The sequence below is a fragment of the Mesorhizobium sp. ISC15 genome (genome assembly GCF_037162615.1).
Lineage (GTDB): Bacteria > Pseudomonadota > Alphaproteobacteria > Rhizobiales > Rhizobiaceae > Mesorhizobium > Mesorhizobium mediterraneum.
In genome coordinates, this window is record NZ_JAVSPX010000001.1 from 1,656,084 (window position 1) to 2,117,456 (window position 461,373).

General features: G+C 63.1%; 409 protein-coding genes, 3 tRNA genes, 1 other RNA gene, 7 pseudogenes and 1 riboswitch (2 of these 421 running past the window's edge). Of the genes and pseudogenes, 220 read left to right on the forward strand and 200 right to left on the reverse strand.

Features of this window, described 5'->3' with window-relative positions; all coding sequences use genetic code 11:
- Window positions 1-336 carry the beginning of an ABC transporter substrate-binding protein gene (locus RPG13_RS08240; protein WP_337124821.1) on the reverse strand. Its footprint begins 1,020 nt before the window's first position, so 336 of the gene's 1,356 nt are visible here — the first part of the coding sequence; its start codon is at window positions 334-336; the stop codon falls past the left edge of the window.
- A 364-nt stretch (window positions 337-700) separates the two neighbouring features.
- Between RPG13_RS08240 and RPG13_RS08245 the strand changes: the two genes are divergently transcribed.
- The 3 genes and pseudogenes from RPG13_RS08245 to RPG13_RS08255 form a co-directional block, all read left to right on the forward strand.
- Window positions 701-1,723: a substrate-binding domain-containing protein gene (locus RPG13_RS08245; RefSeq protein WP_292624333.1), complete on the forward strand. Its 1,023-nt coding sequence runs from the start codon at window positions 701-703 to the stop codon at window positions 1,721-1,723.
- 275 nt (window positions 1,724-1,998) lie between these two features.
- Window positions 1,999-2,895 (forward strand): ankyrin repeat domain-containing protein, encoded by an 897-nt coding sequence (locus RPG13_RS08250; RefSeq protein ID WP_292624331.1) that lies wholly within the window; start codon window positions 1,999-2,001, stop codon window positions 2,893-2,895.
- A pseudogene (locus tag RPG13_RS08255) lies at window positions 2,880-3,069 on the forward strand (transcriptional regulator); the annotation flags it as partial. The gene RPG13_RS08250 and the pseudogene RPG13_RS08255, both read left to right, overlap by 16 nt.
- A gap of 131 nt (window positions 3,070-3,200) precedes the next feature.
- Here RPG13_RS08255 and RPG13_RS08260 read toward each other — a convergent pair.
- Complete coding sequence (locus RPG13_RS08260; RefSeq protein WP_337124822.1) at window positions 3,201-3,896, reverse strand: TetR/AcrR family transcriptional regulator; 696 nt, start codon at window positions 3,894-3,896, stop codon at window positions 3,201-3,203.
- A 197-nt stretch (window positions 3,897-4,093) separates the two neighbouring features.
- On the opposite strand from RPG13_RS08260, the gene RPG13_RS08265 reads away from it, so the two are divergent.
- Complete coding sequence (locus RPG13_RS08265) at window positions 4,094-4,582, forward strand: RidA family protein (protein WP_337124823.1); 489 nt, start codon at window positions 4,094-4,096, stop codon at window positions 4,580-4,582.
- Window positions 4,583-4,650: 68 nt separating this feature from the next.
- Here RPG13_RS08265 and RPG13_RS08270 read toward each other — a convergent pair whose 3' ends face one another.
- From RPG13_RS08270 to RPG13_RS08280, 3 genes are read right to left on the reverse strand one after another with little or no spacing between them, the layout of a single operon-like run.
- Window positions 4,651-6,123 (reverse strand): S8 family serine peptidase, encoded by a 1,473-nt coding sequence (locus tag RPG13_RS08270; RefSeq protein WP_337124824.1) that lies wholly within the window; start codon window positions 6,121-6,123, stop codon window positions 4,651-4,653.
- Window positions 6,113-6,781, reverse strand: coding sequence for an anti-sigma factor (locus RPG13_RS08275; protein ID WP_337124825.1), 669 nt, complete (start codon window positions 6,779-6,781; stop codon window positions 6,113-6,115). Before RPG13_RS08275 ends, RPG13_RS08270 begins: the two co-directional genes overlap by 11 nt.
- Window positions 6,778-7,344 carry a sigma-70 family RNA polymerase sigma factor gene (locus RPG13_RS08280; protein ID WP_337124826.1) on the reverse strand — a complete coding sequence of 189 codons (567 nt, stop codon included), beginning with the start codon at window positions 7,342-7,344 and terminating at the stop codon, window positions 6,778-6,780. The genes RPG13_RS08275 and RPG13_RS08280 overlap by 4 nt, the downstream gene beginning before the upstream one ends.
- 498 nt (window positions 7,345-7,842) lie before the next feature.
- Between RPG13_RS08280 and RPG13_RS08285 the strand changes: the two genes are divergently transcribed.
- Window positions 7,843-8,847: a zinc-dependent alcohol dehydrogenase family protein gene (locus tag RPG13_RS08285; RefSeq protein ID WP_126107272.1), complete on the forward strand. Its 1,005-nt coding sequence runs from the start codon at window positions 7,843-7,845 to the stop codon at window positions 8,845-8,847.
- Window positions 8,848-8,933: 86 nt separating this feature from the next.
- On the opposite strand, the gene RPG13_RS08290 is transcribed toward RPG13_RS08285, so the two are convergent.
- The 10 genes from RPG13_RS08290 to puuE all read right to left on the reverse strand — a co-directional run bounded on the left by RPG13_RS08290 (window position 8,934) and on the right by puuE (window position 20,478).
- A complete protein-coding gene (locus tag RPG13_RS08290) occupies window positions 8,934-9,773 on the reverse strand; it encodes an alkaline phosphatase family protein (protein WP_126103944.1) in 840 nt (279 codons plus the stop codon).
- A gap of 7 nt (window positions 9,774-9,780) precedes the next feature.
- Window positions 9,781-11,433 (reverse strand): ABC transporter ATP-binding protein, encoded by a 1,653-nt coding sequence (locus RPG13_RS08295; protein WP_095484406.1) that lies wholly within the window; start codon window positions 11,431-11,433, stop codon window positions 9,781-9,783.
- Complete coding sequence (locus tag RPG13_RS08300; protein WP_095484405.1) at window positions 11,433-12,257, reverse strand: ABC transporter permease; 825 nt, start codon at window positions 12,255-12,257, stop codon at window positions 11,433-11,435. Before RPG13_RS08300 ends, RPG13_RS08295 begins: the two co-directional genes overlap by 1 nt.
- A 10-nt stretch (window positions 12,258-12,267) precedes the next feature.
- On the reverse strand, window positions 12,268-13,227 hold the full coding sequence (locus RPG13_RS08305; protein ID WP_095484404.1) for an ABC transporter permease: 960 nt from the start codon (window positions 13,225-13,227) through the stop codon (window positions 12,268-12,270).
- Between the two features lie 16 nt (window positions 13,228-13,243).
- Window positions 13,244-14,833 (reverse strand): ABC transporter substrate-binding protein, encoded by a 1,590-nt coding sequence (locus RPG13_RS08310; RefSeq protein WP_095484403.1) that lies wholly within the window; start codon window positions 14,831-14,833, stop codon window positions 13,244-13,246.
- A 156-nt stretch (window positions 14,834-14,989) separates the two neighbouring features.
- Window positions 14,990-16,975 (reverse strand): CocE/NonD family hydrolase, encoded by a 1,986-nt coding sequence (locus RPG13_RS08315; RefSeq protein ID WP_337124827.1) that lies wholly within the window; start codon window positions 16,973-16,975, stop codon window positions 14,990-14,992.
- Window positions 16,976-17,058: 83 nt separating this feature from the next.
- Window positions 17,059-17,652, reverse strand: coding sequence for a nucleoside deaminase (locus RPG13_RS08320; protein WP_126107271.1), 594 nt, complete (start codon window positions 17,650-17,652; stop codon window positions 17,059-17,061).
- Window positions 17,652-18,155, reverse strand: a complete 504-nt coding sequence (locus tag RPG13_RS08325) for an ureidoglycolate lyase (RefSeq protein ID WP_126103942.1) — start codon at window positions 18,153-18,155, stop codon at window positions 17,652-17,654. The genes RPG13_RS08320 and RPG13_RS08325 overlap by 1 nt, the downstream gene beginning before the upstream one ends.
- On the reverse strand, window positions 18,152-19,015 hold the full coding sequence (locus RPG13_RS08330) for a bifunctional allantoicase/(S)-ureidoglycine aminohydrolase (RefSeq protein ID WP_126103941.1): 864 nt from the start codon (window positions 19,013-19,015) through the stop codon (window positions 18,152-18,154). The genes RPG13_RS08325 and RPG13_RS08330 overlap by 4 nt, the downstream gene beginning before the upstream one ends.
- Before the next feature lie 32 nt (window positions 19,016-19,047).
- Complete coding sequence (gene puuE / locus RPG13_RS08335; RefSeq protein ID WP_095484399.1) at window positions 19,048-20,478, reverse strand: allantoinase PuuE; 1,431 nt, start codon at window positions 20,476-20,478, stop codon at window positions 19,048-19,050.
- Window positions 20,479-20,671: 193 nt separating this feature from the next.
- Here puuE and uraH point away from each other — a divergent pair, with 193 nt between their 5' ends.
- The 4 genes from uraH (at window position 20,672) to xdhC (ending at window position 25,955) form a co-directional block, all read left to right on the forward strand.
- Window positions 20,672-21,046 (forward strand): hydroxyisourate hydrolase, encoded by a 375-nt coding sequence (uraH, locus tag RPG13_RS08340; RefSeq protein WP_095485053.1) that lies wholly within the window; start codon window positions 20,672-20,674, stop codon window positions 21,044-21,046.
- A 3-nt stretch (window positions 21,047-21,049) separates the two neighbouring features.
- Window positions 21,050-22,531 (forward strand): xanthine dehydrogenase small subunit, encoded by a 1,482-nt coding sequence (gene xdhA / locus RPG13_RS08345; protein WP_126103939.1) that lies wholly within the window; start codon window positions 21,050-21,052, stop codon window positions 22,529-22,531.
- Complete coding sequence (gene xdhB, locus RPG13_RS08350; RefSeq protein ID WP_337124828.1) at window positions 22,531-24,879, forward strand: xanthine dehydrogenase molybdopterin binding subunit; 2,349 nt, start codon at window positions 22,531-22,533, stop codon at window positions 24,877-24,879. Before xdhA ends, xdhB begins: the two co-directional genes overlap by 1 nt.
- 74 nt (window positions 24,880-24,953) lie before the next feature.
- Complete coding sequence (xdhC, locus tag RPG13_RS08355) at window positions 24,954-25,955, forward strand: xanthine dehydrogenase accessory protein XdhC (protein WP_337126996.1); 1,002 nt, start codon at window positions 24,954-24,956, stop codon at window positions 25,953-25,955.
- Between the two features lie 51 nt (window positions 25,956-26,006).
- Here the strand turns inward: xdhC and RPG13_RS08360 are convergent, their stop codons facing one another.
- The 3 genes from RPG13_RS08360 to RPG13_RS08370 all read right to left on the reverse strand — a co-directional run bounded on the left by RPG13_RS08360 (window position 26,007) and on the right by RPG13_RS08370 (window position 29,288).
- Window positions 26,007-27,272 carry an LLM class flavin-dependent oxidoreductase gene (locus tag RPG13_RS08360; RefSeq protein WP_127289907.1) on the reverse strand — a complete coding sequence of 422 codons (1,266 nt, stop codon included), beginning with the start codon at window positions 27,270-27,272 and terminating at the stop codon, window positions 26,007-26,009.
- Window positions 27,269-28,291 carry an LLM class flavin-dependent oxidoreductase gene (locus RPG13_RS08365; protein ID WP_127289909.1) on the reverse strand — a complete coding sequence of 341 codons (1,023 nt, stop codon included), beginning with the start codon at window positions 28,289-28,291 and terminating at the stop codon, window positions 27,269-27,271. The genes RPG13_RS08360 and RPG13_RS08365 overlap by 4 nt, the downstream gene beginning before the upstream one ends.
- Window positions 28,292-28,367: 76 nt before the next feature.
- Window positions 28,368-29,288: a LysR family transcriptional regulator gene (locus RPG13_RS08370; protein ID WP_095484394.1), complete on the reverse strand. Its 921-nt coding sequence runs from the start codon at window positions 29,286-29,288 to the stop codon at window positions 28,368-28,370.
- 140 nt (window positions 29,289-29,428) lie between these two features.
- Here RPG13_RS08370 and RPG13_RS08375 point away from each other — a divergent pair, with 140 nt between their 5' ends.
- The 4 genes from RPG13_RS08375 (at window position 29,429) to RPG13_RS08390 (ending at window position 33,803) form a co-directional block, all read left to right on the forward strand.
- Window positions 29,429-30,646 (forward strand): urate hydroxylase PuuD, encoded by a 1,218-nt coding sequence (locus tag RPG13_RS08375; protein ID WP_127289911.1) that lies wholly within the window; start codon window positions 29,429-29,431, stop codon window positions 30,644-30,646.
- 2 nt (window positions 30,647-30,648) lie between these two features.
- Window positions 30,649-31,962, forward strand: a complete 1,314-nt coding sequence (guaD, locus tag RPG13_RS08380; RefSeq protein ID WP_127289913.1) for a guanine deaminase — start codon at window positions 30,649-30,651, stop codon at window positions 31,960-31,962.
- A gap of 75 nt (window positions 31,963-32,037) precedes the next feature.
- On the forward strand, window positions 32,038-32,541 hold the full coding sequence (locus RPG13_RS08385; RefSeq protein WP_337124829.1) for a heme-degrading domain-containing protein: 504 nt from the start codon (window positions 32,038-32,040) through the stop codon (window positions 32,539-32,541).
- Window positions 32,538-33,803 (forward strand): glycerate kinase type-2 family protein, encoded by a 1,266-nt coding sequence (locus tag RPG13_RS08390; protein ID WP_337124830.1) that lies wholly within the window; start codon window positions 32,538-32,540, stop codon window positions 33,801-33,803. Before RPG13_RS08385 ends, RPG13_RS08390 begins: the two co-directional genes overlap by 4 nt.
- A 2-nt stretch (window positions 33,804-33,805) precedes the next feature.
- On the opposite strand, the gene RPG13_RS08395 is transcribed toward RPG13_RS08390, so the two are convergent.
- From RPG13_RS08395 to RPG13_RS08405, 3 genes are all read right to left on the reverse strand, one after another.
- Window positions 33,806-34,540: a UdgX family uracil-DNA binding protein gene (locus tag RPG13_RS08395; protein WP_337126997.1), complete on the reverse strand. Its 735-nt coding sequence runs from the start codon at window positions 34,538-34,540 to the stop codon at window positions 33,806-33,808.
- Window positions 34,541-34,616: 76 nt separating this feature from the next.
- Window positions 34,617-36,038: a glutamine synthetase family protein gene (locus tag RPG13_RS08400; RefSeq protein WP_127289921.1), complete on the reverse strand. Its 1,422-nt coding sequence runs from the start codon at window positions 36,036-36,038 to the stop codon at window positions 34,617-34,619.
- Between the two features lie 13 nt (window positions 36,039-36,051).
- Complete coding sequence (locus tag RPG13_RS08405) at window positions 36,052-37,434, reverse strand: aspartate aminotransferase family protein (protein WP_337124831.1); 1,383 nt, start codon at window positions 37,432-37,434, stop codon at window positions 36,052-36,054.
- Between the two features lie 168 nt (window positions 37,435-37,602).
- Here RPG13_RS08405 and RPG13_RS08410 point away from each other — a divergent pair, with 168 nt between their 5' ends.
- Window positions 37,603-38,055 (forward strand): hypothetical protein, encoded by a 453-nt coding sequence (locus RPG13_RS08410; protein ID WP_337124832.1) that lies wholly within the window; start codon window positions 37,603-37,605, stop codon window positions 38,053-38,055.
- 13 nt (window positions 38,056-38,068) lie between these two features.
- Here RPG13_RS08410 and RPG13_RS08415 read toward each other — a convergent pair whose 3' ends face one another.
- Together RPG13_RS08415 and RPG13_RS08420 are read right to left on the reverse strand one after the other, a co-directional pair.
- Window positions 38,069-39,043: a WD40 repeat domain-containing protein gene (locus RPG13_RS08415; protein WP_337124833.1), complete on the reverse strand. Its 975-nt coding sequence runs from the start codon at window positions 39,041-39,043 to the stop codon at window positions 38,069-38,071.
- Window positions 39,044-39,304: 261 nt separating this feature from the next.
- Window positions 39,305-40,363: a CobW family GTP-binding protein gene (locus RPG13_RS08420; protein WP_126103931.1), complete on the reverse strand. Its 1,059-nt coding sequence runs from the start codon at window positions 40,361-40,363 to the stop codon at window positions 39,305-39,307.
- A gap of 176 nt (window positions 40,364-40,539) precedes the next feature.
- On the opposite strand from RPG13_RS08420, the gene RPG13_RS08425 reads away from it, so the two are divergent.
- Together RPG13_RS08425 and RPG13_RS08430 are read left to right on the forward strand one after the other, a co-directional pair.
- Window positions 40,540-41,268 (forward strand): intradiol ring-cleavage dioxygenase, encoded by a 729-nt coding sequence (locus tag RPG13_RS08425; protein WP_337124834.1) that lies wholly within the window; start codon window positions 40,540-40,542, stop codon window positions 41,266-41,268.
- Between the two features lie 220 nt (window positions 41,269-41,488).
- The gene (locus RPG13_RS08430; protein ID WP_095484383.1) at window positions 41,489-41,959 is read left to right on the forward strand and encodes a MarR family winged helix-turn-helix transcriptional regulator; all 471 of its coding nucleotides are present in this window, start codon (window positions 41,489-41,491) and stop codon (window positions 41,957-41,959) included.
- A gap of 16 nt (window positions 41,960-41,975) precedes the next feature.
- Here RPG13_RS08430 and RPG13_RS08435 read toward each other — a convergent pair whose 3' ends face one another.
- Window positions 41,976-42,854 (reverse strand): AraC family transcriptional regulator, encoded by an 879-nt coding sequence (locus RPG13_RS08435; RefSeq protein WP_095484382.1) that lies wholly within the window; start codon window positions 42,852-42,854, stop codon window positions 41,976-41,978.
- A gap of 32 nt (window positions 42,855-42,886) precedes the next feature.
- Here RPG13_RS08435 and RPG13_RS08440 point away from each other — a divergent pair, with 32 nt between their 5' ends.
- The 5 genes from RPG13_RS08440 (at window position 42,887) to RPG13_RS08460 (ending at window position 46,873) form a co-directional block, all read left to right on the forward strand.
- Window positions 42,887-43,294, forward strand: coding sequence for a DUF2000 family protein (locus RPG13_RS08440; RefSeq protein WP_095484381.1), 408 nt, complete (start codon window positions 42,887-42,889; stop codon window positions 43,292-43,294).
- A gap of 151 nt (window positions 43,295-43,445) precedes the next feature.
- Window positions 43,446-44,330, forward strand: coding sequence for a DMT family transporter (locus tag RPG13_RS08445; protein WP_164547055.1), 885 nt, complete (start codon window positions 43,446-43,448; stop codon window positions 44,328-44,330).
- Between the two features lie 69 nt (window positions 44,331-44,399).
- A complete protein-coding gene (locus RPG13_RS08450) occupies window positions 44,400-45,422 on the forward strand; it encodes a LacI family DNA-binding transcriptional regulator (protein ID WP_095484379.1) in 1,023 nt (340 codons plus the stop codon).
- Entirely contained in the window at window positions 45,419-46,399 is a 981-nt protein-coding gene (locus RPG13_RS08455) for a 2-hydroxyacid dehydrogenase (RefSeq protein ID WP_126103929.1), read from the forward strand. The genes RPG13_RS08450 and RPG13_RS08455 overlap by 4 nt, the downstream gene beginning before the upstream one ends.
- Window positions 46,400-46,483: 84 nt before the next feature.
- Window positions 46,484-46,873, forward strand: a complete 390-nt coding sequence (locus RPG13_RS08460; RefSeq protein WP_126103928.1) for a hypothetical protein — start codon at window positions 46,484-46,486, stop codon at window positions 46,871-46,873.
- A 19-nt stretch (window positions 46,874-46,892) separates the two neighbouring features.
- Here the strand turns inward: RPG13_RS08460 and RPG13_RS08465 are convergent, their stop codons facing one another.
- A complete protein-coding gene (locus tag RPG13_RS08465; protein ID WP_095484375.1) occupies window positions 46,893-47,666 on the reverse strand; it encodes a gamma-glutamyl-gamma-aminobutyrate hydrolase family protein in 774 nt (257 codons plus the stop codon).
- Window positions 47,667-47,952: 286 nt separating this feature from the next.
- Between RPG13_RS08465 and RPG13_RS08470 the strand changes: the two genes are divergently transcribed.
- A complete protein-coding gene (locus RPG13_RS08470; protein ID WP_126103926.1) occupies window positions 47,953-49,062 on the forward strand; it encodes a TRAP transporter substrate-binding protein in 1,110 nt (369 codons plus the stop codon).
- Between the two features lie 61 nt (window positions 49,063-49,123).
- Here the strand turns inward: RPG13_RS08470 and RPG13_RS08475 are convergent, their stop codons facing one another.
- The 4 genes from RPG13_RS08475 to RPG13_RS08490 form a co-directional block, all read right to left on the reverse strand.
- A complete protein-coding gene (locus RPG13_RS08475) occupies window positions 49,124-50,146 on the reverse strand; it encodes a zinc-dependent alcohol dehydrogenase family protein (RefSeq protein ID WP_337124835.1) in 1,023 nt (340 codons plus the stop codon).
- 19 nt (window positions 50,147-50,165) lie between these two features.
- Window positions 50,166-51,929, reverse strand: coding sequence for a TRAP transporter large permease (locus RPG13_RS08480; RefSeq protein ID WP_127290419.1), 1,764 nt, complete (start codon window positions 51,927-51,929; stop codon window positions 50,166-50,168).
- Entirely contained in the window at window positions 51,929-52,534 is a 606-nt protein-coding gene (locus RPG13_RS08485) for a TRAP transporter small permease subunit (protein WP_126103924.1), read from the reverse strand. The genes RPG13_RS08480 and RPG13_RS08485 overlap by 1 nt, the downstream gene beginning before the upstream one ends.
- 246 nt (window positions 52,535-52,780) lie before the next feature.
- Complete coding sequence (locus tag RPG13_RS08490) at window positions 52,781-53,686, reverse strand: branched-chain amino acid ABC transporter permease (protein ID WP_128284476.1); 906 nt, start codon at window positions 53,684-53,686, stop codon at window positions 52,781-52,783.
- A gap of 101 nt (window positions 53,687-53,787) precedes the next feature.
- Here RPG13_RS08490 and RPG13_RS08495 point away from each other — a divergent pair, with 101 nt between their 5' ends.
- From RPG13_RS08495 to RPG13_RS08545, 11 genes are all read left to right on the forward strand, one after another.
- Window positions 53,788-54,399: a CGNR zinc finger domain-containing protein gene (locus RPG13_RS08495; protein WP_127204984.1), complete on the forward strand. Its 612-nt coding sequence runs from the start codon at window positions 53,788-53,790 to the stop codon at window positions 54,397-54,399.
- Complete coding sequence (locus RPG13_RS08500; RefSeq protein ID WP_127289945.1) at window positions 54,392-54,925, forward strand: hypothetical protein; 534 nt, start codon at window positions 54,392-54,394, stop codon at window positions 54,923-54,925. Before RPG13_RS08495 ends, RPG13_RS08500 begins: the two co-directional genes overlap by 8 nt.
- Window positions 54,926-55,140: 215 nt before the next feature.
- On the forward strand, window positions 55,141-58,620 hold the full coding sequence (locus RPG13_RS08505; RefSeq protein WP_337124836.1) for an indolepyruvate ferredoxin oxidoreductase family protein: 3,480 nt from the start codon (window positions 55,141-55,143) through the stop codon (window positions 58,618-58,620).
- Between the two features lie 135 nt (window positions 58,621-58,755).
- Complete coding sequence (locus tag RPG13_RS08510; RefSeq protein WP_127204981.1) at window positions 58,756-61,068, forward strand: putative bifunctional diguanylate cyclase/phosphodiesterase; 2,313 nt, start codon at window positions 58,756-58,758, stop codon at window positions 61,066-61,068.
- Window positions 61,069-61,363: 295 nt separating this feature from the next.
- Window positions 61,364-61,987, forward strand: a complete 624-nt coding sequence (locus RPG13_RS08515; RefSeq protein ID WP_337124837.1) for an N-acyl amino acid synthase FeeM domain-containing protein — start codon at window positions 61,364-61,366, stop codon at window positions 61,985-61,987.
- A gap of 127 nt (window positions 61,988-62,114) precedes the next feature.
- Complete coding sequence (locus RPG13_RS08520; protein WP_065006071.1) at window positions 62,115-62,264, forward strand: DUF3096 domain-containing protein; 150 nt, start codon at window positions 62,115-62,117, stop codon at window positions 62,262-62,264.
- A gap of 193 nt (window positions 62,265-62,457) precedes the next feature.
- Window positions 62,458-62,682, forward strand: a complete 225-nt coding sequence (locus RPG13_RS08525; protein WP_095484367.1) for an aa3-type cytochrome c oxidase subunit IV — start codon at window positions 62,458-62,460, stop codon at window positions 62,680-62,682.
- A gap of 100 nt (window positions 62,683-62,782) precedes the next feature.
- Window positions 62,783-64,069, forward strand: coding sequence for a Re/Si-specific NAD(P)(+) transhydrogenase subunit alpha (locus tag RPG13_RS08530; RefSeq protein WP_337124838.1), 1,287 nt, complete (start codon window positions 62,783-62,785; stop codon window positions 64,067-64,069).
- Window positions 64,069-64,494: an NAD(P) transhydrogenase subunit alpha gene (locus RPG13_RS08535; RefSeq protein ID WP_029347614.1), complete on the forward strand. Its 426-nt coding sequence runs from the start codon at window positions 64,069-64,071 to the stop codon at window positions 64,492-64,494. The genes RPG13_RS08530 and RPG13_RS08535 overlap by 1 nt, the downstream gene beginning before the upstream one ends.
- A gap of 6 nt (window positions 64,495-64,500) precedes the next feature.
- Entirely contained in the window at window positions 64,501-65,898 is a 1,398-nt protein-coding gene (locus tag RPG13_RS08540) for an NAD(P)(+) transhydrogenase (Re/Si-specific) subunit beta (RefSeq protein WP_337124839.1), read from the forward strand.
- Window positions 65,899-66,067: 169 nt separating this feature from the next.
- The gene (locus RPG13_RS08545) at window positions 66,068-67,567 is read left to right on the forward strand and encodes a hypothetical protein (RefSeq protein ID WP_337124840.1); all 1,500 of its coding nucleotides are present in this window, start codon (window positions 66,068-66,070) and stop codon (window positions 67,565-67,567) included.
- A gap of 110 nt (window positions 67,568-67,677) precedes the next feature.
- On the opposite strand, the gene RPG13_RS08550 is transcribed toward RPG13_RS08545, so the two are convergent.
- Both RPG13_RS08550 and gyrB read right to left on the reverse strand, forming a co-directional pair.
- Window positions 67,678-68,595 carry a hypothetical protein gene (locus tag RPG13_RS08550; protein ID WP_095484363.1) on the reverse strand — a complete coding sequence of 306 codons (918 nt, stop codon included), beginning with the start codon at window positions 68,593-68,595 and terminating at the stop codon, window positions 67,678-67,680.
- Window positions 68,596-68,850: 255 nt separating this feature from the next.
- Window positions 68,851-71,322 (reverse strand): DNA topoisomerase (ATP-hydrolyzing) subunit B, encoded by a 2,472-nt coding sequence (gene gyrB, locus RPG13_RS08555; RefSeq protein WP_095484362.1) that lies wholly within the window; start codon window positions 71,320-71,322, stop codon window positions 68,851-68,853.
- A 344-nt stretch (window positions 71,323-71,666) separates the two neighbouring features.
- On the opposite strand from gyrB, the gene RPG13_RS08560 reads away from it, so the two are divergent.
- Entirely contained in the window at window positions 71,667-73,040 is a 1,374-nt protein-coding gene (locus RPG13_RS08560; protein ID WP_337124841.1) for a cytochrome P450, read from the forward strand.
- An 18-nt stretch (window positions 73,041-73,058) separates the two neighbouring features.
- Here the strand turns inward: RPG13_RS08560 and RPG13_RS08565 are convergent, their stop codons facing one another.
- The 7 genes from RPG13_RS08565 to RPG13_RS08595 form a co-directional block, all read right to left on the reverse strand.
- Window positions 73,059-74,033 (reverse strand): complex I NDUFA9 subunit family protein, encoded by a 975-nt coding sequence (locus RPG13_RS08565; RefSeq protein WP_337124842.1) that lies wholly within the window; start codon window positions 74,031-74,033, stop codon window positions 73,059-73,061.
- A 134-nt stretch (window positions 74,034-74,167) separates the two neighbouring features.
- On the reverse strand, window positions 74,168-74,620 hold the full coding sequence (locus RPG13_RS08570; protein ID WP_337124843.1) for a DoxX family protein: 453 nt from the start codon (window positions 74,618-74,620) through the stop codon (window positions 74,168-74,170).
- Window positions 74,621-74,961: 341 nt separating this feature from the next.
- Window positions 74,962-75,963: an Ldh family oxidoreductase gene (locus RPG13_RS08575; RefSeq protein ID WP_126103912.1), complete on the reverse strand. Its 1,002-nt coding sequence runs from the start codon at window positions 75,961-75,963 to the stop codon at window positions 74,962-74,964.
- 94 nt (window positions 75,964-76,057) lie between these two features.
- On the reverse strand, window positions 76,058-76,867 hold the full coding sequence (locus RPG13_RS08580; RefSeq protein ID WP_337124844.1) for an ABC transporter permease: 810 nt from the start codon (window positions 76,865-76,867) through the stop codon (window positions 76,058-76,060).
- Entirely contained in the window at window positions 76,867-77,532 is a 666-nt protein-coding gene (locus tag RPG13_RS08585; RefSeq protein ID WP_095484354.1) for an ABC transporter permease, read from the reverse strand. The genes RPG13_RS08580 and RPG13_RS08585 overlap by 1 nt, the downstream gene beginning before the upstream one ends.
- Window positions 77,533-77,744: 212 nt before the next feature.
- The gene (locus tag RPG13_RS08590) at window positions 77,745-78,539 is read right to left on the reverse strand and encodes a transporter substrate-binding domain-containing protein (protein ID WP_095484352.1); all 795 of its coding nucleotides are present in this window, start codon (window positions 78,537-78,539) and stop codon (window positions 77,745-77,747) included.
- Between the two features lie 50 nt (window positions 78,540-78,589).
- The gene (locus tag RPG13_RS08595; protein ID WP_127290421.1) at window positions 78,590-79,402 is read right to left on the reverse strand and encodes an ABC transporter ATP-binding protein; all 813 of its coding nucleotides are present in this window, start codon (window positions 79,400-79,402) and stop codon (window positions 78,590-78,592) included.
- 219 nt (window positions 79,403-79,621) lie between these two features.
- Here RPG13_RS08595 and RPG13_RS08600 point away from each other — a divergent pair, with 219 nt between their 5' ends.
- The 3 genes from RPG13_RS08600 to RPG13_RS08610 all read left to right on the forward strand — a co-directional run bounded on the left by RPG13_RS08600 (window position 79,622) and on the right by RPG13_RS08610 (window position 82,917).
- Entirely contained in the window at window positions 79,622-80,470 is an 849-nt protein-coding gene (locus RPG13_RS08600; protein ID WP_337126998.1) for a dimethylarginine dimethylaminohydrolase family protein, read from the forward strand.
- Window positions 80,467-82,047: a 5-guanidino-2-oxopentanoate decarboxylase gene (locus RPG13_RS08605; RefSeq protein WP_337124845.1), complete on the forward strand. Its 1,581-nt coding sequence runs from the start codon at window positions 80,467-80,469 to the stop codon at window positions 82,045-82,047. The genes RPG13_RS08600 and RPG13_RS08605 overlap by 4 nt, the downstream gene beginning before the upstream one ends.
- A gap of 162 nt (window positions 82,048-82,209) precedes the next feature.
- The gene (locus tag RPG13_RS08610) at window positions 82,210-82,917 is read left to right on the forward strand and encodes an SDR family NAD(P)-dependent oxidoreductase (protein ID WP_095484348.1); all 708 of its coding nucleotides are present in this window, start codon (window positions 82,210-82,212) and stop codon (window positions 82,915-82,917) included.
- A gap of 56 nt (window positions 82,918-82,973) precedes the next feature.
- Here RPG13_RS08610 and RPG13_RS08615 read toward each other — a convergent pair whose 3' ends face one another.
- From RPG13_RS08615 to aroA, 4 genes are all read right to left on the reverse strand, one after another.
- The gene (locus RPG13_RS08615; protein ID WP_337124846.1) at window positions 82,974-83,276 is read right to left on the reverse strand and encodes a hypothetical protein; all 303 of its coding nucleotides are present in this window, start codon (window positions 83,274-83,276) and stop codon (window positions 82,974-82,976) included.
- 213 nt (window positions 83,277-83,489) lie between these two features.
- The gene (gene rpsA / locus RPG13_RS08620; protein WP_127206017.1) at window positions 83,490-85,187 is read right to left on the reverse strand and encodes a 30S ribosomal protein S1; all 1,698 of its coding nucleotides are present in this window, start codon (window positions 85,185-85,187) and stop codon (window positions 83,490-83,492) included.
- A gap of 206 nt (window positions 85,188-85,393) precedes the next feature.
- On the reverse strand, window positions 85,394-86,044 hold the full coding sequence (gene cmk / locus RPG13_RS08625; protein ID WP_292221033.1) for a (d)CMP kinase: 651 nt from the start codon (window positions 86,042-86,044) through the stop codon (window positions 85,394-85,396).
- A gap of 275 nt (window positions 86,045-86,319) precedes the next feature.
- Window positions 86,320-87,678, reverse strand: a complete 1,359-nt coding sequence (gene aroA, locus RPG13_RS08630; RefSeq protein WP_337124847.1) for a 3-phosphoshikimate 1-carboxyvinyltransferase — start codon at window positions 87,676-87,678, stop codon at window positions 86,320-86,322.
- Between the two features lie 194 nt (window positions 87,679-87,872).
- Between aroA and RPG13_RS08635 the strand changes: the two genes are divergently transcribed.
- The 13 genes from RPG13_RS08635 (at window position 87,873) to RPG13_RS08695 (ending at window position 102,635) form a co-directional block, all read left to right on the forward strand.
- Window positions 87,873-88,262, forward strand: a complete 390-nt coding sequence (locus RPG13_RS08635) for a TIGR02300 family protein (RefSeq protein WP_095485047.1) — start codon at window positions 87,873-87,875, stop codon at window positions 88,260-88,262.
- A 172-nt stretch (window positions 88,263-88,434) separates the two neighbouring features.
- Window positions 88,435-88,510: transfer RNA gene (locus RPG13_RS08640), tRNA-Ala, on the forward strand.
- Between the two features lie 728 nt (window positions 88,511-89,238).
- A complete protein-coding gene (locus RPG13_RS08645; protein ID WP_023796771.1) occupies window positions 89,239-89,838 on the forward strand; it encodes an ANTAR domain-containing response regulator in 600 nt (199 codons plus the stop codon).
- 2 nt (window positions 89,839-89,840) lie between these two features.
- On the forward strand, window positions 89,841-91,079 hold the full coding sequence (locus tag RPG13_RS08650) for a CmpA/NrtA family ABC transporter substrate-binding protein (RefSeq protein ID WP_337124848.1): 1,239 nt from the start codon (window positions 89,841-89,843) through the stop codon (window positions 91,077-91,079).
- Between the two features lie 360 nt (window positions 91,080-91,439).
- Window positions 91,440-92,756, forward strand: a complete 1,317-nt coding sequence (locus RPG13_RS08655; RefSeq protein ID WP_292500661.1) for a CmpA/NrtA family ABC transporter substrate-binding protein — start codon at window positions 91,440-91,442, stop codon at window positions 92,754-92,756.
- 66 nt (window positions 92,757-92,822) lie between these two features.
- Complete coding sequence (ntrB, locus tag RPG13_RS08660) at window positions 92,823-93,719, forward strand: nitrate ABC transporter permease (protein ID WP_292500659.1); 897 nt, start codon at window positions 92,823-92,825, stop codon at window positions 93,717-93,719.
- Window positions 93,720-93,729: 10 nt separating this feature from the next.
- A complete protein-coding gene (locus RPG13_RS08665) occupies window positions 93,730-94,527 on the forward strand; it encodes an ABC transporter ATP-binding protein (RefSeq protein WP_095484335.1) in 798 nt (265 codons plus the stop codon).
- Window positions 94,528-94,924: 397 nt separating this feature from the next.
- A complete protein-coding gene (locus RPG13_RS08670) occupies window positions 94,925-95,116 on the forward strand; it encodes a hypothetical protein (RefSeq protein WP_095484334.1) in 192 nt (63 codons plus the stop codon).
- A 115-nt stretch (window positions 95,117-95,231) separates the two neighbouring features.
- Window positions 95,232-96,473, forward strand: coding sequence for an MFS transporter (locus tag RPG13_RS08675; RefSeq protein WP_370453338.1), 1,242 nt, complete (start codon window positions 95,232-95,234; stop codon window positions 96,471-96,473).
- Between the two features lie 19 nt (window positions 96,474-96,492).
- Complete coding sequence (nirB, locus tag RPG13_RS08680; protein ID WP_292500655.1) at window positions 96,493-98,943, forward strand: nitrite reductase large subunit NirB; 2,451 nt, start codon at window positions 96,493-96,495, stop codon at window positions 98,941-98,943.
- Between the two features lie 5 nt (window positions 98,944-98,948).
- Window positions 98,949-99,278 carry a nitrite reductase small subunit NirD gene (gene nirD, locus RPG13_RS08685; protein WP_095485045.1) on the forward strand — a complete coding sequence of 110 codons (330 nt, stop codon included), beginning with the start codon at window positions 98,949-98,951 and terminating at the stop codon, window positions 99,276-99,278.
- A 2-nt stretch (window positions 99,279-99,280) separates the two neighbouring features.
- Window positions 99,281-102,046, forward strand: a complete 2,766-nt coding sequence (locus RPG13_RS08690; RefSeq protein ID WP_337124849.1) for a nitrate reductase — start codon at window positions 99,281-99,283, stop codon at window positions 102,044-102,046.
- A gap of 103 nt (window positions 102,047-102,149) precedes the next feature.
- Window positions 102,150-102,635, forward strand: coding sequence for a hypothetical protein (locus RPG13_RS08695; RefSeq protein WP_095484329.1), 486 nt, complete (start codon window positions 102,150-102,152; stop codon window positions 102,633-102,635).
- 29 nt (window positions 102,636-102,664) lie between these two features.
- Here RPG13_RS08695 and RPG13_RS08700 read toward each other — a convergent pair whose 3' ends face one another.
- Window positions 102,665-103,696: a hydroxyacid dehydrogenase gene (locus tag RPG13_RS08700; protein ID WP_337124850.1), complete on the reverse strand. Its 1,032-nt coding sequence runs from the start codon at window positions 103,694-103,696 to the stop codon at window positions 102,665-102,667.
- A 272-nt stretch (window positions 103,697-103,968) separates the two neighbouring features.
- Here RPG13_RS08700 and RPG13_RS08705 point away from each other — a divergent pair, with 272 nt between their 5' ends.
- Window positions 103,969-105,408, forward strand: a complete 1,440-nt coding sequence (locus tag RPG13_RS08705) for an aldehyde dehydrogenase family protein (RefSeq protein WP_442921333.1) — start codon at window positions 103,969-103,971, stop codon at window positions 105,406-105,408.
- A gap of 110 nt (window positions 105,409-105,518) precedes the next feature.
- Complete coding sequence (locus tag RPG13_RS08710) at window positions 105,519-106,529, forward strand: hypothetical protein (protein ID WP_337124851.1); 1,011 nt, start codon at window positions 105,519-105,521, stop codon at window positions 106,527-106,529.
- On the opposite strand, the gene RPG13_RS08715 is transcribed toward RPG13_RS08710, so the two are convergent.
- From RPG13_RS08715 to RPG13_RS08745, 7 genes and pseudogenes are all read right to left on the reverse strand, one after another.
- The gene (locus RPG13_RS08715) at window positions 106,480-108,054 is read right to left on the reverse strand and encodes a glycosyltransferase (protein ID WP_337124852.1); all 1,575 of its coding nucleotides are present in this window, start codon (window positions 108,052-108,054) and stop codon (window positions 106,480-106,482) included. The two genes, RPG13_RS08710 and RPG13_RS08715, sit on opposite strands and share 50 nt — an antisense overlap.
- A 39-nt stretch (window positions 108,055-108,093) precedes the next feature.
- Window positions 108,094-110,226: a glycosyltransferase gene (locus tag RPG13_RS08720; protein WP_245493079.1), complete on the reverse strand. Its 2,133-nt coding sequence runs from the start codon at window positions 110,224-110,226 to the stop codon at window positions 108,094-108,096.
- 20 nt (window positions 110,227-110,246) lie between these two features.
- Window positions 110,247-110,897 carry a bifunctional DNA primase/polymerase gene (locus RPG13_RS08725; RefSeq protein ID WP_095484323.1) on the reverse strand — a complete coding sequence of 217 codons (651 nt, stop codon included), beginning with the start codon at window positions 110,895-110,897 and terminating at the stop codon, window positions 110,247-110,249.
- A gap of 124 nt (window positions 110,898-111,021) precedes the next feature.
- Window positions 111,022-112,368 (reverse strand): glucoamylase family protein, encoded by a 1,347-nt coding sequence (locus RPG13_RS08730; protein ID WP_337124853.1) that lies wholly within the window; start codon window positions 112,366-112,368, stop codon window positions 111,022-111,024.
- A gap of 47 nt (window positions 112,369-112,415) precedes the next feature.
- The gene (locus RPG13_RS08735; RefSeq protein WP_127290003.1) at window positions 112,416-113,168 is read right to left on the reverse strand and encodes an SDR family NAD(P)-dependent oxidoreductase; all 753 of its coding nucleotides are present in this window, start codon (window positions 113,166-113,168) and stop codon (window positions 112,416-112,418) included.
- Window positions 113,169-113,315: 147 nt separating this feature from the next.
- The gene (locus RPG13_RS08740) at window positions 113,316-114,245 is read right to left on the reverse strand and encodes a TIR domain-containing protein (RefSeq protein ID WP_337124854.1); all 930 of its coding nucleotides are present in this window, start codon (window positions 114,243-114,245) and stop codon (window positions 113,316-113,318) included.
- A gap of 149 nt (window positions 114,246-114,394) precedes the next feature.
- Window positions 114,395-114,487, reverse strand: a pseudogene (locus RPG13_RS08745) (helix-turn-helix transcriptional regulator); the annotation flags it as partial.
- A 219-nt stretch (window positions 114,488-114,706) separates the two neighbouring features.
- On the opposite strand from RPG13_RS08745, the gene RPG13_RS08750 reads away from it, so the two are divergent.
- Complete coding sequence (locus RPG13_RS08750; RefSeq protein ID WP_127204068.1) at window positions 114,707-115,969, forward strand: O-antigen ligase family protein; 1,263 nt, start codon at window positions 114,707-114,709, stop codon at window positions 115,967-115,969.
- A gap of 109 nt (window positions 115,970-116,078) precedes the next feature.
- Here the strand turns inward: RPG13_RS08750 and RPG13_RS34915 are convergent, their stop codons facing one another.
- The 3 genes from RPG13_RS34915 to RPG13_RS08760 form a co-directional block, all read right to left on the reverse strand.
- A complete protein-coding gene (locus RPG13_RS34915) occupies window positions 116,079-116,681 on the reverse strand; it encodes an acyltransferase (protein WP_095484319.1) in 603 nt (200 codons plus the stop codon).
- A gap of 75 nt (window positions 116,682-116,756) precedes the next feature.
- Entirely contained in the window at window positions 116,757-117,965 is a 1,209-nt protein-coding gene (locus RPG13_RS08755; protein WP_127204067.1) for a polysaccharide biosynthesis/export family protein, read from the reverse strand.
- A gap of 162 nt (window positions 117,966-118,127) precedes the next feature.
- The gene (locus tag RPG13_RS08760; protein WP_095484316.1) at window positions 118,128-118,802 is read right to left on the reverse strand and encodes a sugar transferase; all 675 of its coding nucleotides are present in this window, start codon (window positions 118,800-118,802) and stop codon (window positions 118,128-118,130) included.
- A gap of 534 nt (window positions 118,803-119,336) precedes the next feature.
- Between RPG13_RS08760 and RPG13_RS08765 the strand changes: the two genes are divergently transcribed.
- The 8 genes from RPG13_RS08765 to RPG13_RS08800 all read left to right on the forward strand — a co-directional run bounded on the left by RPG13_RS08765 (window position 119,337) and on the right by RPG13_RS08800 (window position 127,588).
- Window positions 119,337-119,678, forward strand: a complete 342-nt coding sequence (locus tag RPG13_RS08765; protein WP_245461374.1) for an exopolysaccharide production repressor exox — start codon at window positions 119,337-119,339, stop codon at window positions 119,676-119,678.
- A gap of 519 nt (window positions 119,679-120,197) precedes the next feature.
- Window positions 120,198-121,211: a glycosyltransferase family 2 protein gene (locus tag RPG13_RS08770; protein WP_337124855.1), complete on the forward strand. Its 1,014-nt coding sequence runs from the start codon at window positions 120,198-120,200 to the stop codon at window positions 121,209-121,211.
- A 368-nt stretch (window positions 121,212-121,579) separates the two neighbouring features.
- Complete coding sequence (locus RPG13_RS08775) at window positions 121,580-121,978, forward strand: hypothetical protein (RefSeq protein WP_337124856.1); 399 nt, start codon at window positions 121,580-121,582, stop codon at window positions 121,976-121,978.
- Window positions 121,979-122,142: 164 nt separating this feature from the next.
- Window positions 122,143-123,012: a glycoside hydrolase family 16 protein gene (locus tag RPG13_RS08780; RefSeq protein WP_095484312.1), complete on the forward strand. Its 870-nt coding sequence runs from the start codon at window positions 122,143-122,145 to the stop codon at window positions 123,010-123,012.
- 61 nt (window positions 123,013-123,073) lie between these two features.
- Window positions 123,074-124,405 (forward strand): UDP-glucose dehydrogenase family protein, encoded by a 1,332-nt coding sequence (locus RPG13_RS08785; RefSeq protein ID WP_095484311.1) that lies wholly within the window; start codon window positions 123,074-123,076, stop codon window positions 124,403-124,405.
- Between the two features lie 100 nt (window positions 124,406-124,505).
- Window positions 124,506-125,966, forward strand: a complete 1,461-nt coding sequence (locus tag RPG13_RS08790) for a GMC oxidoreductase (protein ID WP_292221132.1) — start codon at window positions 124,506-124,508, stop codon at window positions 125,964-125,966.
- Complete coding sequence (locus RPG13_RS08795; protein WP_095484310.1) at window positions 125,963-126,412, forward strand: hypothetical protein; 450 nt, start codon at window positions 125,963-125,965, stop codon at window positions 126,410-126,412. The genes RPG13_RS08790 and RPG13_RS08795 overlap by 4 nt, the downstream gene beginning before the upstream one ends.
- Before the next feature lie 96 nt (window positions 126,413-126,508).
- Window positions 126,509-127,588, forward strand: coding sequence for a glycosyltransferase (locus RPG13_RS08800; RefSeq protein ID WP_127290017.1), 1,080 nt, complete (start codon window positions 126,509-126,511; stop codon window positions 127,586-127,588).
- A gap of 14 nt (window positions 127,589-127,602) precedes the next feature.
- Here the strand turns inward: RPG13_RS08800 and RPG13_RS08805 are convergent, their stop codons facing one another.
- The gene (locus tag RPG13_RS08805) at window positions 127,603-128,625 is read right to left on the reverse strand and encodes a phosphoribosyltransferase family protein (protein ID WP_128285598.1); all 1,023 of its coding nucleotides are present in this window, start codon (window positions 128,623-128,625) and stop codon (window positions 127,603-127,605) included.
- A gap of 38 nt (window positions 128,626-128,663) precedes the next feature.
- The gene (locus RPG13_RS08810) at window positions 128,664-130,160 is read right to left on the reverse strand and encodes a lipopolysaccharide biosynthesis protein (RefSeq protein WP_095484308.1); all 1,497 of its coding nucleotides are present in this window, start codon (window positions 130,158-130,160) and stop codon (window positions 128,664-128,666) included.
- A gap of 189 nt (window positions 130,161-130,349) precedes the next feature.
- On the opposite strand from RPG13_RS08810, the gene RPG13_RS08815 reads away from it, so the two are divergent.
- The 6 genes from RPG13_RS08815 to RPG13_RS08840 all read left to right on the forward strand — a co-directional run bounded on the left by RPG13_RS08815 (window position 130,350) and on the right by RPG13_RS08840 (window position 138,057).
- Window positions 130,350-131,522, forward strand: a complete 1,173-nt coding sequence (locus tag RPG13_RS08815) for a glycosyl transferase family 1 (RefSeq protein ID WP_128242348.1) — start codon at window positions 130,350-130,352, stop codon at window positions 131,520-131,522.
- 25 nt (window positions 131,523-131,547) lie between these two features.
- A complete protein-coding gene (locus RPG13_RS08820; RefSeq protein ID WP_128242349.1) occupies window positions 131,548-132,546 on the forward strand; it encodes a glycosyltransferase family 2 protein in 999 nt (332 codons plus the stop codon).
- Window positions 132,546-133,496 (forward strand): glycosyltransferase, encoded by a 951-nt coding sequence (locus RPG13_RS08825; RefSeq protein WP_128285601.1) that lies wholly within the window; start codon window positions 132,546-132,548, stop codon window positions 133,494-133,496. Before RPG13_RS08820 ends, RPG13_RS08825 begins: the two co-directional genes overlap by 1 nt.
- Window positions 133,486-134,454, forward strand: coding sequence for a glycosyltransferase family 2 protein (locus RPG13_RS08830; protein WP_292221139.1), 969 nt, complete (start codon window positions 133,486-133,488; stop codon window positions 134,452-134,454). Before RPG13_RS08825 ends, RPG13_RS08830 begins: the two co-directional genes overlap by 11 nt.
- A 57-nt stretch (window positions 134,455-134,511) precedes the next feature.
- The gene (locus tag RPG13_RS08835) at window positions 134,512-135,408 is read left to right on the forward strand and encodes a UTP--glucose-1-phosphate uridylyltransferase (protein ID WP_128285602.1); all 897 of its coding nucleotides are present in this window, start codon (window positions 134,512-134,514) and stop codon (window positions 135,406-135,408) included.
- A gap of 270 nt (window positions 135,409-135,678) precedes the next feature.
- Window positions 135,679-138,057 (forward strand): polysaccharide biosynthesis tyrosine autokinase, encoded by a 2,379-nt coding sequence (locus tag RPG13_RS08840; RefSeq protein ID WP_292646174.1) that lies wholly within the window; start codon window positions 135,679-135,681, stop codon window positions 138,055-138,057.
- Between the two features lie 307 nt (window positions 138,058-138,364).
- On the opposite strand, the gene RPG13_RS08845 is transcribed toward RPG13_RS08840, so the two are convergent.
- Window positions 138,365-139,444, reverse strand: a complete 1,080-nt coding sequence (locus RPG13_RS08845; RefSeq protein ID WP_127204061.1) for an acyltransferase family protein — start codon at window positions 139,442-139,444, stop codon at window positions 138,365-138,367.
- Between the two features lie 100 nt (window positions 139,445-139,544).
- Complete coding sequence (locus RPG13_RS08850) at window positions 139,545-141,452, reverse strand: propionyl-CoA synthetase (RefSeq protein ID WP_337124857.1); 1,908 nt, start codon at window positions 141,450-141,452, stop codon at window positions 139,545-139,547.
- Between the two features lie 145 nt (window positions 141,453-141,597).
- Here RPG13_RS08850 and RPG13_RS08855 point away from each other — a divergent pair, with 145 nt between their 5' ends.
- Window positions 141,598-142,389, forward strand: a complete 792-nt coding sequence (locus RPG13_RS08855; protein ID WP_337124858.1) for a DUF2259 domain-containing protein — start codon at window positions 141,598-141,600, stop codon at window positions 142,387-142,389.
- Window positions 142,390-142,747: 358 nt separating this feature from the next.
- Here the strand turns inward: RPG13_RS08855 and dhaK are convergent, their stop codons facing one another.
- The 13 genes from dhaK to RPG13_RS08920 all read right to left on the reverse strand — a co-directional run bounded on the left by dhaK (window position 142,748) and on the right by RPG13_RS08920 (window position 154,184).
- Window positions 142,748-143,734, reverse strand: coding sequence for a dihydroxyacetone kinase subunit DhaK (gene dhaK / locus RPG13_RS08860; protein ID WP_337124859.1), 987 nt, complete (start codon window positions 143,732-143,734; stop codon window positions 142,748-142,750).
- A gap of 34 nt (window positions 143,735-143,768) precedes the next feature.
- A complete protein-coding gene (locus tag RPG13_RS08865; protein ID WP_095484299.1) occupies window positions 143,769-144,194 on the reverse strand; it encodes a hypothetical protein in 426 nt (141 codons plus the stop codon).
- A gap of 8 nt (window positions 144,195-144,202) precedes the next feature.
- A complete protein-coding gene (ptsP, locus tag RPG13_RS08870) occupies window positions 144,203-145,789 on the reverse strand; it encodes a phosphoenolpyruvate--protein phosphotransferase (RefSeq protein ID WP_337124860.1) in 1,587 nt (528 codons plus the stop codon).
- Complete coding sequence (locus tag RPG13_RS08875; protein WP_292221153.1) at window positions 145,773-146,075, reverse strand: HPr family phosphocarrier protein; 303 nt, start codon at window positions 146,073-146,075, stop codon at window positions 145,773-145,775. The genes ptsP and RPG13_RS08875 overlap by 17 nt, the downstream gene beginning before the upstream one ends.
- Before the next feature lie 21 nt (window positions 146,076-146,096).
- Window positions 146,097-146,486, reverse strand: coding sequence for a dihydroxyacetone kinase phosphoryl donor subunit DhaM (gene dhaM, locus RPG13_RS08880; RefSeq protein WP_006325214.1), 390 nt, complete (start codon window positions 146,484-146,486; stop codon window positions 146,097-146,099).
- Entirely contained in the window at window positions 146,483-147,085 is a 603-nt protein-coding gene (dhaL, locus tag RPG13_RS08885; protein WP_337126999.1) for a dihydroxyacetone kinase subunit DhaL, read from the reverse strand. The genes dhaM and dhaL overlap by 4 nt, the downstream gene beginning before the upstream one ends.
- A gap of 29 nt (window positions 147,086-147,114) precedes the next feature.
- Window positions 147,115-148,134, reverse strand: coding sequence for an ABC transporter ATP-binding protein (locus RPG13_RS08890; protein WP_337124861.1), 1,020 nt, complete (start codon window positions 148,132-148,134; stop codon window positions 147,115-147,117).
- Window positions 148,127-149,239 carry an ABC transporter ATP-binding protein gene (locus RPG13_RS08895; protein ID WP_126103878.1) on the reverse strand — a complete coding sequence of 371 codons (1,113 nt, stop codon included), beginning with the start codon at window positions 149,237-149,239 and terminating at the stop codon, window positions 148,127-148,129. Before RPG13_RS08895 ends, RPG13_RS08890 begins: the two co-directional genes overlap by 8 nt.
- A 3-nt stretch (window positions 149,240-149,242) precedes the next feature.
- Window positions 149,243-149,446: a hypothetical protein gene (locus RPG13_RS08900; protein ID WP_095484295.1), complete on the reverse strand. Its 204-nt coding sequence runs from the start codon at window positions 149,444-149,446 to the stop codon at window positions 149,243-149,245.
- A 346-nt stretch (window positions 149,447-149,792) separates the two neighbouring features.
- The gene (locus RPG13_RS08905; RefSeq protein ID WP_095484294.1) at window positions 149,793-150,743 is read right to left on the reverse strand and encodes a carbohydrate ABC transporter permease; all 951 of its coding nucleotides are present in this window, start codon (window positions 150,741-150,743) and stop codon (window positions 149,793-149,795) included.
- The gene (locus RPG13_RS08910; RefSeq protein ID WP_337127000.1) at window positions 150,740-151,687 is read right to left on the reverse strand and encodes a carbohydrate ABC transporter permease; all 948 of its coding nucleotides are present in this window, start codon (window positions 151,685-151,687) and stop codon (window positions 150,740-150,742) included. The genes RPG13_RS08905 and RPG13_RS08910 overlap by 4 nt, the downstream gene beginning before the upstream one ends.
- Before the next feature lie 231 nt (window positions 151,688-151,918).
- Entirely contained in the window at window positions 151,919-153,250 is a 1,332-nt protein-coding gene (locus tag RPG13_RS08915) for an ABC transporter substrate-binding protein (protein ID WP_292646157.1), read from the reverse strand.
- Window positions 153,251-153,494: 244 nt separating this feature from the next.
- On the reverse strand, window positions 153,495-154,184 hold the full coding sequence (locus RPG13_RS08920; protein ID WP_127290044.1) for a PIG-L deacetylase family protein: 690 nt from the start codon (window positions 154,182-154,184) through the stop codon (window positions 153,495-153,497).
- Between the two features lie 26 nt (window positions 154,185-154,210).
- Between RPG13_RS08920 and RPG13_RS08925 the strand changes: the two genes are divergently transcribed.
- From RPG13_RS08925 to nhaA, 5 genes are all read left to right on the forward strand, one after another.
- Complete coding sequence (locus RPG13_RS08925; RefSeq protein WP_127290046.1) at window positions 154,211-155,101, forward strand: DMT family transporter; 891 nt, start codon at window positions 154,211-154,213, stop codon at window positions 155,099-155,101.
- Window positions 155,102-155,192: 91 nt separating this feature from the next.
- On the forward strand, window positions 155,193-157,772 hold the full coding sequence (gene hrpB / locus RPG13_RS08930; protein WP_337124862.1) for an ATP-dependent helicase HrpB: 2,580 nt from the start codon (window positions 155,193-155,195) through the stop codon (window positions 157,770-157,772).
- A gap of 84 nt (window positions 157,773-157,856) precedes the next feature.
- A complete protein-coding gene (locus RPG13_RS08935; RefSeq protein WP_185928210.1) occupies window positions 157,857-159,182 on the forward strand; it encodes an ActS/PrrB/RegB family redox-sensitive histidine kinase in 1,326 nt (441 codons plus the stop codon).
- 64 nt (window positions 159,183-159,246) lie between these two features.
- Window positions 159,247-159,810: an ActR/PrrA/RegA family redox response regulator transcription factor gene (locus tag RPG13_RS08940; RefSeq protein ID WP_082982096.1), complete on the forward strand. Its 564-nt coding sequence runs from the start codon at window positions 159,247-159,249 to the stop codon at window positions 159,808-159,810.
- A 94-nt stretch (window positions 159,811-159,904) separates the two neighbouring features.
- A complete protein-coding gene (nhaA, locus tag RPG13_RS08945) occupies window positions 159,905-161,101 on the forward strand; it encodes a Na+/H+ antiporter NhaA (RefSeq protein WP_127290052.1) in 1,197 nt (398 codons plus the stop codon).
- Window positions 161,102-161,425: 324 nt separating this feature from the next.
- Here nhaA and RPG13_RS08950 read toward each other — a convergent pair whose 3' ends face one another.
- Window positions 161,426-161,926: an MmcB family DNA repair protein gene (locus tag RPG13_RS08950; RefSeq protein WP_095484288.1), complete on the reverse strand. Its 501-nt coding sequence runs from the start codon at window positions 161,924-161,926 to the stop codon at window positions 161,426-161,428.
- 77 nt (window positions 161,927-162,003) lie between these two features.
- A complete protein-coding gene (locus tag RPG13_RS08955) occupies window positions 162,004-162,303 on the reverse strand; it encodes a DUF1330 domain-containing protein (protein ID WP_127204055.1) in 300 nt (99 codons plus the stop codon).
- Window positions 162,304-162,454: 151 nt separating this feature from the next.
- Here RPG13_RS08955 and RPG13_RS08960 point away from each other — a divergent pair, with 151 nt between their 5' ends.
- Window positions 162,455-162,781, forward strand: a complete 327-nt coding sequence (locus RPG13_RS08960; protein ID WP_095483041.1) for a GYD domain-containing protein — start codon at window positions 162,455-162,457, stop codon at window positions 162,779-162,781.
- A gap of 44 nt (window positions 162,782-162,825) precedes the next feature.
- Here RPG13_RS08960 and cueR read toward each other — a convergent pair whose 3' ends face one another.
- Window positions 162,826-163,248, reverse strand: a complete 423-nt coding sequence (cueR, locus tag RPG13_RS08965; protein WP_127204054.1) for a Cu(I)-responsive transcriptional regulator — start codon at window positions 163,246-163,248, stop codon at window positions 162,826-162,828.
- Window positions 163,249-163,473: 225 nt separating this feature from the next.
- On the opposite strand from cueR, the gene RPG13_RS08970 reads away from it, so the two are divergent.
- Window positions 163,474-164,091 carry a L,D-transpeptidase gene (locus RPG13_RS08970; RefSeq protein ID WP_095483051.1) on the forward strand — a complete coding sequence of 206 codons (618 nt, stop codon included), beginning with the start codon at window positions 163,474-163,476 and terminating at the stop codon, window positions 164,089-164,091.
- 101 nt (window positions 164,092-164,192) lie between these two features.
- Here the strand turns inward: RPG13_RS08970 and RPG13_RS08975 are convergent, their stop codons facing one another.
- The 7 genes and pseudogenes from RPG13_RS08975 to RPG13_RS09005 all read right to left on the reverse strand — a co-directional run.
- Window positions 164,193-164,762, reverse strand: coding sequence for a NifU family protein (locus tag RPG13_RS08975; RefSeq protein WP_095483050.1), 570 nt, complete (start codon window positions 164,760-164,762; stop codon window positions 164,193-164,195).
- Between the two features lie 271 nt (window positions 164,763-165,033).
- Window positions 165,034-165,525, reverse strand: a complete 492-nt coding sequence (locus tag RPG13_RS08980) for a universal stress protein (protein WP_095483040.1) — start codon at window positions 165,523-165,525, stop codon at window positions 165,034-165,036.
- 91 nt (window positions 165,526-165,616) lie between these two features.
- Complete coding sequence (trpS, locus tag RPG13_RS08985; RefSeq protein WP_292227160.1) at window positions 165,617-166,684, reverse strand: tryptophan--tRNA ligase; 1,068 nt, start codon at window positions 166,682-166,684, stop codon at window positions 165,617-165,619.
- A 117-nt stretch (window positions 166,685-166,801) separates the two neighbouring features.
- Window positions 166,802-168,406 carry a murein biosynthesis integral membrane protein MurJ gene (gene murJ, locus RPG13_RS08990; RefSeq protein ID WP_127290058.1) on the reverse strand — a complete coding sequence of 535 codons (1,605 nt, stop codon included), beginning with the start codon at window positions 168,404-168,406 and terminating at the stop codon, window positions 166,802-166,804.
- A gap of 46 nt (window positions 168,407-168,452) precedes the next feature.
- On the reverse strand, window positions 168,453-171,254 hold the full coding sequence (locus tag RPG13_RS08995) for a [protein-PII] uridylyltransferase (protein ID WP_127290060.1): 2,802 nt from the start codon (window positions 171,252-171,254) through the stop codon (window positions 168,453-168,455).
- A gap of 33 nt (window positions 171,255-171,287) precedes the next feature.
- Complete coding sequence (locus RPG13_RS09000; protein WP_337127097.1) at window positions 171,288-171,599, reverse strand: hypothetical protein; 312 nt, start codon at window positions 171,597-171,599, stop codon at window positions 171,288-171,290.
- A 217-nt stretch (window positions 171,600-171,816) separates the two neighbouring features.
- A pseudogene (locus RPG13_RS09005) lies at window positions 171,817-172,185 on the reverse strand (glycosyltransferase family 25 protein); the annotation flags it as partial.
- A 145-nt stretch (window positions 172,186-172,330) separates the two neighbouring features.
- Between RPG13_RS09005 and RPG13_RS09010 the strand changes: the two are divergent.
- The 3 genes from RPG13_RS09010 to RPG13_RS09020 all read left to right on the forward strand — a co-directional run bounded on the left by RPG13_RS09010 (window position 172,331) and on the right by RPG13_RS09020 (window position 176,199).
- On the forward strand, window positions 172,331-174,832 hold the full coding sequence (locus RPG13_RS09010; protein ID WP_127290062.1) for a heavy metal translocating P-type ATPase: 2,502 nt from the start codon (window positions 172,331-172,333) through the stop codon (window positions 174,830-174,832).
- A 43-nt stretch (window positions 174,833-174,875) separates the two neighbouring features.
- Window positions 174,876-175,262 (forward strand): CopM family metallochaperone, encoded by a 387-nt coding sequence (gene copM / locus RPG13_RS09015; RefSeq protein ID WP_126103862.1) that lies wholly within the window; start codon window positions 174,876-174,878, stop codon window positions 175,260-175,262.
- Between the two features lie 91 nt (window positions 175,263-175,353).
- Window positions 175,354-176,199 (forward strand): aldo/keto reductase, encoded by an 846-nt coding sequence (locus tag RPG13_RS09020; protein ID WP_128242368.1) that lies wholly within the window; start codon window positions 175,354-175,356, stop codon window positions 176,197-176,199.
- 227 nt (window positions 176,200-176,426) lie between these two features.
- Here RPG13_RS09020 and mutS read toward each other — a convergent pair whose 3' ends face one another.
- Window positions 176,427-179,177: a DNA mismatch repair protein MutS gene (gene mutS, locus RPG13_RS09025; RefSeq protein WP_127290066.1), complete on the reverse strand. Its 2,751-nt coding sequence runs from the start codon at window positions 179,175-179,177 to the stop codon at window positions 176,427-176,429.
- Window positions 179,178-179,319: 142 nt separating this feature from the next.
- Here mutS and RPG13_RS09030 point away from each other — a divergent pair, with 142 nt between their 5' ends.
- Window positions 179,320-181,599 carry an NADP-dependent malic enzyme gene (locus RPG13_RS09030; RefSeq protein ID WP_126103860.1) on the forward strand — a complete coding sequence of 760 codons (2,280 nt, stop codon included), beginning with the start codon at window positions 179,320-179,322 and terminating at the stop codon, window positions 181,597-181,599.
- Between the two features lie 90 nt (window positions 181,600-181,689).
- On the opposite strand, the gene RPG13_RS09035 is transcribed toward RPG13_RS09030, so the two are convergent.
- Both RPG13_RS09035 and RPG13_RS09040 read right to left on the reverse strand, forming a co-directional pair.
- Complete coding sequence (locus tag RPG13_RS09035; protein WP_095483031.1) at window positions 181,690-182,322, reverse strand: hypothetical protein; 633 nt, start codon at window positions 182,320-182,322, stop codon at window positions 181,690-181,692.
- 360 nt (window positions 182,323-182,682) lie between these two features.
- Window positions 182,683-183,675 carry an adenosine kinase gene (locus RPG13_RS09040; protein ID WP_095483030.1) on the reverse strand — a complete coding sequence of 331 codons (993 nt, stop codon included), beginning with the start codon at window positions 183,673-183,675 and terminating at the stop codon, window positions 182,683-182,685.
- 223 nt (window positions 183,676-183,898) lie between these two features.
- Here RPG13_RS09040 and RPG13_RS09045 point away from each other — a divergent pair, with 223 nt between their 5' ends.
- Window positions 183,899-184,594 (forward strand): sulfate transporter family protein, encoded by a 696-nt coding sequence (locus RPG13_RS09045; protein ID WP_127290068.1) that lies wholly within the window; start codon window positions 183,899-183,901, stop codon window positions 184,592-184,594.
- Window positions 184,595-184,741: 147 nt separating this feature from the next.
- On the opposite strand, the gene RPG13_RS09050 is transcribed toward RPG13_RS09045, so the two are convergent.
- The 6 genes from RPG13_RS09050 to RPG13_RS09075 all read right to left on the reverse strand — a co-directional run bounded on the left by RPG13_RS09050 (window position 184,742) and on the right by RPG13_RS09075 (window position 189,237).
- A complete protein-coding gene (locus tag RPG13_RS09050; RefSeq protein WP_095483028.1) occupies window positions 184,742-185,737 on the reverse strand; it encodes a proline racemase family protein in 996 nt (331 codons plus the stop codon).
- A complete protein-coding gene (locus tag RPG13_RS09055; protein ID WP_127290070.1) occupies window positions 185,734-186,537 on the reverse strand; it encodes an isocitrate lyase/PEP mutase family protein in 804 nt (267 codons plus the stop codon). Before RPG13_RS09055 ends, RPG13_RS09050 begins: the two co-directional genes overlap by 4 nt.
- Before the next feature lie 68 nt (window positions 186,538-186,605).
- The gene (locus RPG13_RS09060) at window positions 186,606-187,454 is read right to left on the reverse strand and encodes a hypothetical protein (RefSeq protein WP_095483026.1); all 849 of its coding nucleotides are present in this window, start codon (window positions 187,452-187,454) and stop codon (window positions 186,606-186,608) included.
- 85 nt (window positions 187,455-187,539) lie between these two features.
- Window positions 187,540-188,196, reverse strand: a complete 657-nt coding sequence (locus RPG13_RS09065; protein ID WP_164897949.1) for an HAD family hydrolase — start codon at window positions 188,194-188,196, stop codon at window positions 187,540-187,542.
- On the reverse strand, window positions 188,196-188,681 hold the full coding sequence (dut, locus tag RPG13_RS09070; RefSeq protein WP_127290072.1) for a dUTP diphosphatase: 486 nt from the start codon (window positions 188,679-188,681) through the stop codon (window positions 188,196-188,198). The genes RPG13_RS09065 and dut overlap by 1 nt, the downstream gene beginning before the upstream one ends.
- An 85-nt stretch (window positions 188,682-188,766) precedes the next feature.
- Window positions 188,767-189,237, reverse strand: a complete 471-nt coding sequence (locus RPG13_RS09075; protein ID WP_127290074.1) for an Lrp/AsnC family transcriptional regulator — start codon at window positions 189,235-189,237, stop codon at window positions 188,767-188,769.
- A 116-nt stretch (window positions 189,238-189,353) separates the two neighbouring features.
- Here RPG13_RS09075 and RPG13_RS09080 point away from each other — a divergent pair, with 116 nt between their 5' ends.
- The gene (locus RPG13_RS09080; RefSeq protein WP_095483023.1) at window positions 189,354-189,569 is read left to right on the forward strand and encodes a DUF6356 family protein; all 216 of its coding nucleotides are present in this window, start codon (window positions 189,354-189,356) and stop codon (window positions 189,567-189,569) included.
- A 221-nt stretch (window positions 189,570-189,790) separates the two neighbouring features.
- Entirely contained in the window at window positions 189,791-191,164 is a 1,374-nt protein-coding gene (locus tag RPG13_RS09085; protein WP_127290076.1) for an amidase, read from the forward strand.
- Here RPG13_RS09085 and RPG13_RS09090 read toward each other — a convergent pair.
- Complete coding sequence (locus tag RPG13_RS09090; RefSeq protein WP_127290078.1) at window positions 191,158-192,234, reverse strand: NAD(P)/FAD-dependent oxidoreductase; 1,077 nt, start codon at window positions 192,232-192,234, stop codon at window positions 191,158-191,160. The two genes, RPG13_RS09085 and RPG13_RS09090, sit on opposite strands and share 7 nt — an antisense overlap.
- A 128-nt stretch (window positions 192,235-192,362) precedes the next feature.
- On the opposite strand from RPG13_RS09090, the gene RPG13_RS09095 reads away from it, so the two are divergent.
- Complete coding sequence (locus tag RPG13_RS09095) at window positions 192,363-193,970, forward strand: peptide chain release factor 3 (protein WP_095483020.1); 1,608 nt, start codon at window positions 192,363-192,365, stop codon at window positions 193,968-193,970.
- Between the two features lie 174 nt (window positions 193,971-194,144).
- Here RPG13_RS09095 and RPG13_RS09100 read toward each other — a convergent pair whose 3' ends face one another.
- Entirely contained in the window at window positions 194,145-194,618 is a 474-nt protein-coding gene (locus RPG13_RS09100; protein ID WP_292639503.1) for a VOC family protein, read from the reverse strand.
- 254 nt (window positions 194,619-194,872) lie between these two features.
- Between RPG13_RS09100 and ilvD the strand changes: the two genes are divergently transcribed.
- Window positions 194,873-196,717: a dihydroxy-acid dehydratase gene (gene ilvD, locus RPG13_RS09105; protein WP_337124863.1), complete on the forward strand. Its 1,845-nt coding sequence runs from the start codon at window positions 194,873-194,875 to the stop codon at window positions 196,715-196,717.
- A 291-nt stretch (window positions 196,718-197,008) separates the two neighbouring features.
- Here ilvD and RPG13_RS09110 read toward each other — a convergent pair whose 3' ends face one another.
- Window positions 197,009-197,995 carry an IS5 family transposase gene (locus tag RPG13_RS09110; protein ID WP_126103272.1) on the reverse strand — a complete coding sequence of 329 codons (987 nt, stop codon included), beginning with the start codon at window positions 197,993-197,995 and terminating at the stop codon, window positions 197,009-197,011.
- Window positions 197,996-198,082: 87 nt separating this feature from the next.
- Entirely contained in the window at window positions 198,083-199,846 is a 1,764-nt protein-coding gene (locus RPG13_RS09115; RefSeq protein ID WP_337127001.1) for an ABC transporter ATP-binding protein, read from the reverse strand.
- A 317-nt stretch (window positions 199,847-200,163) separates the two neighbouring features.
- On the opposite strand from RPG13_RS09115, the gene RPG13_RS09120 reads away from it, so the two are divergent.
- The 3 genes from RPG13_RS09120 to RPG13_RS09130 all read left to right on the forward strand — a co-directional run bounded on the left by RPG13_RS09120 (window position 200,164) and on the right by RPG13_RS09130 (window position 202,890).
- The gene (locus RPG13_RS09120; protein ID WP_127290082.1) at window positions 200,164-201,450 is read left to right on the forward strand and encodes an amidohydrolase family protein; all 1,287 of its coding nucleotides are present in this window, start codon (window positions 200,164-200,166) and stop codon (window positions 201,448-201,450) included.
- A gap of 120 nt (window positions 201,451-201,570) precedes the next feature.
- Window positions 201,571-201,822: a hypothetical protein gene (locus tag RPG13_RS09125; RefSeq protein ID WP_127205404.1), complete on the forward strand. Its 252-nt coding sequence runs from the start codon at window positions 201,571-201,573 to the stop codon at window positions 201,820-201,822.
- A gap of 147 nt (window positions 201,823-201,969) precedes the next feature.
- Window positions 201,970-202,890: a DMT family transporter gene (locus RPG13_RS09130; protein ID WP_127205403.1), complete on the forward strand. Its 921-nt coding sequence runs from the start codon at window positions 201,970-201,972 to the stop codon at window positions 202,888-202,890.
- An 11-nt stretch (window positions 202,891-202,901) separates the two neighbouring features.
- On the opposite strand, the gene RPG13_RS09135 is transcribed toward RPG13_RS09130, so the two are convergent.
- A complete protein-coding gene (locus RPG13_RS09135; protein ID WP_292227071.1) occupies window positions 202,902-203,804 on the reverse strand; it encodes a phosphotransferase family protein in 903 nt (300 codons plus the stop codon).
- A 160-nt stretch (window positions 203,805-203,964) separates the two neighbouring features.
- Here RPG13_RS09135 and RPG13_RS09140 point away from each other — a divergent pair, with 160 nt between their 5' ends.
- A complete protein-coding gene (locus RPG13_RS09140) occupies window positions 203,965-204,597 on the forward strand; it encodes a class I SAM-dependent DNA methyltransferase (RefSeq protein ID WP_127290086.1) in 633 nt (210 codons plus the stop codon).
- A 1-nt stretch (window position 204,598) separates the two neighbouring features.
- On the opposite strand, the gene RPG13_RS09145 is transcribed toward RPG13_RS09140, so the two are convergent.
- Both RPG13_RS09145 and RPG13_RS09150 read right to left on the reverse strand, forming a co-directional pair.
- Entirely contained in the window at window positions 204,599-207,052 is a 2,454-nt protein-coding gene (locus RPG13_RS09145) for a GcvT family protein (protein ID WP_337124864.1), read from the reverse strand.
- Window positions 207,049-207,933 (reverse strand): phosphotransferase family protein, encoded by an 885-nt coding sequence (locus tag RPG13_RS09150; protein WP_095483010.1) that lies wholly within the window; start codon window positions 207,931-207,933, stop codon window positions 207,049-207,051. The genes RPG13_RS09145 and RPG13_RS09150 overlap by 4 nt, the downstream gene beginning before the upstream one ends.
- A 435-nt stretch (window positions 207,934-208,368) precedes the next feature.
- On the opposite strand from RPG13_RS09150, the gene RPG13_RS09155 reads away from it, so the two are divergent.
- A complete protein-coding gene (locus RPG13_RS09155) occupies window positions 208,369-209,145 on the forward strand; it encodes a DeoR/GlpR family DNA-binding transcription regulator (protein WP_337124865.1) in 777 nt (258 codons plus the stop codon).
- Here the strand turns inward: RPG13_RS09155 and RPG13_RS09160 are convergent.
- Window positions 209,142-210,059, reverse strand: coding sequence for an NAD(P)/FAD-dependent oxidoreductase (locus tag RPG13_RS09160; protein ID WP_127205398.1), 918 nt, complete (start codon window positions 210,057-210,059; stop codon window positions 209,142-209,144). The genes RPG13_RS09155 and RPG13_RS09160 overlap by 4 nt on opposite strands.
- Window positions 210,049-210,498, reverse strand: coding sequence for an RrF2 family transcriptional regulator (locus RPG13_RS09165; protein ID WP_337124866.1), 450 nt, complete (start codon window positions 210,496-210,498; stop codon window positions 210,049-210,051). Before RPG13_RS09165 ends, RPG13_RS09160 begins: the two co-directional genes overlap by 11 nt.
- A gap of 85 nt (window positions 210,499-210,583) precedes the next feature.
- Here RPG13_RS09165 and RPG13_RS09170 point away from each other — a divergent pair, with 85 nt between their 5' ends.
- The 6 genes from RPG13_RS09170 (at window position 210,584) to RPG13_RS09195 (ending at window position 217,427) form a co-directional block, all read left to right on the forward strand.
- Complete coding sequence (locus tag RPG13_RS09170) at window positions 210,584-211,510, forward strand: LysR family transcriptional regulator (RefSeq protein WP_095483006.1); 927 nt, start codon at window positions 210,584-210,586, stop codon at window positions 211,508-211,510.
- A 124-nt stretch (window positions 211,511-211,634) separates the two neighbouring features.
- Window positions 211,635-212,789, forward strand: a complete 1,155-nt coding sequence (locus RPG13_RS09175; RefSeq protein ID WP_337124867.1) for an ABC transporter substrate-binding protein — start codon at window positions 211,635-211,637, stop codon at window positions 212,787-212,789.
- 182 nt (window positions 212,790-212,971) lie between these two features.
- The gene (locus RPG13_RS09180; protein ID WP_337124868.1) at window positions 212,972-213,970 is read left to right on the forward strand and encodes an ABC transporter ATP-binding protein; all 999 of its coding nucleotides are present in this window, start codon (window positions 212,972-212,974) and stop codon (window positions 213,968-213,970) included.
- Between the two features lie 229 nt (window positions 213,971-214,199).
- Complete coding sequence (locus RPG13_RS09185) at window positions 214,200-215,165, forward strand: ABC transporter permease (RefSeq protein ID WP_127205393.1); 966 nt, start codon at window positions 214,200-214,202, stop codon at window positions 215,163-215,165.
- Complete coding sequence (locus tag RPG13_RS09190; protein WP_337124869.1) at window positions 215,155-215,970, forward strand: ABC transporter permease; 816 nt, start codon at window positions 215,155-215,157, stop codon at window positions 215,968-215,970. The genes RPG13_RS09185 and RPG13_RS09190 overlap by 11 nt, the downstream gene beginning before the upstream one ends.
- 29 nt (window positions 215,971-215,999) lie before the next feature.
- Window positions 216,000-217,427 (forward strand): gamma-aminobutyraldehyde dehydrogenase, encoded by a 1,428-nt coding sequence (locus RPG13_RS09195; RefSeq protein WP_292227046.1) that lies wholly within the window; start codon window positions 216,000-216,002, stop codon window positions 217,425-217,427.
- Between the two features lie 135 nt (window positions 217,428-217,562).
- On the opposite strand, the gene RPG13_RS09200 is transcribed toward RPG13_RS09195, so the two are convergent.
- The 10 genes from RPG13_RS09200 to RPG13_RS09245 form a co-directional block, all read right to left on the reverse strand.
- Window positions 217,563-217,877 (reverse strand): hypothetical protein, encoded by a 315-nt coding sequence (locus RPG13_RS09200; protein WP_095483000.1) that lies wholly within the window; start codon window positions 217,875-217,877, stop codon window positions 217,563-217,565.
- A gap of 10 nt (window positions 217,878-217,887) precedes the next feature.
- Window positions 217,888-218,250, reverse strand: coding sequence for a nuclear transport factor 2 family protein (locus RPG13_RS09205; protein WP_095483047.1), 363 nt, complete (start codon window positions 218,248-218,250; stop codon window positions 217,888-217,890).
- Between the two features lie 83 nt (window positions 218,251-218,333).
- Window positions 218,334-218,807, reverse strand: a complete 474-nt coding sequence (locus RPG13_RS09210; RefSeq protein ID WP_337124870.1) for a carboxymuconolactone decarboxylase family protein — start codon at window positions 218,805-218,807, stop codon at window positions 218,334-218,336.
- Window positions 218,808-218,915: 108 nt separating this feature from the next.
- Window positions 218,916-220,466, reverse strand: a complete 1,551-nt coding sequence (locus RPG13_RS09215; RefSeq protein ID WP_337124871.1) for an alpha/beta fold hydrolase — start codon at window positions 220,464-220,466, stop codon at window positions 218,916-218,918.
- Between the two features lie 127 nt (window positions 220,467-220,593).
- Window positions 220,594-220,899, reverse strand: coding sequence for a formate dehydrogenase subunit delta (locus RPG13_RS09220; protein WP_127205388.1), 306 nt, complete (start codon window positions 220,897-220,899; stop codon window positions 220,594-220,596).
- The gene (gene fdhD / locus RPG13_RS09225; protein WP_337124872.1) at window positions 220,889-221,719 is read right to left on the reverse strand and encodes a formate dehydrogenase accessory sulfurtransferase FdhD; all 831 of its coding nucleotides are present in this window, start codon (window positions 221,717-221,719) and stop codon (window positions 220,889-220,891) included. Before fdhD ends, RPG13_RS09220 begins: the two co-directional genes overlap by 11 nt.
- Window positions 221,720-221,722: 3 nt before the next feature.
- On the reverse strand, window positions 221,723-224,599 hold the full coding sequence (gene fdhF / locus RPG13_RS09230) for a formate dehydrogenase subunit alpha (protein WP_126103826.1): 2,877 nt from the start codon (window positions 224,597-224,599) through the stop codon (window positions 221,723-221,725).
- A 10-nt stretch (window positions 224,600-224,609) separates the two neighbouring features.
- Complete coding sequence (locus tag RPG13_RS09235) at window positions 224,610-226,169, reverse strand: formate dehydrogenase beta subunit (RefSeq protein WP_126103825.1); 1,560 nt, start codon at window positions 226,167-226,169, stop codon at window positions 224,610-224,612.
- A complete protein-coding gene (locus RPG13_RS09240) occupies window positions 226,166-226,645 on the reverse strand; it encodes a formate dehydrogenase subunit gamma (protein WP_127290122.1) in 480 nt (159 codons plus the stop codon). Before RPG13_RS09240 ends, RPG13_RS09235 begins: the two co-directional genes overlap by 4 nt.
- A gap of 187 nt (window positions 226,646-226,832) precedes the next feature.
- On the reverse strand, window positions 226,833-227,732 hold the full coding sequence (locus RPG13_RS09245; RefSeq protein WP_095482993.1) for a LysR family transcriptional regulator: 900 nt from the start codon (window positions 227,730-227,732) through the stop codon (window positions 226,833-226,835).
- A gap of 164 nt (window positions 227,733-227,896) precedes the next feature.
- Between RPG13_RS09245 and RPG13_RS09250 the strand changes: the two genes are divergently transcribed.
- Together RPG13_RS09250 and RPG13_RS09255 are read left to right on the forward strand one after the other, a co-directional pair.
- Complete coding sequence (locus RPG13_RS09250) at window positions 227,897-228,538, forward strand: DUF47 domain-containing protein (protein WP_095482992.1); 642 nt, start codon at window positions 227,897-227,899, stop codon at window positions 228,536-228,538.
- 3 nt (window positions 228,539-228,541) lie between these two features.
- The gene (locus tag RPG13_RS09255; protein ID WP_292711153.1) at window positions 228,542-229,546 is read left to right on the forward strand and encodes an inorganic phosphate transporter; all 1,005 of its coding nucleotides are present in this window, start codon (window positions 228,542-228,544) and stop codon (window positions 229,544-229,546) included.
- Window positions 229,547-229,627: 81 nt separating this feature from the next.
- Here the strand turns inward: RPG13_RS09255 and RPG13_RS09260 are convergent, their stop codons facing one another.
- Entirely contained in the window at window positions 229,628-230,005 is a 378-nt protein-coding gene (locus RPG13_RS09260; RefSeq protein ID WP_127205383.1) for a VOC family protein, read from the reverse strand.
- Window positions 230,006-230,243: 238 nt separating this feature from the next.
- On the opposite strand from RPG13_RS09260, the gene RPG13_RS09265 reads away from it, so the two are divergent.
- Window positions 230,244-231,449, forward strand: a complete 1,206-nt coding sequence (locus RPG13_RS09265; protein WP_292711156.1) for an Mrp/NBP35 family ATP-binding protein — start codon at window positions 230,244-230,246, stop codon at window positions 231,447-231,449.
- A 155-nt stretch (window positions 231,450-231,604) separates the two neighbouring features.
- Here RPG13_RS09265 and RPG13_RS09270 read toward each other — a convergent pair whose 3' ends face one another.
- The gene (locus RPG13_RS09270) at window positions 231,605-232,054 is read right to left on the reverse strand and encodes an SRPBCC family protein (protein WP_292711159.1); all 450 of its coding nucleotides are present in this window, start codon (window positions 232,052-232,054) and stop codon (window positions 231,605-231,607) included.
- Window positions 232,055-232,212: 158 nt separating this feature from the next.
- Between RPG13_RS09270 and RPG13_RS09275 the strand changes: the two genes are divergently transcribed.
- The gene (locus tag RPG13_RS09275) at window positions 232,213-234,018 is read left to right on the forward strand and encodes an IlvD/Edd family dehydratase (protein WP_292711162.1); all 1,806 of its coding nucleotides are present in this window, start codon (window positions 232,213-232,215) and stop codon (window positions 234,016-234,018) included.
- 78 nt (window positions 234,019-234,096) lie between these two features.
- On the opposite strand, the gene RPG13_RS09280 is transcribed toward RPG13_RS09275, so the two are convergent.
- Entirely contained in the window at window positions 234,097-234,516 is a 420-nt protein-coding gene (locus RPG13_RS09280; RefSeq protein ID WP_126103821.1) for a GFA family protein, read from the reverse strand.
- Window positions 234,517-234,708: 192 nt separating this feature from the next.
- On the opposite strand from RPG13_RS09280, the gene RPG13_RS09285 reads away from it, so the two are divergent.
- From RPG13_RS09285 to RPG13_RS09295, 3 genes are read left to right on the forward strand one after another with little or no spacing between them, the layout of a single operon-like run.
- Window positions 234,709-235,527: a chromate resistance protein ChrB domain-containing protein gene (locus RPG13_RS09285; protein WP_126107260.1), complete on the forward strand. Its 819-nt coding sequence runs from the start codon at window positions 234,709-234,711 to the stop codon at window positions 235,525-235,527.
- 5 nt (window positions 235,528-235,532) lie between these two features.
- A complete protein-coding gene (gene chrA, locus RPG13_RS09290) occupies window positions 235,533-236,933 on the forward strand; it encodes a chromate efflux transporter (RefSeq protein WP_442921385.1) in 1,401 nt (466 codons plus the stop codon).
- Window positions 236,934-236,988: 55 nt separating this feature from the next.
- Complete coding sequence (locus RPG13_RS09295; protein ID WP_126103819.1) at window positions 236,989-237,387, forward strand: hypothetical protein; 399 nt, start codon at window positions 236,989-236,991, stop codon at window positions 237,385-237,387.
- Between the two features lie 123 nt (window positions 237,388-237,510).
- Here the strand turns inward: RPG13_RS09295 and RPG13_RS09300 are convergent, their stop codons facing one another.
- Together RPG13_RS09300 and pdxR are read right to left on the reverse strand one after the other, a co-directional pair.
- Window positions 237,511-239,100, reverse strand: a complete 1,590-nt coding sequence (locus RPG13_RS09300; RefSeq protein ID WP_337124874.1) for a trimethylamine methyltransferase family protein — start codon at window positions 239,098-239,100, stop codon at window positions 237,511-237,513.
- A gap of 179 nt (window positions 239,101-239,279) precedes the next feature.
- Window positions 239,280-240,773, reverse strand: a complete 1,494-nt coding sequence (gene pdxR / locus RPG13_RS09305) for a MocR-like pyridoxine biosynthesis transcription factor PdxR (RefSeq protein ID WP_292227868.1) — start codon at window positions 240,771-240,773, stop codon at window positions 239,280-239,282.
- Between the two features lie 290 nt (window positions 240,774-241,063).
- Here pdxR and pgi point away from each other — a divergent pair, with 290 nt between their 5' ends.
- Window positions 241,064-242,707, forward strand: coding sequence for a glucose-6-phosphate isomerase (pgi, locus tag RPG13_RS09310; RefSeq protein WP_127290137.1), 1,644 nt, complete (start codon window positions 241,064-241,066; stop codon window positions 242,705-242,707).
- A 5-nt stretch (window positions 242,708-242,712) separates the two neighbouring features.
- Window positions 242,713-243,435 (forward strand): HAD family hydrolase, encoded by a 723-nt coding sequence (locus RPG13_RS09315; protein WP_127290139.1) that lies wholly within the window; start codon window positions 242,713-242,715, stop codon window positions 243,433-243,435.
- A gap of 152 nt (window positions 243,436-243,587) precedes the next feature.
- Here the strand turns inward: RPG13_RS09315 and RPG13_RS09320 are convergent, their stop codons facing one another.
- From RPG13_RS09320 to RPG13_RS09330, 3 genes are all read right to left on the reverse strand, one after another.
- Entirely contained in the window at window positions 243,588-244,085 is a 498-nt protein-coding gene (locus RPG13_RS09320) for a GNAT family N-acetyltransferase (RefSeq protein WP_292500489.1), read from the reverse strand.
- A gap of 183 nt (window positions 244,086-244,268) precedes the next feature.
- On the reverse strand, window positions 244,269-245,030 hold the full coding sequence (locus tag RPG13_RS09325) for a class I SAM-dependent methyltransferase (protein WP_337124875.1): 762 nt from the start codon (window positions 245,028-245,030) through the stop codon (window positions 244,269-244,271).
- 8 nt (window positions 245,031-245,038) lie between these two features.
- Window positions 245,039-246,907, reverse strand: coding sequence for a long-chain fatty acid--CoA ligase (locus RPG13_RS09330; protein ID WP_337124876.1), 1,869 nt, complete (start codon window positions 246,905-246,907; stop codon window positions 245,039-245,041).
- 429 nt (window positions 246,908-247,336) lie between these two features.
- On the opposite strand from RPG13_RS09330, the gene RPG13_RS09335 reads away from it, so the two are divergent.
- Genes RPG13_RS09335 through RPG13_RS09355 form a run of 5 tightly spaced genes read left to right on the forward strand, consistent with a single transcriptional unit; the run spans window position 247,337 to window position 252,619 of the window.
- Complete coding sequence (locus RPG13_RS09335) at window positions 247,337-248,929, forward strand: ABC transporter substrate-binding protein (protein ID WP_095482978.1); 1,593 nt, start codon at window positions 247,337-247,339, stop codon at window positions 248,927-248,929.
- 58 nt (window positions 248,930-248,987) lie between these two features.
- Entirely contained in the window at window positions 248,988-249,995 is a 1,008-nt protein-coding gene (locus RPG13_RS09340) for an ABC transporter permease subunit (RefSeq protein ID WP_126103814.1), read from the forward strand.
- Window position 249,996: 1 nt separating this feature from the next.
- The gene (locus tag RPG13_RS09345) at window positions 249,997-250,914 is read left to right on the forward strand and encodes an ABC transporter permease subunit (RefSeq protein WP_095482976.1); all 918 of its coding nucleotides are present in this window, start codon (window positions 249,997-249,999) and stop codon (window positions 250,912-250,914) included.
- 2 nt (window positions 250,915-250,916) lie between these two features.
- Window positions 250,917-251,792: an ABC transporter ATP-binding protein gene (locus RPG13_RS09350; protein WP_095482975.1), complete on the forward strand. Its 876-nt coding sequence runs from the start codon at window positions 250,917-250,919 to the stop codon at window positions 251,790-251,792.
- Window positions 251,789-252,619 (forward strand): dipeptide ABC transporter ATP-binding protein, encoded by an 831-nt coding sequence (locus tag RPG13_RS09355; RefSeq protein ID WP_095482974.1) that lies wholly within the window; start codon window positions 251,789-251,791, stop codon window positions 252,617-252,619. The genes RPG13_RS09350 and RPG13_RS09355 overlap by 4 nt, the downstream gene beginning before the upstream one ends.
- Before the next feature lie 42 nt (window positions 252,620-252,661).
- Here RPG13_RS09355 and RPG13_RS09360 read toward each other — a convergent pair whose 3' ends face one another.
- The 18 genes and pseudogenes from RPG13_RS09360 to RPG13_RS09445 form a co-directional block, all read right to left on the reverse strand.
- Window positions 252,662-253,942, reverse strand: coding sequence for a cysteine desulfurase-like protein (locus tag RPG13_RS09360; RefSeq protein ID WP_337124877.1), 1,281 nt, complete (start codon window positions 253,940-253,942; stop codon window positions 252,662-252,664).
- 67 nt (window positions 253,943-254,009) lie between these two features.
- A complete protein-coding gene (locus RPG13_RS09365; protein WP_095482972.1) occupies window positions 254,010-254,684 on the reverse strand; it encodes an amino acid ABC transporter permease in 675 nt (224 codons plus the stop codon).
- A gap of 190 nt (window positions 254,685-254,874) precedes the next feature.
- Window positions 254,875-255,672 (reverse strand): ABC transporter substrate-binding protein, encoded by a 798-nt coding sequence (locus RPG13_RS09370; protein ID WP_095482971.1) that lies wholly within the window; start codon window positions 255,670-255,672, stop codon window positions 254,875-254,877.
- A 100-nt stretch (window positions 255,673-255,772) separates the two neighbouring features.
- Entirely contained in the window at window positions 255,773-256,912 is a 1,140-nt protein-coding gene (locus RPG13_RS09375) for an aminotransferase class V-fold PLP-dependent enzyme (RefSeq protein ID WP_337124878.1), read from the reverse strand.
- A 171-nt stretch (window positions 256,913-257,083) separates the two neighbouring features.
- Window positions 257,084-257,811: pseudogene (locus tag RPG13_RS09380) on the reverse strand (GntR family transcriptional regulator).
- Window positions 257,812-258,168: 357 nt separating this feature from the next.
- Window positions 258,169-258,564: a RidA family protein gene (locus RPG13_RS09385; RefSeq protein ID WP_126103810.1), complete on the reverse strand. Its 396-nt coding sequence runs from the start codon at window positions 258,562-258,564 to the stop codon at window positions 258,169-258,171.
- 84 nt (window positions 258,565-258,648) lie between these two features.
- Window positions 258,649-259,797: an acyl-CoA dehydrogenase family protein gene (locus tag RPG13_RS09390; RefSeq protein WP_337124879.1), complete on the reverse strand. Its 1,149-nt coding sequence runs from the start codon at window positions 259,795-259,797 to the stop codon at window positions 258,649-258,651.
- 237 nt (window positions 259,798-260,034) lie between these two features.
- Window positions 260,035-260,847: an enoyl-CoA hydratase family protein gene (locus tag RPG13_RS09395; protein ID WP_337124880.1), complete on the reverse strand. Its 813-nt coding sequence runs from the start codon at window positions 260,845-260,847 to the stop codon at window positions 260,035-260,037.
- Window positions 260,844-261,314 (reverse strand): MarR family winged helix-turn-helix transcriptional regulator, encoded by a 471-nt coding sequence (locus RPG13_RS09400; RefSeq protein ID WP_127290159.1) that lies wholly within the window; start codon window positions 261,312-261,314, stop codon window positions 260,844-260,846. The genes RPG13_RS09395 and RPG13_RS09400 overlap by 4 nt, the downstream gene beginning before the upstream one ends.
- Window positions 261,308-262,081, reverse strand: coding sequence for an SDR family NAD(P)-dependent oxidoreductase (locus tag RPG13_RS09405; RefSeq protein WP_337124881.1), 774 nt, complete (start codon window positions 262,079-262,081; stop codon window positions 261,308-261,310). The genes RPG13_RS09400 and RPG13_RS09405 overlap by 7 nt, the downstream gene beginning before the upstream one ends.
- Window positions 262,078-264,372, reverse strand: coding sequence for a bifunctional salicylyl-CoA 5-hydroxylase/oxidoreductase (locus RPG13_RS09410; protein WP_337124882.1), 2,295 nt, complete (start codon window positions 264,370-264,372; stop codon window positions 262,078-262,080). The genes RPG13_RS09405 and RPG13_RS09410 overlap by 4 nt, the downstream gene beginning before the upstream one ends.
- 147 nt (window positions 264,373-264,519) lie before the next feature.
- On the reverse strand, window positions 264,520-265,119 hold the full coding sequence (locus RPG13_RS09415) for a VOC family protein (RefSeq protein ID WP_127205425.1): 600 nt from the start codon (window positions 265,117-265,119) through the stop codon (window positions 264,520-264,522).
- An 84-nt stretch (window positions 265,120-265,203) separates the two neighbouring features.
- Window positions 265,204-266,034 carry an ATP-binding cassette domain-containing protein gene (locus tag RPG13_RS09420; RefSeq protein WP_128244323.1) on the reverse strand — a complete coding sequence of 277 codons (831 nt, stop codon included), beginning with the start codon at window positions 266,032-266,034 and terminating at the stop codon, window positions 265,204-265,206.
- On the reverse strand, window positions 266,027-266,908 hold the full coding sequence (locus tag RPG13_RS09425; RefSeq protein WP_337124883.1) for an ABC transporter ATP-binding protein: 882 nt from the start codon (window positions 266,906-266,908) through the stop codon (window positions 266,027-266,029). Before RPG13_RS09425 ends, RPG13_RS09420 begins: the two co-directional genes overlap by 8 nt.
- The gene (locus RPG13_RS09430; RefSeq protein ID WP_095487744.1) at window positions 266,905-267,753 is read right to left on the reverse strand and encodes an ABC transporter permease; all 849 of its coding nucleotides are present in this window, start codon (window positions 267,751-267,753) and stop codon (window positions 266,905-266,907) included. Before RPG13_RS09430 ends, RPG13_RS09425 begins: the two co-directional genes overlap by 4 nt.
- Window positions 267,746-268,753: an ABC transporter permease gene (locus RPG13_RS09435; protein ID WP_126103801.1), complete on the reverse strand. Its 1,008-nt coding sequence runs from the start codon at window positions 268,751-268,753 to the stop codon at window positions 267,746-267,748. Before RPG13_RS09435 ends, RPG13_RS09430 begins: the two co-directional genes overlap by 8 nt.
- A 69-nt stretch (window positions 268,754-268,822) precedes the next feature.
- On the reverse strand, window positions 268,823-270,349 hold the full coding sequence (locus RPG13_RS09440) for an ABC transporter substrate-binding protein (protein ID WP_337124884.1): 1,527 nt from the start codon (window positions 270,347-270,349) through the stop codon (window positions 268,823-268,825).
- Window positions 270,350-270,458: 109 nt separating this feature from the next.
- A complete protein-coding gene (locus tag RPG13_RS09445) occupies window positions 270,459-272,033 on the reverse strand; it encodes a phytoene desaturase family protein (protein ID WP_337124885.1) in 1,575 nt (524 codons plus the stop codon).
- A gap of 122 nt (window positions 272,034-272,155) precedes the next feature.
- Between RPG13_RS09445 and RPG13_RS09450 the strand changes: the two genes are divergently transcribed.
- From RPG13_RS09450 to RPG13_RS09470, 5 genes are all read left to right on the forward strand, one after another.
- Window positions 272,156-272,947 carry a cyclase family protein gene (locus tag RPG13_RS09450; protein ID WP_095487752.1) on the forward strand — a complete coding sequence of 264 codons (792 nt, stop codon included), beginning with the start codon at window positions 272,156-272,158 and terminating at the stop codon, window positions 272,945-272,947.
- Window positions 272,948-273,254: 307 nt separating this feature from the next.
- Entirely contained in the window at window positions 273,255-274,826 is a 1,572-nt protein-coding gene (locus RPG13_RS09455) for a phytoene desaturase family protein (RefSeq protein ID WP_337124886.1), read from the forward strand.
- Window positions 274,826-275,305: a MarR family winged helix-turn-helix transcriptional regulator gene (locus tag RPG13_RS09460; RefSeq protein WP_095487756.1), complete on the forward strand. Its 480-nt coding sequence runs from the start codon at window positions 274,826-274,828 to the stop codon at window positions 275,303-275,305. Before RPG13_RS09455 ends, RPG13_RS09460 begins: the two co-directional genes overlap by 1 nt.
- A gap of 44 nt (window positions 275,306-275,349) precedes the next feature.
- Window positions 275,350-277,503 (forward strand): thiamine pyrophosphate-dependent enzyme, encoded by a 2,154-nt coding sequence (locus RPG13_RS09465; RefSeq protein ID WP_126103795.1) that lies wholly within the window; start codon window positions 275,350-275,352, stop codon window positions 277,501-277,503.
- Window positions 277,496-279,067: an indolepyruvate oxidoreductase subunit beta family protein gene (locus RPG13_RS09470; protein WP_127205434.1), complete on the forward strand. Its 1,572-nt coding sequence runs from the start codon at window positions 277,496-277,498 to the stop codon at window positions 279,065-279,067. Before RPG13_RS09465 ends, RPG13_RS09470 begins: the two co-directional genes overlap by 8 nt.
- Before the next feature lie 2 nt (window positions 279,068-279,069).
- Here the strand turns inward: RPG13_RS09470 and RPG13_RS09475 are convergent, their stop codons facing one another.
- Together RPG13_RS09475 and RPG13_RS09480 are read right to left on the reverse strand one after the other, a co-directional pair.
- A complete protein-coding gene (locus RPG13_RS09475) occupies window positions 279,070-280,008 on the reverse strand; it encodes a carbon-nitrogen hydrolase family protein (protein WP_127290185.1) in 939 nt (312 codons plus the stop codon).
- 39 nt (window positions 280,009-280,047) lie between these two features.
- Window positions 280,048-280,914: a class I SAM-dependent methyltransferase gene (locus RPG13_RS09480; RefSeq protein ID WP_126103792.1), complete on the reverse strand. Its 867-nt coding sequence runs from the start codon at window positions 280,912-280,914 to the stop codon at window positions 280,048-280,050.
- 149 nt (window positions 280,915-281,063) lie between these two features.
- Here RPG13_RS09480 and RPG13_RS09485 point away from each other — a divergent pair, with 149 nt between their 5' ends.
- The gene (locus tag RPG13_RS09485; protein WP_095488059.1) at window positions 281,064-281,978 is read left to right on the forward strand and encodes a LysR family transcriptional regulator; all 915 of its coding nucleotides are present in this window, start codon (window positions 281,064-281,066) and stop codon (window positions 281,976-281,978) included.
- Window positions 281,979-282,166: 188 nt separating this feature from the next.
- On the opposite strand, the gene RPG13_RS09490 is transcribed toward RPG13_RS09485, so the two are convergent.
- The 4 genes from RPG13_RS09490 to RPG13_RS09505 form a co-directional block, all read right to left on the reverse strand.
- Window positions 282,167-282,700, reverse strand: coding sequence for a DUF2380 domain-containing protein (locus tag RPG13_RS09490; protein ID WP_164547047.1), 534 nt, complete (start codon window positions 282,698-282,700; stop codon window positions 282,167-282,169).
- Window positions 282,701-282,825: 125 nt separating this feature from the next.
- The gene (locus RPG13_RS09495) at window positions 282,826-283,152 is read right to left on the reverse strand and encodes a hypothetical protein (RefSeq protein WP_126103790.1); all 327 of its coding nucleotides are present in this window, start codon (window positions 283,150-283,152) and stop codon (window positions 282,826-282,828) included.
- A gap of 65 nt (window positions 283,153-283,217) precedes the next feature.
- Entirely contained in the window at window positions 283,218-283,643 is a 426-nt protein-coding gene (locus tag RPG13_RS09500; protein ID WP_127290187.1) for a globin family protein, read from the reverse strand.
- Between the two features lie 317 nt (window positions 283,644-283,960).
- Window positions 283,961-284,036: transfer RNA gene (locus RPG13_RS09505), tRNA-Thr, on the reverse strand.
- Window positions 284,037-284,379: 343 nt separating this feature from the next.
- On the opposite strand from RPG13_RS09505, the gene RPG13_RS09510 reads away from it, so the two are divergent.
- The gene (locus tag RPG13_RS09510; RefSeq protein WP_185928201.1) at window positions 284,380-285,576 is read left to right on the forward strand and encodes a hypothetical protein; all 1,197 of its coding nucleotides are present in this window, start codon (window positions 284,380-284,382) and stop codon (window positions 285,574-285,576) included.
- A gap of 61 nt (window positions 285,577-285,637) precedes the next feature.
- Here the strand turns inward: RPG13_RS09510 and RPG13_RS09515 are convergent, their stop codons facing one another.
- Window positions 285,638-287,239, reverse strand: coding sequence for a cisplatin damage response ATP-dependent DNA ligase (locus tag RPG13_RS09515; RefSeq protein WP_127290191.1), 1,602 nt, complete (start codon window positions 287,237-287,239; stop codon window positions 285,638-285,640).
- Between the two features lie 241 nt (window positions 287,240-287,480).
- The gene (locus RPG13_RS09520) at window positions 287,481-288,491 is read right to left on the reverse strand and encodes a ligase-associated DNA damage response exonuclease (RefSeq protein WP_127290193.1); all 1,011 of its coding nucleotides are present in this window, start codon (window positions 288,489-288,491) and stop codon (window positions 287,481-287,483) included.
- A gap of 206 nt (window positions 288,492-288,697) precedes the next feature.
- On the opposite strand from RPG13_RS09520, the gene RPG13_RS09525 reads away from it, so the two are divergent.
- The gene (locus RPG13_RS09525; RefSeq protein ID WP_095487778.1) at window positions 288,698-289,057 is read left to right on the forward strand and encodes a hypothetical protein; all 360 of its coding nucleotides are present in this window, start codon (window positions 288,698-288,700) and stop codon (window positions 289,055-289,057) included.
- On the opposite strand, the gene RPG13_RS09530 is transcribed toward RPG13_RS09525, so the two are convergent.
- The 7 genes from RPG13_RS09530 to RPG13_RS09560 form a co-directional block, all read right to left on the reverse strand.
- Entirely contained in the window at window positions 289,054-289,995 is a 942-nt protein-coding gene (locus RPG13_RS09530) for a 2-hydroxyacid dehydrogenase (protein ID WP_127290195.1), read from the reverse strand. The two genes, RPG13_RS09525 and RPG13_RS09530, sit on opposite strands and share 4 nt — an antisense overlap.
- Before the next feature lie 32 nt (window positions 289,996-290,027).
- The gene (locus RPG13_RS09535; protein ID WP_337124888.1) at window positions 290,028-291,659 is read right to left on the reverse strand and encodes an ABC transporter ATP-binding protein; all 1,632 of its coding nucleotides are present in this window, start codon (window positions 291,657-291,659) and stop codon (window positions 290,028-290,030) included.
- A complete protein-coding gene (locus RPG13_RS09540; RefSeq protein ID WP_127290199.1) occupies window positions 291,656-292,795 on the reverse strand; it encodes an ABC transporter permease in 1,140 nt (379 codons plus the stop codon). The genes RPG13_RS09535 and RPG13_RS09540 overlap by 4 nt, the downstream gene beginning before the upstream one ends.
- Window positions 292,795-293,889, reverse strand: coding sequence for a microcin C ABC transporter permease YejB (locus RPG13_RS09545; RefSeq protein WP_127290201.1), 1,095 nt, complete (start codon window positions 293,887-293,889; stop codon window positions 292,795-292,797). The genes RPG13_RS09540 and RPG13_RS09545 overlap by 1 nt, the downstream gene beginning before the upstream one ends.
- 30 nt (window positions 293,890-293,919) lie before the next feature.
- Window positions 293,920-295,806 carry an extracellular solute-binding protein gene (locus RPG13_RS09550; protein WP_337124889.1) on the reverse strand — a complete coding sequence of 629 codons (1,887 nt, stop codon included), beginning with the start codon at window positions 295,804-295,806 and terminating at the stop codon, window positions 293,920-293,922.
- The gene (locus RPG13_RS09555) at window positions 295,806-297,683 is read right to left on the reverse strand and encodes an extracellular solute-binding protein (protein WP_292218538.1); all 1,878 of its coding nucleotides are present in this window, start codon (window positions 297,681-297,683) and stop codon (window positions 295,806-295,808) included. Before RPG13_RS09555 ends, RPG13_RS09550 begins: the two co-directional genes overlap by 1 nt.
- 159 nt (window positions 297,684-297,842) lie before the next feature.
- The gene (locus tag RPG13_RS09560; RefSeq protein ID WP_337124890.1) at window positions 297,843-298,511 is read right to left on the reverse strand and encodes a c-type cytochrome; all 669 of its coding nucleotides are present in this window, start codon (window positions 298,509-298,511) and stop codon (window positions 297,843-297,845) included.
- Window positions 298,512-298,704: 193 nt separating this feature from the next.
- Between RPG13_RS09560 and RPG13_RS09565 the strand changes: the two genes are divergently transcribed.
- The 3 genes from RPG13_RS09565 to RPG13_RS09575 all read left to right on the forward strand — a co-directional run bounded on the left by RPG13_RS09565 (window position 298,705) and on the right by RPG13_RS09575 (window position 301,200).
- Window positions 298,705-299,433, forward strand: coding sequence for a 3-deoxy-manno-octulosonate cytidylyltransferase (locus RPG13_RS09565; protein WP_337124891.1), 729 nt, complete (start codon window positions 298,705-298,707; stop codon window positions 299,431-299,433).
- Window positions 299,434-299,461: 28 nt separating this feature from the next.
- The gene (locus RPG13_RS09570; protein WP_095487796.1) at window positions 299,462-300,325 is read left to right on the forward strand and encodes a prephenate dehydratase; all 864 of its coding nucleotides are present in this window, start codon (window positions 299,462-299,464) and stop codon (window positions 300,323-300,325) included.
- Window positions 300,326-300,402: 77 nt separating this feature from the next.
- Window positions 300,403-301,200, forward strand: coding sequence for an alpha/beta hydrolase (locus RPG13_RS09575; RefSeq protein WP_337124892.1), 798 nt, complete (start codon window positions 300,403-300,405; stop codon window positions 301,198-301,200).
- Window positions 301,201-301,263: 63 nt separating this feature from the next.
- Here RPG13_RS09575 and RPG13_RS09580 read toward each other — a convergent pair whose 3' ends face one another.
- Window positions 301,264-301,737 (reverse strand): VOC family protein, encoded by a 474-nt coding sequence (locus RPG13_RS09580; RefSeq protein WP_126103778.1) that lies wholly within the window; start codon window positions 301,735-301,737, stop codon window positions 301,264-301,266.
- Window positions 301,738-302,182: 445 nt separating this feature from the next.
- Here RPG13_RS09580 and RPG13_RS09585 point away from each other — a divergent pair, with 445 nt between their 5' ends.
- Together RPG13_RS09585 and RPG13_RS09590 are read left to right on the forward strand one after the other, a co-directional pair.
- Window positions 302,183-302,680: a VOC family protein gene (locus RPG13_RS09585; RefSeq protein WP_280953384.1), complete on the forward strand. Its 498-nt coding sequence runs from the start codon at window positions 302,183-302,185 to the stop codon at window positions 302,678-302,680.
- Window positions 302,681-303,048: 368 nt separating this feature from the next.
- Complete coding sequence (locus RPG13_RS09590) at window positions 303,049-303,732, forward strand: hypothetical protein (protein ID WP_206072995.1); 684 nt, start codon at window positions 303,049-303,051, stop codon at window positions 303,730-303,732.
- A gap of 97 nt (window positions 303,733-303,829) precedes the next feature.
- On the opposite strand, the gene RPG13_RS09595 is transcribed toward RPG13_RS09590, so the two are convergent.
- A complete protein-coding gene (locus tag RPG13_RS09595; protein ID WP_095487804.1) occupies window positions 303,830-304,123 on the reverse strand; it encodes a Dabb family protein in 294 nt (97 codons plus the stop codon).
- Between the two features lie 8 nt (window positions 304,124-304,131).
- Window positions 304,132-304,266 (reverse strand): annotated as a pseudogene (locus RPG13_RS34920) (NADH pyrophosphatase zinc ribbon domain-containing protein); the annotation flags it as partial.
- A gap of 66 nt (window positions 304,267-304,332) precedes the next feature.
- Here RPG13_RS34920 and RPG13_RS09605 point away from each other — a divergent pair.
- The gene (locus tag RPG13_RS09605) at window positions 304,333-305,070 is read left to right on the forward strand and encodes a hypothetical protein (RefSeq protein WP_337127098.1); all 738 of its coding nucleotides are present in this window, start codon (window positions 304,333-304,335) and stop codon (window positions 305,068-305,070) included.
- Between the two features lie 177 nt (window positions 305,071-305,247).
- On the opposite strand, the gene nudC is transcribed toward RPG13_RS09605, so the two are convergent.
- Both nudC and RPG13_RS09615 read right to left on the reverse strand, forming a co-directional pair.
- Complete coding sequence (gene nudC / locus RPG13_RS09610; protein ID WP_095487810.1) at window positions 305,248-306,189, reverse strand: NAD(+) diphosphatase; 942 nt, start codon at window positions 306,187-306,189, stop codon at window positions 305,248-305,250.
- A 37-nt stretch (window positions 306,190-306,226) separates the two neighbouring features.
- Window positions 306,227-306,646 (reverse strand): HIT family protein, encoded by a 420-nt coding sequence (locus tag RPG13_RS09615; protein WP_095487812.1) that lies wholly within the window; start codon window positions 306,644-306,646, stop codon window positions 306,227-306,229.
- Window positions 306,647-306,898: 252 nt separating this feature from the next.
- On the opposite strand from RPG13_RS09615, the gene ffs reads away from it, so the two are divergent.
- From ffs to RPG13_RS09630, 3 genes are all read left to right on the forward strand, one after another.
- An RNA gene (ffs, locus tag RPG13_RS09620) (signal recognition particle sRNA small type) lies at window positions 306,899-306,995 on the forward strand.
- A 121-nt stretch (window positions 306,996-307,116) separates the two neighbouring features.
- Window positions 307,117-308,949: a DNA polymerase III subunit gamma/tau gene (locus RPG13_RS09625; RefSeq protein ID WP_337124894.1), complete on the forward strand. Its 1,833-nt coding sequence runs from the start codon at window positions 307,117-307,119 to the stop codon at window positions 308,947-308,949.
- 26 nt (window positions 308,950-308,975) lie between these two features.
- Entirely contained in the window at window positions 308,976-309,299 is a 324-nt protein-coding gene (locus RPG13_RS09630) for a YbaB/EbfC family nucleoid-associated protein (protein ID WP_337124895.1), read from the forward strand.
- 42 nt (window positions 309,300-309,341) lie between these two features.
- Here the strand turns inward: RPG13_RS09630 and RPG13_RS09635 are convergent, their stop codons facing one another.
- The gene (locus RPG13_RS09635; protein WP_281035156.1) at window positions 309,342-309,473 is read right to left on the reverse strand and encodes a hypothetical protein; all 132 of its coding nucleotides are present in this window, start codon (window positions 309,471-309,473) and stop codon (window positions 309,342-309,344) included.
- 54 nt (window positions 309,474-309,527) lie between these two features.
- Between RPG13_RS09635 and RPG13_RS09640 the strand changes: the two genes are divergently transcribed.
- The 9 genes from RPG13_RS09640 to RPG13_RS09680 all read left to right on the forward strand — a co-directional run bounded on the left by RPG13_RS09640 (window position 309,528) and on the right by RPG13_RS09680 (window position 318,664).
- Complete coding sequence (locus tag RPG13_RS09640) at window positions 309,528-309,731, forward strand: hypothetical protein (RefSeq protein ID WP_292651602.1); 204 nt, start codon at window positions 309,528-309,530, stop codon at window positions 309,729-309,731.
- Window positions 309,732-309,883: 152 nt separating this feature from the next.
- Window positions 309,884-310,768, forward strand: a complete 885-nt coding sequence (locus RPG13_RS09645; protein ID WP_292721989.1) for a cell wall hydrolase — start codon at window positions 309,884-309,886, stop codon at window positions 310,766-310,768.
- 288 nt (window positions 310,769-311,056) lie between these two features.
- Window positions 311,057-311,662 carry a recombination mediator RecR gene (recR, locus tag RPG13_RS09650; RefSeq protein WP_095487818.1) on the forward strand — a complete coding sequence of 202 codons (606 nt, stop codon included), beginning with the start codon at window positions 311,057-311,059 and terminating at the stop codon, window positions 311,660-311,662.
- A 177-nt stretch (window positions 311,663-311,839) separates the two neighbouring features.
- Window positions 311,840-313,111 carry a lytic murein transglycosylase gene (locus RPG13_RS09655; RefSeq protein ID WP_292623559.1) on the forward strand — a complete coding sequence of 424 codons (1,272 nt, stop codon included), beginning with the start codon at window positions 311,840-311,842 and terminating at the stop codon, window positions 313,109-313,111.
- A 319-nt stretch (window positions 313,112-313,430) separates the two neighbouring features.
- Window positions 313,431-315,074: an ABC transporter substrate-binding protein gene (locus RPG13_RS09660; protein WP_127290221.1), complete on the forward strand. Its 1,644-nt coding sequence runs from the start codon at window positions 313,431-313,433 to the stop codon at window positions 315,072-315,074.
- Between the two features lie 18 nt (window positions 315,075-315,092).
- On the forward strand, window positions 315,093-316,160 hold the full coding sequence (locus RPG13_RS09665; RefSeq protein ID WP_095487821.1) for an ABC transporter permease: 1,068 nt from the start codon (window positions 315,093-315,095) through the stop codon (window positions 316,158-316,160).
- Window positions 316,157-317,077 (forward strand): nickel transporter permease, encoded by a 921-nt coding sequence (gene nikC, locus RPG13_RS09670; RefSeq protein WP_095487823.1) that lies wholly within the window; start codon window positions 316,157-316,159, stop codon window positions 317,075-317,077. Before RPG13_RS09665 ends, nikC begins: the two co-directional genes overlap by 4 nt.
- A 10-nt stretch (window positions 317,078-317,087) precedes the next feature.
- Window positions 317,088-317,921: an ABC transporter ATP-binding protein gene (locus RPG13_RS09675; protein ID WP_337124897.1), complete on the forward strand. Its 834-nt coding sequence runs from the start codon at window positions 317,088-317,090 to the stop codon at window positions 317,919-317,921.
- Window positions 317,918-318,664, forward strand: coding sequence for an ABC transporter ATP-binding protein (locus tag RPG13_RS09680; RefSeq protein WP_127205373.1), 747 nt, complete (start codon window positions 317,918-317,920; stop codon window positions 318,662-318,664). Before RPG13_RS09675 ends, RPG13_RS09680 begins: the two co-directional genes overlap by 4 nt.
- Window positions 318,665-318,872: 208 nt before the next feature.
- Here the strand turns inward: RPG13_RS09680 and RPG13_RS09685 are convergent, their stop codons facing one another.
- From RPG13_RS09685 to RPG13_RS09695, 3 genes are read right to left on the reverse strand one after another with little or no spacing between them, the layout of a single operon-like run.
- Window positions 318,873-321,977 carry an efflux RND transporter permease subunit gene (locus RPG13_RS09685; protein WP_337124900.1) on the reverse strand — a complete coding sequence of 1,035 codons (3,105 nt, stop codon included), beginning with the start codon at window positions 321,975-321,977 and terminating at the stop codon, window positions 318,873-318,875.
- A complete protein-coding gene (locus RPG13_RS09690) occupies window positions 321,974-323,062 on the reverse strand; it encodes an efflux RND transporter periplasmic adaptor subunit (RefSeq protein ID WP_337124902.1) in 1,089 nt (362 codons plus the stop codon). Before RPG13_RS09690 ends, RPG13_RS09685 begins: the two co-directional genes overlap by 4 nt.
- Complete coding sequence (locus RPG13_RS09695) at window positions 323,059-324,042, reverse strand: efflux RND transporter periplasmic adaptor subunit (RefSeq protein ID WP_337124904.1); 984 nt, start codon at window positions 324,040-324,042, stop codon at window positions 323,059-323,061. Before RPG13_RS09695 ends, RPG13_RS09690 begins: the two co-directional genes overlap by 4 nt.
- Here RPG13_RS09695 and RPG13_RS09700 point away from each other — a divergent pair.
- A complete protein-coding gene (locus RPG13_RS09700; protein ID WP_337124906.1) occupies window positions 324,011-324,394 on the forward strand; it encodes a hypothetical protein in 384 nt (127 codons plus the stop codon). The genes RPG13_RS09695 and RPG13_RS09700 overlap by 32 nt on opposite strands.
- A gap of 62 nt (window positions 324,395-324,456) precedes the next feature.
- On the forward strand, window positions 324,457-325,734 hold the full coding sequence (locus RPG13_RS09705) for a 4-aminobutyrate--2-oxoglutarate transaminase (RefSeq protein WP_337124908.1): 1,278 nt from the start codon (window positions 324,457-324,459) through the stop codon (window positions 325,732-325,734).
- Between the two features lie 9 nt (window positions 325,735-325,743).
- Here the strand turns inward: RPG13_RS09705 and RPG13_RS09710 are convergent, their stop codons facing one another.
- Window positions 325,744-326,997 (reverse strand): NAD(P)/FAD-dependent oxidoreductase, encoded by a 1,254-nt coding sequence (locus RPG13_RS09710; RefSeq protein WP_337124910.1) that lies wholly within the window; start codon window positions 326,995-326,997, stop codon window positions 325,744-325,746.
- A 455-nt stretch (window positions 326,998-327,452) separates the two neighbouring features.
- On the opposite strand from RPG13_RS09710, the gene RPG13_RS09715 reads away from it, so the two are divergent.
- From RPG13_RS09715 to trmB, 18 genes are all read left to right on the forward strand, one after another.
- Window positions 327,453-328,745 carry an imelysin family protein gene (locus RPG13_RS09715; RefSeq protein ID WP_337127002.1) on the forward strand — a complete coding sequence of 431 codons (1,293 nt, stop codon included), beginning with the start codon at window positions 327,453-327,455 and terminating at the stop codon, window positions 328,743-328,745.
- A 129-nt stretch (window positions 328,746-328,874) separates the two neighbouring features.
- Window positions 328,875-329,186 (forward strand): (2Fe-2S)-binding protein, encoded by a 312-nt coding sequence (locus RPG13_RS09720; RefSeq protein ID WP_126103762.1) that lies wholly within the window; start codon window positions 328,875-328,877, stop codon window positions 329,184-329,186.
- Entirely contained in the window at window positions 329,152-329,637 is a 486-nt protein-coding gene (bfr, locus tag RPG13_RS09725; RefSeq protein WP_077377191.1) for a bacterioferritin, read from the forward strand. Before RPG13_RS09720 ends, bfr begins: the two co-directional genes overlap by 35 nt.
- A gap of 12 nt (window positions 329,638-329,649) precedes the next feature.
- On the forward strand, window positions 329,650-331,257 hold the full coding sequence (locus tag RPG13_RS09730) for a di-heme oxidoreductase family protein (RefSeq protein WP_337124917.1): 1,608 nt from the start codon (window positions 329,650-329,652) through the stop codon (window positions 331,255-331,257).
- Window positions 331,257-332,336: an imelysin family protein gene (locus RPG13_RS09735; RefSeq protein WP_337124919.1), complete on the forward strand. Its 1,080-nt coding sequence runs from the start codon at window positions 331,257-331,259 to the stop codon at window positions 332,334-332,336. The genes RPG13_RS09730 and RPG13_RS09735 overlap by 1 nt, the downstream gene beginning before the upstream one ends.
- 2 nt (window positions 332,337-332,338) lie before the next feature.
- On the forward strand, window positions 332,339-333,445 hold the full coding sequence (locus RPG13_RS09740) for a DUF1513 domain-containing protein (RefSeq protein WP_337124920.1): 1,107 nt from the start codon (window positions 332,339-332,341) through the stop codon (window positions 333,443-333,445).
- A gap of 181 nt (window positions 333,446-333,626) precedes the next feature.
- The gene (gene tsaB / locus RPG13_RS09745) at window positions 333,627-334,304 is read left to right on the forward strand and encodes a tRNA (adenosine(37)-N6)-threonylcarbamoyltransferase complex dimerization subunit type 1 TsaB (RefSeq protein WP_126103758.1); all 678 of its coding nucleotides are present in this window, start codon (window positions 333,627-333,629) and stop codon (window positions 334,302-334,304) included.
- Window positions 334,304-334,798, forward strand: coding sequence for a ribosomal protein S18-alanine N-acetyltransferase (rimI, locus tag RPG13_RS09750; RefSeq protein WP_126103757.1), 495 nt, complete (start codon window positions 334,304-334,306; stop codon window positions 334,796-334,798). Before tsaB ends, rimI begins: the two co-directional genes overlap by 1 nt.
- Before the next feature lie 68 nt (window positions 334,799-334,866).
- Window positions 334,867-335,667, forward strand: a complete 801-nt coding sequence (locus RPG13_RS09755; protein WP_095487846.1) for a lysophospholipid acyltransferase family protein — start codon at window positions 334,867-334,869, stop codon at window positions 335,665-335,667.
- A gap of 213 nt (window positions 335,668-335,880) precedes the next feature.
- Complete coding sequence (gene miaB / locus RPG13_RS09760; protein ID WP_095487848.1) at window positions 335,881-337,290, forward strand: tRNA (N6-isopentenyl adenosine(37)-C2)-methylthiotransferase MiaB; 1,410 nt, start codon at window positions 335,881-335,883, stop codon at window positions 337,288-337,290.
- Between the two features lie 83 nt (window positions 337,291-337,373).
- A complete protein-coding gene (locus RPG13_RS09765) occupies window positions 337,374-338,366 on the forward strand; it encodes a PhoH family protein (protein WP_366664388.1) in 993 nt (330 codons plus the stop codon).
- A gap of 17 nt (window positions 338,367-338,383) precedes the next feature.
- Window positions 338,384-338,890 (forward strand): rRNA maturation RNase YbeY, encoded by a 507-nt coding sequence (gene ybeY / locus RPG13_RS09770; protein WP_095487852.1) that lies wholly within the window; start codon window positions 338,384-338,386, stop codon window positions 338,888-338,890.
- Between the two features lie 27 nt (window positions 338,891-338,917).
- A complete protein-coding gene (locus tag RPG13_RS09775) occupies window positions 338,918-339,991 on the forward strand; it encodes a hemolysin family protein (RefSeq protein WP_095487854.1) in 1,074 nt (357 codons plus the stop codon).
- 256 nt (window positions 339,992-340,247) lie between these two features.
- Window positions 340,248-340,685: a YybH family protein gene (locus RPG13_RS09780; protein ID WP_127203536.1), complete on the forward strand. Its 438-nt coding sequence runs from the start codon at window positions 340,248-340,250 to the stop codon at window positions 340,683-340,685.
- 239 nt (window positions 340,686-340,924) lie between these two features.
- Window positions 340,925-342,517: an apolipoprotein N-acyltransferase gene (lnt, locus tag RPG13_RS09785; RefSeq protein WP_127203537.1), complete on the forward strand. Its 1,593-nt coding sequence runs from the start codon at window positions 340,925-340,927 to the stop codon at window positions 342,515-342,517.
- Between the two features lie 137 nt (window positions 342,518-342,654).
- On the forward strand, window positions 342,655-343,074 hold the full coding sequence (locus RPG13_RS09790; RefSeq protein WP_095487857.1) for a helix-turn-helix domain-containing protein: 420 nt from the start codon (window positions 342,655-342,657) through the stop codon (window positions 343,072-343,074).
- 308 nt (window positions 343,075-343,382) lie between these two features.
- Entirely contained in the window at window positions 343,383-344,672 is a 1,290-nt protein-coding gene (gene metK, locus RPG13_RS09795) for a methionine adenosyltransferase (RefSeq protein ID WP_095488070.1), read from the forward strand.
- A gap of 26 nt (window positions 344,673-344,698) precedes the next feature.
- Window positions 344,699-345,400, forward strand: a complete 702-nt coding sequence (gene trmB, locus RPG13_RS09800) for a tRNA (guanosine(46)-N7)-methyltransferase TrmB (protein ID WP_095487859.1) — start codon at window positions 344,699-344,701, stop codon at window positions 345,398-345,400.
- An 80-nt stretch (window positions 345,401-345,480) separates the two neighbouring features.
- Here trmB and RPG13_RS09805 read toward each other — a convergent pair whose 3' ends face one another.
- Window positions 345,481-345,645 carry a hypothetical protein gene (locus RPG13_RS09805; protein ID WP_095487861.1) on the reverse strand — a complete coding sequence of 55 codons (165 nt, stop codon included), beginning with the start codon at window positions 345,643-345,645 and terminating at the stop codon, window positions 345,481-345,483.
- A 337-nt stretch (window positions 345,646-345,982) separates the two neighbouring features.
- Here RPG13_RS09805 and rimP point away from each other — a divergent pair, with 337 nt between their 5' ends.
- The 10 genes from rimP (at window position 345,983) to RPG13_RS09855 (ending at window position 358,279) form a co-directional block, all read left to right on the forward strand.
- Window positions 345,983-346,627, forward strand: a complete 645-nt coding sequence (gene rimP, locus RPG13_RS09810) for a ribosome maturation factor RimP (RefSeq protein WP_095487863.1) — start codon at window positions 345,983-345,985, stop codon at window positions 346,625-346,627.
- A gap of 48 nt (window positions 346,628-346,675) precedes the next feature.
- Window positions 346,676-348,271, forward strand: a complete 1,596-nt coding sequence (gene nusA / locus RPG13_RS09815; protein WP_095488072.1) for a transcription termination factor NusA — start codon at window positions 346,676-346,678, stop codon at window positions 348,269-348,271.
- A gap of 38 nt (window positions 348,272-348,309) precedes the next feature.
- Entirely contained in the window at window positions 348,310-348,960 is a 651-nt protein-coding gene (locus tag RPG13_RS09820; protein ID WP_095487865.1) for an RNA-binding protein, read from the forward strand.
- Window positions 348,957-351,524: a translation initiation factor IF-2 gene (gene infB, locus RPG13_RS09825; RefSeq protein WP_095487867.1), complete on the forward strand. Its 2,568-nt coding sequence runs from the start codon at window positions 348,957-348,959 to the stop codon at window positions 351,522-351,524. Before RPG13_RS09820 ends, infB begins: the two co-directional genes overlap by 4 nt.
- Before the next feature lie 124 nt (window positions 351,525-351,648).
- Window positions 351,649-352,086 (forward strand): 30S ribosome-binding factor RbfA, encoded by a 438-nt coding sequence (gene rbfA, locus RPG13_RS09830; RefSeq protein WP_095487869.1) that lies wholly within the window; start codon window positions 351,649-351,651, stop codon window positions 352,084-352,086.
- Window positions 352,086-353,045, forward strand: coding sequence for a tRNA pseudouridine(55) synthase TruB (gene truB / locus RPG13_RS09835; RefSeq protein ID WP_126103751.1), 960 nt, complete (start codon window positions 352,086-352,088; stop codon window positions 353,043-353,045). The genes rbfA and truB overlap by 1 nt, the downstream gene beginning before the upstream one ends.
- A 45-nt stretch (window positions 353,046-353,090) precedes the next feature.
- Window positions 353,091-354,185: a magnesium/cobalt transporter CorA gene (gene corA, locus RPG13_RS09840; RefSeq protein WP_095487873.1), complete on the forward strand. Its 1,095-nt coding sequence runs from the start codon at window positions 353,091-353,093 to the stop codon at window positions 354,183-354,185.
- A 140-nt stretch (window positions 354,186-354,325) separates the two neighbouring features.
- Window positions 354,326-354,637 (forward strand): 30S ribosomal protein S15, encoded by a 312-nt coding sequence (gene rpsO / locus RPG13_RS09845; protein WP_280953385.1) that lies wholly within the window; start codon window positions 354,326-354,328, stop codon window positions 354,635-354,637.
- Between the two features lie 414 nt (window positions 354,638-355,051).
- Entirely contained in the window at window positions 355,052-357,199 is a 2,148-nt protein-coding gene (gene pnp / locus RPG13_RS09850; protein ID WP_337124931.1) for a polyribonucleotide nucleotidyltransferase, read from the forward strand.
- A gap of 72 nt (window positions 357,200-357,271) precedes the next feature.
- Complete coding sequence (locus tag RPG13_RS09855) at window positions 357,272-358,279, forward strand: class I SAM-dependent methyltransferase (protein ID WP_337124933.1); 1,008 nt, start codon at window positions 357,272-357,274, stop codon at window positions 358,277-358,279.
- Window positions 358,280-358,318: 39 nt separating this feature from the next.
- Here the strand turns inward: RPG13_RS09855 and fabI are convergent, their stop codons facing one another.
- The 3 genes from fabI to fabA all read right to left on the reverse strand — a co-directional run bounded on the left by fabI (window position 358,319) and on the right by fabA (window position 361,001).
- Window positions 358,319-359,131 carry an enoyl-ACP reductase FabI gene (gene fabI / locus RPG13_RS09860; RefSeq protein WP_095487879.1) on the reverse strand — a complete coding sequence of 271 codons (813 nt, stop codon included), beginning with the start codon at window positions 359,129-359,131 and terminating at the stop codon, window positions 358,319-358,321.
- 13 nt (window positions 359,132-359,144) lie between these two features.
- Window positions 359,145-360,365: a beta-ketoacyl-ACP synthase I gene (gene fabB, locus RPG13_RS09865; protein ID WP_292623512.1), complete on the reverse strand. Its 1,221-nt coding sequence runs from the start codon at window positions 360,363-360,365 to the stop codon at window positions 359,145-359,147.
- A 117-nt stretch (window positions 360,366-360,482) separates the two neighbouring features.
- Complete coding sequence (gene fabA, locus RPG13_RS09870; RefSeq protein ID WP_023802127.1) at window positions 360,483-361,001, reverse strand: 3-hydroxyacyl-[acyl-carrier-protein] dehydratase FabA; 519 nt, start codon at window positions 360,999-361,001, stop codon at window positions 360,483-360,485.
- Between the two features lie 243 nt (window positions 361,002-361,244).
- Between fabA and irrA the strand changes: the two genes are divergently transcribed.
- Complete coding sequence (gene irrA / locus RPG13_RS09875; RefSeq protein WP_337124951.1) at window positions 361,245-361,676, forward strand: iron response transcriptional regulator IrrA; 432 nt, start codon at window positions 361,245-361,247, stop codon at window positions 361,674-361,676.
- Window positions 361,677-361,746: 70 nt separating this feature from the next.
- Here the strand turns inward: irrA and RPG13_RS09880 are convergent, their stop codons facing one another.
- Window positions 361,747-362,304, reverse strand: a complete 558-nt coding sequence (locus RPG13_RS09880) for an SH3 domain-containing protein (protein ID WP_126103748.1) — start codon at window positions 362,302-362,304, stop codon at window positions 361,747-361,749.
- Window positions 362,305-362,462: 158 nt separating this feature from the next.
- On the opposite strand from RPG13_RS09880, the gene RPG13_RS09885 reads away from it, so the two are divergent.
- The 9 genes and pseudogenes from RPG13_RS09885 to RPG13_RS34925 form a co-directional block, all read left to right on the forward strand.
- Window positions 362,463-363,464 carry a 2-hydroxyacid dehydrogenase gene (locus RPG13_RS09885; protein ID WP_095487885.1) on the forward strand — a complete coding sequence of 334 codons (1,002 nt, stop codon included), beginning with the start codon at window positions 362,463-362,465 and terminating at the stop codon, window positions 363,462-363,464.
- Window positions 363,465-363,768: 304 nt separating this feature from the next.
- Window positions 363,769-364,956, forward strand: a complete 1,188-nt coding sequence (locus RPG13_RS09890; RefSeq protein ID WP_337124954.1) for a M20 metallopeptidase family protein — start codon at window positions 363,769-363,771, stop codon at window positions 364,954-364,956.
- A 33-nt stretch (window positions 364,957-364,989) separates the two neighbouring features.
- A complete protein-coding gene (locus RPG13_RS09895; protein ID WP_127203541.1) occupies window positions 364,990-365,847 on the forward strand; it encodes a transporter substrate-binding domain-containing protein in 858 nt (285 codons plus the stop codon).
- A 7-nt stretch (window positions 365,848-365,854) separates the two neighbouring features.
- Entirely contained in the window at window positions 365,855-366,574 is a 720-nt protein-coding gene (locus RPG13_RS09900; RefSeq protein ID WP_245461338.1) for an ABC transporter permease, read from the forward strand.
- Window position 366,575: 1 nt separating this feature from the next.
- The gene (locus RPG13_RS09905; RefSeq protein ID WP_337124957.1) at window positions 366,576-367,262 is read left to right on the forward strand and encodes an ABC transporter permease; all 687 of its coding nucleotides are present in this window, start codon (window positions 366,576-366,578) and stop codon (window positions 367,260-367,262) included.
- Window positions 367,259-368,035 carry an ABC transporter ATP-binding protein gene (locus RPG13_RS09910; protein ID WP_126103743.1) on the forward strand — a complete coding sequence of 259 codons (777 nt, stop codon included), beginning with the start codon at window positions 367,259-367,261 and terminating at the stop codon, window positions 368,033-368,035. Before RPG13_RS09905 ends, RPG13_RS09910 begins: the two co-directional genes overlap by 4 nt.
- An 11-nt stretch (window positions 368,036-368,046) precedes the next feature.
- Window positions 368,047-368,739 (forward strand): GntR family transcriptional regulator, encoded by a 693-nt coding sequence (locus tag RPG13_RS09915; RefSeq protein WP_095487892.1) that lies wholly within the window; start codon window positions 368,047-368,049, stop codon window positions 368,737-368,739.
- A complete protein-coding gene (locus tag RPG13_RS09920) occupies window positions 368,736-369,635 on the forward strand; it encodes a homocysteine S-methyltransferase family protein (RefSeq protein ID WP_337124960.1) in 900 nt (299 codons plus the stop codon). Before RPG13_RS09915 ends, RPG13_RS09920 begins: the two co-directional genes overlap by 4 nt.
- A pseudogene (locus tag RPG13_RS34925) lies at window positions 369,631-369,747 on the forward strand (SDR family NAD(P)-dependent oxidoreductase); the annotation flags it as partial. The gene RPG13_RS09920 and the pseudogene RPG13_RS34925, both read left to right, overlap by 5 nt.
- 16 nt (window positions 369,748-369,763) lie before the next feature.
- On the opposite strand, the gene RPG13_RS09925 reads toward RPG13_RS34925, so the two are convergent.
- The 9 genes from RPG13_RS09925 to RPG13_RS09965 form a co-directional block, all read right to left on the reverse strand.
- Window positions 369,764-370,246: a GNAT family N-acetyltransferase gene (locus RPG13_RS09925; RefSeq protein ID WP_337124962.1), complete on the reverse strand. Its 483-nt coding sequence runs from the start codon at window positions 370,244-370,246 to the stop codon at window positions 369,764-369,766.
- Between the two features lie 3 nt (window positions 370,247-370,249).
- Window positions 370,250-371,005, reverse strand: a complete 756-nt coding sequence (locus RPG13_RS09930) for a molybdopterin-synthase adenylyltransferase MoeB (RefSeq protein WP_095487898.1) — start codon at window positions 371,003-371,005, stop codon at window positions 370,250-370,252.
- Window positions 371,006-371,036: 31 nt separating this feature from the next.
- The gene (gene recF, locus RPG13_RS09935) at window positions 371,037-372,209 is read right to left on the reverse strand and encodes a DNA replication/repair protein RecF (RefSeq protein WP_126103740.1); all 1,173 of its coding nucleotides are present in this window, start codon (window positions 372,207-372,209) and stop codon (window positions 371,037-371,039) included.
- Window positions 372,210-372,234: 25 nt separating this feature from the next.
- A complete protein-coding gene (gene dnaN, locus RPG13_RS09940; protein ID WP_095487902.1) occupies window positions 372,235-373,353 on the reverse strand; it encodes a DNA polymerase III subunit beta in 1,119 nt (372 codons plus the stop codon).
- A gap of 291 nt (window positions 373,354-373,644) precedes the next feature.
- Window positions 373,645-375,117: a chromosomal replication initiator protein DnaA gene (gene dnaA, locus RPG13_RS09945; protein WP_245458111.1), complete on the reverse strand. Its 1,473-nt coding sequence runs from the start codon at window positions 375,115-375,117 to the stop codon at window positions 373,645-373,647.
- Window positions 375,118-376,037: 920 nt separating this feature from the next.
- Complete coding sequence (gene rpsT, locus RPG13_RS09950) at window positions 376,038-376,304, reverse strand: 30S ribosomal protein S20 (protein ID WP_095487906.1); 267 nt, start codon at window positions 376,302-376,304, stop codon at window positions 376,038-376,040.
- A gap of 182 nt (window positions 376,305-376,486) precedes the next feature.
- Window positions 376,487-377,260 carry an enoyl-CoA hydratase gene (locus RPG13_RS09955; RefSeq protein WP_095487908.1) on the reverse strand — a complete coding sequence of 258 codons (774 nt, stop codon included), beginning with the start codon at window positions 377,258-377,260 and terminating at the stop codon, window positions 376,487-376,489.
- 69 nt (window positions 377,261-377,329) lie between these two features.
- Complete coding sequence (gene mutM / locus RPG13_RS09960) at window positions 377,330-378,238, reverse strand: bifunctional DNA-formamidopyrimidine glycosylase/DNA-(apurinic or apyrimidinic site) lyase (protein ID WP_337124967.1); 909 nt, start codon at window positions 378,236-378,238, stop codon at window positions 377,330-377,332.
- Complete coding sequence (locus tag RPG13_RS09965; RefSeq protein WP_095487912.1) at window positions 378,231-379,469, reverse strand: phosphopentomutase; 1,239 nt, start codon at window positions 379,467-379,469, stop codon at window positions 378,231-378,233. The genes mutM and RPG13_RS09965 overlap by 8 nt, the downstream gene beginning before the upstream one ends.
- A gap of 153 nt (window positions 379,470-379,622) precedes the next feature.
- On the opposite strand from RPG13_RS09965, the gene RPG13_RS09970 reads away from it, so the two are divergent.
- Window positions 379,623-380,546: a phosphate/phosphite/phosphonate ABC transporter substrate-binding protein gene (locus RPG13_RS09970; protein WP_126103737.1), complete on the forward strand. Its 924-nt coding sequence runs from the start codon at window positions 379,623-379,625 to the stop codon at window positions 380,544-380,546.
- A gap of 119 nt (window positions 380,547-380,665) precedes the next feature.
- Here the strand turns inward: RPG13_RS09970 and RPG13_RS09975 are convergent, their stop codons facing one another.
- From RPG13_RS09975 to RPG13_RS09985, 3 genes are all read right to left on the reverse strand, one after another.
- Window positions 380,666-381,286 carry a TadE/TadG family type IV pilus assembly protein gene (locus RPG13_RS09975; protein WP_126107252.1) on the reverse strand — a complete coding sequence of 207 codons (621 nt, stop codon included), beginning with the start codon at window positions 381,284-381,286 and terminating at the stop codon, window positions 380,666-380,668.
- Between the two features lie 37 nt (window positions 381,287-381,323).
- The gene (locus RPG13_RS09980; RefSeq protein WP_126103736.1) at window positions 381,324-381,884 is read right to left on the reverse strand and encodes a TadE/TadG family type IV pilus assembly protein; all 561 of its coding nucleotides are present in this window, start codon (window positions 381,882-381,884) and stop codon (window positions 381,324-381,326) included.
- 154 nt (window positions 381,885-382,038) lie between these two features.
- Entirely contained in the window at window positions 382,039-382,461 is a 423-nt protein-coding gene (locus tag RPG13_RS09985; protein WP_126103735.1) for a pilus assembly protein N-terminal domain-containing protein, read from the reverse strand.
- A 354-nt stretch (window positions 382,462-382,815) separates the two neighbouring features.
- On the opposite strand from RPG13_RS09985, the gene RPG13_RS09990 reads away from it, so the two are divergent.
- The 9 genes from RPG13_RS09990 (at window position 382,816) to RPG13_RS10030 (ending at window position 391,891) form a co-directional block, all read left to right on the forward strand.
- The gene (locus RPG13_RS09990; RefSeq protein WP_126103734.1) at window positions 382,816-382,986 is read left to right on the forward strand and encodes a Flp family type IVb pilin; all 171 of its coding nucleotides are present in this window, start codon (window positions 382,816-382,818) and stop codon (window positions 382,984-382,986) included.
- 148 nt (window positions 382,987-383,134) lie between these two features.
- On the forward strand, window positions 383,135-383,653 hold the full coding sequence (locus tag RPG13_RS09995; RefSeq protein ID WP_292623502.1) for an A24 family peptidase: 519 nt from the start codon (window positions 383,135-383,137) through the stop codon (window positions 383,651-383,653).
- A 219-nt stretch (window positions 383,654-383,872) separates the two neighbouring features.
- Complete coding sequence (gene cpaB, locus RPG13_RS10000; protein ID WP_126103732.1) at window positions 383,873-384,685, forward strand: Flp pilus assembly protein CpaB; 813 nt, start codon at window positions 383,873-383,875, stop codon at window positions 384,683-384,685.
- Window positions 384,682-386,214 carry a type II and III secretion system protein family protein gene (locus tag RPG13_RS10005; RefSeq protein ID WP_126103731.1) on the forward strand — a complete coding sequence of 511 codons (1,533 nt, stop codon included), beginning with the start codon at window positions 384,682-384,684 and terminating at the stop codon, window positions 386,212-386,214. The genes cpaB and RPG13_RS10005 overlap by 4 nt, the downstream gene beginning before the upstream one ends.
- A 14-nt stretch (window positions 386,215-386,228) precedes the next feature.
- Entirely contained in the window at window positions 386,229-386,966 is a 738-nt protein-coding gene (locus RPG13_RS10010) for a CpaD family pilus assembly protein (RefSeq protein ID WP_126103730.1), read from the forward strand.
- A 34-nt stretch (window positions 386,967-387,000) separates the two neighbouring features.
- Complete coding sequence (locus RPG13_RS10015; protein ID WP_370453295.1) at window positions 387,001-388,284, forward strand: AAA family ATPase; 1,284 nt, start codon at window positions 387,001-387,003, stop codon at window positions 388,282-388,284.
- Window positions 388,285-388,313: 29 nt separating this feature from the next.
- A complete protein-coding gene (locus RPG13_RS10020; protein WP_126103728.1) occupies window positions 388,314-389,819 on the forward strand; it encodes a CpaF family protein in 1,506 nt (501 codons plus the stop codon).
- Window positions 389,820-389,848: 29 nt separating this feature from the next.
- The gene (locus tag RPG13_RS10025) at window positions 389,849-390,862 is read left to right on the forward strand and encodes a type II secretion system F family protein (protein WP_126103727.1); all 1,014 of its coding nucleotides are present in this window, start codon (window positions 389,849-389,851) and stop codon (window positions 390,860-390,862) included.
- Between the two features lie 12 nt (window positions 390,863-390,874).
- Window positions 390,875-391,891, forward strand: a complete 1,017-nt coding sequence (locus RPG13_RS10030) for a type II secretion system F family protein (RefSeq protein ID WP_126103726.1) — start codon at window positions 390,875-390,877, stop codon at window positions 391,889-391,891.
- A 108-nt stretch (window positions 391,892-391,999) separates the two neighbouring features.
- Here the strand turns inward: RPG13_RS10030 and RPG13_RS10035 are convergent, their stop codons facing one another.
- Window positions 392,000-392,821 (reverse strand): tetratricopeptide repeat protein, encoded by an 822-nt coding sequence (locus tag RPG13_RS10035; protein WP_127290445.1) that lies wholly within the window; start codon window positions 392,819-392,821, stop codon window positions 392,000-392,002.
- 121 nt (window positions 392,822-392,942) lie between these two features.
- Between RPG13_RS10035 and RPG13_RS10040 the strand changes: the two genes are divergently transcribed.
- From RPG13_RS10040 to pdeM, 5 genes are all read left to right on the forward strand, one after another.
- Window positions 392,943-394,307, forward strand: coding sequence for a leucyl aminopeptidase family protein (locus RPG13_RS10040; protein ID WP_337124968.1), 1,365 nt, complete (start codon window positions 392,943-392,945; stop codon window positions 394,305-394,307).
- A 70-nt stretch (window positions 394,308-394,377) separates the two neighbouring features.
- Window positions 394,378-394,728: a MarR family winged helix-turn-helix transcriptional regulator gene (locus RPG13_RS10045; protein ID WP_095487941.1), complete on the forward strand. Its 351-nt coding sequence runs from the start codon at window positions 394,378-394,380 to the stop codon at window positions 394,726-394,728.
- A 30-nt stretch (window positions 394,729-394,758) separates the two neighbouring features.
- On the forward strand, window positions 394,759-395,619 hold the full coding sequence (locus RPG13_RS10050) for a C40 family peptidase (RefSeq protein WP_126103724.1): 861 nt from the start codon (window positions 394,759-394,761) through the stop codon (window positions 395,617-395,619).
- Window positions 395,620-395,857: 238 nt separating this feature from the next.
- Window positions 395,858-398,380, forward strand: coding sequence for a ligase-associated DNA damage response DEXH box helicase (locus tag RPG13_RS10055; protein WP_126103723.1), 2,523 nt, complete (start codon window positions 395,858-395,860; stop codon window positions 398,378-398,380).
- Entirely contained in the window at window positions 398,377-399,093 is a 717-nt protein-coding gene (pdeM, locus tag RPG13_RS10060) for a ligase-associated DNA damage response endonuclease PdeM (protein ID WP_126103722.1), read from the forward strand. The genes RPG13_RS10055 and pdeM overlap by 4 nt, the downstream gene beginning before the upstream one ends.
- A gap of 5 nt (window positions 399,094-399,098) precedes the next feature.
- Here pdeM and RPG13_RS10065 read toward each other — a convergent pair whose 3' ends face one another.
- From RPG13_RS10065 to RPG13_RS10075, 3 genes are read right to left on the reverse strand one after another with little or no spacing between them, the layout of a single operon-like run.
- On the reverse strand, window positions 399,099-400,034 hold the full coding sequence (locus RPG13_RS10065) for a dimethyl sulfoxide reductase anchor subunit family protein (RefSeq protein ID WP_127290289.1): 936 nt from the start codon (window positions 400,032-400,034) through the stop codon (window positions 399,099-399,101).
- Window positions 400,035-400,049: 15 nt separating this feature from the next.
- Window positions 400,050-400,784 (reverse strand): 4Fe-4S dicluster domain-containing protein, encoded by a 735-nt coding sequence (locus RPG13_RS10070; RefSeq protein ID WP_127203558.1) that lies wholly within the window; start codon window positions 400,782-400,784, stop codon window positions 400,050-400,052.
- Entirely contained in the window at window positions 400,781-403,714 is a 2,934-nt protein-coding gene (locus tag RPG13_RS10075) for a molybdopterin oxidoreductase family protein (protein WP_127290291.1), read from the reverse strand. The genes RPG13_RS10070 and RPG13_RS10075 overlap by 4 nt, the downstream gene beginning before the upstream one ends.
- Before the next feature lie 274 nt (window positions 403,715-403,988).
- Between RPG13_RS10075 and RPG13_RS10080 the strand changes: the two genes are divergently transcribed.
- Window positions 403,989-404,891, forward strand: coding sequence for a LysR substrate-binding domain-containing protein (locus tag RPG13_RS10080; RefSeq protein ID WP_127290295.1), 903 nt, complete (start codon window positions 403,989-403,991; stop codon window positions 404,889-404,891).
- A 6-nt stretch (window positions 404,892-404,897) separates the two neighbouring features.
- On the opposite strand, the gene RPG13_RS10085 is transcribed toward RPG13_RS10080, so the two are convergent.
- The 4 genes from RPG13_RS10085 to RPG13_RS10100 form a co-directional block, all read right to left on the reverse strand.
- Window positions 404,898-406,154 (reverse strand): Hsp70 family protein, encoded by a 1,257-nt coding sequence (locus tag RPG13_RS10085; RefSeq protein WP_337124969.1) that lies wholly within the window; start codon window positions 406,152-406,154, stop codon window positions 404,898-404,900.
- Between the two features lie 110 nt (window positions 406,155-406,264).
- A complete protein-coding gene (locus tag RPG13_RS10090) occupies window positions 406,265-407,056 on the reverse strand; it encodes a TIGR02186 family protein (RefSeq protein WP_095487957.1) in 792 nt (263 codons plus the stop codon).
- Window positions 407,056-407,979: a sulfite exporter TauE/SafE family protein gene (locus tag RPG13_RS10095; RefSeq protein WP_095487959.1), complete on the reverse strand. Its 924-nt coding sequence runs from the start codon at window positions 407,977-407,979 to the stop codon at window positions 407,056-407,058. Before RPG13_RS10095 ends, RPG13_RS10090 begins: the two co-directional genes overlap by 1 nt.
- A gap of 192 nt (window positions 407,980-408,171) precedes the next feature.
- The gene (locus RPG13_RS10100; protein WP_337124970.1) at window positions 408,172-412,104 is read right to left on the reverse strand and encodes a peptidoglycan-binding protein; all 3,933 of its coding nucleotides are present in this window, start codon (window positions 412,102-412,104) and stop codon (window positions 408,172-408,174) included.
- A 488-nt stretch (window positions 412,105-412,592) separates the two neighbouring features.
- Between RPG13_RS10100 and RPG13_RS10105 the strand changes: the two genes are divergently transcribed.
- The 7 genes from RPG13_RS10105 to RPG13_RS10135 all read left to right on the forward strand — a co-directional run bounded on the left by RPG13_RS10105 (window position 412,593) and on the right by RPG13_RS10135 (window position 421,458).
- Window positions 412,593-413,054 carry a MerR family transcriptional regulator gene (locus RPG13_RS10105; protein ID WP_095487963.1) on the forward strand — a complete coding sequence of 154 codons (462 nt, stop codon included), beginning with the start codon at window positions 412,593-412,595 and terminating at the stop codon, window positions 413,052-413,054.
- Between the two features lie 303 nt (window positions 413,055-413,357).
- Complete coding sequence (locus RPG13_RS10110; protein ID WP_337124971.1) at window positions 413,358-415,154, forward strand: acyl-CoA dehydrogenase; 1,797 nt, start codon at window positions 413,358-413,360, stop codon at window positions 415,152-415,154.
- Between the two features lie 54 nt (window positions 415,155-415,208).
- Window positions 415,209-416,381, forward strand: coding sequence for an acyl-CoA dehydrogenase family protein (locus RPG13_RS10115; protein WP_337124972.1), 1,173 nt, complete (start codon window positions 415,209-415,211; stop codon window positions 416,379-416,381).
- Window positions 416,382-416,413: 32 nt separating this feature from the next.
- Complete coding sequence (locus RPG13_RS10120) at window positions 416,414-417,622, forward strand: acetyl-CoA C-acetyltransferase (protein ID WP_127203564.1); 1,209 nt, start codon at window positions 416,414-416,416, stop codon at window positions 417,620-417,622.
- A 12-nt stretch (window positions 417,623-417,634) separates the two neighbouring features.
- Complete coding sequence (locus RPG13_RS10125) at window positions 417,635-419,854, forward strand: 3-hydroxyacyl-CoA dehydrogenase NAD-binding domain-containing protein (protein ID WP_337124973.1); 2,220 nt, start codon at window positions 417,635-417,637, stop codon at window positions 419,852-419,854.
- 82 nt (window positions 419,855-419,936) lie between these two features.
- Complete coding sequence (locus tag RPG13_RS10130) at window positions 419,937-420,587, forward strand: S24 family peptidase (RefSeq protein ID WP_095487973.1); 651 nt, start codon at window positions 419,937-419,939, stop codon at window positions 420,585-420,587.
- Between the two features lie 10 nt (window positions 420,588-420,597).
- Window positions 420,598-421,458: a thermonuclease family protein gene (locus RPG13_RS10135; protein ID WP_127290307.1), complete on the forward strand. Its 861-nt coding sequence runs from the start codon at window positions 420,598-420,600 to the stop codon at window positions 421,456-421,458.
- Here RPG13_RS10135 and RPG13_RS10140 read toward each other — a convergent pair.
- Window positions 421,421-423,070, reverse strand: a complete 1,650-nt coding sequence (locus RPG13_RS10140; protein ID WP_337124974.1) for a lysine--tRNA ligase — start codon at window positions 423,068-423,070, stop codon at window positions 421,421-421,423. The genes RPG13_RS10135 and RPG13_RS10140 overlap by 38 nt on opposite strands.
- Window positions 423,071-423,240: 170 nt before the next feature.
- On the opposite strand from RPG13_RS10140, the gene RPG13_RS10145 reads away from it, so the two are divergent.
- Window positions 423,241-423,651 (forward strand): tellurite resistance TerB family protein, encoded by a 411-nt coding sequence (locus RPG13_RS10145; RefSeq protein WP_126103707.1) that lies wholly within the window; start codon window positions 423,241-423,243, stop codon window positions 423,649-423,651.
- An 85-nt stretch (window positions 423,652-423,736) separates the two neighbouring features.
- Here RPG13_RS10145 and RPG13_RS10150 read toward each other — a convergent pair whose 3' ends face one another.
- Entirely contained in the window at window positions 423,737-424,585 is an 849-nt protein-coding gene (locus RPG13_RS10150) for a transporter substrate-binding domain-containing protein (protein WP_442921334.1), read from the reverse strand.
- A gap of 257 nt (window positions 424,586-424,842) precedes the next feature.
- Between RPG13_RS10150 and RPG13_RS10155 the strand changes: the two genes are divergently transcribed.
- The 3 genes from RPG13_RS10155 to RPG13_RS10165 all read left to right on the forward strand — a co-directional run bounded on the left by RPG13_RS10155 (window position 424,843) and on the right by RPG13_RS10165 (window position 427,071).
- Window positions 424,843-425,574 (forward strand): helix-turn-helix transcriptional regulator, encoded by a 732-nt coding sequence (locus RPG13_RS10155; protein WP_095487979.1) that lies wholly within the window; start codon window positions 424,843-424,845, stop codon window positions 425,572-425,574.
- Between the two features lie 97 nt (window positions 425,575-425,671).
- The gene (locus RPG13_RS10160; RefSeq protein WP_095487981.1) at window positions 425,672-426,310 is read left to right on the forward strand and encodes an acyl-homoserine-lactone synthase; all 639 of its coding nucleotides are present in this window, start codon (window positions 425,672-425,674) and stop codon (window positions 426,308-426,310) included.
- 14 nt (window positions 426,311-426,324) lie between these two features.
- Window positions 426,325-427,071 (forward strand): enoyl-CoA hydratase-related protein, encoded by a 747-nt coding sequence (locus tag RPG13_RS10165; RefSeq protein WP_126103706.1) that lies wholly within the window; start codon window positions 426,325-426,327, stop codon window positions 427,069-427,071.
- Between the two features lie 68 nt (window positions 427,072-427,139).
- On the opposite strand, the gene ppk2 is transcribed toward RPG13_RS10165, so the two are convergent.
- Complete coding sequence (gene ppk2 / locus RPG13_RS10170; protein WP_292623472.1) at window positions 427,140-428,048, reverse strand: polyphosphate kinase 2; 909 nt, start codon at window positions 428,046-428,048, stop codon at window positions 427,140-427,142.
- A 163-nt stretch (window positions 428,049-428,211) separates the two neighbouring features.
- Here ppk2 and RPG13_RS10175 point away from each other — a divergent pair, with 163 nt between their 5' ends.
- The 3 genes and pseudogenes from RPG13_RS10175 (at window position 428,212) to RPG13_RS10185 (ending at window position 431,439) form a co-directional block, all read left to right on the forward strand.
- The gene (locus RPG13_RS10175; protein ID WP_337124975.1) at window positions 428,212-429,474 is read left to right on the forward strand and encodes an ATP-binding protein; all 1,263 of its coding nucleotides are present in this window, start codon (window positions 428,212-428,214) and stop codon (window positions 429,472-429,474) included.
- Window positions 429,475-429,572: 98 nt separating this feature from the next.
- Window positions 429,573-430,298: a phosphate signaling complex protein PhoU gene (gene phoU / locus RPG13_RS10180; RefSeq protein WP_095487987.1), complete on the forward strand. Its 726-nt coding sequence runs from the start codon at window positions 429,573-429,575 to the stop codon at window positions 430,296-430,298.
- Between the two features lie 133 nt (window positions 430,299-430,431).
- Window positions 430,432-431,439 (forward strand): annotated as a pseudogene (locus tag RPG13_RS10185) (magnesium and cobalt transport protein CorA).
- 98 nt (window positions 431,440-431,537) lie between these two features.
- Here RPG13_RS10185 and RPG13_RS10190 read toward each other — a convergent pair.
- Window positions 431,538-432,056: a GcrA family cell cycle regulator gene (locus RPG13_RS10190; protein WP_095487991.1), complete on the reverse strand. Its 519-nt coding sequence runs from the start codon at window positions 432,054-432,056 to the stop codon at window positions 431,538-431,540.
- A 355-nt stretch (window positions 432,057-432,411) separates the two neighbouring features.
- On the opposite strand from RPG13_RS10190, the gene RPG13_RS10195 reads away from it, so the two are divergent.
- The 3 genes from RPG13_RS10195 (at window position 432,412) to RPG13_RS10205 (ending at window position 435,743) form a co-directional block, all read left to right on the forward strand.
- Complete coding sequence (locus tag RPG13_RS10195; RefSeq protein WP_126103702.1) at window positions 432,412-433,611, forward strand: aspartate aminotransferase family protein; 1,200 nt, start codon at window positions 432,412-432,414, stop codon at window positions 433,609-433,611.
- Window positions 433,612-433,628: 17 nt separating this feature from the next.
- Window positions 433,629-434,540, forward strand: coding sequence for an ornithine carbamoyltransferase (gene argF, locus RPG13_RS10200; RefSeq protein WP_095487993.1), 912 nt, complete (start codon window positions 433,629-433,631; stop codon window positions 434,538-434,540).
- Window positions 434,541-434,708: 168 nt separating this feature from the next.
- Window positions 434,709-435,743 (forward strand): Hsp33 family molecular chaperone, encoded by a 1,035-nt coding sequence (locus RPG13_RS10205; protein WP_126103701.1) that lies wholly within the window; start codon window positions 434,709-434,711, stop codon window positions 435,741-435,743.
- Between the two features lie 161 nt (window positions 435,744-435,904).
- Here RPG13_RS10205 and apaG read toward each other — a convergent pair whose 3' ends face one another.
- Window positions 435,905-436,297: a Co2+/Mg2+ efflux protein ApaG gene (gene apaG / locus RPG13_RS10210; protein WP_095487997.1), complete on the reverse strand. Its 393-nt coding sequence runs from the start codon at window positions 436,295-436,297 to the stop codon at window positions 435,905-435,907.
- A 225-nt stretch (window positions 436,298-436,522) separates the two neighbouring features.
- Between apaG and RPG13_RS10215 the strand changes: the two genes are divergently transcribed.
- Complete coding sequence (locus RPG13_RS10215) at window positions 436,523-437,677, forward strand: ceramide glucosyltransferase (RefSeq protein ID WP_337124976.1); 1,155 nt, start codon at window positions 436,523-436,525, stop codon at window positions 437,675-437,677.
- A gap of 48 nt (window positions 437,678-437,725) precedes the next feature.
- On the opposite strand, the gene RPG13_RS10220 is transcribed toward RPG13_RS10215, so the two are convergent.
- Complete coding sequence (locus tag RPG13_RS10220; protein ID WP_126103699.1) at window positions 437,726-438,916, reverse strand: O-succinylhomoserine sulfhydrylase; 1,191 nt, start codon at window positions 438,914-438,916, stop codon at window positions 437,726-437,728.
- Window positions 438,917-438,973: 57 nt separating this feature from the next.
- Window positions 438,974-439,051: riboswitch (SAM riboswitch) on the reverse strand.
- A gap of 124 nt (window positions 439,052-439,175) precedes the next feature.
- Between RPG13_RS10220 and RPG13_RS10225 the strand changes: the two genes are divergently transcribed.
- The 3 genes from RPG13_RS10225 to RPG13_RS10235 all read left to right on the forward strand — a co-directional run bounded on the left by RPG13_RS10225 (window position 439,176) and on the right by RPG13_RS10235 (window position 442,513).
- Window positions 439,176-440,270: a 2'-deoxycytidine 5'-triphosphate deaminase gene (locus RPG13_RS10225; RefSeq protein ID WP_292218797.1), complete on the forward strand. Its 1,095-nt coding sequence runs from the start codon at window positions 439,176-439,178 to the stop codon at window positions 440,268-440,270.
- Window positions 440,271-440,367: 97 nt separating this feature from the next.
- Window positions 440,368-441,141, forward strand: a complete 774-nt coding sequence (locus RPG13_RS10230; RefSeq protein WP_095488005.1) for an ABC transporter substrate-binding protein — start codon at window positions 440,368-440,370, stop codon at window positions 441,139-441,141.
- Between the two features lie 241 nt (window positions 441,142-441,382).
- Window positions 441,383-442,513 (forward strand): IS481 family transposase, encoded by a 1,131-nt coding sequence (locus RPG13_RS10235; protein ID WP_126104210.1) that lies wholly within the window; start codon window positions 441,383-441,385, stop codon window positions 442,511-442,513.
- 74 nt (window positions 442,514-442,587) lie between these two features.
- Here RPG13_RS10235 and araD1 read toward each other — a convergent pair whose 3' ends face one another.
- The 4 genes from araD1 to chvE form a co-directional block, all read right to left on the reverse strand.
- Window positions 442,588-443,580, reverse strand: a complete 993-nt coding sequence (araD1, locus tag RPG13_RS10240; RefSeq protein WP_095488007.1) for an AraD1 family protein — start codon at window positions 443,578-443,580, stop codon at window positions 442,588-442,590.
- Window positions 443,581-443,812: 232 nt separating this feature from the next.
- A complete protein-coding gene (gene mmsB, locus RPG13_RS10245) occupies window positions 443,813-445,105 on the reverse strand; it encodes a multiple monosaccharide ABC transporter permease (RefSeq protein WP_095488009.1) in 1,293 nt (430 codons plus the stop codon).
- The gene (gene mmsA / locus RPG13_RS10250) at window positions 445,102-446,634 is read right to left on the reverse strand and encodes a multiple monosaccharide ABC transporter ATP-binding protein (protein WP_337124977.1); all 1,533 of its coding nucleotides are present in this window, start codon (window positions 446,632-446,634) and stop codon (window positions 445,102-445,104) included. The genes mmsB and mmsA overlap by 4 nt, the downstream gene beginning before the upstream one ends.
- 99 nt (window positions 446,635-446,733) lie before the next feature.
- Window positions 446,734-447,798, reverse strand: a complete 1,065-nt coding sequence (gene chvE, locus RPG13_RS10255) for a multiple monosaccharide ABC transporter substrate-binding protein (RefSeq protein WP_095488013.1) — start codon at window positions 447,796-447,798, stop codon at window positions 446,734-446,736.
- 311 nt (window positions 447,799-448,109) lie between these two features.
- Between chvE and RPG13_RS10260 the strand changes: the two genes are divergently transcribed.
- The gene (locus RPG13_RS10260) at window positions 448,110-449,099 is read left to right on the forward strand and encodes a LysR family transcriptional regulator (RefSeq protein WP_095488015.1); all 990 of its coding nucleotides are present in this window, start codon (window positions 448,110-448,112) and stop codon (window positions 449,097-449,099) included.
- Between the two features lie 20 nt (window positions 449,100-449,119).
- Here the strand turns inward: RPG13_RS10260 and RPG13_RS10265 are convergent.
- Together RPG13_RS10265 and RPG13_RS10270 are read right to left on the reverse strand one after the other, a co-directional pair.
- A tRNA-Gly gene (locus RPG13_RS10265) sits at window positions 449,120-449,193 on the reverse strand.
- A gap of 78 nt (window positions 449,194-449,271) precedes the next feature.
- Window positions 449,272-451,071 (reverse strand): acyltransferase family protein, encoded by a 1,800-nt coding sequence (locus RPG13_RS10270; protein WP_337127003.1) that lies wholly within the window; start codon window positions 451,069-451,071, stop codon window positions 449,272-449,274.
- Between RPG13_RS10270 and RPG13_RS10275 the strand changes: the two genes are divergently transcribed.
- Together RPG13_RS10275 and RPG13_RS10280 are read left to right on the forward strand one after the other, a co-directional pair.
- Window positions 450,970-451,368 (forward strand): hypothetical protein, encoded by a 399-nt coding sequence (locus RPG13_RS10275; RefSeq protein ID WP_245461341.1) that lies wholly within the window; start codon window positions 450,970-450,972, stop codon window positions 451,366-451,368. The two genes, RPG13_RS10270 and RPG13_RS10275, sit on opposite strands and share 102 nt — an antisense overlap.
- A 41-nt stretch (window positions 451,369-451,409) precedes the next feature.
- Window positions 451,410-451,673, forward strand: coding sequence for a DUF6460 domain-containing protein (locus RPG13_RS10280; RefSeq protein WP_095488019.1), 264 nt, complete (start codon window positions 451,410-451,412; stop codon window positions 451,671-451,673).
- Between the two features lie 108 nt (window positions 451,674-451,781).
- Here RPG13_RS10280 and RPG13_RS10285 read toward each other — a convergent pair whose 3' ends face one another.
- The gene (locus tag RPG13_RS10285; RefSeq protein WP_337124978.1) at window positions 451,782-452,684 is read right to left on the reverse strand and encodes a histone deacetylase family protein; all 903 of its coding nucleotides are present in this window, start codon (window positions 452,682-452,684) and stop codon (window positions 451,782-451,784) included.
- 126 nt (window positions 452,685-452,810) lie between these two features.
- Between RPG13_RS10285 and RPG13_RS10290 the strand changes: the two genes are divergently transcribed.
- The gene (locus RPG13_RS10290) at window positions 452,811-454,139 is read left to right on the forward strand and encodes an MATE family efflux transporter (RefSeq protein ID WP_442921386.1); all 1,329 of its coding nucleotides are present in this window, start codon (window positions 452,811-452,813) and stop codon (window positions 454,137-454,139) included.
- 118 nt (window positions 454,140-454,257) lie between these two features.
- Complete coding sequence (locus tag RPG13_RS10295) at window positions 454,258-454,449, forward strand: hypothetical protein (RefSeq protein WP_337127099.1); 192 nt, start codon at window positions 454,258-454,260, stop codon at window positions 454,447-454,449.
- 72 nt (window positions 454,450-454,521) lie between these two features.
- Here the strand turns inward: RPG13_RS10295 and RPG13_RS10300 are convergent, their stop codons facing one another.
- Complete coding sequence (locus RPG13_RS10300) at window positions 454,522-455,598, reverse strand: quinone-dependent dihydroorotate dehydrogenase (protein ID WP_337124979.1); 1,077 nt, start codon at window positions 455,596-455,598, stop codon at window positions 454,522-454,524.
- Complete coding sequence (locus RPG13_RS10305; RefSeq protein ID WP_164547042.1) at window positions 455,595-455,945, reverse strand: DUF952 domain-containing protein; 351 nt, start codon at window positions 455,943-455,945, stop codon at window positions 455,595-455,597. The genes RPG13_RS10300 and RPG13_RS10305 overlap by 4 nt, the downstream gene beginning before the upstream one ends.
- Before the next feature lie 109 nt (window positions 455,946-456,054).
- Between RPG13_RS10305 and RPG13_RS10310 the strand changes: the two genes are divergently transcribed.
- The gene (locus tag RPG13_RS10310; protein WP_126103692.1) at window positions 456,055-456,492 is read left to right on the forward strand and encodes a hypothetical protein; all 438 of its coding nucleotides are present in this window, start codon (window positions 456,055-456,057) and stop codon (window positions 456,490-456,492) included.
- A gap of 125 nt (window positions 456,493-456,617) precedes the next feature.
- The gene (locus RPG13_RS10315) at window positions 456,618-457,277 is read left to right on the forward strand and encodes a response regulator transcription factor (RefSeq protein ID WP_095488092.1); all 660 of its coding nucleotides are present in this window, start codon (window positions 456,618-456,620) and stop codon (window positions 457,275-457,277) included.
- 35 nt (window positions 457,278-457,312) lie between these two features.
- Here the strand turns inward: RPG13_RS10315 and RPG13_RS10320 are convergent, their stop codons facing one another.
- Window positions 457,313-460,801, reverse strand: coding sequence for a PAS domain-containing hybrid sensor histidine kinase/response regulator (locus RPG13_RS10320; protein ID WP_337124980.1), 3,489 nt, complete (start codon window positions 460,799-460,801; stop codon window positions 457,313-457,315).
- Window positions 460,802-461,037: 236 nt separating this feature from the next.
- Here RPG13_RS10320 and mscL point away from each other — a divergent pair, with 236 nt between their 5' ends.
- Window positions 461,038-461,373 carry the 5' portion of a large conductance mechanosensitive channel protein MscL gene (gene mscL / locus RPG13_RS10325; protein ID WP_337124981.1) on the forward strand. It continues 84 nt past the right edge of the window, so 336 of the gene's 420 nt are visible here — the first part of the coding sequence; the start codon lies at window positions 461,038-461,040; the stop codon falls past the right edge of the window.

The following is a 461,373-nucleotide window of genomic DNA, read 5'->3' on the forward strand; positions in this document are numbered from 1 at the left end:
GCCCGGCTGCGGCAGCACGGCAATGTTGGGCGGGCTGCCGGCCTGCGTGTCGATGACGATCTGCTGTTCGTAATTTTCCGACGAGGAGTATTTGATCTCGGCGCCGGTGGCTTCCGAGAAATAGTCGAGAACGGTGCGGATGAGCCCCTCGTCCTCGCCGCGCCATGGCCCGAAGATCGACAGCGTCTCGCCCTTGAGGTCGACCTTCTTGAGGTCTTCGTAATTCGCCCAGTTGAAGCGGGGATCTTCGCCCGGCTTGAACTTCAGTTCGGCTTGCGCCGGCGCGCCCAGGGCGAGCGCGACAAAGGCGGCGCTCAGCAGAAGCATTTTCTTCATCGGTATTCCCTCCCAGTGGTGACAAACACTCGGACGGAACCTCCATTCCGTCCGCCGACGCTGCAGGACTGTGACTCAGTCGGAAAGGAACCGCAACCTTTCGAAGAGTCTTCCAAAGCGCTTTGGTCTTTTCGATCACGCCACTGAATCGATCAGGAGTCAAGAGGGTCACGTGCTAATCGATTTAATTTTCGCGATATAAGAGCAACTGAAGTGCGCTGCAGCATGCTTTTTTGGCGCTGCGGCAGCATATTTTGCTTCAAACTGGTTGGAAACGGTGCTTATGGTCTTTGCATCAGGCAGGGCTGCCCGTAGCGGCTAGGCCGATCCATAGTTAAAGCGCTTTGAGGCTTGGAGGCCTCCGGTGAACCTCAAACAGCTCTCCCACATGCTGGCGCTTTCGCAGACAACGGTAAGCCGCGCGCTGAACGGCTACCCGGAAGTCAATGAGGAAACGCGCCGGCGGGTGATCGACGCAGCCAAGCGCCACGGCTACCGACCCAACCCGAGCGCGCGCCGGCTGGCCACCGGCAAGACCGGGATGATCGGTTATGTCTTGCCGACCGGCACGGCCGTCGACATCGACCCGCATTTCGTCGAATTCCTGTCCGGTCTCGGCGACTATGCCCGTTCGCATGAACTCGACCTGGCGCTGTCCCCGGCCGATGCCGACGACCAGGAGACGACCTACCGGCGTATTGTCGCCAACCGGCAGGTCGACGCCGTCTACATCTCCTCGCCGAAGCCGGCCGACCGGCGGGTGGCGCTGGTCAACACGCTCGGCATCCCGTTTGTCGTCCATGGCCGCAGCGAAGGGCTCGATTTCGACTACCCTTTCACCGACATCGATAATGAGGGTGCCTTCCACGAGGCGGCACGGCTGCTCGTTCAGCTCGGTCACCGGCGGTTGGCGCTGATCAACGGCGACGACCGCGAGACTTTCGCCATCCACCGCGAGCGTGGCGTGCGCCGGGCATTGGCAGCGAGCGGTCTGGTGCTTGGCGAAGGCCATGTCTGTTCCCTCGCCATGACTGAGGAGAACGGCTACCGCGCCGCCAGACGGTTGCTCGAGCAAAGCGATGCGCCGACAGCGATCGCCTGCTCCAGCCTGATCATGGCGCTCGGCGTCGTGCGCGCGGTGCGCGATCTCGGCCTGACCATCCCGGGCGACCTGTCGCTGATCGCCCATGACGACGTCTTCCCCTGGCTGAAGCCGGAGAATTTTTCGGTGCCGTTGTCGACGACGCGTTCGTCGATCCGCCTGGCCGGCGCGCGCGTCGCCGAGCGGCTGGCGGCGCGGATTTCCGGATTGGAGGAGGGCGCCCGCGGCGAAGTCTGGCCGGTCGATCTGGTGATCAGGGGATCGGTCGCCGGCGCGCCGGGTTAGAGGTCCAAATCCAAATCGCTCTGAGCGACGGAGTTCGACCCATTCCAGTCATCCACGTCACTTGCGCGACCGCGCAAGTGACGTGGATGGAAACTTTCGGCCCGTTACCAAACGGCTGGTAAGGACATGGCCGGTCTTCCTGAAAACTTTCATTCTTTCAGGGCTGCCACCATTCATTGAGCCGTCGATGGGCGTGGCTACGATCAGGCATTCGTGGTATACTTTGCCGGCTTGAAACCGTGACGCTTACTGCGGTTTGCCTTGGGAGATGCCGAATGCGCGTGTCCTTGCTCTTCATTGCACTGCTGCTTGTAAAAATCCCGATTGTATCGCATGCCGCCGACATTCACGATGCCGCCATGAACGGCGATGTCGCAGCGATCACGGCTGCGCTGGATGCAGGCGCTGATGTAGATGAGAGTGATGGAAGCGCAACGCCGCTCTATCTCGCGGTCTTTATGGGCCACATCGAAGCGGCAAAACTGCTCATAGAACGTGGTGCCGAAGTCAACGCCCAGACGACTGGTGGTCCACCGCTGATGGCGGCTGTCGGGACAGGCAAGATCGATCTGTTAAATCTGTTGCTGGAGCGGGATGCGGATCCAAATTCCGATCGTGGTGGCGAATTCGCCCTTCATGTCGCCGTCACTCTCGATTGTTTCGACTGCGTGAAGGCACTGGTCGAGGCCGGAGCGGACGTGAATGCGAAGGCAATGCACGGCAAGACGCCGCTCCATCTGGCAAAAAGCAGGGGGCAACGCGAAGTTGCTGACTATCTCTTGGCGCATGGCGTCGTCTTGCCAACACCAGCCCCAATCTCAATGAAGTTGGCTTCTGCCGATGTCGAGAAAGGCCGAACCGACTACAGCCGCCGGTGTACTACTTGCCACGACGCCGAGCCACAGGGAGGGAACAAAATAGGACCCAACTTGTGGAGCGTCGTCGGCCGCGACAAGGCATCCATGGCAGATGTGCGCTACTCCGACACCTTGCTGGGCTGGGAGGGTGTCTGGACGTACGAGGATCTGAACAGATTTCTCTTCGGGCCCATGCTCACCACGCCGGGCGTCAAGATGGAGACTCCCGGTGTCCCGGACGAGACCGAACGGGTCAACATGATCGCCTACTTGCGCACACTCAGCGACAAGCCGATCCCGCTGCCCCCTGGCTGAAGCCGGAGAATTTTTCGGTGCCGTTGTCGACGACGCGTTCGTCGATCCGCTTGGCCGACGCGCATCGCCGAGCGGCTGGCGGCGCGGATTTCCGGCCTGGAGGAGGGCGCCCGCGGCGAAGTCTGGCCGGTCGATCTGGTGATCAGGGGATCGGTCGCCGGCGCGCCGGATTAGAGCAATTCCAGGAAAAGTGTGAAACGGTTTTCCCGGGAAAAGCGCATAGCGCTTTCCCTAGGGAATTGCGCAAAAACAATGAGATAGAGCGGTTCGGCGTTTCCCTGAAACGATGAAGCGCTCTAGGATCATTATCTCGGAGAGAGGCCATCGAGCAGGAAGCCGAGGCCTTTCAGGAAAGCACCATCCCAATCATTATCCAACAGCAGACGAGAGCGTTCGATTGTCGGATAGCGTTCGCTGAGCCGTGTAAGGCGCTGCTGCGCGGCAGCCCTGTCCGCGTCCGAGAGGTCGAAGCTCGCCCGGGTGATGGTGGCGCCCATCACATAGTTCCAGAGCGACCATATCGCGACGTTCACATCGGCGTCCGCCACACCGGCTCGGGACAAGGTCTTGCTCAGCAATTCTAGGCGACCGAGGATGTTTGGGCCGAGCGCCCGGCGCGGCAACAGCGATGCCGACCAAGGATGGCGCAGCATGCTGGCGCGCCAGTCTTCGAGCATATGAACGATTTCTCCGCGCCAGTCTTGAGACGCGACTATTTGCGGCGGTCCGCGATATTCGAGCACTGAGTCGAGCGCCAGATCAAAGACATCCTCTTTGTTGTCGACGTGCCAATATAGGCTCATCACGCCCGAGCCGAGGCGATCGGCCAGCCGGCGCATCGTCAATCCGTCGACTCCCTGGGCGTCCAGAAGTTCCACCGCGGTCGCCACGATGCGTTCCCGAGAGAGCAGCGGTTCACTGCGCGGCTCCTGAACGGGCTGGAGCCGCTCGCTTATCTGTTGAGACCGTTTGCTCCGGGCGCCGCTACGTTTGGCTGCCATCCGTCTTCCTCGCTGTTCAGAACGTCGATTTTGACCGGCCAACGCGACTAATGTCGATCTTGAACGATTGACTCGTACGTCGTACCATACGATTGATCGTACCTCGTACGAGTCAACGTATGGGCTATATGGCTAAAGTTCAATCATGCCGGCCGCGAGGCCACGTTGCTCGCAGTCCGCAGAGCCAAGAGAAAATCATGTCACGCGCAACCAAGCATCTGCTTATCGGAGGGCTAATCATCATGACCATGGGAATTCCCGCTGCCACGACAGCGAATGAGAATGATCTCAAACTGACCATCGTCAATCCACAAAACCTCTACGACCCGTCGCCGAATGGCTACAGCACGGCGGTGATCACGCCCCGCAATGCCAGGGTGGCCTTCATCTCCGGACAGGGCGGCCAAGACAGCACGGGAGCCTTGTCGCCCGACTTCGCTGTTCAGGTTGAGCAGGCCTACGCAAATTTGCACACCGCCCTCGATGCGCTCGGTGCCAGGCCCGATCAGGTCGCCAAGCTCACGGTCTTCGTGGTCGATCACGATATGTTCAAGCTTGAGGTGCTGACCAGGAACGTCAAGGAAATGTTCGGCGAGGCGCTGCCGGCGCAGACACTGCTTCCCGTTCCCAAGCTTGCAATTGACCCCATGCTGTTCGAGGTGGAGGCCGTGGTCATTCTGGAATAGTCGGGCGGCGCTGTTGGCCCGATCGCTCGAATTGAAATGGGTCGAGCGCGCCGCCGATTGTCGCGGACTTATTCCTTGGCCGCTTCGGCCGCCTTGGTGTCCAACAGGCCGTAGCCGAAATCATTGTCTCGTCCCTTGGGGCCGAGATCCTTGGCGGTGGCGGCCAATGCCTTCTCGACCCAGTCGGCGGAACGGTCGGGCGCGGCATGCAACAGATTGGCGACCGCGCCGGACACGATCGCTGCGGCAAACGAGGTGCCGGTGACCACATCCGAGCCGGCGCCGCTCGGCGCCACCATCTCGACGCCGGGGGCGGAGAGGAAGACATAGGCGCCGCGATTGGCCTGCTGCATCAGCCCGTCCTTGGCATCAGTGGCCGTCACCGCGATGACGCTGTCGAAGGCGGCGGGGTAGCCGTAGGGCGCCTTCGGTCCGTTGTTGCCGGCGGCGGCGACCAGCACGATGCCCAGCGCCCGGGCATTGCGGCAGGCGATGCCGAGCAGGTCGTTCTTCGGTCCGACGAAGCTCATATTGATGATGCGAACATCTTGGCTTGCCGCCCAGTCGAGCGCCGACAGGATGATGTCCATGGTCGACTTGCCGCCCTCGAAAGCGCGAGCGTGGTAGATTTTCGCGCCCGGCGCCATGCCTTTGAGTGCGCCGACGCCGGCGATCAGGCCGTCGATCGAGGTGCCATGATCGCGCGCCTCGATCGGCACGTCGGGCATGGCGTCGAACTGATCGGCGATGACGCCGGAGAGTGCTGGATTGGCAGCGTCGATGGCAGTGTCGATGACGGCGACGCGCACATTCTCGCCGCTGGCCGCTTTCGAATCCAGCGCGATGCGCTCGAAGGCATAATTGACGATCGTGGCTGCCTGTTGCAGCGAGTAGATATGGTTGGGCTCGCGCCGCACGGTGCGGCCGTCGGCGGCAAGCTGCGCCAGCACGACGCCGACCGGTCGGCCATCGGGAATGCCGAAGCGCACCAGCGTGGTGCCGAGCAGCAGAGACTGGCGCTGCGAGCGCACCTCGAGGCCAAATGAGGCGGCGATCTGCTGGACGGCGTCGCCGTCTACCGTCACCAGCACCTCGTCGGGCACGAAATCACCGATGACGGCGCGCGGCGGCTCGGCCGCGACGAGATCGCTGGGCGAAACGATCGGACCGCCCGTCGCGGCGGCCTGTATCGCAGGCGCGCCGGCGGCCTGCGGCGGCAGTGCCCGACCGGCCGGATTGCGGCGTGGATCGGGCGTCGGCAGCGGAGCTTGGCCGCCGCCGACCGGGTTGGGAAACAGGTCAACGATCAGCGCAGGAAGAACGACCGCATTTGTCGCGGCGGAACCAGCGCCGGGCTTTTCGCCGCTGCCGTCTCTTGTATCGTCCTCGATACAGTCGGCCGCCGCCGTCGCCCGGTTGAGGCAGTCGATTTCCGTCTGGGTGAGGTTTGGATCATTGGTCTGCGCCAAAGCGGGCGCGGCAGCGAGCGTCATCGCCGCCACAAGGAGCGCCGCAAACCCAATGACCGCCCTAGCCGCCATCAACCGGTTTCCTTCCCTCGACCACAGCCTCGGCGAACGGCTGGGCGGCAATAAGGCCGAGCACTTTTTCATAGTCGGCGGCCGTCGTGGCGGGGATGCCAAGGCGGAAGACACCGTCGGCGGTCGGCCCGCCGGCAATCTTCAGCTGGTGTTCGCCAAGAAAAGCGACAATGTCGGCCATCTTCGCATCCGGCTTGAACTTCACCAGCGCGAACGGCATTTTCGCCAGATCGCCTTGTTGGCCGGCAATTTCGAAATCGCCGCCCTTGCCACCTGGCTGAACAACCGATTGCACCATGACGAGGGCAAGCAGTGCTGCCGCCGCAGCCCAGGCGACGCCGGCCGGCACCGCCATGAAGCGGCCCCACGCCTGCGCCAGCCAGGACGATGCCGCCGGCGCGCGCACGGGGCCAGCCTCGGCGTCGAGCGCCCGGGCGAAGCGGCCGAGCGCATCGGCCGGCGGGCGGATCGCCTCATTGGATGCAGCGGTGCTGGAGAATTCTGCTTCGGCCTCGCCGAGTGCGGCAAGCGCCGCCGGATCGGACGCCAGCCATTCCTCGACGGCTTCGAGTTCCGATCCTTCCAGCGAGCCGTTCAGATAGAACGGCAGCAGCGTTTCCATTTCATCGCGGCGCGACATCTTTTCAGCGGCGCTCATGGCCACCCCCTGTCGTAACCAGCGGCCTTGAGGGCCTCGCCGAGTTTCTTGCGGGCGTAGAACATCCGGGTCTTGACGGTGGCAACCGGGATGCCGAGCACCTCGCCGATCTCGATCACCGACTGTCCGTGGTAGTAGGCAAGGTCGATCACCGTTCGGTGCTCTTCCGGCAAGGCATCGACGAAGCGCCGCAAGGCGGCGCCCTTGTCTTCCTTCATGGTGACGACTTCCGGCGTGTCGGCGCTGTCGGCGACCTGGGCCGCGTCATCGTCGTCGATCCAGTCTTCCTTCTTCTTGCGCAGCGACGACAGCGCCTTGAAGCGGGCGATGCCGAGCAGCCATGTCGAGACTTCCGAGCGCCCCTCGAAGCCGGGCGCCTGGCGCCACAGTTCGAGAAACACCTCGTTGGCGATATCGTCGGCCATCATTTCCGATCCCGTCTGGCGCACCACGAAGCGGTAGACCCGCGCGTGGTGGCGCATGAACAGGAGCCGCACGGCGGCACGGTCGCCCGTCGCGACCCGGCCGACAAGCGCGCGGTCGGTTTCCGTCGCTGCCGTCATGGCCGGTCGAGCCGCCTGGCTCCTGTCTGCTCTGTCGCCGATCGGCCCAAAAAGGTTCACCGCTTTCCGCCCGGATTTTTGCGGAGGCTAACCGAAGAGCGGAAAGGTTGCCAGAGTATACCGTTGCCCCCCGTTTTTAGGGGTCAGTCTCAGTCAGGGGCACCAAGCAAAAGGCAGCCGTCAGGCTCGCCATGATGGCGGCCACAAGGCGGCTCATCCCAGTCGGCAAGGTGCAGTCGTTCAGCCTCGGGCGGAGCGTCATTGGACGCCGCCGCCGCGCAGGGGATTCCCGACAGGTTTGTAACTCACCGGTCCGCTGCCGGGCGACTAAGGTCCCGATCGCAAACCGCAACCCTCTGAAGAAGTGAAAGTCATGACCAACAACAGCTTTTCGGCCGCGACTCGTGGATCAGTCGCCGATGGCGGTGTTCGACGCGGTCAATCGTCCATGCGACTGGTGAGGCGCATGAAGCCTTGCGCGATCGGAAGGACCTTTCCATGAGACTGATTAGGCTGAAAGCGCCGGGAGGCTTGGAAAATCTCAAGCTGGTCGAGGAAGATTGTCCGAAACCGGGGCCGGGTGAGTTGCTTGTCAGGATACGAGCGTGTTCGTTGAATTTCCACGACAGCATGGTGGCGCTGGGAAAGAAACCGTGCGCCGATGGCCGAATCCCGCTGTCCGATGGCGCTGGAGAAGTGGTTGCGGTCTCAGACGATGTCCAAGAATTCAAGGCCGGAGATGCCGTCGTCAGCACTTATTGGCCCCATTGGCTGGCCGGCGAACCGACGCCAGCCAATAAGAGGGGCGAATTGGGAGATGATGTTGACGGCTATGCCCGCGAGTATGTGTGCATGCCGTGGCATGCCTTCACAAGGGCACCGGCAGACTTCACGCATATGGAGGCGGCAACGCTTACCTGTGCCGGCGTTACCGCCTGGAAAGCCCTGATGGTGTGCGGCCAGGTGAAGCCCGGTGATACGGTGCTGGTCCTTGGCACGGGAAGTGTATCGCTGTTCGCGCTGCAATTCGCAAAAATTGCGGGCGCTCGCGTTATTGCCACCTCTTCATCGGAGGAGAAGCTGGAAAAGCTGAAGCGGTTTGGAGCCGACATTGTCGTCAATTACAAGGCAGTGCCGGATTGGGGCCAGAAGGTAAGGATTTTGACGGACGGACGCGGCGTCGATCACGTGATCGAGGTTGGCGGGCCGGGCACGTTGGCGCAGTCGATAACAGCTTGCAGGATGGGCGGCCACATCGCCCTGATCGGCGTCCTGACTGGCTTTGCCGGACAAGTTTCGATCCCGGCCCTGTTTTCCAATCAGATTAGGATCAGCGGAATTTCTATTGGCAGCAGGGCAGACCAGGAAGACATGATTCGTGCCATCGAGGCCAACCGTTTGAAGCCAGCTATCGACCGCGGTTTTCCGCTGCAGGAGATCGCCAATGCCTTCAAGTACTACGAATCCCAAAAGCACTTTGGCAAGGTTTGTCTCGAACTTTGATACGACATATGCGTCGCTGCTCTATCGTATCTGGCTGCGTTCGGCGCCATATGTCGGCGCCTGCAGGAGAGAGGGCCAGCATTCGTTCAGTCGAGGAACGGCCTGGCCTTCATCGTCGCAGGCACCGGCACGCCGAGGCGGGCAAGCACGGTCGGCGCAAGCTGCAACTGGTCTAACAGCGTGCCGGCCTCCGGCCCCTCGCCCTGTCCGAAATAATACAGAGCAAAATCCTGCATCTCGTCGTCATGGCCGCCATGATGGCCGCGATCGGTCTGGCCGTGATCGGCTGTGACGATGACTTCGTAGCCGGCTTCCCGCCAGCGCGGCAGGAAGGCTGCGAGCATGCCGTCCATCGCATAGACGGCGTGATCCATCTCATGGCAGTCATGGCCGAAGCGGTGGCCCATCGAGTCCAGCGTGCAGGTGTGCAGGATGCCGTAGTCGATGCGGTGGCGCCTGGTCAGCATGGTCAGCGTCGCGAACAGGTCGACGTCGCTCGGCGTCATCTGGTTGCGGGCGTTGTAGCCGGTCATGGTGTGGAACCGGCCATGCGTGATCGGCCCGCCGGGCTCGTCGAACTCCATGTCCTCGACCAGATCGAACGGATAGGCCCGGAAGAATTCAGACCAGTAGGAATGAGTGACCGCGCCGGTCTTGCCGCCGGCCTTGCTGACCTCCGAAAATATATCCGGTTGCTTGACGCGGAACCGGCTCTCGTTGGTCAGGATGCCATGCACTTGCGGTGCCACGCCGGTATGGATCGACGCATAGCAGCAGGCTGAGGTCGACGGCAGAACGGAGCGCATCTTCCAGACACGCGCTTCGCCCGATTGCACCCAGCCTTCGAGATTGCCCATCAGCCGGCGCCAATTGCGGTAAGGCACGCCGTCGAGGATGATGAGCAGAAGTTTTGTATTCAACGCCACCGGGTGTCTAATTCCCGGCGCTTGCCATGCGCCGTCCCTTGATCGCCTTCTCCAGCCAGCCGATCTCCATTTCGGGCACCGAGGACAAGAGAAGGTCTGTATAGTCGTCGAAGGGCGGCGCCAGCACCTGGCTCTTCGCGCCGTAGCGCACCACCTCGCCGCGATACATCACCGCGATCGAATCGGCGATCGACTTCACCGTGGCGAGGTCGTGGGTGATGAACAGATAGGCGACGTTTTCCTCTTTCTGCAGCTCGAGCAGCAGCTTCAGGATGCCGTGGGCCACCAGTGGGTCGAGCGCCGAGGTGACCTCGTCGCAGATGATCAGCTTCGGCTTGGCGGCAAGCGAGCGGGCAATGCAGACGCGCTGCTTTTGGCCGCCGGAAAGCTCGGCCGGGTAGCGGTCGACGAAGCCCTTGCCCATCTCGATCTTGTCGAGCAGCTCGGCGACGCGGGCGTCACGTTGCCTTCCACGCAGACCGAAATAGAATTCGAGCGGCCGGCCGATGATGGTTCCGACGGTCTGGCGCGGATTCATCGCCACGTCGGCCATCTGGTAGATCATCTGCAATTGGCGCAGATCCTCCTTCGGCCGGTCGGCAAGCCGGTTGGCGAGTGGACGTCCGTCGAAGGTGACGGTGCCTTGTTCGGGCGGCAACAGGCCGGTGACGGCGCGCGCCAGCGTCGACTTGCCCGAGCCGGACTCGCCAACCACCGCCAGCGTCTGGCCTGGATAGATGTCGACCGAGACGTTCTTCAGCACCTTGATGTGGCTGCGGCCATAGGCGGCGGTGATGTTCTTGACAGACAGGAACGGCGTCGTGCCGGGCTTCTGTTCCTGGTGCTCGATCTCATGCACCGAGACCAGCGCATTGGTGTATTCCTGGCGCGGTTCCTTGATGATCTGACGGGTGCCGCCCCATTCGACCAGCCGGCCGTGGCGCAGCACCATGATCTCGTCCGAGACCTGGGCGACGACGGCAAGGTCGTGGGTGATGTAGAGCGCCGCGACATGGGTGTCGCGGATGGCGTCCTTGATCGCCGCCAGCACGTCGATCTGCGTCGTCACGTCGAGCGCCGTGGTCGGCTCGTCGAAGACGATCAGGTCGGGCTCGGAACAGAGCGCCATCGCCGTCATCACGCGCTGCAGCTGGCCGCCCGACACCTGGTGCGGAAACCGCTCGCCTATGCTTTCGGGGTTCGGCAGGCTGAGCTTCTTGAACAGTGCGACGGCGCGCTTCTCGGCCGCGGCCCGTGTCGCCGTGCCGTGCAGCAGCGTCGCCTCGACCACCTGGTCCATCAGCCTGTGCGCCGGGTTGAAGGCCGCCGCGGCCGATTGCGCGACATAGCAGACCTCGCGGCCGCGCAGCTTGCGAAAGCCCTCCTTGCCGCCCTTCAGGATGTCGCGGCCGTTCAGGATGACCTCGCCGCCGGTGATGCGGACGCCGCCGCGGCCATAGCCCATCGAGGACAGGCCGATGGTCGACTTGCCGGCGCCGGACTCGCCGATCAGGCCGAGCACCTTGCCCTTCTCGAGCGTCAGTGAGACGTCGTGGACAAGCACGATGTTCTTGGGCGGCTCGCCTGGCGGGAACACCGTGGCCTCGATGCGCAGATTGCGGATATCGAGCAGCACGGACTTTGCTCGCTGGTCAGCCATCACCCGCGCCCTCCCTTCAGGCTTGTCGTGCGATTGAGCACCCAGTCGGCGACCAGATTGACTGAAATCGCCAGCATGGCGATCGCCGCCGCAGGGATGAGCGCCGCCGCGATGCCGAAGACGATGCCATCCTTGTTTTCCTTGACCATGCCGCCCCAGTCGGCGCTAGGCGGCTGCACGCCGAGCCCGAGGAAGGACAGCGTCGACAGGAACAGCACGGCATAGATGAAGCGCAGGCCAAGTTCCGAAACCAGCGGCGACAACGCGTTGGGCAGGATTTCGCGGAAAATGATCCACATGCTGCCTTCGCCGCGCAGCTTGGCCGCCTCGACGAAATCCATGACGTTGATGTCGACGGCGACTGCCCGCGACAGGCGGTAAACGCGGGTCGAGTCGAGGATGCCCATGACCAGGATCAGCGTCACCAGATTGGTTGGCAGCACGGACAGCACGACGAGGCCCATGATCAGCGTCGGAATTGACATCAGGAGATCGACAAGGCGCGACATAAGCGTGTCGAACCAGCCGCCGAAAACCGCCGCCGAGAAGCCGAGGATGGCGCCGAGCGAGAAGGACAGGGCGGTGGCCAGCACCGCGATGAACAGCGTGACGCGGGCGCCGTAGATCATGCGCGAAAGGAGGTCGCGGCCGAGATTGTCGGTGCCCAGCCAATGTGTCGCCGACATCGGTGCCCAGACGTCGCCGACGATCTCGCCATTGCCGTACGGCGCGATCCACGGCGCGAAGATCGCCGCCAGCACGAACAATGCCGTCAGCACCAGGCCGATCAGCGCAGGGATGGGGATGCGTTTTATGTCGAGCATGCCCTCTCCCCTATTTCGGGTGTCTGAGACGCGGATTGGCGACGATCGCCGCTATGTCCGCAACGATGTTCAGGCTGATATAAACGGCGGCGAAGATCAGGCCGACCGCCTGCACCACCGGCACGTCACGCTTGGTGACGTGGTCGACGAGATATTGGCCCATGCCCGGATAGACGAAGATCACTTCGACGACGACGACGCCGACGATCAGGTAGGCGAGGTTGAGCATGACGACGTTGATGATCGGCGCAATCGCATTGGGGAAGGCATGCCTGCGAATGACGGCGAATGCCGAAAGCCCCTTGAGCTCGGCGGTTTCCACATACGCCGACTGCATGACGTTGAGGATCGCGGCGCGCGTCATGCGCATCATGTGGGCGAGCACCACCAGCGTCAGTGCCGCCGCCGGCAGCATGATCGCCTGCATGCGCTCGCCGAACGGCATTCCGTCATAGACCGTCGAGATGCCGGGGAAGATCTGGTATTTCACGGCAAAGAAATAGACGAGCACGTAACCGATGAAGAATTCGGGAAACGACGTCGAAGCAAGCGCCAGTCCGGAGATCAGCTTGTCGACCCAGCCATTGCGGTAACGCACTGCGATCAGGCCGAGGATGATCGCCAGCGGCACGGCCACGACCGCCGCCCAGAAGGCGAGGAACAGCGTGTTCCACAACCGCCCCTTGATCGACGTCGCAATATCCTGCCCGCTTGACATGGCAGTGCCGAGATCGCCGGTCACGACGCCGCCGAGCCAGCGGAAATAGCGGATAAAGGCCGGATCGTTGAGGCCGAGCTGCTCGCGCAGATTGGCGAGCGACTCCGGTGTCGCCGACTGTCCGAGGATGGCTTGCGCGACGTCGCCGGGCAGGATCTGGGTGCCGGCGAAGATCAGGACCGATACGGCCAACAGCAGGAGAATGCCCAGCGCAATGCGCTGGGCCACCAGTTTCACGATGGGTGAGGACATATCCGCAAGGCCGGGCTCAGGCTTCGAGCCAGCACTTTGCCAGAGCGTACCCGTTCATCAGCTCCTGATGCGGATCGTCGACCCAGCCGGCGACCTTGGCGCCCGTCGCGTCGATGAACTGGTTGAACATCGGCAGGATCAGGCCACCTTCGTCGCGGACGAGCATCGCCATGTCGCGATACATCGCCTTGCGCTTGGCTTCGTCGAGCTCGGCACGCGCCGCCAGCACCATCTTGTCGAAATCGGGACGCTTGAAACGCGTGTCGTTCCAGTCGGCCGTCGACAGGTAAGCAGTCGAATACATCTGGTCTTGCGTCGAGCGTCCGCCCCAGTAGGAGGCGCAGAAGGGCTGCTTGTTCCATACTTCCGACCAGTAGCCGTCGCCCGGCTCGCGCTTGATCTCCAGCGTGATGCCGGCCTTGGCCGCGCTCTGCTGGAACAGTTGCGAGGCGTCGACTGCGCCTGGGAAGGCGACGTCCGATGTCCTGAGCAGGACGGCGCCGTCATGGCCCGACTTCTTGTAGTGGAACTTTGCCTTGTCGGGATCGTATTTGCGCTGCTCGATGTCCTCGGAAAACAGCGGATAGGCCGAGTTGATCGGAAAGTCGTTGCCGAGCGAGCCATAGCCTCTGAGGATCTTGTCGAGCATCTCCTCGCGGTCGATCGCCAGCTTCAGCGCCATGCGCAAATCGTTGTTGTCGAACGGCGCCGTGTTGCAATGCATGATGAAGACGTAGTGGCCAGGACCCGCATGGTTGCGGATGGTAACGCCGGGCAGCCGCTTGATCAGGTCGACGATCTTCGGCTCGACGCGGTTGATCATGTTGACCTGGCCGCCCTGCAAGGCAGAAGTGCGCGCCGTGGCGTCGTTGATGACGATGATCTCGATCTGGTCGGCATGGCCCATCTTGTCGGCCTGCCAGTAATTGGCGAACCGCTCGCCGCCATGGCGCACGCCGGGTTCGTTGGTGGTGATCTTGTAGGGTCCGGCCGAGATGCCGGCGTCGGCCTTGTCCTTGCCGCCATTGGGCTGGATGATCAAATGGTAATCGCTAAGCAGATAGGGCAGGTCGGCATTGGCTTCCTTCAGCGTCAGCACGACTTCCTTGCCGCTGGCCTTGATGCTCTCGATGCCTTTCATGTAGCCGAGCGCGCCCGACTTCGACTTCTCGTCCGAATGGCGTTCGAGCGTGGCGGCCACGTCCTCGGCGGTCACCGTCTTGCCATTGTGGAATTCGACGCCGTCGCGGATCTTCAGCGTCCAGACCTTGGCGTCGTCCGACGAGCCGATCTCCTCGGCGATGCGGTTCTCGAGATTGCCTTCCGGGGAAAGCTCGACGATCAGTTCGCCCCACATCTTGCCGAAGGCGAACGGCACCTGGGTCATGAACAGGGCCGGATCGAGGCTGTTGGTGGACTCGCCGCCGACCAGGCCGGCCTTCAGCGTGCCGCCCTTGACCGGACCCGCGGCGCGCGCCGCACTTGAAAGCAGCGAGTTGGCGAAGGTCGCGGTGACGCCGAGCGCTGCCGCCCGGCCGAGAAAATCACGACGGCTCAGTTTGCCGGACGCGACGCGCCGGCTGAGAAATTCCAGTTCGTTCGACATGTTGAGTTCCTCACTCTGTTGGTTCGACCTTGTGGTCGTTTTTTATCATTTCTTGTGAGGAGAATAATGACCGCAAGGGAACGCCGTAAGCAAGACCGAATGCGACATGCCGTGGCGTAAATCGTACGTCGCAATTGGACCAATCCGCATAAGCGCTCAAAGCAGCGCGCGCGGGATTTTCTCTTCGAAAGAGCGCTCGAAAACCAGTTTCTCGCCTTCATAGGCTTCGATTCTGGCGCTTACCATGAAGTTTTGCGCGTCGGACCGCATTTCGGCTGATGTTTCGGTGCGCACCGACCATCCATTTCGCGACAGCGTCTGCGTCCAGTGCGTCTTGCCCGACGCCGACAGTGGATTGTCCGGATGGATCGCCCATGTCTCACTCGCGATGCTGCCATTGGCAAGGCCATGCTCCAGGTCGCGCACCTCGCCGAAATCGTCGACGATGGAAAGCGTGACGATTCCGGTCTTCTCGTCGCGGTCGACATGACGTTCGGAATTGGCGACGCGGACCGTTTCGGTCGCCCAGAGCGCGGCGGCCTCGGGCGAGGGGAACGTGACTTCATCGCGGTGCGCCAGCGGGCGCAACGGCAGCTTCAGTGTCGCCGCCGACAGGTCGAGCCGGACCGGCTCCGGCGATGGCCAGATCATCGGCCAATAGGCGTTCGAAACGGCAATACGCAGGCGGTGGCCTGATGGCACGCGATAGGCGCACTGGTCGAGCACCACACGGGCGCTGACGGTTTCGCCCGGCACCAGCGCCTCGGGGAATTCGTGCGAGTTGCGATGCGTCAGGTTGAGCACGCCATAGGAGATCAGCTCCGACGCGCCGTCGGGATGCACGTCGCACAGCCGGATCGCGATGTTCGCTTGAGGCCGGTCGGACGAAACCCTGACCAGTGCTTCCGGCGCGCCGACAATGTCGATCGCCTGTGTTAGCACCGGCTGGTCGAAACACACCGATAATGCATCGTCGGGGCGCTGGTCGCCGGGCAATTCCGGGCCGAAGGTGAAGGGAAAGTATTCGCCGCCGGCAAGGCCGCAGCTTTGCGGCGAAGCGACGATTACCGGCTTGGCGCCTTCATGGATCAGCTCGATCTCACGTGTCTCGATTTCGGGCGACGGCCACACCGATTCAGCGACCCAGCGGCCCGGCCGCTCCGGATGCCAGCGCGCGGGGCGCACGCTGTCCATCACATAGGCGCGGTAGGCCGGGTCGGCCTCGACGCCGGTGTCGATGCCCTTTAGCCAGCGGTCCCACCAGCGCAAGGCCTCCTGCAGGAAGCCGATCGCTGGTTTCGGTGCTGCGTAGTGCGGGTACTTGTGGATCCAGGGGCCGACGATGCCCTTGACCGGCGCCTCGATATTGGCGGCGAGATGGGAAATGGTGTTGCGATAGCCGTCATGCCAGCCGCCGATCGACAGCACGGCGGCTTTAATGGCGGAATAGTCCTCGCAGATCGAGCCGCGCTTCCAATAGGCGTCGCGGTGCTGGTGCCTCAGCCACAGCGGCGCCAGGAAGGGCTGGTTCTCCAGCCGGGTCAGCCACAGGTCGCGCCATCTGTTGTCGCCGGCCAGCAGCGGGTCCGGCGGTCGCGACGAATAGGACAGCATGGTCGAGGCCCAGCCGAAGTTCTCGATCAGCAGGCAGCCGCCCTTGTAGTGGATGTCGTCGGCATAGCGGTCGACGGTCGAGCAGAGACTGATCACCGCCTTCAGCGCCGGCGGCTGCTTGGCTGCTGTCTGCAGGCAGTTGAAGCCGCCCCAGGAGATGCCCATCATGCCGACTTTGCCGTTGCACCAGGGCTGGGCCGCCGCCCAGGCGATCACATCACAGGCGTCCTGCAATTCCTGCTCGGAATATTCGTCATCCATAAGCCCTTCGGAATCGCCATTGCCGCGCATGTCGACGCGGATCGAGGCGTAGCCGTGGCCGGCGAAATAGGGATGCGTCAGCTGATCGCGAAAGATCGTGCTGTCGCGCTTGCGGTAAGGCAGATGCTCAAGGATCGCCGGCACCGGATCGTCGCTGGCGTCGTCGGGCATCCACACTCGCGCCGACAGCCGGCAGCCATCCGGCATGACGATCCCCATATCCGGAAATTCGACGACCTTGCGGGGAAATTCAGTGACGGTTTTCATGCTGGGCTCCTAGGTGACTGCATGATGGAGCCCAAGCCTGCCGCGTCGTGGGCCAGCCAACGAATTCGGCTGGTCAATCCGCGTCAACTCAACGGAATGTCGTTCTCGGTCTTGCTCGCCTGGTAAGCGCTGGACAGTTCGTCATAGCGCGCCGAAATGGTGCCGATCCGCGTTTCCAGCCGCAGGCGCTCGGCCTCGGGCAGTGACCGCACCAATTTGCGGATCGAAAAGCTCTTCCAATAGGCGTTCTCGGCATTGTAGCCGCCGGGGTCGAGGGTGAAGACCTCCTTCAGGATTTTCAAATCGTGCGGAATGGCGAAGCTGTCGCGCGAATCCTCGTGGCTGAACAAATAGTAGAAATTATCGAAGCCGGTCCAGGTGATCGCCGACAGGCAGAGCGAGCAGGGTTCGTGCGTGGCGAGGAAGATGGCGTCCTTGGTGTCGACGCGCTCGGCCTTCGGCATTTCATAGAATCGCTTCAGGCAGTGCACTTCGCCATGCCAGAGCGGATTCTCCGTCTCGTTGTTGGTTTCAGCGAGCACCAGCGAGCGGTCGCCCTTTCTCATGATCGCCGCGCCGAACAGCTTATTGCCGTGGGCGACGCCTTCGGCCGTCTTCGGCACGATGTCATGCTCGATGACGTCGAGCAGGCGGTCGATCAGCGAGACGTCGGCCATCATGCGGTCCCATCGGGAAGGTGGATCTCGTAGGCGTGCGAGAAATGGCACTCTTCGAGGTTGGAGCCGTCGCCGCCGCGATCGACGACGAGAAAATCCTGGGCCTCGCCGATCGGCGTCAGCACGCCGTGCCACAGATTGCGCGGATAGTTGACGCCTTGCCCGGGCGCGGTGATGAAGGCGTGCGGCTCGCCTGGACCTTCGTCGCCATCATGGCAGACGATGACCAGGAACGGCCGTGGCGACAGCGGGATGAAGGCCTGGCTGCCGAACGGGTGACGCTCGACCATGGTGAGCTTCAGCGGAAAATCGTAGGGCGCGCCCCGCACCATGGAGATCAGCACGCGCGCATTCGGCCCCAGCGCTTGCGCCGTGGCGAGGTCGTGATAACGCTCGGCCTTGCCGCCATTGATCGGGTAGTGATTGTCGCCGCCCATATCGATGACGTCGCCGAATTCGGCGAAGCTCTCGCGGGTCAGCGGCCGGGCGACAATGCGGCTCATGGCACGCGCTTCGCGATGCCGGCACCGCCAAGCTTGGCGTGCCGATTGACGTCCTTGTAGAGAAGATAGCGGAATTTGCCGGGCCCGCCGGCATAGCAGGCCTGCGGGCAGAAGGCGCGCAGCCACATATAGTCGCCGGCCTCGACCTCGACCCAGTCCTGGTTGAGGCGATAGACCGCCTTGCCTTCCAGCACATAGAGGCCGTGCTCCATGACATGGGTTTCGGCGAAGGGGATAACCGCGCCGGGCTCGAGCGTGACGACGGTGACATGCATGTCGTGGCGCATGTCTTCAGGATCGACGAAGCGCGTCGTCGCCCATCTGCCTTCGGTGCCGGGCATGGGCGTGGGCGCGATGTCCCTTTCGTTGGCAAAAAAGGCCTGCGGCGGATCGATGTCTTCAACGGCGTCGTAGGCCTTGCGGATCCAGTGGAAGCGGACAGCAGCACCACTCTCGTTGCGAACGGTCCATCCGCTGGCCGGCGGCAGGAAAGCAAAGCCACCCGGCTGCAGGACATGTTTCTCGCCAGCCAGCAAGACGCTCAGCTCGCCCTCGACCACGAACAAGACGCCCTCGGCGCCGGCATCCGGTTCCGGCCGGTCGCTGCCGCCGCCGGGCGCGACCTCGACGATATATTGCGAGAACGTCTCGGCGAAGCCGGACAATGGGCGCGACAGCACCCAGACTCGGGTTTTGTCCCAGAACGGCAAGGCGCTGGTGACGATGTCCTGCATCACGCCTCGGGGAATGACTGCATAGGCCTCGGTGAAGACGGCCCGGCCGGTCAGCAGCTCGCTCTGGCCGGGGTGGCCGCCATGCGGCGCGTAATAGGTTCGGTCGGCCATCTTGATCGTATCCATGAGTTCAAGCCTATTGCGGGAGCCAAAGCCCATTACGGAAGTAAGTCCTTGAGGCGAAGCAGCGCGATGCGCTCGACCTGTTTGCAAGCGGTGTCGAATTCGACGCCGCGGGTGTTGCCGCTGCGCGCCTCGAACTCCGCCAGGATTTCCACCTTGGTCTTGCCTTTCACCGCGATGATGAAGGGAAAGCCAAAGGACGTGACGTAGGCGGCATTGAGTTTTGAGAACAGCTCGCGCTCCTTATCGGTCAGTGCGTCGAGCCCGGCTGAAGCCTGCTCTCTGGCCGATTCCGCCGTCAGCCGCTTGGCCTGCGCCAATTTGCCGGCAAGGTCGGGGTGGGCGTTGAGCACGGAGAGCCGCTCGGCCTCGCTGGCGCCGCGAAAGACACGACACAGTGCATTATGGAGGCCGCCGGCGCTGTCATGCGCCGGGCCGAGCTCCAACTCGTAGGCGCGTTCGGCGATCCACGGCGAATGCTCGAACATCCCACCGAATGCCTGGACGAAGGCCTCGAACTCCATTTTCGACGGGCGCAGCGCCGGCCGCCGGAACGGATGGGTCTCCTGCCAGTGCCTGGCGATGTCGATGCGCCGCGCCAGCCATACCTTGTCGTGCGATTTGACGTAGTCGACAAAGCGCTTGAGCGCCGCGACCCGGCCCGGCCGGCCGACGAGACGGCAGTGCAGGCCGATATTCATCATGCGCGGCCGCCCTAGCTTCCCCTCGGCATAGAGCGTGTCGAAACTGTCCCTGAGATAGGCGAAGAACTGGTCGCCCGAGTTGAAGCCTTGCGGCGTCGCGAAGCGCATGTCGTTGGCGTCGAGCGTGTAGGGGATGATGAGTTGCGGCTTTGTCGACCCGTCCGGCCCATCATGCTCGAACCAGTAAGGCAGTTCGTCGTCATAGGTGTCCGACACATAGTCGAAGCCGCCTTCTTCCGCCGCCAGCCGCACAGTGTTGATCGACGTGCGGCCGGTGTACCAGCCGGTCGGCCGTGCCCCGGTCACCTCGTAGTGTAGCTGGATCGCCGCTTCCATGTCGCGGCGCTCGTCTTCCGGCGCATGGTCGCGATAGTCGATCCATTTCAGCCCGTGCGAGGCGATCTCCCAGCCGGCCTCCTGCATCGCCGCGACCTGGTCGGGCGAACGCGCCAGCGCTGTGGCGACGCCGTAGCAGGTGACCGGCACCTCAGCCTCGGTGAACAGGCGCAGCAATCGCCAGAAGCCGGCGCGCGCGCCATATTCGTAGATCGATTCCATATTCCAATGGCGCTGGCCAAGCCAGGGCGCGGCGCCGACGATCTCGGAGAGGAAAGCTTCCGAAGCCTTGTCGCCATGCAGGACGCAGTTCTCGCCACCTTCCTCGTAATTGACGACGAACTGCACCGCCACATGCGCCCCGCCAGGCCATTTCGGATCCGGCGGATTGGCGCCGTAGCCACGCATGTCTCGTTCGTAACGCATTGTCGCTCCTGCCGGATGGTGTGATCAGGATAGTCGAAAGGGCCGCTTGCGCATTCCCCCGAAATTTTTGAAAGTGTTTTTGCAGCACTCCGCTCGACCGGAACTTATGCATCGCCTTTAATTGGCGCACAATTCGTCAAACATGTTCGACGGTACCGGGCATGTTCGACTGTACCGGGAATGGGAGCAGCCAGTGGCGGAAACGTCGAAAGCCGAAGGCGGACGTCTGACGACCCATGTCCTCGACACCGCGACCGGCAGGCCGGCGGCAGGCCTGTCGATCGAGCTTTACAGCATCAACGGCGACATGCGGACGCATCTGAAGACGGCGGTCACCAATGCCGACGGCCGCTGTGACGCGCCGCTGCTTGCCAACGCGGAATTCCGCACCGGCGAATACGAGCTGGTCTTCGCGGCCGGCGACTATCTGCGCCGGCAGGGATTGAGGCTGCCGGATCCGGCCTTCCTCGACAGCGTGCCGATCCGCTTCGGCATGGCCGAGCCGGTGCACTATCATGTGCCACTGCTCATATCGCCTTACGGCTATTCGACCTATCGCGGGAGCTGATACATGGCCGGGCTCAAGACACGCAATGAGATACGCTTCATCCTCAATGGCGAGCACGTTGCGCTGACCAAGGTTGCGCCCGACGAGACCTTGCTCGACTGGCTACGGCTCGAGCGCTCGCTGCGCGGCACCAAGGAAGGCTGCGCCGAAGGCGATTGCGGTGCCTGCACCGTGCTGGTCGGAAGGCTCTCAGCCGGCCGGCTGGTCTATGAAAGCGTCAATGCCTGCATCCGCTTCCTCGGCTCGCTCGATGGCACTCATATCGTGACCGTCGAGCATCTGCGCGGTGACGGCGATAGGCTGCATCCCGTGCAGCAGGCGATGGTCGATTTCCACGGCTCGCAATGCGGCTTCTGCACGCCGGGCTTCGTCATGTCGCTTTACGCCCTGTGGATGCGGTCGCCGGAGCCGTCGGATGCGGCCATCGAAAAGGCACTGCAGGGCAATCTCTGCCGTTGCACCGGCTACGAGGCGATCGTTCGCGCCGCACGTGCCATCTCCAGCTACGGCAAGGCGGCAAAGGACCCGCTGGCAGCAGAGCGCAAGGCGATCGCCGAGAAGCTTGCGGCCATAAAAGACGGTGCGCGCATCGAGATCGGCGCCGGTAAGCAGCGGCTGGTCGTGCCGGCCAATGCCGACGATCTCGCTGCCGTGCTCGACAAGGAGCCGGGCGCCACCATCGTTGCCGGTTCGACCGATGTCGGCCTTTGGGTAACCAAGCATATGCGCGATATTGCGCCGGCGATTTTCATCGGCAATCTCGACGGTCTGTGCGGGATCTCCGAGGACAAGGGCGTCATCTCGATCGGCGCCGGCGTCACCTATACCGAGGCTTTCTCGACGCTGGCGAAACGCGTCCCGGCGCTCGGCCCGCTGTTCGATCGCATCGGCGGCGACCAGGTGCGCAATATGGGCACGATCGGCGGCAACATCGCCAACGGCTCGCCGATCGGCGACACGCCGCCGCCGCTGATCGCACTTGGTGCGCGGCTGACGCTGCGCCGCGGCAACAAGCGGCGGACCATCCCGCTCGAAGATTTTTTTATCGCCTATGGCAAGCAGGACCGGCAGCTGGGCGAATTCGTCGAGGCCGTGCATGTCCCGGTGCCAGGCAGAGACACCAAATTCGCCGTCTACAAGATCACCAAGCGCCGTGACGAGGACATCACCGCAGCACTTGGCGCGTTCCTGCTGACGCTGGCCAGGGATGGCACGGTGGCGGAGGTGCGTATCGCTTATGGCGGCATGGCGGCAACGCCCAAACGGGCTTTCGGCGTGGAAAAGGCGTTGCTCGGCAAGCCTTGGACCGAGGCGACAGTCGAGGCGGCGATGGCCGAATACGCCAGGGATTTCACCCCGCTGACCGACATGCGAGCGAGCGCCGAATACCGGGCGTTGGCGGCACGGAACCTGCTGTTGCGCTTCTTTGCCGAGACCAGCGGCACCAAGGCGCCGATCCAGGTTTCAAGATACGAGACGGCGTGATGACCAAACATGCCCCAAACCTCAAGGCGCAAAAAATCTCCGGTGGCGTTGCCACCGACCAGCGCCATGATTCCGCGCACAAGCATGTCCGCGGCACGGCCGTCTATATCGACGACATGCCGGAATCAGCCGGCACGCTGCATGGCTGCCTTGGGCTTTCGACGGCCACGCACGCCACCATCACCAGCATGGACCTGTCGGCGGTGCGCGCAGCCCCCGGCGTCGTCGATGTGCTGACGGCGAGCGACGTGCCGGGTGAAAACGACATTTCGCCGACCGGCCGTCACGACGAGCCGGTGCTGGCCGACGGCAAGGTGCAGTTCTTCGGCCAGCCGATCTTCTGCGTCATCGCCGAAACGCGCGAGCAGGCGCGCCGCGCCACAAGGCTGGCCAAGGTCGAATACAAGGAATTGTCCTTCGTCACCGACATCGGTGCACTTGATCCCCGCAAGGACAAGCTGGTCACGCCGCCGCTGACCTTGAAGCGTGGCGATGCCGCCGCCTCGATAAAAGCGGCGCCGCGCCGGCTGAAGGGAAAAATGCGCATCGGCGGGCAGGATCATTTTTATCTCGAAGGCCAGATCGCCATGGCCATTCCCGGCGAGGACCAGGACGTCACGATTTATTCCTCGACCCAGCATCCGAGCGAAATCCAGCACATGGTCAGCCATGCGCTCGGCGTGCCGAGCCATGCCGTCACGGTCGAGATCCGCCGCATGGGCGGCGGCTTCGGCGGCAAGGAAACGCAAGGCAACCAGTTTGCCGTATTGGCCGCTATCGCCGCGAAGAAACACCATCGTGCCGTCAAAATCCGGCCCGACCGCGACGACGACATGATCGCCACCGGCAAGCGCCACGACTTTCTGGTCGACTACGAGGTTGGCTTTGACGACGAGGGCAATATCCTCGGTGTCGATTTCATGTTCGCGGCGCGCTGTGGCTTTTCGGCGGACCTGTCCGGCCCGGTGACCGACCGCGCGCTGTTCCATTGCGACAACACTTATTTCTGGCCGGCGGTGCACGCGCAATCGGCGCCGCTCTACACCAACACCGTGTCGAACACCGCCTTCCGAGGCTTCGGCGGGCCGCAAGGCATGGTCGGCGCCGAGCGTGTCATCGAAGAGGTCGCCTTTGCCGTCGGCAAGGACCCGCTGGAGATTCGCAAGAAGAACTTTTATGGCACCAGCGACCGCAACGTCACGCCGTACCACCAGACGGTCGAGGACAACATCATCCACCGCATCGTCGCCGAGCTGGAGTCGAGTTGCGACTATGCGAGGCGCCGCCGCACGGTTCGTGCCTTCAACGCCAACAGTCGCTTCATCAAGCGTGGATTGGCGCTGACGCCGGTCAAGTTCGGCATCTCGTTCACCGCAACGCACTACAACCAGGCCGGCGCGCTGGTGCATGTCTACACCGATGGGTCGGTGCATCTGAACCACGGCGGCACCGAAATGGGGCAGGGCCTCTACGTCAAGGTGGCGCAGGTGGTCGCGGAAGAATTCCAGATCGACCTCGACCAGGTCAAGATCACCGCAACGACGACCGGCAAGGTCCCGAACACCTCGGCGACCGCCGCATCGTCCGGCTCCGATCTCAACGGCATGGCGGCGCAGAACGCAGCCCGGCAGATCAAGGAGCGGCTGACCAATTTCGCCGCCGAAAAATATCAGGTGCCGCGCGACCAGGTGCTGTTCCTGCCCAACCGGGTGCGCATCGGCAATCAGGAGATCGCCTTCGCCGACCTCGTCAGGCAGGCCTACATGGCCCGCATCCAGCTTTCTGCGGCGGGCTTCTACAAGACGCCGAAAATCCACTGGGATCGTGACAAGGGCGAGGGCCGTCCCTTCTACTATTTCGCCTATGGCGCCTCGTGCTCGGAAGTCTCGGTCGACACGCTGACCGGCGAATACATGGTTGAGCGCACCGACATACTGCACGAGACCGGCCGCTCGCTGAACCGCGCCATCGACCTCGGCCAGGTCGAGGGCGGCTTCATCCAGGGCATGGGCTGGCTGACGACGGAGGAACTGTGGTGGGACGATAAAGGCCGGCTGCGCACCCACGCACCGTCGACCTACAAAATCCCCTTGGCCTCGGACCGGCCGAAGATATTCAACGTGACTTTGGCCGATTGGCCGGAAGCGAGCGAGCCGACGGTGCACCGCTCCAAGGCGGTCGGCGAGCCGCCGCTCCCGCTTGGCATGTCGGTGCTGCATGCGCTGTCGGATGCGGTGGCGAGCGTTGTCGATCACCGGATCTGTCCGCGCCTTGACCCACCGGCGACACCGGAGCGGGTGCTGATGGCGATCGAACGGCTGAAGGGTGAGGCCAAGGCCGGCACGTGAACCCAGCCTCGGAATCCCAGAAAGCGTGCAATTCAGGCCGAAAACTCTATATTTCCCGATAGGGAATGCGAATGATGAACGCGAAGGTGCAAAGCTTGAAAGCCTTTCTTGCGCGCGCCGGCCGGGTGGCCCTGGTCGAGGTGGCCGGAACAAAAGGCTCGACGCCACGCGAGAAGGGCGCCTTCATGCTCGTCTCGAGCGCGGCGATTTTTGGCACGATCGGCGGCGGCCAACTCGAATATATGGCGATCGACAAGGCGCGGCAGATGCTTTTCTCCCCCCTTGAGGGGGAGATGGCCGCGGAGCGGCCAGAGGGGGTCGGTAGAGGGAGCGCGCGACCTAAAAAAATGTCGAGCACTGCCGCGGCGACCCCACCCGGCGGCTTCGCCGCCACCCTCCCCTCAAGGGGGAGGGATATCCGAGCTACGCTCGATGTCCCGCTCGGACCCGAAATCGGGCAATGCTGCGGCGGCAGGGTCGAGGTGCTGATCCGGCTGGTCGATGCTGCGTTGGCGCAAGAGCTTGTCGCGGCGGCGGAAGCCGCGGAGGCTCAACTGCCGCATGTCTACATATTCGGCTGTGGTCATGTCGGCCAGGCGTTGGCATCGGCGGTGGCCTTGCTGCCGGTGCGTGTCGCCGTTGTCGAGACGAGGGCCGAGGCGCTGGATGGCATGCCGGACACGATCGAAACCAGCCTGACGCCTATGCCGGAGGCGATGGTGCGCGAGGCTCCGGCCGGGAGCGCCTTCGTCATTCTTACCCACGACCACGCGCTGGATTTCCTGATCGCCACTGAGGCGCTGAAGCGCCGGGATGCCGCCTATGTCGGCATGATCGGCTCGAAGACCAAAAAGGCGACATTCAGGAGCTGGTTCCTGAAGTCGGCGGACGGCAGCGAGGCGGGATTTGCTCGCCTCGTCTCGCCGATCGGCGGCGAAACGGTCAAGGACAAGCGACCGCAAGTGATTGCGGCCTTGGCGGCGGCCGAGATCATGACGGCGCTGGCCGCTCACGCCGTCGCACCAGCGGCTCCGCACCCCGCCTCTCGTGGCAAGGCGATGGCCGCTGACGGCTAACATACTGCCGAGCAGCATTGTTCGTGCAGGCGCGCTTCCATAGCGTGCTGCTCAGATCGGCCGCTTCAGGCCCAGATGGTCGCGCAAGGTGCGGCCTTCGTACTCCGTGCGGAACAGGCCGCGCCGCTGCAATTCCGGCACGACGAGCGCGGCAAAGGCATCGAGTTCACCGGGAAACCAGGACGGCATGACGTTGAAGCCGTCAGCGGCGCCGCCCTCGAAGCGTGCCTCGAGTTCGTCGGCGATCTGAGCCGGCGTGCCGACGACGCGCCAGTGGCCGCGCGCGCCGGCGAAGTGGCGCGCAAGCTGCCGGATGGAGAGCTTGTCCCGGCGCGACTGATCGACGACGAGAGCTTGCCGGCTCTGCATGCCTTCGCTTGCCGGCAGCTCCGGCAATGGTCCATCTATGGGATAGCGCCACAGATCGGAAATGCTGAGATAGCTGGAAAGCAGCGCGATGCCGACATCGTCGGGGATCAACTCCTGCAATTCCTCGTATTTTTCCTGCGCTTCAGCCTCGGTTGCCGCCACGATCGGTGCGACGCCCGGCATGATCTTGATATCATCAGGCTCGCGCCCATAGGTCGCCAGGCGACCCTTGAGATCCTCGTAGAAGGATTTCGCCTCCTCGAATGTCTGCGCCGCTGTGAACACGACGTCGGCGGTGCGGGCGGCAAGGTCCCGGCCAACGTCCGAGGCGCCGGCCTGAACCATCACTGGCGCGCCCTGGGGGGAGCGCGGCAGGTCGAGCGGGTCGCGAACAGAAAAGCTCTGGCCGTCGTGACCGGATCCGGAAGCCCCATCGAGCTTGCCGTGCCAAAGTCCGGTGACGACTTCGGCGAATTCACGCGCGCGCTCATAGCGATCGGCATGCGGGCGCAGGCCGGTCGAGCCGAAATTGGCGGCTTCGATGTGGCTGGCGGAGGTAACCAGGTTCCAGCCGGCGCGCCCACCGCTCAGATGGTCGAGCGACAAGAAGGTCCGCGCCAGCCCGTAAGGCTCGTTGTAGCTCGTCGATGCCGTGGAGACGAGGCCGATGTGGCTGGTCTGGACTGCGAGAGCCGAAAGCAGGCTGATCGGCTCAAAGCCGATCGAGCGCGAGGTCTGGCTAGCGATATTGACATTGGCCTCGCGCACGCCGGCAGCGTCCTCGCAGAAGAGCATATCGAACTTCGCCGCCTCCGCCGTTCGCGCCAGCTGGATGTAGTGCTCGATGTCGACGCCCGCTGTCACATGCGCTTTTGGGTGGCGCCAGGCGGCGATGTGGTGGCCTGTTGCCCAAAGGAAGGCGCCGAGCTTCATCTGACGGGCGGTCATTGTCCCTCCTCCCCGACCAGTCCGAGATGGGAGCGAAGCGTCGCGCCGGGATAATCCGACCGGAGAAGGCCGCGGCGACGAAGCTCCGGCAGCACGTGATCGACGAAATCGTCGAGCACAGACAGCGCCGGCGGCATGAGTATGTTGAAACCGTCGCAGCTTTTCGATCGGAAGGACTCTTCGAGCTTGTCTCCGATCAGGTCCGGCCTGGCGGCCATTTCAGCACTCGGCGCGACGTTCATCAGCACCTTTATCGCGCCAGGACTACGCCCGAACGCAAGTGCGCGGCGCTTCAGATCGTCAGCCTTCGCGCCCACGACCGATGGCTCGTCCAACAGGATGACGTCGGCGACGCGGGCGCCGATATCCATGTCGGCCTCCGACAGGCCAGACATGACGAGCACCGGCATATCCTGCGGCGACCGCGCAACATTCAGCGGGCCGCCCACAGAGAAAAACTCGCCCTTGTGGTCGAGCAGGTGCATCTTTTCGGGATCGAAGAAGCGGCCGCCGCTTTTGTCGAACAGCAGGGCATCCGTATCCCAGCCTTGCCACAAGCCCTGCACGATGCCGATGAATTCCTCCGCACGTCGGCGGAAGTCGTCGCCGGAAAACCCTTCCGGACGGCTGAAATTGGCTGCCTCGCGCGGATCGGGGAACATGCTCGCGTTCCAGCCGGCACGGCCATGGCTGATGACGTCGAGCGAGGCGAAACGGCGCGCCAGATTGTAGGGCTGGTGGGCAACCGTCGACGCGGCGGCGATCAGGCCGATCCTGCTTGTGACCGTCGCCAGCGCCGCCAGCAGGGTCGTCGCTTCGAAGGGCACTTGCCGGTTCGGCGCGTCGCCGCGTGCAGCGGGCGCGGAATCGGCAAGAACCACCATGTCCAAGCCGGCTGCTTCGGCCTTTTGCACGAACCGGGCCAGAAGGCTGAAATCCGGGCCGGCGTCGGACGGATGGGAGGGCGCGGCTTCCGGAACCAGTGAAACGGCAAGATGCATTGTGGCGCCGTCGGCCATCGGTCTTCCCTGGTGAGTGAGATTCCGCAGGAATTATCTTCACCAGCTGGACGGAAAGCAACCGGCCAGTCGGCGATCATTTGCCGGCCAGAATATCCTTGATCAGCCGCTGACAGCGCTCGGCCATGAAGTCGAGCAGCAGCCGCACCTTCGGGTCCTGCAGCTTCTTGTGCGGATAGACGGCGGCGAACTGCACCGGCGTCGGCGGCGTGTCGGACAGGATCACCTTCAGCCGCTGGTCGCGGATGAACGGCTCGACCTCGAATCGCGGCTTGTTGATGATGCCGCGGCCGGACAGCGCCCAGCCGGTCAGCACGTCGCCATCGTCCGTGTCATAGGGTCCGTGCACTTCGAATTTTCGCGGGCCGTCCGCCGTCTGCAGCGTCCAGACGTATTCGCGCGCGCCGGAATAGCGCAGCATCAGGCAGTCGTGCTTCTTGCCGATCAATTCCTGCGGCTCGGTCGGCTCGCCACGCGCCTCCAGATATTTCGGTGCCGCCACCAGCACCCGTTCGCACTCCATGATCCCGCGCATCCTGAGGCTGGAATCTTCGATGATGCCCAGCCGGAAGGCGACATCGATGCCTTCCTTCATAATGTCGACATTGTGGTCTGAAAGCCTCAACCGAACCTCGATATCAGGATATTTGTCGTGGAAATCGGGGATGCCCGACGCCACCAGCCGGCGGCCGAGGCCGAGCGGCGCTGTCACTTTTATGGTGCCGCGCGGCTGGCCGGATAAGGCGCTGACCGCAGCCTCCGCCTCGGTGACCGCCTCCAGCACCTGCTTGGCGCCGGAGTAGAACACGGTGCCGTGCTCGGTCGGCATCAGCTGCCGGGTCGTGCGGTTGAACAGCCTGACACCAAGATGCTTCTCGAGCTCCTTGATGCGGTTGGAGGCGACCGCCGGCGAGATGCGCATGTCGCGGCCCGCCGCCGACAAATTGCCAAGCTCGACGACGCGGACGAAGACGGCGATGTTGTCGAGGTAGGCCATGCGGGTTTCGTGGCTCTCATGCAGCTGCGTGTAACGAGCCTAGTATTTTCCAATTTTTTTTGAAAGTCATCGTGCAGCTCGGCCCTTTCCGTTTGCGCTCCAGCCCGTAAAGTCACCCAATCGGCAGGGACGATCTTTCAATGATGGATTTCGCGATTTTCTGGGACTGGCTGAGTTTCGCCGTGCGCTGGCTGCATGTCGTCACCGGCATCGCCTGGATCGGCTCATCCTTCTATTTCGTCGCACTCGATCTCGGCCTGCGCCAGCGTCCGGGCATGCCCGCCGGCGCCTTCGGCGAGGAATGGCAGGTGCATGGCGGCGGCTTCTACCACATCCAGAAATATCTGGTGGCGCCGGCCGAGATGCCCGAGCACCTGACCTGGTTCAAATGGGAATCCTACGCCACCTGGCTGTCAGGCTTTGCCATGCTGTGCGTCGTCTACTATGCCGGGGCGGACCTGTTCCTGATCGATCCCAATGTCCTCGCCATGTCGGTGCCTACAGGCATCTTGCTGTCGCTGGCGACGATCGGCGTCGGCTGGGTGGTCTATGATCTCTTGTGCCGCTCGCCGCTCGGCAAAAGCGACACCGGCCTGATGCTAGTGCTCTACGCCGTGCTGGTGTTCATCGCCTGGGGTCTTACCCATTTGTTCACCGGCCGCGCCGCCTTCCTGCATCTTGGCGCCATCACAGCGACGATCATGTCGGCCAACGTCTTCATGGTCATCATCCCGAACCAGAAGATCGTCGTCGCCGACCTGATAGCCGGCCGCAAGCCCGACCCGAAATACGGCAAGATCGCCAAGCAGCGCTCGCTGCACAACAATTACCTGACCCTGCCTGTTTTGTTCCTCATGCTGTCGAACCACTACCCGCTGGCCTTCGGCACTGAGTTCAACTGGGTGATCGCCTCGCTGGTGTTCATCATCGGCGTGCTGATCCGGCATTATTTCAACACCATGCATGCGCGCAAGGGCAACCCGACCTGGACTTGGCTGGCTGCCGCCGTCCTGTTCGTCGTCATCATGTGGCTGTCGACGGTGCCGAAAGTGCTGACCGGCGAAGCCAAGGCGTCCTCGGCGGCACAAATCTATGTCGCCTCGGCGCATTTTCCCGCCGTGCGCGACACAGTGCTTGGCCGCTGCTCGATGTGTCATGCGCAGGAGCCGTCCTACGAGGGCATCTATCACGCGCCAAAAGGTGTGATGCTCGACACGGACGCCGGTATCGCCGAGCAAGCCCGCGAGATCTACCTGCAGGCCGGCCGCAGCCACGCCATGCCGCCCGCCAACGTCACGCAGATTACCGACAAGGAACGGGCACTGCTGGTGGCATGGTTCGAGGAGGCGGAGAAATAAGCATGATCAGCACACTCCTGCGCGGCCGCACACTGTCCTTTCTGCGCTGGCCTGAGACCGTCGACGACCATCCCGCCTGGCGCTACGAGGAGGACGGCGGCCTGCTGATCCGCGACGGCAGGATCGCAGCCGCCGGCACCTATGCCGAGGTCGAGAAAAAGGCTGATGAAGGCGCAAAAAAGATCGATCACCGCCCACATCTGCTGCTGCCGGGCTTCATCGACGCGCATGCGCATTTTCCGCAGATGCAGGTCATCGCCTCCCATGGCGCGGAACTGCTCGACTGGCTGAACACCTATACTTTTCCTGAGGAAACCAAATTCCAGAACGCCCAGCATGGCCGCCGCATTGCCAGGCTGTTTCTCGATGAGGTGGTGCGTCACGGCACGACGACAGTCGCCGCCTATTGCTCGGTCCACAGGGAGTCCGCCGAAGCGTTCTTCGCCGAGTCGCATGACCGCAACATGCTCAACATCGCCGGCAAGGTGATGATGGACCGTAACGCGCCGGAGGGTGTGCTCGATACAGCGCAATCGGCTTATGACGATAGCAAGGCGCTGATCGCCGATTGGCACGGCAAGGGACGCCAGCATTATGCCATCACGCCGCGCTTCGCCATCACCTCGTCACCCGAGCAGTTGGAAATGGCGGGCGCGCTCTGCCGCGAATATCCTGATCTGCACATGCAGACGCACCTGTCGGAAAACCACGCCGAGATTGCCTTTACGCTGCAGCTCCATCCAAAGGCGCGCGACTATACCGACGTCTACGAGCACTACGGGCTGCTCGGGCGCAAAAGCTTGTTCGGCCACTGCATTCATCTGTCGGAACGCGAGGCGGATTCGCTTTCGGATTCAGGCTCGGTGGTGGTGTTCTGCCCGACCTCGAACCTGTTTCTCGGCTCGGGCCTGTTCGATTATCAGCGCTACCGCACGCGAGACAAAGCTCTCCGCATCGCGGCCGCCACCGATGTCGGCGGCGGCACCAATTACTCGATGCTGCGCACCATGGACGAGGGCTACAAGGTGATCGCGCTGAACGGCGAAAAGCTCAACCCGTTCCAGTCGTTCTGGCAGCTCACCCGCGGCAATGCCGAGGCGCTGTCGGTCGTGGAAAGAATCGGCACGCTGGACCAAGGCAGCGATGCCGATATCATCGTGCTCGACGCCCGCGCCACGCCGGCGATGCGGCTGCGGATGGAGACGGCGGACACGCTGGCGGAGGAATTGTTTATGCTGCAGACGCTCGGCGACGACCGCGCCGTGCGCGAAGTCTATGTCGCCGGGCGGGCGGCGAAGAGCGATATGGCGGTTTAGCTATCCCGCACGTTCCGTCTTGACCGGGCGGCAGCCATCGGTCAAAGCCTGCAGCGAAGTTGACAGGGGAACGACATGGCCGTTGCGGACGACATCGCTCTGATCAAGAAACAGGAAGCCACGCTTGTCTTTCCCGTCTTCGACGAGGCTGTTGCCTTCAAGATCGGCTCGGCGATCCGCGACCGAGCGCTAGCCGAAGACCTGCCGATCATCGTCGACATCAGGACCTTCGACCGGCCGCAGTTCTATGCAGCGATGCCAGGCTCGAACGCCTCCAATCCGGACTGGGCGCGGCGCAAGATCAACGTCGTGCGCCGGTTTTTGAGAAGCACCTACCGCCTGGTGCTGGAGCAGCAGCGCCCCGACCGCAGCTTCAAGCCGGGCGAGGGCCTCGACATATCAGACTATGTGCTTGCCGGTGGCGGCTTTCCCGTAACGGTCAAAGGTGCCGGCGTGATCGGTGTGATCGCGGTCTCGGGCTTGCCGGAGCGCGAGGATCACGGCGTCGTCGTCGACGCGTTGTGCAGCCATCTCGGTGTCGACGGGCGCCAATTGGCACTGCCGCCGGAAGCAAAATGACTGAGATCGATCCCAAGACCTTCCTCACCGCCATTTTCAACGCCGCCGTCGCCGCTGCCGATCCCCAGAGAACCATCAGGGATCGTCTGCCGGCAATGCCGAAAGGGCGCACCATCGTCATCGGCGCCGGAAAAGGCTCAGCGCAGATGGCGGCGGCATTCGAAAAAGTATGGGACGGGCCGATCGAAGGGCTGGTCGTCACCCGCTACGGCTATGGCGCGACCTGCCAGCGCATCGGGATCATCGAGGCGGCGCATCCGGTGCCGGACGCAGCCGGTCTCGAAGCCTCGCGCCGGCTGCTCGAAAAGGTGCAGGGGCTGACCGCGGACGATCTGGTCGTGGCGCTTATCTCGGGTGGCGGCTCGGCGCTGCTGCCGTCGCCTGCTGGAGGTCTGACGCTGGCCGACGAGATCGCCGTCAACGAGGCGCTGCTCGCCTCCGGCGCGCCGATCGCCGCAATGAACACCATCCGCAAGCATGTATCCACGATCAAGGGCGGCAGGCTGGCGGCGGCAGCATATCCCGCCAAGGTGGTGTCGCTGGTCGTCTCCGACATTCCGGGCGACAATCCGGCGCTGGTCGCTTCCGGCCCGACCGTTCCCGATTCCGGCAGCCGCGAAAACGCATTGGCGTCGATCGCCGCCTATGACATGAGACTGCCGGCCGCGGTGATGGCGCATATCAATTCGCCGGCCGCAGAGGCGCCGTGCGGCGACGATCCGCGTTTTTCGCGCAATGAAGTGCATCTGATCGCCTCGGCCGGCGTGTCGCTGGAAGCGGCTGCGGCCGAAGCCAGACGCCAAGGCATCGAAGCGGTCATCCTCTCCGATTCCATCGAGGGCGAGGCGCGCGAGGTGGGCGGCGTCCACGCCGCGATCGCGCGTGAGGTGGCGACGCGCAACCGGCCTTTCCCAAAGCCGGTGCTGATCCTGTCGGGCGGCGAGACGACAGTGACCGTGCGCACAAAAGGCAAGGGCGGCCGCAACTCGGAATTCCTGCTTGCCTTCGCAATCGGCATCAGCGGCATGGCGAGCGTCCACGCGCTGGCCGCCGACACCGACGGCATCGACGGCTCTGAGGACAACGCCGGCGCCTTTGCCGACGGTTCGACTGTGGCGCGGATGCGGGCGGCAGGCGTCGATGCCAAGGCGATGCTTGCCGGCAACAATGCCTGGACGGCATTCAATGCTATTGGCGATCTTTTCGTGCCCGGCCCGACCGGGACGAACGTCAATGATCTCCGGGCGATACTGATCAGATAGGTTCAGGCGGCCATCAGCGTCTTCACCGCCTTCATATCCTTCAGGAACCGCTCGCGTTCGGCCTGTTTGTCCGCCGGCTCGCGGATACGCAGGATGAAGGACGGATGGATCGTGACGAACACACGCAGGCCATCCTCGCGCTCCACGACCGCGCCGCGCATCTTCATGATCGGCACGACTTTACCGAGCAGTGACTGCGCCGCCGTTGCGCCGAGCGCCACAGCCAGATTGGGTTTTACCAGATCGAGCTCTTTGTCGAGCCACCAGCGGCAGGCCTGCACCTCGCCGGCATTCGGCTTGGAGTGGATGCGCCGCTTGCCGCGCGGCTCGAATTTGAAATGCTTGACCGCGTTGGTGACATAGACTTTCAGCCGGTCGACGCCGGCTTCGTCCAGGATTGCGTCGAAGACCTTGCCAGCAGGCCCGACGAAAGGTTTGCCGGCCAGATCCTCCTGGTCGCCGGGCTGTTCACCGACGAAAATCACCTTGGCCTTATCAGGGCCTTCGCCGAACACGGTCTGTGTCGCATTGCGCCACAGTGAACATCGGCGGCAGGCTTTCGCCACTTCGCTGAGTTCGGGAATGGTGCTTGCGCCGTCGTCTTCCGCCGTCTCAGGCAATTCAGGCTTGGGCCAGCGTCTTGCCTGCACCTTGGCGTGGCGTGGCGCGGGATTTGTCTGCATCCTGGCGATCATGGCTGATGCGGCCTTGTCCGCTGCTGCGATCAGATGCGGAATGAGCGAAGCCCCGGAAAGGTTCCTTCAAATAGCTCGGACCCGGCTTTCGCCGGGAGAATGACCGGCGATGCGATCCTCACACCTCATGCAGATAGAGATGATAATCCAGTTCACTGACGGTGCGCGCCACCCGCAGATATTCGGATTGCTTGATCGCAACGAATGTCCGGTGCAGGTCTTCGCCCAACGCTCCTTTGAGGAACGTCGACGCGCGAGCGGCCTCGATCGCGGCGCGCCAGTCTACCGGCATGGTCGTGCGCGTGATTGCCGATTCGTAGCCATTGCCGGTGGTTTCGGGGCCGGGGTCGAGTCCTTCGTCGAGACCCCTGGTGATGCCGGCCAGCACGGTTGCGGCGACCAGATAGGGGTTTGCGTCGACGCCCGACGGCCGGTGCTCGATGCGCCGGTTTTTCGCATCGCCTGCCGGCACGCGCAGCGCCACCGAGCGGTTGTTGACGCCCCAGGTCGGCGCCACTGGGGCATAGGATTGCGAGACGAAGCGACGCCATGAATTGGCGTGCGGTGCGAACACCAGCATCGATTCGGCCATGGTCTGGATGAGGCCGCCCAGTCCGCGCAGCAGCGGCAAGGACCAGGTCTCGCCGCTGGCTTCAGCGAAGACGTTCTTGCCGGCCTTGTCCTGCAGCGAGACATGGAAATGCATGCCGGAGCCGGCATATTTCTCGATCGGCTTGGCCATGAAGCAAGCGGTGACGCCGTGGCGGCGCGCCTGTGCCCGCACCAGCCGCTTCAGCATGACGAGATCATCGGCCGCCTGCATCACATCCTGGCGATAGTTCAGCGTCAGCTCGTACTGGCCCGGCGCATATTCGGAAATGACCGTCTCGGCCGGGATGCCTTGCACCTTGGCCGCGGCGTAGATGTCGGAAAACAACGGCTCCATGCCGTGCAGATGGTCGACGGAATAGACCTCGGTCTTGGCCGAACGGCGGCCGTCGAGCACCGCGTTCGCCGGTCGCACCTTGCCGTCCGCGTCACGCTCATTGGCGAGCAGGAAGAATTCGAGCTCGAAGGCGCCGGCAGGATGCAGGCCCTTGGCCGCCAGTATCTCCACCTGACGGGCAAGCGCCAGCCGCGGGTCGGAGGACATGGGCTGACCGTCGAGATGATACATCGCCATCAGCACCTGGCCGCGCGGCGGCTGTGTACCGAACAGCGGCACCAGCGTGCCGGGGATCGGCCATGCCCGCAGGTCGCCGTCGCCGGTCGTCCAGATCAGCCCGGTCTCGTGAACGTCCTCGCCGGTAATGTCGAGGCCGAGGATGGATATCGGCATGTGCCGGCCGCCCTCGAAGATGCTCATCAACTCATGCCGGCGCACGATCTTGCCGCGGCCGACGCCATTGGCGTCGGTCAGCACGATGTCGAACGCCTCGATCTCCGGGTGGGCGTCGAGAAAGGTTTGCGCCTCGGCGGGCGTCGAGCCCGAAGGGGAGGCGATGATGGCGTTCAAAGTTTGCTTGTGCGCTTCTCTCATGCGCTAGCTTGTCTCATGCCGCGAGCCTTGCCGCAACCGCGCCGAAGGCGGTGATCAGGCGGTTGACCTGGGTGGCGCTGGTCGCCGGCGAGATCAGCATCATGTTGTGGAACGGCGCGATCAGCACGCCGCGATTGACCAGCGCGACATGGATCGCCGCTTCGAGCTCCGGCGCGTGCGCTGTTTCCGCCTCGCCGCCATTCCTCAACGGGCCGGGTGCGCAGATGAACTCGACGCGCGCGCCGACTCGAGCGACATGCCAGGGCAGGCGGTAGCGGTCGATGACAGCGGTCAACCCGGCGTCGAGCCGCCGCGCCAGGTGGTCCATATGGCTGTAGCTCTCGTCGGTCATCACTTCTTCGAGCGTGGCGCGCATTGCGGCGAATTGCAGCGGATTGGCCGAGAGCGTCGTGCCCATGCCGGAATAGCCTGGCTGTTTCTGGCTATTATAGGCAGCATAGCGCGTGGCGACGTCGTCGCTCATGCCCCACACGCTGGCCGGAACGCCGCCGGCGATCGGCTTGCCGAGCACGAACAGGTCCGGCTCCAAGCCGTGTTTCTCGGTGTAGCCGCCCGGACCGGTCGAGATCGTGTGCGTCTCGTCGATCAGAAGCAGGGTGCCGGCCGCGTGGGTGAGACGTCGCAGCGCTTCGTGGAAGCCGGGATCGGGCAGCACCATGCACGAGTTGGTCAGCACCGGCTCGGTGATGACGCAGGCGACATCCCCGTCCCGGAGCGCGGCCTCAAGCGCCGGCACATCGTTGAACTCGATGACATCAGTTGCCCGGGTCAGGTCGCGGAATTCGCCGGCCAGTCCCGGCCGGTTGACCGGTCTGCCGTCGACCAGCCGCACCATCGTCTCGTCGACCGAGCCGTGATAGCAGCCGTTGAAGACCAGGATCTTTTCCCGGCCGGTGATGGCGCGGGCAACGCGCAGCGCAAAGCGGTTGGCATCGGTCGCCGTCGTCGCGATCTGCCAGAACGGCAGGCCGAAGCGCTGTTGCAGCAGTGGGCCGATGGCGAGTGCATCCTCCGAAGGCAGCATGTAGGTGAGGCCGCGTCCAGCCTGCCGGCGGATGGCGCGGGCGACCGGCGGCGGCGAATGGCCGAACATCGAGCCGGTATCGCCGAGGCAGAAATCGTCGAGCCTGTTGCCGTCGATATCGGTGATGGTGGCGCCCTTTGCGCTGCCGACCAGGATCGGGAATGGCGTCGGCCAGTCGTTCATCCAGTGCATCGGCACGCCGCCGAAGAAGCCCGGCAGACCATTGCCGGCCTTCGCTGCCGATTTTGGCCGTGCCTTGCGGAAGGCTTCGGCCTCGGTCTCGCGCAGATCGGCGATGCGGGCAGTGCTGATGCCGCCGACGGATGTCTTTGAATGGTCGATTGTATGCATGAAGGCCCCTCTCGTACGTCACTCTAGCCAATCGGCATCCGGAACCGCAATTGGCCGCGCGGCCGCCCTGCATTGGTTCAGCGGCCACGATAGAAGAGCACTGGCGCTTGACCTCGGGGCATCCTCCAGCATCAATGCAGGTGGGTTTTGTGGCTTGGGGGAGAAAAGATGCGGACGATCTTCTGTGTAACAACGCTGCTGCTGTCGGCCGGCACGGCCTTCGCCACCGGCGGCATCTGGTGCTCCGCCGAGGATGCCGCGGTGAAATTCGAGGTCGAAGCCGGCGTCACCAGAGGCATGGGCGGGCCGACCTTCAATTTTCGCGGCGACCTCGAAATTCTTGGCAGGCCCGTTGGCGACGGTCTGCGCAAGAGCGTGTTCGAGGGTTCCAACCTCACGCAATACTGGCTCGACGGCAAGGAACTGCGGCTGCTCGTCTATCGCGAGCACGAGGTCGCAAACACCTATAGCTCAGTCGAACTGACGATCTTGACCAAGGCCAGCGAAGAAGGCGTTTATGACGGGCGCTATTCGCTCGCGATCTATGACGGCACGGCTGCCGCGGACAAAGACGACAAGCCTGTCGAATTGACCGGCAAGGTCTCCTGCGGGGCCGAGTAGAACTCCCGGCTAGTTATGCCGAAATATCGATAACGCCGCAGTCGCCGGCCGCACTGCCGAAGGCGACGCGGCGCTCTTGCCTGTCCCACATCATCGAGGTGATGGCGCCCTTGCCCGGCCGGCGCAGCAGCACTTCCTTGGCGTCGGTGAAGCGCACGGCCATCACCATGCCGTCATCATAGCCGACGGCGACGACATCCTGGCTCGGATGGCAGGCCACTGAGGTCACCATGGCGTTGCCGCGCGTGCCGAGCTCCAGCGGCGCCTTGCCCATCGGCCCGTCCTTACCCGAAAACGGCCAGACGATCGCCGCCGGCGCGCCGGAACTCGCCAGCCATTTTCCCTTGGACGCCCACGACAGGCTTTTGACCTTGCCTGGATAGCCGCTCATGCGCATGTGCTTGCCGTCGGCCAGCTTCCAGCCATGCAGCGCGTTTTCCTGCATGGTGGTGACGAGGAAGGCGCCGTCCGGCGAGAAGGTGATGCCGGTGTGGGCGCCGGCCCATTCGAGCTCGACAGGCTTGCCGTCGGCCGCCGGGAAATGCAGCGTCGCGCCATTGTAGCGGGCGACGCCAAAGCGCATGCCCTTGGGCGAGAACGCCAGCCCCTCGACCGAACGCGGATGCAAGAATTCCCTGGTCTTGCCGTCGGCGAAGCGCACATACGCGGTCTTGCCCGAGGCGTAGGCAATGGCACCTTGCGGCCCGGCGGCAACGCTGGTGATCCATTTTTTGCCGGCGCTTGCCAGTTCCGCCGCATTGCCGCCTGCGGTGACGGCAAAGACCTTGCCGTCCTCGCCGCCGGTGATCAGCCGGTCGTTGGCCGCGTCGTGGAAGGCCGCGAGCAAGCCGTCATTGGCCTGCACAGTCTTGTGGCCATGGTCGAGCCGATGGATGGTGCCGTCGGCCAGGGCAAAGTGCGGCACGTCGTCAAGGAAGACGGCGGCGATGCAATGGCCATCGAGATCAAGCGGGGCGACTGTGGGCATGCGAGCTGTTCCATTAGAGATCGTTGTGGTCGCCTTGCCGCCGCAGAGGAATCGTTAGCGTGGCTAGGTGCGACGCGACCTTCTCCCCTTGTGGGAGAAGGTGGATTGGCGCGCAGCGCCAAGACGGTTGAGGGGTGCTGGACGAAACGCCGTCAGTGCCAAGCTGGAACACGCCTCATCCGACCGAGCTTCGCTCGGCCACCTTCTCCCACAAGGGGAGAAGGAAAGAAGGTGCAGCGCTATCGTTATAAGGTTTGGAAATCAAGCGGCCTGGCAGGCGTCAAAACTCTTCTTCAGCCGCTCGGCATCGAGCTCGCGGCCGATGAACACCAGCCGGCTCTCGTGCTTCTCGCCGTCCTTCCAGGCGCGCTGGTGGTCGCCCTCGATAATCATGTGCACGCCCTGGATGACATAGCGCTCATCATCGCCCTTGAGCGCGATGATGCCTTTTAGCCGCAGGATGTTCGGGCCTTCCATCTGGGTGATCTTCTCGATCCACGGGAAGAATTTCTTCGGGTCCATCTCGCCGCCGCGCAACGACACCGATTGCACCGTCACGTCATGAATATCGGACGGGTGCGCGTGATGATGGTGGTCATGCCCGTCATGATCATGGTGATGATGGCCGTCATGGTCATGATGGTCGTGGTCATGGTCGTCATGCGCCTCGAGGAAATGCGGGTCGTTCTCCAGCGCCCGCGAGAGATCGAAGGCGCCGCGGTCGAGCACTTCCGACAACGCCAGGCCGGCGCGTGTGGTGCGATGGATCCTGGCCGCCGGGTTGATCGCGCGGATCGTCGCCTCGACCTTGCCCAGTTCCTCCGGCGTGACGAGATCGGTCTTGTTGAGCACGACGACATCGGCAAAGGCGATCTGGTCCTCGGCTTCACGGGAATCCTTCAGCCGCAACGGCAGGTGCTTGGCGTCGACCAGCGCCACCACTGCGTCGAGCCTGGTCTTGGAGCGCACATCATCGTCCATGAAGAAGGTCTGCGCCACCGGCACCGGATCGGCGAGGCCAGTCGTCTCGATCACGATGGCGTCGAAACGGCCCGGCCGGCGCATCAGGCCTTCGACGACGCGGATCAGGTCGCCGCGCACCGTGCAGCAGACGCAGCCATTGTTCATCTCGTAGATTTCCTCGTCGGATTCCACGATCAGCTCGTTGTCGATGCCGATCTCGCCGAATTCATTGACGATGACGGCGTAGCGCTTGCCGTGGTTTTCCGAAAGGATGCGGTTGAGCAGCGTGGTCTTGCCGGCGCCGAGATAGCCGGTGAGAACGGTTACGGGGATCTGCGTCGTCTGTGCATCGCTCATGTTGGGCCTCGAAAAGGATTGTTGGCTCCATATAGGATGTGCGCCTCGCTTTTGCACGCAGCAAACCAATGGGCCAAACAGGTCGCCAACATTGCCGAACTTTCATTAGTGCTGGCTGGCCTCACTGCCTAGATAAGAACAAGGTGAGTTGCTCGACAGAATGAAAGTGACGCCGGATGCCCGACAATCCATCCTTATTTCCATTGAACCGGCGTCGGGCGCTCGGCCTCATCGCCGTCACTGCCGGCGGCGGCATTTTCCTTCCAGCTGCAAGGGCCGAAGAAGCCTCGCCCTTTGCCGGGCTTGTCCTGTTCGATAGTGGTGCCGGCGTCTGCGCGATCACGCCGGAGGCGACCGAGGGGCCGTTCTATTTCGACCCGAAGCTCGAGCGCGCCGATATCACCGAGGGCAAAGCGGGCATTGCCCTCAATGTACGGCTGCAGGTGGTCGACGCGGGCTGCCGGCCGCTTCCCGGCGCGCGCGTCGACATCTGGCATTGCGATGCGCAAGGGCATTATTCGGGCTATCCTGGACAAGGTGACGGCCAGGATGTCGACACGTCAGGCCAGAGTTTTCTGCGCGGCTGGCAAAAGACGGACGACACCGGCATCGTTTCCTTCGCCACCATTTATCCCGGCTGGTATCGCGGCCGCACCACCCACATCCACTTCAAGGTCTTCCCCAACGACAATTCGGTGATGACCGGCCAGCTGTTTTTCCCCGACAGCCTGAGCGAGCAGATATTCACCACTGTCGCGCCCTACACCGACCGGTCCGGCAGGCGGGATACGCTGAATGCCAGGGACGGTATCGCCCGGCGCGCCGGGCCGCTGTCGCAGGCGGCGCTGCGTGAGGTGGCGGACGCCTACCAGGCGTTGATGATCGTCGCGGTAAAGGCTGATTGAGTCTCGTTTCGTGTGTGCGGCGCTCCTGCGGAAAGCTCCCACCTGCACTGAAAAGTCGTTTGTCATCTAACTGAAATAAACATCTGGCATTAGCCACGGCGGACATCGCATTGCTTGCCGGCAAAGCTGTTTTGCAGAGCCGGATCTTTTTGATCGTCGATTGCCAACCGGGCGGCTGCCTCTATGCTGTCCGCACCGGTTCGGCCGAAGAGGGATGACCATGGCCAAGGCGGACAAAACTGCGACAATGAGCCGGCTGCATTCGGCGGCGCGGCTGGCACGTACTGCGCTGGCGGCGCGGCTCCTAGGGCACGGCTTTTATGCCGGCCAGGACCAGATCATGCTGGCGCTCGACCGCGAGGACGGGCAGACGCCCGGCAATCTTGCCGGCCGCCTCGGTGTTCGCCCGCCGACCATCACCAAGACCATCAACCGGCTTCAGGCGCAGGGCTTCCTGGAAAAGCGCGCCTCGGCCGCCGATGCCCGCCAGGCCCATATCTTCCTGACCGACACCGGCCGCGAAATCATTCACGCCATCGAGAAATCGGTGAAGAAGACCGAGAAGCAGGCGCTGAAAGGTCTCGACAAAAAGGACCAGAAGGCGCTGTTCAAGCTGCTCGCCCGCGTCGAGGCGAACCTCTCGAATGGAGAGATGGTTCTCGTCGATGATGAGATCGACGCCGACGAATGATCCGCGGCTGACGGCATCAGGCAGCTGCTGCCGACGACCCATGGACCAATGCCGACCAGCGGCCCGGCGTGACACCGAACGCCTTCTTGAAGTGCCTGTTGAAATGACTTTGGTCGCTGAAACCGGCCGCTATTGCGATCTGCGCCAATGGCTCGCTCGCCTCGATCATGCGGCGTGCTCGTTGAAGTCGGCGCATCAAGAGAAAGCGATGCGGGCTGGTGGAGAAGGCCGCACGGAAATGCCGCGATAGGGCGTAGCGATCCAGCCCGGTGATCGCCTCCAGCTCCTCGGAACGGACGATACGGAAAACATTTTCTTCCAGATAGTCGCGTGCCAGGCTGGCTGCCCGCCACGCTGTCCTCGGGATCGGCTTCGCCGGCAGGCCTGCATGCCGTGTTAGGCTTTGCATCAGCTGCGCAATGAAGTCGGCGACAAAAAGATCGTCCAGCTTCTGGTCCAAAGGCCCCAGCGCCGAAAGCAGCCTCATGCGGAAAGCTGGATCCGTCACCACGGCATCCCTGACGAAAGGCAGCGGTGCGCCGACCGTATCGAGGCAGTCCAGCACGACGGACGGCTCTAGATAAAGCATCCTGTAACGCAGGCCGTCTTCGGTGCCGGCACCGCCGTCGTGCAATTCGTCGGGATGCAGCACGATAATCTGGCCGGGCAGGCTGTGATGCGTCGCGCCGCGATAGCGGAAGGTCTGCACGCCATGCAGCGTCACGCCGATCGCGTAGGTATCGTGACGATGGAGATCGAAGGCGCTGCCGTGGAACCGTGCCTCGATACGCTCCATGCCGACCGAATCGGGGGCCGAGATGACGCAGTTTTCAGCCACGTCAACGCACAAACGTCCAAGACCCTGAAAGGCCTCGCCCGCTAAATCGTGTGGCATCGCTTCATCCACGAACCAATGGCGAATGTCTCATGTTCGACACCAAGTTTGCAATCGTGCTGCAGGACGATCTTCCCGTCTGGCAAAAGCTCAATGTCACGGCCTTCCTGACCAGCGGCATCGTCGCGCAGTATACAGAAATCATCGGCGAACCCTATCGCGACCGCGCCGGCAATATTTATAACCCGCTCTCGATCCAGCCGGTCATCGTGCTTTCGGCCGACCGCCCGACGCTTAGTGCGATCCACCGGCGGGCGCTGGACCGCGGCGTGACAACTTCGCTCTACGTCGACGAAATGTTTTCGACTGGACACGATGCCGCCAACCGCGCCGTCTTTGCCGAATTCGCGCCCGACGACGCCAAGGTCGTCGGCATCGCGCTGCGCGCCGAAAAGAAGCTTGTCGACAAGATCACCAAGGGCGCCCGTATGCATCCCTAGCGCATCGGCCCGAAAATCGTAGTCGGTCTTTTTGGCTTGCCGGCAGGTGGCAATTCCCGCAAAGGTGGGCTCTACCTCACTATCCGGCCCGAAATTGACTGCTCCCCCAACACAAGACGAAAGCGCGACGCCTCCGGCGGCGATCCTTTGCATGCTTTCGGTCTATGTGTTTTTTACCTTTCTGGACACCAGCAGCAAATATCTTGTCCTGGCCGGGGTCTCGGCGTTGATCGTCGCCTGGGCTCGCTTCGCCGTCCACGTCGTGCTTGTCGGTATCTTTCTCCGCGGATGGCGCGAGCCGGCGCGCTTTCGCGCCAACAATTTGCCAGCGCATATCCTGCGCGGCGCCTTCCTGTTCGGATCGACCATTTGCAACGTCATGGCGCTGCGGACCCTGCAACTGGCCGAAACCACCTCGATTTACTTCTTCGCACCGATGGTGATCACAGCACTCGCCGGTCCGCTGCTCGGCGAATGGGCCGGCTGGCGGCGCTGGCTGGCGATCCTGAGCGGCTTCATCGGCGTCCTCATCATCACCCGGCCGGGCGTTGGCGTCTTTGGCCTTGGCCACCTCTTCGCGCTAGGCTCGATGCTGTCGAACTGTTTCTACGTCATCATGACGCGGCGCATGTCGGCCACGGAAACCTCGGAGAGCCTCATCCTCTTTTCGGCGCTGGCGCCCGCCGTGCTGCTCCTGCCGATGCTGCCGTTTTCGCTCTCCCTGCCGCAGGATGGCTGGCACTGGTTCATCTTGCTGATGCTTGGCGTCTTCGGCGCAATCGGCCACTGGCTCCTGGTTCAGGCCTATCGTCTCGCCACCACCACGGCACTGGCCCCCTATCCCTATTCGCAGATGATCTGGATGATCATTGCCGGCTGGATTGTCTTCAACCAGTTCCCCGATCGGTGGACGCTCGTCGGCGCGGCCGTCATCGTCGCCAGCGGCCTTTACATCGTCCATCGCGAGCACAGGCTCCGCGTGCGCAATCGCGCCGCCCTCGACGTCGAGATGGAAGCGCTGGCAAAAAAACTTTGATTTGCTCCCGATCGATGGCATAAGAGCCCGCCTTTAAACAGTTTAAAGAAGCTCGGGGAGCGAAGAGCGCTGGCACAGAAGATCAAGCTTTCAACGATCGCGGACGCGCTCAGCGTGTCCACGGCCACGGTTTCGCTAGCCCTGCGCGACAGCCCGCTGGTCGCCGGAACCACCCGTGACCGCATCAAAGAACATGCCCGCGCCATCGGCTATATCTACAATCGCCGCGCCGCCAGCCTGCGCACCTCGCGCTCGGGCATCGTCGGCGTTGTCGTTCACGACATCATGAATCCCTTCTTCGCCGAGATACTGCGCTCGATCGAAAGCGAGCTCGATCGCAGCCGGCAGACCTTCATCCTGTCGAACCATTACGACCAGCTCGAAAAGCAGCGCACCTTCATCGACACGCTTTTGCAACTCGGCGCCGACGGCGTCATCATGTCGCCGGCCATCGGCACGCCGCCCGAAGACATCCTGATGGCCGAGGAAAACGGCTTGCCGGCGGTGCTGATCGCGCGCACCGTCGAAGGCGCCGACGTGCCGGTGTTTCGCGGCGACGATGCCTACGGCACCGCGCTTGCCACCAACCATCTGATCTCGCTCGGGCACAAGCGCATCGCCATGGTCGGGGGCACCGACCAGACCTCGACCGGCCGCGACCGCTACCAAGGCTATGTCAATGCCATGGAGGCGGCCGGGCTGGAGGTCAGGCCGTCCTGGCGCATCGCCGGTCCGCGCACCAAGCAGGCCGGCTTCGAAGCCGCTGGGCAGTTCCTGGCGCTGAAGGACAAGCCTACCGCGGCCTGCTGCTGGAACGACCTCGTCGCCATCGGCCTGATGAACGGCATCGCGCGCGCCGGGCTGGTGCCGGGCATTGACATATCCGTCACCGGCTATGACGATCTCGAGGAGGCCGCGATCGCGACGCCGGCGCTGACCACCGTCTGGAACGGCCAGCGCGAGGTCGGCCGCCGCGCCGCCAGCGCGCTGCTCGACAAGCTCAATGGGCAGATGGTGCGGCCGTCGCAGGAACTGATCAAGCCGGAACTGCATGTGCGCCAGTCGACCGGTAAACCGGTGGAACGTGCATGACAAAAGCCGAACAGCAAACAGTCGCCATTCTGGTGCCGGGCCAATTCAACGACCACGCGGTCGGTCGCATCGACCGGACGTTTAGCCGGGTGGGGATCGAACGGCCCGATGCGTCACTGGTCACCGATGAGCTGCGCCGCTCGGTGCGCGGCATTGCCGCCTTTGGCGGCATAAATGCCGCACTGATGGATGCGTTGCCGAACCTCGAGATCATCGCCAATTTCGGTGTCGGCTATGATTCGGTCGATGTCCGCCACGCCGCGCAGCGCGGCATCATGGTGACCAACACGCCTGACGTGCTGACCGAGGAGGTCGCCGACACGGCGCTCGGCCTGCTGATCAACACCCTCCGCGATCTGCCACGCGCCGAGACCTGGCTGCGCGACGGCAGTTGGAAGCGCAAAGGCAACTATCCGCTAAGCCGGCTGACCTTGCGCGGCCGCAGCGTTGGCATCTTCGGCATGGGCCGCATCGGTCTCGCCATTGCCCGGCGGCTGGAGGCCTTTGGCCTGCCGATCGCCTACCACAACCGGCGCCAAGTCGAAGGCCTGCCCTACGACTATCACCAGACCCTGAAAGGCCTTGCCGAGGCGGTCGACACGCTGATCTCGGTAGCGCCCGGCGGCGCCTCGACCGAAAAAGCGGTCAACGCCGAGATCCTATCGGCGTTGGGCGCTGACGGCGTCTTCGTCAACATCGGCCGTGGCAGCACGGTGGACGAGGCAGCCCTTGCCGCAGCCCTTGCCGACGGCACCATCGCCGCTGCTGGGCTCGACGTCTTCGCCGACGAGCCGAACGTGCCGCAGGCGCTGCTCGCCGCCCCCAACACCTCGCTTTTGCCGCATGTCGGCTCGGCCTCGGAACATACCCGCCGCGCCATGGCCGATCTGTGCGTCGACAATCTGGTTTCCTGGTTTTCCCGGGGAAAGGCGCTGACGCCGGTGCCGGAGACGGAAAAGGTAAAGGCGCAGAGCTAAGCGGTGACCTTCCATATTTATTAACGTCGGCTTAACGCTTTGAAATCATTCTGTATCTATCGCCAAATAAGCAGAGAATACAGGATGAAAGCACTTGCCGCATTGATGGCGGCCGCCGCGCTGTTCGGTAGCGTTCAGCTGCTTCGCGGCGGTGGTGGCGAAGCAGCCAGTGAGCCAACGCCGCCGTCCGGCAGCTACAAGCTGGTGGCCAATGGCGACGAAGCGTCCTGCGCGGTCAAGCGCGGTGCCGAAATTTCCGATGGCCTGTCGCTGCTGACGGTCGCTGCGAACTGCCGCCGGATTTTACCCGGCATCGAGCGCGCGAAATTCTGGCGTGAGCAGGATGACGACACGATCGCCTTCAGCGCGAACGGCATCGACCCGATCGTCACTTTCGGCATCGCCGACGGCGACGGTTATGAATCCTACGCACCGGCCCTGCCGCTGCTGTCGCTGGCAGCCAGCGCCCCCTGATTTCGGGCGACTGAGTTATCTATTCCGCGGCGGCGCGCGCGCCGGATTTCGCCGCGGCGTGCAGGCGCACGGCGTCGCCGAAGGCACGGAATATCCTTGCCGAGACGCTGTCCGACTTGACCCAGTATTCGGGATGCCACTGGACGCCAACGGCGAAGGCGCGGGCGTCCCGCACCGAAACCGCCTCGACCGTGCCGTCGCTGGCGACCGCCTCTATCTGCAGCTTCGGGCCGAGCCGGTCGACGGCCTGGCGATGCACCGAGTTGACCATTATGTCGCCCGCCCCGAACACACCGGCGAGGCAGCTTCCGGGCTTGATCGAAATGGCCTGGCGGATGGCGAAACGTTCGTCCTGATTGTCGCTCGCCGGCGCGCGATGGTCCAGCGAACCCTCGCGCTCCTGGATTTCGGTGGCCAGCGTGCCGCCCAGCGCCACATTCATCTCCTGGATGCCACGGCAGATGGCGAGCAGCGGCACGCCGCGCTCAACTGCCTTGCGGATCAACGGCAGCGTCGTGGCGTCGCGGGCAGGATCGTAGGGACCATTGGCCTCGCTGGCATCGCCGCCGTAGAGCGAGGGATGCACATTGGACTTCGAGCCGGTGACCATGACGCCATCGACCGATGACAGGAGTTCATCGAAATCGAGCCGGTCGCCGAAGGACGGCACCAGCAACGGGAACACGCCGGCGGCCGAAAGCGCCGCCTCCAGATATTGCTGCGGAGCGGCATGCCAGGTGTAGTTGTCGAACTGGCGGACGTCGGTCGATATGGCGACGAGCGGCTGCTGCATTTTATCCGGGTCCATTCAGTGCAGGGACATATTCTGCCTTTAAAATAGGCGATCCGAACGCGCTTTGCCATGACAAGTTTCGGCATGTCGCATGGGCCACGGAGCGGTCGTTAGACTATAGTTGCAGGACGCGCGTTCACCTCGCGAATTTCGTGGAAACGCCGCCGGCAAAACCGGCTGCCAAGCTGGACTCGACTTCTTGCCCGTGTATTGTTTGCCGCGAAGCCGATCCGGGGAACAGAGCATTTTCCGTACGTCGGTCTGTTGATCCAATAGGGAGGACTTCATGGATCGTCGATCATTCATCCGCAAGGCCGGCGCGACCGGTGTGGGCGCCGCTGCGGCTACAGCAGCGCTTGCCGCGCCGGCCATCGCTCAATCCAATCCGAAAGTGACATGGCGCCTGGCGTCGTCCTTCCCGAAATCCCTGGACACGATCTATGGCGGCGCCGAGGTCTTTTCCAAGATGCTTTCAGAGGCGACCGACGGCAATTTCCAGGTCCAGGTCTTTGCCGCCGGCGAACTCGTGCCCGGCCTGCAGGTTGCGGACGCCACCACCGCCGGCACTGTCGAAGCCTGCCATACGGTGGCATATTACTATTGGGGCAAGGACCCGACATGGGCACTGGGCGCCGCGGTTCCGTTCTCGCTCAACGCGCGCGGCATCAATGCCTGGCATTACCACGGCGGCGGCATCGACCTGTTCAACGAGTTTCTGGCCACGCAGGGTCTTTTTGGCTTGCCGGGCGGCAATACCGGCGTGCAGATGGGCGGCTGGTTCCGCAAGGAGATCAACACGGTCGCCGACCTTTCGGGCCTCAAGATGCGCATCGGTGGCTTTGCCGGCAAAGTGGTGCAAAGGCTCGGCGTCGTGCCGCAGCAGATCGCCGGCGGCGATATCTATCCAGCGCTGGAAAAAGGCACCATCGATGCCGCCGAATGGGTCGGCCCCTATGACGATGAGAAACTCGGCTTCTACAAGGTCGCGCCCAATTATTATTATCCCGGCTGGTGGGAAGGCGGACCGACCGTCCATTTGATGTTCAACAAGGCGAAATACGAAGAGCTTTCGCCGGCTTACAGGGCGCTGGTGCACACCGCCGCGCAGGCCGCCGACGCCAACATGCTGCAGAAATACGACTATCTGAATCCGGCGGCCGTGAGGCGGCTGGTGTCCGGGGGCGCCAAATTGCGCCCGTTCAGCCCGGAAATCTTGGCAGCCTGTTTCGAAAAGGCGAACGAGGTCTATGCCGAGATGGAAGCCTCGAACGCGCCGTTCAAGAAGATCTGGGACTCGATCAAGGCCTTCCGCAAGGAGCACTATCTCTGGGCGCAGGTGGCCGAATACAATTACGACACCTTCATGATGGTCCAGCAGCGCACCGGCAAGCTCTGACAACCGTCACGGCGCCACGCGTTCTTCGGACGCGTGGCGCCGTGACATTTCGATTTGCCGATCAGCGCGGCACCACCACCACCTTGACTTCACCTGGCGCAGGCGGGTTGGCGATCACCGCGGCCGCCTCCTCAAGCGTTACCTGCCGTGAGATGAGCTTGTCGATCTCGATCGCACCCGAGGCGATGAGATCGGCGGCCCGGCGATGCGTAAACGGATTGAGGAACGAGCCCAGAACCTTCAATTCCCGGAACAGCAGGTCGAAGGGTTCGAATTCTGCCTTCATGCCTTGAGGCGTCACGCCGACGACGACGATTGTGCCGCCGGCCCTGGCGAGCCGCATCGATTGCTCGACCGTCTCTCTTACGCCAGCACATTCGAACACCACATCGACGCCGCCCGGCAGCAGACCCGACGGGCCGCCGACCGTATCGACAATATCGCAAGCGCTGGGGTCGACCGTCGCTGTTGCGCCCAATTCTTCGGCGAGGGCACGCCGCGAGGCCTGGCGCGTCGACAGGATGATTGTGGTCGCGCCGGCAAGCCTCGCCAGTTGCACGGTGAGCAGGCCGATCACGCCGCCGCCAAGCACGGTGACCGAGGAGCCGGGCTTTATCTGGGCCAGTTCCACGCCATGCAGGCAGCAGCCAAGCGGCTCGCAGAACGCGCCATGCGTCGGCTTCAGGTCTTTCGGAAGGAGGAAGGCCTGCTTCTGAGGCAGCACGACATATTCGGCGAAACCGCCGTCGCGGCGGATGCCGATGGCAATCAGATTATGGCAGAGATTGATGCGACCGGCATGGCAGTGCGGACAGCGCCCGCAGGCGATGTTGGGATCGCCGGTGACGCGATCGCCGACCGAAAAGCTAGACACAGCGGCTCCAATCGCCTCGACGATCCCGGAGAATTCATGTCCGAGCGTCACCGGCGGCGTACAGGGAAATTCGCCATGGAAAAGATGCCGGTCGGTGCCGCAGACGCCGCACGCCTCGATCCGCACCAGGAGGTCATCCGGCCCGGCGGATGGTTTGCCGACCTCGCGCAGGGCAATGCTGCCCACGCCCTCCAGCCGCACCGCTCTCATGTCTGTTGGGCCTCCGGCATCAATTGAAACTCGGCGGTTGGGACAGATCGGGTGCCGGCGCTGCTGGCTTGGCAGGCGGCGGTTCACCGAAACTCGGCGGCTGCGACAGATCCGGTGCAGTCGGCGCCGTGCCGCCATCCGCCGGCGGTGCGCCGAGCGGCGACAGGCTTGGCGTTTCCGGCACCTGGTAATCGATCGTGCCCGGATCGACTGGCGTGCCCTTGTAATGCATCACCATCTGCGGGAAGGCGATGGTCAACCCGATCATGATGACCTGGATGCAAACGAAGGGAACCGCCCCCCAATAGATCTGGCCGGTTGTCACCGGCGCGATCTGCTTGCCGGTGAGGCGGTCGAGATAGGGCACGCGGGCGGCGACCGAACGTAGGTAGAACAGCGCGAAGCCGAAGGGTGGATGCATGAAGCTGGTCTGCATGTTGACGCCGAGCAGCACGCCGAACCAGATCAGGTCGATGCCGAGCTTGTCGGCGGCCGGCGCCAAAAGCGGCACGATGATGAAGGCGAGCTCGAAGAAATCGAGGAAGAAGGCGAGCAAGAAGACGAGGATGTTCACCCCGATCAGGAAGCCGACTTCGCCACCCGGCAGCGAGGTCAGGAGGTGCTCGACCCAGATATGGCCGTTGACGCCGTAGAAGGTCAGCGAGAACACCCGCGCGCCGATCAGGATGAACAGCACGAAGGACGACAGCCGCGTCGTGGACGCCAGCGCCTGCTTGATCACATCCAGCGACAGCCGCCCCTTCATTGCCGCCATGATCAGCGCGCCGACAGCGCCCATGGCGCCGCCCTCGGTCGGTGTCGCGATGCCCAGAAAGATGGTGCCCAACACCAGGAAGATCAGCGCCAGCGGCGGGATCAGCACGATGATCACCTGCTGCGCCAGCCGCGACATCATGTTGATGTTCAGGCGCTGGTCGGCGATCGCCACGACATAGATGAGGATCACGCCGATGGTGGCGCCGAGAATGTCGGCGTTTTGGCCCTGCGAGGGCGCAAGATAGCGATACGCCGCGTAGGAAACCACGACTGCCGCCAGCACCGCGAACAGCAGCGACAGGACACCGTGGCCGAGCGTGCGGGCCTCCAGCGGCAGGGCCGGCATCGATTTCGGCCGGACGATCGACATGATCACGATATACATCGTGTAAAGGCCGGTCAGAACCAGCCCCGGAATCAGCGCGCCCGCATACATGTCGCCAACCGAGCGGCCGAGTTGGTCGGCCAGAACGATCAGCACCAGCGAGGGCGGAATGATCTGGGCGAGCGTGCCCGATGCGGCAATGACGCCGGACGCTACACGGCGATCATAGCCGTAGCGCAGCATGATCGGCAGGGAGATCAGGCCCATCGCGATGACGGAAGCAGCCACCACACCCGTGGTTGCGGCAAGCAGCGCGCCGACGAAAATCACGGCATAGGCGAGGCCGCCGCGGATCGGTCCGAACAATTGGCCGATCGTGTCGAGGAGGTCCTCGGCCATGCCCGATCGTTCGAGCACGATGCCCATGAAGGTGAAGAACGGGATGGCCAGCAGCGTGTCGTTCGACATCACCCGGCTGCCGTAGAAATTGTCCGGCAGTGCGTGCAGCAGCGGCCAGGCGAGATTGATCGAGCCGCCCGAATAGGGAGACAGCAGCACTCCGATGAAGAAGAACATGAGGCCGTTGGCGGCGAGCGAAAACGCGACCGGATAGCCGATCAGCAGGAAGATGATCAGCGAGGCGAACATGATCGGCGCCATGTTCTGGGCGATGAACTCCATCACGAGCGCACCTCTTCGGCGAGCGCCTTCGCTTCGTCGGCGAGCGCTTTCGCTTCGAGTTCGGCCTGCTCATGCACCGATATGAACGGCGTGGGATCGTCCATGTCGCCGCGCATGATGGCAATCTTCTTGATGATCTCGGAGATGCCCTGGAGCGCGAGCAGGAAAAAGCCTACCAGCAGGATCGCCTTCGCCGGCCAGATGATCAGCCCGCCTGAATTGTTCGACATTTCGCCGCTGCGAAACGACAGCGAAACATAGGGGACGAAATAGATCACCATCAGCGTCACGAACGGCATCAGGAAAAAGAGGTGACCGAGAAGGTCGATCCAATGCTGCACGCGGCGCGAGAACATGCCGTAGACGATGTCGATGCGGATATGGTCGTTCTGCTTCAGCGTATAGGCGGCGGCCAGCATGAAGGCGGCGCCGAACAAATACCACTGCAGTTCCAGCCAGGCGTTCGACGACATGTCGAACGTCTTGCGGATGACGGCATTGGCGGCGCTGACCAGAATTGCCAGCAGGATCAGCCACGACACCCATCTGCCGATGAATTCGTTCACACGGTCAATGGTTCTGGATAGAGCGAGAAGCCCTGCCATGCATTCCTCCCTTTACGCATCGGCCGAAAATCGGTGTCGATTTTCGGAAAGCACGATGCGTGACTCAAAGTGTCAGCGGCGGCTGATTCCCGCTTGTTTTTCGTCGCGCCGCTGTGGCCCAACGGTATGCCGTGCGTGGCCCGGCGGGTCAACACGGCGCAAGCCGAGTAAACAATCTTGTGAGGTGAGCAAGGGCGAAACAGCCGCCTGACCGAGCGTCATGCAACCAAAGTCTACCAAAACGGTTCAGGCAATCTTGCTCTGATCGCGGCCGGCGCCGACCAGCACCAGCATGGCGACGAGGAACAGATACATCCAGGCGTCGCGCCACTCGACCGGGAAATAGCCGGCCCATAGCGATTCGGCCATGCCGAAGGCGGCAGCGCCAAGTGCTGCCCGCAACGGCGAGAGATAGCCGCCCACCGCCGTCACGAAAAGGATTTTCAGCCCGTAGACCAGGCCGGAGCCGAAGCTGATGTTGCCATAATAAAGGCCGGCAAGGACGCCGGCCAGCGCCGCGCAAAGGCCGCCGGCGAGCACTGCGTGCCGAAACACCCCGCGCACATCGACGCCGCACATGGCCGCGGCTTTGGGGTCGTCGGACACGGCGCGCCAGCGCCGGCCGAAGCTAGAGCGGGCGAACATCCAGGCGGCGAGCCCTATGGTTGCCGCGACGACTGCGCAGTCGAGCAACTGGATGAGCGTCAGCGTGGCATTGAAATTGGCTCCCCGCGCAAAAATGATGGGCTGGGCCAGCATTGGCGGCAGCCACAGGTCGTGGGTATTGGCGGCGATGCGGCTTACCTCTGACAGGAGCAGCAATATGCCCAGCGTCGTCACCACAATCGCGTTGGGCGTGCGGTCGACCAGCGGCTCGAAGATGCTACGCGACAGGACATGGCTGATCAGCGCCGCATACAGGAACGCAGCGACAATGCCGAGCGCGACGGCCGCGAACAGGGTCAGCCACAGGGCCTGATAGCCGAAGGCTGCGGTGAGGATCATCGTCTGTCCGCAAAAGGCGAACAGCGCGCCGTAGGCGAGGTTCGTCCGGTGCAGAATGCCGTTGGTCAGCACATAGCCGAAGGCGAGCAGCGCATAGAGCGCGCCGGAATGCAGTCCGTTCAGGACCTGCTGGAAGAAATAGAGCATGCGAACGTCCTTGGATCGCGGAAAACCGCGTCCATGCGAAGCAGATTTGCATCGGGTAATCTAACTTGTCAAACGCGATTTATCGGTTAGAAATGGCGCTCATGACGGTTTCCTGGACTCCGCACCGCTTCACTGGTGGCCTTCTTGCACTCGATACGGCGAACACCGTCGTGCTGCGTGGCGATCCCCAGAAAACCTTCGACCGGCTCAAAGATCCGGCAGAGATCGCCCGTTTCGCCGACGCGGCAAGCGTCTTTCGCGCCGCCGAGCTTGGCGGCAGGCGGCTCGAAGCGCCGTTGCCGGGTAAGATCGCGCCGGTCGTGCTGGCGATCCGCGAGACGACCGACCGGCTGTTTCGTGGTGCGGCGTCGAAAGGCGCGGTCGCCACGGGCGATCTGCCTGACTTCCTGGAGGCCTGCGCCGAGGGTCTCGCGCACAGCCGCACCGAAATCCGTGCGCCGGGACGGCCATTCGGCGATCCGGCGACGCCTATCGCCTTCGAGGCGGCACTGGCGGTTTCGGCACTGTCGCTGCTACAGGGCGACACCGTCGCTAGGTTGAAGGTCTGCCCCAACTGCACTTGGCTGTTCCTCGACCGAAGCCGCAATTCCAGCCGTCTTTGGTGCGACATGGCGGTGTGCGGCAACCGCCAGAAGGCGAGCCGCCATTATCGTCGCCGCCGAACGGCAGCCGGAGGGACGGCCAATGTCTAGGAAAATCTTGCGTCTGGTCGGCGCCGCGCTCGTGGCAGCGACGATGCTCAGCGCCTGCCGCGATACCGGCAGGGACGGCGAAGGCAGATTGTTCGAGATCTCCGGCAAGCTGTTCGTCTTCAACTACCGCCTCGCAAGGGCGACCTATGTCGTCACGCTGAGACCGTTGCAGCCTATGCAGGAAGGGCAGGTCGCGGTCGCCAGCTTCCAGAATCCGGCCGGCGGCGAGCCGTTGGTCGTCGAGCAGAAAGTCTGGCCGAAGCTCGGCAAGGTGTCGCTCGAGAGCCCGGCGCTTTTCTGCATCGTCAAGGACAAGCCCTATGCGATCTCGATCAGCATCAAGGATGCCGACGGTACGGTTCTCCAGAAGATCGACACCACGCTGATGTCGACGCAGGACCAATCGGTCCTGCCCGACCGGCCGTTGGTCATCGACCAGCTCTATACGCCCAACCCCGAGCTTGCCGGCCATCCTGACGGCAAGCTGCCGGGCGCGCCTAAGCCCGACTGTTCGAAGACCGGCTGACGCGTCGCCGCCGGTATCGGCTGCGGCCGGAATTTTCATGCGCTGGCGAGCAACCGGTGTGCGGTTTCTTACACCATCGGGCGCGGACCGGATCGTTTGTTGCGCTTCGCCTTGGTATCTTCGATTTTGTTTGACCTGCCCGGCAAGGGGAGAAACACTGTAGCATCCGCTCCCGACGTTGGCTGTGCTTGCGGCCTCCGCAGAGGAAATGCCTAATGACGCTGCATGATGTCGCGCTCGACGACAAGTTCGACTTGGGAAAGGAGCGCATCTTCCTTTCCGGCGCGCAGGCGGTCATCCGTATGCTTCTGATGCAGCGCGAGCGCGACCGGCGGGCTGGCCTGAACACTGCCGGCTTCGTCTCCGGCTATCGCGGCTCGCCGCTCGGCGGGCTCGACATGCAGCTTTGGAAGGCCAGGAAGCAGCTCGCCCAGTCGGACATCGTCTTTCAGCCCGGTCTCAACGAGGAACTGGCAGCCACCGCCTGCTGGGGATCGCAGCAGGCCGAATTGCTCGGCGAGGGCACGCATGACGGCGTCTTTTCAGTCTGGTACGGCAAGGGACCGGGCGTCGACCGCTCCGGCGACGTGTTCCGCCATGCCAATCTCGCCGGCTCGTCCAGATATGGCGGCGTGCTTGCCCTGATGGGCGACGACCACATGGCCGAATCCTCGACCAACGCGCACGCCACCGAATTCCTGTTCGTCGACACCATGGTGCCGATTCTCAATCCGGCCGGGGTTCAGGAGATCATCGATTACGGGCTCTACGGCTTTGCCATGTCGCGTTTCGCCGGCACCTGGGCGGCGATCAAATGCGTCAAGGACAACATCGAATCGACGGCTTCGGTCGATGCCGCGCTCGAACGGCTCGATATCGTCGTCCCGGACTTCGACATGCCGCCCGGCGGTCTCAACATCCGCAACGAGATCGACATGCTCGGCCAGGAAGAGCGGCTGCATGAATACAAGCGCGCCGCCGCTTCGGCCTTCATCCATGCCAACGGGCTGAACCGGATCGTCTATTCCGGTGGACGTGCCCCGAAGCTTGGCATCGTCACCATCGGCAAGAGCTATCTTGACGTTCGCCAGGCGCTGGAAGACATCGGCGTCGACGAGGTCGCCGCCAACCGCATCGGCATCAGGCTGTTCAAGGTCGGCTGCCCGTGGCCACTTGACCTGCAGCACATCGCCGACTTCGCTCGCGGCCTCGACACCGTCGTCGTCGTCGAGGAGAAACGCTCGCTGATCGAGGTGCAACTGCGCGAGAACCTTTACGGCACCGCCACGCAGCCGGTCATCGTCGGCAAGAAGGACGAGCGCGGCGACGGGCTGTTCCCGGCCAAGGGCGCCCTCGATCCCAACGACATCGCCATAGCGCTCGGCGAGAGGATCTTGCGAACGATCGGTCCGTCGGACGAGATTGCCGCACGGGTGGCGAAACTTCGCCAGTTCCAGGCGATGCTCGCCGACACGTCAGACATCGCCTCGCGCACGCCCTTCTTCTGCTCCGGCTGCCCGCACAATTCCTCGACCAAGGTGCCGGACGGCTCGCTCGCCGCCGCCGGCATCGGCTGCCATTTCATGGCGCTTTGGATGGACCGCAACACCGTTGGTTTCACCGCCATGGGTGGCGAGGGCGCGCAATGGGTCGGCCAAGCGCCGTTCTCGAAGCGCGACCACATCTTCCAGAATCTCGGCGACGGCACCTACAACCACTCCGGCGCGCTGGCGATCCGCTTTGCGCTGTCGACCGACGCCAGCATCACCTACAAGATCCTCTACAACGACGCCGTCGCCATGACCGGCGGCCAGCCGCACGAGGGCGGCCTGACGGTGGACATGATCGCCAGGCAGGTGCGCGCCGAGGGCGTCGAGCGCATCGCCATCGTCACCGACGAGCCGGACAAATATGCCGGCAAGGTCGAATTCCCCGCCGGCGCCACCATCCATCATCGCGACGACCTCGACCTCGTCCAGCGCGAATTGCGCGCGGTCAGGGGCACATCCGTGCTGATCTACGACCAGACCTGCGCCGCCGAAAAGCGCCGCCGCCGCAAGCGCGGCACCTTCCCCGATCCCGACAAGCGCGTCTTCATCAACGAGTTGGTCTGCGAAGGCTGCGGCGATTGCGGGGTGCAGTCGAATTGCGTGTCGATCCAGCCGGTCGAGACCGAATTCGGCCGCAAGCGCAGGATCGACCAGTCGAGCTGCAACAAGGATTTCTCCTGCATCAACGGGTTCTGCCCGTCCTTCGTCACCGTGCATGGCGCCAAGATCAGGAAGGCCGAGGGTATGGCCGGCACGACCGATCCGCTCGACGGCGTGCCCGCGCCCGCCGAATTTCCGCTCGGCGAACAAGGCTGGGCGGCGATCATCGACGGCGTCGGCGGCACCGGCGTCGTCACCATCGGCGCGGTGCTCGGCATGGCGGCCCATCTCGAAGACAAGGGCTGCGGCATGATCGACATGGCCGGCCTTGCCCAGAAGGGCGGCTCGGTGTTCACCCATGTCCGCATCGCGCAGAGCCCGGACGATATCCATGCCATCCGTGTTTCGGCCGGGAAGGCCGACCTCGTGCTAGGCTGCGACCTCGTCGTGTCGGGCGCCCAGAAGGTGCTCGCCGCGGTGCGCGAAGGCCACACGATCTTCCTCGCCAACACCGCCGAGATCATGCCCGGCGAGTTTACCCGTTCGGCGGATTTCTCGCTGCCTGTCGAGCGGCTGAAAAAGGCGATCCGCACTGCCGCCGGCGAGGATAAGGCGCATTTCTTCGATGCCACCCGCACCGCCACCGCGCTGTTCGGCAGCTCGCTCGGCGCCAACATGTTCATGCTCGGCTTCGCCTTCCAGCATGGCGGCTTGCCGCTGTCAGCCGCGGCAGTCGAAAAGGCGATCGAGCTCAACGGCCAGGCCGTGGCGATGAACGTCTCAGCCTTCCGCTGGGGCCGCCGTGCCGCCCACCAGCCGGATTTCGTGCGCGGCCTCGTTGCCCAGCCGGGCAAGACTGCACAGACGGCCGCTGTCGCCGAAACGCTGGACGACATCATAGCCCGCCGCGTCGCCTTCCTCACCGCCTATCAAAGCGCCGCCTATGGCAAGCGCTATGCCGACAGACTGGCCGCGCTGCGCAAGGCTGAAGCCAAGGCGGTGCCCGGTTCGACCAATGTGACCGAGGCCGCCGCGAGGAACCTGTTCAAGCTGATGGCGATCAAGGACGAATACGAGGTGGCGAGGCTCTATACCGACGGCTCCTTCGCCGCCGAGCTGGGCAAGCAGTTCCAGAGCTACGACAGCCTCGAATTTCATCTCGCGCCGCCAATCATGGGCAGGCGCGGCAAGGATGGCAAGCCGAGGAAATCGAGCTTCGGTCCCTGGATGATGAAGGGGTTTCGCCTGCTGGCAGCGATGAAAGGATTGCGCGGCACGGTCTTCGATGTGTTCGGCTACAGCACCGAGAGGCGTATGGAACGGCAGCTTCTTGTGCAGTACGAGGCTGACCTGGAGCTTGTCGCCGCAGCACTCGCGCCGGGCAAGGTCGAGGCCGCCGCAGCGCTTGCCTCGGTGCCGGCGCTCATTCGTGGCTATGGTCACGTCAGGCAGGCCAGTGCCGAAAAGGCCGCTGGCGAGCGCCAGAGGCTGCTCGATCGGTTGGCAAAGACGCCGGTACGGCGGGAACTCCAGGCCGCCGAGTGATCGATATGCCCTATTTACCTGAAACCTGCCTCACGTTGGGTCAACGGGGTTGGTGGCGGAGCCCGAAACGGCCTCTCTAAACCTTTCTTAAGGCGAATGTGACACAGCTTGGCTCCCCAGGGTTGGGATTCAAGCGTGAATCTAAGAAGAAAGAACGAGATCCCGGTCGACGTCTACATTCCGTTCGTGGAAACTCTGTTTCGCGACGGTTTCACGCTGTCGATTGGTCTCGTCGCGCAGACGCTCCTCGTCATTCTGGTCTACTGGAAGACCATGGACGTGACGTATCTTCTGGTCGCCGCTGGGCTGATCATCGTAGGCACGCTGCGCCTTCGCAATATCAAAAAGTATTTGCGGCGTCCTTCCCCGACGACTTGGGAGGAAGCGCGCGCCCGCGAAAACGACTATATCATTTATGGTTCGATGCACGGCTTCATGCTTGGTGCTTTCTGTTTCGTCGGCATCTATCTGGCACACGACAGCTATGCCGAAATAGCCGCTGTCTGCGTTACGCTGGCATCGGTCACGTCGATCGCCGGCCGCAACTATGGCTCGCCGCGGATGGTCATGATCTTCATCATGACCACCACATGGCCGATATCACTGGGTTTCATCCTGCGTGGCGATGTCTACCATGTCATACTTGGTCTGATGTCGGCTCCCTTCCTGTTCGCTATCAAACGGTTTGCCGATATCGTCCGCGAAGTCCTGTTTACCGCTCTGTCCGAGGAGAAGAAGGCGAATCGCATCGCCCAACGCTTCAATCGGGCGTTGAACACCATGTCGCATGGCCTTGTCATGCTCGGCCCCGACGGCCGAGTGGCGGTGGCCAATGCCGAAGCCGCGCATCTGATGTCGCTCAAGTCCCCCGACGCGCTGCTCGGGCGGTCGATCCACGGTCTGCTGATGCGCGGCGTCGCCGGCGGCATGCTGGCGCCGAAAGACTGCCGCTACATCGAAGCCCAGCTTACGCGCGCCCTGCGCGAAGGGCGCGACCGCAAGGTTCTCGTCTCGCTCGCGAACGGTCAGCATTACGAGTTCTCGGCGCGCGAGGGTAGCCAGGAACTGGGCGTCATCACCTTCGAGGACGTGACGGCCCGCGTTGAGGCGGAAGACAAGATCCGCTTCATGGCGCGTTACGACAGCCTCACCGGCCTGCCCAATCGCGCTTATTTCCACGAGCTGATCGGAGAGGCGATGGCGTCCGGCGACCTAGAGCGCCTTTGCGGGCTCGCCGTGCTTGATCTCGACGACTTCAAAAACGTCAACGACACCCTTGGTCACCCGGTCGGCGACGGATTGATCTACGCCGTCGCGGAGCGGCTGGCGGCGGTCGCCGGCCCAGGCATCACCATCAGCCGTTTCGGCGGCGACGAGTTCATGATCTTCTTCGACCGTGTCGAGGACGAAAGTCATCTGATCGGCCAACTCGACGGGATTTTCGTCGACTTGCAGGGCGAGGTCGACGTAGCCGGCCATGGACTGCGTATCCAGGCCAGCGGTGGCGCCGTGCTGTCGCGGGTCAAGGATACCGATGTCGACGCCATGATCGTCAAGGCGGATCTCGCGCTCTACAAGGCCAAGGAACTCGGCAAGAACACTTGGCGATTGTTCGAAGCGTCGATGGACGCCGCTTTCCGCAACCGCCAGCTGATGAAGGCGGATCTGCGCACCGCAGTGGAAAGCAAGGGGTTGCGGGTGGTCTACCAGCCGATCGTGGCGATGAGCACGATGCGCATCGTCAGTTGCGAGGCGCTGTGCCGTTGGGACCACCCCGAGCTCGGACCGATTTCGCCCAGCATCTTCATTCCGCTGGCGGAAGAAATGGGCATCATTTCCGAGATCAGCACCTTCGTCCTGCATGCCGCGTGCACTGAATGCGCCAAATGGCCCGCGCAGACCAGTGTCTCGGTCAATCTCTCGGCCAAGGACTTCCGCAACCGCGACGTTATCCAGAAGGTTCGCGATGCGCTCGCCAGTTCCGGTCTCGCCGCCGGCCGCCTGGAGATCGAAGTCACCGAGACGGCATTGCTCGACGACAAGTCGCTGACGCGTCAGTACATCGAGGAATTGAAACGGCTTGGCGTGCGCATCGCGCTCGACGATTTCGGCACCGGCTATTCGAGCCTGAGCTATCTCCACAAACTGCCGCTCGACAAGATCAAGATCGACCGTTCGTTCCTTATAGACGTCACCCAGAACAGCCGTTCGCTCGAATTGCTCAAGGGCATCGTCAATCTGTCACGGCCGCTGGGGCTTTCGGTGACCGTCGAGGGCGTCGAAACCTTCGAACAGCTCAAGATACTCTCGTTGCAGGTCAAGCCGGACCTGGTCCAGGGATTCCTGTTCGGCTCAGCGCTCAGCGCATCCGGCATCGAGACCATGTCGAGCACGGTCTGGCCCTTTGCTAAGGACATCAAGACGGGCAGGAAGGCGACACGCCGCTAATTCCTGACGAAAAATCTCGTACTTTAGTATAATTTTACCTATTATTAAGGTTAATGACTGGTAAATGACCCCTATCCAGTTTTCATCTTTACATCGTACGACCCCGCCGTAGTGTTGCTCGCGGGGGCAGTTTGCGGGGTTTGAGTTCATGGTTGTTGAGTTGACTTCGCCTCGCCAGGCGGCGGGCGCTGAACATGAGAATATGTCTACTTTCGCGCGTCACGTTTATGCGCTACTCGACCGGACGGAATACCGCCGCTGTGAAACCGGCGAGGATTTCGAAAGTATCTACAGGTTGCGCTACAACGCCTATCGGATGAACGCGCTGGTACCCGAGAATGCTTCCCGCGAGGTCCATGACGAGTTCGACGAGCTGCCGAACTGCCATACGTTCGGCATCTACATAGACGGGCGGCTGGTCAGTACGATGCGCCTGCACGATGTGTCCGCCGACAACCCAGCGTCGCCGGCTCTAAGCGTCTACAAGGACCTGTTGACGCCGCGTCTGGCGGCTGGCGAGCTCTTTATCGACCCAAGCCGTTTTGCCGTAGACGCCGAGTGGTCGCGGGTTTATCCGCAGATCCCTTACGTCACGCTGCGCTTGGCCGGCATGGCGTGCTTCCACTTCCACGCGCCTTATTGCATATCCATGATCCGCGAAGATCATGCCGCCTTTTACAAACGTATCTATCGGGCACGGCCGATCGGCGACGCGCGTCCTTATGCTGGCGTAATCAACTGTTTTGCGCTGCTCTATCAAGCCGATGTCCTGGCGATCAAGAACGAGACCTACGCCCGGTTCCCATTTTTCCGGTCGACGCCGATGGAACAGCGCCTGATGTTCGGCAAGCCGCCGGCCGGAGAACTCGCGCCGCTGACCATCCTGCCGACAGCCAAATACTATCGCGAAGCCGCCTGACATCTGGCAAATTTAGAGCGCGGCTGGAGCTTTCCGGCCGCTTCGGCGTTCTGGGAGGCGCGCGGGTGGCGCGTGGACGACGTCAATCTGCATCGCTCCGGCGGCAATTCTATCGAAAGGAACCGACATGACCATTTCCACGCTCGCACTCACTCCACTGATCTCGCTGATTGCCGGCGTGCTGATCCTGGTGATGCCGCGGCTCCTCAACTACATCGTCGCGCTCTATCTGATCGTCGTCGGCCTGCTCGGGTTGTTTCCACAGCTCGCCGGCTGAAAATGGCGGCTGGCGCGGCGAGCGTTAGCCGGCAAGCAAGCGCAAGGCGGCTGCAACGGTCGCCTCCGGAACATCCTTGGCGGCTTCAACTTTCCTTTGAGGCTGTTGTCTCCGGCGATGCGGCAATAGCGCCATTGCCCTCGGCCCGGCTTTTCGCTATGTGCCTCAAAGATGTCTTCGAAGGGGTATTCCTATGGCTGATCACACGCCGACCGGTCCTGTCGAACTGGGCGCGAAGATGGACTATGCCGAGCACGACCGCACCTATGCCGGCTTTGTCATGCTCGCCAAATACGGATCGCTCTTTTGCGCCGCCGTGCTCTTGGCAATGGCTTTCGGCTTCTTTGCGGGCGGCTTCTTCTCCGGGTTTATCCTGTTCGTTCTGATCCTCGCCGTCGGCGCCTTCATTCTCCGGTAAATTCTTCAAAACCCCTTGCCCTTCAAACCCTTGCCCGCGACATCGCCGGAAGTCCGGCCGGCGTCCTGCGCAGACAGGTTCCAGCCGAAAGGATCATGCGGTGGGACAGACGGTTTTCATCCCTCGTGAGCTCGATGCGAACGAGCCGCGCGTTGCCGCCTCGCCGGATACGGTGAAGCGGCTGGCGGGGCTGGGGTTCGACGTGATCGTCGAAAGCGGGGCCGGCACGGCATCGCGCATTCCCGACGAGGAGTTTTCCAAGGCGGGCGCTGCGATCGGCAAGGCCGGCGATGTCGCCAAGGCCGATGTGGTGCTGAAGGTGCGCCGGCCTAGTGAAGCGGAGCTGAAGGCCTATCGCCGGGGCACAGCGGTCATCGCCACCATGGATCCCTACGGCAACGATGCTGCCGTCGATGCTCTGGCAAGGGCCGGCGTCACCGCCTTCTCGATGGAGTTCATGCCGCGCATCACCCGCGCCCAGTCCATGGATGTCCTGTCCAGCCAGGCGAACCTCGCCGGCTATCAGGCAGTGATCGACGCGGCTGCCGAATATGACCGGGCGCTGCCGATGATGATGACGGCGGCTGGCACAGTGCCGGCGGCGAAAGCCTTCATCATGGGCGTCGGCGTCGCCGGCCTGCAGGCCATTGCGACGGCCAGACGGCTTGGCGCCGTCGTCACCGCCACCGACGTGCGCCCCGCCGCCAAGGAGCAAGTCGCCTCGCTCGGCGCAAAGTTCCTGGCGGTCGAGGACGAGGAGTTCAAGGCCGCCGAGACCGCTGGCGGCTATGCCAAGGAAATGTCGAAGGAGTATCAGGCCAAGCAGGCGGCGCTGACCGCCGAGCACATCGCCAAGCAGGACATCGTCATCACCACGGCGCTGATCCCCGGCCGCCCGGCGCCGAAGCTGGTCTCAGTGGCCATGGTCGCCTCGATGAAGCCCGGCTCGGTGATCGTCGACCTCGCGGTCGAGCGCGGCGGCAATGTCGAAGGCGCCGTGCCCGGGCAGGTGGTGACCACGGCCAACGGGGTAAAGATCGTCGGCCATCTCAACGTGCCGGGCCGCGTCGCGGCATCCGCCTCGCTGCTCTATGCCAGGAACCTCTTTGCGTTCATCGAGACGCTGGTCGACAAGACCACGAAGACGCTTGCCATCAACCGCGACGACGATCTGGTCAAGGCGACGATGCTGACCGACGGCGGCCAGGTCGTGCATCCGGCTTTCGTCAGGGTTGAGCAAGCGCCGCGTGTCGAACCGCCGGCGATCCCGGCCAAAACGATGGTCGCCGACGCTTCCGCGAAGCCCGCTGCTGCAAAGAAACCGGCCGCTACAAAGAAACCTGCCGCACCCAAGTCGCCCGCTAATAAGCCGAAAGGGATCGCGTGATGGACCAGACCTTGCAGAAAGCCCTCGACCAGCTCGACCAAGCGACCGCCGCCGTCCGGCTTGCGGTGCAGGATCTGGCCACCGCTCCCGGCGGCACCGATGCGGCCGGCGACGCGGCGCACGCGCTGTCCGGCGGGGCGATCGATCCCTTCGTCTTCCGTTTCGCCATTTTCGTCCTGGCGATCTTCGTCGGCTATTACGTCGTCTGGTCGGTGACGCCGGCGCTGCACACGCCGCTGATGGCAGTGACCAACGCCATCTCCTCGGTCATCGTCGTCGGCGCGCTGCTTGCAGTCGGCATCTCGGCGTCCGGCATCGCCACCGGTTTCGGTTTCGTCGCGCTGATGCTGGTCTCGGTCAACATCTTCGGCGGCTTTCTCGTCACCCAGCGCATGCTGGCCATGTACAAGAAGAAGGACAAGTAGAGCGCCATGAACGCCAACTTCGCCTCCTTCCTCTATCTGGTCTCCGGCATCCTGTTCATCCTGGCATTGCGCGGCCTGTCGCACCCGACCACCAGCCGTCAGGGCAACATGTACGGCATGATCGGCATGGGCATCGCCATTGCCACCACGTTGGCGCTGGCGACCCCTTCGGCGGGCGGCTTCGGCCTCATCGTGCTCGGTCTTTTGATCGGCGGCTCGGTCGGCGCGGTCACCGCCCGACGCATCGCCATGACCTCGATGCCGCAGCTGGTCGCCGCCTTCCATTCGCTGGTCGGCCTTGCCGCCGTCATGGTGGCGGCTGCCGCCATCTATGCGCCGGAAAGTTTTGGCATCGGCACGGTCGCCGACATCCACGCCCAGGCGCTGATCGAGATGAGCCTCGGCGTCGCCATCGGCGCCATCACCTTCACCGGCTCGGTCATCGCTTTCCTTAAGCTCGACGGCCGCATGTCGGGCAAGCCGATCATGATCGGCGGCCGCCACGTCATCAACGCGGCGCTTGGCATCGCGCTGGTCGTGCTGATCGTGCTGCTGGTCACCAGCGAGTCCAAGCTGGTGTTCTGGCTGATCGTGGTGGCATCGCTTGTTCTTGGCGTCCTGCTCATCATCCCCATCGGCGGCGCCGACATGCCGGTGGTCGTCTCGATGCTGAATTCCTATTCGGGCTGGGCGGCGGCAGCACTCGGCTTTACGCTCGGCAATCTGGCGCTGATCATCACCGGCGCGCTGGTCGGCTCGTCCGGTGCGATCCTGTCCTACATCATGTGCAAGGGCATGAACCGAAGCTTCATCTCGGTCATCCTCGGCGGCTTCGGCGGCGAGACGGCGGCTGCCGTCGACGACGGTATCGAGCGCACGGTCAAGCAGGGTTCGGCCGACGACGCCGCCTATCTGATGATGAACGCGCAGAAGGTCATCATCGTGCCGGGCTACGGCATGGCGGTCGCCCAGGCGCAGCATGCGCTGCGCGAGATGGCCGACAAGCTCAAGGCAGCCGGTGTCGACGTGAAATACGCCATTCATCCGGTCGCCGGCCGCATGCCCGGCCACATGAACGTGCTGCTCGCCGAAGCCAACGTGCCTTACGACGAGGTGTTCGAGCTGGAGGATATCAACTCCGAATTCGCGCAAGCCGACGTCGCCTATGTCATCGGCGCCAACGACGTCACCAACCCTTCGGCTCGTGACGACAAGTCGTCGCCGATCTACGGCATGCCGATCCTCGATGTCGACAAGGCCCGCACCTGTCTGTTCGTCAAGCGCTCGCTCGGCTCCGGCTATGCCGGCATCGACAATACGCTGTTCTACAAGGACGGCACCATGATGCTGCTCGGCGACGCCAAGAAGATGACTGAAGAGATCGTCAAGGCCATGGATCACTGATCCGGCTTCGCGGCCCCGATACACCGCCAGTTGCTCGAATTAAGCCCGGCTCCCCGCCGAGTTTTTTCTTGACCCTGAGCATCCGGCCTGGAGCGTCTTTGCTTCCATGCCGGTTTCAGAGCTACGATGGGCGAATTCTGTTCCGGGATTTGCACCAACGGAGGCACTGGTGTCCGACCGTCATCCTGCTGCGTCGCCGGTCACGGCCAATACGCCGGTCCCGGGTAAAGCGCCCCGCAAGCTCAGCCAGGCTGTGGTCATCGTGCATGGCATGGGCGAACAGCGGCCCATGAGCACGCTGAGGGAATTTGTTCAGGCTGTCTGGAGTCACGATCCCGCTCGCGTGCCGTTTTATGCCCGTGTCTCCGATCCAGGCTGGCCCGCCGGCGAGAAGATCAACCGGAGCTGGATCACGCCCGACAGCCGGACGAATTCGCATGAGCTTCGCCGGATCACCACCCCTTACGACGTCGCTGGCCGCCGCACCGATTTCTACGAGCTCTATTGGGCCGACATCACGCAAGGCACGACACGGGGCCGGCTTGCAGCCTGGGTGACGAGCCTGCTCTGGCGCAAGCCCGCCGACATTCCGCGCGATGCCCGTGGGCTTTATGTCGTCACGCTTCTGGCCGTCATAACGGTCCTGTGTGCGGCGCTCGTGCTCGCGACATCGGCCTCGCAAGGGTATCTTTCCTGGACCACGGGCACGCTCGTCACGATCCTGGCCTCGTTCGTCATCTGGTTGGTGGACCGATTTGGCCTGCCTTATTTCGGCGATGTGGCCGCCTATGTGCGTGCTGAAGCGGCAACGGTCGAGAAGCGCGCGCTTGTCCGAGACCGTGGCCTGACGCTGCTGAGGCGTCTCATGATGGACGATAGCTACGACCGGGTCGTGCTGGTCTCGCACAGCCTGGGATCAATCATCGCCTATGATCTGCTGCAGATATTGTGGGCCGATTTCAGGCCCCGAAAGCTGGAAGCTGCCCGCGACAAGGCGAGGCTGAAGGCAATCCACGCCGTCGACAAGGCCACGCTCAAGTCAGATGGTGCTGCGTGGCCCAGCTTGGATGATTTTTCCGGATTCCGGCGCGCCCAATGGGAGCTCTATCGGCAGCTTCGCGTCAGGGACGCCGATCATCCATTACCATGGAAGATCAGCGATTTCGTCACGCTTGGCAGTCCGCTGACTCACAGCGAATTTCTGGTGACCTACAATCTCGCCGAATTCAGGCGCGGCATCGCTGAGCGGCTGTTCTCGGCATGCCCGCCGATTGCCGAGAAGGCGGCCGGTGGAACCGTCCTTTACCAGGAAGGGCGCAGCCGTTCGGGCAAGCCACAGCGGGCGGTGCATCATGGTGCGGTGTTTGCCGCGACCCGTTGGACCAATATCTTCGACCGGGGCAATGGCTGGCTGACGGGCGACCCGATTTCCGGGCCGATGGCAGAAAATTTCGGCCCCGGCGTGGAGGACATTCAGGTCAAGTTGCGCAGTTCGCGTGGTCGCATCTTCACCCACACGCTCTACTGGTCACTGAAGGCTACCGGTATCGAGATCGCCCCAGCCGCCGGCACGCCGCGTTCGCATATTGACGTGCTGCGCGACGCAGTCGACCTCGGCCGCAAATTCGAGCCAAGTCAGGCAGTGCCGACGATCGCTGCTGGAAAATAGGAGCCCGCTCGTCTCGGCGAATCAGCGCGCGCAATCCATGGCGATCGCCATTAAAACAACAGGCCCATGCCGGCTCACAGTCCGGCATGGAGGGCACCGTCAAGCACCGATCAACGGTTGGTCAGGAAGACCGCCTCCTCGTCGTCGCGTTGCCTGCCGCCAAGGGCGGCCGCCGCGCTCGCGATGAAGGCGCCGACGACCAGGGACAGCGCGCCAACCAGCGCAAAACTGGCACCGGCCTTCCTGGCGGTATCGGCGGCCTGCTGGGCCTGGACCTTTGTTTCCTGTGCCCTGGCAATCACCGCATCCACACGGGCCTTGGCATCCGGTTCCGACAGCCCCGTGCGGGCAGCCACCAACTGCGACAGATAGGTCTTGTCGTCTGCCGAAACTTCGCCTGCAGCTGCGCTCGCGATCAAAATGCGTGAAGCCTGCGCCGTGGCCGCCGCATCGCTCTCCGGATTGGCGGCAGCAAGCCTGGCCGCATCGGCCGGGCGGAACAACGTATCGACGAAGTACGACGTTGCGTTGTCGGTCGAGCCGCTTCCGACGTTCGCACTAGCACCTGCCGAAGCGCCCATTGCCGCGCCAGACGCGACAGTCGAAGCGGCCTGGACACCAGTTCCGATAGCCGCGGAGAGCGCCGAACCGAGCACCGCGGCAACGAGCAAGGTCGCAAGCGCCCAAGCGAGGAAGCCGTGAGCGGTATCGCGGAAAAAGACTTCATCGGTGTGGACGCCGACCCATTTGGTGCGCAGCCGCCCGGCAAGATAGCCGCCGAGAGCCGACGACAGCCACTGCACGATGATCAGCCACGCCGCGGTGGAGGCCGCGAAAGTTGTGACCGAGGTGCTCAAGCCGGACCACGGCGAAACCATGGTCAGCCCGAGCCCGGAGCCGAGCAGCATCAGGATCAAGGTCAGCGTCGAGGCAGCGAACGCGCCGGCAATGATCGGCCCCCAGCTGACAGCGGTGGAGGAGGATTCCGTCGGCGTGGAAACGTCGACAGCCGTTAGGGTTGACTGCATGTCAGCCCCCTACCGTGCGAAAAGCATGATGAGAATAATGATCGGAATCGGGACTCCGAGAAGCCAGAGCAAAATGCCACGTCCCATGAGTGCCTCCTGCGGCTATTGTGATCGTTGATCGATTACAATGCCTTGGAAGCCGTTCCGTTCCGGCCGGCCCTCAGTGATCTTTGTTGGGGGCGGTAGACATGTTTGGTAAGCTTAAGCCTACCAATTATGTCTCAAACATCCGAAATTGAGCACCCGGCTTGGGCTTCAGATATCCAGATTAGCGACCGACAGCGCGTTTTCCTGGATGAACTCGCGCCTGGGTTCGACCTCGTCCCCCATCAGTCGCGAAAACAGCGAGTCGGCGTCCGTCGCGTCATTGACCTTGACCTGCAGCAGCGAGCGCACATTCGGGTCGAGCGTGGTTTCCCAGAGCTGCTCGGCGTTCATCTCGCCGAGGCCCTTGTAGCGCTGCATGGTCAGGCCCTTGCGTCCGGTGGCAAACACGGCGTTGAGCAGTGCCAGCGGTCCCGAGATGGTTTCGGCCACATCCTTGCGGCGCAGCACCGGCGGCTCGCCATAGACCTCTGCCAGGCGCGGCGCATAGCGGTCGAGCTGGCGGGCATCGGCCGAATTGATCAGCGCGAGATCGAGATGCGCGAACTCCTTGACGCTGCGCACCGTGCGCTCGAACACATAGCCGCCGATGCCTTCGTTCGAGGTCGACATGCGGCCGGTCCAGCCGCGTTCGGTGTCCTCGGCGATGATGTCGAGACGCCGGGCGACACGCTCGGCCATGGCGTTGGCCCGGCCGAGATCGGCGAAAACCTCCGGGTTGAGCCCGCCCGCGATCGCCGCCTGCTCGACCACGCCTCTGTTATAGCGTGTGTGCAGCCCATTGATGAGCTGGCGCACCGCCAGCGCATCGTCGATGGCGCTGCGCAGGTCCTGTCCGGCCCGCACCTCGCCGGTGCTGAGCGCAAGCGACGCCTCTTCCAGCCCCGAGCCGATCAGGAATTCCTCGAAGGCGCTTTCATCCTTGATGTATTGCGAGCTCTTTCCGCGCGTCACCTTGTAGAGCGGCGGCTGCGCGATATAGAGATGGCCGCGCTCGATCAGCTCCGGCATCTGCCGGAAGAAGAACGTCAGCAGCAAGGTGCGGATGTGGGCGCCGTCGACGTCGGCGTCGGTCATCAGGATGATCTTGTGGTAGCGAAGTTTGTCGGCGTTGAATTCGTCCTTGCCGATCGAGGTGCCGAGCGCGGTGATCAGCGTGCCGATCATGTCGGAGCCGAGCATGCGGTCGAAGCGGGCCCGCTCGACATTGAGGATCTTGCCGCGCAGCGGAAGAATGGCCTGATTCTGGCGGGAACGGCCGCCCTTGGCCGAGCCGCCGGCGCTGTCGCCCTCGACGATGAAGATTTCGGACTTCGCCGGGTCGCGTTCCTGGCAGTCGGCCAGCTTGCCGGGCAGCGAGGTGACGCCGAGCGAGCTCTTGCGGGTGATGTCGCGCGCCTTGCGCGCGGCTTCGCGCGCCGCTGCCGCCTGGATGACCTTGTCGATGACGACCTTGCCCTCGGCAGGATGCTCTTCGAGCCAGGTGCCGAGCGCCTCGTTGACGAGCCCTTCCACCACCGGGCGGACTTCGGACGAGACCAGCTTGTCCTTGGTCTGCGAGGAGAATTTCGGGTCGGGAACCTTGACCGACAGCACCGCCGTCAGCCCTTCGCGGCAATCGTCGCCGATCAGCGCTACCTTCTCCTTCTTGGTGAGGCCCGAGGAGTCGCCGTAGCCGGTTATCTGGCGCGTCAGCGCGCCGCGGAAACCGGCAAGGTGCGTGCCGCCGTCGCGCTGCGGAATGTTGTTGGTGAAGGCCAGCACGTTCTCGTGGTAGCTGTCGTTCCACCACATGGCGACTTCGACGGTGATGCCGTCGCGCTCGGCCTTGATCGCAATCGGCTTGTCGATCAGCGGTTTCTTCACGCGGTCGAGATATTTGACGAACTCCTCCAGCCCGCCATCATAGTGCAGCTCATGGCGCACGACGTCGGCATGGCGGGCATCGGTCAGAACGATTCGCACGCCGGAATTCAGGAAGGCGAGTTCGCGCAGCCGATGCTCCAGCGTGCCGAAGTCGAATTCGACCATGGTAAAGGTTTCGGACGACGGGAAAAAGGTGATCTCGCTGCCGCTGCGCCCCTCATAGGTGCCGGCAACCTTGCGCTGCTCGTAGCTGCCGGTGACCCTCAGTGGCGCGTCGGCATTGCCGTGTGTGAAGCTCATCTCGTAAATCTGGCCATTGCGGCGGATCTTCAGCTTCAGCCAGGCCGACAGCGCGTTGACCACCGAGACGCCGACGCCGTGCAGGCCGCCGGACACTTTGTAGGAGTTCTGGTCGAACTTGCCGCCGGCATGCAGCTGGGTCATGATCACTTCCGCCGCCGAAATGCCTTCCCCGGTATGGATATCGGTCGGAATGCCGCGGCCATTGTCGATGACCGTCACCGAACCGTCGGGGTTGAGCGTCACCGTGACGAGGTCGGCATGGCCGGCCAGCGCCTCGTCGATGGCGTTGTCGACCACCTCGTAGACCATGTGATGCAGGCCCGAGCCGTCGTCGGTATCGCCGATATACATGCCCGGCCGTTTGCGGACGGCATCCAACCCCTTCAAAACCTTGATGGAATCGGCGCCGTACTCGGCCTCGGCGCCGCTGGCGTTGTCGATCTGATCGCTCATGAAAACCTGTCTGATTGATGCCGCATATCCAGCGCGAAAATATGGCTGCGAATCGCGCCGCTTTGATGTCCTAGATATAGGCACAAAAGGCGGTTTTTCCAAGGTTTGCAGGCATTTCCGGAGGGAAGCAGAGGACGCCTGTCCAGCAGAGCATCGGACTGAAAAATGGGAACCGGTTTTGGGAACAGAGCGGTGGCAACAAGAGCAGGCCAGCCTGTTTCGACAACTAGGCACTTTCTGTGCCCGGTCACATTCCGGAGAGCCGGTACTTCGGCCTTTGCCGTTCGGCCACATGGACGCTTGCCTTACCAGTCCCTACATTGAGTTCACCAGCGGAGCACGCCATGGACAGTCAGCCCGCCCCCTTCGTCCCGCCGGCGCCGAAGCCGCGCACGTCGCCGCCTTCGACGCTGGAGATGATCCGCATCGTCTACCGCAACCCGCTCGAACTGTGGGGTGAGCCGACCTACAACCAACCCTGGATATCGGTGACCGGTATCGGCGGCCCACTGGTCATCGCCAACGACCCCGGCCTCATCCGCCACGTGCTGGTCGACAACGCCAAAAACTACAAGATGGCGACGGTGCGCCAGATGATCCTGCGGCCGATCCTGCGCGACGGCCTGCTGACCGCCGAAGGTGAGGTATGGAGGCGTTCACGCAAGGCGATGGCGCCGGTGTTCACGCCGCGCCACATCTTCGGTTTTGCCGAGCCGATGCTGAGGCGCACGCGGGAGTTCGTCACGCGCTACGAGGGCGGCGGCACGTCGGACATCGCCCATGACATGACGCTGCTTACCTTTGACATCCTGGCCGAGACGCTGTTTTCCGGCGAAATATCGGGCGAGCCGGGCAGCTTCGCCAAGGAGATCGACCGGCTGTTCGAGACCATGGGCCGGGTTGATCCGCTCGACCTGTTGCGGGCACCCGAATGGCTGCCGCGCCTGACCCGCATCCGCGGCCGCAAGACCATGGCCTATTTCCGCAAGATCGTCACCGACACCGTCAAGATGCGCGAAGAGCGGGTCAAGCGCGATCCGGACAACGTGCCACAGGACTTTCTCACGCTTTTGCTCAAGGCGGAGGGACCGGACGGGCTGACGCGCGCCGAGGTCGAGGACAACATCATCACCTTCATCGGCGCCGGCCACGAAACCACGGCGCGTGCGCTCGGCTGGACGCTCTACTGCCTTGCCGAAGCGCCTTGGGAGCGCGAAAAGATCGAGCGCGAGATCGATGCCGTGCTGGCGCGCGAGCCCGACCCGACAAAGTGGCTCGACGCCATGCCGTTGACCCGCGCCGCGTTCGACGAAGCGCTCAGGCTCTATCCGCCGGCGCCGTCGATCAATCGCGAGCCGATCGAGCCCGAAACCTGGAACGGCCTCTATATACCGAGGCGCGCCGCGGTGCTGGTCATGCCCTGGGTCGTTCACCGTCATCGCAAGCTGTGGGACAGGCCTGACGCCTTCATGCCCGAACGCTTTCATCCGGGAAATCGCGAGAAGATCGACCGCTTCCAATATTTGCCGTTTGGTGCCGGCCCTCGCGTCTGCATTGGCGCCAGCTTTGCTATGCAGGAGGCGATCATCGCGCTGGCTATCATGCTGTCGCGCTTCCGCTTCGACACCACCGCCGAGACCAAGCCGTGGCCGGTGCAGAAACTGACGACGCAACCGCAGGGCGGCCTGCCGATGCAGGTCACACGGCGCGTTTCGTGAGCGTCTGATTGGCTGGTGTTATGCCGCCGTCTTGCGCTGGAACTGGCCGGCGGCGCGGTAGCGCCAGAGATAGCTCGGCAGGATGCTGCCGATCGACTGCGGCTGGATGCCGAGGCCGGCGAGAGTCCTGTTTTCCCTTGTGGCCGCGTCCGACACGATGTTGTGCTCGCGCAGCTGCAGGACCTGATCCTTGGTCAGCAGCGGATTGGGCAAAAGCCCGAGGATCGATGCCTGCATGTTCGCCACCGACCACGGCACCGACACCAGAAGCCGTTTGCGGTCGATCATCGCAAGCATTTCCTGCATGCATTCCTTGAAGGTCAGCACCTTCGGTCCGCCAAGCTCATAGACCCGGCCGCCCTGGACCTTGCCATCGACCGAGCGCGCCACCGCTTCAGCGACATCGCCGACATAGACCGGCTGGAATTTGGTCTGCCCGCCGCCGATCAGCGGCAGCACCGGCGAATAACGCGCCATGTTGGCGAAGCGGTTGAAGAAGCTGTCCTCCGGCCCGAAATTGATCGACGGCCGCAAGATGACGGCATCGCCGATGGTTTCCAGAACAGCTTTCTCACCGAGCGCCTTGGTGCGCGCATAGTCCGATTGCGCGTTCAGATCGGCGCCCAGCGCCGAGATGTGGGTGAGGCCGGCGCCGACGGCGCGCGCCGCTTCGGCGACCGCGCGGGCGCCGAATTCGTGGACGGACGTGAATTTCTGCCGGCCGCTCTCATGCAGGATCGCCACCAGGTTGACGACATGGTCGGCACCCTGCACGGCGCGGTCGACCGACCAGCGCACACGAACATTGGCCTGCACCGGCTGGATCTGGCCGACATTGCCGAGCGGCTGCAGATGGCCGGCGAGATCGGGCCGGCGGCAGGCGACCCTGATGCGATAACCGCGCCTGGCCAGCGCCCGCACCACGTGGCGGCCGACAAAGCCGGAGCCGCCAAACACGACGACGAGCTTTGGGGTCTGCAGGATTTCGGTCATTGCTGGCTCCGGCGCAGTTTCCAGATTTACTGGGGCCCAGATCTACTGGGGCTTGGCTGAAGCCGTTTCATAATCGGTTTCGCATCAAAGGCAAAGGGCGATCAATTGTCGCCGATGCCTCTGCTTCGGCTGGTTCAGAACGCTCTGCCGATGCGCGCGTCGATCGATTGGCGGTTGCCGCCGCGGATGACGAAGAAGAACAGGATCGCCGCCCACAGCAGCGATTTCTCGGCGCCCGAATAGCCTTGCCCCATAGTGACCCAATGGAACCACACCGTGACCAGAAGCACGAACATTCCGGCGAAGGCGGCCGGGCGGGTCAACAGGCCGATAGCGATGAGGATGCCGCCGAAGAACTCGGTGCAGGCCAGCAGCAGAGACCAAAATGCGCCGGGATAGAAGCCGAGGCCTTCGACCATCTCGGCGGCGCCGAACGGATCGGTGATCTTTTGCGAACCATGGATGGTGAGGAAGATGCCGGCCACGGCACGCAGGATGGTTTCGGAGGCGGTGTTCAGCGCCGCATAGAGGCTGCCAAGCGCTGGGAAGAAAAGGCTTCTGCTGGAATTGTCGGTGCTTGCGGACATTGGGGCTCCTCTTTTGCTGCTCGGCGCAAACACCCGACCACCTCGGCTAAAGTCAAATGAACAAAAGTTGACCAAAACAGGCATGTTAACCGATCAGACCCGAGAGAACGCAGAAAACCCCGCCGAAGCGGGGTTTTCCGGGTGACTTCCATGGTCGGCGTCAAGGTCCGACGAGGCGGCCTGACCTGAGACGGTATCAGGACGACGTGAGACGCCCGCCTCAGCCTTGGACACATCGGGCCCGGATGTCACCGCCCGGGCAAACCCCACCCCGGACAGGCATTGGTCGCGGCACAGCGCAAAAAGGTTCAACGACGGCGAAAAAAACGCAGACAAACTTTCTACGAAGAATACCGGGCGGCGAATTCGGAGATGCGTTGGACCACGGCCTTGGGCGCCGTTATGCCCCGTGCCGCCGCCTTCTCCGCCGCTTCGGCTCGGGCGCGGCCGGGCACATGCACGCCGTAGCGGCGGCGCAACCGGTCGAGTTGGTCCTTCATGCGCTTCTCGAAATCCGGATCGAGCAGCTTGGGCTCGACGGCCAGCACGAAGAGGCCGGTTCCCGGGCTATCCGGTCCGTCGGTGAACCATGGTGCATCGAGCGACCAGTTGGCGCCCGATAGGCCCGCCGCCAGCACTTCGACCATCAGCGCGATGTTGGCGCCGCGCTGGCCACCGAAGGCAAGCATCGCGCCTTTCATGGCGGCAGCGGGATCGGTGGTCGGGTTGCCGCTGACGTCCAAGGCCCAGCCTTCGGGAATTTTCTTGCCGTCCTCGGCCGCCTTGCGGATGTTGACGAAAGCCGTGGCGCTCGACGATTGGTCGATGACCAGTGGCGCTCCGTCGGCGGCGGGCGCGGCGAAGGACATCGGGTTGGTACAGTAGACCGGCTTGACCGAGCCCGAGCCGGCAAGCACAGCCGGTCCGTTGGTCGCGGCGAAGGACACCAGCCCCTGCGCGGCCAGCCGCCCGGTGAAATAGCCGAGTGCGCCGCATGTATAGGCGTTCTTCTGCGAAAAGATGGCGACGCCGAACAGGCGCGCCGCCTTGGCGAGACCGTCGATCGTGCGGTCGAAGCCCGTATGCGCCAGACCGCCACGCGCGTCGGAGAGATAGATCGCCAAAGCCGGCCTGGTGATGACCGGCTCGGCCTTGCCGTCGATGCGGCCGGCCTCCAGCGCTTCGAGATAGTCGATGAAATGCGACAGCCCGACCGTCGACAGACCTTCCGCCTCGGCCGCTACGATGGAGGCTGCGAGCGACTGCGCCGCTTCTTCATTGGCGCCGGCGCCGAGCGCCGCCATCCGGCACAGCCCTGTCGCCTGGTCGAGACTGAGTTGCATTGTGAGTGCCTCTAGTGAGTAGTGAGTAGGGATTTAGTGAGTAGTGTGAGCGACTGCCTACGCACTACTCACTACCGACTACTCACTAAAAACCCTAGCCGATCTTGTTCGGGATCCGCGCCTCGATCTTGCCGAGGGCGAAGACCAGGATGCCGGTGATCGCCATATAGATCAACGCCAGGAGCAGCAAGGGTTCATAGGTGAGGAAGGTGCCCTGCCTCACCTTGGACGAGACGGCGAAGATGTCGATCACGCTGATGGTCGCCACCAGCGGCGTCGATTTCAGCTGCAGCACGGTTTCGCCGGTCAGCGTCGGTAGCGCCCGGTAAAAAGCTTGCGGCAGCCAGATCCGCCGGAGGATCTTCCAGCGGCTCATGCCGAACGCACGGGCGGCCTCGAGCTGGCCCTTCGGCACCCCGGCAAAGGCGCCCCGCATCACCTCGCCCTCATAACCGGCGAAGGACAAGGTCAGCGCCAGGACGCCGTAGGGCCAGGCTTGCCTGAGATACGGCCACATCCAGGATTCGCGAATCCATGGATACTGCGGAAACAGCGAGCCGAGCCCATAGTAGAGCAGCCAGAGCTGCAGCAGCAGCGGCGTTCCCCTGATGACGGTGCAGAAAGCCTTTGCGGGCGCAGCTAACCAGAAGGGCCCGGCCGCCTGCGCCAACCCGAGCGGCACAGCGAGCGTGAAGCCCAGTACGCAGGTGACGGCCAGGATCCAGAGCGTGCGCCAGATGCCGACAAGCGCCATTTCATAATATTGCGGCAGCCAGTCCCAGCGCATGAAGAAGGCGGCCGCCAGAACCAGAGCCAGTCCGATCAGGACCAGCACGATGCGGTGCGGCTGCAGCCACAGCGACGCGCGGGCGGCTACGTTGACGATGGTCGCTTCGACAGCCATCAACGCGCCTCCTTGACGGAAGGCATGCCGCGCCGGGCCCGGGCCTCGATGCGGCCGATGATCAGATTGGAGACCAGCGTCAACAGAAGATAGATCATGCCTGCGGCGAGGAAGAATGTGAGATAGGCTTTGGTTACGCCCGCCGCTTGCCGCGTGGCCAATGTCAGTTCGAAGAAGCCGACGACTGCGAGCAGGGCGGTGTCCTTGGTGGCGATCAGCCAGAGATTGGCGAGGCCTGGTATGGCGAAGGGCAGCATCGCCGGCAGCGTGATGCGTCGCAGCAGGAGGCCGGGAGACATGCCAAAGGCTCTTGCGGCCTCGATCTGGCCTTGTGGGATGGCAAGGATCGCGCCGCGCATCACCTCGGTCGAATAGGCGCCCTGGACGAAGCCGAGCACGGCAATGCCGGCCACCAGCCCGCTGATGTCGATGCGCTGATATCCCATTGCCGTCAGCAGCTGGTTGATCAAATCGGTGCCTGCATAGTAGAGCAGCAGGATCAGCACCAGCTCCGGCACGGCGCGGACGATCGTCGTGTAGACCGCCAGCAGATCGCGCACCACGGGTCCGCCGTAGAGCTTGCCATACGCACCGCAAATGCCGATCACGAGGCCGAGGCCGAACGCACCGGCAGCGATCTCGACGGAGTGGAGAAGTCCGACCAGAAGTGTTCCGCCCCAGCCAGGCGGCGTCGGCGAAAGAAGTTCGATGATGCGGGCCGCAGAGGCCGGAAGAAATGCGTCGATCAGCGTCGCCCCCGAATTGCTGGCGCCAAAACCGCCGGCGATGCCGTCAGCGGAAAGCTTGCATGGGTGGATTTCGGCGAAACCACACGGCGCGCTGTCCGCGCCGTGTGGTTATTCGCTCAGCGATGCCGTCAGTTCGACTGTGTGTCGGCGCCGTAAATGTCGAAATCGAAGTACTTCTTCGAAATCTCGTCATATTTGCCGTTGGCGCGGATCGCCTTGATGCCGGCGTTGATCTTCTCCTTCAGCTCGGTGTCTTCCTTGCGGACGCCAGCGCCGACGCCGGGCCCAAGGATTGCCAGATCCGGCGCGACCGTGCCCTTCATATCGCAGCATTGCTTGCCCTGATCCGATTTCAGGAAGGCATCGAGCGCGATAGAATCGGCCTGCACCGCATCAACGCGACCGGCGGCAAGATCCTGATTGGCCTCGTCCTGGGTCTGATATTCCTTGATTTCCGCGGCTTCGGTGAAGTGCTTCTTGACGTAGTCGGCATGCACGGTCGAAACCTGGACGCCGATGATCTTGCCCTTGAGATCTTCCGGGGAAGCGCCGAACTTCTGGTCCTTCGGACCGATGATGGCCGTCGGCGTATTGTAATATTTGTCGGAGAAGTCGATCGTCTTCTTGCGCTCGTCGGTGATCGACATGGAGCTGGCGATAACGTCGATCTTCTTGGTCGTCAGCGCCGGGATGATGCCGTCCCAGGCGACAGGCGTGATAACGCAGTCGAGCTTCTGCTCGGCGCAGACCGCGTCGATGAATTCGATCTCCCAGCCGACCCATTTGCCCGAGGCATCCGGCGAGGTGAACGGCGGATAAGGTTCGGCGGCGACACCGATCTTGACCGGATCGGCCTTGGCCACGCCCATCGCGGCAACGCCGAGCAACAGCGCTGCGGCAAATGTCTTCAGAACGGTCTTCATTTCAGTAACTCCCAGTTTGTTGTTGTTCCCGTTTGTCCATCCGCCTCGGCTTAACCGATGTTGCGGATGAATTGCTTCAGCCTTTCGGATTTCGGAGCGCCGAAGATCTGCTCCGGCGGTCCCTCTTCCTCGACCAACCCGTTATAGAGATAGACGACATGCGTCGCGACCTCGCGGGCAAACTTCATCTCATGGGTGACCAGCACCATGGTGCGGCCCTCGCGCGCCAGATCGCCGATCACCTTCAGCACCTCGCCGATCAGTTCCGGGTCGAGCGCCGAGGTCGGCTCGTCGAACAGCATGACGCGCGGATTGATGGCCAGCGCCCGGGCGATGGCCGCGCGCTGCTGCTGACCACCCGACAGATAGGCCGGATAGACGTCACGCTTCTCGGCCAGGCCGACGCGGGCGAGCAGCTTTTCGGCCTCGGCGATAGCCACCTCGCGCTTGACGCCAAGAACATGCACCGGAACCTCGATGACGTTCTCGATCAGCGTCATGTGGCTCCACAGATTGAAATTCTGGAAAACCATGCCGAGCTTGGAGCGGATGCGCTCGATCTGCTTGCGGTCGGCGGGAACCGTGTGGCCGTGGCTGTCGGCCTTCATCCGGATCTCCTCGCCATTGACGCGGACGATGCCGCTGGTCGGGTTCTCCAGGCAATTGATGCAGCGCAGCAGCGTCGACTTGCCCGAACCGCTGCCGCCGATGATGGCGATGACCTCGCCGTCGCGCGCCGACAGCGAAACACCCTTCAGCACATGCAGTTCGCCGAATTTCTTGTGCAGGTTCTCGACATGGATGGCTTCGGCGGCGCTGTTCTGCGCCGTGTGCTTCAGGGCGGGGGCCGTGCCTTGCGTTATCACCTTTTCGGTGCCTCACGAAGCGGCTGGACCCGTCGCTGCTGGAATCTTTTACTCATTACCCATCACTGGACAGACTTCTCATTCTCAAGATGGACCGTTCCGCTTGCCTCCGTCAACCATGCTTTTTGGACCATTGATCACGGCTCGCTGAGTAGCTATTGGCTGGATGGGATGTTTCAGGAGTACTTGGTGGGTAAAGCATACGGGTCGCAGTCCATGGCCGGGCCCCTGCAGCGCGTGCTGATGCGGTCCGCCGCAAGCGCCATGCACCGCGCCGAAGCATCGGAATGGCACTATGGCCCCGGCTTCGATCCGCAAAAGGCGGCTGCCCAGCATGAGGCGCTGACGACGCTGGTTTCGGCATCTGGCGCCGAGATCGAATGGCTGACCGACGCCGACGACGGGCTTGCCGATTCCGTCTTCACCCACGATCCGTCGCTGATGACCGACCACGGCGCCATCATCCTTGCCATGGGCAAGGCGCTGCGCCGGGCCGAGCCCGGCCTGCACGAGGCGGCCTACAGGCGCATGGGCGTGCCTGTCCTTGGTCGCATCGAGCATCCCGGACAGGTCGAGGGCGGCGACTGCGTCTGGCTGGATGCAAGGACTCTGGCCGTCGGCCGCGGCGTGCGCACCAACCAGGAGGGCATCCAGCAACTCGCCAACCTGCTCTCACCCAAAGGTATCCAGGTCTACGGTTACGACCTGCCGCTCTGGCACGGCGAGGAGGCATGCCTGCATCTGATGTCGGTGATCAGTCCGCTCGCCGACGATCTGGCGCTGGTCTATGCACCGCTTTTGCCGGCTGCCTTCTACCAGATGCTGCGGGCGCGCGGCATTCGCCTGGTCGAGGGCGACGCGCAGGAGTTCTTCGCCTCCAACGGACTCAGCCTCAATGTGCTGCCGACCACGCCGCGCGACGTGATCGCCGTCGCCGGCTTCCCGAAGACCGCGGCGGCCATGGCGGCCGCCGGCTGCAGGGTTTCGACCTTCGAGGCGGACGCGCTGTGTATCGCCTGTGAGGGCGGCCCGACTTGCCTTACACGTCCGGTGCTCAGACAATGACGACAATCGGCGAAGCGCTCATCACTTTGCTCGAGGCCCATGATGTCGACACCGTCTTCGGCATTCCGGGTGTGCATACGGTCGAACTCTATCGCGGGCTGGCGCGCTCGAAGATCCGCCACGTCACGCCGCGCCACGAACAGGGCGCCGGCTTCATGGCCGACGGCTATGCGCGCGCCAGCGGCAGGCCGGGCGTCGCCTTCGTCATCACCGGGCCGGGGCTGACCAACACCATCACCGCCATGGGCCAGGCCCGCGCCGATTCGGTTCCGATGCTGGTGATCTCAGGCGTCAACGCCACGCCGACACTGGGCAAGGGCCTCGGCCATCTGCACGAGCTGCCCGACCAGCGCGGCATGATGGAGAAGGTCGCGCTATTCTCGCACCGTGTCACCGAGGCTGGCGAACTGCCCGGCGTGCTCGCCCGCGCCTTCGCCCTGTTTTCGTCCTCGCGTCCCGGTCCGGTCCATATTGAGATCCCAACCGATATTATGGTCAAGCCGGCCGATGGCATCGCGGCTTTGCTGACGAATGTAGCGCCGCCCGAACCGGATGCGGCGGCGATAGCAGAGGCGGCAAGACTTTGCGCGGCTGCCCGCCGACCGCTGATCCTTGCCGGCGGCGGCGCCAGGAGAGCCGAAGCGCCGTTGCAGCGCCTCGCCGAAAGGCTGGGAGCACCAGTGGTTCAGACCGCCAATGCCCGCGGCCTGCTGCACCGCCATTCGCTTGCCGTGCCGGCCAGCCCCAGCCTGAAGGCGGTGCGCGCGCTGATTGCCGACGCCGACCTGGTCATCGCCGCCGGCACCGAGTTCGGCCCGACCGACTATGATGGATATGGCGATGGCGGCTTTGTCCTGCCTACCAATCTCATCCGCATCGACATCGGCGCCGACCAGCTTGCCCGCCGACCAGCTACGATTTCGATCCAGGCCGATTGTGGCGTAGCCCTCGAGGCGCTGCTTTCAGAAATTGGTAGGGACCAGGCGCCATCGGGCGACGGTCAGGCTCGCGCCGCTGCGACCAGGCAAGCCGCGTTCGCCGAAATCAGCCCGGGTCTCCAAGCGCAAACCCGCGCCGTCGAGGTGATCCGTGATGCATTGCCGGGCTCGATCATCGTCGGCGATTCGACCCAGCCGGTCTATGCCGCCAACCTCTATTACGACCACGACCGCCCGGGCGGCTGGTTCAACGCCGCCACCGGCTTCGGCGCGCTGGGCTATGGTCCGGCGGCCGCGATCGGTGCGGCCCTTGCCGTGCCCGATGCGCCGGTCGTTTGTCTCACCGGCGACGGTGGGTTTCAGTTCACGCTGCCGGAACTGGGAGCCGCGCTCGATGCTGCGGCGCCGGTGATCTTCGTCGTCTGGAACAATCGCGGCTATCGCGAAATCGAAACCTCGATGCTCGATGTCGGCGTCGAGCCGGTCGGCGTATCGCCGGCGCCGCCTGATTTCTGCAAGCTGGCCGAAGCCTATGGCATTGCCGCCGAGCGACTCGCCGGCATCGGTCATCTGGCAGACGCACTTAAGCGCGCGCGGGCGACCGGACTGCCGTATGTCATCGAGATCACTGTCGATTGAGTGCTGTGGCAGCGTCTGCTTGGAGATACGATCTTCGATGGATAGCCGACGGCTTGACGCGCACAAGCGACGCTGTGTCATCGAGATTTCGGTTGAGTGATCGCGCGAAAGGCGCGACCCTTCGGCGGCGGCGCGGCATATGAATGACTGGAGCGGTCGAAGATGACGGACACACTGGACGGCAGGCATATTGTGGTGACCGGCGGCACCGGAGCGCTCGGTGGCGCGGTTGTCGGCAAACTGCTGGAGCAGGGCGCGATCTGCCATGTGCCCAATGCCCATGCTGCCGCGCCTGCGCATTTTCCCTTCCCGGCCCATGAGCGCGTCCGGCTGGCGCACAATGTCGATCTCGCCGACCCCGCCAAGGTCGATGCGTTCTACGCCAGTGTTACGGATTTGTGGGCATCCATCCATCTGGCCGGCGGCTTCACCGCCGCGCCGGTCGAGAAGATCGAGCCCGCGTCCTTTGCAGAAATGATGGACACCAACGCCCGTACCACCTTCCTGTGCTGCCGCGCGGCGATACGCTCGATGCTGGAATCTTCCGTGTCGGGCCGTATCGTCAATGTCACGGCGCGCGCCGGGCTCGACCTGCGGCGCGGTTCCGGCATGGTCGCCTATGCCGCCAGCAAGGCGGCGGTCGCGGCAATGACGGTGGCGATGGCGGAAGAACTCAAGGGCAAGGGCATCCTGGTCAATGCGGTCGCGCCCTCGACCCTCGATACGCCGGCTACCCGGGCTGACATGCCGGCTGCCGATTTCAGCAAATGGGTCAGCCTGGAAGCTGCCGCTGAGGCCATTGCATACCTCGCTTCGCCGGCCAATCTGGCGATGAGCGGCACACTGGTGCCGCTTTACGGCAGGGCCTGATTGGCCGGTATCGGATCGGGCCGAGGACTCGCTGGAAATCAGCGTCATCCGGGGGCTCATTTGCAGACGAGCTCGCCGAGCTTGAGCAAGAACTTGCGCGGTCCCGGCATCACGGCCGCGCTGGCATCGTCGACGATCAGCACGTCGAGTGCGCAGCCGCCGGCCCGCACCCGGTAATGGTCGTTTCCCACACGCTCGACCGCGTCGATCGGGCCGCGCCTTTCCAGCACGCCGGCGACGGCGCCGCTGTCGACTATGGCCTGGATTTCGGCTTTGCGTTGCCAGTGGGGCGGCAGGGCTGCCGATGCCGCGATCGTGCCGATCAACAGGATTGCAAGACTAAAACCGATGCGGATCATAGAACTCGCGCCTTCGATCGTTTCGCATAGTCCCCGGACCGACCTTTCGGGCCGATGCGGCAGACTACAGGCTCCATCGGGCGTTTCAAGCATGACCGGCTGCCGGGCCACCCAGTGACATTGCGCGACTCTCGCGATCATGAAAAAACCCGCGAACCTTTCGGTCCGCGGGTTGTGTGTTCGAGCCGTGCGCTAGGCGTGGCGTTTGCAGACTTAGCTGCCCTGCTTCTTCAGCGCGGCACCCAGAATGTCGCCCAGCGAAGCGCCGGAGTCGGTCGAGCCGTACTGAGCGACCGCTTCCTTCTCCTCGGCGATTTCCAGCGCCTTGATCGAGACCTGCAGCTTGCGGGTCTTCTTGTCGAAGGCGATGACGCGGGCGTCGACCTTCTGGCCGACCGTGAAGCGCTCGGGGCGCTGCTCGTCGCGGTCACGGCTGAGGTCGGAGCGCTTGATGAAGGTCTCGATGCCGCTGTCGACCAGCCGCACTTCCAGACCGCCATCCTTGACGCCGGTGACCTCGCAGGTGACAACCGCGTTCTTGCGCAGTTCGCCTGAAGTCGCTGCCTCGCCGGCCGTGTCCTTGGCCAGCTGCTTGATGCCGAGCGAGATGCGCTCCTTGTCGATGTCGACGTCGAGCACCTGCGCCTTGACCATGTCGCCGCGATTGTACTCCTCGATCACCTGCTCGCCCGGACGGGTCCAGTCGAGGTCGGAAAGATGGACCATGCCGTCGACATCGCCTTCGAGGCCGATGAACAGGCCGAACTCGGTCTTGTTCTTGACCTCGCCCTCGACCTGGCTGCCGACCGGATGGCTGCTGGCGAAAGCCTGCCACGGGTTCTCGAGCGTCTGCTTGAGGCCGAGCGAGATGCGGCGCTTGGCCGGATCGACCTCGAGCACCACCACGTCGACTTCCTGCGTCGTCGACAGGATCTTGCCGGGATGCACGTTCTTCTTCGTCCACGACATTTCCGAAACGTGGATGAGGCCCTCGATGCCCGGCTCCAGCTCGACGAACGCGCCGTAGTCGGTGATGTTGGTGACGGTGCCCTTGATCTTCTTGCCGATCGGGAATTTCGTTCCGATCTCGGACCACGGATCGCTCTCGAGCTGCTTCATGCCGAGCGAGATGCGGTGGGTTTCCTGGTTGATGCGGATGATCTGCACCTTGACCGTCTGGCCGATGTTGAGGATTTCGGTCGGATGGTTGACACGGCGCCATGCCATGTCGGTGACATGCAGCAGGCCGTCGATGCCGCCGAGGTCGACGAACGCACCATAGTCGGTGATGTTCTTGACGACGCCTTCGACCACTTGGCCCTCTTCGAGGTTCTGCACGATTTCCGAACGCTGCTCGGCGCGGCTTTCCTCGAGCACGGTGCGGCGCGACACCACGATGTTGCCGCGGCGGCGATCCATCTTCAGGATCTCGAAGGGCTGCGGGTTGTGCATCAGCGGCGAGACGTCGCGGATCGGGCGGATGTCGACCTGGCTGCGCGGCAGGAAGGCCACGGCGCCGTCGAGATCGACGGTGAAGCCGCCCTTGACCTGGTTGAAGATGACGCCTTCGACGCGCTCGCCCTTGGTGAACTTCTCTTCGAGGCGGACCCAGCTCTCTTCGCGGCGGGCCTTTTCACGGGAAAGCATCGCTTCGCCAAGCGCGTTCTCGATGCGCTCGACATAGACTTCGACCGTGTCGCCGACCTTGAGCGTCGTGTCCTTGCCCTTGACGCCGAATTCCTTCAGCGGCACGCGGCCTTCGACCTTGAGGCCGACGTCGATGATAGCCATGTCCTTTTCGATCGCGGTGATCGTGCCCTTGACGACTTGGCCTTCGCCGGAATGGCCGGCGGAAAATGATTCTTCGAGCAGGCTCGCGAAATCATCGCGAGTGGGGTTTGCAACTGACATAGTTTCTCCTGGAATGCCCCGCATCTGTCGCGGGGCGGGCGCCGTGGGTTAGCGTTGCGTTGGCCTGCCGGCGTTCCGGGCTTCAAAAAAGCCCTTGGCCGCCTAAGCGGCAATTCCGGCGCATGAAGAATGCTGGCAGGCTGGGTTCGTGCCCGATATGGGTATCTTTTCGCCGCCGGCAATCGGCAACGGGAGGAAAACCCGGCTCAGGCTTTGTTTCTCTTGGCCAGAACGTCGTCGATGATCGCCTTGGCCGCAAGAAACGCGGCTTCTATAGCCATTTCCGACGTGTCGAGCAAGTGCGCATCGGCGGCCGGCTTCAGCGGCGAGTCGGCGCGGCCCATGTCGCGCTCGTCGCGGCGCAGGATATCGGCCAGGATCTCGTCAAAATTGGCGGTGCCGCCGATGCTCTCGATCTCGGCCAGCCGTCGCTGTGCCCGCACCTCGGCGCTCGCCGTCACATAGAGTTTTATGTCGGCGTCGGGGCAGACCACGGTGCCGATGTCGCGGCCGTCGAGCACCGCGCCCGGCGCCGCCTTGGCGAAATCGCGCTGCTTTTCGACCAGTATGCGCCGCACCGACGGGAACACAGCGACTTTCGAGGCCGCCTCGCCGACCGCATGCGCCGACAGCACCGACCGGTCGAGCTTTGCCAGATCGACCTGGCGGGCAGCGGTTTCGGCCGCCGAGACATTGTCGAGCGGCAGGCCGAGCCGAAGCAGCGCATGGGCCACCGCGCGATAGGTGAGGCCGGTGTCGAGCAGGTTCAGTCGGTAGTGGTCGGCCAGCCGCCGCGCCAGCGTGCCTTTGCCGGCGCCGGCGGGTCCGTCGATGGCGATGGTGAAGGGGGTGCTCATTCGCCGCCCACCGTAACCGAAAAGCACAATGATCCAGATAGGCGTGGCGATCCTTCGCGCCCCCCTCTGTCCTGCCGGACATCTCCCCCACTTGGGGGGAGATTGGCGGTCACCGCGGCTTTCGCCAATTGTCTACGTTGCAGGATTGAGCGGAGCGCCGAAGCTGCCGATCTCCCTCCTTGTGGAGGAGATGTCCGGCAGGACAGAGGGGGGCGCTGTCCCGCCGACGTTTCAGTTTGGCCCCAACCTTCAAGGCTATTGATTGCCATCAACTGTCACTCGATCTCCGCCCCCAGCCTCTTCATAAGCCCCATGAACTCGGGAAAGCTGGTCGCGATCATCGCCTGGTCGTCGACGGTGACAGGCTTTTCCGCTGCCAGCCCCATCACCAGAAAGCTCATGGCAATGCGGTGGTCGAGATGGGTCTGGACGACGGTGTTGCGTCCATTGGGATGTCTGCCAAGCCCTTTGCCGCCGGGCTTTCCACGCACCGCCAGTGTGGCCTCCCCCTCGGCGCAGTCGACGCCGTTGAGCTTCAGCCCTTCGGCGACGGCCGACAGCCGGTCGGATTCCTTCACCCGCAGTTCTTCCAGCCCCAGCATCAGGGTCTCGCCCTCGGCGAAGCTCGCTGCAACCGCAAGCACCGGATATTCGTCGATCATCGTCGGCGCCCGTTCGGGTGGCACGGTGACGCCCTTCAGCTCGGAATAGCGCACGCGCAGATCGGCGACATCTTCGCCGCCTTCGTTGCGCGGGTCGAGAATGTCGATCCGGGCGCCCATTTCCTGCAGCGTCAACAGAAGCCCGGTGCGGGTCGGGTTCATCAGCACGTTTTCGATTGTAATGTCCGAGCCCGGCACGATCAGCGCCGCCACCAGCGGGAAGCCGGCCGAGGACGGGTCGCCCGGCACCGCGATCGTCTGTCCGGTGAGCTTGCCCTGGCCCTCGATGAAGATGTGGCGCACGCCGCGCTCGTCGGTCTCGACCGACAGATTGGCGCCGAATCCCTTCAGCATCTTCTCGGTGTGGTCGCGCGTCATCACCGGCTCGATGACGGTCGTGACGCCGGGCGTGTTCAGCCCGGCGAGCAGCACCGCCGACTTCACCTGCGCCGAGGCCATCGGCACGCGGTAGGTGATGGGCGCTGCGTGCTTGGGCCCGTGCAGCGTGATCGGCATGCGGTCGCCGGGCGTCGCCTTCAGCACCTGCACGCCCATCTGGCGCAGCGGCTCGAGCACACGGCCCATCGGCCGGCCGGACAGCGAGGCGTCGCCGATGAACGTCGTTTCCATGTCGTAGGTGCCGACCAGGCCCATGGTGAGGCGCGAACCGGTGCCGGCATTGCCGAAATCGAGCGGACCTTCCGGCTGCAGCAGCGCGCCGTTGCCGGTGCCGCGGATCACCCACTCAGTGCCGTGCTTCTCGATATGCGCGCCCATCGCCTTCATCGCCGCGCCGGTGCGCATGACATCTTCGCCTTCCAGCAGGCCGGTGATGCGGGTCTCGCCGGAGGCGAGGCCGCCGAACATGAACGAGCGGTGCGAGATCGACTTGTCGCCGGGCACCCGCGCCGTGCCTGAAAGCGCTGACGATTTGCGAGCGGTGGCCGGTTTCGGGGCGGCAGTGTGCGACATGGGGTTTTCCCTGGATCAAACGCCGGCAGCCGGCCTTTTCTTTTGGTTTGGGCGGTCTCGTATCACGGCGGACCGAAATGGTCATCCCCTTGCAACAGGTCTCTCAACACCGGGATTTATGACGTTGGCTTTAGGCTTTGACAGCGCCGTAAACTCTGGTTATGGGGACCAAACTTTCATCGACGAGGCTTGCTGTGGCAAAACCCGAACTTGGCACCAAACGCATCGACCCCGAAACGGGTCAAAAATTCTACGACCTGAACAAGGATCCGGTCGTCTCGCCCTATACCGGCAAGAGCTATCCACGTTCCTATTTCGAGGAAGGCAAGGTCGCCCCCATCGAGGAGGAAGAGGAAGTTGCCGAGAAGGAAGCGGACGCCGAGGAGGAAGAGGGTGTCGAGGTCGTCTCCCTCGAAGAGGCCGACGAGGATGCGAAAGCCGACGATCTTCCCGATCTCGGCGATGACGAGGACGATGTGGACCTCGGCGATGACGACGACGATACTTTCCTCGCCGACGAAGAGGAAGAAGACGACGATGTCGCCGACATGATCGGCGTCGGCGACGACGACGACGAAGTCTGATCCGGCCTCTGACGCGAGCGACCGCCGACTTTCGCGGCGTCTTAAGAAAAAGCCGCTCTTGAAGGCTTGATATTGACGGAAGGCGGGGTTAGAAGCCGCCTGCACTAACGGCGCGGTCTCAACCCGCGCCGGATCTCTTCGCCGGCAACGGCGCCGGTAGACTGCCGGAAGTGGGGCCATAGCTCAGTTGGGAGAGCGCTTGAATGGCATTCAAGAGGTCGTCGGTTCGATTCCGATTGGCTCCACCAGTTTTCTCCTACGGAAATCAGTCTCTTTAGGCGGCCTGCCTATCACTGGCAGGCCTCACAAAACCGGTCGGTCCTCCTGTTCGCTGGATTTCTGCTAGCCGACACCTTGCGGTGACATCCGCCGCAGGGTTCCTAGCGGTCGCCTGAAGCGAAAACCCCGGCAACCACCGGGGTTTTCAGCACACTATTTGCTAATAATACCAATCCCAGACCCAAACCCGCCTGCGACGGCACCGGACGCGCCGATAGCCATTCCGCCAGTAGCGACGGCAGACCCTTCTCCAAGCGCGCCGCCTGCGCCGCCGCCTGCGGTGCCACCGCCGATGGCGGACCGGCTCTGCTTGAGTATCTTCGTCCTCGAAGGTTTCTATATCCGGCGCGTCGAGTTCATCGAGAATGCCGCTTCTGGCGTCCGGTACACCGGCTATTGCGTCGATAGGCCGAACTGCGCTCACAAGGGCTGCTGCCCCAGCAAGGCCAAACATTCCTGTCAAAAATGATCGCCGATCCATGGAAACCTCCAATCTTCTAGGCAGCGAGACAAGGTTCGCAATTGGAAGATAGCGCAGTGGATACAAAAACCAAAGTCAGCCCTATTAATGGTATTTAAAGAAGCTTAACGGGTCGGCTCCGCGAACATATGGTGGTCCCTCTGAATTCGAAGAGATGACTGCGTCAATTATTGCCGTGCCGCATTGCACAATCGCGCGGCGTGCGCAAAATACGGCATGATCCGAAAATCCCTCACCGTCCTGGTGATCGATGAAAACCACATTCGCGCCTCCATCATCGAGGCGGGATTGCGGGAGGCCGGGCATGAGCAGGTCACGGTCGTTCACGATGTTGCGGGAATAGCGCGGCGGATCGCCGAGATCGAACCGGACGTAATCGTCATCGATCTCGAAAATCCCAACCGCGACATGCTTGAAAACATGTTCCAGCTTTCGCGCGTGGTGAAGCGGCCGATCGCCATGTTCGTCGACCGGTCGGATCAGGCTTCGATCGAGGCTGCGGTGGAAGCGGGGGTCTCCGCCTATGTCGTCGACGGGCTGCGCCAGGAGCGCGTCAAGCCGATCCTCGACATGGCGATCAGCCGCTTCAACGCCTTCTCGCGGATGGCGCGCGAACTCGAAGAAGCCCGCAGTGAATTGGAGGACCGCAAGGTCATCGACCGCGCCAAGGGCATCCTGATGAGGTCGCGCGGCCTGTCGGAGGACGCAGCCTATACGCTTCTGCGCAAGACCGCCATGAACCAGAACCGCAAGATCAGCGAAATCGCGCAGAGCCTGGTGACGGCGGCAGGCCTTCTGGATCCCGGAGAGAGTTGAGCATGGCGGCCGAACACCAGATCAATGCCGGTTTCATACCGCTCTTCGACAGCGCGGTTCTTGTCGCAGCGAGGGAGATCGGCTTTGCCGCGCGCGAAGGCGTCGACCTGACGCTCAGTCGCGAGACATCCTGGGCCAACATCCGCGACCGCATCGCGATCGGACATTTCGATCTGGCGCATATGCTTGGGCCGATGCCGATCGCCTGCAATCTGGGACTCACGCCACTCGCCTCCGAGACGATCGTGCCGTTCTCGCTGGGATTGGGCGGCAACTGCGTAACGGTTTCGAACACGGTCTGGGCGGGCATGGCCGCGCACGGTGCGTTGCCCGACCTCGATCCGGCGCGAGCCGGCAAGGCCTTGGGGGTGCTGATCCGTGAACGGGCAAATGCCGGTCGCGACCCGCTGCGCTTTGCGGTCGTGCATCCGCACTCCGGACACAATTACGAACTGCGCTACTGGCTCGCGGCCTGCGGCATCGATCCGTCGCGCGAAATAGAAATCGTCATCGTGCCGCCGCCCTTCATGGCCGACGCGCTCGCCGCCGGCAGGATCGACGGCTACTGCGTCGGCGAACCCTGGAACAGCGCCTCAATCGTTGCCGGCACCGGCCATATCGTCACCGTCAAGGCGCTGCTGTGGCGCAACAGCCCGGAAAAGGTGGTCGGCGTGCGCAAGGCGTGGGCGGAGCAGAATCCGGATGCGCTGGCGGCGCTGCTGCGCGCGCTGCATCATTCGGCCCGCTGGTGCCAGGATCCGGCAAACCGCGGCGAACTGGCCGCCCTCATGGCGCAGCCTTCCGTTCTCGGCCTTTCGCCGGCGCTGCAGATGCCGATCCTGACCGGACATGTCGCGCTGGGCGGTGGCGCGGAACTGACCGTTGAGGACTTCTTTCTTCCTTTCGGCAAGGCAGCGAATTTTCCATGGAAGAGCCACGCGCTGTGGTTCTATACGCAGATGGTGCGCTGGGGGCATGTCGCGCACACGCCGGAAAACCTCGCTATTGCCCGCGACTGCTACCGCCCCGATCTTTACCGGTCGGCGCTGAAGCCGCTCGGCGTCGCACTTCCCGGCGCCAATTCGAAGGTCGAGGGCGCGCTGGCGTCTGCCACACCTGTCGGCTCCGCCGGCGCCAGTCTGGTGCTCGGCCCCGATGGTTTCTTCGATGGCCAGATATTCGATCCCGACGAGATCGACGCCTACATTGCCGGGCAGAAATTGGCGCGCGCCGAAGCCTGATCATTTTCGCGCCATTCTTGTGCATTGCACAAAAATTATGCGTGCGCCTGCGCTAATGATCAATCTTTGGCTTGCTCGCCCAGCAGGCCAGCGCGCCGACGATTGCGGCATGCCGTTGATCTCATTGATGTTTGTCAGCCATTCCGAAACTGGCACGGTTCCTGCTTTGCAATAGGCAGACTCTTCTCGGGGTCACGGAATAGGCGTCCAATGGCGGGCGCTACAGGCAAAGCTGCCGCTCAGGTCAACACGCGATCCCGGATGGACGGACGCGCGCGGCCTGGCCGGCGGCTTTTTTTGTTTTGACCGAACACGCAATCGACGGCGCTGATCCCAAGCAGTGCCCAACGGGAGACGACGATGACGAAACGCATCAAAACCCAATCCGCCCTCAAGGGCGTCACCCGCCGCGATTTCCTGATGATGAGCGCGGCCACCGCGGCAACGCTGGCGGCGGCGCGCGCGCTGCTGCCGTCCGGCGCCTATGCGGCGACGGCAGCTCCGGAAGTCACCGGCGCCAAGCTCGGCTTTATCGCGCTGACCGATGCAGCGCCGCTGATGATCGCCAAGGAGAAGGGCCTGTTCGAAAAATTCGGCATGCCCGATGTCGAGGTGCTCAAGCAGGCCTCCTGGGGCGCGACGCGCGACAATCTGATGCTCGGCGGCGAAGCCAACGGCATCGACGGCGCCCATATCCTGACGCCGATGCCTTACCTGATGCACACCGGCAAGGTGACGCAGAACAACCAGCCGATGCCGATGGCGCTCGTGGCGCGGCTGAACTACGACTGCCAGGCCATTTCCGTCGCGCAGGAATATGCCGGCACCGGCGTCGGCCTCGATGCCTCCAAGTTGAAGGACGCCTTCGCCGCCAAGAAGGCCGAGGGCAAGGAGGTGAAGGCCGCCATGACCTTCCCGGGCGGCACCCATGATCTCTGGTTGCGCTACTGGCTGGCCGCCGGCGGCATCGATCCCGACAAGGACGTCTCGACCATCGTCGTGCCGCCGCCGCAGATGGTCGCCAACATGAAGGTCGGCAACATGGACGTGTTCTGCGTCGGCGAGCCGTGGAACGAGCAGCTCGTCCACCAGGGCGTCGGCTTCACCGCGGCCACGACGGGCGAGTTGTGGAAGGGCCATCCGGAAAAGGCGCTCGGCCTGCGCGCCGCCTTCATCGACAAGAACCCGAACGCCACCAAGGCGATCCTGATGGCCGTCATGGAAGCCCAGCAATGGTGCGAAGCCATGGAAAACAAGGACGAGATGGCGGCCATCATCGGCAAGCGGCAATGGATGAACGTGCCGACCGCCGACATCATCGGTCGCCTCAAGGGCGACATCAATTACGGCAATGACCGCGTCGCCACCGGCACCGACCTCTACATGAAGTTCTGGAAGGGCGGCGTGTCCTATCCGTTCAAGAGCCACGACAGCTGGTTCCTCGCCGAAAACATCCGCTGGGGAAAATTCGCGGCGACCACCGACATCAAGGCGCTGGTCGATCAGGTCAACCGCGAAGATCTGTGGCGCGAGGCGGCCAAGGATCTCGGCGTCGCTGCGGCCGACATCCCGGCGTCTTCATCGCGCGGCGTGGAGACCTTCTTCGACGGCAAGATCTTCGATCCGGCCAACCCGTCCGCCTATCTCGACAGCCTCAAGATCAAGGCATCGGCCTGACGTCGACGGCAAGCGGCGCCGTTGGCGCCGCCTGTCACTCCACGTGCTCAAGGAGCTTTTTGCGAAATGTCTATCCAAACCATCGAGGACAGCAAGGTGAAGGCGTTCCCCACGCCTGCCAAGCCCGCAGAGGTTATAGCTTTCACCGCCAAGGTGAGGCGCCGCTTCGATCCCGCCGCGATCGCCGGCAAACTGGCGAGCACGCTGGTGCCGCCGGCAGTCGTTATCGCCGTCATGCTGGTCATCTGGCAGGTCGCCTGCTCGTCGCCCAATGCCAGCTTGCCGCCACCGAGCCAGGTGTGGAACGAGGCCTACGATCTGATCGCCCATCCGTTCTTCGACTATGGTCCGCAGGATATCGGACTGGCCTGGCGAGTGCTGATCTCGCTGCAGCGCGTCGCCATCGGCTTCGGCCTGGCTGCAATCGTCGGCGTCGCGCTCGGCGCTCTGGTCGGCCAGTCGATCTGGGCGATGCGCGGCCTCGACCCTGTGTTCCAGATTCTGCGCACCGTGCCGCCGCTCGCTTGGCTGCCGCTGTCACTGGCTGCCTTCCGCGATTCCAGCCCGTCGGCGATCTTCGTCATCTTCATCACCTCGATCTGGCCGGTGATCATCAACACCGCCGTCGGCGTCCGCAACATTCCAGAGGATTACCGCAACGTCTCCCGAATCCTCAGGCTCAACCAGCTCGAATTCTTCGTGAAGATCATGGTGCCGGCCGCGGCACCTTACATCTTCACCGGCCTGCGCATCGGCATCGGCCTGTCCTGGCTTGCCATCGTCGCGGCCGAAATGCTGACAGGCGGCGTCGGTATCGGCTTCTTCATCTGGGATGCCTGGAATTCGTCGCGGCTGCCCGACATCATCGTCGCGCTCGCCTATATCGGCGTCACCGGTTTTTGCCTCGACCGCTTGGTCGCGGCGGTCGGCGCCTTCGTCACCCGCGGCACAACGGCAAAGTGAGGAGAGAGCGATGACGGCCTACCTGAAACTCGACCATATCGACAAATCCTTCGCCCGCGGCGGCCAGGTCAGCGAGGTGCTGAAGGACATTCGGCTGACCATAGACAAGGGCGAATTCGTCTCGATCATCGGCCATTCCGGCTGCGGCAAGTCGACCTTGCTCAACCTGATCGCCGGGTTGACGAGAGTGTCCGCCGGCGCGGTCCTGCTCGAAGACAAGGAGGTCGACAGCCCCGGTCCCGAGCGCGCCGTGGTGTTCCAGAACCACAGCCTGCTGCCGTGGCTCACCGTCTACGAAAACATCAACCTGGCGGTGTCGAAGGTGTTCGGCAGCACCAGGACCCGGGCCGAGCGGCATGACTGGATCATGCGCAATCTCGACCTCGTGCAGATGGCGCATGCCAGGGACAAGCGTCCGGCTGAGATTTCGGGCGGCATGAAGCAGCGCGTCGGCATCGCCCGCGCGCTGGCCATGGAGCCGAAGATCCTGCTGCTCGATGAGCCGTTCGGCGCGCTCGACGCGCTGACACGCGCCCATCTGCAGGACGCAGTGATGGATATCCATTCCCGGCTTGGCTCGACGACGATCATGATCACCCATGACGTCGACGAGGCGGTGCTGTTGTCCGACCGCATTGTCATGATGACCAACGGCCCGGCGGCAACCATCGGCGAGGTGCTTCCCGTGCCGCTCGCCCGGCCGCGCCGGCGCATCGAGCTTTCCTCCGACCGGACCTTCCTGCGCTGCCGCGAGGCGGTGCTGAAGTTCCTCTACGAACGCCACCGCTTCGTCGAAGCCGCAGAGTAAGGCCATGACCGAAAAACGCGTCATCATCGACAATTGGCAATCTGCATCGGCAATGGGCAATCTACCGCATTGCACAAATATTATGCTGCTGCGCAAGGCATTCTGACTAATCTTTGATCCGATGCCGGGCTTGGTCAAAAATCGCTCGGCTGCGATTCACATTGATTTCATTCGGTAATCTAGAGCGCTGTCGAATTGGCACGCTTCCTGCTTTTTAGAATGTAGGTCCGCAAGGGCCAAGTGACACGGCGTCCAATGGCGGGCGCCACAGGCAAAGCTGCCGCTCAGGTCATACGCGATCCCGGATGGACGGACGCGCGAAGACCTGGCCGGCGGCTTTTTTGTTTTTACGCGATCGACGGCGCTGGTCCCAAGCGGCGCCCAACCGGAGACGACGATGACGAAACGGATCGGAACTGGCGCGTCCCTCGCGGACTTCACGCGCCGCGATTTTCTGGCCAGCAGCGCGCTGACGGCGGCGCTGTTCACCGCCGCGCTCCTGCTGTTTCCCGTCGGCGCCAAGACGGAAAGCAAAGACCCGACCGTGGCGAACCCGGTCTCGTTGCACGCGCCGATGCCGCGCCGCTGATCATTCACCCGCAAACATCCGCGGTGCCTCCCACGCCGCAAACCGGAGCCAGACATTGACTGCAAATCTCCCAGCCGCGCCCAGCCAGGACAGTGCTCCCCAGCAGGCGCTTGTGATGTCCACCATCGCCTTCACCGTCTGCTTCGCGGTGTGGACGATCTTTTCAATCATCGGCGTGCGTATAAAGCAGGACCTTGGGTTGAACGAGACGGAGTTCGGCCTGCTGGTCGGCACGCCGATCCTCACCGGTTCGCTCGTGCGCATGGTGCTCGGTGTCTGGACCGACCGTTTTGGCGGACGGCTGGTATACACCGCGACCATGCTTGCGGCGGCGGTCGCTACCTTCCTGCTCGCTTTTGCGCACACCTACGGACAGATGCTGGTCGCCGCGCTAGGCGTTGGGCTCGCCGGCGGTTCCTTCGCCGTCGGTGTCGCCTATGTCTCGCGTTTCTTTCCGGCCGGCAGGCAGGGCACGGCGCTTGGCATTTTCGGTGTCGGCAATGTCGGCGCCGCAGTCACCAAGTTCCTGGCACCGTTCGTGCTTCTCTCCTGGGGCTGGCAGTCGGTCGCGCTAATCTGGGCGGCAGCACTCGTCGTCATGGCCGCCGTCTTCTGGTTCACGACCGGCGACGATCCGGTCATCCGCGAGCGCCGTGCCTGCAAGGCAGCGCCCGCGAGAAGCTTCTTGCAGGAATTCGCGCCGCTCAAGAATCTGCAGGTCTGGCGCTTCGCCTTCTATTATTTCTTCGCCTTCGGTGCATTCGTCGCGCTGTCGCTGTGGCTGCCCCGCTACCTGATCGGCGTCTACGGCTTCGGGCTTGCGACCGCCGGCATGATCGGCGCGGCCTATTCAATTCCGGCAAGTATTTTCCGCGCCTATGGTGGCGTGCTTTCAGACCGGATCGGCGCCCGCACCGTGCTCTACTGGACCTTCGCTGTCAGTGCCGGCGCGACTCTCGTTCTGTCTCTCCCCTCGGCAGACTACGTCGTGCATGGCATCAGCGGGCCGATCGCCTTCCATTTCGAGATCGGCCCGCTCACCTTCATAGCCGTTGCCTGCGTGCTCGGCTTCTTCATGAGCCTTGGCAAGGCCGCCGTCTACAAGCACATCCCGGCTTACTACCCGCAGAGTGTCGGCGCGGTCGGCGGCGTTGTCGGCATGATTGGCGGGCTCGGCGGCTTTATCCTGCCAATCGCCTTCGGCGCGCTCAACGACCTCACCGGCGTCTGGTCGAGCTGCTTCATGCTGCTCTTCGTCATCGTCGCCACCTGCTTTGCCTGGATGCATTTTTCCATCCGGCGGATGGAGCGCACGGCGTCTGCCGAAGCTTCAGGCCTTTCCTATGCGGCTGAGTGAGACCGGAGTGGATCAGGATATGACCGAAAAACTCGTCATCATCGGCAACGGCATGGCCCCCGGGCGCATGCTGGAGCATCTCCTGGAAAAGGCGCCTGGGCGCTACCAGGTCACCATCTTCAACGCCGAGCCGCGCGTGAACTACGACCGCATCATGCTGTCGCCGGTTCTGTCGGGCGAGAAGGCCTATGAGGAGATCATCATCCATGGCGACGGCTGGTACATCAAGCACGGCATCACCCTCTACAAGGGCCACAAGATCGTCGCCATCGACCGGCAGGCAAAGACAGTCACCTCCGATCATGGCGTGACCGAGCCCTATGACAAGCTGGTCATCGCCACCGGCTCGGTGCCGTTCATCATCCCGGTGCCGGGCCACGATCTGCCGGGCGTGCTCACCTATCGCGATCTGGACGACGTCCGGGCCATGATGCTTGCCGCCCAGTCGCGGGCCAAGGCTGTGGTCATTGGCGGCGGCCTGCTCGGGCTGGAGGCCGCGGCCGGCCTCAACGCGCAAGGCATGGACGTCACCGTGCTGCACGTCATGCCGACGCTGATGGAGCGCCAGCTCGATCCCGCCGCCGGCTATCTCCTGCAACGCGCGGTTGAAGAACGCGGCATCAAGGTCATCACCAAGGCCAACACCCAGGCGATCACGGGCAACGGCAAGGTCGAGCAGGTGGAACTTGCCGACGGAACCATCATCCCGGCGACGCTGGTGGTCATGGCGGTCGGCATCCGGCCGAACGCCGCAATCGCCAAGGAAGCCGGCATTGCCGTCAATCGCGGCATCGTCGTCGATGCCGGCATGCGCAGCAACGATCCCGACATCTATGCGCTCGGTGAGTGCGCCGAGGTCAGTGGCCAGGTCTATGGGCTGGTGGCGCCGCTTTACGAAATGGCGCGCGTCGCGGCCAGCCAGCTTGCCGGCGACGAGAAGGCGGCCTTCGTCCATTCGGACACGCCGACCAAGCTCAAGGTCACCGGCATCGAGCTGTTCTCGCTCGGCGATTTCGCCGAGGGCGACGACCGCCAGGAAATCGTGCTGCGCGATGCTTCGGCCGGTGTCTACAAGCGGCTGGTGCTTAGGGATGACCGCATCATCGGCACCGTGCTCTATGGCGAGACGGCCGACGGCGCCTGGTTCAACGACCTCAAGAAGAAGCAGACCGACATATCGGAAATGCGCGACACGCTTATCTTCGGCCAGTCATACCAGGGAGGCGCCTCCCTGGACCCTATGGCGGCCGTTGCAGCCTTGCCGGATGATGCGGAAATCTGCGGCTGCAACGGCGTTTGCAAGGGAAAGATCACCGGCGCGATCACGGCTAAGGGCCTGACCTCGCTCGACGACGTGCGTGCCCACACCAAGGCGTCGGCTTCCTGCGGCTCCTGCACCGGGCTGGTCGAAAAGCTGATGGTGCTGACCATCGGCGACAAGTACAATCCGGCGGCGGTGCAGCCGATGTGCGGCTGCACCACGCTCGGCCACGACGAAGTCCGCCGCCTGATCAAGGCCAAGGGCCTGAAAACCATCCCCGCCGTCATGCAGGAGCTGGAATGGACCACTTCCTGCGGCTGCGCCAAATGCCGGCCGGCGCTCAACTACTATCTGGTCTGCGACTGGCCGGACGAGTATGCCGACGACTACCAGTCGCGCTTCATCAACGAGCGCGTCCACGCCAACATCCAGAAGGACGGCACCTATTCGGTGGTGCCGCGCATGTGGGGCGGCGTCACCAATGCCGCCGAACTGCGCGCCATCGCCGACGTCGTCGACAAGTTCGAGATCCCGATGGTCAAGGTCACCGGCGGACAGCGCATCGACATGCTCGGCATCCGCAAGGAAGACCTGCCCGCGGTGTGGGCCGATCTCGGCCAGGCTGGCTTCGTCTCCGGCCACGCCTATGCCAAAGGGTTGCGCACGGTGAAGACCTGCGTTGGTTCGGACTGGTGCCGCTTCGGCACGCAGGATTCGACGGGGTTCGGTGTCCGCATCGAGAAATTCATGTGGGGCTCGTGGACGCCCGCCAAGGTCAAGATGGCGGTCTCGGGCTGCCCGAGGAACTGCGCGGAAGCAACCTGCAAGGATGTCGGCGTGATCTGCGTCGATTCAGGCTACGAGATCCATTTCGCCGGGGCCGCCGGCCTCGACATCAAGGGCACAGAGGTGCTCGGCCTGGTCAAGACCGAGGACGAGGCGCTGGAGCATATCGTGGCGCTGACGCAGATGTATCGCGAGCAGGGCCGCTATCTCGAGCGCATCTACAAATGGGCCAAGCGCATCGGCATCGCCGAGATCAAGCGCCAGATCATGGACGATGGCGAGAAGCGCAAGGCCTATTTCGACCGCTTCGTCTTTTCGCAGAAATTCGCGCAGGTCGATCCGTGGTCGGAACGCGTCTCCGGCAAGGACAAGCACGAGTTCCGGCCGATGGCTTCGGTCGGCTTCGCGCAGGCGGCGGAGTGATCATGATGAACTGGATATCAATCGGCTCGATATCAGACATTCCGCGCCGCGGCGCGCGCTGCGTCGCCACGCCTCAAGGTAAGATCGCGGTCTTCCGCACGGCAGAGGACCAGGTCTTCGCCATCGAAGATCATTGCCCGCACAAGGGCGGGCCGCTCAGCCAAGGCATCGTCCATGGCGCGGCGGTGACCTGTCCCTTGCACAATTGGGTGATTTCGCTAGAGACCGGCAAGGCGCTCGGCGCCGACGAAGGTGCGGTGCGCACCATTCCGGTGCGGATCGACGGCGAGCGTCTGTTCATTGCGCTAGAAGCGCTGGCCAGTCGCGCGGCCTGAGCATGAAGATCGACGAAGCGCGCGAGGTGAGGACCACCTGCCCCTATTGCGGGGTAGGCTGCGGCGTGCTGGCGAAGGTCGCTGCGGACGGTGAGGTGACCGTCCGCGGCGACCCCGACCATCCGGCCAATTTCGGCCGGCTCTGTTCCAAGGGCTCGGCGCTGGCCGAGACGATCGACCTCGACGGACGGCTGCTCTATCCGGAGATCCACGGCCGCCGCACCGGTTGGGACGAAGCGCTCGACCTCGTCGCCTCGACCTTCTCGCAAACCGTTGCCGAGCACGGCCCCGATTCGGTCGCCTTCTACGTTTCCGGCCAGTTGCTGACCGAAGACTATTATGTCGCCAACAAGCTGATGAAGGGGTTTATCGGCTCGGCCAATATCGACACCAATTCGCGCCTGTGCATGGCCTCGTCGGTTGCCGGCCACCGCCGCGCCTTCGGCTCCGACACGGTGCCGGGCAGCTACGAGGATCTGGAGCTTGCCGACCTCATCGTGCTGGTCGGCTCCAATCTCGCCTGGTGCCATCCGGTGCTCTACCAGCGCATCGCCGCCGCCCGTGAAAAACGGCCCGAGATGAAAGTGGTGCTGATCGACCCGCGCCGCACCATGACATCGGATCTCGCCGACATGCATCTGGCGATCGCGCCGGATGGCGATGTCGCGCTGTTCACAGGGCTGCTCGCCTATCTCGGCCAGCATAACGCGCTCGACCGCACCTATATCACGGCGCACACGACCGGCTTCGGGCAAGCCCTTTCGGCCGCCTCGGCGCTCGACCTTGCCGGTATCGCCGCTGCCACGGGCTTGAGCGAGGACGAGCTTGGCCGCTTCTACAGCCTGTTTGCCGCGACTGACAAGACGGTGACCGTCTACAGCCAGGGCGTGAACCAGTCGTCCTCGGGCACCGACAAGGTCAACGCCATTATCAACTGTCATCTCGCCACCGGCCGCATCGGCAAGCCCGGCGCCGGGCCGTTTTCGGTGACCGGTCAGCCCAACGCCATGGGCGGTCGCGAGGTTGGCGGCATGGCCAACATGCTGGCTGCCCATATGGAGATCGAAAACCCCGAACATCGCGACCGCGTGCAGCGCTTCTGGGACGCGCCGACTGTGGCCGAAAAACCCGGCTTGAAGGCGGTCGAGATGTTTCAGGCTGTGGCCGACGGGCGCATCAAGGCGCTGTGGATCATGGCGACCAACCCGGTCGATTCGATGCCGGATGCCGATGCCGTCGAGGCGGCGATCAAGGTTTGCCCGTTTGTCGTGGTGTCGGATGTGCTGGCCAAGACCGACACGGTCCGCCACGCCCATGTCCGCCTGCCCGCCGCAGCATGGGGCGAGAAGGACGGCACCGTCACCAATTCTGAGCGCCGCATCTCGCGCCAGCGCGCCTTTTTGGCCACGCCCGGCGAGGCAAGAGCCGACTGGTGGATCGTCGCCGAGGCGGGCAGGCGGATGGGTTTTGGCGAAGCGTTTTCGCATGCGTCGCCAAGGGAGATTTTTGCTGAGCACGCCGCGCTGTCGGCATTCGAGAATGACGGCGCGCGCGATTTTGATATAGGCGCGTACGCCGGGACCGATGGAGAAGACTACGACGCGCTGGTGCCTTTCCAGTGGCCAGCGCCGAGCCCAGGCACCCCCCTCTGGCCTGATGAGTGGGCGCAGCCGGCAAAACCGCCAATCTCCCCCCTTGAGGGAGAGATGGCCGGCAGGCCAGAGGGGGGCGGCACGACTGGGCGCCAGCCCATTCGCTTCTTCGCCAATGGCGGCTTCTACACCCCCGACCGCAAAGCGAAATTCATCGCCGTCCGCCCGACGGCGCAAGCCCGCACCAGCCCGGACTATCCGCTGATCCTCAACACCGGCCGCGTCCGCGACCACTGGCACACCATGACGCGGACCGGCAAGAGCCCGCGACTGTCTCAGCATCTGGCCGAGCCCTTCGTCGAAATCCACCCGGCGGATGCGCAGCACTTCGGCATCGGCGATGCCGACATCGTGCACGTCTCGACTGTGCGTGGCGAGGTGCTGGCTCGCGCGCTGGTGACAGCGCGGCAGCGGCCAGGCTCGGTCTTCGTGCCGATGCACTGGACGGACCAGTTCTCAGCGCGCGCTCGCGTCGATGCGCTGGTGGCGCCCATCACCGATGCTATTTCAGGCCAGCCGGCCTCGAAGAATGTTGCTGCCCGCGTGGAACGCTTCGCTGCTGCCGCCTTCGGCTTCGCCGTGTTTGCCGAACGGCCGGCCTCGATCGACGCTGATTATTGGAGCCTCGCCCGCTGCGCCGCCGGCTGGCGCCTCGAGCTTGCGCTGGAAGCCGGCCGGGACTGGCCGGCTTTCGCAGGCTCGCTTTTCGGGACGGACGCGCAAGGCGAGACGCTCGCCTATCATGACGTCACCGGCGGGAACTATCGCTTTGCCCGCTTCGCCGGCAGCCGGCTGGCTGGCGCGCTCTATCTTGCGCCCAAGCCGGTCGCGGTGTCGCGCAGCTGGGCGGTGGAGCAGTTGAGCGCGGACCATGCCGATCGGCGCGGGCGGCTGGCGATCGTCGCCGGGCGGCCGGGCGGCAATCGCGCCGACCGGGGCGCCATCGTATGCTCCTGCTTCGGAGTTGGCGCCAATCAGATCGCGGAAGCGGTGCGCGGCGGCTGCAGCAGCGTCGAAGCGATCGGCGCCACCCTGAATGCCGGCACCAATTGCGGCTCCTGCCGCGCCGAGATCAGGACCATCATCGAGGCGCGACGCCTTCAAGCGGCGGAGTGAGGGCGTCGAGAAACTCTGTCGCACCGGGCCTCGACGCTTACCAGCAATTTACAAACCATGGGCTACCAAAGTCCTCATTCGATTCGTTCCGAACAGGACCCTTATGAGCAAAGCCCTCACTTCATTCGCACTGGTCGCCATATTGACGGCTTTGCTGATGGCGCTCAGCCTGGCAGTGGCCCAGCATGGCTATCCCTATGGTGCGATCGGCGCAAAACGCCTGGACGACGTCGCCGATGCCGGGACGTTTATCCCGCTTGCATCGGTCTATTTCTTCAGCGCGCTGCTGATGATGATCCTGCCGATCAGGGCCGCCAGCGTCGTCCTGACGAACGCCGCGGATGCGATCTTCTGGACAGTCGTCGTGTTGTTCGCAGCCATCATTGGCTGCCTCGCCGCCAGATGGGCTTTCGATCGAAGCAATATCCTGCCTGCGCTGCTGAACTGGCGCTTTCTGTTTGTCGCAGCAGTCGTCGGCTGCCATCTCTTCATGAACGAGCTGCGCCGCAACATCCTGCTGAGAAGTCTGTTCTTTGTCGTCTTCGCCGCAGCGACGCTGGCCTGCCTGTTCTGGTCGTTCACCATCTGAGAAACCCGTGCAGGCGTTGGCTTGACGGCTCAGTTCTTGTCGACCGGCTTCGAACGCATCCGCGACACCGTCTCGCGTTCGGCCCGCTTCGAACGCATCGGCGGCAGGCCGCGGTCGATCAGATCCATGTCTTCCAGCACCATGTCGCCCATGCGCTTGAAGGCGATGTCGAGCGCGCCGGCCCGGTGGGCGGAGCGCAGGAAGCCGGGCAGCGTGCGCACGGGATGATCCTGCGCCAGCGGCTCTTCCGGAAACACGTCGCTGGCGGCGACGATATGACCGCTGCGAACGGCCTCCATCAGCGCCGGAAAATCGACCACGCCGGCACGGCTGAGCAGGACGAAGGCGGCTCCTTTGCGCATTCTGGCAAAGGCCTCAGCGCCGAGAAAACCCTGATTTTCGCTGGTCACCGAAGCGACGACGAAAACGAAATCGCTCTCCGACAAAATCGTGTCGAGCGACGCCGGCTCGACGCCGTTCTCTATCAGGATCGACGGCGGCAGCCACGGATCGAAAACCTTGGTCCGCGTGCGAAAGCCCGACAGCAGCCGGTTGAGCGCACGGCCGAGATCGCCGAAGCCGATGATACCGACATCCGCGCCGGAAAGAAGTCGCGCCGTCCGGTTGCCGTCTCCGCCCCACAGCTCCTTGCCCTGCCGGAAGGCAAGGTCCGCATCGACGATGTCGCGAGCGAGGTTGAGCGCCATGGCAAGGCCGAGCTCGGCAACGGGTTCGGCGAACACCAGGCCGGTGGTGACGACATGGATGCCGCGCGTAAACAGCGTCTCATACGGCATGTTGTTGATGAGGTTGCTTTCGACATTGAAGACGCAGCGCAGCGCCGTCATTCTTTCCAGCGTCTCCGGCGCGATCGGCGGCTGGCCGACAATGTAGCGCGCCTCGGCGAGCACGTCGGCCGGCAGGGCGGCGACGCCTTCGGGCGACGTTTCGACGATACGGTATTTGGCACGGAATCTCGCCAGTGCCTCAGGTGTGAAAATCAGGTCGAGCGTGCGTGGCTCGGGCGCGCTGATCACCAGCGGCAACGCGCTGTCGGACATGGTAGTTCCTCCCGGCGCGATCCGCGTCGCACCACATTAGAATCAAATTTTGCCGCCGCGACACCTAAGCAGGCTTGCGGGGCTTCGCCATGCTTCACCTGCATAGGTTTTTGTTTGTCGCAGGTTTTTATCGGAAAACCGTGGGACACTTTTCCGAAACCTGCTTATCACATGCCCGTCGAGGAGGAGAACTTTGTCGCCGGCGGCCTTGCGGTGTGGCGGCCGGTGGTCCAGATAGACGGCAATCGAAGGACGACAAGGAAGATAGCGACATGATCCCGATTCGTAAGAACCTCATCGATGGCGAGTGGGTAGGCGATGCCGGCTCCCGCAACATCAACCCGTCCAATCTCGACGACGTGGTCGGCGAATATGCGTCGGGGGGCGCCGAGCAGGCCCGGCAGGCCATCGCGGCGGCGAAAGCGGCATTTCCGGCATGGTCGCGATCGGGTCTGCTGGCACGCCATGCGGTGCTGAGGAAGGCGTCGGACGAGATCACCGCGCGCAAAGATGAAATAGGCCGGGCGCTGGCGCGCGAAGAAGGCAAGACGCTGGTCGAGGGCGTTGGCGAGACCGTGCGCGCCGCCCAGATCTTCGATTTCTTTGCTGGTGAGGCGCTGCGCCTGTCGGGCGAGCTGGTTCCAAGCGTGCGGCCCGGCGTCGGTGTCGAGATCACGCGGGAAGCGGTCGGCGTTGTCGGCATCATCACACCGTGGAACTTCCCGATCGCCATCCCGGCGTGGAAGATCGCTCCTGCCCTGGCCTATGGCAACACCATCGTCTTCAAGCCGGCCGAGCTGGTTCCGGAGAGCGCCTGGACCATTGTCGACATCCTGCATCGCGCCGGCCTGCCGAAGGGCGTGCTCAATCTCGTCATGGGCAAGGGTTCGGTGGTCGGCCAGGCCATGCTCGACAGCCCTGACCTCAATGCCATCACCTTCACCGGCTCGGTCGGCACCGGCAAGCGCGTGGCTGCCGCAAGCGTCGAGCATATGCGCAAGTTCCAGCTCGAAATGGGTGGCAAGAACCCGCTTGTCGTGCTCGACGATGCAGATCTTGCCGTCGCCGTCGACTGCGCGATCAATGGCGCATACTTCTCGACCGGCCAGCGCTGCACGGCATCGTCCCGCCTGGTCGTGACGGACGGCATCCATGACCGCTTCGTCGACGCGATGAAAGATCGCCTGGCCAAGCTGGTCGTCGGCGACGCTCTCGATGCGAAAACCCAGATCGGACCGGTGGTCGACCAGAGCCAGTTGAAACAGGACGAAGACTATATCGCCATCGGCCGCCAGGAAGGCGCCGATCTGGCCTTCGGCGGCGAGCGGCTCGATCGCGAAACCCGGGGCTTCTACCTGCAACCGGCGCTGTTTACGCAAGCCACCAACGCCATGCGCATCTCGCGCGAGGAGATCTTCGGACCGGTCGCCAACGTCATCCGCGTCAAGGACTATGACGAGGCGCTGGCGGTGGCCAATGACACGCCGTTCGGGCTGACGTCGGGCATCTGCACGTCGAGCCTCAAGCACGCCACGCATTTCAAGCGCAATTCGGAGGCCGGCATGGTGATGGTCAATCTGCCGACCGCGGGCGTCGACTTCCATGTGCCTTTCGGCGGACGCAAGGGATCGAGCTACGGTCCGCGCGAGCAGGGCCGCTATGCGGCGGAGTTCTACACTACGGTGAAGACCGCCTATACGTTCGCCGGCTAATAAAATCGGCAGAGCGGGGTGCACGGGCGAGCATGCCCGTGCCCACGTTGCAACGGCGCTGATGCCTGGGCTAATGCTTGCAGATGGGCAGGTTTCGTCGGCTAAAGCTCTTGCAAAAGGCGGTTCATTCCGCCGCGCTGCCCTTTCTTCGCGTTCCGCCGCTGTTATGGTCTAAGGGCATCGGGCAGTTTTGCGATTTTGCCGGTCCAGGCTGGTATCGATACGCACCGACCGAATCGGCACAGACGGAGGCCTTCTTCCGCAAGCACTATAGCGGTGCATATGGCGTGGTCTGGCTACGCCTGAGCACCCGGGCCAGGGAGTTGCGTGTCTGCGATCTCGACATTTTCGTCGAAGTGGCCCTGCCGACCATCAAGGCGCCGTTCTCGCTGGTGACAACGGATGGCGATGCGTCGGTGCCGTCAAATCTCGCCAAAAATACTGTCGATCGGCTTCTCGCCAATCCTTTCCTGGTGTCCTGGTACAGCCAGAACTGCGTCGGCGATCACCCCAAGCTCAAACCTTTCCCGATCGGCCTCGATCTTCACACCATGCGTGGCTTTACCACGCCCGGACAGCTTGCGAGGCTTCTCGAAACCATTCGCCGTCGGCAGGACGCGCCGGACCGTCGCCCGCTCAGAATATTCTGTGATCTCAACTTGAGCAGGGGTCCGAGGGAGCGACGGGATATGGTCGATGCCCTGAAGGGGTGCCCGCATGTTGATTTTCTTGACAGGCGGCTATCGCAGCACTCGATCTGGGAGCGCTATTCACAGTATCCGCTGGTCGTTTCGGCGGCTGGAAGCGGCCTAGACTGCCACAGGACGTGGGAACTGCTGTATCTGGGCTGCATCGTGGTGACCAGGACGTCGCCGCTCGATCCTCTCTATGAAGGGCTGCCCGTCATCATAGTCGACGATTGGCGGCAGGTTCGGGACCCCGAAATGATGCGACAATGGGTCGGCCAGGTCGCGCATCTGACCGATCGCGATTACGTCTGGCAAAGGCTGCGGCCGCGAGCCTATCTGGAACCGATCCGGCACGAGCTCGAACAGCGTCGATCGGCCCTAATCACCACGGAACGTGGAGTATCTCAAGCTTGGGAAGACCGACGGGCCTGATGCCCAGATCGTTGGCGAGGGCGCCAAAGCCTTCGGTTTCGATGAGATCGCGGTAGGGAATTTCCGGGAATCGAAGACCGCCACGATGCAAGGCGGCGTCGACAAGAAGCATGGTTCCGCCGACCCCATCGAGACCGATGCTTTCGAGATGCCGAACATCGCTAAGGTGAAGGCGGCCTATGGAATAGGCAGGCGGCTGGTAAAGGCCGCCGCGTATTTCACGATAGTAACGATAGTTCTTTTCCGGCTGGGTGGTGACGAAACTGTTGAGGTCGAAGCTGTCGCCGCCGGCGATCTTCACGCAGTTGGGAACCGCGATCCGATGCCCGCTTCCGATCAGCCGATTCACAACATCGCTCGGAAATCGCCACACATCGATGTCGATCCACAGCGCCCAGTCGTCGTCCGCATCCAGCCCATGATCGATCAGGTGGTTGCGCACCTTGGCAATGGCGCCCCGTCTCTCGCGCTGCTGTCGCGGTTTCGTTCGCTTCGCCCGATCGAGGTGCGTGCCCAGACGCTTTTGCAGCAGGACGACGCCACGATAGCTGCCGGCAAGCGGCGCCACTGCCGCCTGCAATCTTTCCCAGCTTCCGTCCGAACTGTCGCCCTCGCAGAAGACCAGCTTGATCCTGTCCTTAGGGTAGTCGAGCGCCTGCAGCGCATCGAGGAACGGCTGGATATGGTCGGCGGCATCGCGCAGCGGCACCAGAATGGCGAGATTCGGGCCTGACGGCGGCGATGCCGAAAGCGCCGCCTGGCTGACGCTCGCTTTCGCCGCGGCCTCGTCCAGATGTGCGCCGCGTGTCAGATGGTGCCACAGCCGGTAGGCGTGGTTGCGGACTTTGTCGCGCCGCCGCGTTGCCGGCCGCGCCGTCCACCATGTGCCCGCCCAGTGATGGATCGACAGCGTCAGCGCTCCGCTGCCGGCTGGCATGTCCGTGCGCCCGGCCGAGTCCACCGGCGTGAACAAGGAGGAGCCGTGTATGGCGAAGGCCGCCTGGTCGCCATAGCCGAGCTGCGCGGAGGTCAGCACACAGGGGCCTGTCGCGTCGAGCGCTTCCTTGGCATGGACCAGCCCCGGCAACAGCGACAAGACCTGCAGCCAGAAGGGATGCCGGGGCGGGCTCGCCATCGTGCCGTTGAACAGCAAATAGGGCAGGCCGCGAAACTTTGCCTGGACGAGCGCGTGCGTATCCGGTTCCTTACAGAGCACGATCCGATCCTCGTTCATGATCGGATCGAAAGCGGCGACGCATTCGCAGTCGATGTCGGCGTAGACGCCGCCAAAATGGTACAGGAGCAGATAGCGTGCCGCATCGGCGCGCAGCACACCATGTGAATAGCTGCAAAAGATCGACAGGAAATCCGGATAGTGCTCGGCGATGAACTCGAGCAGCCTCCGGTCGCTCCAGAACATCGTCGTCCAGCCGGGATGGTGCCGTTTCCAGCTTTCGACATACCCCTGGAAGCGGGCAGGGACGCTGTCGGTCTTCCACGTCTGGTGCAGGATGGGCGGGATCATCGGGGGCTCATCGATCGGTGATTGGAAAAAGCGTGGGTGTCATGTGCCGGCATCGTCCAGCCCAAAGCCGCCGCGGACGGCATTGCGGACGGCTTCAGGGCCGAACCTGGACCATGCCGCTTGATGCGCGCGAGCGCGCTGGCTCGCCATGCGCCTGCGGTCCAGACAAAGTTCGATGGCCATGTCGGCAAGCCTTTCATCCGAATCCGATAGAAGCACCTCTTCATTGTCGACCAGGTCCAGGCCCTCGACCGCCAGCGGCGTCGCAATCACCGGAATGCCCCAGGCCATTGCTTCGAGAGCCTTGATGCGCGTGCCGCCGCCTGCCGAAAGCGGGATGATGCTGAGATGCGCGCGCGACAGCAGTGGCCCCATATCGTCCGGATTTTCGACGAGGTCCACGCCTTGCAGTCCGGTCAGAGCTTTCACGGCCGGCTTGGGGTATCGGCCGGCGAGAACCAGTCTTGCGGTCGGCAGTCTTTGCCGGATGCGCGGCAGGATGGTGGCGGCCAGCCGCTCGGCGGCATCGATGTTTGGCTTGTATCCGAGATGCCCGACAAACAGGATCATCGGAAAGCCCCCGTCGGTCGCGGCCTCGACCGGCAGGTCGACGGGGCTGTCTTCGAAACGAGGGATGCCGTTCGGCACGATGTCGATCGGCACCTTGCGCGGCGAAAGTGCCGCTAGTCTTTCGTGGTCCTGCCTCGAGCAGACCCAGGCTCTGTCGACGATGGCGAGCGCCTTTCTTTCGAGGCGCCTGACGCCAAAGGCGGCGGCGATGGCAGGCACCGATCTTGCATCGTCGGCGCGATGCAACTGTCCCGCCAGGTCCGACTCGACATTGTGCATGTCGAGAATGAGCTGCCCGGCCAATGGCCGCAAGGGCCGCAGCAGTTTGAACAGCCCAATGCCCTCGACCACGATGCTGTCGGGGGAGAATTCGCGAACGATAGCCTCGAGACGCGCCAGCGCGGAGCGAGGAATTCGGTTCTCGGCACGGATCCTCCACCAGCCGATCGAAGCCGTGCGGGCTTCCCCCTCGATGGTCAAGGCAGCCGTTTGAATGCGGGGATCGGCCGGTTTCGACGGATCGGCCTGCGGCCGGATCGAGACAAGGCAGACTGGCCCGAATTCTGCTGCGGCCACGGCGTTGCGATGGTTCCTGAGATCCGCGCCCGAGGCTGGAGGGAAAGCCGGATCGTAGGACAGCACCAGCGTGCGCCGCTCTTTACCGTGGTGGGGGGTGGTAAACCTTGCATCCGGACTGCGTTTTTCAGTCATTGCTCCGAAGTGGATACGGGCGCTGTACTGCAATGCCTTCCAGCTCCGGCCGGATGCTTTGTGGGCGCGAACGGCCCGCATCATGCCCGCCGCGTCGGCGTATCTTTTGTGCTTGATGAGCTGCCGTGAAATCCGCTGCGCGATCCAAGACTTTCGCCATTGAAGGGCCTCCCGCTCGACGCCCGATCCAGCCAGCCGGTCCAGTTCGAGCGCAATGGCAAGAAACGTCCTGCGCGGCGCAAGAATGAAACGCTGCGCCATTCTCGTTTCGTCGTGATGGTAGAGCAGCACTGGAGCCGAGACGATCGCCACATCGAAGCGTGCGAGCAGCGCCACCCAGTAGCATGTGTCTTCGTCGAGGCCGATCGCTTCCGGAAAGCGGATCGTGGCCGTCGCCGATGTCGCGACCAGCGCGCTTCCCATGGCGATCGGCCAGAGCTCGTTGAGAAGATATCGCTTGGTGTTTTGGGCTCTGTCGCTGGTGTATCCGTGCGGGGTCTTGAGCTTGTCCGGCCGCCCGTTCGTGCGACGGATGCTGGCCCCGATCGACAGGCCAGCTTCGGGATTGCGCAGGAGCGCGTCATATAAAAGCGACAGGCCTCCCTCCATCAACTCGTCATCCGCATCGAGGAAGAATATGGATTTGCCCCTGGCCCGCGCAATTCCGACATTGCGCGCAGCACCGGCGCTGCCGAGGTTGACGCTGACGACCTCCAGCGGCAATCCGTATCGTTGCGCGCTTCCGATCGCGGCAGACGCGGTCTGATCGTCGGAACCGTCATCGACCAGAAGGATCTCGCCGATCAGATCTCTGTCTGAGATCAGGCTGCGCAGCGTCGCATCGATCGTCGCGGCAGCATTCCTTGCCGGGATGACGACCGTGACGTCCAATCGCGTTTCCTCTGATTTACTCACTGCCGCTCGAAAAAACCGCGGTTTCGCACACGATCATAATAATGCTTGAGCAGCGAGACCGGGCGCAACGAAAGACTGGCGAGGTTCTCGACCAGCTGCGGTTTGACATCGAACGGCGACTGGTTCTCCAACCAGCTATAGGAGGATCCGTCCTTCAGCACCGAGGGACTGCCGACCACGTAACCGCCAAGCGCCTTGGCATGGCCGACCCGACGCATGCCGAAATGCAGGCTGGATGACACGGTCGGTTCACGTGTCCTCAGATAGACGTGGAAGCCGTTGGGCGACCTTGCGACCGGTGTGTGCTTTGCAATTTCACCATGGATGCCGAACCAGCCGCGATATGCGGCGGCGTTGTCGAAATCCAGGATCAGCAGGTTGGAAAATCCTCCCAATATGCCGACATTTCCGGCGAAGTCTCGAAACCAGCGCTCGATGTCTCCGCCGGTCGGTGGTTTCTGCGACAGCTGGAACGCAATGGAACAGAAGGCGAGTTCCTTCAGATCCTTGCGCCGGGTCTGCAAATGCAGCGGATCATACCCCATGGCCTCGAGGTCGAGATGCTTGCCGCCGGCACGAAGCGGCAGGCATATGTAGCCCTGCGCCAGCAGCCGGACCGCATAGTCGGTTTCTATTTTAGGCAACATCCAGAAATGTTCCGCCCCCGTGCCATTCCATTTCAATCTTCTTTAGCCGAATAGCACTTTCGTCAAGCGTTCGATGCGGCGCGGTCGCCTGGCGCCTGCCAGGTTGCGAGCGATCCCTGTTGAATCACCCGACATGGTGGCCGGCCTGGGCAGCGGCGGCGGGCTGCGACAGCCAGCCGCCGCTGAACCCGGCCTTGCTCAGGCCGCGACGGATATGCGGGCTCGACCGCATCAGGTCCCAGATCAGGCGCGAGCGGTGGTTTTCGATCATCAGCACGGCGATACCCTGGTCCAGTCCGTAATGCGCATCCGATATCCAGCCGCTCGGCCCGAACTTCCGCCGGTTCGCCAGCGTCGGGTTGAAGCCGCTCGGCATCCTGAAGCCGTCGATCACCTCAGGATGGCGTTCTCTAAGAAGACGCAGCGCCGGCAGGCAGATTTCCGGCGCGAAGGGCAGCGATGCCAGATACGACCACGGCGCTATCGTTCCGTCGTCGGGGCCGAACGGCGCGCCGCGCGCCGCATAGCCGGAAAATTTGCGCGGCCGCCGCTCGATCCGCGCGCGGAAGTTGCCGGGCCCGTCACCCGCCGAAAGGCCCCAAAGTCCTTCGCCGTAGCCGTCATAGCCGGAGGGATTGCGCTGCGCATAATCCCGGTGAAGGTAGGTCGCGCGGCGGCTATTCTCGAAATAGTCCGAGTTCTTTTCCCGCATGAACGCATCCCGTATGCCGTCAAAGTCGATCCAGGCATGCGAGAACTGGTGCATGAACAGCGGGCCGCCATAGAGCACGTCGTAGCCGTAGATGTTTCCCCACTGATATGTCGCCGTCCAGCCGGCATAGCTGTCGTCCGAGGCTGGCTTGTCGGGAGCGGCCATTGCCAGAACGTAGAGCACCGTCGCTTCGTTATAGCCTTCCCAGCCATAACGCAGAAAGCCGCTCTTCGGCTTCCAGCCCTGCCGCAAGGTCGAATTGCTGCCTTGCGCCCATCGCCAGTCGACGCGCCGGTAGAGGGCTTCCCCCAATTCGCGGATTTCGGTTTCTTCGTCATTGTCGCCCGTGAAATAGGCGCCGGCCACGAGCAAGCCGGCCATCAAAAGCGCCGTGTCCACCATCGACAATTCGCATCGCCAGGCGCGCAGGCCGGTCCGCATGTCGAGAAAATGGTAATAAAAACCCTTGTGGCCGGTGACGCCGTCGCCATTGCCTTGCCGGCTGTTCCAGAAGAAACGCAGTGCGGCAAGCGTCAGCTTGGCTGCTGCGTCTCGTGTCATCCAGCCGCGCTCGACCCCGACCGGATAGCAGGACAGGGCGAAGCCGACGACCGCGATGCTTGCCGGCCAATTTGGCCGCGACGTGTCGGCGACCAGTCCGTTCTCCGGGTTCACGGTTTCCAGGAAATAACCGAAGGCCGCGTGCTGGAAGCGGTCGAGCAGATCTTCATCGGACAGTGGAGGTTCGACCCTAAGCAAACGACGTGAACTCCAGTCGGCCGGCGGCAGATCGCGCCTGACGTGCTTCAATAGGTGGCCCGGCCGCCGGAGACGTCGAAGACGGCAGCCGTCGTGAAGGAGCATTCCTCGGAAGCGATCCATGAGATCAGTGCCGCCACCTCCTCGACCTCGCCAAACCGCGCCATCGGTATCTTCGACAGCATGAAGTCGATGTGCTGCTGGCTCATCTGCTGGAAAATCGCGGTGCGCACGGCCGCCGGCGTGACGCAGTTCACCGTCACCTTGGTCTTGGCCAGTTCCTTGCCGAGCGACTTGGTCAGGCCGATCACCGCAGCCTTCGAGGTGCTGTAGGCCGACGCGTTGGGATTTCCCTCCTTGCCGGCGATCGAGGCGATGTTGACGATCCTGCCGTAATTGCGCTCGAGCATATGCGGAACCAGCGCCTTGTTGCAGAAGAAGACGCCGTTGATGTTGATGTCGATGACCCGGCGCCAGTCCTCCACCGAATAGTCCCAGGTCGTCATGTTCGGTCCGGTGATGGCGGCGCTGGTGACCAGGATATCGACCGCGCCAAGGGCATCGATCGTCCGCCGGGCGGCCTGTTCGACCGCCGCGGGATCGGCGACGTCGACAGTCACGCCATGCAAATCGGCAATGACAGCCTTGGCCTGCTCGATCTGGGTGGGGTCGCGATCCCAGACACAAACGCGTCCGCCCTCTCCAACGATTCTTTGCGCGACAGCCAGGCCGATGCCTGAGGCGCCACCGGTGATCACGGCCGATCGTCCGGAAAACCGTCCCGCAAAACTCATCGTCATGTGCTCATCCTCCCAATCGGCGGCAAATGTGAAGTCAGCGACGGAGAAGTTCAAGCCGGAGTCTGGAGCCTCCGAACAGGTTCGTGGTGGGCCAGGAGCAGGCGGTTGAGAAGCCCCTCCTGGCCGCTACTCTCCCACGCGCGCAGTTCAGACGTTCTTGATCGACTTCCAATGGCTCAGCCGCTCTGCGATCAACTCCACGCGCCGCTGATTGTCACGCCCGTCCAGGATGCTTAAGTCCTCGGGATCGGCGCGCAGATAGACACCGGAGGTGCGCGCGTTCAGTTTTGGCGGTGTGTCGGCTCGTGTGGTGAAGTACCCGGACGCGCGATCGGCGGACTCCAGCCGGATCTCTCCTGTCCCGTACAACTGCGACGCGTTCGCGTCCAAGGGTCGTTCTCCATTCCAAAAGTAGAAGATGCCGGGAGGCTCCTTTCTCTCCTTTACCGCTTCGCTCCAGTATCTGGCTGACAGACTGCCATTCTCTTGCCATGAGCGACCGGTCAGCTCCAGCGCGCCATCGCGGTCTCGCGAGATACGCAAGAGGCTCACGGCGGACGGCTCCTTTACGGTCCGTTCCGACAGGGAAAATTGCCACCAAAGGCCCTCTATCCGGGCGACACGACTTTCATTCTCGATCGCATTCCGAAGCTTTTGGTTGATCGCCCTCATCTCCGCGCCGGTCGTCGCCTCGCCATACCTTACGGAGGTGAGACCGAGGAGATCGCTTGGAAGCTTGGAGCCATTGGCATGGAGGATGAACGTCCGGCGCATTCCAAGGACTCCGCCGAAAAGGCCGGCCTCGAAAACCACATTGTCTCGTGGAGAAGCTTGAGCGGATGCCGTCGCAGACGATGCCGGCTGGCTCACACTGGTCCAATCGTCTTGAGCGAACACGAAAGCGGCGAAGTCGACTTCACGCGTAAGCTCGAGGAGGCGCCCCAGGGTGGTTGTCCCCGGATTGAAGGATGTCGTCCAGGGTACCACATGCGCGATGTCTTCAAGACCGCGTGTCAGCGCCTGCAGCAGTTTTTTCTGCTTCCCCGACGAGCCCAGGAAGATTCGAGGTTTGTCCATCCGTTTGCTCCAACCCAGCAGATCGGGACGACCAGCGTCTGCCAATTATCCTGCGGTCATTGGTCTGTTTGTCCCCGACATAGGGTACGCGGAGGACCTCATTTATTGCAACGGATGCAATGAATGCCGGCTGCTATTTTCGTCAGGTGCTAGAAGAAAAACAGTTCCGCGGTGGTGATGCCAAACCGCTCATAAATGCGGCGGCGATGGTTCTTGACAGTGCCGACGGTGATGCTCAGCCGTTAGGCAATGTTTGCGGCCACAGCTGGCTGCGCGCTCGGTTCTTGCCCGGCCTATCGGTCTTTCACCGCCCGCCTTGGGGCATCCTTATGGCTGTTTTTGCCTCATTTGGGTGACAGGCTGCGGGGGATGGGTTATATTGCACTGCACAACGGAAGCGTCAGTGCTTGGCGCGGCGGCAAATCGGCATTGAACTGCATGGACGGGAATCCGCTACCGAGATGAAGATTCCAAAATCTCTGTTGGTCGACCCGGAGAAGAACACGGTCTACGGTACATTTGCTGTTGCCATCTCCATTTGGGCGTTCTCCTACTCCTCCGTCTTCGGCCAGATCCTGATCCTGGCCTATTATGCGGTTTGGCTCCCCCTCATCCTGGTGGACTACCGGCGGCTGTTGCGACATGTATCCAGCGCATGGCTCCCGCTGGCGTTTGCCATCTACGTCTGCCTGTCGGTGTTCTGGTCGGATGCTCCCGGCATCACGTTGAGGACGGCAGTCCAGTATTGCTCCCATATCGCCTGCGCCTACATCGCGGCGCGCACCGTCAGCGTCCGAACGTTGACGATAGGCTCGCTGATCGGGATTTTTCTCGTCCTGCTCTATTCGCTCATGGTCGGGGGTTATTCCTATGACGTTCTCGACGGGACGTACAATTTCGTCGGCGCATTCAGCTCCAAGAACCAGATCGGCTTTGTCGCATCGCTGGGTGTCTACTTCTGCGTTGTCTTCCTGGCTTTTCTCAGGCGCGGCCGAATAAGCCTTTTCTTGACGGCGCCCGTCGTCGCCCTGTCGGCCTATCTGCTGGTCATTGCGCATTCGGCCACCTCTATGGCTTCGATACCGGCAGTTCTCGCTCTGGTGGCTCTGCTTGCCATGGCCAAGAAGCTTTCGCTCCGCTATCGACGGGTGATTTTCCTGGTCGGCACATGCGGGCTGATCGCGGTCACCCTGGTTGCCTTTGCGGGACTTCTGGATTTCGTCCTTGGCGTCTTCGGAAAGGATTCCACGCTCACCGGACGGACTTATCTCTGGGAGCAGGGCTGGGAGGCGGCGCAGCAAGCGCCGATCCTCGGCGTCGGCTATGCGGGCTATTGGGTGCAGGGTTTTGCCGAGGCCGAGCGGCTTTGGAACGAATTCTACATCACAACCCGATCAGGCTTCCACTTCCACAATACCTATATCGAAGCCCTCGTCGAGCTTGGCTATGTCGGGGCGACGCTGATTTCGCTGATCATCGTGCGCACGCTGTGGGGCCACATATCGGCGTTGATATTCAGGACGTGGCAAGCCGAGTCTGTGATTCTTGCCGGCGTGATGGTGCTTCTGTTCATCCGGTCCTTCGTCGAGGTCGAGACCCTCAACCCCTACATCATGGGCTCCTTCCTCCTGTATTACAGCTACTTCAAGCTGGTGAGGGTGTTAGTCGCCCGTCCCCGGTGGACCGCGGCCAACCTCGCGGAACCAGAAACCGCAAGGGGCTAAGCAAAGCGCTAAATGTCACCTAGAGCAATTCCAGGAAAAGTGTGTGCGGTTTTCTGTCCGGAATTGCGCGAAAACAAACAGCTCTAGCTTTTCGTCTATCAAAATGAGATCAAAAACGAATATAATCTTGGGGTGCCACAATTTCGCGAATTATTCGGGCAGGATTTCCTGCAACCAAGCTTCGTGGCGGTGCACTTTTGGTGACCACAGAGCCGGCTCCAATTACGCTATGATCCCCGATTTCCACCCCAGGCAGGATTATTGAATTTCGGCCTATCCAAACATTGTCACCAATTAGGACAGCTTTCGCTTTAACACCGGCACCATCTTCGACCTCATGATAGTTTGAGTCTTGGATTACTACCGAATCGCCAATAAGGCATCTTTTTCCGATGCTTACTGCGACTGATGCGTCGATCATAACTCCGCTGTTTATAAAAGATTTAGAGCCAATTGACAGGCTTGCGTTCCGGCGTGCATGAAACCAGGAACGTGACCCCAGCCCTCGAAACGAAACGCGAGAGCCAAATCTAAAATTGCCTTTTCCTGCTATATGAGGCGAGACTCCAAGCACCGAGACTCGATCGGATATTTCGATACCCCTCATTACCCAAATGAATGTAATGATTGTGCCTTTAATATACCTTCTAGCACGATAGATATTCACTACGCTTCCCCCACGGATAGCCGCTCCTCGCCGAGGAGCGTGCATCTATGCGGACGGCCTTGGCGTGACGCTCCCTTTGAGCGTCAGCTGACCTCGGGGTATTCGATTTCTCGAAACGGCCTATTGGCTAGCCATCGGCGCCAACTTCACCTTGATCACGTCCCCGGGCAGCACGGGCGTGTCTTCGCTGGCGGCGATTTCGCTGCTCTTTCCGTCGACCACCCGAACCAGGCCAAACGACATTGTTGGCTCTTCGCCGTCGCGATAGCGTTGCAACGCCGGGTTCCCCGACATGGCTTCGGCCATCAGGCCTGTTTGCATATTCATCTTGAGCATTGTTTGACTGAGATCGGCTTCTGCCTGTTGCCGATCGGTGGCGAGGCCCGCATTCTGGGTGTTTTCCAGATCGATGGCGTCCTGATTGGCCTTGCTGATCGACTGCTTGGCGGTGAGGATGGCCGTTTCGTAATCCAGGATCTGGCCTTCCAGGTCGGCGATCGTTTGTTGCGAAGTCAGAACCCGCGTATTGACGACAAGGCCCTTTTGCGCCAGCGAGCCGATGCCGCTCAGCTGTTCCTTTGCCAGGTCGACCTGCCGCTGCTGGTTGACGATCTTTTTCTGCAGCGAATCAATCTCGCTCTGCAGCAGCGTCTTCAAATCATCGAGCGCCTGAAGGCGCAGTTTGAGATTCTTTTGATCGGCCGTCAGGATCGCCATCTCGTCGGCAACGATGCTTGCCAGTTTCGGATCGTCGGCCACCTCCTTCGGCACGTCGAACGTCGACTTGTCCGCTATCTCCGCTTCGATGCGCGCGCGCCTGACGATCAGCCGGACCCGTTGGTCTTGGAGAACGTCAAAATCGCCCTTGGCGTTGATCATGTCGCGGTCGTACCGCTGTCCTTCGGGACTCCGTCTGACACCGCCGGCGATGCTCATCGCCCTGAGCACGGTCAGGTCCGGCACGTAAGGATACTGACCGGGCGTCTGGACCTCCCCGGAAATGTAGAACGGCCTGTACTGCGCCATTTCGACGGAGGCTTCCGGCCGGTCCGCCAGAGCGAGCTTGCGCTGGAGCGCCTGGCCGATCGCTGCCGCGACCTCGGATGTAGTCTTGCCGGATGCCGGCATTTCGCCGACGAATGGCACGGACAATGTTCCGGCAGGACCGACCGTGTACTCTCCGTTGACGGCCGTCCAGTCGCGGAACGTGCCTTCAACGGTCTGCCATTCGGCCACGCGGATGGTCAGCTTGTCCTGCGATCCCAGGCGGTACTCGTCGGCGGTGGCTAGTTGGGGAACGGCGAGCGTCAGCGTGAGGCAAGCAGTCATAAGCCGCATCCGTCGCATGTGATTGCTGACAGTGCCGGCGCAGGAGATTCCGAAGATGTTTGTTTTCAACTGAGCTTTTTCCGATCCGCTTTGGCCCCGCCCGATGAAGCTTGCTGCAGAATGCTTGGCGTCTGGACCGTCACTCACCGGCTCCCGGCCGGGTCAGTAGCAGCCCCGCGACATCCAGACCGCAGGCACGGTCTTGATGATGATGCGAATGTCCTCGAATAGCGACCAGTTCTCAACATAGTGGCGATCGAACGCGACGCGGCTGTCGTAGGAAACGTCGTTGCGGCCACTGACCTGCCAGAGCCCGGTCAGGCCGGGGCGCGATTTCAGGTAATAGACAGCCGAACTGCCATAGATTTCGAGCTCGTCGCGCACGACGGGGCGAGGACCGACAAGGCTCATGTCGCCCTGAAGGATGTTGATGATCTGCGGCAGTTCATCTAGGCTGAGCTTCCTCAGCACGGCCCCGACGCGCGTGACGCGCGGATCGTTCTTGAGCTTGCGGGTCGCTGTCCATTCGGCATTGGCGTCCGGATTGGCGGCAAGATATGCCGCCAGCACCCGTTCACCATCCTGAACCATGGTGCGAAACTTGAGGCACGGGAAAATCCGTCCTCCCCGACCGATCCGGCTGTGACCGTAGAAAATCGGCCCGCCGTCGGAAAACTTGACAAGCAGCGCGACCATAACAAACAGCGGACTGAGAGCCACCAGGCCAATCAGTGAGCCGGCAATATCGAAGCTGCGTTTTAGCAGGCCGCCGATTGGTGGAAAATCGATGCCGGCCTGCGAAAAATCCGCATCGGCCGACTTGGCTACGTCCCTCATGCGTAAACTCCATACGTTGAACGGATGGTTTCGCCCACAATATCAAAAAAATGCTGCATCGCAACACACAATTTCTCGATCGCTTGAAATAATCACGTCATGAATTGACTAAATAATAAACCGATCCTGCACAAATTTTGATCTTTATGGCACGTTCGTGACAGATTATGGGCAACTTTGAAAAATCTAGTGCCTTTTTGAGGCTGATTTTAGGCGAATCGCTCTTTGTACCGCGTCATGGAACATAATCGTGCTTTAGCTTCCGAGACATATATAGATTTTAGAGTAAAATACTAATTAATATTATGGGTCTTACTGGAGGAGTTCCATATCCGGTGATTGGCCATGATGCAGACGTGTGCATCGCAACATGGCAGAGTCGATCCCGCGAACGCATCCAAAATTATTTGTGGTTGGCCTTGCCCGCTATTGCACACCTTAATAGAGTTGCAAATTGTTTCTGTCAGAGTATGGAACAGCGTGGGAAAGGCCGAAAGCAACCGGCCAAAAAGCGGGCCGCCTCAACGAGCTCGCATGGCGAAGGGAGGCTCGGGGTGGGTCAATCATCGATTATTGCCCGAGCAGGTTGACGGGCTGTCGGGTATGTCGTTACCAAAATTCATTGTCGGCATGATTTTCGCTCTGGCGATCGTGGTCGCCTGGTCTCATCTGGGCGGCGCTTCGCTCGGCACGACGCTTTTTCGCGCTATGGCTTGCGCCATCGTCATTCAGCTAGGCTATTTTTTGCTGGTTTTCGTCATGGTTGCCAGAAACACGCCGACATCGGCTGATAAGATTCGCGATGCCGAACGAAAGCTGAGTCCGACCGAGACGGCCGATGGCGAGAAGTTCAGTGCCAGGAGAAGCCTGCACTGACCCGACGTCAGGTCGCGTCGGTTGGGTTCCTGTCGGACTGCTCGCCTTACAGCATCCTGGACAACTGACCTCCGGATTTTTCCATCAGCCTCTGATCCGCTGATTCACTATCTGATTTTGCCTGACCTTGACGATGCGGCCGTTTTCCATCGCGACCACCTGGTCGGCGAAAGCGAGGATCGACGGTCAGGGTCGTCATCGCGCCGCGGCCGGTCGATCGACTGGGTGATCAGCGATTCGAATGCGCTGACAGCGCTATCCAGAATGGTCAGGGGCGGTTTGCGAAGCGGCGCGTCGATTCGCTGGCATTACACCGCCCATCGATTTGCGCCATGACGACACCGAAAGGAAAGACTGGACGGAGCGAATGATTTTGGCGATGCTTCGCACTTGCAGCATAAGCGCCGGCTGACGCTCTTTCGAACAGCCGGACAGTCGGTGAGGACGAGAGTTGCATCGGACATTCAACGGGGGGCGGCAAGAAATTCGGAGCCACCTTTGCAGTCGAGAGACGAATTGATGACAAAACCCGAGGTCTGCGTGATCATCGCTGCCCGCAACGCGGCGCGGACAATCCCGGTTGCCATCGCATCGGCGTTGCGCGAGCCGGAGGTGGCGGAAGTCGTCGTCGTCGACGACGCTTCCACCGACGATACCGCGAAAGTCGCTCGGGCAGCCGACGATGGCAGCGGCAGGCTTTCTGTAATCCGGCTCGACGTCAACGGCGGTCCTTCCTTCGCCCGCAACGCCGCGATCGCCAGCTCCAAGTCACCGTTCATCAGTATTCTGGACGCCGATGATTTTTTTCTCGAGGGCAGATATCGCGAGTTGTTCGCCAGCGCCGATTGGGATTTCGCTGCCGACAACATCATGATGATCAGGGACGATGCGGTGACCGATGTCTCTAAAATCGCCGCTCCGCAATTCTCGGCCGACCCGGAATTTCTCGATTTCGAGCGTTTCATCGAAGGCAACATCTCCAGTCGCCGTGTGCAGAGAGGTGAGCTGGGCTTCCTCAAACCGGTGATCAGCCGCGCTTTTCTCGACCGGCATGGGCTGCGCTATGACGAAAACCTGCGGCTGGGCGAAGACTATGAGCTCTACGCGCGCGCGGTTGCTTGCGGGGCACGCTTCAAGGTCATCAGGTCCTGCGGCTATGGCGCCATCGTTCGCGCGGATTCGCTGAGCGGCCAACATAAGACGCAGGATCTCAAGCGTCTGGCCGACGCGGATCTGGCGCTGCTGGCGATCGACAGTTTGCCGGAAGGCTCTAAGGCGGTGCTCAGAAGGCACGAACGGCAGGTGCGCGACAAATACCGGTTGCGGAACTTCCTCGACGTGAAGAACGAGCGGGGGCTGACGTCGGCCGCGGCCTACGCCCTGGCCAGCCAATCCAACCTCATCCCCATCGTTCGCGGCGTGGCCGCCGACAAGCTGGATGCGCTGTTTCGCCGCGCCGGCTTTGCCGCGAAGCAGCCTGTGCCGCCGCTGCGCTTTCTCATGGCCGCAACGAGCCCGCTCGGCGAGACTTGAGCTTGTCCGCGAGCGGCGCCATGCCGATCATGTCAACAGGTCCTTACCCCGCTCCAACGTGAAGCGAATTTCCGATTCGCCACACTAAAGCGCGTCGCGTTTGATGAGATTCATGCGACGCGCTTTAGTTCTTGTTCTTATGCATGTCGTTGTCGCAAAACCGCTGCGCACTTTTGCGCAACATGCATTAGGTGGTTGCCTACTCGCTCTGGGGATGGCATGTATGTTGCGGTGCAGCAATTTTGGTTGGCCGTTTGAATCGGCCCGAAAATGTCCCCTGTCAGAGGAGCTGGACGATGCGACAAGATTTTTTCGGCCTGGATGGGCACGGGATTGCCATAGGCCGGCTATGACAGGAGACTGAGCGCATGGCCTCGATATTCGGCTTCAGATCAAGGGATCCGGCTCGAGACAGGCAGACCGACATCTCGCGCCTTGACCGCCTGGCAAAGCTGCTTGATCAGATCGCAGCCGAGGTCGAGGCGGAGAAAAACGGACTTGAGAATCGCTACCGGACAAAGGCCACCAACGCGGCCTTTCTGGTCGAGGCGATGGAAAATGGAGCGGCCTCCTCCAGCAGATCCGCCGAAGTCAGCGAACTGACGAAGTCGATGCTGAATTGCGAGCAGCGCATCGCGGCGCTCGCGCGGCAAAACGAATTGATGAAGGATCTCCGTCATTCGCTGGATGCAATCTTCGATGAAAGCGGTCAGCGTGGCTCGACCACCAAGGCTGATTTCGCCAAGCCGGCCGCCGGCACGGGGTGAACTTCAAAGTTCTGGGTGGCGCCGCAGGCAAGAGGTTTAGTGCCACAGGTCAACAAAGAGGCAGCACAAGGAAGGTGCCGGGAGAAGGTCAAGATCAGCTCGTTTCGTCATGGTTCGAACGTCGACTTTGGGTTGGGGGCACACAGCACAAAGGTGAGTTTGGTATGAACGCGGATCCGAAAAGCACGTCCACCCCAGCAACCGGCGGCAGCCCGCTCACGCGCTCGATCAGGCAAGTGAACCTGAGGCAGCTATGCTCTGGCGGCGCGTTTCTGCTGGTCGCGCTCGGCAGCCTGGTTGCAGGCCCGACCCCTTCCCGTTCGCAGGATATCCCGACTGCGCCATCGTTCGTCGATGATTTCACCAGCTTCGACCGTGCGCGCTGGTACGTTGCCGACGGCTGGACGAACGGCAGCCATCAGAACTGCACCTGGTCCAAAAGCCAGGTCGAGCTTTCCGACGGCATGCTGACGCTCGGTTTCGAAAAGCGGAAGCTGAAGGATCGCGATTTTGCCTGCGGCGAGATCCAGACCAAGCAGCGCTTCGGCTATGGCACCTATGAGGCACGGATGAAAACCGATGCCGGCTCCGGCATCAACGCCGCCTTCTTTTCCTACATCGGCCCCTCCGACAAGCAGCCATGGGATGAAATCGACTTCGAGGTGCTGACCAAGGACACCTCCAAGGTGCAGGTCAACGCCTACATAGCCGGCAAGGGCAACAACGAGAAATTGGTGGATGTAGCGGGCGGCACCGACAAGGCTTTCAATGACTACGCCTTCGTCTGGGAGAAGGACCGGCTGCGCTGGTACGTCAATGGCCAGCTGGTGAACACGATCACCGATCCGGCAAAGCTGCCCAGCCATGCGCAAAAGATATTCTTCAGCCTCTGGGGCAGCGACACGATGAAGGGCTGGCTGGGCCCGTTTTCGGATCCGGGGCGCAAGCTCACCATGCAAGTGGACCGCGTCGCCTTCACGGCGCTCGGCCAGCCATGCCAGTTTCCGGAATCGCTGGCATGCAGCATAAAGTGAAGGCTAATCTGAACCGGCCGGACCGAAAGCGCTCCGAAGCCTTGAACAGGGATGAAACCAAATGAATTTGACGGTCTTTGGAATTGGCTATGTCGGTCTGGTGCAGGCGGCGGTGCTTGCCGAAGTCGGACACCAGGTGGTGTGCGTCGACATCGACGTGAAAAAAGTCGAGCGGCTCAATCAGGGCCTCATCCCGATTTTCGAGCCCGGGCTCGAAAACCTCGTCAAGGAGAACCACGCGGCCGGCCGCATCAAGTTCACCACCGACGCCGCCGCCGCGGTCAAGCATGGCGAAATCCAGATGATCGCCGTCGGCACGCCTCCCGGAGAGGATGGTTCGGCCGACCTCAAATATGTGCTGGCAGTCGCCGAGGCGATCGGCCGGGAGATGGACGCGCCCAAGATCGTCGTCGGCAAATCGACCGTGCCGGTCGGCACCTGCGAAAAGATAAAGGCCAGGATCGCCGCGACGCTGAAGGCGCGGGGTCGCGAGGATCTGGCTTTCGACGTGGCCTCCAATCCGGAATTCCTCAAGGAAGGCTCGGCGGTGGCCGACTGCACGAAGCCCGATCGCATCATCGTCGGCACCAGCAGCGAAAGCACCGAGGCGGTGATGCGTGAGCTTTATGCGCCGTTCAACCGCAACCACGAGAAGATGATCGTGATGGATGTGCGCAGCGCCGAATTCACCAAATACGCGGCCAATTGCATGCTGGCGACCAAGATCAGCTTCATGAACGAAATGGCCAATCTGGCCGAGGAGCTGGGCGCCGACATCGAGGAGGTCCGCAAGGGCATCGGCAGCGATCCGCGCATCGGCTACCATTTCATCTATCCGGGTCTCGGCTATGGCGGCTCGTGCTTCCCCAAGGATGTGCGCGCCCTGATCAAGGCGGCGGAAGGCGTCAAGTTCGATGCCAAGCTGCTGCGCGCGGTCGAGGAGCGCAACAACGAGCAGAAGTCGGTCCTGTTCGACAAGGTGAACCGGTACTTCGAGGGCAATCTGAAGGGCAAGACCTTTGCGCTTTGGGGCTTAGCCTTCAAACCCGACACCGACGACATGCGCGAGGCGCCGGCGCGTGTCCTGATGGAAGCGCTGTGGAAGGCCGGTGCCAAAGTGCAGGCCTACGATCCCGAGGCGATGCAGGAATGCCAGGCCATCTACGGGCTGCGCGAGGATCTCCTCTTGTGCGGGACCAAGGAGGCAGCGCTGCGTGGCGCCGACGCACTCCTGATCGCCACCGAGTGGAAGAGCTTCCGCGCGCCTTCTTTCGACGCGGTGAAGGATGCGTTGACCACGCCGATCATCTTCGACGGCCGAAACCTCTACGACCCGAAGGTCATTGCCCGCCACGGCATCGAATACCACTCGATCGGCAGGATGGCGGCGTGAGGCCCATTCGGGAAAGGCCTATGGCAAGATTGGCTCGCACACCAAGGATGGTTACGAAGGCTTTGATGAACGCGCTCGTTTCAACAAAGGGTTTTATCTGATGGTGCTGGGCGTCAGGCCGGAACAGATCGCCAACGAACATTTCGATCTTGTCGCCATCGGTTCCGGTTTCGGTTCGGCGTTCTTCCTGCATGCGTTCGCGAAGCAGCGAAAGGCTCGCATTCTGGTTCTGGAATGGGGCCGGCACAACACGCATGAATGGCAGCTCGACCAGAACGTCAACACAGACATCGACGAAGAGACAACCTACAAGACCAACTCCGATAAGCCGTGGAACTACACGATCGGATTGGGTGGCGGAACGAATTGCTGGTTCGCGCAGACGCCGCGCTTTCATCCGAACGACTTCAGGCTGAAAAGCCTCTACGGCATCGGCAACGACTGGCCGATCAGCTATGACGAGCTCGAGCCGTTCTACTGCGATGCAGAGGACGTCATGTCGATTTCAGGCGACCCCGACATGGCGGCGATGATGCCGCGTTCCAGGCCGTTTCCACAACCACCGCATCACATGTCGACGCCGGACCGGATGATGAAAGCGGCGCAGCCGGACCAGCACTTTGTCGTGCCGACAGCCAGGGCGCGCGTGCCGACCGCGCAGCGGTCTTCGTGCTGCGCCAATTTGCGATGCGGCTTATGCCCGGTCGACGCGAAATTCACCGCCAACAATGGCCTGATGCACGTCTTCGAGCATCCCGACGTTTCGGTCTGCCTCGGCGCGGAAGTGCGCCGCCTCGATCACGTCGGCGGATCGGTCCGTTCGGTCGTGTTCGTGCAGGACGGCAAGGAATATTTGGTCAGCGGCGATCTTTTTATTCTGGGCGCCAATGCCATCCAGAGCCCGGCGATCATGTTGCGATCCGGCCTGTCGGGCGAATTCGTCGGGCGTGGCCTGCACGAATCTTACGGATGGAATTTCGAAGCCTATCTCGACGGGGTCGACAATTTCGATGGCAGCACCATCACCACCGGCTTGAATTTCGGCCTTTATGACGGCGCCCACAGATCGCAGCATGCGGCGGCGCTGGTCTATTTCGAAAACCGCTGGCAGCACGGGATGCGCCCCGAAAAGGGGCGTATCCGTCAGACGCTTCCCCTCATCATTGTCACCGAAAACCTGCTCGAGCCGGAAAATCTCGTCATCCTCGACGAGGATGAAAACGCCTTCGTCAGTTTCAAGGGGGCATCCGACTATGCCGTCAAGGGCATGGCGTGGGCAAAGGAGAAACTGCCGGCGCTTCTAGCCCCGCTGCCGGTCGAAGAGATTTTCGATCGCGGCATCCGGCCGACCGAGTCGCACGTCCAGGGCACGTTGAGGATGGGCTTGAGCCCGGCGGATTCGGTGGTCGACCGGGACATGATCCACCATCAGCTCAGGAACCTGGTCGTCGTCGGCTCGAGCACATATCCAAGCTGTTCCTGTGCCAACCCGAGCCTGACCGCGGCAGCCCTCTCCTTGCGGGCGGCGAGCCGGATAGCGGGAAAGGAAATGGCCGGATGATCAAGGTTTCGCGGCGCGCGGCACTGGCCATCATGGCTGGCGGAGTTGCTTCGACCGGCATCGCCTATGCCGCCGTTTCCTCGCTTTCGGACGAGGACCTGGTGCGCGTCACGCTCGAAAGATATTTCGGCAGGCTGAACATGCGCATCGAACATCTGCAGCAGTTCGTCCTGGAATTCCAGAAGCGGAACCCCTGGATATTTCCAAACAAAAAGCTGGGCGATGCGGTCACTCTGCTTGAAGAGCTGAAATTGGGCGCCGCACGCCGGTTTCTCCCCGACCAGAAAAAAGAAGATCTGAGCCATTTCGACCGCTGGGTTATTGCCGAGTTCCATATGCTGACCGACTATGCCCGGCGCAGTTCGCCAACCGATCCGATCCGATTCACCGGATGGCAGCCATGCACCAATCCGTTCGCCAATTTAGAGATGCAACAGGATGCCTGAAAGCGGGTCGCAAGCCATCACGCGTGAACAAGCCATGCGTTAACAAGCAATGCGTCATCGCCCGTAAACTTGAGAATGCGACAAGGAGCCGAAACCATGAAAGTGCTTTTTGCAGGCGGCAACGGTTACACGCCCCAGTTCAGCGGCGGTGTCCAGTCCAGCACCCATCATCTTGCCGAGCAGTTGCTCGAGCACGGGCATGAGGCGTCGGTGCTCGCCGCCCTGTTTGGCCAAGGCGTTTTCGGCTACAAGGCGCGCGCCAAGATGAAGCTTCTGAGACAGCGCGCGGTCATCGACAGCTATCCGGGCTATCCGGTCGTGCGGGCCTGGTTTCCCTGGGAGGCGGCGGGTTTTGCCGTCGAAAAGCTGAGGCCGGATGTCGCCGTGGTCCAGTGCCACAAGTCGGTTCCGATCGGCAAGGCGCTGCAGGCGGAAGGCGTGCCGCTGGTCGTCTATCTCAGAAACGTCGAGTTCCACGAATTGGGCGGCGATCTGCGCGAGCTGCATTCGGCGCTTTACATCGCCAATTCCGAATTCACTGCGCGCACCTACAAGGCAAAATTCGATATCGATTCGACGGTTATACCGCCGACCATCAATCCCGCCCTCTACAGCACGCCGACGACAGGCGAATTTGTCACGCTGATCAATCCCTATGAGGAAAAAGGCTTCGAGCTTGCGGTGCGCATTGCCGCCGCCTGTTCCGAAATCCCGTTCCTATTCGTTGAAAGCTGGAAGCTTGACGACGATCATCGGGCCCGGATCGAGCAGACGATTGCGCCGCTCGGCAACGTCACGCTGGAGAGCCGGACCAGCGACATGAAAACCGTTTATGGCCGCACGAAAATCCTGCTCGCCCCCAGCAAGTGGGAAGAGGCCTGGGGCCGGGTGGCGTCGGAAGCCCATTGCAGCGGCATTCCCGTCGTCGGCTCGCGTCGTGGCGGCCTGCCCGAAGCGATCGGCTCCGGTGGCGTGGTGCTGGATTACGACGCCCCGCTCGCCGATTGGGTGGCAGTGGTCAGGCGTCTGTGGACCGACAGCCAGGAATATGGGCGGCTTTCAACGGCGGCACGTGCATTCTCCGAGCGACCGGAACTCGATCCGGCTGGTCAGTTCGCGACCTTCTTCTCGATGCTCGACAGGGCGGCACGGCAGCCTTCGCGGCAGGCCGCCTAAGTTCTGAATCGGATTCAAGCAGGTCTTTTGATCCGGCTCTTGAGCGTCTCGTAGCCGCGTTCGCCGAGCAGTGTGCGCGCCACGGTCTTGATTGCCGTCTTGCGCCCGTCAGGCGAACTGATCCCCCGCAATCTGCTGGGAAGGTTGCGTGCCGTCTGTCCTAGTGCCGGAAGCGACAGCGTATCGGGATAAGTTACCAGATGCGTTTCGACGCACAGCACCGGTTTGCCGGAAAGCTTGGCGATCTTGAGGGCCTGCTGGTGCTCGCTCTCGATGAACAGGATGGCGTCGGATTTGCGGTAGAAATCGGCTTTGAAACTGCCATGCACGCCAAGCCGTTGCCGTTCCGCCTTGCTCGGCAGGTCAAGCATGATCAGTCTGTCGTATGCGATGCCATGCTTTGCGAGCCATGCTTCGGTAAGCGCGCGGTATTTCTCGAGCCGGCTGGTGACGAGCCAGCCGATCTTGCGGGTCGGGCCAAACAGAGGCAGTGCTTCGCTCAGGAATTTCTCATAGGCGGGACCGTCGTCGTTCTCGGCTTCGGTCGGGTCCAGGCAGAGCACGCCGTCAATGTCGACGCAGCATTGCGCGAGGAATTTGTGGTGCATGAAGTTCCATTGGAACATCCTTGGATGCGGCACGACTTCCAGGACGACGTCAGTTTCCTCGTGCTGAGGCAGCAGGCCGAACACCGCGGCAAAGGTGAAGTCCGCCTTGATGCCGGCGGCCTCTACCCGGCTGCGCGCCTCGCGCATCGCGGCACCGCCGCTGACGCTGTCGTCGATCACCAGAACCTTGCGCATGTCGGAGGCCTGTCGGTCGAGCGCGGCGCGGCGCTTGGTGACCCCCGAAGTATAGATCTTTCCGGCCAGGAAGCTGTCCAGATCGGTCATCGGGATGTTCGCCGTCAGGCTGAGCAGTGTGGCGGCGAGAATCCCGCTTCGGGGAACGCCGACCACCAGGTCGATGTCGCGCGGCAACCGGTGAAGGTTCCTGACAATCGCATCGTTCATGTCGGAGATCGATCGGTAGTGCATGGGATCAGACCTGCTTCTCGTATGGATGTCCGTGCAAGTTACTTCGCCTCGCTTGGTGCTGCCGCGGGCGCCCGTGCCGGCAGGAGTTTCAGAGCCTCCCGCAATGCTTCGCGGCCGGAAGCAAACGCCAGCGCGGTCACGATGGTGATCATGTAGGACAGCACAACCGCGCTCGCCATGGCGACGATGTGCTGTTGCGGCAGCAGCGGCTTGGCAAACCAGATCGCGGCAAGCGCCAGATGCGCGCCAAGCACGAAGGGCGTTGCCGCGCGAAGCATGTGGCTTGCCCGCAGCGGCCCGGTCTTGCCGATATACAGCCACAGGAAAGGTGTTTTGAGATACTCGCTGATCGCATAAGCGATCGCCACCCCCAGCGCGCCATAAGGCAGGCCGACCAGGAAGGCCAGCACCGACGTCACGGCCGCTATGATGCCCCAGCGCATGAAATCGCCCGAGCGACCCTGGCTGATGAAAAGCCATCCCGCCGGGTTGTTGAGCGGCTGCAGCAGCCCGGCAAAACCGAGCGCCAGGAAGATGTTGGAACTCTGCCGCCACTGCTCGCCGAGCACGAACGGTATCAGCAGGTCGGACATGGCGGTGGCGAAGGCGACACCGGGAAGTGCAACCAGCAAGATCAGCGGCATGACGCGAAGATAGGCGCTGCGGTAGCGGTCCGGCTCGTCCTTCAGCCTGGAAAGAGCCGGCACCATGACCTTCGACAGCGGATTGGTGATCTGGCTCAACGGAAACAGAAGCAGCTTGTAGGCTCGGTCATAAAGCCCAAGCTGCGCTTCGCCCCAATATTTTCCGATCAGCACATTGTCGAGATTGCGGGCAAAGAAATTGGTGAAATTGAACCCGGTGATGCCGGCGCCGAAATTGATCAGGTCGCTGATGCCATCGACCTTGCGTGGCAGGCTAGGGCGCCATCGCGAGTTTGCCCAGAAGCAAAGCGTGGGCAGCACGGCTGTTGTCAGCGTGCCGGCAAAAAGTGCCCAGTAGGAACGGTCGATGAAAGTCCAGGCGATCGATACGACGAGGCCGGCGACGGCACTTGCGACGTCGATGATGGCCAGGCGGCCGAACTGCATGCGGCGTGTCAGCAGCGCCAGATGCTGGGCACCCAGCCCATAGGCTATGATCTGCAGCCCAAGCGCTGCCACCAGACCGGCCACCCGCGGCTCGCCGTAGAAAGCGGCGACCAGCGGCGCCGAGCCGGCAAGCACGCAAGCGAGCAACGTGCTGACCGCGACATTGACCCAGAAGAGGTAGTTGATCTCCTCATGCCTTATCCCGCTTTTCTGGATCGTGGCCTGGGTCAGGCCGAAATCCTGGAACAGCGCGATGAAGGCAAGCACCGGTGCGCACATCGCCACCACACCGAAGTCCTGCGGCGACAGCAGGCGCGACAGCACGATGACGGAGACGATCTGCGTCGCAACCCGCACCGATTGCGCCAAAGCCGTGATGATAGCGCCGCGTCCGACCGATCTGCGGAGAGAGCCCTCTGGCGGGTCGAATGCATTGGCTTGCAAATTCAGGGTCCCTGATTTTTGTGCCGGTCCGACGTCCCGACCCGCGCCCGATGCCACCATCAAACTACGGCAATAATTTTGCAGCGCAACAAAAAACGTGGATTTTTGCTACGCTGCACCAAAAATGTTGCGATGCAGCACGAGCTGTACTAGGATTCTTGCGGGCGGGCCAACAGCGGTCGAATTTTCATGCTGCATGTCTTGTACTTGGTACACGACGTCTCCGACCCGGCAGTGCGCCGGCGGATCATAATGCTCAAGGCAGGCGGCGCCCAGGTCACACTGGCGGGCTTCCGTCGGACAGCAAGCCCAATCGCCGACGTCGAGGGCTTGCAGCCGATCGATCTTGGCGCGACGCGCGACGGCCGATTCGGCCAGCGCCTGGCAGCGGTCACAAAGGCGGCGGTCTCGATCGTCTCGAAACTCGGTTCGATGCCAAGACCCGACCTCATCATCGCGCGCAATCTGGAAATGCTGGCGCTTGCCCGCCGTGCCAGATCGGCGTTCCAGGCAACGGTGCCGATTGTCTATGAGTGTCTCGATATCCATCGCCTGGTGCTTCGCGACGACTTTCTGGGCAAGGCGATGCGCGGCGCGGAACGCTATCTGGCCAGGGATGTAAAGCTGCTGGTGACCAGTTCGCCCGCCTTCATCGCCAACTATTTCAAGCCGTTCGGCCAGATTGCCGCGCCGGTCGAACTGCTCGAAAACAAATATTTCGAGCCTGCCGCGGTTTTGCTGGATGATCGCACGGTGGTGGAGGATCCCGTCGCTCCGCCTTGGCGGATCGGCTGGTTCGGCGCACTCCGGTGCCGCCGCTCCCTGGAGCTTCTGGCCGAATTTTCCCGACGGCTCGAGGGGCGCTTCGAAATCATCCTCAGAGGCCGTCCGGCGCTTTCCGAATTTCCGGATTTTCACGGTTTCGTCGAATCCGAGCCCTGGCTCTCGTTTGGCGGGCCCTATCGGAACCCCGAGGACATGGCGACGATCTACCGCGAGGTTCATTTTTCCTGGGCCATCGACTTTTTCGAGCAGGGGCTGAATTCCGAATGGCTGCTGCCCAACCGCCTCTATGAGGGCTGCCGCTTCGGCGCGGTGCCGATCTCGATGGGCAACACCGAAACCGGCCGGTTTCTCGACCGACAGGGTATCGGCGTTCTTTTGCCTAAAGCCACGCCTGAGGCGCTCGAAGCCGCCTTGGGCGATATGGAGCAGCATCGTTTCGGGAAATTGCGGGCGTGTGTTCTTGCCCGCAATCCGCGAACCTGGAGCCATGATCGCAGCGATTGCCGAGCGCTCGTCGAGAAGCTTCGCGGGTTGACGGCCGTGCCCGGTCCATATGCCGCCGAGGCACTGGCTTAGGATGGCTAAAGATGGACACGGGCCAATGACGCAAACCGAAATGCTTGCGCCCAGCCTGATCGTGATTCCGTGCCTGAACGAAGCGGCTCACATCGGCGCGCTTGTTGATCAGCTTCGACCAGCGGCCGAGAGGCTCGGTGCCCGGATCGTCGTTGCCGATGGCGGCAGCACGGACGCCACAAGGGCGATCGTCGAGGAGATCGCCGGGAAGGATCCGCGGATCATCCTTCTTCACAATGAAAAGCGGCTGCAGAGCGCGGCGATCAATCTCGCCGTTGCCAGTTACGGAGAAGGAGCGGAGTATCTCATTCGCATCGATGCGCATGGCGGCTATCCCCTGGACTATTGCGATCGGCTGGTCGAGGAGGCGCTGGCCACCGGCGCGGATTCGGTCGTCGTCTCCATGCTGACCAGCGGCAGCGGCACGGTGCAGAAAGCGGTGGCGGCTGCACAGAATTCCAAGCTCGGCACGGGCGGCTCCAAGCACCGGCATCTCTCGGTGGGAGAGTGGGTGGATCACGGTCACCATGCGCTGATGCGGATATCGGCCTTCAAGGCTGTCGGCGGCTATGACGAGACGTTCAGCCACAACGAGGATGCGGAGCTCGACTACCGGCTGCGCCAGGCCGGCTACCGGATCTGGATGAGCGGCAAGACGCAAATGATCTATTACCCGCGGTCGTCGCTCGCCGGCCTCTATTTCCAGTATCTCGGCTATGGCCGCGGCCGGGCAAAGAACGTTCTCAAGCACCGCATGATACCGAAGGTCCGGCAGATGGTGCCGCTGCTGGTGTTCCCCGTCGTCCTTCTCTCTGCCTTTTTCTTCGTGCATTGGCTGGCGGTCGTGCCGCTTCTGGTGTGGGCGTCGGTTTGCCTCGGCTATGGCGTATGGACCGCCATCAGCCAGCGCAATCCGGACAGTGCGCTTGCCGGGATTTCGGCGATGGTCATGCATTTCGGCTGGTCCGTAGGCTTCTGGCTGCAACTGCTTGGACCGCGATCGCAGCGTAGGAGGGTAGCGTGATGGGTGCGGCCGAAAAAAACCGCAGCATAGATATCTGCGTCTGCACGTTTCGGCGGCCGGAGCTTGCCGACACGCTCCGCTCCATTGCCGCTCTGGATGTGCCTTCGGGGTTCGACATCCGCGTCATCGTCGCCGACAATGATGACGGCCCGACGGCCGAACTGCTGGTGGCGACGCTGGCGGAGACGTTGAAGCTGCCGATCAGCTATCGTCATTGTCCGGCGCGCAACATCTCGATCGCCCGCAACGCCTGCCTTGACGCCAGCACGTCGGATTTCGTCGCCTTTCTCGACGACGACGAAACGGCATCTTCCAAATGGCTCGCCGAACTGGTTGCGACGGCGGAAGCGAGTGGCGCCGCCGCCGTGCTCGGACCGGTGCGGGCGCGCTATCGGCCAGACGCGCCCGACTGGATGCGTCGCGGCGATTTCCACTCCACCTTGCCCGTCTGGGTGCGCGGCGAAATCCGCACCGGCTACACCTGCAATGTTCTGCTCAGGATGGGCGCCGACAGCCTCCGCGGTCGGCGGTTCAGCCTCGCGCGTGGCCAGACCGGCGGCGAGGACACCGAGTTCTTCGACCATATGGTCAAAGCCGGCGGCCGCATCGCTTTTTCGCCGCAGGCCTGGGTCGACGAAGTGGTGCCGCGCGCCAGGGCCGCGTTCGACTGGCTCCGCCGCCGCCGGTTCCGCGTCGGGCAGACGCACGGGCATCTCATGGGTCGCGACGCACGCGGCCTCGCATTGGTCAGGCAAGTCGGCCTCGCCTCGGCAAAGGCGGTCTATTGTTTCGCATCGGCAATCCCGGTCGTCATCAATCCCGTGCGCAGGAACCGCAGCGTGCTTCGCGGCATCATGCATGTCGGCGTCGTGAGCGGGCTCGTCGGTGTGCGTGAAATCCGCCAGTATGGCCTGCCCTCGCCGCAGGAAGGGGGCAAGCGTGCAGCCTGACGTCACCTTTGTCATTGCCGCCTACAATGCGGAACTAACCATCGAGCGGGCGATCGCCAGCGCCATTGCCCAGCGTGATGTCAGCGTCGAAATCATCGTCGTCGACGACCAGTCGGGCGACCGGACGCTCGATCTGGCGCGATCCTACCCCGAAGACATCGTGCGTGTTGTCGCACTTGAGCAAAACCGTGGCCCCGGCGGCGCCAGGAATGCCGGCCTTGAGCTTGCCCGCGGCAGATGGGTCGCGGTCCTCGATTCCGACGACGCGGTTTATCCCGGGCGGATCTGCACCATGATTGACCGCGCGGAGAAAGCGGGCGCCGAGATCGCGGTCGACAATCTCCAGGTCGTTCGCGAGGACGGCGTTGCCGAAGAGACGATGTTCCCGGCCGACTATCTGGAGGGCTTGAGTGAAATCTCGCTGGCGGACTTTATCGCCGGCAATGTGGTCTTCGAATCCAGGTTCAATCTCGGCTATCTCAAGCCGATATTCCAGCGACGTTTCCTGAACGAAAACGGGCTTCGTTATGACGAAGACCTGATCATCGGTGAAGATTACATCCTGCTGGCCAGTGCCCTGGCCAAGGGCGGCAAATGCGTGGTCGAGCCGACGACCGGCTATGTCTACCATATCCGGACCGGCTCCATTTCCCGCGTGCTCGAACTTCATCACGTCGAGGCGATGCGCAAGGCCGATCTCGTTTTCGCCAGAACTCATTCGATGGACGCAAAGGCCGAGGCCGCTTTCGCAAGGCGCACGCGCAGCCTGCGCAAGGCGGCGTCGTTCCTGTCGCTGGTCCAGCACATCAAGGCGCGGTCCCCGCTCAAGGCGGTGTGGACGGCGCTCAGCGATCCGGCAGCGGTTCGGCATATGGGCATGCCGATCGCCGTCCGGCTGCGAAGGGTGGCGGCGCAATTTGCCGTGGGTGCGGGGGAGGTGAAAGGTGCAGGCAGGTGAAAAACAGTTTCGCGGCCTGCGACAGGTTGAAGTCGATCTCCTCAGAAGGAATATGCGATGAAGAAAGTCAGGAAGGCAGTCATACCGGTAGCGGGGCTTGGAACGCGATTCCTGCCGGCGACCAAATCGATGCCGAAGGAAATGCTGCCGGTCGTCGACAGGCCTGTCGTGCAATATGCGGTGGATGAGGCGTTCGAAGCCGGCATCGAGCACATTGTCTTCGTGACGGGCCGCAACAAGGCGGTCATCGAGGATTATTTCGACCTGCATCCAGAATTGATCGGGACTTTGGAGCAGACCGGCAAGACAGCGCAGCTTCAGGCGCTGGAAAGCCTGCTTCCCGTGGCTGGTGCGACGAGCTTCATCCGGCAGCAGTCGCCGCAAGGTCTCGGCCATGCGGTATGGTGCGCCCGGGAGGTCATCGGCGATGAGCCTTTCGCATTGCTGTTGCCGGACATGGTGTCCTTCGGCGGTCGCGGATGTCTCGCCGAAATTACCGACCTCTATGCGCAGACTGGCGGAAACGTCATCGCCGTCGAGCGCTGCGACCCGACCGAAACCAGCAAATACGGCATCGTCGGCTGCGGCGCGGATGTCGGCTCGGGCTTCGAGGTGACCGCCATGGTCGAAAAGCCGGCTCCCGCCAATGCGCCGTCGAACTACTACATCAACGGCCGCTATATCCTGCAGCCTGAGATATTCGCGCTGCTCGGCAATCAGCAACGCGGCGCCGGCAACGAAATCCAGCTGACCGACGCCATGGTCCGCCTTGCGCAGAGCCAGGCTTTCTTCGCCCAGCCCTTCAATGGCCGGATGTTCGACTGCGGCTCGAAAGAAGGGTTCATCCAGGCCAATGTCGCCTTCGCGCTGGCGCGTGACGACATGAAGGGGCCGATCTTCGAGATGCTTCAGGAGTTCGTCCGGTCGCATGAGCGCCGGGTAGAAGCCGCATAAAGCCCATTTTTGGGGAGTATTAGCGTATGAATGGTGACGCAAGACACGCCGATATGTTTGGCCGCCCGGGTTTCGCGGCGTCTGGCATGAAGCTTGCGTTGCACATATGCTGATGCCCCCGATCTTGCTCTAGCGCCTGCAAACCAGAGCATCGGACCCAAAACGGAGACCGGTTTTGGGAAAATCCTATGCTCAAACAAGAGATAGAGCGGCGGCACAGTTCGACTTGAGGGACCGCCGCTCTAGATGCAAACTAGAATTGGACCGAAGATGAATTATGCCAATTTTCCTCTCGACAAGAGGAAGCCATTGCCGAGTTCAGACGCCGTAAGCGCCGAAGACTTCATCGATGTCGAGCGCCTGCTCAGCATGGCAGCAAGGCAGGCAAAGGTGGTCGCGGTATGTGCCGCCATCGGTCTTTTTCTGGGCGTGCTCTATCTGCAGACCACGCCTCCCACCTACATGGCAACGAGCCGCGTGCTGATCGACGAAGGCTTGAACAAGGTCGTCGACGAGGTCTCGGCGGCGTCGGTCAGCATGCAGACCGATTCCGCCATTCTGAGCCAGATCGAAATTCTCCACTCGGCGAGGCTGGCGGCGGTGGTCGTCGACAAGCAGAAGCTCGATCAGAACGACGCTTTCTTGTACCCGCCGACGTCGGCAGCGTCGAAGGCCGCCGGTTTTGTGCGCGGCGTGATCCGGTACTTCCGTCCCAACCCCGCCGTGGTGGGCACCACCGACGTTACCCAGCTTGATGCGCCGACGCGTGAGGCGATGATCGCCTCGTCACGCCGCGATTACGCAATCCTCAAACTGCAGAACGAGGTGCAAGCCGAGCGAATCGGTCGAAGCTATGTGATCTCCATAGCCTATCAGGCGACGGATCCTGCGCTCGCGACGGCGATCACCAAAGCCTATGCCGACGCCTATCTCGCCGATCAGCTCGATGCGAGCTTCGATGCGACCGAGCGAGCGGCGGTCTGGCTGCAAGGCCGGCTGACGGAGCTTCGCGAAAGTTCCCAAGGAGCGGCGCTCGCGGTCGAGAAGTTCAGGGCCGAACATGGATTGGCCGTCAATAACAATGGCCAGTTGATCAGCGACAAGCAACTGTCCGACCTCAATGAGCAGCTCATTGAAGCGCAGGCCGATACCGCGCGCGCCAGCGCCCGCTATCAGCAGTACAAGTCGATCGTCGAAAGCGGTTCGGACAACGCATTCAGGGATGCCGCCATATCCGCCGACCAGCCGAGCAGCTCGGTCATTTCGACGCTCAAGACCCGCTATCTCACTGTCGCCAAGCGGCAGCAGGATATCGAAGCCAATTTCGGCGCCGAGCATCCCCAGGCGGTCGCGCTGGCCAAGGAAAAGGTCGACATATCGGCGCAGATTTTCGGCGAGCTGAAGCAACTGACCGAAAGCTATCGCAACGAATACGAAGTCGCTCTCGCGCGCGAGACGGCGCTCCGCGCAAATGTCGCGTTAGCGGCCGGCAAGAGTTCCATCGACAACCAGACGCAGGTCCAGCTGCGCGAGCTGGAGCAGAAGGCAACGGCGCTCTCGACACTTTATCAGACATTCCTTGGCCGCTACGAGGAAGCCTCCCAGCAGCAATCCTTCCCGGTCGGCAAGATCCGCGTCATCTCAGACGCGACGCTGCCGCAGTCGGCGGCAACGCCGCGCACGTCCATCGTGCTGGGACTTTCGCTTGTGCTTGGCCTGATGATGGGGGCCGGGGTCGGTGGCCTGAACGAATTCAGGGAACGGTTCTTCAGGACCGGTGAGGACGTTCGCGATCGCGTCGGCCTCAAATTCCTCGGCTACCTGCCAGTCATTGGCAGCAAGGTCGCCAAGAACGATGACGGTCAGGCGGATGTCAAAACCGCCCAATCACCGTCGGCCGCCGAAAGACGCGCGCGCATGCGGGTCAGCATCGACGCCCCGGCATCGATGTTTTCCGAAACGCTCCGCAGCGCCAAGATTGCCTTCGACGTCGTATTGGAAGGGCAAGGCAGCCGGGTCATCGGCGTGATCTCGGTCCTTCCCGGCGAGGGCAAATCGACCGTGGCGGCGAATCTGGCCGGACTGCTTGCCGCCAACGGCTCCAAAACGCTGCTGGTGGACGGCGACCTGCGCAACCCCGGCCTCAGCCGCAGCCTTGGCATGGAGGCCGAGCAAGGCCTGATGGAAGCGGTGGTGAGCGGGCAGACCTGGCAGTCCGTCGGCAAGATCGACCGACAGACCAAGCTGGCGATCGTCCCGGCCGTCCCGCGCGGTCATTTCTCCCACACAAGCGAGCTTCTGTCGTCGGCCGGGATGCGACGTTTCATCGACAACGCCAAGGAAACCTTCGAGTACATCGTCGTCGATCTGCCGCCGCTCGGCCCCGTGGTCGATGCCAAGGCCTTTGCTCCGCTTGCCGACGGCTTCGTGCTCGTGACCGAGTGGGGGCGCACGCCGCGCGCGATGGTGCAATCCATACTGAGTTCGGAATCCTACATCGCCAACAAGATCGTCGGCGTGGTGTTGAACAAGGTCGATCTGAAGAAGCTGGCGAAGTATGGATCGATCGGCGGCTCGGAGAAATTTTTCGACAGGTATTCGAGCTACTATCTGGAAAAATCGGAAGCGCGGACGAAGGCAAATACCTGAGGCCCGTATAGGAATGGATGTTGAGCGGATCGTCGTCCTGTGCGGCGAGGCCGATGCTGGCTGATGCGGCGTGAGCGAACACGGATGCCCTCGAGCAAGGCAATGATCGGCGGCTGGGCATGAAGCGACAGTGTCGACGGGAATGATGTCCTATGCGTGGGTCGATCGCCTCGCTTGACCGCGCCGCGACCGGTCGACACGTAGGAAAGAGGGCTCATCACTTGCAAAGAGCGTGGGCACCATGCTTCGCGCCGCACATTCCACAGCAGCACGTTTGCAGCCACGAACCGGCGTGACACGCCGGCGGTTACGCCGCCTTGAGACGATAGCGGAAGATGGTGTGGTCGAGCAGAAGCCGGACTCGCGGTTCGGCCTCGATCGCAATCAGCCAGCTCGCGGCGACCATGGTCGCCCCGACGATGACCACCGAAAGCAGATATGGCACTCCCGCACGCATCAGGGCGCCGAGAATGGCAGCGCCGACGACATCGTGGATCAGATAGAGAGGGTAGGTCATCAGGCCGATCCGGCGCCAGCCGCGCCAGGAGAGGTCGAGCCGCAACGACCATGCCATCAGGGCGATGGCAACGAGGAAGAAGACGATCGGTGGCGCGTATGGCATCTGCTCTTCGACCTTCACGGTGTGAACATCGACCGAACTGGCGATCTGGAGGACGCAGCCGACGAGAAACAGCGCGCAGAGGACAAGACGGAAAGGCGTCACCGCCTTGAAGCGCATCAGCCAGATCATGACGCCCGTCGCAAAGAAGCACCCATGATGCACCAGCAGCAGGGCGAGCCAACGCGTCTCGGCAAAGGCCGACCAGTCGAGCGGATAATACAGGCACCAGAAGAGCGTGCTGACCATGCCGATCACAATGGCCACGACCTCCATCAGATGGAAGCGGCCCAGCCACAGCAAGGTCCAGACGACGGCGTAAAAGGCAATCTCGATGCCGAGCGTCCAATAGACGCTGTCGACCCAGGGGGAGTAGGGAACGAACAATGCCGTGCGAACGAGCCGGTTCACGGCATCCGTCGGCCAGCTGAGGCCGACGAGGAGCAGCACCGCCGCAGTGACCGGCGCGCAGATCCAGACCGCCGGCGCCAGCCGCTTCACCCTTGCCTCGAAAAACCGCAAGGGGGTCGAGTTTTCGGCGCTGAAGGCGATGACGAAGCCGCTGATGACGAAAAACACCTGTACGCCGACCCATCCGGAGCCGAGCATCTCCAGTTCCGGATGCGGCGGGATGCCGCCGGTGGCCCGTGCCGAAACGCCGGCGGGAAAGGCCCACACCCAGTAACCGTAGTGGTAGAACATCACGAGGACGGCGGCGAGAAATCGAAGAATGTCGACGCCGCCAAATGTGGTTTTTTGCTGAGCCATGCCGTATCGTCGGTGGGCGCCCCGGCAAAACTGTATGGCGATTTGCTGCGTTGCACAATAGCCAATTGGCTACCGGCGCGCTGTCGATGGCCAGATGTCTTTACAGGCCGATCCCGCGTCCCTTCAGCACTGCGGTGATTTCGTCGAGAATGACCGGATCGTCGATGGTCGCCGGCATAGTCCATTCTTCCTTGTCGGCAATCTTTTGCATGGTGCCGCGCAGGATTTTGCCGGAGCGCGTCTTTGGCAGGCGCTTGATCGTCACCACCGTCTTGAAGGCGGCGACCGGGCCGATGCGCTCGCGCACCAGGGTGACCACCTCGGTCTCGATAGTGCCGGTATCGCGGTCGACACCCGCATTCAGCACGACGAAGCCGAGCGGAACCTGGCCCTTCATCTGATCGGCGATGCCGATGACGGCGCATTCGGCAACGTCCGGATGCGCGGCCAGCACCTCCTCCATGGCGCCGGTCGACAGCCGGTGGCCGGCGACATTGATGATGTCGTCGGTTCGGGCCATGACGAACAAATAGCCATCCTCGTCCATCATGCCGGCATCCGCCGTCTTGTAGAAGCCGGGGAATTCGTCGAGATAGGCTTGGCGAAACCGGTCATCGGCATTCCACAGCGTCGGCAGGCAGCCGGGCGGCAGCGGCAGCTTGACCACGACATTGCCCAGCGTGCCGCGCTCGACCTCATGACCTCCATCATCGAGCACGCGGATGTCATAGCCGGGCATCGGCACGCCGGGCGAGCCGTATTTCACCGGCAGCAGGCCCAATCCGGCCGGGTTGATCGTCATCGGCGAGCCGGTCTCGGTCTGCCACCAATGATCGATCACCGGCACGTGCAACTTCTGCTCCGCCCATTTGATGGTTTCCGGATCGGCGCGCTCGCCGGCGAGGAACAGCGTGCGGAATTTCGAGAGGTCGTATTTCGGGACGAATTCGCCCTTGGGATCCTGTCCCTTGATGGCGCGGAAGGCGGTCGGCGCGGTGAACAGCGCGACCACGCCATGCTCTGATATCACCCGCCAGTAGGTGCCGGCGTCGGGCGTGCCGACCGGCTTGCCCTCGAACATGACGGTCGTGCAGCCATGCAGCAGCGGGCCGTAGACGATATAGGAATGGCCGACCACCCAGCCGACGTCGGAAGCCGCCCAGAACACCTCTCCCGGCTTGACGCCGAACTCGTTCTCCATCGACCATTTCAGCGCAACCATGTGGCCGCCATTGTCGCGCACGATGCCCTTGGGCTGGCCGGTCGTTCCGGACGTGTAGATGATGTAGAGCGGGTCGGTGGCGAGCACCGGAACGCAGTCGACATTGGCGCCCGCGGCCCGCTCGCGGGCGACGGCGTCGGCATAGTCGATGTCATGGTTTTCCCTGAGCTCGCAGCGCAGCTGGTCGCGCTGCAGGATGAGGCAGGCGTCGGGCTTGTGCCGCGACGTCTCGATCGCCTTGTCGAGCAGCGGCTTGTAGGCGACGACGCGCCCAGGCTCCAGGCCGCAAGAGGCGGAGATGATCAGCTTCGGCTTGGCGTCGTCGATGCGCGTGGCGAGCTCGTGCGAGGCAAAGCCGCCGAAGACGACCGAATGCACGGCGCCGATCCGGGCGCAGGCAAGCATGGCGAAGGCCGCTTCCGGAACCATCGGCATGTAGATGATGACGCGATCGCCTTTCTGGACGCCGCGGTTCTTCAGCACCGATGTCAGCGCGACCACCTCGCGCTTCAGTTCGGCATAGGTGAATTTCCTGATCGTGCCTGAAATCGCGCTGTCATGGATCAGCGCGATCTGATCGGCGCGGCCACCCGTCACGTGACGGTCAACGGCGTTGAAGCAGGTGTTGCAGGAGGCGCCGCCAAACCAGCGCCCGTAGACGCCGGCATTCGGATCGAACACGTTGTCGTAGGGTGAGAACGAGTCGATGGCTTTGGCCGCATCCGCCCAGAATTTCTCCGGATCGCGTTTCCAGCTGTCATAGACCTCGTGGTAGCGTGACGCCATCCAGCTTCCTCCCCAGGAATGTTTGCTGTCTTTGAAATAGCGTATGCTGTTTTTGCAAGCATGTGCAATTTCGTCTTTTGGCGACCTCGCCTTGGCCGCAAAACGCGGCATGATGGTCTAGGGTCATAATGGGGGGCAAGGCGCAATGAAGACGCGATGCGAGGTTACCGTGTTGGCGGCTGTGCTGTTGACGGTCGCTTCCGCCGCTCAGGCCGGCGATGCGGCGGCGAGGCGCATTATCGGCTTTTCGCCGGACGGCAACTATTTCGCCTTCGAGCAATATGGCACGCTCGATGCAGGTGTTTCGGATTCGGGCTGGTCGGAGATCGACATCATCGACACGCGCACCGCTGAGTTCGTCGGCGGCAAGCCCATCCACATCGTCGACGAGTCGGAAGAGGCGACGCTCACCCTGGAGCAGGCGAGAGCACAGGCAGCCGCGCAGGCGGCACCTCTGCTCGCCCGATATGCCATCGCGCCGCGCGGCGAACGGACGGCCGTGGACAAATTCACCTTTCCCGACGACATGATCGGTTACCAAGACATTGCGCGCCTGGAGCAGGTTTCGCAGAAATGGCTTTCGACGAGCTATGACGAGCTTGGCATCTCGACCATCCAGCTCGACCAGACCCTAGCTGAGAGCACGACGGATTGCTCGTCAAGTTTCGATGAGACGCAGCAAGGCGCCACGGCCGGCAAGGCGCTCGGTTTCCGCCTGACGCTGCAGGGACAGGATGGCAAGCCGTTCAAGCTGCTGCATGAGGACAAAGCCGTGCCCGGCTCGAGGAATTGCCCGACTTCCTACAGCCTGTCGGAATCCTATGCGTTCACCCCGGATGGCAGTTCGGTAGTGCTAGCCGTGCTCGTGCAACGCTTCAGTCAGGGATTTGAAGGACGGGACCGCCGCTTTATCGCCGTGACCGGCGAGGTGCCTTGAAAGCCGCTCGCGCCCAGGCATCCTCGACGCCATCTCGACTGCCCTATTCGGATTGGTTCTAGAGCGGCAGCGCCGCGAGCACGAGTCCGACCCCGCCGGCGATCAGCAAAGCAGCGGCGAGCGCCTTTCGGTGACGTTCGAACCCCGTCGGAGCCCGATCCCAATTGTAACGCATGTTCTGCCCCCCAAAACCCACCGAATTCCTTACCTTACCAAAGGTAAACAAAGCAACATTGTGCTAAATCCACCAAACTGGTCTGACAATGCTCAGCGTGGCGCATGACAGTGTTGTCACCGACTATTTTTGGGGGCGTCTTTGCAAAGTCCCGCTTCAGGGGCAGCGCGGTGTTTGACCGTGCTACATCCCCCAGCGCAGTGCAGCCGTATGCACCGGTGCGTCCCACAACGCGGTCGTCTCGTCTTCGAGCATGGTCAGCGTGATCGAGCAGCCGGCCATGTCGAGCGATGTCACATAGGATCCGACCAATGAGCGGGTGACCGTCACGCCGTTATTCTCGAAGATATTTCGGGCGCTGTTGTACATCAGGTAAAGCTCCATCAGCGGCGTGCCGCCGAAACCGTTGATGAAGAGCAGCGCCGGGCCTTTCGCCCTGTCGCCCAGATCGCCCAGGATTGCCGCGCAGATCTCCTCGGCGATGGTATCGGCGCTCTTCAACGTGTCGCGGCGGCGGCCGGGCTCACCATGAATGCCGACGCCGAACTCCATCTCGCCGTCGCCGATATCGAAGGTTGGCTTGCCGGCCGCCGGCACGGTGCAACTGGTCAGCGCCACGCCCATAGAGCGGGTCGCGCCATTGACGCGTTCGCCAAGCGCCTTCAATGGTTTCAGCGCCATGCCTTGCTCGGCCGCGGCGCCGACGATCTTCTCGACCACCAGCGTGCCGGCGACGCCGCGCCGGCCGGTGGTGTAGGACGAGTTCTCGACCGCGACATCGTCATTGGTCACCATCTGCACGACGCCCTCCGACATTTCGGCGGCCATGTCGAAATTCATCACATCGCCCTCGTAGTTCTTGACGATGAACAGACAGCCGGCGCCGGTGTTGACGGCCTCTACCGCGGCCAGCATCTGGTTCGGCGTCGGCGAGGTGAACACCTGGCCGGGGCAGGCGGCGTCCAGCATGCCATGCCCGACCAGCCCGCCATGCAGCGGCTCGTGGCCAGAGCCACCGCCGGAGATCAGCGCCACCTTGCCCGGCTTGAGCACCTTACGGCGGACGAATTTATGCTCGTCGCCAAGCACAAGGATGTCGGCATGGGCGGCGACGAAACCATCGAGGCTTTCGGTCAGCACCGTGTCGACCGAATTCAGAAATTTCTTCATGACCGTCCTCCCGAAATGGCCAGGCGCGGCGCGACTATGTCCCGCCCTTGCCGGCTATGCTGGTGATCTTCTGGATGAAATCGTTGACTGCCCGGTCGAGTGCTGCGTTCTGCTTGTCGTCACCGAAATCGGGAACGATCAGCGAGACATGCCGCGTCTTTCGCATGCCTGACGCCACCGACATTTTTCCCGGATGCGCCTGGTGGTAGGCAGCAAGAAAATGGTCGCGTTCGGCCGGGCTGAAATGGCAGACGGAGAAAATAGCCGGCAAATGTTTTGACGGGATCGGGATCGAATAGGCCGGGCTGGAAATCTGCGTGACGAAGCTGCGGTGCTTGCCGAGCGCGTCGGCGAGGCGCTGGCGCATGCCGGACGGGCGCTGGTCGATCACCTGCGACAGGATGGTCTTGTAAGCGCGGATCGCCTCTTCGGAGCCGGGTTCAGGTGTCTTGTCGGCCATGCCAGCGCCTAGATCGATACGTCCGCGATGGCCGCCTTGGCCATGGCGAGCTGGGCGGGAACCACGGAAAGGTCGCGCAGGCCGGCCTCAAGCAGCGCCGGGATCGACGCTGGATCGCCACCGGCGTCGCCGCACAGGCTGACCGGAATCTTTTGCGCGCGGCCGAAGGCGGCAACCGAGGCGATCAGCCGGAGCACGGCCGGGTGCCGGACGGAATTCAGATGGGCGACGGAAGCATTGTCACGCGCCGCCGCCATCACATACTGGGTCAGGTCGTTCGAGCCGATCGAGAAGAAGGCGACGTTGGCAAACGCTTCCGGCGCGATCGCAACCGACGGCACCTCGACCATGATGCCGAGCGGCGGCATTTTTTGCGCGACGCCGCGCGCCACGAGACCAGCCTGTTCTTCCGTAAATAGCGCGACGGCACGTTCGTACTCGTCCGCCACGGCGATCATGGGGAACATTACCTTGAGATTGCCATGCACGGCGGCGCGCAACAGGGCCCGGATCTGCACGCGAAAGACCTCCGGTCGCGCCAGCGACAGCCTGATGCCGCGCAGGCCGAGAAACGGATTGCCCTCGTCCACGGTGAAGCCTGGCACCGGCTTGTCGCCGCCGGCATCGACGGTGCGGATTGTCACCGGCTTTTCGCCCGCCCATTCCAGCACCTTGCGGTAGGCGCAATACTGCGTCTCCTCGTCGGGCAGCGTCTTGCCGAACAGGAATTCGGTGCGCATCAGCCCGATGCCCTCACAGGTCGAGATATCGATGCCGTCGACATCGGATGGATCGGCGATGTTGACCTGCACGCGCACCGCTGTGCCGGCTTTTGTCACCGCCGGCCTCTCCAGATAGGACTGTGCCTTGTCGCGACGGGCCGTGAACGACGACGAAGACCGGCGGAAAGCTTCGATCTCGGCCTTCGATGGCGAAAGCACGATGCCGCCATGCTCGGCGTCGAGCAGTGCGATGCCGGCAAGATGAGCCGGCGAAGCACCAAGCCCCACGATCATCGGCACGCCGCGCGAGCGCGCCAGCATGGCGACATGGCTGGCGGCACTGCCGGCTTTCAGCGCGATGCCGCCGCCGGAACTCCAATCGGTTTCGAGGAAGCGCGTCGGAGCGATGTCCTCGCCATAGAAAATGGCTCCCGCCGGCGCAGCTGCCTCGCTGTCGTCGGTCATCGCGCGCAGCACCTGGTCTCTGATGTCGCGCATGTCGGCCGCGCGTGCGCGGAAGTAATCCTGGTCCGACGTTTCGTAGCCTGCGATCTCGGCATCCAGTGCCTGCCGCCATGCCGCATCGGCTGGCTGGCCGGCGGCAATCGCGGCAAAGGCCGGGCCGGTCAGCGCATCGTCCTCCAGCATGGCGATCTGGAATTCGAGAATATCGGCCGCATCGCCTTCACTCGCTTCGATCAGCGTGGTGAGCCTGCCTGTCGCAACACCGATTGCCGTATCGAGCGCAGCCTCCTCTTCAGCAGCCGTTGCCTTACCGGCATAGCGCGCGGCAACCGGATCTAGGTTGAACAGCGGCCCCTCGGCATAGCCGGCCGAGGCCGAAATCCCCTTCAGCCTAAGCGGTTCGGGCATGGTCCGCGCCCTCGTCGAAATCGCGCCGCACCAGCTCGACAAGCGCGCCGACCGCTTCGCCGGCGCCGTCACCTTTGGCCCTTATATGCAGAACCGTGCCTTTCGGCGCCTTGGCCGCCATTACCTTGACGATGCTCTTGGCGTCGAACCAAGGGCCGTTGGCGGCGAGCGCCACTTCGACCTCGGCCGAAAATGTCTTGGCGAGTTTGGTGAGCTTCACCGAAGGGCGCGCATGCAGGCCCACCTCGTGAGTGATCAAGACGGTGGCTTCTGCGGATGCGGACATTGAGTCAAAATTCCTGTTCATTCACGACGGCGACAATTCGTGTGCCGTCGCCACCACTTCCCTGAGCGAAGCGCCGCCGGAAGCCTCCGTCGCCGCCATCACCGCGCCCTCGACGATCGGCGCATTGCAGACGATGATCTTCTGCGCGCGCGGCTCGCCGATCATCTCGACCGCCATCTCGCTGTTGGTTTCGGCGCCGCCGAGATCGACAAGTATGGCGACACCCGCCTCCGACCAGGCCTTGTCGATGGCGCCCATGATCGCCTCGACATTGGTCCCCAGCCCGCCATGGCCGTTTCCGCCACACCATGCAAGCGGCACTTCGTCGCCGACCATCTGGCGCACCATGTCCGCCGTGCCTTCGGCGACCAGCGGTGAATGCGACACGATAACGATGCCGACATTGCTCATGCTTGCTCCCCGATGGTCTCAGTGACAGCCCGCACCAGAAGCGCGACCGAGCGCCCGCCGGCATCCATATGGCCGATCGAGCGGTCGCCAAGGAACGAAGCGCGTCCGCGCAATGCCTTCATCGGCACGGTGGCATCGGCTGCACGGTCCGCGACATCGGCGATTTCCGCCCCGGTCTTTCCCTGCAGCAGGGCGTCATGCACCGGCTGCAGCACGTCGAGCATGGTCTTTTGCCCGACTTGCGACTTGCCCCTCGCTGCCACCGCCTCGATTGCCTTGCCGAAAGCCGTAGCCAGATTGGCGCGATCCGGCTCTACGGAAATCTCCTTGCCGAGCGCCATGAACAGCGTCCCGAACAGCGGTCCCGATGCCCCGCCCACCGTCATCACCAGCTTGGTGCCGATCGCCTTCAGCGCCTCCGGCAATGGCTTTGCAGCAAACCCCTCGGCCTCCGCCCGCACCGCCTCGAAGCCGCGCTTCATGTTCAGGCCATGGTCGCCATCGCCGATCGCCTGGTCGAGCGCGGTCAGTTCGTCCGCGTGGGCGACAATCGTGTCGGCGGTGACGGATATCAGCGTCTTCAGGTCAACCTTGTCCATCGTCCCAGTCTTGTCCAGCGTCTCAGCGCTCATCGGTTTGCAATCCTGTTGCCGGCCTGGTCGAAGAACAGCGGCGCGCGGTAGCGGATAATCACCCTGTCGCCCTTTTCCAGTTGGATGTCGGGGTCGGTCAGCGTCACCAGCTTTCTGCTTCCCACCGTCACATGCAGGTGGTTCTGGTCGCCCAAATGCTCGACCCAGTTAACAACGCCGTCGGCGGGGCCATTCGATGCCTTGCCGATCGACAGATGTTCTGTACGCGCGCCGATCGTTTTGGTTCCCGCCGGCATGTCGCCATCCGGCAGCAGGCCGGTCGGCAACAGATTGATTGCCGGCTGGCCGAGCCTTGCGGCGACATGAAGGTTTGCCGGCTCGGAATAGATCGTCCGCGGCGTGCCGATCTGCACCAGCACGCCATCGGCGAGAATGCCGATGCGATCGGCCATCGTCATCGCCTCGATCTGGTCATGCGTGACATAAAGCATGGTGGCGCCGAGCTCGGCCTGGATGCGCTTCAGCTCGAGCCGGAGGTCGGCGCGCAGCTTGGCATCGAGCGACGACAGCGGCTCGTCCATCAGATAGATCGAGGGCTTGCGCACCAGGGCGCGCCCGATGGCGACGCGCTGCATCTCGCCACCGGAAAGCTTGGTGCAGCGGTTGTTCAGCTTGTGGTGGATACGCACCATCTTGGCCACCTCTTCGACGCGGCGGCGCACCGCGTCCTCGCCCAGCCGCCGCGCAGGCGAGCGCAGCGGAAAGGCCAGATTGTCGTAGACCGACAGATGCGGATAAAGCGAATATTGCTGGAAGACGAAGGCGGTATCGCGCTCGGCCGGCGAGAGTGCTGTTGCGTCGCGTCCGCCGATATGGATTGAGCCAGTATCCGGCCGTTCCAATCCGGCAATAAGCCGGAGCGTCGTCGTCTTACCGGCCCCGGTCGGGCCGAGCAGCACGACGAATTCGCCATCAGCGACATGCAGATCGAGAGTGTCAACGGCGACATGTTCGCCGAAGCTCTTGGTCACGCCTTTGATCTGCACGTCAGCCATGATGCGCTCTTCCCTGGGAAGCCCCGTCATGGATTGCGGTTCGCACCGCGCGGCCGGAGCCCCTCTCGAACAGCGACAGCCGTGCGCTGCTCAGCGCCAGGCCGACATGGTCGCCCGCATTGAGCCGGATTTCGGCCGGCACCCGCGCCTTGATGATGCCGCCGGATGTCTCCACCGCAACGATCTGCGTGGTGCCGAGATATTCGGTGCCATAGATGGCGCCACGCAGCTTCGACGCGTCGTCGAAGCGGATGTGTTCCGGTCGGATGCCGAGCGCCATGTCGGCCGGCGCGATGTCCTCGCGCACCTCCGGCACCGCCACCTTGGCACCTTGCACCACTATCTCCCTGGCACCCTTTGAAAGCCCGCCGCCGAAGCCGAGAAAATTCATCGGCGGCGAGCCGATGAAATCGGCGACGAACATGGTAGCCGGCCGGTCGTAGATTTCGCGCGGGGTGCCGAACTGCTCGATGACGCCGTGGTTCATAACCGCGATCTTGTCGGCCATCGACATCGCTTCCATCTGGTCATGCGTGACGTAGACCGTGGTAGCGCGGATGCGGTTGTGCAGTTCGCGCAGCTCATGGACCATGAGATCGCGGAATTCGGTGTCGAGCGTGCCGAGCGGCTCGTCCATCAGGAAGCATTTTGGCCGCCGCACGATGGCGCGGCCGAGCGCGACGCGCTGGCGATCACCGCCGGCAAGGCCGGAGACCGATTTGTTGAGCAGATGGTCGATGCGCAACAGCTTCGCCGTCTCTTCGACGCGCTGGCGGATTTCGATGCCGGGCATGCCTTGCGCCAGCAACGGGAAGCCGATGTTCTTACGCACATTCATGTGCGGATAGAGCGCGAACAGCTGAAAGACGAAGGCGATGTCGCGCTCGCGGGCACGTCGCATGGTGACGTCCTCGCCGCCGAGCAGGATCTTGCCGCCGGTCGGCAGTTCGAGCCCGGCAATCATGCGCAACGTCGTCGTCTTGCCGCAACCCGACGGCCCCAGCATGACGAAGAACTCGCCATTCCCGACGACGAAGTTGGAATCCTGCACGGCGACGAAATCGCCGAATGCCTTCCTCAGATGCTCAACGCGGATTTCAGCCATCGTCTACTCCGGAAACTTCGAGACGATGATGAACATCGCCGTGCCGGCCAGCATGGTGACGAAGGAGTACGTGTAGAGCGACAGCGCGAAGGGCTGAAACAGCATCAGGAAGCCGATGGCGATGATCGCGGTGGCGATGTTTTCCATCAGCCCGCGGCGGAGCGCGCGCGGCCATGATGGTCTTATGGGAGCAACAGGACGCGTCATGCTCCACTCCCTTCCTTCTTCCCGTTCACGGGGCGAGGCGGTTGCCAGGTGGTTCCCCCACTCCGCCGCTGCTTCGCAGCGCCACCTCTCCCCCCTCCGGAGGGAGAGGAAGGGAGTCTGGCTGAATTAAGTTCGCACCCTTCCTCTACCCCGTCGATCGGGGGAGAGGTGTCGAGCGAAGCTCGACGGAGTGGGGGTCGACCTGGCGCGGCGGGAGAAGATGTATGTGCCTGCTTGTCATACACGCTATCGCTAAACGGTAAGCGTTCGCAAATGTGTCGATCCCGTAGCCGTGGACGAGGAGAAGGGAAACGGTGGCACCGTCGGTTTCTTATTCCCACATCAATCATTTGCGCACCGCGCCGAAGGTGATGCCACGCAGCAATTGCTTGCGAAGCAGGATGGTGAACACCAGGATCGGCACCAGGAAGATCGTCGTGCCTGCAGCGACCGCCGGCCAGTCCTGGCCGCCTTCGCCAATGATGGTCGGGATGAAGGGCGGCGCGGTCTGCGCCGTGCCCGAAGTCAGCAGAGCGGCGAACGCATATTCGTTCCAGGCAAAGATCAGGCAGAAGATGGCGGTCGCGGCAATACCGGTGGTCGCCTGCGGCAGCACGGTGCGCCAGAAGGCCTGCAGCCGCGTATAACCGTCGATCATCGCCGCTTCTTCGTACTCGCGCGGAATCTCGTCGATGAAGCCTTTCAGCAGCCACACGGCAAGCGACACATTGACCGCCGTATAGAGCAGGATCATGCCGAGCGCGGTGTCCGACAGGCCAAGCTCGCGATACATCAGATATATGGGAATGGCGACCGCGATCGGCGGCATCATCCGCGTCGACAGGATGAAGAAGAGAAGGTCGTCGGCCAGCGGCACCTTGAAGCGCGAGAAGCCATAGGCCGACAACGTGCCGAGGAACACCGCGCAAAAAGTCGAGCCGAAGGCGATGATCAGCGAATTGACGAAGCGCGGCATGAAGTTGGACGGGCCGGCGATCACCATGTTGCGCTTGCGCGTGGTCTCGTCGCAGAAGCCGGTCGCCGGTCCAAGCGAGTTGATGTATTCCGGCGTCTGCCTTGTGCGCGTCGTGAACAGATTGCAGTAGCCTTCGAGGCTAGGCTGGAACAGGATCTTCGGCGGATACGCAATCGAATCCGGCGGCGTCTTGAAGCTGGTGGCGAAGATCCACAGCAGCGGCACGATCGAGATCAGCGCGTAAAGCACGATGATCGTGCCAGCGACGCGCTTCGACGTGGCCGAGGGTGCGACGACCGAATGGGCTGACGTCAGGCTCATCTCTGCTTCACCTTGTTGAGCGCCTTGACGTAGATATTGGCCAGCCCGAACACCGCGACGAACAGGATGATGGCGAAGGCCGAGGAATAGCCCGTCCGCCAGCTTTCGAAGGCCTGCCGCTTCAGCGTGATCGAGGCGACTTCGGTGGTCGAGCCGGGTCCGCCGCCGGTGAGCAGGTTGACCATGTCGAACATCTTGAAGTTCTCGATGCCGCGGAACAGCACCGCCAGCATGATGAAGGGCAGCGCCATCGGCAGCGTGATCGACCAGAACTGCCGCCAGTTGGAGGCACGGTCGACCTCGGCCGCCTCATAGATATATTCGGGGATCGAGCGCAGCCCGGCGAGACAGATCAGCATCACGTACGGCGTCCACATCCAGGTGTCGACGATGACGATCGACCACGGTGCCAGCGAGACGTTGGAGAGCATGCCGATCTCCGTTGCCGGAATGCCTGACACGAACGAGATGGCATAGGCGAACAGGCCGATCTGCGGCTCGTAGAGGAAGCGCCAGAAATTGCCGACCACTGCGGGCGACAGCATCATCGGCACCAGAATGATGGTCGTCCAGAAGGCGTGGCCGCGAAACTTCCGGTCGATCAGCCAGGCCAGCGTGAACCCGATCAGCGTCTGCAGCAGGATGGTCCAGAACACGAAATGCGCCGTCGTCTGCATGGCGATCCAGATATCCTGGTCGCCGAGGATGCGCTTGTAGTTGGCAAGGCCGACGTTTTTCACCACCTCGTTGGGGCGATTGGCGCGGTAATTGGTGAAGGAAAGATAGATCGCCCAGAACAGCGGAAAGATGTTGATGGCGAGCAGCAACAGGATCGTCGGCGAGATGAACAGCCAGGCGAGGCCCTTGTCGCTGATGCCCCGGACCTTGCGGGCCAACGGCTCAGGCGTGGCCCGGGCAACGCTGTCCGCAGTCCGATTGAGCATGGTCAGTCCCGCTTCGGTCACTTTAAGTCGTCTCGACATTGGAATTTATCTGAACTGTGTCCCGTGCCAAGGGCGGCACGGGACCAGAGCATGATGCCGAAAAGTGTTAAGCGGTTTTCGGACGACATCATGCTCACTCGCTCTTGGTCCGGGGCCGGATGATTTCGGGTCTCCGACCCGAAATCATCCGGCCCTGGGGTCGTGGCTCGGGAGGAGCCGGTCTCTCGCCGATTACATCTTGCCGTCGTCCTGGAAGACCTCGGTCCAGTCCTTGACCAGGCCGTCGAGCGCGTCCTTCGCCGAACCCTGGCCGGCCACGACATAGTCGTGGAAGCGCTTCTGCGACGCCTGCAGCAGCGGCGCATAGCTCGGCTCAGCCCAGAAGTCCTTCACGATGGCCATCGAGTCGAGGAAGGTCTGCGCATAAGGCTGGCTGGCCGGGAAGCTCGGGTCTTTGACGACCGCATTGAGGCAGGAATAGCCGCCGAGCGACCACCATTTGGCCTGCACGTCCTTGTTGGCGAACCATTTGATGTATTTGAGCGCGGCTTCCTGCTTGTCGGAATAGGAAACCACCGAGATGCCCTGGCCGCCGAGTTGGGCGAACTGCTCGCCGTCGGGACCCTTGGGATTGGCGAAATAGCCGATCTTGTCGCCGCCGACATTCTCGTCCTTCTGCAGGCCCGGCCAGGTAAAGGCGAAGTTCATGTGCATCGCCACCTGGCCGGATTTGAAGGCATCGACGCCTTCGCCCATGTAGCTGTTCGAGGCCCCGGGAGGCGTGCAGCAGTCATAGAGCGCCTTGTAGAACTCCAGACCCTTCACCGATTTCTCGGAGTTGACGAAGCCGTCCATCTCGTAGGGCTTGTCGGGGTTCTCGTATTTGAAGCCGAAGCTGTAGAGCACGTCCATGGCGCCCATGGTGATGCCTTCGGAGCCGCGCTCGGTATAGATCGATGCGCCATACACGGTCTTGCCGTCGATCTCGCGCTTCTGGAAGAACTCGGCGATCTGCTTCAACTGGTCGAACGTCGTCGGCGCGGCGAGATCCCAGCCGTATTTCTCCTTGAATTCCTTCTGCAGTTCCGGCTTGGAGAACCAGTCCTTGCGATAGGTCCAGCCGACGACGTCACCCATGGCAGGCAGCGCCCAGTAGTTCGGCGTGTTCTTCGGCCATTCCGAATAGCCGACGACGGTCGCCGGCACGAAGTCGTCCATGCTGATCTTCTCCTTGTCGAAGAAGTCGTTCAGCTTGACGTAATGGCCATTCTCGGCGGAGCCGCCGATCCACTGGCTATCGCCGATGATCAGGTCGCACAGCTTGCCCTTGGAATTCAATTCGTTGAGGAAGCGGTCGGCATAGTTGGTCCACGGCACGAATTCGAATTTCATGCCGATGCCGGATTCCTTGGTGAAATCCTTGGACAGTTCCACAAGAGCGTTCGCCGGGTCCCAGGCTGCCCAGCAAAGCGTCAGATCTTCCGCATGCGCGACGTTCGAAACGGCTGTCGACGCAAACATCGCCGAGGTCAGTCCCAACGTCAGTTTCAAGGTCGATTTCATGCCTTCCTCCCATTTGCGAAACGCGCCCGGATGACGGTTTCAAAAAACCTCAACCCCCCTCCTCAGGGGTCTAAACATGACGGCGCGGTTGCGCACCAGATGTTTAGTAATTTGTTTAGTGATGCAATTTTTACTAAACAAGGCAAGCGAATTCGTCGCTGCACCGCAGCATGACGCGTCGGCTCCGGGCGCTGGTTCGGGAAAGGCGGCTTCTGTCGGGTTGTTTGGCGCGCCGGGCACCGGCTCATTTGACCGTTCTGGTGCTCACTGTCACCGGCCGCAGCGCCGGGGCCGGCGGCAGCAGGGCGCGTATGTCGGCGAAGGGGAAGACCGGCTCGAAGCGGAAGGCCTCGGCGAAGGAACCGGCTGCGCCATTGCACTGGCCGGCGCGAAAGGCGTTCTGCGTGCGCGCCGCGTCGACGAAACGTTCGGGATCCTGCGACTGATGCGCCCGGATCGCCATCGTCTTGAGATCGAAATGCCCTGATATATCGACATAATGCGTCGGCGAAAAACCGGTGCCGCCGAGCGTATCGGCATGCAGCACCGGCACTGCGAAAGACGCCGCGATCCGCACGCTGTCCGACAGCGCACGGTGGTCGCCATGATAGTCGTTCGGCGCATGGGTGATCGCCAGGTCCGGCTTCATGTCGCCGATCAGCGTCTTCAGTGCCGCGATCAGCGCGGCGTCGGCAACCAGCGCGCCGTCCGGAAAATCGAGGAAGTGCGGTGTTGCGCCAAGCAGGTCCGCCGCCACAGCCGCTTCCTCGCGGCGGGCGCGGGCGAGCGGTCCCGGATCGCCCCTCCCACCCCTGGCGCCGTCCGTGGCTATCGCAAAAACCAGTTCTGCGCCTTGCGCGGCATAGGCTGCCATCGTACCGAACATGAAAATCTCGATGTCGTCCGGATGCGCACCGAGCGCCAGTATCTTCACCCTGCTCTCCCTGGAACTGGAAACACGTGACGAACGGAATTCTGCTCGCCCTGATCGCCTATGCAAGCTATTCATTCAACGATGCCGTTGTCAAAAGCCTGGGTGGGCAGTTCACGGTGTTCGAGATCGGGTTCTTCTCGACATTGTTTGCCGGCTTCTTTCTTCTCTTCACCCGGCCGAACGGCGAACGCTGGCGCGATTTCTGGCGCACGAAGCGGCCTTGGGCGGTTCAGGCCCGCGCCTGGGCCGGCATCGCGTCCGGCGTGCTCAGCGTCTATGCCTTCACCACCATCCCGCTGGCGGAAGCCTATGCGCTGATTTTCCTGGCGCCGCTCTGCGTCACCATCCTTTCCACCCTCATCCTCAAGGAGAAGGTCGGCCCTTGGCGATGGCTGGCGGTGGTCGCCGGCTTTGCCGGCGTCATGCTGGTCGTGCGGCCGGGCTTTCGCGAGATGCATCTCGGTCACCTCGCTGCGTTCGGCGTTGCTTTCCTTGCCGCCGCCAGCATCATCCTGATGCGCTCGCTCGCGGCTGGGGAAAAGCGCACGACGATGCTCGGCGTGCTGATTGGCTACGGCCTGTTCTTCAACGGCATCGGTGCCGCGGCCACGTCATTCACGCTTCCGGACGCAAGGCAGCTGACCTGGCTGGTGCTGTCGGGTGCGTTCACGTCTTGCGGACAATTGCTTCAGCTTATGGCCGTGAAATACGCGCCAGCCAACCGGATCGCGCCGACGCATTATTCGCAGATCGTCTGGGCGGTGATCCTGGGCGCGCTGTTCTTCCAGGAATATCCCGATTTTCTGTCGCTTGTCGGTCTCGCCATCGTCGGTGGCTCCGGCCTTTTGACGATGGTGCGCGAGGAGGCGAGGTTGGGCACGGTGCGCTGGAACCCATTTTCGCGGACCCGGCTTTGAGTTGGCCCGCTCTCGGTTGCGCGGCGACCGTCACCGCTGATATGCGGGCGCTGCGGATCCGCCGCGATTGGATGAGTACGTCCGTGGGACGATGACCAGAAAGCCCTTGCCGGAACTCCCGGTCTCCGCCGTGCTGCCGGCGCTCAGCGAGGCGCTTGGCCATGGCAACAGCGCCGTGCTGGTGGCGCCGCCCGGCGCCGGCAAGACGACGCTGGTGCCGCTGGCGCTGCTCGATGCAGCATGGCTCGGCACGGGCAAGATCATTCTGCTCGAGCCGCGCCGGCTCGCTGCCCGCGCCGCTGCCCGCCGCATGGCCGAACTGCTCGGCGAGGAGCCCGGCGAGACGGTCGGCTATGCCATGCGCATGGAGAACCGGACCTCGGCAAGGACGAGAATTCTTGTCGTGACCGAAGGCGTGCTGTCCCGCATGATCCTCGACGATCCGGAACTGCCCGGTGTCTCGGCGGTATTCTTCGACGAATTCCACGAGCGCTCGCTCGACGGCGATTTCGGTCTGGCGCTGGCGCTCGATGTGCAAGGTGCGCTGAGGCCCGATCTGCGATTGCTGGTGATGTCGGCAACGCTCGACGGCGCGCGTGTCGCTCGCTTGCTTTCCGGCGCCCCGGTGATCGAGAGCGAAGGCCGCGCCTTTTCCGTTGATATCCGTTACGACGAACGGCCGGCCGGCATCGCCATCGAGGACGCCATGGCCAAGGCCATCCGCGCGGCCCTTGCCGAGGAGAGCGGCAGCGTGCTCGCCTTCCTGCCCGGCCAGCGCGAGATCGAGCGCACCGCCGAGCGGCTGCAGGGCCGCGTCAGCGCCGACACCGACATCGTGCCACTCTACGGCATGCTCGACGGCAAGGCGCAGGACGCGGCCATCAAGCCGGCGCCATCCGGCCGCCGCAAGGTGGTGCTGGCAACGTCGATCGCCGAAACCTCGATCACCATCGACGGTGTGCGCGTCGTCATCGATTCCGGTCTGTCGCGGCTACCGCGCTACGAGCCGGCCAGCGGCCTGACGCGGCTGGAGACGGTGCGTGTCAGCAGAGCCTCCGCCGACCAGCGCGCCGGCCGCGCCGGACGCACGCAACCGGGCGTCGCCATCCGGCTGTGGCGAGCCGAGCAGACGGCGGCACTTCCCGCGTTCACCCCGCCGGAGATCATCGAGGCCGATCTTTCCGGACTTCTGCTCGATTGCGCCGCCTTCGGTGTCGCCGATCCAACGAGCCTTTCGTTCCTCGATCCGCCGCCGGCCCCGGCGCTCAACGAGGCAAGGTCGCTGCTTCGTGCGCTCGATGCCATTGACGAGGCAGGGCGCCTGACGGAAGCGGGTGCTGCGATGCGCAGGTTGGCGCTGCCGGTGCGGCTCGCTCACATGGTCGCCGAGGCGGCGAAGACCGGCCAGGCGTTCGAGGCGGCCATGCTGGCTGTGCTGCTCACCGAGCGCGGCCTTGGCGGCGACGGCGCCGACCTCGAACGCCGGCTGATGCGGTTCCGATCCGAAAGATCGCCGCGCGCCACATCGGCGCGGCAGCTTGCCGAGCGGCTGGCGAGGCAGGCTCAACCCTCCCCCTCGAGGGGAGGGTCGGCGACCGAGCTGAGCGTAGCGAAGCGAGAGAGCCGGGGTGGGGTCGCCGACAGCGTGCCCGAACCGACCCCACCCCGCTCCGCTTCGCGGATCGACCCTCCCCTCAAGGGGGAGGGTGAGGCCGGCGCCCTCCTCATCCGTGCCTGGCCGGACCGTGTCGCCAGGGCGCGCGGCGAGCGCGGCCGTTTCGTGCTGGCCAACGGTTCGGGCGCCATGCTCGACACCGCTGATCCCCTGGCGGGCGAAACCTGGCTCGTCGTCGCCGACCTGCAGGGCAAGGCGCAGAATGCCCGCATCACGGCAGCAGCGGCGATAGATGAGACCGACATTCGCGCTTCGCTTGCCGACAAGATCGAGACCCGCGGGGAAACGAGCTTCGACCGCGACAGGCGCGCGGTGCGCGTGCGCGAAACCGTTCGCCTCGGTGCCATCACGCTGTCCGAACGCATGCTGCCGGCGCCGGCCGGCACTGAGGCGGATCACGCGATCCTTGACGCCTTGCGCGAACACGGGCTGTCGCTTTTGCCGTGGGGCAAGGAGGCGGAAACGCTGCGCCAACGGCTCGGCTGGCTGTATCGCGGCGTCGGCGCGCCCTGGCCCGACGTTTCCGACGCGGCGCTTCTCGAATGTCTCGACGATTGGCTGCTGCCGTATCTCTCCGGCGCTGCGTCCTTCGCCGCGATCGATCCGGGCGTGCTTTCGGCCGGCCTCATGGCATTGGTGCCGCACGATCTCCAGCGCAGGATCGAGGCGCTGGCGCCGACCCATTTCGACGCGCCGTCGGGCAGCCGCGTGCCGATCCGTTATGACGGCGAATGGCCCGTGCTGGCGATCCGCGTGCAGGAGCTGTTCGGGCTCGACCGGCACCCTTCGATTGCCAATGGCACCGTGCCGCTGACACTCGAGCTCTTATCGCCGGCGCACCGGCCTATCCAGACGACGCGTGACCTGCCCAGCTTCTGGCGCGGTTCCTGGGCCGATGTGCGGGCCGACATGCGTGGCCGCTATCCCCGGCACGTCTGGCCGGAGAACCCGCTTCTCGCCACCGCCACCAGCCGCGCCAAACCGCGTGGCAGCTGATGCAGCTCGACCATGATCCGATCATGGTCAACAAGAAGACAGAAACATCTACCGCTTCTCCTTTCCCGGCTATAATCCTTGGTCATGATAAACATCCTGCAGGCGCCCGACTTCCAGCAAAGCCAGCGGCTGCGTCTCAACACGCTGATCAGGCTGCGCTGGCTCGCCATCGTCGGCCAGAGCCTGACGGTGCTCGTCGTCGCCTACGGGCTGAAGTTCCCGCTGCCTGTCAGCCTCTGCTTCGCGCTGATCGCCTGCTCTGCCTGGATGAACCTGTTGCTGACCTTCCGCTATCCGGCAGCGCATCGGCTGACGCCGCTGCCGGCCTTTGCCATCCTGACCATCGACAGCCTGCAGCTTGCCGGCCTGCTCTACATGACCGGCGGCCTCACCAATCCGTTTTCGGTGCTGGTGACCGTGCCGGTGGTCATCTCGGCGACGTCGCTGCCGCTGCGCCTGACGGCCATCCTCGGCGCGCTGGTGATGGTGGCGGCGACCCTGCTGGTCTTCTTCCATCTGCCGCTGCCCTGGTATGAGGGCGCGCCGCTCGAGATGCCGTTCATCTATGTCGCAGGCATGTGGATGGCGGTGTTTTCCTCGATCGCCTTCACCGCGATCTACGCCTTCCGCGTGGCCGAGGAAGCACGCTTGCTCGCCAACGCGCTTGCCGCCACCGAGCTGGTGCTGCAGCGCGAGCAGCACCTGTCGGCGCTGGACGGCCTTGCCGCCGCCGCTGCGCATGAGCTGGGCACGCCGCTTGCCACCATCACTCTTGTTGCCAAGGAGATGGAGAAGGCGCTCCGCAACGATCCGAAATACGGCGAGGACGTGACGCTGCTGCGCTCGCAGAGCGAGCGTTGCCGCGAAATCCTCAAACGCCTCACCAGCCTCTCGTCTGAGGGCGAGGCGCATCTCTCCCGCCTGCCGCTGACCTCGCTGGTCGAGGAGATGACGGCGCCGCACCGTGATTTCGGCATCTCGATCAAGCTTCGTCCCGGCGAGCGCATCGGCCCCGAACCGGTAGGGCGGCGCAATCCCGGCGTCATCTACGGCCTCGGCAATCTGGTCGAGAACGCCGTCGATTTTGCCCGCAAGGCCGTCACCGTGCGCTGGAGCTGGAACGAGGCCGCCGTTACCTTCTCGATCACCGACGACGGGCCGGGTTTCCCTCCCGAAATCATCGACCGCATCGGCGAGCCCTATATGTCGACACGCCAGGGCACCGAGGCCGGCGGCGGCCTGGGCCTAGGGCTTTTCATCGCCAAGACCTTGCTGGAGCGCTCGGGCGCCACGCTTGATTTCCGCAATTCAAACGAGCCGGGCGAGGGCGCCATCGTGCAGATATCGTGGCCACGCAGCGTCTTCCTCAATCCTGAATCGGCTTCGGCCACCATGTTTGACACGGCTTGAATTGGACAACAGCGCTCCAAAACTATATTTGCGTAAAAATCAGGCAGCAGGAATTTAGAAGACGATGAACGGCGACGAAACGATTGGCGCAATGGTTGAAGGCGAGGACACCTCGCTGTTGATCGTCGACGACGATAAGCCATTCCTCACACGGCTTGCCCGCGCCATGGAAACCAGGGGTTTCGTGGTCGAGACGGCCGAGAGCGTCGAGGAGGCGGTGGCCAAGGCGCGCGCCAACCCGCCCGCCTATGCCGTGGTCGACATGCGGCTCGCCGACGGCAATGGCCTCGATGTCGTCGCCGCCATCCGCGAGAAGCGCGACGACGCCCGCGCCATCATCCTCACCGGCTACGGCAACATCGCCACCGCGGTGACGGCGGTGAAGCTGGGAGCCATTGATTATCTGTCGAAGCCGGCCGATGCCGACGACATTTTCGCCGCCCTTACCCGCACCGCTGGCGAACGCGCCGCACCGCCTGAAAACCCGATGTCGGCCGACCGCGTGCGCTGGGAGCACATCCAGCGCGTCTACGAAATGTGCGACCGAAACGTCTCCGAGACCGCGCGCCGGCTCAATATGCACCGCCGCACGCTGCAGCGGATACTCGCCAAGCGCGCCCCGCGCTGACTAACGGCTGACTGACAGGCTGCTTGCCTCATTGCCGGGGCTTGAGCATCATCCTGCGAAGTGATTCCGTCCGACCGGGAACATGAGAGACGACATGCAGGACCAGAAGCAGCGGCCGATCTCCATCTTTCGCGAATTCCTCGACAGCGAGGCGGCCGGCGGCATCATCCTGATGGCTGCCGCAGCACTGGCGCTGATCGTCGCCAATTCGCCGCTGGCCGAAACCTACTTCGATGCCCTTCACGCCTATCTGGGACCGCTCAGCGTATCGCACTGGATCAATGACGGCCTGATGGCCGTCTTTTTCCTGCTGGTCGGCCTGGAGATCAAGCGCGAGATGCTGGACGGACAGCTCTCGACTTGGCCGCGGCGCGTCCTGCCCGGCGTCGCCGCCGCCGGCGGCATGCTGGTGCCGGCACTTGTCTATGTCGCCATCAACCGCGACAACCCAGCCGCTCTGTCCGGCTGGGCGATCCCGACCGCTACCGACATCGCGTTTGCGCTCGGCGTGCTGTCGCTGCTCGGCAACCGCGTGCCGGGGTCGCTGAAGGTATTCCTCACCGCGCTTGCCATCATCGACGACCTCGGCGCGGTCGTCATCATCGCCGTGTTCTACACGAGCGGCCTGTCGCTCGCCTATCTCGGCGCCGCCTTCGCGGTCATCGCTCTGCTCATCGCGCTCAACCGCATGGGCGTGCTGACGCTGCTGCCCTATCTCGTGCTTGGAGCCGTTCTGTGGGTGCTGGTGCTGAAGTCAGGCGTGCATGCCACGCTCGCCGGCGTGGCGCTGGCCCTGAGCATACCCCTGAAGGTCACTCCGGGCATCAGCCATGATCTCGACCATTCGCCGCTGCATCGGCTCGAACACGGCCTGCATAACATCGTGCCGTTGTTCGTCATCCCGATCTTCGGCTTTGCCAATGCCGGCGTCTCGTTGGCCGGCCTGAGCGCAGCCGCTCTGGTCGAGCCGCTTACGCTGGGCGTTGCCGCCGGCCTCGTCGCCGGCAAGCTGGTCGGCGTGTTCGGCTCTTCCGCGCTTGCCATCCGGCTCGGCTTCGCCGACCTGCCTGTCAATGCCGGCTGGCTGCACATGGTTGGCATTTCGCTGCTCTGCGGCATCGGCTTCACCATGAGCCTGTTCATCGGCCTGCTCGCTTTCGCCAACAACGTCGAGCTGCAGGACGCGGTCAAGGTCGGCATCCTGGCCGGATCCTTCATCGCCGCGATCCTCGGCGCCGCCGTGCTGCTGGTCGCGCCGGCTGCGAACGGGGCGGACGAGGAAGAAGAATAGAAACTGGCTAGGTCGAGATTGATCATCATTTCGCCATCGGGCGAAGCTGCCGATCTCGCCCCTTGCGGGGGAGATGCCCGGCAGGGCAGAGGGGGTGCTGTCGCTCCGACCTGCCAAACCTATCGCAACAAAACCCCTAAGACTGTTTCCCGATTGGGGGTGTGTTAAGCTGAAAGTTGGCAATCCTTCCCACCCCCCTCTGTCCTGCCGGACATCTCCCCCGCAAGGGGGGAGATCGGATGCCGCTTAGGCTTTCGCCAACCACGAACGCTGGCAGTCGGGTAGGCAGCACAAAGCACTGTATCCAGATAGCTCGAACGTTCTCTACTCGCTCTCGCCCTCCAGCGCCGGCACCGAGACGCCGGCGAGTTCCGCCGCGAGCAGCCGCGATGCTCCGGCCCGTGCGATCCTCAGCATCAGCGCCTTGCGCGTCGCCGCCGCCATGCGGTGCTCCGGCGCGTCGCGCAGGATTTCGGCGCCGTAGCCGTCGGACAGGATAAAACCGCATTCCTGCGGAAATATTTCCGAGGGCACGCCGGGATGGGTGGCGAAGAAGAAGCGGTCGGAGTGCAGCCGGTAGTCCGGCCATTTGCGGTCGACCCTGAAATCTTCGATCGAGGATTTGATCTCGATGATCCAGATGTCGCCCTGGCGGGTCAGCGCGACAAGGTCGGCGCGGCGCCCGGTCGCCAGCGACAGTTCGGGCAGCACATGCGCGCCCATTTCCTTAAGCAGCCGCTGCACGCCGCGCCGCACCAGCATGGCACGCTCGGACTGGCGGCCATCGATGAGCGGGTTGAGAGGGACAGGCGAGATGATTGGCATGGCAGCACCATGCCAGATTCTGTTCACGGTTTGAACCCGCTTTCTTCAGGCGATTATCCGGTTGGCAGCCCGGGCCTTTAACTGACCGGCATCATGCCCTCCAGCGCAATGATCCTCGTCCTTGCGCAGCGTTCGCGGATAGCTTTGAGCCGACCGTATTCTGGAGAGTCGTACCATGCCATGAGCGAAGCCATGTCCGGGAACTCGACAATGACCAGGCGATGAGGTTCCCAATCGCCTTCCAGCACTTTGGTGGCTCCGCCGCGAGCGATGTATCTTCCTCCATAGCGCGCTTCGGTTGCTGGTACATCCCGGCGGTATTCCTCGAAAACGGCGGCATCGGTTATGTCTACATCAGCAATAAGATAGGCTGCCATTGGCCTTACTCCCTGAAGAGAGCCAGTGAAGCACCTCCATTAGCGGCCCCGCAACTAAGCCAGCGGTACTACGCCTCGGAAACGACTCGCCTTCTCTCCGATTGGGGCGCTTAACTGGGTTCGTTGGCGCAGCTCTGGGAGGAGACGAACCATGCCGATGTATCTTACGAAATTCAGCTATACGCCCGAAACCTGGGCGCGCTTGATCGAAAACCCCGAGGATCGCCGCGAGGCGGCCCGTTCCTACATAGAATCGGTGGGCGGAAAGCTGCACGGGTTCTGGTACGCCTTCGGAGAGCACGATGGTTGGAATCTGTGGGAGGCGCCAGACAATGTCTCGATGGCATCTGTCATGCTGGCTATCGGTGCGGGCGGGGCGCTCAGCTCGCATGAGACCACCGTCCTCCTAAGCGTCGAAGAGACGATGCAAGCGCTTGGGAAGGCAAAGTCGATCCGGTATCGCCCGCCGGGGTCGTAAGGGCCGTCCGTTTGCGGCCTCGCGGAGTGCCGGAGGCTGGTCGCTCATGCCGCCGCGGAAGCGATTTTATCTCCAGCCAGCGCAGCCCCGGCAATATCATCCAGGATACGGCAGTGCGGCCGGTCGTCGCCGTGGCAGGCATGGATCAGCTTCTGCAAGGTCGAACGCATCGACTGCAGCTCGCGCACCTTCTCCTCGATCGCCGTCACATGCGCGGCGGCGATCTCGCGCACATCATGGCTGGCGCGGCTGCGGTCCTGGTAGAGCGCCATCAATTGGCGGCAGTCGTCGATGGAAAAGCCGAGATTGCGCGAGCGGCGCAGAAAAGTCAGCCGGTGGATGTCGTCGCCGCAATAGTCGCGGTAGCCGTTGCCGGCGCGCGCAGGACGGATCAGGCCGATCTCCTCATAGTAGCGGATGGTCTTGGCCGGCAGGCCGGAACGGCGGGCGGCATCTCCGACATTCATGACAGTTCCTCGACCTTCGGCGGTCCGGCGAGCCGCCCCATTGAATTTCCTTCACAATCTAGCGAAGGCCGTTGCCGAAAAGCCACAGTTACGCACTTACCGGCGCGTAAGCCCCTGCATATAGGCATCGCGCGCTTGGCAAGCAAAGCAAATGCCAGCATGAATGATGGTGACAAAGCGGCCGTCTCGAGCCGCTCTATTTCGGGCGGGGCATCGGACCTTTTCATGCGCATGAAGTCATTCGCAATCGTCGCCGCACTTGCGCTGTCGACGGCTATTGCTGGTTGCAGCACCATCGGCTCGCAGATATTCACCAGCAACTATGGCCCGATGACCGATGCGGGCTATCAACTGCCGCGCATTCCGATCGAAAAGGTGCCGTTCAAGTACCGTCGGCAGGTGGTGAGCTACGACACCGATGAAAAGCCGGGCACTATCGTCGTCGATACGCAGAACAAGTTTCTCTATTACGTCATGGGCGGCGGCGAGGCGATGCGTTACGGCATCGGCGTCGGCCGCGAGGGATTTGAATGGCGCGGCACCGCCCGCATCGCGGTGAAGCGCGAATGGCCGACCTGGACGCCGCCTTCGGCGATGATCAAGCGCCAGCCGGAGCTCGCCAAGTTTGCCGGCGGCATGGAGCCGGGATTGACGAACCCACTCGGCGCGCGCGCGCTGTATCTGTTCAACAGAGGCGGCGATTCGGGCTACCGCCTGCATGGCAGCCCGGAATGGAACTCGATCGGCAAAGCGATGTCGTCGGGCTGCATCCGCCTGATGAACCAGGACATCATCGACCTTTACGACCGCACCTCCGTCGGCGCCAAGGTTATCGTTCTTTAGAACTCATACGCGGACCGTCTAGGCAACAACTGACGTCCCAAAACAGAAAACCGGGCAATTCGGCCCGGTTTTTTGTTGTCGCGAGAAGGCGAATGGAGTCCTTAAGAGACCTGCTCGACCTGCTGAACCTCGGGCACAAAATGCCGGAGCAGGTTCTGGATGCCATGCTTCAGCGTCGCCGTCGATGACGGGCAGCCGGCGCAGGCGCCTTTCATGTGCAGGAATACGGTGCCGTTCTCGAAGCCGCGGAAGGTGATGTCGCCACCGTCCTGGGCGACGGCCGGGCGCACCCGCGTGTCGAGCAGTTCCTTGATGGTGATGACCAGCTCCTCGTCGGCCTTGTCGTAGAATTCGCCGGTCTGGCTGGTCTCTGCAGCGGGACCGGCCTTGGCCATGACAGGCGCGCCGGACATAAAGTGTTCCATGATGGCGCCGAGGATCGCCGGCTTCAGATGCTGCCAGTCGGGACCGTCCTTGGTCACGGTGACGAAGTCATAGCCGAAAAAGACGCCGGTGACGCCCGGGATCTCGAACAGCCGGCCGGCCAGCGGCGAAGCTGAGGCGGCGCTGTCGGCATCACGGAAATCGGCGGTGCCTTCGACGAGCACTTCCTTGCCGGGCAGGAATTTCAATGTCGCCGGATTTGGCGTCGATTCGGTCTGGATGAACATGGACGTCTCCGTGCCCATTCGGGCAGACAGTTTGGAATAATTCTAAATAGGCCTTCTCGGCGGGACATTCAAGCGAAAGCCATCGCTAGAACGGCTGGCTGGGAGAATGTTTTTGCGGTCTTCTGCAACATGGTTTGAGGTGTGTTGAGCCAGGGCGAGCCGAAAATGATGGTTTCCGAGAACCGGAGCGGAGCGTACTTTTGGTACGTGAGCACCGGAAGCGCAGGAAGCCGCCGTTTGCAGGCCGACCTCACCTGAATATCAGCACACCTCAGGCCAGGCTGTCGATTTCTTCGTCAGACAGGTTCTGCGGCACCACCGTCACCGGGATGGGGAAGGCGGCGCCCTTGCCGGCGACCGCGCCGACCAGCGGCCCCGGCCCCTCCTTGCCGGCGCCGGCCGCCAGCACGAGGATGGCGATATCCTGGTCTTCTTCGATCAATTTGTGGATCTCTTCCGTCGGCTTGCCTTCGCGCACCACCAGTTCCGGCTCGATGCCGAGCTTCTGGCGCACCTTGTTGGCATAGCTGTCGAGGGCCGCGCGAGCCGTCGCTGTAGCCTCCTCGCGCATGATCTTCTCGACACCCAGCCAATGCTGGAAATCGTCCGGCTCGATCACATAGAGCAGCACCAGCACGCCGTTGGTGCTCTGCGCGCGCTTCGAGGCGTAGACGACGGCCCGCTCGCATTCAGGCGTGTCGTCGATGATCGCCAGGAACTTGCGGCGATGGCCGGCTTCGCGGCTGAGGCGTTTGGAGACCATATTCACCCTGTTCGACGGTTTCGGTTCGCAATCTGCCACCGCCACAGCCCGGCCGCAAGCGACCGGCGGATGTAGCGATGTTGGGCGCAGATCAGCTTTGCAGCAGGCCGATGATGTCGCGCACGGTCTTCATCGTCGCCTCGGCCAATAGTCCCGCGCGCTCGCCGCCATCCCTGAGCACTGCGTCGACATAGGCACGGTCATCGGAAATGCGGCGCATTTCACCGGCGACCGGCGCCAGCTTTTCCACGGCAAGGTCGGCCAACGCCGGCTTGAACACCGAAAACTGCTGGCCGCCGAACTCTTTCAGCACCGCCTCCTTCGATATCTCGGCGAGACCCGCATAGATGCCGACGAGGTTTTCGGCTTCGGGCCGGCTGGCAAGGCCGTCCAATTCCCCGGGCAACGCCTCGGGGTCGGTCTTGGCCTTGCGGATTTTCTTCGAGATGGTGTCGGCATCGTCGGTCAGATTGATGCGCGACAGGTCCGACGGGTCCGACTTCGACATCTTCTTCGAGCCGTCGCGCAGCGACATGATGCGCGCCGCCGGTCCGCCGATGATCGGCTCGGTCAGCGGGAAATAGCCGTTCACCGTCTCTTCGCCGACCTTCATCTCTATGCCGACGCCAAGGCCGGCGATGCGGTCCGAAAAGTCGTTGTTGAATTTTTGCGCGATGTCGCGTGTCAGCTCCAGATGCTGCTTCTGGTCATCGCCGACCGGCACATGGGTGGCACGGTAGACAAGGATGTCGGCAGCCATCAGGCTCGGATAGGCAAGCAGCCCGAGCGAGGCGTTCTCGCGGTCCTTGCCGGCCTTGTCCTTGAACTGCGTCATGCGGTTCATCCAGCCGATGCGGGCCACGCAGTTGAAGATCCAGGCGAGCTCGGCGTGCTGCATGACCCGCGACTGGTTGAAGACGATATGCTTTTTCGGGTCGATGCCGGAGGCGAGAAACGCCGCGGTGATCGCACGCGTTTGATCCGCCAGGTCCTCATGCACGAGCTGCGCGGTCAGCGAATGCAGGTCGACGACGCAATAGATGCAATCGGAGGTGTCCTGCAGGGCGACGAATTTCTTGATGGCGCCGAGATAGTTGCCGAGGTGCAGATTGCCGGTCGGCTGGACGCCGGAAAAGACGAGCGGTTTGAAGGCGGTCATGATGTCCTCATGGCTTGTGGAGGGCCGTTTCGCGCGCGGCGAAAGTCTTTCGACGGCGCGCTTATGGACGAAGGCGGCGATCCGATCAAGACCGGCGCCGCGCTCAGAGTCTGCGGATTATTCGTCCAGTTCGGATTTTGGGACAGGCGTTGCCTTCGCCGCTCCTCGCCTGATATTGCGCCGGATCATGCCGAAGTCGGCGCCGCCGGTGGCGAAGGCGGTGACGAAATAAAGCAACGCCCCGCCGGCTACCAGCGCAAGAAGCGTCGTAGCCTTGATGACCAGCGGCGAGCCCGAGGCAAGCCAGGCGGCAAACCAGTGCTCGGCAAAATAGAGCGCCGCCCCCATCACCGCCGCCGACAGCACCAGCCGTGGGATACGTCTCATGAGCGGCACGTCGCGGCCCCAATGGCCGCGCCGGATCAGCACGCCGAGCAGCATCAGCGCATTGACCCAGCCGGCGACGGCCGAGGCGACCGCAATGCCCGGCGCGCCCATCGACGGAAACAGCGTCAGTGCGGTGGTGACGTTCACCGCCACCGAGATGGCGGCGAAGATCATCGGCGTGCGCGTGTCCTCGCGGGCGAAATAGCCTGGGGTGAACGCCTTGATCAGCACGAAGGCTGGCAAGCCCAGGCCGAAGATCGCCAGGATCGACGCCACGATCGGCGTCGAGTTGTTGGCGGCAAAGGCGCCGCGTTCGTAGACCAGCCCAACGATCGGCTCCGACATGACCAGCAGGGCCGCCGCCGCCGGCAAGGTCAGAAACAAGGTGAACTCCACCGACCGGTTCTGCAGATTGGCCGCCTCGATCAGATTGCCTGACTTCAGCGCCCGCGACAGTTCGGGCAGGAGCACGATGGCGACGGCGATGCCGACGACGCCGAGCGGCAGTTGGTAGATGCGATCGGCATAAGCGAGCGACGACACCGCGCTGTCCTGCGCCGACGCGATCGCCGTGCCGATCAGCTGGTTGATCTGGGTGATGCCGCCGGTGATCGCCGCCGGCAGCGCCAGGATCAGCAGCCGCTTGACATTGGGCGTCATCCTTGGCCGGCGGAAACCGATCGAGATGCCGGCATGGCGCACCGCCACCCAGACGATCGCCAGCTGCACCAGTCCCGCCGCCAGCACGCCCCAGGCCAGCGCGAAGCCGACGGTGCGCGCGTCCGATCCCTTGTGCCAGGCATAGGCAAGCACGCCGATCAGGATGATATTGAGGAACACCGGCGCCACCGCGGCGGCGAAATAGCGGCGCAGCGAATTCAGCATGCCGGCCATCATGGCGCCGAGCGACATGCAGATCAGGTAGGGAAACATGATGGTCGCAAGCCCGACCGTCATCTCGAACTTTCCCGGCGTGTCGGCAAAGCCCGGCGCCACCAGGTAGCGCACGATCAGCGGCATCGCCAGTTCCATGGCGATGGTCAGCGCCAGCAGCGCCGTGAACAGCACGCCGAACACCTCTTCGGAGAAGCGCTTGGCGCCATCGGTGCCGTGGGTCTCGATCTCCTTGGCGAAGAGCGGCACGAAGGCAGCGTTGAAGGCGCCTTCGGCAAACAGCCGGCGAAAGGTGTTGGGGAACTGGAACGCGGCGTTGAAGGCGTCGGCGATCGGTCCGGTGCCGAGCGCGGCCGCCATCAGCATCTCGCGGGCGAAGCCGAGAGCGCGGCTCATCAGCGTGCCGGAAGCGACCGTCGCGAATTTCTTGACAAGGCTCATTTGTGCGGAGATTGCCTGCGTGATGGGGAAAAATCGAGGCCGGCGTTCACTCGGCGGCGGCCTTGGCCTTGCCGCCGCGCTCGGGCACGGTGCCTTCGAGGGCCGCGATCAGCCTGTTGTGAATGGCGGTCGTGCGGGTCGGGCTGTCGATCTTCTGGCCGGTGAGGTCTGTGACATAGAAGGTGTCGATGACCTTTTCGCCGAAGGTGGTGATGTGCGCCGACGCGATGTCAAGCGACAGGTCGGACAACGCCCCGGTAATCTCGGACAGCAGGCCCGGCCGATCCAGCCCCTCGACCTCGATTACCGAGAACCGGTTCGATAGCGTGTTGCGGATTTCGGCGCGCGGCTGGATGCGGAACACCTTGGCGCCGCGCCGCGGCTTGGTCCGCTTTTCGATCATCTCCGGCAGCCAGCTCTTTCCCGACAGCACGTCCTCGATCAGGCGGCCGACGCGTTCGGCGCGGCGGCGCTCGTCTTCGTCGCGGTCGAACTCCCTCGATATCAGGATCGTGTCCAGCGCACGGCCATCGGAGGTGGTGAAGATCTGCGCATCGACGATGTTGCCGCCGGCCGCCACACAGGCGCCGGCAATGACCGAAAGCAGGCGGGGATGGTCCTGCGCCAGCACGGTGATTTCGGTCACCGCCTCGAACTGGTGGGTCTTGATCATGGTGGCGAGCTTCTTGCCCGCCGCATCCGCCTCGCGGATGAATTCGGCGTGGCGAAGCTGGTCGGCGAGATCGACCGTCAGCAGATAATTCTCGTAGTGCTTGCCGACATAGCGCTTGCGGGCCTTTTCCGGCCAATCGGCGAGCGCCTCGGCCAGCTTTTCGCGGGCAGCCGCGGTGCGCATCGCACGCGACACTTCTGAAAACCCGCCGGTCAACAGCAATTCGGTCTCGTAGTAGAGCGTGCGCAGCAACTGCCCCTTCCAGCCGTTCCAAACGCCCGGCCCGACGCCCCTGATGTCGCAGATGGTGAGGACGAGCAGCAGCTTCAGCCGTTCGACCGACTGCACGATCGCGGCGAAATCCTCGATCGTCTTGCGGTCGTTGAGATCGCGGGTCTGCGCCGTCATCGACATGACGAGATGGTTCTCGACCAGCCACGCGACCGTTTCGGTGTCGGCCGCCGATAGCCCCATATGCGGGCAGATGCGCCGCGCGATCCGGGCGCCCGCCTCGGAATGGTCCTCCGGCCGCCCCTTGGCAATGTCGTGCAAAAGCACCGCGACATAGAGCGCCTCGCGGCTTTTCTTCAGCCCCGGCATCAGCTTGTGGGAAAGCGGATGGGTTTTTTCGCCGTCGCCGCGCTCGATCTCGGCCAGCACGCCGATGCAGCGGATCAAATGCTCGTCCACAGTGTAATGGTGGTACATCGAGAACTGCATCATGGCGACGATCTTGCCGAAATCCGGGATCAGCTTTCCCAGCAGTCCCGCCTCGTTCATGCGCCTGAGATTGAGTTCGGCATTGCGGTCCGACGTCAATATGTCGAGGAACAGCCGGTTGGCTTCCTCGTCGCGCCTGAGTGCCTTGCCGACGAGGCCGAGCGAACGGGTCAAAAGCTTCAGCGCATCGGGGTGGAATTCAAGCCCATGCTTGTCGGCGAACCAGAACAGCCTCAAGAGATTGACCGGGTCGCGCTCGAACACCTGGTCGTCGGCGATGTTGATGCGATGGTTGTCGATAATGAAATCAGACGTGCCGGCAAGCTTGCGCTTGCGGCGCGAGAAGGTGAGGAAGATGCGGTTGAAGCCCGGCACATGCTTGGCCTGCTCCTCCTCGAGCGCAGCGCAGAAGATGCGGGTGAGATCTCCGACATCCTTGGCGACGAGGAAGTAGTGCTTCATGAAGCGCTCGACCGCCGAGAGGCCCGGATGTGTGGTGTAGCCCAGCCGTTCGGCGATCTCGCGCTGGATGTCGAAATGCAGCCGTTCCTCGGCCTTGCCGGTGAGGAAATGCATGTGGCAGCGCACCGCCCACAGGAAATCCTCGGCCTTCTGGAATTCCCTGTATTCGCCGTCGGTGAAGACGCCCTTTTCGACCAACTCCTCGCCGGTGCGCACCCGGTAGAAGTATTTGCCGATCCAGAACAACGTCTGCAGGTCGCGCAGGCCGCCCTTGCCGTCCTTGACGTTGGGTTCGACCAAATAGCGGCTTTCGCCGGCCTTGGCGTGGCGTTCGTCGCGTTCGGCAAGCTTGGCCTGCACATATTCGGGTCCGGTCGTGCGCACCACCTCGCGGTCGAAACGCTGCAAGAGCTCGTCATAGAGCTTCCGCTCGCCCCACAGGAAACGCGCTTCCAGGATCGAGGTGCGGATGGTGATGTCGGTGCGCGACTGCCGCAGGCATTCGTCGATGTTGCGGGTGGCGTGGCCGACCTTCAGCCCCAGATCCCATAGCATGTAGAGCATGTATTCGACGATCTGCTCGCCCCATGGCGTCTGCTTGTAGGGCAGCAGGAAGAGGAGATCGATGTCGGATCCCGGCGCCAGCGTGCCGCGGCCATAGCCGCCGACCGCGACGACGGCCATGCGTTCGGCCGATGACGGGTTTTTGACGCGATAGACATGGGTGGCGGCGAAATCGTAGAGCGCGCGGATGATTTCGTCCATGAGATGCGACAGCCGGGCGGCGCAGGCGGTGCCGCTGCCATCGTCCATCAGCATGCGTTCGGCGACGGCGCGGCCGGCTGCCAGCCTGCCCTTGAGAAGCTGGAGAACACCGGCGCGCGCAGTTTTGCCGGAGCCGTCGCCTGCCGTGGCCGCAGTCAGCGCGGTCATCTCGCGGCGCAAGGCTTCGCCGTCGATCAGTTCATCGAGCTTTAGAGAGATTCTTGCCATGTGCGCAGATCGGCCTCGCCGTTTCGGCGGCGTCTATAGCGCGTTTTCGCGGCGCTGGGTATGGGGCGGACGGACACGCTCTCCACGGTAGTCGAACGGGATGATCGTCTCCTGCCGCAGCCGGCAGAGGTCGAAAATCTGCTGCACGATCCGCTTGACCTCGGACTTGATCTTGTTGGCTCCCGTCTTCTTGTGTCTTTTGACCATGCCGATTGCAGCCCACTGGTCGCTCCGCTCCGATTTGAGCAGGCTTGGCAGCCCGATCGCCTTGTCGCCCAGGAACTGGTCCTGGACGCACAGCGCTGGAACAAGCTGATAGATGGTCTTGCTGGACGATGTTGCCAAGCGCGGATTGAAGACGACGTGATCGACCGGAATACCGATATCCTCGGTGGCATTGATGAGGTCGCGCGCGGCCTGCCTTGAAACTATGTAGCCGGCTGTCGATGTGGATCCTGTGAAGCCTGGACACGGAAAAGCCGCGTCCTGCAGAAACGTGTGTGCGTGCGATCGTGGTTTTCTTGAAGAACGTCTCCAGCTTGACGATATCGGCATCGGCCGGAATCCAGCCGGCGTCGGCAAGCAATGCGCCGGCTTTTGCGGAAAAGACGATGTCGTCCTCGAAGACGGCACCGTAGGCATCGTCGCCGGCCGCGATGATTGCCCAGCAGGCTTTATGGCTGAGGAGACAAGCGATCTCGGCGTCGGCCAGGCGCAGCGACGACTTGCGCTTAACACGCAGCGGCATGCGGGCGAGGTCCGGCCGATCCTGCGCGTCGATCGCTGCAACCCGTTCGAACTGAACGCCGAGGCTGGCAAACTCGGCCGTCATATGGGCGAGCCTGTCGCGGGACCGATCGAGATTGATGACCAGGCATTTCATTTGAACGGGATCGATGCGGTTAGCCAAGAGTGGTGGCGTCCATAGCATATGGATGCGGTTGGGTGCGGGATTTTACCGACCCAGGCCCACCCGGCATACACTACGGCACGAAAGGCTGAAATTGGCCCTTGACCTTCCAGTCACTGGAAGCACTACCTCAGTCTCAAGATCGAGACAGAGAGGCCTTTCCCGCATGACCCATTCCGACCACGACCATCACGCGCATAGCGGCTGCTGCTCGGCGAAAGCTGCGTCCGTCGCCGACGCCGTCATTCGCGATCCGGTCTGCGGCATGACCGTCGATCCGGCCGCCGGTAAGCCGACAGCTGAGCATGGCAGCCATCTCTATCATTTCTGCAGCGAGCGCTGCCGTTCGAAATTCGCCGCCGAGCCGGAAAAGTACCTTACGGCCACCGACCCCGTCTGCGGCATGCGTGTCGACCGTGCCACCGCGAAGCACTTTTCCCGGCATGAAGGTCAGGGCTTCTATTTTTGCTCGGCCGGTTGCAAGGTGAAATTTGAGGCGGAGCCGGCAAAGTATCTTGGCGACAAGCCAGAGCCTCAGGCGATGCCGAAAGGCACGCAATACACCTGCCCGATGCATCCCGAAATCGTCCGCGACAAACCTGGCGCCTGCCCGATCTGCGGCATGGCGCTGGAACCGATGGGCGTGCCGACCGGCGACGAGGGGCCGAACCCGGAACTGGTCGATTTCACCAGGCGCTTCTGGGTGAGCGCCGTCTTGTCCGTGCCATTGCTGATCTTCGCCATGGCGCCGATGCTCGGCCTGACGTTTAGCGCCTTCATCGAGGATTCGGCGAAGGTCTGGGTGGAACTAGCGCTTGCGAGCCCGGTTGTCTTGTGGGCCGCCTTTCCCTTCTTCCATCGCGGTTGGGATTCGGTTCTCAACCGCAGTCCCAACATGTGGACGCTGATCTCGCTCGGTGTTGGTGCCGCCTATCTCTACAGCGTCGTCGCCGCGCTGTTCCCGGATATATTTCCGCACCAGTTCCGCGGTCATGAGGGCACGGTGCCGGTCTATTTCGAGGCAGCCGCCGTCATCGTGGCGCTGGTTTTTCTCGGCCAGGTGCTGGAATTGCGCGCCCGAGAAAAAACCGGCTCGGCGATCCGCGCGCTGCTCGACCTCGCGCCGAAGACCGCGCGGCTGATTGGCGAGGACGGTTCCGAAAACGACGTGCCGCTCGACACGGTCAAGGTCGGCGTTCGCCTGCGCATCCGCCCCGGCGACGCCGTGCCGGTCGACGGCACCGTGCTGGAGGGCCGCTCTTCCATCGACGAATCGATGCTGTCAGGCGAGCCGCTGCCGGTCGAAAAGACTGAAGGCGACGCGCTCACCGGCGGCACGCTCAACAAAAACGGTTCGCTGATCATGCGCGCCGAGAGGATCGGTGCCGAGACCACGCTGGCGCGGATCGTCGAGCTCGTCGCCAAGGCGCAGCGTTCGCGTGCGCCGATCCAGGGTCTGGCCGACCGCGTCTCCTTCTATTTCGTCCCGGCCGTCGTAGTGGTTGCGATCGTTGCGTTCATCGCCTGGGCGATCTTCGGGCCGCAACCCAGCCTGATCTTTGCCATCGTCTCGGCGGTCTCAGTGCTGATCATCGCCTGTCCCTGCGCGCTCGGTCTTGCCACGCCGATGTCGATCATGACCGCCACAGGGCGCGGCGCGCATGCCGGCGTGCTGATCAAGGACGCGGAGGCGCTCGAACGCTTTGCTTCGGTCGACACGCTGATCGTCGACAAGACCGGCACATTGACCGAAGGTCGGCCGAGATTGACCGACGTCGTCGCTGCCGAAGGCGTGACGGAAGATGATCTCCTCGCACTCGCCGCCGGCCTGGAAAAAGGCTCGGAGCACCCGCTGGCCGAGGCAATCGTCGAAGGTGCCCGTGAACGCGGGGTGGAGATCCCCGACGCCGGTGGTTTCGAGGCGATCACCGGCAAGGGCGTTTCCGGCACGGTGTCGGGAAAGAAGGTCGCGCTCGGCAACGCCGCGATGATGGCCGATCTCGGCATCGATATCGCATCCGTCTCGACCAGCGCCGAGGCGCTGCAGACCGAGGGCAAGACCGCGATGTTCGTCGCCGTCGGCAACAAACTGGCCGGCATCGTCGCCGTCGCCGACCCGATCAAGGCGACGACATCAGAGGCGATCAAGGCGCTGCACGATCGCGGCCTGAAGATCATCATGGCGACAGGCGATAACGAACGCACGGCGAAAGCCATCGCCAGCAAGCTCGGCATCGATGAGGTGCGTGCCGGCCTGCTGCCGGAACAGAAGAGCGCGCTGGTCGATGAGCTGCGCGCCAGGGGCGCCGCCGTCGCCATGGCCGGCGACGGCGTCAACGACGCGCCGGCGCTGGCCGCCGCCGATGTCGGCATCGCCATGGGAACCGGCGCCGATGTTGCGGTCGAAAGCGCCGGGATCACGCTGGTCAAGGGCGATCTCAACGGCATCGTCCGGGCCCGCACGCTCGCCCAGGCGACGATCCGCAACATCCGCCAGAACCTGTTCTTCGCCTTCCTTTACAACGTGCTTGGCGTGCCGGTCGCCGCCGGCGTGCTCTATCCGCTCACCGGTACGCTGTTGTCGCCGATGCTTGCGGCGGCGGCGATGAGCCTGTCCTCGGTTTCGGTCATCACCAACGCGTTGCGGCTCAGGACGTTGAAACTCTGAGCGAAATCCCCAGATAGGAATTCGTTCAAAAAGGAGATCATGAATGACCTTGGCCAAGAAGATCGTGCTGCTGCTGATGGCGGCGGGAATGCTGCTTGCCGTTTTCCTCGAAAGCATTCCGTCGCAAGCCCAGGAGATGAAACACGACATGGGGGCGATGAGCGCGCAAAGCCCCTCAACCGACGGCTACAAGGCGGCGATGGACAAGATGCACACCGCCATGATGGCGCTCGAATATTCCGGCAATGCCGATGTCGATTTCGCCCGCGGCATGATCCCGCATCACCAGGCGGCCATCGACATGGCCAAGATCGAGCTCGCCAATGGCAAGGATCCGGAAATGCGCAAGCTGGCCGAAGCGGTGATCGCGGCGCAGGAAGCCGAGATCAAGCAGATGCAGGATTGGCTCGACGCCCACCCTGTGAAGTAGCGTCAAGCAGTCCGGAGGAATCCAGGGAAGGACTTTCATCTGGATTTCTCCCGAAGGCTGTGGTGCCATCGGGCCTCGACTGGAGCGCGCCATGCCGTCAACGATAAAAACCACCACATTGCCCTCGGGCGAAGCCGTTCCGGTGCTGGGTCAAGGCACGTGGAAGATGGGCGAGGATTTCAGCCGCCATGCCGATGAGGTCGATGCCCTGAAGCTCGGGCTCGATCTCGGCATGACGCTGATCGACACCGCCGAAATGTATGCCAGCGGCGGTGCCGAGGAGGTGGTGGCAGATGCCATTGCCGGGCGCCGCGACGAGGTGTTCCTGGTCTCCAAGGTGCTGCCGTCCAACGCCTCGCGCACCGGCGTGCCGGCGGCGTGCGAGAGAAGCCTCAGGCATCTGCGCACCGACCGCATCGATCTTTATCTGCTGCATTGGCCCGGCAGCGTGCCGCTGACGGAAACGGTCGAGGCCTTCGAGGCGTTGAAAAAGGCCGGCAAGATCCGCCACTGGGGCGTCAGCAATTTCGACACCCATGAGATGGAGGAACTGGTCAGCCTGCCGGGCGGCGGCAGCGTCCAGACCAACCAGGTGCTCTACAATTTGTCGCAGCGCGGCGTCGAGTTCGATCTCGCCCCCTGGAGCCGGCAACGCGGCATTCCGCTGATGGCCTATTCGCCGGTCGATCAGGGCGTATTGGCCCGCAATGCCAGGCTCGAAACCATCGCCGCTCGCCACGACGCAACGCCGGCTCAGCTGGCGCTGGCCTGGGTGATGGCACAGGACGGCGTCGTCGCCATTCCGAAGGCCGGCAAACAAGAGCATGTCCGCCAGAATGTCGCTGCGCTCGACATCGAGCTCACGCCGGAAGATTTCGCAGAAATCGACCGCGTCTTCCCGCCGCCGACCCGCAAGCGCGGGCTGGAGATGATTTGAGGATAGTAGCGGGGAAATAAAACTAAGGCCGCGTTCCTTCGCGCCCCCTCTGTCCTGCCGGACATCTCCCCCACAGGTGGGGAGATTGGCTATCACCATCGCTTTCGCCAATCTCCAACGCTAGAGAAAAGATGCTGTCTGCGAAGCTGCCAATCTCCCCCCAAGTGGGGGAGATGTCCGGCAGGACAGAGGGGGGCGCCGTAGAGCACTATCGGACGAGGCCAACTCTACTTCCCCGCCATTCCCTTCAACCGGTAAAGCGCCTCCAACGCCTCCCTCGGCGTCATCTCGTCGGGGTTGATCGCACCGAGCGCGTCGCCGAGCGCATCGTTTTTCACCGGCTTTTGCGCTTCCCGCCTCACCGCCACCGAAAACAGCGGCAGGTCGTCGACCAGCCGGTTTGCCTTGCCCGAAACCTCGCCCGCTTCCAGCTGGTGCAGCACTTCCCTGGCCCGCCCGACCACCGCTTCCGGCAGGCCGGCAAGCCGCGCCACCTGCACGCCATAGGAGCGGTCGGCGGCACCTTTGCCGACCTCGTGCAGGAAGACCACGTCGCCCTCCCATTCCTTGACCCGCATGGTGACGTTGTGCAGTCGAGCGAGTTTGCCGGCCAGCGCCGTCATCTCGTGGAAATGGGTGGCGAAGATCGCCCGGCAGCGATTCTTCTCGTGCAGATATTCGACCGCCGCCCAGGCGATCGACAGGCCGTCGAAGGTCGCGGTGCCGCGGCCGATTTCATCCAGGATCACCAGCGCGCGTTCGCCGGCCTGGTTGAGGATCGCCGCCGTCTCGACCATCTCGACCATGAAGGTCGAGCGGCCGCGCGCCAGATCGTCCGAGGCGCCGACACGCGAAAACAGCCGGTCGACGACGCCGATGTGAGCTGATGCCGCCGGCACGAAGGAGCCGGTCTGGGCGAGGATGGCGATCAGCGCGTTCTGCCTGAGGAAGGTCGATTTGCCGCCCATATTGGGGCCGGTCAGCAGCCATATCGCGCCGTTTTTGGCGTCACCTTCCGGCGACAGATCGCAATCGTTGGCGACAAACGGTCCTTCGCCCGAACGCCGCAGCGACTGTTCCACCACCGGATGTCGCCCGCCCGAAATCGCGAAGGCGAGGCTCGCATCCACCAGCGGCCGGCACCAGGCCTCGCTTTCGGACAGCAGGGCGAGGGCTGCCGACACGTCGAGCACGGCGAGCGCTTCGGCGCCGGCGCGGATCGCGTCCGCCTGGCCGACCGCTTCCGCCGTCAGCGTTTCGAAGGCGGCAAGCTCGATCGCCAGTGCCCGGTCGGCGGCATTGGCGATCTTCGATTCCAGCTCGGCCAGTTCCGTCGTGGTGAAGCGCATGGCATTGGCCATGGTCTGGCGATGGATGAAGCGCGCCTTCGCCCCGTCGCTGCCGGTCATGATCGCATGGTGGTTGGCGGTGACCTCGATATAGTAGCCGAGCACATTGTTGTGCCGGATCTTTAGCGAGCGGATGCCGGTCTCGTCGATCAGCGAGCGCTCCAGCCCGGCGATCACCTTGCGCGATTCGTCGCGCAGTGCCCGCATCTCGTCGAGTTCGGCGTGATAGCCGCCGCGGACGAAGCCGCCGTCGCGCTTGAGCAGCGGCAACTCGTCGCCGAGCGCCTGCGTCAGATGCTCGACCAGCGGGCGTGGCAGCGCCTCGATCGCCGCCAGCGCCGCCGCCAGTTCTTGTGGAAGGGTAGTCGCCCCAAACAGTTCGGCGATAGCACCGGCTGCCTCGAACCCCGCACGCAGCGCGCCGAGATCGCGCGGGCCGCCGCGGTTGAGCGCCAGCCGGGAAAGCGCGCGCGGCATGTCGGCGACGCTCTTCAGGCTCGTCCGCACCGCTTGGCACAGCCGCGTCTCGGAGCGGAAGAACGACACCGAGTCCAGCCTCGCGCCGATCGCCGCCGGGTCGGTCAGCGGCGCCATCAGCCGGTCGGCGAGCAGCCTTGCGCCGCCACCGGTCACCGTGCGGTCGATCGCCTTGAACAGCGAGCCTTCGCGGCTGCCGGACAAGGTGCGCAGCAGTTCCAGATTGGCGCGTGTCGCCGGGTCGATGAACAGCGTCGAGCCCTGCTCCTCGCGCTCGGGCCGCGACAGTGGCGGCCGCTCGGCCTTCTGCGTCTTCTCGACATAGGCGATCACACCCGAGATCGCCGACAGTTCGGCGCGCGAAAACGTGCCGAAACTGTCCGGCGTCGCCACTTCGAAGAAACGGGCGATGCGGCCGGCGGCCGACGCCGAGTCGAACAGGCTCGGCGGCTGCGGATTAGCGACGCGGCCGAGCACATCGAACACCGGTTTCAGCTCGGGATCGTAAAACACCGGCTCGGCGACGATCAGCTCGCGTGGGTCGACGCGAAAGACATCGGCGAGCAGCCGGTCGGCGGTGGTCTCGGCAACGCGGAAGGCACCAGTCGAGATCTCGATCCAGGCCAGCGCAAAACTTCCTTGGTTCCCTGTCGCGCTGCCGCGCTCCCCGCCTCTTGGCTCCGCTCCGCCCTTGACCCGGCCAAGCGCCATCAGGAAACTCGATTCCGACGGCGCCAGCAATTTGTCCTCGGTGATGGTGCCGGGCGTCACCAGCCGCACCACGTCGCGGCGCACCACCGACTTACCGCCGCGCTTCTTCGCCTCGGCCGGATCCTCGATCTGCTCGCAGACGGCGACGCGGAACCCTTGTCCGATCAGCTTCTGCAGGTAATCGTCGGCGGCATGCACCGGCACGCCGCACATCGGGATGTCGAGCCCCTGGTGCTTGCCGCGCTTGGTCAAGACGATGCCGAGCGCCCGGCTCGCCTTCTCGGCGTCGTCGAAGAACAGCTCGTAGAAATCGCCCATGCGGTAGAACAGCAGCGAGTCCGGATTCGCCGCCTTGATCTCGATATACTGCTCCATCATCGGCGTCGCCGGCGCAAAGGCCGGCGTAGCGCTGTCGCTGCGAATGGGCGTTTCGTCGTTCAAGAAGCTGCTTCCAAAATTTCCCAAGCCATCTGCTTGGCGGTTTACAGCGGCGAAGTGTAGCCTTAATCCCGAACGTTCCACAAAAGAAAGCATTGCACCCGTCTCAACGAGGTGCCGCACGGGCGAGGAAATCGAAAGCATCATGGCCAGGAAAACCGAAAGCAACGGCCCTTCCGTCAGCGCGCAGGAGGCGCTGGAATTCCACGCCATGGGCCGCCCCGGCAAGCTGGAGATCGTCGCCACCAAGCCGATGGCCACCCAGCGCGACCTCAGCCTCGCCTATTCGCCGGGCGTCGCGGTTCCCGTCCTCGCCATCGCCGAGGACCCCAGCCGCGCCTTCGACTATACGGCGCGCGGCAACATGGTCGCTGTCATCTCCAACGGCACCGCCATTCTCGGCCTCGGCAACCTCGGCGCGCTGGCCTCGAAGCCGGTGATGGAAGGCAAGGCGGTTCTGTTCAAGCGCTTCGCCGATGTCGATTCCATCGATCTCGAAGTCGACACCGAGGATGCCGACGAGTTCATCAATTGCGTGCGTTTCCTTGGGCCCTCCTTCGGCGGCATCAACCTTGAGGACATCAAGGCGCCGGAATGCTTCATCATCGAGCAACGGCTGCGCGAATTGATGGACATACCGGTCTTCCATGACGACCAGCATGGCACCGCCATCATCTCGGCCGCCGGCCTGATCAATGCGCTCAAAGTCACCGGCCGCGACATGCAGACCACGAAAATGGTCTGCAACGGGGCGGGTGCGGCCGGCATCGCCTGCATCGAGCTGATGAAGGCGATGGGCTTTACGCCTGAAAACATCATCCTGTGCGACACCAAGGGCGTCGTCTTCCAGGGCCGCACCGAAGGCATGAACCAGTGGAAGTCGGCGCATGCCGTCAAGACCGACGCGCGCTCACTTGCCGAGGCGCTGGACGGCGCCGACGTGTTCCTCGGCCTCTCCGCCAAGGGCGCGCTGACCACCACGATGGTGCAGTCGATGGCCAAGAACCCGATCATCTTCGCCATGGCCAATCCCGATCCGGAGATCACGCCCGAGGAAGTGGCCGAGATCCGCACCGATGCCATCATGGCGACGGGGCGTTCCGACTATCCGAACCAGGTCAACAACGTGCTTGGCTTCCCCTACATCTTCCGCGGCGCGCTGGATGTGCGGGCCACCACCATCAACGACGACATGAAGATCGCCGCAGCGCGTGCGCTGGCCGAACTCGCGCGCCAGGACGTGCCCGACGACGTTGCCGCCGCCTATCAGGGCAACCGGCCGAAATTCGGCCCCAACTACATCATTCCGGTGCCGTTCGACCCGCGGCTGATCTCGGCCATTCCGATCGCGGTCGCCAAGGCCGCGATGGATAGCGGTGTCGCCCGCAAGCCGATCCTCGATCTCGACCGCTACGCCCAGGAGCTTTCCGCCCGCCGCGACCCGATCGCTTCGACCCTGCAGCGCATCTACGACCGCGTGCGCCGCCAGCCCAAGCGCATCGTCTTCGCCGAGGGTGAGGAGGAGCAGGTCATGCGCGCCGCCGTCTCCTATGTGAATCAGCGGCTCGGCACCGCCATCCTGCTCGGCCGCGACGACATCATCAAGGAGAACGCCAGGAACGCCGGCATCGAGCTCGACAGGCAAGGCATCGAGATCATCAATGCCCGGCTGTCGCGCCGCAACGGCGTCTACACCGACTATCTGTACGAGCGCATGCAGCGCAAGGGCTTCCTGTTTCGCGATTGCCAGCGCCTGATCAACAACGACCGCAACCATTTCGCTGCCTGCATGGTGGCGCTGGGCGACGCCGACGGCATCGTCACCGGCGTCACCCGCAACTATTCGACCGCGCTCGACGACATCCGCCGCGTCATCGACGCCAAGCCCGGCCACCGCGTCATCGGCGCCTCGATCGTGCTGGCGCGGGGCCGAACCGTGATCGTTGCCGACACCGCCGTGCACGACATGCCGAATGCCGAGCAGATCGCCGACATCGCCGAGGAAGCCGCCGGCTTTGCCCGCCGCATGGGTTATGAACCAAGGCTCGCCATGCTCGCCTATTCCACCTTCGGCCACCCGCAGGGCGAGCGCTCCGAGCGCGTCCAGGAAGCGGTGCGCATCCTCGACAAGCGGCGCGTCGATTTCGAGTATGACGGCGAGATGGCCGCCGACGTGGCGCTCAACGCGCGCGCCATGGCGCAATACCCGTTCATCCGGCTCACCGGCCCAGCCAATGTGCTGATCATGCCGGCTTTCCACTCGGCCTCGATCTCGACCAAGATGCTGCAGGAGCTCGGCGGCTCGACCGTCATCGGCCCGCTGCTGGTCGGCCTCAACAAGCCGGTTCAGATCGTCTCGCTCAACGCCAAGGATAGTGACATCGTCAACATGGCGGCGATTGCGGCCTATACGGCGGGGGCGTGAGGAGATCGGAGTCCCGCTCCGCCTACAGCAGGCGAAAAAAGCCTCCCCCATGCGGGGAAGGCCAGACACCTCACCTAGCGATGGGACGGCTCATCTCCAGCCGCGGCAGCTCTGATAGGCATGCCGCCAGTAGCGCCAGCCGGTCGTCTTCCATTTCCAGAATTCATAGCCGCAGCCACCATGGTCGGAAGCGACGATCGTCACGCCGCCCCACGCCCAGGAGCCATGCTTGTGGTGGCCATGGTGATTGCCGTGGTGGCCGTCATGGTCCTTGCCGGGTTTGCATCCGAACACCTTGCAATGCAGCTTGGGCCTATGCTTCAGGATCGGCGGCTTGGCTTTGCAGCCAATCACGGCGCAGTTGATTTTCGCATTTATCCTGGGGCGCGACTGCTCGCGGGCGAGGCGCATATGCGGCGACGCCGAGTTCTGCTTCACGGCCTGTGAAATACCTTGCTTTATCTTGAACTTGCCATCTTCGGCGCGGGCGCCGTTGGTGACGGCCATGGCTCCGATGATCGTCGCCAGCAGCAGGACGATGCCGGCGAGACGACCTTCGATCCTAAACATCGATGTCAGGCGCGCCATGCCTTTGGCGGGCACGGCCGATCTTTCCTGACACGCGCGAGCCATCGCGCCGGTGTGGAGCTTTTCGTGCTGCGTCGGTGTCAACGCGCCGGGATCGACGCCGCTGAAAGCGTCGACTGTTACGGGAGTAAACATCTTCCTGATCCTTCAGTTGGTTAGCGGCCTCGACCGCGGAGCCGTCCCGACGGGTTCGCTCCATGGCGCGGTTTTTCGCTCCCGGTTGTTTCGGATGAATGCCGAAACTCGACTGAAGTGTTTCAATTGTTGCGGTTCGACCGCGCAGCGCGACCAATGGCGACGTTGTCGGCGAATTCGGCGTCTAGCCGTCGCGCGCATTCCCCTTCTCCCTTGTGGAGAAGGTGGCCGAGCACAGCTCGGTCGGATGAGGGGTGTTCCAGCTTGGCGCCGACGGCGCTCCGTCCAACACCCCTCATCCGTCTTGGCGCTGCGCGCCAATCCACCTTCTCCCACAAGGGGAGAAGGAAGAAAGCGTCCCTAAATCAACCCTGCTTGCTCAGCCTCGTGGCGCAGATTCTGCCTCGGCCTTGGCCCGAGCTGCTGGATGACCAGTCCGGCCGCCAGCGAGCCGAGATCGCCGCACTCCTTCAGGCTGCGCCCCTGCGTGTAGCCGTAGAGGAAGCCGGCGGCATAGAGGTCGCCGGCGCCGGTGGTGTCGACCAGTTCCCGGATTTTTGTCGCGTCGACGGTGACGGTCTCGTCGCCGCGCACGATGACCGAGCCCATTTCTGAGCGGGTGACCGCGGCTATCTTGCAGTCCTTGCGGATTTGAGCCAGCGCCTCGTCGAACGAGGCGGTCTGGTAGAGCGCCTTGATCTCGTGGCTGTTGGCAAAGACGATGTCGACGGTGCCCGAGCGCATCAGATCCAGAAACTCGTCGCGGTAGCGGTCGACGCAGAACGAATCCGATAGCGTCATCGACACTTCGCGGCCGGCGGCATGCGCGAGCTTCGCCGTCTGCCGGATCGCTTCCTTGGCGCGCGGCGGGTCCCACAGATAACCCTCGAAATAGGTGACTGCCGCACCCGAAGCCTTGTCGGCCTCGACGTCCTCAGGCCCGAGCTCGATGCAGGCGCCGAGATAGGTGTTCATCGAGCGCTCGCCGTCGGGCGTGACGAAGATCATCGAGCGCGCCGTCGGCGGCTCGCCGTTGAGTGGCTTGGTATCGAAGGCAACGCCCTGCGCATGGATGTCATGGGCATAGATTTCGCCGAGCGGGTCGTTCGAGACCTTGCCGAAGAAGGCGGCGCGACCGCCGAAGGAGGCGACGCCCGCCGCCGTGTTGCCGGCGCTGCCACCGGAGGCTTCGATGGCCGGGCCCATGCGGCTGTAGAGCAGTTCGGCGCGCCTTGTGTCGATCAGGTTCATCGCGCCCTTGATGATGCCGTTCGTCTCCAGGAACGCCTCGTCGCACTGGGCGATGATGTCGACGATGGCATTACCGATACAAAGCACGTCATAGTTCGGCATCAATGATGTCTCCGCGAAAGAACCACCGGCTTTCTGCCACGCCGGCCGCGGGCGGGTCTAGCGATTTGATGCGGCTTTGCCTAGGTCGTGAATTTATAAATCGGGTCGAAATCGCGTGACGCCGGATGTGGTGGCGCTTGTGACTTGTCGTGTCTCCGCCTATCTCGCAGATGTCTTGCCATGGGCCCGTTTGAGCCCTGTTCAACATGGAATTGGAAACGCCGTGATCCCTAGCGCCGCCCGCGCCGCCGCCAGCCAGCTGTTCTCGCCCGAATTCCGCTCGGTGTTCGTGAAGACGCTCGGCCTGACCTTGCTGGCGCTCGCGGCGCTGTGGTTCGCGATTGAGGGCCTGTTCGAATGGCTGGCCTGGCCGTGGATCGACGCATGGTTGCCCGGCCTGCCGTCATGGGCCGGATCGCTAGGCGTCATCGTCGCCGGGATCGGTCTTGCGCTGGGTCTGGCGCTGCTCATCGCGCCGGTGACGGCAATCATCGCCGGCCTGTTCCTGGACGACGTCGCCGAAGTGGTCGAGCGCAGCGATTATCCCGATGAACCGCCTGGTCGCGCCACGCCGGCGCTGCGCTCGATGGTGCTGGCTTTCCGCTTCTTCGGCGTCGTCATACTCGGCAACATCGTGGCCTTGCTGCTTCTGCTGGTGCCGGGCATCAACATCGCCGCCTTCTTCGTCGTCAACGGCTATCTGCTGGGGCGTGAGTTTTTCGAATTCGCCGCCATGCGCTTTCGCCCGGAGGCCGAGGCCCGCGCGTTGCGCAAAAAACATGCTGTCACGGTGTTTCTCGCCGGGCTGGTTGTCGCTGCCTTCCTCGCCGTGCCGCTGCTCAACCTTCTGACACCGCTGTTTGCCGCCGCCATGATGGTGCATCTGCACAAGGCGGTCTCAGCGCGGGAAGCGGCTTAGGGTGCGCTGATATTCAGGTGATGCCGGCTTGCGAATGGCGGTTTCCTGCGCTTCCGGTACTCACGTACCCAAAAGTACGCTGCGTTCCGGTTCTCGGAGCCCACCATTCTCAGCGCGGCCTGACCTGAATCTCAGCACACCCCGGCGCTAGCGTAAAAGAAAGCCGCGCCCCAACTCGTCGTCGGACTCGACGATGAATTCGGCCCGGCCGGAGTAGTAGGCGCGGCCGCCGACGCGGGCGATGATGGCGTCATGCGGCCCGGCTTTCGCGGTCCTCGCCACGCTGCCGGAAAAGCGCGAGCCTGCAATACTCTCGAACAGCCGCGTCTGGCCGGCGATTTCGCCCTTGGCATGCATTGCCGCCAGCCGCGCGGTGACGCCCGAGCCGGTTGGCGAACGGTCGACCTCGGCCTCGGCAAAGACGCAGATGTTCTTGGTCGGGGCATCGGAAAATACGTCCTGTCCGTCGGTCAGGATGGTGCCGTAGAGAAAGGCAAGGTCGGCATGGTCGGGATGCGACAGCGGGAACTCGGCCTTCAGTTTCTCCGTCAACGCCGTCGCCGCATCGACGAAATCGCGCACGCGGTTCTTGCCGAACTCCAGCCCGAACTGGCGGCAATCGGCGAGCGCATAGAAGGCGCCGCCATAGGCGATGTCGAAGCCGATCGCACCGAAGCCCGGCAATTCGATCTCCTGGTCGCGGGCGAACAGAAACGCCGCCACGCTTTCGAACGACACCGCACCGGCCTTGCCGTCTTGCACCTCGACCGAGGCGATGACCAGCCCGCACGGCGCTTCGATGTTGACCGTCGTCACCGGCTCCTGCCGCGCCACCAACCCCTCGTCGACGGCATAACGGCCGAGCGCGACAATGGCGTGGCCGCACATGGTCGAATAGCCTTCATTGTGCATGAACAGCACGGCGAGGTCGGCGCCGGGCAGGTCGGGTTCCACCAGCAGCGCCCCGTACATGTCGTAATGGCCGCGCGGCTCGAACATCAGGATCTTCCTGAGATGATCGAGGTGATCGCGCACATAGGCGCGCTTTTCCAGGATAGTGCCCGCGGGGATCTTGGGATAACCGCCGGTGACGATCCGCAGCGGCTCGCCGCCGGTGTGCATGTCGACGACGGTGAGCGTCATGTATTGGGTTCGGCAAACAACGCCTGCAGCTTGCCGAATGGCATGGCGGCGCGGGTGAAGCCGAAAGTGCCGTCCTGCTGGATCTCGCGCGCCGCCGTTTCCAGCATGCCGAAGGCGAAATTGGTCAGCCACGGCCCGAGCGAAATGCGCTTGACCCCTGCCAGGGCAAGATCGGCAATGGTGAAGCCGGGCCTCACCATGACGTTGACCGGCTTGGTCAGCGCCGAGCAGACGGTCTGCACCGTCTCGATGTCGCCGATGCCCGGCGCATAGAGCACGTCGGCGCCGGCCTTCTCGAAGGCCTGCAGCCGCCTGATCGTGTCGTCGATGTCGGGCCTGCCCCACAGAAAATTCTCGGCCCGCGCGGTGAAGACGAAATCGTGTTTCAGCGCCCGTGCCGCCTCCGCTGCAGCGGCGACGCGCTCGACGGCATGCGAAAAATCGTAGATCGGCTTGTCGGGCTCGCCGGTGTGGTCCTCGACCGAGCAGCCGGCGAGGCCCGCCGCCTCGGCCGCGAAGACAGTCTCCGCGGCACTTGTCGCGCTGTCGCCCTTGCCCTTCTCGAGATCGGCCGAGACCGGCAGGCCGGTCGCCGCCGTCACCTCGCGGCAGTGATGGATCATCGCCTCGAAGGTCACCGCGCCGTCGGGCAGGCCGCGCGAAAAGGCAAAGCCGGCGCTGGTCGTCGCCAGCGCCTTGAAACCGAAGGAGGCCAGCAATTTCGTCGTGCCGATGTCCCAGGGGTTGGGCATGACGAAAATCGAGCTATGCAGGTCGCGAAAGATTTTTCCCTTGTCCATGGATGCTCCCAGAGTGCGAAGCGCATTTTATCCCGCCACTGCCTGCCGGGCAAACGAATGCGGTTGGTTCAGAAGCGACTGGCGTTCTCTCCTGCCAATTTGTCCAGTGCGTCGGAATTCTTGACGTATCCAGCCCCGTCCCAATGGTAGGTGACGGAGATGTTTTGCGAGGAAGCTTCGGGCGCCGGATCATCGCAGCTTTCGCCATTCGGCACTGTGGCATCGGTCACCGTCGCCTTGATGGCCGCATAGGGCTGGCCGTCCGCAAAGGTCCGAAAGGCCAGCTCCTGCGTGCGCTTATAGGCGCACAGCGACTCGTCGAATGTTTGGATCGTATCGATCAGCTCGAACCTGTCGTCGCGGACCAGAAGCAGGGGCGTGCTGACATAGCCCTGGCTCGAATTGAAATGCGTGCTCAGGGTGATGATGGCGTCGTCGCCGGGTCCAACCGGCAGCTTGCCCGGATCGCGGAAAGAGGTGCTCCGGTCGACGGCGACATTGACAGCGTCGAGCAGTCTCGGCTTGCCGGCAAGATCGTAAAGCGCCAGCACCGCGAACCCCTCGGCGCTGTCCGACGAGCTGCCGAGGTCGAACAGCATGGCCAGCCGATCCTTGCCGCCGGCCTTGACGGCGAGCACGCCGGCATTGGAAAGGCCCGACGTTTCGGGCGGCGAGCCACCGCTATCCGGGCCCTCGATATGGCGCATCTCGACCGGCATGGAACCCCGATAGAAGCCTTCCTTGTCCCCCGCCAGGTCGGGAATGACCATCCTGGCGAGATCGAGATAGGTCGTGCCCTCGTGGCCAGGAACGGCGCTGCCAAGGTCCGGGAAGCTGACGGCTTGCGCGCCGGCCGTCATCCACAGGCACGGCAGCAGCAAACAGGCGACGACGATGCGAAGCAGGATGGAATTCATACGCTGGCGCCTCCCACTGTCGAGCGTTCGCAAGCTAGCACGAACGACTGAGGCGTACAGCCGGATAAGAAGTCTGAACACTAGATCAGTGAATCGGCACCAGCCCGGCCAGTTCGCGCATGTCGTCGAACAGGATGCCGCCGGCCTCAGTCAGGCCGTCGCGATCGGTATGCGGGTCGCCGTGGTAGGAATAAACGCGCATGCCGGCGGCAATGCCGGCTAATGTCCCGGCGACGCTGTCCTCGATGACGATGCAGTCGGCAGGGGCGAAGCCCATCGTGCTTGCGGCATGCAGGAACAGGTCGGGAAACGGCTTGCCGCGCGAGACCATGGTCGAGCTGAACAGCGCATGCTCGAACAGCGGCAGCAGACCTGTCTGGCCGAGCGTGATGTGCATTTTCGACACCCGCGCCGATGAAGCGACGCACGTTGCGATTCCGGCCGCGTGCACGGCTTCGATGAACTCCCTGACATAGGGGACGGCTTCGACGCCATGCGCGAACAGGTCCGGCAGGCCGGCGTTCCAGCGTTCGACGAAATCGGCGCCGAGGCTGACGCCGGTCGCCTCGACCTCCTTCTGCACCGAGACCATGGAGCGGCCGGAGAAATTCTTGCGGCAATGTTCGAAGCTTGCCGGGTAGCCGGCTGCGGTTAGCCATTCGGCGAGGCGCCGATTGGCCAGGTTCTCGGTGTCGACCAGAACCCCGTCGCAATCGAAGATGACGAGTTTGGGTATTCTCATCAGGCCGTGCCGGTCGATCCGAACCCGCCGGAGCCGCGCGTCGTGCCGCCGGCCAATGTCCGCTCCTCGACGGTCGCCTGCGTCACCAGGGCGAAGACGATCTGGGCGATCCGCATGCTGCGCGTCACTGCAAAATCCTCGTCGCCGAGGTTGATCAGCAGCACCTTGACCTCGCCGCGATAGTCGCTGTCGATGGTGCCTGGCGTGTTGAGGCAAGTGAGCCCATGCTTGAAGGCAAGGCCCGAGCGCGGCCGGACTTGGCCTTCCACGCCCTCCGGGATCTCCAGGATCAGCCCGGTCGGCACCAGCGCGCGTTTTCCCGGCAGGATCAGCAGCGGCCGGTCGTCCGGCACCGCGGCGCGCAGATCCATGCCGGCGGCGCCCGCGCTTTCATAGGCGGGAAGCGGCAGGCCTTCGCCATGCGGCAGCCTGACGAAGCCGACGGCCGGACCGATGACGGAGGAAGTGTAGATGGCTGCGCGCATGAGGCGGATCCTATCGCTATCAACGCCGATTCGGTCAACTCCGGCGGCAATGCTATCAACGGCTTTCTTTCAGCGCAGTTCCGCTTCAGCGCAGTTCTACGGGAACGATGGTCGTCTCCTTGATCTCCTCCATGACGAAGGAGGCCGAAACGTCCGACAGCGCCACCTTGGCGATCAGCCGTTGATACAGCCGGTCATAAGCCTTCACGTCGGCGACGCGGGCACGCAACACATAATCGAGATCGCCGGACATGCGGTAGACGCCGGTGATCTCGGGAAAACCGGTCACTGCCGACCGGAATTTTTGCAGCCAGTCCGGATCATGATTGGAGGTCCGGACCAGGATGAACACCGAGAGGCCAAGCCCAAGCTTGTCCGCATCGACCAGCGCCACCCGGCCGGTGATGACGCCGTCTTCTTCCAGCCGCTTGACCCGGCGCCAGCAGGCGTTGCGCGACAGCGACACCCTTTCCGACAACTGGTCGACCGACAGCGTGCCGTCGCGTTGCAGTTCGCTCAGCAATCTTCGGTCGATTTCATCGATTTCCAGCGGCATGTGGGATGTTTGTCCCAATAATTGGCCAAACACAAGGATGATTTGGGACCTATGAACCGGCGAGGCATGTCAAGATGCGAAAGATCGGGACTTCACGCGCTGAAAAGGGGACCAGCATGACCGCACGGCTCGCAAGACTTTTCACCTCTCATCCGGCATCGGTGGGCGAAACCTATTTCGGCCACATGGCTTTCGCCGCGTGGTTCTCGTCGCGGTTGTTCATGGCGGCATTCGCCGCGCTCATTCACGCCTTCCTGCCGTTCTTGTTCGATTCTACGGCAAGCCGGATCATCCGCGAGCTTTACGAGCGGACGCACAACAGGGGACGTTAGAGGCGAAGTGCGGGCCGGCGGCCTGTCTAGGCGAAGTGGTCTGCCTCGGCATGAGCATTCGCCCCTCTCTCGGGTCGCGGTGAAGCTGGCGCTGGTCGGCTAAGCTCTGCGCAATCCCGATCAAGCGATGCCGGCCCTCGAATGCTGAACTTGGCTTGAAGCCGCGCTGCAGTCTGCCATTTGGTGAGACGAGTGCTGCCAGCTAGCCGGGAGCATTGGTCATGGACCTCGTCTTTTCCTCCACCACCGAATTGGCTGCCGCCATTCGCGACCGCAGGATTTCCGCTGTGGAAGCGCTGGACGCGCATCTGGCGCAGATCGACAGGCATAACAGGGCGATCAACGCAGTCGCCACGCTCGACAGGGAAGGGGCGCGGCAACGCGCCGAGAAGGCCGACGAAGCGCAGGCGCGCGGCGACGCTCTCGGGCCGTTGCACGGCGTGCCGTTCACACTGAAAGATATGCACCAAACATCGGGCATGAAGACCACGGTAGGCTTTCCGCCCTTTGCCGACTATGTGGCGAGAGAAGACAGCCCAGTCGTTCTCAGGCTGAAGGCGGCCGGCGGCGTTCTGGTCGGCAAGACAAATGTCGCAACGATGCTGGGCGACTGGCAGTCGGACAATCCGCTTTTTGGTCGCACCAATAATCCCTGGGACCTCTCGCGCACCGCGGGCGGTTCCAGCGGTGGCGCTGCCGCAGCGCTCTGCGCCGGGATGACGTCGTTCGAGGTCGGCACCGACATGCAGGATTCGATCCGGCTGCCTGCCGCCTTCTGCGGCGTCTACGGCCTCAAGCCGACAGAGCATCGCGTCTCCTTAGCCGGCGCCTTTCCCGATCCCGGTGGCGTACCGCGCGGCGTGCGGCTGATGTCCTGCATCGGTCCGCTAGCCCGCAATGTCGAAGATCTGGCGCTGATCCTGGCGATCATTGCAGGGCCGGACGGCCGCGACGCCGACCTTGCGCCGGTGCCTGTCGAGAGCATGCCGGAGCTTGACCTCAAGACCCTGCGCATCGTTTTCGCGCCGGCCTTTCCGGGTTTTCCGGTGGCCAGCGAAATCAGGGCCGCTGTTGAGAACCTGGCAAGGGAGCTTCAGTCGGCGGGCGCGGTCGTCGAGGAAGCAAGACTGCCGACGCTCGACCTGCATGACGATCTGACGCAAGGCGGCGCGCTGATCGGCATGATGCTGGAGGCAACGCAGCCTGAACCGCCAGAAGAACCGACACCGGTCTCGCGCTGGTTCGAGGCGCTCGGCCGCCGCGATCGGTCAATCCTTGCCTGGGAACGGTTTTTCCAAGAATGGGATGCGTTGCTGTGCCCCGTTGCTATGACCATGGCCTTTCCGCATTGCGAGCCGGGAACACCGATCAAGGTCGATGACAGCGAGCAGAGCTACTGGATGCTGCCGGCCTATGGCGCGGTGTTCAACTACAGCGGCCATCCTGCACTTTCGCTGCCGTGCCCGCAGGATCGTGACGGCCTGCCCATTGGTCTGCAGCTGGTCGGCAGACGCTGGTCCGAATCGTGGCTGCTCGGCATCGCCAGGGCAATAGCGCCGCTGAGCGGCGGTTTTCGCCGTCCGCCCGGCTATTGAGCAAACCGCGTCAGCCCATAAGGCTCAAGCAGCGGATCGCGCACGCCGTCGAGGATTTCCCGGGCGGCGAACAGGCCGACGGCAGGCGCCAGCGTGATACCGGAATGCATGACCGCGACGTAGAGCCCGCTGACGCCTTGAGCGCGCCCGATGATCGGAAAGCCGTCGATCGGCGTCGGCCGGTAACCGACCGTGTGGAAATCCAGTTCCAGCCCGTCAGCGCCGCGCAGCATGCTCTTCATCGCCGCAAACAACTCGCGGGCGGTGGCTTCGGCATCCACGCCCGGATCGGCGCCGCCGAAATCCGAGCCGGCGATGACGCGGCCTTCGGTAGTCTGGCGCATGTGCAGCCGGTCGCCGATCACCAGCCCGTTGAGCAGCTTTTCGTAGGGGCGTGAATGGACGATCAGGCCAGGCGGCGTCTCGATCGGCAGTTTTAACCCGGCCGTCGCGGCGATTGCCGGAGAGCCGGCGCCCGGCGCGATCACCACCTCGTCGGCGGCAATCGGTCCGGTGGATGTATCGACGCCGGTAACCCTGCCGTTGGCCTGCACCAACGCTGTCACGGCCGTGCCGGTCATCATCCGCGCGCCGCGCTGCTCGGCGTCGGCCAGCAGCGCCAGCGTGGCGGCGACCGGTTCGGCGACACCTTCCCCAGGCACATGCAGCGCGAAATCGGGAAGCTCGGCAAGATTGGGCTCGATGCTCGCGGCTCTCGCACGGTCGACGCGCTCGATGCCGTAACCCCAGCCGGAGTGCTCGGTGGCATAGGCTTCCAACTCGGCCGCCGGCAGGTCCCAGCACAGGCCGCCGCACCAGGCGAGCGGAATGCCGGGCAGGTCCTGCGCCAGCCGTGTCCATTCGGCCATCGAACGGGTGCGCAGCCGGAAATACGGCTCTGGATTGCCCCAACTGGCATTGATCCAGGCAAAGGAATTCGGCGTGGCGACGCCGCCGACGCCGCTGTCGGCAACGACCGTCACCTTCGCGCCGGCCTTCGCCAGATGCCAGGCGATGGACGCGCCGATAATGCCGGCGCCGACAACGATGACTTGCTTGGCTGCGCTCATGGACAGTCCTTTGTCGAATCGGGTCTTCTGATGTCGTTGCGGCAACCCTATCTCAAGACCGGGTGAGAGCCATCCGCCCAAAAATATTCGACAGGCTACAAAAGCGCTGCTAAAAGCCCGCGCACCACATGGGATTCCACAAATTGGCTGAAGACATCACGAACGCGGTGGCGCGCCGCCGTACTTTCGCGATCATCGCGCATCCGGACGCCGGCAAGACGACGCTGACCGAAAAGCTGCTTTTATTCGGCGGCGCCATCCAGCTTGCCGGCGAGGTCAAGGCCAAGAAGGATCGCATCCAGACCCGGTCGGACTGGATGAAGATCGAGCGCGAGCGCGGCATCTCCGTCGTCACCTCCGTAATGACCTTCGAGTATGAGGACAACGTCTTCAACCTGCTCGACACGCCCGGCCACGAGGATTTCGCCGACGACACCTATCGCACGCTGTCGGCGGTCGACGCGGCGGTCATGGTCATCGACGCCGCCAAGGGCATCGAGCCGCGCACGCTAAAACTGTTCGAGGTGTGCCGGCTGCGCGACATCCCGATCATCACCTTCGTCAACAAGATGGACCGCGAAAGCCGCGACCCGTTCGAAATCCTCGACGAGATCGAGCAGAAGCTGGCGCTGGACACCGCACCGATCACCTGGCCGATCGGCCGCGGCAAGACCTTTTCCGGCACCTATCATCTGGCGCTGAACGCCGTGCGCAAGGGCGATGCCGAGAAGGAGCGCACGCCGGTCAACGGTCCCGATTCCAACCGCGTCGCCGGCCTGTTGCCGGAGAACGAGCGCGAAGCTTTCATCGAGGAGCTGGAGCTGGCGCGCGAAGCCTGCCGTCCGCTCGACATCGACTCCTTCCGCGAGGGTCATCTGACGCCGGTCTATTTCGGTTCGGCGTTGCGCAATTACGGCGTGCGCGACCTGATCGAAGCGCTTGGCGCCTACGGGCCGCCGCCGCGCGCGCAGGAGGCCGACACGCGTAAGGTCGAGGCGACCGAGGACAAGATGACCTCGTTCGTCTTCAAGATCCAAGCCAACATGGACCCTAACCATCGCGACCGCATCGCCTTCGTCCGTGTCTGCTCGGGCAAGCTCGAGCGCGGCATGAAGGCCAAGCTGGTGCGTACGGGAAAACCGATGAGCCTGTCGGCGCCGCAATTCTTCTTCGCCCGCACCCGCGTCACCGCCGACGAGGCTTTTGCCGGCGACGTCGTCGGCATCCCCAATCACGGCACGCTGCGCATCGGCGATACGCTGACCGAGGGCGAGGAGATACTGTTCCGCGGTGTGCCGAATTTCGCGCCGGAAATCCTGCGCCGCGTCCGCCTCGGCGACGCGATGAAGGCCAAGAAGCTCAAGGAAGCGCTACACCAGATGGCCGAGGAAGGCGTCGTGCAACTGTTCTCGCCGGAGGACGGTTCACCGGCAATCGTCGGCGTCGTCGGTGCGCTGCAGCTCGACGTGCTGAAAGAGCGGCTGAACTTCGAATACACGCTGCCCGTCGATTTCGAGATGTCGCGCTTTTCCGTCTGCCGTTGGATATCGGCTGACGACAAGGCCGAGGTGCATCGCTTCATCGAGGCGCATCGCGGCGACATCGCCCGCGACCTCGACAACGACCCGGTGTTCCTGGCCCAGCACGCCTTTTCGCTCAACTACGAGGCCGAACGCTGGAAGGCGATCCGCTTCGCCGCGGTCAAGGATTACCAGGTCCGCGACAAGGCAGCCTGAGCTGCGCCGCTTTTCCTTCTCCCCTTGTGGGAGAAGGTGTCGCCGAAGGCGACGGATGAGGGGTGTTCCAGGGAACGCTGACGCCTCATTCCGTCCAGCGCCCCTCAACCGTCTTGGCGCTGCGCGCCGATCCACCTTCTCCCACAGGGGGAGAAGGCAAGGTCGCGCGTTCACTCACCCCCTGGCTGCCTCTTCGATCTTGGCGATGTCGATCTTGGTCATCTGCATCATCGCCTGCATCACCCGGCTGGCCTTGGCCTGGTCGGGATCAAGCAGCAGCCTGGGCAACTGCTCCGGCACGACCTGCCAGGACACGCCGAATTTGTCCTTCAGCCAGCTGCACTGGCTGGGCTCGCCACCGCCTTCGATGAGTCTGTCCCAGAAATAGTCGACCTCCTCCTGCGTCTTGCAGTCGATGGAGAGCGAGACTGCCTCGGTGAACTTGAATTGCGGCCCGCCGTTGAGCGCCTGGAACTGAACGCCGTCGAGCTCGAAATAGGTCACCAGAACCTTGCCCTCACTATCGCCGCTGCCCTCGGGCCAGCGCATCACGCTCAGCACCTTCGAATTCTTGAAGATGGACATATAGTGGTTCATGGCCTCCTCGGCCTGGTCGTCGAACCACAGGCAGGGGGTGATCTTTTGCATTTGCTTGCTCCTCGGCTGTTGCAGTTGGCTATCACAGTGAAACGGTCTGGCTGGCGTTGGTGTTATTTGCCGTGCCGTTTGCCCAAGGACGCCCGGGCGGCATGCAGACCGACAGTGTCATCAAATTTTCTTGGGAAAATCTGGCGCATTGCAAAATTGTGGCCAGACCAGGCTTCGGCGTCTATAACGCCTGCGGTCCGAATTCAGCGCCGCCGCGCTCCCCTCGAGCGCAGCCAGCCAGCCAAGGAAAATTCATGCCTGCCTATCGCTCCCGCACCACAACCCATGGCCGCAACATGGCCGGCGCCCGTGGCCTTTGGCGCGCCACCGGCATGAAGGATTCCGATTTCGGCAAGCCGATCATCGCCGTGGTCAACTCCTTCACCCAGTTCGTGCCCGGCCATGTCCACCTCAAGGATCTTGGCCAACTGGTCGCGCGCGAGATCGAGAAGGCTGGCGGCGTTGCGAAAGAGTTCAACACCATCGCCGTCGACGACGGCATCGCCATGGGTCACGACGGCATGCTCTATTCGCTGCCGTCACGCGAGCTGATCGCCGACTCGGTCGAGTACATGGTCAACGCACACTGCGCCGACGCCATGGTGTGCATCTCCAATTGCGACAAGATCACACCCGGCATGCTGATGGCGTCGCTGCGTCTCAACATCCCGACGGTCTTTGTCTCCGGCGGGCCGATGGAGGCCGGCAAGGTGGTGCTTGCCGGCAAGACGCAGGCGCTGGATCTGGTCGACGCCATGGTCGCGGCCGCTGATGACAAGATCTCCGACGAGGACGTCAAGACCATCGAGCGCTCGGCCTGTCCGACCTGCGGCTCCTGCTCTGGCATGTTCACCGCCAATTCGATGAATTGCCTGACCGAGGCGCTGGGCCTTTCTCTACCTGGCAACGGCTCGACGCTGGCGACGCATGCCGACCGCAAGCGGCTGTTCGTCGAGGCCGGCCATCTGATCGTCGATCTCGCCCAGCGCTACTACGAGCAGGACGACGACACCGCGCTGCCGCGCAACATCGCCTCGAAGGGCGCCTTCGAGAACGCCATGACGCTCGACATCGCCATGGGCGGCTCGACCAACACCGTGCTGCACATTCTCGCTGCAGCGCATGAGGGCGAGATCAACTTCGACCAGGACGACATCGACGCGCTGTCGCGCAAGGTGCCGGTGCTGTGCAAGGTTGCCCCCGCCAAGGCCGATGTGCACATGGAAGACGTCCACCGCGCCGGCGGCATCATGGCGATCCTCGGCCAGCTCGACAACGCCGGGCTGATCAATCGCGACCTGCCGACTGTACATACGCGAACGCTGGGTGAAGCGCTCGACCATTGGGACATCTCCCGCACCACCAGTCAAAGCGTCCGCGACTTCTTTCTGGCGGCTCCGGGCGGCGTGCCGACGCAAGTCGCCTTCAGTCAGGACCGCCGCTGGGACGAGCTCGATCTCGACCGGGAGAAGGGTGTCATCCGCTCGGCCGAGCACCCGTTTTCCAAGGACGGTGGCCTTGCCGTGCTCAAGGGCAACCTTGCGCAGGACGGCTGCATCGTGAAGACCGCCGGCGTCGATGAATCGATCCTGAAATTCACCGGCCCGGCCAGAGTGTTCGAAAGCCAGGACGCCAGCGTCAAAGCGATCCTGTCCAACGAGATCAAGGCCGGCGATGTCGTCGTCATCCGCTACGAGGGGCCGCGTGGCGGCCCTGGCATGCAGGAAATGCTCTACCCGACCAGCTATCTCAAGTCGAAGGGCCTCGGCAAAGCCTGCGCGCTGGTCACCGATGGCCGCTTCTCCGGCGGCACCTCCGGCCTGTCGATCGGCCATGCGTCCCCGGAGGCGGCGGAAGGCGGGCTGATCGGGCTGGTGCAGGAGGGCGATACGATCGAGATCGATATCCCGAACCGTACCATCCGGCTTGCTGTCGACGACGCGGAACTGGTCGCCCGCCGCGCGGCGATGGAGGCAAAGGGAGCTGCCGCCTGGAAGCCCGTGGAACAGCGCAAGCGCAAGGTGACGATGGCCTTGCGCGCCTATGCCGCGATGGCAACCAGTGCTGCAAAGGGTGCGGTAAGGTACGTGCCGGAGTAGCGCGGTTCTTCCCTTCCCCCTTGTGGGAGAAGGTGGCCTTGCGAAGCGAGGTCGGATGAGGGGTGTTCCAGGGAACGCCAGCGCCTCATTCCGTCCAGCACCCCTCAACCGTCTCGGCGCTGCGCGCCAATCCACCTTCTCCCACAAGGAGGGCTTTGCACGGGGAGCGAAGTGGATTTCGGTGGTCAGTGAGGGCCTTTTTGAAGGCCGGCAGAGCGGTTTTCCGCGGCCCTTGCGGGGCCTTTGTCGGTTTAGGCAGCCATCCTGCCGGATTGTGGACGCACTCCTCCCTCATGTCCGCCTCTCATCGGGTGGATAGAGGACGCCAATCATGGTGCGCAGATTGTAAGCGCAGGCGGCCAGTATGCACTGCGTGCGGTTGGTGGCGAGGTTGAAGAAGCGCAGGCGTCGCATGCCGTAACGCTCCTTGAACACGGCGAAAGGCCGCTCCACTGCCGCCCGCACCTTGGCGATCAGCCGGTTGCGCAGCTTGTGGCGCGGCGGCAACTCGGGGTGATGCTTGTTGGGCCGCCGCATCAGCCGGTCCTTAATGTTGGCGGCGGCGAGCCGGGCATGGCGGGCGTGGGTGTAATAGGCTTGATCGCCATAGGCCGCCTTCTCGTCGCCGCAGATCAACTGGTCGGCCGGCTCGGTGTCGGTGACCGAGGCGTCGCTCGCCTCGACACGCCGGATCAAGGTGTGCTCCTGGTCGACGCCGATGTGCATCTTGTAGCCGAAGGTGCTCTTCTTGCCCTTCTTGCCCCAACGCGCATCCTTGTCGGCCGACGGCTTGACCGGACCTTGGTGGCCCTTTTTCGGCTGCTTGGGCGGACGGCCACGAGCCTGCAGGAACGTGGCATCGACCAAGGTGCCGCGCTTGACGATCAGGCCCTTCTCCTCCAGCTGACGGTTGATCTCCTCAAAGACCTTGTCGATCAGTCGCTCACGCGTCAGCTCCTCGCGGAAGCGCCACAGTGTCGAATGGTCGGGCGTGCGGTCCGAAAGGCTGAAACCGGCAAAGCGGCGGAACGACAATCGGTCCCGGATCTGCGCCTCAAGCGCCGGATCGCTCAGCCCATGCCACATGCCCAGCAAAAGACAGCGCACCAGCGGTTCCGCCGGATAGCTGGTGTTGCCCGAGCCAGGACCGCTGCGCTGACCCAGCAATGTTCGGATCGGCGCCCAGTCCAGTTCCTTCGATACTAGGTCGAAAATCGTCTCATCCGACGCCGCCAGACCGTCCGCCAGACTCAACTGACCCAAAACACGATCCGCCATCCCGAATCTCCCTGCTCCAACCTTCACCACAGAATCACCGTTCGGCTTCTGTGCAAAGGTCTCACAAGGGGAGAAGGGAACAGAGCGCTACGGCATCAACTGGTATTCATAAAGCTTCTGGTAGAGGCCGCCTTGCCTGAGCAGCGTCCGGTGCGGGCCGCTTTCCACCACTTTGCCGGCTTCCAGAACCACGATCGTGTCGGCCTGGTGCACGGTCGACAGCCGGTGGGCGATGACGATGGTGGTGCGCCCGACCGTCAGCTGCTGTAGCGCGTCGCGAAACAGCGCCTCGGATTCGGCATCGAGCGCGCTGGTCGCCTCGTCCAGCAGCAGGATCTCCGCGTTGCGCAGCATGGCGCGCGCGATTGAGATACGCTGGCGCTGGCCGCCGGAAAGCAGCGCGCCGTTCTCGCCGACCTCCGTGTCGTAGCCTTTCGCCATGGCGGTGATGAAATTGTGGGCGTTGGCTGCCTTGGCGGCGGCGATCACGTCCTCGTCGGGCGCGTCCTGCCGCCCGAGACGGATGTTGTGCATCACCGTGCCGGCAAACAGGAACGTGTCCTGGCTCACATAGGCGATCTTCTGCCGCAGTGAGGCGAGTGTGGCGTGCGCAATGTCCTGGCCATCGAACAGCACCTTGCCGCTCTGCGGGTCGTACATACGCATGATCAGGTTGAGGATGGTCGACTTGCCGCCGCCCGATGGCCCGACCAGCGCCGTCATCTTGCCTGCCGCCAGGGTCAGGTCGAACCCTTCGAACACCGGCGGGCTTTCCGGATAGGCAAAGCTAACATTGTCGAAACGGATTTCGCCCGGCCCCGGCCGCAGCGGCTTGGCGTCCGGCTTTTCGGCCAGCGTCAGCGGCCGGTCGGCGAGCTGGAACATCATGCGCACGCCGACGATGCCGGTTTCCAGCGAGATACGCACGCGGGCGAGGCGCTTTGCCGGTTCATAGGCAAGCAGCAGCGCCGCGATGAAGGCCATGATGTTGCCTGGCGTCTGGCCCCCCTGCAGGACCAGAAGGCCGCTGACCAGGATGGCGCCGGAGATCGCCAGTCCGGCAAGCGTTTCCATCACCGGGCTGGTGGCAGCCTCCAGTGTAGCAATGTTGTTGGCGCGGTTCTCGACATCCGACACCGCCTTGTGCATGCGCTTGCGCATCGCGCCTTCGAGACCGAACGATTTGACGACACGCACGCCGATTGCCGTTTCCTGCATCACCTGCACGATCTGGCCTAGCGAGCGGAATTCCTGCGCGGCGATCTTGCGGACGCGCTTCAGGATGCGGTTGACGCCGTAGATGGCTATGGGCCCGATGACGAAGCAGATCAGGGACAGCGCAGGCTGCTGCCAGACCATGACCGCCACCAGGACAACCAACGTCACCAGGTCGCGCACATAGGACGTGACGACGAGGTCGAGCACGCTGCGAGCGGCCTGTGCATTGTTGGTCATGCGGGTGATCAGGTCGGATGACGAGGTCGAATGGTAGAACTCGATGCCTTGCGCCAGGATGCGGTCGTAGATCTTGCGCTGCCGTTCGGCGATGATGCTGTTGCCGACGCGGCTCATGAAATAGGCTTGGACGAAATTGGCGATGCCCTTGGCGATGAAGATCGCGGCGACCGCCGCGGCAATCCAGTTGATGCGCTCGACTCTTTTGTAGATCACGAACTCATTGGTGATTTCGCGCAGAATCCAGGCGCTGGCGCCCGTCATGGCGGCCACCACCAGCATCGACAGTATGGCGGCGCCGTATCCAAACTTGTGCTGGTGAAAGGATTCCCTGATCAGCCTTACGATAAGGCGCCGGTTCTCTTCCGAGCGTTCGTCACCTTTGAGGAACTTCAAGTTCACACTGGATTTCCGTGGTTGCGAATGTGGCGTTGAGCCCGAAGCCGATCGCTGCGCCGCGACACACGATGCGGATTCGCCTCAATGGACGAAAGGCGGCTTATAGAGCGAGTTGTGGTCGGATGGAACTGTTCGCTGCCGCGGAAAAAAACGGCTGCGGCAACCTGTCTTTTGCTCCACGATGCACACGGCCCCGGAAATCGGATTCGATTTTCGCTGGGGATCATGCGCAAAATCAAAGTGCTGCAGCGTCCTTTGCGCGTCCAAGAGGACGCGCGGCGCTGTAACGTGATTCTGAAAGAGGACGACGACAGATGAATTTCGACCTTATCGTCCGCGGCGGCATGCTGCCCGACGGCACAATCGCCGACATCGGCATCATCGGCGAGACGATCGCGGCCATCGAGCCAGAGTTGAACGTCACCGCGGGCACGGCGATCGACGCCCATGGCAATCTGGTCTCGCCGCCCTTCGTTGATCCACATTTCCACATGGACGCCACGCTGTCCCTGGGAATCCCGCGCATCAACGCGTCTGGCACGTTGCTGGAAGGCATTTCGCTTTGGGGCGAATTGAAGCCGCTGCTGACGCATGAGGCGGTGCGCGACCGCGCCCTCGCCTATTGCGACTGGGCGGTGTCGATGGGTCTGCTCGCCATCCGCACCCATGTCGATGTCTGCGACGACCGCTTGCTGGCGGTTGAAGCCCTGCTCGACGTGAAGAAGACGGTCGCGCCCTATATCGACCTGCAACTGGTCGCCTTCCCGCAGGACGGGTTTTACCGCTCGCCGACGGCGCGCGGTAACACCATCAGGGCGCTCGACATGGGTGTCGACATCGTTGGGGGCATTCCGCATTTCGAGCGCACCATGGCCGACGGCACGCGGTCTGTGACGGAACTGTGCGAGATCGCGGCAAAGCGCGGCCTTATGGTCGACCTGCATTGCGACGAGACCGATGATCCGCTGTCGCGCCATATCGAGCAACTAGCCTATGAGACGCAACGCCTCGGCCTGCACGGCAGGGTCGCCGGCTCGCATCTCACTTCGATGCACTCAATGGACAATTACTATGTCTCGAAGCTGTTGCCGTTGATCGCCGAGGCCGGCGTCTCGGCGATCCCCAATCCGCTTATCAACATCATGCTGCAGGGCCGCCACGACACATTTCCCAAGCGCCGCGGCCTGACGCGGGTTAAGGAAATGCTTGCCCTCGGCATCCCCGTCGGCTGGGGCCAGGATTGCGTGCTCGACCCCTGGTATTCGCTGGGCACCGCCGACATGCTCGACGTCGCCTTCATGGGGCTTCACGTCGCCCAGATGTCGAGCCCGGCCGACATGGCGCGCTGCTTCGACATGGTCACCAATGTCAACGCCGCCATCATGGGCCTCGACCATCTCGGCCTGGCGGTCGGTAAGCGCGCCAGCCTCGTCGTCCTCGATGCCGGCGATCCGGTCGAGGCCTTGCGTCTGCGTCCCGAGCGCCTCTGCGTCATCGCCAGGGGCAAGGTGGTGGCCGAGCGGGCCAGGCAGGAAACGCGGCTCTCGATCGCAGGACGGCCAGGAACTGTGAACCGCAGGCATCGCCCGCCCATTTCATGACCAATAATGGCAGGCCCAATAGGACATTGAACCTGCATCAAGCCGCACGCCTCGATCAGATTGATAGGTCCCAACCTTAAGTCTACAATCAGGCTCCAGTTTTATGTCGAGGAGGACACCATGTGGCACAAGACGGCGATGGTGGTCGCGTTGGCGGCGATCTCAGGCTGCATGACGGCAGAAGACCGTCGTGCCGCGGACGAGGCGAAATGCCGGTCCTACGGCTTCGCCAGGAAGAATGATGCCTTCGCGGAATGCCTGCAGCGCATCGATCTCGCGCGGCGCGCGGAACTGAGAAGTGCGTCGGCTTTCGATCCCTGGGACCGGCCCGTGATCTATCGGCCGGTCATCCTTCGGCCACGGCCAAAGTAGGCCGTTCAAATCGGCGACTTTCAGTATAGGCCCAGCCGATTTCCGGCTCTGGTCTGGCCGGGTTCCTGATTTACGCTCGTCAAAGCGGCTGCTTGCGTCTACGACGCTGCTCACCGAGCTTTCATGCGGGAGGAAGCGACATCGGGCATGGCACAGCCAACAGCCCAGAATTCGACGATCAGGAACGTGCTTTTGGCTGGCATTCTGCTGATGCTGGCCGGCGATTTCCTGTTTGCGTTGAACGATGCGATGGGCAAATGGCTGGTCGCCAGCTTTTCCGTCGGCCAAGTCGTGCTGATCCGCTCGATCGGCGCCTTTTTCGTGCTCGGCCCGATGATCGCGCGTCAAGGTACGGCCAAGCTGTTCCGCATGGAACGACCTGAGCTGCAGGTCTTGCGCGTCGTCATGACGACGCTCGACACGGCGCTGTTTTACGCCGCCGTCGTCTATCTGCCGCTCGCCGACGTTATGAGCTTCTATATGGCGGGGCCGATCTACGTTGCGGCATTGTCCCACCTGCTGCTCGGTGAAAAGGTCGGCTGGCGCCGCTGGATGGCGATCCTGGTCGGCTTCTGCGGCGTGCTGATCATGCTCAAACCGTCCTCGGCCGCGTTTTCGCTGTCGTCGACCTTCGCGCTGGCCGGAAGCATTTCATTCGCCTTCGCCATCATCCTCAACCGGCGGCTGCGCGGCACCAGCGACACCTCGCTCGTTACCTGGCAGACCATCGGCACATTGCTGGTCGGCGCGGTGCTGACCATCGGCAACTGGCAGACGCCGTCCTCGCTCGATTTCGGCGCCATGCTGCTTCTCGGCATCGTCTCTTGCGGTGCGCATCTGATGATCACCAGGGCGCTGAAGCTAGCGCCCGCTTCGACGCTGGCGCCGCTGCATTACAGCCTGCTGCTGTGGGCCGTCATCTTCGGGCTGGCCTTCTTCGGCGACATGCCCGGCCCGCGCATCCTGATCGGCTCTGGGATCATCGTGCTGGCCGGCCTGTTCATCTTCCATCGCCAGAAGGTGGTCGACACCGTGCCGCCCGAAAACGTGCCGAAAGGCGTAAATTAGGTCCAGAGTACCTAACCTGCGCGCACCGCCGCCAGATGTCTTGAGAAGTCGGCCGTCTCCATCAGCGCCTTGCAGCGCGAAAAACGCCCGTCGGCATAGGCGCGGAAATCGTCGACCGGATTGCTATTGGCAAGCTGGATCAGTCCCCACAGCGTCCACAGCAGGTCGCACATTGCCTTGTAGATGACAACGCGGCCGCGCTCCGCCGGCGTTGGCTCGCCACCGAAATAGGCGAGCATCATCTCTTCCTCCTGCGCCGTATCAAACTGTCCTTCGACGCTGAGGTCGCCGAGATCCCAGAGCGGATCGTTCATGCCGGAATACTCCCAGTCGACGATCCACATCCTGTCGCCCGTATCGAGGAAGTTTTCGCACAGCGGATCGCAGTGGCAGGCGGCGAGGGGCAGGGGATGCGCGGCAAGGGCCGAGCGCACGGTTTCCGCCTCACGTACCACGTCGTGATAGCCGGTGGGCAGGGCGACGTCCTTGGTCGACAATACCTTCAGATAGTCGTCGATCATCGCAAAAAGCTCGAAGCGGAAGGGAAACACGGCGCCGGATGTATGCAATCTGCGGAAAGCTTCGCCGGCACGCGCCGGACTGCCCGGCCGGGTCCTGAATTTTTCCGGCGACATCGTCTCGGCTCCGACGACGAAACGCGTCATCATCACGCCTGTCTCGCCGTCGACATGCAGCACCTCGGGGCTGACGCCGGCCTTGGCGGCTTCCCGTGCCGCCACCGCCTCGTTGGCGCGGTTGATATACTCCTCTGTGCCCTTGCCGGGAATCCGGAGGCAGACATCTCCAGCCCTGAAGACGAGGTTGGTGAGGCCGCCAAGCCGCTCCAGCGGTCCCTGGTAGGCGGCCAGCATTGGAATGGCTGCAAGCGCCGCGCGTGCTTCCTCGTCCACCATCGCTTTCCGCCCCCTTTCGCGTCTTTATTTGTGGCGACGACGGTTCCACAAATTTCACCGTTTGGCTATCATCGCCGGCATGCGATTCACTCCAGCGCCGTGCGTCCCTGTTGGACGCGCAAAGGTCGCTGCAGCACTTGATTTTGCGGATAGGACTGCGATGGCGGACAGGAAAAATGAGGGTGCGCTCGCCGCAGCCTATGCAGCGCAGCGGCCAGAGGAGGTGGCGGCGCTCTACGACCGCTGGTCCGACACCTACGACGCCGACATGTTGGCGGCCGGTTACCGCCATCCAACCATCTGCCTTGCCTTGCTTGCCCGCCATTTGCCGCGCGGCGCGGCACCGCTCCTCGATGCTGGGGCCGGAACCGGGCTGATTGGCGAATGGCTTGCCATCACAGGCTATCCGCACGTTGAGGCGCTCGACATATCTGCGGGCATGCTGGCCAAGGCCGAGCGCAAGGGCGTCTATTCGGCGCTTCACTGCCTGGCGCTCGGCGGGCCGCTGCCTTTCGCGGATAATGCCTATGCCGGGATCATATCGGCCGGCGTCTTCACCTCGGGCCATGTCGGCGCAGAGGGGCTGGACGAACTGATCCGCATCTGCCGGCCGGGCGGGGTGATCGTGCTGACGGTCAAGAACACGCTGTGGGACGCCGGCTTTTCCGCACGGATTGCCGACCTCGAGGCGAAGGGCATCGTCACGCGCGCCGAGGAGACGTCGCCCTATGTGTCCATGCCGGGCGAGGCGGACACTGTGCCCAGCCGCGGCCTCGTTCTGCGCGTGAGCTGATCTAGGCTCTGATCTTTTCTCCCGCCGGATCGTAAAGCGGCTCGAGGTGGATCTTTGCCGGCGTCCGCTCCATCGCGACCACCAGCTCGTAATCGCCAGAGGCGAGAAAATCGTCGCTGACGCCATCGGCGTTGCGCACGTAGCCATAGCCGATATTTTTGCCAATGGTGTAGCCATAGCCGCCGCTGGTCAGGTAGCCGACCGGCTCGTTGTTGCGCAATATCGTCTCGCGCCCGAGCAGCACGATCTCGCAATCGTCGACCGTAAAGCCGGCAAAGCGTTTTTTCGGTGCGGCGCCGCTGATGCTTTCCAGAGCCCGCCTGCCGAGGAAATCCGTGTTCTTTCTGAGTTTCACCGCCCAGCCGAGACCGGCCTCCTGCGGCGTGTCGTTGGGTGTGATGTCGGAGCCCCAGGCGCGGTAGCCTTTTTCCAGCCGTAGCGATTCCAGCGCCCGGTAACCGACCGGGCGGATGTTGTATGTCCTGCCTGCGGCCATCAGCGTGTCGAAAATCTCGCCCGTTGCCGCGATCGGCACATGCAGTTCCCAGCCAAGCTCGCCGACATAGGTGATGTGCAGCGCCCGGATGGTGTGGGTGGCAATGGAGATTTCCCGCACATGGCCGAACGGGAAAGCGGTGTTCGACACATCCGCATCGGTCACCGCAGCCAGCACGTCGCGCGCACGCGGTCCCATCAGCGACAGCGTGCCGAAATCCTCGGTGACATCGGTGAGCGTCACATCGAGTTCCTTGCCGACATGGTCGCCGATCCACGAGAAATCATGCGTCCTGAAACCGGTGCCGGTGACGACGTAGAACCGTTCTTCGCCGAGCCGCGCCACGGTCAAGTCGGCCTCGATGCCGCCGCGCGTGTTGAGAAGCTGCGTGTAGGTCAACCGGCCGACCGGCTTGCTGATGTCGTTGGCGCAGATCCAGTCGAGCGCCTTCAGCGCGTCCGCGCCGGTCATCTCGTATTTGGCGAAGGACGACTGGTCGAAGATGCCGACGCTCTCGCGCACGTGCCGGTGCTCGTCGCCAACGGCTGAAAACCAGTTCTGCCGGCCCATCGAATAGATGTCCTTTGGCTCGACACTTTCGGGCGCGAACCAGTTCGGCCGCTCCCAGCCGAGCTTCGAGCCGAACACAGCGCGGTGCTTTTGCAGCCGTTCATAGAGCGGCGACACGATCCGCGGCCGGCCCGTGACATACTCCTCATGCGGGAAGCCGATCGTGTAGTGCTTGCCATAGGCTTCCAGCGTGCGGTCGCGGACCCATTGCCGGTCGCGGTGCAGGTCGGAGAAGCGCCTGATATCGACCACCCACAGGTCGAATGGCGCCTCGCCGCCGACCACCCATTGCGCCAGCACCCAGCCGGCGCCGCCGCCCGCCGCGATGCCGAAGGCGTTGAAGCCGGCGCCGACGAACATGTTGGCGCATTCGGGCGCCACGCCGAGGATGAAATTGCCGTCGGGCGTGAAACTCTCCGGTCCGTTGATCATCTGCTTGACGCCGACGGTTTCGAGCGCCGGAATCCGCGCGATCGCCTGGTTCATATGCTGCTCGAAATGATCGTAATCGTCGTCGAACAGCCGGAACTCCCAGTCGTCAGGGACGTCGCCGCCGGGAAGATCGGTCGTCCAGGCTTGCGGGTTCGGCTCATAGCCGCCCATCACCAGCCCGCCGACCTCCTCCTTGAAATAGGTGCGGCGGTCGGGGTCGCGGATCGTCGGCGCATCGGTCGCCAACCCGTCGATCTTTTCGGTGATGATGTACTGGTGCTTCACCGGCTGCAGCGGCACGTTGATGCCGGCTAGCGCACCCACCTGCCGCGCCCATTGTCCGGCACAATTCACCACCTTGTCGCAGTCGATATCGCCCCTGTTGGTCTTAACCGCGGTGATGCGGCCATCCCTCGAGTCGAAGCCGGTGACGCGCACATCCTCGAGCAGTCTGGCGCCATGCATGCGCGCGCCTTTGGCCAGCGACTGCGTGATGTCGGAAGGGCTTGCCTGGCCGTCGGTCGGCAGCCAGCTGGCACCGACGAGATCGCCTGTTTCCAGCAGCGGCCACATTGTCTTGACCTCGGCCGGTGACAGCAACTGCATGTCCATGCCAAAGCTTTTCGCCGTCGTCGCCAGCCTCTTATACTCGATCCAGCGGTCGGCATTGGTGGCGAGCCTGAGGCACCCGGTCATCTTCCAGCCGGTGGCCAACCCGGTTTCGGCCTCCAGCCCCTTGTAGAGATCGACCGAATATTTGAGCACCCGGGTGATGGAGGCAGACGAGCGCAACTGTCCGACCAGCCCCGCCGCATGCCACGTGGAGCCCGAAGTCAGCTTGCCCTGCTCCAAAAGCACGACATCGGCCTTGTGGTCACGCGCCAGATGATAGGCCGTCGAACAGCCGATGATGCCGCCGCCGATGACGACGATCTCGGCATGGGCGGGCAATGTCATGATTTTTGTCCGTATTTTGTTCTGTAGTTTTCCAGCGCGGCATCGAGCCGCGTCAGGTTTTCGTCGGTATAGGCGACATAGTCGATGCCGGGCGCGTCGAGATAAAGTTCAGAAACCATGCTCCACATCGCCTCGCGCAGCAGCGATGCGCATTGCATGGCCGCATGCGAGCGGCGGATCGCCTCGTCCGGCTCCTTCATGAAATAGGCGGTCAGAAAGGCGAAGGACTCCTCGTCGCTCATGCCGGCGTTCGAGGCGACGCCGGCAAGGTCGAACATCGCCGTGTTGAAACCGGCATATTCGAAATCGATCAGCCACAGCCTGTCGCCGTCGTCGAGAATATTAGCCGGCAAAAGATCATTGTGGCCAAAGACGATCGGCAGCAGTTTCTGCGCCCGTTCGAGCTCGTCCGCAAGCGTCAGCAACCGCGGCAATTCGCTTCGCATGCGGCTGCCGCCTTCCTCCAGCGTGCGCGCATAGTCGCGGATGACATGGAACACCCAGAACATGAAGCCGGCGCCGGAGACATGATTGGGCATCTCCCGATGAAAGCCGCGCATCAGGGCGGCGACGCGGCCGATATTGGCGCGCACATCCTCCGCGACAAAGGTCCTGGCGCCGAGATACTCTGTCACTATGATGCCGGACTCGGTATGGCGTACGGCCGGCCCAAAGCCGGCGGCGTGAGCTGCGCGCGCGGTCATCACCTCACGCTCGCGAAAGACATGGTGGAACGGAAAGTCCTGACCGAAGCGCACGACATGCCGCCCGGCCGCATCCTTGACCAGATAGTTGGCGTTGCTCAGGCCGCCCGGCAGCGGAGCGATCTCGATGCTGCCGGTCCAGCAGGGCAGCGCGCGGATGCGGTCCTCGGCGGTCACAGGTTCATCCCTCGTTGGGCGGGTTCAAGACGCCGCGGGCGAGACAAAGATGGCGGCCGGCAGGAGGGAGCAATGCGAAGATCTCGTCGGTGCGGGATGCCAGGATCGGTATCCCGCACCGCACCGACGAGCCCCTGTGCCGGGTTCTTCGACGCCGGCATCCGCCCCCGCGGATTCGAAAGAATTCCTATCCCTTGCCCCGGACGATTTTCCAGACGTTCGGGTAAGCGAATTTTGATGCGGCTCTGCCATCGTTCTCCCGTGGCCGTTCCGAGCCTATCACCTAGCGAGTGTCGCGCCATGTGATCTGGCTTGTCAACGAAAACTTGTGGCTTTTTCTGTCTTCTTGCCCGGATTCGCAAGGATTCCTTGTGTACTGTGGCGAATTTGCCTTAGAAGCGGTCAGCAGCGCAACAATCCGATTGGCGAAGCTCGATGGTCCATTCGAAGCGGCATGGCGAAATCCTGCGTCTCCTGCAGGAGGAGGGCACCGTCACTATCGCCAGCCTGGCCGACCGGCTGGGCGTCTCGCTGGAGACCGTGCGCCGCGACGTCAAGCCGCTGACCAGTGACGGTTCGATCCTGAAGATGCATGGCGCCGTCGGCCTGCCGTCGATGGCCGGCGAGGCGCCATTCGAGCGGCGCATGCGCGAGAATGCCGATGCCAAGCGCGCCATCGCCCGCATGGTTGCCGCCACCATTCGCGACGGCGAATCGATCATGCTCGACACCGGCACCACCACCTCTTTCCTCGCTCGCGAGCTGCTCGGCCACCGGCGGTTGACGGTAGTCACCAACTCCTCCGACATCGCCCGCACGCTGGCCACCGTCAACGGCAACAAGGTCTACATGGCCGGCGGCGAATTGCGCAGCGATTCGGGCGCAGCCTTCGGCGTCTCGGCCATTGAGTTCGTCAGCCGCTTTTCCGTCAATCATGCGGTGATCTCCACCGGTGCGGTCGATGCCGTCACGGGCGTCATGGACTATGATCTGGAAGAGGCGGAAATCGCCCGCATGGTGCTGTCGCGCGGCCAGCGCTCGCTCGTCATCACCGACCACACCAAGTTCGGCCGCCAAGGCCTGGTTCAGGTCTGCGGCTTCGAGGGTTTTTCCGAACTTGCGACCGACCGTTCTCCGCCGCGCGACATCGCCACCGCTCTTGTCCAGGCGGGCGCACGGCTCAGCATTGCGGATGGCAAGATCGGAATCTAATCGAAAACCAGCGATTGGTGGGCGCATACGCCCGCGAAGGCTCCGCTCGATACGGCGAAGGCGATGTTGTGCATCGAACGTGCCGCATCTCCGGCGGCATAGACGCCGGGCACGGTCGTCTGCTGCCGGTCGTCGACGGTGATCACTGGGCCGAGGAAGCCTTCCGTGAAAGTACAGCCAAGCTGCTCGGCCAGCGGGCTCGCCATGGTGTTGCGCGGCGCGGTGAACAGCGCCTTGATGCCGGCTTTGCGGCCGTCTTCGAGACTGACGATCAGCCCGCCCGAACTATCCTTTTCCAGCCCCGCCACGCCGGCCGGCTCGAACCGTACGTTCCGCCTTTCCAGCGCAAGCATTTGTTCCGCGTCCGGCTCGAACATGCCGTTTGCGAACAGCGTGACGTCACCCCAGTCGGCGATCAATTGCGCCTGATGCACTGCCATCGGGCCGGTTGCCAGCACGCCAAGCGGCCCGCCGGCCACCTCGTAACCATGGCAATAAGGACAGTGCAGCACGCTCTTTCCCCAATGCTCGGCAAGCCCGGGGACATCCGGCAGGATATCGCGCACGCCGGTGGCAAGCACCAGCCGCGCCGCGCCGAATGTCTCGCCGCGATCAGTCATAATCTCGAAGCCGGAACCGGCGGCAGCGGCCTTGTTCGCCAATCCGACGACGACCCTGGCTGTCGGATAGGCCAGCAGCTGCCGTCTTGCGTCGTCCAGGATTGCGCCGGGCGCGCGCCCGTCCTGTCCCAGGAACCCGTGCGAATGTTCGGCAAAACGGTTACGCGGCTGGCCCGCGTCGATCACCAGGACGTTGCGCCGGGCCCGTCCTGCCTGGATGGCGGCGGACAGGCCGGCAAAGCTGCCGCCGACCACGATCAGATCATACTGCGTAGCTGGCAGATCATACTGCATGGCTGGTCACTCCAATCAACTCGTAACGGCGGTGGAAATCGGCGGCGAGATCGGCGAGCGTGATGCGACTGAGTTTTTCCGCCAGCAGCCTCTCGGCCTCGACGCGAAAATCATCGAGCGCCGCTATCACCGCTTGTTCGACAAGGCAGCCGGGACTTTCCGGCTCGGTGCCGAACGGCAGCAGCGTTTCGCCAAGGGCGGCGCTGATCTCGGCCAGCGAGATTTTCTCGGGCGCACGGCCAAGCTGCCAGCCGCCGCCATGGCCGCGCGACGAGGTGACGATGCCAGCGTCGCGCAAGCCAGCAATGGTCCGGCGGACGACGACCGGGTTCGTGTGGATGAATGTGGCGAGCTGCTCGGAGGTCAGCGCGTCCTCCTGCGTCTCGGCCATGTGGACGAGAATGTGCAGGGTCGAGGAAAGTCTGCTGTTTCGTTTCATGTAACTTACTTAGTTACGAGTCTCGCGGTCGTCAAGCGCCCGTCGCCCACTTCCCAGCGCCGCCTTCGCCGTGTTTAGTCCGGCCATGGCCTTCACCATCCGCCAATTGCAGTTCTTCATCGCCGTCGCCGAGCAAGGCACGGTGTCGGGTGCTGCGCAGAACCTGTCGATCTCGCAATCGTCGGTCACCGAAGCGATCAAGGAACTGGAACACGATCTCGGCGTCGAGCTGTTCGAGCGCCACCCGCGCGGCTTGAACATCACTCACAAGGGCCATCAGTTCCTGCGCCACGCGACAAAGATTCTTGCCGACGTTTCCGATGCGCGCCGCGCCTTCTTCGGCGAGCAAGCGGCCGCAGGCGGCCGGCTCCAGCTCGGTGTCACCTCGCTGGTCGCCGGCTATGTGCTGTCCGACCTTCTCGCCCGCTATCGACGTGCCTACCCGGGCGTTGAGGTCTCGGCCATCGAGGACAATGGCGATTACCTTGAGCACCTCCTGATCGGAGGCAAGCTCGACATCGCCGTCATGGTCACCTCGAACCTGCGCGATCGCACCGCGCTGCAATCGGAAATTCTCGAAGTCTCGGCCTACCGGCTATGGCTGCCGCTCGGCCACCCGCTGGCCGGCGCCGACATCATCGGCATTGGCGACATCGCCTCGGAGCCGCTGATCATGCTGACCGTCGACGAGATCGAGGAGAACACCGGAAAACTGCTGGCGGCGATCGGCGCCAAGCCGCATGTCGCCTTCCGCACCCGCTCTGTCGAGGCGGTGCGCAGCCTCGTCGCCACCGGCGCCGGTGTGGCGTTGTTGCCCGACCTCGTCTACCGGCCATGGTCGCTCGAAGGCGACCGCATCGAATCGCGCGATATTTCGGGCTCTTTGCCGGTGGTGCAGGTCGGCATGGTCTGGCGGCGCGGCTCCGGCCTGCCGCAGGCCGCACGCGACTTCATCGGGCTTGCCCAATCGCAGCGCATGGTCCGTCAGCGACCGGAGAAGATTGGCCGCTGATCTATCGGAAAAACCGATATCGCCTTTCTGATAAATGAATTTGCGAAACCGGAAATTTCGCAGCACCTTCACGGTCGGGACCAAGCCGCCGCGACAGTGCGGCCCCTCAAATGGGAGATCGACGATGAATTCATTCCTGAAGTCATGCACTGCACTGACGGTCGCGCTGACCTTCTCCGGCCAGGCGATCGCTCAGGTCAAGGAACTCGGCAAGGGCGAAGGCCAGGTCAACATTGTCGCCTGGCCCGGCTACATCGAGCGCGGCGAAACCGACAAGGGCTACGACTGGGTCACGTCCTTCGAGAAGGACACAGGCTGCAAGGTCAACGTCAAGACGGCCAACACGTCCGACGAAATGGTCGCGCTGATGAATGAGGGCGGCTTCGATCTCGTCACCGCCTCGGGCGACGCGTCGCTGCGCCTCGTCGCCGGCAAGCGCGTCCAGCCGATCAACACCGATCTCGTCCCGAGCTGGAAGACGGTCGACGACCGGCTCAAGGATGCGCCGTGGTTCACGGTCGGCGGCGTCCACTACGGCGTCCCTTACCAGTGGGGCCCGAATGTGCTGATGTACAACACCGAGGTGTTCAAGGAAGCGCCGAAGAGCTGGAACGTCGTCTTCGAGGAGATGACCTTGCCTGACGGCAAGTCGAACAAGGGCCGCGTCCAGGCCTATGACGGGCCGATCCATGTCGCCGATGCCGCCAACTATCTGATGTTTCACAAGCGGGAACTCGGCATCAAGGATCCCTACGAGCTGACCGAGGATCAGTACAAGGCCGCGCTAGATCTGCTGCGCGTCCAGCGCACGCTGGTCGGACGCTACTGGCATGACGCCGCCATCCAGGTCGACGACTTCCAGAACGAAGGCGTTGTTGCTTCAGGTTCATGGCCCTACCAGGTCAACACGCTGGTTGCCGCCAAGAAACCGGTCGCTTCGACCATTCCGCAAGAAGGCGTCACCGGCTGGGCCGACACCACCATGATGGAGGCCGACGCAGCCCACCCGAACTGCGCCTATATGTGGCTGGAGCATTCGCTGTCGCCGAAAGTCCAGGGCGACATTTCCGCCTGGTTCGGCTCGTTGCCGGTGGTGCCGGCTGCCTGCAAAGGCAACGAACTGCTCGGCGAAGAAGGCTGCAAGACCAACGGCTACGACAATTTCGAAAAGATCAAGTTCTGGAAGACGCCAGTGTCGAAATGCGCCACCCAGAACGACCAGTGCGTGCCTTACTATCGCTGGGTGTCGGATTACATTGGCGTCATCGGCGGGCGGTGAGTTCGTCTCACTCGTTCTGAGAGCGTATCACTGCCCTCACTCTCACCCTCTCCCCGACGGGAGAGGGAGGACGCCGGCGTTTAGGTAAGCCCCTTCTCCCCGTCACAATACGGGGAGAAGGTGCCGGCAGGCGGATGAGGGGGCAGCGCCGTCGCCTGAATTTGATCAGCCTGGGACAGCCCATGACATCAGCCGTTTCGTTCGCCAAAGTCTCTCGCCATTTCGGCAGCGTGCGCGCCGTCGATATGGTTGATCTCGATATCGTGCCGGGCGAGTTCTTTGCCATGCTTGGACCTTCCGGCTCCGGCAAGACGACCTGCCTGCGCCTCATCGCCGGCTTCGAGCAGCCGACATCGGGCTCGCTCTCCATCTTCGGCGAACGCGCCGAAGGCGTCCCGCCCTATCGCCGCAACGTCAACACCGTGTTTCAGGATTACGCGCTGTTCCCGCATCTCAACGTGCTCGACAACGTCGCCTATGGGCTGATGGTCAAGGGCGTCGGCAAGCCGGAGCGGCAGAAGGCGGCGGAAGAGGCACTGTCGCTGGTGCGGCTTCCGGGCTACGGCGCCCGCCGTCCCGGCCAGCTTTCCGGTGGCCAGCGCCAGCGCGTCGCGCTCGCTCGCGCGTTGGTCAACCAGCCCAAGGTGCTTTTGCTCGACGAGCCGCTTGGCGCGCTCGACCTCAAGCTGCGCGAAAACATGCAGGAGGAGCTGAAGTCGCTGCAGAAGGCGCTCGGCATTACCTTCGTCTTCGTCACCCACGATCAGGGCGAGGCCCTTTCGATGGCCGACCGCGTCGCCGTCTTCAACGACGGCAAGGTCATGCAGATCGGCACGCCGGAGGACATCTACCAGCGCCCGAAGACGCGTTTCGTCGCCGATTTCGTCGGCTCGTCCAATGTGCTGCCGCCTGATTTCGTCCAGCGTTATTCCGGCCAGCATCGCTGGGGGAGCCTGCGTCCTGAATCCATTCGCATTGGTCGAGCGGCCAAGGGCGACGGCGTTGCCGCTCGCCTCGTCTCGACCAACTATCTCGGCGCCACGACAAGACTGGCGCTCGATGCCGACGGGCTGAGGCTGCACGCCGTCGTGCCAGCGGGTGCGAAATTGCCGAGGGAGGGTGAGGCTGTCGTGCTCACCTTCAACCGCGAGCATCTGCATCTGATGGACGAGCCGGCATGATGGCGCTGAAGGCAGCTGGCGGACTGAATGAGGCGCTCTACGGCGCCCCCCTCTGTCCTGCCGGACATCTCCCCCACTTGGGGGGAGATCGGCAGCTTGGTCGGCGGCACCTCTTCTGCAACGTTGGTGGTTGGCGAAAGCGGTCGCGACATCCGATCTCCCCCCAAGTGGGGGAGATGTCCGGCAGGACAGAGGGGGGCGCGAAGGAACGCGACCTGTCGAAGAAGCCATGACCCTGACCGCGACCCAGGCAAAAGCCGCCCCAGCCGTCCTCCCCCGCGGCGGCGGCATGCGTGGCGCCTTGTCCGACGTCTTCTGGCGCAAGCCGAAGCTGCTGCTGCTGTTGATGCTGCTGCCGCCGGTGCTGTGGCTCGGCATCGTCTATATCGGCTCGCTGTTCGCGCTGCTCTTGCAGAGTTTTTTCTCGATCGACGAATTCTCCGGCCTCATCAACCGCGAATTCACGCTGAAGACCTATGGCGACCTGCTCCAGGCCGCCAATCTCGACATAATCCTGCGCACGGTGACGATGGCAGCCCTGGTCACGCTCGCCTCCGCGGTGATCGCCTTCCCCATCGCCTATTACGCGGCGCGCTATGCGCGCGGCCGCTGGAAGGCGCTGTTCTATCTCGGCATCATGCTGCCGCTGTGGTCGAGCTATCTGGTCAAGATCTACGCCTGGAAGCTCATCCTCGCCAAGGAAGGCATCCTGACCTGGCTGCTCACCAAGCTGCATCTTCTATGGCTTGTTGATGGCTGGCTGTCGCTGCCGATCGTCGGCGGCAATTCGCTGTCGGTGTCGTCCACCGGCACCTTCATCGTCTTCGTTTACGTCTGGCTGCCCTTCATGATCCTGCCGGTGCAGGCGGCACTCGAGCGCGTGCCGGGCAATCTGGTCGAAGCCTCGTCCGATCTTGGCGCCTCGCCCGGCCAGACCTTCCGCAACGTGCTGTTCCCGCTGGCGCTGCCGGGCATCGTCGCCGGCTCGATATTCACCTTCTCGCTGACGCTCGGCGATTACATCATCCCGCAGATCATCGGCACCTCGCGGTTGTTCATCGGGCAGGCCGTCTATTCGCAGCAGGGCACCGCCGGCAACATTCCGCTTGCCGCCGCCTTCACCGTAGTGCCCATCGTCATCATGGGCTTCTACCTCTGGGGCGCCAAGCGCATGGGAGCTTTCGATGCGCTCTGATGGCTCACGACCCGCTCCTCTCGGCCTGAAGGTCGCCGCCGCCTGCGGCCTGCTGTTCCTGCATCTGCCGATCTTCCTGATCTTCGTCTATGCCTTTACGACCGAGGAAAAGAGCTTCGTCTGGCCGCCGCCGGGGCTGACGACGCAGTGGTTCGCCGTCACCTGGAACCGCCCGGACGTTTGGCAAGCGCTGTCGCTGTCGGTCCGTGTCGCCGCCATCTCGACCGCCGTCGCGCTGGTCCTCGGCACACTGTGCGCCGCGGCCGTGTCGCGAACACGATTCTTTGGTCGCGAGACCATCTCGCTGCTGGTCATCCTGCCGATAGCGCTGCCCGGCATCATTACCGGCATCGCGTTGCGTTCGGCCTTTTCGCTGGCCGAGATTCCGTTCTCGTTCTGGACGATCGTGCTTGGCCACGCCACCTTCTGCGTCGTCGTTGTCTACAACAACGCCGTGGCCCGCTTCCGCCGCACCTCCGGCTCGATGATCGAGGCATCGATGGATCTCGGCGCCGACGGCTTCCAGACCTTTCGCCATGTCGTGCTGCCCAACATCGCCACCGCCCTGCTTGCCGGCGGCATGCTCGCCTTCGCGCTGTCGTTCGACGAGGTCATTGTCACCACCTTCACCGCCGGCCAGCAGCAGACGCTGCCGATCTGGATGCTGGAGGAGCTGATCCGTCCGCGCCAGCGCCCGGTCACCAATGTGGTGGCCATGGTCGTCGTGCTGGTGACGCTGCTGCCCATCCTTCTTGCCTACTACCTGACCCGCGACGGCGACCAGATCGCCGGTTCGGGCAAATGACGTCAAGAATCCATAAGGGAGAGACTTCCATGGACACAAAGATGCTGATTGGCTCGAAATTCGAGAAGGGCACCGAAACCGAAGAACCGATCCTCAATCCGAAGACCGGGGCGACCATTCTCAACCTGCCTGAAGCGAGCCAGGCGCAGATCGAGGCGGCGGTGCTTGCGGCCGAAAAGGCCTTCATCACCTGGTCGCGCACCACGCCGGCGCAGCGCTCGGGCTATCTCCTGAAGATCGCCGACCGCATAGAAGCCGATGCGAAGGATTTCGCCGCCCTCGAGGCGCTCAATTGCGGCAAGCCGATCAACGCCGTGCTCAACGACGAGATCCCGGCGATCGTCGATTGCTACCGCTTCTTTGCCGGTGCCGTCCGGTCCATGCCCGGCCAGGTCGCCGGCGAATATATTCCCGGTCACACCTCGATGGTCCGCCGCGACGCCATCGGTGTCGTCGCTTCGATCGCGCCATGGAACTATCCGCTGATGATGATGGCCTGGAAGCTGGCGCCGGCGATCGCCGGCGGCAATACCGTGGTTTTCAAACCATCGGAGCAGACGCCGCTGACGGCGCTAAAGCTGGCGAAGGTACTAGCCGAGATCCTGCCGGAAGGCGTCGTCAATGTCGTGCTCGGCCGCGGAGACAGCGTCGGCAACACGCTGATCAACCACCCGAAAATCAACATGATCTCGATCACCGGCGATGTCGCCACCGGCAAGAAGGTGCTGCAGGCCGCCGCCAAGTCCGTCAAGCGCACCCATCTCGAGCTCGGTGGCAAGGCGCCGGTCATCGTCTTCGATGACGCCGACCTGGGCGCGGTGATCAACGGCCTGCGCGCCTTCGGCTATTACAATGCCGGCCAGGACTGCACCGCCGCCTGTCGCATCTATGCCGGCAAGAAGATCTACGACAAGCTTGTCGCCGACCTTTCCTCGGCCGTCTCGACCATCAAGTACAACCGCCCCGACGACACCGAGAACGAGATCGGGCCGCTCATCTCACGCCGCCAGCGCGACCGCGTTTCGAGCTTCGTCGAACGCGCCTCCGAGTTGAAGCACATCGAGATCACCACCGGTGGCAAGCCGGGCGAGGGCTCCGGCTTCTTCTACCAGCCGACGGTCGTCGCCGGCGCCTTGCAGGAAGACGAGATCGTGCGCCGCGAAGTGTTCGGGCCGGTCGTCTCGGTCACTCGCTTTTCCGAAGTCGACGAGGCGGTGAGCTGGGCCAATGACAGCGACTATGGCCTCGCGTCCTCGGTGTGGACCAAGGATGTCTCGCGCGCCATGGCGACAGCCGCTCGGTTGCAATATGGCTGCACCTGGATCAACACCCATTTCATGCTGACCAACGAGATGCCGCATGGCGGGCTGAAACAGTCCGGCTACGGAAAGGACATGTCACTCTATGCCCTGGAGGATTATACCGCCGTGCGGCATGTGATGGTGGCACACGGCTAGCGCCTTCCCTTCTCCCCGCTCACGGGGAGAAGGTGGCCCGAAGGGCGGATGAGGGGCAGCACAAGCTTCTGCCAACTTGGCGCTGCCCCTTATCTGCCTGCCGGCATCTTCTTCCCGTTAACGGGCAGAAGAGCGCTACTCCACAATGCGATAGATGTTCCACAGGCTGGTGCCCGACACCACATAGGGCTCCATCTCCTTCCCCCATTTGGCGTGCGCGTCGATCTTGCCGATCTTGGCGAAGAATTCCTCCAGTTGTGCCAGGCTTTCGACCTGGTGGTGTGACTCGACCGTCGCCTCCCGTGCGCCGATCGAACCGGTCATGATCTGGAACTCAAGCTCGGCGAGACCGACCTGCGAGCCGATCTCGCGTTCCCATTTTTTCAACAAGTCGAGCACTGCCTGCTTGTGCCCGAACTTGGCGTCGATCTGCCATCTGGCGCTGAACATGGCCGCCTCCTCACTCGTCCCATGCCTGCACGACGGTCTGCCGCGCAATCTGGCCGTCCTTCAGCTCCAGCATCGCCGCGCAGAACACTTTTGTGCCGTCCGGGTAGTCGCAGGCCTGGGTGAAGGCGAGGTTGTCGCCGTCGGCGATGGTGGTGTCGACCTTGTGGGTCATCGCCCGGCTGCAGATGTCGTCCCAGAACGTGCTGATCGCCGCGCGCCCGCGGATTTCGCGCGGCTTGCTCGGCGGATTGTTGCGGTCGATTACCCGCACCAGCGCGTCGTCGGCATAGAAGCTCGACAGCAATTTTCCGTCACGGCCTTCGATCGCTTTCTTGATCGCCGCGCCGTCCACGGCCTGTGTCTTGGTCACCATTGTATCCTCCATGTGCCCGTCTTCACGAGCGGGCGTTTGATTGATCGGCGCTGTCCGGCGTTCATCGCCGGGGAGTGATTTTTCTACTGTGACTTCGCCTTGACGGCGGCGAACACCTCATCGGCCTGCTGCTTGAAAGCCGCGAGATCGATCTGGCTGCCGTTGAGCATCGTCGACCAGTGGCGCACGATCGCGGCCATCGCCACCGCTTCCTTGATCTCCTCGTCGGTTGCGCCATTGAGCTTGGCTGCCTGCGTGTGGAAATAGATGCAGTACTGGCAGGGGATCTGCGCAGCGACAGCGAGGCCCATCAACTCCTTGGTCTTGCCATCGAGCGCGGTCTTCGGGTTGAGCTGCACCCCTTTGATCTCAGCCCAGGCGCCGGCGACCGCGACGTCCGGCAGTGTCCTGAACATGTCCGGCACCGAGCCGAGCGTCGCCTGGATATCCTTGTAGGCAGCCGTTGCCGAAGCATCCTCGGCCTTTGCCGGGGCAACAGTCAGGAGCGCACCAATGCCTGCTGCCATCACCAATGATTGGATCTTCCATTTCAACATTTCATCCTCTCTTCGCGGTGCCTTTTCTCGGCGACATCCGCCTGGCCTGCGGAGAGAATTGATACGCTTACGCTTCCGTGGCCGCTTCGCCCGAAAGCGCCATGGCTCTCATGGCCCGTCCGGGCCAGCGTGCCTGGCAGAAAACGCCGCCGCAGCCGCGCGCGACGGCAGATCCAGCTTGAGCAGTATGTTGGCGACGTGACGCTTGACAGTGTGCTCGCTCAGCCTGAGTTCAGCGGCAATCACAGCATTGCTCTTGCCGTCGGCAATCAGGCTCACCACCTCGCTTTCGCGTGCCGTCAGCGCTGCCGGCTCGGTCATCCGGGCTTTGGGCCGGCAGGCGGGCTCCAGATGCTGTTCGGACGTCGCATGCACCAGGGCGAGCGGCTCATCGAGTTCGTCAAGCGCGATCCGCCCGGCATCGGTGAAATGAAGGCCCGAACCGGTTGCCAGATCGGCGACCAGCCGGGACGCGAGGATATCGCCGCTGCCGGCATGGGCGGCAAGCTGCAACGTCACGCGGCCTGTCAGCCCCGCCGGCGGTCCGCGCAACTCGATCTCGCCGACATGCGCACCTTGCGCTGTGGCCACGCCGATCTTCTGCGCCGCGTCGCGCAGCGCCGCCGCACAGCGTATGGCACGCGCCGGGGCGTCGAGCGACATCATCAGCTCGCCATGCGTTCCAGCAGAGCGGCCACCATGGCGCCCGACCAGCAGTCGCCAAGTTTCCTGAAAACGCTGGCTGCGCTCGCTCCACATGCGGTCGCCGAGGCGCGCGGTATCGTAGATGCGGGTCGCTAGAAGTGCGGCTAGCACGCGCTCCGCCTCGGCGACAGCGCGCTCGCCGGTTAGAAACTCCTCGATCAGGCCGGCCACCCGGTCCACGTCGCCGGTCCAAATCGGGTGGTCGCGGCCAGGGATCACGACCAGGCGGGCATTCGGGATCTTTTTGGCCAGGAAACGACTGGCGTCGGGATCGACCCGCGCATCGTTGCGGCGATGGATCAGCAACGTTGGTGCGCTGATCGCCGCCAGCACGCCGCGCACGTCGGTCCCCGCATTCATGCGCGCCAAGGCAGCTGCCGCCGTCGGGCTCGCCGATAGCCGCTCGAAGCGCCCCCACCATGTTGCAAAACGGGAATCGTCAACCCGGCCAGGCGCGAAATGAGGCAAGGTGGCGCCGGTGCCCCATGCCGTCTCCGCCATCTCGATGAAGGCGTCGAGGCGTTCCGGTGGCATCACCCATTTGTGGAAATGTGCATAGCCGCCATAGAGCACCAGCGCCCGGGTCCGCTCCGGATAGGTGGCGGCGAACAGCATCGCCATCGGCGCGCCTTCCGAAGCACCGAGCAATGCCGCACGGCCGCTGCCAGTGGCATCCATCACCGCACGCACATCGTCCATGCGGGTTTCGAGACTAGGCAGGTAATGCGCATCGACGCGATCGGACAGGCCGGTGCCGCGCTTGTCGAACAGGATCAGCCGCGAGAACGCTGAAAGCCGTTTCAGCAGACGGCTGTAACCCTCGTCTTCCCAGTGCAGATCGAGATTGGAAATGAAGCCCGGCACGAAAACGAGATCGAACGATCCCTGGCCGACCACCTGGTAGGCGATCCGCACGTCGCCGCTTCGGGCGTATCGAGTTTCGATCGGCCTCACGAGGTTTGTCCGCCCGGCCCGACGATTTCTGGTCGTGGGATCATAGCAGAGGCGCGCGGATTGCGGCAGATGCAACTTTAGAGAGGTTGAATGGAAGCCGGCGGCAGCTAAAGAGACGTTTGCTGGCCTATTTCTGTGACGCCGCGGCGATCTCGGCCTTCCCGTCCGCGCTAAAACCTGCGCCCTCCGGCGCACTCGGCCGCTTGATCCTCACCGAGGCGGCCACGACAAGCTCGTTGAAGCCTTCGCCACCGCTGTCCAGCATTTCGAACAATTGCCGCCGCATCCTCGGTTCCCAGAACTTGTTGATGTGCTCGGCGACGCCGGCAATGCCTTCCTCGCGCGGCTTGGAGTGAAAAAAGGCTGCGATCTGGTTGGCCATGCGGACCAGCTTCTCGCCGGTGCTCATGATGTGGCCTTCGTCATGCGACATGCTTGGCAACTCCGGAAACCACACGGCTAGGGTGGGTGAAGATATCGAAATCATCGCCGCGCACGAGAGCCACCAGCGTCATGCCGGCATCCTCGGCGGTGCGGATGGCAAGTGCCGTCGGCGCCGAGACGGCAATGATGAAGGCAGCACCTATCGCCGCCGTCTTCTGCACCATCTCGACCGAAACGCGCGACGTCACGACGACGGCACCCGAGGTGCCGTCGATGCCGGCTTTGGCCAGTGCGCCGGCCAGCTTGTCGAGCGCATTGTGGCGGCCGACATCCTCGCGCGCCATGACGATGCCCTTGCCGTGGATGTAAAAGCCGGCGGCATGCACCGCACCGGTCTCGGCGTGCAGCGGCTGCACCCTCGACAGAAGCTTGACCGAGCGGATGATATCTTCGGGCGCAAGCGTAAGTTTTGACGAACCGACGGCGCTGACCGAGCGCATGGCCTCCTCGATCGACTCGATGCCGCACAGCCCGCAGCCGACCGGTCCGGCCAGTCGTCGGCGCCGCGCTTCGAAGCGCGTATTGGCCTGGTCCTTCAGCCTGATCTGGATATCGATGCCGGCGCCGTGATCCTCGACCTCGATCGCCTCGATTTCTTGGCGGTCGGCGATGATGCCTTCGGTCAGCGAGAAGCCGAGCGCGAAGTCCTCGAAATCGGCGGGACTTGCCATCATCACCGCATGAGTGGTGCCGGCAAAGGAGAACGCCACCGGCGTCTCTTCCGGCACCATGCGGTTGGCGGCCGCAGTGCCGCCGGCGCGGTGCGCCAGCCGCGAGATCTGCGTCGTGGCTTTGCGGCGCGCGCTCAAAGATTACTCCGCTGCTTCCAGCGTCGCGATGCGACGGCTGTTGCGGGCCTGCTCGTCATAGTCGATCTGCCATTCCGACGGTCCGTTGGACGCGCCTACCTGCACCGCCGTCACCTTATATTCCGGACAGTTGGTTGCCCAGTCGGAGAAGTCGGTGGTGATGACGTTGGCCTGCGTGTCGGGGTGGTGGAACGTCGTATAGACCACGCCAGGCGACACCTTGTCGGTGATCAGCGCGCGCAGCGTCGTCTCGCCGGAGCGGCTGGTCAGGCGGACCCAGTCGCCGTCACGCAGACCGCGGTTTTCGGCGTCATGCGGGTGGATCTCCAGCCGGTCCTCGCTGTGCCACATGATATTGTCGGTACGCCTGGTCTGCGCGCCGACATTGTACTGCGACAGGATGCGGCCGGTGGTCAGCAGCAGCGGGAAGCGCGGTCCCGTCCTCTCGTCGGTCGCAACATATTCGGTGCGGATGAACTTGCCCTTGCCGCGCACGAAACCGCTGATATGCATGATCGGCGTGCCTTCCGGCGCCTTCTCGTTGCAGGGCCACTGCACCGAGCCCATCTTTTCCAGATAATCGTAGGAGACGCTGGCGAAGCTCGGCGTCGTCTTGGCGATCTCGTCCATGATTTCCGACGGATGCTGGTAATTCCAGTCAAGCCCCATCGTCTGTGCGAGCTTCTGCGTCACTTCCCAGTCGGCCAGCCCGTTCTTCGGCGCCATCACCTTGCGCACGCGGTTAATGCGGCGCTCGGCATTGGTGAAGGTGCCGTCCTTCTCGAGGAAGGTCGAGCCGGGCAGGAAGACATGCGCGTAGTTGGCGGTCTCGTTGAGGAAAAGATCGTGCACGACCACGCATTCCATTGCCGCCAGCCCTGCGGCGACATGCTTGGTGTCGGGATCGGACTGCAGGATGTCCTCGCCCTGCACGTAGAGGCCCTTGAACGAGCCGTCGACGGCGGCGTCCAGCATGTTGGGGATGCGCAGGCCGGGCTCATCGTCGAGCTTGACGCCCCATAGGCTCTCATAGATGTCGCGCACCGCGTCGCCGGAGACGTGGCGATAGCCGGGCAGCTCATGCGGGAACGAGCCCATGTCGCAGGAGCCCTGGACATTGTTCTGGCCGCGCAGCGGGTTCACGCCGACGCCCGGCCGGCCGACATTGCCGGTCGCCATGGCAAGGTTGGCGATGGCGATGACCGTGGTCGAGCCCTGGCTGTGCTCGGTCACGCCGAGGCCGTAATAGATCGCGCCATTGCCGCCGGTGGCAAACAGCCGTGCGGCGCCGCGGATCTCTTCGGGATCGACATTGGCAAGCTGGCCGACGACTTCCGGGCTGTTTTCCGGCAGCGCCACGAACGACGCCCAGTCCTGGAACTCGTCCCAATCGCAGCGCTCGCGGATGAAGGCCTCATCGAACAGGCCTTCGGTGACGATGACATGGGCAAGCGCGGTGACCACGGCGACATTGGTGCCGGGCTTCAGCGGCAGATGATGCTGCGCCTCGATATGGGCCGAGCGCACGATATCGGTGCGGCGCGGGTCGAGCACGATCAGCTTGGCGCCTTTGCGCAACCGCTTCTTCATGCGCGAAGCAAATACCGGATGTGCGTCGGTCGGATTGGCACCGATGATCATCACCACGTCGGTTTTCTCGATCGAATCGAAATCCTGGGTGCCGGCCGAAGTGCCGAATGTCTGCCCAAGACCATAGCCGGTCGGCGAATGGCAGACGCGGGCGCAGGTATCGACATTGTTGTTGCGGAAACCCTGGCGGATCAGCTTCTGCACCAGATAGGTTTCCTCGTTCGTGCAGCGCGACGAGGTGATGCCGCCGATCGAGGTGCGGCCATACTGGTACTGGATGCGGCGGAACTCGTTGGCGGTATGGGTGAGCGCTTCTTCCCACGACACTTCGCGCCATGGATCGGTGACCTTTTCGCGGATCATCGGATTGAGGATGCGCTCCTTGTGGGTCGAATAGCCGTAGGCAAAACGTCCCTTGACGCAGCTATGGCCACGGTTCGCCTTGCCGTCCTTGTAGGGCACCATGCGCACCAGCTCGTCGCCGCGCATTTCGGCCTTGAACGAGCAGCCGACGCCGCAATAGGCGCAGGTGGTGACCACCGAATGCTCCGGCTGGCCGATCTTGATCACCGACTTTTCGGAAAGCGTCGCCGTCGGGCAGGCCTGCACGCAGGCGCCGCAGGACACGCATTCGCTGTCGATGAAGAGCTGATGCATGCCTGGCGACACGCGGCTTTCAAAGCCGCGGCCCTCGATGGTCAGCGCGAAGGTGCCTTGCACCTCCTCGCAGGCGCGCACGCAGCGCGAGCAGACGATGCATTTCGAGGGATCATAGGTGAAATACGGGTTGGACTCGTCCTTCGCCATCCATTTGAAATTTTCTGCGCCGTCGTTCTTCTTGAAAACGTGGTTGTCGCCCTCATAACCGTAGCGCACGTCGCGCAGGCCGACGACGCCGGCCTGCGTCTGCAATTCGCAGTCGCCATTGGCGGCACAGGTCAGGCAGTCGAGCGGATGGTCGGAGATGTAGAGCTCCATCACGCCGCGGCGGATGTCCTTCAGCCTTCCGGTCTGGGTGTGCACCACCATGCCCGGCGCCACCGGCGTCGTGCAGGAGGATGGCGTGCCGTTGCGGCCGTCGATCTCGACCAGGCAAAGCCGGCAGGAGCCGAAGGCGTCGACCATGTCGGTGGCGCAGAGTTTTGGAATGGCGATGCCCGCTTCCATCGAGGCGCGCATGATCGAGGTGCCTTCCGGCACGGTGACGGTGAAGCCGTCAACCGTCAGCGTCACCTGCTTCTCGGAGGTCGAGGCCGGTGTGCCGTAGTCGATTTCCTGAACGAGACCCATGGCGAGACTCCTATTCTGCTGCTTCGGCGACCGGCGCCGGCTTGAAATCATCGCGGAAGTGGTTGATTGCGCTCATCACCGGGTAGGGCGTGAAGCCACCCAGCGCACAGAGCGAACCGTACTTCATCGTGTTGCAGAGGTCTGTCACCAGCTCGATCTGCTTTTCCGGCTCGATACCCCTGGCGATCTTGTCGATCGTCTCGACGCCGCGCGTCGAGCCGATGCGGCATGGCGTGCACTTGCCGCAGCTTTCGATGGCGCAGAACTCCATGGCGAAGCGCGCTTGCTTCAGCATGTCGGCGGTGTCGTCGAACACGGTGATGCCGGCATGGCCGATCAGCCCGTCCTTGGCGGCGAAAGCCTCGTAGTCGAATGGCGTGTCGAACAGGGCGCGGGGAAAATAAGCTCCCAACGGACCCCCGACCTGCACCGCCTTGACCGGACGTCCGGTCGCCGTGCCGCCGCCGATGTCATCGACGATCTCGCCAAGCGTCATGCCGAACGCTGCCTCGAACAGGCCGCCATATCTGACATTGCCGGCGATCTGGATCGGAATGGTGCCGCGCGAGCGGCCCATGCCGAAATCCTTGTAGAAGGCAGCACCCTTGTCCATGATGACAGGCACCGATGCCAGCGAGATGACGTTGTTGATTACCGTCGGCTTGCCGAACAGGCCCTGGATGGCCGGCAGTGGCGGCTTGGCGCGAACGACCCCGCGCTTGCCTTCGAGGCTGTTGAGCAGCGAGGTTTCCTCGCCGCAGACATAGGCACCGGCGCCGACGCGGATTTCCATGTCGAAGGCGTTGGGCGAGCCCAGCACGTTGACACCGAGCAGGCCCGCTTCGCGGGCGACCTCGACCGCCTTCTGCATCATCGCCACCGCATGCGGATATTCCGAGCGGATATAGACAAAACCCTTGGTCGCGCCGGTCGCGATGCCGGCGATCGCCATGCCTTCGATCAGCACGAAGGGGTCGCCCTCCATGATCATGCGGTCGGCGAAGGTGGCGCTGTCGCCCTCGTCGGCATTGCAGACGATATACTTTTTGTCGGCCGTCGTATCGAGCACCGTTTTCCACTTGATGCCGGTCGGGAAGCCGGCGCCGCCGCGACCGCGCAGGCCCGACTCGGTGACCTGCTTGACGATTTCGGCCGGCGCCATCGCCACGGCGTTCTGCAGGCCCTTCAGCCCGCCATGTGCCTTGTAGTGATCGAGCGACAGCGGATTGATGACGCCGCAACGCGCGAAGGTCAGGCGCGTCTGCCTGGCCAGGAACGGGATCTTGTCGGGCGCGCCCAGCCAGCGCTTGTGGTGACCGCCGGTGAGGAAGCCGCTGTCGAACAGTCCTTTGACGTCGGACGGCTTCACCGGCCCGTAGGCGACGCGGCCCTTGTCTGTTGTTGCCACTTCGACCATCGGCTCGAGGAAATAGGCGCCGCGCGAACCGTTGCGCACGATCTTGGCCTCGATGCCGCGATCGGCCAATTCTCTCTCAATCGCCTTGGCGACCTTTTCCGCACCCAGCGCCAGCGCGCCGGAGTCTCCCGGAATGTAGATGCGCGGGATCACGAGCGCACCTCGGCAACGATCTCGTCGAGCTTTTCGTCATCGAGCCGGCCGATCACCGCGCCGTCCAGCATTGCCGATGGCGCGCAGGCGCAAAGGCCGAGGCAATAGACCGGTTCCAGCGTCACCGAACCGTCGCGCGCCGTCTCGTGGAAACCTATGCCCAGCAATTGCTTGAGCTTGGCGGCAACGGCGTCCGAGCCCATCGACTGACAGGCTTCCGCCTGACAGAGCTTCAGCACATGCCGCCCGGCCGGGTGGCTGCGGTAGTCATGGTAGAAGGTTACGACGCCGTGCACCTCCGCCTTGGAGATGTTCAGCGCCTCGGCGATCACCGGCAGCGCGTCCTGCGGCACATGGCCGAACTCTTCCTGGATGCCGTGGAGGATCGGCAATAGCGGGCCTTCGAGGCCCTTCAGCTCCTGGATGATCGCCGCCGTGCGCGACGCGATCTCGGTACTTGCAGGCTGCATTGTCATGCAGCGCCCTCCCTGGTCGTTGCGATCCAATGCATGTCGCCCAAAAGTGCGAAACGTTCTTTTTGGGCAACGACATGCGATGTCGCTAAGTGTTTAGGAAATCAGAGGAAACCCGCCAAATCAATAAAGCCGATCCGTTGCTCGATAGAAATCTTCTATCGATCCCACTCATCCGGCAATCTCTAGCTCAACGGCGGGCGCGGAAATCGTCTGCCAGCGCCATCGCCTCGTCCAGCAGCGCCGAGACCAGCGGCGTGTGCGGCTCGCGCGGCGTCGCAACCAGCCCCACGGTGTGGCTGGCATCCGGCTCGACGATCGGTATGGCCCGGATCGGCTCGGAAAAGCCGAATGTTTCCGAGAGGTTGAGCGGCATGATCGACGACCATTTGCCGGTACGGATATGGGAGAACAGCACGATCATCGAATTGGATTCGAGTGTCGGCCGCACCTGCGTGCCGGCTTCGGCCAAATGCTGGTCGATGATGCGGCGGTTCTGCATGTCCGGCGTCAACAGGCAGAGCGGCAGCTGGCTGAGCTCCGCCCATGTCACTTTGTCGCGGTCGGAATAGGGGTTTCCGACGGCGGTGATCAGCTGATAGCGCTCGTCATAGAGCGGCACGCTGGTCACCCGCCCCAGTGGCTCGTTGTCGAGATAGGTGATGCCGGCGTCGATGTCGAAATTGCCGAGCAGCGACAGCACCTCGATCGAGGTGCGCGACAGCACCGAGAAGGTGACGCCGGGATGTTTTGCCCGAAAGGGTGTCGTCAGCCGCGCCACCATGGCCAGCGCCGTCGGGATGGCCGCGATGCGGATGCGTCCCGAAAGGCCGTGACGCGCCGCCCGCATCTCCTCGCGCATGGTGCGGGTATCGCCGACGATGCGGCGCGCCCACACCAGCACCTGTTCTCCCTCCGGCGTCAGCCCCTGAAAGCGCGAGCCGCGCAATACCAGCATCACGCCGAGCTGGCCCTCCAGCTGCTTGATCCCGGCCGAAAGCGTCGGCTGGGTGACGCCGCACACCTCCGCCGCCCGGCCGAAATGCTCTTCCCTGGCCAGCGCGATGAAGAATTCCAGCTTGTCGATCATGCCATCTGTCCGGTGTCCAGCGCCAAGGTCGGGGAAATTGCCTTCCGCCGCAAGCTGCATGTGCAATCGGCAGCATCCACACCTTTCAGCCGGCTTACTATTTCCCGCAGCGGCATGCGGCGCTATGTGGATAAGGCGAGGTCGTGGGGCACGGGAGATCGAACATGCTGGGCTGGTTCCGCAAGCTGCTGCCGCGCGAAGATCGCTTCTTCGACCTCTTCGAGCAGCACTCCCGCACCGTGGTCGATGGCGCCGAGGCGCTCGAGCAGCTCCTCCAGGGCAAGGACATCGATCGCTGGTGCCAGAAGATCATCGATCTTGAAGACCAGGCCGATCACATCACCGCGGAAGTCCTGCTTTCCGTGCGGCGCTCGTTCATCACGCCTTTCGATCGCGGTGACATCAAGGACCTGATCCAGTCGATGGATGACGCCATCGACATGATGCACAAGACCGTCAAGACGGTGAAGCTGTTCGACAAGAAGGAATTCGACCCGCTGATGCAGGAAATGGGCGGCGTCATCGTTATTGCAGCCAAGCTGGTCGCCGAGGCCATCCCATTGCTCAGCAAGATCGGCGCCCACAGCGTGCGCCTCAACGCGATCGCCGAAGAGGTCATGCGCGCGGAAGGCCGGGCCGACGATCTGCACGAGCAGGGCCTGAAGGACCTGTTCAAGAGGCATGGCCGCAGCGACCCGATGGCCTACCTGATCGGCAGCGAGATCTATGGCGAGCTGGAAAAAGTGGTCGACCGGTTCGAGGACGTCGCCAATGAGATCAGCGGCATCGTCATCGAGAACGTTTAGCCAATGGAAGCCGCCATCGCCTTTCCCGTGCTGGCCGGGCTCATCGCCGTTGCGCTGTTCTTCGATTTTCTCAACGGACTGCACGATGCCGCCAACTCTATCGCCACCATCGTCTCCACGCGTGTGCTGAGGCCACACTATGCGGTGCTGTGGGCGGCCTTCTTCAATTTCATCGCCTTCCTGTTCTTCGGCCTTCATGTTGCCGAGACCTTGGGAACGGGCATCATCGACGCCAGCATCGTCACCCCGGGGGTGATCTTCGCCGCTCTCGTCGGTGCCATTGTCTGGAATATCGTCACCTGGCTCGTCGGCATCCCCTCCAGCAGCTCGCACGCGCTGATCGGCGGACTTGTCGGTGCCGGCGTTGCAAAGGCAGGCGGCGGCGCCATCGTCTGGACCGGACTCGGCAAGACCATTGCGGCCATCGTCCTGTCGCCGGCGACCGGATTTCTGCTGGCGCTTGTCTTGATCCTTGCGGTCTCCTGGGCGTTCGTGCGCCAGACACCGTTCGCCGTGGACAACACTTTCCGCGTCATGCAGTTCGTTTCCGCCTCGCTCTATTCACTCGGCCATGGCGGCAACGACGCACAGAAAACCATGGGCATCATCGCCGTGCTGCTCTATTCGCAAGGCATGCTCGGAGAAAATTTCTACGTGCCGCTATGGGTCGTCATCACCTGTCAGGCGGCGCTGGCGCTGGGCACATTGTTCGGCGGGTGGCGCATCGTCCACACCATGGGCTCGAAGATCACCCGGCTGAACCCGATGCAGGGGTTCTGCGCCGAGACCGGCGGTGCGATCACCCTGTTCGCCGCCACTTGGCTCGGCATTCCGGTGTCGACGACGCATACGATCACCGGCGCCATTATCGGCGTCGGCGCCGCCCGCCGCGTCTCAGCCGTGCGCTGGGGCATCGCCGGCAACATCGTCATCGCCTGGATTGTCACTCTGCCGGCCACCGCCGCGATCTCGGCCCTCACCTACCTCGCGGTAAGCCTGGGAACATGACGCGGGCATGGTGGCGCTTGGAGTCGCCTCCGGCGCGGCGACCCTACGCCAGATGCGGCAGGCATGCGTGGACGCCGAAATCTACCTGTCGACCAGGTTCAGGATGTTGCCGTCAGGATCCTTGAACCATGCGACCTTCATGCCGTAGCCGACATGGATGTCGCCTTCCAGCGTCAGGCCCGGCATCTCGTAGTGCTCGAAGACGACGCCCTTCGATTTCAGCGCCTTGACGACGGTGTCGATCTCGTCGCCGACCATCCAGGTCACGGCTGTTGCCTTGTTGGTGCCGGCGAACTTCGATTGGTACACGTTGATGCTGGTGTCGCCGCTTTTGTAGACGATCAATTCGCCGCCCTCATTGTGGACCTCAGTCAGGCCGAGCGTTCCCTCATAGAAAGACCTGGCCTTCGCCAGATCTTTCACCGCGAGATTGGCCGTTGCGTTGCTGTGTGCGAGCATGATTGTCTCCTTCCTTGCTGGCGAGCACGCCCGAGCCCTGCAAGAAAATAGGGCTGCTTCGCCTTCTGGCGACCGCAGCTCGCGCGATCGGCGTGCCTCTTCCTAAGACGTTTCGATTGACGCAAATCCCTACAAGTGGACGCAAGTTTTTGAAGCCATGCCACTGCGCGTGCCGTTCCGCCGCTTGGTTCTGTTCGGGAACTGCATTATCTGATGCGGAAAAGCAGAGGAAAAGCTGATGCCCGCCGTCCAGGAAAACGTCACCAAGGAAATCGTCATCGAGCGCCTGAAGACGGTCAACGGACCGGACTTCACCGGCAACATCGTCGACCTCGGCATGGTTTCCGAAATTTTCATTGCCGATGCCAAGGTCTTCTTCTCGATCACGGTCCCTGCCGCCAGGGCTCAGGAGATGGAGCCGCTGCGTGCCGCCGCCGAACGGGTCGTGAAGGCGATCCCCGGTGTCGCTGGCGCCGTGGTCGCGCTGACGGCGGAAAAGAGAGGTGGCGGCATGGAGGCTCCGGTTCCGCAAAGACCCGCTCCCAGGCCCGCCCCAAGGCCCACACCTGCGGCCGCACCCGCTGCCGCGCCACGTCCGGCTCCGCATGCGCCAGCCTCGCATAGCCAGGGCAAGCGCGGCGTGCCCGGCATCGAGGCGATCATCGCTGTCGCCTCGGGCAAAGGCGGCGTCGGCAAGTCGACCACCGCCGTCAACATCGCGCTTGGCCTTGCCGCCAACGGCCTGAGGGTCGGCGTGCTCGACGCCGACATCTACGGCCCGTCAATGCCGCGGCTGCTCAACATCCATGGCCGGCCGCAGACCGTCGACGGCAAGATCCTGAAGCCGATGGAGAATTACGGCCTGAAGGTCATGTCGATGGGCTTCCTCGTCGATGAGGAGACGCCGATGATCTGGCGCGGACCAATGGTGATGTCGGCGCTGACGCAGATGCTGCGCGAGGTCGAGTGGGGTCCGCTCGACGTGCTCGTCGTCGACATGCCGCCCGGCACCGGCGATGCGCAGCTGACCATGGCCCAGCAGGTGCCGCTGGCCGGTGCCGTCATCGTCTCGACGCCGCAGGATCTGGCCCTGATCGATGCGCGAAAGGGCCTCAACATGTTCAAGAAGGTCGACGTGCCGCTGTTGGGCATCGTCGAGAACATGAGCTACTTCCTCGCCCCCGACACCGGCAAGCGCTACGATATCTTCGGCCACGGCGGCGCGCGCCGCGAGGCCGAACGTCTCGGCGTCACCTTCCTCGGCGAAGTGCCGCTCGAGATGGGCATCCGCGAAAGCTCGGATGCCGGCACACCGGTGGTGGTCTCGAAGCCCGATGGCGCCGAGGCAAAAATCTACCGCGACATCGCTTCTAAGGTCTGGGACAGGGTCAATGAAGAACGCGGCGCGGCGGAAGCCGCGGTGCCGAGCATCGTGTTTGAGTGAGACGGATATCCCTCCCCTCGAGGGGAGGGTGCCGCGCGAAGCGCGGCGGGAGGGGTCATCTGAACCGCCTCAACCTCTTACGAAGGAAATGTCGGTGCGCGTCGCTGCGGACCCCACCCGGCCCTGCGGGCCACCCTCCCCTCAAGGGGGAGGGATCACTCGCCGACCTTCTCGCCGAACGACGAAAAAAACTGCCCGGCCAGTTTCTTCGACGTCGATTCGATCAGCCGGCTGCCGAGCTGGGCGATCTTGCCGCCGACATCGGCCTTGGCCGCATATCTGAGGATCGTCGCCTCCGGCCCGTCGGCGGTCAGCGTCACATCGGCGCCGCCCTTGGCGAAGCCGGCGATGCCGCCCTTGCCCTCGCCCTGGATGGTGTAGGAATGCGGCGGGTTGAGATTCTTGAGCGTCACTTCGCCGTTGAACGTCGCCTTGATCGGGCCGATCTTGAGCACCACGGTCGCCCCCATCTCGGTATCCGACTTCTTTTCGAGGTTCTGGCAGCCCGGAATGGTCTGTCTCAGAACGTCCGGGTCGTTCAGCGCTTCCCACACCTTTTGCAGGGGTGCGGCGATGCGTTCCTCGCCTTCGATCACCAAAGCCATCAAAATCTCCCGGATTCAAAGTTGACAAACCCCGATCCCGTCTAGCGTGGGGGCCGATGTATGTCTATCGCACCAAAGTCCGGAATCGGATGGCGCGTGCCTCTTGCCTGCTCTCGCGCGTTGTCATATCGATTTGTCATACAAATACGGAGACCATGATGGCCGGCGCCCCCACACAGAAGAAGAAATTTCGCTCGCAGGAGTGGTTCGACAATCCCGACAATCCGGGGATGACGGCGCTTTACCTCGAGCGCTACCTGAATTACGGGCTGACGCGTGCCGAGCTGATGTCGGGCAAGCCGCTGATCGGCATCGCCCAGACCGGTTCGGATCTGTCGCCCTGCAACCGCCATCATATCGAGCTGGCCAAGCGCGTGCGCGAGGGCATCGTGTCGATGGGCGGCATCCCTTTCGAGTTCCCGTGCCACCCGATCCAGGAGACGGGCAAGCGCCCGACCGCCGCACTCGACCGCAACCTTGCCTATCTCGGCCTGGTCGAAGTGCTCTACGGCTACCCGCTCGACGGCGTCGTGCTCACCATCGGCTGCGACAAGACGACGCCGGCCCTGCTGATGGCAGCGGCCACCGTCAACATTCCGGCCATCGCGCTGTCGGTCGGCCCGATGCTCAACGGCTGGCACAAGGGCAAGCGCACCGGCTCCGGCACGATCGTCTGGGAATCGCGCCAGCGCCTGTCGGCCGGCGAGATCGGCTATGACGAGTTCATGGACATCGTCGCCTCTTCGGCGCCGTCCACCGGCTATTGCAACACAATGGGCACTGCCACCACCATGAATTCGCTGGCCGAGGCGCTCGGCATGCAGCTGCCGGGCTCGGCCGCGATCCCCGCGCCCTATCGCGAGCGCGGCCAGATCGCCTATGAGACGGGAAAACGTATCGTCGACATGGTGCATGAGGATCTGAAGCCCTCCGACATCATGACCCGGCAGGCCTTCGAGAACGCCATCGTCGTCAACTCGGCCATCGGCGGCTCGACCAACGCGCCGATCCACCTCAACGCCATCGCCCGCCATCTCGGCGTGCCGCTCGACAATGACGACTGGCAGAAGGTCGGCCTCAAGATACCGCTCATCGTCAACCTGCAGCCGTCGGGCGAATATCTCGGCGAGGATTACCACCATGCCGGTGGCGTGCCGGCGGTCGTGGCCGAACTGATGAAGGCTGGGCTGTTGCCCCATCCCGACGCCATGACCGTCAACGGCAAGACGATGGGCGACAATTGCAGTGGGGCCGTCAACGAGAATCTCGACGTCATCCGCACCGTCGCCGAGCCGCTGAAGGCCAATGCCGGCTTCATTAATCTCAAAGGCAATCTGTTCGATTCGGCGATTATGAAGACCAGCGGCATCTCGCCCGAATTCCGCGAACGCTATCTGTCGAACCCGAAGGACCCCGAGGCCTTCGAGGGCAATGCCATGGTCTTCGACGGGCCGGAGGACTATCACGCCCGCATCGACGATCCGGCGCAAGGCATCGACGAGCACACGATCCTGTTCATGCGTGGCGCCGGCCCGATCGGCTATCCGGGCGGCGCAGAGGTCGTCAACATGCAGCCGCCGGCCCATCTCATCAAGAAGGGCATCCATGCGCTGGCCTGCATCGGCGATGGCCGCCAGTCGGGAACGTCGGGCTCGCCGTCGATCCTCAACGCCTCGCCTGAAGCCGCCATAGGCGGCGGGCTGGCGCTGCTGAAGACCGGCGACCGCGTCCGCATCGACCTGCGCAAGGGCACCGCCGACATTCTCGTCACCGACGACGAGATCACGCGCCGTCGCGCCGAGCTGCAGAACAGTGGCGGCTATCACTACCCCAAGCATCAGACGCCATGGCAGGAGATCCAGCGTGGCATGGTCGACCAGTTTTCCGAAGGAATGGTGCTGAAGCCGGCGGTGAAATATCAGGATGTGGCGCACACCAAGGGCGTGCCGCGGGACAATCACTAACGTCGGCCTCCGGCGCCTTCTGCTGGCCGGCGGCTTGTTTCGATCAAGCCGCCGTCAGATGTTTTCTGAACCCGCCGCTCACAAATAACCGGTGATCTCCGGCGCTTGGTCCTGCCTGTCGCGCTTGCCGTCCTCGTAGACAATTGGTGCTGCGGCGAGTTCCTCTTCGGTGACGTCGTCGAGGCAGGCGACGTTCACCGCCCAAAAATTCCCGCCCATGAAGTCGAGATAGCCGCGGGAGAGAAAATTCGCGCCGCAGTTCGGGCACATATAGTGGTTGATGTCGCCTTCCGGCCAGTTGGACGGCGTTGCCTTGTATTCACGCATCCGGTCGCGGCCATCCGTCACCCTCACGGCCTCATAGGCTGCGAAGGATTTCCGGTAGCCGAGCTTCCAGCAGAAGCTGCAATTGCATTTGCGGATGCCTTCGGCGAGGTCGATATCGGCTTCGAAACGCACCGCGCCGCAATGGCAACTGCCGTGATAGGTCTTTTTCATGGTTTTTCCTCGCAGAAATGTTCTGGCTCCGCCAAACCGGCCCTCGGAGCAGAGCATCCTTTGCTCTAGGCATGACGCTTGACAAGTGGGCGCGACAAATCCACGATCATGGCAAGGGGTGCATCGCGACGACCCCGTGAGGCGTCAGCCCAACGTTCGCGTCCAAGCTTCTCTTTCAAGGAGGTGGACGCCATGCCGTCAACAACCGTTATCACCGTATCGCAACTGTCCCGTCTGATTGGTCTGCCGGGCGCGCCAACGATTATCGATGTTCGCGTCGATGATGATTACAACGCCGATCCGCGCCTGCTGCCGGCCTCAAGCCGGCGTGATTTCAAAACCGTCCCAACCTGGGCATCCGAATTCACCGGCAGCCGAGTGGCGGTCGTCTGCCAAAGAGGACAAAAGCTCTCGCAAGGCGTGGCCGCATGGCTGCGGCATGAGGGCATTGCCGCCGAATCCCTCGAAGGCGGGTTCGAGGCCTGGCGCGATGCCAAGGGGCTTTTGGTCCGCACCGGCAAGATGCCTACCCGCGACGAAAGGGGCCGCACCGTGTGGGTGACGCGGGCCCGCCCGAAGGTCGATCGCATCGCCTGCCCCTGGCTGATCCGGCGTTTCATCGATCCGAGCGCGGTTTTTCTCTTTGTTGAAGCGGCCGAAGTGCCGGCCGCTGCGGATCGCTTTCAGGCCGTGCCTTTCGACATCGACAATGTGTTCTGGTCACACCGCGGCGAACGCTGCACCTTCGACACGATGATCGAAGAGTTCGGGCTCGAATCCGAACCGCTCGACCGCCTCGCCATGATTGTGCGCGCAGCCGATACCGCAAGCCTCGATCTGGTTCCCCAGGCGGCCGGATTTCTGGCCGCCTCGCTTGGACTGTCGCGGATGTTTCGCGACGATCTTGAACAGCTGGAGGCAGGGATGCTGCTCTACGATGCGTTTTTCCGATGGTGCCGCGACGCCACCGAGGAGACGCACAACTGGCCAAGCGCGAGCAAGCCATCATGAGCGCCATGCCGTCTCACAAAACGGGGGCTTCGGAGAAAACGGGCGGGATCGTCGAAGCGCCGGAAGCGCCAACCTTCCGCGAAGGCGTAAAGCTCTGGGCGAAAATCGGCCTGCTCAGCTTCGGCGGGCCGGCCGGGCAGATCGCGCTCATGCATAAGGAATTGGTCGAGGAACGGCGTTGGATCGGCGAGCAACGTTTCCTGCATGCGTTGAACTACTGCATGCTGCTGCCCGGCCCTGAAGCCCAGCAACTCGCCATCTATGTCGGCTGGCTGCTGCACCGGACGATCGGCGGCCTCGTCGCCGGCATCCTCTTCGTCGCGCCGGGCGCGCTTGTGATGCTCACCTTGAGCATCCTCTATGCGCTGTATGGCGACGCTCCCCTCGTCGAGGCGCTGTTTTTCGGGGTGAAGGCGGCCGTGCTCGCCATCGTGATCGAGGCGATGATCCGGATCGGACGACGTGCCCTCAAGAATCGAGTCATGGTGTCGATCGCGCTCGCCGCCTTCATCGCCATCTATGCATTGAACGTGCCGTTTCCGCTCATCATCTTGCTTGCGGGCCTGGCAGGCTGGATTGGCAACCGTGTTGCGCCGGGCCTCTTTTCCGGCGCGTCGCACGGCAAGGGCGATGCTCCCGACATCAAAGGGGCGGTCGACCTGATGTTCGAGCGCGGCGAACTGGCCCACACCAGGCCGACGCGATGGCATGCGCCGCGCACCATTGCGATCTGGCTGCCGATCTGGCTCGGGCCTGTGCTTCTGATCTGGGCGTTCACCGGATCCGTCAGTGTATGGACTGAGATTGGCGGCTTCTTCAGCGTCATGGCGGTCGTCACCTTCGGCGGCGCCTACGCGGTCCTTGCCTATGTCGCGCAGGCAGCGGTCGAGTCCTTCGGCTGGCTCGCACCCGGTGAAATGGTCGATGGCCTCGGTCTTGCCGAAACCACGCCCGGTCCGCTCATTCTGGTCCTGCAGTTCGTCGGCTTTCTGGCCGCGTTCCGCCAGCCCGGAGCCTTGAACCCACTGCTTGCCGGATCGCTAGGGGCGATGCTCACCCTGTGGGCCACGTTCACGCCTTGCTTCTTCTGGATATTCCTCGGTGCGCCCTACATCGAAGCCCTGCGCGGCAACAAGGCACTGTCGGCGGCGCTGGGCGCGATCACCGCCGCCGTCGTCGGCGTCATCATGAATCTCGCTCTGTGGTTCGGCTTGCACGTCATTTTCGGCGAGGTGCGCAACATCGGGCTTGGAATGGACGTGCCGGTGCTCTCATCAATCGACTGGGGTGCGGCTCTGCTGTCGTGTGCTGCCATGATCGCCATTCTGAAGCTGAAGATCGGCATGCTGCCGACGCTTGCGGGATCGGCCCTCGCTGGCGTTTTGTTGCTGGCAGCGAGCGGATAACGGCGGCGTGCGGCCGGCGCTTCGCTGCGGTTTCGGGCATTTGGATAGGAACATCATGGCGAGACGACGCTCTTCCCTAGGCTTCCTCGGAATGTTCGGCCGTTCAGGTGACCTCAGGCAACTCGACGCCGCGTTGCGTGGCGTCGACCTTCATCCCGCCCTTGTGCCGGAGGGAGCAAAGCTCACCATCGTCAATCTGATGAAGGATCACTGGCCCGACGAGCCGCCACCACAAGCCTACCCACCGGTGGCGCAGCTATTTGGCTATTGTATTGCCGGGCCGGAAGCGTTCGAGCAATCCAACGGCCTTCAACATAGGCTGGATGCGGAGCGCCGGCTCGAGGCAGCCCTTGAGGCCGGCGACAGCTTCGATGCGCAAATTATACTGATGACGCTGCATGCCAAGCTGATCAGCAGCGAGGTCGTCGAGCGCTACGGTTTGAGCGCCGACTAGACCATGATCCCGAAAAGTGGAGACCCGGTTTTCGGAAAAGATCATGGTCAAACAGAAGGTAGAGCCCGTCCCGATTTTGTCGGGATGGATTAGGCTCTGACAGTTTTTTGACGGGAAGCATCCTCAGCCGCCCATGCCGCTACGCGGCAGTTGGATCAGATTGCCGAAGCGAGCGCGCAACTTGTCGTCGAGCAGCTTCGGCACGTGGCGCGGGAAGCGCTCGGCGAGGATGCGTTTCTTCTCGATGATTGCCCGCTGCAAGATGTCGGGCCTGCCCTTCTCGTTCCACTCCTTCGGCGAAAAGCGGTCGCCGACCGCCGGGTAGAAATATTCGGTCTGCATCAGCCGCAGCGTCTGCTCGTTGCCGAGATAGTGACCTGGCCCCTTCAGGCAGACGTCGGCGATGGTGTCTATCGACAGCGACTCATCGGTCACCTCGATGCCGCGCACGCAGCGCAGGCAATGGCCGAGCATGTCGTTGTCGATGATCAGGCTTTCCAGACAGAAGCCGAGCAGCGAGGCGTGCATGCCGGCCGATTCGTAGACGAGGTTGAGGCCGGCAAGACCGGCCATCACATCGGTGATGCCCTTCTCGTAACCGGACTGAATATCGGGCAGTTTCGAATCCGTCATGCCGGCGGCCGAACCGCCGGGCAGATCGTAGAATTGCGCCATCTGGGCGCAGGCAGCGGTCAGCACCGCTTGCTCGGCCGAGCCGCCGGACATGGCGCCGGTCCTGAGGTCCGAGACGAACGGCCAGGTGCCGAAGATCGCCGGATGCCCCGGTTTGATGGCGTTGACATAGACAAGGCCGGCGAGCACCTCGGCCACCGCTTGCACCACCGCACCGGCAATCGCCGCCGGCGCCGTGGCGCCCGCCTGGCCGGCGGACAGCAGCAGGATCGGAATGCCGCCTTCGACGCAGGCCTCGAGCACGCCGCAAGCGTCCTCGGCGAATTTCATCGGCGGCACGACAAAACAGTTCGAATTGGAGACAAAAGGCCGCGCGCGAAAATTCTCTTCGCCGCCGGCAATTGCGTAGAGCATGTCGAGCGCCGGCTTGACGTTCTCGCGCACCGTGAAGGACGTGCCGACATGCTTCGACGTCCCCATCACACAGGCGTAGAGCGTGTTGAAATCCATGTCGAGCGGATCGGGAATGTCGCGCGGCACCATCGGCCGCTGGAAGAAGTGGATGTTGTCGAGCCCCTCGACGATGCGGGCAGCGTCGTAGATGTCCTGCAGCAGCGACTCCCGGTATTCGCGCTTCTCGACATCGACCAGATGCACCGCGGCACCCGCCGTGCCGTAATGCACGCGCTTGCCCTGGATCAGCATGTCGTGCTTGGGATCCTGGCCATGCAGGGTGAAGTGGCGCGCGGCCTTCTTGATCGTGTCGAGGACAAGCGCGCGGGGAAAGCGAATTCGCCCGTCCTCGCCGAGAGTGGCGCCGGCCTTGGTCAACGCCTCGATGCAGGATGGGATGGCATTGGCGAAGCCGACCGTTTCAAGCAGCGTCAGCACTGCTTCGTTGATGCGCTCGCGGTCGTTTTCGCTGAGCGGCCCGTAACTTCCGCCTTCGAGGCCGGCGCGCACCGGCTTGATGTCGTCGGCAAGTGGCGCCGCACGCATGGCGCGGCGCGCTTCGCGCCCGCCGGAACGCCGCGAACGTTGGTCCGTGGGCGTATCCGGCTTCTCAACAGCCACTGACATGGAGGCACTCCACCTTTAGCTGCGAAGCTGGCGGCGGCGGTTGGTCCACCATCGGCCTGCTTCGTCCCCTTATGCCTCGAACTATGCCGTCGGCATTGGCACAGCCTATGAGCCAGACGGTCCCGTCGCATATGCCAGAGCGCTAAAGAACGGTGGCCGGTCCCAGCCCGGACGAGGCATCAAGCCGCCGCCGGCCTGCGCCCGGCCGCCGTTGCCAGTTCGCGGATGCCGGGCTCGATGTGCTGCAGCGCGATCGAGGAGATGCCCAGCCGCATGAAGCGCGACGGCTTTTCGGTGTGGTCGAAGAAGCGGTCGCCAGGCTCGATGATGACGCTGCGCGAGGCGGCGGCCTCGGCCAGCCCGCGCGAATCGGTGCCGCGCGGTCCCTCGAGCCAGAGCGATGCGCCGCCGGCCGAATCGGTCGAGCGCCACTCCGGCAGAAAGGCGGAAATCGCATGGATCAGACGCTTGCGCCGTTCGTCGAAGGCGCTCGACAGCCGCCGCACCAGCGCCTCATGATGGCCGAGCGACAGAAACAGCGCGACCGCGCGCTGGTTGTTGGCCGGCGGATGGCGCAGCATGAAGCGGCGTAGCGCGCGAAGCTCGGAGATCAGCCCGGCCGAGGCGACGATGTAGCCGAGCCGCAGACCGGGAGCCAGCGTCTTCGACATCGAGCCGACATAGATGACGCGGCCGGAACGGTCGAGGCTCTTCAGCGCCTGCTGCGGCGCCTCGTCCAGGAGCTGGCTGTCATAGCCGTCCTCGATGATGATCTGGTTGTGGCGGTTGGCGCGCGCCAAAAGGTCCTGCCGGCGCTCCGCCGACAGTGGCACCATGGTCGGGCAATGGTGGCTGGGCGTCACGAAGACGAAGCCGGAATCATTGGGAATAGAAGCGGTTACGATGCCGGAGTGGTCGACCGGGACCGGTGTGACGTCGGCGCCCGCCAGCCGGAAGATCGAGCGTGCGTCGGGATAGCCGGGGTCTTCCATGGCCACTTTGGAGCCCTTGGTCATCAGCAGCGTCGCCAGCATGTAAAGCGCGTTCTGCGCGCCGAGCGTCACGATAATCTCGTCGGGATTGGCGAAGATGCCGCGCCGCGGCAACAGCCGCGCCTGGATCTGCTCGATCAAGAGCGGATCGTCGCGGTCGACCATGTCGGACGCCCAGTTGCGGATCTCGAGCACGGCAAGCGCCATGCGGTTGCATTCGCGCCATTCGGCGGTTGGGAACAGTGCCGGATCGAACTGGCCATAGACGAAGGGGTAGGACGACTTGATCCAGTTGTCGTGCTTGGCCGGCGGCGGCATGTCGCTGGCCGCGATCTGGCGGCGCGCCTTCCAGTCGATCTCGTTGGCCTGGTCGGGCGCCTTCTGATGCGGCCTCGCCGGGGTCGCCAGCACGTCGGGATTGACGAAATGGCCGCGCCGTTCGCGCGCCACCAGGAAACCCTGGTCGACGAGCTGCTGGAAGGCCAGCACCACGGTGCCGCGCGCCACGCCGAGTTTCTCGGCTAGGATCCGGCAGGACGGAAGCGGCATCGAAGCGGCGATCTGCCGGTCGAGGATGGCGGCGACGATCGCTTGACGGATCTGCGCCTGCAGGGTCTGGCCGGAGTCTGCCGAAATCCGGAACAGGCCGGACCATATGGCCGTGTCGTTTCGCTGTGGCATGGGAAATGTTCCTCGATGGCCAGCCTTTTTCATTTGGCTGGACCAGTCGAATGTACCGGTGGCACAAGGCGTTGCGCCAATCAATTTTTCTGATCGTTGGGATTTACGCCAGTGATCCTTCGCTGCGCTGCGGCATCCCCGGGTCACGCACTGCGTCATTCCCGGCGTGACGCAGTGCGTCATCGCTGCGCATTGAAACCAGTGGATTTCGGCTAGATAGTTTGCCGCGACGACACGCGCCGGAAACATCCGGCCTGTTATGTTGGCATCAAAGACTTTGGAGCAAGCCAGTGGATCAATCGTCCTTTCAAAAACAGCTCGACGCCCTGCGCGCTCACCGTGCGGCCAAATCAGGCAGCATGCGCGAGGCTTTCGCGGCTGATCCGCAGCGCTTCGAAAAATTCTCCGCCACCGACGGCGACCTGCTGCTCGACTGGTCGAAATGCGCGGTCGATGCGCAGACGATGGATCTGCTTGAGAAGCTGGCGGGAGCCGCCGATCTCGAAGGCCGGCGCGCCGCGATGTTCTCGGGCAAGAAGATCAATGTCACCGAAGGCCGCGCCGTGCTGCACACCGCGCTGCGCAACCTGAACGGCAAGGGCATCGTGCTCGACGGCCAGGACGTGAAGGCGGAAGTCGTCGCCGTGCTCGACGCGATGGGCGCCTTCGCCGATGCCGTGCGCTCCGGCAAGGCGGCCGGCGCCACCGGCAAGAAGATCACCGACATCGTCAACATCGGCATCGGCGGGTCCGACCTTGGCCCGGCCATGGCAACGCTGGCGCTGGCGCCCTATCACGATGGGCCGCGCACGCATTACGTGTCCAACATCGACGGCGCCCATATCCACGACACGCTGAAGGGCCTTTCCGCCGAAACCACGCTGTTCATCATCGCTTCGAAGACCTTCACCACTGTCGAGACGATGACCAATGCCGAGACGGCGCGCGACTGGGTGCAGAAGGCGCTCGGCCAGGAAGCGGTCGGCAAGCATTTCGCCGCCGTCTCGACGGCGCTGGACCTGGTGGCCAAATTCGGGATCGCGTCCGACCGCGTCTTCGGCTTCTGGGACTGGGTCGGCGGCCGCTATTCGGTGTGGGGCGCGATCGGCCTGCCGGTGATGATCGCCGTCGGCCCGAAGAATTTTCGCGAATTTCTCGATGGCGCTCATGCGATGGACGAACATTTCCAGACGGCGCCGCTGGCCAGCAACCTGCCGGTGCTGATGGGGCTGATCGGCTGGTGGCACCGGGTGATCTGCAAATATCCCGCCCGCGCGGTCATTCCCTACGACCAGCGTCTGTCCCGGCTGCCGGCCTATCTACAGCAGCTCGACATGGAATCGAACGGCAAGAGCGTCACCCTCGACGGCGGCGCTGTGACCACTCCGACGGGCCCGCTGGTCTGGGGTGAACCCGGCACCAACGGCCAGCACGCCTTCTTCCAGCTGCTGCACCAGGGCACCGATTTCATCCCGGTCGAATTCCTAGCCGCGGCAATCGGCCATGAGCCGGGCCTCAAGCATCACCACGATCTGTTGCTCGCCAACTGCCTGGCGCAGTCGGAAGCCTTCATGAAGGGCCGCACGCTTGAGGAAGCACGCGCGCAGATGCTGGCAAAAGGCATGACGCCGGCCGAGGTCGACAGGATCGCCCCGCACCGCGTCTTCTCCGGCAACCGACCCTCGGTGACGATCCTCTACAGACAACTCGATCCGCATACGTTCGGGCGGCTGATCGCGCTCTATGAGCACCGCGTCTTCGTCGAGGGCACGCTCTTCAACATCAATTCCTTCGACCAATGGGGTGTCGAGCTGGGCAAGGAACTGGCGACCGGGCTGCTGCCTGTCGTGGAAGGCAAGGAGAATGCCGCAAAGCGGGACGCGTCGACCGCTGGGCTGGTGGGACACATCCACCGATTGCGCGGATCGGAGTAAGCGGCTTGGCCGAGATCAAGGGAATATTGTTCGACAAGGACGGCACGCTTGTCGACTTCAATGCGACATGGCTCGGCGTTGCCGATTTCATGGCGATGGATGCGTCGGAGGGCGACCGCTGGAAGGCCGACAGGCTGCTTGCCGCGGCGGGCTACGATTTCGCCACCAAACGCTTCAAGCCCGACTCCATCTTTGCCTCCGGCACCAACATGGATGTCGTCGAGCTTTGGTTTCCGCGCCTGTCCGACGAAGACCAGATGCTTGCCGTCGCCCGCTTCAACGAGATCACCTCCATGCAGGGCTCGGCGATGGCGGTGGCGCTGCCGGGCATCGTCGAGACGCTCGGCGTTCTTCACAGGAAAGCCTATCGGCTCGGCGTCGCCACCAACGATTCGACCACCGGCGCGGAAAAGACATTGCTGACGCTGGGCGTCGCGCAGCTGTTCGACGCCGCCTATGGTTACGACGCGGTGGCCAATCCGAAACCGGCGCCGGATACGATCCTTGCCTTCTGCGACCTGACCGGCCTGAGGCCTGCCGCGATCGCCATGGTCGGCGACAATCGCCACGATCTGGAGATGGCGCGGGCCGGCGGCTGCGGTCTGGCAATCGGCGTGCTCTCCGGCACCGGCACGCGGGAATCGCTGTCGCAGATCGCCGACGTCATTCTGGATTCGGTTGCCGATCTGCCCGACTTTCTTTCGGCGCGGGTCAAGGAGACGACCTGACTGGCCAACTGACTGGCAAGGCCGGGGCAAAACTCAAATCAACCTGGGCTTTCCCGCCAATGTCGAGATGGGTGGAAAGTTGCCGCTGGCTCATCTGCCAGAACGGGCACGTTGCGCCAGAAGCGGACACCCGAAAGGATGGTTGCGAACCGCTAGACCCGCAAGCCTGGCTCGGCAGGTCGCGATACATACTCCGGGAACTCCGCGGCGCCTCTGCTCAGGGCCTTCACCATGAGAAGACCATCATCAAAGAAGCCGTTTCGAGCGTAAAACTGGCGCGTGCGTTCCTTTCCAAGCACCATGGCAATACGGAAGACAGCGCATCCAGTCCGCTCGCCCTCCGCCTCGATCCACGCCATCAGCTTGGTGCCTGTGCCAAGGCTGCGTAGCGTCGTGTCGACCACCACGTGGTCGGCTTCGATGTACTTCCCGCACCAAAGCTGAATGCCCGTCCAGAAGCCGGAGAGACCCACCAGCCGATCGCCGATATAAGCCGCGATGCAGCGGTAATTGCCCTGAGCGAGCATCGCCGAGAGTCGTTCACGAAACGCGGCTTCGTCTAGATGCGAGTTGCCCTGCCGGAACACTGGATAGATCGACAGCATCTCATCGAGCCCATTGAGTTCACGAATTGTCACCTCGTCGGTCACGACAGCCCTCCTCCCCTGTCGTTCCACTCTGCGGTCGATTCCGGCCGCGGTCCAGTAGGATCTTCCAATCAGGGATTGAGCCAGTCACTGCTCAGGGTCAGATCGGTCATGCGATCCTTCGAAACTGAACGACCGCAATGGCGCGATCCCGCTCATTTAGCGTGATGGGGTTTCGATCTAGCGCTAGCGATCTTCAGGCTCGAAGCGAAAGACGCCGCTCGGCTTGCTCGCGGCACCCTTCGCGTCGCCGAAATCCGGCACCCGATATTCGGCGAGCAACCGCAGCCGGGACAGCGGCAAGTCTGTGCGACGGGGATCGCCGACCAGCACCTCGATACCGGCTGCCAGGCAGCGATCGAAAAACGGGGTGACCCGACGAGCAACCTCGCGGCCGTAAAACACATCGCCCGCGAGAACGAGGTCGACCGCAGGTGGCGGCCCCGTGGTGATATCATTGTCGATAACGGTGATCGTGACGCCGTTCGCCATGGCATTGAGGCCGAGCGCGGCAACGCCGTTGCGATCGATTTCGGCGGCGATCACGTCGCTGGCACCGGCCTTTGCCGCGGCGATGCCGACGAGCCCCGAACCGGCGCCGAGGTCGAGCACGCGGCGACCCACCACGGCCTGCGGCTGGTCGATTATGTAGCGGGCGAGCACCGTGCCGCCGGCCCAGGCATAGGCCCAATAGGGTGGCTGCGGTTCGTTCTCGTCGGCTTTCGCTTCTTCTTCCGGCTCCCCCGGCTCGAACCCTTGTCCTTCCAGATCGATTACTTCTTCCGGATCGGCGAGCCGTCTGAGGCCGCTTCCCGGATGAGCCGTGTAAAGCCGGATTTCGGGAAGCGAAGGCACCGGCATCAGGCGCATGTTCGCCCTGATGAACGCAATCGGGTCGGGACGGCAACGCGGGTCGACCGCTTCACCACTGGCAAGGCAATCGTCCAAAATCGCGCCTATCCCCGCAACGCCCGCCGCAGGATCTTGCCCACCGGCGTCTTCGGCAGTTCGGTCCGAAACTCGATGTATTTTGGCCGCTTATAGCCGGTGAGGTTCTCGCGGCAATAGACCGTCAGCACTTCAGCGGTCAGCAACGGGTCCTTCTTGACGACGAACAGCTTCGGCACTTCGCCCGAATGCTCGTCCGGCACGCCGATCGCCGCCACTTCGAGCACGCCCGGATGCAGGGCCACGACTTCCTCGAGTTCGTTCGGATAGACGTTGAAGCCGGACACAAGGATCATGTCCTTCTTGCGATCGACGACCTTGGTGTAGCCGCGCTCGTCCATGAAGCCCATGTCGCCCGACTTGAAGAAACCATCCTTGGTCATCACCTTGGCGGTCTCGTCCGGCCGGTTCCAATAACCGGCCATCACTTGCGGTCCGCGGATGCAGATCTCGCCGACCTCGCCGAGCGGCAAATCATTGCCATCGTCGTCGCGGATGGCGATCTCGGTGGACGGCAGCGGCAGGCCGATCGTGCCGGTGAAGTTGCCATCGCTGAATGTGTTGGCGGTAGCCACCGGTGAGGTTTCCGAAAGCCCGTAGCCCTCGGTGACCGGGCAGCCGGTCAGCGTCTTCCAGCGTTCGGCGACACCCTTCTGCACCGCCATGCCGCCACCCAGCGTCAGGATCAGCGGCTTGAAGTCGAGTTTGCGGAAATCCTCATTGTTGAGCAGCGCGTTGAACAGCGTGTTGAGGCCCGGAAAGATGTGGATCGGGTATTTGCCGAGTTCCTTGACGAAGCCTGGAATGTCGCGCGGATTGGGAATGAGTATGTTCCGGCCGCCCATCTGCATGCCCATAAACGCGTTCACCGTCAGCGCAAAGATATGATAGAGCGGCAGCGCGCAGATGAAGTTGAGATGCGCCGGTTTCGGCTTGACCGTGTAGGCGTCTTCGACCCAAAGCGCGTTCTGCGCGACATTGGCCAGCACGTTGCTGTGCAGCAGCACCGCGCCTTTCGAGATGCCCGTGGTGCCGCCGGTATATTGCAGGAAGGCGATATCGTCGGCTGCGACCTTCGCCGGCTTGAAGTTCACGCTGGCGCCTGCCTTCAACGCGGCGTTGAACTTGACATGGCCCGGCAGCGACCAGGCCGGCACCATCTTCTTCACGCGGCGCACGACGAAATTGACGATCGTCCCTTTCAGGCCGCCAAGCATGTCGCCCATCGCCGCAACCACGACATGCTTGACCGCCGTCTTGGCGATCACCGCCTGCAAGGTGTTGGCGAAGTTCTCGAGAATGACGATGGCTTGCGCACCGGAATCCTTGAGCTGATGTTCCAGCTCGCGCGGCGTATAGAGCGGGTTGATATTGACCACGACATAGCCGGCGCGCAGCACTGCCATCATCGCCACCGGATATTGCAGCACGTTCGGCATCATCAGCGCGACGCGCGCGCCTTTCTGCAGCCCTGTCGATTGCAGATAGGCGCCGAAGGCGGCCGATTGCCTCTCGACTTCCGCATAGCTGATGGTCTTGCCCATGCAGGTGAAAGCGGGCCTGCCGGCATACTGCTTGCAGACGTCGGCGAGCAGATCGCCGATGGAGCCGAAGGGTAAGGCGCCGATCTCGGCCGGAACGACTTTCGGATAGCTTTTGAGCCAAGGCTTTTCCGGCAATCGAGCGGCAGGCGCTTTCGGCAATCTCCTGGCCGAACCCGGCTTCGACCCCGATGAAGCCGTTGTCGCTGCCGCCTTCGGCTTGACCGCGGCAACGGCTTTGGTGGGCGGCGATTTTGGCTTGTCGGGGCTGGCCGGTTTTGCGGCAGCTTTGCCCTTCGCTTTCGCTGGTGCCGTCGTCCTTGGTGTTTTTGCCACCTGTCCCTCCCTCGGTGTTCTTATTGTCTCTGCTTGCCCGCCGCGTCGTCTCCGAATGACAGAGACGTCCCTCCGCTGTTGCCGGCATCCAGGAAATCCAACATGCCATCTATGTATTGCGACTATCGGCAGCCGTGCAAGTCTGCCCCTGCGGCAAGACGGGAAAGAAAACCTTCCGCGCCAACGACAGGCCGAAGGTCGCGGTTCCTTGCTATCGGTCGCGTTAAAGATAATAAAAAAATGCAATCGTTAATAATACCGTGATCGGCTGAAATTGACATTTAATTCTCGCTTTTTGTGAAAGTGAAGAATTAAATTCTGCTTCCCATGGGGTAAGCAAACGGGGTGTTCCAAAGCCGGAAAAACGATGCTTATATGCGCGCTTCGCGAGCCTGAAGAGGGGCTTGGAAGAACATCAGGGAGTCCTCCATGAAAAAGAAACTGACTTTTGCGGCCGCGTTGCTGGCCGCAAGCGTCCTCGGCGGCATGGCCAATGCGAAGCAATTGGTTTACTGCTCGGAGGCGTCGCCGGCCGGCTTCGACCCATCGCCGTGGAGCGGTGGCAACGACTTCGACGCGTCGTCGCGCACTATCTATTCGCGCCTGGTCGAGTTCGAACACGGCAAGACCACCATCGCGCCCGGCCTCGCCGAGAGCTGGACGGTTTCCGACGACGGTCTCGAATACACGTTCAAGCTTCGGCCCGGCGTGAAGTTCCAGACCACCGACTATTTCACGCCGACGCGCGACCTCAATGCCGACGACGTGATCTTCTCCTTCGAACGCCAGTGGAAGAAGGAAAGCCCGTGGTTCAGCTATCTGGAAGGCACCGGCTGGGAATATTTCACCGGCATGGGCTTCCCGGATCTTCTCAAGGAAATCGTCAAGGTTGACGACCTGACGGTGAAATTCGTGCTGAACAAGCCTGAAGTCGCTTTCCTGCCGGACCTCGGCATGGATTTCGCATCGATCGTCTCCAAGGAATATGCCGACCAGCTCGACAAGGCCGGCACCAGGCAGCAATTCACCCAGAAGCCGATCGGCACCGGTCCGTTCCAGTTCGTCGACTACCAGGTCGATGCGGTCGTGCGCTATGCGGCATGGGACGGCTATTATGGCGGCCGCCAGAAGATCGACGATTTGATCTTCGCCATCACGACCGATCCGGCCGTGCGCGCGCAGAAGCTGAAGGCAGGCGAATGCGATATCATGTCGTACCCGGCGCCGGCCGACATCGCCGGCCTGCAGGCTGACCCAAACCTCAAGGTCGACGAGCAGGAAGGCCTGAACATCGGCTACATGGCCTACAACACCACGCTGCCGCCCTTCGACAAGGTCGAGGTCCGCAAGGCCCTCAACATGGCCGTCAACAAGCAGGCCATTCTCGATGCGGTCTATCAGGGCGCTGGCCAGGCGGCCATCAACCCGATCCCGCCGACGATGTGGTCCTATAACAAGGACATCAAGGACGATCCGTACGATCCGGACGCGGCCAAAAAGATGCTGGCCGACGCCGGCGTCAAGGATCTCTCGATGAAGATCTGGGCAATGCCGGTCAGCCGCCCGTACAATCCGAACGCTCAAAGAGTCGCGGAACTGATCCAGGCCGACTACGCCAAGATCGGCGTCAAGGCCGAGATCGTCAGCTACGAATGGACCGAGTATCGCGAACGCGGCAAGCAGAAGGATCGTGACGGCGCCTTCCAGCTCGGCTGGACCGGCGACAATGGCGATCCGGACAACTTCCTGTTCCTGCTCGGCTGCGATGCCATCGGCCAGTCCAACTATGCGATCTGGTGCAACCAGGAGTTCGAAGCCCTGTTGCAGAAAGGCAAGGCGACCACTGATGTCGCCGAGCGCACCAAGATCTACGAGGAGGCTCAGGTCGTGTTCAAGCGTGAGGCGCCGTGGCTGACCATCGCCCATTCCAAGGTCTTCATGCCGATGAACAAGAAGGTTTCGGGCTTCGTCATGGATCCGCTCGGCATTCATCGGTTTGACGGCGTCGACGTCACCGAGTAACTCCTGAGAAATTGGACGGCGGCGCTGGACTTCCGGCGCCGCCGTTCTATGAAGTAAGATGCTCCGCTATCTCCTCCACAAGCTCGCCCTAATCATCCCGACCGTGTTCGGCATATCGCTGGCGGCGTTCGCTTTCGTCCGGCTTCTGCCGGGCGACCCGATCATGGCCCTGGCTGGCGAGCGTGGCGTCAGCCCCGAACGCTACGCGGAGCTTGTCGAGCGGTTTGGCTATAACAGGCCTTATGTCATCCAGTATCTGGAGTATATCGGCAGGGTCCTGACCGGCGACTTCGGCATATCGATCGCCACCAAGCGGCCGGTGCTCGGTGAATTCCAGGCACTGTTTCCCGCCACGCTGGAACTGGCGACGATCGCGCTGATCATCGCTGTGCTCATCGGCATTCCCGCCGGCATCTTCGCCGCGGTCAAGCGCGGATCATGGTTCGACCAGGCGACGATGGGCGTGGCGCTGACCGGCTATTCGATGCCGATCTTCTGGTGGGGGCTGCTGCTCATCATATTCTTCTCCGGCTATCTCGGCTGGACACCGGTTTCCGGCCGCATTGGCCTTCAATATTTCTTCAAGCCGACGACGGGGTTCATGCTGATCGACAGCCTGATCTCCGGCAAGAGCGGCGCTTTCAGGTCCGCCGCCAGTCATCTGGTCCTGCCGGCAATCGTGCTGGCGACGATTCCGCTCGCCGTCATAGCGCGCCAGACGCGGTCGGCGATGCTGGAGGTGCTGGGCGAGGACTACGTCCGCACCGCCCGCGCCAAGGGCTTGGCGCCGCGCCGCGTTATCGGGCTCCACGCTTTTCGCAATGCGCTGATCCCCGTCGTCACCACCATCGGCCTGCAGGTCGGCACGCTGATGGCCGGCGCCATTCTGACCGAAACGATCTTTTCCTGGCCCGGCATCGGCAAGTGGATGATCGACGCGATCGCCAAGCGCGACTATGTCGTCGTCCAGAGCGGCTTGCTGATCATCGCGCTGATTGTCATGGCGGTGAACCTGATCGTCGACGTGCTCTACGCCGTCATCAACCCACGTATCCGGGTGCAGTGAGATGACCGACCAAACCACGGCAGAAGCCACCGCCGCCTCCATTCCGACCGGCGGTCGGCAACGTGCCTTCACCGAGTTCTGGCATTACTACTCGATGAACACCGGCGCCGTCATCGGCCTGGTCGTGTTCTCGGCTCTGGTGCTGATCGCGATTTTCGCGCCGCTGGTCGCGCCGCATTCGCCTGACGAGCAGTTTCGCGATGCGCTGCTGACGCCGCCGGTCTGGCAGGAGGGCGGCAAATCGATGTTTCTTCTGGGCACCGACGCTGTTGGCCGCGACATGCTTTCGCGGCTGATTTTCGGGGCGCGGTTCTCGCTGTTCATCGGTCTGGTCGTCGTGGTTTTCTCGCTGACCAGCGGCATCATCCTCGGCGTGCTCGCCGGCTATTTCCGCGGCTGGGTCGATACGCTGATCATGCGCGTCATGGACGTCATTCTGGCCTTCCCGTCGCTGCTTCTTGCTCTGGTTCTGGTGGCGATCCTCGGACCTGGCCTGTTCAACGCCATGCTGGCGATTGCGCTCGTGCTGCAGCCGCATTTCGCGCGGCTCACGCGCGCGGCGGTAATGGCCGAAAAGAACCGTGAATATGTGATCTCCGCCAAGGTGGCCGGTGCCAGTCATCTCAGGCTGATGGTGAAGACGATCTTGCCGAACTGCATGGCACCGCTGATCGTGCAGGCGACGCTGTCCTTCTCCAACGCCATTCTCGAGGCCGCGGCTCTCGGCTTCCTCGGCGTCGGCGCGCAGCCGCCGACGCCGGAATGGGGCACGATGCTGGCCACGGCACGCGAGTTCATCCTGCGCGCGCCATGGGTGGTGACCTTCCCCGGCCTCGCCATCCTCATTACCGTGCTTGCCATCAACCTGATCGGCGATGGCCTGCGCGATGCCTTCGACCCCAAGCTGAAGAGGTCGTGATCATGCCTCTTCTCGAAATCAAGAACCTTACGGTCTCTTTCGATACTGCCGCCGGACCGTTCATGGCTGTGCAAGGCATCGACCTGTCGATCGAGCCGCGCGAGGTGTTGGCGATCGTCGGTGAATCCGGCTCCGGCAAATCGGTGGCGATGTTGGCGGTGATGGGGCTTTTGCCGAATACGGCGACGGTGAAGGCCGACCGCATGGCGTTCGACGGTATCGACCTGCTTGAGCTCAGTCCGTCCGAGCGCCGCAAGATCGTCGGCAAGGACATCTCGATGATCTTCCAGGAGCCGATCGCCAGTCTCAATCCATGCTTCACCGCCGGCTTCCAGATCGAGGAGGTGCTGCGCTTCCATATGGGCATGGACCGCGCCCAGCGCCGGGCCCGCGCTATCGAGCTGATGAAGCTGGTCGGCATTGCCGATCCGGAAGAGCGGCTGAATTCGTTCCCGCACCAGATGTCGGGCGGCCAGTGCCAGCGGGTCATGATCGCCATCGCCATCGCCTGCAATCCGAAGCTGCTGATCGCCGACGAGCCGACCACCGCGCTCGACGTCACCATCCAGAAGCAGATCCTTGACCTCTTGGTCGGTCTGCAGGCCAAATACGGCATGGGCCTGATCATGATCACCCACAATATGGGCGTGGTGGCCGAGACCGCCGACCGCGTGATCGTCCAGTACAAGGGCCGCAAGATGGAAGAGGCCGACGTTCTGTCGCTATTCGAGCAGCCGAAGAGCAACTATACCCGCGCGCTCCTGTCGGCGCTGCCGGAGAACGCCGTCGGCGACCGGCTGCCGACCATTTCCGACATGCTGTTTGAACCAGCCCCCTCGGCTGCGGGAACCGGGTCTGCAACGGGAGCCGCGTCATGAGCGTGACGGTTCTCGAAGGCAAGAACATCGTGCGCGACTATCATGTCGGGGGCGGCCTGTTTCGTCCCTCGCGCACGGTTCACGCGGTCAAGGGCGTCTCGTTCAGCGTCGACAAGGGCAAGACGCTCGCCATCGTCGGCGAAAGCGGCTGCGGCAAGTCAACGCTCGCTCGCATCATCACGCTGATCGATCCGGCGACGGCGGGTGAGCTCTTCATCGACGGCAAAAAGGTCGATATCGCCAAGGATGGGCTGTCGAAGGAGATGCGCCGCAAGGTGCAGATCGTCTTCCAGAACCCGTACGGTTCGCTCAATCCGCGCCAGAAGATCGGCGACGTGCTGGGCGAGCCGCTGCTCATCAACACCGACACGCCGGCCAACGAACGGCGCGATCTCGCCATGAGGATGCTGAAGAAGGTCGGCCTCGGACCGGAGCATTACAACCGTTACCCGCACATGTTTTCGGGCGGCCAGCGCCAGCGCATCGCCATTGCCCGCGCGCTGATGCTCAATCCGAGCCTTTTGGTGCTCGACGAGCCGGTCTCGGCGCTCGACCTGTCGGTGCAGGCGCAGGTGCTCAACCTGCTCGCCGACCTGCAGGACGAGTTCAAGCTTACCTATGTCTTCATCAGCCACGACCTGTCGGTGGTGCGCTACATCGCCGACGACGTGATGGTCATGTATTACGGCGAGGCCGTCGAATACGGCTCGCGCGACGAGGTCTTTGCCGACCCCAAGCACAGCTACACCAAGACGCTGTTTGCGGCGACGCCGCGAGCCGACGTCGCCAGCATCAAGGCGAGGCTGGCGAAGAAGAAGGCCGCCTGACGCGGCGACCGCGGCACGCAGGCAAGCGTATTTCGACTCCGATCAGGACAGCCGGGCGATGACGACGCGCAACACCTCGCCGAAGCGCCGGACTTCCTCGACAGTGTTGTAATGGACCAGCGAGGCGCGGATGGCGCCGCTGTCCATGCTGAGGTTCAGGCGCTTCATCAGCCGCGGCGCATACATGTGACCGTCGCGGATGCCGATCTGCATCTCGGCCATGGCCTCGACGATCATTTGCGGCGACAGCGTGCCGATGTTGAAGCAGAAGGTCGGCACGCGCTCGTTGAGGCGGGCTTCGTCGGCGACGCCATAGATCGTCGCGCCGCAATCCTTGAGCACGCCGAGCATTTCGCGCGCCAGCATCAGCTCATAGTCGCGGATGGCGTTCATGCCGGCGACGAGATTGTCACGCCGCGACCGGTTGTTCGCTGGCGCAAAATTGCGGCCGATCGATTCGAGATAGCGCACCGCGGCATCCATGCCGGAGACGTTCTCGTAAATGAAGGTGCCGGCCTCGACCTTGTAGGGCGGCTCGTCGGGAATGAAATCCTCGCGGAAAGTCGGCAGCCGCCTCAGCGTCTCGAAGCGGCCCCACAGGAAGCCCATATGCGGCGAGAAATTCTTGTAGCCGGAGCAGACCAGATAGTCGCAATCCCAGGCCTGCACGTCGATCAGCCCGTGCGGCCCGTAATGCACGCAGTCGACGAACACTTCGGCACCCGCCGCATGCGCAATATCAGCCACTGAAGCGACATCAACGATCGAGCCGATCGAATGCGCCGTCACCGTGCAGGCGACGAGCCGGGTCCGGTCGGAGACCAGCGGGCGAAGATCGTCGACATGGAGATTACCGTCGTCGCGCATCCGCCACCATTTGAATTTCGCGCCGGCCGACTCCAGCGCCAGCCAGGTGGCGATGTTGGCGTCATGGTCCATGTCGGTGATGACGATCTCGTCACGCTCCTGAAGCATCTGGCCGATGCCGAGGCTGACGAGACGGATGAACGAGGTGGCGTTCATGCCGAAACAGATTTCCGCAGGACTATAGGCATTGATCAGCAGCGCCACGCTTTCACGCGCGTCGGCGATCGCTTGATCGACTGCGACGCTGCGGCCGTAGCGGCCGCCACGCTGCACATTATGCGCGACCAGATGGTTGGTCACCGCGTCGAGCACGCTTTGCGGGATCTGCGCACCGGCGGCATTGTCCATGAAGATGAAGTCGCCGGCCTGCCGCAGGGCTGGAAACATGGCGCGGATCGTGTCGACCGGGAAGGCTGCGGAGACGTCGCTCGCATTGTGGATCTGATGCTTGTTCAAGATGGTCTCCTGCGAAGTGCCTGACAGATGGGGGGAGCGAGAATTGACAGATGGGAAACTGGTGACGTCAGCGGGTCTTTTCGGTTTTGAAGCGACGTTCCAGCAGGCTGACGAGACGGACCATCGGCCAGAGAAAGAGGAGATAGACCAGTGCCGCGCCGATCAGAGGCGAGGGGTTGGCGTAGAGCGACTGCGCGTTGGTCGCTTCCTTCAGTAGTTCGGGCAGCGCCACGGTGGAGGCGAGCGACGTATCCTTGAACATCGAAACGCAGTTGCTGGTCATCGGCGGAATGACCACACGGATCGCTTGCGGCAGCACCACCTTGCGCAAGGTCAGTAAAAACGGCAGGCCGAGTGCCTGCGCCGCCTCGAACTGGCCGCGCGGAATGCTTTCTATGCCGGAACGGAACACTTCGGCCGAATAGGCCGCCATGATGATGGCGAATGCCGTCACCGCGGAGGTCCAGGACGACAGGCGTATGCCGAGGAACGGCAGCGCGTAGTAGATCAGGATCAGCACGACCAGCACCGGCATCGCCCGGAAAATATCGATATAGCCGACCGCCAACAGCCGCAGCGGCTTTGGCGCGTAGAGCCGCATCAGACTGATCGCCAGGCCGACGGGGATACCGATGCCGATGCTCAACAGCCCGAGCAGCAGTGTGTTCAGAAAGCCGCGCAGCAACGCCGGCAGGCTGGAGATCATGACATCGGCGTTGAAGAAGGTTTCGATCAGCGACATGGGGAGCATTCCCGAAAGATTTGGCGTCCCGCGACGCTAAAGCATGACTCCGAAACCCCGAAATCGGCTTCGGAGCGGATCATGCGTGAAAGAAGGGCTAAGGCGCCCGTTGCGCGTCCAGCAGGGGCGCAACGCTATCCCATGAAATTGTGCCGGCGTGGAAAGCCGGCACAATTTCAGCGGCTGCCGCTCAGGCCTTCGGCATCGGCATTTCCTTGACGGTCGAAGAATCGGCGGGTGCATCGCTGCCGAACCACTTCTTGTGGATCGCGGCCAGCGTGCCGTCCTTCTTCATCGCGGTCAGCGCGTCGTTCAGCTTGCCGAGCAGCGGGTGATCCTTGGCCATCATCAGGCCGTACTGCTCGCCGGTCTTGATACGCTCTTTCACGGCGAGATCCTTCATCCTAGTGAAGGAGTATTCGAGGCCCGGAATGTCGCTGACCGCGGCGTCGACGCGACCGGCGCTGAGATCGAGCAGCAGGTTCTGCTGCGTGTCGTAACCCTTTACCTCGCTGAACCCGCCGGCCTCCTGGTGCTGCTTGGTCCAGGCTTCCCCGGTCGAGCCGGACAGCACGCCGATGATCTTGCCCTTGAGGTCGGCCTCGGCCTTGATCGGGCTGTCGGCCTTGGCGGCGATACCCATGTCGGAATCATAATAGGGCTGCGAGAACGCCTGCGACTTCAGCCGCTCAGGCGTGATCGTGATCGACGAGATGGCGACGTCTATGCGCTTCGACGTGGTGGCGGCGAACAGGGCCTGAAATCCGAGATCGGCAATTTCCGTGGTCATGCCGATGCGCTTGGCCGCCTCGTTGACGATGTCGACTTCAAAACCTTCGAAGGTGCCGCTCTCGTTCTTGTATTCGAAGGGCGGATTGGTCGGATAGGCGCCGACATTCAGCGTCTCTTGGGCATAGGCGGTGGCTGGGCCGGCGGCGATGCCGAAGGCGGCAGCGAGAAGAAGCAGATTACGGCGAGTGAAGCTCATTTTCGTTCCCTCTGGTTCGGCCACTCCCTGTGGCGCTTTTCACTTCCGCCCCTTTCAGCGCCGTATTTTCCGGACACTGCAGGCGAGGCGGCGCCTGAAGTCAGGACGCGCGGCGTTGCCGCGAGCCGATCAACTGTTGCAGACGCTCCAGCAAGGCATTCACCGCGTCGTCCGTGGTGACCATGCCGGGCGACAGCCTGAGCGTCGCGCCGCGCGCGTCGCAGTAAAGTCGCTCACTGCGCAGCGTCGACACTGTCTTCACCGGGTCGACGCCTTGCGGCAAGGTCAGCATGACGCTGCCGCCGCGCCGGTCTGGATCGAGCGGTGAACGGGCCGTCCAGCCATTGTCCAGCGCGCAGCCTATGATGCGCTCGGTCATGCCGGCGTTCTGCGCGCGGATCGCGTCGACGCCCGTTTCGGCCACCCATTCGAGGCCGGGCAGCGATGCGACGCTGGCCAGGATGGCCGGCGTGCCATGGTCGAAACGGCGTGCATCGTCCGCATAAGTGAAGCTGTCGAGATCCCACGAAAATGGGTTTGGCTGGCTGAACCAGCCGCGAAGCTCGGGCCGGCAGACGGACAGCAGATCGGGCGTCACCTGCAGGACGCCGGCGCCCGAAGTGCCGCACAGCCATTTCAGCGAGGTCGAGACGACGAAATCGACCGGCGTCTTTGCGATCGAGAAGGGCGTCACGCCGACGCCTTGCGTGATGTCGACGCCGACGATGCTGCCCATCTCCCGACCATGCGCGGCGTGCCGCGCCAAGTCGCAGCGATGCGAGGCGGTCGAGGTGACGAAGGTCAGCAAGGCCAGGCCGACATCGTCCTGCCAGCGGGCGATGAAATCCTCGTCGCGCACCCAGCTCTCGCCGGGCCGCAGCGGCACCGTATCGAGCACGAAGTCGAAGCGGTCGGCCAGACCGGCGAGCAGGAAATGCAGGCTCGGAAAACAATCGGCCGCAACCAGCAGGCGCTTTCCTGCCAGGCGCTCGGACGGCAAAGCGCCGATCAGGCTGTAGAGCGCAGACGTGACGTTCTCGGCGGTGGTCAGTGTTCCCTGTGGCGCATCGATCAGCGCGCCCCAGGCATCGATGAAGCGCTGCCGCGCGGCCAGGCCCGACGGCCACTGGCCGTCATCTTCCGCCGACCAGATGTCCGAGAATTCCGACAGGGCAGCAGCCATGCGCTCCGCCTTGCCGGGAAACGTCCCGATCGAATGGTAGAGAAAATAACCAGACACTGCGTTTTTTTACTCCCTGTGATCATGTGATCACAAAAGGGAATACGGATCAATCGTTGCCCGCGAAGAAATGCGATTCAATAGCGAAGATCGGGACGATTTTTCCGGCCACGAGCGGTCGTGGGTCGGCACTTTCCGGCGTCGATCTTGCGTTCAACCCGCAGCGAAGATTCAGGAGGCCTTGCCGAATCCAGCGAACTCGACCGGCCTAGTTTCCGGCACGTCGGGGCAGATCGCGCGCAGCGTCTCTTGCGTCGTCCTGATGTCGGCAACCACCTCTTCGCGGGCGGGGCAAAATCGCGATCTTTCAGTGCTGCGATGATCGCCGTGTGCCGCCCCGACGGCTCCATCGTGCCTGCTCGCATCAAAGGCGCGACATGGTTGGACAGCAGCCGCATATAGGGGCCGAAGCGCAGCCATAGCGTCTCGATCAACTGAAACAGCACGTCGGAGCCGGAGGCACGGTAGATGGTGAAGTGGAACTGCTGGTTCTTGGCGATCAGCTCGTAGATGCTGCCATTGCGCCCGATCGCCTGCTGGTCGGCGGTGATCTTCTCCAATGTGGCTATATCGGAAGCGGTCAGGCGCGGCGCCCCGAGTTCGGCCGCCAGCCCTTCGACGGCGACGCGCGCCCGGCAGAGGTCGTCGAGCCGCGCGCGGGTGACGACCGGCACGCAGGCCGAGCCGTTCTGCGATATCTCCAGCGCGTTCTCGGCGGCGAGCCGCCGCAAGGCCTCGCGCACCGGCATGTTCGAAGTACCAAAGGCTTCGGCCAGCGAGGCAATGGTCAGCACCTGGGCCGGATCGAAGCTGCCGACCATCAAGGCATGCCGAAGCTGCTGGTAGACGCCGTCCTGGACGGTCACGCGTCCCGATACAGGTTCAAATCCCAGAGCCACGATTTTTGGTTTCCTTGGGTTTCGACAGAAGCTATGTGCAAACGGCAGGCGATCGGGCCAGCCGGCGCGGATGTGATCATCTGATCACAAATTGCAGATACAGCCAAGCTGCTGAGTGCACGCTTGGACAATCTCTCTCAGCCCCTCTCTTCCGTGAAGAAACTGGGGAGAAGAATGGCGCCAGCGTTGCGGCTCTCCCTTTTCCCCTTGTGGGAGAAGGTGGCCGAGCGAAGCTCGGTCGGATGAGGGGTGTTCCAGCTTGGCATCGACCGCGCTCCGTCCAACACCCCTCAACCGTCTCGGCGCTACGCGCCGATCCACCTTCTTCCACAAGGGGAGAAGGGAAGCACGCCGGCGTCAGTCCGGGATCACCGCTGTCGCCTGGATTTCCACCTTGGCGCGATCCTCGACCAGCGCCATGACTTGCATGGCGGCCATGGCCGGAAAATGCCGGCCGATGACCTCGCGATAGGCCTCACCGATCCCTTTGAGGTTGGCCAGATACTCGGCCTTATCGGTAAAGTACCAGGTCATCGAGGTGATATGCTCAGGCCTGGCGCCAGCCTCGGCGAGCACGGCGACGATGTTGGCAAGCGTCTGGCGCACCTGGCCGACAAAATCATCGGTTTCGAATTGGCCTTGCCCGTTCCAACCGACCTGGCCGCCGATGAAGATCAGCTGCCCGCGCGCGGCGACGCCATTGGCGTAGCCGACCGGTTTCGCCCAGCCTTCCGGCTGCAAGATGGTGTGCATATCAAGCCTCCCGATATTCAAAATCCGGTCGCAATGTGGAAAATTCGAAACCAGCTCACCCAATTTTCCGTCGCAAGCTCGGCCTCAGGCCGCTCCCATCACTTGCCTGGCGATGACCACCTTCTGCACGTCGGACGCGCCCTCGTAGATGCGGAGCGCACGGATCTCGCGATACAGGCTTTCGACGATGTGGCCCTTGCGGACGCCGTCGCCGCCGTGCAGTTGCACGGCCTTGTCGATGACCTCCTGCGCCTTGTCGGTGGCGAACAGCTTAGCCATCGCCGCTTCCCGGGTGACACGGGTGGCGCCCATATCCTTGGTCCAGGCGGCGCGGTAGACCAGCAAGGCGGCGGCATCGACATCCAGCGCCATGTCGGCGATGTGACCCTGCACCATTTGCAGCTCGACCATCGCAGCGCCGAACAGTTTGCGCTCGGCCACTCTTTTGATGCTTTCGTCCAGCGCGCGCCGGGCAAAGCCGAGTGCCGCCGCGCCGACCGTCGAGCGGAACACGTCGAGCACCGACATGGCGATGCGGAAACCGTCGCCTGGCTTGCCGATCAATGCCGAGGCCGGAACGCGGACATTGTCGAAGAACAATCGTGCCAGCGGATGCGGCGCGATCACCTCCAGCCGTTCGGCGATGGTTAGGCCCTTGATGTCTGTAGGCACGATGAACGCCGAAAGGCCCTTGGCGCCGGGCGCCTCGCCGGTGCGGGCAAAAACGACGTAGAGATCGGCAATGCCGCCATTGGAGATCCAGGTCTTTTCACCTGACAGTACATAGTCGTCGCCGTCGTGCGTGGCCGTCATCTCCATATTGGCGACATCAGATCCGGAGCGCGGTTCCGATAGCGCAAAGGCGGAAATTGTTTTGCCAGCACGTGTCTTCGCCAGCCAGCGCTGCTGCTCGGGCGTGCCGAACAGGCTGAGCGCGCCTGTGCCGAGCCCTTGCATGGCGAAGGCGAAGTCGGCCAGTCCGTCATGCCGGGCCAGCGTCTCGCGTGTGATGCAGAGCGCGCGCACGTCGAGCGGTCCGGGATTGTCCATGTCGAGCGCCGTCGGCTCCAGCCAGCCGTCTTGGCCGAGCTTCGCCACCAGCTCGCGGCAGGCGGCGTCGACATCGTCATGCGCGACCGGCAGGTTTTTTCCGCACCAGGCATCCAGCCGCTCGGCCAGCTCGCGGTGTCGGTTCTCGAAGAACGGCCAATTGAGGAAGGACCGGTCAGGCATTTCTGCCTCCACTGTGCTTCGGGCCTTGCACTCCACGGCGCCCCCCTCTGTCCTGCCGGACATCTCCCCCACGAGGGGGGAGATTGGACGTCACCACTGCTTTCGCCAATCGCCGGCATTGCAGGAGAAGCGCTGCAGGTGGAGCTGCCAATCTCCCCCCAAGTGGGGGAGATGGCCGGCAGGCCAGAGGGGGGCGCTGTCCCGCCAACGTGTCCATTTTGATTAAAGAAAACATCCTCAATTGCCCTCGAACACCGGCTTCTGCTTGCCAACAAAAGCCTCGTACGCCCGCTTGAAATCGCCGGTCTGCATGCAGATCGCCTGCGCCTGCGCTTCCGTTTCGATCGCCTGGTCGAGACCCATCGACCACTCCTGGTTCAACTGCGTCTTGGTAATGCCGTGGGCGAAGGCCGGGCCGGAGGCGATGCGCGCGGCCATGTCGAGTGCTTCGGCCTCAAGCGCTGCGGCATCGACCAGCCGATTGAAGAAACCCCAGCGCTCGCCTTCCTCAGCACTCATCGTGCGGCCGGTGTAGAGCAGCTCGGCGGCGCGGCCCTGGCCGATGATGCGCGGCAGGATCGCGCAGGCGCCCATGTCGCAGCCGGCAAGACCGACGCGGGTGAACAGGAACGCCGTCTTGGCTTCCGGCGTGGCGATGCGGATATCGGACGCCATGGCGATGATGGCGCCGGCGCCCACCGCCACGCCGTCGACCGCCGCAATGATCGGTTTGCCGCAATTCAGCATCGCCTTGACGAAATCGCCGGTCATTCGGGTGAAGGCGAGCAACTCCTTCATGTCCATCTTGACCAGCGGGCCGATGATGTCGTGAACATCGCCGCCGGAGCAGAAATTGCCGCCATTGGGCAGGAACACCACCGCATCGACATCCTCGGCATAGACGAGGTCGCGAAAAATATCGCGCAGCTCGGCATAGCTTTCGAAGGTCAGCGGGTTCTTGCGCTCCGGCCGGTCGAGCCGGATCTTTGCGACCTTGCCTTCGACCTGCCAGAGGAAATGCTTCGGCTTGCGGCCGGCCATTTTTGTCATTCCCGTCCCTCCCAGTTGCTGCGGAAGGAGTTCAGCATGCCGGTCAGCCGGCGCGCCTCGTCCTCGCTCACATTGCCCAGCAGCTCGCCAATCCAGCTTTCATGCGCGGCAGCAATCACACTGAAGGCTTTCGACCCTTCTTCGGTCAACCGCACCATCGAGGTGCGGCGGTCGCCATTGCGTCGGGCGCGGGCGACCAGCCCTTCCGAAACCAGACGGTCGACGATGCCGGTCACATTGCCGTTGGACACCAGCAGGAAGCGCGACAGGTCGCTCATCAGCATGCCTTCCGGCACGCGGTAGAGCGCCGCCATCACGTCGAAGCGCGGCAGCGTCGTGTTGAACTCCTGCCGCAGGCGCTCGCGCAATTCGGCCTCGATGCTGCGTGAGGCGCGCAGCAGCCGAACCCACAGCCGCAGGCGATCCTTGCCGGGTCCGGATGGCGCGGGCAGGGGGCCGGCTACCATGTCTCGCCTCCCGAGATCGAGATCGTCTGCCCGGTGATCGAGTGAGCTGCATCGCCGCACAGCCACAGCACCGCGGCTGCAACCTCTTCCGGCTGGATGAAGCGGCCTTGCGGGTTGTTCGAGGCAAGGCTCGTCCTTGCTTCTTCGGCCGAGCGGCCGGTCTTTTCGACGATGCGCTGGATGGATTCCTCGAGCATCTCGGTTTCGATGAAGCCCGGGCAGATGGCGTTGACCGTCATCCCGGATTTGGCGGTCTCGACCGCCAGCGCCCGCATCAGGCCGACAACGCCATGCTTGGCGGCAACGTAAGCGGCGACATACGGATAGCCCTTTAGCCCGGCCGTCGACGCGACGAATATGACACGGCCTGATTTCCGCGCGGCCATGCCGGCCAGCGCCGGTTTCACTGTCAGGAACGCGCCGGTCAGGTTGACGTCGAGCGTGCGCTGCCAGTCCGCGAGCGAGGTCCGCTGTGCCGGCGCGCTGCCGGACATGCCGGCATTGGCGACGACGATGTCGATCGGCCCGCGCGCCGCCTCGGCTTGACTGTAGAGCGACGCCATTGCCGCCTCATCGGTGACGTCGGCGGCGATGCCGAAAATGCGATCGCTTTCCGTGGCGACCTCGGCAAGCGCTGCCTCGCGCCGGCCGCAAATGGTCACGTCGATGCCGGCGCCGGCGAGCGCCAGCGCGATGGCGCGGCCGACACCGGAGCCGCCGCCGGTGACCAGCGCGTGCCGTCCTGTGATCGTCGCGGCGGCACTCATACTTTCAGCCCCGCGGCCGCGTCGCGTTCGGCCAGCCGGTAGATCTGGTCGCGGCCCGGCAGATAGGGATCCGGCCATTTGACGCCGCGGTCGCCGAGTGTCACGGCCGCATGCAGCGTCCAGTAGGGATCGGCGAGATGCGGCCTTGCCATTGCAACGAGATCGGCGCGGCCGGCCATCAGGATCGAATTGACGTGGTCCGGTTCATAGATGTTGCCGACCGCCATGGTTGCCATGCCGACCTCGTTGCGGATGCGGTCGGAAAACGGCGTCTGGAACATGCGGCCGTACACCGGTCTTGCGTCGGCCGAGGTCTGGCCGGCCGACACGTCGCAGATGTCGACGCCGGCCTCATGCAGCAGCCGTGCGATCTCGACCGCATCGGCTGGCGTCACGCCGTCGATGCCGACCCAGTCGTTAGCCGAGATGCGCATTGAAACAGGCTTTTCATCAGGCCACACGGCCCGCACCGCATGGAAGACCTCCAGCGGATAGCGCATGCGGTTTTCGAGAGATCCGCCATAGGCGTCCGTGCGCCGGTTGGTCAGCGGCGTGATGAAGGAGGACAGGAGATAGCCGTGCGCAGCATGGATTTCGAGCATATCGAAGCCGCAGCGCGCCGCCATCTCGGCCGAAGCGACGAATTGATCGCGCACCCTGTCCATGTCGGCGCGGTCCATCGCCTTCGGCACCTGATTCTCAGGCGACCATGCTATCGCTGATGCCGCCATCACAGGCCAGTTGCCTGATGTCAGTGGCACGTCGGTTCCTTGCCAGCCGAGCCGGGTCGAGCCCTTGGCGCCGGAATGGCCGATCTGCGCGCAGATTTTAGCCTCGGTCTCGGTATGGACGAAATCGACCAGCCGTTTCCAGGCGACCTCATGATCGGGTGCGTAGAACCCGGGACAGCCAGGCGTGATGCGGCCTTCCGGGCTGACGCAGGTCATCTCGATATAGACGAGGCCGGCGCCGCCCTTCGCCCGTTCGGCATAATGGGCGAAGTGCCAGTCGGTCGGGCAGCCGTCGACGGCCTTGTACTGCGCCATCGGCGAGACAACGATGCGGTTCTGCAGCGCCATGTCGCGCAGCCGGAACGGCGCGAACATCGGCGCGCGACGAAGACTGTTGCCGCCGGCGCCGGCCTGGCGCTGGAACCATTCTTCCGCGCCGGCCAGCCACTCGGCATCGCGCAGCCGCAAATTCTCGTGGCTGATGCGCTGCGAGCGGGTCAGCAGCGAATAATTGAATTGCACCGGATCGAGGCCGAGATAGCGTTCGACCTCCTCGAACCATTCGAGCGAATTGCGCGCTGCCGACTGCAGCTTCAGCACTTCGGTGCGGCGGGCGTCTTCATATTTGCGGAACGCCGCCTCGAGGTCGGGCTCGGACTCGACATAGTCGGCCAGCGCCGCAGCACTTTCCAGCGCCAGCTTGGTGCCGGAGCCGATCGAGAAATGCGCTGATGCCGCCGCGTCGCCCATCAGCGCCAGATTCTTGTAGGACCAGCGTTCGCACAGCACGCGCGGGAAATTGATCCAGGCCGAACCTCTGATGTGATTGGCATTGGTCATCAGCGCGTGGCCGCCGAGATGCCTGGCGAAGATCCGTTCGCAGACGGCGATCGATTCTTGCTGTGACATCGCGCCAAAGCCGAAGCGCTCCCAGGTCTGCTCGTTGCATTCGACGATGAAGGTCGCGGTTTCACTGTCGAACTGGTAGGCATGCGCCCATACCCAGCCATGCTCCGTCTTCTCGAAGACGAAGGTGAAGGCGTCGTCGAACTTCTGCTGCGTGCCGAGCCAGACGAACTTGCATTTGCGGGTGTCGATATCTGGCTTGAACACGTCGACGAATGCGCCCCGTACCTTCGAATTCAGGCCGTCGGCGGCGACAACCAGATCGTGGCTCTCCATATAGGGCTTGGGGTCGGCGATATCGGTCTCGAAGACCAGCTTCACGCCAAGCTCACGCGCCCGCCGCTGCAGCAGGACGAGCAGCCGCTTGCGGCCGATGCCGCAGAAGCCGTGGCCGGTCGAGACCGTGCGCACCCCGTCATGAATGACGGCGATGTCGTCCCAATAGGCGAAATGTTTTTTGATCCATACGGCGCTGACCGGATCGTTCCTGGTCAGATTGTCGAGCGTTTCGGCCGACAGCACGACGCCCCAGCCGAATGTGTCGTCGGCGCGGTTGCGCTCGAACACTGTCACCTCGTGCGCGGCGTCCCTGAGCTTCATCGAGATGGCAAAGTAGAGGCCGGCTGGTCCGCCGCCGAGAACCGCAACCTTCATTCGTGCGATCTCCTCTTCGCTTATTATTCGTCAGTATCGCGCCTGAAATAAATTATTTCAAGCTTGAAGTTTCATAATTGAAGCGATCTGCCTCGGATGCCCATGGCCTGCCTGCGGGTCAGACCCGCAAGCACGCGCTTGCCCGGATTATTTTTCCGGGCTCTTCGGGCTCCACAGCACCGTCTCCGCGTCCTTTTCATAGGCCATGCCGTTGGGATAGCTGATCGCTTCCAGTTGCAGGCCCCAGGGCGCCTGGAAATAGAGGATGGTCTGGCCGGCAGCCGGCCCTTCGGTAACCGGCAGCGGGCCCATCCGCGTCTTCACGCCCTTTTCATCGAGATAGGCTTTCGCGGCAGCGATATCGTCGACATAGAAGGCGATGTGGAAGCCGCCAATGTCGCTGTTGCGGGCCTGCAGGTCCCTCTGGTCGGGCGCGGTGTATTTGAACAGCTCGATATTCGAGCCGTAGCCGCAGCGGACCAGGGTGATCTCCTCGATCACCGCCTTGGGGTCGACGCCCAGCAGATCCTGCATGAACGTGCCCTTGTCGTCGGCGAACGGGCCGAAGGACATCGCCTTCTTGCAGCCGACGACCTCGGTGAAGAAGTCGACGGCCTGCTTCATGTCGGGCACCGTAACCCCGGTGTGATCGTGCCCGCGCATGCCGGGAATGGTGCCGGCGGAAGCAGTGCCGATGCTGGCCAGGACGGCGGTCGCAAGCGTTGCGTTTCGGATAGCATTCCTCATGTCAGTCATCCTTCTCGCGGGACGTGGGTGGCTTGCCGGGCGCACGTCCGAGGCCCGCTCTTCGACGTGCGAATGAGATTTGCTTCATACCGGCACCTTAGCGGTGGGCAGCAGCCAGCCGTCATCGATCTCGGGCAGCGGGATGGCTGATATCAGGTCGCGTGTGTAGGCCTGCCGCGGCTTCTCGAACAAAGCGTCGGTGGCGCTTGCCTCGACGATCACGCCTTCGCGCATGACGATCACTTGCCGGCAAAGCCGCCGGATCACCGACAGATCGTGGCTGATGAAGGCGACCGTCAGGCCCATTTCGGCGGCCAGCTTTTCCAGCAACGTCAGGATCTGTGCCTGGGTCGATACGTCGAGACCGGAGACGATCTCGTCGGCCAGCACGAATTTCGGCGACAGCGCGAGCGCCCGGGCAATGCCGACGCGCTGGCGCTGGCCGCCCGACAGTTCGTGACGGTAGCGGCTGGCGAAGCTTTGCGGCAGGCCGACGCGCTGCAATGCCTCCGCGACACGCCCCTTGAGATTGTCGCCAAACCCGTTTTGCCTGAGCGGTGCGGCGATGATGCTGGCAATGGTGCGGCGCGGATTGAGCGACGACATCGGATCCTGGAAGATCATCTGCAGATTGCGGCGCAGCGGCCTGAGCTCGGCCTCCGGCAGATGCGTGATGTCGCGGCCGTCGAAGGTGATGCTGCCGGCGCTGGGCTCCAGCAGGCGTACGAGGGCGCGGCCGAGCGTCGACTTGCCCGATCCGGATTCACCGACGATGCCGGTCACCGACCCCTTTGGCAGGTCGAAATCCAGACCTTTCAGGATTTCGGCCAGCGGCGCGCGGCCGATCAGCGGCTTGCGCGTCATGTCGGGTAGCGCGACCTTCAGGCCGCGGACGGAAAACAGCGGCTCAGCCATGCGGGCGCCTCCAGGCCTGGTCGGCGGCGGCGATCTCCGCGGCCAGCCCGGCCAATACCGCGTCGTCCACCGGTCTCAGAGAGGCGAACGGGTCGGTGTAGCGCGGTGTCGCCGCCATCAGCGCTCGCGTGTAGGGGTGCTGCGGAGCTGCGAACAGCGCCGCCGTCTCGGCCTCCTCCACCACCTTGCCGGCATAGAGCACCGATACTTTCTGGCTGATCTTGGCGACGACGCCGAGATCATGGGTGACGAACAGGATCGCCGTGCCGTGCTCGCGCTGCAACTGCGCGATCAGGCGCAGGATCTGCTTCTGCACGGTCACGTCGAGCGCCGTTGTCGGCTCGTCGGCGACGATCAGCCTTGGCTCGGCGGCGAAGGCGGCGGCGATCAGCACGCGCTGGCGCATGCCGCCGGAAAGCTCGTGCGGATAGCATTTGAGGACGCGGTCCGGGTCGCGGATCTGCACCTCGTCGAGCAACTGGCGGGTGCGGGCGTCGGCTCTCTGTCCGCTCCAGCCGAGGATGCGCACCAGCCGGTCGGTCATCTGCGGACCGATGCGGCGCGACGGGTTGAGCGCGGTCAGCGGATCCTGCGGGATCAGCGCGGTGCGGGCGCCGATCAAGGTGCGCCTCGCCTTTGGCTGAAGCCGGCCGAGATCTTCACCTTCGAGCAGCATGTCGCCCTCGACGATGCGAACGCTCAGTGGCAGAACGCCGAGCACCGCCTTGCCGATCATCGTCTTGCCGGCGCCGCTCTCGCCGACCAGCGCGCGAACCTCGCCGGGTTGGACCGAGAGCGAGACCGAGCGCAGCACGCGGGCGCCATTCGGCAGCACGGCGCTGAGATTGGCGATGTTGAGGCAGCTCGCGTTCATCGCAGCACCGGATCGAAGCGTGCCTTCAGGCCTTCGCCGAACTGGCTGAACGACAGCACCGTCAGGATCAGCGTGACCAGCGGGAACACCAGCACCCACCACGCCTGATGGATCGACAGGCGGCCCTCGGCGATGATGCCGCCCCAGGTCGGGTCGTCGGTCGAGATCGACAGATTGACGAAGGACAGGATCGCCTCGACGATGACGGCGATGCCCATTTCCAGTGACAGGAGCGCGACGATCGACGGCACCACATTGGGCAGCACTTCGCGCAGCATGATGCCGATGCGGCCGTAGCCGGCGATGCGGGCGTTCTCGACATAATCCATGCGCGCCTGGCCCATGGTCTCGGCGCGGATCACCCGGCAGAAGCGCGTCCAGTCGATGACCGCGATGGCGATGATGACCGAGCTCAGGCCGGTGCCGAGCACGGCGACCAGCAGGATGGCGAACAGCACCGGCGGAAACGCCATCCAGACGTCGACGATGCGCGAGATGATGCGGTCGGCCCAGCCGCCGAAATAGCCGGCGACAAGCCCGAGCGTCGAGCCGACCAGACAGGCGGCCAAGGCTGCCGCGAAGGCGACGATGAAGGCGATGCGGGCGCCGAAGATCAGCCGCGACAGGAGATCGCGGCCGAGGCTGTCGGTGCCGAGCCAGAAGCCGGGCTCCGCGCCGCTCATCCAGAACGGCGGCAGGCGCTCGAACATCAGGTCCTGCGCCAGCGGGTCCTGCGGCGCGACCAGCGGCGCGAAGATCGCCGCCAGCAGCGCGAGCAGCAGCCAGCCGCCGGCCAGCCACAGCCTTGCGCCCGAGCCATGTCTGGAGATGCGGCCGTCATCCATGGCGCAGCCTCGGATTGAGCAGTGCGTACATCATGTCGACAGTGAGGTTGATCAGCACGAACAGCAGGGCGAAGACCAGCACGATGCCTTGGATCAGTGGCAGGTCGCGGTTGATTACGGCGTCGATCGCCATATTGCCGAGACCCTCATAGGAAAACAGCCGTTCGACGATGACCGTGCCGCCGATCAGAAAAGTGAACTGCACGCCGACCAGGGTGAGCGTCGGCAGCGCGGCGTTCTTCAGCGCCTCGCGCAGGATGACCTGCGTTTCGGAAAAACCCTTGACGCGCGCCAGCACGACGTAGTCGAGATCGAGCACTTCCTTCAGCGACTGTTTCAATAGCTGCGAGATGATCGCGGCCAGCGGCAACGCCAGGGCCACGGCCGGCATCAGCATGTGCCCGAGCAGGTCCTTGGTCAGGTCGAAGCGCAGCCGCGCAATGCTTTCGAACAGATAGAACTGGGTGACGAAGGGAAGGTCGAGCTGCGGCGAAACCCGGCCGGAAATGTCGAAGATAGGCACCAGCACCCCGAACAAAAGGATCAGCACCAGGCCCCACAAAAAATCGGGAATGGAAAGGGCTGCACCGCTGGCGATGTCGATGCCGGCCTCGACTGCGGTGCCGCGTTCCCGCGCGCCAAGGATCGCCGTCGTGCCGCCGATCGCCAGCGCCATCAAAAGAGCGACGATAGCGAGCTCCAGTGTCGCCGGCAGCCGGTTGAAGACCAGCCCCAGCACGTCTTGCCTAAGCGAGATCGAGGTGCCGAAATCGCCTCTGACAACGCCGGACAGCCAGATGAAGAACTGCTCGACGATGGTCTTGTCGAGCCCATAGAGCGCACGCAACCGGGCGATGTCGGCATCGGTGGCGCCGGGCGGCAGCATCATCGCGATCGGGTCGCCGGGCGCGACGCGAATGACGACGAAAACCACGACGGCGACGCCGAACAGCGTGATCGCCATCGTCAGAAGACGGATCAGGAATCTTTGCAGCAGCATGGTCGCCCGTATGCCTGCGGAAAGGGCGCGCCATCGACGGCGATGGCGCGCTTGGACGCTATGCCGATCTCACGCCGGGGTCATCAGCGCCGGCAGCAGCGCGCCGGATATATGCTGCACGACATTGACGCCCTTGGCATGCACGATCGGCTGCGCATACTGGATCAGCGGCAGCACATAGGCCTGCTCGGCGATGTACTTGTCGACAACCTTCCAGCCGCCGATGCGCTTGGCCTCGTCTTTCTCGCCCCATAGCGGGTTGATCATGTCGATCAGATCCTGGCTGTCCCACACCGAATGCGGGCTCGGGCCATAGGTGGCAAAGCCGGTCGACGTCGTCGGATCGCCGATCGCGTTGCCCCAATTGTAGAAGGCCGCCGGCGTCAGCTTGTCGGCGGCGCGCAGCTCGTAGTGCTTGGCGATCTCGTAGACCTCGATCGTCGCCTCGATGCCGACCTTGCGCCACATGCCGACGATCGCCTGGATCATCTCGTAGTCCTTGGGCTTGAAGCCCTTGGTCGTCTGTATCGTGAACTTGACCGGCTTTTCCGGCGAATAGCCGGAGGCGGCCAGCAATTCCTTGGCTTTTTCCGGATTGTGCTCGACCTTGATCGACGCATCGTAGGCGGCGTATTCCGGTGTTTCCAGCGTGTCGATCGGCTGGCCGTAGCCGCGCAGCAGGCGGTCAACCAGCAGCTTCTTGTCGACCGCCATGACGGCGGCCTGGCGGACGTTCTTGTCCAGCATCACGTCGATGTCGTTGAAGAAGATCATGCCGATGTCGGAAACATTCTTGCACGAGCCGGCAAGCCCGTCCTTGGCGATCAGGCGGTCATATTCCTCATAGGGGATTTCGAGCGTCACCTGCGAGGAACCGGACTCGATTTCGGCAACGCGGCTCGCCGCATCGGTGACGAACTTGATCGTCACATTCTCAAAGGCCGGCTTGCCGCCCCAATAGTTCGGATTGGCCTTCAGCCGCAGGAAGGCGTTGCGCTCGAATTTGTCGACCATGTACGGGCCGGTGCCGATCGGAGCCTTCTCGAAGCCTTCGGCGCCGACCTTCTCGTAATAGGCCTTCGGCATGATGTAGCCGGTCAGGAACGACATCCATTTGAAATACACCGGGTCGAACTGCACGACGTCTCCGGTGATCTTGTTGCCGTCGATCTTGAAGTTGTTGACGTTCTTCCAGACGAATTGGATCGGGTTGCCGGTCTTCTCGTTGCCCGCCCGTTGCAGCGACCAGACCACGTCCTCGGCCGTGAACGGCGAGCCGTCATGCCAGGTGACGCCGTCGCGCACCGTCATCATGATCTTGGTGCGGTCGTCGTTCCAGCCCCATTCGGTAAGCAGGCCCGGCGCGAAGGACAGGTCCGGCTTCTGCGGAATGAACTGGTCGAACACCGACTGGTAGAGGCCCTGGATCGTCGGGTTGACCGCCGAAGGCCCGGTGGTCGGGTCCCAGGACGGCAGGTTGACATTGTAGGCGATGGTCAGTTCACCGGCTGCGTTTGCTATCTGCGGCAGGCCGATGACGGTGGCGCCAAGTGCTGCTGCGCCATATCCGAGCAATTCTCGTCTGTTGATTGTCATGGTCGTTCCCCTGTTGGTTTTCTGTGCGCGTCGTCGTTGTCGTTCAGTGGGTTCAGGCTCCTTGGGCAACCGCGCATTGCCTCTCCTTCACCCGCAAGTGTTTTGGATTCTACCTCCCGCCAAGCTGTTGAGCGAGCATATAGCCCGAGGCTGCACCGGTGCCGGCCCCCGGCCATGTTGCAGCGCCTGTGAGATGCAAATTCCCGACCGGCGTGTTCCACCCGGCATAACCGCGCGCCGGGCGAAACAGGAAATTCTGCGCCAGATGGTGGCTGCCGCAGATCTGGTCGCCGCCGACGAGGTTGGGGTTCTCGCGTTCGAGGTCGAGCGGCGAGAAAACGGCGCGGCCGCGGATCTTCCGGCGAAGGCCGGGCGCATAGATCTCGATGATGTCGAGAACGCGCTCGGCATAGCGCTCCTTGACGTTGTCCCAGTGGGCCGGCGCGATTTTGCCCGCCGCATCGCCTGACATTTCGGCGGGCAGCATGCGCACCTGCACCCACAGCACATGCTTGCCTTCCGGCGCCCGCGACGGATCGACCGCAGTCGGCTGGCCGACGACCAGAACCGGCTCGTCCGGCAGCATGCCGGACATTGCCTGCTGATAGGTGCGCGACATGGCGTCGAGCGAAGGCGACAGATGCACATACGCGAACTGCCGAAGCTCGGCGCCGGCGCGCCAGTCCGGCAGATCGTCTAGCGCCAGATGGATCATCATCGTGCCCGGCGCATGACGGAATTTTTTCATCGCCGCGTCGAAACTGGCGTCGCCGGAACCATCAGGCAGCAGTCTGCCGGGCAACGCCCCTGGTGCAACCCCGGCGACGACCGCCTTGGTGGCAGTGTGGGTCTCGCCGGAGGCAAGCCGCACGCCGGTCGCCTTGCCGGCGGAAACCGTGATTTCGGCCACCTCAGCCCCGGTGACAATCTGGCCGCCGGCAGCGGTGACCATGCCCGACAGGGCGCGGATGATGGTGTCGGCGCCGCCCTTGCCGAGCACCATGCCGAAGCACTGGCTGGCCATCGATTCCAGATATGGGAACACCGCGCCGCCGGCGATGTCGGGGGCGAAGTCGAGATGCATGCCCCAGGCGGCGAGCGTCGCTCTGACATGCGGGGTCTCGAAATTCTCCTCGAGCCACGCGCGCGGCGACGACAGCAGCAGGCGACCGGTGTCGAGCGTGCCGGCAAAGCCCTTCCTGCGCCACAGGTTCCATGCAGTGCCGGCCAGCGCCCGCCCGCTCATCGGCGCTCCTAGCAGCCGGAACAGATGCTCGGCCTCCGGCGGGAAGGCGTCAACCAGCCGGCGCCAGGTGGCGGCGTCGGCTTGCGAAAATCCGGCGAGGCGCGACGCGGTCTTCTCCAGGTCGTGGCTGACACCGAACCAGCGTCCGTCGGGAAAGGCGCTGGCAAAGCAGTCGGCGACCGGCGCAAATTCCAGCCCGTGTTTTTTCAATTCATTTGCATATTTCTTGTGAAAGGCCGAGCCGGCGAACAGGCTCAGATTCATCGCGCCGAAATCGTGCCGGAAGCCGGGAAGCGTGAATTCGCGGGTCTGGACGGCGCCGCCGATTGTTGCGCTGCGCTCGAAAATCGCGGTTTTCCAACCTTTCAACGCCAGATGCGCGGCGCATGCCAGACTGTTGTGGCCCGCCCCGACGAAAATGGCGTCAAACTCGCTCACACCCCACCCAACCCATTTCCTTTATGCTTAAAGATAATTGCAGATGCATATGTTTTCGTCTAGTAGGATATTAAGGGCCGCAACGAGCCTTCAGAGCCATCCAAGAAGAGGGAACAGAGACCATGGACACGCAAAAACTCCTCGGCGAGGTCGCCGGCCAGCTTCTTTCAGGCGCCATCCAGGTGGTCGACTTGACGGCCCCGCTTGGGCCGAACACGCCGCTGATCAAGCTGCCGCCGGAACTCGCCGTCGATACGCCGAAGGTCGAGATCCACGCCATCTCCGCCTATGACAAGAACGGACCATGGTGGGCGTGGAACTGGCTCAAGCTCGGCGAACATTCGGGCACGCATTTCGACGCGCCGCAGCACTGGATCACCGGCAAGGATTATCCGGACGGCGCCACCGACACCATTCCGGCGCAGAACTTCGTCGGGCCGGTCAATGTCATAGACTGCTCGAAGCAAGCCGCTGCCGATCACGATTTCCTGCTCACCGTCGACCACATCAAGGCCTGGGAAGCCGAGCACGGCACGATCAATGCCGGCGAATGGGTGGTGATGCGCACCGACTGGTACAAGCGCAACGGCTCGGAAGCCGAATTCCTCAACGCCGACGAGACCGGACCGCACACGCCCGGACCGACGGCCGAGGCCATCCAGTTTCTGATCAGCAAGGACATCAAGGGCTGGGGCAGCGAGACGATCGGCACGGATGCTGGCAAAGCAGGGGGAATGGAGCCGCCATTCCCGGCGCACAGCCTGATGCACAAGGCCAACCGCTACGGCCTCGCCAGCCTCTGCAACCTCGACCGGCTGCCGCCGAAAGGCGCGATCCTGATCGCGGCACCGCTCAAGATCGAGCACGGCACCGGCAGCCCGATCCGCGCGCTGGCGCTGGTGCCAAGGCATTAGGACGAGGTGGCGGTCTTCGGGAGAAGATCATGGTCGCAGGTAACGCTGTAGTGACGATTTGGGAGCGGCAGCCTTGTAACGCTGCGGCTCTACGGCGCCCCCCTCTGTCCTGCCGGACATCTCCCCCTCCAGGGGGGAGATCGGCAGTTCCGACGCCCAGCTCATTCCTACAGCCTTGGAGATTTTCGAAGGCCGCAGTGACGGCCGATCTCCCCCCTGGAGGGGGAGATGTCCGGCAGGACAGAGGGGGGCGCCGTAGAGCGCCAATCTCCCCAATTGAACTCCTGCCGGCGGGGAGCAATCGTCGATGAACGCGCCCGATCACATCATCGTCGGCAGCGGCATCAACGCGCTGGTCTGCGCGGCGATGCTTGGCGGCAAGGGGGCGAAAGTGCTGGTGCTCGAGCGCAACGACCGCATCGGCGGTTGCATGCGCACCGAGGAGATCACCGCGCCTGGTTTCATCCATGACGTGATGGCGACGACCTTCGTCCTGTTCATCACCTCGCCGGCCTATGCGGCGCTGGGCAAGGATCTGGCGCGGCACGGCCTGGAATTCTGCAACACCGGCACGCCGACCGGCGTGCTGCGCCCGGACGGCAGCCATGCCATCCTGCGCACCGACCGCCCCGCCAATGTCGCGGGGATGAATACGATGACGGCAGGTGACGGCGACCGGCACGGCAGCGATGTCGGTGAGATCGAGCGCAATGCCGGCCTGCTGTTCGGCCTGCTTGGCGGCAGCCTGTGGTCGTACCCCACGGCAAAGCTGCTGGCGGGCGAAGCCTGGCGCCGCGGCCCGCGTGAGCTTGCCGCCTTTCTTGGCGCAGCGCTGGTGCCGGCGCGCGGCTGGCTGGAGAGCACCTACCAATCCGAAACCACCCGCGCGCTGTGGGCGCCCTGGGTGCTGCATGCCGGTCTCGGGCCAGAAGACGCGTTTTCCGGCCAGATCGCCAGGGTAATCGCCTTCGCGCTCGAAGCGGCCGGGGCGCCGATCGTCAAGGGCGGCGCGAAGAACCTGATGTCCGCGTTCGAAGCGCTGATCAAGGAGCGCGGCGGCGTGATCCGGACTGAAGGGGACGTCGCCTCGATCGTCCAGAGCGGAGGCCGAGCCACCGGCGTGCGGCTGGCTTCGGGCGAAACGGTCACCGCGAAGAAGAGCGTCATCTGTTCGGTCACGCCGACCCAGCTCTACGAGCGGCTGCTCGGCGACGCAGCGCCGAAAGCCGACGTCGAAGCGACGCAAAAATACCGCTACGGCAAGGGCAATTTCCAGATCCACTATGCCTTGGACAAACCACCCGCATGGCGCGGCGACGGCTTGGACAAGGTCGCGCTGCTGCATCTGACCCCCGGGCTCGACGGTGTATCGAAAGCCTGCAACGAGGCCACGCGCGGCATGCTGCCGGAGGTTCCGACCATCTGCGTCGGCCAACCGCATGCGCTCGATCCTTCGCGCTGTCCGGACGGAAAGGCGATCCTGTGGCTGCAACTGCCCGAGGCCCCACGCCATATCAAGGGCGATGCCGCCGGCAAGCTGCCGACGCCGGCCGACGGCCGCTGGACCGAGGCATTGCGCGAAGCCTACGCGGACCGTGCCGAAGCGATCCTCGCCAGCCATATCGCCGGGCTCAAGGACAGCGTCATTGCACGCCGCGCCTATTCGCCGGCCGATCTGGAAGCGATGAACATCAATCTGGTCGGCGGCGATCCCTATGGTGGCTCCTCGACCATCGACCAGTCGTTCCTGTGGCGGCCGTTCAAGACGAGCCGTAATCACGCCACCGGGATCAAGGGCCTCTACCATATCGGCGCCTCCACCCATCCCGGCGCCGGGCTTGGCGGCGGCTCCGGCTTCCTGCTGGCGGGGAGGCTGTGATGGAACAGAAGGTTGAAAAGCGCCAGCGCATCTCGACTTTGGGCCAGATCGGCCTGCAGCAATTCGCGCCCTATCTGATGAACCGCATCATGGGTCGCTACAACGCCACCTTGCGCGACGATTTCCGCAAGCAGGGCCTGACCATTCCGCAGGTCCGGACGCTGGCCGTGCTGTCGGTCGCCGACGGCGTCACCGTCAACGATCTCTCGGTCTATACGGTCATCGAGCAGTCGACGTTGAGCCGGACACTCGACACGCTGGAAGGACAAGGGTTTGTGCGGCGGGAGCAGGGGGTAACCGACAGCCGCATCCGCCATGTGTTCCTGACCGACGAGGGTCGCGCCGAGTTCACCCGCGCCTGGCCGGCCATGCATGACGCGTTCGAGGCGATGTTCGACGACGTCGACGATGCCGAATATTCGGCGCTGATCGCGACGCTGCAGAAGATGCTGAAGAACATTCGCAAGCACGACATTTGATCTTACGCGCTGCCGGATGCCGGCGGTAACGGAAGGAGCCAAAAATGGCCGAACGGTCTTTTGCCAAGGAAGTCGAAAAGCTCAGGCTCGGCGCTGGCGAGGAGTTTTCCGGCGAGGGCATTCTCGCCATCACCAAGGCGCTGCTGCAATGCGGGGTCGGTTATGTCGGCGGCTATCAGGGCGCGCCGATCAGCCATCTGATGGACGTGCTGGCCGACGCGCAGGATATTCTGGGTGAGCTCGGCGTGCATTTCGAGGCGAGCGCCTCAGAAGCGACCGCCACCGCCATGCTGGCGGCATCGGTGCATTATCCGATCCGTGGCGCGGCGACTTTCAAGTCGACGGTCGGCACCAATGTTGCGTCGGATGCGCTCGCCAATCTCGCCTCGGGCGGAGTCACCGGCGGCGCGCTGATCATCGTCGGCGAGGACTATGGCGAGGGCTCCTCGATCATGCAGGAACGCAGCCACGCCTTCGCCATGAAGAGCCAGGTCTGGCTGCTCGATCCCCGCCCGAACCTGCCGTCGATCGTCAAGGCGGTGGAGGACGGCTTCGAACTGTCGGAGATTTCCAACACGCCGGTTATGCTGCAGGTCCGCATCCGCTGCTGTCACGTTCATGGCCATTTCATCGCCAAGGACAACAAGCGGCCGGCGATGACGGTGGCCGATGCGCTCGACGCGCCGCGCCGCGACACCGGCCGCATCGTGCTGCCGCCAGCCTCCTTCCTGCACGAGAAGGAAAAAGTGCAAAAACGCTGGCCGGCAGCGGTGGATTTCATCCGCGAGAACAAGATCAACGAGTTCTTCGGACCCGAGCACGGCTCGGTCGGCATCGTCATGCAGGGCGGCATGTACAATTCGGTCATCCGGGCGCTGCAGCGCCTCGGCCTTGCCGATACTTATGGCGAGACAGACGTGCCGCTCTACGTGCTGAATGCCGTCTATCCCTTGGTCGATGACGAGTTCCTGTCCTTCTGCGAGGGCAAGGACGCCGTGCTCGTCGTCGAGGAAGGCCAGCCCAATTATATCGAGCAGGCCTTTGCCGCGATGCTGCACAAAGCCGGGCGCGGCACCAAACTCGTCGGCAAGGAACATCTGCCGATGGCCGGCGAATATACCGGCCAGGTCATGCTCGACGGCATCGGATCGTTCCTGCGCGCCACCATCCCCCATTTGCTGCCGGGCGAGGTCCGCGCGCCGAACAAGATCGGCGACGGGCTCGATACCGCCGACCTGGTCAATGTCGTCCCGGGCCGTCCGCCAGGCTTCTGCGTCGGCTGTCCGGAGCGGCCGATCTTTGCCGCCACCAAGCTGGTCGAGCAGGAGTTGGGCAAGCACCACATCGCCTCCGACATCGGCTGCCATCTGTTTTCGATCATGCCGCCTTTCGAGCTTGGCGCCACCACAATGGGCTACGGGCTGGGGCCGGCCTCGGCTTCGGCGTTCAATTCGCCCGACGCCAAGCGCCGCTCGATCTCCTTCGTCGGCGACGGCGGCTTCTGGCACAACGGACTGACCTCGTCGATCGGCAATGCGGTGTTCAACAAGAACGACGGCGTCATCGTCATCGTCGACAATTTCTATTCTGCCGCGACGGGAGGGCAGGATATTCTTTCATCCCGCGCCGGCAATAAGACGAAATCGACAAAGCATCCGATCACCGAGGCGGTGAAAGGCATGGGCGTTAAATGGCTGCGCCACATCGACCGCACCTACGATGTCACCAAGATGCAGGACACGCTGCGCGAGGCGCTGACGACGGACGAGAAGGGCCCGAAAGTCATCGTCGCCTCGTCCGAATGCATGCTCAACCGGCAGCGCCGCGAGAAGCCGCTGGTCGACAAGGCGATCAAGGGCGGTGAGCGGATCGTCAAGCCGAAATTCGGCGTCGACGAAGACATCTGCACCGGCGACCATGCCTGCATGCGGCTTTCCGGCTGCCCGTCGCTGTCGGTGAAGTCGCTGGACGATCCGCTGCGCGACGACCCGGTGGCGCATATCGACCAGAGCTGCGTCGGCTGCGGCAATTGCGGCGAGGTCGCCGATGCGGCGGTGCTGTGCCCGTCCTTCTACCGCGCCGACATGGTGCACAATCCGAGCCGCTGGGACCGTTTCCTGGAAGCCGCCCGTCGCGCCACGATCGGCCTCTTGCAGCGGCGCCGTGAAAGCCGGCGCCTGACATTCGCCGATGCTTGACGCGGTCCCCTCATCGCGCTCGAAAGCCGGCGCTCGCGAAGATGAGCGCGTCATCAAGCTTGCCGTGCTGGCGGTCGGCGGCCAGGGCGGCGGCGTGCTGGCCGACTGGATCACCGACGTCGCCGAGCGCAACGGCTATGTCGCGCAGTCGACCTCGGTCGCCGGCGTCGCCCAGCGCACCGGCGCCACCATCTACTATGTCGAGATGTGCCGCGACACCGGCCGGCTGCCGGTCTTCGCGCTATCACCTTCGCAGGGCGACGTCGACATACTGATCGCCGCCGAACTGATGGAAGCCGGCCGCGCCATCATCCGTGGCTTCGTCACGCCCGAGCGCACGACGCTGATCGCCTCGTCGCATCGCATCGCCGCGGTGTCGGAAAAGATCGAGCCCGGCGACGGCCGGGCCTCGTCGCCAAAGGTGCATGCGACAGCGGAAGCCGCGGCCAAGCGCTTCATCGCCTTCGACATGGAGAAGATCGCCGCCGACAACGGCTCGATGATCTCGGCCAGCCTGCTCGGCGCATTGGCGGGGTCCGATGCCCTGCCGTTCACCCGCGAAAGCTATGAGCAGGCGGTCAGTGCCGGCGGCCGCGGCGTGAAGGCCAGTCTCGCCGCCTTTGGCGCCTCCTTTGATCGCGCCCGCGGCATCACGAACGCGCCACCTCTGGGCGAAAAGGCTGCGGAGCCGAAAGCTGTCGAAATCGGTTCGGCGGCAAAGGTTAGCGGCCCGGAAAGCCTGATGAAGGGCTGGCAGGCACTAGCCGCCCGGGTCGCTGCGCTGCCGGCCCCGGTGCGCGACATGGCGCTTCGCGGCCTCAGGAAGGTGGTCGACTATCAGGACATCGCCTATGGCGGCGAGTATCTCGACCGGCTAGACCGGGCGGTCGTCCTGGACAATGCCGACCACGACTACGCGCTGTCGATCGCTGCGGCAAAGCATCTGGCCAACGCCATGTGCTACGACGACATGATCCGCGTCGCTGACCTGAAGACGCGCTCGACTCGCGACAAGCGCGTGCGCCGCGAGGTCGGCGTCAAGGACGGCTCGATCCTCCAGGTGACCGAATATTTCCATCCGCGCATCGAGGAGTTCTGCGGCACGCTGCCGGCCGGGCTCGGCAGCTACATCGAGGCGCGGCCGAAGCTGGCCGCCTTTCTCGACCGCCGTATCAATCGCGGCCGCCGCATCCGCACCGACAGCTTCGCCGGCTTTGCCGCCCTCTGGTTCATCGGCGGCATGCGCCGCTGGCGTCGCCGCCTGCTGCGCCACAAGGTCGAGACCGCGCATCTCGAGCGCTGGTACGCGCTGGCGCTCGGCCATGTCAGGGAAGACTACGCGCTTGCCGTCGAGATCCTCAACTGCCGCCGGCTGATCAAGGGCTACAGCGACACCCATGTTCGCGCGCAGTCGAAATTCGACCGGGTGCTGTCGGCGCTCGACCTGCTCAAGGGCCGCGCGGATGCTGCCGACTGGATCCGCCGCCTGCGCGAAGCCGCGCTAAAGGACGAGAAGGGCGATATGCTCGATGGTGCGCTGAAGACCGTGGCGTCGCTGCAGTAGAGCTAATAGCTGAATTCCGCCGGCCTTTGCGATTTTGCGTTGACCTGCAAGGTGAAAATATCCGGCCGGCTGTAGTGCCCGGCGACGTCGAGACTGCGGCGAGCGGCAATTGCCGCCTTGAGATCGATGTCGGCATGCAGAATGCCTGTTTCCTTGCGCAAAGGGCCGGCAACGATTTTTCCCCCTGGCGCGATGACCACGGAGTCGCCCTGATTGATCCACTCGTCCGCGTCCGGATAGAGGCGGTCACGGTCGGGAAAGTCGCGCGGCAAGTCTTCCACCCGCAAGACATTGCCGGCGCCGATGACCCAGCAGCCGCCCTCGCGGGCGATATGCTGCAATGTGCCGATCCAGCCGTCGCCACTGTCGTAGGTTGGGGCGACGTGGATATCGATGCCTTGAGCATAGAGCGCGTACCGGGCAAGCGGCATGTAGTTCTCCCAGCAAACCAGCGAGCCAACCCGTCCTGAAGGCGTGTCGACGACCTTCAGCCCGCTGGCGTCACCAAATCCCCAGACCATCCGCTCGGGGTTGGTGGGCATGAGCTTGCGGTGCCTGTTTAGAAGCGAACCGTCCGGGCCAATTACGATGACGCTGTTGTAGATAGTGGCGCGGCTCCACTGGCTGTCGCGTTCGTCGATGCCGCACAGGATGGTCACCTTGAACGTCCTGGCGGCGTCGAACAGCGGGCGCAGTTGATCCGACGAGAGGTCGACGGCATTGTCGACCAGGCGCCCGTGCAATTGGCCTGCCAGGCCGCCGTCGGCCCCCGGCTTCAGGCGCCAGATCCAGGCGGGGTATCCGGGGATGAACGCCTCGGAGAAGACCACAAGCTCGGCGCCGCCATTCGCGGCCTCGGCAACCAGCCGCACTGCCTTGGCGATCGTCCCTTCACGATCCAGAAAAGCCGGCGGTTCCTGGACAATGGCAATTCTCGTCATGAGGTTCCTCCTCGCTTCGGCACAGAGGCCGGCGTGTCCCTATCTTGTGGCGGCCGCGACTAGCATTTCGCATGGTCCCGCGAATTGTCCGTCCCGCTCGAACTGGCCAAGCGCCTCTTCGATTTCCGCCCACGCGTCGTCCTGTTCCCGGGCGGACAGGCCGGCGAGCATCTGATGCAGCGCGCCAAACGATTCCTGCTCGAACTGCAGACATTCCAGGGCCGAGTGCAGCCGCACCGGCGCATCGATCCTTTCGATCCGGACGTTACGGAATCCGGCATCAATCAGACGTTTTGCTAGAACCGTGGGATCGCCCAGGCTGAATGGGCCTGGCTGGCCGGGCAGTGGTGCGGGCAGCGCGGCGCGGCGGCGAATGATACCGACAGGGATCGAAAAGAACGGGTTCTTGTCTGCCGTGGAATAGACGATTGCACCGACCCTTCCCCCCGGTTTGAGGTGGTCGCGCATTCCGCCCAGCGCCTTGTTCTGATCCGGAAAGTAGATCAGGCCGACGCGCGAAATGACGGCGTCGAAGGGGTCAGCGGATATGGCGCCCAGCATTTCGCCGTCGGCGACGATGGTGTCGATGTTGCCATGGCCCGCCAGTTTCGCGTTGCTGGCGGCGAAATCGAGAATCCCGGCCGAAATGTCGGTCGCGAGCACATAACCCTCGGGGCCAACGCGCCGCGCCGCGGTCAATGTCTGTTCCCCGGCACCGGCGGCGACATCGAGGACGCGACTGCCGCGCTTTACATCGGTCATGTCCAGCATCAGTTCCGTCGCCGGTCCAAGCCACCGGGACAGGAGCGGACCCCAGCGGTTCCATGCCTCGGCCGCGCTGTCCCATTGCTTGCGGGTCGTTTCCTTGAACTTGACGGGATCGAAAGTCGGTTGCTGCTGATCCATGGTCGCCTCCTGGCGCATAACCTCGGAAACCGGACGGCATCCGGAAGACAGTATTGTCTTGCAGGAAACGATATTGGGCGCGTAGTTTCGGCTCAATTCTCGAAATCTAGACGCCCATTTTGCAAAATTGCACAGATCGGGGCTCCATGATGCAATGGGATGATTTGCGGATTTTCCTGGCGGTCGCGCGCGACGGCTCGATCAGCGGCGCCGCCAAACGCATGAACGTTCAGCATTCCACCGTGTCGCGCCGGATCAGGGTGCTGGAGACGCAGCTTGGCACGCGCCTGATCGAGCGCAAGAAGTCCGGATACGAACTGACCGCGGCCGGCGAGGAATTGAAAATGGCGGCCGGTAAGATGGAGATGGAGGTCCTCGAAGTCGAGGGCGCTCTCGGCGGTCAGGAAAATCGGATTGCCGGCGAGCTGAGGGTGTCGGCGATCAACAATATGGCATCATCCGTGCTGATGCCCATATTTGCCAGTTTCAACGAAAGCTATCCGGACATCGAGCTGCATGTGCAGGTTTCCAACAAGTATGTCAGCCTCGCCGAGCGGCACGCGGATATCGCCATTCGCCTGACCAACACGCCACTTGACACTCTGGTCGGTACCCGGCTCGCCAACGTTGCATCAGCCGTCTACGGGGAAAGAAACTACCTCAAGGCTTTGCGCGCCGGCAGCGCCAAACCAAGGTGGCTGGGGGTGGAATGCTGCGCTTTCCATCAATCCTGGACCAACGAGGCCTGCCCGGATCATCGTCACAGCTTTTTTGTCGACGACACGTTGCTTACGCTCGCAGCCATGAAACACGGACTTGGGCTGGCCTACCTGCCATGCTTCATGGGCGACGGGGACGACCGGTTGGAGCGCTTCCGCGCGCCTGACCCGATACACGATCTGGGGCTATGGCTGCTCTATCATCCCGACTTGCGGCGCACCAAACGGGTGAGGGTCTTTCGCGAACATATGATTGCGCGGATCGGCGACCAGAGTGCCCTGTTCGAAGGGCGACGACCGAGGCACGGCGACGACACGCTGCTTAACCGAGAAGCGTTGGGATAAGTTTGGCCGGAGTCACAATGGCTTGGATCGGCGGCCTTTCGATGGCCGATTCGTTTGGAGAATTTTTGGTGCGCTTGCGTGGCTCGAACACGCGATCCCCGCATTACGAATGATGTGCTCTACCAACTCAGCTAAAGCGGCCCGGGGAAGCCAAAGCACTCCAAGATGCGTTGGTGATAGAGACGCACCTACGGAATGCAGTGCTTCTCGATGTCGCGCGCCGTGAACTCTGCTGCTCGTCGCCACGCTTCGTCGGTATCTCCCCGGTAAGTCAGGTATCGATCGCAGACAGGCTTGTTGTTGTTCAAATCCAGCACTGCAAACTTCACCCAGCCAACCAGCGTGCTCATCTTGTGCATCTGACCGATCAGTAGATAGTTCGCGCTGGCTGTTCTTGCCTGCTTCGAGAGATCGACAAGGCCGGGGTCCCTGATGGTGCACCGTTCTGCCTGACAGGGTAATGCGACGAGGTCGATCTTCTCCGAAAGACCATCCCGCAATGCAACGCCAAACGCCTTCAGTCGCGTTTCGTGTTCGGCGGTCTGGTCTCTGACTTCGCCTGACGTATCCCTGAACTCGAAATCCGCGACGGCGAGGGTCGGGGGCTCGACGACATCGGCAAAGGCGGCCGACGCAAGTGCACCGGCGCCTAGCAGGACAAGGAAAAATCGTCCGCGCTCAAAAAGCCGAAATCGAACTTCTGCGCGTTGCACCTTGAGCATCTCGTTCTCCGAGGTTGGAATGATAGCCATCCCAAAGGTGGTGCCGATTGTCTCTTCGCGTTGTTGGAGGCGCGGAAAGCAAGCGCAAGACTACCCGGTTGCGTCGCGACGTCAACTTCCACCCGTTACTGGGTGGACTCGACCTTCGCGACGACGAGCTTGCCTTTGGCGCGCGAGATTTCGAGTGTCTGGCCGGGTTTTGCCAACTCGCCCGGAACCGAGATCACCATCGCCTGGCCTTCGGTGAGGGTCGCGACGAAGCGCACGGGCAGGTTTTCTTCGCCCGCCGCCATCGTGGTGACCACTCGATAGCCGTCATCGGCCTCGGTGTAGTAGACGACGCCGTGAAAGTTGCCGAGGTCGACGGTCCCACCCTGACGGGCCGTGAGTTCGCCGGCAGAAGCGGAACTTGCCGCAACGCAAAGCGCTGCAAGAGCTGTGTATCTGAACATCGTTTTTCTCTCCATTTAGAATTGTCGTTCGGGTGGATGGTCGCCTTCGGCTGCATCCCAATAAATCACGCTGCGAGCTGATCCTCGCGGGCAGCCGCGATCATCACGCTTGCGAGCAACCCGTAGGCTGCCTCCCAAGAGTCGCGCACGGCCGGCGTGAAAGCCTCACCGAGGCCGGCCGCCAGCGTCTCGATGAGCGCTTGCCCGACGATCGGGTAATGATGCTCCTTGACGCCGTAGGTCACGTGACGCCTGGCGAGCACGCGCACCGTCGGGAGAATGGTGTCGGCACGGTCCAATCCGTGCACGACGAAGCCCAGGCTCGCCATCAGCTTGGCGCCTTGCTTGGCCATGTCTGTCACCGGAAACAGCGTGCGAAGATCCGCGTCGATCGCGAACAGGCGTTCATAGAACAGCGCGGCGGCGGCCACGCGTATTGCGACGACCTCGCGAAAACTGTCCTGGACAAGTCTGATCTGGTCGGGTGTCATCGGCGACGCTCCTGCGTTGCTGGCCTTGTGAGGCTCGGAACATCCTGCCAAAACGTTTCGCGTGCATGTCGCCTGCGCGTAGATGTGTTTCAGTTGTGTCTCAATTGGGTTTCATTTGCGCTCATTTGTCTTTCAGATCCCGACGGACGGGATCGTGCGCTGGGTCGCTCGCATCCTGATGATGGGCGCGTTTGAAATTGAGGAAGACGGAGGCGAGCCTGTACATGAGGCAAGGGGCGAAAAGGCGCCGCTGAAGACAGCGTGCTACCACGCGGTTTCTGCCATACCCTCAGAACCCGCAAAGCCTTGAGAAATAGTGGTGCCGCTTAGGTGACTCGAACACCTGACCCCATCATTACGAATGATGTGCTCTACCAACTGAGCTAAAGCGGCCCGGGAAGCCAGGGCCTCCAAGATGCGCTGGGTGATAAACGCAACCCGCCACAAATTCAAGATGGGACTTTGGCATTTCGCGTTGGGGCTCATGCCGGGCCTATAAGGGGGCCGCACCGATCCGCCATGCGGTCGCGTGATGCCGCACCGGCAGGTCGCGCGACCGCCACGTTGGCGCCGTGGCGAGAAAATCGGTGAAAAATGTTGATTCCTTTACCGAAAATCGCCGAAATGGGCCTTGGATGCGTCGCCAAGGTAGAATGCGGCCGCTGGCCCGTTGATTGATTGGTCGCCTACGGCTAACGATCATGACAATGTGACCGTACGTGCAGAGGGATCCCGCTTGGACGCGATCGAAAAAGCGATCCGGAACGCCTTCGAAAAAGGCAATGCCGACGACCGGGCGTTTCGCGAGCGGGTCTACCGATCGGCCTTCGCCGCACTGGACCGCGCCCTGCAGGCCAACCCGAGCGTGACGGTGGAAGTCGCCATCAAGCGCCGCAAGGCGGTGCAGGCCAAGATCACGGAAATCGAATCCGAGTTCCTGCCGGCGGTTCCCGATGTCGCCCTACCGACCGATGATGACGCCGCAGCACCGGCGACGGAGAAGCCGGCTGACAGCGCAGCCGAAGCTGAAGCTGAAGCCAATGTCGAACCGGGCGCGGATGCCGATGCTGGACCCGCGCCGTCGCCTGACGTCGTTGTCGACGGTCCGGTAGGGCCTCGTGCATCCGATATGCCCCGGTCGCGCGTCTTGCCGGTCGTTCCCGATATCATGCCCGAGGCGGTTTCTGCCGATGTGCCGGAGATCGACATGTCGTCCCCTGCATCGACCCGAGACGACGACGCAGAGGTGATGCCCGACCGCGACGAGAGGCGGGTGAGAGGCCCCCGCCTGCCTCTCACCGCAATCTTCCTCGGCGTCACGTTGCTCGCCGCCGCCGGCATCGGCCTCTATTTCGCTGCGCAGACCGGCGTCTTCAAGTCGGCGGCCCAACTCGACACGGCGCCGCCGCAAGCGCCTCCGACGGTGGAGGACGATGATTTCACGCCGCCAAGCGACACGGCCTCGCCGCTGACCCCCGGTGCGGCGGATGAGGATCGCGACTGGATCAATGTGTTTTCGCCGAGCGACCCGGCGCTTGTCAGTGCGCCTTCGGATGCCAAGGCCGAAGTCATGCAGGACGACAGCGGCTCCTTCCTGCGCATCCGGTCGGGCGCCTCCGGCTCGGCCATCAGCTTTGACGTTGGGCAAGGCGTGCTGGAAAGGCTCGCCGGCAAGCACGCCGTGTTCGACATCATCGCCCGCTCCGAGGAAGGCAAGGAGACGCAGATCTCCGTCGATTGCAATTTCGGCGAACTCGGTGACTGCGGCCGCAAGCGCTACGCGGTCGGCCATGAGAACAACGAATATCTGTTCGACGTGCGGTTTCCCGACAAGCGTCCGGGTGCTGCCGGCACCATCGCCATCAATTCCGACTTCGACAAGCAGGGCAAGTCGGTCGACATCTACGAGATCCGCGTCTCGATCGTTCCTTGAGCTTCAACGCATCCAAAAGTGTTAGAGCGTACTTTGTGCGTCCAATTGGACGCACGTCGCTCTAACGGTCGAGCAGGGCCTGCAGCGTCTCGATGCGGTCGGCTTCGGCCGCCGGCTTGTCCCAGCGCAGCCGTGAAATGCGCGGAAAGCGCATGGCGACGCCGGATTTGTGCCGTGTCGAGCGGTTGAGTCCTTCGAACGCCACCTCCAGCACGAGGCCTTGTCTGCGGTCGGCTCGCACCGAGCGGACCGGGCCGAAACGCTCGATCGTGTTGTCGCGGACATATTTGTCGATCTGCCTCAGTTCTTCGTCGGTGAAACCGAAATAGGCCTTGCCCACCGGCACCAGTTCCTCCGACCCTTCCGGCCCGGACCAGACGCCGAACGTGTAATCGGAATAAAAGCTCGAACGTTTGCCGTGGCCGCGCTGGGCATACATCAGCACGGCGTCGACCGTGTGCGGATCGCGCTTCCATTTGAACCATGGGCCTTTCGGCCGACCGGCGACATAGGGCGAATCCCAGCGCTTCAACATTACGCCTTCGATGACCGGATGCAGCGGCTTGCGGCGCAATTCCTCCAGCGCCTGCCAGTCGGTGAACTCGACCAGCGGCGAAAGATCGAAGCGGCTCGGATCGAGACTCCTGACGAAGGCTTCGAGGCGGCTGCGCCGCTCGTGGAAGGAGAGCGGCCGCAAGTCCTCGTCGCCGATCTGAAGCATGTCGTAGCAGCGCATGAAGGCCGGGTATTGCTGCTGGATCTTCAGCGTCACGCTCTTACGGTTCAGCCGCTGCTGCAGGTCCGAGAAAGTGCCGGTCGCCTGCAAGGGATCGCCGACCAGAAGCTCGCCGTCGAGGGTGGCGGAAAAGTCCATAGCGTCGGCGAGATCCGGAAAGGCACCGGAGACGTCGTCGCCGGTGCGCGAATAGAGCCGGCGCACACCGCCTTCGCAAACCGCCTGGACGCGGATGCCGTCCCATTTCCATTCGGCGGCGTAGTCGGTCGGATCGAGCTTTTCGAGATCGCCGTCGCCGACCGGCGTCGACAGCATCACCGGCCGGAACAGCGCCAGCGCCGTTTTCTCAGGTTTCTCGGCCTTGCCTTCCAGCCAGGCGAACAGCTCGGCATACGGCGGCGTCAGCCCATGCCACAGCTCCTCGATCTCGGCGATGTCGACCTTGCCGAGATCGGCCAGCGCCTGCTTGGCCAGCCGCGCCGAGACGCCGATGCGCAGGCCGCCGGTCACCAGCTTTATGATGGCGAAGCGCGCCGAGATGCTGGCGCTGTCGAGCAATCCGGCCAGCACCTTCGGTCCATCGGAACGGCTCGCCGCCTGCAGCTTTGCCACGACCTCGGAGAGCGTCGGCTCGTGGTTGATGATATCCTCGGGCGATTGCGGCCAGACCAGCGACACCGTCTCCGCCAGGTCGCCGACATAGTCATAGGAATAGCCGAACAGCACCGGGTCCATGCGCTCCATCACCAGCATGCGCAGCATCGCCGGCTTGACCGCCGCGATGGTGAGATCGCCGGTGATGGCGGCCAGCGCCAGGCCGCGATCCGGATCCTCGACGCTGCGAAAGTAATCGGTCAGCAGCGTCAACTTGCCATTGCGCGACGGCGTCAGGACGAGGCGATCGAGGAGTTCGGCGAAGCGGTTCATGAGGGTACGCGCCAGGCCAATCGGGAAAGCTTGCGATCCTTCGCGCCCCCCTCTGTCCTGCCGGACATCTCCCCCACGAGGGGGGAGATTGGCAGTTTCGTTCTTGCCGCCCGTCCTGCAACGTCAGTGATTGGCGAAAGCCGGCGCGACATCCGATCTCCCCCCTTGAGGGGGAGATGTCCGGCAGGACAGAGGGGGGCGCCGTAGAGCTCTGCGCAGGTGACCACCGAACCTCCCGCCATCAATCGCCCTCGTCCTCATAGCCGACGAGATGCAGCGGCCGCGCGGCAATGCCTTCGAGCTCGCACCAGCGCACCAGGGCCTCCTCGCGGCCATGCGTCACCCAGATTTCCCCGGCGCCGGTCTCCTTGATCGTCGCGGTCAGTTCGTCCCAGTCGGAATGGTCGGAAATGATCAGCGGCAGCTCGACGCCGCCCTGTTTGGCGCGCTGGCGGATGCGCATCCAGCCGGACGCAAAGCACGAGATCGGATCGGGAAAGCGCCGCGCCCAGCGGTCGGCGAAGGCCGAAGGCGGGCCGACGATGACGGCGCCGGTGAAATCGCCCTTGCCACCGCTTTCGACCGTCGCCGGCTCCAGTGTCCCGAGGTCGATGCCCTGGCCCTGGTAGTAGTCGCTGAGCTTGGCCAGCGCGCCGTGGATGTAGATCGGCCTGTCGTAGCCGGCATCGCGCAGCAAGCGCATGACGCGCTGCGCCTTGCCGAGCGCATAGGCGCCGACCAGATGCGCGCGTTCGGGAAACTGCGCCGTCGATTTCAGCAGGCGGGCGATCTCTTCGGTATCGTGCGGATGGCGGAACACCGGCAGGCCGAAGGTCGCCTCGGTTATGAATACGTCGCATTTGACCGGTTCGAACGGCTCGCAAGTCGCGTCCATCTGGCGCTTGTAGTCGCCCGACGCGACGATGCATGTGCCCTGATGCACGACCTCGATCTGCGCCGAGCCGAGCACATGGCCGGCCGGATGGAAGGTTACGGTGACGTCGTTCAGCGCAATCGTCTCGCCAAGTGCGGCCGCTTGCGTCGTCCCGGCAAAGCCTTCGCCGTAGCGAAGCCCCATAATGTCCAGCGTCTGTTGTGTGGCCAGCACCGAGCGGTGGCCGGAACGGGCATGGTCGGAATGGCCGTGCGTGATCAGCGCCCGGTCGACCGGCCGCACCGGATCGATGAAAAAATCGCCGGGTGGGCAATAGAGGCCCTCAGGCCGGGGATGAAGCAGGTCGCTGGCGCGCATGGCTTAGAGATAGTTGCTAATTCCGGCGCGGGAAGCCTGTTGCAAGTGACTGCTGACTCGGCCTACAGGCAACGGCCGGCGGGACCTCCGTTTTTGGGCCTCGTCCGGCGCCCTTTTTCGTTCACCTGCGCCACGTGTGGCACAGGCTGCGAAAAAGCCCGATTCGCATGCCCGAAAGGGCGGGACATCGATACGGAGGACATTCCATGCGCTGGAACTTGGTGGTCTTGGCATCTTGCCTGGCGATGGCCGGCTGCGCCGGCGCCTCGATGGCCGAACGACAGGATGAGAATGTCCAGTCGTCGCTGCAATATGATAGCGTGCCTTGCGATCAATTGCTGGCGCAACGAAACGAGCTGGCGCAGCGATATCGCCTTTCGCAGGATGCCAAGCCGTCCTTCTCCGATCCGGGGGTGGGCCTCGGCCCATTCACGCCGGACGTCCGTTCCAAGACCCAGCGTGACGTCGAACAGGCAAGCGGCCGGATCGACGCCATGAACCGGTCGATCGCCCGCCGCGAATGTGGCAAGCCGGCCAAGCAGACCAAGCTTGGCTTGCCTAGTTAATACCCCGCGTCGCGATCCACCAGGTTCTCGAGCTTCTCGCCGCGCTCGAAGGCGGCCATCTGGCGCAGCATGATCGGCGCCAGATGGACGGGGTCCGAGGTCGCCGCCGCATGCGGCGTCACGAACACCTTCGGGTGGCTCCATAGCGGGCTGGTCTTCGGCAGCGGCTCGACCTCGAACACGTCGAGGCTCGCTTCCTTCAGCGTGCCGTCCTCCAGCGCGCGCGCGATGTCGGCATCCTTCTGCAGGCGGCCGCGCCCGGCATTGATCAGCACCGAGCCACCGAGGCCGTTGCGTTTCCTCAGCTCCTTCAGCACGCCGTAATTGACGATACCTTGCGTGTGCGGCGTGAGCGGCAAAAGCACCACCAGAATGTCGGTGGCATTGAGGAAGGGGATCAATCCGGCCTCGCCAGCATAGGTCGAAACGCCCTTCATCGGCCGCTCGCTGCGCGACCAGCCATTGACCGCAAAGCCGAGCGATAAAAGCACCGACGCTGCTGCGCGGCCAAGCGTGCCGAGCCCCATGATGCCGACAGAGATGTCGCCGGCCGGGCGCTGCGGCGGCTCGTGCCAGATCTTCCTTTTCTGCTGCGTTCGGTAGAGCATGCCCTGGCGGTGATGATCGAGCACCCGCCAGACGACATATTCGGTCATGTACTGGGTCAGGTTGTCGGCGACGACCTTCACGATCGGCACGTCGGGCACAGTGGGATCGGCCAAGATGTGGTCGACGCCGGCGCCGATCGAAAAGATGGCGCGCAGATTGGGCAGAGACGACAGAAGGTTCGGCCGCTGCTTCCAAACCACCGCATAGGTGATCGAGGGATCGCTGGCGCCGTCCGGCTCGAGCACCACCTCGCGTTCCGCCGACAAGAGTTCGCGCCAGCGTTGCGGATGAAAGCCGGTGACGGCAAGCAGGATACGGCCTTTTTCCATTTCGGATTCTTTTTCCTATTTACGCGACCCTGTCACTCGCTGACGATGCCGACCGGCGCCGTCTCGATCCTGAACGCGGCCGAGATCAGCGCCTTGGTATAGTCGGTCTGCGGCCGTTCGAAAATCTGTTCGGAGGGGCCGGCCTCGACGATCCTGCCATTGCGCATGACGATGACGTCGTTGGCAAGCGCGCGGATGACCTTCAGATCGTGGCTGATGAACAGATAGGCGAGGTCGTGCTTCGCCTGCAGGCTGCGCAGAAGGTCGACCACCTGTGCTTGCACGCTCATATCGAGCGCCGAGGTCGGCTCGTCCAGCATGACGAAGCGCGGGTTGAGCACCATGGCGCGGGCGATGGCGATGCGCTGGCGCTGGCCGCCGGAAAACTCATGCGGATAGCGATTGCGCGTGGCGGGATCGAGCCCGACTTCTCCGAGCACATCGACGATGCGCTTATCACGTTCATCGGGCGACAGTTTCGGCTCGTGGATCTTCAGCCCTTCCTCGATGATCTCGGAGACCGACATGCGCGGGCTCAAGGACCCGAACGGATCCTGGAAGACGATCTGCAACTCGCGCCGCAGCGGCCGCATGGCGTTGAAAGTCAGCTCGTTGATGTCGCGCCCGTTGAACCGAATGGTCCCGGTCGAAGAGATCATCCTGGCCAGCGCCAGGCCGAGCGTCGTCTTGCCCGAGCCGGATTCGCCGACGACGCCGAGCGTCTGGCCGGCGCGCACGGTGACGTCGATGCCGTCGACCGCCTTCACATTGTCGACGGTGCGCCGAAAAAAGCCTTTCTTGATCGGAAACCAGACTTTTATGTCCTGGCCCGTCATCACAGGCTTGGCGGCAGCGTTGGCCGCCGGCGGCTTGCCCTTCGGTTCGGCGGCCAGCAGATGCCGCGTGTAGCTATGCTGCGGGTTGGCGAAAATATCCTTCGTCGGCCCGGTCTCGACGATCTTGCCTTTTGTCATCACGCAGACCCGGTCGGCGATCTTTCTGACGATGCCGAGATCGTGGGTGATGAACAGCATCGACATGCCCTTGCGGCTCTTCAGCTCCGCAAGCAGTTCGAGGATCTGCGCCTGCACGGTGACGTCGAGCGCCGTTGTCGGCTCGTCGGCGATCAGCAGTTCCGGCTCGTTGGCCAGCGCCATGGCGATCATGACGCGCTGGCGCTGGCCGCCGGAAAGCTGGTGCGGATAGGCGTCGAGCCGCTTCTCCGGCTCGCGGATGCCGACCTCGTTGAGCAGCTCCAATGTGCGCGCCTTGGCCTGGCGGTCGCCCAGGCCCCGGTGCAGCGTCAGGACCTCGACGATCTGCTGCTCGATCGTGTGCAGCGGGTTGAGCGAGGTCATCGGCTCCTGGAAGATCATGGTGATCTTGTTGCCGCGCACGCGGCGCAATGCCTTCTCGTCGGTGGCGAGCAGGTCGGCGCCCTGGAACAGGATCTTTCCCGACGGATGGCTGGCGGCCGGATAGGGCAGCAGCTTCAGCACCGACAGGGCCGTGACTGATTTGCCGGACCCGGATTCACCGACCAGCGCCACCGTCTCGCCCTTGGCGATGTCGAAGGAGATGTGGTCGACAGCCATCGACTGGCGGCTTTCTTGCACGAAGGCGACGCTGAGATCGCGGACGGAGAGGATAGGAGCTTCGCTCATCTGAACGTCTTGCGCGGATCGAAGGCGTCGCGGGTCGCCTCGCCGACGAAGACCAGCAGCGACAGCATCAGCGAGATGACGACGAAGCCGGAAATGCCCAGCCATGGTGCGTTGAGGTTGCGCTGCGCCTGCTTCAGGAGCTCGCCCAGCGAGGCCGAGCCCGGAGGCAGGCCGAAGCCAAGGTAGTCGAGCGAGGTCAGCGTCGAGATCGAGCCGCTGAGCAGGAAGGGCAGGAAGGTCAGCGTCGCCACCATGGCATTGGGCAACAGATGTCGGAACATGATGGTGCCATTGGGCACGCCGAGCGCGCGCGCCGCGTTGACATACTCGAAGTTGCGGGCGCGCAGGAACTCGGCCCGCACCACCCCGACCAGCGCCACCCAGGAGAACAGCAGCATCAGCCCGAGCAGGATGAAGAAGCCGGGCGGCAGAATGGCGGCGACGATCAGCAAGAGATAGAGCACCGGGATCGCCGACCAGATTTCTATGAAGCGCTGAAACAGAAGATCGGTCCAGCCGCCGAAATAACCCTGCAATGCGCCGGCCGTCACGCCGATCAGCGCCGATCCGGCGGTGAGGATCAGGCCGAACAGCACCGAGACCCTGAACCCGTAGATGACGCGCGCCAGCACGTCGCGTGCCTGGTCGTCGGTGCCCAGCCAGTTCCAATTGCCGACGACGCAATTGGGATCGGCGGCACCTTGCGGATACTGGTTGCAACGTGTCTTGACGTCGTAGAGCCAGGACGGCTTGGTGGGTGCCGCCTCGGGGATGGCGTTGTTGACGGTCCGGTAGGAGTAGCGGACCGGCGGCCAGATCATCCAGCCATGGGCATTGATCTCGTCCTGGATGACCGGGTCGCGATAGTCGGTGACCGCATAAAAGCCGCCGAACTTCTCCTCGGGATAAGCGACCACGACCGGGAACAGGATCTCTCCCTTGTAGGAAACGAGAACCGGTTTGTCGTTGGCGATCCATTCGGAAAACAGCGACAGCACGAAAAGCACGAGGAAGATCCACAACGACCAATAGCCGCGCCGGTTGGCCCTAAAATTCTGCAGGCGCCGCTGGTTGAGCGGTGACAGCCAAGGCCGGGCAATCCGGTCCGGCGCCGTTTCGGCTACGGCCCCGGCCATCAGACGTCTCTCCGCTCGAAGTCGATGCGCGGGTCGACCCAGGTATAGATCAGGTCGGACAGAAGCCCGACAATCAGGCCAAGCAGCGAGAAGATGTAGAGATTGGCGAAGACCACCGGGTAATCGCGCTCGACCACCGACCGGAAACCGAGCAGGCCGAGGCCGTCGAGCGAAAAGATATTCTCAATCAGCAGCGAGCCGGTGAAGAAGGCTGAGATGAAGGCGCCCGGAAAGCCGGCGACGACGATCAGCATGGCGTTGCGGAAGACGTGTCCGTAGAGAACCTGCCGTTCCGACAGGCCCTTGGCGCGCGCGGTCACCACATATTGCTTGCGGATTTCCTCGAGGAACGAATTCTTGGTCAGAAGCGTCGTGGTGGCGAAGGCGGACAACACCAGCGCCGTCAGCGGCAAAGTCATGTGCCAGAAATAGTCGACGATCCGCGCCGGCCAGGACAGCTGGTCCCAATTGTCGGAGGTGATGCCGCGCAGCGGGAACCAGTCGTAGAACGATCCGCCGGCAAACAGCACCATCAGCAAGATGCCGAACAGGAAGCCCGGAATGGCGTAGCCGACAATGACGACGCCGCTGGTCCATACGTCGAATGCCGAGCCGTCCTTGACTGCCTTGCGGATGCCGAGCGGGATCGAGATCAGGTAGGAGAGGAGCGTGATCCACAGCCCGATCGAGATCGACACCGGCATCTTCTCCAGGATCAGATCGATCACTGAAATGTCGCGGAAATAGCTGTCGCCGAAATCAAACCGGATGTAGTTCCACAGCATCATGCCGAAGCGCTCGAGCGGTGGCTTGTCGAAGCCGAACTGCTTTTCCAGCTTGGCGATGAATTCGGGGTCGAGCCCCTGCGCGCCGCGATATTTCGAACCGACGTCGCCGGCCACGTCGACATTGCTGCCGCCCGCGTCGCCACCGCCGCCGCCAAGGCGGTCGCTGCCGCCCTGGTTGGTCAGCCTGGCAATGACCTGCTCGACCGGCCCGCCCGGCGCGAACTGGATGACGGCGAAGGAGATAGCCATGATGCCGAACAGGGTCGGGATCATCAGCAGGATGCGGCGCAGGATATAGGCGCCCATCAGGCTCTCTGCGTTCTTTGAGCGAAAATTTCAGGCTTTGCCAATCGTTGCCGCCTTATCCTTGTCGAACCACCACAGTACCTCGACCGGAAAGCCGAAATCGGGCTTCTGCTCGGGAAAGCCGAACATGTCCCAATAGGCGACTCGGTGATTCGCGAGATGATATGTTGGAATCCAGTCTAGCCGCGCGCGCAAGACCCGATCGAGCGCTTTGAGCGCTGTGACCAGCTCGATCCGGCTCTGCGCCTTGCCGGCTGCCTCGATCAGCGCGTCGACGGCTTTGCTTTCCGTGCCGGGATAGTTGCGCATCCCCGGCATTTTCGCCATCCGGGAGTCATAGAGGATTTCCAGGCCGTCGGCAGTCGGCGTCGCCCCGATCGACCATCTGAACAGGTTGAAATCGAAATCGAAATTGCTCTGCCGCGCTTCGTATTGCGTCGAATCGACCTGCCGGATCGAAGCGTCGATCCCGATCGCCTTCATATTCTCGGACCACGGGGAGAAAAGGCGAACGATGCCATCGTCCTCGGCCAGCATTTCCACCCGCAGTCGCTCGCCCTTTTCATTGACGACGAAATTGCCCGCTCGCTTCCAGCCGGCTTCGGCAAGCAGTCTCGAAGCCTCACGCAGCAGCTTACGGTCGTGGCCCGAACCGTCGGAGACAGGCTGCATCACCGGTTCGCCGAAGGTTTCCGGCGGCAACTCGGCTCGGAACGGCTCCAGCAGGGCCAATTCCTCGGGCGAGGGCAGGCCCTCGGCCTTGTAATCCGACTGTTCGAAGTTCGAGTGCGAACGCTCGTAGGCGCCGTAAAACAGAACCCGCTTGGTCCATTCGAAATCGAAGCAACTGGCGATCGCCCGTCTCACGCGCACATCACGGAATTGCGGACGACGCTGGTTCAGCGCGACAGCCTGCATGTCCGGCGTTTTCTCGCCGGGAAATTCACGTTTGATGACCCTGCCGTCCTTCAGCGACGGAAAGTCGTAGCCGGTCGCCCATACCCGTGCGGTAAATTCCTCGCGAAAATGCGTGTCGCCCTTTTTCAAGGCTTCAAACGCTGCCTGGCGATTGATGTAAAAATCGATACGGATGCGGTCGAAGTTGTAGAGGCCGCGGTTCACGGCCAGATCGCGGCCCCAATAGTCGGCGACACGTTCATATTCGATGGTCTGTCCGGCCGCCACGCGCCCCACCTTGTATGGTCCGGAACTGAGCGACGGTTTCATCGTCGAGGCATCGAATTCGTTGACCGTATAAAAGGCTTTGGACACGATCGGCATTGCGACGATCGCAAGGATATTCTGCGCCGACTGTTTGCCGTTGAAGGTGAGGTTGACGGTAACCGGATCGACCGCGACCGCTTCAGTCATATGCCGCAACGCTTGGGAAAGGTTCGGATGGCCTTTGTCTTTGTAAAGTTTCAATGCGAAGGCGACGTCCTCAGCGGTCAGTGGCGAGCCGTCGTGGAAGCGCGCTTGCGGTCGCAGGCTGAAGCGGAAGCCATTGCGGTCCGGCGATAAGGTAACGGACTCGGCAAGCAGGCCATAGACCGCGTCAGGCTCATCGAGTGCGCTTGCCATCAGCGAATCGAAACAGAGTTCGGTGCGCGGCGGCGAATCCCCCCTCAACACCAGGGAATTCAACGTGTTGAACGTCAGAAAGCTCTGGTTGAAGGTGGAGTTCGGCGGTGCGAAATTCATCTGGCCGCCCTTGGGGGCGTCCGGATTGACATAGTCGAAATGCGTGAAGTCCGCGGGATATTTAAGGTCGCCGAAGGCCGACAGGCCGTGCAGCTTTACGCCGGTCGGGATGGCGGCGAAGGCCCGGCCTGGCAGCAGCGCTGCCGCCGTGGCCGCGGCGCCCAGAGCCAGAAAGTCGCGGCGGGCCAGAGAGTCGCGCCGGGGGAGCGCCGCCATCAATTGCCACTCTTGTATTTTGCCGCCAGCGCCTTTTCCTTGTCCGCGTCGATCCACCAGGAATTCTGATCGACGCCGCTATAGGCCGGTTGCTTTTCCGGGATGCCGAACTTGTTCCAATAGGCCATCCAGACCACCGACCGATGGTGTTGCGGCACGACATAGTAATTCCACAGCAGCACCCGGTCGAGCGCATGGGTGGCAGCAACCAGATCGTCGCGATCGGTGGCGAAGATGACGCGGTCGACCAGCGCATCGACGACCGGGTTCTTGATGCCGGCATAGTTGCGGGATCCAGGCGTGTCGGTGGCCTTCGAGCTCCAGAAGTCACGCTGCTCGTTGCCTGGCGAATCCGACTGTCCCAGCTGCGATATGGTGACATCGAAATCGAAGTTGTTGACGCGGTTGACGTACTGGGTCTGGTCGATCAGCCGCAGCGTGGCGTCGACACCGATCTTGCGCAGATTGGCGATGTAGGGACTGGAAAGGACCTGGTCGGTGTCGTTCCAGCCGAGGATTTCGAACTTGAACGGCTCGCCCGTCTTGGCATTCACCATTTTGCCGCCCTTGATCACCCAACCGGCCTTGGCGAACAGATCGACCGCAGTCTTCAGATACTTACGCTCCGCCTGTGGCGAATCGTAGACCGGCAGCTTGAATTCCTGGGTGAAGATTTCGGGCGGCAGCTTGTCGCGATATTGCTCAAGGATCTCCAGTTCCTTGCCCTGCGGCAGTCCGCTCGATGCCAGTTCGGTGCCTTGGAAATAGCTTGATGTACGGGTGTTGGAACCGAAGAACAGCGTGCGGTTCATCGACTCGAAGTCGAGCGGGTAAGTCAGCGCGGCGCGCACCAGGCGATCCCTGAACAACGGACGTCTCGTGTTGAGCATGAACGCCTGCATCGGTTCGGGTGAGGCGGTCTTGAATTCCTTCTTGATGACGTCGCCAGCCTGGACTGCCGGGAAATTATAGGCCGTGTTCCAGCGCCTCGAACTGTTTTCCGGCTTAATGTCATCCAGCCCGCCTTTGGTGAAGGCCTGCCACGCCGCATTATCGTCGAGAAAGTAGCTGAAACGCTGGGTGTCGAAGTTCTCCCGGCCGATCTTCACCGGCAGCTTGGCTGCCCAATAGTCGGGCACGCGCTGCCAGATGATTTCCGAGCCCGGCTTGAAGCTGGCGATCTTGTAGGCGGCGGACCCCAGCGGCGGCTCCAGCGTCGGCCTGGTGACGTCGCGCTTCTTGCCATTGGCGTCGGTACCTTCCCACCAGTGCTTCGGCAGCACGACGAGATCGCCGATGATTTTCGGCAGCTCCCGATTGCCCTTCTGGCTGAAATGGAATTCGACTTCGCGGTCCGAGATCGCGACGGCATCGGTGACATTCTCGAAATAGCGACTGTACATCGGGCTGTTGGCCTTCAGCACCTGAAACGACCAGATGACGTCGTCGGTGGTGATCGGCTGGCCGTCGTGCCACCTGGCCCGTGGGTCCAGGCGGTAGGTCGCCGAGGAATAGTCGTCCGGATGTTTGTAGGCGTCGGCGATCAGCGGATGGCTGACGCTGCCCTCGTCGGTCGCCTGCTCCATCAGCGTGTCATAGAGCAGCCCGCCGCCGAACTGTGTGAAGCCGGCTGCCGGCGAACCCTGGACGATATAGGGATTGAAGCTGTCGAACGTGCCGAGCACCACCAAATTCAGCGTGCCGCCCTTCGGCGCGTTCGGATTGACGTAGTCGTAGTGCTGGAAATTATCGCCATATTTGGATTCGCCGATCAGCGACGAGGTGGTGCGCCATTCGTCCGCGAAGGTTGCCTGCAGGCCGCCGGCAAAAGCCGCCATAACCAGCACCGATCTTAGAAACGTTCGGCCAACCGTCATGCCTTCTCCTCTTCGCGATGGCTGTTTAGCGGACAATCTAGATCATTTGACGCTCATGAAAACCGCGACAGGCCGGCTTTGTCGCCGCAGATGCGCTTTTCCCATTAAAAAAGCCGGGCTGAGCCCGGCTTTCCCAAAGATATGTACATGACAATTGCGTTATTGCGCCGGTGCTGGTGCGGGAGCAGCAGGGGCTGGTGCGGGAGCAGCAGGTGCTGCACCCTCTGCCGGCTTGGCCGGCGCCGCACCTTCAGCGGGTGCAGCCGCCGAAGCGCCAGGCGTCGGCAGTGGCTTCGGATTGTCCGACAGCGTGCGCAGATAGGCGATGACGTTGGCGCGGTCCTCATCCTTCGGCAGGCCGGCAAAACCCATAGCGGTGCCCTTCACGTCCTTCTTGGGCGACAAGAGGAAGTGGTCGAGGTTCTCGTAGGTCCACTTCTCCGCGCCGGCCTTCGAATATTCCTTCATGCCAGCCGAATAGGCAAAGCCCTCGTGAGAGGCCACTGGACGATCGACGACGTCCCACAGATCGGGGCCGACCTTGTTAGGCCCGCCCTTTTCGCCGGAGTGGCAGGCCTGGCACTTCTTGAACACGGCGGCACCCGCCTCGACATTGGCGTTGGCCAGGAGATCGGCGATCGGCTTGGCTTCTGCCGCCGGGGCTGCCGGGCCGCCCTCGGTAGGCTCCTCGGTCGCCTCGATGGCGAAGCCGGGTTTTTCCGGTGCGGGGGAGGCGAACAGCGCATCGGACACGATGCCGACGGAGAACACGACGAACACGGTTCCGAGCAGCCCGCCGATCAGCTTGTTGATTTCGAAAGAGTCCATACGCCCCAGGCTCCCTTTTCCGGCGGACCGATCCGTCCACTCCGTCCGTCGGTAATCGTGAACCACCCCGCGAGGCGGTCAAATCGGGCGGAAACTAGGTCTTTTGCTCTGGCGTTGCAACACCTATAAGGGCGCTTCCAGTGAGACCTTTTGCCACTTTTCCCATCCTCTTTTTCGAACGCTTCGTCACCCGATGTCCACGCTCATCCTCATCCCGGCCCGCATGGCCTCGACCCGCCTGCCGGGCAAGCCGCTGGCCGATATCGCCGGCGCTCCGATGATCGTCCACGTCGCCCGCCGCGCCGCCGAGGCCGGGCTTGGCCGGGTGGTGGTCGCCACCGATACGCAAAGCGTGGCCGAAGCGGTGCGCGCGCATGGTTTCGAGGCTGTCATGACGCGGATGGACCACGAATCGGGCTCCGACCGCATCTTCGAGGCGCTGGCGACGCTGGACCCCGGGCGCAAGGTCGAAACGATCGTCAATGTGCAAGGCGACCTGCCGACCATCGATCCCGACATCATCAACGCCGCGTTGAGGCCTTTCGAGGATGCGGCGGTCGACATCGCCACGCTCGGCATCGAGATCGTCCGCGACGACGAAAAGACCAACCCGAATGTCGTCAAGATCGTCGGCTCGCCGCTGTCGGAGACGCGGTTGCGGGCGCTCTATTTCACCCGCGCCACGGCACCTTGGGGGGAGGGGCCGCTCTATCACCACATCGGCCTCTACGCCTATCGCCGCTCAGCGCTCGAACGCTTCGTCGCGCTGAAGCCGTCGCCGCTGGAACGGCGCGAGAGGCTCGAGCAGTTGCGGGCGCTGGAGGCCGGCATGCGCATCGACGCCGAGATCGTGCAGTCTGCGCCGTTCGGCGTCGACACGCCGGACGACCTCGAACGCGCCAGAACCATCCTTTCAACCTGAGACATTTGGTCAACCTGAGACATTTGGCATGCCTGAAAAAACCAACAGAATATCCTTCCAGGGCGAGCCGGGCGCCAATTCAGACACCGCCTGCCGCAACATGTTCCCTGATATGGAGCGGTTGCCGTGCCCGACCTTCGAGGATGCCTTCAACGCGGTCGAGACCGGCAAGGCCGACCTCGCCATGATCCCGATCGAGAACACGATCGCCGGCCGCGTTGCCGACATCCACCATCTCCTGCCGGAATCGAAGCTGCACATCGTCGGCGAATATTTCCTGCCGATCCATTTCCAGCTGATGGTCTTGCCGGGCGTCAGGCGCGACGAGATCAAGACCGTGCACAGCCATATCCATGCGCTCGGCCAGTGCCGCAAATACATCCGCAAGAACGGCTGGAAGCCGGTGGTCGCCGGCGACACGGCGGGTTCGGCCAAGCTGGTCGGCGAGGTGAAGGATCGCACCATGGCGGCGCTTGCCCCGGCGCTGGCCGCGACGCTCTATGGGCTCGACATCATTGAGGAGAATGTCGAGGACACCGACAGCAACGTCACCCGCTTCGTCGTGCTGACGAAGAACAGGCAATGGGCGGAACGCCCATCCGACGCCGCCAAGATGATGACGACGTTCATCTTCCGCGTCCGCAACGTGCCGGCCGCGCTCTACAAGGCGATGGGCGGCTTTGCCACCAACGGCATCAACATGACCAAGCTGGAGAGCTACCAGCTCGGCGCCTTCACGGCGACGCTGTTCTATGCCGATATCGAGGGCCATCCCGACGATCCGCTGGTGAAGCTGGCGCTTGACGAGCTGCGCTTCTTCTCGCGCGAAATGCGGATCCTGGGTGTCTATCCCGCCAGCGAATCGCGCGAGCAATGGAAGGTGGCGGATTAGCTAGCATTCATCGAGAGCTCTGCGGCGTCCTGACCTGGCGCCTTGCCAGATGACGAGTGCCGGGCGACATTCCTGGCATGTGGCTCCTGAAACTGGCGCTCGCAGCCGCTGGATTGTATGCGGCGGTTGTCGCCGTCGCGTATGTGCTTCAGTCCTGGCTGATCTTTCCGGCCGGCTTTGCGGCTTTCGGACCCGATCTGCCGGCCGGGGCCCGCCATGTCGAGTTGGCGACGCAGGATGGCGAGCGCTTCGTTCTGGTGCGCCTGCCGGCAAGACAGGCCGAGCCACGCCCGCTCCTGCTGGGGTTCGCCGGCAATGCCTGGAATGCCGACGCGCTTGCCCTCATGCTGCACCAGCTATTCCCCGAACATGAGGTCGCGGCGCTGCACTACCGCGGATATGCGCCGAGCAGCGGAAGCCCGTCAGCCTCCGCCCTGTTCGAGGACGCCCGACGCGCCCATGACCACCTGGCCACCGACGCCAAAGCCGGCATCGTCGTCATCGGCCTTAGCATCGGCGCTGCGGTTGCGGTCGATCTGGCGACCGTCCGGCCCTTGCGCGGCATTGTCATGGTGACGCCCTTCGACTCGCTGAAGGAACTCGCCGCCCACCACTATCCCTGGCTGCCGGTGCGCCTCTTGCTGCGGCACCGCATGGAGGCGGCAGAAACTCTGCGCGACCTCGATGTGCCCACGGCCGTCATCGTCGCCGAGAACGACACCATCGTTCCAGCGGCACGCTCGGCACCTCTGCGCGAGGCCGCCCGTGATTTGCGCAGCCACATCGCCATAGCGGCTGGCCACAACGACCTCTATGGCCATCCCGACTTCGCCGGCGCGCTACGCGCCTCCGTTGCGGCGGTCACGCACGATTGACGAGCACTGGGTGGCGAGCGGGCAAGCTCTGGCAGCGATTTGGCCGCAAATCGCGATGGGCCGTCAACCGCGCCGCGCCGCCTCGATCGCGGCGACGTCGATTTTCCTCATGGTCATCATGGCATCAAACGCGCGCTTTGCTTCGTCGCCGCCAGCCGCCAGCGCTTCAGTCAGGACGCGCGGCGTGATTTGCCAGGAAACGCCCCACTTGTCCTTGCACCAGCCGCACGCGCTCTCCTGGCCGCCATTGCCGACGATGGCATTCCAGTAGCGGTCGGTCTCCTCCTGATCGTCGGTGGCGATCTGGAACGAGAAGGCTTCGTTGTGCTTGAAAGCGGGACCACCGTTGAGGCCGAGACAAGGAATGCCCGCAACTGTGAAGTCGACCGTCAACACGTCGCCCTCCTTGCCGGCTGGGTAGTCACTGGGTGCATGGTGCACGGCACTCACCACGCTGTCAGGAAAGGTCGCGGAGTAGAAGCGGGCGGCAGCCTCGGCGTCCTTATCGTACCAGAGGCAGATCGTATTCTTCGCCATTGCGGGTTCCTTTCGCCTTGAAGCCAAGATTTCGGCCTTCCCCATCCGCTCCCTTCCGAAATAGGTAGCCAATCGCTTTTCTCCACCCCGGAAGCGTCCGGCCCGCCCCGGCGATCGCAAAGGGCAGCTTACCCTAGCGTCGCGGTCCGCTTTGGGCGGACAGACATTCTCGTTGTTTCCCAAAGCGGACGTTCGCGCGATGACTGGTGTTGGCCCTTTTGCACACCATCACGAGCCGACCGGCCATGTACATGACGGCGGGTCGCGGAAGGTGTTTCAATTGAAAGCAGACTCCTGCCCTCCTGAAATCAGAATGTAACGCCCTCCGCGAATTTTTGGCCCCCGCCGCCGTTCGCATCGGATCGACCGAGCGGACGGAATTTGAGTCAACACGGAGTTTGTCACCCTGACTACGAAGAAAACAGGCAGGCCGACCGCGCCACGGATCGTTGGTCTTCGCCACGTCGGCATGGTCGCCGAAAACCCGGCTGCGCTTGCGCGATTTTATGAGGATGTCCTCGGCCTTCAGGTGGTCGGTGGCAGTGGCGAAGAAAACCCGTTCGGCGCCACCGCCTTCCTGAGCAGCGATCCGGCCGAAGAGTCCCATCAGATCGCTATCTTCACCAATCCTGCCTTGCGCCACATCGCATTCAAGGTCGGCACATTGGCCGATCTGCGCGCCGCCTACACGCGCATCGTCGACATGGGGCTGCCGATTAAGATGGCCTTCAATCACGGTGTATCGCTTGCGTTCTATTTCGAAGACCCTGAGGGAAATCTTGTCGAAGTCTACTGGCCGACCGGCATGGCCTTCGACCAGCCCTACGGGGATCCGCTCGATTTGACGCTGCCGGAAGAGGCATTGCGGCAGAGGGTCGAGCAACTGGTGCGGCAGGCGAGTGAACAGGTTCCGGTATCTCTGCCGTCTGCATCCGCGTCATAGCGCGGAGCGGTCGCTCCTTCACCCCTCCTACCATTCAATTCTCACTCCTGACGAGGAAATGACGACACCTCTACCGCGGACGCGTACTGCTGGCTTGCGCAGATCGGATTGATCGATAAGGCGGCTCTGCCGATCCTCGGCGCGACGCAATCGCGCGCGCTGATGCCGTCCGCCACAGGGAATTATCAACTCAACAAGTTGATGTATTTCAAATGAAACAGTCAAGACATACGGCGAAAACATTGTGGTGGTAGCCAAGCTGCCTCGGGACGTGGAAGCGAGTAAATATTTCCATCGCAGACTCACTTTCTACGTCAGCCAAAGCCGAGATATTTCGTGGAAGCCCAGGAATACAGGAGAGCATCCAGATGAGCTCAAGATCAGCAACCTTTGTCGCGTCTGCAATCGCGATCATAACTACCACCGCCGCCGCTCCGACCGCTCCGCTGACACCGGCGGAGGCAGCGCGGATCGACGCATCGTCGTTCCCCGCGCCCGGCGAGCCGAGCCTTGCCGAAATCCGCCATGCAACGGAGCGATTCCGCAACGTCAACGTCGCGCTCGCGGAGGGCTACATCCGCGATCCTGCCAACATGTGCGAGACCGCCGAAATGACGGGACAGCCGCAGAAATTAGGGGCTATGGGCCTCCACTACTTTCGCCCCGATATGCTCGGCATCACCGCTCCGCCCAATCCGCGCGTCGACGGCACCGGCACGCACACGGACTTCGGCAAGCCCGCGGTCCTCGTCTACGAGCCGCAGGCCGACGGATCGCTCGAGCTGATCGCGGTGGAGAATCTCGTCTTCGCGAAAGCGTGGAAGGAAGCCGGCCACGACGCCCCGCCTTCCTTCTACGGCGTTCCCTGGGACACCATGATCGACGACCCGACGACGCCCGCGGATGAGGCGCATAATTTCGAGCCGCATCACGACCGGCACGTCTGGCTCTATCGAGAAAACCCGAACGGCATCTTCGCCCAGTTCAACCCGCGGGTGACCTGTGAGCACCACAACTCCGGTGCGTCCCACCAGCATGCGTCAGGCCAGTGATAAGCGGCGACCTGGCTTACCTGCTCGCGCCGAGCGGCAGGTGAGCCAGGCGTCGTCTGTTCGAACTTGCTCGTTCAGAGCGATTGGATTTTTGGTCCTAGGTCAGCGGCTCGTAGTCGATCTCGAGAAACGCCTCGACCTCCGGGATCCAGCGATCGCGGACGAAGGCGACGTGGTCAGGATGGTCGTTGTAACGGGAATAGGCGGCCTCGTCGGCGAACTCCATCGAGAAGCCGAAGCGATAATCGTTCTTCGGACTGACTTGCCGCAACTGCTCGAATTTCTCGACACCCGATATCGCCGCGAGCACTTTCGCATCAGTGAGGAATTTCACCTCCTCGGCCGAGTTCTCCCTGTGCTTCAGCCTGAACACCACAGTGTGACGGATCAATTTCTGCTCCCCATAGCGTTTACGCGCTGTCGGCCCAGGCGCGGATCAGGTGATGGACAAATGATCACCACCGGGTCGGTGCGCGGAAAATGCTCGGTGCCGCAGGCCGGGCAGTGTCGCTTGTAGCCGCCCGCCCGCATTTCGACTAGGCGAAAAAGCCATCGAAATTCAAACGGCGCAGTTCGATAGCCTTCTTTCCAAAGCCATGGATGCAGACGCAAGCAACGGAATTCACCCATCCGTATGCCATCCGTAAGTGCGCTTCTCGCATGGTCGTGCGGGCACAATTCACTGCTCGGAGGTTCACCATGCATGACGTTTCATCTTCCCATCTCTCAGGCAGCATTTCGCGAGACATGTTTGTTTCTTTCGTCCGCGACCTGCTGGGCAGCTATCCGAATCCAGACGAACCGCAGCCGCGAGGTCCCTGGGATCCAATCATCTTTGCCGCCTTGCAGCGAATGGCATGGTTCGGTCCACATCCGGAGCCCTGGCACTCACTGTTTCACGTCATCGCCCAGCGGCATCCTGAACTGTGGGATATCCTTGGCGGCCCCCTGGTTCGGGCGGCGCTCAATCCGCAGCCGCTACCGCCCCGCATCGCCTTCGCCGCCGCTCTGGCCGACGGGTTGATAGAGCGCGCAGCGTCTGCTCAGGAAATCGCGGACTGGCTGCCGCAGCAGGGGGAACAGCGCGGCATCATCATCGTCAGCGGCCGTCTTCTGCAGTATGTCGACGATCTTTGCGGCAACGGCCTCAGGCTCAAATTCCCTAAGCCCGTTCCACCGCCGCCGTGGTGGCAGGAGCAGTTGAGTGGCGCCGACCTGGCGGTAATGGGCGCCCGGTTCGAGAGCGCGGCAGCGCAGGTTGTCAACGAGGCGCTCGGAGGCGCATTCCGTCAGGCCGGCGTCAAACTTATTCAGACCGGGCTATCGAAGTTCCAATAGCGGCAGACGGGCGATCGCTATGGCCGACCTGCAGCATTCTTGCTCGGATTGAAGTGTTGTGGTGGGGCGGATTTGGGTCAGGGTCGAGGGTTCGGTGCAGTTGCAATATCGCTGCAACCGCGCCGAAGCCCGAAGGCTCTGACCCAAATGGCCCAGTCATTTTGGTCCCACAAACCTTTACGCGCTGTCGGCCCAGGCGCGGATGAGGTTATAGGCGATCGCCCCCTTCGGCGGCGTGACCAGGCCGCCCGGATGCTCGCGGGCCAGCATCGAGAGCACCTCGTCGCGAAAGAACCAGCGGCAGTCTTCCAGCTCGTTGAGGTCGGCCTGGATGTCGTCGTTGAGCGGCTCGCCGAAGCAGCCGATCATCAGCGAATAGGGAAACGGCCAGGGCTGGCTGGCGTGGTAGACGACGCGGCCAAGCCTGATGCCGGCCTCCTCCAGCGTTTCACGGCGCACAGCCGCCTCGATCGTCTCGCCCGGCTCGATGAAGCCGGCAAGCGCCGAATACATCCCCGGCGCGAAATGCCGGCCGCGGCCAAGCAGGCATTTTTCGCGCGTCGCCGTCAGCATGATCGCCACCGGATCGGTGCGCGGAAAATGCTCGGTGGCGCAGGCCGGGCAAAGCCGCTTGTAGCCTCCGGCCCGCATTTCGGCTTCATTGCCGCATTTGCTGCAGAAGCGGTGGCTGGCATGCCAGGCGAGCAGCGCCGCCCCTTGCGCCATGGCGCCGGCCGCCGCTTCGTCGATCAGCCCCTGCATGTAGACCGAGCGATAGTCGATGGCCTTGATCGTCTCCGGCAATTGTTCGGGATCGATGCCTGCCGGAACGGCGAGTACCGGGCCGCTGTCGGAAAAACCGAGCAGGACGCCATGGTCGAGCGACGCCTGGAGCGGCTGGCTCTCCTCGGCGCCGAACCAGGGGTCGAAGCCGTCGCCAACGAGCTTCAGATAAAGGCGCCCGCCATGCATCAGCAAAAGCCTGGCTGAGGGATCGGCGAGTGCCTTTTCGACGGAATCGTCGGCGCGGTTTTCGGATTGCCGGTCGATCATATTGCCGGCGAAGCCGACGAACTGGCTCGGCTCGCGCAAGGGCGCGTCAAACAGGCGGAAACTCATGGGAGACTCTGGATTCCAGGATGGACACGGGACAGGCTTATAGCGCCGCCTTTATCTGTTGCGCAAACCGGCGCAGGTCCGGGCGCTGATAAGGCTCGCGCAGGCCGTGGCCCCACACCGGGCCCGGCCAGCCGGGATCACCTTCCGAGCGCGCGATGACATGGACATGCAACTGGCGCACGATGTTGCCGAGTGCGCCGGTGTTGATCTTGGTGCAGCCAGTCACCCTCTTCAGAGCCTGCGCCACCATATTGGTCTCGAAGGTCAGCATCGCCTGGTCGAGCGGCGTCAAATCGTGGATTTCCTCCACACCCGGTCGCTGCGGCACCAGAAGCAGCCACGGCCAGCGGCGATCGTTCATCACCCGCAACTCGCACAGCCCGAGCCACATCAACTGTTCGCTGTCCGTCTCCAGACGAGCATCCAGCGTGAATCCGGCCTTGAGGCCCGGCAACATCGGCGTTTCCTTCGCTTTTGTAGCGTTTTTTAAACTTCATAAACGCTAAAGCGGCTGCCGGGGGGCCGCAAGAGGGCGGCAAGCGAATCATTGCTCCGTGACGGCAGTTATGCTATTGATTTGGGCGTGGTGCTGATTTGCGCCGATGACCCGCCTTCCGAGGCGGGTTTTTTGTTTCAGCTTTCGGCGTCACCCCTGCTGATTGATCCTGCGCACTTGCATTTCATCGCCGAATTGCCGATATGGAGAACGGGAGGTTGGTGGTGGACGGTCCACTCGCCAACCGGGTCAGGTCCGGAAGGAAGCAGCCCTAACGAGCCCGGAACGGGTCATTGTTCCAGCCTCCCGCCTTCGCCTTTCTCCCGCCACCCGCCTTTCTTCGGCGACATTGACGGCGCCAAGCCCTGCGGGCGAAACTATGCGCAGGAATCGGCCGCCTGCAGCGGCGGCCCTTGGAGCTTTACGGGCGAATGAGCGAAGCCGGAAATTCGGGAACGGAAAAGGCCGCCGCCTATCGCGTTCTGGCGCGCAAATACCGTCCTGCGAACTTCTCCGAGCTGATCGGCCAGGAGCCGATGGTCCGCACCCTCACCAACGCCTTCGCCACCGGCCGCATCGCCCAGGCCTGGATGCTGACCGGCGTGCGCGGTGTCGGCAAGACGACGACGGCACGCATTCTGGCGCGGGCGCTCAATTACAAGACCACCACTGTCGACCAGCCTTCGGTCGATCTTGCCGTTCCGGGTGAGCACTGCCAGGCGATCATGGAAGGCCGCCATGTCGACGTCATCGAGATGGACGCTGCCTCGCACACCGGCATCGACGATATCAGAGACATCATCGAGCGCGTGCGCTACGCGCCGGTGTCGGCGCGCTACAAGGTCTACATCATCGACGAAGTGCACATGCTCTCGACCCAGGCCTTCAACGGCCTGCTGAAGACGCTGGAAGAGCCGCCGCCGCACGTCAAATTCATCTTCGCCACCACCGAAATCAGAAAAGTTCCGATCACCGTTTTGTCGCGCTGCCAGCGCTTCGATCTCAGGCGTATCGATGCCGGCGCGCTGGTCGCGCATCTCTCCTCGATCGCCGCTAGGGAAGGCATTGCGGTCGACGACGACGCGCTGGCGATGATCGCCCGTGCGGCCGAAGGCTCGGCGCGCGATTCGCTGTCCATCCTCGACCAGGCGATCGCCCATGGCAGCGGTACTGTCAGTGCAGAGGCGGTGCGCGCCATGCTCGGGCTGGCCGACCGCGCCCGCATCGTCGACCTGTTCGAATATGTGATGAAGGGCGACGTGGCGGCCGCCTTGGCCGAGTTCCGCAACCAATACGATACCGGCGCCGATCCGGCCGCGGTGCTGACCGACCTTGCCGAGTTCAACCACCTCGTCACGCGACTGCGCTTCGTGCCGACTGCCCTCGATGACGCCTCGCTGTCCGAGGACGAGCGCCGGCGCGGCGCCGACTTCGCCAAGGCGCTGTCGGTCAGGGTAATGTCGCGGACCTGGCAGATGCTGTTGAAAGGCATTCCCGAGGTGCAGTCTTCCAATCGGCCGGTCAGCGCCGCCGAAATGGTGCTGATCCGGCTGGCCCATGCCGCCGACTTGCCGACATTGGACGAGGCATTGAAATCGCTGGAGGGCACAGCATTGGTGCCGAACGGCGCGCCACGCTCGAATGGTGCGCCCGCAAATACTGGCCCGGCAAGTCCCGGCCCAGCAAGTGCCGGTAATGGCGGCGGCGCCAGCGCCGTGGCCCAGACGCGGATGCCGACGGCCAATGGCGGCGCGCAGACCATGCGGCTGGTCGAGCCCGAGCCGATGCCTGCAGCCTTCGTTCCCGCGCCGGAGCCGGTTGCGGATGCGCCGCCAGTGCCGGTGAAATCGCTGGCCGATATCGTCGCGCTTGCCGACGCCCAGCGCGACATGGCCTTCAAGGTGCTGGTGAAGCGCTGCGTGCGCTTGGTGCGCATCGAGCCGGGCCGCATCGACGTCAGCTTGACCGATGACGCGCCGAAAATGCTGCTCAACGATCTGACCGCCAAATTGCGCGCCTGGACAGGCCGCAGCTGGCTGGTGTCGCTGTCGAAGGAAGAGGGCGGTCAGACGCTGGCCGAAATGGAATCGACCAAACGCGAAAACGCCCTCCTCGATGCCAAGAGCGACCCGACCGTCGCCGCCATCCTGGCGCGGTTTCCCGGCGCCAAGATCATCGACGTGCGCATTCCCGACGCACCGGAAGCCGATGCGGTCGAGGCCGAAGTTCCGGTCGAGCCGGCGGCGGACGACGACGAAACCTGATACAGATCAATCTAGAGGACCACGCGATGAAAGATCTTCTCGGCCTGATGGGCAAAGCGAAGGAAATGCAGGCCAAGTTCCAGGCCATGCAGGACGAGATCGCCACGCTGGAAGCCACCGGGCAGGCCGGCGGCGGCTTGGTCAGCGTGACGCTGACCGGCAAATTCGAGATGAAGTCGCTGAAAATCGACCCGTCTCTGTTCAAGGAGGACGAGGTCGAGATTCTGGAGGATCTGCTTCTCGCCGCCCACAATGACGCCAGGGCCAAGGTCGAGCAGAGGATGCAGGAAAAGACCCAGGCACTGACCGCGGGACTGCCGATACCCCCGGGAATGAAGCTGCCGTTCTAGATCTGAGCTTTAGCGTTCAGCGGCGCCATGACCAAAGAGCCATCAGCCAGGTTGATAGAGCAGCGCCTCCGAAACAGGATCTATGAGATCCTGGAAATCCTGGCCGACTGCGATGCGGGCGTGAATCTCGTTGGAATCAATGGCTATTTCAATCTCTTCGACGATTTCCTCCATCGTCCGTCCATCGAATCCGGCATGTCCGTCCTGTCGAAGGATGAACGTGCCATCGTGCTGGAAATCGCCCATCTTCTAGAAGAAGCCTGCGTGGCTATGCCCGATTTCACCAAGGCTGAGTTCGTCGAAAGCGGCTGGCCGCGGCAGATTGCGCCGAAAGCGACGGTCGCACGGATGCTGTTCCTGCAACGCGGGCTGTTTTCGGAGGAGTTCGATGAGGCCGAACCCGGGCAACGGTTCGTGCCGTCAGCCAGTTAAATCTGCCCTCTATCGGGTGTGTCTGTTCTGCCACTTTCCGCTTAATAACGCTTTAGCCATCTTTTTGCCTGAAAGTGTCTCATTCTTGCCGCAGCCTGGGCGGGCTGGCAGCAGAAACGAGGGGATACCTGTTGATCTCTACCCGATGGAAGATGCCGTTGTTGCTCGGCGTCGTCACGTCTCCGCTGTTTTTGGCCGCCTGCAGTCAGACCACCTCGCATGGCCTGTCCGTGGCCAGTCTGACCGATGCCATCAGGTCCCGGCCCTCCAGTCACACAGCGAAGGACAAGGAGTGCCTCCAGCGCGCGATGTTCTTCGAATCCAACCGGTCGAGCCGTGACGGCATGATTGCCGTTGGCACCGTGGTCATGAACCGGCTGCGCTCCGGCAAGCACGGCAACACCATCTGTCAGGTGGTCGGCGAGCGCGGGCAGTTTGCGCCGGGCGTGATGACACGGCGGATGAATTCGAAGGCGATGCCCGATGTCGAGGAGGCCGCCGAGGCGGTGCTCAAGGGCGAGCGCAAGGCCAAGCTGAAGAACACGATGTTCTTTCACACCGCCGGCCTGCGCTTCCCCTACAAGAACATGCACTACACGATGGTTGCCGGCGGCAACGCCTTCTATGAAAAGCGCGGCCGGAACTGGAAGCCGCTGCCGGACGAGCCCACGGTCGCGGTGGCACAAGCCACGCCGCGGGCGCCGGCGGCCACCGCTCCGGTGACGCTCGTCGCCTCCGCGGCGCCGGTTCCCAAAGCAACACCCGCCAAGGCAACCTATGTGACCGCGATCGCATCGCAGCCGGTAAAGCCGACTCTGGAGAAGGTGACGCCACAGAAGGCGACCCTTGTTGCGATGCAAGAACCGATGCAGGAGCCGGACGCGGCCCGTTTCGGCGGCACGGCCGACACCCGGCCTGTCACCTCGTTCCCGGCCGCGTCGGCCGAGCCGACAATGGCGTTTGAATCGACCCCCGAGAACACCGACGCCATCGGTGCGATGATCGCCGGCCAGACCCGGCCGCTGGAAGAAAACTGAGGCGGTCGACGTCGGCGCCGCCCCTCATCTGGCTGCCATCTTCTCCCCGTATTAGTGACGGGGAGAAGGACGCTCTCGTCGATGATTTCGCCAATCGTCAGCCTTGCAGGAAGGGTGCCGAGGTCGCGGTCTGCCCTTTCTCCCCGTCACTATACGGGGAGAAATGCCCGGCAGGGCAATGAGGGGCGGCGCAAGCCGACGCGATTGTCCCGCAGCAGCGTCGTTGCGTTGAACATCACCCGCCGCTGCGGTGTTTCAAAACCCATTGAAAAATCCTAAACCGATGCGATGTCGAAGCGAATCGCCGGTCCCGAGATCGAACGCCTGATCCAGCTCCTGGCCAAGGTGCCGGGGCTCGGTCCCCGTTCGGCCAGGCGAGCCGCACTCCACCTCATCAAGAAGAAGGAGCAGCTGCTGGCGCCGCTCGCCGCCGCCATGAGCGAGGCGGTCGACAAGGTGCGCATCTGCTCGACCTGCGGCAATGTCGACACGTCCGACCCCTGCATGATCTGCACCGATCCGCGCCGTGACCCCGGCACGCTCATCGTCGTCGAGGACGTGGCCGACCTGTGGGCGCTGGAGCGGGCGGCCGCCATGAATGTCCGCTACCACGTGCTCGGCGGCTCGTTGTCGCCGCTCGACGGCATCGGCCCCGAGCAGCTCAACATTCGCTCGCTGGTCGACCGCGTCGCCGGCGGCGAGGTCAAGGAGGTGATCCTCGCCGTCAACGCCACGGTCGAGGGCCAGACCACCGCGCACTATCTCACCGACCAATTGTCCGGCTTCGACATCAAGGTAACGCGGCTGGCGCATGGCGTGCCGGTCGGCGGCGAGCTCGACTATCTCGACGAAGGCACGCTGGCCGCGGCGCTGCGCTCGCGTACGGCGTTTTGAGGCGATTGGGGGAGGGGTATTCTTGAGATGATTGCATTCTTTCGCGCCCCTCTCTGTCCTGCCGGACATCTCCCCCACACGGGGGGAGATCGGACGTCACGCCGGCTTTCGCTAACCTTCAACGCTGGAGAAAAGCTGCCATCGCCAAAGCTGCCAATCTCCCCCCAAGTGGGGGAGATGTCCGGCAGGACAGAGGGGGGCGCGACAGAACGTCGACTTTGCGGATTGGCGTTCTTTCTTGCTACGCTCGTTGCCCTCCTCCTCGCCACCCCCGCCTCCGCAGCAAAAATCGACGACCAGTTTCACGCCTGGCTGCAAGGCGACCTCTGGCCCGAAGCCAACGCCAAAGGCATCTCCAGAAAAACCTTCGACGCCGCCTTCGACGGCGTCAAGCCGAACCTCAAACTGCCCGACCTGGTGATGCCGGGCAAAAAAGCGACGACACCGCAGAAGCAGCATCAGGCGGAGTTCGGTTCGCCCGGCGCCTATTTCGCCGAAAAGACGGTTCGCGCCGTCACATCAGGCGGTCGGTCGCGCGCGGCGGCCAATGCCAGGACGATCGCCGCGATCGAGAAACGCTACGGCGTGCCGGGCGAGGTGCTGCTGGCGATCTGGGGCCGCGAGACCGGCTTCGGCGCCGCGAAAATGCCTTACGATGCTTTCGAAGTGCTGGGCACCAAGGCGTTCATGGCGACCAGGAAGGACTTCTTTCGCACCGAGTTGCTCGCAGCGCTCGAGATCGTCGAGCGTGGGCTGGCCCCTGTCAGCGCGATGAAGTCGTCCTGGGCAGGCGCGCTCGGCCAGCCGCAGTTCATGCCGAGTTCGTTCCTGAACCATGCCGTCGATTTCGATGGCGATGGTCGGGCCGACATCTGGAACTCGGTGCCGGACACGCTGGCCTCGATCGCCAACTATCTCGTCCACTATGGTTGGGTGAAGGGCCGCGGCTGGGGTTTCGAGGTGACTGTGCCTGAAACGGTTTCCTGCTCGCTCGAAGGTCCGGACCAGGGCAAGAGGATTTCCGAATGGGCTGATATGGGCATCAAGCGGGTCGCGGCAAAGCCGTTTCCGGCGCGCGAGTTGAAGGCCGAAGGCTTTCTTTTGATGCCGGCCGGCCGTAGCGGCCCGGCCTTCATCGTCACGCCCAATTTCTACGTGCTGAAGCAATACAACACCAGCGATCTCTACGCCCTGTTCATCGGCCACGGCGCTGATCGCATCGCCCATGGCGACAGCAATTTTTCCGGCAGCTGGGGCGCGGTCGGCGGGCTCCACAGGTCGGACATCGCCACCTTGCAGCGCGCGCTGGAGGCCGAGGGCTACGATGTCGGCAGCGCCGACGGCCTGCCCGGTTTCAAGACGCGCCGCTCGATCGGCAAGTGGCAGGCCGGGAACGGTCGCGCCGCCACCTGTTTTCCCGACGCCGACTTGGTCACCGCGTTGAAATAGCTGCACTCCGGGTGTCGCGCCACGGCCGTGGTGGCTGCCCGATCTGGTCCAACCAACAGCTTTGCAAATGCTCGTTGCCGTGCTTGAAAGCGCCGGATATGGTGAGGCGGAACTGGGCAAAAATTGCCGCGACAACCGGTCCAGGGGCCATCGTTCGGTTAGAGCGCCGCGCGTCCGTTGGACGCGCAAAGGACGCTCTAAGACTTTGGACTACACATCGTGCTTTCCGAAAATCGATTCCGATTTTCGGGCCGATGTGGCAAAGAACGCTGCAACCCTGAGCCGGGAACTCAGGTCAACAAACAGGGAACAGTTAAAAATGATGATGGAAAAGTTTGCTCTACGCTCCCGCTTCTTGCTCGCGGGCGCAGCCATGTCCGCGCTGCTTCTGGCCGGCGCGCCTGCCTTTGCCGTGACGCCCGCCGACACGCTGGTCGAGGGTTTCGCGATCGACGACATCATCTCCATGGATCCGGGCGAAGCGTTTGAGCTGTCGACCGCCGAGGTCACCGGCAACACCTATGACCTGCTCGTCCGCCTCGACTTGAGCGATACGTCCAAGGTCAAGGGCGATCTCGCCGAAAGCTGGACGGTCTCCGACGACGGCCTGGTCTATACTTTCAAGCTCAAGCCCGGCCTGAAATTTGCCTCGGGCAATCCGATCACGGCGGCGGACGTCGCCTATTCGTTCGAGCGCGCCATCAAGCTCGACAAGAGCCCGGCCTTCATCATCGGACAGTTCGGCATCAATGGCGACAACGTTGCCGATAAAGCCAAGGCTGTCGATGACACGACGTTCCAGTTCACTGTCGACAAAGCCTATGCGCCGAGCTTCGTCTTGAACTGCCTGTCGGCGACCGTCGCCTCGGTCGTCGATGCCAAGCTCGTCAAGGAGCATGTCGCCGCAGTCACGCCGAGCGCCGACTACAAATACGACAATGACTTCGGCAACGCGTGGCTGAAGACCGGCTATGCCGGCTCGGGCGCCTTCAAGCTGCGCGAATGGCGGGCCAATGAGGTCGTCGTCATGGAGCGCAACGACAATTATCACGGCGAAAAGGCCAAGCTTGCCCGCGTCATCTACCGCAACATGAAGGAAAGCTCGGGCCAGCGCCTGGCGCTCGAGGCCGGCGACATCGACGTTGCCCGCAATCTGGAGCCGAACGACCTCGACGCCATCGCCAAGAATGCCGATCTCACCACCACCAGCGCGCCGAAGGGCACGGTCTATTACATCAGCCTCAATCAGAAGAACCCGAATCTCGCCAAGCCCGAGGTTCGCCAGGCCTTCAAATATCTCGTCGACTATGATGCCTTGAGCTCGACCATCCTCAAGGGCATCGGTGAGATCCACCAGACCTTCCTGCCCAAAGGCGTGCTCGGCGAACTGGACGAGAACCCGTTCAAATTCGATCTCGCCAAGGCCAAGGAACTGCTCGCCAAGGCCGGTCTCGCCGACGGTTTCAGCGTCACCATGGACGTGCGCAACACCCAGCCGGTGACCGGCATGGCGGAATCGTTCCAGCAGACGCTGGGACAGGCCGGCGTCAAGCTGGAGATTATTCCCGGCGACGGCAAGCAGACGCTGACCAAATACCGCGCCCGCAACCATGACATCTATATCGGCCAGTGGGGCCAGGATTATTTCGATCCAAACTCCAACGCCCAGACTTTCGCCAGCAACCCCGACAATTCGGATGAAGGCAAGACCAAGACGCTGGCCTGGCGCAACGCCTGGGACATTCCGGACTTGAGCAAGGAAACCGAAGCAGCCTTGCTCGAGAAGGATCCGGCCAAGCGCGCCGCAATGTACCAGGATCTGCAGAAGAAGATCCTCGAAACCAGTCCTTTCATCATCGTTCACCAGCAGCTGGAAGTGGCCGGCCTGCGCAAGAACCTCAAGGGCTTCGCGCTCGGCCCGAGCTTCGACACCAACTTCGTCGGCCAGATCTCCAAGGAATGATGCCGGCGGACGCGCCGCATGAGCACTGTTGAAAGCGAAGCGACGGCAGGGCGCGGCAGCGCCCGTGCTGTCGCTGTCGCGTCGTCGATCGCCCGCTTCCTGGTCATCGCGGTAACCACCTATCTCGGTCTTCTCGCGGTGACCTTCTTCATCGGCCGGGTGATCCCGATCGACCCGGTGCTGGCGGTGCTCGGCGACCGGGCGCCGGCCAATGTCGTCGAGCGCACACGCCGCGAGATGGGGCTCGACCTGCCGCTGATCGAGCAGTTCTACATCTATGTGAAGAATGCCCTGAACGGCAATTTCGGCACATCGGTGCTGACCACCAATCCGGTGATGACCGACATCCGCCGCGCCTTTCCGGCGACGATCGAGCTGGCGACGCTGGGGACGCTGATCGGTTCGGTGATCGGCGTGCCGCTCGGCGTGCTGGCCGCCGTCAAGCGCGGCAGCATCATCGACCAGATCGTGCGCATCATCGGCCTGGTCGGCTACTCCGTGCCGATCTTCTGGCTGGGATTGCTGGCGCTTGTGCTGTTCTATGCCAAGCTGCAATGGGTGGCTTTTCCCGGCCGCCTCGACATCGTCTACGAATACACCTTCACGCCGATCACCGGCTTCTATCTTCTGGATGCTCTGTGGCAGCGGCAGTGGGATGTGTTTTTCGATGCCTTTCGCCACATCATCCTGCCGGCCTCGTTGCTCGGCTATTTCTCGCTTGCCTATGTCAGCCGGATGACTCGCTCGTTCATGCTGAACGAGCTTGCCCAGGAATACATCGTCGCAGCGCGCGCCAAAGGCCTGTCGGAGACACGCATCATCTGGGGGCACGCGCTGCGCAACGCGGCGGTGCCGATGGTCACCGTGATTGCGCTTTCCTATGCCGGCCTGCTCGAAGGCTCGGTGCTGACCGAGACCGTGTTTTCATGGCCGGGTATCGGCCTCTACATCACCAATTCCCTGCAGAACGCCGACATGAACGCGGTGCTCGGCGGCACCATCGTCATCGGCTCGGTCTTCATCGGCATCAATCTCCTGTCCGACCTGCTCTACCGAGTGCTCGATCCGAGGACCAAAGTGAGATGAGCGCAGAGGCGATACAAAGCCGTCGCGACTGGCTGCTCAGCGAGCGGCCGGCATCGCGCATGCAGGCAAGGCTCGGCCGCGCCTATGTGGCGTGGCGGCGCTTTTCCGCCAACCGGCTGGCGTTTCTCGGCCTGCTCATCATCATCGCTTTGCTGGTGGTCGCGGCCTTTGCCGATGTGCTGGCGCCCTATTCGCCGACAATCGGCGACCTCAAGGGCTCGCGCCTCCTGGCGCCGAGTGCCGAGCATTGGTTCGGCACCGACGACCTCGGCCGAGACATCCTTTCGCGCGTCATCTTCGGCTCGCGATGGACGCTCTACGTCGTCATTCTCGTCGCCGTCATTGCCGCCCCTATCGGCCTGCTGGTCGGCACGGTCGCCGGCTATGCCGGCGGCTGGATCGATGCGATCCTGATGCGCATCACCGACATCTTTCTGGCCTTTCCGAAGCTGATCCTGGCGCTGGCCTTTGTCGCCGCACTTGGCCCCGGCATCGAGAACGCAGTGCTCGCCATCGCCATCACCTCGTGGCCGCCTTACGCGCGCATTGCCCGCGCCGAAACGCTCACCGTGCGCAATTCGGATTACATCAAGGCGGTGCAATTGATGGGTGCCTCGCCGTTCCGCATCGTGCTTCGCCACATCATGCCGCTCTGCATCTCGTCGCTGATCATCAGGGTGACGCTCGACATGGCCGGCATCATCCTGACCGCCGCCGGTCTCGGCTTCCTCGGCCTCGGCGCGCAACCGCCGCTGCCGGAATGGGGCGCGATGATCGCGTCGGGCCGCCGCTTCGTGCTCGACCAGTGGTGGGTGGCCGGTGCGCCGGGCTTTGCCATCCTCATCGTCAGCCTCGGCTTCAACCTGCTCGGCGACGGCCTGCGCGATGCGCTCGACCCCCGGAGTGGTGATCAATGAGTAGCGACCAATGAGCACGCTGCTGGAGGTCGACGATCTGCGCGTCACCTTTCCGACGCGCACCGGCCTGATCGAGGCAGTGCGCGGCGTCTCCTTCTCGCTTGGTCGCGAGCGGCTCGGCATCGTCGGCGAGAGCGGTTCCGGCAAGTCGCAGACCGGCCGCGCCATCATGGGCCTGACCCCGCCGCAGGCCGAGGTCACTGCCAACAAACTTGCCTTCGACGGCATCGACCTGCTTGCAGCGCCGCCCCGCGACCGCCGGGCGCTGCGCGGAAAACGCATCGCCATGATCCTGCAGGATCCGAAATACTCGCTCGACCCGGTGATGAGCATCGGCCGCCAGATCGTCGAGACGCTGCGCACGCATGAGAAGGCCGGCAAGGCCGAAGCCCGCGACCGCGCGCTCGCCATGCTGGAGGCCGTGCAGATCCGTGATCCGGCCCGTGTCTTCGACCTGCATCCGCACGAGGTCTCGGGCGGCATGGGCCAGCGCGCCATGATCGCCATGATGCTGATTGCCGGGCCGGAAATGATGATCGCCGACGAGCCGACCTCGGCGCTGGACGTCACCGTGCAGCTCGACGTGCTCGGCATCCTCGACAGGCTGGTCAGCGAGCGCGGCATGGGGCTGATCTTCATCTCGCACGATCTGCGCCTGGTCTCGTCCTTCTGCGACCGGGTGATCGTCATGTATGCCGGCAAGGTGGTCGAGCAGCTGGCGGCGTCGGAGCTCGGCCGCGCCCAGCATCCCTATACGCGCGGGCTGCTCAACTGCATGCCCAAGATCGGTGCCGACCGCCACCCGCTGCCCGTGCTCGACCGCAAGCCGGAGTGGGCGGCATGACTTCGGCCCTTTCCGTCGACAGGCTGGAGGTGATCTTCGACCGTTTTCGCGCGCTGAAGGGCGTCAGCCTCGACGTGCTGTCAGGCGAATCCTTCGGCCTGGTCGGCGAATCCGGCTCCGGCAAATCGACGCTTCTCAGGGCAATCGCCGGCCTCGCACCGGCCGCTTCGGGCAGCATCACCGTCAACGGAAAAAGACTCGGCGCGCGCCGTGACAAGGCTTTCTATCGTGAGGTGCAGATGGTCTTCCAGGACCCTTACGGCTCGTTGCATCCGCGCCAGACCGTCGACCGCCTGCTGCAGGAGCCGCTCGCCATCCACGGCTTTGCGGATGGTGAGAAACGCATCCAGCGGGCGCTGGACGAAGTCGGCCTAGGGACCGGCTTCCGCTTCCGCTATTCGCATCAATTGTCGGGCGGCCAGCGCCAGCGCGTCGCCATCGCGCGGGCGCTGATCCTCGAGCCGTCGATCCTGCTGCTCGACGAGCCGACCTCTGCACTCGACGCTTCGGTGCAGGCCGAAGTGCTCAACCTGCTGGAAGAGATCCGGCGTCGGCGCAAGCTGACCTTCCTGATGGTCAGCCACGACCTCGCCATCATCACCCATATGTGCGAGCGGCTGATGGTGATGCAGAATGGCGAGGCGGTCGAACACCTCACCGCGGACGATCTCGTCCGGCGTCACGTGACGAAGGACTACACGCGCAACCTGCTCAGGGCGAGCGAAGGGTTTGTGAGGGTGTAGTTTTCTGCGTCGAGCTCCGTTGCGCCCCCCTCTGTCCTGCCGGACATCTCCCCCACAGGTGGGGAGATTGGCCGTCATCGATGGCTTCGCCTATCGTCACAGGAGTGAGCGCGGCGCCGAAACCGCAGATCTCCCCTCCTTGTGGGGGAGATGTCCGGCAGGACAGAGGGGGGCGCGAAGGAACGCGACGCAATTCGCAAGCGCCCTGTCAGGCCACGCTGCCTGTAGGAACCTCGTCGCCACCGTTTGCGCTCGTGTCGTCTTCCGGCGTCGTCTTAGGCTCCTTGATCCTGAACCACGTCACATAAAGCGCCGGCAAGAACAGCAGCGTGATCGCCGTGCCGGCGATGATGCCGCCCATCATGGCATAGGCCATCGGCCCCCAGAACACTTCGCGCGCGATCGGGATCAGCGCCAGGCTGGCGGCCGCCGCCGTTAGCGCGATCGGCCGCATGCGATGCTCGGTCGCCTCGATGACGGCTGCCCAGCGGTCCTTGCCCTCGGCGACAAGTTGCTCGATCTGCACGATCAGGATGACCGAGTTGCGGATCAGGATGCCGATCAGCGCCAGCACGCCAAGGATGGCGACGAAGCCGAGCGGCGCCCCGCTCGGTACCAGTGCCGCCACCACGCCGATCAGGCCGAGCGGCGCCACCGCCACGACTAGGAACAGACGCTGGAAGCTCTGCAACTGCACCATCAGGATGGTCGCCATGACAAACAGCATCAGCGGCACCACGGCAGCGATCGGCCCCTGGCTGTTGGCGCTTTCTTCGACCGAGCCGGCGGTGGCGATCGAATAGCCCGGCGGCAATTTGGTGATGAAGGCGTCGACAGACGGCTTCAACTCGTTGACCACGGTGGCGGGCAGCACGTCGCCGACCAGACCGGCGCGCACGGTGATGGTCGGGATCCGGTCGCGGCGCCACACCGTCGGCTGTTCGAGCTCGTAGCGGAAGTTCGCCACCGCAGCGAGCGGGATCGCCTCGCCTGTCCCGGTCGGCAACTGCATGTTCTGCAGCGTGCCGATCGAACCCCGTTCGGCCTCGCGCGAGCGGGCCACCACGTTGATCAGGTAGGTCGCGTCGCGCACCTGGGTGATGGTGGAGCCACCCACCGTGCTGTTCAGCGCGCTGGCAATGTCCGAAGAGGTGATGCCGAGTTGCCGTGCCTTATCCTGCAGCACGTCGACCCTCAGCACGCGCTCGGGCTCGTTCCAGTCGAAAGTGGGTGCGGCCAGCTTCGGATTGGCGGAAATGATGCCGGCGAATTCCTGCGCCAGCGTCCGTACCGTCTGGATGTCAGGACCGCCGACGCGGTACTGCACCGGCCGCCCGACCGGCGGCCCGAGCTCGAGCGGCTTGACGAAGGCGTCGGTGCCGACGAACTCGTCGCGCAGCAGCTTTTCCAGGGCCGGCTTGACCCGGTTGCGCGCCTCGATGCTCTTGGTGACGATGACGGTCTGGCCGAAATAGGGATTGCCCGGCTGCACATCATAGGTCAGCACGAAGCGAACCGCGCCCTGGCCGATATAGGAGCTGAAGCGGTCGACATCGGAATTGCCGACCAGAGCCCGCTGCTCGAAGCGCTCCATCTGGTCCCGGGTCTCGGCGATCGAGGAGTTCTGCGGCAGGTTCCAGTCGACGATCAGTTCCGGCCGGTCGGATGGTGGAAAGAACTGCTGCTGGACGAGGCCGAAGCCGGCCAGCGAAGCCCCGAACAACAGCACGGTTGCGATGATGGTCAGCCAGTGATGACGCACCGAGCCGACGAGGATGCGTCGGAACAGCGCGGTGAAGCGGCCGGGCTTTTCATGATGCTGCTTCATCGTCGCCGGCAGGATGGTGACGCCGAGCAGCGGTGCAAACAGCACCGCGACGATCCATGACACCAGCAGCGACACGGCGATGACGACGAACAGCGTGAATGTGTATTCGCCGGCGGCGCTGTTGTTGAGGCCGATCGGGATGAAGCCGGCGACCGTCACCAGCGTGCCGGTCAGCATCGGGAAAGCGGTCGAGGTGTAGACATAGGTCGCCGCCTTGCGCAGATTGTCGCCGACTTCCAGCCGCGCCACCATCATCTCCACCGCGATCATGGCGTCGTCGACCAGCAGGCCGAGCGAGATAATCAGCGCGCCGAGCGAAATGCGCTGCAGCGATATGCCGAGATAGGCCATGACCGTGAAGGTGATGGCCAGCACCAGCGGGATCGACAGCGCCACCACAAATCCGGCGCGCATGCCGAGGCTGATGAAGGACACGGCAAGCACGATGGCGACCGCCTCGAACAGGGCGCGGGTGAAGCCTGAAACCGCCTCCTCGACGATGACAGGCTGGTCGGCGACCAGATGCACGCCGACGCCGATTGGCAGGTCGGCCAGCACCTTATTCATCTCCTCGTGCAGGGCCTCGCCGAACTCCAGCAGATTGGCGTTGGGCTTCATGCCGATGGCGAGGCCGATCGCGTCCTGCCCGTTGAAGCGGAACAAGGCCGTCGGCGGGTCGACATAGCCGCGCGAAATCGTCGCCACGTCGCTCAGCCGGAAGAAGCGATCGTTGACGCGCAAATTGATGGCGCGAAGGCTCTCTTCCGAGGTGAACTGGCCGCTCACACGCACGCTGATGCGCTCCGGCCCGGACTGGATGACGCCGGACGGCGTGATCGCGTTCTGCGCCTGCAGGCTGGCCACGATCGCCTGCTGGTTGAGGCCGAGAGCCGCGATCTGGCGGGTCGAGAATTCGAGGTAGATCGCTTCGTCCCGGGCACCGACCAGATCGACCTTGCCGGCATTCGGCACGGCCAGGATCTTTGTCCTGACATCCTCGACATAGTCGCGTAACTGGCGCGGCGTCAGCCCGTCGGCGGTGAAGGCATAGATGTTGCCGTAGACGTCGCCGAAGCGGTCGTTGAAGAACGGTCCCTGCACGCCTTGCGGAAACTGCGCCCAGATGTCGTTGACCATGTTGCGCACCTGCAGCCAGGTCGGCACGACATCGCGCGCCTTGGTCGTCGGCTTCAGGTTGACGAAGATGACGGTCTTGCCGGCTGAGGTGACGGATTTGGTATAGTCGAGGCTGTCGAGCTCTTCGAGCTTCTTCTCGATGCGGTCGGTTACTTGCCGCACCGTCTCGTTGACCGATGCGCCGGGCCAGTTGGCCTGGATGACCATGGTCTTGATGGTGAAGGCGGGGTCTTCCTCTCGGCCGAGATTGAGATAGGCAAAGACGCCGGCCACGACGAAGACCAGCATGAAATACCACACCAGCGAACGATGGCTCAGCGCCCAATCGGAGAGGTTGAAGCCCTTCACGTAGCCCCTCCCTCAGGGATCTTGACCTTCTGTCCCTCGGTCAGGCTGTGGACGCCGGCGGTGACGACGCGCATGCCGGCATCGAGGCCCTCGGCGACGGTGAAGGTGGCGGCGCCCTTGGCTGCAATTTTGATGTCGCGGGCACTCACGCTCGATGTCTGCTGGTCGACGATCCAGACTTTTTGTCTGCCGTTCTTCTCCAGCAGCGCCGAAAGCGGCAACTCGATCGTCGGCGCGATCTTGGCCATGCGGGTCGCCGTCACCGTCGAGCCAAGCCTGAATGCCGGCGGCGGATCGATGAGCGTCAGCCGGATGCGGCGCGTTCGGGTCGAACCTTCGGCTTGCGGGGCGATCTCGCGCAGCCTGGCTTCGCTGCGTATCGTCGGCAGCGATTGCAGGATGATCTGGAAGGGCGTGCCGACGGCGAGATCGCCGGTCAACTGATCGGGAATGTCGACGACTGCTTCACGCGGGTCGGAGCGCGCCACCGTGACGACGGTCTGGCCGGGCGAGACCGTCTGGCCGACCTCGGCGCCGACGGCGGTGACCACGCCATCGAAGTCCGAGAACAACCTGGTATAGCCAAGCTGCTCCTGCGATTTGGCAAGGGCCGCATTGGCCCGCTCGATGCCGGCCGCGGCGGCCTGCCTGGCTTGCTGCGCGGCGTCGAAGACGGCTTGCGAGGTGTTGGCGACGGCAAGCAACTGGCGCTGGCGCTCCTCGCTGGCGGCGGCGTTGGCAAATTGCGCCTGCGCGTTGGAGAGTTCCGCCTTCGCCGCCTGCTCGGCAAGCTCCAGCGCCGTCGGATCGAGCGCCGCGATCGTCGTGCCCTTGGTGACGATATCGCCGACCTTGACATCGCGGGCGACGACCCGGCCAAGCAGGCGGAAGGCAAGATCGGCGCTGAATTGCGGTTCGACGGATCCGGCGAAGCCGAAGGTCTCTATGGTGCGTGGCTCGACCACCACCGACAGCACCGGTCGGATGATCTCGGGCGGCTTCTCTTCCGATTGCGAGCAGGCGCCGAGCACCAGCCCAAACAGGGCAGGGACAAGCGCGGTAGCGCTGCGCAGGGACCGGTTCATTGCCCCGCTCCCGCTATCTCGACGGTCTGGCCGGGGCTGAGCAACTGGCCGCCGGCGGTGACGACGGTTTGGCCTGCCTCCAGTCCCTTGTCGATGACGACCGAGCCGGATCCAAAGGCAAGCACCTCCACCTGTGCCGTTGTCACTGCCTTGGTCGATTGATCTACGACCCAGACGGCCGGCTTGCCGTCGCTCAAGGTCAATGCCTGCCACGGCAGGATCACTGCTTTCAACGGCTGGGCGCTGACCGAGCCGATGACGGCCGCGCCCAGCGGCATGCCTGCGGGCGTGTCGGGAATGGCGACCTTGACCCGGATCGAGCCTGAAGCCGGATCGACCGCTGGCGAGATTTCGCGCACCTTGCCCATCGCCTTGATCTGCGGATCCGACAACAGTGTGATTGTCACCGCCGGTGCTGCCGGCGTCTTGGCGACCAGCGTTTCCTCTACGTTGAAGACCGCATCGCGGTCGCCGTCCTCGGCAAGGGTGAAGACGGTCTGCGCCGCCTGCACCACCTGCCCTGCTTCGACCTGGCGCACTGTGATCACGCCTGCCGCACCCGCCTTGAGTTCGGTGAAGGAAAGGTTCTCTTTTGCATTGGCGAGCGCGCTTTGAGCGGCATCGACGCTGCCTCGCGCCACCTTCGACGCCTGCTCGGCCGCATCATAGTCGCGCCTGGTGGTGTAGCCCCGGGCAAGCAGTATCTTTTGCCGTTCGAAGGCAGCGGCGGCCTGGGTCAATTGCGCCTGCGCGGCGTCGAGATCGGCTTGCGCCGAGCGCAGGTCAAATTCCTGTTCCTGTGGATCGATGCGGGCAAGCACGGCGCCTTGATCGACATGCTGGCCGACATCGACAAGCCGTTCGGCGACGCGGCCGCCGACTCGGAACGACAGATTGTTCAGCGTGCGCGCCGCGATCGCGCCGGTGAGCGAAGTCCTTGGCGCATAGTTGGCGATCGCCACCGTCTCCGTGCGCACCATGACCGGCAATTTCTTCGCCGCCGCCTCCTGCTTCTGGCAGCCGGCCAGAAGCAAAGGCAGCGTTGCCATCGCGCAGGCAAGAATTGTGGATGCAGGAAAAGACAAATGGCTGGGGGTTTTGACCGATGGCGGCGAGGCGGACGATGTCGCGTTCCTGCTCATGGCTCCCTCAACCGCGCGGGCCGCTCCCTATGGCAAGACGGCGCGGACAACGGCGAGGATAATTGATCCCCGCGAAAAGGAAACCTCTCCTCGTACGCGTATAGGCGGTTTGTTTAAGCCGCCAGTGAACGCAACGGCAGCAGGCCCAATGGCCCGCCGCCAGTGCCAACTTGAGGAAAACGTGAAATAAGGCCAGAACAATTCCCGGCAGTCATCCAAACAAGAACGGGCGCCGGCCCGGCGAGGGACATCATGAAGAATTCAGCCATCTCCGAACGTAAGAACCAGTCCATCTCTCGCGGCGTCGGCATGACCACGCAGATCTATGCCGACCGCGCCGAAAACTCGGAAATCTGGGATGTCGAGGGCCGTCGCTATATCGACTTCTCGTCCGGTATCGCCGTCGTCAACACCGGCCATCGTCACCCAAAGGTGATCGAGGCGGTCAAGGCGCAGCTCGACCGTTTCACCCATACCTGCCACCAGGTGGTGCCCTATGAGAGCTATGTCAGACTGGCCGAACGGCTGAACGGAATGCTGCCGGGCAAGTTCGACAAGAAGACGATCTTCGTCACCACCGGCGCCGAGGCGGTGGAGAACGCCATCAAGATCGCCCGCAACGCCACCGGCCGCCCGGCGGTCATCGCCTTTGCCGGCGGCTTCCATGGCCGCACCTTCATGGGCATGGCGCTGACCGGCAAGGTCGTGCCCTACAAGGTCGGCTTCGGCGCCATGCCGGCCGATGTCTTCCACGCGCCGTTCCCGGTGGCGCTGCACGGGGTCTCGGTCGCCGATTCGCTGGCCGCGCTCGACCGGCTGTTCAAGGCCGATATCGATCCGGCCCGTGTCGCCGCCATCATCGTCGAGCCGGTGCAGGGCGAGGGCGGCTTCTACGAGGCACCGCGCGACTTCATGACGGCACTGCGCAAGATCTGCGACCAGCACGGCATGCTGTTGATCGCCGACGAGGTGCAGACCGGCTTCGCCCGCACCGGAAAAATGTTCGCCATGGATCACCACGAAGTGGCGCCCGACATCACCACAATGGCCAAGAGCCTGGCCGGAGGCTTCCCGCTGTCGGCGGTCACCGGCCGCGCCGAGATCATGGATGCGCCGAACCCCGGCGGGCTCGGCGGCACCTATGGCGGCAGCCCGATCGGCGTCGCCGCGGCGCATGCCGTGCTCGACGTGATCGAAGAGGAAAAGCTCTGCGACCGCGCCAACACGCTGGGCAACCGGCTGAAGCAGCGGCTGCAATCGATCCGCGACGACACGCCGGAGATCGTCGATATCAGAGGCCCCGGCTTCATGAACGCCGTCGAGTTCAACGATGTGAAGAAGGGCTTGCCGTCGGCCGAGATCGCCAATGCGGTCCGGCTCAAGGCGCTCGACAAGGGCCTGATCCTGCTCACCTGCGGCGTCTATGGCAATGTCATCCGCTTCCTCGCGCCGATCACCATCCAGGACGGCGTCATGAACGAAGCGCTCGACATTCTGGAAAGCTCGATCCGCGAAGTTCGCGCCGCCTGAGCGATACGACTATTCAGCGGCGCGGACAGTCTCTTCCTGCTGGAAGGCGGCGAGCGCTGCCTTCAATCCGTCCTGTCCTGTCGCAACCGTCTGCGGCGTCGGCGAGAAGCCGGCGCCGAGCATCTTGCGGCCAAGCATATGGTCGCCCGGCCGGTTGATCGATTCGATGCCGAGCAGACGATTTCCAGCATAATGGTAGATCGAGAATCTGTTCTCGTTGACGTCACCCAGCACGACATGGCTGTCGCCGCCCGAAATCAGGCCGACCATCTGCAGCTTCATGTCGCCGATGTCGGACCAGAACCATGGCACCGCCGCAAACGCGTCTGCATGGCCCAGCATGGTGCGCGCGGCAAGCCGCGCCTGATCGGTCGCATTCTGCACCGATTCCAGCCGCACTTCGCCGCCGGTGAGCCAGTGCCGGTAGGAGGCGGCATCGCCGATGGCGAGGATTTCGGGCACCGACGTGCGCATCTGCTGGTCGACGCGGATGCCGTTGGCGATGGTGATGCCTGCAGCTTGCGCCAGCTCGACATTGGGCACGACGCCGATGCCGATTACGACCATCTGCGCCGGCAGGCGCTCGCCGTTCGAGCTGACAGCGGCCGAGACATGGCCGCTCTCACCTTCGAGCCGCGCAATGGTGGTTCCGGTGAGGATGCGCACACCAGTCGCTTCCAGCCGCTGCCGCACATGGCTCGCGATGATCGGCGCCACCGCCCGGCCAAGCAGCCGGTCGACCGCCTCGACCACGGTGACCTTGCGGCCGGCCGCTTTGAGCGTCGCGGCGATTTCCAGCCCGATGAAGCCGCCGCCTAAGATGACGACGTCCTCGCTCTGCGCGCTCAATTCGCGGATCAGGCGCGCGTCGGCGAGCGAGCGCAGCGACACAACGCCTGAAAAATCCGAACCCGGCAGCGCCAGGAGGCACGGTCGCGAACCGGTCGCCAGGATGAGCCGGTCGAAAGGCAGCACGCCACCACCTGATATTTCCAGCCTGCGTCGGCCGGCATCGATGCGATCGATGCGGACACCCGGCCGGTAGTCGATCGCGCTGCCGGTATAAAAGGCCTCGCCGCGCAGCGGCTGCGGTTTGGCCTCTTGATCCTTGATGAAGGTCTTCGACAGCGGCGGCTTGTGGTAGGGCAACTCGTTCTCGTCGCTGACGAGGATCACGGGTCCCTCGTAACCGTCCTCGCGCAGGCTGGCGGCCGCTTGCACGCCCGCATGACCCGCACCGACAATGACCACACCGTTTTTCATCGCAGCCCCAATTCCTTAATCCAAGTCTAGGACGTCTCGCCAAGTGGCAATTGTCTGACGCCGCCGCAAGACCGCCTTTGCGGGTCGCACCCGGAACGGCGGTCCGCGAATAGTGCTGTTCAATGGCGGCACTATATATGCGGCAAAGTTGACACTTGCAGTTTAGAATTATTCTAAACTGTTGTTTCGATTGGCTTTTCTTTCTGAAATTGATTGACTTCCGGCGCCTTCATCGCTTTATGGAAGCTTGCGTGTCAAGCGCATCCCTTTGATGTCTGGGCCTTGAACCCTTTCGATTGGAGGCATTTCGATGTCTTTCTTCCGCGAACCGCGCTATGTCGCGGCCTGTTTTTCGCCCAATGGCATGGGCTTGCCATGGCGCCGATTGCCTGCCGACGCGCCTTTGGCGCCGGCATTTCACTGAATTCCCGAGGGAGATGACAATCATGAGAGCGATGATCACGGCGCGATATGGCAGCAGGCTTGCAGCGATCGGCGCCACGGCGGCATTGACGGCGGCGATATTCGTGTTGCCGGCCAAGGCGGAAACCGATGCCAAGGCGGTCATCAAGACCTATTCCGATATTGCGCTCGCCAAATATGAGGATTCGCTGACCACGGCACAGGCGCTCGACAAGGCCGTCGACGCGCTGATCGCCAAGCCTTCGGCGGAAACGCTGACTGCCGCCCGAGAGGCCTGGAAGGCGTCGCGCGTTCCTTATCAGCAGACCGAAGTCTACCGCTTCGGCAACGCCATCGTCGACGACTGGGAAGGCAAGGTGAATGCCTGGCCGCTGGACGAAGGCCTGATCGACTATGTCGCCGCCGGCTACGGCACCGAGTCGGACGCCAATGCGCTCTACACCGCCAATGTGATCGCCAACAAGTCGATCGAGATCGACGGCAAGAAGATCGACGCCACCAATCTTACCCCGGAATTCCTCTCCGGCACGCTGCAGGAGGCCGGCGGCATCGAGGCCAATGTGGCGACCGGCTATCACGCCATCGAATTCCTGCTGTGGGGCCAGGACCTGCACGGCACCGGCCCGGGCGCCGGCGAACGGCCCTACACGGACTATGATCTCACCAACTGCACCGGCGGCAATTGCGATCGTCGCGCGCAGTACCTGAAGTCGGCCAGCGACCTTCTGGTTTCCGATCTGCAGGACATGGTCAACGACTGGAAGGAAGGCGGCGCCGCCCGCAAGAATCTTGGCGACGGCGAGCCGAAAGCCGGCATCTCGACCATCCTCACCGGCATGGGCTCGCTGTCCTATGGCGAACTCGCCGGCGAGCGCATGAAGCTCGGCCTGCTGCTGCACGATCCGGAAGAGGAGCATGACTGCTTCTCCGACAACACCTATGATTCTCATCTCTACGATGCCGTCGGCATTCGCGCCGCCTACCGTGGCAGCTACACGCGCCTCGACGGCACCGTCGTCGAAGGGCCCTCGGTAACCGACATGGTCAAGGAGGCCGATCCGGCGATCGACAAGGAACTGTCGGACAAGCTGGATGTCACCGTCGCCAAGATGGAAGCCATCAAGGCGCGGGCGCTTGGCGGCGAGGCCTATGACCAGCAGATCGGAGAAGGCAACACGGAAGGCAACGCCACCGTGCAGGCGGCGATCGACGCGCTGGTCGACCAGACCAAGTCGATCGAACGCGCCGTCGGCACCCTGAAACTCAATGCCATCGCCTTCGAGGGTTCGGACAGCCTCGATGCGCCAGACAAGGTGTTCCAGTAGGTCATCGATGCCCCGAGCCCGAACCGAGGGTCCGCATAGCAAATGAAAAACGGTTTTCGGAATCAGGCTCGACCAAGAAAATAAGCCACACGGCGCCGAGCAAGCGCCGTCAGCCATACAGAGCAAACAATGCTGATCTGCCATTGCAACATCATCACCGAGAAGGAGATTGAGCAGACGATCGTCGGGCTGCTGGATCAGGATCCCTGGCAGCTTATCGTGCCGGCGAAGATCTATCATGCCATGCAGAAGCGTGGTCGCTGTTGCGGCTGCTTCCCAAATGTGGTCGAAACGATCATTCGGGTAACCGAAAATTACCACACCCGCTCGGAGGCGAGCGGCGTGGACATCGTTTCACACCTGGATCGCGTCAGAGGCCTGCGCGTCCAATACGGGAGCAGAACCCATGAAAGGCGAACAGCAGATCATAGAGCGGCTTAACGAGGCTCTATTTCTGGAACTTGGAGCAGTGAATCAGTACTGGGTGCATTTCCGGCTGCTGGAAGACTGGGGCTACGCCAAGCTGGCGAAGAAGGAACGCGCGGAATCGATCGAGGAGATGCACCATGCCGACCGGCTCGTGGCCCGCATCATCTTCCTTGAAGGTCATCCGAACCTGCAGTCGGTAGCGCCGCTGCGCATCGGACAGAATGTCAAGGAAGTGCTCGAATCCGACCTCGCCGGCGAATATGACGCGCGCACCGCCTACAAGCGTTCGCGCGAGATTTGCGAAGAAGCAGGCGACTACGTGACGATGAAGCTGTTCGAAGATCTGCTGTCCGACGAGGAAGGTCACATCGACTTCCTCGAGACGCAACTCGACCTGCTCGCCTCGATCGGCGAGGAAAAATATGGCCAGCTCAACGCCGCATCGGCCGACGAGGCGGATTAGGGACATGCGGGAATGCGGCGCCCCTTAGATTTCTTGCGCCGCTTGCGGCGGGCCGAGGATTACGGCCTGCCGTCCCAGCAAAACCCGCGATACGGATGGCTTCGCGGGCTTTCGCTCGCCGTGGTGGTCGCGCTGACCGCCTCGGCGCTGGCCGGCGCGCCCGAACCGGCGGGCCTCGCCACCAGCCGTACCGATCTGACGCCGAAGGATCTGGCGCGCGTCATCGCCATCACCAAGCCGACATCAGATTTTTCCAAGCCTGAGCAGTTCGAGCCGATGCAGGGCGGCGCCGGCACATCGCGGAAGGATGCCAACAAGGACGCCTTCTCGCAATCCTCAACCAATATCACCTTCGAGGAAGAGGGCACCTTCAAGCTCGGCAATGCCCTTTTCCGCAAGAACTGGGTGTCGTCGCCCTCGTCGACGCAGGCATCGGACGGGCTTGGGCCGCTGTTCAACGAGCGTGCGTGCCAGAATTGCCACCTGAAGGACGGCCGCGGTCATCCGCCGGAAGGCGACACCGGCACCACCTCCATGTTCCTGCGGCTGGCGCGGCAGGCGAGCACCGAGGATGAGACGGCAGCGCTGGCCGCTCGCAAGGTGCTCAACTTCCCCGATCCGGTCTACGGCTCGCAATTGCAGGACCTGGCCGTTCCGGGGCTACGGGGCGAAGGCAGGATGCGTGTCGACTATCAGGAGCAGAAAGTCACGCTGCCGGACGGCACCGTGGTTTCGCTGCGCAAGCCGAGCTATTCGGTCGATGATCTTGCCAACGGGCCGCTCGATCCGCGCACCACGCTTTCGCCGCGCCTGACGCCGCCGATGATCGGCCTTGGCCTGGTCGAGCAGATCGCCCCGGCGGACATTCTCGCCAATGCCGATCCGGACGATCGGAATAGTGATGGCATTTCCGGCAAGCCCAACATCGTGCGCGACGGCCAGAGCGGCGAGCCGACGCTCGGCCGCTTCGGCTGGAAGGGGCAGACCCCATCGATCCGCCAGCAAGCAGCGGACGCATTCGCCGGCGACATCGGCATTTCGACGCCGGAAGTGCCGAACCACTGGGGCGATTGCAGCGCGGCCGAAAAGCCATGTCTTGCCATGCCAAACGGTGTGCAGCAGCGCCTTGGCCCGGTTGAGGCGCCGCCGCCGGTCATGGACCTCGTCACCTTCTATTCGCAAAACCTCGCCGTGCCGGCGCGGCGCGATCTCGACAAGCCCGAAGTGCTGGCCGGCAAGAAGCTGTTCTACGACATGGGCTGCATTTCCTGCCATACGCCGAAATTCGTCACCCGTCGCGGCACCCCCAATAAGGCGCAGGCCTTCCAGTTGATCTGGCCCTATTCTGATTTTCTGCTGCATGACATGGGGTCAGGCCTCGCCGACGGGCAGGCAGTAGGCGAGGCTACCGGCAGCGAATGGCGCACGCCGCCGCTGTGGGGCATCGGTCTTACCGAGACCGTCAACGGCAACAGCTTCTTCCTGCATGACGGGCGCGCGCGCACGTTGGCCGAGGCGATCCTGTGGCATGGCGGCGAGGGGCAGAAGGCGCGCGACCGCTTTGCCGCCGCCGATGCGGCCGATCGCGACGCACTGGTCAAATTCCTGGAGTCGTTGTGATGTCGAAGCGTCTTGCACTTGCTGTGATTCTCCCGCTCGTCCTCGCCGGCGCATTGCCGGCGTCCGCCGCGGTCAAGGCCTCCGACGTGATCCAGCGGGCGATCGATGGCTTTGTCCGCCCGGCCTATGCACGCCTGCATGACCATGTGGACAGCCTGACAAAGGCAATGCGCACGCTTTGCGACGCGCCCTCGCAGGACCATCTCGATGCGGCGCGTGCCGAATTCTCCGGCACCGTGGATGCCTGGTCGGTCGTGGAGATTATCCGCATCGGACCGATAACCGAGAACAACCGGCTGGAGCGCATGCTGTTCTGGCCGGACCGCAAGAGCATCGGCCTGAGACAGGTGCAGGCGGCGCTCGCCGGTAAAGATAAGACCGCCGCCGATCCGGCCCAACTGGCGACAAAGAGTGTTGCCATGCAAGGGCTCGGCGCGCTGGAATTCGTGCTTTACGGCGATGGCGCCGAGCGGCTCGCCGACAAGGACGATCCCTATCGCTGCGCTTACGGCGCCGCCGTCGCCGACAACATCGAGACGATTGCCGCCGACGTCAGCGACGCCTGGAACAAGCCAAACGGTTTTGCAGCGCTTTGGGCCAATCCGGGCCCGCAAAACGCGCTCTACCGCGACGGCACCGAAGCGGTGACCGAACTGGTCGGCGTCTTCATCAACGAGCTGGAAATGGTCCGCGACGTGCGCCTGAAAGGCTTTCTGGGCAGCAATCCGCAAGCCGACAAGCCGAAACAGGCGATCTACTGGCGGTCGCAAAACACGGCGCGTTCGCTGACCGGCAATCTTTCGGGCATGGACGCGCTGTTCCAGGCCTCGCAGCTTGGCGATGCGCTGTCGCCTGACGCGCGCTGGATGGCGGAATCGATCCACATCCAGCTCGTCAACGGGGCCGCCGACGCCACGGCCATCAGAGGTCCAATCGACAAGGCGCTCACCGACCCGGCGCTGCGCCAGAAGCTCGATCATTTCTCGCTGGTGACATCCAGCCTGACGACCCTGATCGGCACCAGGCTGACCGCCGAATTCGGCCTGACCGCCGGCTTCTCGTCGCTCGACGGCGACTGAGCATGCGCACGCCGCTGATCGATCGCCGTGATTTCATCAGGGCCGCAGGCATTGGCTTCGTCGCCACGATGGCGCCGTCCGCATGGGCGAAGACGCTTAGCACGGACGCCGTCTTCGCCACGGCTTTCGTCAAGCGCGACGGCAGCTATGGCGCGGCCATCCTGTCCGAGGCCGGCAAGGTCCTGCACGCCATCGACCTGCCCGCCCGCGGTCACGACGTCACCTTCGATCCGGTCTCGAAGCGCTCCGTGGTCTTTGCCAGGCAACCCGGGACCTTCGCCGTGGTCTTCGACCACGCAGGCCGCGATGAGCCGCTGACCATTGCCAGCGTCAGTGGACGGCATTTCTTCGGCCACGGCGTGTTTTCGACCGACGGTGCGCTGCTCTACGCCACCGAGAACGATTTCGACAATGCCGCCGGCGTGGTCGGCGTCTATGACGCGCGTGCGAAATTCAGGCGCATCGGTGAGTTCCCGACCTACGGCATGGGTTCGCACGAGCTTCTGCTGCTGGGCGACGGCAGGACGATCGCCGTCGCCAATGGCGGCATCGAGACCCATCCGGATTACGGCCGCGCCGAACTCAACATCGCAACGATGAAGCCTTCCTATGTGCTGGTCGACCGCCTCACCGGCGACCTCATCGAAAAGCACGAACTGCCGCCGGAGCTGCACCAACTGTCGATCCGTCACATGGATCTCGACCGATCCGGCACGGTCTGGTTCGGCTGCCAGTACAGGGGGCAGGGCACCGATCGTCCGCTGCTGGTCGGCCGCGCCGCGCGTGGCAAGGATCTGCAACTGCTCGACATGCCGCAGGACGTCCTCTCCGGCTTCCGGAACTACATCGGCTCGGTCGCCGCCAACCCCGCCGCCGGCACCGTCGCGGTGTCCTCGCCGGAAGGCAACTCGCTTGCGGTGATCGATGCGGCCAGCGGCCGGATCGTCACCACCAACGCATTGGCCGAGGTCTGCGGTTTGGCGCCCGATGGGGCGAACTTCATGGCGACGACGGGCACCGGCGAAATCGTCGAAGTGGGCGGCGCGACACGGTCTGAGCCGGACTATGTCTGGGACAATCACATGCTGCGCATCGAGCAGGCCGGATAAGCGCTTCCGGCACCGGTTCCCTAACGGTTGCGCTCGCTGGAAGTTACCGTCTTCAGGCGAGGCCGAAGCGAAGCCGTCAAACGATTTATGCATTATCCCCTTGCGGGGATGAGCCATGGCAGGCACAGGGAAATTGTTTTTCGAACCCTGTGCCCAAGCGGGTGCTCCAACCGGCCGTCTCATGAAGTTGCTTGCCATCGACTGTGCCGCCAATCTCTGCGCCGCCTGCGTCTACGACGCAGCGGCCGGGAAGGAGCTCGGCCGCTCGGTGCTCGATCTTGGCAAAGGCCATGCCGAGCATTTGATGGCCGTGATCGAAGAGGCGTTGAAGGCGGCCGGAACCGACTATGCCGGCCTCGGCGCTATCGCCGTCTCCACCGGTCCGGGCTCCTTCACCGGCCTGCGCGTCGGCGTCTCGGCGGCGCGGGGCCTAGCGCTGGCGCTGAAAATCCCGGCAATCGGGGTGACGACGCTGGAAGCGCTGGCGGCGCAAGCGAGAGCGACATTTCCCGGCCGCGCCGTGCTGGCCGCGCTCGACGCCGGCCGCGAGGAGATCCATGCAGCACTTTACGACGAAGTGTCGGTTCTGCGCTATGGTCCGGCCGTGAGCACGCTTTCGCAAGCCGCGACTATCGCGGCGGACAGTTCTCCGGTTCTGGCCGGCACAGCGGCCACGCAAATCGCCGCGTCGGCCGGGCGCGCCTTCGACATTGGCCCGACAAGTGCCACGGCCGACATTGTCGTCTATGCCCGTCTGGCCGCTGCCAACGGCGAGGGCGAAAAGCCGAAACCGCTCTATCTGCGCGGGGCGGACGCCAAGCCTCAGGCAGGGTTTATTCTATCAAGGCAAAAAAACTGATGCGCATTCCTTTCCTCCAGCCGCGCCGCAGGGACTTTGCGCTCGAACCACTGACGATTGCCGACAGCGCGGCCATGTCGGTGCTGCATCGCGAGGATTTCGTGCGGCCGTGGACCGACGACGAGTTCGCCACGCTGCTCGAGCAGGACACGGTGTTCGGTTATGCTGCGCGACAGACCGGACAGGGTGCCAAGCCGCCGGTCGGCTTCGTGCTGGCGCGCCTGGCTGCCGGTGAAGGCGAGATCCTGACTGTCGCGGTGGCGCGCTCCCATCGACGCCAGGGGCTCGGCTGGCAATTGATGGATGCGGTGCTGCGCGAACTGCACGCGCAACGCGCCGAGGCGCTTTTCCTCGAGGTCGACGAGACCAACATAGCTGCGATCGCGCTCTACCGGCGGCTCGGATTCCGCGAGGTCGGCAAACGTGCCAACTATTACAGATCGCCAGAGCACGGCCCGACCGGCGCGCTTGTCATGCGTCGCGATCTTCGCTAGCGCAGATTCAAAATTGCTAGAGCGTGCTTGTGCGCTCTAGCCAGAACTCGGGGCAGGGCCAAGAGCGGATGATCGGAAAAATCAGGATTTTCCTGGCGCTGGGCCTCGTTGTCGCCGGCTCGTTGATCCTCGTGCCGTTGCAGATCCTATCGATGAAGACCGGGCTCTGGCGCGAGACGTTCATCCTGAAGATCTGGCACCGGCTCATCATCCGAGCGCTGGGCATGCGCATCCATGTCAAGGGAACCCTGTCCAGCCAGCGCCCGCTATTGGTTGCTTCGAACCACGTCTCCTGGACCGACATCATGGTGCTGGGGTCCATGGTCGACGTGACATTCATCGCCAGGGCCGACATGGCCGGCTGGCCATTGATCGGCATGCTGTCGAAGCTGCAGCGCACGGTCTTCATCGAGCGCGAGCGCAAGCGTTCGTCGGGCGTCCAGGCGAGCGAGATCGCCAGCCGCATGGCCAAGGGCGACGCCATGGTGTTGTTTGCCGAAGGCTCGACCGGCGACGGCAACATGGTCCTGCCGTTCAAGAGCACGCTGTTCGGCGCCGCCTCGATGGCGATTTCGGAAGGGGCGGCCGAAAAGGTCTTCATCCAGCCGGTGGCGATCGTCTACACGCGCCTGCATGGCGTGCCGCTCGGCCGCAGGCACCGACCGATTGCCGCCTGGATCGGTGACGAGGATTTGATGCCGCATCTCAAGGTTCTGATGGCAGAGGGCGGGCTCGACGTCGAAGTGCATTTCGGCGAGCCGGTCGCCTTTTCCAAGGGCTCCAACCGCAAGGAAACGGCACGGCTGATGGAAAGTCGGGTGCGTGATATGGTGCACATGGCGCTCGCCGATCCGCGCCCGAGCCGATAGGTCGGAAAGGCTCACGTGCTCCATAGTTCTTTGCGCATCCAAGAGGACACGCGGCGCTAGAGCATTTTGCAGCCAAGTGGAATCACTGGGCGTCGCACAAATGCGGCTAAAACAAACAAATAGAGCGGGATGCCCCGTCCAATCCAAATGCATCCCGCTCTATGGAGCAGAATCGTCTGTTTTTTGTCTGGGAAAGGCGTTAGAAGCCGCCGGATGGAACTGAATACGATAGAACGGGACGACATAGAAAGTGCGGCCGAAAGTGCGGTCGTACCATCTGCCGCGACCAGGAAGGTCTTCGTCAAGACCTATGGCTGCCAGATGAATGTCTATGATTCGCAGCGTATGACCGACGCACTGGCCGCTGATGGCTATGCGGCGACGGATGCTATCGGCGAGGCCGATCTGGTGCTGCTCAACACCTGCCATATCCGCGAGAAAGCCGCCGAAAAGGTCTATTCCGAACTCGGCCGCATTCGTGAGATGAAGGCCGAACGGGCTCTGGCCGGCCGCGAGATGCTGGTCGGAGTCGCCGGCTGCGTGGCGCAGGCGGAAGGAGCCGAGATCATCCGTCGCTCGCCGGCCGTCGATCTGGTCATCGGCCCGCAGACCTATCACCGGCTTCCGCATGTGCTGGCACGGGTGCGCGGCGGCGAAAAGATCGTCGAGACCGACTACGCCATCGAGGACAAGTTCGAGCACCTGCCGCAGCCGAAGCGCGCCGAGATCATCAGGCGCGGCGTCACCGCGTTCCTGACCGTGCAGGAAGGCTGCGACAAGTTCTGCACCTTCTGCGTCGTGCCGTACACCAGAGGCTCGGAAGTGTCGCGGCCGGTGGCGCAGATCGTCGCCGAGGCCGAGCGGCTGGCGCAAGCCGGCGTACGCGAGGTGACGCTGCTTGGCCAGAACGTCAATGCCTGGCATGGCGAGGGCGAAAACGCCGAGGAATGGGGTCTTGGCCGCCTGCTGTTCCGGCTGGCCGAGATTCCCGGGCTGGCGCGGTTGCGCTACACCACCAGCCACCCGCGCGACATGGACGACGAATTGATCGCCGCCCACCGTGACTTGCCGGCGCTGATGCCTTATTTGCACTTACCTGTGCAATCCGGCTCCGACCGCATCCTCAAGGCGATGAACCGCAGGCATACGGCAAAGGACTATCTGACGCTGCTCGACCGGATCCGCGCCGCGCGGAGCGATATAGCGCTTTCGGGTGACTTCATCGTCGGCTTTCCCGGCGAGACGGAAGCGGATTTCGAGGCAACGATGGACCTTGTACGCCAGGTGAACTATGCCTCGGCCTTCTCGTTCAAATATTCGCCTCGCCCCGGCACGCCGGGCGCCGAGATGGCCGATCATGTGCCGGAAGCCGTCAAGGACGAACGTCTGCAGCGGCTGCAGGCGCTGCTGCTGAAGCAGCAGCAGGATTTCGGTGCGAGCCTGGTCGGCAGCATCATCGACACGCTGATCGAGAAGCCCGGTCGTCAAGCCGGCCAGAAGGTCGGCCGCTCGCCGTGGCTGCAGCCGGTTATTGTTGATGAAAAGTCCGGCGAAATCGGTGACATTATCCAGGTACGAATCACGAAGACGGGTTACAACAGCCTGTTCGCCGAATTGGCCTGAAGGTCTCGGCAGATGAGGAGAGACGGTTGAGCGCTGCGGAAGTGAAGAACCTGCCCCAGAACCTACCATCGGGGGCTTCGGATATGGCGCACATCGTTCTGACTTTCGACAACAACAAGCTTGCCAGCGCCCTTTATGGCCAGTTCGACGAGAATCTGGCCAGGCTCGAGCAGAAGCTTGGCGTCGATATCCGATCCCGAGGCAACCAGCTGACCATCAAGGGCTCCGCCTCGGCCGCCGAGCAGGCGCGGCGCGCCCTGGATAATCTCTACGGCATTCTCCAGAAAGGCGCTGACATCGGCCAGTCGGACGTCGACGGCGCCGTGCGCATGGCGATCGCCGCCGACGACCAGCTGACGCTGCCGACGCTGGAGCGCAAGGGCAAGGTGTCCGCCGCCCAGATATCGACGCGCAAGAAGACGATCTATGCCCGTTCGCTCAACCAGGACGCCTATATGCGCGCGCTGGAGCGGTCCGAGCTCGTCTTCGGCATCGGCCCGGCCGGCACCGGCAAGACCTATCTGGCGGTAGCGCATGCGGCGATGCTGCTCGAGCGCGGCATGGTCGAGCGCATCGTGCTGTCGCGGCCGGCCGTCGAGGCCGGCGAGCGGCTTGGCTTCCTGCCCGGCGACATGAAGGAGAAGGTCGATCCGTACCTGCGGCCGCTCTACGACGCGCTTTACGACATGATGCCGGCCGACAAGGTCGAACGGGCGATTGCCGCCGAGGTGATCGAGATCGCGCCGCTAGCCTTCATGCGCGGCCGCACGCTGGCGCACGCCGCCGTCATCCTCGACGAGGCGCAGAACACCACACCGATGCAGATGAAGATGTTCCTGACCCGCCTCGGCGAGAATTCGCGCATGATCGTCACCGGCGATCCGACCCAGATCGACCTGCCGCAAAACACCAAATCGGGTCTGGTCGAGGCGCTCCGGATCCTCGACGGCGTTACCGGCATGGTGACAGTGCGCTTCAACGAAGGCGACGTCGTCAGGCATCCGCTGGTCGCCGAGATCGTCAAGGCCTACGACCGCGACGGCAAGCTGGCCCGGGGCCTGGGCACCGAAGGCTGATGTGAAGATGCGGCCTTATGGCTGAGGACAAAAAGTCTGTAGGCGGGGATCTTCCGGTTCCCATCGACATCGATATAGCGGTTGAAGCGGGCGACTGGCCCGATGCGGCCGCGCTGACGCGGCTGGTCGATCGCGCCGTTGCCGCTGCGTTTGCCGAAACCGGCGTGGCCGGCCGCTCCGAGCTCAGCATAGTCTTTTCTGACGATGCCCATATCCGCAGCCTCAATGCCGGCTGGCGCGGCAAGGACAAACCGACCAACGTCTTGTCTTTCCCGGCGTTTCCGCTCGCCAAGGGCGGTCCGCTGCCGCCCATGCTGGGCGACATCGTGCTGGCCGCCGAGACGGTCGCGCGAGAAGCCGCCCTGGAAGACAAGCCTGTCGAGAACCATATCATCCATCTCGTCATCCACGGCCTGCTGCATTTGCTGGGCTACGATCACGAGACCGACGCCGAGGCCGAGGAAATGGAAGCCAAAGAACGCGCAGCGCTTGCGAGGCTTGCCATTCCCGATCCCTACGCGTAACTAAAAAGATCAAATGACCGGACGACGATGAACGACAAACCAGAGACTGCCGCCCGCCCAGACGCCGGCAGTGCGACCAAGCCATCCGAACAGACGGAAGAGGGCTCTAGTCCGAGTACCACGACCGGCAGCTTCGCCAGCGAGCCATCGCCTGCCGGTCCTTCCCTGTTCGATCGCGTGCTCGGCCTGTTCAGGCAGCGCAACGGCACCAGCCTGCGTGAGGAGATCGCCGACGCGCTTGCCGAAACCGCGAGCGATGCTGGCGCCTTTTCGCCCGGCGAACGGGCCATGCTCAACAACATCCTGCGCTTGCGCGAGGTGCGCGTCGAGGACGTCATGGTGCCGCGCGCCGACATAGAGGCGGTCGAGATCACGACGAACCTTGGCGATCTTCTGGGACTGTTCGAGCAATCCGGCCATTCCCGCATGCCGGTCTATTCGGAGACGCTCGACGATCCGCGCGGCATGGTCCACATCCGCGACGTGCTCGCTCACATCACCAAGATCGCCCGCGTCAGAAAGGGCAGGACGACCAGGAAAGCCGCCGCCACCACGCTTCTCGATCTTGCCAAGGTCGATCTCGCGCGCACCATCGGCGACCTGAACCTGATCCGCCCGGTGCTTTTCGTGCCGCCGTCGATGCTCGCCTCCGATCTCATGGGGCGGATGCAGGCGATGCGCACTCAGATGGCGCTGGTCATCGATGAGTATGGCGGCACCGATGGCCTGGCCTCGCTCGAGGACATCGTCGAGATGGTGGTTGGCGACATCGAGGACGAGCATGACGAGGACGAGCCGATGATCACCCAGACCGGCGAGGGCGTGTTCGTCGTCGACGGCAAGGCCGAGATCGATGAAGTCACCAAGATGATCGGCGAGGATTTCGCCGCCGGCGAGCATGGCGAATATGTCGACACGATCGGCGGCATGATCTTCAACACGCTTGGCCGTGTTCCGGCCCGCGGCGAAGTGGTGCAGGCCATACCTGGTTTCGAATTCCTTGTGCTCGACGCCGATCCGCGCCGCGTCAAGCGCGTGCGCATCGTGGAGACCCAAAAGGGCGAGCGCCGCCGGCGCGCGGTGCGCGCCGAGCAGGCTTGAAGACGCCGCTCGCCCGATGACGGTCGACGATCCGTTTCAAGCACGCAACCCTGGGCTCGATCCCGCGAACTTCTGCACGGGTAATAAGCGGCCATTTGCCCGCCGTCTCAAAACGCTGTAGCGGAAACTTGTCCCGCGCCGTGCTATACTGACCAAGCCGACCTGCACTGCACCGCAGTTAGGGAAATGCCTACGGCGCGGACACCTGCGGGAGTCGCCAGTCCAGATCAGAAAATAAAATGACATGGTGGATGACATGTCCCTCGACGCCAATGATTTCGCTCAAGCAGTTGAAAAATACCACCTCGCTCTGGATGAGTTCATGAAAGGAAACCCCGCGCCTGCGAAGAAGCTCTTTTCTCAACGAGACGATGTAACACTGGGCAATCCCTTTGGCCCTTTCGCGCATGGACGGAAGCAGGTCGTTGAGACGATGGAGCAAGCGGCATCGAATTATAGGGACGGCGACGCTACCGGTTTCGAGAACATAGCGACATGTGTGACGTCTGAGCTGGCATACCTCGTCGAAGTAGAGCGGCTCAGGTCCAAGGTTGGCGGTCGCAGCGATGTCACGCCTCTTGCGTTACGCGTGACGAGCGTCTTTCGTCCAGAAGATGGTCTCTGGAAGATTGTGCATCGTCATGCCGATCCGATAACGACGGCTCAGCCGGCCAATTCGGTACTCCGCCGATAGGCGCGGTTGTGGTTTGGGGAGGCGGTCGATATCGCAAACCCTTGCTGCGGCAACGCGGCTATTCTTCATTCCGTTCTCGGCGAAGGTTGGCCCGCGTCATCGGGCTCGTAGCATCAGGCGTCCGCAAGGAGTCGTGAGCCGAATTCAATCCGGCACGTTGGCTGAAGCGGTGGCCGTTTGGAGCGCGGACCGCGGCCTGATAAATCTTGCTCCGTGATTCGCACGACTCGGAAGCATCGATGAAGCGCCTGGCCGGCCGGATAATTCTGCTGTGGGGCTGGCGCCGCGCGCTTGTGGCGTTTCTTGCCGGGGCGCTGGCGGTGCTTGCCCAGGCGCCTTACGATTTCTTCGCCGTCGGTTTCGTTTCGTTCCCGCTGCTGGTCTGGCTTCTCGACGGCGCGACCGGCGAAGCCTCCGATGGCTGGTTCCGGCGTTTGCGGCCTGCTTTCGCCATCGGCTGGTGGTTTGGCTTCGGCTATTTTCTCGCTGGCCTGTGGTGGATCGGCTCGGCACTTCTGGTCGAGGCCGACAGCTTCGCCTGGGCGCTCCCCTTCGCAGTGGTCGGAATTCCGCTGGCGCTCGCCTTTTTCTACGGCTTCGCGACAGCGGTTGCCCGGTTGCTGTGGAGCAACGACATCGGCCGCATCGCTGCCCTTGGCTTCGGCTTTGCCCTGGCGGAATGGCTGCGCGACTTTCTATTCACCGGCTTTCCCTGGAATGCCGTCGGCTACGCGGCGATGCCGGTGCCCTTGCTTATGCAGAGCGTGTCGGTGACCGGCATGGTTGGCATGAACGCGCTGACGGTCTTCGTCTTTTCATTGCCGGCCCTGCTTGCGGCGCGCCGGCATGTCCGCCTGGGGGCTGCACTGCTTGTCGTTCTCGTCTCGGCCCATGTCGGCTTCGGCTATATCAGGCTTGCTGCTCCGGAGAAGCCTGCGGAACGCAGCCTCGATGTCCGCATTGTGCAGCCGGCCGTTGACCTCAGCGAGAAGTGGGACGCTTCGGTGCCCGACCGGATCTTCGCCACGCTGATGGGACTTTCGGCCAAAGCGCCGGAGACTGGCCATGACAAGCCGCAGTTGATCCTATGGCCGGAGACCTCCGTGCCGTTCTTGTTCGCCCAGCGTCCCGATGCGCTGACCGCGCTGGGCGAGATGCTTGGCGACGGCCAGATGCTGATCGCCGGTGTTGTCCGGGAGGAGGGTGGCTCGGCGGCAAATGCCGACAGGCGGTATTACAATTCGGTGGTGGCGATCGACGACAAGGGTGAAATCGCAGATGCCGTCGACAAGGTTCATCTGGTGCCCTTTGGCGAATATCTGCCTTTTGCCGACCTGCTAGGCCGCTTCGGGCTCAAACAGCTTGTCGCCGGGCCGATGACCTACGCGGCGGGCAATGAGCGACATCCGATCGCGCTGCCCGGCGGCATCCGCGCGCTTCCGTTCATTTGCTATGAAGTCATCTTTCCCGATCTGGTGGCGGTTGACGCTACGTCAGCCGAGCTTATTGTGAACGTCACGAACGACGCGTGGTTCGGTGACACGCCGGGTCCATACCAGCATTTCAGGCAGGCGCAGATTCGCGCTGTGGAGAATGGGGTGCCCTTGTTGCGCGCAGCCAATAACGGCATCTCCGCTGTAGTCGATCCGCGCGGACGCATCCTTGACGCACTGGCGATCGACGCACGCGGAGCCATCGATGTCCATGTGCCGATTTCCAATCAGTCCGTCGTTTCTTCCAGCCAAAGGCGCATTAACGGACTGCTGATCATGTTGCTGCTTGGCCTGGCCGCTTTCGCATTGAATGTAAGGCAAAGGCTACGGGTGAATTGACAGTCGACACATTAGAAACTCATACTGTAACCGCCTGAAATTTCTCGAAGTCGGTACGTCGTTCTGTTGGGGCACTGGCCGCCGGCTTCGTTTGGGCAGAAAAACACAAAAAGCCGGAAAAATTCGGCGAGGAAAAAATGGCAGAAGAAAACAAGAAGAAGCCGAATCCTATCGACATCCATGTCGGAAGTCGCATCAGGCTTCGCCGCAATATGTTGGGAATGAGTCAGGAGAAGCTGGGCGAGAACCTCGGCATAACGTTTCAGCAGATACAGAAATACGAGAAGGGAACCAATCGCGTCGGCGCTAGCCGTTTGCAGGCAATAGCCTCGATACTCGGTGTTCCTGTCGCTTTCTTTTTCGAGGACGCGCCGGGCCAGGAGGCCGTGGGCAACCGCGGATTTGCCGAGGATGCATCAATGACTTTTGCGGTCGAATTCTGCGGCAGTCCTGAAGGGCTTCAACTCAACCGGGCCTTCGTCAAGATTGGCGACGTCAAGATACGCCGCAAGATCATCGAGCTCGTGAAGGCCCTTTCAACCGACGAGGTCGATTGATTGGGCCGATTGAGTTGGCAGGCAGTTTAAAGCCGGAAATGGCGAGGATGTCGTAGCCGGGCACGACCTCGCTGATCGCAGAATTTACATCCTGTAGGCAGGCCGGAGAGGAAATCGATTTTGCTCGACGCCCAACGTGTTGGAACTAAGCTCGCCGGCGGCATCCTGCCGCTGGTCGCAGTGGTGCAAGATAATAGCGCGATTTTCATGCCAGAATGGCCGCGCCGCTTGACGAGCGCCGCCCGGCACAGCTAACACGTGGCGCGCCAATCGGCAGCGTGCCGATATTTTTTCAAGAGGGGACACCCGTGACGCGGCAAAACTATTTATTCACCTCGGAATCCGTTGCCGAGGGTCATCCCGACAAGGTTTGCGATCGTATCTCCGACGAGATCGTCGATCTGGTCTATCGCGAGGCCAGAAAAACCGGCATGGACCCCTGGAAGGTCCGCGTCGCCTGCGAAACGCTGGCGACCACCAATCGCGTCGTCATCGCCGGCGAGGTGCGCGTCCCCGAGACCCTGCTCAAGAAGGACAAGGCCGGCAATATCCTGATGGATGCCGCCGGTCATCCGCTCGTCAATCCGGCGAAGTTCAAGTCGGCCGCCCGCAAGGCGATCCGCGAAATCGGCTATGAACAGGCCGGTTTCCACTGGAAGACGGCAAAGATCGAGGTTCTGCTGCACGGCCAGTCGCCGGATATCGGCCAGGGCGTCGACAATGCCTCCGACCGGCAAGGCGAGGAAGGGGCCGGCGACCAGGGCATCATGTTCGGCTATGCCTGCCGCGAGACACCGGATCTGATGCCGGCGCCGATCTACTACAGCCATAAGATCCTCGAACTGCTGGCCGCCGCACGCCATGAGGGCAACGGCGATGCCGGCCGGCTCGGGCCGGACGCCAAGAGCCAGGTCACCGTCCGCTATGTCGACGGCAAGGCGGCCGAAGTGACGCAAATCGTGCTGTCCACCCAGCATCTCGACGCCAGCTGGGATTCGAAGAAGGTCCGCAACGTCGTCGAGCCCTATATCCGCGAGGCGCTGGGCGAGCTGAAGATCGCCGACAGCTGCAACTGGTACATCAACCCGACGGGCAAGTTCGTCATCGGCGGCCCCGACGGCGACGCCGGCCTGACCGGACGCAAGATCATCGTCGATACTTACGGCGGTGCTGCGCCCCATGGCGGCGGTGCTTTTTCCGGCAAGGACACCACCAAGGTCGATCGTTCCGCGGCCTATGCGGCACGCTACCTGGCCAAGAACGTGGTGGCGGCGAAGCTCGCCGATCGCTGCACCATCCAGCTTTCCTATGCCATTGGCGTCGCCCAGCCGCTGTCGGTCTATGTCGACCTGCACGGCACCGGCAAGGTCGATGAGGCGAAGCTCGAGCAGGCGCTGCGCACCGTGATGGACCTGTCGCCGTCCGGCATTCGCCGTCACCTCGATCTCAACAAGCCGATTTATGCCAAGACGTCCTCTTATGGCCATTTCGGCCGCAAGGCCGGCCGCGACGGGTCCTTCTCCTGGGAAAAGACCGACCTCGCCAAGGCGCTCAAGGATGCACTCGCCGAAGCGCCCGCCGAAGCAGTCGCGGCCTAGCCGCGGCGTCCATAGATCCGAAAGACGTGGATCCGAAAGACCGGCCAAGCCGTGCGACCGAAGCATTTTTCGGTCGCCGGCGCGGCAAGACCATCCGTCCGCAGCAGGCGGCGGCACTGGAAAGCGGCTTCCGCACCTACCGGCTCGATCTGATGGCCGGACCGCCGGCCGAACTGCGCAGCCTGTTCGAAGCGGATGTCTGCGCCATTCATCTCGAGATTGGTTTCGGCGGCGGCGAGCACCTGCTGCATCGGGCGACGGCAGCTCCTGAGACCGGCTTTATCGGCGTCGAGCCTTTCGTCAACGGCATGGCCAAGATGATGATGGCGGTCAGGGAACGGCCGCTGGCCAATCTTCGGGTCTATGACGACGATGCCACGCGCCTGCTCGACTGGCTCCCGCAAGCCTCGCTCGACGGCATCGACCTTCTCTATCCCGATCCCTGGCCGAAAAAGAAACACTGGAAGCGCCGCTTCGTCAGTCCGGTCAATCTCGACCGTTTCGCGCGCGTCCTGAAGTCAGGCGGAAAATTCCGCTTTGCGTCCGATATCGATAGCTATGTGAACTGGACGCTGCTGCACTGCCGGGCGCATGATGCGTTTGAATGGCAGGCTGAAGAGGCAGCCGATTGGCATCGGCCCTATGAGGGTTGGCCGGGTACGCGCTACGAGGCGAAGGCCATTCGCGAAGGCCGTCGGCCTGCCTATCTCACCTTCGTCCGAAGATAGGCGACCAAGTTAAGCAGCGCCCCATCGCGCGCTTTGCCGTCGACGAGGACCAAGGACGTCCTCGTCCTGCTTCGCAGGTCTTAGAAGCGGCCGATCTTGTCGAAGGCGGCCGGATCCACGCCGAGATTGCGCAGATCGTGCGCGCGCGGCTTGCGGCCGGCTTCGACGGCGTGCGAAGCGGCGACGGCGCTGCCGAACACAGTGAAGAAATCGCCGATGGCCGAGAAAACCTTGCGGTTGGTCATGATTATGCCCTTTCGCCTGCTGCAATGTGACTGAATTTGTGCAGCGCAACATAGATAGGCGCGTATTGCCTGATATCACAGGGACGTTGCCGCATGGCCGCCATGCGTCCTGTGCAACGCTGCTGCCTCCTCACGGAGACAGAAAACCGGACAACTGGTGTGCTACCTAATCCGGGCAACTCGTCTGCTTACGACAGACCCCGCATGCGGACTTGAAACGACGGCCGCGATCGTCTATATCAAGCTCAAATTCTTGGTCGGTATGGCGAAGAGTGGGTCCACCCGGTCCCGCTCTTTTTTGTTACCTTCCGACCGCCAATGAAGCGACAGGAATAGAATGACCGCAACGGCGACCGACAGCGACGACCGCATCATCCGCGAAAGCGGCATCGATGCGCGCGTCGCGCTGATCGTGCAGCCGGTGCTGCGTGCCATCGGCTTTCGCCTTGTCAGGGTGCATCTGACGGGCCAGAACGGGCTGACGCTGCAGATCATGGCCGAGCGCGAGGACGGCACCATGACCGTCGAGGATTGCGAAGAGGTCAGCCGGGCAGTGTCGCCGGCCCTCGATGTCGATGATCCGATCGAAAAGGCGTATCATCTCGAAGTGTCGTCGCCGGGTATCGACCGGCCGCTGGTCCGCAAGTCGGATTTCGCGACCTGGACGGGCCATCTGGTGAAGATGGAAACGTCGGTCCTTGTCGCCGACCGCAAGCGCTTCAAGGGCAAGATCGCCGAGAGCGATGCGGACGGCGTGCTGATCGAGCGCGACAAGGCGGCCTATGGCGAGGAGCCGACGGTGCGCGTGCCCTACGATGCGATTGCAGAAGCGCGGCTGATCCTGACCGACGACCTTATCCGCGATGCGCTGTCGAAGGACAACAGGGCGCGCAAGGAAGCCAAGAAGCGCCGCGGCGAACCCGAAGACGCGCCAGAGGGCGTAGAAGCGGGCGCGGAAGACGAAACCGAACAGGAAATGTGATTGGGCTGCCGGGCGCAAAGGCTCGGCAACAAGCTCGGGAGAAAAAAGATGGTTGTAAGCGCCAACAGGCTTGAACTGCTGCAGATCGCCGACGCGGTCGCGCGTGAAAAGTCGATCGACAAGTCGATCGTCATCGCCGCCATGGCCGATGCGATCCAGAAGGCGGCGCGCTCGCGCTATGGCCAGGAAACCAACATCCGTGCCGACATCAATCCGAACACCGGCGAGATGAAGCTGCAGCGGCTGATGGAAGTGGTCGAGAAGGTCGACGACTATGCGACGCAGATCGCCATTTCCTCGGCGCGCGAGCGCAATCCCGACGCCCAGCTCGGCGACTTCATTGCCGAGCAGCTGCCGCCGATGGATTTCGGCCGCATCGCCGCCCAGTCGGCCAAGCAGGTCATCGTCCAGAAGGTGCGCGAGGCCGAGCGTGACCGCCAATATGACGAGTACAAGGACCGCATCGGCGAGATCGTCAACGGCACCGTCAAGCGCGTCGAATACGGCAATGTCATCGTCGATCTCGGCCGTGGCGAGGCGATCATCCGCCGCGACGAGCTGATCCCGCGCGAAAACTACAAATATGGCGATCGCGTCCGCGCCTATGTCTACGATGTGCGCCGCGAGCAGCGCGGTCCGCAGATATTCCTGTCGCGCACCCATCCGCAGTTCATGGCGAAGCTGTTCACCATGGAAGTGCCGGAAATCTACGACGGCATCATCGAGATCAAGTCGGTCGCCCGCGATCCGGGCTCGCGCGCCAAGATCGCCGTCATCTCGCGTGACAGTTCCATCGATCCGGTCGGCGCCTGCGTCGGCATGCGCGGCAGCCGCGTTCAGGCGGTGGTCGGCGAATTGCAGGGCGAGAAGATCGACATCATTCCGTGGTCGCCTTCGGCCGCTTCCTTCATCGTCAACGCGTTGCAGCCGGCGGAAGTCGCCAAGGTCGTGCTCGACGAGGACGCCGAACGCATCGAGGTCGTGGTGCCGGACGACCAGCTGTCGCTGGCTATCGGCCGCCGCGGCCAGAACGTCCGGCTTGCCTCGCAGCTCACCGGCTGGGATATCGACATCCTGACCGAGCAGGAAGAGAGCGAGCGCCGCCAGAAAGAGTTCGTCGAACGCTCGGCGCTGTTCATGGATGCGCTCAACGTCGACGAGATGGTCGGCCAGGTGCTCGCCTCCGAAGGCTTCACCAGCGTCGAGGAAGTCGCCTATGTCGATGCCGACGAGATCGCGTCGATCGACGGCTTCGACGAGGACACCGCCTCGGAAATCCAGGCCCGCGCCCGCGAGTATCTGGAGAAGATCGAAGCCGAGCATGACGAGAAGCGCAAGGCGCTGGGGGTCGAGGACGAGCTGCGTGAGATCCCTGGCGTGACCACCGCCATGATGGTGACGCTCGGCGAGGACGGCGTGAAGACGATCGAGGATTTCGCCGGCTATGCGGCCGACGACCTGACCGGCTGGAAGGAACGCAAGGACGGCGAGACGAAGGTGTTCCCCGGTGTGCTCGCCAGTCACGGCGTGTCGCGCGCCGATGCCGAGCAGATGGTTCTGGCTGCCCGCCTCAAGGCCGGCTGGATCACCGAAGACGAGCTTGTAGCCGAAGACGTGCCGGCTGACGAAGCCGTTGGTGCGTGAGGTGAAACCGCATCGCACGCAACCCGCCCTTGGACGAGATGAACGATCGCACTTGCATCGTCACGCGCAGACAGGCCGAACCGGATGAACTGATCCGTTTCGTCGTCGGCCCGGATTCGGCCGTCGTTCCGGATATCAAGAAAAACCTGCCCGGCCGCGGTTGCTGGGTGACGGCCGACCGCCTACATATCGACAAGGCGGCAGCGAAAAACCTGTTCGCTCGCGCCTTTAAGGCGCAGGTGATCGTGCCGACCGATCTCGGCGGCATGGTCGACGGGCTGCTTTCCAGATACGCTCTGGGCATGCTCGGTCTTGCCCGCAAGGCAGGCGCGATCGCGCTCGGCGCCACCAAGGTTGAGAGCGCGGTGCGTGGTGGGCTGGCGCTTTTCGTGTTGCATGCGACCGAGGCGTCAGATGACGGCGTCCGCAAGATCAGCCAGGCGCGACGGGCAACCGTCCACCTTGGTGGCCCCGCCATCCTTGCCTACAAACTTTTCTCCGAGGCCGAGTTGAGCTTGGCATTGGGGGGTACAAATGTGATACATGCTGCCGTTCTCGCGGGAGACGCGGGCAGGGCGGTCCAGAAGCGCATGGTTGCGCTCGACCGGTATCGGGGCGGTTCCCCGGACGATCTGGCAATGCTTGCGGCCGTTGCTGACGAAGATGATGCCGCAGAGGATATGGAATGAGCGATACGAAATCGGGCGACGACAAGACGTTGAGTGTGACGCCGAAGAAGACCTTGACGCTGAAGCGCCCCGGTACTGAACAGGGCACCGTGCGCCAAAGCTTCTCGCATGGCCGCACCAAGGCGGTCGTGGTCGAGACCAAGAAGCGCAAGTTCTCGCTGCCCGGCGACAAGCCGGAGCCGGCTGCTGCCCCTGTGTCAGTCTTCACGCCGAAGCCGCCGGTCGCGGCAGCGCCCGTTGTGCAGGAAGCGCCCAAGGCGCCGCCGCCTCCGCCGCCTGTCGAGCGCGGCGGCATGGTGCTGAACGAATTGTCGCGCAATGAGATGGAGGCGCGCCGCCGGGCCCTTGAGGGCTCGAAGGTCCGCGACGTCGAGGATCGCCAGCGCGCCATCGACGAGGCCAAGCGCCGCGCCGAGGATGAAGAGCGCCGCCGCCGCGAGCGCGAGGAATCCGCGCGCCGCCAGGCCGAGGAAGAGGCTCGGCTGCAGGCCGAGGCCGAGTCCCGCCGGCGTGCCGAGGAAGAGGCGCGTCGCCGCGCGCCGCTGGCCGCCGAACTGGCGACAGTCGACGACGAGGACATCAAGCCGAAGCGGACCGGCGCCGGTGCCCCGGTGCGCCGTCCGGTCACGCCCGAAGTGGCGCGTCCGGCCAAGCCGACCAAGGGCGAGGAAGATCGCCGCCGCGGCAAGCTGACGCTGAACGCCGCACTTTCCGATGAGGATGCGCGTGCGCGTTCGCTGTCGTCGATGCGTCGGCGCCAGGAGAAATTCAAGCGCGCGCTGCATAACGAACCGCGCGAGAAAGTCATGCGCGAAGTGATACTGCCCGAAACCATCACCATCCAAGAACTGGCGCAGCGCATGTCCGAGCGCGCCGTCGATGTGGTCAAGTTCTTCATGAAACAGGGCCAGATCCTGAAGCCGGGCGACGTCATCGACGCCGACACGGCCGAGCTGGTCGCCACCGAATTCGGCCACACGGTTCGCCGCGTCGCCGAGTCCGACATTGAGGAAGGCCTGTTCAACATCGCCGATCGCCCAGAAGATCTGGAATCGCGGCCGCCGGTGGTGACGATCATGGGCCATGTCGATCACGGCAAGACGTCGCTGCTCGATGCTATCCGCAACGCAAATGTCGTGTCCGGCGAGGCTGGCGGCATCACCCAGCATATCGGCGCCTATCAGGTCGAGAAGAACGGTCACAAGATCACCTTCATCGACACGCCCGGCCACGCCGCCTTCACGGCGATGCGCGCCCGCGGCGCCCAGGCGACTGACATCGCCATCCTCGTGGTGGCGGCCGATGACAGCGTGATGCCGCAGACGATCGAATCGATCAGCCATGCCAAGGCGGCCGGCGTCCCGATCATCGTGGCGATCAACAAGATCGACAAGCATGACGCCGACCCGCAGAAGGTGCGCTCTGAGCTGCTGCGCCACGAAGTCTTCGTGGAATCGATGGGCGGCGAGGTGCTGGATGTCGAAGTGTCGGCGACCAAGGGCACCAATCTCGACAAGCTGCTCGAAGCGATCCTGCTGCAGGCCGAAATCCTCGACCTGAAGGCCAATCCGGACCGCACCGCCGAGGGCGTCGTCATCGAAGCCCAGCTCGACAAGGGCCGCGGTCCCGTCGCCACGGTGCTGGTCCAGACAGGCACGCTGATGCCCGGCGACATCCTCGTTGCCGGCAACGAATGGGGCCGGGTGCGTGCGCTGGTCAACGACCGCGGCGGGCAGATCAAGGAAGCGCCGCCGGCAATGCCGGTGGAGGTGCTTGGTCTGCAGGGAACACCGCAGGCCGGCGACCGTTTCGCCGTCGTCAACAACGAGGCCCGTGCCCGCGAGATCACCGAATACCGCCAGCGTCTGGCGCGCGAGAAGGCGGTGGCCAAGCATGCCGGCCAGCGTGGGTCGCTCGAACAGATGATGTCGCAGCTGCAGACGAGCGGGCTGAAGGAATTCCCGCTGGTCATCAAGGGCGACGTGCAGGGCTCGATCGAGGCGATCAACGCGGCGCTGGACAAGCTCGGCACCGACGAGGTGCGTGCGCGCATCGTCCATGCGGGCGCCGGCGGCATCACCGAAAGCGATGTGTCGCTGGCGGAAACCTCGGGTGCTGCGATCATCGGCTTCAACGTCCGCGCCAATGTGCAGGCGCGCGCGGCTGCCGCGGCGGCAGGCATAGAGATCCGCTACTATTCGATCATCTACAATCTCGTGGATGACGTGAAGGCTGCGCTCTCCGGCCTGCTTTCGCCGGAGCGTCGCGAGACCTTCATCGGCAATGCGGAGATCCTCGAGATCTTCGACATCACCAAGGTCGGCAAGATCGCCGGCTGCCGTGTCACCGAAGGCAAGGTCGAGCGCGGTGCGGGCGTTCGCCTGATCCGCGATAACGTCGTCATCCACGAAGGCACGCTGAAGACCCTGAAGCGCTTCAAGGACGAAGTTGCGGAAGTCCCAGGTGGCCAGGAATGCGGCATGGCCTTCCAGAACTACGAAGACATGCGCGTCGGCGACGTCATCGAGTGCTTCCGCGTCGAGATGGTGACCAGGACGCTCTGAGTTCGAGCAGCTTGAGCTCAAGCATCTACTGAGACCGGGCGGTGGTCGAAAGACCGCCGCCCAAACCATATGAGACATGCGGCGCGGTCCCATCCCGCGCTTCACGATTTCAGGATAGAGAAAAATGCCCCGTTCAACCACATCAGGCCCATCCCAGCGCATGCTTCGCGTCGGCGAGCAGGTGCGCCATGCGCTTTCGGAAACCTTGCAGCGTGGCGAGATCCTCGATCCCTTGATCGAGAATGCCGTGGTTTCGGTCTCGGAAGTGCGCATGTCGCCCGATCTGAAGATCGCCACCGCCTTCGTCTCGCCGCTCGGCGCAAGTGATACCGATGCGGTGGTCGAGGCGCTCAACAAGCATGCGAAATTCGTGCGCGGCCGCGTTTCCGGCGCGCTCCGGCAGATGAAGTACATGCCCGAGTTCCGCTTCCGGCTCGACACCAGCTACGACAATTTCCAGAAGATCAACGAATTGCTGCACTCGCCCGAAGTGGCGCGCGACCTCGGCACAGATGCCCAGATTGACGACCAGAATAAAGACAATGACAAGGACGAAAAATAGTGGCGCGTCGCGGCAAGAAGAAGGGCCGGCCGATCTCCGGCTGGCTGGTGCTGGACAAGCCCGTCGGCATGGGTTCGACCGAAGCCGTCTCCAAGATCAAATGGCTGTTCCAGGCCGAAAAGGCCGGCCATGCCGGCACGCTCGACCCGCTCGCTTCCGGCATGCTGCCGATCGCGCTCGGCGAAGCGACCAAGACCGTGCCTTATGTCCAGGATGGCGCCAAGGTCTACCGCTTCACGGTTGCCTGGGGTGAGGAGCGTTCGACCGATGACCTTGAAGGGCCGGTGACGAAAAGCTCCGACCAGCGTCCGGCTGAAGCCGATGTGCTTTTGCTGATGCCGAAATACACCGGCGTCATCATGCAGACGCCGCCACAATTTTCAGCCATCAAGATCGCAGGCGAGCGCGCCTATGACCTTGCCCGCGACGGCGCGACGGTCGACATTCCGGCGCGGGAAGTCGAGATCGGCCGTCTCGACCTGATTGAGCACAGTGCTGATCGCACCATTTTCGAGGTCGAATGCGGCAAGGGCACTTATGTGCGCTCGCTGGCCCGCGACATGGGCCGCGACCTCGGCTGTTTCGGTCACATCGCCGAACTGCGCCGGATCGAGGTCGAGCCGTTCACGCAGGAAGACTTCGTCACCATCGCCGAGCTGGAAGCCGCCCGCTTTGGCGAACGGGGCGAAAGTTCGGATTCAGCGGACACGGTGCCAGTCGACTTCGACGCGATCGACGCGCTTCTGGTCGATACATCAGCCGCGCTCGACTGCCTGCCGCAGATCGCGATCAGTGACGACGCGGCAACAAAAATCCGCCTCGGCAATCCGGTCATCATCCGCGGCCGCGATGCGCCGGTGGAAGCTGAGGAGGCCTGCGCAACGGCGCGCGGCAAGCTGGTCGCCATCGGCGCCATCGAACAAGGCATGTTCAAGCCGAAGCGGGTCTTTGCCGGGTGAGTCCCGTCGTCTAATCTCGATGAGACTTAAACATCCGAGGGGCACATGGCAAAGGCCGAGACGATCAAGAAGCGGGCGCCGGTGACGGCACGGCGGCCGCCGGTTGGCGCATCGCCGGGCACGCTGATCGCCGACCCGGCGGCGCGGCGCAGCGAACTGCGACTGACACTGATGTCGCCCAATAAATTCGAGACGATCGAAGATGCCAGCATCGATGACGTCAAAGCCAATTGCGACACATGGCCGGTCATCTGGCTCGACTGTACCGGTCTCGCCAACATCCCGCTGATCGAGGAGATCGGCCGGATTTTCAGCCTGCATCCGCTGGCGCTGGAAGATGTCGTCAACACCGGCCAGCGGCCGAAGGTGGACTTCTTCGAGGACCATGCCTTTGTCGTCGTCAGGATGATCGACGACGTCACCGCGCATCGCTACGAGCAGATCGCCGTCTTCTTCGGCAAGAACTTCGTCGTCACCTTCCAGGAGCGCGAAGGCGATCCGTTCGATCCCGTGCGCAAGCGCATCGAAAGCTCGATGCCCAACCGGTTGCGCGCACGCGGAGCAGACTATCTCGCCTATGCCCTGATCGACGCCATCGTCGACAGCTATTTCCCGCCGATCGAGGCTGCCGGCGAATTGGTCGACAGCATCGAGGACCAGATGCTGCGCGCGTCGGATAAGCACCAGATGCGGCAGCTTCACGAGTTGCGGCGCGACGCCAATGTGCTGAAGGGGGTGCTTTGGCCGATGCGCGATGCGCTGGCCACGCTGATCCGCAACGACGTGCCCTATGTGAAGGCCGAGACCAAGGTTTTCCTGAACGACACGCTCGACCACTCGCTTCGGCTCATCGAACTGGTCGAAACCCAGCGCGACATGCTGACCGGTCTGATCGAGATGCATCTGTCGCTGAGCCAGGCGCGCACCAGCGATGTCATCAGCTATCTGACGATCGTCTCGGTGATCTTCATCCCGCTAACCTTTCTCGTTGGCGTGTGGGGCATGAACTTCGATCCAGAAAGCTCGCCATGGAACATGCCGGAGTTGAAGGCCCAATACGGCTATCCGGCGGCGCTCGTGTTCATGGCCCTTGTCGCGTTCGGGCTGATTGCCTTCTTCAGATGGAAGAAGTGGCTTTAGCCGAAGGGAAATCTTCGTTTGTGCCGCAAAAAGCCGGCTTGTGAATTGGGCTGGTGTTTTTGCCTGAATTGCACTATATGCGCCGCAGCATCGTGCAATGACACGTTGCTTGTACCGGCCCCTGCTGGACGACATCCCGGCTGAGGGCGTCCCGTTTCCTCAAACAGATAAGGAAAAACACGATGTCGATTACTGCCGAGCGCAAGAAGGAATTGATGGGTGAATTCGCAACCGCCAAGGGCGATACCGGGTCTCCGGAAGTCCAGGTGGCCATCCTTTCCGAGCGCATCAAGAACCTGACCGACCATTTCAAGGACCACAAGAAGGATAACCATTCCCGCCGTGGTCTGCTTGCTCTCGTCTCCCAGCGCCGTAGTCTGCTTGATTATCTCAAGCGCAAGGATGACGCGCGCTATCAGACGCTGATCGAGAAGCTCGGTCTGCGCCGTTGACGAATTGACCGGCGGGTTCTTTCGAGAGCCCGCCGGTCGCGCATTGGAGCATCGGATCAGTCCATTGCTCTATGAAGGAAGTAGAGCGCCGCGCATCGATCTAGACGCGCAAATAGGACGCTCTGAAAGTTTGAATTTGCGCATGATGCTTTCCGCAGGCCGCGGTTTCGGGATCATGCGCAAGGCCAGTCGGATCGATTGGCCAGACCCGGTTTCGAAATAGCACAGGGCCATTCGAAACCGCCCATGGACGGTCATGGGGCAGGATTGCAGGACGCTCGCGCGGCAATCGCGCCGGATTTACCCGAGCTTCCCGTTGTCTTGCCCGTGGCTGCCCGAGAAATGAAGCCAAGGGAAAGGGGCACTCGCGCACGGTGAAACGGCGCGGCCCTTTCCGCATATGAAGGACAAGATATGTTCAATCACCATAAAGTGGAAATCGAATGGGGCGGCCGCCCGCTCATCCTCGAAACCGGCAAGATCGCGCGCCAGGCTGACGGCGCGGTGCTCGCCACCTACGGCGAAACCAAGGTTCTCGCCACCGTCGTTTCGATGAAGGAGCCGAAGCCCGGCCTCGATTTCTTCCCGCTAACCGTCAACTACCAGGAAAAGACCTATGCCGCCGGCAAGATCCCGGGCGGCTATTTCAAGCGCGAAGGCCGTCCGAGCGAGAAGGAAACGCTGGTTTCCCGCCTCATCGATCGTCCGATCCGCCCGCTCTTCGCCGACGGCTACAAGAACGACACGCAGATTGTCGTCACCGTCGTCCAGCATGATCTCGAAAACGACCCCGACATCCTGTCGATCGTCGCCACCTCGGCGGCCTTGACGCTGTCCGGCGTCCCCTTCATGGGCCCGATCGGCGGCGCCCGCGTCGGTTACATCAACGGCGAATATGTGCTCAATCCGCATGTCGACGAGATGCAGGAATCCAAGCTTGACCTGATCGTCGCCGGCACCTCAGACGCCGTGCTGATGGTTGAGTCCGAAGCCAAGGAGCTCGGCGAGGACCTGATGCTCGGCGCCGTCATGTTCGGCCATCGCGGCTTCCAGCCGGTGATCGATGCGATCATCAAGCTGGCCGAGGTTGCCGCCAAGGACCCGCGCGATTTCACCGCGCCGGACTATTCGGCGCTTGAAGCAGAGATGCTGAAGATCGTCGAAGGCGAGCTTCGCGATGCCTACAAGATCACCGACAAGCAGAAGCGCTATGCCGCCGTCGACGCCGTCAAGGCGAAGGTCAAGGCTGCGTTCGTACCCGCCGAAGGCGAGGAAGCAAAATACACGTCCGAGCAGATCGGCACCGTGTTCAAGGAGCTCCAGGCCAAGGTCGTGCGCTGGAACATCCTCGACACCGGCTCGCGCATCGACGGCCGCGACCTGAAGACGGTCCGCAAGATCGTCTCCGAAGTCGGCGTCCTGCCGCGCACCCACGGCTCGGCACTGTTCACCCGCGGCGAGACCCAGGCGCTGGTTGTTGCCACGCTCGGCACCGGCGAGGACGAGCAGTACGTCGATTCGCTGACCGGCATGTACAAGGAGAAGTTCCTCCTTCACTACAACTTCCCCCCCTATTCGGTCGGTGAAACCGGTCGCATGGGTTCGCCCGGCCGCCGCGAAATCGGCCACGGGAAGCTCGCCTGGCGCGCGATCCGCCCGATGCTGCCGACCGCCGATCAGTTCCCCTACACGCTGCGCGTCGTCTCGGAGATCACCGAGTCCAACGGTTCGTCGTCGATGGCCACCGTCTGTGGCACCTCGCTGGCGCTGATGGATGCCGGCGTGCCGCTGGCCAAGCCGGTTGCCGGCATTGCCATGGGTCTCATCAAGGAAGGCGAGCGCTTCGCGGTGCTCTCCGATATCCTCGGCGACGAGGATCACCTCGGCGATATGGACTTCAAGGTTGCCGGCACCGCCAACGGCATCACCTCGTTGCAAATGGACATCAAGATCGAAGGCATCACCGAGGAGATCATGAAGATCGCGCTGGACCAGGCCAAGGACGGCCGCCAGCACATTCTCGGCGAAATGGGCAATGCGCTGTCCGGCGCGCGTTCCGAGCTCGGTGAGTTCGCGCCGCGCATCGAGGTCATGCATATCCCGACCGACAAGATCCGCGACGTGATCGGCTCGGGCGGCAAGGTCATCCGCGAGATCGTCGAAAAGACCGGCGCCAAGATCAACATCGAGGACGACGGCACGGTCAAGATCGCTTCGTCCAACGCCAAGGAGATCGAGGCGGCGAAGAAGTGGATCCACACCATCGTTGCCGAGCCGGAAGTCGGCGAGATCTACGAAGGCACGGTCGTCAAGACCGCCGACTTCGGCGCTTTCGTCAACTTCTTCGGTCCGCGTGACGGCCTCGTCCACATCTCGCAGCTCGCCAACGATCGCGTCGCCAAGACCTCCGACGTCGTCAAGGAAGGCGACAAGGTCTGGGTCAAGCTGATGGGCTTCGACGAGCGCGGCAAGGTCCGCCTGTCGATGAAGGTCGTCGATCAGGCCACGGGCAAGGAAATCGCCCGCGACAAGAAGGCCGAAGGCGAAGAAGACGCCGCCTGAGCGATCTGACGGTATAATCGAAGCGGGCGCGCCGACAGGTCGCGCCCGTTTTCATTTTCAAGAGATCGAAGAATGTCCGCCGAGCCGCTGAAGACACTGTTCCACCCGTTCGAGGCCGAGGCTGTCGCCATGCCGCGTAAAGGCGAGCGCGTCCTCTTTCTGGGCGCTGAACCGGGTTTCCGCCTGCCCGAAGGCTTCGATGCAACACTGCATCTGGTGCAAGGCTTCCGCCCGCATTTTCGCGCGCTGCAGGGCGCCGGCTTCACGGTCACGCCGCATCTGGAGGGCGAAGGTTTCGATGCGGCACTGGTGCTTGCCGGCCGTCATCGCGGGCAAAACGAATTGCGCATCGCTGAGGCGATTGAGCGTGTGAGGCCGGGCGGACTGATCGCCGTCGCCGGCGGCAAGGACGATGGCATTGCGAGCCTGCGCAAGCGCATCGGCGAGCTTGTGACGCTCGACGGCCATATGCCGAAACATCACGGCATCGCCTTCTGGTTCCATCGACCGGCCGATGCCGCGGCCGCGCTTCGCGTCGCCAATCCAACGCTTCTGGTCGAGAGCCGTTTCCGCACCGCACCAGGCATGTTCTCTTTTGATAAGATCGATGCAGGTTCGAGATTGCTGGTGGACAATTTGCCCGGCGACCTGCGTGGCAACATTGCCGATTTCTGCGCCGGCTGGGGCTATGTGGCGGCCGAGGTCGCCGCCCGCTCACCCGGCATCTCGGCGCTCGATCTCTACGAGGCCGAGTTCGAGGCGCTGGAGGCGGCGAAACGCAATATCGGCAATACAGCTGCGGAACCCAATTTCTTCTGGATCGATCTTTTGAGCGAGCCGGTCGAGCGCCGTTATGACGCCATCGTCATGAACCCGCCCTTCCATCGCAGCCGCGCGACCGAGCCGGAGATCGGTGCCGGCATGATCCGCGCCGCGGCGAAGGCGCTGAAGCCAGGTGGGCGGCTGTTCATGGTGGCGAACCGTCAGCTTCCCTACGAGCCGGTGCTGGCGGCCGCCTTCTCCAGCCACGCCGAGATCGCCCGCGACGGGATGTTCAAGGTTTTGGCGGCGCGCCGCTGAGCGGAGTTCACCGGACCTAGGCATTTTCTACGGGCCAAATTATTCCCGGCCGGTGTCGGCCTGCTTCAACTCGTCGAGCGCCGGCATCGAGACAATGTGGTAGCCGGAATCGACATAGTGGATTTCGCCGGTGACGCCGGACGACAGGTCGGACAGGAGGTAGAGCGCGGAACCACCGACTTCGTCGATGGTCACCGTACGGCGCAGCGGCGAGTTGCGCTGCTGGTAGGAAAACATGTGGCGTGCGTCGGAAATCCCGGCGCCGGCCAGTGTCCGCACCGGTCCCGCCGATATGCCGTTCACCCTGATGCCGCGCGGTCCGTAGTCGTTGGCGAGATAGCGGACGCTGGCTTCCAGCCCGGCCTTGGCCACGCCCATGACGTTGTAGTTCGGCATGACACGGACAGAACCCGCATAGGTCAGCGTGATCATCGAGCCGCTGTCCTTCATCAGCGCGGCGGCGTGACGGGCGACCTCTGTGAAGGAGTAGCAGGAGATGACCATGGTGCGGACGAAATTGTCGCGGCTGGTGTCGGCGTAAAGGCCCTTCAGCTCGTTCTTGTCGGAAAAGCCAATGGCATGGACGACGAAGTCGAGCCCGCCCCAGGCTTTGCCCAAAGTCTCGAAGGTGGCGGCAACCGATGCGCTGTCCTCGACATCGCAAGGGACGACCAGCGAGGCGCCGAGCTTGTCGGCGAGCGGCTTGACCCGGCGCCCGAAGGCCTCGCCCTGATAGGTGAAGGCGAGTTCCGCCCCATGTTCGGAGAGTTTCCGGGCGATGCCCCAGGCGATCGAATGGTCGTTGGCGACACCCATGACAAGCCCGCGCTTGCCCTTCATCAATCCGTCCATGGTCGGCAAATCCTTATGCGGAATAGCGCTGGAAAATCAGCGTTGCGTTGGTGCCGCCGAAACCAAACGAATTGGACAAAACAGTGTCGATCCTGGCGTCGTCGATGCGCGTGCGCACGATCGGCATGCCTTCGAATTCCGGATCGAGCTGCTCGATATGGGCGCTCTCGCCGATGAAGCCGCCTTGCATCATCAGGATAGAGTAGATCGATTCCTGCACGCCGGCCGCACCCAGCGAATGGCCGGTCAGCGATTTCGTCGAGGTGATGAAAGGCATCTTGTCGCCGAACACTTCGCGGATCGCGCCCATTTCCCTGGAGTCGCCGACCGGCGTCGAGGTGCCGTGCGTGTTGATGTAGTCGACTGGCGAAGAGGTGGTCGCCAGCGCCTGCCGCATGCAGCGCACCGCACCTTCGCCCGAGGGCGCCACCATGTCAAAGCCGTCCGAGGTCGCGCCATAACCGACGATCTCGGCATAGATCTTGGCGCCGCGTGCCTTGGCGTGCTCGAGCTCTTCCAGGACCAGCACGCCGGCGCCGCCGGCGATGACGAAGCCGTCGCGATCGACGTCGTAGGCGCGCGAGGCGGCCGACGCCCTGTCGTTGAACTTGGACGACATGGCGCCCATCGCGTCGAACAGGTCCGACATCGTCCAGTCGAGATCCTCATGGCCGCCGGCGAAGACCATGTCCTGCTTGCCCCACTGGATCAGTTCGTAGCCATTGCCGATGCAATGCGCCGAGGTCGAGCAGGCCGAAGAGATCGAGTAATTGACGCCGTGGATCTTGAACCAGGTGGCGAGCGTCGCTGAAGCGGTCGACGACATCGCTTTCGGCACGGCGAACGGGCCGATGCGCTTGGGGCTGCCGTTCTTGAGCGTGGTTTCAGCCGCTTCGACGATGGCTCGGGTCGACGGTCCGCCCGATCCCATGACGATGCCGGTGCGCTCATTGGTGATGTCGTTCTCGCCAAGTCCAGCGTCCACGATGGCCTGGTCCATGGCGACATGGTTCCAGGCCGCACCTTGCGACAGGAAGCGCATGGCGCGACGATCGATCAGGGCGGAGGGGTCGAGCGTCGGCGCTCCCCAGACCTGACAGCGGAAGCCGTGTTCGGCGAAGGAATCAGAGAAGCTGATGCCGGACTTGGCATCGTGGAGCGAGGCCTGCACCTCGTTGGCATTGTTGCCGATCGACGACACGATGCCGAGGCCTGTCACTACGACCCGTCTCATTCGCAACTCCTTCCAGCGCTTGAACCCGAAACCTGTTGGACACGGATCATGCGCAAATTAAAGTTCTACAGCTTCGTTTGCGCGTCCCAGGGACGCGCGGCGCTGTGGGGGCGCCGGTCAGGCGGCGGCCGATTGCTTGGACAGACCCACCTTGAGGTCCGTTGCTGCGTATATGGGTTCGCCATCCGCCTTCAGCCAGCCATCGGCGATACCAAGCACCAGCCGGCCGCGCATCACGCGCTTGAAGTCCACGCCATACTCCACCTTCTTGACCGACGGTGTCACCATGCCCTTGAACTTCACCTCGCCGGTCGAGAGCGCCATTCCTTTGCCCGGCTCGCCGAGCCAGCCGAGGTAGAATCCCGTCAATTGCCACATGGCGTCGAGGCCCAGGCACCCCGGCATGATTGGATTGCCGATGAAGTGGCAGGCGAAAAACCACAGGTCCGGCTTAATGTCGAACTCTGCGCGGATGAAGCCCTTGTCGAAGGCACCGCCCGTCTCGCTGATTTCGGTGATGCGGTCGAACATCAGCATCGGCGGATAGGGGAGTTGGGCGTTTCCAGGTCCGAACAGCTCGCCGCGGGCGCAGGCAAGCAGTTCTTCGTAATCGTAGCTGGATTTCGAAACCGCCATCAATCTCTTCCCCGTAATCGTCCCGGGCGGTAGAGCGCCCTTGTCGTTGGTTTCCTAACACAATCTATTTCAGGCCGGAAACCGGCGTTTGCGCTTAACCTGCCCGTCTGCCTGGGTCAATGCGCGCTATTGATCGTATTCGGCCGACAGAATATATGTCGGGAGGTGTTCAGTTTCGGGCGATGTTCGTTTTTTGCCATTCTGGGCATATCTTGGGGCGAAACTATGAGCTTGGACGGATAGATGGATCTGGGCTGCCGGAAGGAAAATGTCGCTGTGGACAAGCGGGTTCGCGAAGCTGGGCTGAGGCCGACGCGTCAGCGCATTGCGCTGGCCGATCTGCTTTTCGCCAAGGGCGACCGCCATCTGTCGGCCGAGGAACTGCACGAGGAGGCGATCACCGCCGGCGTGCCGGTGTCGCTCGCCACCGTCTACAACGCCCTTCATCAATTCACCCAGGCGGGCCTTCTGCGCATCCTGGCCGTCGAAGGGTCGAAGACCTACTTCGACACCAACACCTCCGATCACCATCATTTCTACATTGAAGGCGAAAACAGGATCTTCGATATCGCCAGCGGTCCTGTCACGGTTTCCAACCTGCCGGAGCCGCCGGAAGGCATGGAGATCGCCAATGTCGACATCGTGGTAAGGCTGCGCCCCAAGCGCTGCGATTGATCGGCGCGTCATTGGGTCGCGAGATACCGTCTCGCCCGCCAGACCATGATCCCGAACCGACAAGAAGAGGTCAGTTTTTGACCCGTTCGCCCGGATAGGCGCCCCAGACAAGCGACTGGGCGAGCCAGCCGGTGTGGCCGTCGAAGGTCATTTCGCACCACTGGCCGTCACAGGACCTGATCGTGCCCATGGCGCCCGGCTCGATGATCGCGATGATGCTGGCATCCTTTTCCGGGTCGTTGAGAAGGTTGATTCGGGCATCCTTGCCGCGCTGCCAGGGTGCCACGATCGCCGTGCGGCGGCCTGAAAGCAGCGACTGGTTGATCCAGCCTTCCGAGCCGTCGGCATCGCGCACCCGACGCCAGGTGTCGAATTCCTGGATGATTTCCATCGGCAGGCCAGGCTTCATGTACATCCAGTCGACGGAATAGTTGACGCCTGGTCCGACGCGGGAGTTGACGCGGCCCGCTTTCAGGCTGACGAAACGCGGCAGCGGCAGGCCGCTCGGCCCAAGCGTTGCGCTCTGGGCCGGTGCTGCCGCACTCTGTGCCGCCACAAGCGGGGAATAAAGGAGAGCGCCGATAAATGCTGCGCTGAGGGTCAGGCGGAGCGACGCAAAACCAGACACTTTCGTTCCTTTCAGCGCCGGCTCATCGGCCTTGGCGCCCCTTTTTCTTTGTCTTCGGCGGAACCTCTTGTTACATGGAGAACTGGCACCGCGACCGGCCTCCAGTTTCGCCTGTCTTGGTTAAAGAGGTCTCAACGAGGGGTGGGTTTGAGGAAACAATGGCAGGCAGAAAAAGGCCCCTCGTCGTCATCACGCGCAAGCTGCCCGATCCGGTCGAGACCCGCATGCGTGAGCTGTTCGACGCCCGGCTGAATGTCGAAGACAGGCCGATGACGCAGCCGGAATTGGTCGCGGCGGTCAAGGAAGCCGACGTGCTGGTGCCGACCATAACCGATCATATCGACGCAGCGCTAATCGCTCAGGCTGGCGACAACCTCAAGCTGATCGCCAATTTCGGCAACGGCGTCGACAAGATCGACGTGGCGGCAGCAGCGAAGAAGGGCATTACCGTCACCAACACGCCGAACGTGCTGACCGAAGATACGGCCGACATGACCATGGCGCTAATGCTGGCGGTGCCTCGGCGGCTGGCGGAAGGCGCCAATGTGCTGACCGGCGACAAGAAGTGGGCGGGCTGGTCGCCAACCTGGATGCTCGGCCGGCGGATCTGGGGCAAACGCCTCGGCATTGTCGGCATGGGCCGCATCGGCACCGCTGTCGCCCGGCGGGCCAAGGCTTTTGGGCTGTCGATCCACTACCACAACCGCCATCGCGTGCTGCCGGCGGTCGAGGATGAGCTGGAGGCAACCTACTGGGAAAGCCTCGACCAGATGCTTGCCCGCATGGACATCATCTCGGTCAACTGTCCGTCGACGCCGGCAACCTTCCATCTGCTCTCGGCGCGGCGGCTGGCGCTTCTGCAACCGTCCGCTTACATCGTCAACACAGCGCGCGGCGATATCATCGACGAGGACTCTCTGGTCAAGCTGATCCAGGACGGCAAGATCGCCGGCGCCGGCCTCGACGTCTACGAGCATGAGCCGGCGCTGAACAGCAAATTGCTGAAGCTCGCCGCCAAGGGCAAGGTCGTGCTGTTGCCGCATATGGGATCGGCGACGCTCGAAGGCCGCATCGATATGGGCGAGAAGGTGATCATCAACATCCGCGCCTTCTTCGATGGCCATCGCCCGCCTGACCGCGTACTGCCGCTGCGGACGTGACCGGGCGCCGTCCAATTCTTCAGCAAAGACTTTAGGGTCCCCGATAGGGGATCAGGGGACCCCGCCTTGAGGCGGCTGGGATGGCTCGGCATGAGCAACCATCTCACGCAAAAGTTTGCGGCACCGGTTGCACGCGGTGCAGTCGCGCGGGAAACAAGGTTCCCAGATGCTGCCCCCGGAGCAGCTCCCATGTGGCTTTAGAAAATCATTCTACTCCCGATCGGTCTCGTCGATTGTCGATCCTTGACAATAGGTGACAGTAGCATCAAGCAAAGGGCTTCCATCGCAAGAGTGTAAAAAGCTGATGCCTGAACGCCGCAACGACCCCGGCCCCGAGATCGAGGGACTTATCCGCGCCATCGAGGCTCGCCTCATTGAACTACGTCGCGACATCCATGCCCATCCAGAAACCGGCTTCGACACGGTCCGCACGGCCGGCCTGGTCGCCGCCGAGCTTGGCGCGCTCGGGATCGAGGCGCGCACCGGCGTCGGCCGCACCGGCGTCGTGGCCGAGATATCCGGAGCCTTTCCCGGTCCCTGCCTGATCCTGCGGGCCGATATGGATGCCTTGCCGATCGGGGAGCAGACCGGTCTGCCTTATGCTTCGACCATTCCAGGCAGGATGCATGCCTGCGGGCACGATCTTCACACCGCCTCGCTTCTCGGCGCCGCGCATGCGCTCGTCTCGCTGGCGCCGCGTCTGCGCGGCTCGGTCCGGCTGATTTTTCAGCCCGCCGAGGAGACGCAGGAGAGCGGCGCGGCGGCCATGGTGGCGGACGGTGCCGCCAAAGGTGCTGACATGGCCATCGCCTTCCACAACCGTCCGGAACTGCCGGCGGGGCAGGTTCTGTTGAACCGCGGTGCAAGCACCGCATCGAGCGACGAGTTCAAGGTGGTGGTGCGCGGCAAGTCGGGCCATGCCGCGCGGCCCCATGCCGCCATCGACCCGATCGTCGCCAGCGCCCACATCATCACCCAACTCCAGACCGTGATATCGCGCGAGATGGACCCCGCGCGGTCCGCCGTCCTGACCATCGGCCATATCGAGGGCGGCGCGACCCAGAACATCATTCCCGACAGCTGCATGTTCGAGGGCACGGTGCGTTGCCGCTCGCCGCGATCGCGCGATCTCGCCGAGGCCGCGTTCCGGCGCATCTGCGAAGGCACGGCGCAGGCGCTCAATGCCGCCGTCGAGATCGACTATGCGCGCGGCGCGCCGCCCCTGATGAACGACGATGCGCTGGTCGATCGTGCGGTTTCCGTGCTCGGCCATCAGTTCGGCGCGACGCCTCAGGTCGAGCCGGGAACGAGCTTCGGAGCCGAGGACTTTTCCTATTTCTCCGAGCTCATGCCTTCGGTCCAGATATTCATCGGTTCGGGCCAGCCCGGCCGTGACGACCGCGTCCACAACTCCGACTATCAGCCCGATGAAGCCAGCATCGGGCAAAGCGCCATCGCGCTCACGCGCATGGCGGTCGATCTTCTTTCCTGACCCCTCAACCCTCCTCCCAAGGATGATCCAAGCATGAAAATCACCCGCAGCACCTTCCTGCGCATGGGCCTTGCCGCCATTGCCGGGCTCGCCGTTGCCCCCGCCACAGCTCTTGCCCAGGGACGTAAAAAATATGTTTTCGCCACCGAAGGAGCCTTCCCGCCCTTCAATATGACCCGACCGAATGGCGAGCTCTACGGCTTCGAGCTGGACATGCTGGCCGAGATCGCCAAGCGCGCCGACTTCGACTATGAGGTGATCTCGCAGGCCTGGGACGGCATGATCCAGGGCCTCATCGACGGCAAGTACAATGCGGTGGTCGACTCGGTCTCCGTCACCGAGAAACGCCTCGAAGTGGTCGATTTCTCGCTCCCCTACACCACCGGCGGCTCGACCTTCGTCGTGCTGAAGGAAAGCGGCGTCGAACTGTCGGGCACGGGCGCTTTCGTCGACCTCGACGATACGAAGGCCACCGATGCCGCCATCGCGGCGATCGCCGGGGTGCTGGACGGCAAGACCGTGGGCGTCCACGTCTCGACCATCCAGGCAGACTTCCTGAACAAGTATCTGGCCGACAAGGGCGTGACGATCCGCACCTATCAGACCGGCCCGGAAGTCTATCAGGATCTGCTGAACGGGCGGCTCGACGCCGGGATCGCCTCGGTCACCAACATCTCGGCTTTCCTCGAGAAGAACACAGAAACCGCCAAGGCCACCGGCCCGTCCTTCACGGGCGGCGTCATGGGGCGCGGCTCGGCCTTCGTCGTCCAGAAGGGCGACGCCGAGCTGGCCGGGCTTCTCAGCAAAGCGCTGAAGTCGATGTCGGACGACGGCACGCTCGTCGAGCTGTCGAAAAAATGGTTCGGCATGGTCGTGACGCCCGCGCTCTGAGGCCAGGGTGCAGGCCGATCTGACACTTCTCGGCTTCGGGCCCGACGGATGGGGGCTGGCGCTCGCGCGCGCCGGCCTCATGACGCTCTATGTCTCCGTCGCGGCATTCCTGAGCGGGTTGGCCTTCGGCACGCTCATCGCCTGGGCCCGGGTGGCGGGCAACTGGCCGCTGCGCAAGCTGGCCGAGGCCTACGCCACGGTCTTCCGGGGCGTGCCCGATATCCTGGTGATCTACCTGTTCTATTTCGGCGGCCGGCAGGTCGTCACGGCCATTGGCACGGCGCTCGGACTGTCGGGGCCGTTCGACATCAGCGGCTTTTTGGCCGGAGTGCTAGCGATCGGGCTGATCTCGGCCGCCAACCAGTCCGAGGTGCTGCGCGGCGCCTATCAGGCCGTGCCCCGGGGCACGATCGAGGCGGGGCGCGTGGTCGGCATGACGCGGCTGATCCTGTTTCGGCGGGTCATCGCGCCGCAGGCGCTGGTCACCGCAATTCCCGGCATGGGCAACCAGTGGCAGTCGGTCATCAAGGAATCCGCCCTCGTCTCGGTGACGGGGTTGGTCGAGACCATGCGCCAGGTCGCGGTCGCAGCGGGCACCACGCAAGAGCATTTCCTGTTCTACGCCGCCGGTGCGATCATCTATCTCATCATCACCACGCTGTCGGATCATGTCTTCCGCCTCGCCGAAAGACGCAGCCTGCGCGGCCACGAGCAAGGCGGGCTCTGAGATGGATTTCGCCTTTCTCTCGGACATGCTCACGCAGCTCCTCAAGGGGTTGCCGCTGACGCTTAACCTCGGCGCCCTGGCGCTTGTGGGCGGGTTCTGCCTTTCGCTGATCCTCAACCTCATGCGCACGACGAGGGTCGGCAACGCACTGGCCTCGGCCTATCTCTTCGTCTTCCGCGGCACGCCGCTGCTCATCCAGATATTCATGATCTACTACGGGCTGGCGGGCTTCGGCTTCATCCGCCACGGCTTCCTCTGGCCCTTCCTGCGCGAGCCCTATTGGTGCGGGCTGCTGGCGCTGATCCTGAACGATGCCGCCTATACGTCCGAGATTCTGCGCGGAGGGTTGCGCGCCGTGCCAAGGGGCGCGGTCGAAGCAGCGCGCGTCTCGGGCATGACGCGGCTGACGGTCATGCGCCGCATCACGCTGCCCATAGCCGTGCGTCAGGCGCTGCCCGCCTATTCCAACGAGGTGATCTCGATCCTCAAATCCACGGCGCTGGTCTCGACCATCACGCTGATGGAAGTCACCGGCATAGCCCGCGCCGCCGCCTCGGAAACCTGGCGGGCGGTCGAGATATTCCTCTGCGCGGCGACGATCTATCTCGCCCTGTCGCTTCTGGTGACGCGGCTCTCGGCCTGGGCCGAGCGGCGCCTTTCGCCCTGGCAATTCGGAGAGACGCCATGAGCCTCCCATCGACCGCGCTTTCCATCGCCGGCTTGCGCAAGAGCTTCGGCAGCAACGAGGTGCTGCGCGGCATCGACCTTGTCGCCAAGGACGGCGACGTGATCTCGTTGATCGGCGCGAGCGGCTCTGGCAAGAGCACGCTGCTGCGCTGCATCCCCATGCTGGAGATCCCCGACGTCGGAACGGTGTCGGTGGGCGAGGACAGCCTCTCCCCGACGGGCGGACGTCTGTCGCGCGCCCAACTGGCCGTGGCGCGGCAGATGCGCGGACATCTCGGCTTCGTCTTCCAGAACTTCAATCTGTGGCCGCACCGCACCGTGCTGCAGAACGTCATCGAGGCGCCACTGTTCGTCCAGAGCCGTCCCCGCGCCGAGGCAGTGGAGGAGGCCACGGCGCTCCTGGAAAAGGTAGGCCTCGCCGAAAAGCGCGATGCGTGGCCCGCGCATCTTTCGGGCGGGCAGCAGCAGCGGGTCGCGATCGCGCGCGCTCTTGCCCAGCGGCCTCGCGCCATCCTGTTCGACGAGCCCACCTCGGCGCTCGACCCGGAACTGGTGGGCGAGGTCCTGAAGGTGATCCGCGCCCTTGCCGCGGAAGGGCGCACCATGCTGATCGTCACCCACGAGATGGGCTTTGCGCGCGAGGTCTCCTCGCAGGTAGTCTTCCTGCATCAGGGCCTGATAGAAGAGGCCGGCACACCGGGGCAGGTCTTTGGCAATCCTGCATCGGAGCGCTGCCGCGCCTTTCTCAGCGGCCATTTCGACCGCAATCGCTAGGGACCCCGGACATGCGTCAGCCAATCCAGCGCAAGAGCCTTCAGGACCAGGCCACCGAGTGGCTACGCGAGGCGATCGTGCGTGGCGATTTTGCGCCGGGCGCGGTGCTGACCGAGCTGACCTTGACCGAACGCATCGGTCTCGGCCGTGGCACGGTGCGTTCCGCGCTCTTCGCGATGGAAGCGCAGGAACTGGTGACGCGCACGCCCTATTCGAGCTGGCGCGTGGCCGTGCTCGATGCCCAGGCGATCTGGGAGATCTACACATTGCGGGCGGCGTTCGAAGGTCTGGCCGCCCGCATTCTCGCCCAACGCCGCGCCGCTCTCGGTACCGATCTGGTCGAGGCGGCTTTTGCCGCCCTACCGGCGGCGAATGACGGCGGCACGGATGTGCGGGTGGCAGCCGATCTCGGCTTCCATGCCAGTTTCGTCGAGCAGACCGGGCACCAGCATCTGATCCGTCGCCACGGGCTTCTGGCCGACAAGATGGAGTGGCTCTATCGCTGGTCCGAAGCACACTGGCCCTGCCGCCAGCCGCTGGTCAGCGATCACCAGCGCCTGTTCGACGCGCTGATGAGGGGAAGCCCCGAAGCGGCCGAACAGGCCGTCCGCGACCATATCGCCGAGTCGATCGAGCTGGACGTCGCAGGCTTCTACGAACTTCAAGGACGCGGCGCGACGACGCCGCAACAGGAGCAGGCATGAACGACATCACCATTCTCGACGGCGGCATGGGCCGCGAACTCGAGCGCATCGGCGCGCCCTTCCGCCAGCCGGAATGGTCCGCGCTGGCGCTGATGGAAGCGCCCGAGATGGTCCGCCGGGTGCACGAGGATTATATTCGCGCGGGCGCGAAGGTCATCACCACCAATTCCTATGCGCTGGTGCCCTTCCACATCGGCGAGGGGCGGTTCCGTGCGCGCGGCGCCGAGCTGGCGTCGCTGGCCGGAAGGCTGGCGCGCGAGGCGGCCGACGGCACGCCCGGCATGAAGGTAGCTGGATCGTTGCCGCCAGTCTTCGGTTCCTATCAGCCGGAACTTTTCAAGGCCGACCTGGCGCAGGACTATCTCTCGGTTCTGGTTGAGGGCCTCGCGCCCCACGTCGATTGTTGGCTCGCCGAGACCCAGAGCAGCCTCGAGGAGGCCCACACCGCCGCCGCGGCGGTGCGCGGCAGTGGCAAGCCGCTCTGGCTGTCATTCACCCTGCGGGACGATGTGGCGCCGCAGGACGTAGCCGAGCCGCAGCTGCGGTCCGGGCAGAGCGTAGCCGACGCTGCCCGTCTCGCACAGCGCACGGGGGCGGAGGCGCTGCTCTTCAATTGCTCTATGCCCGAGGTCATGGGAGCAGCGCTCCAAGCTGCGCGCATTGCCGCCCCCGGTCTGCCGCTCGGGGTCTATGCCAACGCCTTCGGCTCCCAGGACGAGGACGGCGCGGCCAACGAGGTGATCTCGGATATCCGGGCCGATCTCGATCCGAAATCCTATTGCCGCTGGGCCGACGGCTGGGTCGCGAAGGGTGCTTCCATCATCGGCGGCTGCTGCGGGATTGGCGCCGACCACATCCACCATCTGGCCGGGCATCTGCGCTGCGGGCATCATTGATGCCTGTGGGCCGCGCAGAGCGGCTCTTGTCACCGGCGCCAGCCGCGGCATCGGCAGGGCGCTTGCCAAGGGGCTTGCCGAGGCAGGCTTCGGCGCCACCATCAACGCCATCTGCCCCGGGTGGGTATTCACGAAAGATATTTGCGCATCGTGATCGAGGTCGGACGGTCGTAGCCGTTGTGCGCCGTCCGTTCGGTTTCGCGAAAGCCGAGGCGGGCGAAGGCTGCATGATTTCCGGTCAGCTCGATCCGCGTCTGAAGCTCGATCGCCGGCTTGCCGCGGTTGCAGGCAAGATCCTCGACAGCTTGCATCAGTTGGCTGCCAATCCCCTGTCCTTGAAAGCCCGGTTCGACGGCGAGTTTTCCGACGTAGAAATCGTTGGCCCGCTCCAGAACAAAAACGCAGCCGACAATCCTGCCGTCCTTCAGCGCCGAAAAGCCCATCTCTTGCCGAGCCTTGTCCCGGAGATTTTCGACCGTGAGCCGATGCGCCGAGGATGGCGGATCGATGACGCCGTCCATCGAGGCGAAGGCGCGCATGATCAGCGCCAGCACCTCGTCCCATCGGTCGAAATCGGCGGGAAGCTGCGCGATGGAAACCAGGCTGCCCAAGATCTAGTTTCTCTTGTAGCGGATCGTATCGAAGCGCGCGGTCAACGCATCGTAAAGCAGCAGCCGGCCGACCAGCGGCTCGCCGATGCCGGCGATCAGCTTGATCGCCTCCATGGCCTGCAGCGTGCCGACGACGCCAGTCAGCACGCCGAGCACGCCGGCCACAGCGCAGGATGGCACCAGGCCGGGCGGCGGCGGTTCCGGAAAAAGATCGCGATAGCTTGGATATGGCTTGCCGTCCGCGCCGGTCTCGAACGGTTTCAGCACGGTCACCGAGCCGTCGAAGCGGCCGACGGCGGCATGTACCAGCGGCCGCTTTTCCGCGGCGCAGGCGTCGGCCACCGCATAGCGGGTTTCGAAATTGTCGGAACCGTCGACGACGATGTCATAGCGGGCGACGAGAGCAGGGGCGTTGTCCGCCGTCAGCCTGAGATTGTGCAGTTCCACGGCGACGTTGGGATTGATACGGGCGATCGCCGCTTTGGCACTGTCGGTTTTCGCCATGCCGACAGTCTCGGTGCCGTGGATCACCTGTCTTTGCAGGTTTGACAGCGAGACGCTGTCGTCGTCGACGATCCCGAGCGTGCCGACGCCGGCGGCGGCAAGATATTCGAGCACCGGCGCCCCCAGCCCGCCGGCGCCGATGACCAGGACCCGCGCACGCTTCAGCCGCTGCTGGCCGGCGCCACCGATCTCGGGCAGCACGATGTGGCGGGCGTAGCGTTCAAGCTCTTCGTCGGTGAGCGCGGTGATGTTCATTGCAAGACAATATAGCTGCCGAGAAATCTTGTCAGGCGTCTTTGGTTGGCCCAACCGTGCCGTGATCGACGGTCAGGAACTGCGCGCGTCCCTTGAGACTGGAAAACAGCGCCGCATCGGTCCCGGTCATGAAGGCCTGGCAGTTCAGCTCTTCGAGGATCGAGAACAGCGCGGCGCGCCGGCCTGCGTCGAGATGGGCGGCGATCTCGTCGAGCAGCAGGATCGGCGTCATGCCCGACATCTCGCCGGTCAGCCGGGCATGCGACAGGACCATGCCGACCAGCAGCGCCTTCTGCTCGCCGGTCGAACAGAGTTCGGCCGGCATCGCCTTGGGCCGGTGCCTCACCACGAGATCCGAACGGTGCGGGCCGTCTAGCGTGCGCCCGGCGGCGCGGTCGCGATCGCGGCCTTCGGCAAGGGCGCGGCGGAACCGCTCCTCGACATCGACAGCCGCGGTGGTTCCGACTTCGCTTTCCAACGCGCCCGACAGGCCGATATCGGCTTGCGGAAACGGACCCGCGCTTGGCAGCCTGTCGATCATCGCGGCAAGCAGGCGCACCAGTTCGGCACGCGCCGCGGCAATCGCCACACCGGTTTCGGCCATTTGCGTCTCGATCGCGTCGAACCAAGCGCCGTCACGCGAGCCTTCGGCGAGCAGCCGATTGCGGCCGCGCATCGCTTTTTCGTAGTCGAGCGCGCGCTGGCCGTGGCCGGGATCGATCGCCAGCACCTGACGGTCGAGAAAGCGCCGGCGGTCTGCGGCCGGCCCGGTGAACAATGCATCCATCGCCGGTGTCAGCCAGACGACGCGCAGCCATTCCAGCATGTCCTCCGCCGAGCGCGCTGCCGCGCCATTGATCCGCACCCGCCGGCCGCCCTCGCCGGCGGCGTCGCCGCCTGCAATGCCGGTGCCGATCTCGACCGGGCCGTCCGGCCCATCGAGCCGGGCATGGAGGGCAAAGCCGCCGTCGCCGCCTTCGCGTGCCACATCGGCATAAGGTGCGCGGCGTAGGCCACGCCCCGGTGTCAGCAGGGAAATCGCTTCCAGCAGATTGGTTTTGCCGGCGCCATTGTCACCGGAAAAAATCACGGCGCCGGGGTCGATGTCGATCGACAGCGTTGCGTAGTTGCGGAAATTCGTAAGCGATAGCTTACTTATATGAGTCTGCTGGTCGTGCGCAGACTGCTTCGCAACTCCGGTCATGACAGCAAGATGGCCTCGTTCAGGCCTACACCCGCATCGGCATCAGCACGTAGAGCGTGGTTTCGTCGGCCATGTCGTGGATCAGCGTTGGCGAACCGGCGTCCGCCAGCATGAATTTTGCCTCAGTGCCGGTCAACTGGGCTGCGACGTCGAGCAGATATTTGGCATTGAAGCCGATTTCGATCGCGTCGGACGAATAATCCGCAGCCAGTTCTTCGGTGGCGCTGCCTGAATCCGGATTGTTGACCGCAAGCGTGACCTGGCCTTCTCCAATCGAAAGCTTCACCGCGCGGCCGCGCTCGGAGGAGATGGTCGAGACGCGGTCGACGGCGGCGGCGAAACTCTGACGGTCGATGATCAGCTTCTTGTCGTTGCCGGTGGGGATGACCCGCTGATAGTCCGGGAAGGTGCCGTCGATCAGCTTCGATGTCAAAACCACACTGCCGATGGTGAAGCGGATCTTGGTGTCGGACAATTCGGTGGTCACGGCGATATCAGGGTCATCGACAAGCTTTTGCAGCTCGCTGACCGTCTTGCGCGGAATGATGATGCCCGGCATGCCCTCGGACCCTGCCGGCGCGTCGATCTCGGCGCGCGCCAGTCGATGTCCGTCGGTCGCTACCGAGCGCAGCTTCAGCTTGCCGTCGGCATCATGCGTGTGCAGATAGATGCCGTTCAGGTAGTAACGCGTCTCTTCGGTGGAGATGGCGAATTGGGTCTTCTCGATCAGGCCCCTGAGCGCAACCGAATCGAGCCGGAAGATATGCGAGAACGATCCGGCCGAAAGCTCCGGGAAATCGGATTGCGGCAGGCATTGGAGACGGAAGCTCGAGCGGCCCGAGGTCACCGTCATGGCGTTGCCGTCTTCGTCGGTCTTCAGCATGACCTCCGCGCCGTCGGCGAGCTTGCGCACGATGTCGTAGAGCAGATGCGCGGGAACCGTCGTCGCTCCGCCGCGCTCGACCTTGGCAGGCGTGGCTTCGGTCACCTCCAGATCGAGGTCGGTCGCCTTCATCTCAAGGGTGGCGCCTTCGGCGCTCAGCAGCACATTCGACAGAATCGGTATGGTGTTGCGCCGCTCGACCACGCGATGAACGTGATTGAGCGACTTCAGGAGATTTGACCGTTCCAAGATAACACGCATGACGAAACAGGCTCGCTTGAATGAATGAGCGGGTCTCCGGCAAGCGGTGCCCCCGCGAAAGGTCTGAACAGGCTCAGAATCTGCATAAACTGATAGGAAAAACCCCGCAAGCGCAAGCCCACGCCACCGGTTCGAGCCGGTTACGCAGGCTTTCTGGGGATAAAGCTGGCGAAGCCCGCAAGCCAATGCTTGTCGCCCAAAAGTGCGCAGCGGTTTTGAGGCAACGACATGCATAAAAACGTAGATTTCAAGCGCGTCGCAGCCACGCGACACGCTTTGTTTTCGGGCCGGTCAGGCTTGATCGTTGATCAGTCTTCTCAGCAGTTCGAGCTCCTGCGCCAGCGTGTTGTCGACGCCTGAAAGATCCTCGATCTTGCGCACGGCATGCAGCACCGTCGTGTGGTCGCGGCCACCGAAACGCCGTCCGATCTCCGGCAAGGAGCGCGGTGTCATCACCTTCGACAGGTACATGGCGACCTGCCGCGGCTTGACGATCGTACGCGTGCGCCGGTTGGACAGAAGTTCTGTCTTCGAAACATTGTAATGGCGCGCGACGATGCGCTGGATGTCCTCGATGCGCACCCGCTTCGGCTCGCCCGAACGATAGATGTGGCCGAGGATCTCGTCGATGCGGTCGATGGTGATCTGCGGTTCGAACGACTGGCGGAACAGAAGCTGGTTGAACGCGCCTTCGAGTTCGCGTCCGCTGCCGGTCACAGTGCGGGCGACATGGTTGAGGATCTCCTCCGAGATGTCGAGCGATGCATCGTCAGCCTTTGCGGTGGCAAGGCGCAGCTTGAGCATGCCGATGCGCATGGCGAAATCCGGCGCCGACATTTCGAGCGCGACGCCGCCGTTGAGGCGCGAGCGGACGCGGGGCTCCAGCGATTCCAGTTCCGACGGCGGCCGGTCGGCGGCAACCACCACCTGCTTGGCGCTGTCGAGCAGCATGTTGATCAGATGGCAGAATTCATGCTGGATCGACTTGCCTTGCAGGAACTGCATGTCGTCGATGATGAGGAGGTCGATGTCGCGCAGCTGCTCCTTCAGCGTCAGCGCATTGTTGTCGCGGATCGCGGTGGCGAACCGCCACATGAAATATTCGGCCGTGAGATAGACGACGCGCGACTTTGGATTCTGCTTCAGCGATTCCGCCGCGATCGCCTGCAACAGGTGCGTCTTGCCCAGCCCCACCGTCGCGTGAAGAAAGAGCGGATTGAAGCGCACCGCGCTCGACTGCGATTCCGCCACCGCCTTGGCGGCGGCGAAGGCCACCCGGTTCGACGGTCCCTCGATGAAGGAGCCGAACGTATAGCGCGGGTCAAGCGGCGAACCGAGCACATTGTGCCTGAACTCGGTCTCTGCAGGCATTCCCGAGCGAGGTGCCGGCACCCGCTCCACCCTGCCGGGGCCCGCTGTTCCAGAGGCCAGCGCCGTTTGCGATTGCCTTGTCATCTTGCGCGCCGGGGCCAGTTCGGGCTCGACGCCATTGCGCCCCGGGCGGGTAGCGGTGCGCACGACGATCTCGATCTTGAGGATTTCGGGATCCTCGTGTTTCCACAGCTCGGCGATGAGGTCGAGGTAGTGGCCGTTGATCCACGAGCGCAGGAAGGCAGTCGGCACGGAGATGCGGACAATGCCCCGGGATGCTTCGGCGACCTTCATGCGCCCGAACCAGCTCGAATAGACTTCGGTTCCCAGACGCGCCTTCAACTGAGCCTTGACCCGGTCGAACTTCTGTTCCGCATCGTTGGAAGCCGACATAGTGTCCCCTCCGGTTAAGGTTCCAGGGAATGGGAGGTCGCCCGTAAGCTCCCTTTCGATGCCGCTCTGCATGATCGAGTTCCTTGTCCTTTTGTACCTTTTTCCGCCGGGGATACGCCTCCTGCATCCATGTTTCCGGCGACCGTGTCTTCGCTGCGACACTACCGCCGCCGCCGGCAGATGATGTCGCCTCGTTGTCAGGGGACCGGCGCCGACTCCTCAGAGCCAGCCCGTTTGGTCATGTCAGGGCAATACAATGCCGTCCGGCGAAAACGCCGGCGCGTCATGACCTGCCATATACAGTTACGCCAATCCCCTACCGTATCGAAAAAGACAAACCAAACCCGACGCGGAAATGATCCACGTCATGAATTCCGCCACTTTTTTGCTGGCCGATTCAGGCTGGGTTAAGGGCCAACAGGCCCGTCCCTCTCGATAGACCGACATTAACGAAATCGTTGTGGATAGGGCAAGGCCACGACTAACGGATTTTTAAGGAATGTGGTTACCGCAGACGGGTTCGAACCCTGTGTTGCACGGGCGTATTTTGACAAAGCCATTGTGATTCAAACCCTTTTCCGGCGAATATGAAAAAGGCCACGCCGCGCGAAATTTTCTGAAATAATTTTCTTGACAGGCAATTGTCCCCCATCCCCCGTACGCGATGTGAACAAGCTGTGGATGGACCGTCCGTAAGTTATTGAAAAGTAAGGGTAGTTTTTGACAGCCGATATTTTCGTCGCGGACGCTTTCAGCGGCCTTGAATATCAGCAGGCATGTATATGCCGGCAAAGCATTTCGAACATTGAAGTTCGCGCGGAGGTGTGGTTTGCGAGCATTCTTTTTAAGTACTTGCCGGCAAACGAAAAAACCCGGCGCGAGCGGCCGGGTTTAAAGAAGATCAGTTCTGGAAAGGTATATCAGGCCGACAGCACCTTGAGCCGCTGGGCCAGGCGCGACACCTTACGGGATGCCGTGTTCTTGTGCACCACGCCCTTGGTCGCGGCGCGCATCAATTCCGGCTCCGCCACTTTGAAAGCAGCCTGCGCGGCGGCCTTGTCGCCCGAGGCGAGCGCCTCCTCGACCTGGCGGATATAGGTCCGCACGCGCGAGCGGCGGTTCTTGTTCATCGCCGTGCGACGGGCGATCTTGCGCGTTGCCTTTTTGGCCGAGGAGGTATTGGCCATGATGCCTCTCTTCTGATCTGGTGGGCGCATGCGGGATGCCGCAGGGCGCAAAAAACAAACGGGCAGCCACAGGGCCGCCTCGGTTGGTGCGGCTTATAGTTCAGCTTTTCCGGCGCGTCAACGCTGCTTCGCCTTCTTTTTGGCCGCTGTTGTCGCTCGCATCCCGCCGCCGTCGTCACGATCTACCGGTTCGTGAAATTCGGCTTCCGCTTCTCGGTAAAGGCGGCCATGCCTTCCTTCTGGTCGTCGAGCGCAAACAGGGAGTGAAAAAGCCGGCGCTCGAACCGCAGCCCTTCGGCCAGTGTCGTTTCATAGGCGCGGTTGACGGCCTCTTTCGCCATCATCACCGAGGGCAGCGAAAAATCGGCTATCTTGGCCGCCGCCTTCAACGCCTCCTCGATCAGCTCGTCGGCAGGCACGACGCGCGACACCAGGCCGCAACGCTCGGCCTCCGCGGCATCCATCATCCGTCCGGTCAGGCACATGTCCATCGCCTTCGACTTGCCGACGAAGCGGGTTAGGCGCTGTGATCCGCCCATTCCCGGCATGACGCCGAGCGTGATCTCGGGCTGGCCGAACTTGGCGTTGTCGGCGGCGATGATGAAGTCGCACATCATCGCCAGTTCGCAGCCGCCGCCGAGCGCATAGCCGGCCACTGCCGCGATAACAGGCTTGCGCGCCCGGGTGAACTCTTCCCAGCCGACAAAGAAATCCTGCACATAGGCGTCGGCAAAGGAGATCGCCTGCATCTCCTTGATGTCCGCACCTGCCGCGAAGGCCTTTTCGGAACCGGTGATGACCATCGCGCCGATGTCGGCATTCGCGCAGAAGCCGTTCACGGCCGCGACCACTTCCGCCAGGATTTGGGAGTTCAGCGCATTGAGCGCCTTCGGCCGGTTCAGCGTGATCAGCCCGACCTTGCCGCGGGTTTCCACGATGATCGTTTCATAGGTCATGACTGTATCTCCTCGCTCGGTCATCTATCTACATCTGGCGTCCAACTCACACATGGCGTCCAGGCTTGCTCACATCTGACAGGTCCGGCAATAGAAGGTGGAACGCCCGCTTTGCACGACGCGCTCTATGTGGCCGCCGCAGCCGTGCTTTGAGCAGGGTTCGCCCTCGCGATCGTAGACCGCGAAGGAATGCTGGAAATAGCCCAGGGACCCGTCGGTCTGCACATAGTCGCGCAGCGACGATCCGCCGGCGGCGATTGCATCGGCGATCACCGCGCGGATTGCTTCGGCCAAGGCGTCGCTCTGCTGTCTGGCCTTCTTTCCAGGCTTTGCGATGGTGCCCGACTCGCGCAACGGCGACAGGCTGGCGCGCCACAGGGCTTCCGACACATAGATATTGCCGAGCCCGGCGATCAGCCGCTGATCGAGAAGTGCCGCCTTCAGCGGCGACTTCCGGCCTTTCAGCAGCGAGGCGAGAAGCCCGCCGTCCAACGCATTGCCTGTCGGCTCGACGCCCAGCCCCGCCAGCATCGGATGCGTGTCGGGCGCCCCTTCCGAAAACAGCATGAAGCCGAAACGACGCGGGTCGTTGAAGGTCACGCGCGACCGGACGCCTTTGGGCGAGACGACATGGAAGACGACATGGTCGTGCACCGCGTTTTTCGAGCGCTCGTGATAAAACGCGCCCAACATTTCGCTGTTATCGGGCATTTCGCTGTCATCGGACATTTCGATGCGGAACGAACCAGACATGCCGAGATGGCAGATCAGCACCGGGCCGCCTGCCAGATACATCGTCAGGTATTTGGCCCGGCGACCGAGTGCCGTAATCGTCTTGCCGGTCAGCCTCTCCGAGAATTTTTCAGGAAACGGAAAGCGCAGGTCGGGCCGGCGTGCCTCGACGCGTGCGATGCGGGCGCCTTCCAGGACCGTCTGCAGGCCACGCCGGACCGTTTCGACCTCAGGCAATTCAGGCATGGCCGCCTATCGTTGCATAAAAGGAGGTGCCGTGGCGGCCGCGTGCCAGCCCAAGATGCTCGGCGACCGTTTCACCGATGTCGGCGAACGTCGTTCTGAGCCCAATGTCGCCGCCAAAACCTGGTCCCGTGCCGATCACCGGAATGCGTTCGCGCGTATGATCGGTGCCGTGCCAGGTGGGATCGTTGCCATGGTCGGCCGTGAGGATGAGAAGATCGCCGTGCCTCAGCCGCGCAAGCGCCTCCGGCAGCCGCCGGTCGAACGCCTCGAGCGCGGCGGCATAGCCGGCAACGTCGCGCCGATGGCCGAACTCGGTGTCGAAGTCGACGAAATTGGCGAAGACGAGATCGCCGTCGCCCGCGTCATCCATCGCGCCGAGCGCCTTGTCGAACATCGCCATGTTGCCGGCGGCCTTGCGCACTTCCGAAATGCCGCGATGGGCGAAGATATCGCCGATCTTGCCGACCGCGATGACCCGGCTGCCGCGCGCCGTCAGCCGGTCGAGCAGGGTTGGTTCGGGCGGCGGCACCGAATAGTCCCGGCGGTTGTGCGTCCGTTCGAAGCTGGCGGCGGTTTCCCCAATGAAAGGTCGCGCGATCACCCGTCCGATGTTCAGCGGATCGACCAGCCTGCGCACCACCTTGCAGAATTCGTAGAGCCGTTCCAGGCCGAAGTGAACTTCATGCGCGGCGATCTGCAGAACGGAGTCGACCGAAGTGTAGCAGATCGGCTTGCCGGTGCGGATATGCTCCTCGCCGAACCGTTCGATGATCTCCGTGCCCGGGGCATGGCAATTTCCGAGAACGCCCGGCACCTCTCCTTCGCGGATGATTGCTTCGGTCAGCTCGGCTGGAAAGGCGGGAACCGTGTTCGGAAAATAGCCCCAGTCGAACCGGACTGGCAAGGCGGCGATTTCCCAATGGCCCGACGGCGTGTCCTTGCCGCTTGAAATCTCCTGCGCCGCGCCATGGAAGGCGGAGGCGAGATGGGCCTTGCCGCCGCTTTCGATGCTGAATCCTGTCGCGGTTTTTGCCGCGTGACCCAGACCGAGCGAGAGCATATTGGGTATGAAAAGCGGTCCTTTGCGCAGCCCCTCGCGATCCGCCCGGCCTTCCGCGCAGGCTCTGGCGATGTGTCCGAACGTGTTGGAACCGGCGTCGCCATAGCGCTCGGCGTCGGCCGCGCCGCCGATGCCGAAGGAATCGAGAACGAAAAGGAAGGCGCGCGCCATTGCAGGGTTCATTACTATTGTCTGTCCGTCCGCCCAGACATAGGGTTCCGCGGCGCCATTGGCAATTCGGAACCAGACGGCTTGGCGCGATAGTTGAGATGCCGCGAAATGCCGGCATAGGCATGGACCGATGAAAGGCGAGCGGGGACTCACATGAGGCATGCCTTGAAGGCCTCCGTAGCCATCATGACGATGCTGGGCGCATCCTGGTCAAACCCGGCGCGCGCCGATTGGCGGGACGACATCGGCACGTTTCGTGTCGGCATCGTTGCCGAGCCCGGCGCCGGCAACACCGTTCCAGGTCTTGAGCTGTTGACGGATGCCTACACCAAGGCGCTCGGCATGAGGGTGGAGTTTGTCGTTGCCCGCGACTACGCGGCGCTGATCGAGGCGCAGGCCAATGCCCAGATCGAATATGCGGTCTATTCGGCGACCGCCTACGCCACCGCATCCGAACGTTGCGAATGCGTCGAGCCTCTTGTGGCGCCTGTCGATTCCGACGGCGCGGTCGGCATCCGCTCCGTCTTGCTGACGCGGGACGGCAAGGTCCCGGATCTGGCCGCGATGGAAGCACATCGGGTCGCCATGGCGCCCCCGGACAGCGTCGGCGGTTCTCTCTTGCCACTTGCCGGGCTGGCCGCCGAAGGCGTCAAGGTTGCCGAGGACGCACCATTTCTGACGCACGCCAGTTCGGCTGCGGCGGCTGAAATGATGCTGGTCGGTGGTGAGGCCGATGCCCTGTTCGGCTGGATGCCGGCGATGGCCGATGGCCAGCCGGATGTTCCGGGCGGCACGGTGGCCAGGCTGGAAATGGCAGGGATTTCGAAAGCAGCACTTCGGGTCGTGTGGACGTCCGGCGTGCTGCGATATGGTCCCCATGCCGTCCGCAGCGATCTCGACCCCGAAGCCAAACGGCGGCTCACCGTGTTCCTCATCAATCTCAGATCGATGTCGCCGGATGTCTACGATCTTCTGGAATGGAAACATTCCGGCGGCTTCGCCGTCGCCAGCCCGGATGACTACGCAATGGCCGCGGCGATCGTGCGCCTGATGTCAGGCAACCATCGACAGCAATAGCAACCGGCGTCGGAGCATCGGAGCAAAAAAAGAAGACCGGTTCTGTGTCAATCCGAGTTCAAAAAATGGAGCGGCGGTGCGGCTCGATTTGAGAGTCCGCCGCTCTGCCCGCGGTTGTTTCAGCAGGTGGCGCAAGGAATCGTCAGGCTCCTGCGGGGCCTGAGATAATATGTTTCCCCCATCGATATCTTGTTGAAGGCCGAGCTCAATCCAAGTCGCTTTTCGCTGTCCGCCGACCAGGTGATGATCGGCTCGTATGCAAGATCGCTTTCGACGCGAATGAGGAAGGTGTCCTTGATCTCAAGCGTTTTTGGAATCGTGGTGACGGAGTCCTTGGCGGCGTCGGCGCTGAAGGCATCGCCAACCATCTTGCGTGACCACACGACCTGCACCTTCGGCGGCGTTTCGTTGGTGACCTTTATCGCGGTGATGACGATCTTCGGGGTCGAGCGGTTGTAGGGCTGAAGGGTGGAGTTGCCGATCTTCATGATCGCATCGAGATCGGCGGCGGAGATTATCTCCTGCTGGGTGACCAGATCCGCCACCATGCTGCCTATGCGGCTGACCTTCTTGCTGGTCTCGATGGCTTGCGAGGCTTCCATGGTCATGAAGTACATGATCAGCAGGACAGGCACGATGAAGGCAAACTCAACGGCCGCGACACCGCGGCGATCGCAGCAGAACCGGATGGCTTTCGTGCAGATCCCAGTGATTCCCATATGTGCCCCCGCACGCCCCATGCCCTCGTCCTTTTCCCCACTCACGCAATGGCTCGGTTCAGTCGTCGAACGGCTCGTTCTGCCAGGTCACCGATGTGAAATGCAGCGTCTTGCCGCCGTCCAGATTGGCCATCGATTTAGCCATGAAATCGGTCATGACCGGCCATTTGTAAAAAACCCGCAGCATGTTCTTCGATGCAGCTAGGCCCGGGTCTACCGTAAAGGTCGTTATTTTCGTGCCGGTCAGCTCGATGTCGCCAGCTGTTGTGATCTTGAAGCCCGCGGTTGCCGCGTCGGCGAAGGTTGGGAATTCGCGCAGGTCCACCAGCAATCCGGGGCAGTCCTTGGCGACCATGATCTCCAGCCGGCTGCAGATCATGGCCTTCAGCGTGGCCTCGGTCACGTCGGCCCTCTTTAGCTGCCCTGTCCGTAACTGGCGCGCGACGTCGTCGGTGATGTTGGCCATCACCTCCTGCCCGGCAAATGAAATGCAACTCTCCAGGATGGCAAAGACGAGGAGCGCAAACGGCACCGCAAGCATCGCGAATTCGATGGCCGTGCTGCCGCGCCGGTCACCAAGGAATCGCGCGGAAAAGCTCGCTCGTCCTGCTTTGCTCATGTCCCGTCTTCGCCGATCCTGATGGGGGTGTCGGAGGAAACATTAGCGGAAACCCATTGAGGCGCGGTTTGGATGATCGTTAAATTCGACGGAAAGGTTTTAAGCGGCCGATAACCAAAGCGGCATTTCAGTGAGACGAGAATAGCCCAGTTGCTTATTGGCCGGCGCTCATCTCGGCTTCCGAGGCTTTCTCCGCATCGCTCTTGTACGAGCTTTCGCAATACGGCGTGCAGGACATGGTCTGTATTTCGGCACGTCGATAGATGCGCACCGACGACGCGTCCTGTCGCACGACAGTGATCTGCTCGTCGACGATCGGACTGCCCTCTTGATCGAGGACGACGAGGTTGGTGACGCCAAAGCCCTTGCCCGTCAGCACGATCGTCGAAGCATCCTGCACGGAGGCATCGGCGATCGCCGGATTGCCGACGACGATCGTATCGGCGGCGCGCGACAATTTGACGATCTTCGCCTGGTTCATCGTAACCTCGATGCCGCCGCCCGCATTGGCCGGCACGACGAAGGCCGTGGTGGCAAGAAGCGCGGCAATCGGAAAGGACGATCTCGGCCCGGTCATTGAAGCGCTCCACGGCGGCGAACTGCTCAACGGAACATGAACGAGATTGGTGAACCAACGGTTAAGCGGATGGAAGCCGTGGTGATGTCGGGATCGGAATCATGATCGCCTGGAGCGCGCCGCCCCTTTCTCAAATCGCCAAATTGCGGCTTTCACGGCCTTTGGGGTGTTTGTCGGGTTCGCGAGCGTCACTTAGTTTACGGTTAACCACGCAATGCCTTCGAAGCGGGAAAGGAATCGGTAAGGCTGTTTATTAAGCCGATCGAAAGAGCTTCTCCATAGATTGGCAGCATCCGATCAGCCACCAAGAGAAGTTGACGGAATTGCTGTAACATCTGGAGTAGGAGCTCTCGAATGTCTAATCTCATTGCACGTTTTGTGAAGGACGAATCCGGCGCGACCGCCATCGAATATGGTCTGATCGCCGCCCTCATCGCACTCGCTATCATGGTCGGCGCCGGTCAACTGGGCAATAGCATCAACCAGAAGTTCAAGGATATCTCCTCGACGCTGAACGGCGCCTGATAATAGCGACGTTAGTCGCTTTTTCGGATCAAGGGCCGCCTCGTTTGGCGGCCCTTATTCGTTGTGTCAGGCGATTTTGAATTCCCGGCCTCATCAATCGTTAATCGAACACGTCTAGGCTGGGCCAGGTACCATGGGCGCTGCGCTGATGATTGAAGCCTTGATCTTCGTTGTCTTTCCGTTCTGCATGCTTTTCGCCGCGATCTCCGACATGCTGTCGATGACGATCGCCAATCGCGTGCCGGTGCTGCTCGTGGCTGTTTTCGCTCTGGTCGCACCGCTGACGGGCATGGACTGGGCAACCTATGGCTTGCATTTCGCCTCCGGCGGCCTTGTCCTCGCCGTGACGTTCGGTCTGTTCGCGCTCGGCGGCATGGGAGGCGGAGACGCCAAGCTGCTGGCCGCCACGGCCCTCTGGATGGGGCTGAGCATCCATCTCGTCGAATATCTCGTGGCCTCGGCATTCATCGGTGGCCTGCTGACGCTCGCCATCCTCGCCTACCGGAAATCGCCGCTTGCAGCCGTTACAAGTCACAATCCGTTTTTGCGCCACTTCGCCGACGAGACGACCGGCGTGCCCTATGGCATAGCGCTCGGCATTGGCGGGCTGCTCACCTTTCCAAATTCGCCGTTGATGGCGTGGGCACTCGCAAGGCTGGCAGCCTAATTCTCTCGCCAACCTTCCCTCGCCAGATTAGCCTTCCACTATTTCGATTTGGCGTTGGAGCAGGCGGCTTGGCCGCCTTTTTGCGGGCCGAACCGGGATGCCTCAAATTTATGTAAACCTTAAATTAATCACGATCGTAAGCATTATATTAACCTTGTTTTGACGATTGCCGCTGCAAGGTCCGGCTTGGCTAAGTGGTTTGCCAAGGGGTTCGGACAAATGCCAGCATCCCGACTGATCATTCTAGGCGTGGCGGTGGCCGCGGCGGGTGGCGCAGGCTATGTTGCAAAAAACATGGTGGCGGCTCCGCCGCCTCAAATTGTCGATTCCGGCCCCACGGCGCCGGCAATCGCGCTGCAGGACGTGCTTGTCCTGTCCAGCGACGTTCCGATGGGCAGCCCGCTCGAGAACAATATCAGCTGGCAGTCCTGGCCGGCCGACGGCATCAATGCGAATTTCATAACCCGCGCCGCGGAGCCCGAAGCGCTTGAGAAGCTGAAAGGCGGTGTTGCCCGTGTGGCGATGTATGCCGGCGAGCCGTTGCGGCGCTCCAAGCTGATCGGCGAGGGACAGAGCTTCATGTCGTCGATCCTGCCCTCCGGCATGCGGGCCGTCGCCACAGCCGTATCTGCCGACACCTCGGCCGGCGGCTTCATTCTTCCCAACGATTTCGTCGACGTCATCATGACCCGCAGAGCCGATGCCGCGAGCGGCAGCAGCGGTTTTACGACCGAAACCATCCTCAAGAACATTCGCGTCCTGGCAATCGACCAGACAATCCAGGAGGACGAGGAAGGCAAGAGGACCAGGGTCGGTCAGACCGCCACGCTGGAACTGACACCGCAGCAGGCGGAGATCATCACCGTCGCCCAGCAGATGGCCGATCGCCTGACATTGGCGCTGCGGTCGATCAGCGACACCCAGGAGAAGAATCTGGGCGAGGCCGACTATCTCGTTTCCGGCAATGGGCGGCGCGGAACGGTGCGATTGATAAAGTCGGGCGAAGTTTCCGAAGTGGGGGCAAGGCAATGAGGCTACACGCTGGACTGCCGGTCACCGTGGCTGCGGCAATCGGCCTGTTTCTCCTCGGAACGAATGCGCATGGTGTCGTCGAGGCAAATGCGGCAGGCAGGAATGCCGAGGTGTCGGCTTCGACCGCCACCCAGCGCGTCAAGCTCGGTCTCAACAAATCGGTGGTCATCGACCTGCCGAGCGACGCCTATGACATTCTCGTCGCCAACCCCGCGGTCGCCGATGCGGTGACCCGCACCGCCCGGCGCATCTATCTGTTCGGAAAGGCGGTGGGCGACACCAACATCTTCGTCTTCGGGCCCAATGGCGAGCAGATCGTCAGCCTGGATCTGGCGGTCGAACGCGACGTCGCCGGGCTGGAAGACTATATCAGGCGCTTCATCCCGTCATCGGCCATCACGGTCGAATTGCTGAACGATAACGTCGTCCTGACCGGAACCGTGGACACTCCCCTGGACGCCAAGCGCGCGGTCGATCTGGCCACCATCTTCGTGTCCGGCGGTGAAGCGACCACGGGACAATATTCGCAGACCGCCTCCGGCGGCTCGGCCGAAGCCGGTGTCGACATCGACAATCCGGATTCCGAGCGCCGCGTCAGCCAGATCGTCAACCTGCTGCAGATCATCGGCGACGACCAGGTGACGCTGAAAGTGACGGTGGCCGAAGTCAGCCGCTCGGTGATGAAGCAGCTCGGCGTCAACCTTATTGGCGACGGCGGCAGCAACGGCATCAGTTGGAGCGCACTGACCAGCCCCGCATACGGATTGGGAAAGCCACTGTCGCAAAACTCGGGACTTTCAATCGGCACCTCGGCGCTTCAAGCGTACATCAACGCCATGGAGCAAAGCGGTGTCATGAAGACGCTGGCCGAGCCGACATTGACCGCAGTCTCGGGTGAGAAAGCGACTTTCAAAGTCGGCGGTGAATTCAATCTCATCACAAGCCGAACGAACAACGTTTCAGGCGACAATCAAACGGGCCAGGTTACTTACACCAACGAAAAGCTCGAATATGGAATTGGCCTCGAATTCCAGCCTGTCGTGCTCTCGGCGGGCCGCATCAGCCTTAAAGTGAGGACGTCGGTTTCGGAGCCTACGACGGAAGGCGCCACAGTGCTCGAAGGGGGTGGTGACTTGCCCGGCACCACTTTGCTGTCGATCCGCAAACGCCTGGCCGACACCACCGTCGAATTGCCTTCCGGCGGTTCGATGATGATCGCCGGCCTCGTTCGAGACGATATCCGGCAGGCGGTCGCGGGGCTGCCCGGGCTGACCAAGATACCGGTGCTCGGCACGCTGTTCCGCAGCAGGGACTTCGTCCGCAACGAAACCGAGCTCGTCATCATCATCACGCCCTACCTGGTGAAGCCGGTGGCGCGCAACGAGCTTGCCAAGCCGGATGACAATTTCAACGCGGCCAGCGATGGCGCCGGCATGTTCCTTGGCCGTGTCAATCGCGTCTACGGCACCATGCAGACCGACAAGCCCAACGGCCGTTACCACGGCGTTGTCGGCTTCATCTACAAGTGATCGGGGAAGCGGACATGTCTCAGTCAGCGTCGAAGCCAAGGAAGATCATCGCAGCGATGCGGCCCGGCCGTTCGCGGACCTACCGGCCGGCCATTCCGGTCCTGGCGATTGCGGTCGCGGCATTGCTGGCGGGCTGCGCCAAGCGGGACAGCATCACGGTTGGTGCCGTTCCGGACGACTATCGCACCACGCATCCGATCGTGATCGCTGAGAAGGTCCAGAAGATCGACCTTCCGGTCGGCGCCGGCGACCGCGGCATGACCGGGTCTCAACGCGCCACGCTTCTGGGTTTCCTGGACGGCTACGACAAGAGTGCCGCTCCGGCTCTGACGATCTCGATCCCGAGCGGTTCGGCCAACGAGATCGCCGCGACCGCAGCCGGTCGCGATTTCGCCAGGCTTGCGATTGCCAGCGGCATCAGCCGCAACCGGATCGCCGTGACTACCTACCAGTCGGTTTCGGCCGAAGCGTCCGCGCCGATCCGCGTCGCCTTTGTCTCGGTGAAGGCCCAGACCGATAAATGTGGGCGCTGGCCCGAAGATCTGCTGGAGACGTCGGAAAACAAGCACTACGCCGATTTCGGCTGCTCTTATCAAAACAATCTTGCCGCCCAGATGGCCAACCCAGCCGATCTAATCGGGCCGCGCAAGCAATCCGATATCGACGCGGAAAATCGCGGCGAGGTGATCGACGTCTACCGCCAGAGAGGCATTTCGGACGAGTTCCTCGGCAATTCCGAAGTGGAATATTGAGCTTGAGCCGCGCAGGTCACGGAAAGAAATGACAATGAGCAATCTTGCCTACGACGCAGGGCTAGACGGCGGCGAAACCTCGCAGCAGGATATCGCCGCCATGCAGGCGTTGCGGCCGATTCCGCGCATTTCGATCCAGGCATTTTGCGAGACCGAAGGCGTTGCCAATCCGGTCGAGCGCGCCGGCGAGGATCGCCGCATGGCGAAGGCCCATCTGAAGGTCCATATGGGCGGCATCGCCACCGCCATCGAATTCTACCAATCGGCGCCGACACCGAACTTGATCCTGCTGGAATCGCGCAGCGAGCCGACGCAATTGCTCGAGCAGCTCACGCAGCTCTCCGAATATTGCGATCCGACCTCCAAGGTCGTGGTCATCGGCCACTACAATGATGTTGGCCTTTACCGCGAGCTCATCCGCTCCGGCATTTCCGAATATGTCATCGCGCCGGTGTCGATGGCCGACATCGTCAGCGTGATATCGTCGATTTTCGTTGATCCGGAGGCCGAGCCGATCGGCCGCTCGATCGCCTTCATCGGCGCCAAGGGCGGCGTCGGCTCCTCGACCATTGCCCACAATGTGGCCTGGGCGATGTCGTCCCTGTTCAAATCTGAAGTGGTCGTCGCCGACCTCGATCTTGCTTTCGGAACGGCCAACATCAATTTCGATCAGGATCCGGCGCAAGGCATTGCCGAGGCGGTCTTCTCACCGGAGCGCGTCGACGAGGTCTATCTCGACCGGCTGCTTGCCCAGTGCGCCGAGCACCTGTCGCTGCTTGCAGCACCTTCAACGCTCGACCGGGTCTACGATTTCGATCCCGACGCCTTCATGCAGCTTATCGACACGGCCCAGCGCAGTGTGCCGCTTCTGGTGCTCGATATCCCGCACATCTGGACAGGCTGGACCAAGAACACGCTGGTCAAGGCCGACGAGATCGTGATCACAGCGACGCCGGAGCTGGCCAATCTGCGCAACACCAAGAATCTCGTCGACATGTTAAAGCGGCTTCGCCCGAACGATCCGCCGCCCAAGCTGATCATCAATCAGGCAGGCGTGCCGAAGCGCCCGGAGATTGCGTCATCCGACTTCGCCGACTCGCTCGGCCTGTCGCCGATGTCGGTGATTCCTTTCGAGCCGCAGCTGTTCGGAAATGCCGCCAATAATGGGCGCATGCTCGGTGAAATGGATGCCAAGAACCAGGTCGTCGGCATGGTCAACGAGATTGCGCATGTGCTGACCGGGCGCAGCGAAATCAAGGCAAGAAAGAAAGCGGGCCTGGGCAATCTCCTTGGCAAGCTCTCGCGCAGCAAGAAGTGATGCTTTCGCAGCGGAATTGGTAGTCGATCATGTTTGGTAAAAGAGGTAGCGACGACGGCAGCCGGTTCACCCCGGAATTCCGTCAGCCGGCACCTGCGCCCGCCGCGCCGGCGGCGGCAAACCCTGCGGAAACGTCGGTTCTTGCCAAACCCGCGCCGCCGTTGCTTGGCACGTCCGCGGCCCCGCTCGCGCGCCGCGCTGTCGAGGCGCCGCCACTGGCACCGGAGCCAAAAAGGATCCAGCGCGAGAAGAGCGAAGCCTACTACGACACCAAGAGCCAGGTCTTCTCCGCGCTCATCGACACGATCGACCTGTCGCAGCTCGCCAAGCTCGATCCCGAAAGCGCGCGCGAAGAAATCCGCGACATCGTCAACGACATCATCGCGATCAAGAATTTTGCGATGTCGATCGCCGAACAGGAAGAACTGCTCGACGACATCTGCAATGACGTCCTGGGTTACGGGCCGCTGGAGCCATTGCTCGCCCGCGACGACATCGCCGATATCATGGTCAATGGTTCCAAGGACGTCTACATCGAGGTCAACGGGAAGGTCGAGCAGACCGGAATTCGTTTCCGCGACAACCAGCAGCTTCTCAACATCTGTCAGCGCATCGTCAGCCAGGTTGGCCGCCGCGTCGATGAATCGAGCCCGATCTGCGACGCACGCCTTCCCGATGGTTCCCGCGTCAACGTCATCGCGCCGCCGCTCGCCATCGACGGCACCGCTCTCACTATCCGCAAGTTCAAGAAGGACAAGCTGACGCTCGATCAGCTGGTCAAGTTCGGTGCCATTTCGCCGCATGGCGCCGAGATTCTCAAGATCATCGGCCGCGTCCGCTGCAACATCGTCATTTCGGGCGGCACCGGCTCGGGCAAGACGACGCTGCTCAACTGCCTGACCAACTATATCGACCGCGAGGAACGCGTCATCACCTGCGAGGACTCGGCCGAGCTGCAATTGCAGCAGCCGCATGTCGTGCGTCTGGAAACCCGCCCGCCCAACCTCGAGGGCGAGGGCGAGGTGACCATGCGCGACCTGGTCAAGAACTGCCTGCGCATGCGTCCCGAGCGTATCATCGTTGGCGAAGTGCGCGGACCCGAAGTGTTCGATCTTCTGCAGGCGATGAACACCGGTCATGACGGCTCGATGGGCACGATCCACTCGAACAGCCCGCGCGAATGCCTGAACCGTATCGAATCGATGATCGCGATGGGCGGCTACACGCTGCCGCAGAAGACCGTGCGTGAAATCGTGGTCGGTTCCGTGGACGTGATCATCCAGGCCGCTCGCCTGCGCGACGGATCGCGGCGTATCACCCACATCACCGAGGTGATCGGAATGGAGGGCGATGTCATCATCACGCAGGACATCGTCCTCTACAACATCAAAGGCGAGGATGCGAACGGCAGGCTGCTGGGCGAGCACGTGTCGACAGGCATCGGTCGTCCGCATTTCTGGGAGCGCGCCCGCTACTATGGCGAGGAACAGCGCCTCGCCAATGCGCTCGAGGCGATGGAGAAACGCGCTGACTGAAGCATTCGGAGGCGTAGGGGCCAGGATCGATGTTCGGAATTGACGGCACCGTATTGGCATTTATCGTGCTCGCCGGCTTCAGCGCCGGCGCGGTCGCCTATGCTTTTCTGTTCAATCGGATTAGCACCGAGAAGCAAGTCGGCAGGCGGCTTGAAACGATCAAGACTGCCGAGACGGATCGTGACGTCGTCAAGGCCTCGCGCGATCGCGTGGCGGAAGCGGCCAAGCGTCGCAAATCGGTCCAGGATTCGCTGAAGGATCTTGAGCAGAAGCAGAAAACCAACCAGAGCATCGTCAAGAAGCCGCCACTGAAGGCCCAGATCCGTCAGGCGGGCATGAAGGTCTCGCTCGAGCGCTTCTATCTCTACTCGGCCGTTTGCGGCGCCGTCCTGACGTTTCTTGCGTATTTCATCGGCGCGCCACTGCTTGTCTTGCCGGGTGCGCTGCTGGTCGGCACTCTCGGACTGCCACGCTGGTTCGTCTCGTTTTGCCGCGCGCGCCGGGTCAAGGCGTTCCTCAACGAATTTCCGAATGCGCTCGACATCATCGTGCGTGCGGTCAAATCCGGCCTGCCGCTGAACGACGCCGTCCGCCTGATCGCCAACGAATCTCCCGAACCGGTCAAGACCGAGTTCCGCCGCATCGTCGATTCGCAGCAGATGGGCCTGTCGATCCCCGACGCCAGCCTGCGTATGGCCGAAACAATGCCGTGCACGGAAGCGAGCTTCTTCGGCATCGTCATCCAGATCCAGTCCCAGGCCGGCGGCAATCTTTCGGAGGCGCTTGGCAATCTTTCGCGCGTGCTTCGCGACCGCAAGAAAATGAAGGCCAAGGTCCAGGCGCTGTCCATGGAAGCGAAGGCGTCCGCCGTGATCATCGGCGCGTTGCCTTTCGTCGTCGCCTTTCTCGTCTACCTGACAAGCCCGAACTATATCATGCCTCTGTTTACCACCAGCGCCGGCAATCTGATCCTCGGTTGCTCGGCGGTCTGGATGTCTATCGGCATCCTGGTGATGCGCAAGATGATGAACTTCGAAGTTTAGGATTTCGAGCGCATGACCGAAACTGTCGTCAAGACCCTTACCGACCCGGCATTCCTGATTGCCTTGCTGGTCGGCATCGCGGTGTTTGCGACCGTCTTCACGCTGCTGCCTGCTTTTGGTGGAAACCAGCTCAAGGCGCGCATGAAATCCGTAGCGCTGGAGCGCGACGAATTGCGCGCCAAGCAGCGTGCGCGGCTTGCCGTCGAGGCCGATCGCCGCCGTAAGGGCCTGCGCGAGCAACAGTCGATCGGCATGCGAAATATTGTCGACCGGCTGGACCTGAGACGCGCCCTTGCCGATGAAGGCACGTTGCAGAAACTCAAGGTGGCTGGCTTTCGCGGGCAGAATCCGCTGACGCGTTTCCTTTTCTTCCGTCTGGTCCTGCCCTTTATCGGCTTTGCGCTGGCCGCGATGTATCTGTTCGTGCTCGGAGGATTGCCGGAGCAGCCGCCTCTCATCAAACTGTTTGTCTGCGTCGTCGTCGCCTATGCGGGTTTTTACGCGCCGGTGCTTTACGTCAACAACCGCGCCACTAAGCGCAAGCAGTCGATCCAAATGGCGTGGCCGGACGCGCTCGATCTGATGCTGATCTGCGTCGAATCAGGCATGTCGGTTGAGGCGGCGTTTCGCAAGGTCGCGGACGAGATCGGCGCGCAATCGGTGGCGCTTGCCGAAGAGTTCATCCTGACCAATGCCGAACTTTCCTACTTGCAGGAACGCAAGCAGGCTTACGAGAACCTTGCAAGTCGCACCGGCCTGGAATCGGTCAAGTCGGTGTCGCAGGCGCTGGTCCAGGCTGAGCGCTACGGCACGCCGGTGGCGCATGCGCTGCGCGTGCTTGCCAGTGAAAGCCGCGACATGCGCATGAACGCCGCCGAGAAGAAGGCCGCGGCCTTGCCACCGAAGCTCACCGTGCCGATGATCCTGTTCTTCCTGCCGGTGCTGTTCGCCATCATTCTGGGTCCTGCAGGCATCCAGGTGAGCCAGCGCGGCATCTTCGGCGCCCCGTCGACATCCAGCGGCCAATAGCCTCGCCAAGGCGACAATACACGCAAAATCCGCGGTGCTGATGCACCGCGGCTTTGGAATTTCCGGCATGTCGACGAGTTGAGGGACTGGCCGGCAAAGCCGGCGCGGTCAGTTGGTGGCAGGCTTCGCCTTGTCCTGGTCCTTGAGCTGGCTCCAGGCGTTCTGCTGGGCGAGCATCTGGCGAAGGTAAGCCACGTTCGCTTGCGCCTGTTCGGCCGAGAGCTCCTGCGAAGCGATTTTCTCGGCTTCGTCGAAACGACCCTGCAGGCCGACGACCAACGCCAGGTTCTGGCGGACGCGGCTGTCGGCGTTCGGCTGCTGGGCGGCCGAGCGCATATAGGTTTCGGCCGTGCGCAGGTCACCTTCCAGCACATAGGACATGCCGAGATTTGAAAGGATCGAAGGTTCGTTCGGCTTGAGGTCCAGCGCCTTGCGATAATCCTGGCGCGCCTCGTCTCTCTGGCCAAGCTGGTCGAGAATCGCGGCTTCCGCCGACACCAGTTTCCAGTCCGGATATTCCGGCGTCTGCGCGCGGCGCACGGCGTCGAGCGCCGGCTCGAACTGGCCGTTGGCGGCGAGCGCCTTGCCATAGGCGGCAAGCACGTCGCGGTCTTTCGGCAAGGCGATCGCCAGCTTGCGCATCACGGCGAGCGACTGGTCGGCGTCGCCATCCATTTGCAGCGCCGCCGCGTAATTCGTCGCGATCCGCTTGTCGTTGGGGTTTTTGGCGTAGGACTGACCGAGCGCTGCTGTCGCATTGTGCAACTCGCTGGCCGACATGGTTTCCAGTGGTTTGCCGCTGGAGCGCGAGATGGAACCGGTCGTCAACTTGCTGGTTCCGCAACCGGCGACGCTGGCCGCAAGCGCCATCATAAACGCCGTGGTGATCAGCCGCTTTCCCGTGGCGTTCATCTTGCGGTTGGTCGGCATCTGCACCAGGCCTCCATTCATAGACGTGGCCATTACGTGGCCATCTTCCCTCCCGCAGAAATATTCTGTTAACCCTAACGGACAGTTAAGAAGCGCCGACTCGAACGCCGGAGACCATCGAATGCCTGTCGAACTCGTCGAGAGAAAACTGAAGACCGCGCTGCCGGTCCATCTGGTGGCGAAGGATAGGCTGGATGCGGCAGGTCTTCCGCCATCCACGATCGCCTGGGCCAGGGCCAACGGCTTTTCCGGTGAGGCAGGCAGGACACTGGCCGTGCCCAGCGAAAACGGCGCGCTGGCCGGAGCCCTGTTCGGCCTCGGCGATGGTGAAAGCGCGCTTGCCCTCGGCGCGTTGGCGCGAGCCTTGCCGGAGGGCGACTGGCATTTCGTCTCCACATTGGCCGAGCCGGACCTTGCGGCAATAGCGCTGGTTCTCAGTGGTTATGTCTTCACCCGCTACGGCAAGAAGCCCGGCAAGGCGCTGCGTTTTTCGCTGCCGTCCGGCGCTGAAGCGGCTTATGTTCGTCGTATCGCCGATGGCGTTTTCCTGACGCGCGATCTGGTCAATACGCCGACCAGCGATATGGGGCCGGACGATTTGGAGGCGGCTGTCCGGACCTTGGCCAAAAAGCACAAGGCCGAAGTGTCGGTGACCAAGGGCGACGATCTGCTCAAGAAGAATTTCCCGATGATCCATGCGGTCGGCCGCGCATCGGTCAGCGCGCCGCGCCTGATCGACATGATTTGGGGGCCGAAGAACGCCCCGAAGGTGACGCTGGTCGGCAAGGGCGTCTGCTTCGACACGGGCGGTCTCGACATCAAGCCCTCCTCGGGCATGCTCTTGATGAAGAAGGACATGGGTGGCGCCGCCAACGTATTGGGCCTTGCCTCCATGATCATGGCCGCTGGCCTGAAGATCCGGCTGCGTGTGCTGATCCCGGCGGTCGAGAATTCGATCGCCGGCAACGCCTTCCGGCCCGGCGACGTGCTGGCGAGCCGCAAGGGCATCACCGTCGAGGTCGGCAACACCGATGCCGAGGGACGGCTGGTGCTGGCGGATGCCTTGGCGCTGGCCGACGACGACGAGCCGCAACTGCTGATCGACATGGCGACCCTGACGGGGGCTGCTCGCGTCGCGCTCGGTCCCGACCTTCCGCCCTTCTACACTGGCGATGAAGCGCTGGCGTCCGAACTGGCGGCGGCTTCCGCCGCGGTCGAGGATCCGCTATGGCGCATGCCGCTGTGGAAGCCCTATGACGCAAAGCTGTCGTCGAAGATCGCCGACATCAACAACGTCACGTCCGACGGGTTCGCCGGCTCGATCACGGCGGCGCTGTTCCTGAAGCGCTTCGTCGAGAAGAGCGCCGGCTGGGCGCATTTCGACATCTTCGCCTGGAACCCGTCCGATCGTCCGTACGGTCTCGCCGGCGGTGAGGCGCAAGGCATCCGGGCGCTGGAAAGGGTCATCTCGAAACGCTACGCCTGACGGTTGCTGTCCGACAGGAAATTCTCGAGACTGAAACGGAACCGAAACAATTTGCCGTCATGTTGGCCGGATGTCGATTTCCATGCGCCCGAGCCAGGCCTTGCGACTGTGGCAGCAGGTGATGCTGTCCCAGGTGCGCGACGATACGCCGGACCTTACCATGCGCCAGACGGCGATCCTGTTCACCATCTATCTCGACCCGCCGCCGCACACGGTGCGCGGGCTCGCTGCCCGGCTCAATGTCACCAAGCCGGTGATTACCCGCGCGCTCGACACAATGGGCGCGCTGAAGCTGGTTTCGCGCCATCGCGACGAGCTCGACAAGCGCAACGTGCTGGTCAAGCGCACTGTCGAAGGTGCTCTCTTTGTCGAGCGCTTCGGCGATGTTATCATCGCCAGAGCCCAGGAATTGCCCATCTGACCGAGTTGCCGATTTGAACGAGTTGCCGATTTGACCGCCAGGGATGCCCGCCTCCACGCCTTCCGTTCCGATCTCGCTGATGTCAGGCTGAAAGGCGAGGTCGCCGCCGATCGCTTCGTCGCCGGACGGCCAGCGCGTATATCAGCTTCAGTGGCCGATATCCGCAAGGCGCCGCGCCCGGATGCCGGAGTCGACACGCAGCTTCTGTTCGGCGACGACGTCCTCGTCTTCGAGGACGTTGAGGGCTGGGCCTGGATCCAGGCCGAGCGCGATGGCTATGTCGGCTATGTCGCCGACACCGTGCTGGGGGCGCGAGGCCATACGCCCACCCATGTCGTCTCGGTGCCGCGCACCTTCCTTTATCCCGGACCGGATTTGCGGTTTCCGTCGAACGGACAGCTCTCGATGGGATCGGCGGTAACGGTGACGGGCGCGGCTGAAACACGCGGTACGCACTATGCGCTGCTGCCATCCGGCGAGGCGGTCATATCGGGCCATTTGCGGCCCTTGAACAAACCAGCTGCCGACTATGTCGCGGTCGCGGAAACCTTTCTCGGCACACCCTATCTGTGGGGCGGCGCCTCCGGCTTCGGCATCGATTGTTCCGGCCTCGTGCAACTGGCGATGCACATGGCCGGCAGGCAAGTGCTGCGCGACACCGACATGCAGGCGGCGACCATCGGTGAGCCGCTCGACCCGGCCCGGGATTCTGCCGGGTTGCGGCGCGGCGACCTGGTGTTTTGGAAAGGCCATGTCGCTGTTATGACCGACCCAGAAACGATGATCCATGCCAACGGCCACACCATGCTGGTCTCGCGTGAAGGGTTCAGAGAAGCCGTCGCCCGCATCGGCTATCTCTATGGCGGCCCGACGGGGTTTCGGCGGCCTTAGGGGCATCCCTTACCTCTCCCCCTGTGGGAGAGGTCGGATTGCCCCGATTTGTCCTTCACAAATCGGTTGGCAATCCGGGTGAGGGGTAAGTTGGCGCCAAGCTGGAACACCCCTCATCCGTCTTGCCGCTTCGCGGCAATCCACCTTCTCCCACACGGGGAGAAGGTGGAGAGGCGCTCGATCACCTTTTGTTCCGATTCTTCTTGGCGATTGCGCGCCGCCGCGCTACCTCTGGCGCGTGACAGAGCAGCCGCGCCTTGCCGAACAGAATGCCGCCGTGCACTTGCCCGAGCCATTCCTCAGATGGTTTTCGCAAAAGGGCTGGTCGCCGCGTGCCCATCAGATCGAATTGCTGGCGACTGCCCAAGCCGGGCAGTCGGTGCTGCTGATCGCACCGACCGGCGCCGGCAAGACGCTGGCAGGGTTCCTGCCGTCGCTGACCGAGTTGGCAGGTCGGCCAAGGAAGAAACCGGGGCAGGCGCGTCGCGGCATCCACACGCTCTACATCTCGCCGCTGAAGGCGCTGGCCGTCGACATCGAGCGCAATCTCGGCAAGCCGGTCGAAGAAATCGGTCTGCCTATCACGATCGAGACACGCACCGGCGACACGCCCGCCCACAAGCGCCAGCGGCAGAAGCTGGCGCCACCCGACATTCTCCTGACCACGCCCGAGCAACTGGCGTTGCTGATCGCGGCGCCCGACGCCAGGCGCTTCTTCGAGGACCTGCATTATGTCGTGCTCGACGAACTGCATTCGCTGGTGACGTCAAAACGCGGGCATCTCCTGTCGCTCGGTCTGGCCCGGCTGCGATCCTTTGTTCCGGGCTTGCAGACGATCGGCCTGTCCGCGACGGTGGCCGAGCCCGATGAATTGCGGCGCTGGCTGGTCAGCCAGAACCCACCCGGCGGCATGGCTGAGTTGATCGTCGTGACGGGCGGCGCCAAGCCCGAGATCTCCATTCTCGACTCGGAGGAGCGTGTGCCGTGGGCCGGACATTCGGCCCGCTACGCAACGCCGGAGATCTATAGCGAGATCAAGCGACACAAGACGACCCTGCTGTTTGTCAACACACGCAGCCAGGCCGAGCTGCTGTTCCAGGAGTTGTGGCGGGTCAATGAAGACACATTACCGATCGCCCTGCATCACGGCTCGCTCGATGTCGCCCAGCGCCGGCGCGTCGAAAAAGCCATGGGCGAGAATGCCTTGCGCGCCATCGTCGCCACTTCGACGCTCGACCTCGGCATCGACTGGGGCGATGTCGACCTGGTCGTCCATGTCGGCGCACCGAAGGGTGCGAGCCGGCTGGCGCAGCGCATCGGCCGCGCCAATCACCGCATGGATGAGCCGTCCAAGGCGATCCTGATTCCGGCCAACCGCTTTGAGGTGCTGGAATGCCGGGCGGCGCTCGACGCCAATTATCTCGGCGCCCAGGACACGCCGCCGCTGGTCAACGGTGGGCTCGACGTGCTGGCGCAGCATGTGCTTGGTTGCGCCTGCGGTGCGCCATTCCATGCCAATGCGCTTTTTGAGGAGGTAAGAGCAGCCGCGCCCTATGCCGAACTCGATCGGCCGACATTCGACCGCGTCATCGATTTCGTCGCCACCGGCGGCTATGCGCTGAAGAACTATGAGCGCTACGCCCGTATCCGCCTGAACAAGGACGGGCTGTGGCGCGTGTCCAATCCTCGGGTTGCTCAGCAGTATCGGTTGAATGTCGGCACCATCATCGAGGTGCCGGCGCTCAACGTGCGTTATATCAAGGCCGGCAGCAAGGGCTCTGCCTCGCGCGGCGGTCGCGTCCTCGGCAAGATCGAGGAGGCGTTCCTTGAAACGCTGACGCATGGCGACACGTTCATGTTTGCCGGCAAAGTACTGCGCTTCGAGGGCATCCGCGAGAATGAGTGCTTCGTATCGAATGCACCCGGCAGCGACGCCAAGGTGCCATATTATGGCGGCGGCAAATTCCCGCTTTCGACCTACCTCGCTGAGCAGGTCCGCATCATGCTGGATGACCCGCAGCGCTGGAAGAAGCTGCCGGAACAGGTGGCCGACTGGCTACGTTTCCAGGCCGACAAATCGGTACTGCCGAAACGCGATGACCTGCTGATCGAGACCTTTCCGCGCGGCAACCGGCACTACCTGGTGGCCTATCCGTTCGAGGGCAGGCTGGCGCACCAGACGCTCGGCATGCTGCTCACCCGCCGTCTCGACAGGGCGGGCGCCAGGCCGCTCGGCTTCGTCGCCACCGACTATGCACTTGCCATATGGTCGCTGGCCGATATGGGCAGGATGTTCCGGGCGAAGAAGCCTTCGCTCAGTGAACTTTTCGACCAAGACATGCTGGGCGACGATCTCGAAGCCTGGCTGGCCGGCAGCTGGCTCTTGAAGCGCACCTTCCGCAACTGCGCGCTGATCTCGGGGCTGATCGAAAAACGCCATCCGGGCCAGGAGAAAAGCGGCCGCCAGGTCACTGTGTCGACCGACCTCATTTACGACGTTCTGCGCAGCCATGAGCCGGACCACATCCTGCTGCAGGCGACGCGTGCCGATGCGGCCACCGGTCTGCTGGATGTCAGCAGACTTGCCGAGATGCTCTCGCGCATCCAGGGACGAATCGTGCATAAGAACCTCGAACAGATCTCGCCGCTCGCCGTGCCGATCATGCTCGAGATCGGCAAGATGCCGGTGCATGGCGAGGCCGATGATACACTGCTGATGGATGCGGCAACGCTGGTCGAGGAAGCCATGGGGACGAAATGACGCGCGCGCTGGCCATGCCTGCACCCCTGGCGGATGCCGATTTTATCGGCATCGCCGGCGAGCGCGCGATCTGCGATCGGCGCGGCGTGCTCTACTTTCCCGAGCTGAAATTGCTGGCGGTGTCGGATCTGCATCTGGAAAAGGGATCGTCGCTAGCACGGCGCGGTACGTTGATCCCGCCTTATGATACCGGTGCGACGTTGTTGCGGCTGCAGGCGGTGATATCAGACTACCAGCCGGCGATCGTCATCAGCCTCGGCGACAGCTTTCATGATGGCGGCGGCGCGTCGCGCATGCACTCAAGCTTTCGCGAGCGGCTGGAAGGACTGATGGCCGGCCGCGACTGGTTCTGGGTTGCCGGCAACCATGACCCGGACGCGCCGGCCGACTTGCCCGGCGAGACGGTGCGCGAGCTGGCCATAGGCTCTCTGCTGTTCCGGCATGAACCTTCGGCAGTGAGAGTGGAAGGCGAGATCGCCGGCCATCTGCATCCGTGCGCCCGCATCGTGCAGCGCGGCCGCTCGGTGCGGCGGCGCTGCTTTGCCGGCGATGGCGGCCGCATGATCATGCCGGCCTTCGGCGCCTATACCGGCTCGCTCAATGTGCTCGACCGCGCCTATGCCGGGCTGTTCCGCCGCGAAACGCTGATGGCCTATATGCTCGGCACGGAGCGCATCTTCGCGATTTCCCGCTCAATGCTGAGGCCCGGCTGAGACCGCTACCGGCCGTAGTACAAGGTGACGGTGTGCTTCGCCTCGGCGAAAAACAGCCAGCGTTCGACCAGCATGCCGGCGAATTGAGCGATTGCGGCGAGCGCCGACAGCACCGCCGCATAGGGCCATGGCAAGGCGAACGCGGCAATCAGCAGTAAGGCGGGCAGCGCGAAGGCCAGCACTTGTGTGATCTGACGCAGCCGCGCCTTGTGCTTGCGTGCGATGCGAAAGCCCATCTCCTTGAGCAGGTAATTCTCCTCGGTGTGCGGCCATTCCAGCGACCGCACCGTGCCGCCGACAAGGCCGGTCGCGGTGTTGGCATTGGTCGGGATTTCCAGCCTGTCATTGTATCGCCAGGTTGCCAGCTTCCAGCCCCAGCCGAGCACGGTCAGCAGCACGCAACCTGCCAGCACGATGATCGAGCCGATGGCGAAACCCTGCAGCAGCGCGTTGAGCAGCACGCTGCCGCTCATCGCCGAAAAGATCAAATAACCAGGCAGGGTGAAGCGGCTGTGCCATTGAGCGATCGGCTTGAGCGACGCATAGATCATGCCGGTGGTGCAGACGGTGACGACCGCGCCGATGGCAGCCAGCAGCCCAGCGACAGCCACCCAGCCGTTCGTACGGCCGAGGAACACCCACCCGATGGCGAAAAACCCCGCCGGTACGAAGGTCGCAACCGACGCGACGCCTTCGCGCGACAGCCATGAGCTGCGCCATTGCGAGAAGGCGCGCCAGGCGCGTTCGGGCCGGCCGAGATGGCCGGCCGATGACAGCAGGCCGGCCGAGATCAGGCCGAGCGCCAGCCCCATACTGACCAAACCGAGCCAGAAATTGGGCGGGACGAACCCCAGTCCGGCCAGCGCGCCAAGCAGCGCGAGCAGGCCGTAGCCGGCGCCCGTGGCGGTGGTGAAAAAGACGACGGAGAAAGCTGGATGCATGAGGTCGGTTGCTGGTCAGTGCGAAAGCATGCGGTCGACCCAGCCAAGGAAACCGCCTTCGGCCCGCACCGGTTCGAGCGCCCGTGCCGGCACCGATGCGGCGCGTGTGGTATGGGCGCGCGGCGGCAAATATTTGTTGGTCGGGTGATAGCCGAGTTCGGGCATCAGATCGACGCCGCCACGTTCGGCCACCAATAGCGAGATCGCCGACGCCGGGTCGCCGAGATCGCCGAAATGCCGCGCGCTGGTTGGGCAGGCGGCTACGCAGGCCGGCACTCGGTCTTCTTCAGCCAGATTGTCGTTGTAGATGCGGTCGACACACAGCGTGCATTTCTTCATGACGCCGACATCGGTGTCGAATTCGCGCGCGCCATAAGGGCAGGCCCAGCTGCATAATTTGCAGCCGATGCACTTGTCCTCGTCGACCAGCACGATGCCGTCCGAGGCCCGCTTGTAGGAGGCTCCGGTCGGGCAGACGGTGACGCAGGCCGGTGTCTCGCAATGCAGGCAGGAGCGTGGGAAATTGACCGTTCGCCCACCCATCTCGGTCATGTGCTCGTAGCTGTGCACGCGGTTGAACCAGACCCCGTCGGCGTCGCCGCCATAAGGATCGATGTCGGTCAGCGGCGCCATGTGGCCGCCGGTGTTCCATTCCTTGCAGGCGGTGACGCAGGCCTGACAGCCGACACAGGTGTCGAGATCGATGACGAGGCCGAGCTTCTTGTCGGTTTGGGCGGGAAGGCAGGTCATGATCTGGAAGCTTCTCTTTCCCGGCGAAACTCGGCGCCGAAACTTAGCTTGTCGGGCGAGGGTTCGAAATGCGGCGGTTGCCGGAACCGCTCGAACTGCGGCTCGGTGAAGCCGGCTTCCTCGGCCGCGCATTTGACGATGCGGACGCGCAGGTCGAACCAGGCCGCCTGGCCGGTCACTGGATCGGAATTCGAATAGCGCCTGCCATTGGCATCGGCAGAAGTCTGGTCGCCGATGATATGGTTGAGCAGGAAGCCACGATTGGATTCAGCGGCGTCGTCCTTCAGCCCCCAGCTGCCGCGCCGCTTGCCGATCGCGTTCCAGGTCCAGACCGTATCCGCGTTGACGCCGTCGACCAGCTTGATCTGTCCCTTGACCTTGCCGTTGATGCTCTCGATCCAAACCCAGTCGTCGTCGACAAGGCCGAGGCCGGCGGCGGTCCGGTTGTGCACGAACAGCCGGTTCTGGCTGGTGATCTGCCTGAGCCAGGCGTTCTGCGAGCCCCAGGAATGATACATGTGCATTGGCCGCTGCGTCAGCGCATGCAGCGGATAGATCTGCGTGTCGACAGCCGCTTCCTCGAAGGGCGCGTACCAGAACGGCAGCGGGTCCATATAGGTCTCGATGCGGCTGCGCTCCGTCTCCGGCGGCAGCACCCGCCCATGGCCGCGCGCGGCGAGGCGAAACCGCTGGATCGGCTCCGAATAGAGCTGGAAGACGATCGGCTCGGCTTTCGGGATGAAGCCCATGTTCTCGGCGAAGTCGAGATAGGAGCGGTTGGCCATCTTGTAGTAGCGCTGGTCGTCCGCAAAATCATGGTGCCAGAAGCCGCCATTGTCGATGTAGCGCTGCAGCTGGTCGGGATTGGCCTCGCCCTTGCCGGTCAAGGTTCCGTCCTTGCCGCGCCAGCCGGCGAGCGGGCCGATGCCCGGCGTGCGCTGGTGATTGACGATGTAATCGGCGTAATCGCGGTATTTGGCCGAGCCGTCGTCATCGACGAAGCCGGGCAGGCCAAGCCGCGCGCCGAGCTCGATCAGCACCGTCTGGAACGGGCGGACGTCGCGGTCTGGCTCGACGACGGGATGGCGGATGGCGTCACCCGGCCCGTCGGCATGGCTGATTGGCCGGTCGAGCAGGCTGATGCAGTCATGCCTTTCGAGATACGTGGTGTCGGGAAGCACGAGATCGGCGAACGGCACGGTCTCGGAATAATAGGCGTCGGAATAGATGATGAAGGGGATCTTGTAGTTTCCGGCCTCGTCGCTGTCGGTCAGCATCGCCATCGTCTCGACGGTGTTCATCGACGAGTTCCAGGCCATGTTGGACATGTACATCATCAGCGTGTCGATCTTGTAGGGGTCGCCGGCCCAGGCGTTGCGGATGACCGTGTGCATAAGGCCGTGCGCGGCAAGCGGTGCATCCCAAGAATAGGCCTTGTCGATACGAACAGGCGTGCCTGCGTCGTCGACCAGCAGATCGTCCGGTCCGCAGACGAAGCCGAGCGGCATGCCTTCAAGCGGCGTCATCGGCCTGACGTCCTTGCCCGCCGGCTTCGGCCCCGGCGGCGCCGACCGGGGATAGGGCGGCTTGAAGCGAAACCCGCCCGGAACGTCCACCGTGCCGAGAAGCACTTGGAGCAGGTGGATGGCGCGGCAGGTATGAAACCCGTTCGAATGGGCCGAGATGCCGCGCATCGCATGCATCGACACCGGCCGGCCCTTGATCGTCTCGTGCCGGCGGCCGGCCCAGTCGGTCCACGCCACCGGCAGTTCGATTGCTTGCTCGAAGGCGACATGCGCCAGTTCGGCGGCGATCCGACGAATGGTGTCGCCTGAAACGCCGCAGCGTTCGGCAACCGCATCGGGAGAATAGCTCTCGTGCAGATAGCGGTCGGCGATGAGCTGGAAGACCGGCACGCAGCGGCGGCCGTCGATCGTGAAGTTGCCGGTCAGCGCCGGCTTTGCATCGGCATCTGTGGCGTTGACGGGCGTCTTCGCTACCCTGTCCCAAGCCAGCGGATCGCCGTCGCTGTCGCGCGCGAACAGCCCGTCATCGGGCGCGCCTGGATCCTGGATGACGAGGACATGGGCGTTGGTGTAACGCAGCAAATAATCGAGATCGACGCGGCCGGCCCGCAGCAGCTCGTGGATGAGGGCAAACACGAACAGGCCATCGGTGCCGGGCCGGATGCCGATCCAGTCATCGGCGATGGCGTTGTAGCCGGTGCGGCACGGATTGATCGAGACCACCTTGGCACCGCGCGCTTTGAGCTTGCCGAGGCCGATCTTGATCGGATTGGAATCATGGTCTTCGGCAACGCCGAACAGCATGAAGTATCTGGTGTTGTCCCAGTCGGGTTCGCCGAACTCCCAGAACGAGCCGCCGATCGTATAGAGCCCGCCGGCCGCCATATTGACCGAGCAGAACCCGCCATGGGCGGCGAAATTCGGCGTGCCGAAATGGCTCGCCCACCAGCCGGTCAAGGATTGCGACTGGTCGCGCCCGGTGAAGAAGGCGAGTTTCTTCGGATCGGTCCGGCGGATTTTCGAAAGCCGTTCCGTCGCGATCGAGAACGCTTCCTCCCACTCGATTTCACGGAATTCTCCCGAGCCGCGCGGACCTGTACGCAGCAATGGTTTCTTCAACCGGGCCGGACTGTAGTGCTGCATGATGCCGGCGCTGCCCTTGCCGCACAGCACGCCGCGATTGACCGGATGGTCCTTGTTACCATTGATGTAGCGGACCTTGCCGTCCTTGATGTGGACGTCGATGCCGCAGCGGCAGGCGCACATATAGCAAGTGGTCTTGGCGATGCTGTCGGAGACATCAGGCGAAGTGTCGACGCCATCGCCTTCGTCGGGCGCGCGCGTGTCGGCAAGCGGCCGTTGCGACGGTGCGGAATTGGCGCCGCGCGGCGGTCCGTTCGTCATGATCTACTTTTGCGGTCCGAGTGTTTGGCTCGCGTTTTTGGCCCGGGGCCGCGCATGTAATGCTCTTCCGGATGATAGCTGTCGCCGGTGAGCCGCCGCCGGAGGCCGCGCGTCCAATGGGCAAACAGGGATTTGAATCGCCCGATCACTTTCTGCCCTTTGCGGGTTGGCCGCGATATTTTTCCAGCTTCGCCCAAAAACTTAGAACAAAATGATCGATCCGTCTAACAAGTTGCTCTTGTAATTCCAATCGAATTTGTTTCTTAATTCACTCATGACCCTGGACCAATTGCGGATCTTCGTTGCTGTCGCCGAACGGGGGCACATGACAAAGGCCGCCGAGTTGCTGGGCATTTCCCAGTCGGCGGCATCGGCCGCCATCCGTTCGCTCGAACAGCAGCACGGCGTCCAGCTGTTCAACCGGGTCGGCCGCAACATCGAGCTGGCGCAGACCGGGCGCCGGTTCCTGCCCGAAGCCAAGGCCGTGCTCGAACGGGCGGCTGCCGCCCACAACGTGCTGGAGCACGTCTCGCAGACGATTACCGGCAGCCTTTCGATCGCCGCCAGCCAAACTATCGCCAGCTACTGGCTGCCGCGCCGGCTGGCCTCTTTCCACGAGGCCTATCCCGCCGTTAGGCTGAGCGTGACCATCGGCAACACCAGACAGGTCGAGACCAATGTCTTGGACGGCACGGCGGATTTTGGCCTGGTCGAGGGGCGAACCGAGTCAGACATATTGCGGCGCGCCAAGGTCGATGTGGATCGCCTGATGCTGGTCGTGGCGCATTCTCATCCTGAGATCGCTGAAGTCTCGCGCGGGCATCCCGATATCAGGGAGCTCCGCTGGATCATCAGGGAAGGCGGGTCGGGCACCCGCGAGGTGCTGGAAGATCTTGCCCGCCGCGAGGGGATTTCGTTCGCGGACCTCAGGATATTCCTGGTGCTGCCGAGCAACGAGGCGGTCCGCCAAGCGGTCGAGGCCGGCGCCGGCGCCACCATCATTTCGGAGCTCGTCGTGGCCCGCGCGGTCGCCGAAGGTAGCCTGCGGTCCGTGCCGATCGATCTGCCGAAGCGCGATTTCGCGATGATCACGCATCGTGACCGGCAGGCAAGTCTGGCCCAAATGGCGCTCAAGGCGCATCTGGGCGAGAAGGCCGGCGAGACCGTCCGGGGGTAAGCTGGATCAGCCGAATTTCCGCTGCGCGTCGAGCGCCAGCCCAAGCCCGACCGAGCCGAACATGTCGCCTTCGATGACGGACGCCTGCGGCACCAAGGCTAATATCTGTTGCTTTGCCAGCGGGATGGCGGTCGATCCGCCGGTCAGGAACACCGCGGTGATGTCGGACGGTTTCACCTGCGCGTCGCGGATGGTCTCACCGACCGTCGCGGCAACCCGTTCGATGTCCCTGGCGATCGTGGCCTCAAGACCGTCGCGCGAAATTTCTGCCGTGAATTCCACCCCCGTCAGCGCGACCACGACATCGGCGGACAATTGCTCCGTCAGCTCGATCTTGGCCTTTTCGACCAAAGCGGCCAGCGCATGCCCGTAACGATGCTCGACGATATGGATGAAACGGTCGACCAGGTCGGCGCGTTCAGCCTCGTAGCGGATCTGGCGCAGATGCGTCATCGCCCGGGCGGTGTAGACCAGATTGATGCGCTGCCATGTCGCCAGATCGATGAAGTAGCTGGCCGGCAAGTTGCGCTTGCCGTCCTTGGTCGGCGAGAGATAGCCGAGCTCAGGCATCACATGGGCGATGCTCAGCAGCCGGTCGAAGTCGGTGCCGCCGATGTGGATGCCTCGGCTCGCCAGAATGTCGTCCTTTCGATCGAGGGAGCGGGCGCGCTGCGGCGAGACCCGCACGATCGAGAAGTCGGAAGTGCCGCCGCCCATGTCGACGATCAGCGCCAGTTCTTCCCGCGTGACCTTCTGCTCGTAGTCGAGCGCCGCCGCGATCGGCTCGAACTGAAATGCAATATGCTTGAAGCCCTGGGCGCGCGCCGCGTTTTCGAGTTCGCCTTCGGCCTTGGCATCGGCCTCGGCATCGTCGTCGACGAATTGCACCGGCCGGCCGAGCACCACGCTCTCGACCACGTCGCCGGCATCCTCTTCCAGCCTTTTCCTGAGATGGCCGACGAACAGACCGATGATCTCGGTAAAGGCGATCGACCGTGCCTTGATCCGCGTCTTTTCATGGACAAGCGAACTGCCGAGCACGCTCTTCAGCGAGCGCATCAGGCGACCTTCGATGCTGTCGGTATAGTTGGCGATGGCGCTGCGCCCGAAATAGGTGCGGTTGTCCTCGAAGTTGAAGAACACGGCGCTGGGCAGCGTGACCTGGCCGTCTTCCAGCGCCACAAGCCGCGGCTGCCCGTTTCTGACCACGCCCACGGTGGAATTTGACGTGCCGAAATCGATACTGCCGAATGCTGGTCGCATCGCAAGATCCTGTATTCTTGATTTGGGGAGCGACAGCTCGCGCTTCGGCCGAGCCGGGGAACGCGGTCTAACCCATGAAGCTCGAAAGGGGAACCGTCTTTCGGAAAAGATCAGTCCTTCCGGAAGACGAGCCTTCCGAGCCAGCCGGTCAGCATGGCCAGCGACACGGCGAAGATGCCGTAGAGGAAGGAATAGTCGTGGGCCACGCGGAAGATCGACTGTTCGAAACCGGACTTGCGGATTTCGAGCTGGGCGGAGCTTTCCTTGATGAACAAGCCGCTCTTGAACAGGAACGCACGGGCCTTGTGGGTGCCGACCGGAACATTGGGGGCGAGCCTGACGGTGGCGCGGAACAGGTTCTGCGACAGGAACTGCACGCCGCCGACATTCTCGCTGTAGAGGCCGGTCGCCGTTTTGCGCTCGCGCAGCGCCGCGGTGAATTCCTCGATCGTCGCCGGGCTGTCGTCGTCGTCGGCCGGTTGCATATAGAGGTTGGCGGCGCCGAGCGACAGTTGCTTGTAGCTGTTGGGGTCGGTGACGTCCTGCAGCGGTCGCGTCGTCGCCACCGAATAGGACACCGGCACATTCTCGAAGGTCTCGGACTCCAGATTGATCCAGATGCCGAGCACCCGGTCCTTGCGGCGCACGACGACCGGCCGGGCCGGCCCCTCCAGCACGACGATGATGTCGTAGCGACCTTGGCGCGCGACAAGCGGGTCGGCATTTTCCAATGAGCCGAAGATGGTGAGGTCGGCACCGGAAAAGCCGGCGGTGATCGAGACGTGGTCGGTGGACAGGCCGATCTGGATGTTTTCGGCAGCCGGCGTCTGCGCTTCTCCCGGTGACACGGCGGCGAACAGCGACAGCGAGGCAACGGCCAAGAACGCCCTCAAGCCGGCCATCAGGTCAGACCCACGCCGGACAGGGAATAGAGGTTGGGCGGTGTCACGAACAGATCGATGGCGAGCCGGATGGCGACCGCCAGCACCAGCAGTGCCAGCAGCGCCCTGAGCTGCTCGCCACGCAGCCTTTGGCCAGCCTTGGCGCCGTATTGCGCGCCGGCGACGCCGCCCGCCATCAACAGGAAGGCGAGCATGACGTCGACCGTCTGGTTAGTGGTGGCATGGACCAGCGTGGTGTAGGCCGAGGTGAAGATGATCTGGAACAGCGAGGTGCCGATGACGACGTTGGTCGGCACTTTCAAGAGATAGATCAGCGCCGGAACCATGATGAAGCCGCCGCCGACGCCCATGATCGACGACAGGAAGCCGATGCCGGCGCCGAGGCCGAGCACTGGGATGACGCTGACAAAAAGCTTCGAGGCCCTGAATCGCATCTTCAGCGGCAAGCGGTGGATCCAGTTGTGCTGGCCGGACTTCTTCAGCACCGGCGCGGCACCACTGCGGGTGGCGCGCAGCGCATTGACGCTCTCGACCAGCATCAGCCCGCCGACGGTGCCAAGCAGCACGACGTAGAGCAGCGAGATGAACAGGTCGAGCTGGCCGAGCCGGCGCAAGAAGCCAAAAACAAAGATGCCGCCGGTTGAGCCGACGATACCGCCGGCCAAAAGCACTCCGCCAAGCTTGAAGTCGAGCGTGCCGCGCTTCACGTGCGACAATGCGCCGGAGAAGGAGGAGGCGATGACCTGGTTGGCGCCGGTGGCGACCGCGATCGCCGGTGGTATGTTGTAGAAGATCAGCAGCGGCGTGATGAGGAAGCCGCCGCCCACTCCGAACATGCCCGACAGGAAGCCCACCGCCGCGCCCATGGCCAGCAGCACGAAGACGTTGACGGAAATTTCCGCGATCGGGAGATAGATGCCCACCCGTCAGTCTCGATCAGTTTGCCTCTCGGCGAATGCAACCGTTGCGGGCATTTTTGCGCCAAAAAGCTAAATTGTTCTTGCGCCGGCAGGACGGCGAAGTCAAACCCCGCCGTACAGCCGAAACAAAAAACAACTCAATCAGTTAACAGGCAAATGTGTGGCAAAGGCATCGTGTAAACGACGCATCTGCCGTTATTTGCGCGCAAGCAGCGCCTGGACCAGCTTTTCGTCGACCGTGCCGGTCGCCGTCATGTCGTTGTCGGTCTGGAAAGCCATGATGGCGTTCTTGGTCTTCAGGCCCATCAAGCCATCGGGGTTGCCGGCTTCATAGCCATTCTTGTTGAGAATGCGCTGGATGTTCTGAACGGCCTTCTTCATGTCGACGCTGGCGGTCGTCTGCGGCGTGCCGTCCTGCCACGACTCAGGAATGTCGGCCGAATTGGCCGCCGGATCGAGCGGTTTCGCCTTCCACATTTCGGTGGCGGCGCGTGCGCGTTCGAGCTGCTCGGGCCTGAGCGCCTTGGCGATCTCATCGCGCTTTGCCGCCGCATCCTTGTCGCCGGTCTTGGCGACGAGCGCGAACCATTTGTAGGATTCCTCGAGATTCTGTTTCATGCCGACGCCCTTCGCCGCCAGGATGCCGAGATTGAACTGGCTGTCCTTGACGCCGAGATCGGCGGCGGCCTGGAACCAGTGCGCGGCCGATTCATTGTCGGTCACGCCGTCGGCCGCCATGGCAAAGAGCACGGCGAGATTGTGCATGGCGCTGGCGTTGCCCTGCTCCGCCGCGAGCTGGTACCAGGTCTTCGCCTTCTTGACGTCGCGCGCGACGCCGGTGCCCTTCTCATAGAAGTTGCCAATGCGGTATTCCGCCGGTGCGAAGCCGAGCTCGGCGGCCTTCTCATACCATTTGGCGGCCGCTGCCATGTCTTGCTTGACGCCGCTCGATTCGGCGTAGCGCGAGCCGATCTCGAACAACGCCTTGGCATCGCCGCCGGCCGCTGCGTCACGCAATGCAGCCGGACCGGCATCGGCCGGGATGTCGATCTTGGCAGTGGCTGCCGCAATCGAAGCATCTGCGGGCGTAACCGTGCCGGTCATGTCCTGGGTGGCCGGCGTGGCGGCCAGCCCTGTGGCCTTTGGCTCGGTGTCCGCAGCTGCCGGGCCCTCAAGTGCCGACGCTGTCGCGTCCGCCGCCGGATCGGGCCACGCCGTTGAAGCCATGGCAGGAACGGGTTCGGCCTCGGGTGCGGTGCCCATCGGTGTTCCGGCGTCCGACGGCGCGGCGAGGGTGGTCTGTGCCGGCATGTCGTTCTCGGTTACCGATTCGGACGGCTCTGCCTGCCGGACGGCGCGGGCCGGCGCGCTGTCCGGCGCTGCAGTTTGCGCGTCCGTCGTTGGCTCGCTGGCGGCACCGACCGACGCGGCTTCCGCTGGCTGCGCGGCCACGGTCGACGCCGCATCGTTGCTGGCTATTTCGACGGGGTCGGAGAAAAAGGCCTTGCCCAGTTGCAGGCCGGCGAGCGCCAGCATGATTGCAGCGGCCGCCATCAGGATCGGCTTGCGCCGCGCCTTGAGCAGGTCGCCGATCCTGAGCGCCTTCACCGGGCCACGCGTCGTCGACTGCCGCTTGAGAGCCTCGGCCTCGGCAGCGGCGGCTTGCGCCGCGCGTCTGGCTGCTGCGATGAAGTCGGATTTCGATGCATCGGCATTGCCGGCCCTGACCGGCGGTCCGCGTTCGTCGCGCACGCGTTTCATGATGGCGTTGAGGTCGGGTGGCCCGGAGCCGGGCTCCAGCGGCCGGTTGGCAACCTTCGGATCCAGTGGCTCGTCGAGATCGGCGCTCGGTATCTCGACATTAGGCGCCGAGCCGGCAAGCGGTGGAACATCCGCCTCCTTCTTGCCCTTGAAGGCGCGCGCCAGTCCGCCGAGCATCGACCTCCGGCCGCCGGTCTGCTCGCTTTTCTCCGTCGTCGTGTCCGAACCAAGCGCCGCCATGGCCGCGGCCGCAGCGGCTTCGGCTGGCGTGCGGGTGCCTGGTTCGCTACGCGAACCTGGCTCATTGCGCATGACGGCAGGTGCACGGCTGTCGAGGTCGGCCATGTCCCCGGTCAGCGGCAATGGCTGGTCGATGTCCATGGACGGCGCGTCCCGAACGGCCATCTTTGACGATCGCGCGCCGCGCCAGCTGTCCGGTTCGACCGGTTTCGTGCTGAGAAGTTCGCTCACCGCGTCGGTCGGCTCGCCGGTCTCCAGTGAGCCCAGTCGGTCGACGATCTTGAGCAGCGTGTCGTGGATGGCCTCGAAGGTCCTCGAATTGCGCTCGTCGGAACGGCGCGTCAGTGCTTCGAGCGTCTTCAGATCCTGGGCGAGGCCAGAAACGGCCGCCGTATTGGCACTGGAGTCGGCAAGCGAACGGACAGCGCTCTCGGCTGCCTCGCGCGCCGCGCTAAGGATGGAATCGCGGGTTCCAGCCAGCGACTTCTCGATTTCGTTGAGACGCGGGCTGATGTCTTCGAATTCCGGCAATGGCGTGCCGGGCTTCGAAAGATGCGCCGACAGGCCCGCGACCTGCGCTTCCAGGCTGCGGATCAGGGCCGGGTCGATGCCAGCGACTTGTGCCGCGGATGAATCCAGCCGGCTTGAAATGTCTTCGAGGCGGCTTTCTAGGCCACGGATCGCCGCTTCGCCTGCGGAATCGGGAACACGCGTCTCCATGCGCTTGGCCAGCGCGCTGAAGCGGGCGTCGATGGCGTCCATGATGCCGGCCCCATCGATCTGCGGCATGCGCTGGTCCAGCCTGTCGGCGACTTCGTCCAGCCGGCGCTCGAGATCGCGAAACAGCATGTTGCCTTGTTCGATCGCGTCTCCCTGGCGGCGCTCCATCATGCCGGACAGCACGTCGAAACGCTGTTCCAGCCCCTGGAAGATGTAATCGGCGTCCGGCATGGCAGGCGCCCTGTCGATCTTCTCGGCAATGAGCGCGATCTGCTTGTCGAGGCGCTCCATCGCCTGCTCCGGCAGATTGGCCCGGCCGGCAAGATCGTCGACCCGGCTCGACAGCATGTTGAGGCGGTCGATGACCTCGCCACTGGGGTGCACCTGCGTGACTTCCTCGATCTGCTGGGCAAGCGAGGCGATCCGCTTCTCGATGCGCTCGAAGGGCTCGGGGTCGAATGAATTGGCCTGCGCGGCGACGGTTGAGGCAACGATAGCGCGGGAAATCTCATCCAGCCGCTCGTCGATCATACCGAATGTGCCGCTGCCGCGATTGTCCTGCTGCCTGGCGAAATGATCGACGGCGCCGGCAAGCGTGCGGACCTTCTCTTCAAGCGACCGCAGCGACAGCGATTCCGGCAAATTGTTGACGGCATTGCTGATCTGTTCGAGCCGGTCGGTCAGCATTGAAAGACCGGGTGCGTCCGACCGCTTGCGCTGATCGGCATCGACACGATCCTCGAACGCGGTCCAGCGGCGGTCGAAATCGTCCCAGCGGCGGCCGACCGCCTGCACGCTCTCTTCGCGCGCCAGCGTGTCGAGCGCGGCCTTGACCTGCTCCAGCTCGAGCCGGAGCATGTTGACGCTTCTGTCGTCGCTCTTTTCGGCCAGGGTCTGGATGGCGCCGGAAAGCCGTTCGAACTCGACGCTGAGTTCGGCGCTGCCTTTGCCGGAGCCCCCCGGCTGAGCGCTTGCTTGGAAAGCCCGCTCGATGTCCTTGCGCAGCGCTTCGAATTCGCGCTGCAGGCCGGCGGTCATCTGGTGGCGCAGTTCCTCGCGCAGGCCGCGCAATTCGCCGGCGATCTTGCCGACCACGGCGACGCCGTCTTCTTGGCCGCGCACGCGGTCGATGTCGCGGGCGATCGCGTGGTAATTCTGGTCGAAGGCAGCCGGTGCTTGGCTTTTCGGCGGCTGCGCGGGGCGCGGATCATCATAAGGCCGGGCGCTGGCATAGCGCGGCTCCGCGCTCGGCCGGCGAGGATCGGGACGCTCGCTCATGTCCTCGCGCGTCCGCTCCAGCCGCTGCTCCAGCGTTTCCAAGGAACGGTTGAGCTGTTCAAGCGTGGTGTGCGGCCTGCGCTGCCTGCCGGCGTTGAGTGTATCGAGATAGGACCGCTTGCTGTTCATCGATGCGCCCGTTCAGAATTACTGGTCCGTCTAATTGCTGGCCTATGACCAGTTTCCCAAGTCTGCCGGAAACGAAGGCGGCCGCGCGGCTCTGCTGCGGTGGAAGACGAGCTTCCCGGGTTTCACCCGCGCTCCGAAAAACCGTGAAAAATTCGCTACAGGATAAACACGGGTAACCGACATGCGCACATTTCGCCCAACGTGGTAAACAACGCGTTAACCAAGCTTAAGAAGTTGCAACGTTGTGTTGGCGGGCCGCCTAAAGCCGGAGTGATGCTCTGGCGGATGCGGCAAAAAGTTCCTCCCGCACAACGCCCTTGCTTCGTGAGGCGGCTATCGGTATAGAATTGACGTAAACGTAAAGGTGCACAGACCGTGCCGTTTGCGATTTGTTTGTTGAAACCACGACTGGAAGCACGCCCCCGCTTCCACTCAGGCGACACTTGGTCCGGGACCGCGGCGCCACCAGATGGGGAAAGCCAGTGACCATGAAACTTGTTTCGCCCGGCGAAGCCGCGGCCAATACCAATGACATGTCTGACAAAGCCGGTGAGGATCTTGTCCGCATCGGCGAGATGGCCAAGAAATACGGAGTAACGCTGCGCACGCTGCGTTTCTACGAGGACAAGGGCCTTCTCAATCCGCAGCGCGACGGCTCGACCCGTCTCTACACCCGGCGCGACAAGGCGCGGCTGAAGCTGATCCTGCTCGGCCGCAAGGTCGGGTTCTCGCTGCGCGACGTCAAGCAGATGATGGACCTCTACGACCCGACCGGCTCCAACACCAAGCAGTTGCGGCTGGCGCTCGACAAGTCGGAGAAGCAGCTTGCCCGTCTGCAGAAGCAGCGGGCGCTGATCGATGATGCCATCAACGAGTTGAGCAACTCGATGGCGGCGGTGCGCCAGATGCTGAGCGAACGTTCGGCGCCACAGGCCAGCGTCGCCGGGTAATTCGGCCTCACCGGCTTCCGGTGAGCCGCCTTTCTGACGAATGAGTGCCGCGTGGCCTTGGCCGCGCGGCACTTTCCGTTGTCTTCCGGCTGCGGCGGGAAGAAGACATTTCAATCTGTTCCGCACTGGCTTCATCGATATAGCGCCGCTACGCTCACGGGCGGGAAAATTTGTCACATCAAAAAATTGACGTTTACGCAAACGTCAACTTTTGCTATCTCGATCTGAACGTTGGTCCGATGCTGTCCCTGACTTCATTTTGGGGCTTGATTTCGGGACCAAGCCGCATGGTGGAGGAAGAGCATGCCGATCTACAGGGCGCCGGTCCAGGACACGCTGTTTGTGCTGAACGAGGTACTGGGCTACCAACGCTATTCCAATCTTCCCGGATTTTCTGACGCGACGCCGGATGTGGTTGAGGCCATCCTCACCGAGGGCGCCAAGCTCGCCGAAAACGTCATGCAGCCACTGAACCGCGTCGGCGACGTGGAAGGTTGCGTGCGCTATGACGATGGCTCGGTGACGACGCCGAAAGGCTTCAAGGAGGCCTTCGACCAGTATCGCGAAGGCGGCTGGATGGGGTTGGCGGCACCCGTCGAATTTGGTGGCCAGGGTCTGCCTTACGCGGTGCATACCGCTGTTTCCGAATATATGGTTTCGGCCAACATGTCGCTGATGATGTATCCGGGCCTGACGCAGGGCGCGATCGCGGCGATCATCACCCATGGCACCGACGAGCAGAAGGCGACATGGCTGCCGAAGCTGGTCGAGGGCACCTGGACCGGCACCATGAACCTGACCGAGCCGCATTGCGGCACCGATCTCGGCCTGTTGCGCACCAAGGCGGTTCCCAACGGCGACGGCAGCTACAGGATTTCAGGCCAGAAGATCTTCATCTCGGCCGGCGAGCACGACATGTCGGACAACATCGTCCACCTCGTGCTGGCCCGCATCGAGGGCGCGCCGGAAGGCGTGAAAGGCATCTCGCTGTTCATCGTGCCGAAGCTCAAGCTCGATGCGTCAGGCAATCCGGGTGAGAAGAACACCGTCTCTTGCGGCTCGATCGAGGAGAAGATGGGCATTCATGGCAATTCGACCTGCGTCATGAACTATGACGAGGCGCAAGGCGTGTTGCTCGGCGAGGCCAATGGCGGGCTGAAGGCCATGTTCACGATGATGAACGAGGCCCGGCTCGGCGTCGGCCTGCAGGGGCTTTCGCTGTCGGAGGTCGCCTACCAGAACGCTGTGTCCTATGCCAAGGATCGCCTGCAGGGCCGCTCGCTGTCCGGGCCGAAGGCGCCGGACAAGAAGGCCGATCCGATCATCGTCCATCCTGACATCCGCCGCAGCCTGATGACCATGAAAGCCTTCAACGAAGCCGGTCGCGCGCTGGCGCTGTGGACGGCGATCAAGTCGGACATCGCCCACCGCTCCGACGACGACAAGGACCGCCAGGCTGCCGACGACTACACCGGCCTGATGACGCCGGTGGTCAAGGGCGTGCTCACCGACAAGGGCTTCGACCACGCGGTGATGGCGCAGCAAGTGTTCGGCGGCCATGGCTATATCGAAGAGCACGGCATGAGCCAGTTCGTGCGCGATGCCCGCATCGCCATGATTTACGAGGGCGCCAACGGCATCCAGGCGCTCGATCTCGTCGGCCGCAAGCTGGCCTTGAATGGCGGCCGCGCGGTACAGGCCTTCTTCAAAGAGGTCGGCGAGTTCTGCGAGGAGAACCGCGCTGACGAGAAGATGGCGCCTTTCACCAAGGCGCTGAAGAAGGGCCACAACGATCTGCAGGCGGCGACGATGTGGCTGATGCAGAACGGCATGGCCAGGCCCGACAACGCCGGTGCCGCCTCGACCAACTACATGCATCTCTTCGGCCTCGTGGCGCTGGGCTACATGTGGGCGCAGATGGCGAAGGCCGCCGGCGCGAAGCTGGCGAACGGCGCCAACGGTGCTTCGTCTTTCTACGAGAGCAAGCTGGTGACGGCGCGCTTCTTCATGGAGCGGATCATGCCGGAGACGTCGGCGCACCTCGCTCGCATCTCCAGCGGCGCCGAGACATTGATGGCACTGCCGGCGGAAGCGTTCTAAGCTCGACAGCGTCGGCACAGCCGACCTTCAACCTGTCGATACGCGGAGGAAATCGTGGCGACAAATCCTGCCGAAATCCTCGGCCTCCCCAAACCCGCCTGGGCGGCGGATGAGGTCGGCATGCTCTACGACATGGCGCACCGTTTCATGTCGGAAGAGATCGCGCCGCGCTATGACGAGTTCGAGAAGAACGAGATGGTCGACCGCGAGTGCTGGCTGAAGGCAGGCGCGGCCGGTCTGCTCTGTGCCTCGATGCCGGAGGAATATGGCGGTTCAGGCGGGACATTCGCGCATGAGAGCGCCATCATCGAGGCGATCGGCCATGTCGGCGTCGACGGTTTCGGCATCGGCCTGCACAATTCGATCGTCGCCCCTTACATCCTCCACTACGGCTCGGAGGAGCAGAAGAAGAAGTGGCTGCCGAAACTGGCGACCGGCGAGTTGATCGGCGCCATCGCCATGACCGAGCCCGGCGCTGGCTCCGACCTGCAAGGCGTCAAGACGCGTGCCGAGAAGGATGGCAACCATTACAAGGTCAACGGCTCGAAGACCTTCATCACCAATGGCCAGCTCGCCAACTTCATCATCGTCGTCACCAAGACCGATCCGGAGAAGGGCGCTAAGGGCACTTCGCTGATCGTTGTCGAGACCGACGAGGTGGAAGGGTTCGAGCGCGGCCGCAACCTCGACAAGATCGGTTTGAAGGCCAACGACACGTCGGAACTGTTCTTCAACGATATGCGCGTGCCGACCTCCAATCTGCTCGGCCACGAGGAAGGCCAAGGCTTCGTCCAACTGATGCAGCAATTGCCGCAGGAGCGGCTGCAGATCGGCACCGGCGCCATCGCCATGGTCGAGCGGGCGCTGGCGCTGACAATCGACTACGTCAAGGAGCGCAAGGCCTTCGGCAAGGCGATCATCGATTTCCAGAACACCCGGTTCAAGCTGGCCGAACTGAAGACCGAGGCGACCATCGGCCGCGTCTTCTACGATGACTGCGTCGCTCGCCACATCAATGGCGGCCTCGACCCGGTGACGGCCTCAATGGCCAAATACTGGCTGTCCGACTTGCAAGGAAAAGTCGTCGACGAATGCCTTCAATTGCACGGCGGCTATGGCTACATGAACGAATACCCGATCGCCCGCATGTTCCGCGACGCCCGCGTTCAGCGCATCTACGGCGGCACCAACGAGATCATGAAATTGCTGATCGGGCGCTCTCTCTGAGCGACTTTTCAGCAAACCCAAGGAGCAGGAAAATGGCCGAAGCTTATGTCTATGACGCCGTGCGCACGCCGCGCGGCAGGGGCAAGAAGGATGGCTCGCTGCACGAAGTGCCGGCGGTGCGGCTCGGCGCCAAGGTGCTCGAGGCGATCCGTGACCGCAATGGGCTGGACACCGGCACCGTCGACGACATCATCTTCGGCTGCGTCGATCCGGTCGGCGAGGCGGGTTCTGTCATTCCGCGTGCCGCAGCCTTCGAAGCCGGCTATGCGACCACGGCGCCCGGCATGCAGATCTCGCGCTTCTGCGCCTCGGGCCTGGACGCCATCAACTTCGGCGCCGCCAAGATCGCACAAGGCGCCGATGAGATCGTCATCGCCGGCGGCGTCGAATCGATGTCGCGCGTCGGCATGGGCGCATCCGGCGGCGCCTGGTTCATGGACCCTTCGGTTGGCCTGCCGGGCTGGTTCGTTCCGCAAGGCATCTCGGCCGATCTGATCGCCACCAAATACGGCTTTTCGCGTGATGACGTCGACGCCTATGCGGTCGAGAGCCAGAAGCGTGCCGCCAAAGCCTGGGGCGAAGGCCGCTTCAAGAATTCGGTGATCTCGATCAAAGACCAGAACGGGCTGACCATCCTCGACCATGACGAGCATATGCGGCCTTCGACCGACATGCAGTCGCTGGCGGCACTCAACCCGTCCTTCGTCATGCCCGGCGAAATGGGCGGCTTCGATGCCGTCGCGGTGCAGAAGCATCCCGAGGTGGAAGAGGTCAACCACGTCCACCACGCCGGCAATTCGTCCGGCATCGTCGACGGCGCGGCGGCCGTTCTGCTCGGCTCGAAGAAGGCCGGAAAGACGCTCGGCCTGAAGCCGCGCGCACGCATCCGTGCATTCGCCAATATCGGCTCGGAACCGGTGCTGATGCTGACCGGTCCGGTCGACGTGACCGAAAAGCTGCTGAAGCGCGCCAAAATGAAGCTGTCGGACATCGATCTGTTCGAGCTTAACGAGGCTTTCGCCTCAGTGGTGCTGCGCTACATGCAGGCGTTCGACATTTCGCACGACAGGATCAACGTCAATGGCGGCGCCATCGCCATGGGCCATCCGCTCGGCGCCACAGGCGCGATGATCTTCGGCACCGTACTGGACGAACTGGAGCGCCGGAACCTGAACACCGCGCTGGTGACGCTTTGCATCGGCGCAGGCATGGGCACCGCAACGATCATCGAACGCGTCTGACGGGAGAGACCGATGAGCTACACCAATTTCACCCTCGACATCGACGCAGACGGCATCGCGCTGATCACCTGGGATATGCCCGACCGCTCAATGAACGTCTTCACCGAAGAGGCGATGCTGGAACTGAACGCCATCGTCGACAAGGTGGCGAGCGATGCGGCGATAAAGGGGGCGGTCATCACCTCCGGCAAAGACACGTTTTCCGGCGGCGCCGATATCACCATGCTGCAGAAGATGCTGACGACCTTCGCCGCCGAAAAGGGCAAGGACGTCGAAAAGGCGACCAAGGCGCTGTTCGACAATGCCGGCTACATGACCGGCCTGTTCCGCAAGCTGGAGACTTCGGGCAAGCCGTGGGTTTCGGCGATCAACGGCACCTGCATGGGCGGCGCATTCGAATTGTCTCTCGCTTGCCATGGCCGTGTCGCGGCCGATTCCGACAAGGTGAGGATGGCGCTCCCCGAAGTGAAGATCGGCATCTTCCCGGGTGCCGGCGGCACCCAGCGCGTGCCGCGGCTGACCGACCAGCAGCAGGCGCTGCAGATGCTCACTTCCGGCCAGACGCTGTCGCCGCAGAAGGCCAAGTCGATGGGCCTGATCCACGAGATCGCCGAGCCGCAAAAGCTGGTTGAGACCGCCAAGGCCATGATCAAAAATGGCTTGAAGCCGGTGGCGCCGTGGGACGAGAAGGGCTTCAAGCTGCCTGGCGGCCCGATCTATTCGGTGGCTGGAGCCAATCTGTGGCCGCCGGCAATCGCCATCCTGCGTCGCGAGACCTATGGCAATTATCCTGCCGCCGCGGCCATTCTGAAATGTGTCTATGAAGGCCTGCTGGTGCCGTTCGACACCGCCTTGCGCATCGAGCAGCGCTATTTCACCGAGATCATGCAGACTAAGGAAGCTGCGGCGATGATCCGCTCGCTGTTCGTCTCGCTGCAGGAGCTGAACAAGGGTGCCCGCCGCCCGGCCGGTGTGACGGAAACCAAATTCAAGAAGATCGGCGTGCTCGGCGCTGGTTTCATGGGCGCCGGCATCGCCTATGTCACCGCCAAGGCCGGCATTCCGGTGGTGCTGCTCGACCGCGACATGGAAGCGGCCGCCAAGGGCAAGGCGCATTCAGACAGCCTGATCTCGGATCAGGTCAGGAAGGGCCGCGCCAAGCTAGAGGACAAGGACAGACTGCTGTCGCTGATCACGCCGACGGCGGATTATGCCGACCTCGCCGGCTGCGATCTGATCGTGGAAGCGGTGTTCGAGGATTCGGGCGTCAAGAAGGACGCCACTGAAAGGGCAGAGGCCGTGCTGAAGCCGGCGGCAGTCTTCGCGTCGAACACATCCACCATCCCGATCTCTTCGCTGGCGAAGAATTCGGCGCGACCGAAGAATTTCATCGGCATCCATTTCTTCTCGCCGGTCGACAAGATGATGCTGGTCGAGATCATTTTGGGCAAGAAGACGGGCGACAAGGCGCTGGCTACCGCGATCGACTTCGTCCGCGCTATCAAGAAGACGCCGATCGTCGTCAACGACACGCGCGGCTTCTACGTCAACCGCTGCGTGCTGCGCTACATGTCGGAAGCCTACAAGATGCTGATCGAAGGCGTCCCAGCGCCGATGATCGAGAATGCGGCGAAGGCCGCCGGCATGCCGGTCGGCCCCTTGGCGCTCACGGACGAAACGGCGATCGACCTCGCGCAGAAGATCATGAAGCAGACCATGCGCGATCTCGGCGAAAAGGCGGTCGATCCGAAGCAGATGGCGCTGATCAACACGCTGGTCGATACGCATGGCCGCTTCGGCCGCAAGAACGGCAAGGGTTTTTACGACTATCCGCAAAAGCCTGCCAAGAAAAAGCTGTGGCCGGGCCTGAAGGATCTCTATCCGCAGCTGGCGCCCGAAAAGGTCGACTATGAGGAACTGAAGCAACGGCTCCTGGTCACCATCGCGCTGGAGGCGGCGCGAGTGATGGAGGAGGGCATCGTCACCGATCCGCGCGAAGCCGATGTCGGCTCGATCCTCGCCTTCGGCTTCGCGCCCTTTACCGGCGGCGTGCTGTCCTACATCGACGGCGTCGGCGCCAAGAAGTTCGTCAAGATCGCCAAGGGCCTGCAGAAGAAGTACGGCGCCGAGTTCAAGGCGCCCAAGCTCCTGCTCGACATGGCGGAGAAGGGCGAGACCTTCTACCAGCGCTTCGATCCCTACGCGAAAGGCGAGGTGAAGAAGGCAGCCTGATGCCGCCTTCGGTGGTGGACAAAATCACGGCCACCGGTTAGAACGAGGAAGGTATTTTTTCCTGTTCTGAAGGAGAGCAAAAGTGCTCTCGCATGATCGCGTATGGGCCGCCATCGACGCTCTCGCCGAGCGCTATTCGCTTTCGGCCTCGGGGCTGGCGAAGCGTGCGGGCCTCGATTCGACCGCCTTCAACAAGTCGAAGCGGCTGTCCTCGGACGGGCGGCCGCGCTGGCCGTCGACCGAATCGCTGGCCAAGATCATCGAGGCGACGGGCGCCTCGCTCGACGAATTTACGGGACTGGTCGAAGGCCGGGGCAAGCCCGGCCCCGGATCCCTGCCCGCGCAGAGGTCTTCCGTGCCGCTGCTTGGCTTCGCTCAGGCCGGCGCCGGCGGCTTCTTCGACGATGCCGGCTTTCCGGCGGGGCAGGGCTGGGACCTGATCGAGCTTCCGGCACAGGCGACCGAAACCTCCTATGCGCTGCAGGTCCAGGGCGATTCCATGCTGCCGCTCTACCGCAACGGCGACGTGCTGATCGTCGAGCCGGGCGCTGCCACCCGCAAGGGCGATCGGGTTGTCGTCAAGACCAATGCCGGCGAGGTGATGGCCAAGGTGCTGGACCGTCAGACGGCGAAGTCGATCATGCTGGTCTCGCTCAATCCCGATCACCCGGACCGCGACATTCCTATGCGCGATGTCGAATGGGTGGCGCGGATTGTCTGGGCAAGCCAGTAAGGGGCCGCCGGTGCGTCCGCTTCATGCAGCCGCTGCGGTGTTGACGATTTTGGTGACAGGGGCCGCGATCGTCGCCGGCGGCCGCGCCGTGCTGCATGACGAAAGCGTCCGTGTCGCAGCTCGGGCGCAGGCCGGCATGGCGGCGCAATCCGAGGCGCCTGCTACATCAGCGATTCCCCGACCCAAGATGGTAAGGCCGGAGGTCCATTCCAGGGCCATCGATCCCGAGGTCATCGCGCCGCCGCAGCTTCAGTCCGAAGAGCTTGAACGGGTCGAGCCGCGCGCGCCGTTGAGCGAGCTGGCGCTGGCCGGACCGCCCAAGCCGCCCAAAACGAAAATGCCCGACGACTGGAACGGGACAAAGCTGTTCCAGCCGGTTGCATCGGCCGCAGGAGTGATCGAGGCCAAGGGCTACTCGGTCGCGATTTCCGGTATCGACATCGTCAGGCAGGACGAAACTTGCACCGACAGCGCCAAGTCCTGGACGTGCGGCGTCCGGGCGCGAACGGCGTTCCGTGCTTTCCTGCGCGGCCGGGCGGTGGTCTGCACGGTGCCGCCCGAGGGCGGCCGCGACCTGGTCGCCGCCGAATGCCGCGTTGGCAACCAGGATGTCGGCCAGTGGTTGATCGAAAACGGTTGGGCACGCGCCACCAAGAACGGCCCTTACGTCGAGGCCGGCGACAAGGCGCGTACGGCGAAGAAGGGCATTTTCGGGCCGGCGCCCAGTCTCTCCGGCCTGCCTCCGGCACCAGCCCCCGTCGCTGCCGCATCGCAACCGACGCAGCCGATTCTCGATCCGTCGGCGACGGCTACGCCGCCATCCGAGACGACGGCTACGCCACCAACTGACCAGCCAACGCCTTCTGAATGAGCGCGCGGGTCTCTGCGATGCCATAGAGCGCGGCGAACGAACCGAAGCGCGGGCCGCGCTCCTGTCCGATCAGCACCTGGTAGATCATCTGGAAGAAGGCGACGGAGACGCCCGGCCCGCCTTCCGGACTCTGCTTCGAATGGTCCTGATAGCGCTCGACCTTGCGCGCGACGTTGAGGGCGGCATTCTGGATCACCTCACCATCGGCGTCTGGCGGCAACGCGGCGAGCGCTTCGGAGAGTTTCGTCAGCGCCTCGCGCTCGACCCCGTCGGCGGCCCGGTACACCTTGGCCGGCTTCACGAAATCGTCGAAATAGCGGATCGCATATTCAGCCAGCCGGTCGAGCTCGGGATGGGTCGTCGGCGTCACACCCGATGTGTGGCGCGAAATGAACCCCCACAGCACGTCCCTGTTCTGGGCGTTCGAGGCGCTGACCAGATTCAGCAGCAACGCGAACGACACCGGCAGGTCGACGACAGGCGGGTTACCGTCATGCATATGCCAGACGGGATTTCCCAGCCGCTCCTTCCACTCCTGCCGGCGATAGGCGGACAGAAAGGCGTAATATTCGTCCACCGCCTTCGGAATGACGTCGAAATAGAGCTTCTTGGCCTGCCGCGGCCGCTGGTACATGTACAGCCCGAGGCTTTCGGTCGGTGCATAGGTCAGCCATTCGTCTATGGTCAGTCCGTTGCCCTTCGACTTTGAAATCTTCTGGCCGTTCTCGTCCAGGAACAGTTCATAGACGAAATGCTCCGGCGCCCGCCCACCTAGGATGTTGCAGATACGGTCGTAGATCACCGCATTCGTCTGGTGGTCCTTGCCGAACATTTCGAAATCGACGCCGAGCGCCGCCCAACGCATGCCGAAATCGGGCTTCCATTGCAGCTTCACCTTGCCGCCAGTTATGGGAAGTGTTGTCTCGGTGCCGTCATCGTCGAAGGTGATGGTGCCGGCCTTGGCGTCGACATGCCTCATGGGAACGTAAAGCACGCGGCCGCTCTTGGGGGAAATCGGCAAGAACGGACTGTAGGTCGCCTGGCGCTCTTCGCCGAGCGTCGGCAGCATCACGTCCATAATTTTGTCAAAATGTTCGGCAGCGCGCAGCAGAACTTCGTCGAAACGGCCAGCCTTGTAGTATTCCGTCGCGCTGGCGAACTCGTAGTCGAAGCCGAACGTGTCCAGGAAGCGGCAAAGCATTGCGTTGTTGTGGTCTGCGAAGCTCGCATAGTCGCCGCCGAAAGGATTGGGGACGGACGACAGCGGCTTGTGCAGGTGCGGCTCGAGTGCGGCGCGATCCGGGACGTTGTCCGGAATCTTGCGCATACCGTCCATGTCGTCGGAAAAGCACAAGATCTTGGTCTTGACCGTGTCTCCGGTAAGCACACGGAAAGCGTGGCGCACCATCGAGGTGCGTGCGACCTCGCCGAAAGTGCCGATGTGGGGCAGCCCCGACGGACCGTAGCCGGTCTCAAACAGGACGGTGTCGGGAAAGTCAGTGCCTTTGTAGCGCTCGACGATCTTCCTGGCTTCCTCGAACGGCCAGGCCTTGCTTTCACCCGCCGCCGCAAGCACCTCGGGATTGAGATCGATGATGTTTGATCCCGCCATGTCACTGTTTTCCAAATCATTCGCCGGCATCGCCGCAGAAGGGGGCCGGAAGAGGTTTTTTCAACCGGTCTCTAGGCGTGCCTGCCGTGGGCGTCAACGATCGCGGCTCTTTTTCCTTGCGGCGTTGGTGCCTCGTTCCTAACTTCGGAGCCCGTTCGAGGAGTTTTCAAATGTCGTTGCCGCCGCATGAAGCCCTGATCTATCTGATGGTTATCACCTCCGCGTCCGATCGCGACATGACCGATGTCGAATTGGCGCGGATTGGCGACGTCGTCCGCTCGTGGCCGGTGTTCGAGGATTTCGACCACGACCGAGTGGTTGGCGTCGCCCAGGATTGCCAGAAGATGCTGCATGAAAAGGACGGGCTGGAAGGCGTCCTCGCGCGCGTCGCCGAGTCGCTGCCTGAGCGGCTCCACGATACCGCCTATGCCGCCGCTTTCGAGGTCGCGGCCGTCGATCTCGAAATGCGGATGGAAGAGGTGCGGGTGCTGCAGCTCATCCGCCGCCAGCTCGATCTCGATACGCTGACCGTCGCCGCGATCGCCCGTGCCGCCAAGGCCCGCCTTCGCACGCTGACCTGATCCAGGCACTGAAGGGCCAAAAGATGCTGATCGGACCGGATCAGAAAAAGCCGGACCGGATCAGAAAAAAACTGACCGGGCCGGATCAGAAAAAACTGACCGGGAAATAGCGCAGATAGAATTCGGCGAAGATGCCCTTCACCGAAATCTCCTGCAGCGCGTAGTCGAACGCTGCGGCGAGCGCCGGATCGTTGGCCCTGGTGGCGATGGCCATGCCCGAGCCCAGATATTCGGGTGCCAGATAGGGGCCGCCGGCAAAGCGGCAGCAGGCTGCTGCATCCGAACCGCCCAGCCAGAAGGCGAAGCGCATGCCGTCGCCGAAGGCGGCGTCGACCTTGCCGGCCTTGAGGCCATCATAGAGTTCTTCCGGCCGGTCGAAGGGAACGACCTGAACGGTGCCGAAATAATCGCGCAACATCCGCTCATGCGCGGAACCGGCGACCACGCCGACGCGCTTGTCGCGCAGTCTGTCGAAGATCGGTTCCGTCAGCGCCTTTGTCTTCTGCATGATGAAGCGCGCCGGAAACTGCAGGTAGGAACGTGAGAAGGCATATTTCGACCGCGACTCCGGCGTGGCGGCGATGCCGGCAATGATCGCTTCGCCTTCGCCCTTCTGCAGCGCCCCTTCGAGCTCGGCCCAGGGCAGCGCCTGGATTTGGCATTTTTCCGCGATGCCGAGTTCGGCGCAGATGGCGCGCGCCAGATCGACGTGGAAGCCGGACAACCGGCCTGCCCCGTCGAGGAAATTGAAGGGCGGGAAATCGGTGGTGGTCAGGAATCTCAGACGCGGCAGTGCGGAAAGGTCCGGCTTTGGCAGCCGCTCCTTGGCATCCCACAGCACCGGCACTTGCGGCTCCGCGGCACGCGCATTCGTGAGCAACTGTGCCCCCGTCATTACCAGCATCAGGACGATGGATATCCACCGAATTGCCACGATCGGAACTCCGCCCTGTTCTGTCCAGATTGGCTTTTCGTACGAAAATGGTGCAGGCACAACGGTTTTTGATTTCATCACGCCGATTTAGGGATATGGTTTAGCGAGTTTGCAAACGTGTGCGGCGTCGGCTGGAGGGGAGCAAGGCGCTGCAAGCAGAGGAGAGCAGGTTTGTAATCCGGGGTCGATGGCAAAGTGCAGATCAGGCACCGGACCGTTGATCTCAACGCGGAAGGCAACATGGGGTAGATGTTGCGATGGGCCACTTCGATCGCACACTGGAATTCATAGATCAGTTGCAGCACGCCGACACAGCGGCGGCGGTCTGCCAAAAACTGCTTGGCATAACCTCGGAGTTCGGCCTGACGGCACTTATGGCCGGGACGGTTCCGCAGCCAGGCACCCCGCGAGGCCAGCAAAAGGACCATGTGCTGCTCTGTGACTGGCCGGGAGAATGGCTGGAACGCTATGTGGCGCGCAACTATGTTGACCATGACCCCGTCGTCAGTCACATGAAGCAACTGCAGGCGCCGTTTCAGTGGCGGGAAGCGTCTCAGGGCATTCGCATCGACAAGAGCAGTGGCGAGGTGATGGGCGACGCCAGCGAATTCAAACTGCGCGACGGCATGGCCTTCCCGCTGGTCACGCTCGACGGTCAGATCGTTATGGTGTCGCTCGGCGGCGAGGCCGTGGAACTGTCGGGAGCCGAGTTCGGGCAGGTATCGCTGGCAGCGACCTATGCGATCGGCCGCGCCATGCAACTCCACACGATGGCGGCCAAGACCATCGACCACGTCGAACTGACGCCGCGTGAGCGCGAATGCATGCAATGGGCCGCCGTCGGCAAGTCCGAATGGGAGATTTCACAGATTCTCGGCATTTCGGAACACACGTCAGAGAAACACCTTCTTAACGCCAAAAGCAAACTCGGTGCCGTCAACCGGGTGCAGGCGGTCGCGGAAGCGATAAGGCGCGGCTATATTAGCTAGCTCGGCCGTGCCGGCCTAGAAATTCTTGCCTACGTGATCGCGTAATTTTCTCGGGACAGCCCGGCCGTATCTTCCTATTGAACCTAGGAGACGGCAGATGCTTTTTTCCCTTACCACACAGGAACTTATGGAACGTCCCGACCTTTGGGAGGCCGTTCATCGCTTGCGCTACAAGATTTTCGTCGAGGAAATGGGGTGGAGCGATCTGCAGCGCCCCGATGGGCTTGAGATCGATCAGTTCGACCACGACGAGGCGGTGCATCAGCTCGTCATCCGCAACGGCGAGCTTGCCGGTTATCAGCGGATGTTGCCGACAACGCGGGCGCATCTTCTGACCGAGGTGCTGGCGGACCTCTATGAAGGGACGCCACCGTCCGGACCGAACGTTTGGGAGCTGACCCGCTATGCGGTGGCGCCGGGCTTTCGTGACGGCAAGCGCGGCGTATCGACGGTCGGCACCGAGCTCATTGCCGGCTTCGTCGAGTGGGGGCTGAAGCGGAACGTCAATCAAGTGATCATCGAGTTCGAGCCGATGTGGGTCCTGCGGGCGCTGCAATTGCACTTCCTGGCGAAGCCGCTTGGCTACCAGCGCACCTATGGCAACCAGCAGGTCGTCGCCACGCTGCTCACCTTCAACGAGCATACGCTTGAGGTGGTGCGTTCGCGTCGTAGTCATTTCGCGCCGGTGCTGGCCAGGGGATATCCCGACAGGCTCGGAATGAGGCAGGCCTCGTGAGATTGGAGATAGCCATGAACGTCCACACGCAAACGGAGTTCCGCAACCATACGCTGATCGTCACGGTGTCGTCGGATGACGGCCGGCCGGTGCTGGACAGGCGAGCCTATGAAAGCCTGGCCAAGACCTTCCATGAAGCCGCCGTCGACGATGATGTGCGCGTCGTGGTGCTGCGCGGCCTCGCCGGCTGCTTCTGCCTCGGCGGCGACTTTTCCGAGTTCCTCGACGCCACCAAGCATCAACGATTGATCGCCGCCGTCACCGACATGTTCCGCACGCTGGCGACGTTTCCAAAACCGGTCCTTGCCTGTGTCGATGGCGGCGCTGTCGGCGTCGGCTGCACCATCCTGTTCCATTGCGACATGGTGATCGCATCTGATGAAAGCACGTTCCGGGTGCCGTTCGTCGATTTCGGCCTCGTGCCGGACGCGGCGACCAGCATCCTGGCGCCGCAGAAACTCGGTTATGCCGGCGCTTTCCGCTTCTTCTGCCTGGGCGACACGCTCAGTGCCGAGGACGCCAGGATGCTTGGCCTGGTCACGGAGATCGTGGCGGGCGATGTCGAGGAAGCCGCACTTGGCAGAGCCAGGCAACTCGCCAAAAAGCCGGTCGCCGCGCTGCTGCAGACGCGCGACCTGCTCAAGGGCGACACAGGCGCGCTCTGCGATCGCATCGACCAGGAGATTTCGCTGTTTCAGCAGGCTTTGCAGGACGATGCCACGCTGAAGCGACTGCAGCGGATTGCCCGGCTGGCGGCATGAGAAGTCACTCGGGAGAATGACAAGAATGTCCGGAATCGTGCCGCGCGTCTTTGGCGCGCGGCAGTGCTTCAGGCCCGTGTTCCCAGGAACGAAGGCCCTTCCCCGATGATTTTCTTGTCTTCCTTGCCGATGGTGTCGAGGTCGCGGCCCTCATAGGGAAGCGACAACAGGATACGCCGGATGACGGCAAGTCGCGCGCGCCGCTTGTCGTTGGCCCGCACGATGATCCAGGGCGCGAATTCCTCGTGCGTGCGTGCGAACATGAGATCGCGCGCCTTGGTGTAGTCGTCCCATTTGGTGATGCCGGCAATGTCGATCGGCGAGAATTTCCAGCTCTTCAAAGGACTCCAGCGGCGATCGTGAAACCGCTCGAGCTGTGTCTCCCGACCGATGTTCAGCCAGAATTTGAAAAAATGGATGCCCTCGTTGCAGATCATCCGTTCAAAATACGGTGTCTCGTCCAGGAATTTCTCATGCTGCTCCGGCGTGCAGAAGCCCATGACCGGCTCGACGCCGGCGCGATTGTACCAGGAGCGGTCGAAAGTGACGAACTCGCCGGACGTCGGAAAGTGTGCGACATAGCGCTGGAAATACCACTGTCCGAGCTCGGTCGGGGTCGGCTTGGTCAGCGCCACATTGCGTGCGGTTCGAGGATTCAGGTACTGGCGCAGCGCAAAGATCGTGCCGCCCTTGCCGGCGGCATCGCGTCCTTCGAACAGCGACATCACCCGCTTGCCGGTCGATTGCAGCCATGCCTGCGCCTTGACCAGCTCGATCTGCAGCCGCTCGAGCGTCTCGTCGTACTCGTCGCTTTTCATTTTCTTGTCGTAGGGGTAGCCGCCGGCGGTCAGCTTATTGTCCTCGACCCAATTGGGAAGCTTGGGATCCTCGATGTCAAACTCGAGCTCCTTGCCGTCGATCCGTATCTTCAGCGGGCCTGCAACGGGCGCGGTGGCATCTTCCTTGGAGTTTTTCATCGAGACGAACCTTTCCAGCTTCCGGACTCATGCTATTGGGAGCCTAACTGCATCGGCCCGAAAATCGGAATCGATTTTCGGAAAGAACGAGGCAGCAGATTAAAAGTGGCAGAGCGTCCTTTGTGCATCCAATTGGACGCACGGCGCGCGTGAATGGCTGACAATGGCTGACATCGGCACAGAACAGCGAAGCAAGGCGCAAGCCGTCGCCAGTCGGTTGTGGAACAGCCGCTGGCTGCTGGCGGCCGGCATCGTCGCGGTCCTGACGGTCTATGTTTTCGCGGCCGGCTATGTGGTGCTGCTGGCATGTGCGGTGCTGCTGCTTGCCGCCGCGATGCTGCCGGCCGGCGTTGCGCGCCAGTCCGCCGGGGATGCCGCGGCGATCGAGGCGAGCGGGCTGCAACACCTGTCGGGGGAATATCTGGCGGCGGCCGTTGCCGATCCGCTGATCATCTTCGATCGCACCGCCACGATCGTCCATGCCAACGCCGCCGCCTTCGCCGCCTTCGGCGGCATCGCACCGGGCATGTCGCTGTCGCTGAAATTTCGTGCGCCCGAGATGCAGGCCTTGCTGGACAGTATTTTGTCTGGGGCCGCCGCTTCGGATGTCGTCGACTATACCGAAAAGCTGCCGGTCGAACGGGCTTATCGGGTGAGTGCGTCTTCAGTCGGCCACGGCACCGACCTCTATGTGCTGGTTTTCAAGGACCAGAGCGAGGCGCGCCGGATCGACCGGATGCGCGCCGACTTCATCGCCAATGCCAGCCACGAACTGCGCACCCCGCTCGCCTCGATCTCCGGCTTCATCGAGACGCTGCGTGGCCCGGCCCGTAACGACCCGGCGGCGCGCGAGCAGTTCCTGCAGATCATGCAGAACCAGACCGGCCGCATGGCGCGCCTGATCGATGACCTGTTGTCGCTGTCGCGGCTGGAGATGAAACCCTATCTAAAGCCGGGAACCGAGGTCGATCTCCGCCAGACGCTCGACAGCGTCATCGATTCGCTCGGGCCGCTTGCCGGGGAAAACTGCGTTGCCATTGAGCGGGATTTCGAGAAAGGACCGCTCGATGTGCCCGGGGATCGCGACGAACTTTTCCAGGTCTTCGAAAATCTGCTGGAAAACGCCTGCAAATACGGACAATCGGGTGGACGTGTCGTGGTGACGATTGCTCACAGCGATGACGGTCCCGAACCGGGCATCGACGTCACCATCCGGGACTTCGGTCCCGGCATTCCCGAGGAGCACATCCCGCGCATCACCGAGCGCTTCTACCGCGTCGATGTCGAAAACAGCCGGACCCAGAAAGGCACCGGCCTTGGCCTCTCGATCGTCAAACATATCCTGACGCGCCACAACGCCAGACTCTCGATCAAGTCCGAGGTCGGCAAGGGCGCAGCCTTCTCGGTTCATTTGCCGGCGCATTAGCGCCGCACTACGTATTAAAGGGCTTTTTCTTTTTTCTGTCATCCGGCTAGCGTATCAGCGGGGATTCGGGGAAACGACTCACTCTGGAAGGCATTTCCATGCAGTCCGTGCACATCGTAAGCGCCTATGACGAGGAGCTGAAATATCTGTCAAAGCGCATCGCCGCGATGGGCGGGCATGCCGAACGTATGGTCGAACAGGCGATTGCGGCGCTGGTCAACGCCGACCCCGGCCTTGCCCAGAAGGTCATCCGTGATGATCTCGTTCTGGACGAAGGGCAGCGCGAGATCGACGACAAGGCGATCGTCATCATTGCCAAGCGCCAGCCGATGGCGACGGATTTGCGCGAGATCGTCGGCGCGATCCGCATCTCGGCGGATCTCGAACGGGTCGGCGACCTCGGCAAGAATGTCGCCAAGCGCGTGGTTGCCGTCACAGAAGGACGCCAGCCGACCAGCCTGTTCCGCGGCATCGAGGCGTTGGCCGACCTAGCGTTGACGCAGCTCAAGGAAGTGCTCGACGTCTACGCGTCGCGCTCGGTGGAAAAGATCGTCTTCGTGCGTGATCGCGACGATCAGATCGACGCCGTGTACACCTCGCTGTTTCGCGAATTGCTGACCTACATGATGGAAGATCCGCGCAACATCACGCCTTGCACGCACCTGCTGTTTTGCGCCAAGAACATCGAGCGGATCGGCGACCACGCCACCAATATCGCCGAGACGATCTACTACATCGTCACCGGCGATCAGATGCCGGCCGAGCGGCCGAAGGGCGACAAGACAGACAAGATTGTTCTCCCGGGAGCGCTACCCGCGAAATGAACCGCCAAAGCGAGAAGATCCCGTCTGAACTCATCTCGCTCGGCCTCTCGAACGCTTTATGAAACTGCGCTAAACTATCCGGACGTTAAGCTTCTCAGTTCCCTAGTGAAGGCCATGCTTTCAGGAGGCTGCGATGGAATATGTTCGGGAGTTCATGCCTGCGCCGCCGACGTCCAGCATTATCGCTTCCGGCGTCTACACGGCCGGCCGGCGTATCGCCGACATTCCGATCGAGGAAGCTGGCGAATGGGCAAAGAAGCCAGGCCATGTCGTCTGGATCGGCCTGCTGGAGCCCGACCGCAACCTGTTGCTTCGCGTCCAGGCGCAATTCCATCTGCATGATCTGGCGATCGAGGACGCGGAGCATCCGCATCAGCGGCCCAAGATCGAGCAATATGGCGACGCCTTGTTCATCGTTGCCCGCACGGCTCAATTGATCGACGGTCGTGTCACCTTCGGCGAAACCCATCTGTTCGTCGGTGCCGGCTACATCGTCAGCGTCAGGCACGGTCCATCAACCTCTTATGCCGCCGTTCGTCAGCACTGGGAAAGCTGCCCGCATTCGCTGGCCAAGGGCGAGGATTTCGTCCTCTATGCCATTCTCGATTTCATCGTCGATAACTACATGCCGGTGCTCGAGCAGATCGAGGATGAGGTCGAGGCGATCGAGGACAAGGTTCTGCTGAAACCTATGGCCGGCTCCGACATATAACGGCTTTACATGCTGCGCCGCGACCTGTTGCGCCTGCGCAATGCGGCACTGCCGCTGGTGGAAGTCTGCCGCCGGCTGACCAGCGCCGACCTGCCGCAGATCCATGCGGCCATGCACCCGCTGTTCCGCGACGTCACGGACCACATCCGCACCGTCCAGGAGAAGATCGACAGCTTGCGGGAGGTTCTCGCCTTTGCCTTCGAGGCGAGCCTTCTGGTTGGTCAGAGCCAGGAAACGGCGATCACCAAGAAGCTTGCCTCATGGGCTGCCATCCTGGCGGTGCCGACGGCGCTCGCCGGCATCTACGGCATGAATTTCAACGACATGCCGGAACTGAGGATGGAATATGGCTATCCGATCGTGCTGGGAGCGATTGTTTTGGTCTGCTCGGTTCTCTACTGGCGCTTCCGCAAGAGCGGCTGGCTGTGAAAGAGAGCGAATAGGAAATAGCGAGTAGCGAATAGGTGAAAATGAAGCTGCTTCCTCGCGGAGGCTCAATCCGTTTCTATTCGCTATTCGCTATTCGCTCAGCGACTGCGGCGCCGCTCCGAGGCCGGCTGGAACGCTATGCGGGAGTGATACTTGCAATAGGGTCCGGTTTCGGCCGCGTCGTTGCCGCAGAAATGGAATTCTTCCGAAAGCGGATCGCCATTCGGCCATTTACATGTACGCTCGGTCAACTCGACGAGTTGCAGATGCCGCGAGATCGGCACAACGACGTTCTCGACCGGACGGACGTAATGACGCGTCATCGGTACGGCGTCGAATTGCGCCTGCAGCGCGGTCGCGCCGATCGACGTGGTGATATGCCGCGCTGTGCTTGCCGCCCGCGACACCGATTTCTGGACGGTTGATCCCTGCACGCTCTTCTTCTGGCGTGCCGGCGTGGCGGTCGAGCGTCCGCGGCCCGACAGTTTCAGCCGATGCACCTTGCCGATGACAGCATTGCGGCTGACACCCCCGAGCTGTGCGGCGATCTGGCTGGCGCTCAGTCCCTCCGACCACAATTTTCTAAGAAGTTCGACCCGCTCGTCAGTCCAATTCATGAGACCGCGCTCCTGCTGAAATGTGCGGCGATCGGAATCCTTCCACGATCCGGCTTTCGCCGGGCAGACACCACATATATCGGGTGATTAGGTCCGCCGCACGAAATCTAGTTATTTCTCGACTACAATTACCTTATGCGCTGACTCGGTGACAAGAGTCCGAGGGCCAACACGAATCGGTTTTTTCGGTTTTCCCCAACTTGCCCGGTCGCTTATGAGCCGGCGCCTCGCTGGAGGGCTTGCCGCGCGTCATTGCGCGACGTTTTCGTTGACTTCATGGCCGAAAAACACGATAAGCCGCAAAGGCCGCCGCTTTGGCGGCTTTTTTGATTTTCCGGTACCGGAGACGCATATAATGAGCGGTTCGGCGCTTTTCGAGACCTTTACCCGCGCACCCCTGGCCTTCGACCATGGGGAAGGCACTTGGCTGGTCACCGACAAGGGCGAGCGATATCTCGATTTTGGCGGCGGCGTCGCCGTGAATTCGCTTGGGCACAGCCATCCGCATCTGGTCTCGGCACTCACCGAGCAGGCGGCTAAGGTCTGGCATGTCTCCAACCTCTACGAGATTCCGGGGCAGAGCCGTCTGGGCGAGCGGTTGGCCGACGCCACCTTCGCCGACAAGGTGTTCTTCACCAATTCCGGCGCCGAGGCGCTGGAATGCGCCATCAAGACGGCTCGGCGCTACCACTTCGTCAAGGGCCATCCCGAGCGCTTTCGCATCATCACCTTCGAAGGCGCCTTTCATGGCCGCACGCTGGCGACCATCGCCGCCGGCGGCCAGTATAAATACTTGGAAGGTTTCGGACCCAAGGTCGAAGGCTTCGACCAGGTCGGCTTCGACGACATCGACGCCGCCGAAAAGGCGATCACATCAGAGACCGCCGCGATCCTGATCGAGCCGGTGCAGGGCGAGGGTGGCATCCGCCCGGTGCCGACGCAGTCGCTGAAACGGCTGAGGCAGCTCTGCGAGCAGCATGGCCTGCTCCTGATCTTCGACGAGGTCCAGTGCGGCATCGGCCGCACCGGTAAGCTGTTCGCGCATGAATGGGCTGGCGTCACGCCCGACATCATGGCGGTCGCCAAGGGCATCGGCGGCGGCTTCCCGATGGGCGCCTGCCTCGCCACCGACGAGGCGGCCGTCGGCATGACGGCCGGCGTGCACGGCACCACTTTCGGCGGCAACCCGCTGGCGATGGCGGTCGGCAACGCCGTGCTCGACGTGGTGCTGGAAGACGGCTTCCTGGAGGATGTCCAGCGCAAGGCGTTGCTGCTGAAGCAGGGGCTGGCGAGTGTCGCCGACGAATTTCCTGATATCATCGAAGACATCAGAGGCACCGGCCTGATGCTCGGCTTGAAATGCGCCGCACCCAACACCAAGGTGAACATGGCGTTGCGCGACCAGCATCTGCTGGCGGTTCCGGCCGGCGATAACGTCCTTCGCCTGCTGCCGCCGCTCACCGTCACCGATGCCGAGATCCACGAGGCGCTCGACCGCATCCGCGCCGGCGCCCGGGGCCTGGCCGACGCCATCGCCGCGGCTGCCGCGAAGTAACAGTCGAAAGACCCCAAATGAGCCTTCGCCATTTCACCGATCTTTCCGCCGTTTCTGAGGGCGATCTGCGCTTCATGCTGGACGATGCCGTCGTGCGAAAGGCAAGGCTCAAGGCCGGCGAGCGGACGAAACCGCTCGAAGGCAAGGTGCTGGCGATGATCTTCGACAAGCCGTCGACGCGCACGCGCGTGTCCTTCGACGTCGGCATGCGCCAGCTCGGCGGCGAGACCATCATGCTGACCGGCACCGAGATGCAGCTCGGCCGCTCCGAAACCATCGCCGACACGGCCAAGGTGCTGTCGCGCTATGTCGATGCGATCATGATCCGCACCACATCGCATGACCGGCTGCTGGAGCTGACCGAGAACGCCACCGTTCCCGTCATCAACGGGCTGACCGACGATACCCATCCCTGCCAGCTGATGGCCGACATCATGACCTTCGAGGAACATCGCGGTCCGGTCGCCGGCAAGACCATCGCGTGGACCGGAGACGGCAACAACGTGCTGCATTCGCTTCTGGAAGCCTCGGCGCGGTTCCGCTTCAACCTCAACGTTGCCGTGCCGGAAGGCAGCGAGCCGGCGCAGAAGCATGTCGACTGGTCGACGGCGCATGGCGGCAAGTTGAATTTCACCCGCTCGCCCGAGGAGGCGGTCCACGAGGCCGACTGCGTCGTCACCGACTGCTGGGTGTCGATGGGCCAGGAGCACCGTGCCCGCGGCCACAATGTCTTCTCACCCTATCAGGTCAACGCGGCGCTGATGGCGAAGGCAAAGCCCGACGCATTGTTCATGCACTGCCTGCCGGCGCATCGCGGCGAGGAGGTCACCGACGAGGTCATCGACGGGCCGCATTCGGTGGTGTTCGACGAGGCCGAGAACCGGCTCCACGCCCAGAAGGCGGTTCTGGCCTGGTGCCTCGGCGCTTGATCCGGGCCACCTTGATCCGGGCCACCTTGATCCGGCCCACCTTGATCCGGCCCACCTTGATCCGGCCCACCTTGATCCGGCCCACCTTGATCCGGCAATGTGTGGTGCCTATCTCAGGCGCATCACGCAAATCGAGCGCGTTTCGACGCATGCGCCCCGGAGGGCGGCATGGCCGCGCCCCGGAGCTTTGTTATGTTGGAAACTCATCAATTGGCTGAACATCAACCCAAACTCGGCGAGTTCGGCTATGCCGGCGACGATCATGTCGTGCCCTTCGAGGTCGGCCCGCTCGACGTGCGTGGCCGCACCGTCCAGCTCGGGCCGATGCTCGACGCGATCCTCAGCCGTCATGACTATCCCGAGCCGGTCGCCCGCCTGCTGGCGGAAGCCTGCGTGCTGACGGTGCTGCTCGGCACCTCGCTCAAATTCGAGGGCAAGTTCATCCTGCAGACCCGCACCGACGGGCCGGTCGACATGCTGGTTGCGGATTTTTCCACGCCGCAGGCTCTGCGCGCCTATGCGCGCTTTGATGCCGACCGGCTGGAAGCGCTGACGTCTGCCGGCGAGACCTCGCAGCAGACGCTGCTCGGCAGCGGTGTCCTGGCCCTGACCATCGACCAGGGCGCCCACACGCAACGCTATCAGGGCATCGTCCAGCTCGACGGCGAGACGCTGGAGGAGGCCGCGCGCACCTATTTCCGTCAGTCGGAGCAGATCCCGACCGATCTCAGGCTCTCGGTGGCCAAGCTGTTGACGCCCGGCGTCGGCGGTGCCCGCGAGCAATGGCGTGCCGGTGGCATTCTGGCGCAATTCCTGCCGCAATCGCCCGAACGCATGCGCGTGCCCGACCTTCCGGGCGGCGACGGCGATCCGCGTGAGGAGATCCACGATCCGGCCGACAATTCCTGGCAGGAACTGCTGGCGTTGCTTGGAACGATCGAGCCGACGGAGTTGATCGATCCGACGATCGGCGCCGAGCGCTTGCTTTACCGGCTGTTCCACGAGCACGGCGTCCATGTCTTCGGCGGCGTGCCGGTCGCCGACCAGTGCTCATGCTCCAAGGAGAAGATCCGCGGCATCCTCGAAGGCTTCTCCGCCGACGAGATCAGGGACAGCACCGAGGATGGCGGCATTCACGTCGCCTGCGAATTCTGCTCGAAGCAATATGACTTCGATCCGGCGGAGTTCGGCTCGGCACAGTAAAGTGGATAGCGTTGGCGCTGCCCCTCACCCTCACCCTCACCCTCTCCCCATAAGGACGGGGAGAGGGGGGCGCTGGAGCTTGTCCCTTCTCCCCGTCCTTTACGGGGAGAAGGTGCCGGCAGGCGGATGAGGGGCGGCGCGAACGGCCGATGCTTTCTCTCTCAGTTCACCGTCCGCCGTGTGCCCGGCAAGTCGAGCGAAAAGGCGGGGATGGCGATATCAAACGTCTCGCCCCGCTTGTTGCGCATCGTGTAGTGGCCGACCATGATGCCGGACGGCGTCGAGAGCGGGCAGCCGGATGTATATTGATAACTGTCGCCGGGGTTGAGTTCGGGCTGGTCGCCGACAACACCGGCGCCGCGCACTTCCTCGACCCGGCCGGTGCCGTCGGTGATGTGCCAGTAGCGTGACAGAAGCTGCACGAATTCATCCGACTGATTGTCGATGGTGACCTGGTAGCCCCAGACATAGCGGTTCTCCGACGGATCGGAGCGATCCTCCAGATAGAACGGCCTGACCTGTACTTCGATGTTGCGCGTAACGGCGCTGTACATAGACTACTCCACAATATGTAGACGGAACTTTCGACGCTCTCCGTGGTTTGGTCAACCGGGTGCTTTCTGGCGTTGTCCGATTCCTTTGAGCGCAGCTGCCGAAGAACAATGTCATTTAAGTGACACATGACAATGATGGTGTGCAGGGCCGGGCGACTCAGCATTCTGTCGAACTGTTGAAAACGGCTTCCATGCGGCCGGTTTTTCTGGAGTGACCAGATATCGATGGAACTGACAGTCACAGCCGCCTTGCTTTCCACAGCTCTGCTCCTTGTCAATCTCGCCAGCATCCTGCTCGCTTCGTTGAAGCTGAAGCGGCCTGGCAGGATCGCGCCGCCAGCCGGCAAGGCGCCTGCGGTGTCGATCGTCGTGCCGTCGCGCGGCGTCGAGCCGTTTGCTGAGGAAACGCTTGAGCGCGTCTTCTCGCTCGACTGGCCGCGCTATGAGCTCATCTTCTGCGTCGCCCATGCCGAGGACCCGGTGGTCAGGCCGATCACCGATGCGATCGCCCGCTTTCCGGCCGTGCCGGCCCGGCTGCTCGTCGGCGACGACCGCATCAGCGGCAATCCGAAACTCAACAATTGTGTGAAGGGCTGGGAGGCCGCGCGCCACCGCTGGGTCATCCTTGCCGATTCCAACGTCCTGATGCCGAGGGACTATGTCCAGCATCTGATGGCGACGTGGCGGCCCGACACCGGCCTTGTCTGCTCGACGCCGATCGGCTCGCGGCCGGACGGGTTCTGGGCGGAGGTCGAATGCGCATTCCTCAACACGCTACAGGCGCGCTGGCAATATGCCGGCGAGGCGATCGGCCTCGGTTTTGCCCAGGGCAAGAGCATGTTGTGGGACAAGCCCATGCTCGACGCCAATGGCGGCATCCGTGCGCTTGCCGCCGAGATCGCCGAGGACGCCGCCGCGACCAAGCTGGTCAACGGGCTCGGACTGCGCGTCAATCTCGTCGCCTCGCCCTTTGAGCAGCCGCTCGGTTTGCGCACTCTCGGCGAAATCTGGTCGCGCCAGGCCCGCTGGGCACGCCTGCGCCGCGTCACCTTCCCCCTGTTCTTCGCGCCCGAGATACTGATCGGCGCGGCGATGCCGCTGGCGCTTGCGCTGATTGCGGCGGCCAGCGCCGGCTTCAGCCTGTCGGCAACCGCCATCGCCGTGCTGGTAGTCGCGTATTTGCCGGAATGCGCTCTCGCCTCGGCTGAGGGCTGGCACCTGTCGCTGCGCATGATCCCGGCGATGGTTGCGCGGGACGTGATGCTTCCCGCCATTTGGGCGCGCGGCTGGCTCAGCGGTGCCGTCGACTGGCGCGGCAACACGATGACCATCCACACCAGCGCCGCTGCGGAATTGGAAGAGACCCCGTCGGGCGCCTGACAGCGCCTGCTTTTGACGATGCGAGCAAAGCCGCTCCAGTGCGTATCCCTATCTGGCGGCTTTCAATGCCTGCTCGATGTCTTCGAGCAGGTCGTCGGCGTCCTCCAGGCCGACAGACAGCCTGAGCGTGCCTGGCCCGATGCCGAGTTCGGCGCGCGCCTCGTCGCTCAGATTCTTGTGCGTCGTCGTCGCCGGGTGAGTGATCAGGCTCTTGGCGTCGCCGAGATTGTTGGAGATCAGCACGATATCGAGCGCGTTCTGGAAGGCGAAGGCCGCCTGCTTGCCGCCCTTGACGTCGAGGCAGATCAGCGTCGAGCCGCCCGACATCTGCTTTTTGACGATCGCCGCCTGCGGGTGGTCGGCGCGGCCCGGATAGATGACACGGGCAATCTCTGATCGCTCGGCAAGGAAATCTGCGATCCGGCCGGCACTTTCCGTCTGCTGGCGCACGCGCAGCGGCAGCGTCTCCAGGCCCTTCAGCAGCGTCCAGGCGTTGAAGGGCGACAGGCTCGGACCGGTGTGGCGGAAATAGTCGTGCAGGTTCTCATCGATCCACTTCTTGTCCGACAGGATGACGCCGCCGAGGCAGCGGCCCTGGCCGTCGATGTGCTTGGTCGCCGAATAGACGACGATATGGGCGCCGAGCTGCAAGGGCTTCTGCTGCAACGGCGTGGCAAAGACATTGTCGACGATCAGCCGCGCGCCGATCGAATTGGCAAGCGAGGCAACGGCTGCGATGTCGACGACTTCCAGCGTCGGATTGGTTGGGCTTTCAAGAAAGAACAGCTTGGTGTTCGGCCTGACCGCCTTTTCCCAATTGGCGATTTCGGTGCCGTCGACCAGCGTCGCCTCGATGCCGTATTTCGGCGCCAGCGTCTCGACCACCCAGCGGCAGGAGCCAAACAGCGCGCGCGCCGCCACGATATGATCGCCGGCCTTGGCGCTGCACAAAAGTGCTGCGGTGACCGCCGCCATGCCGGATGCTGTGGCGCGTGCATCTTCGGCACCTTCCAGTGCGCACATGCGCTTCTCGAACATGTCGACCGTCGGGTTGGCATAGCGCGAATAGATGAAGCCCGGTTCCTCGCCCTTGAAGCGCGCTTCCGCCGCCTGCGCGGTGTCGTAGACATAGCCCTGGGTGAGGTACATCGCCTCGGAGGTCTCGCCGAAGCCGGAACGCAAGGTCCCGCTATGCACGAGTGCTGTCTGAGGTTTCCAGTTGCGCTTCTTGCTTGTCATCACTTTTGTTCCAGACACAAAAAAACCGGTCGCGAAAGTCGCAACCGGTCCATACGGCCTTGCGGCCCGACGGTCCTTTAGCGACTTGTTTAACGTGGCTGCAAGCCGACCGGCCAAATCACCACGGGATAACGACCCTTTAGACCCGCGCCGCGCTTGCGTCAATTGCCGGCATGATTAAGAGGTTTGTACCAGCAGGTTCCGCGGCAAGAACCTGCGGCAAACGATACGTTGCCCGGCCTTCGAGCGGAGCCAGACTTTGCGGCAGACAGGCATTCTTCCCGATCAGGATATTTCCGCGCTGTTCCAGTCGGGCGCGCTGACGTCGCTACGCGCGCTCGATGCCGACCAGATCCAGCCGGCCAGTCTCGACCTCAGGCTTGGCGACAAGGCCTGGCGGGTGCGCGCCTCCTTCCTGCCCGGCCCGAACCATAGGGTCGACGAAAAACTCGACCGCCTGAAGCTGCACGAAATCAATCTCGCCGACGGCGCGGTGCTGGAGACGGGCTGCGTCTATATCGTGCCGCTGCTGGAGAGCCTGGCGCTTCCGGCAAACATTTCGGCCTCGGCCAACCCGAAGAGCTCGACCGGACGGCTCGACATCTTCACCCGCGTGATGACCGATCGCGGCCACGAGTTCGACAAGATCGCTGCCGGTTACAACGGCCCGCTCTATCTGGAAGTCAGCCCGCGCACCTTTCCGATCGTCGTCCGCACCGGCTCGCGGCTGTCGCAGATCAGGTTCCGCACCGGCAATGCGCTTTTGTCTGAAAGCGAGCTCAACGACTTGCACCGCGCCGAGACGCTCGTCGCCACCGAGCCACCGAACATTTCCGGCGGCGGCATCGCGCTGTCGATCGATCTCGATGGCGATAAGGATGGCCTGGTCGGTTACCGCGGCAAGCACCACACCGGCCTGGTCGATGTCGACAAGCGCGCCGCACAGGATGTTGTCGACTTCTGGGAGCCGCTCTACAAGAGCGGTGCCGGCGAATTGGTGCTCGATCCGGACGAATTCTATATCCTCGTCAGCCAGGAGGCGGTGCATGTGCCGCCGCTCTACGCCGCCGAGATGACGCCCTTCGATCCGCTGGTCGGCGAATTCCGTGTCCACTATGCCGGTTTCTTCGATCCGGGCTTTGGCCATTCGGCGGCCGGCGGCACCGGCAGCAGGGCGGTGCTCGAAGTGCGCAGCCACGAAGTGCCGTTCATCCTCGACCACGGTCAGATCGTCGGACGGCTGGTCTACGAGCACATGCTGAAGCGGCCGCAGGCGCTCTACGGCACAGATCTCGGCTCGAACTATCAGGCACAGGGCCTGAAACTGTCCAAGCATTTCCGCGCCGCGCGCTGATCGCCCATCACGATCAGACCGCGCTTGCCTGAACCCTGCGCGTCGTGCTTGGCTGTGCCCAGCCGTCAGGGTGGCTCTGAACCAAGGGAACAAAAAAATGCAGATTTCAAGATGGATCGCATCGGCAGCAACAGCCGCCATGCTGGTGATATCAGCCGGGTCCTTTTCGGCGCAAGCACAGGAAAAATTGAAGATCGCCACCGAAGGCGCCTATCCGCCGTTCAACACCATCACCGCGGATGGCAAGCTCGTCGGCTTCGATATCGACATCGCCGAGGCGCTTTGCGCTCAGATGAAGGTCGAATGCGAACTTGTCACGCAGGACTGGGACGGCATGATTCCGGCGCTCCAGGCCAGAAAGTTCGACGCCATCGTCGCGTCCATGAGCATCACCGAAGAGCGCAAGAAGCAGGTCTCCTTCACCAACAAATACTATACGACGCCGCTTTCGCTGGTGGCCTTGAAAGACAGCGATATTGCCTCGACCGAACCCGCCGCACTCGCCGGCAAGACGGTCGGCGCCCAGGCTTCGACCACCCAGGCCGACTATGCCCAGGATGTCTATGGCAAGGCCGGTGCCGAGGCGAAGCTCTATCCGACCCAGGAGGAGGCGGTTACCGACCTGATGAACGGCCGCCTCGATGCCGTCCTTTCAGACAAGTTCGTGCTGATGGACTGGATGAAGAAGTCGAGCGACGGCTGCTGCAAGATGGTCGGCGACGTCAAGGGCACTGAGACGGAAGCGGGCATCGCCGTGCGCCAGGAAGACAATGCGCTGCGCGAAAAGCTCAACGCCGCGATCGATGCAATCGTCGCCGACGGCACCTACAAGAAGATCCAGGCCAAATATTTCGACTTCGATATTTACTGAGGTAGGAACTGCCAATCTCCCCCCTTGAGGGGGAGATGGCCGGCAGGCCAGAGGGGGTCGGTCCGGCCGGGCTCGGCTCTTTATCGCAGACGCAGGGGGCTGGCGCTCTACGCGAGACGACCCCCTCTGTCGCCTTCGGCGACATCTCCCCCTCAAGGGGGTGTTTGGACCGGGGACATCGCGAACAGGTGTGCGAGGACATCGCGAACAGTTTGGCGCGCTTTGCGCTGGGGGGTTCGAGATGCCATTCGAGGACACGAGCGTGCTGAAACGGAAGCTGGAGTTTGTGCGGCTGGCTGCGGCGGAAGGAGCGAATATGAGCGCGTTGTGCCGACGCTTCGGGATCGGCCGGACATGCGCTTACAAGTTGCTCGCGCGTTGGCGGGCTATTGGCGAGGCCGGGCTTTTGGAGCGTTCGCGCCGGCCGCAGTCGAGCCCGACGCGCAGCGCACACGAGATCGAGGCGGCAGCGCTTTCGGTGCGCACGACGCATCCGGCCTGGGGCGGGCGCAAGATCGCCCGGGTGCTGGCGCGCCAGGGGCTGGGCAATCCGGCCGCCTCGACGGTGACTGGCATCCTGCGCCGCAACGGCGTCGAGTTGGGTGCGCTGGGTGGCGGCGCCAAAGCGTTCATCCGCTTCGAGCACGCCGCTCCCAACGACCTGTGGCAGATGGACTTCAAGGGCCATGTGCCGTTGCGCGCCGGGCGGCTGCACCCGTTGACCGTGCTCGACGATCATTCGCGCTTCTCGCTGGTGCTGGAAGCTTGCCCCGACCAAACCACCGAAACTGTCAAAACCCGCCTGATCGCCGCCTTCCGGCGCTACGGCCTGCCGTGGCGCATCGCCACCGACAACGGCCCGCCCTGGGGCGACGGCGGCCGCAACAACTTCACCATGCTCGGCGTCTGGCTGATCGAGAACGGCATAACGATCGGCCATTCCAGACCCTGCCACCCACAGACGCTGGGCAAGGAGGAGCGCTTCCACCGCACGCTCAAGGCCGAGGCGCTGCAGGGGCCGCCCTTCGACAGCCTGCAGGCGGCACAGCGCGCCTTCGATGCCTGGCGTCACATCTACAACGCCGAGCGGCCGCACCAGGCCATTGCGGACGCTGTGCCGCTCGACCGCTATCGGGCTTCGGCGCGCGACTTCGCCGATGCCGTCCAGCCATTCGAATACGCGCCCGGCGACCAGGTCCGCAGAATCCAGCAGAAGGGCACAACTTCGCTGTTCGGACACGCCGTCAAGATCTGCAAGGCGTTTGCCGGCAAGGCCGTCGCCTTCCGCCCTACCGAAACCGACGGCGTCTTCGACGCCTACTTCCGTCATCAGAAAATCCAAACCATCGACCTCAACGCAAGCCAACGATAAGATGGGAAACTGTTCGCGATGTCCTCGCACACTTGTTCGCGATGTCCCCGGTCCAAACAGGGGGGGAGATCCCGCTAAAGCGCCTTCACCGACACCTTCACCGGCTGCTCGATTTCAAGCGGGTTGCGCAGCGGCAGGCCAAAATCCTTGGCCTCGATCTCGAACACGTCGCCGGCCTCGGTCCTGACGCCGTCGGCGAAGGACAGCGTCGCGGTGCCGAACATGTGCACATGAACGTCGCCCGGCTGGCGGAAAGCCGAATATTTGAAGTGGTGATGTTCGAGATTGGCGATGGTGTGCGACATGTTCGCCTCGCCTGACAGGAACGGCTTTTCCCACAGCAGCTTGCCGTCGCGGACAATGCGTGAGGAACCCCTGATGTCGGACGGCAGGTCGCCGATCAGGATCTCCGGCCCGAACGAGGCGTTGCGCAGCTTGGAATGCGCAAGGAAAAGATAGTTCACACGCTCGGTGACGTGGTCGGAAAACTCGTTTGACAGCGTGAAGCCGACGCGGAACGGGGCACCGTCGTCGCCGATGACATAAATGCCGGCGATTTCCGGCTCCTCGCCGGCATCCTGGGCGAAGGCGGGCGACAGAAGTGCCGCACCGGGCGCCACCGCCATGGTGCCGTTGCCCTTGTAGAACCATTCCGGCTGCACGCCCGTCTGGCCGTTGGTCGGCTTGCCGCCCTCCAACCCCATGCGGAACATCTTCATGGAATCGGTGAGCTGCTCTTCGCCGCCGGTGCTGAGCTTCTTGTGCATGGCATCGCGGGTCGCGGCGGAGCCGAGATGCGTCAGCCCGGTGCCGGTGAGATGAAGATGCGCCGGATCCGGATGGTTGATCGGCGACAACAGCCGTCCCTTCTTGTAGGCGGCATCGAGGTCGACCGCTTCACCGAACCCCTTGCGCTCGATGAGGGCGGCGAGCCCGGTGCCGGTGCGCGCGGCCTCCATCGCCAGCGAATAGACGCTGCGGGCGCCGTTGATGATCCTGGTCTTGCCGCCGTTGCGGGCAACAACGCGGATGGTCTCCGCGTCGTCGAGGATCTGGGAAATCAGCATGACGTATCCTCTCTCAGTTGCCTTGGCCGACTGCCGGTCCGGCAAGCTCTGCCTGGCGCAGCTCGGACGATGTCCGCGCCACGGGTGAAATTCTTCGTCCGGATTGCGCTCGCGTGCCAAGGGAGGCGCGCTTCAATCCTTGCTTCTGTGCACGGCGTTGCCCAAAACCGCTGCGCACCCCCGGATCAGGCCCGAGGACAGGCTTGGGCGACATGCATTCGTTTCCTCGCCCTCAAGCCTTGTTCTTGTTGTAGACGTCGAAGACCACGGCGCCGAGCAGCACCAGGCCTTTCACCACCTGTTGCCAATCGACATTGACGCCCATGATCGACATGCCGTTGTTCATCACGCCCATGATGAAGCCGCCGACCACCGCGCCAATAACCTGGCCGACGCCGCCCATCGCCGAAGCGCCGCCGATGAACACGGCGGCGATCACGTCGAGCTCGCTGCCGAGGCCCGCCGCCGGCACCGCCTGGCCAAGGCGCGCCGCAATGATCAGCCCGCCGAGCGCCGAGAGCACGCCCATATTGATGAACACCATCAGGGTCAGCCGCTCGGTCTTGATACCCGATAGCTGCGCCGCCTTGGCATTGCCGCCCATTGCGTAGATACGACGGCCGACCGTCATGCGTTTGGTGACGAAGACGAACAGCGCGATCAGCACGCCCATCACCACGAGAACGATTGGCAGACCTCTGTAGGTGGCGAATTGGTAGACCAGGAACAGCGTCAGGGCGCTGATCACCAGGGTCTTGACGACAAACAGCGGGAAGGGTTCGGCTTCATAGCCATGCCGCTCTCGGCTGCGCCGCGCCCTGAGCCCGAGATAGGCATAGGCGAGCACAGCGACGAGGCCGATCACGATCGTCGTCATGTGCAGCGTCAGCCCGCTGCCGACGATGGTCTTGCCAGCGGCGTTCACGACCGGCGGGATCAGCGTCAACGAGCCGATCACGTCCGGAATGAAGCCGGAACTTAGCGCCTTGAAGCCGACCGGAAGCGGCCCCACGGAAGACCCGCCACCCAGCAGCGCCTGGCAGATGCCGCGGAAGATCAGCATCCCCGCCAGGGTGACGATGAAGCTTGGTATTCGGTGATAGGCAATCCAGTAGCCTTGTGCCGCGCCGATTGCGCCACCGACGATCAGGCAGATGATCGACACCACCAGCGGATTGCTGAAAGGGCCGAGAGGCCAGATGACCATCATCATCGCTGCCAGCGCGCCGATGAAACCGGCGACGGAGCCGACGCTGAGATCGATATGGCCGGAGACGATCACCAGCAGCATGCCCAGCGCCATCACGATGATGAAGCTGTTCTGCTGCACCAGGTTACTCAGGTTCACCGGTTTGAACAGCGTTCCGGACGTCGTGAACTGGAAGAACACCATGATGAGGATCAGCGCCAGGATCAGGCCGTATTCGCGCAGGTTGGTGACCAGCGCCGAGACGGCAACGCGCGGCCCCTGCTGCACATCTTCGGCGACGCCGCTTTTCGGCACGGGAGCGCTTTCGGTGCTCATGATGCTTTTCCTTCTCCGCGAACGATGGCGCGCATGATCTTTTCCTGGCTGGCATCGCTCGCCGCCATTTCGCCGACGATACGCCCTTCGTTCATGACATAGATGCGGTCGGTGATGCCGAGCAGTTCGGGCATTTCCGACGAGATGACGATGATCGCCTTACCCTCCGAGGCGAGACGCGCGATGATCGTATAGATTTCATACTTGGCGCCAACGTCGATGCCGCGCGTCGGCTCGTCGAGGATCAGCACTTCCGGATTGGCGAACAGCCACTTCGACAGCACCACCTTCTGTTGATTGCCGCCCGACAGGTTGCCGGTCATCTGATAGACGCTGGACGAGCGGATGTTGGTCTTGGCCTTGTAGTCGTTGGCTACCGCAAGCTCGCGCATATCGTCGATCACACTATGGCGCGACACGCCGGGAAGATTGGCCAGCGTGATGTTGTGCTTGATATGATCGATTAGGTTGAGACCGTAGGTCTTGCGATCCTCGGTGACGTAAGCAATGCCATGTTCCACCGCCTTGCTGACAGAGGAGACATCGATGGGCTTGCCCTTGAGCAGCACTTCGCCCGTGATGCGGCGGCCATAGGAGCGGCCGAACAGGCTCATCGCGAATTCGGTGCGTCCAGCACCCATCAGCCCGGCGATACCCACCACCTCGCCCTTGCGGACGTTGATATCGATGCCCTTGATCACCTGCCGCTCGGCATGGATCGGGTGATAGACCGACCAGTTCTTCACCTCGAGCACGGTCTCGCCAATCTCTGGCTCTCGCGGCGGGAACCGGTCGTCCAGCGAACGGCCGACCATCGAGGTGATGATGCGGTCTTCCGAGATGTCTTTCTTGGGCAGCGTCTCGATGGTGCGCCCGTCGCGGATGATCGTGACCTTGTCGGCGACCCGATTGATCTCGTTGAGCTTGTGCGAGATCAGGATCGAGGTGATGCCTTGCCGCTTGAATTCGAGGAGCAGATCGAGCAGCGCCTGGCTGTCCTTTTCGCTGAGCGATGCCGTCGGCTCGTCGAGAATGAGCAGCTTCACTTCCTTGCTGAGCGCCTTGGCGATCTCGACCAGCTGCTGCTTGCCGACGCCGATATTGGTAATCAGCGTCTTTGGGTCTTCCTTGAGGCCTACCTTCTTGAGCAGAGCGCCGGTGCGCGTCTCGTTGGCGTTCCAGTCGATGATGCCGAAACTGGCCTGCTCGTTGCCGAGAAAGATGTTTTCGGCGATCGACAGCATCGGCACCAGCGCGAGTTCTTGGTGGATGATGACGATGCCGCGGCGCTCGCTGTCGTGGATGCCTTTGAAATGGCACTCATCGCCGCGATAGATGATTTCGCCGTCATAGGTGCCGGATGGGTACACGCCCGAAAGCACCTTCATCAGCGTCGATTTGCCGGCGCCGTTCTCGCCGACCACGGCATGGATCTCGCCTTCCTCAACGCTGAGGTTGACATTCGACAGCGCCTTGACGCCGGGAAACGTCTTGGTGATGTCACGCATCTCCAAAATCGTCGAGGTCATCAGGAATTAAGCTCCTCCGAGATCGGCAAACATACCGGCCTCGCTGGTTAACGAAAAGGGGCCCTGCGTTGCGCAGGACCCCAGACTTTGCAACTGCGGTTACTTCAGCTCTTCGGCCTTGATGTAGCCGGAGTCGACCACCAGGGCCTGGTAGTTCGACTTGTCGACCTCATGCGGCGTCAGCAGGATCGAGGGGACGACCTTGACGTCGTTGTTGTAGGTCGTGGTGTCGAGGCCTTCCGGCTTGCCGCCCGAGAGCACCTTGTCGACGAGCTCGACCGTCGCCTTGGCGAGTTCGCGGGTATCCTTGAACACGGTCGAGTACTGTTCGCCGGCGATGATCGCCTTGACCGAAGCGGTCTCGGCGTCCTGGCCGGTGACGATTGGCCAGGGCTGGTCGGCCGTGCCGTAACCAACGGCGCGCAGCGAGGCGATGATGCCGCGCGACAGGCCGTCATACGGCGAGAGCACGCCATCGACGCGGCTGCCATCCGAGTAGTTGGCGGAGAGCAGATTGTCCATGCGGGCCTGGGCGGTCGCTGCCAGCCAGCGCAGCGTGCCGACCTTGTCCATGCCCATCTGGCCGGACTTCACGACGAGGGTCTTGTCGTCGATCAGCGGCTGCAGCACCGACATGGCGCCGTTGTAGAAGAAGAAGGCGTTGTTGTCGTCCGGCGAACCGCCGAACAGCTCGACGTTGAACGGACCCTTGTTTTCGGGATAGCCGAGGCCCTTGAGCAGCGATTTGGCCTGGATGACGCCGACGCCGAAATTGTCGAAGGTGGTGTAGTAGTCGACATTCGCGGTCTTCTTGATCAGGCGGTCATAGGCGACGACGACGACGCCGGCGTCAGCCGCCTTCTGCAGCGCGTCCGACATCGTGGTGCCGTCGATTGAGGCGATGATCAGCGCCTTCGGGCCTTTGGTGATTTCGTTTTCCAGCTGGCTGAGCTGATTGGGGATATCGTCCTGCGCATATTGCAGGTCGACAGTGTAGCCCAGAGCCTCGAGCTGGGACTTGACGGCGTCGCCGTCGTTGATCCAGCGCTGCGAGGTCTTTGTGGGCATCAGCACGCCGACGAGGCCTTCGCCTGCCTGCGCCGGGACCGTCATGGCCGCGATGCCAAGGGCCGCGACGGCGGCCAGTGTCTTGATGATCTTCACATTAACTCTCCCTGTTTGATGGACGCGCACCCTGGGTTTCGTGGGCCGCGCGATCGTGCAGGAGCGCCAAACGCGCCGCTGCCGTCATATCGATCTCCGGTATCCTCCCAATCGGCCCTGAGACTCTGGTTCCAGTCGATGCGATTTTTCTCGCTGGCGACGGTCAAGCTTCAGGACGCGCAAAGGGTGTGGCTCTTTGCCATAACTGTCAAATGCGATCTTTGATGGTTGCTATACCGAAACTGATATATTGAAAGCCGACGAAGACCTGGCCGGATTGCCGGTGGCCACGAGCGGGACAGAAAAAGACGATGGCGGCGCTGCGGAATCCTGATGGACTTTCAGCCGGTTACGAAGAACCCCCCGGCGACGGAGAGATCCTGCTGCGCAGCGGCCTCAGCCTGCGCCACATGCGCATGATCGCAGCCCTTGACGACCATGGCCGGGTCAGCGCGGCAGCCCAGGTCATGAACATTTCGCAGCCCGCCGCCTCACGGATGATCGCCGAGATGGAGGCAGTGCTCGACGTCAAGCTGTGCGAAAGGCTACCGCGCGGCATCACGCTGACGCCCTATGGCAAGGCATTGGCGAGGCGCGCGCGCTCGATCCTGCTCGAGATGCGTGAGGTCGACCGCGAGATATCCGAGCTCAAGGCGGGCAAGGGCGGCTCGGTGTTCCTGGGCGCGGTGACGGCCCCTGCGATCGAGCTCGCCGTGCCGGCGATCCGCGAAATCCGGCGCATCTATCCGCGTATCGAGATCACCATGCAGGTCGAGACCTCCAATGTGCTGGCGCGCGAGCTGATCGCCACGCGTCACGATTTCATCATCGCGCGCATCCCCGACGACCTCAATCCACGGCTGTTCGAGGCCCGCGTCATCGGTGTTGAAAAAGCCTGCCTGATCGTGCGCCGCGGCCACCCGCTCGCCAAGGGCAAGGCGGTGCGGCTGGAGGAGACCGCTGCCTACGACTGGGTTTTCCAGTCGGGCGGCTCGCCACTGCGCCAAGCGATGGAAAGCAATTTCCTGAACCGCAACATCGCGCTGCCGGACCGCATCCTCAACACCAGCTCGCTGCTGCTCACCCTGGTCATGGTCGCGCAGTCGGACGCCATCGCGCCGGTGTCGATTCAGGTGGCGAAATTCATCCAGAACCCCGAGGGGCTGGCCGGCGCCATCGACGTCGTTCAGACCGAATTCGACATCGAGGTCAGGCCCTACAGCCTGATCACCGTGAAAAACCGCGTGCTGTCGCCCGCCGCCAAGATGCTGCACGACTTCATTTTGAGGGAGGTGGGTTGAGAGAGAGGTGGGCTGACGGCTGGAGCGGGTAGCGGGAATCGAACCCGCGCGTTCAGCTTGGGAAGCTGACAAGCTACCATTACATCATACCCGCGCAGCAGCCTCGTTACCACGCAATCCGGCGTTCGGGCAATCGTTAAGCGCGCATTCGAGCTTTGCCCGCCGCCCGCCGCTACTTCGTCGTGGCAAGGGCATCGTCTACCGCAAACACCGGCCAGTATTTCGCAATGGCCCGCGTGGCCCCTATCGAGGAGAAATGGCCATAGTCGAAATAGAGAAACTGGCCTGCGTCGGCGTAGGAGCAGCGTCCTGCGCTACAGAGGAATTCGAGCGGATCGATGAAGGTGGCGCCTTTGGTAAATGAGCGCACGCGGTTGTTGATGTCGGGATCCATGGCCATCGGCCAGGACGTATCACTGAGATTTCCGCGCTTTGCGAAGAATGCGATTTTCCGAACGTCGGTTATGAACTGCGGAGACTGGCCGATGACAAACACGCGCACACCCAGGCCATGAAGCGTATCGATCGTTTGCTGGAGACCGTCGAAACTCCTGGCCTCATAGTCGGTCCACCGGCCGCTGAGTACAACCGTCTTAATGCCGGCGTTCTGGATGACTTTCAGGGCCTGCTGATTGAACCGCATGCAATCCGGGCGTGCGTAGGAGAAGTAAGAGAGGATTGGTGGACAGCCTGCGTATGTATATTCGACGACGTTGGCCTGAAGCTGATTTATGTTGGCCTCCAGGCCCGAAACATAGTGGGCGGCAAACGAGTCGCCCCACAACAAAACGGTTGTAGGGAAGCCGCGAGTGCGTGTGCAGTCCTTGATGTTCCAGCTTTCGATCCGGCTGGAGCCCTCGTTGAAACAGGTGCCCTTGAGCCAGTCCCCGACAGGGATCCGCTGTTGGGCATAGTCCGGAAACCGTTGCGGAAAACCGTTGCCGAGCGCCCCGGTCGCCCCGCCAACGCAAAGAAGAGCGATCGCGCCGGCTGAAAAGGCGAAGATGGGCATCGGGGCGGTGAAGCTCCTTTTCTGCCGAAACGGCTGCTCGATATACTTCCAGGAGAATGCAGCCAATGCGAAGCTTGCAACCGTCATCGCAACGGTCATCGACGCGTCGAGTTTTTGCAATGAAAGATAGTGCGCGAACGCATTGATCGGCCAGTGAACAAGATACAGCGAATACGAGATGAGACCGATCCAGACCAGCGGTCGGACTTCGAGTATGCGGCTAGCGATCGTCGAGGGGCTATTTTGGCCGACATAGATGAGGAGGGCCGTTCCGAGGCACGGATAGAAAGCGTTGTAGCCCGGGAACGGGTCGCTCTCCGAAATCGCGAAGAACCCGATGGCGAGAAGGCCAAATCCGGCCAGCCCCACCAGTTCCATAAGGAATCGATTGCTCAAGGGCGGGGGCCGTTTCAGCATGAGCACGGCGCCCAGCATGAGTTCCCAGACCCGTGTCGGCAGCAGGTAGAATCCCGCGCTTGGCGCCAGCCATGTCGCCATCACCGCCAGCAAGAAGCTGCCGAGAATGATCGGCAGGAGTGCTGTCAGCCAGCGCTTCGCAAAATAGCGATAGATCAGGAACATCAGGATTGGGGCAAAGATATAGTACTGCTCCTCGACCGAAAGCGACCACGTATGCAGCAGCGGTCGGAGCTCGGCATCGATGGAGAAGTAATTTGACGTTTTCCAAAAATAGACGTTCGACCAGAAAGTCGAGGCCGCTATGACGCTGAGACTGAATTCATGCAGATCTGACGGCAGAAGAATGAACAATGCCGCAATACAGGTGAGAAGCGTGACAAAGATCAGAGCCGGCAGAATGCGCCGGGCACGGCGCCAGTAGAAGCTGACGATCGAAAATTGGCCGCGTTCAAGGTCGTCCAGAAGACTTCCGGTGATCAGGTAGCCGGATATGACGAAGAAGATATCGACGCCGGTAAAGCCGCCTGGAATTGCCGAGATTCCGAAATGGAAGAGTACAACCGGCAGCACCGCAACAGCCCTAAGGCCATCGATATCGCGCCTGTACTTCATTCAAGAAGCCCTGTGTTCGCAGGTCACGGCGAGACGGCGCAGTCCGTCCATAGTCGGGCGATGAGTCTGGCAGATCAATATCAACGGATTACCCTCTGTCCTCCAATTTTGCTGCGCTGCAACATAGGTGTCAAGGTCGGCGAGCAGACAATCCGCAAACCGCCGTGCGGAGCAACTGGATTCAGCGACCACCTTGATGCCAGCGCGGCAAGTGCGTATTTCTGAACCTGTACCCGAATCGGGTTAACCGAATCTGGAGACACGCCTTGTCCGCACTGACGCGCTTTCTCGGCGATACGCCGCTCCGGGTGCTTCTGAAGCTGCTGGTGGTATCGTTCCTCGTCGGCCTTGTCATGAACGCTTTCGGCTGGTCGCCGGTGGATGTGCTCTACGGCATCCGGAATTTCTTCGTCGATCTCTGGAATCTGGGCTTCCGCGCCATTGACCGTTTCCTCGGCTACATCCTGCTGGGCGCGGCGATCGTCATTCCGGCCTTCCTCCTGCTCAGGATCGCCAACTACCGGAAATAGGTATGGCCCCGAACCTGCGGTTCGGCAAGGATCATGCTCAACGTCAGGCATGATCCTGAAAAGTGGAAACCGGTTTTCGGAAAAGGTCATGCCCAAATGATGGGGCCATCACGCGAAGCCTGATGCCACTTCGAACAGGATGGCATGGCGCGCGGCAAGCGCCGCCACGTCAGTCGAATAGCCGCCGCCGATAACGCCGCAGACCGGGATGCGGAGCGCGCGGAAATGACGGATCACCATGTCGTCACGGGCGCGCAACCCCTCGTTCGACAGCGATAACCTGCCAAGCCGGTCATGGGCATGGACGTCGACCCCGGCATTGTAGAAAACGATGTCCCAGGGCGCCCTGGCGGTGAGTTCCGGCAGAATGCCGCCCAACCTTTCGAGATAGGCCGCATCGCCGGTGCCGTCGGGCAGGGCGACGTCGAGGTCGGAAGCGATCTTGCGCGCCGGATAGTTACGGTCGCCATGCATGGAAAAGGTGAACACGCGCCGTTCATCGCCCAGAATGTCCGCCGTGCCGTCGCCCTGATGGACGTCGAGATCGACGATCAGGATGTTGCGGGCGGCAGCTTCGGCAAGCAGCACCAGCGAAGCCACGGCAACATCGTTGAAGGTGCAGAAGCCGGCGCCTTGCGCGCGCCGCGCATGATGGCTGCCGCCGGCGGTGTTGCAGGCGATGCCGTTCAGCAACGCCAGCCGCGCCGCCAGCACCGTGCCGCCCGTTGCGAGCTGCGCCCTGAGCGAGACCCGCGGACCCACCGGAAAGCCGATCTCGCGCTCGATCTTTTCAGGCACTTCGCAGGCCAGCACCTGATCGACATACGAGGCGGCATGAGCAAGCTTCAGCCATGATGCCGGCGCCGGCCTAGGCATGCTGAGCGCCTCGGGCCCGGCAAGTCCGCGCGCGCTCAGGGCTTCCATCAGCAATGGGTATTTGCTCATCGGGAAGCGATGGTTGACGGCAAAACCGGCGTCGTAGTCGGGATGATGAACGATCTGCAGTGGCATGAGCGCTCGGTGCGCCAGAAGCGGGTTTCGGTTGACCATGACGCGATGAAAGATTGCGCGGCGTCGGGAAACTGGGGCACATCGGCCATTCGAGCAAGTCGCAATGAGGATCGGGTCCTGGATCAGCTGTCAGCAACGGCCAACAGCCGGCCCTTCATCGTCACCAACCGCTCGGTGCTCGCCATCGCAGTGCCGATGACGCTGGCCTATCTGACGACGCCGCTGCTCGGCATCGTCGACACCGCGGTGATCGGGCAGTTCGGCGACGCTGCTCTTCTCGGTGGCCTGGCGGCGGGTGCCCTGGTTTTCGACGTCGTCTTCACCTCCTTCAATTTCCTGCGCTCCGGCACCACGGGCCTCGTCGCCCAGGCTCTCGGCCGTGGCGACGAACTGGAGGAACAGGCGGTGTTCTGGCGTGCCGTGCTGATCGCGGTCGTTGCCGGCATCGTGCTTGCCGCCCTTGCGCCACTGTTCGCCACCGCCGGACAGTGGTTCATGGATGCCGAGCCGCGCGTCAGCGAAGCGATGGCCGTCTATATCCGCATCAGGCTGCTCGCGGCACCGTTCTCGCTGATCAACTACGCCATCCTCGGCTATGTGCTGGGGCGCGGCGAGGGCGGGCTGGGACTGATGCTGCAATTGGTGCTGAACGGCATCAACATCGCGCTCTGCATCCTGCTGGGGCTGGAGCTCGGCTGGGGCGTCGCCGGCGTCGCCTGGGCGACCGTCACCGGTGAGTTCGTCGCCATGCTGCTTGGCCTGGCGATCGTCATCAAGCGTTTCTCGGCAGCACCCCGCCTGCCGCGCCATCGCGTCGTCGATCTGTCGGCATTCTTGCGCATGATGTCGCTCAATCGCGACATCATGATCCGGTCGTTCTCGCTGCTCGCCGCCTTCGCGCTGTTCACCCGCCAGGGCGCACAATTCGGCACGGTGACACTGGCCGCCAACGCCGTGCTGATGAACTTCTTCCTTATCGCCGGCTATTTCCTCGACGGTTTCGCCACGGCAGCCGAACAGCTCGCCGGACGGGCCGTCGGCGCGCACGCCGCCATGCAATTCCGGCAGGCGGTGCGGCTGACCCTGTTCTGGGGCTTCGGGCTGGCGGCCACGGCGACGCTTGTCCTTTTGCTGAGCGGTACCGATCTGATCGCCCTGATCACGACGTCACAAGATGTTCGCGCCGTTGCCGACATCTATTTGCCTTGGGCGGCATTCACCGCGCTCAGCGGCGTGCTGGCGTTTCAGATGGATGGGGTCTTCATCGGTGCGACCTGGTCGCGCGATATGCGCAACATGATGCTCTTGTCGTTCCTCGTCTTCAGCGCCGCCCTGCTCATCCTGGCGCCGGCCTTTGGCAATCACGGCCTGTGGGCGGCGCTGCATGTCTTCCTGCTGGTGCGCGGCTTCAGCCTGCTTGCCATTTTGCGCTTGCGGCTGCGGACGGCGTTTTAGGCAGTGTCCTAGGTCAACTTTCGCGCAGGGTGGAAAGCGATCCTATTTTCCATAAGTTCTGGCGTCAGCGGATCGCTTGCACTTCCAGTCGATTTCGTTACGTTTTTTCGGCAGCTTGATGCAGCAATTGTTCTGGGGGAAGCTGGTGCGAAGTTACCTGCCATATGTCTTAGGCGCAGCGCTGGGGCTGCTCGCTGCGTTCATTCTTTCCGCAATTTTTGGCGTCGGCGGAACTGCCCAGTTGCTTCTTTTTGGGTTGTTGCCTGCTATCGGCGGCGCCACCTGCGAGCGGATCGTCAGTCGCAATTGACCCTGGACGAATGAGCCAAAGGGGTCGTGAGCGGATGCATCTCGAACTGTGACACTACGCTTTTTAGAGCATTTACAGTTGCTTCGACGCCCAGAAGTCGAGGCGGCTGTCACGCAGATCACGGACAGATTTGAGCCGCTCTTTTTCCACGAAGCGGATCATTCCGGAAAGAATGCGGCCCGGCAACGAAGGCCCGGCGTAGATCATGCCGGTGTAGAGCTGGACGAGATCGGCGCCGGCGCAGACCTTTTCCAGTGCCGTCTCAGCGGTAGAGACGCCGCCGACGCCGATGATGGCGCGGTCCGGGCCAAGCAGTTCGCGCATCTTGGCCAACACGATAGTCGAGCGCTCGAACAACGGTTTTCCCGAAAGCCCGCCGGCCTCGCCGGCAAGGCCGGCGCTGCGCAGGCCAGTCCGCGCAATCGTGGTGTTGGAGACGATGACGCCGTCAATTCGCTTCTCGGTGACCTCGGCGGCGATATCCTCGAGCTCGGCCTCGACCAGGTCCGGCGCGATCTTGAGGAAGACGGGCGGCTGCGCGGCCGCTGCCGCCCGTGCGGCCATGACGCGCGACAAGAGCTCGCCGAGCTGCTGGCGCGCCTGCATGTTGCGCAGGCCGGGCGTGTTCGGCGAGGAGATGTTGACCGTCAGATAGGTCGCGTATGGCGCAAACCTGACAACGCCGCGTTCATAGTCACCGACGCGGTCGGCGCTATCCTTGTTGGCGCCGATATTGACGCCGACGATGCCGGCGCGGCCCTTGCGGGCCGCAAGCCGTTTCTCGGCGGCTTCGTGACCCTCATTGTTGAAGCCCAGCCGATTGATCACCGCTTCGTCCGATGTCAGCCGGAAAATGCGCGGCTTCGGGTTGCCGGCCTGCGGCAGCGGCGTGATCGTGCCGACCTCGGCAAAGCCAAAGCCGAGGCCAAGCAGCGCATCGGCAACCTCGGCGTTCTTGTCGTAGCCGGCAGCCATGCCGAGCGGATTGGGGAAATCGATGCCGCAGACGCTGACTTTCAGCCTGTCGTCGCGCACCGGTCGCCCGGCCACCGGCAGCCCGCATTTCAGCGCGGCGATCGACAGGCCGTGGGCGGCTTCCGGATCGAATGCGAACAGGAGCCTCTGGCCGAGCCGGTCGAGCACGCTCATTCGGCCTCCAGCGCCGGGAATTGGTGGAGGCCGTCGGTGCCCAGCGGCAATGGTTGCACCCAGGCGACGGCCTTCAGGTCGAGCGGGCCGTAAAGATGAGGGAACAGCGCACCGCCGCGCGAGACTTCGTATTTCAGCGCATCACCCAGTTTGGCTCCATCGATGGCGACCAGCAGCAGCCCGGTCTGGCCGGCGAAGTGTTTTGCAGCTGTTTCCCTGGCCTGCCCGGCGGTGGAAAAATGGATGAAGCCGTCGGCGACGTCGATCGGCGCACCGGTGAAGCGGCCATTTCTTTCGGCCTCGCGCCACAGCGGTTCGGGTACTATCTTGTAGATAATCTGAGACATGATTGCGCTATAGTCCGAACCAACCATGCGGGGAAGGGTGCGCCAGAGTTCTTCCCCATTTCCGGCGCAAACATGCGATAAATTGCGCTACTGGCCCATGGAGGACAATATGCGTCCGCAGCACGTCTTAATCCCCGCAGCGCTCGTCTCGCTCGTCGCGGCGTCGGCCTTTTCCGAGGAAGCGAACCGCTACCGGCTGGAAAAATCGGCCACCGGCTATGTCCGCATGGACACGCAGACCGGTGCGATGTCGATCTGCGAGGAGCGGGCCGGCCAGCTCGTCTGCAAGATGGCGGCCGATGAACGCGCCGCCTTCCAGGACGAGGTCGACCGGCTGCAAAATTCGGTGAAGGCGCTCGACGAGCGCGTCGTCAAGCTCGAGAACTCGCTGGCCGCCCGGTTTGAGTCGACGTTGCCCAGCGAAGAGGATTTCAACAAGACGATGAGCTACATGGAGCGCTTCCTGCGCGGCTTCATGGGTATCGTCAAGGACATGGAAAAGGACAGCGGCGAAGATGGCGCCAAACCCAATTCGCAAAAAACCTGAGCACCGGTCACCGGAAGAAACCCGGCGCATAGTCTTGCCGCTTGAAAATGGCAGATATCGCCGCATAATCGTCGACTGATCCCGTAAGAAGCAGACAATCATCAATGGGATTCGGGGAGGGCCATGTGCCGTCAGGCTACACTTTCGTCATTGCCGACGACCATCCGCTTTTTCGCGGCGCGCTGAGAGAGGCGCTTGCCGGCATCGGCAACGTCGCCGGCATTCACGAGGCCGGCGATTTCGAAAGCGCCAAGGCGCTGGTCGTGGCCAATGAGGAAGTCGATCTGGTGCTGCTCGACCTGTCGATGCCGGGCGCGAGCGGCCTTTCCGGTCTGATCTCGCTGCGCGGCATCCATCCGACGGTGCCGCTGGTGGTGGTATCGGCGCATGATGACCCAGTGACCATCCGGCGCGCGCTCGATCTCGGCGCTTCGGGTTTCATCTCCAAATCGGCCAGCATGGAGGAGATCCGCAGCGCTGTGCAGTCGGTGCTTGCCGGCGACATCGCTGCGCCCACCGGCATCGATCTCGGCGTCGAGCGCGATCCCGAGATCTCCGATCTGATCAAGCGGCTGCAAACGCTGACGCCGCAGCAGACGCGCGTGCTCGGCATGCTGGCCGAAGGGCTGCTCAACAAGCAGATCGCCTACGAACTCGGTGTCTCCGAAGCGACGATCAAGGCGCATGTCTCAGCCATTTTGCAGAAGCTTGGCGTCGACAGCCGCACCCAGGCGGTGATCCTGCTGTCCAAGATCGGCAGCGACCCGCTGCCGGCAGCCATCTGACCTCGGCACCCGGGGTCAACAAAATGTTGTGATGGTTACTCGGCCGCCGACGCCAGTGGCCTTACCCTGGCCATCATCGAGCGCAGCACCGCCGGTTTGAGCGGCTTGTTGATCACCGGCACGTCGAGCCTGGCGGCGGTGGCGCGCACCTCGCTCGATCGGTCGGCAGTGACCAGAACGGCCGGCATGTCCTGGCCGTGGATCGCGCGCAGTTTAGCGATCATTTCGAGACCGGTCTCGCCGTCGAGATGGTAGTCGGCAAGCACGATGTCGGGGCGATGCATGACGGATCTCCCGAGATCCTCAGAGCCGGAAAATGTGTCGACGCTGCAGCCCCAGCCTTCGAGCAGCAGCCGCATGCCGTCGAGGATGCGGGCGTCGTTGTCGATGCAGAGCACGCGGAGCCCGGCAAGCGAAGCCGCGGTGCGGACCGACGCTTTCGCCGCGATCTCGCGGCGTGGCTCCTGCGCTGCCGCGACCGGCAGGATGACGGAAAAGCGCGTGCCTTTGCCCGGGTTCGAAAAGATCCGGATTTCGAGGCGCAAGACGCGAGCGATGCGGTCGACGATGGAGAGGCCGAGGCCGAGGCCTTCGGCCTCGCGCGCACCCTCGTCGAGCCGGGTGAATTCGCGGAAGACCGTGTTCAGTTTGTCGCCGGCAATGCCGATGCCGGTATCGATCACCTGTATCTCGACCAGTTCGCCGCGCCGCCGCACCCCGACCAGGACGTGGCCGCGGCGCGTGTATTTGACGGCGTTGGATACGAGGTTCTGGATCAGGCGGCGTAGGAGATTGCGATCCGTCATCACGCTGAGCGACGACGGCACGATCGTCAGGCCGAGCTTCCTCTCGGCGGCAAGCGGCTGGAAGTCGTTGCCGATCTGTCGCAGCAGCTCGTCCAAGCTGAAGACGGTGTCGTCCGGTTTCATCGCGCCGGCATCGAGGCGCGAGATATCGAGCACCGCGCCGAGAATGGTCTCGACCGATTCCAGCGAGGATTCGATGTTGATCGCCGCCTTGCCGGCCCGCCCCTTGCCGGCCTTTTCGATCAGCGACGAGCAATAGAGGCGGGCGGCGTTCAGGGGCTGCAGGATGTCGTGGCCGGCGGCAGCAAGGAAGCGCGTCTTGCCGAGATTGGCCTCCTCGGCCAGCATCTGCGCCTGTGCCAGCTCCTCGTTGACGCGGGTCAGTTCGACGGTGCGGTCCTTGACGCGCTGTTCCAGCGATTCATTGGCGCGCTTGAGCGCCAGATCCTGCTCGACGCGTCCGGAGATGTCGGCATAGGTGGCGACGATGCCGCCGTCAGGCATCGGGTTGGAACGCAACTCCAGGATGCGGCCGCTGGTCTTCAGCTCCATCTGCCAGGGGCTGACGAAACTGGTGAGGCGGTTGAGCATCGCCACCCTCTGGTCGGCCGGAATGTCGCCGCGCTCGGCAAGGTGGCGCAGGATGCGATCGAGCGAGACGCCGACCTGGCCCATCTCGTCGGGCAGATCGAACAGCGCCCGATACTGGCGGTTCCAGCAGATCAGCCGAAAATCCCTGTCGAAGACGGTGATGCCCTGTTCCATCTGGTCGAGCGCGATCTGCAACAGGTCACGATTGTGCTGCAGCGCTTCGGTGGCGTCGTCGAGCAGGCGGAAGGCATCCTTGGATTCGCGGTCGTTGCGGCGTAGCAGCAGCGACAGGATCAGCCGCGCCGAGGAGGAGCCGACCGCACTCGCCAGAAGCTGCTCGGAGAAGCGGATGACGTCCATGCTGGCCTGCTCGTTGCCGTGCAACGAAACGCCACTGCTCTCTTCGAACGTCTGAAAGGACCGCTCGGTGCGTTCGACGCCAAGATAGCGCGCGATCGTGTCCTTGAGGTCATTGACGGTGACGGTGGTGCGGAAGCGGCGCAGGCTCGGCATCGGGCCCGCCTCGCGCGGCACGAAGATCGACGCCTGGATGCGTTCCAGCGGCACCGACGCGCGCGACAGCGAGCCGAGCACGAAGAACAGCGTGTTGATCGACAGGCTCCACAAGACGCCGTGGTTCAGCGGCTCGGCGACGGTGCCGAACAGCGCTTGCGGCCGCAACGCTTCGAAACCGAACAGGCCGTGCACGACGATGCCGGTATCGGACGCGACGAGCGACGGAAGCAGCAGCGTGTAGCCCCAGACGACGATGCCGGCGACCATGCCGAGTGCAGCACCCCTGCCGTTGGCGCCGCGCCAGATCAAACCGCCGATCAATGCCGGCGCGAACTGCGCGATCGCGGCGAAGGACATCAGGCCGATCGAGGAGAGCCGCGCGCTGTCGGTGCTCTCGCGATAGTAGAGGAAGGCGATGAACAGCATGATGAAGATCGCCGCCCGCCGCACGTTGAGGATGAGCGCCGACCAGTCCTCGTTCTCGGAAGTCGTGGTCCTGAGCAGGCGGCGCACGAACAGCGGAATGACGAGGTCGTTGGAGATCATGATCGACAGCGCGACGCTTTCGACAATCACCATTGCGGTCGCCGCGGACAGGCCGCCGATGAAGGCCGCCATCGCCAGCAAATCGTGGCCGCTGAGCAGCGGCAGCGACAAGACGTAGAGGTCGCTGCTGGTCCTGGTGCCGACCAGCGCCAGGCCGGCGAGCGCGATCGGCAGCACAAAAAGGTTGATCGCCACCAGATAGAGCGGAAACACCCATGTCGCGGTGCGCAGCTCGGCCTCGCTGCGGTTTTCGACGATGGTGACGTAGAACTGGCGCGGCAGCATGATGATGGCGAAGCCGCTCAAACATGTCAGCACCAGCCAGGTTGCGAGCGACGTCCTGTAGCCCATCGCTTGCTGAACTTGCGAATTCTCCGCGAGCTTGTCGACCATATCGCCTGGGCCGCCAAAGATCAGGAAGATCACCAGCAGGCCGATCGCCAGGAAAGCGGCCAGCTTGACCACGGTTTCGACCGCCACCGCCAGCACCAGCCCGTCCTGGTGCTCGGTGGCGTCGGCGTGGCGCGTGCCGAACAGCACTGCAAACAGCGCAAGCAGCATGGCAACGACCAGCGAGATGTCACTGACGAACGGATCGAAAGAGGGTGGCGAGCCGGTATAATGCTCGACCATCAGGCTGACCGAGCCGGAAATCGCCTTCAACTGCAGCGCCATATAGGGCACCGCGCCGATCGTCGCGATCAGCGTGGCGATCGCCGCAACGGTAAAGCTCTTGCCGTAGCGGGCACCGAGGAAGTCGGCGATCGAGGTGATCTTCTCGGTCTTGGCCAACCTGACGATGCGATGAAGCAGCGGAAAGCCGAACACGAACACCAGCACCGGTCCGGTATAGATGCCGAGGAATTCAAGGCCGCGCTCGGAGGAAAGGCCGACCGAACCGAAGAAGGTCCAGGAGGTGCAGTAGATCGCCAGGCTGAGCGCATAGATGAAGGGGCGGGCCTGGCCAGGCCCGGATGCCGCCGAGCGCCGGTCGCCGAGGCTGGCGATGACGAACAGCAACGTCACATAGGCTATCGCGATGATGACGATAAACCAGCCCTGCACGGCTTGATAATCCTCCCTTACCGGTTTTGCATCCGGCCTGCTGAGACGCAATCACAGCTTGGCGATCAAGTCCATCGCGGCTTTCGGCGCAGGATGGCTGCTTCGGGAAATTTGGCCGTGGAAACCAGTCTTTTGCCCATGCTGCAACCGCAGGTTTTTGCTATCTTGCCTGTGGGCCGGTGCCGAAAGGCGCGGGTAGGGCGGCAGCACGGCCCCGTCATGACAAGGAGGGTCGAATGCTGAAAGAATTCCAGGAGTTCATTTCCAAGGGCAATGTGATGGACCTGGCCGTCGGCGTCATCATCGGCGCCGCCTTCGGCAGAATCGTCGATTCCCTGGTCAACGACATCATCATGCCGGTCGTGGGCGCGATTTTGGGCGGACTGGACTTCAACAATTACTTCTTCGCCCTGTCCTCTGCCGTCAATGCCACGTCGCTGGCGGATGCCAAGAAACAGGGCGCCGTTTTCGCTTATGGCAGCTTTATCACCGTGGTGCTGAACTTCATCATCCTCGCCTTCATCATCTTCTTGATGGTCAAGGCGGTGAACAATCTGCGCAGGCGGCTAGAA

Coding starts and splice junctions, on each gene's coding strand:
- RPG13_RS08500 (WP_127289945.1), top strand. CDS start 54,392: ATGTCTAGGAAAATCTTGCGTCTGGTCGGCGCCGCGCTCGTGGCAGCG.
- RPG13_RS09340 (WP_126103814.1), top strand. CDS start 248,988: ATGCTCCGCTATCTCCTCCACAAGCTCGCCCTAATCATCCCGACCGTG.
- RPG13_RS09525 (WP_095487778.1), top strand. CDS start 288,698: ATGCGCTGGAACTTGGTGGTCTTGGCATCTTGCCTGGCGATGGCCGGC.
- RPG13_RS08410 (WP_337124832.1), top strand. CDS start 37,603: ATGCGGACGATCTTCTGTGTAACAACGCTGCTGCTGTCGGCCGGCACG.
- RPG13_RS09075 (WP_127290074.1), bottom strand. CDS start 189,237: ATGCCGCTGGAAATCGATGAAATCGACCGAAGATTGCTGAGCGAACTG.
- RPG13_RS10155 (WP_095487979.1), top strand. CDS start 424,843: ATGGGCCACTTCGATCGCACACTGGAATTCATAGATCAGTTGCAGCAC.
- RPG13_RS09440 (WP_337124884.1), bottom strand. CDS start 270,349: ATGACAATCAACAGACGAGAATTGCTCGGATATGGCGCAGCAGCACTT.
- RPG13_RS09755 (WP_095487846.1), top strand. CDS start 334,867: ATGATCGGAAAAATCAGGATTTTCCTGGCGCTGGGCCTCGTTGTCGCC.
- RPG13_RS09740 (WP_337124920.1), top strand. CDS start 332,339: ATGCGCACGCCGCTGATCGATCGCCGTGATTTCATCAGGGCCGCAGGC.
- fdhF (WP_126103826.1), bottom strand. CDS start 224,599: ATGGGTCTCGTTCAGGAAATCGACTACGGCACACCGGCCTCGACCTCC.
- RPG13_RS09560 (WP_337124890.1), bottom strand. CDS start 298,511: ATGGACTCTTTCGAAATCAACAAGCTGATCGGCGGGCTGCTCGGAACC.
- RPG13_RS09450 (WP_095487752.1), top strand. CDS start 272,156: ATGGACACGCAAAAACTCCTCGGCGAGGTCGCCGGCCAGCTTCTTTCA.
- rimI (WP_126103757.1), top strand. CDS start 334,304: ATGCGCATTCCTTTCCTCCAGCCGCGCCGCAGGGACTTTGCGCTCGAA.
- RPG13_RS08910 (WP_337127000.1), bottom strand. CDS start 151,687: ATGCTCAATCGGACTGCGGACAGCGTTGCCCGGGCCACGCCTGAGCCG.
- RPG13_RS09250 (WP_095482992.1), top strand. CDS start 227,897: ATGCTGGGCTGGTTCCGCAAGCTGCTGCCGCGCGAAGATCGCTTCTTC.
- RPG13_RS34915 (WP_095484319.1), bottom strand. CDS start 116,681: ATGCACGCTCCTCGGCGAGGAGCGGCTATCCGTGGGGGAAGCGTAGTG.
- RPG13_RS08505 (WP_337124836.1), top strand. CDS start 55,141: ATGACGCTGCATGATGTCGCGCTCGACGACAAGTTCGACTTGGGAAAG.
- RPG13_RS09520 (WP_127290193.1), bottom strand. CDS start 288,491: ATGCGCGCCAGCGACCTGCTTCATCCCCGGCCTGAGGGCCTCTATTGC.
- RPG13_RS10190 (WP_095487991.1), bottom strand. CDS start 432,056: ATGAATTGGACTGACGAGCGGGTCGAACTTCTTAGAAAATTGTGGTCG.
- RPG13_RS09915 (WP_095487892.1), top strand. CDS start 368,047: ATGCGTCAGCCAATCCAGCGCAAGAGCCTTCAGGACCAGGCCACCGAG.
- RPG13_RS08940 (WP_082982096.1), top strand. CDS start 159,247: ATGAACGGCGACGAAACGATTGGCGCAATGGTTGAAGGCGAGGACACC.
- RPG13_RS09400 (WP_127290159.1), bottom strand. CDS start 261,314: ATGGTAGCCGGCCCCCTGCCCGCGCCATCCGGACCCGGCAAGGATCGC.
- RPG13_RS09265 (WP_292711156.1), top strand. CDS start 230,244: ATGCCCGCCGTCCAGGAAAACGTCACCAAGGAAATCGTCATCGAGCGC.
- nirD (WP_095485045.1), top strand. CDS start 98,949: ATGAACTGGATATCAATCGGCTCGATATCAGACATTCCGCGCCGCGGC.
- RPG13_RS09180 (WP_337124868.1), top strand. CDS start 212,972: ATGACATCAGCCGTTTCGTTCGCCAAAGTCTCTCGCCATTTCGGCAGC.
- RPG13_RS08740 (WP_337124854.1), bottom strand. CDS start 114,245: ATGGACAAACCTCGAATCTTCCTGGGCTCGTCGGGGAAGCAGAAAAAA.
- RPG13_RS10070 (WP_127203558.1), bottom strand. CDS start 400,784: ATGACCTGCCTTCCCGCCCAAACCGACAAGAAGCTCGGCCTCGTCATC.
- RPG13_RS09920 (WP_337124960.1), top strand. CDS start 368,736: ATGAACGACATCACCATTCTCGACGGCGGCATGGGCCGCGAACTCGAG.
- xdhC (WP_337126996.1), top strand. CDS start 24,954: ATGAACGCGAAGGTGCAAAGCTTGAAAGCCTTTCTTGCGCGCGCCGGC.
- mmsB (WP_095488009.1), bottom strand. CDS start 445,105: ATGAGCACCGAAAGCGCTCCCGTGCCGAAAAGCGGCGTCGCCGAAGAT.
- nhaA (WP_127290052.1), top strand. CDS start 159,905: ATGCAGGACCAGAAGCAGCGGCCGATCTCCATCTTTCGCGAATTCCTC.
- RPG13_RS09120 (WP_127290082.1), top strand. CDS start 200,164: ATGAATTTCGACCTTATCGTCCGCGGCGGCATGCTGCCCGACGGCACA.
- RPG13_RS08405 (WP_337124831.1), bottom strand. CDS start 37,434: ATGCATACAATCGACCATTCAAAGACATCCGTCGGCGGCATCAGCACT.
- RPG13_RS10010 (WP_126103730.1), top strand. CDS start 386,229: ATGTCTCAGTCAGCGTCGAAGCCAAGGAAGATCATCGCAGCGATGCGG.
- RPG13_RS08935 (WP_185928210.1), top strand. CDS start 157,857: ATGATAAACATCCTGCAGGCGCCCGACTTCCAGCAAAGCCAGCGGCTG.
- RPG13_RS09635 (WP_281035156.1), bottom strand. CDS start 309,473: ATGGAGGAAATCGTCGAAGAGATTGAAATAGCCATTGATTCCAACGAG.
- RPG13_RS09285 (WP_126107260.1), top strand. CDS start 234,709: ATGCCGTCAACAACCGTTATCACCGTATCGCAACTGTCCCGTCTGATT.
- RPG13_RS10145 (WP_126103707.1), top strand. CDS start 423,241: ATGTCGTTGCCGCCGCATGAAGCCCTGATCTATCTGATGGTTATCACC.
- copM (WP_126103862.1), top strand. CDS start 174,876: ATGACCTTGGCCAAGAAGATCGTGCTGCTGCTGATGGCGGCGGGAATG.
- RPG13_RS08575 (WP_126103912.1), bottom strand. CDS start 75,963: ATGCAACTCAGTCTCGACCAGGCGACAGGGCTGTGCCGGATGGCGGCG.
- RPG13_RS10080 (WP_127290295.1), top strand. CDS start 403,989: ATGACCCTGGACCAATTGCGGATCTTCGTTGCTGTCGCCGAACGGGGG.
- RPG13_RS08330 (WP_126103941.1), bottom strand. CDS start 19,015: ATGGATACGATCAAGATGGCCGACCGAACCTATTACGCGCCGCATGGC.
- RPG13_RS08815 (WP_128242348.1), top strand. CDS start 130,350: ATGCTGCATGTCTTGTACTTGGTACACGACGTCTCCGACCCGGCAGTG.
- RPG13_RS09190 (WP_337124869.1), top strand. CDS start 215,155: ATGCGCTCTGATGGCTCACGACCCGCTCCTCTCGGCCTGAAGGTCGCC.
- RPG13_RS08605 (WP_337124845.1), top strand. CDS start 80,467: ATGACGACAATCGGCGAAGCGCTCATCACTTTGCTCGAGGCCCATGAT.
- RPG13_RS09665 (WP_095487821.1), top strand. CDS start 315,093: ATGAGCACTGTTGAAAGCGAAGCGACGGCAGGGCGCGGCAGCGCCCGT.
- bfr (WP_077377191.1), top strand. CDS start 329,152: ATGAAAGGCGAACAGCAGATCATAGAGCGGCTTAACGAGGCTCTATTT.
- RPG13_RS09735 (WP_337124919.1), top strand. CDS start 331,257: ATGTCGAAGCGTCTTGCACTTGCTGTGATTCTCCCGCTCGTCCTCGCC.
- fabI (WP_095487879.1), bottom strand. CDS start 359,131: ATGGACGGATTGATGAAGGGCAAGCGCGGGCTTGTCATGGGTGTCGCC.
- RPG13_RS08550 (WP_095484363.1), bottom strand. CDS start 68,595: ATGCAGTCAACCCTAACGGCTGTCGACGTTTCCACGCCGACGGAATCC.
- RPG13_RS10260 (WP_095488015.1), top strand. CDS start 448,110: ATGGCGGCGCTGCGGAATCCTGATGGACTTTCAGCCGGTTACGAAGAA.
- RPG13_RS08610 (WP_095484348.1), top strand. CDS start 82,210: ATGACGGACACACTGGACGGCAGGCATATTGTGGTGACCGGCGGCACC.
- ilvD (WP_337124863.1), top strand. CDS start 194,873: ATGCCTGCCTATCGCTCCCGCACCACAACCCATGGCCGCAACATGGCC.
- RPG13_RS08845 (WP_127204061.1), bottom strand. CDS start 139,444: ATGGCTCAGCAAAAAACCACATTTGGCGGCGTCGACATTCTTCGATTT.
- RPG13_RS09535 (WP_337124888.1), bottom strand. CDS start 291,659: ATGAGCGAAGCTCCTATCCTCTCCGTCCGCGATCTCAGCGTCGCCTTC.
- RPG13_RS08895 (WP_126103878.1), bottom strand. CDS start 149,239: ATGGCTGAAATCCGCGTTGAGCATCTGAGGAAGGCATTCGGCGATTTC.
- RPG13_RS09280 (WP_126103821.1), bottom strand. CDS start 234,516: ATGAAAAAGACCTATCACGGCAGTTGCCATTGCGGCGCGGTGCGTTTC.
- dnaA (WP_245458111.1), bottom strand. CDS start 375,117: ATGTCGGCTTCCAACGATGCGGAACAGAAGTTCGACCGGGTCAAGGCT.
- RPG13_RS10025 (WP_126103727.1), top strand. CDS start 389,849: ATGTTCGGAATTGACGGCACCGTATTGGCATTTATCGTGCTCGCCGGC.
- RPG13_RS10045 (WP_095487941.1), top strand. CDS start 394,378: ATGTCGATTTCCATGCGCCCGAGCCAGGCCTTGCGACTGTGGCAGCAG.
- dnaN (WP_095487902.1), bottom strand. CDS start 373,353: ATGCGTGTTATCTTGGAACGGTCAAATCTCCTGAAGTCGCTCAATCAC.
- RPG13_RS08865 (WP_095484299.1), bottom strand. CDS start 144,194: ATGGCCGACAAGACACCTGAACCCGGCTCCGAAGAGGCGATCCGCGCT.
- RPG13_RS08490 (WP_128284476.1), bottom strand. CDS start 53,686: ATGCTCTATTTCTTCCAGCAGGTCCTGAACGGACTGCATTCCGGCGCG.
- RPG13_RS09345 (WP_095482976.1), top strand. CDS start 249,997: ATGACCGACCAAACCACGGCAGAAGCCACCGCCGCCTCCATTCCGACC.
- murJ (WP_127290058.1), bottom strand. CDS start 168,406: ATGAGCCTTGTCAAGAAATTCGCGACGGTCGCTTCCGGCACGCTGATG.
- RPG13_RS08580 (WP_337124844.1), bottom strand. CDS start 76,867: ATGGCTGTCGAAGCGACCATCGTCAACGTAGCCGCCCGCGCGTCGCTG.
- RPG13_RS09955 (WP_095487908.1), bottom strand. CDS start 377,260: ATGACCTATGAAACGATCATCGTGGAAACCCGCGGCAAGGTCGGGCTG.
- RPG13_RS08975 (WP_095483050.1), bottom strand. CDS start 164,762: ATGTTCATCCAGACCGAATCGACGCCAAATCCGGCGACATTGAAATTC.
- RPG13_RS08995 (WP_127290060.1), bottom strand. CDS start 171,254: ATGGCAAGAATCTCTCTAAAGCTCGATGAACTGATCGACGGCGAAGCC.
- nusA (WP_095488072.1), top strand. CDS start 346,676: ATGGTTGTAAGCGCCAACAGGCTTGAACTGCTGCAGATCGCCGACGCG.
- RPG13_RS09980 (WP_126103736.1), bottom strand. CDS start 381,884: ATGAGCAAAGCAGGACGAGCGAGCTTTTCCGCGCGATTCCTTGGTGAC.
- RPG13_RS09365 (WP_095482972.1), bottom strand. CDS start 254,684: ATGTCGCTGATCGAAACCTTCTTCAACGCCGATGTCATGATCTCCAGC.
- RPG13_RS10065 (WP_127290289.1), bottom strand. CDS start 400,034: ATGCATCCAGCTTTCTCCGTCGTCTTTTTCACCACCGCCACGGGCGCC.
- RPG13_RS09910 (WP_126103743.1), top strand. CDS start 367,259: ATGAGCCTCCCATCGACCGCGCTTTCCATCGCCGGCTTGCGCAAGAGC.
- RPG13_RS08615 (WP_337124846.1), bottom strand. CDS start 83,276: ATGATCCGCATCGGTTTTAGTCTTGCAATCCTGTTGATCGGCACGATC.
- RPG13_RS08725 (WP_095484323.1), bottom strand. CDS start 110,897: ATGTTGCCTAAAATAGAAACCGACTATGCGGTCCGGCTGCTGGCGCAG.
- RPG13_RS08915 (WP_292646157.1), bottom strand. CDS start 153,250: ATGAAATCGACCTTGAAACTGACGTTGGGACTGACCTCGGCGATGTTT.
- guaD (WP_127289913.1), top strand. CDS start 30,649: ATGATCAGCACACTCCTGCGCGGCCGCACACTGTCCTTTCTGCGCTGG.
- RPG13_RS09425 (WP_337124883.1), bottom strand. CDS start 266,908: ATGAACGCGAGCTGCCTCAACATCGCCAATCTCAGCGCCGTGCTGCCG.
- RPG13_RS08760 (WP_095484316.1), bottom strand. CDS start 118,802: ATGAGGGACGTAGCCAAGTCGGCCGATGCGGATTTTTCGCAGGCCGGC.
- RPG13_RS09240 (WP_127290122.1), bottom strand. CDS start 226,645: ATGACAATGCAGCCTGCAAGTACCGAGATCGCGTCGCGCACGGCGGCG.
- pnp (WP_337124931.1), top strand. CDS start 355,052: ATGTTCAATCACCATAAAGTGGAAATCGAATGGGGCGGCCGCCCGCTC.
- RPG13_RS09385 (WP_126103810.1), bottom strand. CDS start 258,564: ATGCACACCATCTTGCAGCCGGAAGGCTGGGCGAAACCGGTCGGCTAC.
- RPG13_RS09575 (WP_337124892.1), top strand. CDS start 300,403: ATGTGGCTCCTGAAACTGGCGCTCGCAGCCGCTGGATTGTATGCGGCG.
- RPG13_RS10085 (WP_337124969.1), bottom strand. CDS start 406,154: ATGCGACCAGCATTCGGCAGTATCGATTTCGGCACGTCAAATTCCACC.
- RPG13_RS09145 (WP_337124864.1), bottom strand. CDS start 207,052: ATGACATTGCCCGCCCATGCCGAGATCGTCGTCATCGGCGGCGGCATC.
- RPG13_RS10215 (WP_337124976.1), top strand. CDS start 436,523: ATGGAACTGACAGTCACAGCCGCCTTGCTTTCCACAGCTCTGCTCCTT.
- RPG13_RS09500 (WP_127290187.1), bottom strand. CDS start 283,643: ATGACACCCGACCAGATCAGACTTGTCCAGGACAGTTTTCGCGAGGTC.
- RPG13_RS09195 (WP_292227046.1), top strand. CDS start 216,000: ATGGACACAAAGATGCTGATTGGCTCGAAATTCGAGAAGGGCACCGAA.
- RPG13_RS08280 (WP_337124826.1), bottom strand. CDS start 7,344: ATGACGGCAGCGACGGAAACCGACCGCGCGCTTGTCGGCCGGGTCGCG.
- RPG13_RS09035 (WP_095483031.1), bottom strand. CDS start 182,322: ATGTTTACTCCCGTAACAGTCGACGCTTTCAGCGGCGTCGATCCCGGC.
- RPG13_RS08850 (WP_337124857.1), bottom strand. CDS start 141,452: ATGGCGTCACGCTACCACGAGGTCTATGACAGCTGGAAACGCGATCCG.
- RPG13_RS10090 (WP_095487957.1), bottom strand. CDS start 407,056: ATGGCCGGCTTGAGGGCGTTCTTGGCCGTTGCCTCGCTGTCGCTGTTC.
- RPG13_RS08525 (WP_095484367.1), top strand. CDS start 62,458: ATGGCTGATCACACGCCGACCGGTCCTGTCGAACTGGGCGCGAAGATG.
- RPG13_RS10005 (WP_126103731.1), top strand. CDS start 384,682: ATGAGGCTACACGCTGGACTGCCGGTCACCGTGGCTGCGGCAATCGGC.
- RPG13_RS08590 (WP_095484352.1), bottom strand. CDS start 78,539: ATGAAGACCGTTCTGAAGACATTTGCCGCAGCGCTGTTGCTCGGCGTT.
- RPG13_RS09710 (WP_337124910.1), bottom strand. CDS start 326,997: ATGAAAAACGGTGTGGTCATTGTCGGTGCGGGTCATGCGGGCGTGCAA.
- ptsP (WP_337124860.1), bottom strand. CDS start 145,789: ATGCCCGAACCGCTTAGGCTGAAGGGGATTTCGGCCTCGGCCGGCTAT.
- RPG13_RS10310 (WP_126103692.1), top strand. CDS start 456,055: ATGCGTCCGCAGCACGTCTTAATCCCCGCAGCGCTCGTCTCGCTCGTC.
- RPG13_RS10040 (WP_337124968.1), top strand. CDS start 392,943: ATGCCTGTCGAACTCGTCGAGAGAAAACTGAAGACCGCGCTGCCGGTC.
- RPG13_RS08765 (WP_245461374.1), top strand. CDS start 119,337: ATGGCGAAGGGAGGCTCGGGGTGGGTCAATCATCGATTATTGCCCGAG.
- RPG13_RS08960 (WP_095483041.1), top strand. CDS start 162,455: ATGCCGATGTATCTTACGAAATTCAGCTATACGCCCGAAACCTGGGCG.
- dut (WP_127290072.1), bottom strand. CDS start 188,681: ATGCGCGCAGCCATCTACACTTCCTCCGTCATCGGTCCGGCCGTCGGC.
- RPG13_RS08755 (WP_127204067.1), bottom strand. CDS start 117,965: ATGACTGCTTGCCTCACGCTGACGCTCGCCGTTCCCCAACTAGCCACC.
- RPG13_RS10015 (WP_370453295.1), top strand. CDS start 387,001: ATGAGCAATCTTGCCTACGACGCAGGGCTAGACGGCGGCGAAACCTCG.
- RPG13_RS08470 (WP_126103926.1), top strand. CDS start 47,953: ATGGATCGTCGATCATTCATCCGCAAGGCCGGCGCGACCGGTGTGGGC.
- RPG13_RS08750 (WP_127204068.1), top strand. CDS start 114,707: ATGAAGATTCCAAAATCTCTGTTGGTCGACCCGGAGAAGAACACGGTC.
- RPG13_RS08445 (WP_164547055.1), top strand. CDS start 43,446: ATGCTTTCGGTCTATGTGTTTTTTACCTTTCTGGACACCAGCAGCAAA.
- infB (WP_095487867.1), top strand. CDS start 348,957: ATGAGCGATACGAAATCGGGCGACGACAAGACGTTGAGTGTGACGCCG.
- RPG13_RS09530 (WP_127290195.1), bottom strand. CDS start 289,995: ATGGAAAAAGGCCGTATCCTGCTTGCCGTCACCGGCTTTCATCCGCAA.
- RPG13_RS09245 (WP_095482993.1), bottom strand. CDS start 227,732: ATGATCGACAAGCTGGAATTCTTCATCGCGCTGGCCAGGGAAGAGCAT.
- RPG13_RS08385 (WP_337124829.1), top strand. CDS start 32,038: ATGGCCGTTGCGGACGACATCGCTCTGATCAAGAAACAGGAAGCCACG.
- RPG13_RS09030 (WP_126103860.1), top strand. CDS start 179,320: ATGGCCAGGAAAACCGAAAGCAACGGCCCTTCCGTCAGCGCGCAGGAG.
- hrpB (WP_337124862.1), top strand. CDS start 155,193: ATGACCAGAAAGCCCTTGCCGGAACTCCCGGTCTCCGCCGTGCTGCCG.
- RPG13_RS10305 (WP_164547042.1), bottom strand. CDS start 455,945: ATGTCTCAGATTATCTACAAGATAGTACCCGAACCGCTGTGGCGCGAG.
- miaB (WP_095487848.1), top strand. CDS start 335,881: ATGGAACTGAATACGATAGAACGGGACGACATAGAAAGTGCGGCCGAA.
- RPG13_RS09255 (WP_292711153.1), top strand. CDS start 228,542: ATGGAAGCCGCCATCGCCTTTCCCGTGCTGGCCGGGCTCATCGCCGTT.
- RPG13_RS09780 (WP_127203536.1), top strand. CDS start 340,248: ATGTCCCTCGACGCCAATGATTTCGCTCAAGCAGTTGAAAAATACCAC.
- RPG13_RS09065 (WP_164897949.1), bottom strand. CDS start 188,196: ATGAGAATACCCAAACTCGTCATCTTCGATTGCGACGGGGTTCTGGTC.
- RPG13_RS09890 (WP_337124954.1), top strand. CDS start 363,769: ATGCCTGAACGCCGCAACGACCCCGGCCCCGAGATCGAGGGACTTATC.
- recR (WP_095487818.1), top strand. CDS start 311,057: ATGTCGAAGCGAATCGCCGGTCCCGAGATCGAACGCCTGATCCAGCTC.
- phoU (WP_095487987.1), top strand. CDS start 429,573: ATGCAGTCCGTGCACATCGTAAGCGCCTATGACGAGGAGCTGAAATAT.
- RPG13_RS08950 (WP_095484288.1), bottom strand. CDS start 161,926: ATGCCAATCATCTCGCCTGTCCCTCTCAACCCGCTCATCGATGGCCGC.
- RPG13_RS09430 (WP_095487744.1), bottom strand. CDS start 267,753: ATGGATGACGGCCGCATCTCCAGACATGGCTCGGGCGCAAGGCTGTGG.
- RPG13_RS08360 (WP_127289907.1), bottom strand. CDS start 27,272: ATGACCGCCCGTCAGATGAAGCTCGGCGCCTTCCTTTGGGCAACAGGC.
- RPG13_RS08840 (WP_292646174.1), top strand. CDS start 135,679: ATGAATTATGCCAATTTTCCTCTCGACAAGAGGAAGCCATTGCCGAGT.
- RPG13_RS09405 (WP_337124881.1), bottom strand. CDS start 262,081: ATGAGTGCCGCCGCGACGATCACAGGACGGCACGCGCTGGTCACCGGC.
- RPG13_RS09480 (WP_126103792.1), bottom strand. CDS start 280,914: ATGGATCAGCAGCAACCGACTTTCGATCCCGTCAAGTTCAAGGAAACG.
- RPG13_RS08980 (WP_095483040.1), bottom strand. CDS start 165,525: ATGGTCTCCAAACGCCTCAGCCGCGAAGCCGGCCATCGCCGCAAGTTC.
- RPG13_RS09540 (WP_127290199.1), bottom strand. CDS start 292,795: ATGGCCGGGGCCGTAGCCGAAACGGCGCCGGACCGGATTGCCCGGCCT.
- RPG13_RS09020 (WP_128242368.1), top strand. CDS start 175,354: ATGCCGTCAACGATAAAAACCACCACATTGCCCTCGGGCGAAGCCGTT.
- RPG13_RS08485 (WP_126103924.1), bottom strand. CDS start 52,534: ATGGCAGGGCTTCTCGCTCTATCCAGAACCATTGACCGTGTGAACGAA.
- gyrB (WP_095484362.1), bottom strand. CDS start 71,322: ATGAGCGATCAGATCGACAACGCCAGCGGCGCCGAGGCCGAGTACGGC.
- RPG13_RS09625 (WP_337124894.1), top strand. CDS start 307,117: ATGAGCGAAGCCGGAAATTCGGGAACGGAAAAGGCCGCCGCCTATCGC.
- RPG13_RS08520 (WP_065006071.1), top strand. CDS start 62,115: ATGACCATTTCCACGCTCGCACTCACTCCACTGATCTCGCTGATTGCC.
- RPG13_RS09100 (WP_292639503.1), bottom strand. CDS start 194,618: ATGCAAAAGATCACCCCCTGCCTGTGGTTCGACGACCAGGCCGAGGAG.
- lnt (WP_127203537.1), top strand. CDS start 340,925: ATGAAGCGCCTGGCCGGCCGGATAATTCTGCTGTGGGGCTGGCGCCGC.
- RPG13_RS09715 (WP_337127002.1), top strand. CDS start 327,453: ATGATCACGGCGCGATATGGCAGCAGGCTTGCAGCGATCGGCGCCACG.
- RPG13_RS09495 (WP_126103790.1), bottom strand. CDS start 283,152: ATGTTCAGATACACAGCTCTTGCAGCGCTTTGCGTTGCGGCAAGTTCC.
- dhaM (WP_006325214.1), bottom strand. CDS start 146,486: ATGAGCAATGTCGGCATCGTTATCGTGTCGCATTCACCGCTGGTCGCC.
- RPG13_RS08735 (WP_127290003.1), bottom strand. CDS start 113,168: ATGACGATGAGTTTTGCGGGACGGTTTTCCGGACGATCGGCCGTGATC.
- RPG13_RS08570 (WP_337124843.1), bottom strand. CDS start 74,620: ATGTCCGCAAGCACCGACAATTCCAGCAGAAGCCTTTTCTTCCCAGCG.
- rbfA (WP_095487869.1), top strand. CDS start 351,649: ATGCCCCGTTCAACCACATCAGGCCCATCCCAGCGCATGCTTCGCGTC.
- RPG13_RS09485 (WP_095488059.1), top strand. CDS start 281,064: ATGCAATGGGATGATTTGCGGATTTTCCTGGCGGTCGCGCGCGACGGC.
- argF (WP_095487993.1), top strand. CDS start 433,629: ATGAGCCTTCGCCATTTCACCGATCTTTCCGCCGTTTCTGAGGGCGAT.
- RPG13_RS09805 (WP_095487861.1), bottom strand. CDS start 345,645: ATGACCAACCGCAAGGTTTTCTCGGCCATCGGCGATTTCTTCACTGTG.
- RPG13_RS09370 (WP_095482971.1), bottom strand. CDS start 255,672: ATGAGCTTCACTCGCCGTAATCTGCTTCTTCTCGCTGCCGCCTTCGGC.
- RPG13_RS09475 (WP_127290185.1), bottom strand. CDS start 280,008: ATGACGAGAATTGCCATTGTCCAGGAACCGCCGGCTTTTCTGGATCGT.
- RPG13_RS08435 (WP_095484382.1), bottom strand. CDS start 42,854: ATGCCACACGATTTAGCGGGCGAGGCCTTTCAGGGTCTTGGACGTTTG.
- corA (WP_095487873.1), top strand. CDS start 353,091: ATGGCAAAGGCCGAGACGATCAAGAAGCGGGCGCCGGTGACGGCACGG.
- RPG13_RS08305 (WP_095484404.1), bottom strand. CDS start 13,227: ATGTCCTCACCCATCGTGAAACTGGTGGCCCAGCGCATTGCGCTGGGC.
- RPG13_RS08250 (WP_292624331.1), top strand. CDS start 1,999: ATGCGCGTGTCCTTGCTCTTCATTGCACTGCTGCTTGTAAAAATCCCG.
- RPG13_RS09555 (WP_292218538.1), bottom strand. CDS start 297,683: ATGACGGTTGGCCGAACGTTTCTAAGATCGGTGCTGGTTATGGCGGCT.
- RPG13_RS10230 (WP_095488005.1), top strand. CDS start 440,368: ATGCAGATTTCAAGATGGATCGCATCGGCAGCAACAGCCGCCATGCTG.
- RPG13_RS09080 (WP_095483023.1), top strand. CDS start 189,354: ATGACCGCACGGCTCGCAAGACTTTTCACCTCTCATCCGGCATCGGTG.
- RPG13_RS08905 (WP_095484294.1), bottom strand. CDS start 150,743: ATGAGCCTGACGTCAGCCCATTCGGTCGTCGCACCCTCGGCCACGTCG.
- RPG13_RS08715 (WP_337124852.1), bottom strand. CDS start 108,054: ATGATCCCGCCCATCCTGCACCAGACGTGGAAGACCGACAGCGTCCCT.
- RPG13_RS08695 (WP_095484329.1), top strand. CDS start 102,150: ATGAGCAAAGCCCTCACTTCATTCGCACTGGTCGCCATATTGACGGCT.
- RPG13_RS09455 (WP_337124886.1), top strand. CDS start 273,255: ATGAACGCGCCCGATCACATCATCGTCGGCAGCGGCATCAACGCGCTG.
- nikC (WP_095487823.1), top strand. CDS start 316,157: ATGAGCGCAGAGGCGATACAAAGCCGTCGCGACTGGCTGCTCAGCGAG.
- RPG13_RS09820 (WP_095487865.1), top strand. CDS start 348,310: ATGAACGATCGCACTTGCATCGTCACGCGCAGACAGGCCGAACCGGAT.
- trpS (WP_292227160.1), bottom strand. CDS start 166,684: ATGACCGCCTTCAAACCGCTCGTCTTTTCCGGCGTCCAGCCGACCGGC.
- RPG13_RS09155 (WP_337124865.1), top strand. CDS start 208,369: ATGGTCCATTCGAAGCGGCATGGCGAAATCCTGCGTCTCCTGCAGGAG.
- rimP (WP_095487863.1), top strand. CDS start 345,983: ATGACCGCAACGGCGACCGACAGCGACGACCGCATCATCCGCGAAAGC.
- pdeM (WP_126103722.1), top strand. CDS start 398,377: ATGACGCGCGCGCTGGCCATGCCTGCACCCCTGGCGGATGCCGATTTT.
- RPG13_RS09055 (WP_127290070.1), bottom strand. CDS start 186,537: ATGGACAAGGGAAAAATCTTTCGCGACCTGCATAGCTCGATTTTCGTC.
- RPG13_RS09995 (WP_292623502.1), top strand. CDS start 383,135: ATGATTGAAGCCTTGATCTTCGTTGTCTTTCCGTTCTGCATGCTTTTC.
- apaG (WP_095487997.1), bottom strand. CDS start 436,297: ATGTACAGCGCCGTTACGCGCAACATCGAAGTACAGGTCAGGCCGTTC.
- RPG13_RS09085 (WP_127290076.1), top strand. CDS start 189,791: ATGGACCTCGTCTTTTCCTCCACCACCGAATTGGCTGCCGCCATTCGC.
- RPG13_RS08320 (WP_126107271.1), bottom strand. CDS start 17,652: ATGGCCGACGTCTCGCTGATCGACCGCCTGCTCGACGTCATCGAGCAT.
- RPG13_RS09415 (WP_127205425.1), bottom strand. CDS start 265,119: ATGAGGAATGCTATCCGAAACGCAACGCTTGCGACCGCCGTCCTGGCC.
- RPG13_RS08370 (WP_095484394.1), bottom strand. CDS start 29,288: ATGGCCTACCTCGACAACATCGCCGTCTTCGTCCGCGTCGTCGAGCTT.
- aroA (WP_337124847.1), bottom strand. CDS start 87,678: ATGTCGCACACTGCCGCCCCGAAACCGGCCACCGCTCGCAAATCGTCA.
- RPG13_RS10020 (WP_126103728.1), top strand. CDS start 388,314: ATGTTTGGTAAAAGAGGTAGCGACGACGGCAGCCGGTTCACCCCGGAA.
- RPG13_RS09765 (WP_366664388.1), top strand. CDS start 337,374: ATGGCGCACATCGTTCTGACTTTCGACAACAACAAGCTTGCCAGCGCC.
- RPG13_RS09390 (WP_337124879.1), bottom strand. CDS start 259,797: ATGCCTGACCGGTCCTTCCTCAATTGGCCGTTCTTCGAGAACCGACAC.
- RPG13_RS08465 (WP_095484375.1), bottom strand. CDS start 47,666: ATGCAGCAGCCGCTCGTCGCCATATCGACCGACGTCCGCCAGTTCGAC.
- RPG13_RS09095 (WP_095483020.1), top strand. CDS start 192,363: ATGGGATTCCACAAATTGGCTGAAGACATCACGAACGCGGTGGCGCGC.
- RPG13_RS09300 (WP_337124874.1), bottom strand. CDS start 239,100: ATGTCAGTGGCTGTTGAGAAGCCGGATACGCCCACGGACCAACGTTCG.
- RPG13_RS09125 (WP_127205404.1), top strand. CDS start 201,571: ATGTGGCACAAGACGGCGATGGTGGTCGCGTTGGCGGCGATCTCAGGC.
- RPG13_RS08480 (WP_127290419.1), bottom strand. CDS start 51,929: ATGGAGTTCATCGCCCAGAACATGGCGCCGATCATGTTCGCCTCGCTG.
- RPG13_RS09335 (WP_095482978.1), top strand. CDS start 247,337: ATGAAAAAGAAACTGACTTTTGCGGCCGCGTTGCTGGCCGCAAGCGTC.
- RPG13_RS09130 (WP_127205403.1), top strand. CDS start 201,970: ATGGCACAGCCAACAGCCCAGAATTCGACGATCAGGAACGTGCTTTTG.
- chrA (WP_442921385.1), top strand. CDS start 235,533: ATGCCGTCTCACAAAACGGGGGCTTCGGAGAAAACGGGCGGGATCGTC.
- RPG13_RS10235 (WP_126104210.1), top strand. CDS start 441,383: ATGCCATTCGAGGACACGAGCGTGCTGAAACGGAAGCTGGAGTTTGTG.
- cueR (WP_127204054.1), bottom strand. CDS start 163,248: ATGAATGTCGGAGATGCCGCCCGCCGTTCCGGCCTGCCGGCCAAGACC.
- RPG13_RS08540 (WP_337124839.1), top strand. CDS start 64,501: ATGAACGCCAACTTCGCCTCCTTCCTCTATCTGGTCTCCGGCATCCTG.
- RPG13_RS09295 (WP_126103819.1), top strand. CDS start 236,989: ATGGCGAGACGACGCTCTTCCCTAGGCTTCCTCGGAATGTTCGGCCGT.
- RPG13_RS09680 (WP_127205373.1), top strand. CDS start 317,918: ATGACTTCGGCCCTTTCCGTCGACAGGCTGGAGGTGATCTTCGACCGT.
- RPG13_RS09435 (WP_126103801.1), bottom strand. CDS start 268,753: ATGCTGCTGCAAAGATTCCTGATCCGTCTTCTGACGATGGCGATCACG.
- RPG13_RS08475 (WP_337124835.1), bottom strand. CDS start 50,146: ATGAGAGCGGTGCGGCTGGAGGGCGTGGGCAGCATTGCCCTGCGCGAG.
- RPG13_RS09040 (WP_095483030.1), bottom strand. CDS start 183,675: ATGCCGAACTATGACGTGCTTTGTATCGGTAATGCCATCGTCGACATC.
- RPG13_RS10300 (WP_337124979.1), bottom strand. CDS start 455,598: ATGAGCGTGCTCGACCGGCTCGGCCAGAGGCTCCTGTTCGCATTCGAT.
- RPG13_RS09905 (WP_337124957.1), top strand. CDS start 366,576: ATGGATTTCGCCTTTCTCTCGGACATGCTCACGCAGCTCCTCAAGGGG.
- RPG13_RS08420 (WP_126103931.1), bottom strand. CDS start 40,363: ATGAGCGATGCACAGACGACGCAGATCCCCGTAACCGTTCTCACCGGC.
- RPG13_RS08375 (WP_127289911.1), top strand. CDS start 29,429: ATGATGGATTTCGCGATTTTCTGGGACTGGCTGAGTTTCGCCGTGCGC.
- RPG13_RS09050 (WP_095483028.1), bottom strand. CDS start 185,737: ATGACGCTCACCGTCGTCGACATGCACACCGGCGGCGAGCCGCTGCGG.
- RPG13_RS08835 (WP_128285602.1), top strand. CDS start 134,512: ATGAAGAAAGTCAGGAAGGCAGTCATACCGGTAGCGGGGCTTGGAACG.
- RPG13_RS09395 (WP_337124880.1), bottom strand. CDS start 260,847: ATGACAAAAATGGCCGGCCGCAAGCCGAAGCATTTCCTCTGGCAGGTC.
- RPG13_RS08425 (WP_337124834.1), top strand. CDS start 40,540: ATGCCCGACAATCCATCCTTATTTCCATTGAACCGGCGTCGGGCGCTC.
- RPG13_RS08900 (WP_095484295.1), bottom strand. CDS start 149,446: ATGACGCGTCCTGTTGCTCCCATAAGACCATCATGGCCGCGCGCGCTC.
- RPG13_RS08890 (WP_337124861.1), bottom strand. CDS start 148,134: ATGGCTGACGTGCAGATCAAAGGCGTGACCAAGAGCTTCGGCGAACAT.
- mutM (WP_337124967.1), bottom strand. CDS start 378,238: ATGCCTGAATTGCCTGAGGTCGAAACGGTCCGGCGTGGCCTGCAGACG.
- RPG13_RS10165 (WP_126103706.1), top strand. CDS start 426,325: ATGAACGTCCACACGCAAACGGAGTTCCGCAACCATACGCTGATCGTC.
- RPG13_RS09140 (WP_127290086.1), top strand. CDS start 203,965: ATGGCGGACAGGAAAAATGAGGGTGCGCTCGCCGCAGCCTATGCAGCG.
- ntrB (WP_292500659.1), top strand. CDS start 92,823: ATGTCTATCCAAACCATCGAGGACAGCAAGGTGAAGGCGTTCCCCACG.
- RPG13_RS09615 (WP_095487812.1), bottom strand. CDS start 306,646: ATGTTGCCGGGCCTCAAGGCCGGATTCACGCTGGATGCTCGTCTGGAG.
- ybeY (WP_095487852.1), top strand. CDS start 338,384: ATGGCTGAGGACAAAAAGTCTGTAGGCGGGGATCTTCCGGTTCCCATC.
- RPG13_RS08795 (WP_095484310.1), top strand. CDS start 125,963: ATGATCAAGGTTTCGCGGCGCGCGGCACTGGCCATCATGGCTGGCGGA.
- RPG13_RS09975 (WP_126107252.1), bottom strand. CDS start 381,286: ATGGGGCGTGCGGGGGCACATATGGGAATCACTGGGATCTGCACGAAA.
- RPG13_RS10295 (WP_337127099.1), top strand. CDS start 454,258: ATGCAGCAATTGTTCTGGGGGAAGCTGGTGCGAAGTTACCTGCCATAT.
- RPG13_RS08650 (WP_337124848.1), top strand. CDS start 89,841: ATGGCGGCCGAACACCAGATCAATGCCGGTTTCATACCGCTCTTCGAC.
- RPG13_RS08875 (WP_292221153.1), bottom strand. CDS start 146,075: ATGTCCGCATCCGCAGAAGCCACCGTCTTGATCACTCACGAGGTGGGC.
- RPG13_RS08825 (WP_128285601.1), top strand. CDS start 132,546: ATGGGTGCGGCCGAAAAAAACCGCAGCATAGATATCTGCGTCTGCACG.
- cmk (WP_292221033.1), bottom strand. CDS start 86,044: ATGAGCACCCCCTTCACCATCGCCATCGACGGACCCGCCGGCGCCGGC.
- RPG13_RS09985 (WP_126103735.1), bottom strand. CDS start 382,461: ATGACCGGGCCGAGATCGTCCTTTCCGATTGCCGCGCTTCTTGCCACC.
- rpsT (WP_095487906.1), bottom strand. CDS start 376,304: ATGGCCAATACCTCCTCGGCCAAAAAGGCAACGCGCAAGATCGCCCGT.
- RPG13_RS09660 (WP_127290221.1), top strand. CDS start 313,431: ATGATGATGGAAAAGTTTGCTCTACGCTCCCGCTTCTTGCTCGCGGGC.
- RPG13_RS10140 (WP_337124974.1), bottom strand. CDS start 423,070: ATGGCGGGATCAAACATCATCGATCTCAATCCCGAGGTGCTTGCGGCG.
- RPG13_RS09605 (WP_337127098.1), top strand. CDS start 304,333: ATGCAGACGCAAGCAACGGAATTCACCCATCCGTATGCCATCCGTAAG.
- RPG13_RS08970 (WP_095483051.1), top strand. CDS start 163,474: ATGCGCATGAAGTCATTCGCAATCGTCGCCGCACTTGCGCTGTCGACG.
- RPG13_RS09970 (WP_126103737.1), top strand. CDS start 379,623: ATGAGGCATGCCTTGAAGGCCTCCGTAGCCATCATGACGATGCTGGGC.
- puuE (WP_095484399.1), bottom strand. CDS start 20,478: ATGCGTTACGAACGAGACATGCGTGGCTACGGCGCCAATCCGCCGGAT.
- tsaB (WP_126103758.1), top strand. CDS start 333,627: ATGAAGTTGCTTGCCATCGACTGTGCCGCCAATCTCTGCGCCGCCTGC.
- RPG13_RS09775 (WP_095487854.1), top strand. CDS start 338,918: ATGAACGACAAACCAGAGACTGCCGCCCGCCCAGACGCCGGCAGTGCG.
- RPG13_RS09060 (WP_095483026.1), bottom strand. CDS start 187,454: ATGAATTCCATCCTGCTTCGCATCGTCGTCGCCTGTTTGCTGCTGCCG.
- RPG13_RS09930 (WP_095487898.1), bottom strand. CDS start 371,005: ATGAACATCACCGCGCTCACCGACGAAGAGCTTGAACGCTACGCCCGC.
- cpaB (WP_126103732.1), top strand. CDS start 383,873: ATGCCAGCATCCCGACTGATCATTCTAGGCGTGGCGGTGGCCGCGGCG.
- RPG13_RS09545 (WP_127290201.1), bottom strand. CDS start 293,889: ATGGGCGCCTATATCCTGCGCCGCATCCTGCTGATGATCCCGACCCTG.
- RPG13_RS08800 (WP_127290017.1), top strand. CDS start 126,509: ATGAAAGTGCTTTTTGCAGGCGGCAACGGTTACACGCCCCAGTTCAGC.
- RPG13_RS09570 (WP_095487796.1), top strand. CDS start 299,462: ATGCCTGAAAAAACCAACAGAATATCCTTCCAGGGCGAGCCGGGCGCC.
- RPG13_RS09855 (WP_337124933.1), top strand. CDS start 357,272: ATGTCCGCCGAGCCGCTGAAGACACTGTTCCACCCGTTCGAGGCCGAG.
- RPG13_RS09590 (WP_206072995.1), top strand. CDS start 303,049: ATGAGCTCAAGATCAGCAACCTTTGTCGCGTCTGCAATCGCGATCATA.
- RPG13_RS10030 (WP_126103726.1), top strand. CDS start 390,875: ATGACCGAAACTGTCGTCAAGACCCTTACCGACCCGGCATTCCTGATT.
- RPG13_RS10160 (WP_095487981.1), top strand. CDS start 425,672: ATGCTTTTTTCCCTTACCACACAGGAACTTATGGAACGTCCCGACCTT.
- RPG13_RS09655 (WP_292623559.1), top strand. CDS start 311,840: ATGTCCGGCAGGACAGAGGGGGGCGCGACAGAACGTCGACTTTGCGGA.
- fabA (WP_023802127.1), bottom strand. CDS start 361,001: ATGGCGGTTTCGAAATCCAGCTACGATTACGAAGAACTGCTTGCCTGC.
- RPG13_RS09185 (WP_127205393.1), top strand. CDS start 214,200: ATGACCCTGACCGCGACCCAGGCAAAAGCCGCCCCAGCCGTCCTCCCC.
- RPG13_RS08300 (WP_095484405.1), bottom strand. CDS start 12,257: ATGCTCGACATAAAACGCATCCCCATCCCTGCGCTGATCGGCCTGGTG.
- RPG13_RS09580 (WP_126103778.1), bottom strand. CDS start 301,737: ATGGCGAAGAATACGATCTGCCTCTGGTACGATAAGGACGCCGAGGCT.
- RPG13_RS08790 (WP_292221132.1), top strand. CDS start 124,506: ATGGTGCTGGGCGTCAGGCCGGAACAGATCGCCAACGAACATTTCGAT.
- RPG13_RS09175 (WP_337124867.1), top strand. CDS start 211,635: ATGAATTCATTCCTGAAGTCATGCACTGCACTGACGGTCGCGCTGACC.
- RPG13_RS10285 (WP_337124978.1), bottom strand. CDS start 452,684: ATGCCACTGCAGATCGTTCATCATCCCGACTACGACGCCGGTTTTGCC.
- RPG13_RS08260 (WP_337124822.1), bottom strand. CDS start 3,896: ATGGCAGCCAAACGTAGCGGCGCCCGGAGCAAACGGTCTCAACAGATA.
- RPG13_RS08805 (WP_128285598.1), bottom strand. CDS start 128,625: ATGCACTACCGATCGATCTCCGACATGAACGATGCGATTGTCAGGAAC.
- RPG13_RS09210 (WP_337124870.1), bottom strand. CDS start 218,807: ATGTTGAAATGGAAGATCCAATCATTGGTGATGGCAGCAGGCATTGGT.
- RPG13_RS09550 (WP_337124889.1), bottom strand. CDS start 295,806: ATGGCGGCGCTCCCCCGGCGCGACTCTCTGGCCCGCCGCGACTTTCTG.
- RPG13_RS09965 (WP_095487912.1), bottom strand. CDS start 379,469: ATGGCGCGCGCCTTCCTTTTCGTTCTCGATTCCTTCGGCATCGGCGGC.
- araD1 (WP_095488007.1), bottom strand. CDS start 443,580: ATGCTGATTTCCCAGATCCTCGACGACGCGGAGACCATCCGCGTTGTT.
- RPG13_RS08310 (WP_095484403.1), bottom strand. CDS start 14,833: ATGTCGAACGAACTGGAATTTCTCAGCCGGCGCGTCGCGTCCGGCAAA.
- RPG13_RS09165 (WP_337124866.1), bottom strand. CDS start 210,498: ATGAAACGAAACAGCAGACTTTCCTCGACCCTGCACATTCTCGTCCAC.
- RPG13_RS08295 (WP_095484406.1), bottom strand. CDS start 11,433: ATGGCTGACCAGCGAGCAAAGTCCGTGCTGCTCGATATCCGCAATCTG.
- RPG13_RS09565 (WP_337124891.1), top strand. CDS start 298,705: ATGTCCACGCTCATCCTCATCCCGGCCCGCATGGCCTCGACCCGCCTG.
- RPG13_RS09790 (WP_095487857.1), top strand. CDS start 342,655: ATGGCAGAAGAAAACAAGAAGAAGCCGAATCCTATCGACATCCATGTC.
- RPG13_RS10105 (WP_095487963.1), top strand. CDS start 412,593: ATGAAACTTGTTTCGCCCGGCGAAGCCGCGGCCAATACCAATGACATG.
- RPG13_RS09730 (WP_337124917.1), top strand. CDS start 329,650: ATGCGGCGCCCCTTAGATTTCTTGCGCCGCTTGCGGCGGGCCGAGGAT.
- RPG13_RS10195 (WP_126103702.1), top strand. CDS start 432,412: ATGAGCGGTTCGGCGCTTTTCGAGACCTTTACCCGCGCACCCCTGGCC.
- RPG13_RS10035 (WP_127290445.1), bottom strand. CDS start 392,821: ATGCCGACCAACCGCAAGATGAACGCCACGGGAAAGCGGCTGATCACC.
- RPG13_RS09275 (WP_292711162.1), top strand. CDS start 232,213: ATGGCCGGCGCCCCCACACAGAAGAAGAAATTTCGCTCGCAGGAGTGG.
- RPG13_RS08460 (WP_126103928.1), top strand. CDS start 46,484: ATGAAAGCACTTGCCGCATTGATGGCGGCCGCCGCGCTGTTCGGTAGC.
- RPG13_RS08440 (WP_095484381.1), top strand. CDS start 42,887: ATGTTCGACACCAAGTTTGCAATCGTGCTGCAGGACGATCTTCCCGTC.
- RPG13_RS09270 (WP_292711159.1), bottom strand. CDS start 232,054: ATGGCTTTGGTGATCGAAGGCGAGGAACGCATCGCCGCACCCCTGCAA.
- RPG13_RS09630 (WP_337124895.1), top strand. CDS start 308,976: ATGAAAGATCTTCTCGGCCTGATGGGCAAAGCGAAGGAAATGCAGGCC.
- RPG13_RS08775 (WP_337124856.1), top strand. CDS start 121,580: ATGGCCTCGATATTCGGCTTCAGATCAAGGGATCCGGCTCGAGACAGG.
- RPG13_RS08285 (WP_126107272.1), top strand. CDS start 7,843: ATGAGACTGATTAGGCTGAAAGCGCCGGGAGGCTTGGAAAATCTCAAG.
- RPG13_RS09160 (WP_127205398.1), bottom strand. CDS start 210,059: ATGCAGTATGATCTGCCAGCTACGCAGTATGATCTGATCGTGGTCGGC.
- RPG13_RS10205 (WP_126103701.1), top strand. CDS start 434,709: ATGGCCGCGCCCCGGAGCTTTGTTATGTTGGAAACTCATCAATTGGCT.
- RPG13_RS09090 (WP_127290078.1), bottom strand. CDS start 192,234: ATGAGCGCAGCCAAGCAAGTCATCGTTGTCGGCGCCGGCATTATCGGC.
- RPG13_RS08655 (WP_292500661.1), top strand. CDS start 91,440: ATGACGAAACGCATCAAAACCCAATCCGCCCTCAAGGGCGTCACCCGC.
- RPG13_RS08325 (WP_126103942.1), bottom strand. CDS start 18,155: ATGAGCCGCATTGTCGCCCGGCCGCTGACCCGCGAGAGCTTCGCCGAA.
- RPG13_RS08670 (WP_095484334.1), top strand. CDS start 94,925: ATGACGAAACGGATCGGAACTGGCGCGTCCCTCGCGGACTTCACGCGC.
- RPG13_RS10220 (WP_126103699.1), bottom strand. CDS start 438,916: ATGACAAGCAAGAAGCGCAACTGGAAACCTCAGACAGCACTCGTGCAT.
- ppk2 (WP_292623472.1), bottom strand. CDS start 428,048: ATGAAAAACTCCAAGGAAGATGCCACCGCGCCCGTTGCAGGCCCGCTG.
- nudC (WP_095487810.1), bottom strand. CDS start 306,189: ATGAGTTTCCGCCTGTTTGACGCGCCCTTGCGCGAGCCGAGCCAGTTC.
- RPG13_RS08855 (WP_337124858.1), top strand. CDS start 141,598: ATGAAGACGCGATGCGAGGTTACCGTGTTGGCGGCTGTGCTGTTGACG.
- RPG13_RS09720 (WP_126103762.1), top strand. CDS start 328,875: ATGCTGATCTGCCATTGCAACATCATCACCGAGAAGGAGATTGAGCAG.
- RPG13_RS08955 (WP_127204055.1), bottom strand. CDS start 162,303: ATGGCAGCCTATCTTATTGCTGATGTAGACATAACCGATGCCGCCGTT.
- RPG13_RS09010 (WP_127290062.1), top strand. CDS start 172,331: ATGACCCATTCCGACCACGACCATCACGCGCATAGCGGCTGCTGCTCG.
- RPG13_RS10100 (WP_337124970.1), bottom strand. CDS start 412,104: ATGAACAGCAAGCGGTCCTATCTCGATACACTCAACGCCGGCAGGCAG.
- RPG13_RS08700 (WP_337124850.1), bottom strand. CDS start 103,696: ATGTCCGACAGCGCGTTGCCGCTGGTGATCAGCGCGCCCGAGCCACGC.
- rpsA (WP_127206017.1), bottom strand. CDS start 85,187: ATGTCAGTTGCAAACCCCACTCGCGATGATTTCGCGAGCCTGCTCGAA.
- RPG13_RS08390 (WP_337124830.1), top strand. CDS start 32,538: ATGACTGAGATCGATCCCAAGACCTTCCTCACCGCCATTTTCAACGCC.
- RPG13_RS08600 (WP_337126998.1), top strand. CDS start 79,622: ATGGCCGGGCCCCTGCAGCGCGTGCTGATGCGGTCCGCCGCAAGCGCC.
- RPG13_RS09885 (WP_095487885.1), top strand. CDS start 362,463: ATGGCAGGCAGAAAAAGGCCCCTCGTCGTCATCACGCGCAAGCTGCCC.
- RPG13_RS08270 (WP_337124824.1), bottom strand. CDS start 6,123: ATGGCGGCTAGGGCGGTCATTGGGTTTGCGGCGCTCCTTGTGGCGGCG.
- dhaL (WP_337126999.1), bottom strand. CDS start 147,085: ATGGACAAGGTTGACCTGAAGACGCTGATATCCGTCACCGCCGACACG.
- RPG13_RS08690 (WP_337124849.1), top strand. CDS start 99,281: ATGAAGATCGACGAAGCGCGCGAGGTGAGGACCACCTGCCCCTATTGC.
- RPG13_RS09200 (WP_095483000.1), bottom strand. CDS start 217,877: ATGTTCAGCGCCAGATGGCAGATCGACGCCAAGTTCGGGCACAAGCAG.
- RPG13_RS08275 (WP_337124825.1), bottom strand. CDS start 6,781: ATGAGCGCCGCTGAAAAGATGTCGCGCCGCGATGAAATGGAAACGCTG.
- RPG13_RS08495 (WP_127204984.1), top strand. CDS start 53,788: ATGACGGTTTCCTGGACTCCGCACCGCTTCACTGGTGGCCTTCTTGCA.
- RPG13_RS08785 (WP_095484311.1), top strand. CDS start 123,074: ATGAATTTGACGGTCTTTGGAATTGGCTATGTCGGTCTGGTGCAGGCG.
- RPG13_RS08705 (WP_442921333.1), top strand. CDS start 103,969: ATGATCCCGATTCGTAAGAACCTCATCGATGGCGAGTGGGTAGGCGAT.
- RPG13_RS10175 (WP_337124975.1), top strand. CDS start 428,212: ATGGCTGACATCGGCACAGAACAGCGAAGCAAGGCGCAAGCCGTCGCC.
- RPG13_RS09695 (WP_337124904.1), bottom strand. CDS start 324,042: ATGGTGCGCACGGAGACGGTGGCGATCGCCAACTATGCGCCAAGGACT.
- RPG13_RS09110 (WP_126103272.1), bottom strand. CDS start 197,995: ATGGCGGATCGTGTTTTGGGTCAGTTGAGTCTGGCGGACGGTCTGGCG.
- RPG13_RS09135 (WP_292227071.1), bottom strand. CDS start 203,804: ATGGTGGACGAGGAAGCACGCGCGGCGCTTGCAGCCATTCCAATGCTG.
- RPG13_RS08565 (WP_337124842.1), bottom strand. CDS start 74,033: ATGACCGAAATCCTGCAGACCCCAAAGCTCGTCGTCGTGTTTGGCGGC.
- RPG13_RS09675 (WP_337124897.1), top strand. CDS start 317,088: ATGAGCACGCTGCTGGAGGTCGACGATCTGCGCGTCACCTTTCCGACG.
- recF (WP_126103740.1), bottom strand. CDS start 372,209: ATGACCGGAGTTGCGAAGCAGTCTGCGCACGACCAGCAGACTCATATA.
- RPG13_RS09515 (WP_127290191.1), bottom strand. CDS start 287,239: ATGAACCGCTTCGCCGAACTCCTCGATCGCCTCGTCCTGACGCCGTCG.
- RPG13_RS10120 (WP_127203564.1), top strand. CDS start 416,414: ATGGCCGAAGCTTATGTCTATGACGCCGTGCGCACGCCGCGCGGCAGG.
- RPG13_RS08415 (WP_337124833.1), bottom strand. CDS start 39,043: ATGCCCACAGTCGCCCCGCTTGATCTCGATGGCCATTGCATCGCCGCC.
- RPG13_RS08560 (WP_337124841.1), top strand. CDS start 71,667: ATGGACAGTCAGCCCGCCCCCTTCGTCCCGCCGGCGCCGAAGCCGCGC.
- RPG13_RS08675 (WP_370453338.1), top strand. CDS start 95,232: ATGTCCACCATCGCCTTCACCGTCTGCTTCGCGGTGTGGACGATCTTT.
- RPG13_RS09990 (WP_126103734.1), top strand. CDS start 382,816: ATGTCTAATCTCATTGCACGTTTTGTGAAGGACGAATCCGGCGCGACC.
- irrA (WP_337124951.1), top strand. CDS start 361,245: ATGGATCTGGGCTGCCGGAAGGAAAATGTCGCTGTGGACAAGCGGGTT.
- RPG13_RS09490 (WP_164547047.1), bottom strand. CDS start 282,700: ATGCTCAAGGTGCAACGCGCAGAAGTTCGATTTCGGCTTTTTGAGCGC.
- RPG13_RS08820 (WP_128242349.1), top strand. CDS start 131,548: ATGACGCAAACCGAAATGCTTGCGCCCAGCCTGATCGTGATTCCGTGC.
- RPG13_RS09260 (WP_127205383.1), bottom strand. CDS start 230,005: ATGCTCGCACACAGCAACGCAACGGCCAATCTCGCGGTGAAAGATCTG.
- RPG13_RS09220 (WP_127205388.1), bottom strand. CDS start 220,899: ATGTCGCATGACGAAGGCCACATCATGAGCACCGGCGAGAAGCTGGTC.
- RPG13_RS08645 (WP_023796771.1), top strand. CDS start 89,239: ATGATCCGAAAATCCCTCACCGTCCTGGTGATCGATGAAAACCACATT.
- RPG13_RS10125 (WP_337124973.1), top strand. CDS start 417,635: ATGAGCTACACCAATTTCACCCTCGACATCGACGCAGACGGCATCGCG.
- RPG13_RS09645 (WP_292721989.1), top strand. CDS start 309,884: ATGCCGTTGTTGCTCGGCGTCGTCACGTCTCCGCTGTTTTTGGCCGCC.
- mmsA (WP_337124977.1), bottom strand. CDS start 446,634: ATGACCTCGACGATTTTGGAGATGCGTGACATCACCAAGACGTTTCCC.
- fabB (WP_292623512.1), bottom strand. CDS start 360,365: ATGAGACGGGTCGTAGTGACAGGCCTCGGCATCGTGTCGTCGATCGGC.
- RPG13_RS08365 (WP_127289909.1), bottom strand. CDS start 28,291: ATGGCCGACGGCGCCACAATGCATCTTGCCGTTTCACTGGTTCCGGAA.
- RPG13_RS08665 (WP_095484335.1), top strand. CDS start 93,730: ATGACGGCCTACCTGAAACTCGACCATATCGACAAATCCTTCGCCCGC.
- RPG13_RS09470 (WP_127205434.1), top strand. CDS start 277,496: ATGCTTGACGCGGTCCCCTCATCGCGCTCGAAAGCCGGCGCTCGCGAA.
- RPG13_RS09895 (WP_127203541.1), top strand. CDS start 364,990: ATGAAAATCACCCGCAGCACCTTCCTGCGCATGGGCCTTGCCGCCATT.
- RPG13_RS09705 (WP_337124908.1), top strand. CDS start 324,457: ATGAAGAATTCAGCCATCTCCGAACGTAAGAACCAGTCCATCTCTCGC.
- dhaK (WP_337124859.1), bottom strand. CDS start 143,734: ATGAAGAAATTTCTGAATTCGGTCGACACGGTGCTGACCGAAAGCCTC.
- RPG13_RS09350 (WP_095482975.1), top strand. CDS start 250,917: ATGCCTCTTCTCGAAATCAAGAACCTTACGGTCTCTTTCGATACTGCC.
- RPG13_RS09410 (WP_337124882.1), bottom strand. CDS start 264,372: ATGAAGGTTGCGGTTCTCGGCGGCGGACCAGCCGGCCTCTACTTTGCC.
- RPG13_RS08770 (WP_337124855.1), top strand. CDS start 120,198: ATGACAAAACCCGAGGTCTGCGTGATCATCGCTGCCCGCAACGCGGCG.
- RPG13_RS09465 (WP_126103795.1), top strand. CDS start 275,350: ATGGCCGAACGGTCTTTTGCCAAGGAAGTCGAAAAGCTCAGGCTCGGC.
- RPG13_RS08265 (WP_337124823.1), top strand. CDS start 4,094: ATGTCACGCGCAACCAAGCATCTGCTTATCGGAGGGCTAATCATCATG.
- RPG13_RS08535 (WP_029347614.1), top strand. CDS start 64,069: ATGGACCAGACCTTGCAGAAAGCCCTCGACCAGCTCGACCAAGCGACC.
- RPG13_RS09690 (WP_337124902.1), bottom strand. CDS start 323,062: ATGAACCGGTCCCTGCGCAGCGCTACCGCGCTTGTCCCTGCCCTGTTT.
- RPG13_RS08315 (WP_337124827.1), bottom strand. CDS start 16,975: ATGAAAACCGTCACTGAATTTCCCCGCAAGGTCGTCGAATTTCCGGAT.
- RPG13_RS09460 (WP_095487756.1), top strand. CDS start 274,826: ATGGAACAGAAGGTTGAAAAGCGCCAGCGCATCTCGACTTTGGGCCAG.
- RPG13_RS08400 (WP_127289921.1), bottom strand. CDS start 36,038: ATGAGAGAAGCGCACAAGCAAACTTTGAACGCCATCATCGCCTCCCCT.
- RPG13_RS10110 (WP_337124971.1), top strand. CDS start 413,358: ATGCCGATCTACAGGGCGCCGGTCCAGGACACGCTGTTTGTGCTGAAC.
- xdhB (WP_337124828.1), top strand. CDS start 22,531: ATGACCAAACATGCCCCAAACCTCAAGGCGCAAAAAATCTCCGGTGGC.
- RPG13_RS09355 (WP_095482974.1), top strand. CDS start 251,789: ATGAGCGTGACGGTTCTCGAAGGCAAGAACATCGTGCGCGACTATCAT.
- nirB (WP_292500655.1), top strand. CDS start 96,493: ATGACCGAAAAACTCGTCATCATCGGCAACGGCATGGCCCCCGGGCGC.
- RPG13_RS08455 (WP_126103929.1), top strand. CDS start 45,419: ATGACAAAAGCCGAACAGCAAACAGTCGCCATTCTGGTGCCGGGCCAA.
- RPG13_RS08780 (WP_095484312.1), top strand. CDS start 122,143: ATGAACGCGGATCCGAAAAGCACGTCCACCCCAGCAACCGGCGGCAGC.
- xdhA (WP_126103939.1), top strand. CDS start 21,050: ATGGCCGGGCTCAAGACACGCAATGAGATACGCTTCATCCTCAATGGC.
- pdxR (WP_292227868.1), bottom strand. CDS start 240,773: ATGCCACAGCGAAACGACACGGCCATATGGTCCGGCCTGTTCCGGATT.
- RPG13_RS08430 (WP_095484383.1), top strand. CDS start 41,489: ATGGCCAAGGCGGACAAAACTGCGACAATGAGCCGGCTGCATTCGGCG.
- RPG13_RS10075 (WP_127290291.1), bottom strand. CDS start 403,714: ATGACGAACGGACCGCCGCGCGGCGCCAATTCCGCACCGTCGCAACGG.
- RPG13_RS09420 (WP_128244323.1), bottom strand. CDS start 266,034: ATGGCTGAGCCGCTGTTTTCCGTCCGCGGCCTGAAGGTCGCGCTACCC.
- RPG13_RS09170 (WP_095483006.1), top strand. CDS start 210,584: ATGGCCTTCACCATCCGCCAATTGCAGTTCTTCATCGCCGTCGCCGAG.
- RPG13_RS09205 (WP_095483047.1), bottom strand. CDS start 218,250: ATGGTGACCAAGACACAGGCCGTGGACGGCGCGGCGATCAAGAAAGCG.